This window comes from Streptomyces coacervatus (genome assembly GCF_029223485.1).
Lineage (GTDB): Bacteria > Actinomycetota > Actinomycetes > Streptomycetales > Streptomycetaceae > Streptomyces > Streptomyces coacervatus.
Genome location: NZ_JARHTP010000005.1, coordinates 57,672 through 507,941 on the forward strand (window position 1 = coordinate 57,672; position 450,270 = coordinate 507,941).

Consider the following 450,270-nt stretch of genomic DNA (forward strand, 5'->3'; position numbering starts at 1 on the left):
TCCCGCTGCCGGGCATCCCGGACGAGCTGTGGCAGCTGCTCGTGCAGTGCCTGGCCAAGGCACCGGCCTCCCGGCTGCGCGCCTCGGAGCTGGGCGCACGCCTGCGGGAGCTGCTGCCGCTGGTGGCGGGGATGCCGCCGCTGGACGTGGACGAACCGGACGTGGAGCCGGCGGAGGAGTCGGAGACGGTGGCCGGGGAGACCGCGGCACCCGCCCGTGACCGGGTACGGCGCGGCGCGGTCCCGCTGGTCCCGGGCGCGAAGCCGGCCGATTCCAACCGGGACACCCATACGTCGATGAGGGTCCCGGCCCCCGACGAGCTGGCCGGCGGCGCACGAGGAACGGCCCGGGTACCGCGCGCGACGGGCGCCCCGCGGCCGGGTTCCGCCCGGCACCGGGCGGTGACGAGACGGCGGCGGGTGGTGCTGGGGGCGGCCGCGGTGGCGCTGGTCGCGGCGGCCGGCGTGGGCACGTGGCTGGCGACGTCGGGTGACGACGCGGGGGCGACACCGCAGGACTCGAAGCACTCGGCACCGGCGTCACCGTGACTGGTCAGCTCCGGTCGCGGCATCTCAGCCCGTCCGGCGTTTGAGGACGAGGCCCCTTAAGGGCCGAAGCGGGGGTCTGGGGGCGGCAGCCCCCAGCGGACGGCCCCGACACCCCCGGCCACAGCCCAGCCCGGCGGCCAGACACTCCCCGCTTGGCGGAGCCGTTACGCTGGAGGCGTGGCAGTCGTCGATGTATCCGAAGAGCTCAAGTCCCTCTCCTCGACCATGGAGTCGATCGAGGCCGTTCTGGACCTCGACAGGCTGAGGGCAGACATCGCCGTGCTCGAGGAGCAGGCGGCCGCGCCGTCCCTGTGGGACAACCCGGACGAGGCGCAGAAGATCACCAGCAAGCTGAGCCACCTGCAGGCCGAGGTCAGGAAGGCCGAGGCACTGCGCGGGCGGATCGACGATCTCTCCGTGCTCTTCGAGATGGCCGAGGAGGAGGACGACCCGGACACCCGTGCCGAGGCCGAGTCCGAGCTCACCGCCGTCAAGAAGGCGCTGGACGAGATGGAGGTCCGGACGCTCCTGAGCGGTGAGTACGACTCCCGTGAGGCGCTCGTCAACATCCGCGCCGAGGCCGGTGGCGTCGACGCCGCCGACTTCGCGGAGAAGCTCCAGCGGATGTACCTGCGCTGGGCGGAGCAGAAGGGCTACAAGACCGAGCTCATCGAGACGTCGTACGCGGAAGAGGCCGGCATCAAGTCGACCACCTTCGCCGTGCAGGTGCCGTACGCCTACGGCACGCTCTCGGTCGAGCAGGGCACCCACCGGCTCGTGCGCATCTCGCCCTTCGACAACCAGGGGCGCCGCCAGACCTCCTTCGCGGGCGTCGAGGTGCTCCCGGTGGTCGAGCAGACCGACCACATCGAGATCGACGAGACCGAGCTGCGCGTGGACGTGTACCGGTCCTCGGGCCCCGGCGGCCAGGGCGTGAACACCACCGACTCCGCGGTGCGCCTCACCCACCTCCCCACCGGCATCGTCGTCTCCTGCCAGAACGAGCGGTCGCAGATCCAGAACAAGGCGACCGCGATGAACGTCCTCCAGGCCAAGCTGCTCGAGCGGCGCCGCCAGGAGGAGCAGGCCAAGATGGACGCCCTGAAGGGCGACGGCGGCAACTCCTGGGGCAACCAGATGCGTTCGTACGTCCTGCACCCGTACCAGATGGTCAAGGACCTGCGCACCGACTTCGAAGTCGGCAACCCCGAGGCCGTGTTCAACGGCGAGATCGACGGGTTCCTGGAGGCCGGAATTCGCTGGCGCAAGCAGCAGGAGAAGTAGCCGAGCGAAGTGACTTTATCGACTTGACAACTGCCGCCCTGTGGGCGGCAGTTGCTGTTTGTCTGGGTTTTACATCACACTCACAGGTTCCAACTCGATGTAAACAAGACGCAAGTGGACATTGCGCACGCAACGGCCTTGACGTTGCTTTGAAAAATGGGAAGGGTAAAGCGCGGCATGCGTATCTCTGGGGCGCATGTGAACCGGGGGAATTTTGCAGCGCAGCCACCTCCGTCGATCACGACCCCCGAGCGCCGCCCAACTGACGATGAGCTACTGGGGGTAGCAACCACATGACGAACAAGACGCGGATCCGTGTCGCGCGGATTGCCGCGGGTGCCGTGATCGCCGCCGGCGCCTCGCTGACCGCCGCGGGTGTCGCATCCGCCGACGACTGCGGGCTGCTGGGCATCTGCATCACGCCCGCGCCGACCGACCCGGCGCCGACCGACCTGCCGACGGACCCGGCCCCGACCGGTCTGCCGACGGACCTCCCGACGGAGCCCACCGGCGAGCCGACCGAGCCGACGCAGGAGCCGACCGAGCCCACCTCGCAGCCCACGGACAACCCGACCACCGCGCCGACCGACCCGGGCAACGGGAACGGCAACGGCAATGGGAATGGCAACGGGAACGGCAACGGGCACAACGGTGGTGGCAACTCCAACACCAACCCCGACGGCAACTCCGGCACCTCCGCCCAGGACGAGGGCTCCTCGGCCCTCCAGGACACGGGCTCGGAGACCTCGACCCAGACCAAGGGCAACGGCCAGCAGCTCGCCGAGACCGGTGCCGGTCAGACGGCCTTCCTGATCGTCGGCGCCGCCACCATGATCGCCGGTGGCGTCGGCTTCCGCATTCTGCCGCGCCTCGTGGGCGGCCGTGGCGGTGCGGCTGCCTGACGGTAGCCGTGCGCACACGCAAAGTGTGCGACAACGTACGACGAGGGGCCCGGAGCGTGCATCGCTCCGGGCCCCTCGGGCGTCTCAGTGCCCCTGTGCCGCGCCCTACGCGGTCTGGTGCGCCAGCAGCGCCACCGCCGCGATCAGCACCGCCAGCAGTGCGATCAGCGCCATGGGGTTGAGTCCCGCGAAGAAGTTCTCCTGCTGCAGCCGCTCGCGGTTCGCGCGGCACACGGGGCACCGGCCCTCGCTCACGGGCGCCGCGCAGTTCGCGCACACCAGCCGGTCGTACGTCATGCGCTCGCCCTCCTTGCCAGTACGTTCACTGGGAGAACGGCTCCGGGTGGGAGAACGTTCCCCTCTCTACTGTGCCAGGTTCCTCCGGAGGGTGCGCGGGGGTCGCTCTCAGGGGGTGCGTGGGGGTTGTCACGCGGCTGCGGGCCGGTGGGGGTTGATCGCGCCCCGCGGCGGAGCCGCTGATTGATACAGCCCCGCGCCCCTTAAAATCGCTGCCCACCCCGGCACAAAAGGCACAACCTGCTCCCAACCGCAACCGGCGCCTGCGCTCCTGCGCCCGACTCGCGTATGGTCACGCTCATCTACCCCCGGCGACCCGTGGTGCATCCGTGATCCGATTCGACAACGTCTCCAAGGTCTACCCCAAGCAGAACCGTCCTGCACTCAGGGATGTCTCCCTGGAAGTGGAGAAGGGCGAGTTTGTGTTTCTCGTGGGGTCCTCCGGCTCCGGAAAGTCCACCTTCCTGCGGCTGATCCTCCGCGAGGAGCGGACCAGTCATGGCCAGGTGCACGTCCTGGGCAAGGACCTCGCGCGCCTCTCCAACTGGAAGGTGCCGCACATGCGGCGCCAGTTGGGGACGGTGTTCCAGGACTTCCGGCTCCTGCCGAACAAGACGGTGGCGGAGAACGTCGCCTTCGCGCAGGAGGTCATCGGGAAGTCGCGCGGTGAGATCCGCAAGTCCGTGCCGCAGGTGCTCGACCTCGTCGGGCTCGGCGGCAAGGAGGACCGGATGCCCGGCGAGCTGTCCGGTGGTGAGCAGCAGCGAGTCGCGATTGCGCGCGCGTTCGTCAACCGGCCGAAGCTGCTCATCGCCGACGAGCCCACCGGCAACCTCGACCCGCAGACCTCCGTCGGCATCATGAAGCTGCTCGACCGGATCAACCGGACCGGCACCACCGTGGTGATGGCGACGCACGACCAGAACATCGTGGACCAGATGCGCAAGCGCGTCATCGAGCTGGAGAAGGGCCGCCTCGTCCGCGACCAGGCACGCGGCGTCTACGGCTACCAGCACTGACCGCGACCGTCCACGGAAAGGCCTGAAGAAGACGCCATGCGCGCCCAGTTCGTACTCTCCGAGATCGGTGTCGGTCTCCGCCGCAATCTGACCATGACCTTCGCGGTCATCGTCTCCGTCGCCCTGTCCCTTGCACTGTTCGGCGGGTCGCTCCTGATGAGCGACCAGGTCAGCACCATGAAGGGCTACTGGTACGACAAGGTCAACGTCTCGATCTTCCTCTGCAACAAGAGCGACGCCCAGTCCGACCCCAACTGCGCCAAGGGCGCGGTCACGGACGACCAGAAGAAGCAGATCCTCGCCGACCTGGACAAGATGACGACGGTCGTCCAGAAGATCACCTACGAGTCGCAGGACGCGGCGTACAAGCACTACAAGGAGCAGTTCGGCGACTCCCCGCTGGCCAGTTCCCTCACGCCGGACCAGATGCAGGAGTCGTACCGGATCAAGCTGAAGGACCCGGAGAAGTACCAGGTCATCGCGACCGCCTTCGACGGGCGCGACGGCGTGCAGTCCGTGCAGGACCAGAAGGGGATCCTGGACAACCTGTTCGGGCTGCTCAACGGCATGAACTGGGCCGCGCGGGCCGTGATGGCGCTGATGCTCGTCGTCGCGCTGATGCTGATCGTCAACACCGTGCGCGTGTCCGCGTTCAGCCGGCGCCGGGAGACCGGGATCATGCGGCTGGTCGGTGCCTCCGGGTTCTACATCCAGGCGCCGTTCATCATGGAGGCGGCGGTCGCCGGGCTCATCGGCGGGACGGTCGCCTGCGGGTTCCTGGTGGTCGCGCGGTACTTCATCATCGACCACGGCCTGGACCTGTCCCACAAGCTGAATCTGATCAACTTCATCGGCTGGGACGCCGTGTTGACGAAGCTGCCGCTCATCCTCGCCACGAGTCTGCTGATGCCCGCGCTTGCCGCGTTCTTCGCGCTGCGCAAGTACCTGAAGGTGTGACGCATGCCAAGAGGGCCGTACGGTCAACCGGCCATACGGCCCTTCGCGTTGTCCTAGACTCACCGGCATGTCAGGCCGTGACCTGTTCTGCCAGCCCCGCCGCATCCGCCGCGGGGCCGTCCTGACATTGGTCTTCGCGAGCGTGCTCGTGGCCGGTGCGGCGACCGGCTCCTTCTCCGAGGGCGACCGGAAATCCGCGTCCGGCGCGGCCCGTTCGGCCGTGCCCGCCGGTCATCACGAGGACGTGGCCAAGGCCGCCGAGGAGGCCATGGCCGACGGCAAGTCCCCGATGGAGGCCGCCGAGCGCGCGGTCAGCCGCAGCGGGGACCGCTGGGGGGCCGTCTACTCCGAGGGCGAGTACCAGGAGTTCGAGGAGGCCCTCGACGGCCAGTACACCGGCGTCGGCCTGTGGGCCAGGCGCGAGCGGGACGGCCGTATCGAGGTGACCAAGGTGGCCGCCGGCTCGCCCGCGGCCGCCGCCGGGATCCACAAGGGCGACCGGCTGCGCAGCATCGACGGCGAGAAGGTCGACGGGCAGCCCGTCACCGAGGTCGTGTCGTTACTGCGCGGCGACGCCACGGACGCAGCCGCCGGTACGGCGGTGCGGCTCGGTCTGCAGCGCGGCACGCGCGCGTGGATCGAGACCCTGCGCCGCGCCCTTCTGTCCACCGATTCGGTAGCCGTTCGAAAACTCGCCGGCGGGGTCACCGTCATCAGGATCGCCGCGTTCACCAAGGGGTCCGGTGACGTCGTCCGCACCGCTGTACGGCAGGCTCCCGTCGGCGCCGGGGTCATCCTCGACCTGCGCGGCAACTCCGGCGGCCTGGTCACCGAGGCCGTGACCTGCGCCTCCGCCTTTCTCGACGGCGGCCTCGTCGCCACGTACGACGTCCACGGCGAGCAGCAGGCCCTGCACGCCGACGCCGGCGGCGACACCACCAGACCCCTGGTCGCGCTCGTCGACGGCGGCACGATGAGCGCGGCCGAGCTCCTCACCGGGGCCCTGCAGGATCGCGGGCGTGCGGTGGTCGTGGGCTCCCGCACCTTTGGCAAGGGCTCGGTGCAGATGCCTAGCCGGCTGGCTGGGGGGTCGGTCGCCGAGTTGACGGTTGGGCACTATCGCACGCCGGGCGGTCGCAGCGTCGACGGGCGGGGTATCACCCCTGACCTGGATGTCGCGCAGGCCGACTCGACGGTCGCTGTGCAGCGGGCCGAGACCGTGCTCAGTGGTTTGGGCGACGCCGACTGAGTTGCCAGGAGCGGCCGTCGCGCGGCTGCGGCGCCGTCGTGGCTGGTCGCGCAGTTCCCCGCGCCCCTTTAGGGGCGCTGTCCAGCCGCCGGTTAAAGGCTGGCCCACACCCCCCTCCGTAGTGCGAAAATGGACGGCACTATGAGCAAGGGAATGTATGTACCGAAGGAGTCCCAGCCCAAGCAGGGTGGGGCGGCCGCCAAGGCCAGGGACGGTGAGAAGGGCGGCAAGCGCAAGATCGTCGCCCAGAACAAGAAGGCCCGGCACGACTACGCGATCGTCGACACCTACGAGGCCGGGCTCGTGCTGACCGGCACCGAGGTCAAGTCGCTGCGCGAAGGACGGACCTCGCTGACGGACGGCTTCGTCCAGATCGACCGGGGTGAGGCGTGGCTGCACAACGCCCACATCCCGGAGTATCACCAGGGCAGCTGGACCAACCACTCCGCGCGCCGCAAGCGCAAGCTGCTGCTGCACCGCGAGGAGATCGACAAGCTGGAGTCCAAGGCCCAGGAGACGGGTCACACGATCGTGCCCCTCGCGCTGTACTTCAAGGACGGCAGGGCGAAGGCCGAGATCGCCCTTGCGCGAGGCAAGAAGGAGTACGACAAGCGGCAGACCCTGCGGGAGCAGCAGGACCGGCGGGAGTCGGACCGGGCGATCGCGGCGGCGAAGCGCAGGCAGCGGGGCGCGTAGCCGGGAATTGACTGGCATCGTCGGGCGTTGGTCCCGTACGATGGCATCAACACCGGTTGAGCCCGGTGTGAGCATTGAAAACAAAACATGGGGATGATCGGTTTCGACAGCGGCTGTCGAAGCAGGGGAAGCGTGTCGAGGAAGCGGCAATGATCTCGTTAACCATATGTCGCAACCAATAATCGCCAATTCCAAGAGCGATTCCCGCGCCTTCGCCCTCGCTGCCTAATAAGCAGTGAGTGAAGGCCCTTAACGGGTGTCAGCCCGGGGATGTTCCCGACCCGGACCCTGGCATAATCTAGGGGACTAAACCATCGAGCCCGGTCACGGGGTTCGATGGGAAATCAAACAGTGACTGGGCCCGTCGGCGACTTGTTCGCGTGATCGCCGGGGCCGAGAAAATCGCAGCGAACTGCACACGGAGAAGCCCTGATTCTGCACCGTTGGACGCGGGTTCGATTCCCGCCATCTCCACTCATCCCATGTTGAAGAGCCTCTGACCTGCCCAGGTCAGGGGCTCTTTTTATGGTGCCCGACCACATATCCGGGGGTCGTTCACGCTTCTACGGTCCCTCCTCATGACACAGACCAGAGCCGCACGTCACGTCACAGTCCTCGCGACCCTCCTGATCGCCCTGATCGCCGCCCTGCTCACCCCCGGCAGGGCGGCTGCCGTCTCCCTCCAGGAAGTCACCGGGTTCGGATCCAACCCGGGAGCGCTGCGCATGTTCCGCTATGTCCCCGACGGGCTGCCGTCCGGGCGGCCCGTCGTCGTCGCGCTGCACGGGTGCACACAGGACGCCGCCGGGTACGGGGCCGGGAGCGGGTGGATTCAGCTCGCCGATCGATGGGGGTTCTCGGTGGTGCTGCCGCAGCAGAGCACCGCCAACAACTCCGCGTCCTGCTTCGACTGGTTCCAGAGCGGGGACATCGAGCGGGGGCAGGGCGAGGCCGCGAGCGTCGCGCAGATGGTGGACCGGCAGCTCGCCGATGTCGGCGGCGACGCCTCGCGCGTGTATGTCACCGGACTGTCCGCCGGTGGTGGCATGACGGCCGTGATGATGGCGGACTACCCGGAGAAGTTCGCCGCGGGCGGGGTCGTCGCCGGGCTGCCGTACGGGTGTGCGCAGGCCGCCGGGTCGCCGTATGTGTGCATGTATGTCGGGGCCACGCAGACGGCGAAGCAGTGGGGCGACCGGGTGCGGGCGGCCCGGCCCGGGTACGGCGGGCCGTGGCCGACACTCACCGTCTTCCAGGGCAGTGCCGACTACACCGTCAAGCCCGTCAACATGACCGACCTGATGAAGCAGTGGACCGATGTGCACGGGGCCGATCAGACGGCGGACGTGAGTGACACCGTCGCCGGGTATCCGCATCAGATCTACACGGACGGAAGCGGCAGAGCCGTCGTCGAGACGTACAGCATCACCGGCATGGGTCACGGGCAGCCCGTGGACCCCGGCAGCGGCACCACACAGTGCGGGACTGCCGGGGCCTACCTCCTCGATGTGAACCTCTGCGCCGCCTACCGGCTCGGGCTCACCTGGGGGCTCAGCGCAGGGTGAACGTCGACAGGCGTACGTCCTTGCTCAGGACCAGATAGACGTCCGTACGGCCCCTCGCCGCGCCCGACAGCTTCGTGGTCACCGTCGTGTAGTCGTACGGCGACGATGTGCCCGCGAAGTGCGCGGTGCCGGCGAGGGTGCCGGTCGGTGAGCCGAGCCGCACCTCGACCGTGCCGGACGACGTCCCGGCGACGCGTGCACTGAACTCGCCCGTACCCGCCCCCAGTTGGGTGCCTGCGAACTCCAGCCACGCGCCGTCGGAGGCCGCCGACACCGCCGTACCGCTCGCCTTGGACTCGTCGACGAGGTGGACGGCGGAGTAGTCGTCGAAGTTCTCTGCGCGGGTGGCCTTCGACAGGTTCCGCGGCGGGATGGTCTCTCCCTTCACCTGCCAGGTCGCGCGGGCGCGGATGTCCGTGGACGACGAGCCCGCCAGGATGTCGTAAGTGCCGCTCTCCACTGCCCACTTGGAGCGGGTGACATCCCAGTGGGCGAGGTCCGGCTGCCGTAGTTTCAGCTTCACCGTGCGGGTCTCGCCGGGGGCCAGTGAGACGCGCTGGAACGCCTTGAGCTGCTTGAGGGGCTGTTTGTCGCGGGAGGCGCGCTGGTGGGTGTAGAGCTGTACGACCTCGTCGCCGGTGCGGGTGCCCGTGTTCGTGACGGCCACCTCGTAGCCGCCGGCGACGCGCTTCAGGTCGCCGTAGCGGAAGGTCGTGTAGGAGAGGCCGTAGCCGAAGGGATAGAGCGCCTGACCCTTGAAGTACTGGTAGGTGCGGTCGGACTTGATGATGTCGTAGTCGAGGATCGGCGGGAGGTCGGCGTCGGAGCGGTACCAGGTCTGGGTGAGGCGGCCGGACGGGTCGGCGTCGCCGTAGAGGATGTCGGCGAGGGCGTTGCCCGTCTCCTGGCCGGCGTGGGTCGTCCAGAGGATGGCGGGGACCTCCTTCTGGAGGGCGCCGAGGGTGGTCGGGTAACTGTTCTCGACGATCACGACCGTGTGCGGGTTGGCCGCGTGCACCGCCTTGACCAGGGCTTCCTGTGACGGTGCCAGCGCCATGTCCGTGCGGTCGTGGGCCTCGCGGCCGTTGATGGACGGGTCCGAGCCGACCACCACGACGGCCTGGTCCTTGCCCCTGACGGCGGCGACGGCCTCGTCGACACCGCTGCGGACCACGTCCTTCGTGTAGTGGGCCGCCTGGTCCTTGGCGACCAGTCCGAGGGTGCCGTCCGTGCCGGTCGGGCCGAGGTAGACCGGGTTCGACCACCAGGACTCGGCGGTCTCGTAGCCGGCGTAGCGGAGCAGACAGGTGCCGTCGTCCTGACGCTCCAGCTTGAACTGCTGCTGGACGAACCAACCGTTCGGCTGGGTCTGGTCGTTGACGAAGTTCGACCAGTTGTAGCCGACGTACTTGCCGTTCGCCGCGGAGCGCAGGGTCACGATGCCGGAGCCCCAGTCGAATACGTCGAACTGGGCGCCCGTACCGGAATCCGCCGTCTCCTTCAGAGGGGCGCCCGCCGCGCCCGTCCCCGCCGTCACGTACTTGCCCGTCGCCGCGTCCTTCAGGGCGATCCGGTCCACGCCCTCGCTGCTCGTGACCGGGGTGCCGAGCTTCGACTCGATGCCGTCCTTCGGCGTGACCGTGTAGGGGAGCGTGCCGGAGTACCAGTCCGTGTAGAGGGTGTCGGCGAGCGGGCCGACGACGGCGGCACTGCCCGTCTTCTTCAGCGGCAGCGCACTGTCGTTCTTCAGCAGGACCGCAGCCTCGGTCGCCGCCTCGCGGGCCAGCGCGCGATGGGCGGGGCTGTCGATGACGGACGCGTCGATCGAGCCGTACTTCCCGCCGCCCGGGTCGAACTCGCCGAGCCGGACCCGGATGCTCAGCACATCGCCCGCCGCCCTGTCGACGTCCGACTCCTTCAACAGGCCCGTGGACAGTGCCGACTTGATCGCGCTCGTCGTCGGGCCGGAGTCCGTGTCGTTGTCCGTGAAGCTGTCGATGCCGGCCTTCAGTGCCGCCGCGTCCGCCTCCGCCTGGGTGCCGTAGTACTTCTGGCTGCCGACCAGGTTCCCCGGGGCGAAGGCGTCCGTCACATTGAGCAGCCGCTGGGAGGTCCAGTTGCGGACGGTGTCGTCGAGGGCCGGATTCACGGTGTTCGGGCGGCCGTTGACGAGGTTGTACGAGGACATCACGCCCGTCGCCGCATCCGCCTCGATCGCGGGCTCGAAGGCCTGCTCGTCGTACTCCTTCAGCACGCGTGGGCGCAGTTCGGAGGAGGTCGTGTCCCGGCCCGCCTCGTTGTTGTTGGCGAGGAAGTGCTTCAGCGTCGGGGCCGTCTTCAGATGGTCCGGGTCGCCGCCGGTCAGGCCCGTACCGTACGCCGTCGAGATGGAGCCGGTGAGGTACGGGTCCTCGGAGTAGCCCTCCTCGTTGCGGCCCCAGCGCGGGTCGCGCAGCAGGTTCACCACGGGCGCCCACAGATTGAGGCCCCAGCCGGCCGGGCGGGTCTGCTGGAAGCCGCGCGCCTCGTCGCCGACCGCCGAGCCGACCTGCCGGATCAGTGCCGGGTCCCAGGTCGAGGCCAGCCCGACGGCCTGCGGGAAGACGGTGGCCTTGCCGAGCCAGGCGACGCCGTGCAGGGCCTCGGTGCCGGTGCGGAAGGACTGGATGCCGAGGCGGGGGATCGCGGGCTCGTACTGGTGGAGCAGGGAGATCTTCTCGTCGAGGGTGAGGCGGGAGAGCAGGTCGGAGACCCGGGCGGCCGCCGGGAGGGCGGGATTGCGGAAGGGGTACGGCGGGTCGGCGTGTGCCGGGACGGCGGTGGTGCCCAGACCCGCGATCAGGAGCAGGGCCGTCAGCAGCGTGGTTCTCTGTCTTCTTCTCGTGCTTGATCTCGTGCTTCTTCTCTTGCCTTTCATGTCACGGCTCCTTCGGTGAGGACGCTACGGAGATTCAGGCATTGCGCGGTGCCGTGCTCGCCCGCTCCGTCAGCCGGGGCGGCAGCAGCGTCGCCTCCGGTACGGCACTCCCGCCCAGCTTCTTCATCAGAAGCTGCACCGCCCGCTCGCCCACCTCGGCGGACGGGAGGGCGACGGAGCTGACGGGGACGCGGACGGACTCGGCGAGTTCGTCGGGGCAGATGGCGGTGACGGAGAGGTCGCCGGGTACGCGCAGACCCAGCTGCTCGAAGGCGTCGATGAGGGGTTCGAGGACCGGCTCGTTGTGGACGACGACACCGGTCAACGCGGGCTGTTCGCGCAGGAGTTGCTCGGCGACCAGGCGTGCGGCGGCGGGCGAGGCCTCGCAGGGGTGCACCGAGGAGGACAGCCCGCTGCGGTCGGCGGCGGCCGTGAACCCCTGCACCACCCGCTGGGCGAACGCGGTCTGCCGTACGTACACCTCCGGCGGCGACCCGACCAGCGCCACCACCCGGTGGCCGAGCCGCGCCAGATGCTCCACACACGCCTCGCCGGCCGCCTTGAAGTCGAGGTCGATGCAGGTCAGCCCCTCGGAGTCGGCCGGAAAGCCGATCATCACCGACGGCCGCTCCAGCGAGCGCAGCAACGGCAGCCGGGGGTCGTGGAGCTGGACGTCCATCACGATCAGCGCATCGACGAGGGCCGTGTCCGCGACCCTGCGCAGACCGTCGTCGCCCTCCTCCTGGGTGAGGAGCAGGACGTCGTGGTCGTGTCTGCGGGCTGTCGTCACCACCGACACCGCGAACTGCATCACCACCGGGACATGGATGCCGGCCCGTAAGGGGATCACGAGTGCCAGGACGTTCGAGCGACTGCTGGCCAGGGCCCGGGCGCCCGCGTGCGGCCGGTAGCCCAGTTCGCGGATGGCCTCCTCCACCCGCTGCCGGGTCTCCTCGGAGATCGGGCGCTTGCCGCTGAGCGCGTAGGACACGGTGCTGGGGGAGACCCCGGCGTGCCGCGCCACATCGGTGATCTTCACCATCAGCCCAGCTCCAGGGAGAGAAAGCCGGTCCCCGCCGCGGCCCGCGCGGTCCGCTCCCCGGACGCCAGGCTCCAGGCCGCCACCGGATCACTGCACGAGGCCCGCAGCGTGTCCCCCTCGCGTACGACGGTGAAGGTCACGTCCCCGACCGGCACCGTCACCTGCGTGCCCCGCTCCAGGCCGTACGCCCGCAGGGTGACCCCGTCGGCATGGTCGTAGTCGGGCCGGTCCGCCACCGCGCCCACCGGGACGACCGCACCCGGCCGCACCAGCAGGGGCACGCTCAGGAAGCCGTGCCGCTCCCGCACCCAGCGGGGGCCGGTCACCGTGCGCCCGCTGAGGAAATGGGTCCAGGTGCCCTCGGGCACGTAGTAGGACACATCCCCCTCGTCGTCGAAGACCGGCGCCACCAGCAGATCCGGGCCCAGCATGTACTGCCGCTCCAGATGCGCGCACCCCGGATCGTCCGGGAACTCCAGCACCATCGCCCGCATCATCGGCACGCCCTCGGCGCGGGCGGTGCGTGCGGCCTCGTAGAGATACGGCATGAGCTGCAGCTTCAGCCGTGTGAACAACCGCAGCACGTCCACCGACTCCTCGTCGAAGAGCCATGGCACGCGATAGGAGGAGCTGCCGTGCAGACGGCTGTGCGAGGACAGCAGGCCGAAGGCCAGCCAGCGCTTGAACAGGGCGGGTGTCGGGGTGCCCTCGAAGCCGCCGATGTCATGGCTCCAGTAGCCGAAGCCGGACAGGCCGAGGGAGAGGCCGCCGCGCAGCGACTCGGCCATCGACTCGTACGTCGCCTCGCAGTCGCCGCCCCAGTGCACCGGGAACTTCTGGCTGCCCGCGGTCGCCGAGCGCGCGAAGAGGACGGCCTCGCCCTCGCCGCGGTGTTTGCGCAGCACGTCGAAGACGGTGCGGTTGTAGAGATACGTGTAGTAGTTGTGCATCCGCTCCGGGTCGGAGCCGTCGGACCACGCCACGTCGACCGGCACCCGCTCGCCGAAGTCGGTCTTGAAGCAGTCGACGCCCTGCGCGAGCAGCGCCTCCAGCTTGGCCGCGTACCAGTCACGGGCGGCCGGGCTGGTGAAGTCGACCAGCGCCATGCCCGGCTGCCACATGTCCCACTGCCAGACGCTTCCGTCCGGCCGCTTCAGCAGATGGCCGAGCGCCTTGCCCTCCGCGAACAGGGGCGAGCGCTGGGCGATGTACGGGTTGATCCACACGCACACATGCAGGCCGCGCTCCTTGAGCCGGGCCAGCATGCCCTCCGGGTCCGGGAAGACCCGCGGGTCCCACTGGAAGTCGCACCAGTTGAACTCGCGCATCCAGAAGCAGTCGAAGTGGAAGACGGAGAGCGGGAGTTCACGCTCCCGCATGCCGTCGATGAAGGACGTCACCGTCTCCTCGTCGTACGAGGTCGTGAAGGACGTCGACAGCCACAGGCCGAACGACCAGGCGGGCGGCAGCGCCGGGCGGCCGGTGAGGGCCGTGTACTTGCGGAGGATGTCCTTCGGGCTCGGGCCGTAGATGACGTAGTACGTCAACTCCTGTGTCTCTGCGCTGAATTGGACCCGTGAGACCGCCTCGGACCCCACCTCGAAGGACACCTTGCCGGGGTGGTCGACGAAGACGCCGTAGCCCGCGTCCGTGAGGTAGAAGGGGACGTTCTTGTAGGCCTGTTCGGTGGCCGTGCCGCCGTCGGCGTTCCAGATGTCGACGACCTGGCCGTTCTTGACGAGGGGGCCGAAGCGCTCACCGAGGCCGTAGACGGAGGCGCCGACCCCGAGACCCAGCTGTTCCCGCAGGTAGTGCGCCCCTTCCGCAGTCCGCATGATGCCCATGCCCTTGGGGCCGCTGGAGGTGAGGGTGCGGCCGTTCGCGAGGAAGTCGACGTGCCAGGAGCCGGTACGGGCCACTCGGACCGACAGGGCGCCGGAGGCCAGGGTCGCGTGCTCGTCGTCGTACGAGACGTGGGGAGCGAACTCCTGGCCGCTGATGTCGAATTCGGGGCCCCGCGGCTGCTCGCCCTCGAAGTGGGTGAAGGTCAGGCCGATGACGTCGGGCATCGGGGTGTGCGCGCTGATCGTCACGACCGGTCCCTTCAGCAGGTCGCCGCGGTGGCGGATGGGCTGGGTCGGCGCGTGGATCTCCAGCGTCCCGTCCGTGGCGGCGACGTCGAGCACCTCAACGGGGTGGGCCGCGGTGACGCCCTCGCGCAGCAGCCAGTAACCATCGGTGAACTTCACGTGGGGGGTCCTTACTTGACGGCACCCACGGCGATGCCGCGGGTGAGGGTCCGCTGGAAGACGAGGAAGAACACGATCGCCGGGAGGACGCCGAGCAGGGCCGCCGCATTGGTCATCGTGGCGTCCATCAGGCGCTGGCCCTGGAGGACGCCGAGGGCCACCGACACGGTCTGGTTGTCGTTGGAGATCAGCATGACCAGGGGGAGCAGGAACTCGTTCCAGGTCCAGATGAAGAAGAAGACGAGCAGCACACCGATGGTCGGGCGGCTCACCGGGACGACGATCCGCCACAGCACCTGCCACTTGTCGGCACCGTCGATGCGGGCCGCCTCGATGATCTCGCGAGGGAACTGGCCCAGCACGGAGGAGAGCAGATACGTGCCGAAGGCCGCCTGGATCACCGTGAAGACGATGATCACGCTCAGCCTGGTGTCGTACAGGCCGACCTGCTTGCTCAGGTAGTAGATCGGGTAGACCAGCGCCTCCTGCGGCAGCATGTTGGCTAGCACGAAGAAGGCCAGGACCCAGGTGCGGCCCTTGATGCGGCCGATCCCGATCGCGTACGCGTTGAGGACGGAAAGGATCGCCGCAAGCACAGCAACCGACCCGCTGATCAGCACCGAGTTGACCAGCTTCTGCCCGAAGTCGACGCGCTGCCAGAAGCTCTTGAGGCCGTCGAGGTAGAGGCCTTCGGGGAGGCTGAGGGGGCCGTTCTGGGAGTACTCCGTCGGCGACTTGACGGCGTTGACGGCGACGATCAGGAACGGGACGACCATGAAGAGGGCCGCGATGCACAGGGCGATCAGCACCGGGTAGCGGCGCAGGGCAGTCGTCATGCGCGGTCCCCTTCCTCGTCGCGGGCCTGGAGTTTCAGCAGGACCAGGGAGAGCGCCAGGATGATCACCGTGAGGACGGTGGAGATCGCGGCGCCGTAGCCGACCTGGGTCTTCTCGAAGAAGGTGGAGAAGGAGAAGTAGGAGGGGACGTCGGTCGCGCCTCCCGGGCCGCCTTTCGTGAGTACGTACACCGCGCCGAACACCTTGAGCGCGGCGATCGTGCACCAGGTCAGGACGACGTAGATCTCCGGGCGGATCTGCGGCAGCGTGATGTGCCAGAAGCGGCGCCACCAGCCGGCGCCGTCCAGTTCGGCCGCCTCGTACAGCTGCGGGTCGACGCGCTGCAGCCCCGCCATGAAGACGACCAGCGGAAAGCCGATCTGCACCCAGACCATGACCCCCATGACGCTGTACAGCGCGATGTCCGGGTCCCCGAGCCAGTCCTGCTGCCAACTGCCGAGCCCGACCGCCTTCAGCAGTTCGTTGAGGGAGCCGTTGTCGGGGGCGAGGATCCAGCTCCAGACGATGCCGGCGACCGCGATCGGCAGCACCTGCGGGAGATAGAAGCAGGCCCGGAGCACCGCGGCCCATCTGCTGCCGAAGTGCTTGCCGATGTAGTCGAACAGCGCGGCCGCCAGGACGAGACCGATCATCGTCGGTACGGCCGCCATGGCGACGACCATGAACAGGCTGTGCCGGAAGGACGCCCAGAACTCCGAATCGTCCATCAGGTCGCGGTAGTTGGCGAGGCCGGTCCACTTGGGGCTGCCGATGCCCTGCCACTCCGTGAAGCTCACGCCCGTGTTCATCAGGAACGGCACGACGATGACTGCCGTGAAGGCCAGGATGCCGGGGAGCAGGAACAGGGCGTACGAGTCGCGGGTACGGGGGTGGCGCGGGCCGGGGTGCCGGAGCTTGCCGACGGCCCGCGCACCCCGTTCGACGGTCGCCGTCATTTCGTCGGCGCGCCCTTGTCGTACGCCTGCTGCAGTGCGCTGAGGTAGGCGTCCGGTTTCTCGCTGCCCGTCATCAGCTTCTGCGTCTCGGAGACGAGGACGTCGTAGAAGCCGTTCACCGGCCAGTCCGGGTAGAAGGCCAGGCCGTCCCGGCCGCTGAGGGTGTTGAAGTTGTCGATGAGCTGCTTGGACTTCGGGTCGGTGATGGCGGACGTGTCGGCCGCCACCGGGATGCCGCCCTTGTTGCCGAGCAGGTTCTGGATCTTCTTCGACATGGTGATGTCGATGAAGTCGTAGGCGAGGTCCTTGTTCTTGGCGTTCTTGGGGACCACCCAGATGTTTCCGCCGGAGCCGAGGGTCAGGTTCGAGCCGGGCCACAGGGCGGAGTCCCAGTCGAACTTGGCCTCGGTCTGGAAGCGGCCGTACCACCAGCTGCCGGAGAACAGGATCGGCGCCTTGCCCTGGATCCAGGAGACGCCCGCGTCCTCGGCCTTGGTGCTGGTGGACTTCTTGCTGATGTAGCCCTTCTTCAGCCAGTCGGCGAAGGTGTCGGCGGCGTACGTCCAGGCCGCGTCATGGAAGTCGGTCTTGCCCTTGTACAGCTCGTACTTGTCGACCCAGGAGCGATCGGCTTTCGACAGGGCCAGCTGGTAGAGGTACTGCTGGGCCATGTACTCGGCGCCCGCGTTGGCGAGCGGGGTGACGCCCTTGGCGACGAACTTGTCCATGGCGGCGGTCAGTTCGTCGAACGTCTTCGGCTCGGCGATCCCGTACTTCTTGAAGAGGTCCTTGTTGTAGAAGACCATCGTGTACTCGGCGTAGTTCGGGACGCCGTACCACTTGCCGGAGCCCATGACCCCGTTCGTGTCGTACATGCTGGTCGTACGGACGCCCGCGCTGAGCTTCTTGTCCCAGCCGCGCTTGGTGGCCTCGGCGGTCAGATCGGTCAGCAGGCCCTGTTTGGCCAGGGCGCCCGCGGTCGCGTTGCCCTTGTTGTACTCCATGATGTCGGGCACGTCCGAGGAGTTGAGGATCATGGGCGCGGTCTTCTGGATCTGTTCGAAGCCCTTCTCCTCGAACTTCACCTTGACGCCCGGATGCTTCGCCTCGAACTCCTTGATCGCCTCGTTCCAGGCCACGCCCATCGCGCTGTCGGGGCCCTCGTAGTGCCAGAGCTTGAGCGTCTTGGCGTCGGAGGACCCGCCACCGCCCGAGCCGCCGCATGCGCTCACCAGCAGCGATCCACCGAGGATCGCCGCCGCGACCGTCGTCATACGCCTTCGTGCCGTCATACGCCTTCGTGCCGTCAACATCCCGTGCCTCCGCAGGAGTCGGATGGTCGGATGGGTATATCGGGGCGTCATGCGGCGGAGATCGATTCATCGAATCGATTCGATGCATGACGTCGAAGCGCTTCGACGGGCGAAGGTATGTGCGGGCTGTGGGCGCGTCAATGCATCGGACACGAATCGGTACCGGGAGTTCGTGCCGCGAGAGAGATCATCAGCGCGACGGCCGCCGCCGTCACCGGCACCCCGAACCCGGCCGTCGGCGACAGGTGGTCCACCATCCAGCCGCCGGTCGCCGAGCCGCCCGCGATCCCGCCGAGCAGGCCGGTCACCGCGAGGGTCATGCCCTCGTTGAGACGGCCCTCGGGGGTGCGCCGCTGCACCAGCGTCATGGTGGTGACCATGGTCGGGGCGGTCGCCATGCCGGCGATCAGCAGGGCGGCGGCGAGGAACGGGAGCGAGGCGGTGAGGGAGGCGGCGAGGAGGGGGAGGGTGAGCAGGGCCGCCATTGCGGCGATGCACCAGGGGAGGCGGGTGTCGGCGGGACCCGTCGGTCTGAGGGCTCCGTAGAGCAGACCCGCCACGCACGAACCGGCCGCCTGGAGCGCCAGCACGACCCCCGCCGCCGAGCGGTGCCCCTGCGCGTCCGCGAACGCGATCGTCACGACCTCCGTCGAACCGAACACCGCGCCCATGGCCAGACAGACGGCGAGGAGTGGGGGTATGCCGGGTGCGCGGACCGGGGACTTCGCCGCTCTGCGTGCATGTACGGGCGGCTCGGTCGAGCGTTGCGCGGCGAACAGCAGCACGCCGGTCAGCAGCAGCACCGCCCCGACCAGCGTGCCCGCCTCCGGGAAGAACGTCCCGCACAGGAAGGCCGCGAGCACCGGGCCCAGCATGAAGCACAGCTCGTCGGCGGCCTGCTCGAAGGAGTTCGCGGTGTGCAGCGCGCCGTGGTCGCCCTTCAGCAGATGGGCCCAGCGGGCGCGGGACATGCCGCCGGTGTTGGGGGTCGTCGCGGTGGCGGCGTAGGAGGCGAAGAGGGTCCAGGCGGGCGCGCCGAAGTGCACGCACAGCAGAAGGGCGAGGGAGCCGAGCGCCGCGATCGTCGTTGCCGGTACGGCGATCCGGGCCTGCCCGTACCGGTCCACGAGCCGCGCGGTCCACGGGGCCACGGCCGCCGTAGCCGCGAGGCCGGTCGCAGTGACGGCACCGGCGAGTGCGTATGAGCCGCGCGCCCCGGCGATCATCACGACCGCACTCACGCTGAACATGCCCATGGAGAGGCGGGCCAGGAGGTTGGGGAGGGTGAAGGCGAGGGCGCCGGGGGTGGTGAGGAGGCGGCGGTAGGGGCCGGGTGGGCGAGGTGTGCGAGGTGGGTGGTCGGTGGACAACGAGGCTTTCCCGGGAGTCGGTTGCGGCATGGGCACCACCGTCGCCCGTAACCGATCAAGGGGTCCAACACCTTCTCCGTACCGATTCACGCACGTCTGTTGTAAGTGCCTGTTGTAGGTTCGCGGGATGTCCGCGCCCAGCCATCTCGACCCCCGCCTACTCCGCGCCTTCCTCACCGTCGCCGAGGAACTGCATTTCACGCGCGCCGCCGCCCGGCTCTACGTCGCCCAGCAGGCCCTGAGCCGCGATGTACGGCGCCTGGAGCGGGAGTTGGGGGCCGAGCTGTTCGTACGGTCCACTCGCCAGGTGACCCTGACGGCCGACGGCGAGCGGCTGCTGCCGTACGCCCGCCGGGTACTGGAGGCCCAGGACGAGCTGCTCGGCGCCTTCGGCCAGACCCGCCCGCTGCTGGTCGACCTCAACTTCCGTGACGCGGTGACCGCGCGTCGCGTCCTGCACCGGGCGCGTGAACTCGCCCCCGAGCACGAGCTGATGGCGCGGTACGAGAGCGGCCTGACCGGCGCGGCGGAGGAGCTGCTGGCCGGGCGGCTGGACGCGTCGTTCGGGCGGTACGCGGGCTTGGACCCGGTGCTGCGGGGCCGACTGGAGCACCAGCTCGTACGGTACGAGCCGATGGCGGTGGTGCTGCCGGAGGACCATCGGCTGGCGGCGACGGAGGCTGTGCCGCTGGCCGAGCTGGCGGGGGAGACGGTGTACGCGGGGGCCGGGAATCCTCGTACGCCGGAGTGGACGGATCTGGCGCGGTTGCTCTTCGCGGGGCGGGGGATAGAGATCGCGCCGCCCGCTCCGCTGGCCGTGGGGGAGGAGGAGTTCGAGCGGATCATGTCGAAGATGCGGAACCCGATCCTGGCCGTGGTGGACTTTCCGGCCATGCCGGGGAGGGTGCTGCGGCCTTTGACCGAGCCCGTGCCTTTGTCGCCGGTGTCGTTGGTGTGGCGGAAGGGTCTGGCGCATCCGGCGTTTGATGCGCTTCGGCGGGCTGCGGGTGAAGTGGCGGCGGGGGAAGGGTGGTTGAGGTGGCCGGACGGGGGATGGATGCCGGCTGTGGATGTGGAGATGGGCTGATCAGGGGGTGTCCAGCTGAACCGTGTCGAGTTGGGAGACCGGCCCGACCGCGTAGGCGAAGGACTGACCGTTGCTGGGGAAGTGAGGCGAAGTGAAGTGAATGACCCGGATGGTGATGGGGTCCTGTTCGCCCACCTCCAAGAGGTGACCCAATTGCGGGCGCGCGACGTCCGGACCGCCGTACGGCATGCGTAGTGCCGCCTCGTGCAGCAGCGCGGTGCAGGGGAGCGGTGCCGAGCGGCGCAGGACCTCCTGCCGCTTGATGCGGTCAGCTGTAGGCGCGGGCGGGAGTGCGGACGCGGTCGGCGCTCACGGCGCATGATCCCCGCGTGCACGCGTCGCCCAGGGCAAGGTTGCGCACCACGACCGTCCCTGCAGCGTGGCCACCTACACCACCGACTCCCTCCCCTATATACGACGCCTCCGTCGCCGACCTCGACGGCGACGGAGGCGCGGACATCGCCGTCGCCGCCAGCGCGGCCGGGCAGGTCGTCACCTTCACAGGGACCTGTTCGTGCCGCTTCACGGAGACCCATTCGTAATGCGGAGCTCTTCGTAACGTACGGCCGCAGAACCTCTCATCCCCCCTCCCCGCGGGGTGAGAGCAAAGTTCCCTTCCGGTCACCCGGTGGCACAGGCCGGAAACGCTGCCTCCCTACCTTCGGGACTCATCACCGCTCATCTGCCCCCGAGCACGACCGAGCCCCGGAGCACCGTGGAGGCGTCATGACAGCCCCTAGCACAGCCCCCGCACCCAGCAGGGGAGGCCGCTGGATCCAGCAGTGGGATCCCGAGGACGAGACCTTCTGGAACGAGACCGGAGAGAAGATCGCCAAGCGGAACCTGCTCTTCTCCGTCCTCTCCGAGCACATCGGGTTCTCGATCTGGACCCTGTGGTCCGTGCTGGTGCTCTTCATGGGCCCGGAGTACGGGCTCACCCCGGCCGACAAGTTCCTGCTGACCTCGATGGTGACCCTGGTCGGCGCCGTCGTCCGCGTCCCCTACACCTTCGCCGTCGCCCTCTTCGGCGGGCGGAACTGGACGATCATCTCGGCCAGCCTGCTCCTCATCCCGACGGTCGCCGCGTTCGCGGTGATGAAGCCGGGGACCTCCTTCTCCACCTTCCTGGTGGTCGGCCTGCTGGCCGGCATCGGCGGCGGCAACTTCGCCTCCTCCATGACCAACATCAACGCCTTCTTCCCGCTCAAGAAGAAGGGCTGGGCGCTCGGGCTCAACGCGGGCGGCGGCAACATCGGTGTGCCGGTCATCCAGCTGGCCGCCCTCGCGATCATCGGGGCGAGCGGCGGACCGCGTGTCCTGCTCGGGATCTACATCCCGCTCATCCTCGTCGCCGCCGTCCTCGCAGCCCTCTACATGGACAACATCGCGTCCGTGAAGAACGACACCGGCGCCGCCAAGGACGCCGCGAAGGACGCACACACCTGGATCATGTCCTTCCTCTACGTCGGGACGTTCGGATCGTTCATCGGGTACGCCTTCGCCTTCGGTCAGGTGCTCCAGGTCCAGTTCGGGCGTACGCCGCTGCAGGCCGCGTACCTCACCTTCATCGGCCCGCTGCTCGGCTCCCTGATCAGGCCCGTGGGCGGCTGGCTCGCCGACAAGTACGGCGGCGCGAAGATCACCCTCTTCAACTACGTCGGCATGGCCGCCGCGACCGGGGTGCTGGTCTTCGCCAGCATGCAGAAGTCGCTGCCGCTGTTCGTCTCCGTCTTCGTGGTGCTGTTCGTCCTCAGCGGGCTCGGCAACGGGTCGACGTACAAGATGATCCCCGGAATCTTCCAGGCCAAGGCCCTCGCCAAGGGGCTGGAGGGTGAGGAGGCCGCTGCATACGGCCGCCGTCTCTCCGGTGCCTCCATGGGGCTCATCGGCGCGGTGGGTGCGCTCGGCGGTGTCGGTATCAACCTGGCCTTCCGCCAGTCCTTCCTCACCAACGGGTCCGGCACCGGAGCCTTCGTCGTCTTCCTCGCCTTCTACGCCCTCTGCTTCGTGGTGACGTGGGCCGTATACCTTCGCCGCCCGGCCGCAGCGGCGCAGTCCTCGGCCGCCGCGGAGGCAAAGCCGCAGCTCAGCTACGCCGAGGTGTGACGTAACACCAGCGACATGAAGTCGAACCGAGCCTGTCACGCACCGTTGACAGGCTCGTTCGGCATGTAGGTACCGCACTACTGCATGTACGACGACTCGAGTTCGGGACGAGAGCCATGTACGACGAACAGCAGCGACCAGACCCGGGCCGGCAAGGCCCCCTGGCCGGATTCACCGTGGGCGTGACCGCCGCCCGACGGGCCGACGAACTGGGCGCGCTGCTGCAGCGACGGGGAGCCGCCGTCCTGCATGCACCCGCCCTGCGCATCGTGCCGCTCGCCGACGACAGCGAACTGCTGGCGGCGACGAAGGATCTCATCGACCAGGCGCCGGATGTGGTGGTCGCCACGACCGCCATCGGCTTCCGGGGGTGGGTCGAGGCCGCCGACGGGTGGGGGCTCGGCGAGTCGCTCCTCGACCGGCTGCGCCAGGTGGAGCTGCTCGCGCGCGGGCCCAAGGTCAAGGGCGCGATACGGGCCGCCGGGCTGACCGAGGAGTGGTCGCCGTCCAGCGAGTCCATGGCGGAGGTGCTCGACCGGCTCCTGGAGGAGGGCGTGGAGGACCGCCGTATCGCCGTACAGCTGCACGGCGAGCCGCTGCCCGGGTTCGTGGAGGCGCTGCGGGCCGCGGGCGCGGAGGTCGTCGGGGTTCCGGTGTACCGGTGGATGCCGCCGGAGGACATCGGGCCGGTGGACCGGCTGCTGGACGCCGCCGTCTCCCGGGGCCTGGACGCGATCACCTTCACCAGTGCGCCCGCCGCCGCGTCCCTGCTGAACCGGGCCGAGGAACGCGGGCTGCTGCCCGAGCTGCTCGCCGCCCTCCACCACGATGTGCTGCCGGCCTGCGTCGGGCCGGTCACCGCGCTGCCGCTGCAGGCCCATGGTGTCGACACGGTCCAGCCCGAGCGTTTCCGGCTCGGTCCTCTGGTGCAGTTGTTGTGCCAGGAGCTTCCGAACCGGGCGCGGTCCCTGCCCATCGCCGGGCACCGGGTGGAGATCCGCGGCCATGCGGTCCTCGTCGACGGGGACCTCAAGCCGGTACCGCCCGCCGGGATGTCGCTGCTGCGGGCGCTGTCGCGGCGGCCGGGGTGGGTGGTGGCGCGGGCGGAGCTGTTGCGTGCGCTGCCCGGCGCCGGGCGCGATGAGCATGCGGTGGAGACGGCCATGGCTCGGCTGCGGACGGCTTTGGGCGCGCCCAAGTTGATCCAGACGGTGGTGAAGCGGGGGTATCGGCTGGCGTTGGACCCTGCGACTGACGCCAAGTACGCGGACGTGTGACCCCCGGTGGCCGATCTGGGGGCTCCGCCCCCAGGCCTCCGTTTCGGCCCTTAAGGGGCCTCGTCCTCAAACGCCGGACGGGCTGAGATGCCGCCCCCCGGTACGAGGGGTTCCGGCCGCGTCGGCGGGCAGGCACTGTAAGAGGGATCGGTTCCTCAGCCCTCAGGTTCCCGAGCCAGGCGGTGACAGGCACATGGCACTGGGTACGGCCACGTTCGCGTACGAGCTGCGGTTCGACGCCGGTCGGATCTGTCTCGACCTCCTCGCCACCACCCACCCGGAGGAGCGGTTCGACTCGGTTGAGGTGCTGTGCGCCTGGATCACCGGGGCAGGGCTGGTCCCGGCGACCACCCCGCTGGCGCACGTCGACCCGTCCTGGCTGGTCGGCTTCCGTGAACTGCGCGGACAGATAGGGCAGTTGGTGCGCGGGGGACTTGCGCCGGCAGTGCTCCGGCCGTCGTACGACATCGCGCTCGCCCGCGTGAACGAGCTCGCCCGTGTCTCGCCGCCCGCCCCCCGCGCCGTGCGGGGCGAGGACGGCTCGCTCGTGCGGGAGCTGGACGGTCCGCCCGAGCTCGCGGCGCTGCTCGGTGCGATCGCCCGGGATGCCGTGGAGCTGCTCACCGACCCCGTCGCGCGGGCCGGACTGCGGCAGTGCGAAGGGGACAACTGCCCGATCGTTTACGTGGATTCGTCCCGGGGACGCAGGAGGCGCTGGTGCTCCAGTGAGGTCTGTGGGAACCGGGAAAGGGTGGCCCGGCATCGCCGGCGGGCGGCTCTGGCGCGCGCCTGACGTCCGGTATGCGGCTTATGGGGGCCAGCTGTCGAAGTGATTTCGATTACACGCCGTTTATCCCACCCGTGAACCGGTAAGCGGTTGCGATCTCGCCAGTGTGGCGGAAATGTAAAGATCGCACGGGGGGAATGTGCTCCCATGTCCCCCTCGTCACGTCACCCCGAAGAAAACTGTCATCTCACTTTGAACATGACCCAGCCCACATCCGTACCCGTGGACGAGCGACCGACTGGGGGAACCCCCGGACATCGGAGGTGGGCGTGCGCAAGGATTCCGTCGTGGCCAATGAACGTGGATCGAGGGCCCGACATCGCATGTCCCAGCCCTCGGAACCGGATGAGGAGCTGATGCGTGCTCTGTATCGAGAGCACGCCGGACCCCTCCTTGCGTATGTGCTCCGGCTGGTCGCCGGAGATAGACAACGAGCCGAGGACGTGGTCCAGGAGACGCTTATCCGTGCCTGGAAGAACGCCGGTCAGCTCAATCGAGCGACCGGATCTGTACGCCCCTGGCTGGTGACGGTCGCGCGCCGCATCGTCATCGACGGCCACCGCAGCCGGCAGGCCCGGCCGCAGGAGGTCGATCCGTCGCCGCTGGAGGTCATTCCCGCGGAGGACGAGATCGACAAGGCGCTGTGGTTGATGACGCTGTCGGACGCGCTGGACGACCTGACCCCGGCCCACCGGGAGGTGCTCGTCGAGACGTATTTCAAGGGGCGTACGGTCAATGAGGCGGCCGAGACGCTCGGCATCCCCAGTGGCACGGTGCGCTCCCGGGTGTTCTATGCCCTGCGGTCGATGAAGCTGGCACTGGAGGAGCGGGGGGTGACGGCGTGATGAGTGTTTACGGGGGAAACCAGGGATTCGGTACAGGTGGTTCGGGTATGTCTGGCTCCATGATGGGATCTCCGGGCCCGAGCGAGCACGAAACGGTCGGTGCCTACGCCCTCGGCATCCTCGACGACGCCGAGGCATCCGCCTTTGAAGCACACCTCGCGACCTGCGAGTGGTGCGCCCAGCAGCTCGACGAGCTGGCCGGGATGGAGCCGATGCTCGCCGCCCTCGCGGATCTGCCGGGGACCGGTTCGCCCGCGATCGGGGAGTCCCTGTCCGCCAGGCCCAGCCCACGGCTCGCGGAGAAGCTGGTCGACGAGGTCTCCGAGCGCCGGGCACAGAAGCGCCGCAAGGGCTTCTACCTGGTGGCGGCCGCGGCCGCGCTGATCATCGGCGGCCCGCTCACGGTCATGGCCGTGAACGGCGGCGGTGACTCGGGCACGACCGCCACACCGCTGGCGGCCGGCGCCAAGGCGGCCTTCGGCACCATCTCCGACAAGGTCTCGGCCACGGACGCGTCCACCAAGGTCAAGGCGACCGTGGCGATGGAGCAGAAGGACTGGGGCACCTGGGGCGTCGTCGAGCTCAGCAATGTCAAGGGCCCGCTGAAGTGCTCGCTCATCGCCGTCGGCAAGAACGGCGAGCGCGAGACCATGTCCTCCTGGTCGGTCCCGAAGTGGGGCTACGGCATCCCGAACGCCAAGACCGAGGAGGCGAAGCAGCCCCTCTACGCCCAGGGCGGCGCGGCCTTCAAGCCCAATGAGATCGACCACTTCGAGGTCATGACCTTCCAGGGAAAGAAGCTCGTCGAGATCAACGCGTAGCGTACGTAGCTTTGCCGGGCCCCCTTCGCGTACGGTTGACGGCTGCCATGCACGTCAGAAGGGGGCCCGGTGGGCGCTCAGGCTCAACAGGAAACCGCCGTCGGCTCGGATCACGACTCTGTACGCGACCGAGAGATCAGCGTCGAACAGGAACACCTCGACCGGGTGTACCGGCGTCTTGAGGAGAAGATCCACGAGGCCGAGTTCCTTATGAACGACGCGGCCAAGCGCGGCCAGGTCGGCACGCCCGGCGCGCTCGCCGAACGGGACGCCCAGGTCTTCCGGGCGGGTGTCCATCTCAACCGGCTCAACAATGAATTCGAGGACTTCCTCTTCGGGCGGATCGACCTGCTGCTCGGCAAGGACGGCAAGAAGGGGCCCGACGGCGCCTACACCGCCGTAGAGCCTGCCGATGGTGCCGTGCGGGACGACGACACCGCCGACATCGCCGAGACCCTGCACATCGGGCGCATCGGTGTCCTGGACTCCGAGTACGCACCGCTCGTCATCGACTGGCGGGCGCCCGCCGCCGCCCCCTTCTACCGCTCCACCCCCGTCGACCCCGGCCGGGTAGTGCGCCGCCGCGTCATCCGCTCCAAGGGGCGCAAGGTCCTGGGCGTAGAGGACGACCTGATGCGCCCCGAGCTCAAGGCCACCCTCGACGGCCACGAGCTGCCCGTCATCGGCGACGGAGCCCTGATGGCAGCCCTCGGCCAGGCCCGCAGCCACACCATGCGGGACATCGTCGCCTCCATCCAGGCCGAACAGGACCTGGTCATCCGCGCCCCCGCCGCCTCCGTGACCTACGTCGAGGGCGGCCCCGGGACGGGCAAGACGGCCGTGGCACTCCACCGCGCCGCCTACCTGCTCTACCAGGACCGGCGCCGGTACGCGGGCGGCATCCTGATCGTCTCCCCGACCCCCCTGCTCGTGGCCTACACCGAGGGCGTCCTCCCCTCCCTCGGCGAGGAGGGCCAGGTCGCCATCCGCGCCATCGGCTCGCTCGTCGACGGCACGGAGGCCACGCTGTACGACGCCCCGTCCACCGCCCGCGCCAAGGGCTCGTACCGCATGCTCAAGGTCCTGCGGAAGGCGGCGCGGGGGGTGCTTGAGCTGGGGCCGGGCGCCGGCCCCGGCAGTCCGGCGGCGTCCGGCTCGGGCGCGACTGGCGCGAACGGCACCGGCTCCGGCGCGAATGGCCGGAACGGCACCGGCTCCGGCGCGAATGCCCGGCGCGGCACCGGCTCCGGAACCGCTTCGGCCTCGGACCCCGGCCGTTCCCGCTCCGCATCGGCTCCTGGCGCCGCCGGTTCCGGTCAGCTCGCCCTCGGTGACGAAGACGAAGCAGCCGTAGCCCCCGCCGGTCCTCCCAACCGTCTCCGCGTGGTCGCCTTCGGACGCCGCCTGGAGCTGGAGGCCGGCGCGCTGGAACGCGTCCGCCGTAACGCACTCGGCGGCACGGCCCCCGTGAACCTGCTGCGTCCCCGCGCCCGCAAGCTCCTCCTGGACGCCCTGTGGGAGCAGTCCGGCGCCGCCACCCGCCACAGCGACCCGGAACTCGCCGCCGAGCTGCGGTCCTCCTTCGACGAGGACATCACCTCCGAGGACAGCTTCATCGCGTTCCTCGACGCCTGGTGGCCCGAGCTGACGCCTAAGGCCGTCCTCGCCGCCATGTCCGACGAGCGGCGCCTGGGCCGCTGGGCCCGCCGGATCCTCAACCCCGGCGAGGTCCGCAGAGTGGCCCGCTCGCTCAGACGCGACGGCCACTCGGTGCACGACATCGCCATGCTCGACGAGCTCCAGTCGATCCTCGGCACCCCGGCCCGCCCGAAGAAGAAGCGCGAACTGGACCCGCTCGACCAGCTCACCGGCCTGGAGGAGCTGATGCCGGTCCGCGAGGAGTCGCAGCGCGAGCGCGCCGAGCGCCTCGCGCAGGAGCGCACCGAGTACGCCCATGTCATCGTCGACGAGGCCCAGGACCTCACACCGATGCAGTGGCGCATGGTCGGCCGCCGCGGCCGGCACGCCACCTGGACGGTCGTGGGCGACCCGGCCCAGTCCTCCTGGTCCGACCCCGACGAGGCGGCCGAGGCGAGGGACGAGGCCCTGGGCACCCGCCCCCGCCGCCGCTTCGAGCTCACCGTCAACTACCGCAACCCGGCCGAGATCGCCGAGCTCGCGTCCAAGGTGCTGGCCCTCGCCATGCCGGGCTCCAAGTCCCCGTCGGCCGTCCGCTCCACCGGCGTCGAACCGCGCTTCCGCGTCGTACGGGACTCCCTCGCGCAGACCGTCCGCGAGGAAGCCGCCCGCCTCCTCGACCGCGTCGACGGCACCGTCGGCGTGGTCGTCGCCATGCAGCGCCGCGAGGAGGCGGCCCGGTGGCTGGCAGGGCTCGGCGACCGGGTGGTGGCCCTCGGCAGCCTGGAGGCGAAGGGTCTGGAGTACGACGCGACGGTCGTCGTCTCGCCCGCCGAGATCGCGGACGAGTCCCCGGCGGGCCTGCGCGTGCTGTACGTCGCCCTCACCCGCGCGACCCAGCAGCTGACCATCGTCTCCGCAGACCGGGACGAGCCGGACACGAACGGAGTGCCCGACCTGCTCCGGGACTGATCGGACCGGCCGACCGGACCGGATCTGACGGCCGACCGGATTAGAACCGGATGAACTCTCGGTACGGGAATGGCCTTACGGGATCTGTTTGTTAGCCTGGGTGTGGCACCGGCCCGATCCAAGCCCCCGGGCCCAACCTTCGTCGCTACGAGCGACCACTTGCCGCGAGGCGAGCATGGCGGGTCGGTGCCACTGAATTCTCCGGAGGCCCGCGTCCAATGTGACGCGGGCCTCTTTTGTTGTGAACAAAACGATCGCAATCCAGCGCGGCTAACGCCTACTCGGCAGTAGGTGCGACCATCGGACGGCATACCCAGCGTCACGGTGAAAGCAGAGGAAGTCGGCCATGGCAACGGCGCCCAGCGTCTCCTACTCCATTACGGTCCGGTTGGAGGTGCCCGCGAGCGGAACCGCGGTCTCCCAGATCACCACGGCCGTAGAGTCCCACGGAGGCTCGGTGACCGGCCTCGACGTGACCGCCTCAGGCCACGAGAAGCTCCGGATCGACGTCACCATCGCGGCGAGCTCCACCGCCCACGCCGACGAGATCGTCCAGCAGCTGCGCGGCATCGAGGGCGTCACCCTCGGCAAGGTCTCCGACCGTACGTTCCTCATGCACCTCGGCGGCAAGATCGAGATGCAGTCCAAGCACCCCATCCGCAACCGTGACGACCTCTCGATGATCTACACGCCGGGTGTGGCCCGCGTCTGCATGGCGATCGCCGAGAACCCCGAGGACGCCCGCCGCCTCACCATCAAGCGCAACTCCGTTGCGGTCGTGACGGACGGATCGGCCGTGCTGGGCCTGGGCAACATCGGCCCGAAGGCCGCCCTCCCGGTCATGGAGGGCAAGGCGGCCCTCTTCAAGCGGTTCGCCGGCATCGACGCCTGGCCGCTCTGCCTCGACACCCAGGACACCGACGCGATCGTCGAGATCGTGAAGGCGATCGCCCCGGGCTTCGCCGGCATCAACCTGGAGGACATCTCCGCCCCCCGCTGCTTCGAGATCGAGGCCCGGCTGCGCGAGGCCCTCGACATCCCCGTCTTCCACGACGACCAGCACGGCACCGCGATCGTCGTCCTCGCCGCCCTCACGAACGCACTTCGCGTCACCGGCAAGGCAATTGAGAACATCCGGGTCGTCATGTCCGGCGCCGGCGCGGCCGGTACGGCCATCCTCAAGCTGCTGCTCGCCGCGGGCGTCAAGAACGCGGTCGTCGCCGACATCCACGGCGTCGTGCACGCCGGCCGCGACGACCTGCGCGAGGCCGCCGCGGACTCGCCGCTGCGCTGGATCGCCGACAACACCAACCCCGAGGGCCTGACCGGCACGCTGAAGGAAGCCGTTCGCGGAGCCGACGTCTTCATCGGCGTCTCGGCGCCCAACGTGCTGGACGGCGACGACGTGGCCGCCATGGCCGACGGCGCTATCGTGTTCGCGCTCGCGAACCCCGACCCCGAGGTCGACCCGGCAATCGCCCGCCAGACGGCGGCCGTTGTGGCCACCGGACGCTCCGACTTCCCGAACCAGATCAACAACGTGCTGGTCTTCCCGGGCGTCTTCCGCGGCCTGCTGGACGCCCAGTCCCGCACGGTCAACACCGAGATGATGCTGGCCGCCGCGACCGCCCTCGCGAGCGTGGTGACCGAGGACGAGCTCAACCCGAACTACATCATCCCCAGCGTCTTCAACGACAAGGTCGCGGGCGCGGTGGCCGGTGCGGTGCGGGAAGCGGCGAAGGCGGCGGCCGCGTCGTAAGGGCCTTTACGTAGGCTGTGAGGATCGCCACGGCAAGGCCTTGCACCGGCGCGTCGTGGAACCTGACCCTCCTGGTCGGCGTTTATCGTGTCGGCCAGGCTCAGGCCCCTCTTTTCGTGTGACTCCCAAGGGTGTTCTCACGACTCCTGCGGGTGCCGGATTGGCTTTCGCGCCGCAGGTAGGGGCAGGATGCGTCCCTGGGCGCGAGGGGTCTGACCACGGACCCGGGCCCGGGGCCTCTCCGAGGACCCTGGCAGCATCGGCTTCACCGTGCCCGATATGCGGCTCCGCCGCGTGGCACGCCTCAAACGGCAAGAAGAACACGGGAGTAACAACATGAACCGCAGTGAGCTGGTGGCCGCCCTGGCCGACCGCGCCGAGGTGACCCGCAAGGACGCCGACGCCGTGCTGGCCGCGTTCGCCGAGACCGTCGGCGAGATCGTCGCCAAGGGCGACGAGAAGGTCACCATCCCCGGCTTCCTGACCTTCGAGCGCACCCACCGTGCCGCTCGCACCGCGCGCAACCCGCAGACCGGCGACCCGATCCAGATCCCGGCCGGCTACAGCGTCAAGGTCTCCGCGGGCTCCAAGCTGAAGGAAGCCGCCAAGGGCAAGTAAGCCTGGCGGTGCGTCTCGGGACGACGTACGAGGCTCAGTAACGCCAATGGGGCGGCCACCCGGTCCGGGTGGCCGCCCCATCGTCGTACGTACGACGGTTGTTACCCGAGCGCCTTGCCCGGCAGTTCGACCTTCGCACCCAGCTCCACGAGCTTCTCCATGAAGTTCTCGTAGCCGCGGTTGATGAGGTCGATGCCGTGGACGCGGGACGTGCCCTGGGCCGCCAACGCGGCGATGAGGTACGAGAAGCCGCCGCGGAGGTCCGGGATGACCAGGTCGGCGCCCTGGAGCTTGGTGGGGCCCGAGACGACGGCCGAGTGCAGGAAGTTGCGCTGGCCGAAGCGGCAGTCCGAGCCGCCCAGGCACTCGCGGTACAGCTGGATGTGAGCACCCATCTGGTTCAGCGCGGAGGTGAAGCCGAGGCGGGACTCGTAGACCGTCTCGTGGATGATCGAGAGGCCCGTGGCCTGCGTGAGGGCGACGACGAGCGGCTGCTGCCAGTCCGTCTGGAAGCCCGGGTGCACGTCCGTTTCGAGCGCGATGGACTTCAACTGGCCGCCGGGGTGCCAGAACCGGATGCCCTCGTCGTCGATCTCGAAGGCACCGCCCACCTTCCGGTAGGTGTTCAGGAACGTCATCATCGAGCGCTGCTGCGCGCCGCGGACGTAGATGTTGCCCTCGGTCGCCAGCGCCGCGGACGCCCAGGAGGCGGCCTCCAGACGGTCCGGGAGGGCGGCGTGGTTGTAGCCGCTGAGCCGGTCCACACCGGTGACGCGGATCGTGCGGTCGGTGTCCATCGCGATGATGGCGCCCATTTTCTGCAGGACGCAGATCAGGTCCTCGATCTCCGGCTCCACAGCCGCGTTCGAGAGCTCCGTGACGCCCTCCGCGAGGACGGCGGTCAGCAGCACCTGCTCGGTCGCGCCCACGGACGGGTAGGGCAGCCGGATCTTCGTGCCGCGCAGCCGCTGCGGCGCCTCCAGGTACTGCCCGTCCTCCCGCTTCTCGATCCGCGCGCCGAACTGCCGCAGCACCTCGAAGTGGAAGTCGATCGGACGGCCGCCGATGTCGCAGCCGCCCAGCCCCGGGATGAACGCGTGGCCGAGGCGGTGCAGCAGCGGGCCGCAGAACAGGATCGGGATACGGCTGGAACCCGCGTGCGCGTCGATGTCCGCGACGTTCGCACTCTCCACGTGCGAGGGGTCCATCACCAGTTCGCCCGGCTCCTCACCCGGACGGACCGTCACCCCGTGCAGCTGCAGCAGTCCGCGTACGACACGAACGTCCCGGATGTCCGGAACGTTGCGCAGTCGACTCGGTTCACTGCCCAGCAGGGCGGCGACCATGGCCTTCGGTACGAGGTTCTTCGCACCGCGGACACGGATCTCGCCCTCCAGCGGGGTTCCGCCGTGGACAAGCAGTACGTCGTCAGTGCCGTTGACGGTCATGTATCTCGCGTTCCGATGAGTCGGGCAGGGGCCAGAAGGGAAAGGGTAATCGCCGCCCACCCCCCTTCTGTAAGTCCAAGTACGGCCCAGCTACGTCATAGCTGTGTCACAACACGAACCGTTCCCCAACGGGCACATGGGGTCACCGGCCCCGATGCGCGCCCAGGGTGCTTCATTCCGCCCTGAGCTGCATTCACCCACTAACCGCCATTGCCTCCCCAAGCGAAGGCAAGATGCGGGATCATGTCTGCCATGACCGAGGTGTCCTCGCTCACAGGGCGGTTGCTCGTGGCAACGCCCGCCCTGGCGGACCCGAACTTCGACCGTGCGGTGGTGCTCCTTCTCGACCACGACGAGGAGGGCTCCCTCGGTGTCGTCCTCAACCGGCCCACGCCCGTGGACGTCGGCGACATCCTGGAGGGCTGGGCGGACCTCGCGGGTGAACCCGGCGTCGTCTTCCAGGGCGGCCCGGTGTCACTGGACTCGGCCCTGGGGGTCGCCGTCATCCCGGGCGGCGCCACCGTCGACGGGGCGCCGCTGGGCTGGCGCAGAGTGCACGGCGCGATCGGTCTGGTCGACCTTGAGGCACCGCCCGAGCTGCTCGCCTCGGCCCTCGGCAGCTTGAGAATCTTCGCCGGATACGCGGGTTGGGGCCCCGGCCAGCTGGAGGACGAGCTGGTCGAGGGCGCCTGGTACGTCGTCGAGTCCGAGCCCGGCGACGTCTCCTCGCCGTCCCCGGAAAGACTCTGGCGCGAGGTCCTGCGCCGCCAGCGCAACGAACTGGCGATGGTGGCCACGTATCCGGACGACCCATCGCTCAACTGATGCGTGTGACCTTCAGTACCCTTGGTCGGTATGAGCACTCTTGAGCCCGAGCGCGGGACTGGTACGGGGACCCTCGTAGAGCCGACGCCACAGGTGTCCCACGGCGACGGCGACCACGAGCGCTTCGCCCACTACGTCCAGAAGGACAAGATCATGGCGAGCGCCCTCGACGGCACCCCCGTCGTGGCGCTCTGCGGCAAGGTGTGGGTACCCGGCCGCGACCCGAAGAAGTACCCCGTGTGTCCCATGTGCAAGGAGATCTACGAGTCCATGGGTGCCGGCGGCGACAAGGGCAAGGACGGCGACAAGTAGCCCGTACCGCCTGAGCTTCGCCAGGCCCCCGGGGCGCGCTGTGCCGCGCCCCGGGGGCCTTTGTGCGTCTGCGCGTCACGAAGTGGCTGGGACCTCTTGTGGGCATGTTCATGGATTCCCTAGCCTCCGTTGTGCAGGGCGAAACCACCATTGCGCATGCTGCAACGCGCGTTCGGTAAAGGACTGAGGACTGACGTGACTGAACTGATTCCGGGGCCCCGCAGCGTCGTCGTCGGTTCCGGCGAAGTGCGGCTGACGGCGCACTCGCAGCTCTACGCCGGCACGGCGACGGAGGGCGTCGGCCGCTGGCTGCGTACCGTCCTCTGGCAGGCCACCGGACTGCCGTTGCGTGAGGGGCGAGAGCTCGACGACACCGACGGCGACGGCATCGGGCTCCAGCTCGATGCCTCGCTCGGCCCCGAGGAGTACCGCCTCGTCAGTGACCGGAACGGCGTCCTCATCGAGGGCGGCAGCGCGGCCGGTGTCTTCTGGGGCGCCCAGACGCTGCGCCAGCTCCTCGGCCCCGACGCGTACCGCAGGGCCCCGCTCGGCCGCGAACGCACCTGGGCCGTGCCGCATCTCACGATCGAGGACGCTCCCCGCTTCCGCTGGCGCGGCCTCATGCTCGACGTGGCCCGGCACTTCATGCCGAAGGAAGGCGTCCTGCGTCACCTCGACCTGATGGCCGCGCACAAACTCAACGTCTTCCACTTCCACTTGACGGACGACCAGGGCTGGCGCATAGAGATCAAGAGGTACCCCCGGCTGACCGAGGTCGGCTCATGGCGGGCCCGCACGAAATTCGGCCACCGGGCCTCACCGCTGTGGGAGGAGAAGCCGCACGGTGGCTTCTACACCCAGGACGACATCCGCGAGATCGTCGCCTACGCCGCCGAGCGGCATATCACCGTCGTCCCCGAAATCGACGTACCCGGCCACTCGCAGGCCGCCATCGCCGCGTACCCGGAACTCGGAAACACCGACGTCATCGACACCACAACCCTCTCCGTCTGGGACAACTGGGGGATCTCTGCCAACGTACTCGCCCCCACTGACAACACCCTGCGCTTCTACGAGGGGGTGTTCGAGGAACTCCTCGACCTGTTCCCGGCGGAGTTCATTCACGTCGGCGGTGACGAATGCCTCAAGGACCAATGGCGCCGGTCGCCGGCCGCGCAGGCCCGTATCGGGGAACTCGGGCTCGCGGACGAGGACGAGTTGCAGGCGTGGTTCATCGGACACTTCGACAAGTGGCTGACCGCGCGCGGGCGCAGGCTCATCGGCTGGGACGAGATCCTGGAGGGCGGACTCGCCGAGGGTGCGGCCGTGTCCTCGTGGCGCGGGTACGCGGGCGGGGTGGCCGCCGCCCGGGCCGGTCACGACGTCGTCATGTGCCCCGAGCAGTACGTGTACTTGGACCACCGCCAGGCGGCGGGCGAGGATGAGCCGGTGCCGATCGCCCATGTGCGCACCCTGGAGGACGTCTACCGCTTCGAGCCCGTTCCGCCGGAGTTGACCTCCGACGAGGCCGGACATGTGCTCGGCACGCAGGCCAACGTGTGGACCGAGGTGATGGAGGACCCCGCGCGGGTGGACTACCAGACGTACCCGCGGCTTTCGGCCTTCGCCGAGGTGGCCTGGAGTGCGCTCCCCGCCCCGGCGGAACGGGACTTCGCCGACTTCGAGCGGCGGATGGCCGTCCACTACCGGCGACTTGACGCCCTGGGGGTGGGCTACCGGCCGCCGGCCGGGCCGTTGCCCTGGCAGAAGCGCCCCGGTGTGCTCGGGCGGCCGAAGGAGGGGACTCCCCCGAACAGGTAGCCGGGCTCCCGAACAGCTAAGGCAAAAATGTCGTAAGCATCACCGAAGAGTGGCAATTCGTGCGCACCGGTGATGCCGTACGAAAACGGACCATCTCCCTGGTGAGGTGGGCGAATGCCTCCTAGCGGACCCCCGTCCTCGGGTGTTGCGAAGATGTGCCAGAGTTGCCACGTCCGCCCTGTCAGCACGTACCGTACGGCAACACAGGTGGGACCAGGTGGGGCAGCGGGAAGGGGCAGCCGGTTTGACCACGCACGCACCGCAGGCGGCGCAGGCCGTCACGCTGCCCACGACACTGGACGAGGCCGTGGCGGCGCTCACCGCCGTGCCTGCCGCCGTGCCCGTGGCCGGCGGCACCGACCTCATGGCCGCCGTCAACTCCGGGCAGCTCAGGCCCGCCGCACTGGTCGGTCTCGGCAGGATCAGCGAGATCCGCGGCTGGCAGTACCAGGACGGACACGCCCTGCTCGGCGCCGGACTCACGCACGCGCGCATGGGCCGCCCCGACTTCGCGGCCCTGATCCCGGCGCTCGCCGCCGCCGCGCGCGCGGCGGGCCCGCCGCAGATCCGCAACGCGGGCACCCTGGGCGGCAACATCGCCTCGGCCGCTCCCACCGGGGACGCGCTGCCGGTGCTGGCCGCCCTGGAGGCGACACTGATCATCGCGGGCCCGGGCGGAGCCCGCCGGGAGATCCCGGTGTCGCACCTGCTGGCCGCGGTGGAGATGCTGCGCGCCGGCGAACTCATCGGGTACGTGCGCGTGCCGCTGCTGCACGCGCCGCAGGTCTTCCTGAAGGCGACCGGCCGGACCGGCCCCGGACGCGCGGTCGCGTCCGTCGCGCTCGTCCTCGACCCCGCCCGGCGCGGAGTGCGGTGCGCCGTCGGAGCCATAGCGCCGATGCCGCTCAGGCCCCTGGACGCCGAGCAGTGGGTCGCCCGGCTCATCGACTGGGACAACGGCCGGACGATCGTCCCGGAGGCGCTGACCGCCTTCGGGGAGTACGTCGCCGCGGCCTGCATCCCCGACCCCGTCCCCGAGTCGGACGGCACCGTTCCACAGCTTCCGCCCGCCGTACTGCACCTGCGGCGCACCGTCGCCGCACTGGCCCGACGAGCATTGGGGAGGGCGCTGTCGTGACCGACGACCAGCACGGAGAGAGCACGCCCCACGGCGGCGGCCGCTGGGACCCGCTGCCCCAGGGCGACTACGACGACGGCGCCACCGCCTTCGTGAAACTCCCCGAAGGGGGCATCGACGCCCTCCTGGCCTCCGCCGACAGTCCCCTTGCAGCGCCCGGCCACGGCTATGTGCCGCCGCCGATAGCGGTCGATCCCGGCTCGACCGCGGGGGCCGACCCGGCGGCGACCGGCACCTGGGCCGTGCCCGCCGACGGCGCCCAGTGGCCCGACCCCAACGCCGTGCCGCAGGACGCCACGGGCGACCGGTTCACGTACAACCCCGCCGCCACGCAGCAGTGGAACTTCGGGGAGGCGGCGACTCAGGAGTCCGCCCCCGCGCCGGGCCACGACGTGACCGGGCAGTGGTCGATCCCCGTGGCCGGGGGCGACCTTCCGGACGAATCGGGCGAGTTCACCACGTCGTCGCTGGTCCAGCAGTGGGGCGGCACACCGCCGGCCACGCTCCCGGGCGGCGCCCCCGCCCCCTGGGCGACGGAGTCGGCGGGACAGCCCTGGGGACAGCCGCAGACCGAGGAGCCGACGGCGCCCGAGGACGCGCGCGAACACACCGCCGACCCATCGGCGGGTGCGGGGCACGCGTACGAGCAGTCCCCGGCGCACACCCGCAGCCGGCCCGCCGGGCATGCGCCGGAGCACCCCGGGACTCCCGCCGCCCACGCGCCCGCGGAGCCGGACCGGGCCACGCACGAACCCGGGACCGCGCGGGCGCACACCGCCGAGCAGTCGGCCCCGCCCGCCGCCTACGCGGACGCGCCCGCCGAATCCGCCGCAGCGGCCTCGCAGTCCACCCACGGGCCCAGTGGGGCCGCCGGGGCGGCAGCGGGCGTCCAGGAGGCCGAGGGGGCGCCTGAGGGGGCCGTGGAGCCGCTCGCGGAGCCTGCGGCGGATGCCGGGCCGGACGGCGCCGGACCGCCCGCACGGACGGCGACCGCGCTCGCCGACCCCAACGCGCCCGAATCCCCGGACACTTCGGACACTTCGGTCGGCCTGGACTCCGCCGACGGCTCGGACGAGGCCGTGGACGCCGTCGACGAGGCCCCGCCGCCCTCCGGCGAGGAACACCCCCTCGCCTCCTACGTCCTGCGCGTCAACGGCGTGGAGCGCCCCGTCTCCGACGCGTGGATCGGCGAGTCGCTGCTCTACGTGCTGCGCGAGCGGCTCGGTCTCGCGGGCGCCAAGGACGGCTGCTCACAGGGCGAGTGCGGGGCCTGCAACGTGCAGGTCGACGGACGTCTTGTGGCCTCCTGCCTGGTGCCGGCCGTGACCGCCGCCGGCAGCGAGGTCCGTACGGTCGAGGGGCTCGCCGTCGACGGGCAGCCGTCGGACGTGCAGCGTGCGCTCGCCCGGTGCGGCGCCGTGCAGTGCGGCTTCTGCGTGCCCGGCATGGCGATGACCGTGCACGACCTGCTGGAGGGCAACCCGGCACCGACCGAACTGGAGACCCGCCAGGCCCTGTGCGGCAACCTGTGCCGCTGCTCCGGCTACCGCGGCGTCGTGGACGCCGTCCAGGAGGTCGTCGCCGAACGCGAGGCGCTCTCCGCGGGCGACGGTGCCGAACAGGACGGCGACGAGGCACGTATCCCTCACCAGGCGGGCCCGGGAGCCGGCGGAGTCAACCCGTCGGCGTTCGAGTCACCCGGGGCCATGAACCCGGGGCCCGCCAGGCCGCATGACCAGGCGTACGGACAGGACGGAGGCCAGGCGTGAGCAACGAAGCCGCCACCGCGACCACCGCCGCGGAGGCAGCACCAGCCCCCGAGCAGCTGCCGCACGGCCTCGGCGCGTCCCTGCCGGCCGCCGACACCCGCGCCAAGACCGAGGGCACGTTCCCGTACGCGGCGGACCTGTGGGCCGAGGGCCTGCTGTGGGCCGCCGTACTGCGCTCCCCGCACCCGCACGCGCGCATTGTGTCCATCGACACATCCCACGCGCGCGAGATGCCGGGCGTACGGGCCGTCGTCACCCACGAGGACGTGCCGGGCGCCACCCGCTACGGCCGGGGCGCCACCGACCGGCCCGTGTTCGCCTCAGAGGTCGTACGGCATCACGGCGAGCCCATCGCCGCCGTCGCCGCCGACCACCCGGACACCGCGCGAATGGCCGCCGCGGCCGTCATCGTCGAGTACGAAGTACTCGACCCGGTGACCGACCCCGAGCAGGCATTCGAGGCCGAGCCGCTGCACCCCGAAGGCAACCTGATCCGGCACATCCCGCTGCGTCACGGCGACCCGGACGCGGCCGGCGAGATCGTCGTCGAGGGCCAGTACCGCATCGGCCGCCAGGACCCGGCTCCCATCGGCGCCGAGGCCGGCCTCGCGGTGCCCCGCCCCGACGGAGGCGTCGAGCTGTACCTGGCCTCCACCGACCCGCACAACGACCGCGACACCGCCGCCGCCTGCTACGGGCTCGAACCCGAGCGCGTCAAGATCGTCGTCACCGGCGTGCCCGGCGCGACGGCCGACCGCGAGGACCAGGGCTTCCAACTCCCGCTGGGCCTGCTGGCGTTGAAGACCGGCTGCCCGGTGAAACTCACCGCGACGCGCGAAGAGTCCTTCCTGGGCCACACCCACCGGCACCCGACCCTCCTTCGCTACCGCCACCACGCCGACGCCGAGGGCAGGCTCGTCAAGGTCGAGGCGCAGATCCTGCTCGACGCGGGCGCATACGCCGACACGTCCTCCGAGGCCCTGGCCGCCGCCGTCGGCTTCGCCTGCGGCCCCTACGTCGTCCCGAACGCCTTCATCGAGGGCTGGGCCGTACGCACCAACAACCCGCCCTCCGGCCATGTGCGCGGCGAGGGCGCGATGCAGGTCTGCGCCGCCTACGAGGCGCAGATGGACAAGCTCGCGAAGAAACTGGGCCTCGACCCGGCGGAACTGCGCCTGCGCAACGCGATGGCCACCGGTGACGTACTCCCGACGGGCCAGACGGTGACCTGCCCGGCGCCGGTCGCCGAACTCCTGCAGGCGGTACGGGACTTCCCGCTGCCCGCGCTCCCCAAGGACACCCCCGAGGACGAGTGGCTGCTGCCCGGCGGCCCCGAGGGCGCGGGCGAACCGGGCGCGGTGCGCCGGGGCGTGGGCTACGGCCTGGGCATGGTGCACATGCTCGGCGCGGAGGGCGCCGACGAGGTGTCCACGGCGACGGTCAAGGTCCAGGACGGCGTGGCGACCGTGCTCTGCGCGGCCGTCGAGACCGGCCAGGGCTTCACCACGCTGGCCCGCCAGATCGTCCAGGAGACCCTCGGCATCGACGAGGTGCACGTGGCGCCCGTCGACACCGACCAGCCTCCGGCCGGCGCGGGCTGCCGCGGCCGCCACACCTGGGTGTCCGGCGGTGCCGTGGAGCGTGCGGCGAAGATGGTCCGTACGCAGCTCCTGCAGCCCCTGGCGCACAAGTTCGGTATGTCCACGGAGCTGTTGCAGATCACGGACGGCAAGATCACGTCGTACGACGGAGTCCTGTCGACCACCGTCACAGAGGCGATGGACGGCAAGGAGCTCTGGGCGACGGCCCAGTGCCGTCCGCACCCGACCGAACCCCTGGACGAGTCCGGCCAGGGCGACGCCTTCGTCGGGATGGCGTTCTGCGCGATCCGCGCGGTCGTGGACGTCGACATCGAGCTCGGTTCGGTACGGGTCGTGGAGCTGGCGCTCGCCCAGGACGTCGGCCGGGTCCTCAACCCGGCCCAGCTGGCCGCCCGTATCGAGGCGGGCGTGACGCAGGGTGTCGGCATCGCGTTGACGGAAAACCTGCGCACCGCGCGCGGGTTGATCCGCCACCCCGACCTGACGGGCTACGCCCTGCCGACCGCCCTGGACGCGCCGGACATCCGCATCGTCAAGCTGGTCGAGGAGCGCGACGTGGTTGCGCCCTTCGGCGCGAAGGCGGTCAGCGCGGTGCCGGTGGTCACCTCCCCGGCGGCCGTCGCCTCCGCCGTACGGGCCGCGACGGGGCGCCCGGTCAACCGGCTGCCGATAAGGCCACAGGCCGCGGTGGTGACGGACCGATGAGCGCACCGGAGCCCGGGCCCGAGGAGCCGCGGTACGAACCGCCGCCCCCTGTCGGCAAGTTGCTGGTGTGGGTGCTGGTGTTCGTGGTGGCGGCGTTGGCGGTCGTACTCGGCGGCGTGTACTTCACGTAGTGCGGGGCACCTGATGCGTGGCGTGGACGGTCGAGGACCTGGACGGGCGCTGCGGGCTTCGACGCCCCGGCTCGGGCTGTGGCTGGACAACTCGGAGCTCACGGTGGGGGAGACGGTGGAGGCGATCCTCGTGGGGCGGGAACGGGGGAGGGTGCGCTGAGCGTCTTCCTGTTCCGGGGGCGTTGTCAGTGGCGCGGCGTAGTGTTCTGGACGTGGGGAACGGCTGCCGGTCTGTTGCGGCGGACGGCACATGGCGCCCTGCGCGGGGACTGCGGGCAGGAACATCCGGGGGAACAATGGGCACGACCGACATCGCCACGGCGACGATCACACTCACCGAGGACCAACTCGATCCGTACGTCACGCATGCGCCGACGCGGCGCCGGCTGACGGGTCCCGGACTGCCGGGCGACGGCGCCCTGTTGACGTTCGCTGCGCTGCGCACGGGCGGGCTGCACACGGTGGGGCAGGACCCGGAGGGCGACGACTCGGGCCTGACGGAGGAGCTGCGGGACCGGCTGGTGATAGGGGAGCTGCTCGCCCCGGCGGGCATGGCGGCGGAGTCGCTCCTCCTGGACGGCGGCACCGGCGAGATCAGCACCGCATACCTCTTCGATCTGCTGGAAGACCGCCCCCTGGCGCCCTCCCTGGAGGCGCTCGTGCGGTTCGCCACGGTCACCGAGGAACTGGCGGACCTACGGGGGCAGTTCGCGTCCTACGCGGGCCGCTACGGCACCAAGGCGGCGGCCGAGGCCTCCCGTCAGCTGCTGGCGCTGTTCGAGGAGGGCACGGACGGCAAGGTCCCGCCGTACTGGAAGGCGGCGGCCCTGATCCGCCCGCTGGCCCTGGCCACGGGCCCCGGCACGACGTCCGGCCTCACCCTGGGCGTCCCCGCCCGCCTCCTGGACGAGGAGTTCGGCCACGCCCGCGTGGCCCGCTTCGAGGACGTCGACTTCCCGGCCACGCTCACGCACGAGCCGACGCGCCGCTTTCTGCGCGAGACGGGCCTGCCGGAGAACACGGTGCTCTTCCAGCTCGACACGGACGTCCCCCTGCAGACCCTGTCCGAGTACGCCGCGGACGACCGCCCCGGCACGACGTCCCCCTTCGAACTCCCCGCCAGAGCCGACCACTTGATACGCCTGGGCCATCTGGTGGAGGACAACAGCCTGGTGGTGGACGGCGCGACGGGCGAGGTCCTGAACTGGAGCGAGCCCGAGGCAAGGCTGTACCCCCTGAACACGGACGTCTCCACCCTGGCCTTCACCCTCTGGCTGCACCACCGGGAGCGCTCGATCGACAAGTACCTCTCCCACGAACTGACGACCCGGGCCTACGACCAGCTGGCAGCGACAATGCTCCAGGTCCTGTCGAGGGTCGACCCGACCGCCGCCACCACCTCCGCCGACTGGCACTACTGGACGCAGGCGTTCCAGGACGAGGCGGGCGGGGTGCTGTGAACGACACACCTGTGGCCGACCACCCACCAGGTGATCGGCCACACGGCACTTCCAGAGGCCGTGGCGGGAATCGAACCCACGTACCTCGCTTTGCAGGCGAGTCCCTAAGCCACTCGGGCACACGGCCGGGTCGGGGTGGAGTGCTGGGCTCCGTTCCGAACTCGGTGACACGACCGTATGGCGGGGCGGGGAAGGGGCTCAAGGGAACCGCGGGGGCTGCAACGGGACTGCCATACGCCGTTCATGAAAGGGGGCTGACCGGCATGGGCATCCCATCCGTGAGGACACCGAGGCTGGAATTGAACCCACGTACCTCCCCGCGAGCGGAGCTCGCTGATGGATGCAGTGCAGGCGAGTCCCTGAGCCACTCGGGCACACGGTCGGGTCGGGGTGGAGTGCTGGGCTCCGTTCCGAACTCGGTGACACGACCGTGCGGCAGGGCGCAGGAGGGGCGCAGGGGCCGCGACGACTGCACCGGGACTGCCCCGTTCGCCGTTCATGAATGGGGTGCCGGGAGCGCGGCCTACGACCAAGGTCCCGGGGCAGGGGCTACTTCGGACAGGGGTCAAAGTGGGGTGTGCGCCTTACGCTGGCGGTCATGACCGTCCTTGAGCCGCGTGACGCCGCCGTTGCAGACGAAGCCGCAGGCGGAGCCGGTGAGGGGGTGCTGGGGCGGTCGTATCGGGCGCTCAGTGTCGGGATCGTGTCCGTTGTGCTGCTGATCGCCTTCGAGGCGACTGCCGTCGGGACGGCCATGCCGGTTGCGGCGCGGGAGCTGGACGGGGTCGCGTTGTACGCGTTCGCCTTCTCCGGGTACTTCACCACCAGTCTGTTCGGGATGGTGTTCGCCGGGCAGTGGTCGGACCGGCGGGGGCCGCTCGGGGCGTTGACGACGGGGATCGGCTGCTTCGCCGGAGGGCTGGTGCTGGCGGGTACCGCGGTCTCGATGTGGCTGTTCCTTCTCGGGCGGGCCGTGCAGGGGCTCGGTGGTGGGCTGGTGATCGTCGCCCTGTACGTCGTCGTCGGGCGGGCCTACCCGGAGCGGCTGCGGGCGGCGATCATGGCCGCCTTCGCGGCGTGCTGGGTCGTGCCGTCCGTGGTCGGGCCTCCCCCACTGCCTTAAGGGCGTGGGAGGTACCCCCAGCTGCGGGTGCCGTGACCGAACACCTCGGGTGGCGGTGGGTGTTCGTCGGGATTCCCGTGCTTGTCGTCTTTCCGCTCGCGCTTGCGCTGCCGCAGATACGGCGGCGGGCTTCCGGCCCGGTGGACGGCGCGTCGGGGGCTGCCTTCGACCGGCGGCGGATCCGGCTCGCCCTCGGCGTCTCGCTGGGCGCCGGGCTGCTCCAGTACGCGGCCCAGGACCTGAGGTGGATCTCCCTGGTTCCCGGCGCCGCGGGAGCCGTACTGCTGGTGCCGGCCGTGCTCGGGCTGCTGCCCCGCGGCACGTACCGGGCGGCGCGGGGGCTGCCGTCGGTCGTGCTGCTGCGCGGCATCGCGGCGGGGTCGTTCATCGCGGCCGAGTCGTTCATCCCGCTGATGCTGGTGACCGAACGGGGGCTGTCGCCGACCCTCGCCGGTTTCTCGCTCGCGGCCGGCGGTGGGACGTGGGCGCTGGCGTCCTGGGTGCAGTCCCGGCCGCGGCTGGAGCCGTACCGGGAACGGCTGATGACGCTGGGCATGCTCCTGGTCGCGGCCGCCATCGCCGTGGTGCCCAGTGTGCTGATCGACTCCGTGCCCGCCTGGACCGTGGCCGTCGCCTGGGGCTTCGGCTGCTTCGGCATGGGCCTGGTGATCTCCTCCACCAGCGTGCTCCTGCTCCGCCTCTCCGCCCCGGAGGAGGCCGGTGCCAATTCCGCCGCCCTGCAGATCTCCGACGGCCTGTCCGATGTGGTTCTGCTGGCAGCGGGCGGTGCGGCCTTCGCGGCGGCGGCACGGTGACACATGCGGCGGCCGAGGGATCCGGTTCGCATCCGGCGGCGTTCGCGGCGGTGTTCCTGCCGGTGGCGGGGGTGGCGTTGGTGGGGGCTTGGGTGAGTACGCGGTTGCGGGCGACCGCCAACGGGGTCTGCTGATGGATGCTGCTCGATGACACCGAGTGGTACCACGTAGTACCGTCGAAGCATGGCTGGATTGAACCTGCGGTTTACGGATGAAGAGCTCGACGCCCTGCGCGAGCGTGCGGCGGCAGAGGGGCGCAGCATGCAGGCCTTTGCGCACGACGCGGTGATCGCAGCCATAAACGAGCACTCGAGGCTGTTCAACGAGGCCGCCGAGCACGTACTGAAGGCGAGCGCCGAGCTGAACCGGAGGCTCGCCTGATGCACTACCTCACCCTGCCCGAGTTGTTGAACCTCGCGCAGCGGCTGGGGGCGGACGAGGTGCGTGACTACGGGCTGCTGGACTCGGCCCTGGCGCGTCCCCAGTCGAGTGTCTTCGGGCAGGACGCCTACCCGGACGTCTGGCAAAAGGCCGCCGCGCTGATGGAGTCCCTCGCCCGCAACCGTGCCCTCGTCGACGGCAACAAGCGCATCGCCTGGTACGCGACCTGGGTGTTCCTCCATATGAACGGGCATCCGCTGGACGCCGACTTCGACGTGGACGAGGCGGAGCGGTTCGTGCTGGATGTCTGCCAAGGCGCCCTGGACGTACCCAAGATCGCTGCCCAGCTGCCCCACTTCGCACGTTGATGTGACCTCGGTCCCACCCGTCGGCGACCTGGCCCCGTCCGCGCGTTGACACATCCGGGCCGCCGGTAGGGTGGCCCGGTTGTCATACCCAGCCGAGCCGCCCAACCACCCACCGGAGACCGTGACTACCACCGCCGCTTCCTCCCATCACCTCTCTCCCGCCTTCCCCGGCCGCGCCCCCTGGGGCACCGCCGGCAAGCTGCGTGCCTGGCAGCAGGGGGCGATGGAGAAGTATGTCCAGGAGCAGCCGCGTGACTTCCTCGCGGTCGCGACCCCCGGCGCGGGCAAGACGACCTTCGCCCTCACCCTCGCCTCCTGGCTGCTGCACCACCATGTCGTGCAGCAGGTGACCGTGGTCGCGCCGACCGAGCATCTGAAGAAGCAGTGGGCGGAAGCGGCGGCGCGTATAGGCATCAAACTCGACCCCGAGTACAGCGCGGGACCGCTCGGCAAGGACTACCAGGGCGTCGCGGTCACATATGCCGGTGTCGGCGTGCGGCCCATGCTGCACCGGAATCGGGTGGAGCAGCGCAAGACCCTCGTCATTCTTGATGAGATCCACCACGCCGGTGACTCCAAGTCATGGGGCGAGGCCTGCCTCGAAGCCTTCGAGCCGGCCACCCGGCGGCTGGCGCTCACCGGTACGCCGTTCCGCTCGGACACGAACCCCATCCCCTTCGTCACGTACGAGGAGGGGAACGACGGGATCCGGCGGTCCGCGGCCGACTACACCTACGGCTACGGGAACGCGCTGGCCGACCACGTCGTCCGGCCCGTCATCTTCCTCTCCTACAGCGGCAACATGCGGTGGCGTACGAAGGCCGGCGACGAGATCGCCGCGCGGCTCGGCGAGCCCATGACCAAGGATGCCGTCAGCCAGGCCTGGCGCACCGCCCTCGACCCGCGCGGCGAGTGGATGCCCAGCGTGCTGCGCGCCGCCGACCAGCGGCTGACCGAGGTCCGTAAGGGCATCCCGGACGCGGGCGCCCTGGTCATCGCCTCCGATCAGGACTCGGCGCGGGCCTACGCCAAGCTGATCCGTGAGATCACGGGCAGCAAGGCGACCCTTGTCCTCTCCGACGACACCGGCGCCTCGAAGCGGATCGACGACTTCAGCGAGAGCAACGACCGGTGGATGGTCGCGGTGCGGATGGTGTCCGAGGGAGTCGACGTCCCGAGGCTCGCGGTCGGGGTGTACGCCACCACCATCTCCACGCCTCTCTTCTTCGCGCAGGCCGTCGGCCGTTTTGTGCGTTCCCGGCGGCGCGGCGAGACCGCCTCCGTCTTCCTGCCCACCGTCCCCGACCTCCTCACCTTCGCCAACGAGATGGAGGTCGAGCGCGACCACGCCCTCGACAAGCCGAAGAAGGAGGGCGAGGAGGACCCGTACGCCGAATCCGAGAAGGAGATGGAGGAGGCGAACAAGGAGCAGGACGAGGACACCGGCGAGCAGGAGCAGTTCTCCTTCGAGGCGCTGGAGTCCGAGGCCGTCTTCGACCGCGTCCTCTACGACGGCGCCGAGTTCGGTATGCAGGCGCATCCGGGGAGTGAGGAGGAGCAGGACTACCTCGGGATTCCGGGGCTCCTCGAACCCGATCAGGTGCAGCTCCTCCTCCAGAAGCGGCAGGCGCGGCAGATCGCGCACAGCCGTAAGAAGCCGGACTCCGAGGCAGACCTGCTGGAGCTGCCGGCCGAGCGGCGGCCCGTCGTCTCGCACAAGGAGATGATGGAGCTGCGCAAGCAGCTCAACACCATGGTCAGCGCGTACGTCCATCAGAGCGGCAAGCCGCACGGGGTCATCCACACCGAGCTGCGCCGCCTGTGCGGCGGGCCGCCGAGCGCCGAGGCCACGGCGGGGCAGCTGCGGCAGCGGATCGCCAAGGTGCAGGAGTGGGCCACGCGGATGCGGTGACCTCCCGGCGCGCCTGGTCAGGGGCACAGCATGCTGCTGATGTCGGTTGTTGCGGGCTGTACGAATCGCGACATACGGATGTACTCCGTCCGTTCGAGTGCCCGGATTCTGGACGGAGCCTTCCGCTCAGCGAACTCCCTTCGCTACTGTCCGGCTACGCACACGCCCCGTGGCAGCGCCGCCGCGGAGCGCAGCCGTGAAGCGACGCGGCCCGGTACAGGCCGGGTCGCCGGCCGATCGGCGGCCTCTGTTGCGCGTCGCTGACGGGACTCGGTGACGCACCGCCGCTCGGAGGTCGCCGACCTCACCACTTGGAGGAGTGGGCGTCGTGACCGCGGAGACCTCTCAGACGCTCGACCGAGGACTGCGAGTCCTCAAGCTGCTGGCCGATACGGACCACGGGCTGACCGTCACCGAGCTTTCCAACAAACTGGGCGTGAACCGGACCGTGGTGTACCGGTTGCTTGCCACGCTGGAACAACATGCGCTCGTACGGCGAGACTTGGGCGGTCGCGCCCGGGTCGGGCTGGGGGTGCTCAGGCTGGGCCGGCAGGTGCATCCGCTGGTGCGGGAGGCCGCGTTGCCGGCGCTTCGGTCGCTGGCCGAGGACATAGGGGCGACCGCGCATCTCACGTTGGTCGACGGGGCTGACGCGTTGGCCGTCGCCGTTGTCGAGCCTACGTGGACGGACTATCACGTGGCGTATCGGGCCGGGTTCAGGCATCCGTTGGACCGGGGGGCCGCGGGCAAGGCGATTCTTGCTGCGCGGGCTCGGCCGGTGGGGGAGCCCGGGTACACGCTGACCCATGGGGAGTTGGAGGCGGGGGCCAGTGGGGCTGCGGCGCCGCTGCTCGGGGTCACCGGGGTTGAGGGCAGCGTGGGGGTTGTGATGCTGGCTGATGCGGTGCCTGAGCGGGTGGGGCCGCGGGTGGTCGATGCTGCGCGGGAGGTTGCTGAAGCCCTTCGTTGAGCTGTGCCCGGTGCTGCAGTGGGCGCGGGGGTGGGTTCGCTTGCCGGCGCTTGCCGGGTGCCGCCTGCGCCCACCCGTGCCGCCCCAGCGGCACGACTGCCCGCAGGCTAGGTTGGCCAATCCGCTAAATCGGCCCCGCCATCTCTGGCCGATCCGCCCACCGTCCCCCGCCCGCCCCTCCGCATCATCAAGGGCCATAACAAGCCCGTAGGCGGAGGGAACGGCACGGTGGAGACAGTCGGTACGCGGCCCCAGGCCCCACAACACGCAAGCCCCATCAGCAGATTCACCCGGCGGCAGGGTGTCGGCGCTGCCGTCGACGCCGCCGCCGGGAGTCCGCTCAGGCGGACCATGGGGGTCGGCCAGCTCACCCTGCTCAGTGTGGGGGCCACGCTCGGTACCGGGATCTTCGTGGTGCTCGGGCAGGCCGTTCCGGAGGCCGGGCCCGCGATCGTCGTATCGTTCGTGCTGGCCGGCGTGACCGCGCTGTTCTCGGCGCTGTCGTACGCCGAGCTGGCCGGCATGATCCCCGGCTCGGGGTCGTCGTACAGCTATGCCTACGCCACCCTCGGCGAGCTGGTCGCCTGGGTGTGCGGCTGGTGTCTGATCCTGGAGTACGGGGTGTCCGTCGCCGCCGTGGCCGTGGGGTGGGGGCAGTACGTCAACGAGCTGCTCGACCTCACCCTGGGCGTGACGCTGCCCGAGTCGCTGAGCGCCCCGCCCGGAGTCGGCGGCACCCTCAACATCCCGGCCGCCCTCATCGTCGTACTCGCGATGGTCGTGCTGCTGCGCGGTGCCCGGGAGAGCGCCGTCGCCAACACCGTCATGGTCGCCGTGAAGATCGCCGCGCTGGTGATGTTCTGCGCGGTCGCCTTCACCGCCTTCCGTGCCGGGAACTTCCAGCCGCTCTTCCCGCTCGGCGCCGCCGGGATGAGCGCGGGCGCGGCCTCGCTGTTCTTCTCCTACATCGGGTTCGACGCCGCCTCGACCGCCGGGGAGGAGGCCAAGAACCCCCAGCGGGACCTGCCCCGCGCGATCATCCTCTCCCTCGTCCTGGTCACCGCCCTCTACGTCCTCGTCGCGGTCGCCGCGCTCGGCGCCATGCCGTGGAAGAAGTTCGCGGGGACCGAGGCCACGCTGAGCCAGGTGCTCGTGCAGAGCGTCGGCGGCGGGAGCCTGTGGCCGATCCTGCTGTCCGTCGGTGCCGTCGTCGCGACCACCAGCGTCGTGCTCACCGTGCAGTACGGGCAGATCCGCATTCTCTTCGCCATGGCCCGGGACGGGCTGGTGCCGCCGCTGTTCGCCAAGGTGCATCCGCGGACGGGCGTGCCACGCGCGAACACGGTCATCGTCTCGTCCTTCATCGCCGTTCTCGCCGCCCTCGTCCCGCTGGGCAGTCTCGCCGACGCCACCAGCATCGGCACCCTCTTCGCCTTCATGCTGGTCAACCTGGCGGTCGTGCTGCTGCGCCGGCGCAGTCCCGGGGCTCCTCGCTCCTTCCGCGTCCCCTTCTCTCCCGTGACGCCTGTCCTGGGCGTCCTGTTCTGCGGCTACATGCTGTTCAGCCTCGGCGCCGACACCTGGATCGCGTTCGGCGGGTGGATGGTTGTCGGGCTCGTCGTCTACGGGTGCTACGGCGTCCGGCACTCCAAACTGAACGGGCAGCCGGATCAGCGGCCCAACCAGCAGCAGGAGTCGGTCTCGTGACCCTCGCCCTCGATCTCGCCTCCGACGTCGTCGCCCTCACCCGCGCCCTCGTCGACGTCCCCTCCGAGAGCGGCGCCGAAGCCCCGCTCGCGGACGCCGTGGAAGCCGCCCTGCGCGCCCTTCCCCACCTCACCGTCCACCGCATCGGCAACTCCGTCGTCGCCCGCACCGAGCTCGGCCGCCCCCAACGGGCCGTCCTCGCCGGGCACTTGGACACCGTCCCGGCCGCCGGGAACCTGCCCTCCGCGCTCCGCGACGACCGTGTGCACGGCCTCGGCGCCTGCGACATGAAGGGCGGTGTCGCCGTCGCCCTGCGCCTCGCGGCCGGCGTCCCGGCGCCCACCCGCGATCTCACCTACGTCTTCTACGAGTGCGAGGAGGTCGAGGGCGACCGCAACGGGCTGCACCGGATCGCCGCCCACCGCCCCGATCTGCTCGAAGACGCCGACCTCGCGATCCTCATGGAACCCTCCGACGCGGGCATCGAGGCCGGCTGCCAGGGCGTCCTCACCGCCGACATCGTCGTACGCGGCGAGCGGGCCCACACCGCCCGCTCCTGGAAGGGCGTCAACGCCGCGCACGTCGCCGCCCCCGTCCTGCAGCGCCTCCACGACCACACACCCGAGCGGGTCGTGATCGACGGACTGGAGTACCGGGAGGGGCTCAGCGCGGTCGCGGTGCGGGCGGGGGTGGCCGGGAACGTCGTCCCCGACGAGTGCGTGATCACCGTCAACTCCCGCTTCGCGCCCAGCCGTTCGGCCGAGGAGGCGGAGGCGTACATACGGAATCTCTTTCCCGAGTACGAGGTCCAGGTCACCGAGGTCGTGCCGGGTGCCCTTCCGGGGCTGGCGCGGCTCGGCGGTCTCGTCGCCGCCCTCGGTGCCACGCCCCGCCCCAAGCTCGGCTGGACGGACGTCGCCCGCTTCGCCGCCCTGGGCACGCCCGCCCTCAACTACGGCCCCGGAGACCCGACGCTCGCGCACACGGCGGGGGAGTACGTCCCGGTGGATCACCTGCGCACCTGCGAGGAGCACCTCAGGCGGTGGCTGAGCCCCTGAGCCCGGCCAGCGTCCTCAACTGCAGCCACAGCACCAGCCGTTCGTCGGGATCGTCGAGGTCGATCCCGACGTGCTGCTGTGCCTGCTTCAGGCGGTAGCGGCAGGTGTTGGGGTGGACGGCGAGCTGTTTCGCCGCGCCCGCCATGTCGCAGCCCGCGTCGAACCAGCTGACCAGGGTGCGCGCGTAGTCGGTGCCGTGCGCCTCGTCGTACGCCAGCACGCGCCGCCACGCCCCCGCGCTCAACTCCCGCCGCTCGCCCAGCACTTCCGTCAGCCGGAGCAGCGTCACCCGCGGGCGCACCTCGTCCACGGTCGCCACCGGCAGCTCCGGCCCGAGCACGCGCAGCACCAGTTCGGCGTCCTCCCGCGACCCCACGACCTCCGCCGCCCCCGCCACCACCTCGCCCAGCGCGGCCCGCACCGGCACCCGCAGCGCCTGCCCGGCCCGCGCCACGATGTCCTCGGCCAGCCGCTTGTGGCTGTGTTCATCTGTCCGCCGCCGGGGCGCCGGGAGGACCGCGTACACCACCCCGTCGACCAGTACGCACGCGTGCCGCCCGTAACGCGCCTCGCACTGCAGTCGTACGACGTCCAGCAGACGCAGGGCGGTCTGCTCGGCGTCCGGGAGGCTCGCCGCGTCGAGCACGAAGGCGGCCACCCGCACCGCGCCCTCAAGTCCCAAGCGCTCAAAGGTGGTTGACGGGTCAGCCGTGCCGTCGAGCAGTCGGCGCAACAGGTCGCTGTTCTGGTGGCGGGCCAGTTCCTGCGCCGCCCGGGCCCGCAGCAGGAGCAGGGCCGCCGTGGACGCGCCCTGCGTCAGGGTCTGCTCGGCGTCGGGCGCCAGTTTGCCGTCGTCGACCAGCCAGACCGAGCCGAGCGTCTCGCCGCCGGCCCGTACGGCGACCGCGAGGCGCGGCAGGTCGCCCTCGTGCAGCGGGGGCAGCCGGACGGGACCGCTCGCCGCGAACAGCACCCGGTACTGCTCGGTGTTGGCCGCGCTGACCGGCACCTGGAGGCCGAGAATGCCCTGCCGCCGGTCCTCGTCGACCGGCTGGCCGGGGACGGTGGAGTAGGCCAGGATCCGCTGGCGCGGGTCCTCCACGGCCGTCGCCCCGCCGGTCGCCGCCGCGACGGCGTCCGCCAGCGCGAACAGGTCGCCGAGGCCGCCGGCCGACGGTGCCGGCCGGGCCCCGATCGCCGAGGACAGCAGCAGATGCACATGGTGCCAGGCCGCGTCCTCGTCGACCGACAGCAGCGCGACACCGTGCGCCTCGGCCTCCCCGACCGGCCCGTCCGCGCCGCGTACGACGAGCCCGGTCATCCCGGCCTCCGCGGCAGCCCGGACCAGGGGACCGGCGGCCGCCGCCCGCACGCCCACGGCCAGCAGCAGCGCGCCCGGCGTATGCGGCATCGGGGCGTGGGCGTCGTACAGCAGCGCCTCGGTGACCGGGGCGGCGAGCCCGGCGGGCGCCGTGTGCAGACGCAGGGAGGGGCCGCCGATGACGTCCAGGAGGTCACCGAGGGTGCAGGGGTCCATGGAGCCTCCTCGCTGATTGGCCGATCTCGAAATGAACGTACGGTTCCGTTGTGCGGGCGCACAACCCGGCGCGGCCCCGCGGCCCCGAAACTCGAACCATGACCCTCGACCGCGCACCCGGAGTGAGTATCCGCACCATCCACGACGTCACCGGCCTCGCCGCCGTCAGCGACTACTTCAGCGACGTCTGGCAGACCCCGCGCAGCGCCCCGCCCTACCCGGCGGAGGTGCTGCACAGCCTCGTCCACGCGGGCGGTGCCGTGCACGCCGCGTACGACGGGAGCCGGCTCGCGGGAGCGGCGGTCGCGGTGTTCGGGCCGCACGGGGACACGTACTCCCTGGTCGCCGCCGCCGACCAGGGCCTCGGGTACACCGTGAAGCAGGCCCAGCGTGCCTGGGCCCTCGGCCTCGGCGCCCGCATCATGCGCTGGACCTTCGACCCGCTGGTCGGCCGCAACGCCCGCTTCAACCTGGCCAAGCTGGGCGGCACGGGCACCGAGTACCTCGTCGACTTCTACGGCCCCATGGCGGACGGCGTGAACGACGGCGACGAGAGCGACCGGCTGACGGTGACCTGGGATCTCACGGGCACATGGGATCCGACGGCGCCGGGACCGTCGTACGAGACAGACGGCCGTGAGGCCGCGCCCACCACGCACCTCGCCCCGGACGGCGATCCGCTGGCCCGCCGAGACCCGGCCGGCCGGCACGTCTGGTGCCGTGTACCGGACGACATCGTCAGGCTCCGCGCCGCCGATCCGGAGCTCGCCCTGCGCTGGCGGTATGCCGTCCGTGAGGTGTTCACGGAGGCCTTCGCGCGGGGATTCACGGCCACGGGGATGTCCCGCGACGGCTGGTACATGCTCTCCCGCTCTCCGGAGGCAGCCGAATGAAGCTCGAACGCGTAGAGATCGTCCACGTGGCGATCCCGCTGGTCACCCCGTTCCGTACCTCCTTCGGCACGATGACCACGAAGGACACCTTCCTGCTCCACGTCGTCACGGACGCGGCCGAGGGCTGGTCGGAGTTCGCCGCCGACCCCGAGCCGCTGTACTGCTCGGAGTTCGTGGCCGGCGCGGAGATCGTGCTGCGGGACTTCCTGCTGCCGCGCGTCGCCGCGCTTCCGCGCCTCACCGCGGCCGCCCTCGCCCCCGCCATGGCGAAGATCAAGGGCCATGAGCTGGCGAAGGCGGCACTGGAGACGGCGGTCCTGGACGCGGAGCTGCGTGCGCATGCCATGCCGCTCGCCACCTACCTGGGCGCGGTGCGCGACCGCGTCCCCGCGGGGGTGTCGGTCGGCATCAAGGAGTCCGTCCCGGAGCTGTTGGACGACGTCGAGCGCTACCTCGCCGAGGGCTACGTCCGCATCAAGCTGAAGATCGAGCCGGGCTGGGACGTGGAGCCGGTCCGGGCGGTCCGCGAGCGCTTCGGGGACGCCCTGCCGCTCCAGGTCGACGCCAATACGGCGTACACGCTCGCCGACGCCGAGCACCTGCGGCGCCTGGACTCCTTCGGGCTGCTGCTGATCGAGGAGCCGCTGGAGGAGAACAACCTGCACGCCCATGCCCAGCTCCAGCGGCGCATCGCGACCCCCGTCTGCCTCGACGAGTCCCTCCACAACGCCCGCGACACCGCCTCTGCGATCGCGATGGAGGCGTGCCGGGTGGTCAATGTGAAGCCCGCGCGCGTGGGCGGCTATCTGGAGGCCCGCCGTGTTCATGACGTGGCGCATGCGCACGGGGTGCCGGTGTGGTGCGGCGGCATGCTGGAGACGGGAATCGGCCGCGCCCCGAACCTCGCCCTGGCCGCCCTCCCGGGCTTCACCCTCCCCGGCGACACCTCGGCGTCCTCGCGCTACTTCGCGGAGGACATCACCGAGCCGTTCGTCCTGAAGGACGGCCACCTGCCCGTCCCCACCACCCCCGGGATCGGTGTCGAACCGCTGCCGGACGCACTGAGGCGCTTCACGCGGGAGCGGCGAGACCTGTACGTGAGCCGACCGGCACCTGGCCGGAAGTCACCGCCACGTTAGATTGATCCCGTGCTCTCTCGCCTCACACGCCCCCAGGCCCTCGCCATCTGCGCCGTGCCCGTCGTCGCGCTGATCGCCACCGCGGTCTTCGCGCCGCTGCCGTTCTCGCTGGCGCAGCCCGGTATGACGGCGAATGTGCTCGGGGACAACAAGGGCACCCCGGTGATCACGATCTCCGGGGCGAAGACCCGGGCGGCGAGTGGGCAGCTGCGGATGACGACGATCGTGGCGACCAACCCGGACACGCATGTCTCGCTCGGCGACGTGCTCTCCGCCTGGTTCGCCACGGACAAGGCCGTCATGCCGCACGACTCGGTCTATCCGAGCGGGCAGTCCACGAAGGAGATCGAGGCGCACAACAGCGCGCAGATGAAGCAGTCCCAGGACGCGGCGACCCGGGCCGCCCTGGACTATCTGCACCTCAGCGACAGGAAGGTCAAGGTCACACTGAAGCTCGCCGACGTGGGCGGCCCCAGCGCCGGCCTGCTCTTCACCCTCGGCATCATCGACAAGCTGGACGGGAACGGCAGCGGCGGCGACCTCACGGGCGGCCGCAACATCGCCGGTACGGGGACCATCGGCGACGACGGGACGGTCGGCGCAGTCGGCGGCGTGGCCCTCAAGACGCAGGCCGCACGCCGGGACGGGGCGACCGTCTTCCTGGTGCCGAAGGCCGAGTGCTCCGACGCCAAGTCCGAGCTGCCGAAGGGGCTGCGGCTGATCCCGGTGACCACGCTGAAGGGCGCGGTCAACGCCCTGACCGCCCTGGAGACGGGCAAGGGGTCCGTTCCCTCCTGCTGAACTCAGGGAAGATCAGCCGGACTTGACGAAGCCCTCCCGCTTCATCCAGTCCAACGCCACCTGATGCGGGTCCTGCCCGTCCACGTCCACCTTCGCGTTCAGCGTCCGCGCCACCGTGTTGTTCAGCCTCTGCGTGACCGGGTTCAGGACCTCCGCGATCGCCGGCCACTTCTTCAGGGCCTTGGAGTTGATCTCCGGTGCCACGTTGTAGTTGGGGAAGAACTTCTTGTCGTCCTCCATCACCACCAGGTTCATGGACTTGATGCGGCCGTCGGTGGTGAAGACCTCCCCGTAGGTGCAACTCCCCTTCTTCGCCTGGGTGTAGATGATCCCGGTGTCCATCTGTGTGATGTTCTTCGAAGGCGCGCTCATCCCGTACGCCTTCTCCATGCCCGGCAGCCCGTCCGCCCGGTTGGCGAACTCGCTCTCCACGCACAGGGTCACCGCACCCGGGTCCTGCTTCGCCAGGGCGGCCACGTCCGACAGCGTCTTCGTGCCGTATTTCTTGAAGTTCGCCTGGTTCATCGCCAGTGCGTAGGTGTTGTTGAGGGACGACGGCGGCAGCCAGGTCAGGCCGTTGTCGAGGTCCGCGTCGTGCACCCCCTGCCACTGCTTCTGCGGGTCGGGGATCGGCTCGCTGTTGCCCTGGTACGTGATCCAGGCGGTGCCCGTGTACTCGTACATGCCGTCCGCGTCACCGGACTTGACGGCTTCCCGCGCGCCGATGGAGCCCTGGATGCCCGTGCGGTCGAGCACATCCGCGCCGGCCGCCTGGAAGGCGATGCCCATGATCGCGCCGAGAATCAGCTGTTCGGTGAACGCCTTCGCGGTGACGGTCAGATGGGCGCCCGCGAGGGGTTCGCTCCGCCCGATGGAGGCGGGCTGCACGTCGTCGGCCATGGGCGAACCGCTCTGCAGGCCGCAGCCGGACGCGGACACCAGGACCGCGGCCGACAGCAGACACGCAGGACACATACGCCGTCTCACGTCCCCGCCTCCAACCCCCGTGGCCGCAGCAGGAGTTCGGCCAATGAGGCCAGCCAGTCCACCAGGAGCGCCAGGACCACCGTGAGGATCGAGCCCAGCATCAGCACCGGCATCCGCTGGTTGGTGATGCCGGCCGTGATCAGCACGCCCAGGCCGCCGCCTCCGCCGAAGGTCGCCAGGGTCGCCGTGCCGACGTCCAGGACCAGCGCGGTACGGACGCCCGCGAGGATCAGCGGGACGGCGAGCGGCAGCTCCACGCGCGACAGCACGCCCTGGGGCGACATGCCGATGCCGCGGGCCGCCTCCAGCAGGGTCGGGTCGTTGGCCTTCAGGCCGGCGATGGTGTTCGACAGCACCGGCAGGACGCCGTAGATGACGATGCCGATCAGGGCGGCCTTCGTGCCGGTGCCGAGCCAGATGACCAGCAGGGCGAGGAGGCCGATCGCCGGGGTCGCCTGGCCCATGTTGGCGATCGTCATCGCCACCGGGGTCGCCTTCCGGAATGCCTTGCGGGTCAGCAGGATGCCCAGCGGGATCGCGATGATCAGCACGAAGAACGTGGAGATCACGGTGAGTTGGATGTGCTGCCAGAGGGCCCTGGAGACCTGGCCGTCGGAGAGCGCGTTCTCGGAGATCGCGTCGAGGTCGGCCTGACTGAACCACAGCCAGGTCGCGAGCAGGACGGCGACGATCACGGAGGGCAGGAAGGTCAGTTTCTGCCAGGTGATGCGTGACTTCAGGGGGCTCGGCGGTGGCGGCGGGGCCGCGGCCTCCTGCGGAGCCTCCCGCTCTGCCGGTGCGGGGTGTTCCAGCTCGGGATCTTCCAGCTCCGGAGTGGTCATGCCTTCGTCACCCCTCCGGGGCCCTCCTGCTCGGCGTGCGTCCGGTCGGCCCGCAGCTCCTCCAGCTCGTGCCGGCCCTCCGTCGCCTCCAGCCGGTCGGCCTCCAGCAGCTCGTGCACGGAGTTCATCAGCGTCTCCATGTCGACGACGCCCTCGTACTCGCCGCGCCGCCCGGTCACCGCGACCCGCCCCGCGTTGTCGGTCAGCACGGCCTCCAGCGCGTCCCGGAGGGTCGCGTCCCTGGTCACCGTGTCGCTCACCAGGGTCCCCGCCCGCGCGAGCGAGCCCCGGGCGCGCATCAGGTCGCCGCGCCTGAGCCACTTGTAGGGGCGGCGGCGCCTGTCGAGCAGCAGGATCTCGTTGGTCCCGCTGCTCCGGAGCCCGTTGAAGATCTCCTGGACCGGGTCGTCGAGGGTGACCGTCGGGTAGTCGGTGATCTCGACGTCCCGTACGCGGGTGAGGTTCAGGCGTTTCAGCGCGGCGCCCGCGCCCACGAACCCGGACACGAAGTCGTCCGCCGGGTTGGTGAGGATCGCCTCCGGGGTGTCGAACTGCGCGATGTGCGAGCGTTCGCGCAGGACGACGATGCGGTCGCCGAGCTTGATCGCCTCGTCGAAGTCGTGCGTGACGAACACGATCGTCTTGTGCAGCTCGTGCTGGAGCCGGATCAGCTCGTCCTGCAGGTGGTCGCGGGTGATGGGGTCGACCGCGCCGAACGGCTCGTCCATCAGCAGTACGGGCGGATCGGCGGCCAACGCCCGTGCCACGCCCACGCGTTGCTGCTGGCCGCCGGACAGCTGGCGCGGGTAGCGGCCGTGGAACTCGGCCGGGTCCAGGCCGACGAGGTCGAGCAGTTCCTCGACCCGGGAGCCGATCCGTGCCTTGGGCCAGCCGATCATCCTCGGTACGAGGGAGATGTTCTGGGCGACCGTCATGTGCGGGAAGAGCCCGGCCGACTGGATCGCATAGCCCACCTTGCGGCGCAGCTTGACCGGATCGATGTCGGTCACGTCCTCACCGTTGATCCTGATGCGGCCACCGGTCGGCTCGATCAACCTGTTGATCATCTTGAGCGTTGTCGACTTACCGCATCCGGACGGCCCGACAAAGATGACGATCTCGCCCGCCTTGATCTCCATGTTGACGTTGTCGACGGAGGGGCCGGGGTTGCCCGGATACCGCTTGGTGAGGTTCTCCAACTCGATCGTCGCCCCATGCGTGGTCTCAGGCACGGATCCCCCTGGGAATGGTCAGCCGTCCGATCAGGACGTACGCGGCGTCGAACAGCAGCGCAAGGACGATGATCCCGAGCGTGCCCGCGAGGACCTGGTTGAGCGCGTTCTTGCTGCCCAGCGAGCCGAGGCCGCGGAAGATCTCGTTGCCGAGGCCCGGCCCGGAGGCGTACGCGGCGATCGCGGCGATACCCATCAGCATCTGTGTCGAGACCCGGATCCCGATCAGGATCGGCGGCCAGGCCAGCGGCAGCTCGACCCGCATCAGCCGCATCAGCCGGGACATCCCGATCCCCTTTGCCGCGTCCACCAGCGACGGGTCGACCCCGCGCAGCCCGACGATCGAGTTCCGCACGATCGGCAACAGGCCGTACAGCGTCAGCGCGATCACCGTGGGCGGCACGCCCAGGCCCACCATCGGGATGAGCAGACCGATCATGGCGAGCGAGGGAATGGTCAGAATGGTCGAGGTGGTCGTGGTCGCGAGGCTCCCCGCCCATTCGCTGCGATAGGTGACGATCCCGATCAGTACGCCGATCACGGTCGCCACGACCATGCACTGGAACACGGCGCTCGCGTGTTGGTATGCGTCGGTGAGCAGCTGCTGGTGCCGGGTGCTCAGGTACTCCCAGAAGCTCATACGTGCTCACCCCCGCCCCGAGGGCTAGGTCGGCTCGGCGTCCTTTGCCGCCTGCTCCACCAGCGGGATGATCCGCAGCGGAACGGGGTTCTCCATCACGATCGCGGTGGCGGCCCGGACAATGCCATCAAAACCGACAACCAGGTCGATGACCCGCTGGAGATCGGCGTTGGAGCGGGCCACCAGCCGGCACAGCATGTCCCCGTTGCCGGTGGTGGTGTGCAGCTCCAGCACCTCGGGCACGGTCGCCAAGTGCGCCCGGACGTCGGCCCCTTGGCCCTGCCGGATCTGGAGCGTGGCGAAGGCGGTGACGGGGTAGCCGAGGGCGGCCGGATCCACCTGCGGCCCGAATCCGCGGATGACGCCATTCGACTGAAGCCGGTCCAGCCGCGCCTGCACCGTCCCGCGCGCCACCCCGAGCCGCCGGGACATCTCCAGCACTCCGATCCGCGGCTCCCGTGCCAGCAGCACGATGATCCGGCCGTCCAGCTGATCGATCGCCACAGCAGCCTCCCTGGTCGGTGGTCATCCTGTACAGAAAGCCCGCTCGCACGGGCCTCTCGCTGAGCAGATTGCCCAGTGAAAACACAAACTATTGCGCACCTTGCCGATGCAGGGACAGGCTGCCGTTATGACGCAGACCACACACCACACTCCCGACACCGCCCGGCAGGCCGACCCCTTCCCGGTCAAGGGAATGGACGCGGTCGTCTTCGCCGTGGGCAACGCCAAGCAGGCGGCGCACTACTACTCCACCGCCTTCGGCATGCGGCTCGTGGCCTACTCCGGACCGGAGAACGGCAGCCGCGAGACCGCGAGCTATGTGCTGGAGAACGGCTCGGCACGCTTCGTCTTCACCTCCGTCATCAAGGCGGCCACCGCCTGGGGCCACTTCCTCGCCCGGCATGTGGCCGAGCACGGCGACGGCGTGATCGACCTCGCCATCGAGGTCCCGGACGCCCGCGCCGCGTACGCCCACGCCCTGGAGCACGGCGCCCGCTCGGTCGCGGAGCCGTACGAGCTGAAGGACGAGCACGGCACGGTGGTCCTCGCCGCGATCGCCACCTACGGCGAGACCCGCCACACCCTGGTCGACCGCTCCGGCTACGACGGCCCGTACCTGCCCGGCTTCGTCACCGCCGCCCCCATGGTCGAACCGCCCGCCCACCGCACCTTCCAGGCCATCGACCACTGCGTGGGCAACGTCGAGCTCGGCCGTATGAACGAGTGGGTCGGCTTCTACAACCGGGTCATGGGCTTCACGAACATGAAGGAGTTCGTGGGCGACGACATCGCCACCGAGTACAGCGCCCTGATGTCGAAGGTCGTCGCCGACGGCACGCTCAAGGTCAAGTTCCCGATCAACGAGCCCGCCGTCGCCAAGAAGAAGTCCCAGATCGACGAGTACCTGGAGTTCTACGGCGGCGCGGGCGTCCAGCACATCGCGCTCAACACCAACGACATCGTGCAGACGGTACGGACGATGCGGGCGGCCGGAGTGCAGTTCCTCAACACTCCGGACTCGTACTACGACACCCTCGGCGAGTGGGTCGGCGACACCCGCGTCCCCGTCGAGACCCTGCGCGAGCTGAAGATCCTCGCCGACCGCGACGAGGACGGCTATCTGCTGCAGATCTTCACCAAGCCGGTCCAGGACCGCCCGACCGTCTTCTTCGAGATCATCGAGCGGCACGGCTCGATGGGCTTCGGCAAGGGCAACTTCAAGGCGCTGTTCGAGGCCATCGAGCGGGAGCAGGAGAAGCGCGGCAACCTCTGAGGCCTGTGCGACGCCTGTGAATTGGTAGAACGTGCAACCAAATAACAACGGTTGACGCTCTCATGTCCTGTGGGTGCCAAGGGGGCATCCACAGGACTCGGGGGAGAGCGTGACCACTCCGATAGACCTCGCCGTACCGTCCGACCGCTGGCTGTGGCAGAAGGCCACGCTGAAGGAGTCGACGGTGCTGCAGTCGTTCGCCTTCGACGAGGCGAACAAGCACCTGTACGTCCTTCAGGTCACCGCGACCGGCCACGCGGCCGGCGACCTGTGCCTCAACCAGCTGGACTACAACGGCAACCGGCTGGGCCACATGTATCTGAAGGGCTTCGGCCACGGCGTCAGCATGGGCATCCAGCGCGACGCCAAGGACGGCTCCACCTGGATCTGGACCGAGGCCGACGCCGTGAACGGTTTCGGGCAGGGCGTCACCCGCTTCCACTTCGCGAACGGCGCCACGCGCACCGCCGCGGACGTGAAGATCCGCAAACCGATAGCGGACTCCACCAACAACCAGCCGTCGGTCTGCATGGCGTCCAGGCGCATCGCCGTCCGCTACCGCGACAAGGCCAACAAGCCCCGCTATCGCATCTGGGACCTCGACGCCTTCACGGCCCGCGACTACGACAACCCGATCGCGGACATCGCCCAGGTGGGCGCCCACCCGGACCCCAAGATCCCCTTCCAGGGCTATGCCCTGCACCGAGACACCGTCTACCAGCTCGCGGGCACGGCCTACAACACCACGACCAACCCGTTCGCCAAGAAGGGCAACGCGTACGCCTCCAGCCTCTCCATCACCACCGGAAAGCTGCTCCAGCAGCAGCGCACCGAGGCCGGGTACACGCTCGCGTACCGCGAGCCGGAGGGCGTCGCCGTGCGCGGCACAGCGGATCCGAAGGTGTACCTCGGCTTCGCCTCGGGGGAGCACGCGGCACGCCGCTTCTCGATCTTCGTGAAGGACGGCGAGTAGCCGCAGGGGGAGTCGTAGGCTGGCCGCATGGCCAGGATCAACGACGTGGGCGGTACGGAGGGCTTCGGCGCCGTCGACATCACCGACGACGCCGAGCCCTTCCACGCGGACTGGGAGGCCCGGGTCCTCGGGCTCCTCAACGCCCTGCGCGCGCAAGGGATCTTCAACACGAACGAGTTCCGGGACGCGATCGAGTCGATGCCGCCCAGGGAGTACCTGTCGGCGTCGTACTACGAGCGCTGGTTCGAGGCGATCTGCGTCCTGCTGGAGCGCAAGGGCGTGATCGAGCCGGGTGAGCTCGATGGCTGACGCCGACCGCTTCCCGCCGGGCACGGCCGTCCGCACCTTCCACCACGACCCGCCGCACCACACCCGCCTGCCGCGGTACGCACGCGGGAAGCGGGGCATCGTGGTCGAGCCGGAGGGGCGGGCGGAACTGGCCGACGTCAGCGCGCAGGGCCGCGGGGACGCGCCGGTCGAGCAGGTGTACGCGGTCCGGTTCGCGGCCCGTGACCTGTGGGGCGAGGGCGACCACCACGTCGTACTGGACCTGTGGGAAAGCTACTTGGAAGAGGACCGTGCTGATGAGCGGTGACCACTCCGACGCGACGATCGCGCAGCGGGTACGACGCCTGGAGACCCTGCTGGAGGAGAAGGGCGTCCTCTCGGGCGCCCGGCTGGACGAGATCATCGACGCATCCCTGAGCGGGGCGTCGCCCGCGAACGGCGCGAGGGTCGTCGCACATGCCTGGACCGACGCCGGGTTCAGGGCGCGGCTGCTGGCGGACGGCACCGCGGCCGTCCGCGAACTCGGCTACATGGAGGGCTCCTACCAGCGCCTGCGGGTCGTCGAGAACACGGCGGCGACCCACAACGTCATCGTCTGCACCCTCTGCTCCTGCTACCCGCTCCGCCTCCTCGGCCCGTCCCCCAGCTGGTACAAGTCGGAGGCCTACCGCTCCCGCGTGGTCCGCGAACCGCGCGCCGTACTCGCCGAGTTCGGCCTCGAACTGCCGCCGGCCACGGAGATCACCGTGTGGGACTCCAGCGCCGAGACCCGCTACATGGTGCTGCCACGCAGGCCGGAGGGGACGGAGGGGCTGGCAGAGGAGCAACTGGCGGCGCTGGTCACCCGCAATGCGCTGATCGGTACCGCGTCGGTCTGACTCAACTCTCGTCCTCCGGCGGCTCTTTGCTCTCCTGGGGCGTGGGCACCGGCTCGTCCGGCGGTTCGCCCAACGCCGCCAACGCCTGCTTCGCCAGCGGCACCCTGAGCGGCGAGAAGTACGGATTGATCCGCAAGGCCTCCTGCAGATGCCGCCGCGCAGGCCCGGCCAGCTCCAGGTCCCGCTCGATCATGCCCCGGTGGTACGAGAACAGCGCACTGCGCACGGCACCCCCGTGCGCCCTGTCCGTCGCCACCATGGCGAACTTCAGCGCCCCCTTGTCGTCCCCGGCCATGTGCAGCGCCCACCCCAGCGCATCGGCCACCTCGGTCCCCGGCTGCCGCTGCCACTCGGCGCGCAGCCGGCGCACGGCCTCCCGCGGATCCCCGTGGTCCGCCTCGAAGGCGCCGAGCACCAGGTCGTCGTCCACGCCGCCCGCGGCCTCGTCCGCCACCCGGGTCCCCAGCACGTCGTACTCCGCCCGCGCGGCCTCCGCCATTCCCAGTGACTCGTACAACTCGCCCAGTTCCAGGGCGTATTGGGGGCACGGCTGCCGGTCGAGCGCCACCCGGTACGCGCTCAGCGCCTCCGTCGTCCGGCCCAGTGCCGCCAGCGTCCGGCCCTGCCCGGCCTGCGCGGCCCGCTGGTCCGGGTCGAGACGCACCGCCGCCTGGAAGCGACGGAGCGCCTCCTCCAGATCACCGCGCTCGAAGGCCAGCTGCCCGGCCCGCTCCAGCCACGCCGCCTGCTCGACCGGCGTGCCCGCTGCCGCCGCCGCGTCGTACAGGGCGGCCGCCGCGTCCTCGCGCCAGCCCCGGTCGCGGTAGACGGCCGCCGCTCGCGCCCGCACGACGGCCGCCCCGGAGTGCAGTTCGAGCAGCCGGTCCAGCGTCTTCTTGGCCGCCTTGTAGTCGCCGAGCCCGGTGTAGGCGTCGATCAGCAGCGGATACGTCGTCCACCGCTTCGGCCCGAGCTTCAGCGCCGCCCGGCCCCAGGTCCGCGCCGCCCGGAAGTCCCGGCGGGCGTCGGCCAGCGCCGCCATGCCGTCCAGCGCCGCCGTGTTCCCCTTCGCCTGCACCGTCAGCGAGGTCCGCAGCGCCTTCTCGGCCCGCGGATAGTTCGTCGCGTCCGCCGTGCGCCGCCCCTGCTCGACGTAGGCCGTGCCGAGCACCGCCCAGGACTGCGCGTCCTCGGGGTGCGCCCGCACCCGGGCCTCGCGCACGGTGATCAGCATCGCCAGGTCGGGCAGCGCGGCCGGCACCCCCGCTGTGACCGCGCTCAGCGCCTGCGCTCCCGGCGCCGGCGCGACCGGCCGGGGCGCCTCCGTCCGCTCCCAGGGCCACAGCGCCAGCGCCCCGCCGAGCACGGCACACCCCGCGACGGCGGCGATCAGCACCCGCCGGCCCAGACGCGGACGGCGGCCCTCCGCTTGCTTCTCCATGGCGATCACTGTGCGTCAATACGACGAGCACATCCCGGCTTACGTCCAGTGCCGTAGACGGGGTTCACACCGATGGCCCCGGGTGCGAGGCTGTGATCATGAGCCGTATCGAAGCCCCCCGCGACGAAGCGACCGGAAACCTCGTCGACCGGCTCCTGGCCGGTCTGCCCGCCGAGGCCGTCCTGACCGACCCGGACGTCACGGCCTCCTACGCCAACGACATGGCCAGCTTCTGCCCGGCCGGCGCCCCCGCGGTGGTCGTGCTGCCGCGCAAGGTCGAAGAAGTCCAGCACGTCATGCGCATCGCCACCGAACTGCGCGTCCCGGTCGTCCCGCAGGGCGCCCGCACGGGCCTGTCGGGCGGCGCCAACGCCTCCGACGGCTGCATCGTGCTGTCCCTGACGAAGATGGACCGCATCCTGGAGATCAACCCTGTCGACCGCATCGCCGTGGTCGAGCCGGGCGTCATCAATGCGACGCTCTCCCGCGCGGTCGGCGAACACGGCCTGTACTACCCGCCGGACCCGTCCAGCTGGGAGATGTGCACGATCGGCGGCAACATCGGGACGGCCTCGGGCGGTCTGTGCTGTGTGAAGTACGGAGTCACGGCCGAGTACGTGCTCGGCCTGGAAGTGGTGCTGGCGGACGGGCGGCTCATGTCCACCGGCCGCCGTACGGCGAAGGGCGTCGCCGGTTACGACCTCACCCGCCTCTTCGTCGGCTCCGAGGGCTCACTCGGCATCGTCGTAAGGGCGATCCTGGCCCTCAGGCCGCAGCCGCCGCAGCAGCTCGTGCTGGCCGCCGAGTTCGCGTCCGCGGCCGCCGCCTGCGACGCGGTGTGCCGGATCATGGAGGGCGGCCATGTGCCCTCGCTCCTCGAACTCATGGACCGTACGACGGTGAAGGCGGTCAACGACCTGGCGCACATGGGCCTCCCGGAGACCACGGAGGCCCTGCTCCTGGCCGCCTTCGACACCCCGGACCCGGCCTTGGACCTCGCGGCCGTCGGTGCGCTGTGCGAGGCGGCGGGCGCCACCCAGGTCGTCCCGGCCGACGACTTCGCCGAGTCCGAACTCCTGCTCCAGGCAAGGCGGTTGTCCCTCACCGCGCTCGAAGCGGTGCGGGGCGTCACGATGATCGACGATGTGTGCGTGCCCCGCTCCCGGCTCGCCGAGATGCTCGAAGGCACCGAGCGGATCGCCGAGAAGTACCAGCTCACCATCGGGGTCGTCGCGCACGCCGGCGACGGCAACACCCATCCGACGGTCTGCTTCGACGCCGCCGACCCGGACGAGTCCCGGCGCGCCCGCGAGTCCTTCGACGAGATCATGGCCCTCGGCCTGGAACTCGGCGGCACGATCACCGGCGAGCACGGTGTGGGTGTCCTGAAGAAGGAGTGGCTGGCGCGCGAGATCGGCCCGGTGGGGGTGGAGATGCAGCGTGGGGTGAAGCAGGTCTTCGATCCGCTGGGCATCCTGAATCCGGGCAAGCTGTTCTGATCCCCTGGCGGGGTACGGCTCACTGGGCGAGCAGCTGGTCGAGCGCGTCGTCGATCCCCAGCTGCCCGCCCTCAGTCCCCGGGGGCACCACCCGCAAGGTCCGCTCCAGCCAGGCCGAGACCTGGGCGGCCGGCGCCTCCAGCAGGGCGTCACCGTCGGGTGAACTCAGCGCCATCAGAACGACGCTGCGGCCCTCCGACTTGGTCGGCCACACCCGTACGTCCCCGTGCCCGCAGGCCCGGAACACGCCCTCCACCAGGAGGTCGCGGGAGAACGTCCAGTACACGGGGTTCTCGGAGTTGATGTGGAAGGTGACATGGACGGCATACGGGTCGTCGGTGCGGTAGCTCAGCCGGGCCGGGACCGGAATGCTGCGCTCCGGGGACAGGATGAGCTTGAGCTCCAGTTCGCGCTCCACCACGGTGTAGTGCATGTCGTGTGGTTCCTCTCTCGGGCAGGTGTACGGGGCCCTGCGGGTGGGCCCGTACACGTGGAGAGCGGAGGGGGACGCGACCATTACGCGGGTTCGGAGAATTTTTTTCCGAACGTGTGAGGACGGTGCACGGCGTTGCCCGGAAAGGGTGGGACTGGCGGGACTGTCGGTGGGGGTTGCGCCGGTCTGATAGATGTGGAGGCCCGCATATTCACCCCCGAGCAGATACGGGACGACGGACATGAGCGCCCCAACCCCGGCCCCCGGTGACAACAGGCCCCGCGAAGGCTATTACCCGGACCCGTCCATTCCCGGATATGTCCGGTACTGGAACGGTGCGTCCTGGGTGCCGGGCACCAGCCGTCCGGCACCGACGGACGGAGAGTCGCTCGATCCGCCGCCCGGCAGCGCCCCGGCTTCGGTCGAGGAGACGGGACCGCACTTCTTCGACGAGGACCCCGAGCCGCAGCCGGCCGAGGGCCGGCACGGCAGTCGGCCCGAACCCGCGGCCGCCTGGGGCGCCGACAGCTCCCGGCAGTCCGGCTTCGGCGGCGACCAGGACCGCCGTGTCTCCTGGGGCAACCCGCAGTCCGCGGACCCGCGCGTCGCCGCCGACACCCACTCCCAGCCGGACGGCCATGCGTCCCGCACGGACGGCACGGCGACCATCCCGCCGACGGACGCAGACGCGGACGACCCGGCCTCCGGCGGCACCTTCGTCTTCCGCCGGGCGACGGCGCAGCCCGGCGGGACGGAGCCCCCGGCCGGCGGCGCCTCCGGCATCCCCAGCCCCGCCGGCCCCGCTGCCGACGAGGGCACCATGACGTTCCGTGCGCTGTCCCAGCGCACGGGTCGGCAGGGCGGGGCGCAGGACGGCTCCACGGGGGCGCCCGGCTTCGGCGCGGGCAAGGCGGCCGCCGACCGCGCCGCCGCGGCGCAAGGGCAGCCCCCCGCCGCCACTCCCGCCCCGGCGGCCCCTTCGAGCCCCCAGCAGTCCAACCCGACGATCCCTCCGCAGGGCGGCGGCGCCCGGCCCCCGGCCGGCCAGTCACCCGCCCCCGCCCCCGTCGCCACCCCCATGACCAGTGGCCCCGGCGGCGGTCAGCACTCCTGGGCGCAGCAGGTGCACCGGCTCGCGGGCGCCGACGAGGACCAGCCCGTCGCCCCCTGGAAGCCGCCGGTCGAGGACATCTTCCAGGCGGCCGCCATGCGGCAGGCGGCGGCCCGCCCCGCAGGCCTCGGCAAGCGGCTGGCCGCCCGGCTGCTGGACACCGTCGTCCTCGCGGGCGTCACCGCCGTGGCCGCCGTACCGCTGGGCGCCAAGGCGGTCGACCACGTCAACGAGAAGATCGACGAGGCCAAGCTCTCCGGCCGGACCGTGACCGTCTGGCTGCTGGACGGCACGACCTCCGTCTACCTGGGCATCATCCTGGGCGTACTGCTCCTCTTCGGCGTCCTCTACGAGGTGCTGCCCACCGCCAAGTGGGGCCGCACCCTCGGCAAGAAGCTGCTGGGTCTCGAGGTGCGGGACATCGAAGGGCACGAGCCGCCGACCTTCGGCGGGGCGCTGCGCCGCTGGCTCGTGTACAGCGTGCCCGGGCTGCTCGGCATCGGTGTCCTGGGTGTCGTGTGGTGCGTGTTCGACCGCCCGTGGCACCAGTGCTGGCACGACAAGGCCGCGGGTACGTTCGTCACGGGCTGACCGCATACGACGTATGCACCAGCTGAATCCGTACTCCGGACGGCCGTTCGCCGGATGCGGAGCCGGAGGGTTCGCGGTCCACTCGGGCCATGAGCAGCGAACCGCCCCCCGGATCCGGCGGGCCGCCGGAAGACGACCCGTTCAGGAAGCAGCCCCCTCCTGGCCAGGGGTCGGGCTCACCGTACGACGCGCCGGAAGGCGGCGGGCAACCCCCGCCGTACGGCGGCGGTGACGCTTACGGCGGCGTCCCGTACCCCAGCGACCCCCTCGCCGGGATGCCCCCGCTCGCCGACAGCGGCAGGCGCACCCTGGCCAGGATCATCGACCTGATCCTCGTGGGCATCGTCGTCTGGCTGCTGACCTGGGCCTTCAATGTGCACGAGTACGACGTGAACGCCGACAAGGTCTCCTACGCCAAGTCCTTCGGGCAGTCGGTGATCGCCGCCGTGCTCTACATGGGCTACGACACGTATCTGATCAGCAAGTCGGGACAGACGCTCGGCAAGAAGTGGCTGAACATGCGGGTGGCCGACCTCGAAAACGGCTCCACGCCCTCCGTGCAGACCTCGCTGGCCCGCGCGGCGGTGCTGTGGATCCCGTTCGCGTTCTGCTGCGCGTGCATCTGGACCGCGATCGCGGGCGGCTGGAGCTACTTCGACCGGCCGTACAAGCAGGGCCTGCACGACAAGGCCGCCAAGACCGTTGTGGTCAGCACCAGTTGAGGCGGAGGTTCAGGATGCGGCGCGCTCGTGCACCGGCTCGGCGGCCACCGCGGCGACCGAGGCCGGTACAGGGGTCTCCTCCTGGGCCGCCGCGGCGGGCTGCTGAACCGCGACGATCCTCGGCTTCGGCACCGGGGCCGTCATGGCGACCAGGAGTCCGAGAGCGAGTGCCGCGAAGGCGATGACCGCGATCCCCACGCCCGAACTCGTCTGCGACAGCAGCAGCATGGCGAGCGTCGAGAAGATCACGGTGCACGAACCGTAGACGAGCTGGGCGGGCGTCGGACGAGGCATGGCAATCGTGTCCTCGGAAGTGGGGGTACACGGGGGTGTCGGCCTGGTTTTCTGCCGATTTCCGGGCAGTCCGCCAACCGACTCTAATCGCGTGCATGCCCGAGTGGAACGAACGGTAAGCGTGACCTAACCAACAGTGCCGGTGCACAGGGGGCGCACGGAGTCATGGCGTCCATCAAGTGGACGTTCGAACGCGCCGGTCAGGGTGTCCGTAAAGCGAACACCGGATCCGCATAGTGCAGTTGTCCTGTTCAAGTCAAGGTCTGTCTTTTCTTACTGCCTTCTAGTCAAATTGCGTCACTTGACTTGCCACCTTGACCAAGAGGAATTCAAGTGACCCCAAAACCCTGGACGTTCAGAGCAGCCGCGGTCGGTGTCGCGCTCGCAGCCGCCACCGCCACGTTCTCGACGTTCGCCGTGGCCCAGGCCGCCGGCCCCGCCAAGACCGCCTCAAGTGACCGCCATGACCCGGCGGCGGTCAAGAGCATGCAGAGCGACGACCTCGACGGTCCGCTCTCCAAGACCCGGGATGCCCAGCGCCAGGAGGCCCTGAACCAGGTCATATCCGGCAAGGCCCAGGTCAAGGACCGGGGCGGTTCGCAGGTCGTCCAGCTCGGGGGGAAGAAGAAGGGCGACCGCAAGTACGTGGAACTGGGACGGGAGAAGACCGACAAGATCTTCACCATCCTGGTCGAGTTCGGCGACAAGACCGACAGCACGTACGGCGGCACGGCGGGCCCGGCGCACAATCAGATAGCCCAGCCCGACCGCACGAAGGACAACTCGACCGCCTGGCAGGCGGACTACAACCAGCAGCACTTCCAGGACCTCTACTTCGGCACCGGCAGCAACGTCGAGTCGATGAAGAAGTTCTACGAGAAGCAGTCCTCGGGCCGCTACTCGGTGGACGGCGAGGTCGCCGACTGGGTCAAGGTCCCCTACAACGAGGCCCGTTACGGCAACAACGCCTGCGGCTCCACCAACTGCCCGAGCGTGTGGAACGTCGTCAGCGACGGCGTGAACGCGTGGGTCGCCCAGCAGAAGGCGGCCGGCAAGTCCGACGCCGACATCAAGGCGGAGCTGGCGAAGTTCGACCAGTGGGACCGCTACGACTACGACGGCGACGGCAACTTCAACGAGCCCGACGGCTACATAGACCACTTCCAGATCGTGCACGCCGGCGAGGACGAGTCCGCGGGCGGCGGCGCCCAGGGCAAGGACGCGATCTGGGCGCACCGCTGGTACGCGTTCGGCTCCGACAAGGGCAGCACCGGCCCCGCGAACAACAAGCTGGGCGGCGCGCAGATCGGCGACTCCGGCATCTGGGTCGGTGACTACACCATCCAGCCGGAGAACGGCGGACTCGGCGTCTTCGCCCACGAGTACGGTCACGACCTGGGCCTGCCGGACCACTACGACACCACCAACGCCGGTGAGAACTCGACCGGTTTCTGGACGCTGATGTCCAACGGGTCCTGGCTCGGCCGCGGCGAGGACACCATCGGCGATCTGCCGGGCAACTTCAACGCCTGGGACAAGCTGCAGCTGGGCTGGCTGAACTACGACACGGCGAAGGCCGCGACCAGGTCGAAGCGCAAGCTGGGCGTCGCCGAGTACAACACCAAGAACAAGCAGGCGCTGGTGGTCTCGCTGCCCGACAAGGCGGTCACCACCGACGTGGTCACCCCGGCGCAGGGCTCCACCCAGTGGTGGAGCGGCAGCGGCAACGACCTGAAGAACACGCTGACCCGGCCGGTCGACCTCACAGGCAAGTCCAAGGCCACCCTCACCCTGGACGGCTACTACGACACCGAGGCCAACTTCGACTACCTCTACACCGAGGTGTCGACCGACGGCGGCGCCAACTGGACCCCGATCGACGGCACGGTGGACGGCAAGGCCATCCCGCGCGACGGCAGCGGCAAACCGGCGCTGACGGGCACGGTCGACGGCTACAAGAAACTGTCGTACCCGCTGGACGCCTATGCGGGCAAGAAGATCGACCTGCGCTTCCGCTACGAGACCGACAGCGGTGTGGCGCAGAAGGGCTTCGCGGCCGACGAGATCACGGTCACCGCGGACGGCACGGCGCTCTTCTCCGACAACGCCGAGAGCGCGGACCCGGGTTGGACCGCCACCGGCTTCTCCCGCATCGGCGCGTCCTTCACCAAGGACTACAAGCAGTACTACATCGCCGAGAACCGCCAGTACGTGTCGTACGACAGGACGTTGAGGGTCGGCCCGTACAACTTCGGCTTCTCGACGACCCGTCCCAACTGGGTGGAGCACTACCCGTACCAGAACGGCCTGTTGATCTGGAAGTGGGACACCTCCCAGCAGGACAACAACACCAGCCAGCACCCCGGTGCCGGCCTGGTCCTGCCCATCGACTCGCACCCGACGCCGCTGAAGTGGTCCGACGGGACGCTGATGCGCAGCCGTATCCAGTCCTACGACTCGCCGTTCAGCCTGTACCGCACGGACGGCATCACGGTGCACAACGCGGACGTCGAGACCCTGATCCCGTCGTCGAAGGGGGTGCCGGTCTTCAACGACCACACCAGCACCTACTACGACGACTCGACGCCCTTCGCCGGTGTCAAGATCACTGACACCAACACCAAGATCAAGATCGTCAGGGAGGCCAAGGACGGCTCGACGATCAAGGTCGAGGTGGGCCCTGCGGTGAAGTAGTCGGTATTTGCGCAGGTCAGAAGCGTATCGGCGGTGACCCCTTGGCGGGTCGCCGCCGATCGTGTTTAGGTGCGTCCTGTGCTTCCCTTATTGACACCGACATCGACGCCGACTCGCACGGGGGTGTGACTGCATGGCCGCAGGAGGTTTCTGCAAGCTGCCGACAGGCAGCGTGGTGGTGGCACTGAACCTGCCCACGCCCACCGCCCACGGCACGGGCTGCGTACGCGTCCTCGTGCACGCCCAGAACCGGGCGCGCGCCCTGACCAGGCTGCGCAATCTGGGCATGCGGGCGGTCTACCTGCGCGGCAACGCCGCCCCGCCGACCCCCGACGAGATCACCGCGGTCCTGCACCACCCCGACGGCCTCATATGGCGCACGGCACCTGACAACGGTGTCGTGCCCGGCCCGGAGCTCCCCCAGGAGCTGTGGCACCCCATCAGGGCCCTGAAACGGCGCCCGGCGGCCCCGGCGTGAGCCAGGGCGGGCCGGGCAGGTTCTAGGGCCTTTGCGGCCCTAGGCGACCACGGGCTTCCCGGAGAGCTCCACGCCCGCCTCCCGCAGTTCCTCCAGCGCCCGCTCGGTGGTGCCCTCGGCCACCCCGGCGGTCAGGTCGAGCAGCACCTGGGTGCGGAAGCCCTCCCGGGCGGCGTCCAGGGCGGTGGCGCGTACGCAGTGGTCGGTGGCGATCCCGACGACGTCCACCTCGCCGACCTCCCTGGCGCGCAGCCAGTCGCCGAGCTTCATGCCGTTCTCGTCGGCCCCTTCGAACCCGCTGTACGCCGCCGCGTACGCCCCCTTGTCGAAGACGGCGTCGATCGCCCCGGAGGCGACGGCGGGCGCGAAGTTCGGGTGGAAGCCGACGCCCTCGGTGCCCGCGACGCAGTGCGCGGGCCAGGAGTGCCGGAAGTCGGGGTTGTCGGCGAAGTGGCCGCCGGGTGCGATGTGGTGGTCGCGGGTGGCCACCACATGCTGGTAGCCGGAGCCGCCCGCCTGCCCGATCAGCTCGGTGATGGCGGCGGCCACATCGGCACCACCGGCCACGGCGAGGCTGCCCCCCTCGCAGAAGTCGTTCTGCACGTCAACGACGATCAAGGCGCGGCGCATGGTGAGTGTCCTTCTCGACGACGGGGTCGGGGGAGGGGTGCGGGCCCGGCCATTGAACTTCCGAGCCTATTGATTTCCCGGGCGATGCGGGAGGGGTCGTCACGGGGCGTATCCGGCGGCACCTGCATTAGCTACCCGAGCGCCCGCGCACGTACTCAACTCACCTGTACGTACTCGGTCGGAATGACCGGTTCGCCCCGCGACAGCTGGGTCGCCGACAGCGGCAGATTGGCGCGCGCGGCCGTGTGCCGGTCGCGTACGACGTCCAGCGGCTCGCGGGCCACGACGTCGCCGCCCTTGACCAGCTCGACGAGCAGCTGCCGGTCGGCGAGCTCGGTCGGGACGGCTCCCGTGCCGACGACCTCGGCCTCCGCGACCCCGTCCGCGTCCAGGCGCCGCGCGGCCCACTTGCGGCCCCCGATGGACGTCTTGCCGCCGCTGGACTTCTTCGCGACCGGCACCAGCGGCGCGTTCGGATCGGCGGACTCGGCACGCGCGACCAGCTTGTACACCATCGAGCAGGTCGGATGCCCGGACCCGGTCACCAGCTGCGTACCGACGCCGTACGCGTCCACGGGCGCCGCGGCCAGCGAGGCGATGGCGTACTCGTCGAGGTCCGAGGTCACGATGATCTTCGTCCTGGTGGCGCCCAGCTCGTCCAGCTGCTGCCGCACCCGGTGCGCGACCAGCAGCAGGTCGCCGGAGTCGATGCGTACGGCGCCGAGCTCGGGCCCGGCCACCTCGACGGCCATCCGGACGGCCTCGGCGACGTCGTACGTGTCCACGAGCAGGGTGGTGCCCCGGCCCAGCGAGTTCACCTGGGCCTGGAAGGCGTCCCGCTCGCGGTCGTGGAGCAGGGTGAAGGCGTGGGCGGAGGTGCCGACGGTGGGGATGTTGTAGCGGAAGCCGGCCGCGAGGTCCGAGGTGGAGGCGAAGCCGCCGAGGTAGGCGGCGCGGGAGGCGGCGACGGCCGCGAGTTCATGGGTGCGCCGGGCGCCCATCTCGATCAGCGGGCGGTGCCCGGCGGCCGAGGACATGCGGGAGGCGGCCGCGGCGATCGCGGAGTCGTGGTTGAGGATGGAGAGGATCACCGTCTCCAGCAGCACGCACTCGGCGAAGGAGCCCTCCACCCGCATGATCGGCGAGCCGGGGAAGTACACCTCGCCCTCGGGGTAGCCCCACACGTCACCGGAGAACCGGTAGGAGGCGAGCCACTCCAGGGTGGCCTCGTCGACGATGCCGCGCTCACTCAGGAAGCCCAGGACGTCCGCGTCGAAACGGAAGTTCTCCACGGCGTCCAGGACCCGCCCGGTACCCGCCACCACGCCGTAGCGCCGCCCGTCGGGCAGCCGCCGGGTGAAGACCTCGAAGACGCTTCGCCGTTCGGCGGTACCGGCCCTGAGGGCGGCCTGCAGCATCGTGAGCTCGTACTGGTCCGTGAAGAGCGCCGTCGAGGGAACGTCCACCGGCAGCCCAAGGTCCGCTGTGTTCATGGCAACGATGCTAACACCCCTTCGCGTCAGTGTGACGATTTGTGGGGCCCGTGGCAGCATGGGCTGTGTGACGTCACCCGCTCCCCTTGAGATCGAACGCACCGAATCGGCGGAGGAGGTCTTCGCCGTACCCGAGCCGGACGTCCCCTGGGTCACGATCGTGCACAACGACCCCGTCAACCTCATGAGCTATGTGACGTACGTCTTCCAGACGTACTTCGGCTACACCAAGGACAAGGCCACCAAGCTCATGCTCGATGTCCACCACAAGGGCCGGGCGGTCGTCTCCAGCGGCTCTCGCGAGGAGATGGAACGCGACGTGCAGGCCATGCACGGCTACGGTCTGTGGGCCACCCTCCAGCAGGACCGGAAGTAGCGACTGACCCTGATGCCAGGACACTTCGAACCGCTCCCCGGCGGCGGCGCGGCCGTCGCCCTCGACGACGTCGAGATCTCCATCATCCGGTCGCTGGCCGTCCAGCTGCTGGAACTCATCGGCCCCGGACCGGGCGAGGACGCCCCCGACGACCCGCTGGCCGAGCTCTTCGCCGAAGGGCCGAGCGAGCCGCCCAAGGATCCTGTCCTGCGACGGCTCTTCCCCGACGCCTACGGCGACCCCGAGGGCACCCCCGGGCCCAAGGAGGCCGAGGAGCAGCAGGCGCACTCCTCCGAGTTCCGCCGCTACACCGAGAACGACCTGCGCGCCGGCAAGCGCGAGAACGCCCTTGCTGTGGTCCGCTCGCTGGACGCGCTCACGCCGGGCGGCGACGGCGGAGCGGTCCTCGAACTGACCGCCCAGGAGTCCCGCCAGTGGCTGGGCGCCCTCAACGACCTGCGCCTGGCGATCGGCTCCCGCCTGGAGATCACCGACGAGGACGACACCGACCTCCTCTACCGGCTCCCCGACGAGGACCCGCGCAAGCCGATGGTGATGGCGTATCTGTGGCTGGGCGGCCTCCAGGAGACGCTCGTCTCGACCCTGATGGTGTGACCGGATGTCCTGAGATGTGATGGTTTGGTGTTCGCTCAGAGGACGCTCAAATCCGGATAACGATCACGTCACCGCTACGGCCGACTGTGTCCGTTTTCTGTCTCGTCTGTCCCCTTCTCCCTGTGTGATGCGCCACATGTCGCGCAGTCGATCAACATTGCGGCCGTGATAAATCTTCACGACCGCCCGGCGAACACCACCCATGTTTCGGCCGGGTGCGCCACCGAGCCGACGGATCGCCGGCCAGGCACAACGCTCCATCAATCCGGGGGGATCGAGACCCGATCCGGGGCCGACGAGAGGCCCGGGATCGGAATGGAGAAAGGCGCACCACCACATGACCTCCGCTCAGGTCGGCACGGACAAGGCCCCCGAAGGGGCCGAAGAGGGGTACGAGCGAGGGCTCGGCAGCCGTCAGGTCCAGATGATCGCGATCGGCGGCGCCATCGGCGTCGGCCTTTTCCTGGGCGCCGGGGCGAACATCGCCAAGGCCGGCCCCAGCCTCATCTTCATGTACGCCCTTGCAGGCGTGATCATCTTCTTCATCATGCGGGCGCTCGGCGAGCTGCTCCTCTACCGCCCGGTCTCGGGCTCCTTCGCGGAGTACTCCCGCGAGTTCCTCGGCCCGTTCTTCGGCTACTTCACCGCCTGGACGTACTGGCTGATGTGGGTCGTGACCGGAATGGCCGAGCTGACGGCCGCCGCGATCTACGTCCACTACTGGTTCCCGCACGTCCCGCGATGGACGACGGCCCTGGTCTTCCTGGTGATCCTTTTCGGGGTCAACCTGATCTCCGTGAAGCTCTTCGGCGAGCTGGAGTTCTGGTTCTCGATGGTCAAGGTCACCGCCCTGATCGGCATGATCGTGATCGGCCTGGGCGTCCTCACCTTCGGCTTCAGCGCCGCCGGTGACACCGCCTCTGTCGCCAACCTCTGGCAGTTCGACGGCTTCTTCCCCAAGGGTGTCGGCTCGTCCCTGATGACCCTGCAGGGCGTCATGTTCGCCTACCTCGCCGTCGAGTTGGTCGGCGTCACGGCCGGCGAGTCCGAGAACCCGGAGAAGACCCTCCCCAAGGCGATCAACACCCTGCCCTGGCGCATCGCGCTGTTCTACGTCGGCGCACTCACCGTCATCCTCTGCGTCGTCAAGTGGACCGAATTCGCGGACGGCGTCAGCCCCTTCGTGAAGGCGTTCGCGCTGATCGGCATCCCGGCCGGCGCGGGCATCGTCAACTTCGTCGTCCTGACCGCGGCCCTGTCCTCCTGCAACTCGGGCATGTACTCCACGGGCCGCATGCTGCGCACGCTCGCCGACAACGGCGAGGCCCCGCGCGCCTTCTCCAGGCTGTCGGCCTCCAAGACCCCTGCCCTCGGCATCACGGTCTCTGTCGCCTTCATGGGCATCGGCGTGGTCCTCAACTACATCGTCCCGGAGAAGGCCTTCGGCTATGTCACCTCGGTGGCCACCGCGGCCGGCATCTGGACCTGGCTGATGATCCTGATCAGCCATGTTCTCTACCGCCGTGCGGTCGTCGCGGGCCGACTGCCCGCCTCGTCCTTCCCGGCACCGGGCGGCGCGGTGTGCTCGTACATCGCGATCGTGTTCCTGCTCTTCGTCACCGGCCTGATCGCCTACGACTCCGACTCCCGCGTCTGCCTCTATGTGATGGCCGGCTGGGCGGTCCTCCTCGGCATCGGCTGGGGGATCCTCAAGGCCCGCAACCCGGAGGTCACCCAGCGGCGCGAGCCGGAGCTGGAGAAGGTCGGCTGACCCCGCTCCACCCTGTTCGGCATCCGGGCCGTTCCGTACCACCCATCGGTACGGAACGGCCCATCTGCTTCTCCTGACGGCCCTCCTGCTTATCCTGACGAACATGCTGACCATCACCCAGGCCCTCGTCGACCAGATCGTCGCCCATGCACGCAAGGACCACCCCGACGAGGCGTGCGGCGTCGTCGCGGGCTCGGCCGCATCCGACCGCCCCGAGCGGTTCATCCCGATGCTGAACGCGGCCATGTCGCCCACGTTCTACGAGTTCGACTCGGGCGACCTGCTCAAGCTCTACCGCGAGATGGACGACCGCGACGAGGAGCCGGTGGTCATCTACCACTCCCACACCGCGACCGAGGCCTACCCCTCCCGCACCGACATCTCCTACGCCAACGAGCCCGGCGCGCACTACGTCCTGGTCTCCACCGCGGACACCGACGGCCTCGGCGACTTCCAGTTCCGCTCGTACCGGATCGTCGAGGGCGAGGTCACGGAGGAGGAGGTCAAGGTCGTGGAGTCGTACTGATCTCGAAGCCTGGATGAAATCCGTCCGGAATGTGAGATCACACTCCGGGACCGGGACCGGGAATCGATACGATGAGCGCATGGTTTTCCACGACGTGAGCGACAAGACGCCGGGCATGCTGCTCGTGGCGCGGCTGCACGTCGACCTGTGCAGGCTGCAGAGCGCCATCTGTACGCGCTGACCCCTGCCGCCGTACGGCCGTGAGCCGCGGCGCCTCAGGCACCACATGCTTTACCGCGCTGCCGCGCGCCCACCGACTGACCACTCCCGACAGGAGCCCTGAGCCATGGCCATCGAGGTCCGCATCCCCACCATCCTTCGCACCTACACCGACGGCCAGAAGGCGGTGGAGGGCAACGGGGACACCCTCGCCGAGCTCTTCACCGACCTCGAGACCCGGCATGCGGGCATCCACGCCCGGATCGTGGACAACGGCGAGCTGCGCCGCTTCGTCAACGTCTACCTGAACGACGAGGACGTCCGCTTCCTCGAAGGCATCAACACCAAGGTCGCCGACGGCGACAACGTCACGATCCTGCCGGCCGTGGCCGGCGGCATGGCCTGATCCGCATGCGCTACGACTCTCCGCTGGCCGCGGTGGGCAACACCCCCCTGGTGCGCCTGCCGCGGTTGTCGCCGTCCCAGGACGTCCGCATCTGGGCCAAGCTGGAGGACCGCAACCCGACCGGCTCGGTCAAGGACCGGCCGGCCCTGCACATGATCGAACAGGCGGAGAAGGACGGCCGCCTCACCCCGGGCTGCACGATCCTGGAGCCCACGTCCGGCAACACCGGCATCTCCCTCGCCATGGCCGCGAAGCTCAAGGGCTACCGCATCGTGTGCGTGATGCCCGAGAACACCTCCCAGGAGCGCCGCGACCTGCTCGGCATGTGGGGCGCGGAGATCATTTCCTCCCCGGCGGCGGGCGGCTCCAACACCGCGGTCCGGGTGGCCAAGGAACTCTCGGCCGAGCACCCGGACTGGGTGATGCTCTACCAGTACGGCAACCCGGACAACGCGGGCGCCCACTACGCGACGACCGGCCCCGAGATCCTCGCCGACCTCCCGTCGATCACCCACTTCGTGGCAGGCCTGGGCACGACGGGCACCCTGATGGGCGTCGGCCGCTTCCTGCGCGAGAACAAGCCGGACGTCAAGATCGTCGCCGCGGAACCGCGCTACGACGACCTGGTCTACGGCCTGAGGAACCTCGACGAGGGCTTCGTCCCCGAGCTCTACGACGCCTCCGTCCTCACGACCCGCTTCTCCGTCGGCTCGGCGGACGCGGTCACCCGCACCCGCGAACTCCTCCAGCAGGAGGGCATCTTCGCGGGCGTCTCCACCGGCGCGGCCCTGCACGCGGCAATCGGCGTCGGCAACAAGGCGGTCAAGGCGGGGGAGTCGGCCGACATCGTGTTCGTCGTGGCGGACGGCGGCTGGAAGTACCTCTCGACAGGCGTCTACACGGCGGCCACGACGGAGGAAGCCATCGAAACGTTGCAGGGCCAGCTTTGGGCATGAGCACCCCCTTGTTTTTGTCTTTTAGGGGCGCGGGGAACTGCGCGACCAGCCCCCACCGGCCCGCAGACGGCGAACCGGCCCTCCTGCGGAGCTAGGTGGCCAGGTGACGGACCTGATCCCAAAGGATCGGGTCCACCACACCCACCCGCCGCCGGAACTCCCAAACCGGCACCTCACGAAGCTCATCCGTCTCAAGAAAACTGGCGCGCCCCTGCGCGTCCCCCACCGCACCCGGGGGCAACGGAATCACCCCGGCCCGCTCGTCGTGGTACTTGCTGGTGATCTTCGCGACCACCGCCCGCTCCCCGTGCACCACCAGCACCAGACAGGGCCGGTCCTTGTTCCCGGGCCGGTCCTCGTACGGAACGTTCGCCCACCAGATCTCCGCAGGCTTGGGCCGCCCGCCCCCACCCCGTCCGCCCGGCCGGCCCGGCGGCCGTGTCCGGCGCCCGGCGGGCCGCCGCCCCCGCCCCCAGCCGTCGACGAGCGTGGCGACCAGCGCGAGCAGAATCACCGCGGCGAGCGCGAGCCACCATGACGTGTCCATACGAAGACGTTACCGGCGCACGATCGGCCACGCGCGCCCTCTTTCGAACCCGTGCCCGCCCTCTCACGCCTCACCCGCCCCGCATCCAGCCGAACCGGTGACACCACAGGTGAGTTCGCCCACAACAGCCCTTGCTGGAGGAGCGACCCGACGTTTTGCGCCTTACGCTCGACGGACCGCACGACCCCCGTCTCCTTCCCGGAAAAGTTCCCGCCAGCGGAGGTTTCTGCTTCATGAAGCTCACCGTCGTCGGTTGCTCGGGGTCGTTCCCGTCCGCGGAATCGGCCTGCTCGAGCTACCTCGTAGAGGCCGACGGCTTCCGGCTGCTCCTCGACATGGGCAACGGCGCCCTTGGCGAGCTGCAGCGCCACTGCGGTCTCTACGACCTCGACGCGATCTTCCTCAGCCATCTGCACGCCGACCACTGCATCGACATGTGCGCCTATTTCGTCGCACGCTACTACCGCCACGACGGCGGCCGCTGCGACCCCATCCCGGTCTACGGCCCCGAAGGCACCGAACACCGCCTCACCACGGCCTACGCCGACACCCCCACCGCCTCCTCCATGAGCGAGGTCTTCGACTTCCACACGGTCAAGCCGTCCACGTTCGAGATCGGCCCGTTCACGGTGCACACGGAGCGTGTGGCCCATCCCGTGGAGGCGTACGGCATCCGTGTCGAACACGGGGGGACGTCCCTGACGTACTCCGGCGACACCGGCATCAGCCCCGCACTGGACGAACTCGCCCGCGACACCGACCTGTTCCTGTGCGAGGCCGCGTTCACGCACGGCAAGGAGAACATCCCCGACCTGCACCTCAACGGCCGCGAGGCGGGCGAGACGGCGACCCGGGCGGGCGCCCGGCGCCTGGTCCTGACCCACATCCCGCCGTGGACCGACCCGCAGGTCAACCTGGCGGACGCTCGCGCGGTGTTCGACGGCCCGGTGGAACTTGCGGCACCGAGGCAGTCGTACGAGATCTGAGGCAGTCGTACGAGAGCCGGCTTGCCGATCATGCGGAAGGCTCCCGGAACCGAGGGGTTCCGGGAGCCTTCGTGCGTGTCGGGCAGGCCTACTTGGCCTCCGCCTTCTGCAGTTCCGCCAGTTCCTCGTCGGACTCGCGGCCCGGTGTCGGCAGGTTGAACCTGATGATCGCGAAGCGGAAGATCACGTAGTACAGGACGCCGAAGCACAGGCCCACCAGGATCAGACCCAGCGGGTTGGTCGCGATGCCCCAGTTCAGGCCGAAGTCCACCACGCCCGCCGAGAATCCGAAGCCGTCCTTCATGCCCAGCGCCCAGGTCAGCGCCAGCGAGACACCGGTGAGCACCGCGTGGATGGCGTACAGGACCGGCGCGATGAACATGAACGTGAACTCGATCGGCTCGGTCACACCCGTCACGAACGACGTCAGCGCGATCGAGAACATCATGCCGCCGACCACCTTGCGGCGCTCCGGACGGGCGCAGTGCACGATCGCCAGACAGGCCGCCGGGAGACCGAACATCATGATCGGGAAGAAGCCGGTCATGAACTGGCCCGCGCTCGGGTCGCCCGCCAGGAAGCGCGCGATGTCGCCGCTCTTGCCGTGGTAGTCGCCCGCCTGGAACCACGGGAAGGAGTTCAGCAGGTGGTGCATGCCGATCGGGATCAGCGCACGGTTGGCCACACCGAAGATGCCCGCGCCGACCGCACCCGACTTGACCAGCCACTCACCGAAGCTGTGCAGACCCGTGCCGAGGACCGGCCAGATGTAGCCGAAGACGATGCCGATGACCAGGCCGGCGAAGGCCGAGAGGATCGGGACGAGCCGGCGGCCGCCGAAGAAGCCCGCCCAGTCCGGCAGCTTGGTGCGGTAGAAGCGCTGGTAGAGCAGCGCGACCACAAGGCCCATCACCACACCGCCGAGCACCTTGGCGTCGACCGGTGCGTCCACCATGACGACCTTGCCGTCGACCGCCGTCGCCACCTTCGGCAGGTTCTTGTCGGTGAACGTGCCCAGCACGTTCTTGAAGACCAGGTAGCCGACGACCGCGGCCAGCGCCGTGGAGCCGTCCGACTTCTTGGCGAAGCCGATCGCGATGCCCACGGCGAACAGCAGCGCCATGTTGTCGAGGATCGCGTTGCCGCCCGCCGCCATGAACCCCGCGATCTTCGTGAGGAACGTGGGGAAGGACGGGCGTCCGAGCATGTCCGTATTGCCCAGGCGCACCAGGAGGGCGGCGGCGGGCAGGACGGCCACCGGCAGCATCAGGCTGCGGCCGATACGCTGCAGCACAGCCATCGCGCCGGGGCCCTTCTTCTTCTCGGCCGCGGGAGCGGCGCTGGCCGTGGTCACAACTTCCTCCAGGGGGCAAGACGCAGCCCGGGGACAGGGGAAGAGGAGGGCGGCGTCGCTGATCTGAACACTCAGTGGCCTGAACCACTCAGTGGTGTAGACCTGTGGTGTAGACCTGTTGTAGCACGGTGAAGGCCGGATAAGGAACCCACTGTTTTCTGGTGGGCCGTCAGGGCCGTCAGGCCTTGATGGCGTCCCCCAGGTCACCGCCATCGACACACCCGTCAGCAACGCGTGGATCGCGTACAGCGGCGCATCAGCCCGCCGCCGACAGCGCGAACATCATGATCGGAAGAGGTCTTGGTGAAGTCCGACGGTACCGCGCCCCGTAAGGGGCGCGGGGAACTGCGCGATCAGCCCCCACCGGCCCGCGGGTTCATTGCCGCACTTCCCGCGGAGCGTTTGGCAGCGCCCGGTTCGCGGCACCGAAGACGCCCGAGCCCCATGCGCCCAGACCGTTCAGCCAGTCGCTGAAGTTCTGCGGCCCCTCTGCTGCAGGCCCTGGAACAGGCTGTTCCAGCGCCCCCGGGCAGGGGAGATCTCGGTGCCGGCACTCATGGGTTGGCGACCGCCTGTCGGGTGGTGTAGACCAGTTACGGGCGATACGGCTGCTGTGACGTCATCCTTCGGTACGCACGACGCAATCGCTCGCGAAGATGAGCCAACCGTGCGTAAGGGAGACAGACATGGCCACCAAGGCTGAGAAGATCGTTGCCGGGCTCGGCGGCATCGACAACATCGAAGAGATCGAGGGCTGCATCACCCGGCTCCGCACCGAGGTCAGCGACCCCGCACTGGTCAACGAGACCGCCCTGAAGGCCGCGGGCGCACACGGCGTCGTCAAGATGGGCACCGCGATCCAGGTCGTCATCGGCACCGACGCCGACCCCATCGCGGCGGAGATCGAAGACATGATGTGAACCGATGCGAACCGATGTGAACCGACGCGTTCACTCCTGAGGGCCCCATCCCACCGCGGGAGGGGCCCTTTCCGCCTGTGCGGCTAGGCTCGTCGCCATGTCTCGAATCGACGGCCGCACCCCCGAACAACTCCGCCCGATCACCATCGAACGCGGCTGGAGCAAGCACGCCGAAGGCTCCGTCCTCGTCTCCTTCGGCGACACCAAGGTCTTCTGCACCGCCTCCGTCACCGAAGGCGTCCCTCGCTGGCGCAAGGGCAGTGGCGAGGGCTGGGTCACCGCCGAGTACTCCATGCTGCCCCGCGCCACCAACACCCGCGGCGACCGCGAATCCGTACGCGGCAAGATCGGCGGCCGCACCCACGAGATCAGCCGACTCATCGGCCGCTCGCTGCGCGCGGTCATCGACTACAAGGCACTCGGCGAGAACACCATCGTCCTCGACTGCGACGTGCTCCAGGCCGACGGCGGCACGCGTACGGCAGCGATCACGGGCGCGTATGTGGCGCTGGCCGACGCCGTCTCCTGGGCCCAGGGCAAGAAGCTGATCAAGGCCGGCCGCCAGCCGCTCACCGGCACCGTCTCCGCCGTCTCGGTCGGCATCGTCGGCGGCATCCCCCTCCTGGACCTCTGCTACGAGGAGGACGTGAAGGCCGACACCGACATGAACGTCGTCTGCACCGGTGACGGCCGCTTCGTCGAGGTCCAGGGCACCGCGGAAGCCGAACCCTTCGCCCGCGAAGAGCTCAACTCCCTTCTCGACCTGGCGATTTCGGGCTGCGCAGAACTCGCTGTCCATCAGCGCAAAGCTCTTGATACGGTCCTCGAAAAGTAAAGGACGCACCAAGCGAAACGGCGGCCGGAGGCAACCCCTCCGCCCGCCCGCGCGTCCCTACGAATGCGGGCGCACGGCACACCACCGTGCGCCCGACCAGTACGGGGGGCCTCGCCGCGGGGCCTGGACAAGGGAGGGACCACCGTCATGGCCGTGAGCCGAGGCCGCCGCAGGAGTCGCAGTCTTCGCAGTCGCCGTATCGCCATCGCGCTCACCGCGGTGGCGGCCGTCGGACTGACGGCCGGACTGACCACCGGCTGCGACGCCGTCAACAAGGCCATGGACTGCGTCCAGACCGCCGACACCATCGCCGACAGCGTCACCAACCTCCAGCAGGCCGTCGAAAACGCCTCGAACGACCCCACCCAGCTCGACCAGTCCCTCGCCTCCATCGACAAGAACCTCGACAAGATCGGCGACAAGACCGACAACGCCGACGTCAACAAGGCGGTCGACGACCTGAACAAGGCCGTGGCCAATGTCCGTACGGCGATCAAGAACGGCGACAACACGCCGGACGTCAGCCCGGTCACGGACGCGGCGGGCGAACTGACCAAGGTCTGCACCTCATAAAGTCCCCTGTGGGGCGCGCCGTACTGTTGCCCCATGACGACGCGCTTGATCCTCGCCACCCGCAACGCCGGAAAGATCACCGAGCTCAGGGCGATCCTCGCCGAAGCAGGACTTGCTCATGAGCTGGTCGGGGCGGAGGCCTACCCCGACGTCCCCGACGTCAGGGAAACAGGCGTGACGTTCGCCGAGAACGCCCTCCTCAAGGCCCACGCCTTGGCCCAGGCGACGGGCCTGCCAGCCGTCGCCGACGACTCGGGCCTCTGCGTCGACGTCCTGAACGGCGCGCCGGGCATCTTCTCCGCCCGCTGGGCGGGCAAGCACGGCGACGACCGGGCCAACCTGGAACTCCTGCTGGCCCAGCTCGGCGACATCGCGGACGACCACCGGGGAGCGCACTTCGCATGCGCGGCGGCACTGGCACTGCCGGACGGGAGGGAGCGGGTGGTCGAGGGCCAGCTGCGTGGCGTTCTGCGACACGCTCCGGTCGGCACGAACGGCTTCGGGTACGACCCGATCCTCCAGCCGGAGGGGGATTCGCGCACGTGCGCGGAACTGAGCCCCGAGGAGAAGAACGCGATCAGCCATCGGGGCAAGGCGTTCAGGGCGTTGGTGCCGGTGGTGCGGGAGCTGTTGGGCTGAATGCTGGTGCGGCCGGAGGGACTCGAACCCTCACGGGAGTTACCCCACTGGGACCTAAACCCAGCGTGACTGCCAATTCCACCACGGCCGCCTGATACTGCCCGGCCATGCTACTGGCCGGGCAGCCTCGTCAGATCCCCAGGTCCTTGATGATCTTGGCCACGTGGCCTGTCGCCCGCACGTTGTACAGCGCCCGCTCGACCTTGCCCTCCTCGTCCACGACGACCGTCGAGCGGATGACGCCCATGTACGTCTTGCCGTAGTTCTTCTTCTCGCCGTACGCGCCGTACGCCTCGATGACCGTCTTCTCGGGGTCGCCGGCCAGCGTGATCTTCAGGGATTCCTTTTCGCGGAACTTCGCCAGCTTCTCGGGGGCGTCCGGCGAGATGCCGATGACGTCGTAGCCGGCGCCGGTCAGGAGTTCGAGGTTGTCCGTGAAGTCGCAGGCCTGCTTGGTGCAGCCGGGCGTCAGGGCCGCCGGGTAGAAGTAGACGATGACCTTGCGGCCCTTGTGGGCAGCGAGGGATACGTCGTTGCCGTCGGCGTCGGGGAGGGTGAAGTCGGGGGCCACGTCCCCCGGCTGGAGTCGCTCGCTCATCGGACCAGCGTAACCGGGGGTCCTGACAGTGCGGGGGCGGGCGGAACTGACAGACTGTCCAGAACAAGCAGCAACAAGCAGCAACAGGCATCAGCTGACTTCGGAGGCCTTACGGTGGCGGACACGTCGGACACCAGAACCCCGGCGCAGATCGAGGCGGACATCAAGCGCCGCCGCGAAGTGCTGGCCGAGACGCTCGACGAGATCGGGGTGCGGGTGCATCCGAAGACGATCGTCGGGGATGCCAAGGCCAAGGTCGTGTCGAATATCGATCACACCCTGGGGCGGGCCTACGTCGGGGTCAACAAGGCCGTGAGCGATGTGAAGGCGCAGTTCGTGGACGAGGAGGGCGCGCCGCGCATGGAGCGGATCGTGCCCGTGGCTCTTGTCGCCGTGGGGTTTGTCGGGCTGCTGGCCCTGGGCCGGCGAAGGCGGAAGGGCTGACCCGGCGGCGTACGGACGCGGAAAAGGCAGGTAGGTTCGAGGGCGTGAGCGCCAACAGAAATGAGCACGGCAACCCGCAGCACGACAAGCTGCCCATCCGGATGCTGCACGACCGGGTTCTGGTCAAGCAGGACACCGGGGAGGGTGAGCGGCGGTCGGGCGGGGGCATCCTGATTCCCGCCACCGCGGCGGTCGGGCGTCGGCTGGCCTGGGCCGAGGTCGTCGCCGTCGGGCAGAACGTGCGGACCGTGGAGCCGGGCGACCGGGTGCTGTACGACCCCGAGGACCGCGCCGAGGTCGAGGTGCGCGGGGTCGCCTATGTGCTGATGCGTGAGCGCGATCTGCACGCCGTGGCCGCCGACCGGTTCGAGGGGTCCGAGGACACCACGGGTCTCTACCTGTAGATCGACCTGTAGATCGACGGCGAGAAGGGCCGGTGACCATCGTCACCGGCCCTCTTTGCTGCCCGTTTGCTACATTCGAAGGAGCCCGAGCCCGACGAGACGCGCCGTACCGGGACAGCAGGATCAGCAAAGACGACGCACCCCTTGCAACGCCTGTTTCGGAGGTGCCGTCATGGCCTGGGTTCTGCTGCTCGTCGCCGGTCTGCTGGAAGTCGGCTGGTCGATCGGGATGAAGTACACGGACGGGTTCACCCGGCTCGTGCCGAGCGTGTTCACCGGTGCGGGCATCGTCGCCAGCATGGTGTTGCTGTCTTACGCCGCCAAGTCCCTCCCCATCGGTACCGCCTATGGCGTCTGGGTCGGGATCGGGGCGGCCGGTGCGGCGGTGCTCGGGATGGTGGTGCTGGGGGAGCCGGTCACCGCCGCCCGGATCTTCTTCGTGTGTCTGCTGCTGGTCGCCGTGGTGGGGCTGAAGGCGACCTCCGGGCACTAGAGACTGCTGGACCGCTAGGTCACCGGGCCGCCTGTGCCCGCTGTGGCTCCTCCGGTGTCGGTGCCTGTTGTGGTGTCGCCGGTTGTGCCTCCGGTGTCGGTGCCGGCCGTCGTTCCGCCGTCCGTGGTGTCTCCGGTGGTGCCGCCCGTCGAGGTGGTTCCGCCGTCGGTCGTTCCGCCGGTCGTGGTGTTGCCCGTCGTTCCGCCGGTGGTCGGTGTGCCGCCCGTGGTCGTCCCGCCGTTCGTCGTGCCGCCGTTGTTCTGGCCCTGGGTCTGGCCCTGGTTGGCCTGGCCGTTCGTGGTGGGCGTGCCGCCGTTGGTCGTGCCGCCCGTGGTCGGCTGCTGCGGGGGCTCGGTGGTGGCGGGGGGTTCGGTCTCTTCGGCGCCCGGCTGCAGCTGGAGGTCGAAGTCCGTGGCCGGCTTCCCCTTCAGGGCGGCCTTGGTGTACTGCACCCAGACATCGGCGGGCGGGCCGCTGCCGTTGATGCGGGGCAGGCCCAGTGCGCCGTACAGCGGTTTGTGGGCGGCCGTGACCGGGTCCTGGCCCATGACCGAGACGACGGTCGCGAGGTCGGGTGTGTAGCCGGCGAACCACGCGGCCGTGTCCTTCTCCGCGGTGCCGGTCTTGGCGGCGGCGGGGCGGTCCGTGTCCTGGGCGACGGTCGCGGTGCCGTTCTCGACGACGCTCTGGAGGACGGAGGTGGTGGTGTCGGCGGCCTCGCGGCTGACGGCCTTCGAGGTCGTGTCCTTCGGCAGGTCCACGACGTCCTTGCCGTCCTTGGTGATCGAGTCGATCATCGTGTACACGCCGTGCTCGCCGTGGTTGGCGAGCGTCGCATAGGACTCCGCCATGTCGAGGACGCTGGCGGTGTTCACGCCGAGCGCGATCGAGGGCGTCGAGGTCAGGTCGGGGGTGTCGGACGGGACGCCGAGGGCGATCGCCGTCTGCTTCACCTTCTCGGGGCCCACGTCCACGGCCATCTGTGCGTACACCGAGTTGACGGACTTGTCGGTGGCGGTGCGCACGGAGATGTCGCCGTACGAGACCTGGTCCTCGTTCTCCGGCGCGTAGCTGCCGCCGGACCAGCCCTGCACGGGGCGCTGGTTGGTGCCGTCGTAGTAGGTGTTCGGGGTGATGGTCTGGCCGTCCTGCGTGGTGGAGTGGTTCTGGACGGCCGAGGCGAAGACGAAGGGCTTGAAGGTGGAGCCGACCTGGAAGTCGCCGCGGGTCGCGCCGTTCGTGTACTGCTTGACGTAGTCGATTCCGCCGTACATCGCGACGACCTTGCCGGTCTTCGGGTCGACGGAGGCGCCGCCCGCGCGGACGTAGTTGTCGACCTTGTTGTTCTTCTTGTCGAGCTTCTTCATCACCTGGTCGTTGACGGCCTTCACGAAGGCGTTCTGCCTGCTCTTCTGCAGGGTGGTGGTGATGCGGTAGCCGCCTGCTTCGAGGTCGTCCGTGGAGACGATCTTGTTCTTGGTGAGGTAGTCCCTGATCGCGGTGACGATGTAGCCGCGCTGCCCGGACATGCCGGTGGAGGTGGTCTGTTCCTTCGGCATGGGGAACTTGAGGCCGGTCCGCTCGGACTGGGTCAGCCAGCCCTTCTTGACCATGCCGTCGAGGACGTAGTTCCAGCGGGCCACGGCCGCCGCTTTGTTCTCGGGGTGGGCGACGACGTCGTATTCGCTGGGGGCGTTGACGAGGGCGGCGAGGTAGGCCGCGTGGGCCGGGTCGAGGGCGGTGGCGTCCTGGCCGTAGTAGGCCTGGGCGGCGGCCTGGATGCCGTAGGCGTTGCGGCCGAAGTAGCTGGTGTTGAGGTAGCCCTCGAGGATCTGGTCCTTGGACTCCGTGCGGTCCAGCTTGATCGAGATGAAGAACTCCTTCACCTTGCGGGTGACGGTCTGTTCCTGCGCGAGGTAGTAGTTCTTCACGTACTGCTGGGTGATCGTGGAGCCGGACTGCTTGCCCTTGCCGGTGGCGGTGTTCCAGGCGGCGCGCACCATCGCCTTGGGGTCGATCGCGGACTCGGTGTAGAAGTCGCGGTCCTCGGCGGCGAGTACGGCGTGCTGGGCGTTCTTGGAGACCTGGGCGAGGGAGACGTTCTCGCGGTTGATCTCTCCGTCGCGGGCGAGTTGGGAGCCGTCGGCATACAGGTAGACATTGGACTGCTTGGTGGCGAGGGCGTTCGCCGGGGGGATCTTGACCAGGGAGTAGCCGAGGAAGAACAGGCCGATCAGCAGGAGTATGCCGATCACGCAGGTGCCGAGCACCATGCGCCAGGTCGGGATCAGCCGGCGCCAGCCCGTGCGCTTCGGCCGCTTCGGCTTTGTGCCGTCCGGCGGCTGGGGAGCACCTTGTGATTCTCTCGGTGCCCAGCCAGGGGTCGGCTGCTTCGGCTGCGGCTCGTCGCTCATCTTGTGCACGGACTCCTGTTTCGCGTCGTACGTTCCCGTACGCCCTCGTACGCCATTTGCGCCCCCTCTTGAAGACTCTCGCACCATGCGTTCCGTTCCCGGATTGCGGCACGCGTCCGGTCGGGAAAATGCGTGGCGTGCGTCACTGGCAGCGGACTAGGCTCCTGCGCTTCGGTGTCGGGCGGTCCGGGAGGTTGACTCACGTGGGTTCGGGACGGTTGTACGCGGCCGTCGCGATGGGTGGTTTCAGACGGTACGCGACGTATCGGGCGGCTACTGCGGCCGGGGTGTTCACCAACACGGTCTTCGGGTTGATCCTCGTCTACACGTATCTGGCGCTGTGGGACCAGAAACCGCACCTCGGTGGATACGACCAGGCACAGGCTGTCACGTATGTGTGGCTGGGGCAGGCGCTGTTGTCGACGCTGGCGATCGGGGGCAGCGGTGTCGAGGTCGAGCTGATGGAGCGGATCAGGACCGGTGACATCGCGATCGATCTCTACCGGCCGGCGGATCTCCAACTGTGGTGGCTGGCGGCCGACTTGGGGCGGGCACTGTTTCAGCTTCTCGGGCGCGGCGTGATCCCGTTCGCGTTCGGCGCGCTGGTGTTTCCGGTGGCGCTGCCGCGCGACTGGGGGAGCTGGGCTGCGTTCACGGTGGCCGTGCTGCTCGGGATGGCGGTCAGTTTCGGTATCCGCTATCTGGTCGCGCTGCTCACGTTCTGGCTGATGGACGGTACGGGCATGACGCACATGACGATGCTGGCGGGGTTCTTCTGTTCGGGGATGGTGCTGCCGCTGAATGTGTTCCCGGGCGCGCTCGGCGATGTCGTACGGGATCTTCCGTGGTCGGCGCTGTTGCAGAAGCCGGCGGACGTGCTGCTGGGGGAGGCCGATCCGTGGAGCACGTTCGCCTTCCAGGGGGCGTGGGCGGTGGCATTGCTGGTGGCCGGGCGGATGGTGCAGTCGGTGGCGACGCGGAGGGTGGTCGTTCAGGGTGGCTGAGGTGGGCCGGGTGGTGGACGGGCTGCGCGCCTACCGTCTGATCGGTGCGATGTGGATCCGCTCCACGATGGCGTACCGCGCGTCCTTCGCGATGACGACGATCGCGAACTTCGCGGTGACCGGGCTGGACTTCGTCGCGATCCTGCTGATGTTCTCGCGGATCGATGTGCTCGGCGGGTGGCCGCTGCCCGAAGTGGCCTTTCTGTACGGCCTGTCGTGCGTGGCGTTCGGTCTCGCGGATCTGGCGATCGGCTCGATGGAGCGGCTGGGGCAGCGGGTGCGCGACGGCACGCTGGACACCCTGTTGGTGCGTCCGGCGCCCGTGCTGGCGCAGGTGGCGGCCGACCGGTTCGCGCTGCGCCGGCTCGGCCGGATCACTCAGGGGGCGCTGGTGCTCGGGTATGCGCTGGGCACCGTCGACATCGCCTGGACCCCGCTGAAGGTGCTGCTGATGCCGGTGATCGTGCTGAGCGGCGCGGGGATCTTCTGCGCGGTGTTCGTGGCCGGTGCGGCGTTCCAGTTCGTGGCGCAGGACGCGTCCGAGGTGCAGAACGCGTTCACATACGGCGGGACGACGATGTTGCAGTACCCGCCGACCGTGTTTGGCAAGGAGCTGGTGCGCGGGGTGACGTTCCTGCTGCCGTTGTCCTTCGTCAACTGGCTGCCCGCCGCCTATCTGCTGGGGCGGCCGGTCCCGCTCGGTCTGCCGCGGTGGGTGGCTTTCGTGTCGCCGCTGGTGGCGGTGGCCTGCTGTGCGCTGTCCGGGCTGGCATGGCGGGCGGGGCTCAGGTCGTATCGGAGTACAGGGAGCTAGCGGACAGTGGACAACGACCTCGTGGACAGCGACTGCACGGACACCGACTTCATCGAACTCGACCATGTCGAGAAGGTCTTCGACGTACGCAAGAAGACCGGCTTCCTCAGGCGTGAGCGTCGGCAGGTGCGGGCCGTCGACGGCATCTCCTTCACCGTGGCGCGCGGCGAGATGGTCGGCTACATCGGGCCGAACGGCGCCGGAAAGTCGACGACGATCAAGATGCTGACCGGGATCCTGACCCCGAGCGGCGGCCGGCTGCGGGTCGCGGGCATCGACCCCTCCCGTGAGCGCACCCGCCTGGCTCACCGCATCGGGGTGGTGTTCGGGCAGCGTACGACGTTGTGGTGGGACCTGCCGCTGATCGACTCGTACAAGCTGATGCACCGCATGTACCGGATCCCGGACGCCCGTTACCGCGAGAACCTCGACCGCTGCGTCGAACTCCTCGAACTGGGCGAGCTGTTGGACGTCCCCGTACGGCAGCTGTCGCTGGGCCAGCGGATGCGCGGGGACATCGCGGCGGCGCTGCTGCACGACCCCGAGGTGCTGTACCTCGACGAGCCGACGATCGGGCTGGACGTCATCTCCAAGGCCAAAGTGCGCGGATTCCTGCGGGAGTTGAACGCCGAGCGCGGCACGACCGTCCTGCTGACCACCCACGACCTGCAGGACATCGAGCAGCTGTGCTCGCGGGTGATGGTCATCGACCACGGGCGGCTCATGTACGACGGTGCGCTCGCCGGGCTGCACGAGGTGGGGGAGAGCGAACGCACCCTGGTGGTGGACCTGGAGCGGGAGACGGCGCCGATCGACGCGGCGCCCGCGCGGGTGGTGAAGGTGGAGGGGCCGCGGCAGTGGCTGGCGTTCCCGGCGGGCGAGTCGGCGGCGGCGCTGGTGGCGCGGATCGCGGCGGAGTATCCGCTGGTGGATCTCTCGGTACGGGAGCCGGACATCGAGGCGGTGATCGCCAAGATGTATGCGGGCACGGGCACGGGCTCGGGACAGGCCGAGAAAGCGGCCTCGTAGCCTCCGGACGGGTGAACTCGTAGGCTGCTTGTATGACCGACGACGCCGCAGTCCCGGAGCTTCGCGCATCCGACGCCGATCGTGAACGAGTCGCCGAGGTCCTGCGGGACGCCCTCGCGGAGGGGCGTCTCGACATGGAGGAGTTCGAGGAGCGGCTGGAGGCCACCTACAAGGCGCGGACATACGGCGAGCTGACGCCGATCACCCGTGATCTGCCGGCCGCCGGGGTCACGCCGCCTCCTGTGGTGTCGCTGGTCAAGGAGCCTGTGCAGAGCGGGAGTTGGGCGGGGCGGATCGTCGGCGGCGAGGGGTCGTCGACGTGGGCGGTCGCCGTGATGTCGGGGTTCCAGCGCAAGGGGCGCTGGACCGTGCCGAAGGTCTTCAACTGCTTCGCCTTCTGGGGCGGCGGGGAGATCGATCTGCGCGAGGCGAACTTCGCGGACCACGAGGTCGAGATCAACTGCGTCGCGATCATGGGCGGGATGAACATCATCGTGCCGCCGGGTGTCGAGGTCGTCGTGCGCGGCATCGGGATCATGGGCGGGTTCGACCACAGCGAGGAGGGCGTACCGGGGGAGCCCGGGGCGCCGCGGGTGATCGTGAACGGCTTCGCCTTCTGGGGCGGTGTCGGCATCGAGCGCAAGGTGACCAAGGAGGAGCGGCGCCGCCTGAAGGAGGAGCGCCGCCAGGGGAAGCTGGACCGCGGGGCCGGGCACCCGCTGGGCGAGGGGTTCGGGGACCACCGGCGGATGCTGGAGGAGCACCGCGAGTGGCGGCGCGATATGCACGAGCAGCGGCGCGAGCGGCACCGGGAGCGGCGGGACAGGCGCCGTTACGGCGACTAGTGAACCGGCGGTGGGGCTACGCCAGGAACGACTGCCCGCAGGCTGCGTCGGCCGCTCACAGTTCCGCCGGCGCCGAGCCCCTCAACTCATCCAGGTCGAAGGTCTGCGCCATCCTCGCGAACCCCTTGTCGGTCGGGTGGAGATGGTCGCCCGAGTCGTAGTCGGAGCGCAGCCTGCGCGGGTTGTACGGGTCCCTCAGCGCCTTGTCGAAGTCGACGACGGCGTCGTAGATCCGGCCCGAGCGGATCTCCGCGTTGATCTCTTCCCGCACCGCCTCACGGGCGGGGGCGTAACCCCGGTGGCCCTGGAAGGGCATCAGGGTCGCGCCGATGACCTTGATGCCGCGGGCGTGGGCCTGGCGGACCAGGGTGCGCAGGCCGTCGAGGATCTTGTCCGGGTCGGCGAGGCGGGGGTTGCGCAGGATGTCGTTGACGCCGAGGTCGATGACGACGACCTTGACGTTCGTACGGGAGAGGGCGTCACGGGAGAAGCGGGCGAGGCCGCTCTGGTTGTCGGCGGGGCGGCCCAGGCCGCTCGCGAGGACCTGGTTTCCGCTGATGCCCTCGTTGACGACGCTGTAGCGCGGCAGGTCCTGGCCGGACTGGACGGCGGTGCGCAGTCGCTCCGAAAGGACGTCCGTCCAGCGGTGGTTGGCGTTCTGCGTGGACGTTATGCCGTCGGTGAGGGAGTCGCCGAAGGCGACGACGGTGCCGTCCGACTCGTTGCTCAGCACATCCAGCGCGGTGAGGTAACGCCAGAACGGCGTCTGCTCGGTGTACCCGGTGCCGGTCACGTCCTCGGTGAGGTCGCCCTCGGCGACGTAGGAGATCTGACGGGCGTGCGGGTGGTAGGTGACCGGGCCGGACTGGCTGGGGGAGTAGGTGGTGACCAGGACGTCGCTGTTCTGCGGGATGACGATGCGGACGGCGTCGCTCAGGATCTGCTGTCCGGCCGGGATGACGACCGCCGTGCTGCCGCCGAAGGTCAGCCGCCGCATGGTGTCCGCGGACGCCGCCGCGGTGTCGGAGGCGACGGCCACGGCGATCGAGGCGTGGGTGATGGTCAGCGCCGTCTGGCCGTAGAGATTGGAGAGGGTGATGCGGGCGCTCGTACCGCCCACGCTCGTGTGCACGACGTTGCGGACCGACCGGCCCGCCATGCCGAACGTCTCCGTGCCGGGCTCGGCGCCGGCCGGGGAGGCGGACCAGGAGCCGACCCAGATGCCGGTGGAGGCGGGGGCGGCGGAGTTGTGCGGGGCGCGGCCCCCGGCGAGGGAGTTCTTGCCGTCGCCGCCGCCGTCGCCGGCTGCGACACCGACGTATATGGCGGCGGAAAGGCCCACGATCACGGCGATGATCGCGGATAGCAGGGCATAACCGTGACGCTTGGTCATGCGGTGCGTTCTCCTCGGGCGCATGGGAGCCCGAGGCTCCGAAGTGATCACCCCATGATGCGGCATGGGGTGAGGGTTCGTTGGACAGGACCCCCCTTTCCCCACGGACGCCGGGAACTCTTGTTCCGTTCCGGGAGTCGGTCAGGAAGGGACAATGTGTGCACGGGATCACGAACGGGTGGAGCGTATGGAACGCACGAGTCCGGATGGAACGGGTGCCGTCCGTGCAATGACGACGTTCAGCGCCGCCGACGAGGAGAAGCAGCGCGGGGTGCGCCGCATGAAGCTCACGGCGGCCGGGCTGCTGCTCTTTGTGGCGCTGGTGTACGTCCTCGCCAAGTGGGCCTCCCACGAGGGCGCCGGCGCCTGGGCGGGCTATGTCGCCGCGGCGGCCGAGGCCGGCATGGTCGGCGCGCTCGCCGACTGGTTCGCGGTCACCGCCCTCTTCCGGCACCCACTGGGCCTGCCGATCCCGCACACCGCGATCATCCCGACGAAGAAGGACCAGTTGGGCGTGTCGCTGGGCGAGTTCGTCGGCGAGAACTTCCTCTCCCAGGACGTCGTACGACAGCGACTGCGCGCCGTCGGCATCGGCAGCCGGCTCGGCGCGTGGCTCGGGGTGCCCGACCACGCGGACCGGGTGACGGCGGAGCTGTCGGCCGCCCTGCGGGGTGCGCTGACCGTGCTGCGCGACTCGGACGTCCAGGCGGTGGTCGGCGAGGCGATCACCCGGCGCGCGGACGCCCAGGAGATCGCGCCCGGCATCGGGAAGATGCTGGAGAAGATCGTCGCGGACGGCGGCCACAAGAGGGTCGTCGACCTGATCGTCACCCGCGCGCACGACTGGCTGGTCTGGCACGACACGGAGATCATGGACGCCGTCCAGGGCGGCGCCCCCGGCTGGACGCCCCGTTTCGTCGACAAGAGGGTCGGCGAGCGCGTCTACAAGGAACTGCTGCGCTTCGTCACCGAGATGCGCGACATGCCCTCCCACCCGGCCCGCGGCGCCCTCGACCGCTTCCTCTCCGACTTCGCCTCCGACCTGCAGTCCGACACGGAGACGCGGGCGCGGGTGGAGCGCCTGAAGGGCGAGGTGCTGGGGCGGGGCGAGGTGCAGGACCTGATCGCGTCCGCGTGGACCGCCGTACGGTCGATGATCGTGTCCGCGGCCGAGGACGAGCGCAGCGAGCTGCGGCTGCGCGTGCGGGCCTCGCTGCTGTCGCTGGGCGCGCGGATGGCCGTGGACCCCAAGCTGCAGGCGAAGGTCGACGGCTGGGTGGAGGGCGCGGCGGTGTACGTCGTCACGACGTACCGCAAGGAGATCACCTCCCTGATCACCGACACGGTGGCCGGCTGGGACGCCGAGCACACGACCCGCAAGATCGAGGCACACATCGGCCGCGACCTGCAGTTCATTCGAATCAACGGCACGGTGGTCGGCTCGCTGGCGGGGTTGTTGATCTATACGGTTTCGCGGCTGTTGGGGGCGTAGGGGGGCATGTAGCTCTGGCTCAGCCTGCGGGCATGCGTGCCGCCTGGGGCGGCACGGGTGGGCGCAGGCGGCACCCCGTACCGCCGGGCTGCGCACCCCACCCGTGCATGACACCTTGCGGCGCTACTCAGCCGAGCCGCGCCGAACCCGATCCCGCCGGCGCATCAGAAGCAGCCCCCCGGCAACGGTAGTGATCCCCGCGGCCGCAGCCCACCCGATGGCGTCATTGGACCCGGTGGCGGCAAGGTCACCCCCGGCTGGCGAGGCGGACGCGGATGCAGTGGCCGCACTCTGGGGCCGAGGGTCGGAGGCGGCGCCCGAGGCCGAGGCAGCGGGCTTCGGTGTGGCCTTGGTGTCCGCAGCCTTGTCCCGCGTGAACGCCAGCGTCCCGAACCCGAGCTGGTCGAACCCGCCGCTGTTGGGCCCGAAGTCACCGCCGCCGCCCTCGGGCGCGGACTTGGCGGCGATCTGCGTGAGGTAGGTCGCGGACAGCCCCCGCCGCTTGGTGTAGTGGTTGGCGATCATCGCCCAGATCGGCCGCTGGAAGTTCGGGTCCACACCGGCCGCGGCGGTGGCGGTCTCGCGGCCGGACCAGACGCCGGGCGCGCCCTTCTGACGGGTGTTGGCGGTGTACGACACCTTCCCGCCCATGCTCCACTTGGCCACGTACTGGGCGCCCTTGAGGAAACGGTTGTCGTCGTAGCCGTAGAGGTCGATCCCCTGGTTCCAGGCCATCTCGCAGAAGGTGCCCATCAGCCCGACGCCGAGCAGTGCGTGCCCCTGGTCGCGCCCGGCCTCCAGCCACTCCGCGAGCCCGTCGTCGTACACGACGGGGATGGCGTTCTTGATGGCCCCGAGCCCGGCCCCGTGCTTGAAGTAGTCGACGGCGCGGGCGACTTGGGCCTTGTCGTCGCAGAAGATGCCGGTGGCCAGGACGCAGGCCATGTTGGCGAGGTCCCAGTTGGGCCAGTAGTTGGAGTTGAAGGCGCCGTTGTGCTGGGCCAGGAAGTTGTCGCTGACCGCGCCGAAGACCTTGCTCTGCATCTCCTGGAAGCGGCCGAGGTCGAAGTCGCCGTGGTTGCGGACGAGTTCGGCGGCGTTGGCGGCCTGGTAGCCCTGGAGTCCGGCGCAGAGGAACCGGTCGGCGGACCCTTGGACCGCCGTCAGCTTGGCCGACCAGGCGTTGAGGATCGCGACGGCGGTGTCGGCGTGCGTGCTGTCGCCGCTGACGTGGTAGCGCAGGGCGTTCTGGTACGCGGCGTGGATGTCGTTGTAGAGGGTCGCGTAGTTCTGCGGCGAGCCCGCGCCGCGGTACACGACCGCCTGCGGATTGGCCGCCCACCCGCTCTGCGCATGCCGGTTGGCGGTCAGCTTGGCGAAGCCGGCGGTGTAGGGCGCGGCCCCCGCCTTCACCTTGGCGGCCATACGGGCGAGGTCGGTACGGGTGTGCAGAAGCCCGGGGTGCGCGAAGCCGCTGCCCGCCGCCACCGAGGGGGTGGTGGCGACGGAGGCGATCCCGACGGCTCCGGCTGCGGCGCCCGTGGCCTTGAGCATGGTGCGGCGGCTGATGTGTCGTGTCACATGCATGCACCGGAGACGTGCGGGCCGGCGCCCAATAACGAAAACTGGAATCCGTGCGGTTCGGTGGCGCCCTGAAGGGGCGCGGGGAACTGCGCGACCAGCCCCAACGGCGCCGCAGCCAAAACACAACCCACTGCGGCCCAACCGGCGGAGCCTACGCCTGCCGGTCGGCCACCGCCCAAGCGGCCAGAGCCACCGCCCCGGCCAGCACGGCCCCGCCCAGCTGCCGCTTCTTGGTCCAGCGGGCCACGCCGTACCCACCGACAAGCCCGCTCGCGGCGACCACCGCACCGGGAACCCTGGCCATGCCTGCCTCCAACCGCTTTGACTGATGTGCCCCGAGGCTAACTCCCGCCCTGAACGGAACCGGAACCGTACGGCCGTCGTCGTAGTCGTCACGGCAGGTCGGGAGCCCCTGACCGGGCGGCGTTCCTGCCCCTTCGGTCGAATGGGTTATCGTGCCTCGTCGATCTCTTTCATTCGCAAACGGGAAGCGCGGAACGGGATCAGAAGGAGACCAGAAGGAGACCCGGTGTCCGATCTTGGGCGGCTCGTCGCCGGCCGGTACCTGCTGGTCGAGCGGGTCGGCAGTGGCGGCATGGGCACCGTGTGGCGTGCCCAGGACAAGCTGCTCGGCCGCCACGTAGCGGTGAAGAAGCTGCACATCCCTCCGCACCTGCACGACGACGAGGTCCGCACCCTCCATGAGCGCACCCGGCGCGAGGCCCGCAGTGCCGCCCGGATCACTCATCCCAATGTGATCGTGGTGCATGACGTCGTCGACGACGAGGGCCTGCCGTGCATCGTCATGGAGTACATCCCTTCGGTCACACTGAGCGACGTCCTCAAGCGCCGGGGCACGCTGCCACCCGACGAGGCCGCCCGGATCGGCCGTGCCATGGCCGCCGCGCTGCGCGCCGCCCACAACGCCGGGGTCCTGCACCGGGACGTGAAACCCGCCAACGTTCTGCTGGCCGACGACGGGCGGATCGTCCTCACCGACTTCGGGATCGCCATGGAGTCGGGAACGTCCTCACTCACCAAGTCCGGCGAGCTGATCGGCTCCATCCGCTACCTGGCGCCCGAACGCCTCAGGAGCGCGGGCCCGGGGCCCGGTCCCGCCAGTGACCTGTGGTCCCTGGGAGCGACGCTGTACACGGCGGTCGAGGGCCGGCACCCGTTCCAGCGCGCCACCCCGATCGAGACCGCGTACGCCATCGCAACCGATTCGTACGAGCCCCTGCGCAGCGCCGGCGACCTGACCCCGGTGATCGAGGGCCTGCTCGTCAAGGAGCCGGAAGCGCGCATGGACGTACACGAGGTCGAACGCCACCTCGGCGAAGTGACGGGCCCAGGCCCAGGCCCAGGCCCAGGTACGGGTACGGGTACAGGCACCCGAACGGCTTCCATCGACCCGCCCACGCGTCCGGACCCCCTCGGCGACATTGAGCCTCCCGGGCGTCCCGAGCGAGAGGGAGGCGGCAACCGCCGTCGCCGGACGGTGCTGCGGGCGGCCTTGGCGATGGCGCTGGCCGCCTGTGTGGCGGGCGGCGCACTGTGGTGGCTCAAGGGCAGCGCCTATATGCCGGGCGGCCGTGCGTCCCGGACCGTTGCCTCGACGCCGTCTGCGAGCACCAGCCCCACCCCGTCCACCGTTCCCGCCGTGCCGGCCGGATACCACCTGGTGAAGGCGGACACCGGCATCTCGGTGCCCGTACGGGACGGCTGGACCCGCAAGACGCTGCCCGGTGGCGAGGTCGGCTACATAGACCCGTCCGGCCTGGTGGGCCTGAGGGTCAACGTCGTCCAGTTCGCGGGGACCGATCCTGTGCAGCACTGGCGCGATACGGAAGAGGACCAGACCCGTCGCGACAACCGCGGCTATGAACGAGTGCGGATGGCCACGACGACCTTCCGCGGACGGCCCGCCGGGTACTGGGAGTTCACCTTCGACGGCAGAGCACGGAAGTACCGCGCGGCGGAGCTGGCCTTCGCCAGTGCCGACGGCACGCAGTACGTGATCTACCTGTCCGCGCCGGACGCTCAATGGCACGACTACCGGCCGGTGTTCGACACCGCGGCCAACGGGGCCCGCCTCAGTAACGGCGCCTGAGGTGATGGGTACGGGCCCGAGGGACGTAGATCCCCGGGCCCGTAGGGTTTACTTCAGTTCAGGAAGAGAGCCACTCGGTGGCGTTGAGGGCGAGGGCGGCGTTGGTGGCGCCGGTGTCGTTCCAGCCGTCGTAGAGGGTGTTGCCGGACTGGCCAGTGCCGTCGTCGATGGGTGAACTGTCGCCCCAGAACGCGATCTTGCCGCTGCCGTAGGTGCTGGTCAGGAAGAACGCGCCGGTGTTGCCGGAGTAGCCGCTGCGGTAGAGCAGGCCCTTGACGGCGGAGTTGTCCGAGGGCTTGAGAGTGGCGGTCGTACCGTTGGCGATCAGGCTCTTGGTGACCGTACCGAACGAACCGTGCAGCACCGGGTCGCTGCTGTCGCTGATTGCCGCCGGGTAACCGGAGCTTATGTTCAGCGAGTCGATGGAGAACCCGAACGGGTCGTCGCTGTCCACGCTGTTGTTGGTCATCAGGTCGTTGAGGATCTCGACCGCGTCGTAGCCGTCGTTGTTGCGGTCGGCTCCGGTGTGGTCGGAGATCATGAACAGTCCGCCGCCGTTCTTGACGAAGTTCATGATGGCGGTCTTCTCGGCCGTCGTGAACTTCGTGTTCGGCTCGGGCAGGACGAGGGTGTCGAAGTTCGACAGGTCGGTCGAGGACGAGCCGCCGTAAGTGAGGGCGCTGGTGGCGGTCTTGAGGCTGTAGTCGCCGGTCTGCTGCAGGGCGACACCCCAGGAGGACAGTGCGCCGGTCCAGTCGGTCTCGTCGGAGGGCGAGGAGTTCTCGCTCAGCGGGTCGGGCTTGCTGGTGGAGATGATCCAGTCGGCGTTGCCGGCCTCCTCGGCGTGGCCGTCGTCGAACAGGATGCGGTGGGTGGTGGCCGCAGCGGCGGGGGTCGTCGTGGCCACCTGGACGGTGGCGCCGGCGGCCAGCAGGCCGAGAGCGGTGAGGGCCGTGGTGAGCCTGCGACGGGACATGACAAGGCCAGGGCCGAACATCCGGTGGACCTCCATGGTGGGGGGACCCCATGAGTGGAGCTGGGGATGGGGATGGGGGATTGCTGTGGGGGGGGGGGCGGATGGCGGTGCGGGTGCCGAATCTTCGCGCGTAGAACGGGCAGTTGAAGGTACAACCGCCGCTCGACGCAAGGGTGGACGGTACACAGGAGGCAGGTGCGGCGGGCAGAGGGTGTACGGATTCTTGGGTGCCACTTGATCGTCTCTTTGACGTGAGCACGTCGCACTGGTGCACACCGGTACGGCCACCGGCCGGCGGTGGCTCAGGCCAGAGGGATGTCCTGTACCCCGGAACTCCCCGGCCGGTAATCGCTGTACCGCCCCCAGTCCGGCCGGACCCGCACGTAGACGATGTCCGGCCACGCAGCCCGCTCCCGCCCGCTCGGAAACTGCTCGTAGTACGCGGCCACGGCCGGGTCGTCCTGCGTGATCTCGGCTGCCACGCCCTCGAGTTGGACGGTCTGCTCGTCCCCCCAGTCGAACCCGATGACGAGGGCCACGCGCGGCTGCCGACAGAGATTGGCGAACTTACGGGACCCCCGCGTCGTATCGAAGACGAGGTCGCCCGCATCGGTCGCCGCGATCCCGACCACCGCGGCCTGCGGCTGCCCGTCGGCCGCGGTGGTGGCAAGGACTGCCAGCCGGCGGGCGCGGACGAATTGGACGAGGGCATTTCGGTCCATTCGCCCAAAGTAGCGCCACCGGGCGAAGCAAATACATGGTGACTCAGCCGAACAGGGCCACCCTCGGAGCCACCGTGCCCTTGGCCTGCGGGTTGACGACGGTGAGCCGGTAGACCTGGGTGAGGGTCTCGCCCGCGTGCAGCGTGCGCTGCGAGGCCGTGAGGTCGGTGAACAGCGTGCCGGTCTGGGTGCCGACCTGCACGGTCTCCCAGCAGCCGTCCGCCTTCAGGCGCTCCAGCTTGATGTCCGACGGAGCCAGGAACGGCCCCGCGTCCGGGGACTCCACCAACAACTGGGGAGCGACGGTCCGGTCCGCCGACGAGTCATTGCGGTAGGTGACCGCGAACACGTGCCGCGCGCCGGCGGCCGGAAGGGTGCTCGTGGGCAGGTCCACGAAGGAGGTGGGTATGGCGGGCGCCTGCTCCTGCTGTGCACCCGTGGGCGCTACCGCGACGGTCTGCTGCGTGGCCGCCATGGCCGGGCCCGCCATGGCCAGGCCGGAGACCGCCACGACGAGCGCCACAGAGGCAAGCCTGAGACGACTGTTCTTCAACGACACGTTTGCTGGTCCTTCGGGTTCGCTCGGGTGAACTGGTCTACCCGGTGGGGGGTTTCGCTCACGTACGTCCTCAAGATTACGCAGTGCAGCGTAGGCATCCGACGGCGCCCGGCGGATCGGCCGAAAGGACGAGGCGGGCGAGTGGACTTCTGCCCGAAGGGCGGAAGAGGGCCAATCCGACCTCCGACTGAATGAGCGAGGCGGGGAGCGCGTGACGCCCCGCGATCCGGCTGGATGCAGATGTGAAGACCGCGCACGGAGCACATCGCAACGGCCCCGCACAGCATGCCGACATGACGTGGATCACACCCACTGGACCTCAACTTAGCTTGAGGAAGCAGGCTGTTGCACAGGGCGGAGCGGTCGGCGCAGAACCGGCCTCCAGCCTTCCCTCATCACAAGTCGGTCATCACAAGTCGGTCCACGTACGAGGAGAACTTCCCCATGGCCACGCTGCTGCACATCGACACCTCCCTCAACGGCGAGAACTCGCACTCCCGCGCCGTATCCGCCGCCTTCCGCAAGACATGGGAGAGCGAGCACCCGCAGAACAAGGTGATCTACCGCGACCTCGACGCCGACCCCATCCCCCACCTGACGGCCGCCGCCTACTACGCCGGTTACACCCCCACCGCCGACCGGTCCCCCGAGGAACGGACCGCCTACGCCCTGCGCGCCAAGCTGATCGAAGAGGCTGAGCAGGCGGACGCGATCCTGCTCAGCGCCCCGATGTACAACTACTCGATCCCTTCGACGCTGAAGGCCTGGATCGACCACGTCTTCGCCGTGGGCCGCACCGCGATCACCGAGAACCCCTCGCTCGCGGGCAAGCCCGCCATCGTCGTGACCAGCCGCGGCGGCTCATACCAGGAGGGCACCCCGCAACATGGCAACGACTACGTCCAGACCTACCTGCAGCAGGCCCTCGGCACCGGCCTGGGCCTGGACGTCACCTTCATCGTCCCCGAACTGACCCTGGCCCCGACGGTTCCCGGGATGGCCGACCTGGTCCCCCTCTTCGAGGCGTCCCGAACCGAGTCCTTCGCGGCGGCGGAGTCGCATGCCAGGGAACTGGTGATGCGTCTGGCTGCGTAGCCGGGAGGGAGGCTCGTTGGCCTGCAGGGCGCCAATGCGGTGGCGGCCTGCTAGGGGCGGGCGTACGGCCGGGTCGTGATCTCCATGTTGTGGCCGTCCGGGTCGTCGAAGTTGTGGTTCTGGGTTGCGCCCCTGCTGTGCGCAGCTCTGGCCTGCTCCGCCGTCTGCTCCGCCCTGCTTCTCATGAGCCGCTACAGGTACAGAAAGGCTCCTCGTGAGAGCGAGATTGACGCGTAGACGGGCTCTCGGTCCCGGCATGGAAGCAGGGGCAGCAATCGCCCTGACGGCTGCCCGACCTGCGCAGGCCGCTCCTGCTCCACAGTTGGCCGCGGAACCTCCGCGGAAAATGGCGTATCACAATCGAGGGTGTAGTTGCGCTCGGAAGCCGCCGGTTTCCAGCAGGGATCTGGCGATGTAGTTGGCCAGGTTGCGGAACCCGAGGGCGGAGCCGGGTAGGTGCGCGAGCCGTCCATTGATGGCCTCGGTCGGTCCGTTGCTGGTGCCGGCCGGCTCGTGCGCCAACGGTCGGGTCACCGTGTCCCGCGGCGAGCCTTGGCACCCGCAGCGGTGGCACCAGTCGTCGGGTTCGACGACCCGGCATGCCGGCACTGCACGATCGGGCTCCAGGCGTTGGCCGGCGATCTGCAGGCCGAGCTCGTCAAGCCGAGCGAACGTGGTCAGGTCAGGGCACGCGAAAGCAGGGTCGGACACGTCGAGGTCTTCCAGATGAGGCGTGTAGGAACCTTCATCTTCGGAAGACCTCGGCCCCTACCGGGCCAGGGCTAGTGGTCGGGTGGCAGGGTGCGGGGCAGGCCGAAGCGGGGTAGGTGGCTGTTTTCGAAGCGGGTCACTGCGGCGATGCGGTCTGCCGCGAGGGTGAGGACCAGCAAGCCGGTGGCGCGCCAAGTGACCGTGTGGCGGTCCAGGAGGTAGACGCCGAAGGCGGGTTGGCTGTTGGCTCGGGTCGCGACCAGGCGGTAACCGGTGATCCGGTGGAAGACGGCGGTCAGGAGACGGGTGACTGCTTCGCGGCCGAGGTATTCGACCGGCAGCGGCGGCATCGTGAGGCGGACGTCGTCGGCGAGTAGCGCGACCACGCCGTCGACATCGCCGGATTCGAAGGCCCGGGCGAGGCCGTCAACGAGCTGCCGCTCACACGGCGAGTCGGGCGGAGGTGGTGGTTGCGTGGCGCCGAATCGGGACGCCTGTGCTCGGATGCCGGCGCGGGCGCGTTTGAGCGCGCTGGTGACGGATTCTTCAGTGGTGTCAAGGAATTCGGCGACGTCGGCGGCACGGTAGCCGAGTACGTCCCGCAGGATGAGCACGGCGCGCTGGCGCGGCGGCAGCAGCTGGACGGCAGTGACGAACGCCAGCGATATCGCCTGTTTCGATTCGTAGCGCGCCTCGGGTCCGGGCGCGGTGTCGGGAACCCCGTCGAGCAGCACGTCGGGGTAGGGCTCGAGCCAGACCACCTCGCCGTGGGCAGACGGCTCGGGTAGCTCCAACCCGGCCGCGGTCGTACCGGGGATCGCCATTCGCGGCCTCCTGCCGGCGGCCCGCAACACCTTGAGGCAGCGGTTCGTCGCGACGCGGTAAAGCCAGGTTCGCACGGCCGACCGCGCCTCGAACGCGCCGAGCCCCCGCCAGGCGTCGAACAACGTCTCCTGCAGGGCGTCCTCGGCGTCGTGCATCGAACCGAGGAACCGGTAGCAATGCACCAGCAGCTCCCGGCGGAACGGTTCGACAAGCTCGCGAAACGCGTCGGCGTCGCCGGCCCGGCACCGGGCGATCAGCTCTGCGGTCACCGCATCGTCCTCTCCTCGGGCCGGTCGAGCGCCGAGGGTTTCGGCTGCGGATCCGGCTGGACAAGCCGTCAACCAGACCGACCCCGCTCCCCGGGAAAACTGGGCGGTGCGCACCGCCCAGTTTTCGCCGCGACCCGGATCTACCTCGGTGACCTCGAACAATAGGAGCACCCAATGGGACAGATCGTCGTCTTCGAAAACATCACCCTCGACGGTGTCATGCAGGACCCGATCGGCGAGGAGAGCGTCACCGCCTTCGACTGGCGCGACCACCTGTCGGCGGCCGCCAACGAAGAATGGATCCAACGCATCGTGCACGACACGCGTGGCGTGCAGGCATTGCTGTTCGGCCGCCGCACCTACGAATTCTTTGCAACCCGCTACGCCGACGGCACCACCCCCGTCGCGGAACTCACCAGGAGCATCCCGAAGTATGTCCTGTCCAGGACATTGACCGACCCGTCCTGGACCAACACCACCGTGCTCAACGGTGACGCCGCCACGGAAGCAGCCAAGCTCAAGGCCAACGTCGACGGAACGATCATGATCTGGGCCAGCTCCCTGCTGGTGCGTGAACTGGTCGAGCACGACCTGATCGACGAGCTTCGCCTGGTCGTCTTTCCGCTGGTAATCGGCCGCGGCACCCGCCTCTTCGGCGACACCACCGACGCCAAACACTGGCACCTCGCCGCAACCGACACCGTCGAAGACCTCGCGTATCTCACCTATCGCCGTTAACCCGAATCTTCGTCGCGGGTGCGGCGGCGTGCAGGCCGGCCGAAGGCCGTCCGCCCGATCTCGGCGTTGACGCCGCCGAGGCCGGGCGGACGGTCTGGCCCGCGTCCTCGACGAGGTCGCCGCCACCCGCCAGGGGGTGGTCTTCACCCACGACGACCGGCTCGCCGACGCCGTCGGACGATTCGAGCCGCCCGAAGCGATCACCTCACCGTCGCGAGACCCTCAACTGCGAAGAGCCCGGAAAATGAGTTGGGCGAGATACCGCCCCCTTGGTAGCGTGCGGAACACCGTGACAGGCCGTTAGGAGGTGAGACCCGTGAACGCAGTTCTCAAGTGGGTGCTCCCCCTTTCCCGCACGGTGCGCGAGTGACATAGGTGTCCTCGGGAGTGCCTCCACCGAAAAGGCACTCCTGAAAGGCCACCACCATGAACACATCGCATTTCTCTTCAGACACCGGGCAGCGCCCGGTGACGATCACACGGGTCGCGGAGACGCAGTGGCTCGCCGTCGAAGACGACCGGGAGGTCGGGCGCGGCGACGCTGTACGCAGGCCCGACGGCCGGATGTTCGTCAGCATCGATGCGTGGCAGGACGCGGTCTTTGACCGCCTCGCCGCCGCGATGACGGCCGACCTGCCGGCGCCGCTGTACGTAGTCGTCGGCGAGACCGACCGCGAGGTCAGGACCGGTTGGGAGAGGGCCGGTTTCACCACAGGCCGCCGCGAGCGGGAGTACGCCGTGCCCACCGACCCGCGGGTCACCGGTCTCGACCTCGACGCGGTGCGACCGCCGTCGTCCGTCACGATCGTGCCCGCCGGCGAGGCGCAGGAGGACCTGCTGCGCGTACTGGACCGGGCGATTCGCGACGAGGTCGAGGCCACGGTCGGCTGGCAGACGATGCCGGCCGAGGTGTTGCCCCGCCCCGCCGGGGACACGATCGTGGACCCGTCGAAGTACGCGGTCGCAGAACTGTCCGGCCGGTACGTGGGGTTGATCCGGGTGGCGCCGGTCCCCCGAAGGCCACGGATCGGGCTGATCGCGGTCCTGGCCGATGAGCAACGCCGGGGCATCGCACGGGCGTTGCTGGCCCAGGCGCTGGGCTCACTGCACCGCTCCGGAGCCGAATCGGCATGGGCCGAGGTGGACGAATCCAATGCCGCGGCCGTAGCCCTCTTCGAGGGCGTCGGCGCCCGGCGCACGAGCGGAATTCTGGAGTTGGTACGCCTTTGAGGCGCCGCCACACTCCCAGCCCGTCCCCGCGCCTTTCACAGTAATCGACTCCAGGAATGAGTGATTTGCCAAAAACATCGGGCGGCCTCGAATTCGAGGGAACCGTCGTCGAATGCCTGCGCAACGCCACCTTCACGGTGGAACTGCAGAACGGGCACAAGGTGCTCGCGCACATCAGCGGAAAGATCCGAAAGAACTACATCAAGATCCTCCCGTACGACCGGGTGCTCGTGGAGCTGAGCCCCTACGACCTCACCCGGGGCCGGATCCTCTACCGATACCGGACCTGACCTGACCGCGATCACCCGCCTCGGCGGAGCAGCTACTTGTCGCTCCAGAACGCCAGGGCCTTGCCGATCAGATCCTTGGCGGCGTCGCCGTAACTCGCGGCGCTGCTGAGGGCGGCGAAGGCCTTGTAGTGGAGGGTGAGTTCGTCGGGGTCGGTGATGTCGACGCCGGAGGAGACGAGTTCGTAGTGGACGCTGTCGTCGCCGCGGGTGTTGAAGCCGGGCATGGGGACGACGCCCACTTCGGCGGTGGTGGCGAGGACACCAAGGGTGAGCGAGGGCAGATCGATGTCCCGGAGGAGGCGTTCCATCTGCCCGCGCATCACCTCCGGCCCTCCGACATTCGTGTAGAGGGCCTGCTCACCGAGGATCACGTCGTAGTGGTGCTCACCGTCGTACAGAACCTGTTGCCGCTCCATCCGCTTGGCCACCCCCGCCGGTACGTCGTCCGGAACACCGAGGAAGTCGACGACCCGGCGGAGGATCACGGTCGCGTAGGCCTCGGTCTGGAGGGTGCCCCAGATCATGTTGGGGACGTATCCCTTGCCGTGCGGGGTCTCTTGGTACCAGCGGATCACCTCGTCCTGGATGTCCTCGGTGCCGGTGGACAGGCGCTGCTGCCAGGGGGTCATGCTCGTCATTGCGTTCCTCCTCTTGTCGTACGGTCGTCGGCAGAGTGATCCGACCGGTCATCAGGATGTGTCGTGGTTCGGGGCCTGCGAAGAGCGCATCGGGGGCGCAGCGTCGGCGGATGTACGCCGTTCAAGTCGCGCGCGGCGGATCGGTGCAAGTGGTGAACTCCGGGTCCGCTCCTGCGAGTCATGCTTGATAGGCAGAGCCGGTCTCGGGCACGTGCAGCCTCCTTGAGGATGTTGTCTGGAATCGGGGTCACGTCGTGCTCAAAGGCGTGGCAGCTCGACCCGGCCGGTCATGAGGAAGTCGTGGTTCGCGAAGAGCGCGTCGAGTTCGAAGCGTCGGCGGATGTACGCCGTCCATTTCGCGCGCGGCAGGTCGATGTACGCGGCGATCACCCGGGCGCGGCTCGCTTGAGTGAGGATCCAACGGGCTTGTTCCCCACCGGAGTTACGGCCGCCTAGGTCCCGTGCCAGACGCCACAACTCCTCGCCGTCGCTGTGTTCGTCGACGATGGTGACGAGTCCGATGTCGCCCAGACCACGCTCGTCGGTGGACTGAGTGGTGTAGGCGACGGTGAGGCTTTCGAGGGGGAACACAGTCACGCGGCTGGTGGCGGTCAGCTCGGTCAGGGGCACAGGGGTAGGTCCCTTCTGGCGCAGGGGAGGAGAGCGGGCCGACCCGGAGGAGGGCCGACCCGCAGTGGTGGTGGAGCGGGCGCTGTTCAGCAGCAGGGGCCGTCGCCGCAGCAGGCGGGCGGGTTGCAGTCGGCCGCCGTACCCCACAGCCGCTCGTCGACCTCGAAGCCGGCCGCGCGGATCTTCCCGACTACGTCTGTCATCAGGCCGCGTGTGCGGGTCTTGCTGTTCGGCTGGTGGTGCAGGAAGTAACCGAACTGCTCCTGGCACCAGTTGGCGTACCAGTCGGTGTGGAGGATGAGCGTGTGCCATCCGGGGTCGACCTGCTGGGAGGGAGCCATGCTGGCGCCCTCGCCGGTCGAGCCCATGACGTGGACGAGTGCGAGCGCCTGGTCCATGACGCGGTCGGCGACGCTGCGTTCGAGGCTGTACTCGTCTGCGCAGAAGGCGGCGAGCATGTCGAACTCGGCGGCGGCGATGAGGGAGCGGCCGGTGCGCGAATCGGTGGCTACGGCGGTGGTCATCGCGTCGCTCCCTTCGTGGTCGTTCCCGGTCCTGACGGGGTTGTGTAGAGCACTCATTCACCTCACAGTTGGAGGACCTTCGGGTAGCCCTCTCCCTGAGTGCCGACTGCCGGTCATGTGCTCGGGAGAGGGATTTTGCAGCCGCCACAAGACGTGGCGGACGTCGTGGCGAGCGGGAACAGTTCAATTCGACGCATGCCGTGTTGCCTTGCAGCGCACACTCATCGGCAGCGGGGGCTCACCAGGACAGGCGCCACGGTGGCTGTACGTCACACAGGGCGGTCCTGATGCCCGGTCGTGAACGTGTTGGTCGTACGGCTCAGCGGGGCGGATGGTCAGCTGGCAGCGACAGCAGATCAGGACCACCGAACTCCCACCCAGGCTTGACGCAACTGTCGCCCTCGGCGACACGGAGCGGTGCCATGCGAGCATCCCTCTCGGCAAGGCTTCCCGGCATGTGCACATCCAGCACAAGCGTCGTAGTGGGCGACGAGGGCTCTGTACGCGACATCTGGCGACTGGTGATCTACGACTGCAACTGCACGTGCCAGCGCATCGTGCAGTTTCTCAGGATCTGTCAGGAAGCTGCTACGCGTCGGAGGGGTCCGCCAGCGAGGGCCTGCCGTGCACTGGAGTCCAGGGACGACGAGGTGTGCCGTGTCACTGAGCACGATGATCCGCGATCCCTCGGGCATTTCCCATCCAGAGGCCATCCCAGTGGGCACGAGCCAGTAGATGGTTCCGGACCATGGATCTTCGAGGACAGCCCCCGTCTCGTCATGAAGCCGGACGAGTGCCTCCAAGGCGCTCGCACGTGGCGCTTTGACGGCATCCCACCACTTGCCCGCGGGGAGTAACGACACCGAGCGGCCTGTGGGCATCCAATCCAGAGGAGGCGTGTTCATGTAGCCACCATCGGGTGACGGACGGTGTCGACTCGATACCCGACCGGTAATCTCACCGTGGGATGGATTCCCATCTCGTCTGCGAATGCCTGGAGTTGAGCAGTGACCACACAGCCTGCGTCGATCGAGCTGCCGGACTGGGCATGGGAGCGCGCAGAAGTCAGAGAGGCTCTGCGCGCGCGGAAGATGGGCGCCGTCTTCCGGTACGCACAGCAATACGCTGGCGTCAGCCAGTCCCGCATTGCCGCTGCTGCAGGGATGACGCAGGCTCGTGTCAACGAGATCATCAACGGTCGACGTGAAGTGTCTCGGCTCGATGTCTACGAGCGCATCGCAGACGGCCTGTGCATGCCCGATGACGCTCGCCACCTACTAGGCCTGGCGGCGAGCAGGGAGAAGCGCTCTGGCGGTGCCGCTTTCGACCTCGCCGCCTTCCCTGAGGTTGTTCGGGTGTACGCCGCCCAGAACTCTGCTGCGGAAGAGATTCAGCAGCAGACACGCGAGGCACAAGAGCTGGACGTGCTTGCCGTACGCGGGCTCGGTCTGCTCGGGCTCAACGACAGCCTGCTGCGGGCCTGCCTGCCGCGCGAACAGGGCGGAAAGGGGCTCCGTGTGAGGGTCGCGCTCCTTGACCCGGACAGCGACGCTCTCGCCCAGCGCGCAGCCGAAATCGGAGAGTCATCCGAATCTCTCGCTGGAGGCGTGCGTCTCGCCGAGGCCCGGTTACGGGAGCTGTCCGACACATGCGACATCAGCGTGTGGCGGTATCGCATGTTGCCCACTTGGCGGGTCATCCGCGCGGACTCCACCATGTTCGTCGGTGCCTTCGACGCTGGATGGGAAGGTCACGAGTCGGCGACGTACAAGGTCATGGAGACACCGCACGGGCCCTTGTTCCGGGGCTTCCGCAGGATGTTCGAGGCGGTCATCGCAGGCGCTCAGCGCATGGTGTGAGAGAGAGGAATGATTCGTGATCGAGGCGGAGTTGAAGGCCCGGGTCCACTCGCCTGAGTCGGTCATGCGGCTGCTCGACGAGCGCGCGACGGCTCGTGTCGAGGTATATCGGGACACGTATTACGACCGCCCCGACGGCGCGTTGGAAAAGGCTGACCAGGAGCTGCGTGTCCGGACGGTGCATGGCGCGGACAGCACACGGACGGTCCTCACTTTCAAGGAAGCTGCAGTGGACGAGGATTCCGGGTCAAAGCCCGAGCACGAGAGCCGAGTCGAGGACGCCGAAGCCGTTCACGCCATCATGCGCGGCCTCGGCCACATCAAGGTCATCGCGTTCGAGAAGCGTTGCCGGAACTACGAGTTCGAGAGCCGAGGGCGACAAATGCTCGCCACCTTTGTCCGAGTACCTGAGATCGATGGGACCTTCCTCGAAGTGGAGACGCTCGTCGAGGAAGACGAGGTGAGTGCGGCTCTAGACGACGTTCGCTCTGTCCTGTTGGAGCTCGGCATCGGCCCCGAGGACCTGACTCGTGAGACCTATACGGGTGCGGTGGCGGCACAACGTGGCCGGATCGGTTCCGTCACCTCTCAGTGATCGAAACGAGCTGCATGAGGCTATCGATCCGCCAGTCCACGGCCGCTGCAATCTCCGGGCTGTCGGCCCAGAAGTGCCCCCACGGTCCACGCCGGACGTGCGCCACACGCAGTCCGGCCGCCTTCGCGGGAAACACATCGTTGACCGGATGATCACCCACGTAAACCGTCTCTCTCGGCGCGGATTGCGCAACCTCCAACACGCGGGCGAAGAACTCCGGCTGCGGCTTCGCCACGCTCCAGTCGCCCGAGGTCGCGATGAGATCGGCGGGCAAGTCCAGGCCGCGCAGCAGCTCGCCCATTCGGGAGGTCTGATTCCCGGCAATGATGACGCGGACCCCGAGCTCGCGGAGCGCGGACAGCGCCGGCCGGACATCGTCGTACAGATCCGTTTCATCGAGGAACTCGCCCCGGCCCGCGGCTTCACGAGCTCGGTATTCGGCGGCAATGTCGATGCCGGGGCGGGCGAGGCGAACGGCTTCGGCGTTGTCACGGCCCTTGGCTACGACGGCGCCGACGAGGGCGGAGAGCGTATGGCGGGGGACACCGAGCCAGTCCGCCCACGAATGCCAGTAGCGGTCGTCGCGAGTGATGGTCTCGCCGATGTCAAAGACGATGGTCTCGATCACCATGGGAAGACTACGACGTCTCAACTCGGTGGATACACATATGCATTGGAGGCCACGAGCCTCCTGAAGTTGCGATGACAGACGGGAGCACAGAGTGGACGGGCTACAGCTGGAACGGAGGGACGCGGCCGGGCTGGGTGACATCCGGCAGCAGCTTCTCGACGTCTACGCCGAGGTCTACAGGGGCCGGTTGAGCGAGGATTTCCACAGCGTCGAAAGGTTCGATGAGCGACTCGGATGGAACGCCGAGGTTCCTGGGTTCGCTGCGGTTGTGGGCTATGTCGACGAGACACCGATCGGCTACGCGTACGGCTGCACACTCCAGGAGACGACACGCTGGTGGAGCGGCCTCCGTACTCCAGTGCAGGACGGCGCCACCGCGGAGACCGGAGCACGCACCTTCGCGCTCTCAGAGCTCATGGTGGTCGAGAGGGTCCGCGGCATGGGTTGCGCACGACAGGTCCACGACGCGCTGCTGCTCGACCGGCCAGAGGAACGCGTCACGCTTCTGGTCGAGCGGGACCATCTCAAGGTCCGTTCGCTGTACGAGTCGTGGGGTTACGAGTGGTTCGGCGAGGTGCTGCCATTCCCCGACGCGCCTTTGTACGACGCGTTGATCCTGCGGCGCAGAACCGTATGAGCCTGGCAACCGTTAGGAAGTCGAGTTGTTGAACTCGTCGATACAGAAGGCCAGTTCAAGCAAGCTGTTGACACGAAAGGTCGGCAGCTCGCTTGCTTCACGGCTGTTCCACTGGATGGTGGCCCACGGCCCGCGACGCACAAGCGCGGTCAGCATGTCGGCCTCTCGGGCCGGGCGGATGTCGTTGTCGCACCGATCTCCGACGTAGAGGATCTCGCCAACCTCGAAGGGCACGGCATCGGCGACCCGCTTGAAGAACTCGGGGTCGGGCTTGCTGGCACCCCAGTCGTCCGAGGTGCCGATCAGATCGACGTCGCCGGAGAAAAGCGCCCGCAGGATGTGCCCCGCTCGCACGGTCTGATTGCCCGCGATACCGAGCCAGAGGCCGTCAGCTCGGAGCTGAGCGAGAGCTGGCCGGACATCCTCGTACAGATCCGCCTCTCCGAATGTCTCAGCCTGCCCTGCGGCAGCACGCCTCTCGCGCTCCTCGTACAGATCGAACCCGGGCCGGAATTCCTGGAAGATCTCGCGGTAGTCCCGCCCTTGAGCGATGACCGCACCGAACATCGCGTGAAATGTGTGCCGCGGGACACCAAGCCAGTCGGCCCAAGACCCGTACTCACGTGTCTCGTTCACGAGGCTTCGCCGACGTCGAAGACCACTGCGCGAATCATGGAGGCAGGGTAGCTACTGACTTCGGCGCTTCGAGGTGCTTGGCTGGCTTGTACGGCCGACTGATGGTCATTTGCGCAGGACGTCGTTGGTGTGCGCTATGCGGATGAGATGGAACCGCCCTCGTCTGCCGGGCGCCCTCGGAGTTGGAGCAGCGGATGTCCGATCGAGCCGAGAGCAGAGCCTCGTGCGGCTGCTGCACGAGCCTCTGGCGCGATGGCCGCCGTACGAGGTGCTGCGGCATGGTGAGAAGGTCCGCAGACCCGACGTCAGACCTTCCGGATCCGGTCGGCGATCTCCGGCCTCGCCGCGAATCCGGCCGCCTTGTAAGTGGCGACGCCGCCGACGTTGGAGCTCGGTGTGCACACTCGCACGCTTGACGAGCCCATCTCCCGTAGTGCGGCCGCCCCGGCGACGGTGATCGCCCGGCCATAGCCGCGGCCGCGGTGGTCCGTGTGGACGCCCATCGGCTCGACCAGTCCTGGTTTCCCCGGGCCGGCCGACCAGACCGTCACCACCGCCGCAGGGTTGCCCTGGTCGTCGTAAGCACCCAGGCAGCGGGCGTCGGCGTAGAACGGTGCCGCGGACATCTTGTGCCGGTACTCGCGCGTGGGCTTCGTGGTGTTGAACGCGGACCGCAGGACGTCGGCGAAGTCCTGCGCCTGCTCCAGGCCGATCTCCTTGATCCGCACGCCGGGGTCCTCCACCGCTTCGGCGAGGTCGCGGAAGAGCGGCGTCCACGGCTCGTCGACGCCCCAGCCCTCCTTGGTCAACAGGTCGTGGAGCAGCAGGCCTTGCGGCGCCTCGACGGACACTGCTCCTTCGGGCAGCACGCCGCGCTCGGGCAGCGAGAAGTCCTCGACGAGCCGCCGTGCCAAGTCCTCGTCATGGAAAGCGTCGGAAGCGACCGTCATCCGCACGAGCGTCGGCGAATCCAGCATCCCGACGGCGAGGATCCGTCCGTTCCGGCTCCAGGTCCGTACCGCCGCGGCCGTCTCGGCCGTTCCGAACCGGTAGTTCCAGCCGATGTCCCCGGGATGCAGCTGCATCGGCGTTTCGTCGTGCTGCCACTCCCGCAGCGCCGCAGTGGCCTCGCGCACTCCGTCGGCCGTCGGCGTCCTCAGCACAATCGTCATAGCCGGGATCAGACACCCCGTCTCGGTGGCCTGCAACCGATTAACTGACCAGGCGCTTCGGTGTCAGCGCCTTCGGCCCTCGTCGCTCTTGGAGACGCGGGCCGGGCAACACCCACTCGGAGATCGTCTGATGATTGCCAGGTTGCAAGAGGCTCCCTGAGCACCACGCCTCGACTGGCTCGTCATCATCGAGCATCCAGAGCTTGTGGTGGCGCGCCTGTTTCGCACCACCGCACGCCCCATCACCCGCATGGCTAATTCCCGCCCCCGGCAGGACACTCCAATTCATGCGGCTCTCAGGAGCAGCGCATTCTCCGAGCGCCGCCGTCCGAGAGGGAGTAGCTCATGTCAGGAACCAGACGTCGCCTCGGCAGTGGGACTGCCGCATTGATATTGGCTGTCGGCGGTGCCACGGCGCTCGCCGCCCCGGCCCACGCGGCCGCCCCATCGATCACCAACATCTCAGTCAATGTCCACACGTGGATTGGGCTCAAGCTTAGTTGGGGCCTGAGCGGCGCGGCAGCAGGTGCAAGTTGGACGGACACGTCGGCTGTGGATTACGGCAACCCCACCGTCCCTCCATTCAGCACAGGCAGTTCTCCCTGGGCCGGTACGGCTAACGGGAGCGGAACGGTCGGCAACGACCCGGATCCGGAAAGCGCCTCCATCTCGTCGCTTACATCGCACATGGTCAGCAACGGCGGCACGATCGTCGTCAGCTTCATCGAGACGGACTCTGCCGGAGATGAAGCTACCTTCATCAAGACGCTCACTTGCAGTGTGGACGGGTCTGGCAACGGATCCTGCTCCTGACGGACACCCACTCGTGCCAGGGTCGCCGGGGTACTCCCGGTCGCCACCGGCAGCTGGGGCATCTCCGCAGGTGAGGATGCCTTTTGGTGACTCGCCCAGCCAGCGGGATGCCCCCGTTCGTCACGCCACCGTCAGCACCTCACGACGACTCACGCGCAGACCGCACATGCGAAAGAGCCTTACTTAACGGAGACCTATTAGGCTGGCACGGGGCAATCCACGCAGCGGAAACCCCGAAGAGTGCTGGAAGACGTGGTGGTGTTCCCCGCGAACTCTGAGAAATCGCCGCTGTCGTTTCGATACACGATGCCAATCCCGTGTTCAGCGAGCAGGTCACGGAGATCTTCTTGGGGAAGCGCCGGAGTGAGCACCATCAGTTGGAGAGGCTGATCGTGGGTGAGGCTTCTCAAGTGGTGCCGTGCGCGTAGGAGTTGAGCAAGAGCCTGAGTGATCGACTCGCTTGCTGCGCTGCCCGTCGGCTCGTACAGCGTGTTGTTCGTCTGGTTGTAGAGGTCGAAGGCAAGTTGAGATGTCGAGTTCCGCATCGACAATTCCATTTGAACGATGTTTCCCCCAGCTGCAGCCTCACGCTCCTCGAAGGCATCTGCCAGGTCATCGCGGGCCGCGCCTAGCAGGTCGGCGTCAGTTGGCTGCTGTTGCTGGCGTCTCTGGCGTCGGTACGAACGAGCGAGACGGCCTGCGCTCCGATGGAACCGCAACCTGGAATTGGGTGCTGCTGGAAGAGTATCGGAGACGTCCCGTATGTACGGGTCAATGGGGCGTAGTCGGAAGACGATGACGTTACGGTCCTGCTCTAATTCGTCTTTGGCTTCCCGTATCTCGAATGCCTTGCGCTCGTCAAGCTTGAATTTACCTATGTATTTATGTCTGCGTGTGTCGCTCCCCGGGACTTTTCCTACGGCGATGAATAGATGCAAGGTGCGACCCTTGCTGGCGTGTTCCAGGATCGCGGAATTTCCGCCACTGGGGGTCTGGTCGCCTCGCTTCCCGGCTCCTGTGTAGGTGAAAATGGGGCCCAAGGCGTCATCCTCGGCGAGCCATCCGTCGCGATATCCGTAACGCTCGCCAACCTTGCTATCGGAGAACAGGAGTACGTTCCGTTTCTCCTTTGCCGGGCAGATTCCGGCGTAGCCGCTTCCACCTAAGACGGGGTGGATTTCTGCGCGGGTGAGGATGTCGCCGGGCTGAAACCCGGTCGTGGGCGTCGTCATGAGTCGAGGTTAATGGTTTCAGTGCTCACGGAGTGCGGGAAGTGACCAGAGTCGCGCAGAGTGATCGTTGTGGCAGCGCTGGATCCAGTCGAGGATGGTGCGATGAGTGACGCAACGGGGACGGTCATCACGGGTGTTATCGCTTTCGCAGCCGCGGTCGTCGGGGCTGTGATCGCTGGCATGTACGCCAAACATGGTGCGGAAGCTGGTGGGCGTAAGGCAGTTGAGGCGGCGCTAGCTCAGGTGCATGGTGCGGCAGCGGCGGAGCACTGGCAGTGGGTGCGTACTCAGCGGCATCAGTCCTTCGCTGCCCTCATTGCGGCCTATGCCGCTCTCGATGAAGTGCTTGTCCGTATCGCGCCGGAGGTGCGAAACGCAGCCAGCCTTGATGGAGCGGCAGGGCGTGAGGTGCGAGAGCGCATGCTTGAACTGCAAGCAAAGACCAGCCAATTGGCGCTATGGGGGCCAAATGAGGCAAATTCGTTGGCCTATGCGCTAACGGGGAAGTCGGTAGCCGCGGTGCGCACCTTGCTGCATCTGGCGAGGGCGAGTTCCTCAGGTGCAAGCGCAGATTGGCCCCGATTTGACCAGGCTAGAGATGAGATGGTGCTGGCGCACGCCGCCTTCCTTCAGCGAGCTGGTGAGATCGTTCGTGATCCGCGGCAGCCGGTCAGCTAGTGAGTTCCTGGTGGTCTGGGAGCAGGGCCCGTATGAAGCCCTGCCATGCAGCAGTGCTCAGGATGAGTTGCGGCCCCGAGGTGACCTTGGAGTCGCGGATCGCGACTACCTCGGTGAGCTCGGCTATTTCCAAGCACTCGCCCCCCATGCCGTTGCTGTAGCTGCTCTTGCGCCACTGGATGCTGGACGACGGCATCATCGGGAGTGCTCCTCCAAGAGTCTCGTGATCAGCAAGGTCGAGCGCTGAGGGCTCAATGCCAAGGCCCTGAGGTGGTCGAACGCTTTCGTGTAGAGGGCTACGTCCTTGGGCTCTTCGAGGTAGACCGAATCGGTAAGCCCCTCTCGGTAGACCAAGTCTCGGTCCTCCTGCTCCGGGAAGCCGAGGATCGTGTATGACCCCGTGGTGGGGTAGGCGCCCGCATCGAACGGCAGAACCTGGACGGTCACGTTCTTCAACTTGCTGATTTCCAGCATACGTTCGAGTTGGCGGGCCATGACCTGGCGGCTGCCGACCACGTGCTGCAGTGCACTTTGGTGGAGCACGGCCCAAAGGTCGGGTGCGCTCTCGCTGGTGAGTAGTTCTTGGCGGCGCATACGGACGCCGACCATGCGCTGAATGTCCTCGGGGGTGTGGTCGACCCACGCGCGGCACTGCTCGGTGGCGTACTCATCGGTTTGCAGCAGGCCGGGGATGAACTCGGCCTGGTAGCTACGCAAGTTGGAAGCCGCCTGCTCCAGGCCGACGTACACAGAGAACCAGGCGGGGATCGCATCGCCGTGGGCGTGCCACCACCCCTTTGTCTTGGATTCCTTAGCCAGCGACTTCAGCAGATCGCGTAGCTCTTCGGGGGTCCCGTAGAAGCGGCATAGGGCTTCGACGTCTGAGGGTTGAACGCGTCCCTGTCCCGTCTCCATGCGGCTGACCTTGGAACTGCTCCAGTCCAGCTCCTTGCCTACCTGGCTACAGGTAAGGCTGCTCTCTTCACGTAGCCGCCTGAGCTCGATCGCAAGTCGGCGACGGCGAGCCGTGGGGGATCCGGCCATGTCAACTCCTAGTGGGCTAGCGGAAGCTCCATCCCATCGGAAGGGGTGCGAAAGGCCAATCACCCTAAAGGGGGAATCCCTTCGTGCATGTTGCACGAAGGGCTACTCGCTGCGACTCTGTCACTGGGAGTCATCAAAGGATGCACAGTGCGCAACGAAGCGCGTGAAAGGTGGTCGAAGATGATCTACGTAGGCGACTGTGTCGGACGAGAGCCCTGGCTGCACGCATTCATTGCCCATCCGAATGAAGTCGCCCAGCTGAGGCGGATGTTGAGGCTTCGGCTCATCCTGTGGGGGCTGTCCGATCACGTGGACGCAGCGCAGATCTGCGTAACAGAGCTGGTGACCAACGTCATTCGGCATATCGGCGAGGGAACACCCGTAACGCTGCGAGTGGCGTTCAGCGAGCCGTATCTACGCCTAGAAGTTGAGGATCCTGATACGCGGGCGTTGCCCACCTTGCTCGAAGCCAGCAGCGTCTCGGAGTCGGGGCGGGGCATGGCGCTCGTCGACGCCATGACGGGCAACCGGTGGGGTGTGATCCTTCGCGGCGACTCCAAAGTGGTGTGGTGTGAGCTTGCTGTTGATGCCTCCGCCGCCTGCAGCCAGACGAACGGTCCCCGCGTCACGCGCGCCGAAGCCATCCTTGATCTGTACGGATCCTGGCCACTTCCGCACGGTAGGGCCATGGCTGGGGGTGGCAGTCTGCTGAGCACGGCAGCGGCAGAAGAGGCCGCCATCGGGGTCATGGCCGACGTACTGCACTGGCTGCATGCACACGGGCATGATCCCGATGACGTACTCGACCGAGCCCAGACTCACTTTGAGGCTGAGATCAGCGAGGTTGCCTGATGGTCGGCGACTCCGCTAACCCCCGGCGATGGCCGAGTACGACCACACATCCGCAGGCAGCTCATGATGCAGCTGCCAGGTGATGGCCATGGGCTTGCTGCCCTCGTGCCGGACATAGGCTGCAGGGCCGAGCAGCATCCAGGGTTGGGCTTTGCCGATGTCGGTGTCCTTGTAACGCCGCATGAACAGCAGCACGTGGCTGCCGCGTTGGGCGTGCTGTTGATAGCGGAGACCGGTGGGCGAGGTGTCTGCGGTCGTGCTCTGTGACTCCCAGTGGAAGAGAGAAGGGCTCAACGCGTAGTCCTTGTATCGGACGGTGGGGGAGAAGTCCTTCTCGTTCTTCTCAAGAGTGATCAGCAGCGCGTCTGTCTTGTTCGGCTCGTCCCAGAGGACTCCCTGCGCAAAGGAGCCAGGCATCTGCCCGCCGAGGCGGGCGACGCCAAGTGCGGCCAGGATCTCCGAGCGGTTGTACGCGCTATGGATCTTCAGTGGGATGTGCGCGTGCGGGCCCTCCAAGGGAATGGGGAAGTGGTCGGCCTGGCCCATCACGTGGTCGAGCACCTGCCGCAGTTCGCTACGGAAGGCTCGCTGCTCACGGAGTGATTCAAGGCCTTGCGCGTAAGAGCTAAAACCACCGGCCTTGTCCCAGAGGTTGAAGAAGAGCATGCGTGCGTACGTCTTGTCTTTCGGGCTCAGAGCCTCATACGTCGGCGCGTCATCGCTCAGCAGGCGGATGTACGCGTCTCGACGTTCGAGGTCGTCGACGTGCAGGAACGCCTGCACGCGCTTCAACAGCCCTTCCTCATCTGCCTGTTCAGGCTGGTCCGCCAAGCCGGCGCGGCGTAGGACGGACGTCCACGAGTTGCTCGACTTGTACAGCTCCTTGATCTCGCGGCGGCTCTCCCGGAGGTAGTCGGCGAGGAACGGCGTATTGAAGACCCTGACTTCCTTGGCGAGGGTTTGGACAGTTGCCTTGATCTGGCTGCGGATGTTCTCCAGCACCAGGTCCTTGGACTTGCCCTCAAGGATGATCTGGCAGCCAGATGGGAGTAGAGGGAAGTCGTGCTCAGCGTGTTCAAGAAGCCGGTTGCGCGACAGGTTCGTCATGGCGCGGAACTGCTCTTCGAACCGGAACTCGGCGCGATGCTGGCCGATGAAGTCGAGCACGGTGAGCACGGGCTTGTCCTGTGTACGGCGCAGGCCTCGGCCGAGTTGTTGAAGGAAGAGGGTGGCGCTGTTCGTAGGACGGAGGAGGAGCAACGTATCGACGTCGGGGATGTCCAAGCCCTCGTTGAACAGGTCTACGGAGAAGATGACCTGGATCTGTCCTGCCTTGAGTTCGGACAGGATTCGGTCACGGGTTTCGGGATTCGACTCGCTGTCCAAGGCCTCAGCCTTGATTCCTGCGTTCTGGAAGCACTGTGCCATGAAGTGGGCGTGCTTCCTGGTGACGCAAAAGCCGAGCGCCCGCATGCTCATGGGGTCGGATACCTTGTCTCGCACCTGCTTGATGACGATGCGAGCTCGGGCATGGTCGGCGGAGAACAAGTCGCCGAGTTGGCTCTGGTCGTACGTCCCCGAACGCCAGTTGAGGCGGGTGAGGTCCGTCCCGTCGGGCAGGCCGAAGTAGTGGAACGGGCATAGGAGGTCGTTGTCGAGCGCCTCCCACAGTCGCATCTCGGCGGCGATCCTGCCGTCAAAGAACTCGTCTTGCACGTTGAGTCCGTCGGCACGCTCGGGAGTAGCGGTCAGGCCGAGGAGTTGTTTCGGCTTGAAATGGTTGAGTACGCGGCGATACGTCGTAGCCGTAGCGTGATGGAACTCGTCGACGACGATGATGTCGAAGTGCTCCGGGTCGAACTGGTCGAGTCGCTGGTCGGTCAGCGATTGGACACTGGCAAAGACGTGCTGCCAGTCACGCGGTAGCTCGCCACTGAAGAGCGGTTCACCGAACGATGCGTCATCGAGCACCTCACGGTACTTGCGCAAGGACTGCTTCAAGATCTCTTTGCGGTGTGCCACGAAGAGTAGCCGCGGGTACTGCTTGCCGCCCCACCGCTTATGCAGATTGCGGTAGTCAAGGGCCGCCATGACGGTCTTGCCGGTTCCGGTCGCAGCGACCAGCAGGTTGTGATGATGTCCGCGGACTTCGCGCTCAACGCGCAGCCGCTCCAGCATGTCGGCCTGGTGTGGATACGGCCGAACCTCAAGGCCCGAGAGACTGATTTTGGAGTCTTGGCCGGATGTCGGGCCGCCCGCCACGCCCAGAGCTTCGTCCAGCTTGAGTGCGTCGCGATCCGGGTCGTAGAGCTCGAATGCCGTGTCGTTCCAGTACGCGTCGAAGGTGGCCTCGAACTTGTTGAGTACTGCGGGGGTGGCAACGGACGACAGGCGTACGTTCCACTCCAAGCCGTCCAGGAGAGCGGCCTTCGACAGGTTCGAGCTGCCGACGTACGCGGTATCGAAGCCGGTCTCGCGTCGAAAGAGCCAGGCCTTTGCATGCAGGCGCGTGGATCGGGTCTCGTAGTTGACCTTAACGGTGGCACCGAAATCGCGAACGAGGCGATCGAGTGCATGCCGGTCGGTGGCGCCCATGTAGGTCGTCGTGATGACGCGGATCGGTACGCCCCGTTCCCTCGCGGCGCGCAGCGAGTCTTCCAGGACGCGGATGCCGTACCACTTCACGAACGCGCAGAGCAGATCGATGCGGTCTGCGGTCGCGAGCTCGGCCCTCAACTCCGCACCGAGGTTGGGATCTTCGGGGGAGTTGGTGATGAGGGATGTTTCGGAGAGAGGGGTGAGGGGGCGGAGGGCATAAGCGCCCGGAGCTTCTTGCTTGGCGAGGGCGAGGAGTTGCCGCGGGCCGTCGACGATGGTGCCTATGGCCTCGGCTTCGTCCGAATCCGGTACGCCCGAAGCCAAGGACTCCAGGATTTGGTTGGCGACGGTCACTCGATCCTCAGGCGGGAGCTGGCTCAGTCGACGCCCGACCGCGTCACTGATGTATCGAGCCAGTACGTGAGGGGTGGACTCGGTGCTGACCTCGGCATCGATGGGTTCCCAACCCGCAGCCTTGAACTGCCGTAGCTCGTCGTGCACGCTGCGGGTGATCAGCTTTTCGTAGACACCCGCAATCGGCCTCGACTGGCCCCCCGGTTCCGTCACGACCGCTCCTCTGATCCCTCGTGGTCCTCGTGCACGATTGCTCGCGCCGATATGGATCAGTTCTAACAGTCGCCACTGTCAATCGAAGGTTCCATGTCGAAAGGTGATCAGTTTCGGACAGCTGCCTGGCCGGTAGAGACAAGCTGGCCAGCACTCTGGATCAGTCCCGGGCATCGCCTGGATAAGTCCAGAGTGGTGGCAACCGACGCTGTGGGGCCGCTACGGCTACGCCCCGTGGCACCCCTCGTAGACCCGCCCCGACCCACACCAACAACCAGCCCCCCGCTGCGGCGGCCACTCCACAGCCCGCCCCCGAGCCGCCAACGTCGTCGCATACTGCGGCAACAACTCCGCCTCACCCGGCGAAGCCCCCTCCGAAGCCGCGAACGCCTCGTACGACGGCACCGTCCCCGTCACAATCCCCAGATTCGGCGTCCCACTCGCCGCCAGTTCCCGCAGTGACCCCTCTATCGTCGCCAGGTGCTCCTCATGCGAGGGGTACTCGGCGCCCAGCGAGGGATACGCCTCCACCAGCTCCGCCAGTTCCCCCGCCGGCCAGTGCAGCACCGCCACCGGGAAGGGACGGGACAACGCCTCCCGGTAAGCCCCCAGCTCTGCCCGCAGCCGCGAGATTTCCGCCGCCAGTTCCGCGGGGTTGTCGGACCCCAGCGACCACACCCGCTTCGGGTCGTGCAGCTCGTCCAAGGAGACCGGGGACGAGTGCAGCAGGTCCGCCACCGTGTCCCACTCGTCGTGCGCCACGCCCAGCATCCGCCGCACCCTGTGGCGGCCGAACAGCAGCGGGTGCGTCGAGTACGGGGGTTCCTCCACGCCTGTCAGGAGCACAGTCGCCCCCTCCGTGAACGTCTCCTGGGCCGCCTCCAGCTCATCGTGGGACTCCAGTGCCTCCGCCACGATCACCCAGGGGGCCGGGTCGCGCGGGGAGCCTGCCCTGACGCCGTCGATGATTGCTCGGGCCTCGGCCTCGTGGCCGTACTCCCAGAGGTTCGAGGCCTTCAGGGACCGTACGAGATACGGGTTCTCCAGGCCCGCCTGGGACGACAGCAGGCGGTCGTAGAGCGTGGTCGCGGCGGGGCGGTCGCCGGAGAGTTCGAGGTGGGCCGCGGCCTGGAGGAGCAGGGCCTCGGCGTCCTCGGGGTACAGGCCGGCGGTTCGCTCCAGGCGGGCCGCTTCGGCGGTGTGGTCGACGTTCTCGGCAGGCGTGTCGGGGCGCATGAGGGAAACCGTACTGCCCATCAGTGACGAAGAAGAGGTCTGTGCTGGTCAAAGGGCGGGATCGGGAGACAGCTCACTATTACCCCTCCTGCCCGGCCGTCCCGTGTGCCGCGAACAGCATCGTCCCCAGGCCTGCCAGGACGATCGCTGCCCCGACGTACAGCGGAGCCGTGTAACCGAAGCCCGCGCTGATGGCCATCCCGCCCAGCCACGCCCCCAGCGCATTCCCGACATTCGACGCCGATACGTTCGCGCCGGCCGCCAGTGGGACTCCCTGGGCGGCGTCCGTCACGCGCGTGATCATGCCGGGGACGGGGGCGAAGCCGAACACGCCCGTGAGGAAGACCAGGACGATGGATGCGGTCGGGCTGCTTGCCAGGAGACCGAACAGAGCCAGCGTGGCCGTCAGAGCGGCCAGGGACGCGATCAGGGTCAGGTCGCGGTTGCGGTCCGCACCCCGGCCGCCAGCCAGGTTGCCGACGACCAGGCCGCTGCCGTAGACGACCAGCAGCCACGCCACGTCCGTGTCCGAGAAGCCCGTGACCTCGGTGAACGTGTACGCGAGGTAGCTGAACGCGCCGAACATTCCGCCGTAGCTGAGCGCGGTCGCGGCGAGGGTCAGCCATACCTGGCGGGAGCGCATGGCCCGTAGCTGGGCGGACAGTGCCCTCGCCGCGCCGCTCTCCACCTCAGGCTTCCCCGCCCACCCCGGCACCAGCACCGCAATCGCCACCGCCGCGACCACCCCGATCCCCGTGATCGCCCAGAACGTCGCCCGCCAACCCCAGCGTTCGCCGACCAGGGCGCCGAAGGGGACCCCGAGCACGTTCGCGACCGTCAGGCCCGCGAACATCACCGCCACCGCTCTCGATGCCCGTTCCGGAGGGACCAGGCTGCGGGCCACGAGGGAGCCGATGCCGAAGAACGAGCCGTGGCACAGGGCTGCGATCACCCGTCCCAGCATCATCACCCCGTAGCTCGGTGCGACGGCGGAGATGAGGTTGCCGAGGACGAACAGCACCACCAGCCCGAACAGGACGGGTTTGCGGGGCAGGCCGGCCGTCGCAGCCGTCAGCGCGATCGCGCCCACCGCGACGGTCAGGGCGTATCCGGAGATCAGCCAGCCCGCCGCGGCCTCGGACACCGCGAGGCTCCGGCCCACCTGCGGCAGGAGCCCCGCGATCACGAACTCGGTCAGGCCTATTCCGAAACCGCCGAGCGCCAGTGCCACCAGCCCGGCCGGCAGCCGCCCGGGGGGAGCGGACGGTGTCAGATCGTCACCCCGTCGATCTGCAACGTCTGCACCGCCTTCCCCGCGAACGACGCCGACACGCTCTTCCCGCTCAGGAACGTGTCCGAGTACGACTTGTACAGGTCGCCGCCCGTCGTCACCGTGTTCCAGCGCGGGACCAGGCCGCCCGAACCGCCCGTCACGGTGGTGAAGTTGGAGAGGTTGAAGGTCAGGGTCTGGGCGGACGAGGACGTGTTCAGGGCCACTATCACCAGGCGCTTCGCGCTTGCGTCGTAGGCCGCCACCGCGTTGCTCACGCCCGTGTCGAGGATCTTCATGCCCGGGCGGATGTGACGGCTGAACTGCGCCATCGTGTAGTACTTCGTCTGCACCGCGCCCGCCTGCAGCGTGCTCGCGTCGTACGCGATCATCGCCCAACTCGTGGACGGGTCCATGACCTGCCAGTAGACCCAGGCGGTGGGGTGCAGCCAGCGGAAGTCGTAGAGGAGGTTGAAGGCGAGGGTGTAACCGGTGCCGTCGTTGTCGCCGGTCTCGGAGTTCCAGAGGGCCTTGCCGGCCGTCGTCACGACATCGGTGTACAACAAGTCCCTACGACCGCCCGAGCCCTGGTAGCCGTGGACGTTGACCCGGTTCACATACCCCTTCGTCGTCGACGAGAAGGAGTTCCAGGTGGTGCGGGCCAGGTCGTAGCTCGTCTCGTCCGAGGCCGAGATCTTCGTCGACGTCAGGCCTCGTTTGTCCAACTCGCTTCGGACGTAGGGCAGTACGGCGGACTGGACGGTCGAGTCCATGTGGCAGCCCTCTTGCGTGCCCGTTGCCGTCCACCAGCTGGAGCTGGGCTCGTTGAAGGCTTCCACCGTCGCGAAGTTCACGCCCCAGTTGTTCTTCGCGTAGAGGGCCACCGCGGCCAGGTGGGAGGCGTGCTGGCGGTAGTTCCAGGACTGGAGGTTGTTGCCGCCGTCGGAGGCGCCGGACGGATTGTGGTTCAGGCACATCCACCACATGGGGGAGTTCGCGAACAGCTCGGTGGTGGCGCCGCGTGCGGTCGCCTTCACCAGCATCGCGCGCTGGGTGGCGTCAGCCGTCCACTTCCATGCCGAGGACGTCGGGTCCTCGTTGTTCCAGTCCTGCCAGTAGCCCTCGATCTGCTTGAAGGCGGGGATGTTGGCGGAGGCGACCATGCTCTCGCCGCTCACCGTGTTCGAGCTGCACGCGCCCAGGTTGTAGCGGGCGATGTTCAGGCCCAGGCCGGGGAGGGAGGTGCCGTTGTACGTCGTCGACTTGGTGGTGAAGAAGATGTCGGCGAAGTCGTCCCGGGCGCCGAAGACGTTGGCCCACCAGGCCAGCGAGGTGCCCCAGCCCTCCCAAGTGCCGTACGACGTCCCCGGGTTGACGGCGATCGTGGCGTCCGCGCGTGCGGTGCCGGTTGCGAGTGCGCTGCCGAGGAGGGTGCCGCCCGCCGCCGTCAGCAGGGTTCTGCGTCGGATCATGGTGTCGTCTCCGTAAGTGGACTGTCCCGTTCATGCCACGACGAAGCATCGGGTGTGATGTGTGGGGTTGTCGAGAGTTGTGACAGCCCTTTCTCAGCCCTTTCGAAAACCTCTGTACGAAGTGCCGAACACTGCTTACGGCTGGTTACTTGCAGGGGTGCCCCCTATGGTGCAGGCGGCCCGGCGAAGGAGGCGTACGGATGCGGGTGCCCGTCGTGCAGCACACCACCCGGCGGCAGCGCGCCCGACGCCGGCGTGCGCTGTGGACCGGCGGCGAACTCCTCGTCACCGTGGGCCTCGTACTGCTGCTCCTCGTCGTGCACCAGCTGTGGTGGACCAACCGGGAGGCCCGGCGCGGCGCCGAGCGGAAGGTGGAGGCGCTGGAGCGGGAGTGGGGCGACGGGGCGACCGGCGATGGAGCCACCGGCAAAGGCAGCGGCGACGACGGTGACTCCGGTACGTCCGTCTCTGCCGCGACGCCCGGGCCGGACCCCGGAAGCGGTACCAGCACCCGCCAACAGGCAGCAAGTACGCGGCAGTCCAGCCCCTCCTGGTCCCAGGCCTACGCCATCCTCACCATCCCGCGCCTCGGCCTCCGCGTCCCCGTCGCCGAGGGCGTCAGCAAGCAGGACGTCCTCAACAAGGGGTACGTCGGCCACTACCGCGGTACCGGGCAGCCGGGCCAGGCAGGGAACTTCGCGCTCGCGGGGCATCGGAACACCCACGGCGAACCCTTCCGGTACGTCAACCGGCTGCGGGCGAAGGACCTCGTCGAGGTCGAGACCAGGAGCGCCACGTACACGTACGCCGTCGACAAGACGCTGCCGCAGACCTCGGCTCGCGACTCGGGTGTCGTACGGCCGATTCCGCGCTCGATCGTCAAGCCCGGTTACGGGTACTCCGAGCCGGGCTACTACATCACGCTGACGACCTGCACTCCGGAGTACACGTCGAGGTATCGGCTGGTGGTCTGGGGCAAGCTCGTTTCCATGCGCCCGCGTTGAGTCACGCCTGGATCGTCCGCTCGCCCCGCTCGCGCAACACCAGTACGGCGACGGCCGCCAGCAGTGCCAGGCCCGCCGACACCAGCAGCGCGATGTTCGCACCGTGTCCCAGGCCGCCCTTCGTGGACGTGACGATCGCGATCGTCAGGGCGACGCCGGCGCAGGAGCCGATGTAGCGGAAGGTCTGCTGGGCGCCCGAGCCCATGGCCGCCCGGGCCGCCGGTACCGACTCCACCGACAGCAGCGGCAGGGCGGCGTTCAGCAGGCCGCTGCCGATGCCGCCCAGGATCAGGCCTGGGAGGAGGCGCTGCCAGGAGCCGGAGTCGACCGCGCCGAGCATGGCCAGGGCGCCCGCCGCGTGCAGGGTGAAGCCGAGGGCCAGTTGGTGGCGGGGCGGGACGCGGCCCGCGAGGCGCTTGGCCTGCAGCGCCACGATGAAGGACAGGCCGGACCAGAGGAGGAAGAGCCAGGCCGTATCCATCGGGGTCAGGCCGAGCGCCTGCTGGAACAGGACCGGGAGGAAGCTGAAGAGGCCGATCACCGCGAAGCCGGTGAACAGGCCGCCCGTGGACGAGGCCAGGAAGCCGGGTCGGCGCAGCAGGCTCAGATCGATCATCGGGGTCGCGGTGCGGTGTTCCACCAGCGCGAACACGGCCAGCAGCACTATGGCAGCCAGGAACAGCAGGCCCACCTCCGTGCGCAGCCAGCCGTCCCGGCCGAGGGTGAGGGCGGCGACCAGGGACACGAGTGCCAGGCCGAAGGTCAGTGCGCCCAGGATGTCCGGGCGGCCGCCCCTCGGTGAACGGGATTCCGTCAGCGTCCGCGTCCCCAGGGCCGCCACGATCACCGCCGCCGCGCCCAGCACGCCGTACGCCACCCGCCAGTTGGGCAGCGCGCCCGCCAGCAGCGGCCCCGCCGCGATACCGCCGCTCACGAAGGCTCCCCACACGCCCGTCGCCTGCAGTCGGCCTCGTGGCGTCGGGAAGGCGTGGACCAGCAGGCCCAGGCTGCTCGCCAGGATCGCCGCGCTCGCCGCGCCCTGTGCGATACGGGCCAGTGTGAACTGCAGCGTGGAGGAGGCCAGGGCGCCGAGGGCCGTGGTGATGCCGAGGGTGAGGGTGCCGATGAGGAAGATCCGGCGGCGGCCGTAGTCGTCGGCCAGGCTGCCGGCGACCAGGAGCAGTGCGGCGAGGCCCAGCGGGGTGCCGTTGATGAGCCAGGCCTGTGCGGAGAGCGGGGTGTGCAGGTCGAGGGCGGTGTCCCGGAGCGTGATCACCGGGGCGGTGTACGTCATCAGGGTCACGGCCGTCGCCGCGCTGGTCAGGGCGAGGGTGGCGCGGGGGTGCGGGGGCGCCTCCTCAGGAGGCGTTGTCTTTGTGGGCGGCGTGCTCGGTGCGCCGGCTTCAGAGAGGGTTCGTTCATTGAACCTATTCATGTCCTGAACCGTACCCCATTAGGTTCGGTCACTGAACCAAGAGCTCCAAAAATGGTTACAGTGGATGCCATGGCACTGGGCAAGGACTACGCGACACAGGAGTGCTCCATCGCCCGCGCGCTGGAGATCGTCGGTGAGCGCTGGACGCTGCTCGTCATCCGCGACGCGCTCTACGGCGTGCGGCGCTACAACGACTTCCTCGTCCACCTCGGCATCCCGCGCGCGGTCCTCGCCGCCCGCCTGCAGTCGCTGACGGCTGAAGGGATCCTGGAGAAGCGGCGGTACCAGGAGTCGCCGCCGCGGGACGAGTACGTCATCACCGAGCGCGGCATCGCCCTGTGGCCGACCCTCCGCTCCCTCGGCCTCTGGGGCCGCGAGCACTACATGGAGACCCAGCTGCGCTACTTCCGGCACGCCGACTGCGGCACCGAACTCGGGCCGTACGGCGAATGCCCCGCGTGCGGGGCCGTCGTACCCGTGGAGGACGTCCTCATGGACCCGGGGCCCGGACTCGATCAGGACCCGGCGGATCCGGTCAGCCGAGCGCTGCTCAAACCGAGGAGGCTGTTGCAGCCCCTGGAGACCGGTCAGGTATAAACGAGGGCAGGCGAATAGCCGTACGAGACCGTATGGCGAGTGGTTGTACGAGAGTGGTTGTACGAGGGGGGAGTGAAGCATGATCCGCAGCTGGGCCAATGCGCGCCCTGTCGCCGTGCTCCTCCTTCTGCTCCTCCAGATCGCCCTGCTCGACACCGGCAACCTCACCGCCACCGTCGCGCTCGCCGCGACTGCCGCCGCCGGGTCCGCGCTCGCCGCCTGTGCGCTGCTCGCCGCGCGCTCCGCGCCCGCGGTGCCGCCCACGCGCGTGCGTACGGCCATCCGTGACCGGGCCCGCCGTACGGCCTTCCTGCCGCAACGCGACCCCGACGCCAAGGGGCGCACCCGGCCCCGAGCCCCTGGACTCGCCCTCCCGGCGACCGTCGCGTAGGGCTCACCTGCACACATAAGTGACCCCGCGCGGGTCGTCATGCCGCCATGTCCCAGTACCGGCACGACGAGACCCCGGAGGGCTCATCCATGTCCGTCTTCATGTCCGTTTTCTCTGTGTTCGCCGACCTGGTCGGACACTTCGCCGACCTGCTCCAGCCGCTGTTCGGCGCCTCGGCGGCGGCCGCCGCCATCGTCCTGTTCACCGCTCTCGTACGACTGCTCGTGCATCCCCTGTCCCGGGCCGCCGCCCGCGGCCAGAAGGTTCGTACCGCGTTGCAGCCGAAGATCGCCGAGCTGCAGAAGAAGTACAAGAAGGATCCCGAGAAGCTCCGGAAGGCGGTGCTGGAGCTGCATGTCGAGGAGAAGGTGTCGCCGGTCTCCGGATGCCTGCCGTCTCTGCTGCAGCTGCCGGCGTTCTTCCTGCTCTACCACCTGTTCTCCAGCACGAGCATCGGCGGACAGGCGAACGGGCTGCTCTCGCATCAGCTGCTCGACGCGCCGCTGGGCGGGCGGTGGGCGGATGCGCTCGGCGGTGGCGGGGTGTTCGGGGGCGCGGGGCTCGTGTACCTCGGGCTGTTCGCCCTGGTCGCGGTCGTCGCTGTCTTCAACTACCGCCGTACGAAGCGGACGATGGCCGCCGGGGGTCCGGTCCCGGTCGGTGACAGGGAACAGGTGCCGGGGCTCGGGGCGGTCGGCAAGGTCATGCCGTTCATGTCCTTCTTCACGCTCTTCACTGTGGCGGTGGTGCCGCTGGCGGCCGCGCTGTATGTGGTGACGAGTACCGCCTGGAGTGCGGTCGAGCGAGCGGTGCTCTACTCCTGAGCGGTCCAGTCCGTGAACCGGGTATTGCGGACTGGACGCCGACCTTGGAGGATCGACCAGTCCTCCGATGGCTGCACCCATCGGTCGGGCACCCCGCGATCGAGGGAGATTGTGATCATGAAGCTGCTGCGAGTGGGTACTGCGGGAGCGGAGACGCCTGCGCTGGTCGACGCCGAGGGGGTGCTGCGGGATCTGTCCGGTGTCGTGGCCGACATCGACGGGACGCTGCTCGCCGACGATGTCGCGCTCGGCCGGATCCGCGCCGCCGCCGAGGCCGGCGAGCTGCCCGCACTCGACGCCACCGGGCTGCGCGTCGGGCCGCCCCTCGCACGGATCGGCAAGATCGTGTGCATCGGGCTGAACTACCACGACCATGCGCGCGAGACCGGGGCCGAGCCGCCCGCCGAGCCGGTGATCTTCTTCAAGGCCGCGGACACGGTGGTCGGGCCCTACGACACGGTGCTGGTTCCTCGCCGGTCGGTGAAGACGGACTGGGAGGTCGAGCTCGCCGTTGTCATCGGGCGCACGGCCCGGTATCTGTCGGACGACGAGGATCCGCTGGCGTACGTCGCCGGATATGCGGTGGCGCACGACGTGTCCGAGCGGGAGTTCCAGATCGAGCGGGGCGGGACCTGGGACAAGGGGAAGAACTGCGAGACGTTCAATCCGTTGGGGCCGTGGCTGGTGACGGCGGATGAGGTTGATGATCCGCAGGATCTGTCGCTGAAGCTTTGGGTCAACGGGGAGTTGAAGCAGGACGGGACTACGGCTGAGCAGATCTTTCCTGTGCGGGAGGTTGTGCGGTACGTCAGTCAGTTCATGACGCTGTATCCCGGGGATGTGATCAATACGGGGACGCCGGCGGGGGTTGCGATGGGGGCGCCTGAGCCGAAGCCGTTCTTGCGGGGCGGGGATGTTGTCGAGCTCGAGATCGAAGGGCTTGGACGTCAGCGGCAGGAGTTCAAGGACGCCTGAGGGGTGGGGGACTGCGCTTGTACGGCGAGTGCGGGTAGTTCGTGGTTGCTCGCGCAGTTCCCCGCGCCCCTGAAAACGTGCAGTTACCCGCGCCCCTGAAAGCGTCAGCCCTTGTGCAGGAACTCCTCCAGGGCTTCCACCACGAAGCGGTGGTCCGCCAGTTGCGGAAGTCCCGACACCGTGACCGTGCCGATCACGCCCACGCCCATCACGTTGATCGGGAAGGAGCCGCCATGGGCCGCGTAGGTGTCCGGGTCCAGGCGGGAGGCGTCCTCGAAGGTGGTGCCCTTGGCGCGGAAGCGGGCGCCGACCAGGTAGGAGGCGGAGCCGTAGCGTTCGACCACGCGGCGTTTGCGGGCGATCCAGGCGTCGTTGTCGGGGGTGGAGCCGGGGAGGGCCGCGTGGAAGAGCTGTTGGCCCGCGCGGTGGATGTCGATCGCGACCGGGGCCTGGCGCTCCCTGGCCAGCTCCACGAGCAGGGAACCCAGCGCCCAGGCGTCCTCGTAGGTGAACTGGCTGAAGACCAGGCGCCGTTCCTGCGCCTCCAGTTCCTCCAGGGGCGGGGTGAGTTCCGGGTGGAACTTCGGGGTGATCTCCTGGTTGTGCGTCACAGCGCCACCGCCACTCCGTCGCGGGCCGAACGGCGGGCCGCCTCGAGTACGTCGAGGGCGGCGGCCGCCTCCAGAGCGGTCACCGGGTTGGGACCGTCGTCGTTGAGGGCCCTGGTCACGGCCGCATAGTACGCGGGGTAGTCGCCGGGGAGGGTGGGTACGGGAGTGCTGCCGCCGCCGGTCAGCGGGGATTCTCCGGCGCCGAGGCGGCCCCACAGCGATTCCGGTTCCTGGCCCCACTCCGCCGGCCCGGGGCGGTCGCCCTCCCGCAGGGCCGCCTCCTGGGGATCGAGGCCGTACTTGACGTAACCCGCCTGCGAGCCCAGCACCCGGAAACGCGGGCCGAGTTGGGCGGTCGTCGCGGAGACGTACAGGTGGGAGCGGACGCCGCTGGTGTGCGTGACGGCGATGAACGTGTCGTCGTCCGTCTCGGCGCCCGGGCGGCGGATGTCCGACTCGGCGTAGACCTGTGCCGCCGGGCCGAAGAGGACCAGTGCCTGGTCGACGACATGGCTGCCGAGGTCGTAGAGGAGACCTCCGATCTCTGCCGGGTCGCCGGACTCGCGCCAGCCGCCCTTCGGCTGCGGACGCCAGCGCTCGAAGCGGGACTCGAAGCGCCATACGTCGCCCAACTCGCCCTCGGCCAGCAGTCGCTGGAGGGTCAGGAAGTCGTTGTCCCAGCGGCGGTTCTGGAAGACGGAGAGGAGCAGGCCGCGGTCCTCGGCGAGGGCGGCCAGCTCGCGTGCCTCGGCCGCCGTGCCGGCGACCGGCTTGTCGACGACCACCGGGAGGCCGGCCTTCAGGGCGGCGGTCGCCAGCGGGACATGCGTCCTGTTCGGGGACGCGATGACGATCAGGTCCAGCTCGGCGGCGCGGTCGAACAGCTCGTCGGGGGTCGCCGCGACGCGTACGTCCGGGAAGCCGGCGCGGGCCTGCTCCTGCCGCTCCGGGTTCGAGGTGACCACCGTGTCGAGGACGAGGCCCTCGGTGGCGGCGATCAGCGGGGCGTGGAAGACGGAGCCCGCGAGGCCGTAGCCGACGAGGCCGACGCGGAGGGGGGTGCGAGTCGTGCGTCCAGTCATGCCTTCCACTTTCGCAACGCTGTTGCCAAAGCGCAAGCGGAAGGGAGAATGCAAGGTGGGGAGGATGGCAGGGCGAGGAGGATGGAAGGGTGAAGAGGATGACGGCCGACGGTGCGAACCTGCTGGCGCTGCGCAGTCACAACATGGCGCTCGTGCTCGACCTGCTGCGCACGGCAGGTGCCAAGGGCATCAGCCGGCTCGAACTCGCCGAGCGGACCGGGCTGACCCCGCAGGCCGTCAGCAAGATCACCGCCCGGCTGCGGGACGAGGGGCTCGTGACGGAGGCGGGCCGTCGCGCCTCGACGGGAGGCAAGCCCCGTACGGTGCTGCGGCTGGTGCCCGAGGCGGGCCACGCGGTCGGCCTGCACCTGGAGCGGGACGGACTGCGGGCGGTACTGGTCGATCTCACGGGGGCCGTCCTGGGGGAGCGGCGCACCTCGCTGGACCTCGGGGCGGGCGCGGAGGCAGTGCTGTCCGCGGCGGTGGGGGAGACGGGATCGCTGGTGGAGGCCTTCCTCACGGGTTCCCTCCTCGGCGTCGGTGTCGCTCTCCCCGGCCCCCTCGATCACACCCGCGGTGTCCTGCACCGCGTGACCGGGTTCCCGGAGTGGGACGGTTTCCCCCTGCGGGACGCGCTCGCGCGGCGGCTCGGCGGGCCGGTCGTCGTCGACAAGGACACGAACGCGGCCGCGCTGGGGCTCGCCGTCGGCGGCGAGGGCGGGTCCTTCGCCTATCTGCATCTCGGTACGGGGCTCGGCGCCGGGCTGGTCATCGGCGGCGCCGTGCACCGGGGCGCCCGTACCGGGGCCGGGGAGTTCGGGCACCAGGTCGTCCAGCTGGACGGACCGCCGTGCGGCTGTGGCAACCGCGGCTGTGTCGAGGCGCTGTGTCTGGCCGCGGTGGCGCGCGGCGAGGTGGACGAGGCGGCGCGTGTGCTCGGTATCGGCGCCGGCAACCTGGTCTCGCTGCTCGACATCGACCTTGTGCTCCTCGGCGGCCGTACCGTCGAAGCCGCCCCGGACGCCTTCCTGCGAGGGGTGCGTGCCGTCCTCGACGAGTGCGCCCGGCGCCTCGGCGAGGACGCGGTTCCGGTGCGGGTCGCCTCCGGCGGGGTCGCGGAGGGGGCGGCGCAGCTGGTGCTGGCGCCACTGTTCGGACGGACTGACGGCTGATGGCCGACGGGTGACGCAGCTGCGCCTACGCTGATCGGGCGGACTTGCGGAGCCGCTCGGAGCGTCGGCCCCCGCCCACCACCCGCACCCGGCATGGTCATGTGTTCATGCGACTGTTGTGCACGCCCCTGTCCCTCTGCCTTGCCGCAGCCGCCGCCCTCCTGCCCGCAGCGGTCCCGGCGCACGCGGCTCCCGGCCCGGTCCGGAAGGCAGACCCCACCTGCGCCGCCCAGGACGACCGCCACTTCCCTCTCACCACCCGCATCCACGGCGGCCCCGACACCTACGAGGCGGGCGGCGGATACGGCACCTGGTATCTGGACCTCACCAACACCACCGCCCGGACCTGTGCAAACATCCACCCGGTCGTCGTGCTCGTCGACGCCGGGCATGTGCTCAAGCCCTCGCAGCCCCACCTGGAGTTCTACGACGGCACCCGCCCGCACCCCGTCCGCTTCGAGACCACCGACGAGGACGAGCTGGTCGGCGCCTTCGACGACGGCTTCCCCGGCTTCACCGTCGGCCCCGGAAAGACCGTCACCGTGAAGGTCCGCCTCACGCTCACCTCGGACGCCGTGACCAACGTGGTCACCGCCGACGCAGCTGTGGTCCAGCGGCGGGGCGACGACGGCGACTGGGTCGGGCAGTCCAACGACTACGCCTTCCGCATCCACAACGACCTGACCCCCACCCCCACCGGAACCACCCCCACGGGAGCGACCCCCACGGGAACCGGCACCACCCCGCCCAGCCGCACCCCCCGCCTTCCCTTCGCCGACGAGCTCGCCCGCACCGGGCTCGTCACCCCCGGCGGGGCCCTCGCCGCCACGGCCGTCCTCCTCGTCACCGGCGGCGCCGTACTGCTGGCCCGCAGGCGCCGCTGAGCCGGCACCCGGCGTCTGCGACGATCGCTCACGTGGACTACCCGAACGACCAGGCCCCCGGCGCCCCCGTCCGCTCCGGCATCCCGGAGCACGGCCGCATCCCGAAGTACTACGCGGTGAAGGCGCGGATCGACCACCTCGTGGGCGAGCTGGGGGAGGGGGATCTCATCCCCACCGAGCGCGACCTTTCGGAGGAGTACGGGGTCGCGCGGGAGACCGTACGGCAGGCGCTGCGCGAGCTGGTGCTGGAGGGCAAGCTGCGCCGGCAGGGGCGTGGCACCGTCGTGGCGGGGCCCAAGCTGGAACAGCCGCTCTCCCTCGCCAGCTACACCGAGGGCGTACGACGCCAGGGCCGCACCCCCGGCCGCAGTCTCGTCACCCTCGACCGCTTCCCCTGCCCGGACGCCCTCGCCGCCGAGACCGGCCTCGAACGCGGCGAACCCGTCTGGCACCTGGAGCGCGTACTGCTCGCGGACGAGGAACGGGTCGGCCTGGAGAGCACGTACGTAGCCGTCGCCCGCCTCCCCCGCCTCGACACCGACTTCGAGCCCGACTCCTCCTTCTACGGCTATCTCCACGACCGCGGCATCACCTTCGGCGACGCGGACGAGCGGATCGAAACGGTGCTGGCCACCCCGCGCGAGGCCCTGCTCATCGGGACCCCGCCGGCGCTTCCGATGCTGCTCATTCATCGGGTGTCCAGGGATACGGCCGGACAGCCGCTGGAGCGGGTACGGACGCTCTACCGAGGGGACCGCTTCTCCTTCACCGCGCACCTCCAGGGCTGAGCCCACCCCATCGGCCACTTCCCTCAAGCACCCCCTTCAGATCACGAAAAGATAACGGGTCTAGCCCAAACGTGATGGCTCGTTCAGGCTCTCGTTGTCGGCCGGATTCCTCCGGTTCCCCCTGCGCGAGGAGCGTGACCGCCGTGAAAGTGACAGTCGTCGGAGCAGGCGTCGTGGGCACCATGCACGCCTGGCAGGCAGTGGAACGCGGCCACGAGGTCGTGCAGATCGAGCGCGAGGCCGAAGCCCGCGGCGCCTCGCTGCGCAACTTCGGGCAGATCTGGGTGAGCGGGCGAGCGGGCGGGGAGGAACTCGAAACCGCCCTGCGGGCAAGGGAGTTGTGGGAGGAGATCGGCGGCCGGGTGTCGGGGCTCGGCTTCCGCGCCAACGGCTCCCTGACCCCCGTCCGGGGCGACCTCGAACTCGCCGTCGCCGAGGCCGCCGTGGCGCGGGAGGACTCGGCCGCCCGCGGGTACAAGCTCCTCACGCTCGCCGAGGCCCGCGCGCTGAACCCCGCCCTGCGCGGCGAGTTCACCGCCGCTCTGTACTGCGAACGTGACGCTGCCGTCGAACCCCGTACCGCCCAACTCGCCCTGCGCGCCGAGCTGTTGAAGTCGCCGAACTACACCTTCCTGCCGGGACGGGAAGTGCGCGAGGTGATCGGTGCGGGGACGGTCAGGGACGATCACGGCGAGGTGCACCACGCCGACGCCGTCGTCCTGTGCACCGGCGCCTGGCTCGGCGGTCTCGTCCGTGAGCTCGCCGGACCCGGGCTGCCCGTCCGCCGCGTACGCCTGCAGATGATGCAGACCGACCCGCTGGGCGAGCCGCTCACCACGTCGGTCGCCGACGCGGACAGCTTCCGCTACTACCCCGCCTACGCCTCGACGGCCCTCGACGAGCTCAACGCCCGGCAGCCACAGACCCCCACGGCACGGGACCACCGTATGCAGCTCCTCATGGTCCAGCGCGCCGACGGCGGTCTGACCATCGGCGACACCCACGAGTACGAGCACCCGTTCGCCTTCGACACCCTCGAAGACCCCTACGAGCACCTCAACGAGGTCGTCGAGTCCCTCCTCGGCCGCCCGCTGCCCAGGATCCGGCGCCGCTGGGCGGGTGTGTACGCGCAGTGCACCGACCCGGCGCGGGTCGTGCACCGGCAGCAGGTGGGCGACGGGGTGTGGCTGGTCACGGGGCCCGGCGGCCGAGGCATGACCTGCTCGCCCGCGATAGCCGAACAGACCGCACAGCAGTTGGGTTGGTGACCTGGTGACAGACATGACCGATGACATGACCGACAACATCAAGCTTGTCGTGCTCGACATGGCCGGCACCACCGTCGCCGACGGCGGCCTCGTCGAGCAGGCCTTCGCGGCGGCGGCACGGAGGCTGGACGCCGATCCGGACTCGATGCTGGACTACGTCCGCGCCACCATGGGCGAGTCGAAGATCTCCGTCTTCCGGCACCTGTTCGGGGAGGAGACGAGGGCCCAGCAGGCCAACAAGGCCTTCGAGGAGGCCTACGCCGAACTCGTCGACGGCGGGCGGGTCGAGGCCCTCCCCGGCGCCCGCGAGGCCATCGAGGAACTCACCTCGCAAGGCCGTACGGTCGCGCTGACCACCGGTTTCGCGCGCACCACCCAGGACGCGATCCTGGCCGCGCTCGGCTGGCAGGACCTGGTGGAGCTGACGCTGTGTCCCGCCGACGCCGGAGGCCGCGGACGCCCGTACCCCGACATGGTCCTCACCGCGTTCCTGCGCACGGCGGCCGCGGACGGGGTGCAGCAGATCGCCGTCGTGGGCGACACCTCGTACGACATGCTCAGCGGCGTCCGTGCGGGCGCGGGTGTGGTCGCCGGTGTGCTGACCGGGGCGCACGGCGCGGAGGCGCTGCGGGCGGCCGGGGCGACCCATGTGCTCGACTCCGTGGCCGAGTTGCCGGGTGTGCTCGCATGAACAGCGGCATCCGCTTCGACTCCGTCACCGTCGCCTACGACGGGAACGTCGTCCTCGACGCCCTCGATCTCACCGTCGAACCCGGCGAGGTGATGGCGCTGCTCGGGCCGTCCGGATCCGGCAAGACCACCGCGCTGCGGGCGGTCGCCGGGTTTGTGCGGCCCGTCTCCGGGCGGGTGTTCCTCGGCGGGCGCGATGTGACGGACCTGCCGCCGTACCGGCGGGGCGTCGGGATGGTGGTGCAGCAGTACGCGCTCTTCCCGCACATGAGGGTCGAGGAGAACGTGGCGTTCGGGCTGAAGGCCCAGAAGGTCGCGAAGGGCGAGATCCGCGGGCGGGTGGCGCAGGCGCTGGACATGACCGGGATGGCCGCCTACGCCCGCCGCCACCCCCGGGAGCTCTCCGGCGGCCAGCAGCAACGCGTCGCCATCGCCCGCGCGCTGGCCATACGGCCCGGCGTACTCCTCCTCGACGAGCCCCTCTCCGCCCTCGACGCCCGCCTCCGCTCCGGCATGCTCGCCGAACTCGCCCGACTGCACCGGGAGTTGCCCGACGTCTCGATCCTCTACGTCACCCACGACCAGGTGGAGGCCCTCACCCTGGCCGACCGGATCGCCGTCATGGACAGCGCGCGGTTGCGTGCCTACGGGACGCCGAGGGAGCTGTACCGGTCGCCTTCCGACGAGTTCACGGCCTCCTTCGTGGGCAACGCGAATCTGCTGCCGGTGACCGTGGGAGAGGAAGGGGTCTTCTTCGGCGGGCGGCGGATCAAGGTGTCGGGACAGGCTCCGGGAGCCGCGGACACCTTGTGCGTACGGCCGCATCTCGTCGGCCTCGGGGATGGGCCCAATCAACTTGAGGGGAGGGTGAGCGAGGTTCAGTGGCGGGGGGCCACTCATCGGCTGTACGTCGATGTCGACGGGCATCGGGTCATGGCGGATGTGCGGGAACTCAAGGACCCGCCCTCGCACGGGGATGCCGTAACACTGCACTTCGCACCCGACGATGCGGTGCTGCTGGCCGCAGGGGGGAGCCATGACTGAGGTTGTTCGTCGGGTGCGGGTGCGTTGTGGCTTGTCGCGCAGTTCCCCGCGCCCCTGGGGGGTTGCCCTTCCGCCAGTTGCCTTTGTCGCCCTCTTCATCCTTTACCCCCTCGCCCTTGTCCTCCAGCAGTCCTGCGGCTACGCCGACGTCTTCACCTCGGAGGGCTTCCGGCACGCGCTCTGGACCACCGTCTGGCTGGCCCTCGCCTCCACCGTCGGTTGTCTGGCTCTCGGGTTCGCGCTCGCGCTGGTCATCGCCTTCGTGCCGTTTCCCGGGGCGAAGGCCGTCGCCAGGTTCATCGATGTGTACCTCTCCTTCCCGTCCTTCCTCATCACCCTCGCCCTGCTGTTCATCTACGGCACGACCGGCATCGTCGGGTCCTTCCAGTTCCTCACCACCCCCTGGGGTGTGCTCCTCGCCGAGGTCACGTACTTCACGCCGTTCGTGATGCGGCCGCTGCTCGCCGCGTTCTCGCAACTGGACACCGCCCAGTTGGAGGCGGCTTCGAGCCTCGGTGCCCGGGCGCCCCGCATCGTGCGGCGGATCGTGCTGCCCGAGGCGCTGCCCGCCCTCGCCGCCGGCGGGAGCCTCGTGCTGGTGCTCAGCCTCAACGAGTTCGGGATCGTGCTGTTCACCGGCGCGAAAGGCGTCACGACGCTGCCGATGCTCGTGTACAGCAAGGCGATCCTGGAGTCCGACTACCCGGGCGCCTGTGTGGTCGCCGTCGTCAACGTCCTTGTCTCCGTGGGCCTTTACGGCCTCTACCGGGTGGTGAGCCGTCGTGCTGGTGCATAGCCGCGGGGCGAAGTGGGCCGTATGGGCCGTGTTCTTCGTGCTCTTCCTGCCCCTGTTCGCGCTGCCTCTTCTCGTCGTCCTCGGCGCATCCTTCGCCACGAACTGGTCGAGCGTCCTCCCGTCCGGCCTCACCGCCGCCCATTACGACGCGGCCACCCGCGGCGAGGCCCTCCAGGCCCTCACCACCAGCCTGGTCACCGCCCTCGCGGCGAGCCTGCTCGCGCTCGCCGTCGGCACCTGGGCCGCGCTCGCCGCGCACGCCCTGCCCAAGCCGCTGCGGCGGGTGCTGGACGCGCTGTTCGTGCTGCCGGTCGCCGTGCCCTCCGTCGTGGTCGGCCTGGCGGTCCTGGTCGCCTTCTCCCGGCCGCCGCTGCTGCTCAACGGCACCCGGTGGATCGTGATCCTCGCCCACACCGTCCTGGTCACCGCCTTCGCGTATCAGTCGGTCTCGGCGGCGGTCACCCGGCTCGACCCCGCGTACGAACAGGCCGCCGCCTCGCTGGGCGGACGGCCGGCGTACGTCCTGTGGCGGATCAGGCTCCCCCTGCTCCTGCCGTCCCTCACCGCCGCCGCGGGCCTCTGCTTCGCCCTGTCCATGGGCGAGTTGAGCGCCACCGTCATGCTCTACCCGCCCGACTGGACCCCGCTGCCCGTCCTGGTCTACGCCGCCACCGACCGCGGTGCCCTCTTCGCGGGCTCCGCCCTCGCGATGGTGCTGATGGCGGCGACCCTGACCGTCCTGCTCGTCGTCTCCCGCATCCGCACCAGAGCCTCGTACCGCTGACCGCCCGCTTCCAACTGCCCTTCCAGCGCAAGGAGTTCATCCCGCCATGCCCAGAAACGGTCACAAGCTCGCCCTTGCCCTCTCCCTCGCCCTCCTCGCAAGCCCGCTGCTCACCGCCTGTTCCGGCACCTCTGCCGCCTCCGACGCGAACGTGGTCACCGTTTACAGCGCCGACGGCCTCAAGGGCGAGAACGGCGACGGCTGGTACGACAAGGTCTTCGCCGACTTCCAGAAGCAGACCGGCATCAAGGTGAAGTACGTCGAGGGCGGCTCCGGCGAGATGGTGCAGCGCGCCGTCCGCGAGAAGAGCAACCCGCAGGCCGACGTGCTCGTCACGCTCCCGCCCTTCATCCAACAGGCCGACGGCAAGGGCCTGTTGCAGAAATACGCGCCGAAGGGATCGGACCAGGTCGGCGGCGCCGGCAAGGAGGCCGACGGGACGTGGACCTCCGTCGTGAACAACTACTTCGGCTTCGTCTACAACAAGAAGGAGCTGAAGCAGGCCCCGAAGACGTGGCAGGAGCTGCTGAAGCCGGCGTACAAGAACAAGATCCAGTACTCCACGCCCGGGGTCGCCGGCGACGGAACAGCGGTGCTGATCAAGGCCATGCACGACTTCGGCGGCGAGAAGCCCGCCCTGGACTACCTCGGCAGGCTCCAGGCCAACAACGTCGGGCCCTCCGCCTCCACCGGCAAGCTCGCGCCCAAGGTCGACAAGGGCGAGCTGCTCGTCGCGAACGGCGACGTCCAGATGAACTACGCCCAGTCCAAGACCATGCCCGGCCTCGGCATCTGGTTCCCGGCCGGGAAGGACGGCCGCCCCTCCACCTTCGCGCTGCCCTACGCCGCCGGGCTGGTCACCAAGGCCCCGCACAGCGAGAACGGCCGAAAGCTCCTCGACTTCCTGCTGAGCCGCCCGGCCCAGCAGGAAGTCAGCGCGATCGGCGGCGGCTTCAGCGCCCGCCAGGACATCAAGGCCACCGACGCCAACGCCGTCGCCCTGACCAGGCTGATGCAGGGCGTGTCAGTCTTTGAACCGGACTGGAACGAGATCGACAAGAACCTTCAGAATTACGTTGAGAACTGGAAGTCTGCGACCGACAGCTGATCGTTAGGCTGGGGCTCACGCAGCACCGCGGCACCGCAGCACATGCGTACGGCTTACGGCAGGAGATCCGCACATGGCAGACCGCAGGCCCATCGAGTCGTGGCTCACCGACATGGACGGTGTGCTCATCCACGAGGGCGTACCGATCCCCGGCGCCGACGCCTTCCTGAAGAAGCTGCGCGAGTCCGGCAAGCCCTTCCTGGTCCTCACCAACAACTCCATCTACACCCCGCGCGACCTGCACGCCCGGCTGCGGCGCATGGGACTGGAGGTGCCGGTCGAGTCCATCTGGACCTCGGCCCTGGCCACCGCCCAGTTCCTGGACGACCAGCGGCCGGGCGGCAGTGCCTATGTCATCGGCGAGGCCGGGCTCACCACGGCCCTGCACGACATCGGGTACATCCTCACCGACCACGAGCCCGACTATGTGGTCCTCGGCGAGACCCGGACGTACTCCTTCGAGGCCATGACCAAGGCCGTACGGCTGATCAACGGCGGTGCCCGCTTCATCTGCACCAACCCCGACGAGACCGGCCCCTCCACCGAGGGCCCGCTGCCCGCCACCGGCGCGGTCGCCGCGCTGATCACCAAGGCGACCGGCAGGAAGCCGTACTTCGCGGGCAAGCCCAACCCGCTGATGATGCGGACCGGTCTCAACGCCATCGGTGCGCACTCCGAGACCAGCGCGATGATCGGCGACCGTATGGACACCGACGTACTGGCCGGCATCGAGGCCGGAATGCAGACGTTCCTGGTGCTCACGGGGCTGACCGGGCCCGAGCAGGTCGAGAACTTCCCGTACCGGCCGTCCAAGGTCGTCGACTCGATCGCGGATCTGGTCGACCGGATCTGATCCGATCAGCCGCATATCACTCGTATATCGCCCATACGGAGTAATAGGGCCCCGGGTGAGGATGCATGGCCCGGGTCCGAGGGGGAGTCTCCAGATATCTGGAGGTTTCACGATGGGTTCACTGCGTCTCACTCTCTGTACAGGGCTTCTGGCCGTCTGCGCCCTCACTCCGCCGGTGTACGCGGCGGACGGGGGCGGAGCGGGCATGTCGGTGACCCCGTCGTCCCCCGCCCCCGGCACCGACGTCGCACTCGGGCTGACCGGGTGCTCCGCGCAGGCGGCGACCGCCGCGTCCACGGCGTTCGTCGCGGACGTGCACCTCGCGGGCGTCGACGGCACGCTCGCCGGGGACACCCTGGTCCGCACCTCGGCGAAGCCCGGCTCCTACGACGTGAAGGTCACCTGCGCAGGCTCAGTGACCACGGGCAAGATCACCGTCGTATCGCAGGCGCAGGCGCAGGCGCAGCGGCAGCCCCGGTCGGTCACCTCGGCGTCCCCCGTCGCCCCCGTCCGCGCGGGCGGCGGAGGCACCGCGCATGTCGCCTCCGAGGATGTCCGCGAGGCCGGACCCGGTGCGGGGCAGGCGATCACCGGGCTGGTGCTCGTGGGTGTCGCCGTGGCCGCCGTGGCGGTCCTGACCGGGCGCCGGAGGCGCGGAACGGACTGAGGTCATGTACGACGACGCGCGCTCCTCCGGCATCGGACGCCTCCTGATGGTCCTGACCTGGGTGTTTCTGCTGCTGGCGCTGTGGCTGTGGGGGCGGCAGGTGACCGACGTACGGCAGGGCCTGTCCGCGCCCGCCACCGGTGACATGGCCGCGGTCGGCCGGCCGGACGCGGAACTCCCGCCCGCGGCCCGCCCGTTGGGGGACGCGCTGCCGCAGCGCATCGACATTCCCGACCTGGGCGTCCAGGCACCCGTGGTGGCCCGCGGCCTGGACCGGCAGGGGGCGGTCGATCCGCCGCCCTTCGACCAGGCGGGCGCCGTGGGGTGGTACGCGGCCGGGGCCCGACCGGGAGCCGCCGGGACCGCGCTGATGGTGGGGCATCTCGACACCCGGACCCGCCCGGCCGTCTTCTACAAGCTGAGCACCGTACGGCCCGGCGAGACCGTCCGCGTCATCCGCGACGACGGCAAGGTCGCCGAGTTCACCGTCGACGACGTCCAGGTCCAGGACCGTGACCACTTCGACGCCCGGCAGGCCTACGGACAGCACCGGCCGGGGCGCGCCGAGCTGCGGCTGATCACCTGCGGGGGCACCTTCGACCGGTCCGACGGCAGCTACACGGCAAACGTGATCGTCTCGGCATACCTCACCGGTACCGGTCCCTGAACCGCTCTTCACCGGGCCTGTCTGCACCTGGCCTGACTGCACCTGGCCCGGTCGACGGCCTGCTCCCCCCGGAAGCCGCCGACCGGGCTGGTCCTCAACCGCGGGCGCACGAGCTGCGGGAGTAACCCGGCGACCGGCGCGGGAGGTTCAGGGGCCACAGTGGTAATTACTGGCCGGGGGCCGGGGCCGTCTGAGAAGACTCTAGTTCGGATGAGCGCCAGAGCCTAGAGGCGGAATGACGCCAGGTTCCGTTAACGTGGCTCTCCGTCATCCCTGCTGGTGATTGAGGGTTCTACGACGATCGCGCCCAGCCCGACCGCGCCGCTGTAACAGCTCGCCGACAAGGTTCGGGCGATCTCGTGGGCGAGGCGGGCCGTATGTCAGGATTGAGACTTGGACCGGTGCACCCAAGGGGGAGTTGGATGTACGGCATGAGGGGGGCTGGAATGAAGGCCTCCGCGGCGGCGCTGGGGGCAGCACTGCTCGTCGCGGGGTGTTCCTCCGGAGGCGGCGGCGACAAGGCCAAGGACGCCGGCGCGCAGATCACCCAACAGCCCAAGGACAGCGACCCGTTCTGGGTCAACCCGGACGGCAACGCGGCACGCCAGGTGGCCTCCTACGCCAAGTCCGGCAAGGACTCCGACGCCGAGCAGATCCGCAAGATCGCCGAGCAGCCGACCGGCGAGTGGATCGGCCCGGAGAACCCCGAGCAGGAGGCCCAGGGCTTCACCGAGGCCGCCGACAAGGCCGGCCGCACGGCACTCCTGGTCCTCTACGACATCCCGCACCGCGACTGCGGTCAGTACTCGCAGGGCGGCGCGGCCGACGGCAACGCCTACCGCGCCTGGATCGACGGCGTGGCGGCAGGCATCGGCAACCGCGCGGCCATGGTGATCCTCGAACCGGACGCCGTACTGCACCTGGTGGACGGCTGCACCCAGGCCCAGTTCCAGGAGGAGCGCTACAGCCTCCTCAACTACGCCATCACCAAGCTCAAGTCACTGGGCAGCACCAAGGTCTACCTGGACGCGGGCAACGCCGGCTGGGGCCACCCCGACCAGATCTTCCAGCCCCTCCAGCGCGCGGGCGTGGCCCAGGCCGACGGCTTCTCGGTCAACGTCTCCAACTTCTACTCGACGAAGGACTCCATCGCCTACGGCAAGCAGCTCTCGGCCAAGGTGGGCAACAAACACTTCGTCATCGACACCAGCCGCAACGGCAACGGCCCGTACACGGCAGGAAAGGCCGACGAGAACTGGTGCAACCCGCCGGGCCGCAAACTGGGCGAGTCCCCGACGACAAAGACGGCCGACCCTCTGGTCGATGCCTATCTGTGGGTCAAACGCCCGGGCGAGTCGGACGGCACCTGCAAAGGCGGCCCACAGGCAGGCAATTGGTGGCCGACCTACGCCTTGAAGCTGGCCGAGGGGTCGCCTTCTTAGGGGCGCGGGGAACTGCGCGACAAGCCACAGCGCTCCCGCACCCAAAAGACAACCTGCGGGAGCGCTACGGAACCTTCACCCACTGCGCCTTCGACGGCGTCCCCTGATCGTCATCAACGAACAGCATGTACCACCCCGAAGTCACCAGATTCCGATTCTTCGGCACGGTCACCGTGATCTTGTTCCCAGCCGTCTTGAAGTCCAACGCGACAGACCGTTGATCCACGTCCGTGACGTGAGTGGACGCACTGGGTCGAATCAACCGCACCTTCTTGATCGCCGAAGCCTGCGGAGACGTAAACGTCCCCGTCCCGCCCCGAGCGATGGTCTGCGGCCCCCCGGACAGCGACGGCCGCGAATCCCGGTAGAGATACGGCGGCGTATAAATCTCGATCCGCTGCTCGAACTTCCCAGGCTTGGTGTTCGCCTTGTCGCCGTACAGCGAGTCCGACCCGAAGAACATCACGCGCCCGTCCGGCAGCAGAATCGACCCCGAGTGGTAGTTCCGCCCCACCTCCGGATCGGCGACCTGCTCGAACGTGTTGGTGTCCGGGTGATAGATCCGGGCCTGCAGGATGTTGGAGTCACCGCGCCCGCGATAGTCCTCCGACCCGCCGGACACCAGCACCGTGTCGTCGGGCAGCACCGAGGACTGCGGATACCGCGTCCCCTTCTCCAGCGTCGGCCCGTCCGTGAACTTCGGGTTCTTGTCCTTCAGGTCGATCAGCCGCGTCTTGTTGCTGGACAGCTTGGACTCGCCGACCCCGCCACCGCCGATCACCATGAACTTCTCGTTCTGCGCAGGAGGCAGCAGCACCGTGCCGGACGTCTCCATCTCGTTGGAGTCGCTCAGTCCCGGAAGCTTCGTGAACTTATTAGTGGGGACATCCCAAATACCCGGAATGCGGCCGACGTTGTCCGGCCCGTACCCCGCATTCGAACCCGAGTAGAAGATCTTGCCGTTCTGCATCAGGAACAGCGCCGGGTATGTCGGGAACTGACGGATCGTCGACGTGTACGTCCACTTCTTGGTCTTCGGGTCGAAGACCTCGTTCTTGCCCGGCACCAGCTGACCGATGTCGTCGAGCCCGGAGACGCTGAGGATCTTGCCGTCCGACAGAGTCGTGAGCGTCGGATACCAGCGGGCCTCGTTCATCGGGTCGACCTTGATGTACTTCTCGGCGACCGGGTCGAACTCGAAGGCGTCCCGGATCCCCTGGAAGTCCTTCTTGTCGAGGGCGAGCTTCTGCGCGATGCCGTATGTGTTGCGCGCGTCGGTGCCGGTCAGGCCCTGGATCCGGTAGTTGTCCTGCGTACCGGTCTCGTACTTCGTCCCGCTCTGCTTCGCCTCGACGTAAATACGCCCCAGACCCGGGTCGTTGCGCAGGAACTTACCCGTCTTCGGGTCGAAGACCTTCTTCGCGCGAGGCACGAGAACAGGGTCCTTCGACACAAAGGTCTTGCCGTTCTCCTTGCCCGTGAACTTCGTCCCCGCGGGCAGGGTTATCGGCTTGTCCGGGTTCTCGTTGTGCACCACCATCAGGCCGCCGGCCTTGGTGACGTCACCCTTCAGCTTCTCGTACCGCTTGGTGCCGCCCGCGATCAGCAGATTGCCGTTCGCCAACTGCGTATGCCCGGTGCAGAACAGGTCCTTCGGCGTCGGGATCTTCTTGATCGTGCCCTTGATCGGATCCCAGATGCGGGTGTCGAACTTCTTCGCGTTGAAGTTGTCCTGGTTGTTGCCCGAGCCAGCGATCAGCAGCACCTTGCCGGTGCGCAGCAGCGCCGCGTGGATGGTGTCCTGGCGGTATTCCGGCGGGAACTCGACGATGTCCCAGTGCCCGTTGTCCGCTTTGTACTCGGGTCTGTTGATCTTGTACTGGTGGTATTTCTCGGTGCCGACGCGGTAGAGCCACGGCCCGTTCATCCCGGCCAGCGCGAGCACCACCGCCGTGCCGATCGCGAGTCGACGGGCGCGGCGGCGGCCTGCACGGTCGTTCATTCCTTACGTCCCCCAAATCCACCGAGAGCGATCTGCATCGTCTGGTCACTGCCTTCGCCCGGGTGCCCACCGGAGGCGGCCCAGCTGGGCTTCTGCCCCGAGCCGTGCGGCGAGTGCGGCGCCTGCTGCCCCGGCAGCGGCTTCGGCTGGTACGCCGTCGCGGGCGCCGGGTCCTGCACCTCCTCGTACACCGGCGCCGGCGGCTCCTTCTTCGCCTTCCGCAGCGAGTACCGCCAGGCGAAGATCGGCGACGCGGTGATCAGCAGGGCGAACGTGGCCCAGGTGATCATCGCCGGGTGCGAGTGCCCGAGTGTGAGACCGGCGGCGATCGAGCCGCCGAAGACCAGGATGAAGAACAGGTGGATCCGGAAGGTCCCGAACAGCGTGTCGGGGCTGGCCGAGTCGCCCTTGGGCGTCACCACGAACTTGCTCTTGCGGCGCAGCACCGTGTCCATGAGGGAGCGCGCGTAAATGGGCGCCGACAGAGCGGACATCACCATGCCCGCCACACCGCCCGAACCCTCCGGCTCGTGCGGGGAGACGTTGTGCCGGCGGTTCCAGATGTACAGGCCGATCTGCAGCGCGGAAGCGTTGCCGTACAGCATCAGCCAGACCGTCGGGTCGATGTTCACACCCGAGGCGCCCAGGCCCAGGAACAGCGCACAACTCAGCGCCGCCAGAATCCAGTTGAGGGCCGACATCGGGTAGAAGATGATCATCATCGTGTAGTTGAAGAGCTTGCCCGGAGGCAGCGAGAACCAGCCCTTCCAGTACTGCTTCAGGATCGTCTCGTACGTGCCCCGCGACCACCGCAGCTGCTGCGTGAAGAAGTCCGTCCAGGCGCCCGGCCCCTCACCGACGGCGAGCACGTCCGGCGTGTACACCGAGCGCCACTTTCGGCCCGTCGCCGGGTTCCGGTGCCGGTGGATCTCGAAACCGGTGGCCATGTCCTCGGTGATCGAGTCGTACAGGCCGCCGATCTGCTTGAGTGCCTTGATCCGTACGGCATTTGACGTACCGACGAACATCGGGGCGCCGTAGCGGTTTCCGGCCCGCTGGATGAGGGCGTGGAAGAGGAACTGCTGGGACTCCGCCGCCTTGGTGATGGGGTTGTCGTAGTTGCCGTAGACCTGCGGGCCGATGACGAAGCCGACGTCCGGGTCGCGGAAGAAGCCGAGCATCCGCTCCAGGTAGTTGGGCAGCGGCACATGGTCGGTGTCGACGGAGGCGAAGAAGTCGTAGTCGTCGCCGTGCGCCTCCAGCCAGGCGTTGTAGTTGCCGTGCTTGGTCTTGGCGCGGTGCGGGCCCTTCTTCTGGTTCCACTTCTCGACTCCCTTGCGGGAGAAGTGGTGTACGCCGAGCCGCTCGCAGACCGCCTTCACCTCGGCGTCGTCGCCCTCGTCGAGGAGCCAGATGTGCAGAAGGCCCCGGTGGCGCAGCCTGACGGCCGCCTCCAGGGTCTTCGTCACCATCTCCAGGGGTTCCTTGCCGGGCACGTACGTCGTGATGAACGCGACTCTCGTGCCGGTCTCGGGCACCACCGGGATCGGGTCGCGGGCGACCAGCGTGGCGTGCGCGTTGGACAGCACGTTCATGCAGCGGAAGAACTCGATCAGACCGATCGAGACGAGCATCACGACGTCGAGGGTCGGCAGGAAGCTGAATGCGGGGTAGTCGCGTTCGGTCCAGTGCTGCGGCTGCAGCAGCCAGCCGAGCAGGATCAGCGAGAGCAGCGGCGCCGCGCCCAGCATCAGGGCGGCGCGCAGCCGGTGCGGCTCCTGCGAGAGCAGCGAGCGGTACTGCACCTTGTACGGCTTGTTCGGGTCGGGCTGGGTGAGGGGACCGGCCAGCCGGCTGTAGTGCTCGTAGTCGTATCTCGGCAGGGTCTTCTTGATTCGCCGGAACTGGCCTGTCGTGCTGTTCCGGTTCGAAGGCACCCTGAGTTGGGTGGTTTCTGACGGGTCGAAGTTCTGCCGGGCGCCCGTCGGCGTCGACGTCATGAGTCATCCCCCCACACGCAGGTCACCGCGTGTTGTGTCGGATCCTTCCGCCCGCGGCGAGTCCCCCTCGACTCTTCACAGACGTATCAGTGACCGGCCGCAGTCACCACACTTTCCACACCCATAGACATGGAACCGCGGCCTTCCGGTTGCATGATGCCCCCCTCGGCATCCGTTCGTGAACGGGGCCCCCTATCCCCGCGAACCCGGCAACCGCTTACTTGCCCCCCAAGTGCCGCGTATCCGCAGCATCTTGAAAAACAGGGTTCTACGGCGTTCATCATGATCGCAAGATGCGAAACGCGGTGTTTACCGGTCATACGCGTTCATTGTGGCGCCTGTGGGGGTCTTGTGGACCAGTTGTGGACAGCCGGGCGCGGATGTTGCCGAAGTGCTCTCTTATGGCCTCCTCCGCCCGTACCGAGTCGCCCGACCGCACCGCGTCGAGGATGTCCCGGTGCTGCCTGCAGGTCACCTTCGGGTCCTGCGGCACGCCTCCCAGATCCGTCTGCACACGGTGGAAGGCGTCCCAGAACGCCTCCAGGACCTCGCCGAGCAGGACGTTGTCCAGCCCCCGGTACAGGGTCGCGTGGAAGGCGCGGTCGGTGTCCGCGAGGCCGGCGCCTCCTTGCGCGGCCTGTTGTTCCATACGGTTCACGAGGGCGTCGAGTTCAACGAGGTCCGTATCCGGGAGCCGCCCCGCGAGCCGCGAGACGAGCCCCGTCTCCACCGCCTCGCGCAGCTCCATCAGCTGCAGCAGGGAGTCCTCGCCCCGGTAGTGCCCGGCGACCGTACGGAAGGCCAGGCCCTCGATCATCGGGGCCAGCGACATCGGGCCGACATACGTCCCGAAGCCGTGCCGGATCTCCACGATGCCCATCGCCTGCAGGGCCTTCAGCGCCTCGCGCACCGAGTTCCGGCTCGCGCCGAGGAACTCCATCAGTTCGGGCTCGGTCGGCAGCGGGGCCCCGGAGGGCAGCCTGCGGTCGACGATCAGCTTCTTGATCCGCTCCTGGAGGTCTCGCGCTGCCATGGCCAGAGAGTAGCGCTCACCTGGGTGTGCGGGACTGGGCCGTCGGGCGTCTGCGGGTCCGTTGTGGCTGGTCGCGCAGTTCCCCGCGCCCCTTCAGGGGCGCGGCCGTTTGCGCAGCCTGCTCAGCGTTCCGGCCATGCAAAAAGCCCCCCACTGTCGCGGAGGGCCTTGCTGTCTGTGCGCCGCCAGGGACTCGAACCCCGGACCCGCTGATGCTGCATTCCCCGGGGGCTGCGTCTATGTGCGGCTACCGCCGCGCGGCCCCCGGACCCCCAGCCGCTCCTGCGGCACCGGAGAGGATCCGGGCACCGGAGAGGGCCCGCCCCAAAGGCGAAGGCCCCCCACTGTCGTGGAGGGCCTTGCTGTCTGTGCGCCGCCAGGGACTCGAACCCCGGACCCGCTGATTAAGAGTCAGCTGCTCTAACCAACTGAGCTAGCGGCGCCTGCTGACGTCGTAACTCTACCCGACGGTCCGGGGTGCTCCGGACCACCCGCCGCCGGGCGCCGTCCCGGCCGCGGGCGGGGCTTGTACATCATTCGGACCGTCAACATGCGCGTCGGGAAGACGGTTGGGAAACTGATCATCGTGGACAGTCGCGGTCATTTTCATCGGGAGCTTGAGGGGAATCGCATGGTGACTCCGGTATTCGAGGAATTCGATCCGGCGAATGACTGCGACTGCCCTGGATGCGCGCGCCGGCTGCGCGTCCTGCCGTTTTCGCGGGCGGTACGGCACCCGGCCGCCCGCCGGGTCGTGATCGTGGCGGCCGCCGCGTTCGCGGCCCTCGGCACGGGGCATGTGGCACCGGCGCTCGCAACCCCGCACGTACCGCCAGGACCGGGTGTTTCCGCAGGCCAAGAGGTGTCCACCCCGCAGGGTCACCGGGCCCCGCTGTACGGGCGGAGCGGGCGGCCGCCCAAGTCGACGGGTGCGGAAGCGATGCCCGAGACCACCCGCGCGGAGATCATCAACCGGGCCAAGAAATGGATCGACGCAAAGGTGCCGTACAGCATGGCGGCCTACTGGTCCGACGGTTACCGGCAGGACTGCTCGGGCTATGTCTCGATGGCCTGGGGGCTGCCCGGAAACGAATGGACAGGCAGCCTCGACCGGTTCGGGGAGCGCATCACCAAGGAGGAACTGCAGCCCGGCGACATTCTGCTGTTCCACAATCCGTCCAACCCGGAGAGAGGCTCGCACGTCGTCATTTTCGGCGGCTGGAAGGACTACACGCACACCAAGTACCTCGCCTACGAGCAGACGCCCCCGCGCACCCGCGGCAAAGCCACTCCGTACGCCTACTGGAGCCGGTCGGACCGCTACATCCCCTACCGCTACAAGGGGATCAAGTCGGACACCGAGGGGCCGAAGCCGGGCAGGCCGTCCGCTCCGGGTGCCCCGACGGCGTATCCGGGAGCGGCGTATTTCGGCCCCGGCGCGCACAACAAGTACGTGATCCAGCTCAGGCAGATGCTCGTCGCGCGCGGTGCCGGCCGCTACTACACGCCGGACCCCGGCCCGGGCTGGTCGGATGTGGACCGGCAGGCCACCCGGGCCTTCCAGCTGGCGCAGGGCTGGAAGGGCAAGGGCGCGGACGGGCTGCCTGGGCCGCGGACCTGGCAGCTGCTGGTGTCCGGGAAGGGCAAGAACATCGGTCCGGCCGAGGCATCGGATCCGGACGAGGACGGGGTGTGGGATCTGACACCGGACGGGCTACTGCCTCCGACGGCGGCCGTGTTCTCGCAACCGGCGTCGGCCGGGGTGTCGGATTCGAGGGGGCCTTCGTCCCATGGGGTGCAGGGCTATCCGGGACGGGCGATGTTCCGCCCCGGCGCCTCCAGTGCCTACGTCACCCAGCTCGGAGAGCAGCTGGTGACGAAGGGGTTCGGCAAGTACTACACGGCCGAGCCGGGGCCGGACTGGGACGAGGAGGACCGGCGCAATGTCGAGGACTTCCAGCGCGCCCAGGGCTGGCGGGGCGGCGCGGCGAACGGCATGCCGGGACCGGAGACCTGGCGGCGGCTGTTCTCCTGAGCGATCTGTTTCCACCGACCTGTTGTTGTGACGCATCTGGCGCGGAGGCTGGAGGCACGCATGAGTACGACGACCACTTCACAGACGCCCGAGTCCGAGGGGCCGGGCAGACCCGGTCGCCTCATCCAGAACGAGTCGACCACCGAGATCCCCGTCCACCTGCTGTTCCGTGACGACCCGGCCCCGGTGTCCGCGCCGCTCAGGCCGACGATCGTCGGCCGCCGGCAGGGGACGGGAGAGCAGCCGCGGCTCGGTCGCCCGATGTCCGCGAAGCCGCGGTCTTCCCCCCGGGCCGACTCCCAGCTGGACGAGCGGCCCGCCAGAGTGCTGCCCGCGGCGGTCGGTGTGCTCGCCGGGGCCTGCGGGGCGGCCGGGTGCGTGGCCACCTCGTGGTGGGCCGGCGTCCTGCCGCCGCTCGCCGCGGCGGCGCTGCGGCTGCCGGTGTACGCGGGGGCCGGGCTCGGCCCCGAGCAGTGGGCGGCCTACGCGGGCGCGGGGGCGCTGGGGCTCTTCGGGTTCGGCGGACTCACCCGCGGCCGGACCGGGCGGGCCTGGGTGCTGGGGATGTTCGGCCGCTACCGGGGGACCGTCCGGCGCACCGGCCTGATGTGGGTCAACCCGCTGCTGCTGCGCCGCCGGGTCGACGTACGGCTGCGGCACTGGCGCAGCGAGGAGGTGCCCGCGGCCGACGGCAACGGGGTCGCGCTGCGCGTGGTGGTGCTGGTGGTGTGGCAGGTGCGGGACACCGCGCGGGCGGTGCTGGGCATCGAGGACCACGAGACCTATCTGCGCGAGTGCGTGGAGGCGGCCCTCGCCCGGGTGGCGGTGGAGGCGCCGGGTGCGTCGAGGGGTTCGGTGGACGCGGCGGCGGAGGCGCTGACCCGGCTGACGGCGGCGGACGCGGCGCCGATCGGGGTCGAGGTGTTCTCGGTGCAGCCGGTCCGGGTCGAGTACGCCCCCGAGGTCGCCGCCGTGATGCACCGCCGCCGTATCGCCGCGCTGGACGCACAGCACCGGGCGACTGTGCTCACGTCGGTCCTCGACTCGGTGGAGGACACCGTGACGCGGCTGACCCTGCGGGGTCTGGTGGAGCTGGACGACTGCGAACGCAAGGCGCTGGTCAAGGACTTGACGGTGGCGTTCTGTGCGGGGCGGGGAGAACCGGGGGCGTGATTGGTATGGACACCTCTTTTGATATGGACACAGCCAACAAACGGCAATAATCTGAGACTTGGTCTAGACCTGCACGCCTCATGGAACTTCCCCCACGTTCTTCAGGAGCGGCAGCATGCGCAAAAAGACCAAGTGGTACGCCGCCGCGCTCGGAATCACCACGGCAGGAGCCTTCGTGCTCTCCGCCGGAGGTGCGAGCGGCCACGGCTACACCGACCTCCCCATCAGCAGGCAGAAGCTCTGCCAGAACGGCACCGTGACCAACTGCGGCGAGATCCAGTACGAGCCGCAGAGCGTCGAGGGCCCCAAGGGCTTCCCTGCCGCGGGACCGGCCGACGGCGCCATCTGCTCCGGCGGCAACTCCCGCTTCTCCCAGCTCGACAGCCCGAAGACCCCGTCGGGCGGCGCCTGGCCCACCACCAAGGTCACGGGCGGCCAGAGCTACACGTTCCGCTGGCAGTTCACCGCCATGCACGCCACCACCGACTTCAAGTACTACGTCACCAAGCAGGGCTGGAACCAGAACCACAACCTGGCTCGCTCGGACCTCAACACCACACCGTTCCTGACCGTTCCCTACAACGGCCAGCGTCCCCCGGCCACCCTCTCCCACAGCGGCACACTGCCGTCCGGGCTGAGCGGCCACCACGTCATCGTCGCCGTATGGACGATCGCAGACACGGGCAACGCGTTCTACGCCTGCTCCGACGTCACGTTCTGAACCGCCGCAGATCTCTGAGCATTACTGCGGATCTCTGAGCATTACTTGAGTCAGGCCCGCTTCCCCTGGGGGTAGGTTCCCCACACCAGCAGTACCTGACCTCGGGGGAAGCATCATGGACCTCTTCTTCTACCTCATCCCCGGCCTCATCCTGGCCCTCGTCCTCTTCGGTGCGTACCGGGTGCTGCGCCGCTCGCTGCAGATACGCAGCGCCTGGAACAGCGGGCTGACGGCCGAGGGGCGCTGTCTGCGCATGTTCACGACGACCCACGGCGGCAGCGGCGACTCGTCCGTGAGCACCACGCTGCACCACGTCTACGAGTTCACCGCGCGCGACGGCCGCGTCGTCCGCTTCGAGGAGGAGAACGGCTCCGGGACGATCCTCGAGGGCGACTTCGTCACCGTCTACTACGCCGAGGGCGCCGACGTCGTCGCCACGGCCAAGGCTCCCCGCCGGGGCGCGCTGGCCGCGGGCACCATCGCCATCCTGGCGTTCCTCGGGGTGATCGCGGTGTTCTGCATCGGCTTCATGGTCACGTTCCATGAGATGTCCGACGCCTTCGGCGGCTTCGGTTTCGGCAGCGGCACCGACGACACCACCAACACCGTCGTCGTCGACGGCGTCACGATGACCCCGTGACCCTCCACATCTGACGGACCATCAACTACCGTGCGCCGTCATGGAGTCCAGGGAGTCCACCAGGCGTACGGTCGCGGAACTCGTAGCCGAGCGGTGGGGTGATCACCGCCCAGGCCTGTGGTGCGAGGACCTGGTCCTCACCCACCACGAGACGGCCGCCGGCGCCGCGGCCCGCGCGGCCCTGCTGGCCGACCTGCTGCCACCTGGAGCCGAGCCGCACGTGGGCGTGCTGCTCGACAACACCCCCGAATATCCACTGTGGTTGGGCGCCGCGGCACTGGCGGGAGCGGCGGTCGCCGGGATCAACCCCACCCGCCGGGGCCCGGAACTGGCCCGCGACATCCTGCACACCGAGTGCCGACTCGTCATCACCGGGCACACCCACCTCCCGCTCCTCTCAGGCCTCCAACTCCCGGGCGTACGGCTCCTGTTGACCGACAGCCAGGAGTACGAGGACCTCCTCGCCCCGTATACGACCGCTGAACCGGACGCCTCCCGGGCCACCCCCGACGACCGCCTCCTCCTCTACTTCACCTCGGGCTCCACGGGCGCACCCAAGGCCGCGATCTGCAGCCAGGGCCGGCTGGCCGCCGCGGGCGCGTCCCTCGTCGGTCAGTTCGGGGTGCGTCGCGAGGACGTGCACTACATCTGCATGCCGATGTTCCACGGCAATGCGGTGATCGCCGACTGGGCGCCCGCGCTCGCGGCCGGGGCGGGCGTGGCGCTGCGGCGGCGCTTCTCGGCGTCGGGGTTCCTGGCGGACGTACGGAAGTACGGGGCGACGTACTTCACGTATGTAGGGCGGGCCGTGCAGTACATCCTGGCCACCGAGGAGCGCGCGGACGACCGGGACAACCCGCTCCGGCTCGGCTTCGGCACGGAGGCGGGGGCGGTGGACGCGGCGGCCTTCGAGCGACGGTTCGGGGTGCGGCTGGTCGAGGGGTACGGGTCGTCGGAGGGCGGGGCGGCCGTGCAGTGGTCGCCGGGGACGCCGCCGGGGGCGGTGGGGCGGGCGGCGCCCGGCCTCGTCGTACTCGATCCGCACACGCGCAAGGAGTGCCCGCCCGCCGCCTTCGACCCGGCCGGGCTGCTGCTCAACGGGGACGAGGCCATAGGGGAGCTGGTGAACCAGGGGCCCAACCCCTTCGAGGGCTACTGGCGCAACCCCGCGGCGGAGGCCGAGCGGCGGCACGACGGCTGGTACTGGACCGGCGACCTCTTCTACCGGGACGCCGACGGCTACCTCTACTTCGCCGGCCGCTCCGACGACCGCCTCCGCGTCGACAGCGAGAACCTGGCCGCCGCGATGATCGAGAACATCCTCGCCCGGTACGAGGGTGCCGACGCGGTCGCCGTGTACGCGGTGCCGGATCCGGTGACCGGGGACCAGGTGATGGCGGCGATCGCGGGGAGCTTCGACCCGGCGGACTTCGCCGGCTTCCTGGCCGCCCAGCCCGACCTCGGGACGAAGATGGCGCCCCGGTTCGTACGGGTCGTGGAACGAATGCCGGTCACGGCCACGAACAAGATCCACCGGGCGAAGCTCAGGAGGGAGGGGTTCCGGTGCGCCGATCCGGTGTGGTGGCGCCCGCCCGGCCAGCGGACGTACCGCCCGCTCGCCCCGGAGGACGCCGAAGGGCCCCTCGCTCGCACGAGAGGCCCTTCCGATGTGCGCCGCCAGGGACTCGAACCCCGGACCCGCTGATTAAGAGTCAGCTGCTCTAACCAACTGAGCTAGCGGCGCATGACTCTCGCCGACCACTTGGTGCATCCCTCGTGGGCGGCGACGAAGAAAATAGTACCTGGTCCGGAGGGGTGCTTCTGACCACCGGCCGGTGTACTGCGGATGGCGTGCTCTAGATCGCCAGGGACAGCAGTACCGGCGCCGCGTTCCGGTTCAGGGTGTCCGCGGCCTGGCGGAGGCGGTGGGCGTCCTCGACCGGGAGGGAGAGGGCCAGGCAGCCGACCGCGGAGCCTGCGCTGATCGGGACGGCCGCGCAGACCGTGCCGACCGCGTACTCCTGGAGGTCGAGGTGGGGCACGGTGGGCGGCTGGGACTCCAGGCGGGAGAGCAGGAGCCGGTCGCTGGTGATGGTGCGCGAGGTGAGACGGGCCAGCTTGTGGCGGGAGAGGTGGTCGCGCCGGCTGTTGTGGTCGAGCTGGCCCAGGAGGCTCTTGCCGATGGCGGTGGCGTGGGCGGAGTACCGGAAGTCGACCCACTCGTTGACCACCGGGGTGGTCGGGCCGTCGGCGTACTGGGCGATCTTGACCTCGCCGTCGACGTACCGGCTCAGGTACACGGCCGCGCCGACCGAGTCGCGCAGCCGGTCCAGGGTGCGCTGGAGCTTGTCGCGCAGTGCCTGTTCACGGCCCTGTGCGGAGCCGAGGCGGGTGAGGGCGTCGCCCGTGACGTACGCCCCTTCGGCGACCTGCTCGACGTAGCCCTCGCGGCGCAGCATCCTCAGAAGCGTGGTCAGCCGCTCCGGGGTGAGGCCGGTGAGCCGGGCGAGCTCGGTGTCGGTGACTCCGGTGGTGTGCCGCGCCACGGTCTCCAGGACGCGCAGGGCGTCCTGGGCCGAGTGGTTCGGCACGGTCGGCTCGTGCTTCAGCGCCACGGTGGTCCCCCTGCGCTCGCTCTACAACTGGGCCGTAGTCCGGACAGCGAATCTCTTCCACGATAACGGTCAAGCGGCTTGTTGTGAGCGGTTGTTGACGAGATTGCGACCCCGGTGCACGGCTCTCAGCAGGGGCGGAGACACTCTGGCATATGCGCCCGTCATGCCCCGGGGCCCGGACCTCGGAGATTGAACCGTGTTCAACCCCTGAAGCGGCGACATCGCGCCGAGAATTTTTCCGGGCCCGGGGCGGGACGGTCACCTGCTGTGGGAGCTTCTTCCCGGGCAGATCAGTTACAGAACCGCGCTCAGGAATTGCCGAGTGCGCTCGTGGTCCGGCTCGGTGAATATCTTCTGCGGCGAACCGGACTCGATCACCCGGCCCGCGTCGAACATGAGGACCTCGTCGGAAATGTCCCGGGCGAAGTTCATCTCGTGGGTGACGCAGAGCATCGTGATGTCCGTCGTGTGCGCGATGTCGCGCAGCACGTCCAGCACCCCGGCCACCAGCTCGGGGTCGAGCGCGGAGGTGACCTCGTCTAGCAGGAGCACCTGGGGGCGCATGGCGAGGGCGCGGGCGATGGCGACGCGCTGCTGCTGGCCGCCGGAGAGCTGGGTCGGGTACTTGTCCGCGTGTTCGGTCAGATCGACCAGGTCGAGCAGCTCGCGCGCCCGCTCCTCGGCCTCGTCCTTGGACAGGCCGAGGACATGCACCGGGGCTTCGGTGATGTTCCGCATGACCTTCATGTTGGGGAACAGGTTGAACTGCTGGAACACCATGCCGATGTTCTTGCGCACCTCACGGACGTGCTTCTCGCCGGCCGGGACGAGCCCGCCGTTGCGCTCCTCGTGCGTGAGGTAATCGCCGCCGACCCTGATGGAGCCCTCGTCGGGCGTCGTCAGGGTCATCAGCAGCCGCAGGATCGTGGTCTTGCCCGATCCGGACGGGCCGATCAGCGTGACGTGCTTGCCGGACGAGACGGTGAAGTCCAGGGAATCGAGGACGGTGTTGGCCCCGAAGCGCTTGGTGACCTTGTCGAAGCGGATCAGCTCGCTGCCGTCCACCGCGGGATTGGCCGTTTCCTTCGAGTCGTTGGCGGGACTTTCTTTCGAGAGGCTGTTGTCAGCGGACAAGACGACGCTCCAGGACTCGCAGGAGAAGGGACGCAGGGTAGGCGATGACGATGAAGGCGATGCCGACGATCGTGATGGGCTCGACCGTGTGGAACGTCTGGGCGGAGTACTGCCGCGCCTCGCCCAGCATCTCCAGCACGCCGATCACGAAGATCATCGGCGTGTCCTTGAGCATCGCGACGACGTAGTTGCCCAGTGCCGGTACGACGCGCCTGATCGCCTGCGGCAGGATCACCGCGAACCACGTGCGTGTGCGGGGCAGGTTGAGCGCCGTGGCCGCCTCCCACTGGCCCGCGGGTACGCCGTCGATGCCGGCGCGGTACACCTCCGCGGTGTACGTCGAGTAGTGCAGGCCCAGGCCGATCACGCCGGTGGTGAGCGCCGAGAGCGTGAGCCCCCACTCGGGCAGCACATAGAAGAGGAAGAACAGCTGCACCAGCAGCGGGGTGTTCCGTACGAACTCGGTGACCGCCATCACCGGCCAGCGCACCGCGGCGTGCTCCGAGCGCTGCATCATGGCCCACACCAGGCCGAGGGCGAAGGCGAGCACGGCGCCGAGCGCCAGTGCCTCAAGGGTGATCAGCAGGCCGTGCCAGAACATCGGCATGAAGTCGCCGACCGCGTTCCAGTCCCACTTCACTGGGCAGCACCTCCGCCGGGAGTCGCGCCCGAGCGCGCGAAGTCGTTCAGCCTGCTGCCGGTCATCCGGGCCCGCAGGCCCTCGCGCTGCTGCGGGGCCTGGCCGATGCCGGCCTTGGCGTGCCGCTCCACGACGCGCATGCCGCGGGTGAGGATGAACGCCAGCACGAAGTACATGACGAGGATGATCGTGTAGACGGGCGCGCTCTGACCGGTGGCGTTGCGCACCAGTGAGGCGCCGAAGGTGATGTCGCCGACGCCCATGATCGAGACCAGGGCGCTGCCCTTGAGCATCTCGATGAGCAGGTTGTTGAACGGCGGGACCATCCCCGGCCAGGCCTGCGGCAGGATGATCTTGCGCAGTTGCTGGGCGGGGCTGAAGCCGAGCGCGACGCCTGCCTCGCGCTGGGCCGGCGCCACCGCTTTGACGGCGCCGCGTACGACCTCCGAGCCGTATGCGCCGTAACTCAGGCCCAGGGCCAGCACGGCGGCCCACATCGGGACCAGCTGCCAGCCGAAGCCGATCGGCAGCACGAAGAAGATCCAGAACATCAGGATCAGCGCGGAGGTGCCGCGGAAGATCTCGAAGTACGCGCCGGAGAGGAAGCGCACGATCCACAGTCGGTGGGTGCGCGCCAGGCCGATGACAAAGGCCACCACGGCGGCGAGCGCGGCGCTGTAGACGGTGAGCTGGACGGTGATCCATATACCGTTGAGGAGGAGTTTCCACAAACCCCAGCTGATTTCGCTCATGGCTTGCACTTCTCCTTGGCGGTGATGGTCGTCATCTGGTCCTTCGTGAATCCGAAGGGCCGCATGATCTCCAGGAGTTCGCCGCTCCGCTTCATCTTGTGCAGCTCGCGGTTGTAGGCATCACGGAGATGGGTCTCCGGGCTGCGGAAGGCGAAGGCGCCAACGTCGATGACCGGCTTTCCCTTCATGTACGGCGTGACTTCCGGTGTGCCCTCCGCCTTCGTGGAGTTGGTCTCCTGTACGACATTGCGGACGGTGACCGCCGTGCCGACGAAGACATCGACACGGCCCTGCTCGACCGCGAGGAGGCCGGCCAGCTGGTCGGGCAGGGTCGTGATGTGCTCGACCCCGGCCTCCTTGGCGTAGTCGATCTCCGCGTAGCCGAGGCCGGTGGCCATCCTGGCGCCGGTCCTGGCGATGTCCTTGTACGTGCGGAGGTTCTTCGGATTTCCCTTCGGCACGATGAAGGAATCGAGCATCTGGTATTCGGGGTCGGCGAAAATTACCTGACCGCAGCGCTCCGGAGTGATGTACATGCCGGCCGCAACGCAGTCGAACTGAAGGGAATTCAGGCCGGTGATGAGCGAGCCGAATTCGGTCGCGAACGGCTCTACGTGGTCGACCCCGAGTCGCTTGAAAATGCGCTCGGCGACGGCCGGCGCCTCGCCCGTCATCTTCCCGTCCTTGCCGATGTAACCGAAGGGCTGTTCGCCCGCCAGGCCCAGCCGGACCACGCCTTTCGCCCGCAGTTGATCCAGTAGCTGCCCGCCGTCGCCGGTGTCGGCCGTCGCCACCCTGCTGCATGCGCTCGTGGCGCCCATCGTGCCCACCGCGCCGAGCGCCGCTACCCCCGCGAGCAGCGAGCGGCGCCGTATGCCTTTTGCGTCGCTTCTTGTGTCGTTTCTTGTGTCGCTTCCTGAGTTCTTGCCCTGTGGTGGAGCCATGGGCGCGCGTCTACCCAGACCGATTGCACGTATGCCGTGTCAGTGTCAGCCTGCCCTTCGGCATGTTCTTGCAGGTCCCAGCCGTACTTGTGCGGCTTTGTCACCAGAGGTCACGCGTGGCGTCCTCCTGTGCGGGCACCAAGAGTCTTGTGGGTGGGGGCGCGGCATACATGGCTGAAAGCAGTTCCACAGGAGGGCACATGGCTGACCGTCACATCGAAGTCTCGCTGGTCAAGCGGGGCGTCCACTGCACGGCGAAGCTCCTCGACGAGCGCGCGCCGCACACCTGCGCTGCGGTGTGGGACGCCCTTCCGCTGAGTGGCGACGTCTACCACGCCAAATACGCACGCAATGAGATCTACGCGCTCTTCCCGCCGTTCGCCGACCGGGAGCCGCCCCTGGAGAACCCGACGGTCACGCCCATCCCCGGCGACCTCTGCTACTTCTCCTTCGCCGGCACGGAGCTGGGCACCAAGGCCTACGGCTACGACACCGACGTACGGCCCGGCACCACGGTCGTCGACCTCGCCCTCTTCTACGAGCGCAACAACCTGCTGCTCAACGGGGACGTGGGCTGGGTCCCGGGCATCGTCTGGGGCCAGGTGGTCGAGGGCCTCGACGCGATGGCCGAGGCCTGCAACGACTTGTGGCGGTCGGGGGCGGCGGGGGAGACGCTTCGGTTTCGGCGGGCGTGAAGGGCTGAATCGTCGGTGAAGAGTCACCGCCGAAGGCTGTAGCTGAAAGTCGGCGCCGCTGCCGCTGTCGAAGTACCCCGGGACGTGACCTACTTGGTCACCTTCGGCGCTGTACCGGCAACCCCGGCCTCGTACAGCGCATGCCCCGCCCGCAGCACCAGATCGTCCCGATGCCGCGCCCCCACCACCTGCATCCCGATCGGCAGACCATTCCCATCGACCCCGACCGGAACGGTCGCTGCCGGCTGCTGCGTCATGTTGAACGGGTACGTGAACGGAGTCCACCCAGTCCACCGCCGGTGCCCCGACCCCTTCGGCACCTCCGCTCCCGCCTCGAACGCCGTGATCGGCAGCGTCGGTGTGACGAGGAGGTCGTAGGACTCGTGGAAGCGGCCCATGCGGCGGCCGAGTTCCATGCGGACGTCCACCGCGGCGAGGTAGTCGAGGGCGGAGAGGCGGGCGCCGGTTGCGCAGATCTCCCGTAGCCCTGGATCGAGCAACTCCCGCTGGTGCGGCCCGAGTTGCCGGGTGACCCGGGCCGCCCCCGAGAACCACAGGGTGTGGAAGGCGTCCACCGGGTCGGTGAAGTCGGGGTCGGTCTCGGTGACGTACGCGCCGAGTTCCGCCAGCCGCTCCACCGCCCGCCGCACCGCCGCGGCGACCGGGGGCTGCACCGCCACCTGGCCGCCGAGAGACGGCGAGTAGGCGACCCGCAGGCCCTTCACGCCGCCCGGCAGTGCGGCGGCGAAGGGGCAGGGCGCGGTGGGCAGCGCCGACCAGTCGCGGTGGTCCGGTGCCCCGATCACGTCCAGGAGCAGCGCCGCGTCCGCCGCGTCCCGGGTCATCGGGCCCACATGGGACAGGGTGCCGAAGGCGCTCGCCGGGTAGAGGGGGACACGGCCGTACGTCGGTTTCAGGGCGAAGATGCCGCAGAAGGACGCCGGGATACGGACGCTGCCGCCGCCGTCCGTGCCCAGGGCCAGGGGGCCCGCGCCGAGCGCCACGGCCGCTGCCGCGCCGCCGCTCGAACCGCCGGCGGTGCGGGTGGGGTCGTACGGATTGCGCGTGACCCCCGACTGCGGTGAGTCCGTCACACCCTTCCAGCCGAACTCCGGTGTCGTGGTCTTGCCGATGAACACCGCGCCGTGCTCGCGCAGGCGGGCCACGGAGGGGGCGTCCTCGTTCCAACTGCCCTGCGCCGAGATGGTTTTGGAGCCCTTCAGGGTGGGGGTGCCGCGCAGCAGCAGGATGTCCTTCACCGTCGTCGGGACCCCGTCCACCAGGCCTTTCGGCTCACCGCGCCGCCAGCGCTCCGTCGACTCCCGGGCCTGTGCCAGGGCCTCGTCGGCGAGCAGGCGTACGAACGCGTTCACCTCCGGCTGGATCTGCTCGGCCCGTTCCAGCACGGCCCGCGTGACCTCCTCCGGACTGAACTCGCCCTTGCGGTAACCCTCGACGAGTCGTACGGCGGTCAACTCGGTGAGGCCGGGGCCGGGGTCGAAGTCCGTCATCTGCCCTCCATCGCTCGGCGGTGAGCGTGCTGCGGTCGTTCAGCGTCCTGGTACGTACCCGCGTTTCTTGTCCACCACGTTCAACAGGGGTCTGCCCGCCTCCCAGCGCTCGTACAACTCCACGAACTGGCTACCGAGTTGATCGCGCCAACCGACCGTGTCGCCACTCATGTGCGGGGACACGATCAGGCCCGGGGCCTGCCACAACGGGCTGTCGGGGGTGAGGGGTTCGTGCTCGAAGACGTCCAGCGCGGCGCCCGCGATCCAGCGCTTGGCGAGTGCCGCCGCAAGCGCGTCCTCCACGACCAGACCGCCCCGCCCGATGTTGATGAAGCGGGCGGAGGGCTGCATCACGCCGAAACGGCGCGCGTCGAACATGCCGTGCGTCTGCTCGGTGAGCGGGGCGGCCGCGATCACCCAGTCGGCGCGGGCGATCAGCCGGTCGAGCTCGTCGGGGCCGTAGATGCCGGTGTGCGGGGTGCGGCCGACCAGGGCCGTGGTGATGTCCAGCGCCTTGAGCGTGCGGGCGATCGTACGGCCGATGGGCCCGGATCCCACGATGCACGCGCGCGTGCCCGCGACCCGCTGCGTCTCGCGGTGCCGCCAGGTCCGCTCCCGCTGCAGCTCCCAGGTCCTCGGCAGGTCCTTGGCCATGGTGAGGACGAGCGCGGCGACATACTCGGCGATGGGCTGGTCGAAGACGCCGCGCGCGTTGGTGACCACCGTGTCGGAAGCGGCGAGTTCCGGACACATCAAATGGTCCACGCCCGCGCTCGCCGTGTGCACCCAACGCGGCCGCGGACCCTCGCCCGGCCAGGCGGCACGCACCGCCCGGGACGTGAAGTCCCAGACCAGGAGCACATCGGCATACGGCAGCCGCTCGGCGAGGGTCGACTCGTCGGCGTGCTCGATACGGGCGCGACCGGTGAGTCTGCCGAGGCGGGGGAGGGGTTCGGCGTCCAGGACGAGCAGGGTGCGGGTGGTCATGCGAAAGCCGTTTCTGGGGGCGGTTGCGGCCGTCTGACATGGGAGGTTTGACCACGCTCGCACCCGAACCTACCTTCGTCAACACGGGCGCTGTGGGGGGTCCGTTGCTCCGCTGTTTCTTACGGTGAGGCGGTGGTTGCCATGGGCACCATGGACGTTTCCTTTCTCGGTGGACCTCGCCCTCAGCGCGGCGTGGGTGTGGTCGCCCCTTTCGACTTCGCCCTGGACCGTGAGCTGTGGCGCTGGGTCCCGGACGATGTCTCGCTGCATCTGACGCGGACGCCGTACGTACCGGTCGAGGTGAGCCTCGACCTGGCCCGCCTGGTCAGCGAGCACGAGACGCTGGACGACGCGGTCCGCACCCTGACCGCGATCACCCCCGAGGTCGTCGCCTACGCCTGCACCTCGGGCAGCTTCGTCGGCGGAATCGCCGGGGAGCGCGCGATGTGCGCGGCGATGACCCGGGCCGGCGAGGTCCCCTCGATCACCACCTCGGGCGCCCTGCTGGAGGCACTGGCGGCGCTCGGCGCGCGCCGGGTGGCCCTCGTGACGCCGTACACCGTGTCGGTGACGCGCGCGCTGCAGGAGTACGTCGCCGAGGCGGGCGTCGAGGTCACCGGCTGCGCGTACATGGGCCTGACCCGGCACATCTGGAAGGTCCCGTACCGCGATGTGGTCGCCATGGCCCACAAGGCGGTACGACGCTCCCCCGACGTCCTGTTCATCAGCTGCACCAACCTCCCCACCTACGACGTCATCCCGCAGCTGGAGGCCGAGCTGCGCATCCCGGTGATCTCGGCCAACCAGGTGACGATGTGGGCTGCGCTGTCCCGACTGGGTACCCGGGCGGTGGGGCCGTATCAGGCGCTGATCGATCCGGCGGCGCGCTCCGGCCCCGTACTGCCACAGCTCCCGGACGGTGAACAGCAGCAGGAAGGCAGGTCATGACGGCACTCGGATTCCTCTACCCCGGCCACTCCGCCGAGGACGAATACCCACGCATCGAGCAACTTCTCGGCAGCGACATCCGCCTCGACGTCGTCCACACCGACATCGGCGAGGACGCGCACCGGGTGGACGCGCTGCGGGAGATGGGCTCGGCCGAGCGGCTCGCGGCAGGGGTCGAGGGCCTGCGCATGGGGGGAGCCGAGTCGGTGGTGTGGGCGTGCACCAGCGGCAGTTTCGTCTACGGCTGGGAGGGCGCCCAGGAGCAGGTGCGCGCCCTTGCCCGCGCGGCGGGGATGCCGGCTTCGTCGACGTCCTTCGCCTTCGTGCATGCGCTGCAGGAGGTGGGGGCGCGGCGGGTGGCGGTCGGTGCGACGTATCCCGAGGATGTGGCCGGGCTCTTCGCGGAGTTTCTGCGGGCGGGTGGTGCGGAGGTGACGTCCGTCCGCGGGGCCGGGATCATCACGGCGGCGGAGGTCGGGACGTGGGGGGAGGCGGAGGTGTTTCTGCTGGCGCGGGATGCGGATCGGGAAGACGTGGACGCACTGCTCCTGCCGGACACGGCGCTGCACACCGCTGCCCACATCCCAGCCTTGGAGAAGGAGCTGGGCAAGCCGGTGCTCACGGCCAACCAGGTCACGGTGTGGGAGGCGCTGCGGCTGGCGGACCGGCGGGTGAACGCTCCCATGTTGGGTTCGCTGTTCACCCGGGAGCCGATCGTGCAGGTCTGATCTTTGTCGCCGGCCGGGGCTTGGTTTTTCAGCCCGTCCGGCGTTTGAGGACGAGGCCCCTCAAGGGCCGACGGGGGTCTGGGGGCGGAGCCCCGGGGAATAAAGCGGAGAGTGCCTCCTGTTAGCGCCGGATGGACCACGCACACGGCGAAACCGACGGAGGCAACACGTGACGGCAGACGAGATCCGGGGCACCGCACAGGGCACCGCCCCCGTACCCCTCTCCGTACTGGACCTGGTCACCGTCGGAGCCGGCCGCACCGCCACCGACGCCCTGCGCACCAGCGTCGAACTGTCCCGCCTCGCAGAGAACCGCGGGTTCCACCGGTACTGGGTCGCCGAGCACCACTCCATGCCGGGTGTCGCCTCCTCGTCCCCCGCCGTGATCCTCGCCCACCTCGCCGCCCACACCGACCGCATCCGGCTCGGCTCCGGTGGCGTCATGCTCCCCAACCACGCGCCGCTCGTCATCGCCGAGCAGTTCGGCACGCTGGAGGCGATGGCGCCGGGACGGGTCGACCTCGGCCTCGGGCGCGCGCCGGGCACGGACGGCGCGACGGCAGCAGCCCTGCGCCGCACCGACCGTCTCAACGAGGGCGCCGACGACTTCCCCGAGCAACTCGCCGAGCTCACCCGCTTCCTGGACGACGACTTCCCGGACGGCCACCCCTACCGCCGTATCCACGCCGTCCCCGGCCCGGTCCAGGCGACCTCGCCCGGCGGCGTCCAGTCCCCGCACCGCCCGCCCGTCTGGCTGCTCGGCTCCTCCGGCTTCAGCGCCCGCCTGGCCGGCGTCCTCGGCCTGCCCTTCGCCTTCGCGCACCACTTCTCCGCGCAGAACACGATCCCGGCGCTGGACCTGTACCGCGAGTCCTTCCGGCCGAGTGAGGTCCTCGACGCCCCGTACGCCCTCATCGGCGTCTCCGCCCTCGCCACGGATGACGAGCGGGAAGCGCGCCGCCAGGTCCTCGCCGCCGCCCTCAACATGGTCCGCCTGCGCACCGGCCGCCCCGGCCTCGTCCCCACCCCCGAGGAGGCCGAGGCCTACGAATTCAGCCCGATGGAGCGGGAGTTCGTCGACTCCTGGAACTCCAACGTCATCCACGGCACCGCGGACCAGGTCCGCACCGGCCTCGACGACCTCCAGAAGCGCACCGGCGCCGACGAGTTGATGATCACGGGCAACGCCCACAGCGGGGACGTACGCCTGCGCTCGTACGAACTCATCGCGGACGCCTACGGGTTGACGACCGCCTGATCGCCGACGGGTGCGGCGGGCGCGCCCCTAAGGGGCGCGGGCTGTATCGATGGCGGCTCCGCCGCGTGGGCGCGACCAGCCCCCACCGGCCCGCAGTTATCGCCGCGCTTCCAGCGGAGCACTCAGCAGCTCGGCGATACGAGTCGGCGACACCGGCCGTGAGTACAGCCACCCCTGGCCGGTGTCGCAGCCGATCCGCCGCAGCCGGGTCGCCTGCGCCGACGTCTCCACGCACTCCGCGGTGACCGTCAGGCCGAGGCGGTGGGCGAGCTGGATCATCGCCTCGACGACGACCTCGTCCGCCGGGTTCGGCGCGACGGCCCCTTCCTTGTCGCCCTCGTACTGGAAGCCCCGTACGAAGGAGCCGTCCAGCTTCAGGACCGACACCGGCAGCCGGCTGAGGTACGCCAGGTTCGAGTAGCCCGTGCCGAAGTCGTCGATCGCGATGCCGACGCCCATGCCGCTGAGGGCCTGGAGGGCCTGCAGCGGGCGGCCCGCCGAGCCCATCACCGCCGACTCCGTGAGTTCCAGCTGGAGCAGATGGGGCGCGAGGCCCGTCTCGGCGAGGGTCTCGGCCACATCGGCGACCAGATCCGAGTCCCAGACCTGGCGCACCGCCACATTGACGCTCACGAACAGCGGCGGCTCGTCCGGGTGGTCCAACTGCCACTGCCGCGCCTGGCGGCAGGCCGTGCGCAGGACCCAGCGGCCCAGCTGCACGATCGAGCCGTCCTCCTCCGCCAATCCGATGAACCGATTCGGCGTCAGCACACCGAACTGGGGGTGGTTCCAGCGGACCAGGGCCTCCACACCGCGCAGCCGGCCGTCCTCCATGCCCACCAACGGCTGGTATTCGAGGACGAATTCACCGCGTTCGATGGCGGGGCGGAGGGTGGAGGCCAGGGCCTGGCGGGTCATGCGGTGGGCGTTGCGCTCCGGGTCGAAGAGCGTCCAGCGGGCCTTTCCGTCGGCCTTCGCCCAGTAGAGGGTGGTGTCGGCCGCCTGCATCAGGGCGGTGGGGGTGGTGTCCGTCGCACGCCGCTCCACCACGCCGATGGACGCCGACACCGACACCCGCTGACCGGCGAGGTCGAACGGCGCCTGGACCGCCGTCAGCACCGACTCCGCCAGATCGGCGACCTGCTCCGTGCCCGTCGAGTCCTCCACCAGCAGGGCGAACTCGTCGCCGCCCAGTCTCGCCACCAGCGGGGCGCTCGCTCTCGCGTAACCCGCCTCGTCGGCGCAGCGCGTGAGGCGTTCGGCGACGGCGGCCAGCAACCGGTCGCCGACGCGATGGCCCAGCGTGTCGTTGACGGCCTTGAAGCCGTCCAGGTCGAGGTAGCACAGCCCGATCCGTCCGGTCCCGCTCTCCGCGTACGACTCCGCCTCCAGCGCGGCCGTCAACCGCTCGAAGAACAGGGTGCGGTTGGGCAGCCGGGTCACCGGGTCGTGCATCTCCAAGTGCCGCAGCCGCCCCTGGAGTTCACGGTGGGCGCTGATGTCGCTGAGGGACATCAGCAGGCAGCCGTCCTGACCGAGGGGTGTGACGGTGACCTGCACCCACACCGACTGTCCGTCGGGATGCTTCAGCCTGCGCGTGCAGCGCAGCAGGGCCTCACGGCCGCGCAGCATCTCGCAGTAGGCGTGCCAGTTCCGCGCGTCGGACGCCAGGTCCACCAGGTCGGCTGCGATACGGCCGGTCAACTCGCCGGTGGGGCTGCCGAACAGGGCGCCGAACCCGTCGTTGGCGCCGACCACCAGACCCTCGCGGTCGACGACCGCCATGGCGAGCGGGGCAGCCGTGAAGACCGAGTGGTACGCAGGCGGCTCCGTTCGAGTCGTCAGCGGCTCGGTACCAGGAGACGCATAGTTGTTACTCTCTGTTACGGCGCCCCGGTCGAGGTCTGCCGCGGGCGCCGGCCCTTCGGACGTTCCGCTCACCGCTCGCTCCCGCAGTGCACTCGATCTCTGTCCGTGCAGGAAAGTGTGCCGATCATAGAGGCAGACCCAAGGGCCTTCCACCCCACGTCCAGTGTCCCGGATCGAGCGGCACTTCTGACAGATCGTTTCTGCCCGCAGCTGGACGGGTTCTTGGGGCCCCCGACCACTTGTGACGTTCCGTGAGCGTTTCGGGGGTGTCGGCTCTGACAGCTCTCGTATCGGCTCTGAACAGGTCTCCCGGCCGTCTCACTCATCTGGGGCAGGCGAACAGGACGTAGTACGACAAACTGACACAGGCTGGGTGCGGTGTCCCGAGTACCGCTCCCGGAGGTCCCTGTGCTGCGTCAGTCTCCCCTCAAGGAATTCAGGGGTTCCCGACTGCGCAGTACCGCCGCCGTGTTCACTACTCTGTCGGCGCTCGCCGCGACCTCGCTGGTGACCGGTCCGTCGATCGCCGAACCGTTCTCGGCGGTGCCGTGTGCGCTGCAGCGCACCGACGTCCATCACTCGGAAGGCCTCGACACCTGGAACACCGCATATCCGCGGCCGACCCGCACGCTGAACGCCGTGATGGTCTTCCTGTCCTTCCCGGACGCCGTCCCGCGGACCACGCCCGCCCAGCTGACCGCCGACCACTTCCCGGCCACCAGCCGCTTCTTCGAACGCGCCTCCTACGGCCGGTTCACCCTCCATCCGCATCCACTGCGGCACTGGATCCGGATGCCGAAGCCGTCCACGACGTACGCCATAAAGCGGGACTGGAGCGCCGAGCACCGGGCCGCCTACCTGCATGACGCGCTCGCCGCCGCCGACCCACAGGTCGATTTCTCCCGGTATGACGTCGTCTACTTCGTCGCCGACCCGGACGCGCCCGGTGTGGACTCGGACGCGACGAAGGTCGTCAACCTGGACACCCCGCTGCGGGCGGACGGCACCGACATCCGCCGCGTCGTCACGGTGTTCGAGAAGCATCCGCCGGACCGGCTGGTGCTGGCCCATGAGACCGGACACGTCTTCGATCTGCCGGATCTGTACCACCGGCCCGACGACGGCAAGGGCGACTGGGACACCTACGTCGGGGACTGGGACCTGATGGGCAGCCAGTTCGGTCTCGCCCCCGATCTGTTCGGCTGGCACAAGTGGAAGCTGGGGTGGCTGGCGCCGCGGCAGGTGGTGTGCGTGCGCGAGGCGGGCGTCACGCGGCTGACGCTGGAGCCGCTGGGTGCAGGGCCGGGGGGTGCGGTCACTGGTGCGGCGGGCCCGCCGGCCTTCGGGCTCGGGCGCGGCGCGAAGCTCGCGGTGGTGCGGACCGGTCCGGACAGTGTGCTCGCCTTCGAGGCGCGCGGACCGGTCGGCAACGACGCGGGAGCCTGCCGGTCGGGGATCCTCGTGTACCGGGTGCGCGGCGGCGCCCAGTCCGGCGGCGGCCCGATCGAGGTCATCGACGCCCACCCCCACACGGAGGCCTGCTGGGAGAACTCCGTCTACCCACCCCTCGCGGACGCCCCGATCGCCCTCGGCGAGACCTTCACGGTGCCGGGTGAGGGGATCCGGGTGCAGGTGGAGGGGCGGACGGTCTCGGGGGCGTGGACGGTGAAGATCACGGCCGCCGGGTGACTTCTTCGCCGTGCGGCAACAGCGGCGCCGGTCGCTTCTCGGGTCGGCGGGGACGGTGGCCGCCGGTCACCTCTTGGGCCTGCGGCCACAGCACCCGCCGGTCATGGGGGTGTGGGTGGCGAAGCCCCCACAACGCGCGGCGAAGCCGCGCAAAAACAACGATGGCGAGGTCGGTTCGCGCTTTCCGCGAACCTGCCTCGCCATCGACAACGTGCGCCGCCAGGGACTCGAACCCCGGACCCGCTGATTAAGAGTCAGCTGCTCTAACCAACTGAGCTAGCGGCGCCTGCTGACGTCGTAGACCTTAGCATCCTGATCGGCGGGAGGAAAAATCGATATGCGCACCGCCGCACGGGCCGCCCGCACGGCCGCCCACAGCAGGATTTCCGGGCCCGGCAGCCAGGGGTGACGGGTGTCCGGGGCGACCAGCCAGCGGGAGTCGCAGGAGGTCGGAGGGGCGGTCGCGAGCAGGGCGGGGACGGTCACCGCGTCGCCGTTGCCGTGACACAGCAGTGGCGGGATCGCGCCCGTACGGCCGAATTCCTCCCAGCGCAGCAGTGAGGGCAGCCGCTGAGCCGTGCCGGGTGCGGCGAACAGCAGTATCCGGCCCCGGAAGGCGGCCACCGGGCCCGAACCCGGCCCCTCGTCCCACAGCCGGTCGACCATCCGGCGCGCGAAGACCGCGGGCGCGCTGACGACGTCGAAGGCGGAGCCGCACGGGAGCACCACCGGGGCGTCGGCGCGCTCCCGCCAGAGGGCGAGGGTGCTTCGCGGATACGTTCCTGCCGAGGCGAGCCAGGCGGCTCCGTCCGCGGTGACCCCGCTGACGTCGAAGCGGTCGGGGAACGGATCGGTGCGTTCGCTGCTCATGACATCCAGATCTACCGGCTGTGAACGCACCGTTCCTGAGAGTTGCCGGAAACCGGGACAGGTGGGAGCGGGAAGGAGTATCTTGCCCGCCTGGCATATGCCAAAGCGAAGTGATCCGTGTTCACACCGGGTCCGCGGAGCCCCGCCCTTCGGCCCCGCTCATCAGGTCCCGCCCGAACTCGATCATCTTCTTGGCATAGTCCTCGGTCCACTCGGCGCGTTCCGCGACGTCCGCCGGTGTCAGCCGGTCGAACCGCCGGGGGTCCGCCAGCTGTGCGGCCGCCATCGCCTGGAACTCCACCGCCCGGTCCGCGGCGGCGCGGAACGCCTGCGCCAGCTCCGTCGCGCGGGCCAGCAGCGCCCGCGGGTCGTCGATCGACTCCAGGTCGAAGAAGTGCTCAGGGTCGGAGGCCGCCTCCGCGGGCTCGAAGAGCAGGGGCGCGGGGCGTAGCCGCGGTTCGTTCCGACGCGGCGTGGGCTCCGCCATGTCTTCTCCTCCTCGTACGTCGCGGTCGACCCGTATGCGACCGGGCCACCGTCCATTGTCCCGCGGCCACGCAAGTGGGTCTGGGACGCCAGGTTTCTCAAGGTCGGAACGGCACGCGATGTTCCCCGAGCCGCGCCAGCACCGCATGGTTCGCCTCCCACCCGTCCGGGAACTTCACCAGCGTCCCCAGCTGCACCGGCTCCGTCGACGGGTAGTCGTCCAGGAGGTCGCTCACCCCTGCCCGGCAGACCACGACGCATGCGTGGCGGTGGCGGGAGGTGAGGACGCACAGGCGGCCCGTTTCCAGGTGGAAGGCGGTGGCGTCGGGGCGGCCCGAGAGGGGGTGGAGGACCACCGTGACGTCGTATTCGCGGCCCTGCAGGCGGTTCGCCGTATCGACGGTGACGTCCGTGACGCCCAGCTCCGCGAGGGCCGCGCGGACGGCCGCCGCCTGGTCGCGGTGGGCCGTGCCGACGGCGATCCGGTCCGGGGTCAGCGGCAGTGGCTCCTCGGGTGCGCGCTCCGACGTCGCGGCGCCGCCCCGGTCCAGCAGCCGTCGTACGACCGTCGCCACCGCGCGCACCGCCTCCGGGTCGGTGCGTGGGGTGTGCCGGGCGGGCAGCTCCAGCAGGCCCCAGCCCGACTCGGCCGCCTCGTCGATCACCCGGTCGGGGCCGGAACCGTCCGCCGGGACGGCGAAGGAGAGGCTGCGGTCGCCGTGGTCCGTGCCGCTGCGGAAGGGCGTGAACGGGTAGAAGGCGTCCGAGACCAGCGGGGCCGCGGAGGCCGGGAGGCGCCAGGACACGGGCAGGCGGTGCTGCGGCAGTTCGGGGTTGTGGGCCAGGAGGGTGGTCACGGCGGAGGCCGAGGGGTCGTACGACAGGCCTGCCCACTGCTCGCTGCCGACGATGGAGAAGGGGTCCAGTTGGCCCGGGTCGCCCACGAACAGTGCGCGCTCGAACAGGCCCGCCACGGCCAGCAGCGCGTCCGAGCGCATCTGGTACGCCTCGTCCACGATCGCGTGCCGCCATGGCTCGTCGACCTTCACATGCGCCCACTTCGCGGCCGTGGAGATGACGACGGAGAGGCCGGTCAGGTCTCCCGCCTTCGCCGACTTGCGTACGTTCGGCAGGTCGTCGAGCGCCTTGTCGTAGGGGTCGGTGTCGCTGCTGTGCAGGCGGCCGACGGGGAGCTCCGGGTTCTTCTCCGCGAGGCGCAGGACGAGGTCGTCGACCTGGGCGTTCGTCTGGGCGACGATCATCAACGGGCGCCCCGCGTCGGCCAGTTCGAGGGCCGCCCGGACGACGAGTGTGGACTTTCCGGCGCCGGGCGGGGAGTCGACGACCACGCCGCGATGGCTGCCGTGCAGGGTGTCGCGGAGGATGGCATCGGTGGCCTCGGCGGCCAGGGCACCGGGGTCGAACACGGCGGTCACAGGACGTCCTCGGCGGTCGTGGGATCGGCGGCCTCCGCAGCGGCTTCGCCCGGCGGCCCGCCGTGGGTCCACGGCGTCTGCTCCGGGTCGGGCAGTTTCGGGCCGCCCCGCTGCTCGTGCTCGAAGAGCGTGAAGCAGATCCGGTCGCCCTTCTCGGGCACGGAACCGGCCTCGGGCTCCTTGCCGCGGCCCATCTTGTCCACGACGCGCAGCACGAGCAGATCCTCCCCGTCACGCCCCACGAACTCCGCCGCCTGCGGCTTGCCGCCCAGCGAGCGGTACACCTTGGCCCGCTCGCCCAGATGCGGGCGGTCCTCCGTGCGCACGGTCACCAGCGGACGCGGGCTGGGCCGCTTGCCCTCGCTGTACGCCATCACCACGTCAGTGACCTCTCCGGCGAACGCCTCCCCGGACAGCCGCCGCCCTGCCATCACCAGCGGGTCGTCGAGCGCCTCCTGAGCCTCCAGCCGGGCCTGTTCGCGCTCGCGCGCGGCGAGCTTGTTGGCCGCGGTGACCGCGTCGTCACGGCGCGGCTGCGGGGGCTCGCCCGCGACGATCCGGTCGCGGTGGCCGGTGAACGACCAGCGGTCGCGCGTCCACCGCTCCTCGACATGCGCCCCGTCGGGCAGCGCCCGCAGCAGATCGAGGCCCTGCCAGACCTTCTCCCAGGTGGGCAGGGTGCGGCTGAGCACCAGCTCGCGGATCTCCCGCTCGGCGGCAGTGAGTTCACCGAGCCGGTCGTCCGCCTCCAGACCGTCCTCGGCGGCGGCGAGGGCGGTACGCGCACGGTCGTAGCGCTCGATGGCGGGGGCGAGCAGCTTGTTGTCGAACGCCGGGTCGGTGGCCGGTCCGGCGGGCGGGCAGAGCAGTTGGCCTCCGGGGTCCCGCGTGAGTTCGGCGTGCAGCGCGGCCTCGGCGCCCGTCGAGCCCTCCGGAGGGTCGATCCACGCGAGGAGGGCGCCCAGGTGCTGGTCCTCCAGGGTGGACTGGCCGGTGGCCCAGTGCCGGGACAGAACGTCCGTCATGGCGAGCAGGAGGGAGGAGCCGGGGACGCGGGCGCGCTCTCCGAAGTGCGTCAGCCAGCGGCCGAGCAGCGGCACGCGCGGGGGCGCGGGATACGGGGTCTCCGGGTCCTGTTCCGCCGTACGCCTGAAGCGCATGGAGCGGCCGAGCAGCCGTACGAAGTCGACGCCCGCGCGGCTCGGCACGATCAGCTGCGGGGCGTCCGCGCACAGTTCGACCTCGACCTTGACCCGCTTGCCGGTTTCCGGATCGGTCTCGTTGCGCTCGGCGGCCTCCACGTCGTCCGCGTACGCGTCGAGATACGGCAGGACGGCGTCGGCCAGCTCGGCCAGGAATGCGAACCTGAGGTCGCGGTCGCGCGGTTGCGGTACGGCCAGCAGGCGCGGCGCAGCCCGGTCGGTGCCCACCAGCGCGCCGAGCGGGGCGCCGGCCTCGCCCGCGGTGGTGAGCGGCACGAAGACGAGCGGTCGCTCGGACAGGTGCCGGTGCCGGACGGTGGCGGCGGGCTGGGCGCAGCCGGTGCGACAGGCTTCCAGCCGGGCCAGCGTCGTGATCAGTGACACGGGGGCTCCTCGGGGCAGGGGGCCGGGGCCAGGGAGCGAGGGCGCCGGGCGCGGCTTGACGGCGCCGGAACGGGCGGGGGCGGGAACGCCGTCATCACCATGCGGGACTCCCCGTCGTGGCATCCGCCGGGGCCTGCGGCCCGCGGTTCTCCAGCGCCTCCGCGCGCAGCCGCGCCGCCCTGCGCAGCGCCGCCACCGCCGGATCCTCCGGGTCCCCGGCTTCTCCCCGGGCCGCCGACAGGACGTCCTCGACGGTCGTCAGGCCACCCAGTTCGGCGCGGACCGAGCGGCCCAGGGAGGTCACCGCACCGGCCGCGCGGGAGCGGTCACGGCAGTGGAAGGCCAGCTCGCAGGCGGACAGACACTCGGGCGCGTATGTCGCCGGGACCGACTCGACGGCGGATGTCAGCTCGGCGGCGGGCAGCTCCGGGGAGAAGCAGGTGCCCTCGGGGAGCGTGTCGGCGATGTCCTCGATACGGGTCAGGCGGGCCAGCTGGCGGCCGGTGACCGCGCGCTGCTTGCGCACGTCGACGGCCGAGGCGGTGGGGAGGTTGGAGAAGTCCTTGGGGCAGACCAGCAGCACCTTGTGCCGCACCTCGGGAGCCGGGCCGTGACATCGGGCGCTCGCCCCCTCCACACCGGCGCGCCCCTCCGGCTCCGCGCCGAGACGGGCGGCGACCTGCTCCAGGGCCAGCACGTACACCGCCGCCTGGCGCGCCGCCGCGCCCACCTTCGCCGGGTCCGCGCTGCCGTCCAGCATCGGGAAGGACTTGATCTCCACGACCGTCCAGCTGCCGTCCGGGTGCACGACCACGGCGTCCGGCTCCAGGAACGCGGGCGAGCCCGCCACATCGAGCGCGAGCATCGGGTGGTCGAGGAGTGTCCAGGTGCCGGGTGCGGCGGTGGCCTCGCGCAGCGCCAGGGCCGTACGGGCCGTACGCCCCTCGGGGCCGGATGCAGTGAGGTCGGGCACGCGCGCGTCGGCGGGCGGCTCCGCGCGCCGGTCCAGCTTCTCGTGCACCAGCCGCAGCAGCTCCGCGCCGCCGTCCGCCTTGACCTTCGCCTCGAACGCATTGCCCCGCGTGAACGCGAACTGCGACTGCCCGAAGGCCGACGGGGAACCCAGCGCGCTCGCCAGCGCCGCCTTGTTCACCCCGGCGCCGTCGAGGATCGCGCGCCGCTTGCAGCCCGGGTTGGCGGCGAGGGCGGCCAGGGCGCGCGCGTCCAGCGCCTTGGCCGGTACGTCGGGACCGCGCAGCTCAGCGAGCCGCTGCCGGAGCGCCTTCCCCCGCGTCCGTGGGAGAGGCACCCGGCTCGGCTCCGGATCCGATCCGGGACTCGCGCTGCCGTGGAATTCGCTCACCCGCGGAAGTCTGGCATCCGCCACTGACAATTGAGGAGCCTGCGACCTGCGAGCGCCCTGCGCCGGAGGAGAACTGCTCCCTGATCCGGTCCGCGCCCCGCATGACGTACGGCGTCAGGAACAGCCCGACGCCCATCACGGCCGCACCCGCGACCGCGTCCAGGAAGTAGTGGTTCGCGGTGCCCATGACCACGATCGTGGTCAGCAGCGGGTAGGCCACGGCGGCGACCTTCGTCGTACGCGTCCTGCCGTAGCGCCACAGCATGACCCCGCACCACAGCGCCCAGCCCACATGAAGGCTCGGCATGGCCGCGTACTGGTTCGTCATCCCCCCGAGGCCGCGCGGGGCACTGGCCTCGCCGCCCCACCAGCCGTACGAGCTGTACTCGGCCATCGTGTCCACGAAGCCGTGGCCCGCGGAGAGCAGGCGCGGCGGACAGGTCGGGAGCAGCGTGAAGCCGATCAGGCCGAAGAAGGTGGACGTCATCAGCCAGGTGCGGGCAGCGCGGTAGTGCACGGCGCGCGATCGGAACAGCCAGACCAGGATCGCGGGCGTGACCAGGTAGTGCAGCGACGCGTACCAGAAGTCGGCCGGGACGCCGAGCCACGCCTCGCGCGTGAAGAGCCGGTTGAGCGGGTGCTCGGCGTTGATGTGCAGGAACTTCTCGATGTTCAGGATCGTCACGCCGTGGTCGACGGCGCTGGAGGTGTCACCACGTGCGAGGAGGCGGCCGGCCGAGTAGCAGGCGTACACCAGCAAGATCAGCGGCAGCTCGGTCCACCAGCGCAGGCGGGTCCGCGGGGTTGCTGCCTCGACGCCCGGTGTCGTCTCGGTCTTCGGCATCCGACTGCCTCCCCCTTCTTCTCGCGCGGCGCCCGGCGGTCCGGTCGTGCCACTTTACGGCGTACGTGCGCACCCGATTCGGGCGCCCCGGCCCTCAAAGACGCAGAGATCGCCCGCCGGGTTGCCCGCACCAAGGGTGCGCGATGATGGAGCGGTTCCGCCTGCGATTTCTCCCGGAAGGCCGCTCAGCTCATGGCACCTCGCATTCTGCTGGCCCGGCACGGACAGACCGAGTGGTCACTGTCCGGCAAGCACACCGGCAGGACCGACGTCCCTCTCCTGGAGGAGGGCCGACGAGGCGCCAAGCTGCTCGGCGAGCGGCTGCACCGGGCGCCGTTCGAAGGGCTCCCCGGGGTCGCCGTCCGCACCAGCCCGCTGGCACGCGCGCGTGAGACGTGCGAGCTCGCCGGGTTCGGGGAGCGGGCGGCCGTCTGGGACACGCTGATGGAGTGGGACTACGGCGCGTACGAGGGCATGACGCCGGAGGACATTCAGGCCGTCCGGCCGGGGTGGCTGATCTGGCGGGATGGCGTCCCGGAAGGCGAGTCGCTCGCCGAGGTGACGTCGCGGGCCGACGAGGTGGTGGCGTGGGCGCGCGACGCTGACCGCGATGTGCTGGTCTTCGCGCACGGGCACATTTTGCGGTCGATCGGGGCTCGGTGGTTGGGGCTGCCGCTGGAGTTCGCGGCACGGATTCGGCTCAATCCGACGTCGTTGTCGGTGCTGGGGTGGGCTTACGGCGAGCCGGCGATCGAGAGCTGGAACGACCTGGGGCACCTGGCGGCGTAGGTCGGACCGCGAGCCGGGGGGGCGGGTTCGCTTGCCCGCGCCGACGGGGTGCCGCTCTCTTTGGGACGGGTGCCGCCCCAGCGGCACGACTGCCCGCAGGCTGAGCTGGTCAAGCTGTACGCGGTTGTGACGCGTGTCGCTCCAAGAACCCCGACACCCCCGATGCCCGCCGGTGCGGCAGCAGTACCCGTGCTGTCCCGGCCAGCATCGTCTGGACCCGTGACGACTGGACCTGGTCCAGCAGGTCCAGGACCCGCATGCCGGCCGCTGCCGCCTCGTCCGGGCGGCCGCCTCTCGCCAGGTCGTCCGCCAGTTCTGCCGTGTACAGCGCGATGTTGCGGGTGAAGTGCGGGTTCTGGAGCTGGGCCGCGCGGCGTGCGTGGCGGGCCGCGCGCGGCCAGTCGCCGAGCGTCGACCAGCACTGCGCCTCCAGGCCCTCCAGCTCGGCCTCCCCGTAGAAGCTCATCCACTCGGGATCGGCGTCCGAGGGGCCTCGCTCGAAGAGGGTCTGTGCGCGGACGAGTGCCTGTTCGCAGGCGGTGCGGTCGGCGAGGCCCGCCCAGCCGCCCGCCTCGCGCAGCGCGAGCAGCGACATCAGGCGGGGGGAGCCGAGGGGGCGCGCGACGCGTTGTGCGGCCTGCGCGGCCCGGACCGCCTCGCGCGGGCGCCCGGCGTCGCGCGCGAGGAACGCCGTGTTGCAGAAGCCGTGTGCCTCCAGGGCGTCGTCGCCGGTCATCCGGGCGGTCGCGAGCGCCTCCGCGTAGTGCGAGCGTGCGTCGTCGAAGCGGCCGGAGTCGTGCGCCAACCAGCCCACCGAGATGGCCAGTTCACCGGCGCCCGAGTGGAGCCGGTCGGCGGTCGTCTGCCGGGTCGCCCCGGCGTCCAGGAGCGCGTAGGCGGCGCGCAACGGTTCCGATGCGCGCCGGTAGAGCCCGTCCGCGCCGTGCCGGTCGTCGAGCAGCCGGATTCTGCGTACGGCCTCTTCGAGCGCGTACGCGTCGTTCGTGCCGGGGCGGCGGACGGGACGTCCCGCTGCCCCGGCGTCGAAGGCGAGCCCGATCGGGCCCAGCGAGGCGGCAGCCACCGTGGCGCCACCGCCGGTCATGAATGCGCGACGCAGCACGTCGCTCTCCTCGTAGCTCTCGTGAAGCGCATGGCTCTCGTGATGCGCATGCGGGTCGTACGGGTCGTGGCACTCCTGCGTGTCATACGGCTCGTACGCGCCCTGCGTCTCACCAAGGGTGTGCGCCCGGCGTCCGCGTACGGACGCGCGTGGGGCAAAGCCCAGGTCGGTGAGCGTGCGGCCGGGGAACATGTGCAGGAACACCCGTTCGTATGCATAGTTGGGGCAGCGGATCTCGCCCGCCTCGACCCGGCCGATGTAGCGCGCGTCGCAGCTGACCCGCTCCCCGATCTCGCGCGCGGCCCGCCGCACCGCCGCGGCGAACTCGGCCGGCGAGCGCTGTCCGCGCAGTTGCCGGAAGACGAGGTTCGGCCGCGGTGGCCTGGGGGGCGTGGGCTGGGACGAGGTCACCTTTGACGACGCCATGGCCGGGTCCTCTCGTGCGAACCGTCGAACCATGCCGGATTCAGGGTGAGTTGTCCGTGTAGCGCCCTGCTTCCGGCGGGCAAGAACGTACCGGCTGTGCCGGACCCCGCACGCCGGGTTTGGCTACAAACCGGATATCTCATACGGGATCTGCCATGAACTGCCATCCTTTGTGGCTGACTTCCGCCGTAGCCGTTGACGCAACGCCGCGTTGAACTCTGCGGACCGGGAGGCACCCGACTCCCGACCCGCTTCGTTCAAGGAGGGGTTCCGTGGTGGAGGCCGGGATGGAGACCAGCCAGAGCGTCGTTCCTCGTACGCCCTCGACGACCATGGCGCACGCCCCGACCCCGGAGCTCGGCGAGCCGCCCCTCCCCGACGGTGCCTGCGATCTCGTCACCGTGCCTACCCGGCAGGGACTGGAGGCGGTCGACATCCTGCGGCGCGGTGCGGGCGACGCGGTCGGTCCCGTCCTGCACGACGACGGCTGCAAGACCCTGGGCTTTGTGGTGCCGCCCGGCACGGCCGCCGCCTGGGACGTCCCGGGCAGCACCTGTACGGAGACCAACGGCCGCGGCCTGAGCCTGAACCCCGAGCCGCCCGTGGAGGGCTCGGACTGGTTGCTCCCGCCCGGCGAGGCCGACCTCGCGACAGACCCGGCGGTGCTGCGCGCCGCACTGGGCGAGGCGGCAAGGATCATCGAGGCCGCGGACAACTGCCGCTGACCGCTCACCGGCTCTGAGAGCCCGGGTCCCCCCTGCGCAGGCGTGCCCGCCGCGGGCTGCCGATAATGGCGCAATGGGAAAGTCCAGGAGCTCCCGGCGCGCGGGCGGCGGTGCCGAAGCCGTCGTCGAGGCCGTCGACGGCGGGCTCGCCGAGCTGATGCCCGACCGGGACCGGGCGCGGGCCTGGACGCTGCTGATCGACGGGGCGCCGCAGTCGCATGTCGATCTCGACGACCCCTCCTACCTCTCCTTCGAGTACCAGCGCCGGCTCGGGCACGTCATCGACCTGGTCGCACCGGCCGGGAAGCCCGTCCACGCCGTGCACCTCGGCGGCGGAGCCCTCACCCTCGCCCGCTATGTCGCGGCCACCCGCCCCCGCTCCACCCAGCAGGCCGTCGAGCGGGACGCTGCCCTTGTCCAACTGGTCCGCCGGGAGCTGCCGTTGGACCCGAACGCCCGGATCAGAGTGCGTTCCGTCGACGCCCGCGAAGGGCTCGCCAAGGTGCTCGACGGCTGGGCCGACCTCGTCATCGCCGATGTGTTCAGCGGGGCCCGCACCCCAGCCCACCTCACCTCGACCCAGTTCCTCGACGATGTCCGCCGGGTCCTGAAGCCGAGCGGTTTCTACGCCGCCAACGTCGCCGACGGGCCGCCGCTCACCCACCTCCGCGGCCAGATCGCCACCGCGGCCGCCCGCTTCCCCGAACTCGCGCTGGTCGCCGACCCGACCGTGCTGCGCGGTAAGCGCTTCGGCAACGCGGTCCTCGTCGCCTCCGACGCCCCGCTGCCGATCGCGGAACTGACCCGCCGCGCCGCCTCCGACCCGCACCCCGGCCGGGTCGAACACGGCCGCGCACTCCTCGACTTCACCGGCGGGGCGACCCCGGTCACGGACGAGGCGGCGGTCGCCTCCCCGGCGCCGCCGCCCTCGGTGTTCCGCTAGTCCCGGTGGTTCCCGACTAGTAGTTCCCGATCTCCACGTGCGGCGGCCCGTCGTGCCACGTACAGATCACCGACACCTTGTTCGTGCCCGAGGTGAACTCCACCCGGATCCAGGTCTCCGTCTTCCACACCTGCATCGACCAGCCGGAACCGGGCGTCGCGGACACGAGTGTCGCGTCCGCCTTGCCGAGGTCGAAGACCGCGCGCCCGCCGTCGGTGTCGTAGGCCTTGATCTGGCCGGACGCGGTGGGGGCCGGGGTGGGGCTCGGTGTCGTCGGCGCCGACGGCGTGGGTGTCGGGGAGGGGCTGCGCGACGCGCTCTTCGACGGTGACGGGGCGGGCCGCTTCGTCGACGACGCCAGCGGCTTCGACTCCTGTGTGGTCGCGTCCGCGGCCGTGATCGGCAGGGCACGCGGCGGGTCGTACGCCGTGCCCGCCATCACCGTGTGGACGCCCCACCACGACAGCGTGACCGCCGCGCCCGTGGCGAGCGACCAAGCCAGTACGTGTACGAGTCCTCTGCGCATCGCGGGCCATACTGCCTCACGAGTCCCACGAGCCGCACACGGTCGGAGTTATCCACAGGCCCCGATGCGGCCCGCCCGCATGGCGTACGGTCTCGCGCATGGCAAGTGTGCTCGTGGTCGAGGACGACCAGTTCGTACGCTCGGCGCTGATCCGGCACCTGACCGATGCCGCGCACACCGTGCGCAGTGTCGGGACGGCGCTGGAGGCGCTGCGCGAGGTCGCCCATTTCCGTTTCGACGTGGTCATCCTGGACCTCGGACTGCCCGATCTGGACGGGTCCGAGGCCCTGAAGATGCTGCGCGGCATCACCGACGTGCCGGTGATCATCGCCACGGCGCGGGACGACGAGACGGAGATCGTCCGGCTGCTCAACGCGGGCGCCGACGACTACCTGACCAAGCCGTTCTCCGTCGAGCACCTGTCCGCGCGGATGTCCGCGGTCCTACGACGGTCCCGGTCCGCCCCCTCGGACACCCCGCCGTCCACCGTCCTGCGCGTCGGCGGCCTCACCGTCGACCCCCTGCGGCGCCAGGCGGAACTGGACGGCGTCCGCCTCGACCTCACCCGCCGCGAGTTCGACCTGCTCGCCTTCCTGGCGGGCCGGCCGGGCGTCGTCGTCCCGCGCAAGGAACTCCTTGCGGAGGTGTGGCAGCAGTCGTACGGCGATGACCAGACCATCGACGTCCATCTGTCGTGGCTGCGGCGGAAGCTGGGCGAGACGGCGGCGCAGCCGCGCTATCTGCACACCCTGCGGGGCGTCGGCGTGAAGCTGGAGCCGCCCACCTCCGAGGGATCGGAGCCGCCGCGATGAGATGGGCACTGGTCAAGGTCTGTCTGGCGGTCACCGCCATGGTCGTGGTCGCCTTCGCGGTGCCGCTCGGGCTCGTCATCAAGGAGATGGCCCGGGACCGCGCGTTCTCCAACGCCGAGCGACAGGCGGCCGCGGTCGCCCCGGCGCTGTCCATCACCACCGAGCGCGACCAGCTGGAGCGGGTCGTCGCCTCCGCGGGCTCGGACACCGGGATGGCCGTGCACATACCCGCGGCCGCCGGACAGCCCGCCGTAGACATCGGACGGCAGCGCGCCGCCGGCAAGGACATCGCGACCGTGCGCAGGCTGGGCCGCGCCTCCACCACCGAGGTCTCCGGCGGCTCCACACTGCTCCAGCCGGTCGCGCTGAGCTCCGGCGCGATCGCGGTCGTCGAGGTGTACGTCCCCGAGTCCGAGGTCAGCAACGGCGTCGGCACGGCGTGGGCGGTGCTCGCGGGGGTCGGTATCGCGCTGATCGTCGGGTCCGTCGCGGTCGCCGACCGGCTGGGCGTACGGATGGTGCAGCCCGCACAGAAGCTGGTCGAGGGTGCGCACGAGCTGGGGGAGGGGAAGCTGGGGTCGAGGGTGCCGGAGGAAGGGCCGACCGAACTGCGACTGGCGGCGGTCGCGTTCAACTCCATGGCCGACCAGGTCGTACAACTCCTGGCGAATGAAAGGGAGTTGGCGGCGGACCTGTCCCACCGACTGCGCACCCCGCTGACCGTGCTCCGCCTCAACGCTGCCTCGCTCGGCGACGGGCCGGCCGCCGAGCAGACCCGGGCCGCCGTCGCCCAGCTGGAGCGCGAGGTCGACACCATCATCCGCACGGCCCGGGACGCCAAACCGCAGACCGCGGCCGCCGGTCCCGGCGCCGGATGCGATGCGGCCGAGGTGGTCCGGGAGCGGATGGGGTTCTGGTCGGCGCTCGCGGAGGACGAGGGCCGCAAGTGGCGGGTGGCCGGTGCCGACCGCCCGGTGCGCATACCCGTGGCCCGGGCGGACCTCGCTGCCGCACTGGACGCCCTGCTCGGCAATGTCTTCCGGCACACCGCCGAGGGCACGGCCTTCGCGGTCGACCTGCACAACGGCGAGGACGCGGTGATCGTGCTGGTGTCCGACGCGGGTCCCGGGATCCTGGATCCCGAGGCCGCGATGGCGCGCGGGCGGGGCTCCGGCAGCGACGGATCCACCGGACTCGGCCTGGACATCGTGCGGCGGCTCGCGGAGTCGACCGGCGGTGATGTGCGGATCGGGGCGTCGGTGCTGGGCGGGACCGAGGTGCGGATCTGGATCCAGCTGGACGGGCGGGAGCGGACGCCCGGCGGGCGGGGGCACCGGTTGGTCCGGCGCCGCAGACAGAGCAAATTGGTCTCTACCTTTAACCGTCCCCGATCCCTTCCTTAAGCGCACCCTAAGATCCTCAATCCCCGTCCGGATCAGGCACTTTGCCCGATTCCGGCTCGCTAGCGTGCTGCCGCACCCCACCCCCGAACCATGAAGGCAGGCACGCGATGAGCACGCACCGGCGCAAGGTGAGCGGCAGGAACAAGGCGATCGGCGGAGCTGTCGCCGCGGCCGTGATCGGTGGCGGCGCGCTCCTGCTCACCGGTACCGCGCAGGCGGCCGGCGTGGCCGCCGCGTACACCAAGACCAGTGACTGGTCGACGGGGTACACCGCGCAGTACGTCGTCACGAACAACAGCGGCCAGACGGAGAAGACCTGGAAGCTGGAGTTCGACCTGCCGTCCGGCTCCAAGCTGAGCTCGCTCTGGAACGCCGAGTCCAGTGTGAGCGGACAGCACGTCACCGTGACGCCGGCCAAGTGGGACACCGACGGCCTCGCGCCCGGCAAGTCCGTCACGGTCGGCTTCGTCGTCAACGGCACGGGCAATCCGGGCAGTTGTCTCGTCGACGGCGCCAAGTGCTCCGCGGACGACGGTCCGACGCCCGAGCCGAGCGGCCGCCCGACCCAGTCCGCGACGCCGACCCCGACGGCCACCCCCACGCCCACCCCCACCAAGACCGCGACCCCCACGCCCACCCCCTCCCAGAGCTCCGGCACGGGCACCACGGCGAGCGCAGGCTTCGCCCCCTACGTCGACACCTCCCTCTACCCGGCCTTCGACCTGCTCGCGAGCGCCGACGCGACCGGCGTGAAGAACTACAACCTCGCCTTCATCACCGACGGCGGCGGCTGCACACCCAAGTGGGGCGGTGTCAGCGACCTCGGCAGCGACGGGGTCGCCTCCCAGATCGGCTCCCTCCGCGCCAAGGGCGGCGACGTCCGCGTCTCCTTCGGCGGCGCCTCCGGTTCCGAACTGGCGACGACATGCTCCTCGGCGGACGCGCTGGCGACGGCGTACGGCAAGGTCGTGGACGCGTACAAGCTGACCAAGGTCGACTTCGACGTCGAGGGCGGCGCGCTGCCCAACACCACCGCGAACACGAACCGCGCGAAGGCGATAGCCAAGCTCCAGGCGGCCCACCCCGACCTGGACGTCTCCTTCACCCTCCCGGTCATGCCCGAGGGCCTCACCCAGGACGGCGTGAACCTGCTCTCCAACGCCAAGTCCAACGGCGCGAAGATCAACACCGTCAACATCATGGCGATGGACTACGGCGCCTCGTACAGCGGTGACATGGGCAGCTACGCAGAGCAGGCGGCCACCGCCACGCAGGCGCAGGTCAAGAGCGTGCTCGGCCTGTCCGACTCCGCCGCCTGGAAGGCGGTCGCCGTCACCCCGATGATCGGCGTCAACGACGTCTCGTCCGAGATCTTCAAGGTCGACGACGCCACGCAGCTGACGGCCTTCGCCAAGTCCAAGGGCCTCGGCGGTCTCTCGATGTGGTCGGCGACCCGCGACAAGCAGTGCGACGGCGGCACCAAGCCCACCGCCGACGCGACCTGCAGCTCGATCGCCCAGGACAAGTTCGCCTTCTCGAAGGCGTTCGGCGCCTTCAACTGACCGCTGCCGAACGGGGGTTGAAGCGCCCCGGCCGGACCTCCCCCCACCCGGCCGGGGCGCACACCCGCGTCAGAAGGGCCGGGCCCGTCAGAACGGACCGGGCCCTCCGAAGCCCCCGAAGCCGAACCCGCCCGGGCCGCCGGGGCCGGGCCCGTGGTGATGGAACCCGTCGAAGAGCGCGTCGGCCAGCAGCATCCCGCCGACCCCCGCCGCACCGGCCACCAGCGCGGTCTTCCACCACGGCGCGCTGTACCAGCCGCCGGGCACCGTACGTCCGCCGACCACACCGCCGGGGTGGTAGTACGGGTTCGCCGCACCCGGCTGCGCGGCGGCGGTGTACGTCTGCCCGCCGACCGTGACCTGACCGCCGCCGAGCCCCGTGGTCGGCAGAGCAGGCCCCGCATCCAGCCCAAGGGCGGTACGGGCCGTACGCACATGGTGCAGTCCCTCCACCGCGGTCTGCGTGACCAGCGCGTACTGGGCGGGGGAGTAGGCGGTGGCGAGCTGCCCCTGGGCCGCCCGGTGCCGCTCGCCCGCATCCGCCAGGGCCTGCCGGGCGGCCAGGTTCCCGCCCGCGTCCAGCGTCGACAGGCTCCCGCCGAGCAGCTCCACCCAGCGGTGCGCCTCGGCACCGGCGTCCGCGGCCGCGTCGTACGACTGCTGCGCCTGCCCGGGTACCGGGTCGCCCGCCCGCCGCCGGGTGGCGAACGCCACGGCCGCACCGATGAGCAGCAGCGGCAGCAGGAGCGCGATGAATCCCATGACGTCCTCCGTCGTCCTGCAGGGCCAACTCGCCCTGCAGGACTGATCGAACGCCCTCGCGCTGAGAGGCCGCTGCGTACCGCCTGAGCGCCCCCTGTGAAGTCCCGGGCGCCGACCCCGCGCCCCAAAGGGGCGCGGGGCTGTATCGATATGCGGCTCCGCCGCGTGGGCGCGACCAGCCACGACGCACCCGCGGACAACTGTCCGGCGAAACGCTCACTCGGCCTCCACCGGAGGCAACACCCCCGTCCGCGCAGCCTCCCCATACCAAAGGGCACTCGACTTAGGCGTACGAGCAAGGGTGACGTAGTCGACATACACCGCACCGAAGCGCTTCTCGTAGCCGTACGCCCACTCGAAGTTGTCCATCAGGGACCACAGGTAGTAGCCGCGGACGTCCGCGCCGTCGGTGATCGCGCGGCGCACCGCCGCGAGGTGTTTCTGCAGGTAGGCGATGCGCTCGGGGTCGTGGACGCGGCCGTCGGGGTCGGGCTTGTCGTCGTAGGCGGCACCGTTCTCCGTGATGTACAACGGCAGCCCGGGCGCCTCGCGGGTGTACCGCATGATCAGCTCGTGCAGGCCCGTCGGGTCGATCGTCCAGCCCATCTCGGTGCGCTCGCCCGGGGTCTGGTGGAAGGCGACGTCGTCCGCGCCCGGCCAGGGGGAGTGGTCGCTGGCGCCGTGACCGTCGGCGCGCCGGCCGTTCGGGTCGGCCTCGGCCGTCGAGACCAGCGCGGGCGTGTAGTAGTTGAGGCCCAGCGCGTCCAGCGGCTGGTTGATCGCGCGCAGGTCGCCGTCGAGGACGTACGACCAGTCGGTGATCAGCTCGGTCGCCGCGAACAGCGAGTCCGGGTACGCCCCGTGCAGGATGGGACCGTGGAAGACGCCGTTGGCCAGGTCGTCGATCTTCCGCACCGCCGCCAGATCCGTCGGGTCCTGCGGTGAAAGCGGCCTGACCACCGACGAGTTGAGGCTGAGCGCGACCGAGTTGCGGGCCGGCATCACGGACCGCAGGGCCGAAGTCCCGAGCCCGTGCGCCAGGTTCAGGTGGTGAGCGGCCCTCAGCGAAGCCTCCGGGTCTGTGCGGCCCGGCGCGTGCACTCCGGAGCCGTATCCCAGAAACGCGCTGCACCACGGCTCGTTGAGCGTGATCCACTGCTCCACCCGGTCACCGAGCGCCTCACCCACGATCTGCGCGTACTCGGCGAACCGCAGCGCCGTGTCCCGCGCCGGCCAGCCGCCCGCGTCCTCCAGCTCCTGCGGCAGATCCCAGTGGTAGAGGGTGACGGCCGGCTTGATGCCGTGTGCCAGCAGCTCGTCCACGAGCCGCCGGTAGAAGTCCAGGCCGACCTGCACCGCCGGCCCACGGCCCGTGGGCTGCACCCGCGACCAGGAGATCGAGAAGCGGTACGCGGACAGGCCCAATTCGGCCATGAGCGCCACGTCTTCGCGGAACCGGTGGTAGTGGTCGACAGCGATGTCACCGTGCTCGCCGCCGGCGGTTTTGCCCGGCGTATGGCTGAAGGTGTCCCAGATCGAGGGCGTACGGCCGCCCTCCCGCACCGCACCCTCGATCTGGTACGCGGAGGTCGCCGCGCCCCAGAGGAAGGCGGGGGGAAAGGTCACCGGGGTCGCCGGCTGTGCGGACTCAGACATGGAAGCGCTCCCATAAGTGGTCGTTCAGACCGAAGAGTTGGAGGGGAGAGAACGGGCGGGGAGGAGAGGGGGCCGGGGCGGCGGTGACCCGGCCCACCAGGTCGTCGAAACGGCGTCAGCCCTTGATGGCGCCCTGCATGATGCCGCCCACGATCTGCTTGCCGAACAGGATGAACGCGATCAGCAGCGGCAGCGTGCCCAGCAGCGCTCCCGCCATGATCACGGCCTGGTCGGGGACGTAACCGGTGCCGAGCGAGTTGAGGGCGACCTGCACGGTCGGGTTCTGCTGGTTGAGGGCGATGATCGGCCACAGGAAGTCGTTCCAGGCGAACACGAAGGTCAGCAGGCCCAGGACGGCCATCGCGGGCCGCGCCGCGGGGAAGACCACATGCCACACGACTCTCAGACTGCTCGCCCCGTCCACCCGCGCCGCCTCGATCAGCTCGGTCGGCAGCGCCTGCACCAGGTACTGCCGCATGAAGAAGGTGCCGAAGGCGGTGACCAGCGTCGGGAGGATGACCGTCTGCAGCTGGTTCGACCAGCCCAGGTCGCTCATCCACAGATACAGCGGTACGACGGCCAGCTGCGGCGGGATCATCATCGTGCCGATGGTCAGCAGCAGAAGGACGCTGGAGAACCGGAACCGCAGCTTGGCGAAGGCGAACCCGGCGAGCGTCGAGAACAGCACCGTGGCGACGGTGATGGTGCCCGCGACGACCGTGCTGTTGAACATCGCGGTGCCCATGCCGGCCTGGTCCCAGGCGGCCTGCAGATTCTTGAACAGGTTCCCGCCGAACCACAGCGGCGGCGGAGTCTCGGCCAGCCGGTGGTCGGTGCGGGAGGCCGCGATCGCCGTCCACACCAGGGGCGCCAGGGAGAGCAGCGCGAAGACGGTCAGCACGAGATACGTCACCGGGCCCGCGTGCAGCTGCTTGCCCGCGCCCATCACCCGGCGGTTGCGGCCCCTCTTCGCCTTCTGATTCTTCTGCTTCCGAAGCTGAGGCAACGTCAGTTCACTGGTGGTCATTGGGACTTCCTCAGGCGTCGGGTGAACAGCAGATTGATCACGGCGACGATCAGCAGGATCAGGAACATCGACCAGGCGATCGCGGACGCCTTGCCGAGGTTGCCGATGATCCAGCCCTGGTCGTACATGTACAGGCCGAGCGTCTGGTACTGGTGCTCCGAGCCGCCCTTGGAGCCGCTGACCCCGCCGAACAGCAGGGGCTCACCGAAGAGCTGGGTGGCGCCGATGGTGGAGACGACGACGGTGAACAGGATCGTCGGCCGCAGCTGCGGGACGGTGACATGCCGGAACTGCTGCCAGCGGTTGGCACCGTCGATCGCCGCCGACTCGTACAGGTCGGCCGGGATCGCCTGCATCGCCGCCAGATAGATCAGCGCGTTGTAGCCGGTCCAGCGCCAGATCACGATCGACGACACCGCGAACTGCGAACCCCAGTCGGACTCACGCCAGTTGACCGGGCCGATCCCCACGAAATGCAGAAACCAGTTGATCATGCCGCCGTCCCAGGAGTACAGCAGCGTGAAGACGAGGGTCGCCGCCGCCACTGAGGTGGCGTACGGGGTGAGCATCACGACCCGCCAGACGGTGGAGCCGCGCAACCGGTAGTTCAGCAGGTGGGCGAGCCCGAGCGCCGCCATCAGCTGCGGCACGGTCGAGATCACACCGATGGTGAAGGTGTTCGACAGCGCGTTCCAGAAGAAGTCCGAGCTGAGCAGGTGCTTGTAGTTGTCGAGGCCCGCCCAGGTCTGGGTGTCCAGCGACGACAACTGCACGTTGTGCAGCGAGTACCAAGCCGTGTACAGCAGCGGGACCAGCGAGAACGCACCGAAGATGATGAAGAAGGGGGCGATGAACGCGTACGGCGACGCTTTCATGTCCCAGCGGTACAGCCGGCTGCGCCACGAGTCGGGCCCCGCCGGCGGCGTACCGCGACCGTGAGCGCCCCGGGCCGCGCCCGGCTGTTCGCCGGACGCGGCCTCGGCGCTCGACGCGGGATGCGCGAGAGCCTGCTTGGAGCTGCTCACTGGCCGAGCACGTCCTTGATCTCGTTCTTGGCCGCGTTCCAGCCCTGGTCCGGGGTCTTGCCCTTCTGCTCGACCTGGAGGATGCCCACGTCGGTGAGCGCGGTGTTGATCGGCTGGTCCTTGATGCCGAAGTACTGCGTCGGGATGGTCTTGGCCGAGTCGGCGAAGATCTGGGTGATCGGCGCGTTCGAGAAGTACGCCGTGGTGTCCGCGGCCGGCTTCAGGGTCGAGTACGCCGACGGGGTCGACGGGAAGCTGGCCTGCTTGGCGAAGACCTTCGCCTGCTGCTCGGGCGCGGTCAGCCACTTGGCCAGGGCGATGGCCTCCTTCTGGTGCTTGCCGGCGGTCGGCACACCGAGGAAGGAGCCGCCCCAGTTGGATGCGGTCGGGGCCGCCGCCACATCCCAGTTGCCCTTGCCCGAGTCACCGGACTTCTGCTCGATGTAGCCGATCATCCACGCCGGGCAGGCCACCGTGGCGAAGGTGCCGTTGGCGTAGCCCTGGTCCCACGGCTTGTCGAACTGCTTCAGCTTCGCCGACATATTGCTGGTCGCCACCGTCATCGCGACGTCCCAGGCCTTCTTCACACCGTCGGACTTGTCCCAGACGACGTTGCCGCTGTTGTCGTAGTACCGCTCGCTCCCGCCGCCGAGAGCCGCGTTGTAGACGGAGGAGGCGGAGTCCACGTACTTGGTGCCGCTCGGCGCCTTCTTCATGTACTGCTTGCCCAGGTCGACGTACTTTGCCCAGTCGCCCTTCCACTGCGCGGCGAGCTTGGTGCGGTCCGTCTCCAGGCCGGCCTTCTTGAAGAGGTCCTTGCGGTAACAGATCGCCATCGGGCCGATGTCGGTGCCGAGCCCGATCAGCTTGCCGTCCTTGGTGGTGGCCTGGGCGTTCTTCCAGTCCAGCCACTGCGATTTGTCGACGTCCTTGCCGAGGTCGACGAACTTGCTGCCCTGCGTCTGCACGGCCTCGGTGATGTTGCCGACCTCGATCGCCTGGATGTCGTCGGTGCCGGAGCCCGCCTGCAGCCGGGTGAGGACCTTCGGCCAGTACACGTCGGTACGGGTGGTGACGTTCTCCTTGATGCTGATGTCCGGGTGCAGCTTCATGTACTCGTCGTAGAGGCCGGCCTGCTTGTAGCCGAACACACCGAAGGTGCCGATGGTCAGTGTGGTCTTGCCCTTGCCGTTGCCGCCGCTGTCGTTCGACGAGCCGCCGTCCGAGTCCTTGGAGCAGCCGGCCAGCAGTCCCGTGGTCAGCGCGGCGACGGCCGCCAGGGCCATCAGCCGGTGGGACCGGCGGGTACTCGTGCGCATTGCGTCCTCCTGTTGCCTGACGTGCCGACCCCCCGGCCAACTGCATTGGTGGCGCCCGTTCGTACTCGCTGCGGCTCGGGCGGGGAACGTGCGGGATGTGTATGTGTCAGGTACTGTGGGAGCGCTCCCACAAGTGATGTGTTGAAGAGTCGTCGGTTCGAGCGGGGGTGTCAAGGGAGTCGGCGCGGCGAGATGTGTTCAGTTATCGGGCTGTTAACTGGACGAAAGAACTCCGCTGCCGGTCGGGCATTTCAGCCCGTCGTGGGGGTCCCCCCGCTCGAGCGAAGCCGAGAGTGGGGGAGTTTGAGGACGAGGCCGTTCAGGCCGACAGCGGGGGTCTGGGGGCGGCAGCCCCCAGGGGCGTTCACGGATCCCACGGGACTGTTACATTCCAGGCCAGCTGCAATAACGGCGGAAAGGGCGGAGCCAATGGCGCGGAACCGGAGCGGTGGTCGACCCACCCTCGAAGAGGTTGCCGCCCGCGCCGGCGTGGGCCGCGGCACGGTCTCCCGGGTGATCAACGGCTCGCCGCGCGTCAGCGATGCGACCCGCGCCGCGGTCGAGGCGGCGGTCGCGGAGCTCGGCTACGTCCCCAACACGGCCGCCCGCGCCCTCGCGGCGAACCGCACGGACGCGATCGCCCTGGTCGTCCCCGAGCCGGAGACCCGCTTCTTCGCGGAGCCGTACTTCTCGGACATGCTCAAGGGCGTCGGCGCCGAACTGTCCGACACGGAGATGCAGTTGCTGCTGATCTTCGCGGGCAGCGACCGCGAGCGCCGCCGCCTGGCCCAGTACCTGGCCGCGCACCGGGTGGACGGCGTCCTGCTGGTCTCGGTCCACGCGGACGACCCGCTCCCCGACCTCCTGGCCCAGCTGGAGATCCCGGCGGTGATCAGCGGCCCCCGCTCGGCCGCCGAGACCCTCACCTCGGTGGACTCGGACAACTACGGCGGCGGCCGCTCGGCGGTGGAGCACCTGCTGTCCCGGGGCCGCCGAAAGATAGCCCACATCACCGGCCGCCTCGACGTCTACGGCGCGCAACGCCGCGTCGACGGCTACCGCGACGCCCTGCGCGACACGGGCGCGGAGGTCGATGAACTCCTCATCGAGCCGGGCGACTTCACCGAGGAGGGCGGCCGCCGGGCGATGACAAAACTGCTCGCCCGCTGCCCCGACCTGGACGCGGTCTTCGCCGGCTCCGACGTGATGGCGGCCGGTGCCCGCCAGGTCCTGCGCGAGGAGGGCCGCCGCATCCCCGACGACGTGGCCCTGGTCGGCTACGACGACTCGGCCATCGCCCGCCACATGGACCCGCCCCTCACCAGCGTCCGCCAGCCCATCGAGGAGATGGGCCGCCGCATGATCGACCTCCTCCTCGGCGAGATCGCCGACCGCCGCCCGGCCGTCTCCCGCGACCTGGAACGCCGTCAGGTCGTCCTGGCCACGGAGCTGGTGACGCGTACGTCTTCCTGATCACCGCCAGGGTCTGCTGCACCGCAGGCCCCGCTGGTCGCGCCCGCGCGGTACGGCGCAGCGGGAACCGGTCTCCCGGGAAACGAATCAGCCGGTGACCCTGTTCTTCAGGGTCACCGGCTGATTACTCAGGGTGAGTGACGGGACTCGAACCCGCGACATCCTGGACCACAACCAGGTGCTCTACCAGCTGAGCTACACCCACCACGACCGGCGGACTACTTCGTGGTTTTCCGACCGGCCGAGAAAAAGTGTACAGGGTCCGAAGGGGTGCTCGCGCACGGCTTTTGCGGCGCCCCCTCCGCGTCGCTACTCCGCGGGCAGGACGTGCTTCGCGGCGATCGACCTGGCGGTGTCGGAGTCGGGGCCGGGCTGGGGCACGAAGATCGCCTCGCGGTAGTAGCGGAGTTCCGCGATGGACTCGCGGATGTCGGCGAGGGCGCGGTGGTTGCCGTTCTTCTCGGGGCTGTTGAAGTAGGCCCGCGGGTACCACCGCCGGGCGAGCTCCTTGACGCTCGACACGTCGACGATCCGGTAGTGGAGGTAGTCCTCCAGCGTCGGCATGTCGCGGAGCAGGAAGCCGCGGTCGGTGCCGACGGAGTTGCCGCACAGCGGGGCCTTGCCGGGTTCCTTGACGTGTTCGCGGACGTAGGAGAGGACCTGCTCCTCGGCGTCCGTCAGTGTTGTGCCGCCGGCGAGTTCCTCCAGCAGCCCGGACGCGGTGTGCATCTGACGCACCACCTCCGGCATCGTCTCCAGCGCCCGGTCCGGCGGACGGATGACGATGTCCACACCGTCGCCGAGGATGTTCAGCTCGGAGTCGGTGACGAGGGCGGCAACCTCGATGAGCGCGTCGTCGGACAGCGAGAGGCCGGTCATCTCGCAGTCGATCCACACCATGCGATCGTTCATGCGACCACCCTAAGGCTGGCGCCCGCAAAAACAGCCCCTCTGGTGTTCGAGGAGAGGGGTAGGGGGAGGGGTGGGTGGCCCGGGTGGCCTCGGTCGCCCGGGCCACCCACCCACTCCTCCCCGCCGTTACGTACCGCTGCGCTGCCCCGGCAGGCTCGCCCGGCTCGTCACATAGGCCTCGCGGCCGTTCTCCGCCGCGGCCGCGGCGGAGAGTGCCGCCCCCGACCCGACGGCGCTCGCGGCGGCCCGCCGGCTCTGCATCGGAACCGGCCCCTCCGGATGCAGCAGGGGCGCAGGCCCCGGCACCCCGGCCGCACCCTCCAGGTCGGCCGGCTTGTCGCCCTGCGGACGGCGAGCGCGGTACGCGGCACGGTAGGCGGCGGGCGAGGACCCCAGCTGACGGCGGAAGTGGCCGCGCAGGGCCACCGGCGAGCGGAAGCCGCAGCGGCCCGCGACCTCGTCCACCGAGTAGTCCGACGTCTCCAGCAGGCGCTGCGCCTGCAGCACCCGCTGGGTGATCAGCCACTGCAGGGGAGCGCTCCCGGTGAGCGAGCGGAACCGGCGGTCGAAGGTGCGCCGGCTCATGTACGCACGCGCGGCAAGCGTCTCCACGTCGAACTGCTCGTGGAGGTGCTCCAGCGCCCAGGCGACGACCTCGGCGAGCGGGTCGGCGCCGATCTCCTCTGGTAAAGATCGATCGAGGTAGCGCTCCTGGCCGCCCGATCGGCGCGGGGGGACGACGAGCCGCCGGGCCAGTGCGCCCGCCGCCTCGTTGCCGTGATCCGTCCGCACGATGTGGAGACAGAGATCGATTCCGGCCGCCGTACCGGCGGACGTCAGAACGTCTCCGTCGTCCACGAACAGTTCTCTCGGATCCACATGCACCGACGGATAGCGCTTGGCCAGCGTCGGTGCGTACATTCCAGTGTGTGGTCGCGGGGCGGCCGTCCAGCAGGCCCGCCGCCGCCAGTACGAAGGCGCCGGTGCACAGCCCGACTATGCGGGCGCCTTCCTCGTGCGCCCGGCGCAGTGCGTCGAGCGCCTCCTCCGGCGGCGGAGACGTGATCGAGCGCCAGGCCGGTACGACGACCGTGCCGGCGCGCGATATCGCCTCCAGGCCATGCGGCGCGGTGAGTTCCAGGCCTCCTGTGGTCCGCAGCGGGCCTTCCTCGCCGCCGCACACCAGCAGCCGGTAGCGCGGCACGCCGGCGTCCTGACGGTCGATCCCGAACACCGACAGCGGTATGGAACTCTCGAAGATGGGGCCGCCGCTGAACAGCAGCACCGCGACGATCTCCTTGCGGCGTCGCCCGGAAAGCTTCCGGGCCGCGGCTTCCGGCGCGGCAGTGGAGTCGTGGCTCATACTGCTAAGCCCCCCTCGGTGGTCGCGGCTCCTCGGTTGTGTCGCTCCTGCACGTTTCCCCTCGGTCCTGCACGAGTCCCCCGCCGTAAGACGTCAAGATCGAATCTACTGTGTCGCGTGGTGCCGGTGTGACCAGTTCGGCAATCGGCACATTGTCGACATGGCAACTTGGCGTGAAGCATTCGATCACGAAGCGTTGCACTCGTGGGCCGTGCAGGGAAGTGCGCCTCGTCGCAGTGGCCAATCCACGTAGGGTACGCGGCCCCCCCGAGCCCCTGTCTCTGCAGGTGGAACGGGGGTTGGGGGGTGGTCGGGGCAGGGGATGCACGGTCCCCGGAAGTTGGCTGAAAAGCGTCGGGCGTGTGCGCGGAAACCGGTCAGCCGACCGGTGTACTTCCCCCAGTGTGACGCCTGCCTCTGTGAGCACCCGTGCCGCTCCTGTGATGGCGGCCACGACGGGACGTCTGTTCCTCCGTGGGCGGGCGGGCCGCCACTCGTTCGGACTGGCGCAGCAGCAGCCGGCACACGGCGGTGACGGCGGCGAGGCCGAAGGCCGTGCCCGCGGCGCCGGCGAGCGAGGTGCCGTACCAGAGGAGAACAACAGGGACGAGGACGCAGCTGAATGCCGCCCAGCGGACGACATCGGTCACGGCGTCCTGCGGCGAGGCGGTCGCGCGATGGGGGTCCCCCCAGGCATTCGGCGCCGGGGGAGCCTCGGGGGTGGGGTGCGGTCCGGACATGCGTGCTCCCTGGGGCCTGGGTCTCGGTGTTCAACGCGTGTTCGACCGGGCGGTCACTGTACGCCGCCCGTCTCCGGCCCCCGGGATAAGTGAACCCTGTGCAAACCGCCTGTACAGCGCAGCAACCATTGCGTTACCGGCGCACCCTCGTGCATGCTCCCTGGAACCCCCACGCACCGTGGGCGGGATCTGGGCTAAGGAGGCGTGCCGCCGTACCCTTGGGGGTATGGGGTTGGGAAGATGATTCCCGGACACAGCTCCGCCAACGGATGTCCCTCCCACAAAGGATCAATTCGCCGAGACAGCCATGGCCGGTCACGAATACTTCGAACCCGCGGACCGCAAGCGGCCCGTCGCTGATCCCACGGCGGCCGAGCCCCAGTCGGCCGAAGAGCCACGCCACTCCTGCGATCCAGCCTTCAAGCACGGCGTGGTCGTCGGCTTCGACGGCTCCACGTCCAGCGAGCGCGCCCTCGCCTATGCGATCGGCATGGCCCACCGTTCCGGATCGGGCCTGATCATCGTCCATGTCGCCAACAGGCTGCCCACCACGGTGTGGGCCGGCTGCGAGCCACCGGTCTTCGTCGATGTGCCGGACCACCGCACCGAGGTGCTGGGGCTCGAGCTCGCCTGTGCGGACTATCTGGCCGAGGTGCCATGGATCCTGGTCGAGCGCGGTGGCGACATCTGCCACGAACTCGAAGAGGTGGGGCGGGAGTACGAGGCGGACGCGATCGTCGTCGGCTCCACGCACGGCATCGTGGGCCGGATTTTCGGCTCCGTGGCGGGGCGGCTCGCCAAGCGGGCGAAGCGGCCCGTCGTTGTCATTCCGTAACTTCCCGTTCTCCCAGGTGAGATGTGCCGTGGGGAGAGTCAACTTCCTTTGTGCAGCGCGCAAATCTACTCGCGCGTAGAGGTGTTTGTGCCTTTGTGAAGGGCATATATCGGTCACCGCACAACTGCACATGCATGAAGGGAGCCCGCCGTGGACAAAGACGTCTCCGGGGGAAGCGGAACCACTACCGTGGTCGGCCGACTCGCCCTGGGTATCACCCTGTTGGCGTTCGGACTCGGATACACCGACGTGATCAATGGTGTGTCGGCCGCTGACGCCGTTTCACTGGCCCACTACGTAGGCGGCGTTGCGCTGTTCGTCGCCGGACTCTTCGCCTTCCGTGACGGTGACTCCGTCAACGGCACGGCGTACTCGGCGCTCGGCGCCCTCTGGTTCACCTGGGCCGTCACGGCCGGGGCGGCCATGTCTGCCAACGCGGCCGGGCTGTTCCTGCTGCTGTTCGCCCTCGTGGCGTTGTCGCTCACCCTTGCGGGCGGGGACCAACTCACGCAGGGCACATACGGGTTGTTCTTCGTCTCTCTCGTGCTTCTTGCCATCGGGCAGTTCGCTACGAGCGGTTCTCTCGCGAAGGCCGGCGGGTGGTTCGCCGTGGCGGCGGGGGCAGTTGCCTGGTACGCGGCTACGGCTGCGCTGGCTCATTGGCCGACGGTGCTTCCTCGGCGTGCTGCCGGCCGGGGGGTGACGGCCACCGGCTAGCTGCGCAGGCCGGGGGTTTGGGCGGCCCCCGGCGAATGGAGCGGACCCCCCGTGTTTGGTGGCATCACGTGGGGGTCCGTTCTGTTGTGTGGCCTCTGCGGGTGGGTGGGGGCTTGTCGCGCAGTTCCCCGCGCCCCTAAAGGATGCGCAGTTCCCCGCGCCCCTGAAAGATGCGCAGTTCCCCCCGCCCCTAGAAGACGCGCAAGTCCCCGCGCCCCCAAAAGCCCAAGCTGCTACTCGACCGTTACCGACTTCGCGAGGTTCCTCGGCTTGTCGATGTCTCGGCCGAGGGTCAAAGCCGTGTGGTAGGCGAGGAGTTGGAGGGGGATGCCCATCAGGATGGGGTCCAGTTCGTCCTCGTTCTTGGGGATGACGATTGTCTGGTCGGCCTTTTCCTGGTTCTGGTGGGCTACGGCCAGGATGCGGCCGCTGCGGGCCTTGATCTCCTCCATGGCGGCGCGGTTCTTCTCCAGGAGGTCGTCGTCGGGGACGATCGCGACCGTGGGGAGGGCCGGCTCGATCAGGGCCAGGGGGCCGTGCTTGAGCTCGGAGGCCGGGTAGGCCTCGGCGTGGATGTACGAGACCTCCTTCAGCTTGAGGGAGGCCTCGCGGGCCACCGGGTAGCCGCGGACCCGGCCGATGAAGAGCATCGAGCGGGCCCCGGCGTACTGCTCGGCCAGCTTCTTGATCTCCTCTTCCCGGTCCAGGATCTCGGTGATCTGGGCCGGCAGCTTGCGCAGGCCCTCGATGATCCGCTTGCCGTCGCGGACCGAGAGGTCGCGGGTGCGGCCCAGGTGCAGGGCCAGCAGGGCGAAGGCGACCGTGGTGTTCGTGAAGCACTTGGTCGAGACGACGCAGACCTCCGGGCCCGCGTGGACGTAGATCCCGGCGTCCGCCTCGCGGGCGATCGCCGAGCCGACCACGTTCACGATGCCGAAGACCCGCGCGCCCTTGCGCTTCAGCTCCTGGACGGCCGCGAGGACGTCGTAGGTCTCGCCGGACTGGGAGACGGCCACGTAGAGGGTGTCGGGGTCCACGACCGCGTTGCGGTAGCGGAATTCGGAGGCGGGCTCGGCGTCCGCGGGGATGCGGGCCAGCTCCTCGATCATCTGGGCGCCGATCATGCCCGCGTGGTACGAGGTGCCGCAGCCGAGGATCTTCACGCGGCGGATCTGGCGCGCCTCGCGGGCGTCCAGGTTGAGGCCGCCGAGGTGCACGGTGGAGAAGCGGTCGTCGATGCGGCCGCGCAGCACGCGGTCCACGGCGTCGGCCTGCTCGTGGATCTCCTTGTGCATGTATGTGTCGTGGCCGCCCATGTCGTACGACGCTGCCTCCCACTCCACGGTGGTCGGCTCGGACGTCGTACGGGTGCCCTCGGTGGTGTACGTGCGGAAGTCGTCGGCCTTGAGGGTGGCCATCTCGCCGTCGTCGAGAGTCACTATCTGCCGCGTGTGGGCGACCAGCGCGGCGATGTCCGAGGCGACGAACATCTCCTTCTCGCCGACGCCGAGGACGACCGGGGAGCCGTTTCGCGCCACCACGATGCGGTCGGAGAAGTCGGCGTGCATCACGGCGATGCCGTACGTGCCCTCGATGACCCGCAGGGTTTCGCGGACCTTCTCCTCCAGGGTCTCGGCCTGGGAGCGGGCGATCAGGTGGACGAGCACCTCGGTGTCGGTCTCGGAGAGGAACTCGACGCCGTCCGCCTCCAGCTTGCGGCGCAGGTCGGAGGCGTTGTCGATGATGCCGTTGTGGACGACGGCGACCCTGCCCTCGGCGTCCAGGTGCGGGTGCGCGTTCACGTCGGACGGGGCGCCGTGGGTGGCCCAGCGGGTGTGGGCGATGCCGGTCGTGCCCTTGAAGCGCGCCGGGACCTTGGCCTCCAGGTCGCGGACCCGGCCCTTGGCCTTGACCATCTTCAGGCCCGCCGCCTTGGGGGACGTCACGACGATGCCCGCCGAGTCGTAACCGCGGTATTCGAGCCGCTGCAGGCCCTCCAGCAGGAGGGGAGCCACGTCACGCTTGCCGATGTATCCGACGATTCCGCACATGTATAAGCATTCCTAGCCGTAGACGATGCGGCGCAACTGCCTGAGCGTAAGCTCCGGCGGCGCGACCGCCCGGTATTTCAGGTCCGCCTCGATCCGTCCGAAGATCTCCGCGTTCACCAGGCCCTGGGCCTGCAGCTCGCGGTGGCGGCGACGGACGTACTCCACGGTCGTCTCGTCGAAGTAGGCGAGCACGTCCTGGATCACCCGCAGCGCCTCGCCCCTGCTGAGGGGCGTGGAGCGCGTCAGGTGATCAACAAGTTCGTCGTGCACCCGGTAGATCCTGAGGTAATGGAGGCCGTTTCGCAAGAATCCTGCCCGATATCGGGCAAGCGGCTGCCTTGGTGACTGTTGAGGTTCTTGTGAACCTCTGTTCGTAAGCTGTCCATCCTGAGTCTTGCGCCCCGTTGCTCATGTCGGCGAGTTTCAGACGCCATGGACATACCTCGTATGGGAGTACCGGAGCAGCTCGCCGAGCGCATGAGCATGGCCGAGCAGCACGAGTACCTGCGCGCGAGATTCTCGCGGCGCAACCTGATGAGAGGCGGCGCCGTGACGATCGGCGCCGTCACCGGTGGCGCGTTCGTGCCGGGTGCCGTGGCCCAGGCGGCGGTTCCCACGCAGCGCACCGCCCCCGCCACCGAGACGGTCGACGGCTCGCTCGTCGCCCCGTTCGGCCGCCACCTCGCCTTCGGCAACGACGCGAGCACCGAGATGACCGTCTCCTGGCAGGTGCCGGTCGCGGTGAAGAAGCCCTTCATCCGCATCGGTGCCCACCCCTGGGACCTCTCGCGCAAGATCGAGGCCGAGGTCCGCAGCCTCTACACCCCGGCCGGTGTCGGTGCGAGCGCCGACCACACGCAGTACTACATCCACGCCAAGCTCACCCACCTGCGCCCGGGCAGGACGTACTACTACGGCGTCGGCCACCAGGGCTTCGACCCGGCCGAGCCGCACCTCCTCGGCACCCTGGGCACCTTCACCACCGCGCCCTCGTGCAAGGAGCCGTTCACCTTCACGGCCTTCGGCGACCAGGGCGTCAGCTACCACGGTCTGGCCAACGACAGCCTGATCCTCGGCCAGAACCCGTCCTTCCACCTGCACGCGGGCGACATCGCGTACGCCGACCCGGCCGGCGCGGGCAAGACGGCCGACACCGGTTTCGACTCGCGGGTGTGGGACCAGTTCCTGTACCAGACCGAGTCGGTCGCCAAGTCCGTGCCGTGGATGGTGAGTTACGGCAACCACGACATGGAGGCCTGGTACTCGCCCAACGGCTACGGCGGCGAGGAGGCCCGCTTCTCGCTCCCCGACAACGGGCCGGACAAGGCGAACCTGCCGGGCGTCTACTCCTTCGTCCACGGCAACACGGCGATCATCTCGCTCGACCCGAACGACGTGTCGTACGAGATCCCCGCCAACCTCGGCATCTCCGGCGGCACCCAGACCACGTGGTTCGAGGGCCAGCTGAAGAAGTACCGGGCGTCGAAGGACATCGACTTCATCGTCGTGTTCTTCCACCACTGCGCGTACTGCACCTCCACCGCGCACGCCTCGGAGGGGGGCGTGCGCCAGGAGTGGGTGCCGCTGTTCGAGAAGTACACGGTGGACCTGGTCATCAACGGCCACAACCACCAGTACGAGCGCACCGACGTCATCAAGGGCAACACGGTCACCAAGAAGCTGCCGATCGGCGAGACCGCGTACCCCGAGACCGAGGGTGTCGTGTACGTGACGGCGGGCGCGGCGGGCCGCAGCCTGTACGCGTTCACCGCGCCGGACTCCTACGAGGGGCACGAGCACGAGGTCGACTCCGTCGCCTCGTTCATCAACACCAAGGACGGCAAGGTCAACGAGACCGTCGCCTGGTCCCGGGTGCGCTACCTCAACTACTCCTTCCTGCGCGTGGACGTCGAGCCCGCGTCGAAGGGGCACTACGCCAAGCTGAAGGTGTCGGGCATCGCCGAGACCGGTGACCGCATCGACCACTTCACGGTGGCGCGCAGGGCCAAGTAGGCATCCATCAGCGGCCTCCGGCCGCGGACGTACGCCCCGAAGGCAGGGTGTACGAGTCGCAGGCGGTCCTCACATGCGCTACATGCGCTTGAGGACCGCCTGTTTGGCCATGGTGAACTCCTCGTCGGTCAGCACGCCCGTGCGGTGCAGCTCGCCGAGTTCGCGCAGCCTTCGTAGCAACGCGTCGTGGTCGTCCTCGTGTCGGCCCGCGGGCGCGAGCTCCTTGCGGGGCCGATGCTCCAGAGGCGGTACGTCCGTCACGGCCGCCCCCGAGGGGTGCGGCAGCCGCGCCTGCACGGCCGCCGCGACCAGTGCCATCAGCGGGTCCTTCTTGAAGCCCCAGAGTTCCACGGAGTTGGGGTCGTACTTGGGCGGTGCCTTGGTGGGCGCGCTCCGTACGGTGAAGCGCAGATGCCCGTTCTCCAGGCCGGCCGCGGGCTGCCACTCCACGGCGGCGAGGTCGGTGACGGCCAGTGTGCGGGGGCCGGCGGCTGCCTTGGCGTCCTCCGTCTTCCAGTTCCACTCCAGGCGGATGTGCTCGCCGTCGAAGCTCGCGGTGCCGTCCCCGGCGGAGACGGAGAGCGGGACGGACGGGCCCGGCAGCAGATACCCGGTCACCGGGTCGGACGGAACCTCGTCCAGCAGCAGGGCGCCTCGGACCTCGTCCGTGAAGTACTCGGCCACGCCGTACCGGTCGGACTCGACCAGCAGCTGGTAGGGGTCGTTGGGCTCGGTGAGGCGGCCGCCGGAGGCGTGCAGCAGCGGGTCGGCGCCGTCGCGCAGCCGCAGCCTCAGCCGCCCCGACTTCTTGCCGTGCTCGAACGAGATCCCCGCCAACGCGCCCAGCGGGACGACGAGTTCACCCAGCGTCCGGCGGAGCAGGCTGACGTTTCTGTCCCGGCCGGGCGTCAGCCGAAGGGCGTCGCCGTCGAAGGCCCAGGTGCCGTCCCGCTGGATGATTTCCGCCATGGGGGAATTGTTTCACCGCTTGTGCGAAGGAGTGGTCTGCACCAATCTTGGGTCTCTGGTGATTTCCTGTCGAAGGGAGCACTTGTGAGACGGCATCACAGCAGGAGGACGCTGCGTATGGCGCGGGTTCTGGGATCCATGTTGCTGCTGGCGGCCGCGGGGGCCTTCACCACCGGTGCGGCATCCGTGCCGGACGTGAAGGCGAGCCCGCTCGGCCGGGTGGTTCCGGCGCCGGCGTCGGTCACCCCGGGCGGCTCCCCGTACCGCATCACCAGCTCCACTGTCATCCGCGTCGACGACTCCCTCAAGGTGCGCCGGATCGGCGAGTACCTTGCGGACATTCTGCGCCCGTCGACCGGCTACCGGCTGCCCCTGGTCGGATGGGGCCGGACCGGCATCCAACTGCGCCTGGAGAAGGGCCGGTTCGGGCCGGAGGGCTACCGCCTAGACAGCGGACGCGACGGCATCGTCATCACCGCCGGCGAGCACGCGGGCCTCTTCCACGGCGTCCAGACCCTGCGCCAGCTGCTCCCGGCGGCGGTCGAGAAGGACTCCGTACAGCCCGGCCCGTGGCTGGTCGCGGGCGGCACGATCACGGACAGTCCGCGCTACGCCTACCGCGGCGCGATGCTCGACGTCTCCCGCCACTTCTTCACCGTGGCCCAGGTCAAGCGCTACATCGACGAGTTGGCCCTCTACAAGGTCAACAAGCTGCATCTGCACCTCAGCGACGACCAGGGCTGGCGCATCGCGATCGACTCCTGGCCCAGGCTTGCGACCTACGGCGGCTCGACGCAGGTCGGCGGCGGCCAGGGCGGCTACTACACCAAGGCCGACTACAAGGAGATCGTCCGGTACGCCGCCTCCCGCTACCTGGAGGTCGTCCCCGAGATCGACATGCCCGGCCACACCAACGCGGCCCTCGCCTCGTACGCCGACCTGAACTGCAACGGCGTGGCACCCCCGCTCTACACCGGCACCGATGTCGGCTTCAGCTCGCTGTGCGTCGGCAAGGACATCACGTACAGCTTCGTGGACGACGTGATCCGTGAGCTGGCGGCGATCACGCCCGGCCGCTACCTCCACATCGGCGGCGACGAGGCGCACTCCACCAGCCACGAGGACTACGTCAAGTTCATGGACCGGGTGCAGCCGATCGTCGCCAAGTACGGCAAGACGGTGATCGGCTGGCACCAGCTGACCGGTGCGCATCCGGTGAAGGGGGCGCTCGCGCAGTACTGGGGGCTGGATGACACGGATGCTGCGGAGAAGGCGCAGGTCGCCAAGGCCGCGCAGAACGGGACCGGGCTGATTCTGTCGCCGGCGGACCGGCTGTACCTCGACATGAAGTACACCGAGGACACGCCGCTCGGGCAGGACTGGGCGGGGCTGGTGGAGGTGAAGCGGTCGTACGACTGGGATCCGGGCAACTACCTTGCCGGGGCGCCGAGTTCGGCCGTCCAGGGTGTCGAGGCGCCGCTGTGGAGCGAGACGATCGTGACGGACGCCGACATCGACTACATGGTGTTTCCGCGGCTGGCGGGGGCGGCTGAGCTCGGCTGGTCGCCGGCGTCCACTCATGACTGGGACGGTTACAAGGTGCGGCTTGCTGCGCAGGCTCCGCGGTGGGACGCGCTGGGGATCGGGTACTACCGGTCGCCGCAGGTTCCTTGGTGATTCGTCTGACCGTTGGTGGGGGCTGGTCGCGCAGTTCCCCGCGCCCCTAAAGGGCGCGACGGGCACCCCCCGGAGGACCGTACTCCCGGGGGTGCCCGCCGCCTTGATCAGAACCCCGCGACGGGATTTTTCAGGGTTCCGATCAGTTGGAGGGCGCCCGCCGGGTCGGCCAGGTCGACCATCTGGCGGTTGTTGCGCAGTTGGAGGCGGTTGAGGCAGGACAGGGCGAACTCCGGGGCGAACATGTCGTACTGCTTGAACTTGTCGGCGAGTTCGGGCACCGACTGCTGGTACTCGCGGGTGACCTCCGCGACCGTCCGCCAGAAGTCGTCCTCATCCAGGACCCCCTCGCTCGCGAGGTTCGCGGCGAGGAAGCGGAAGAAGCAGTCGAAGACGTCCGTGAAGAGGGAGAGGAGTTTCTTCTCCTCGGGGACGTCCACGCGCAGCCGCTCGACCGTCGGCGGCAGCACCGCGTCCGGGTCCATGACGGCGATCTCCTCGGCGATGTCCTTGTAGATCGCGCGCTGCACGACCCCGTCCTTGAGGACGAGGATCACGTTCTCGCCGTGCGGCATGTAGACCAGGTCGTAGGCGTAGAAGCTGTGCAGGAGCGGGGTGAAGTACGCCCGCAGGTAGTGCCGCAGCCACCGGGTCGGCGTGAGGCCCGACTGTTCGATCAGCGCGCCCGCGAAGGACGCGCCCTCGTGGTCGACATGGACGAGGGAGGCCATGGTGGCCAGGGACTCGCCGTCCTGGAGGGAGGAGACCGGGCTCTCGCGCCACAGGGCCGCGAGCATTTTGCGGTACGGCGAGTAGCGGTCCGTCGCCTTCTCGTACTCCAGGTGCCGGTAACCGACGGCGGCCCGCTCACGGATGATCGTGAGGCCCGTCGACTTGAGGATCGGGTCGCCCTCGATCAGCTGGGCGAGCCAGTCGTTGATGGCCGGGGTGGCCTCCATGTAGGCGGCCGAAAGTCCGCGCATGAAGCCCATGTTGAGGACCGACAAGGCCGTCTTCACATAATGCTTCTCGGGGTGCGAGCCGTTGAAGAAGGTCCGGATGGACTGCTGGGCCAGGTACTCGTCGTCGCCCTCGCCCAGGCAGACGAGATGGCCGCGGGCGATCTCGGCGGCGAAGGTGACGGTGAGCTTGTTCCACCACTGCCAGGGGTGGACGGGGATGAGGAGGTAGTCGTCCGGGTCGAGGCCCTGCGCGGAAAGTGTGTCGCGGAAACGGTTCAGCGTCACACTTCCCAGCTCCTCCCGTAGGAAGGACTCGTACTCGATCCCGACGCCGGCGGTGAACGCGGCGCGTGACTTGTGTGCAGCGAGCCACACCAGCCGGACCGGGCTCGCCGTCTCGGGGGCGTACGACAGGTATTCGTGGATGCCGAAGCCGAGCCGCCCGTTGTTGGCGACGAAGCAGGGGTGGCCCTCGGTCATCCCGGTCTCGATCGACTGGAAGTCGCGTCCGACCAGCTCGGCGACCGGGATCTGCGGCTTGGTGAGCTTGTAGCAGGTGCCGGAGAGGGTGGAGGAGATCTCCTCCAGGTAGACCGGGAGGATCTCGTCGCTCAGGCCCAGTGTCTGCTTCAGCTCGATGAAGAAGTCCAGGGCGGCGAGGGGAAGTTCGGCGCCGTCTCGGTGGCGGGTGACGGAGTCGGCGTCGACCTGCCAGTGGTCGAGGGCGCGGCGGGCGGCGGTGAAGCGGTAGCGGGTCAGGCCGTCGTCGCTGCGGACGACGTATCCCTCACCACTCTTCTCCGGCGTGACCAGCCGCTCGTGCGCGAACTCGGCGAGGGCCTTGCGGATCAGTAGGCGGTTGGCCTTCTCCCAGCGTTCGGGGGAGAGGTGGGCCACGGCGTCGGCGAGGGTCATGCCGGCACCGCCGTCTTCTCGAACTGCTCCCGTGTGCAGAAGCTCAGCAACGCTTTCTTCTCCGGCTTCTGGATCTCGCGCTCGGGCAAGAATCCGACGGCTTCGTTCAGGGTGTGGACGGCCTTGTTGGCGATGTCCGGTTCGACGACGACACGGTCGACGGTCGGGTCCTCGAAGAGGTGCGCCAGCACGGCGGTGATGACGGCCCGCGTAAATCCGTGCACGGGTGTGTCGGTCGCGGGCGTGAGGAAGTGCATGCCGATGTCGCCCGGCTGCGGCTCGTACAGGCCGACCAGCTCGCGGTGCGCGGGGTCGTAGTACTCCATCAGGAAGGCCGGTTCGCCGTCGCGCAGCCCGAGCAGGGCGTGCTGGTGCTCGTCGGCCGCGATCTCCATGTACGCGCGCTCGACGTCCACCAGCTTCGCGTCCTGCATCATCCAGAACGCCGCCTTGGGGTGGGTGACCCAGGAGTGCAGCAGCTCGGCATCCTGGAGGGGGTCGACGGGGCGGAACGTGAAGGTCATACGGCGAACTCCTGGAACGCGACGGTCTTCTCGACCGGGTAGTACTCCGTGCCGAGCAGCTCTCGGATGATGCAGCTGTTGCGGTACGGGCCCATGCCGAGGTCGGGGCTGGTGATGCTGTGGGTGTGGACGCCGGCGTTCTGCAGGAAGACGCCCCGGCCGGTCACGTCGATCGCGTAGTTGCGGGCGACGTCGAAGTTGCCGTGCGAGTCGTAGCGCAGACGGCTCTTGACCGGGCTCAGGAACTCCGGCTCGGCGTATGTGTAGCCGGTGGCCAGGACCAGGCCCTGCGACTCGATCTCGTAGTCCTTCTCCTGCTCCTCCTGGCGGAAGGAGAGCGTGTACGTGCCGTGCTCGTGACGCGCGCTGTTCAGCGAGGAGTTGGTGAGCAGACGGGTCGGGACCGGGCCGCCCAGGTTCTTCTGGTAGAGCAGGTCGAAGATCTCGTTGATCAGGTCGCCGTCGATGCCCTTGAACAGGCCCTTCTGCTGGGCCGTGAGGCGGTAGCGGGTGGCCTCCGGGAGCTCGCGGTAGTAGTCGATGTACTCCGGGGAGGTCATCTCCAGCGTGAGCTTGGTGTATTCGAGGGGGAAGAAGCGCGGGGAGCGCGTCACCCAGTTCAGCCGGTAGCCGTGGACGTCGATCTCGCCGAGGAGGTCGTAGTAGATCTCGGCGGCGGACTGGCCGGAGCCGACGATCGTGATCGAGTCCTTCTTCTGCAGTTCCGCCTTGTTCTGCACATAGCGGGAGTTGTGGAAGAAGTCGCCGTCCAGGCCGTGCACGGCCGCCGGGTAGTGGGGCGAGGTGCCGGTGCCGAGGACGAGGTGGCGGGCGCGGTACACGTCACCGGCCTCGGTGCGTACGAGGTAGTGCCCGTCCTCGTACGTGACCTCGGCGACCGTCGTGCCGAAGCGGACGCCGGTCAGCTTGTTCGCGGCCCAGCGGCAGTAGTCGTCGTACTCGACGCGCAGGGGGTAGAAGTTCTCGCGGATGTAGAACGAGTACAGCCGGCCCTGGTCCTTCAGATAGTTGAGGAAGGAGTACGGGGATGTCGGGTCGGCGAGTGTGACCAGGTCCGACATGAACGGGGTCTGGAGGTGGGCGCCGTCCAGGAACATGCCCGCGTGCCACTCGAAGTCCGGCTTCGACTCCAGGAAGACGCCGTCGAGTTCGTCGATCGGCTCGGTGAGGCAGGCCAGGCCGAGATTGAAGGGGCCGAGCCCGATCCCCACGAAGTCATGGGTTCCGGTCGGGGTTTCAGGACGCGCGGTCAAGGGACTCTCCCAGGTACTGCTCGGCGTGGCCGGCTATCAGGTCCAGGACGGCGGCGATGTCCTCGGTCGTCGTCTCGGGGTTGAGCAGGGTGAACTTCAGGTAGTGGCGGCCGCCCACCTTGGTGCCCGCGACCGCCGCGTCGCCGGAGGCGAACAGGGCCTTGCGGGCGTACAGGTTGGCGCGGTCGATCTCGGCCGGGTCGGTGACGGCGGCCGGGATGTGGCGGAAGACGAGGGTGGAGAGCGTCGGCTCGACCACGACGTCGAAGCGGGGGTCGGCGGCGAGCAGCTTCCAGCCTTCGACGGCCAGATCGCAGACCTCGTCGAAGAGCTGCCCGATACCGTCGGCGCCCATCGTGCGCAGCGTCATCCACAGCTTGAGGGCGTCGAAGCGGCGGGTGGTCTGCAGGGACTTGTCGACCTGGTTGGGGATGCGCTCGGTGACCATACGGCGCGGGTTCAGGTACTCCGCGTGGTAGGTGGCGTGGCGCAGGGTCGAGGCGTCCCGCACCAGCACGGCGGACGAACTCACCGGCTGGAAGAAGGACTTGTGGTAGTCGACGGTGACCGAGTCGGCGCGCTCGATGCCGTCGATACGGCCACGGTACTTGAGGGAGGCGAGCAGCCCGCAGCCGTACGCGGCGTCGACATGCATCCAGGTGCCGTACTGCGCGCACAGCTCGGCGATCTCCGGCAGCGGATCGATGGAGCCGAAGTCGGTGGTGCCCGCGGTGGCGACGACGGCCATCGGGACCAGGCCGTCCTTCCTGCAGCGCTCCAGCTCGCGGGCGAGGGCGACGGTCTGCATCCGCTTGTCGTGGTCGACGGGGACGGAGACGACGGAGTCCTGGCCGAGGCCCAGCAGTTTCGCCGACTTCTTGACGCTGAAGTGGCTGACCTCGGAGGCGAAGATGCGCAGTCTGGCGAGGGAGGCCCCTTCTTCCCACCCTGCCCACCCTGGCTTGGCTTCTTCCCTCGCCAGCAGCAGCGCCTGGAGGTTGGACTGCGTCCCGCCGGAGGTGAACACGCCGTCCGCGGCCGGGCCGAGGCCGATCCGCGCGGTCGTCCAGTCGATGAGCTTGCGCTCGATCAGGGTGCCGCCGGCCGACTGGTCCCAGGTGTCGAGGGAGGAGTTGACGGCGGACAGGACGGCCTCGCCGAGTACCGCCGGGATGACGACCGGGCAGTTGAGATGGGCGAGGTAGCGGGGGTGGTGGAAGTAGACCGCGTCGCGGAGGTACACGTCCTCCAGCTCGTCGAGCACGGCCGCGGTGTCGTGCAGCGGACGGTCCAGGTCGATCTGCTCGATGCGGGGAGCGAGGGCGTCGACCGTGACGCCGGTGAACGGGCGCTTGGTGGCGGCGAGTTTGGCCGCCACCCGCTCGACGCCTTCGGTCACGGAGCGGCGGTACTGCTCCGCGGTCGTGTCATTGAGCAGGTGCGAGCGCATGGGGCGGGTCCTCCGATGGGGGCTGCGACTTGAGGGCGGCAACTTAGGTAAGGCTAACCTAACTTGTGCTGGACCAGGGCAGCATCAGCCGTGACCGTGATCACTCCGGTCCCAGTGGTGGCTGTTCGGCGTGGTGGGTGTGGTGGGTGTGGTGACTACTCGGCGGCGCGCAGTTGTTCCTCGGTCATCCCCCGGCGCCAGTAGCCGACGAAGGTGACCCGCCGCCGGTCGATCCCGCGCTCCCCGACGAGGTGCCGGCGCAGCTGCTTCACGCTGCCGCTCTCGCCCGCGATCCAGGCGTACGGGTGCTCGGCGGGCGGGAGTTGGGCGGTGCGGAGGGCGTCGAGGGCCATGGGGGACCCCTCGACGCCGTTCGCGTCCCGGACCAGCCAGGTGATCTCGGCGTCGGCCTCGGTCACCAGATCCTGGATGTCCCCGGCGTCGTGCACCTCCAGCCAGACCCGGGCGCGGGTGCCGGCCGGCAGCGACTCAAGGATCGCCGAGACGGCCGGAACAGCGGTCTCGTCCCCCCAGATCAGCGTCAGGTCGGTGTCCGCGGGCGGCCGGAACCGGATCGCCCGGTTGTCCGCGACCGCGGGCCCGAGCACCAGCACCCGGCTTCCCGCGCTCGCCCGGGCGGCCCACCGCGAGGCGGGACCGGCCGGGGTATGCAGCACGAAGTCGATATCGATCTCGTCCGGATCGCGCCGCAGGGCTCGGAGCGTGTACGACCGCATCACCGCCCGTACACCGTCCGGAAGTTCACGCCAGGCCTGCCACCAGCCGTCACCGAGGTCGTACGGAACGGCGGGTTCGCTCTGCCCGGGCTGCGGCAGGAACAGCGACAGCGACTGGTCGCGTCCGTCGGAGAAGAAGTACTGCAGCTCCTCCCCGGCGAAGGTCACCCGGACCAGAGACGGCCCAAGCCGCCTCGTCCGCACGACCTGAAGGGAGAAGAAACGGAACGGGGCCGCAACGGCGGTGGTCATATGGGCTCCTGAGTCATCGTCAGGTTGTAAGCGGGGGGAGGTGCACCAGGCCTAAGGGGCGCGGGGAACTGCGCGACCAGCCACATCGGACCCGCAGCTACCCACGGCCCCAAACGCTCAGCTGACCTTCTGCGCCTTCTCAAGCGCCTCGGCCAAACTCACCAGCAGCGGCACGCACTTGTCGTAGGACAGGATCGGTTCGGGCGAGCGCGAGATGACCTGCCCGGCCTTGACCGCGGGCAGCTTCTTCCAGGTGGCCTTGGTGATGTCGGCCGGCTGGATCGTCGAGGACCGGTCGTCCATCATGATGATGTCCGCCGCGTACTTGTCGACGTTCTCCCAGCTGAGCGACTCGAACCAGCCGCCGCCCTTGGCCTTCGCCTTCTCCGGGGGCTCGACGAAGTTCACGCCGAGCGCCTTGAAGTACTCCAGGTCGATCGAGAGGTTCGTGCCGGAGACATAGAAGAGCGCGTCGCTCGCGGAACCGGCCATCACCTTGATGTCGGGCTTGGCCTTCGCGGCCTTGCGCAGCCGGGCGGCGGCCGCCTCGAACTTCTTCTTCGACTCGGTGACCTTGGCCGCCGTCATGTCCGCGCCGAGCGACTGGGCGAGCGCCCACATGCGCTGCAGCGGCTCGGTCAGCTGGCGGTCGTAGACGGAGATGCCGACGCTGGGAGCCAGCTTGGCGATCTTGTCCTTGGAGGCCTCGGGGACGTACCAGAGCGTGCCGGCGTCGTCGAACATGGTGGTGATGAGCACGTCGGGCGCGAGGGCCGCGTACTTCTCGACGTTGAACTGGTCCCAGACGTTGCCGAGGACGGTGACCTTGCTGATGTCCATGTCGCCGGCCTGGACGTCGGGCTTGCCGTCGGTGGTCCTGGTCGGGCCGAACACGCCCTTGACGCTGATGCCGTAGTCGTGGAGCGCGGCGGCGACGCCGGTGAACGCGACGATGTTCGCGGGTACCGCGTCGAGCTTCACCGTTGTGCCGCGGTCGTCCTTGAAGGACCAGGGGCCGGACTTGGCGGCGGTCGTGCCGTCGCCGGAGCCCCCGCTTTTCGCGTCGTCGTCCCCGCAGGCCGCGAGCACGGCCCCGAGGCCGAGGGCGCCGCCCGCGGCGAGGATGCCGCGTCGGGTGAGGTGGGTGGCTCTGGCGTTGGACATGCGTGGCTGCTTTCGAACGGGGCGAAACGCCCGCCGGACAGGTTCGAAGGTAGGTTAGCCTAACCTCACTCGAAGTCCAGAGGGGCGGGCGTTCCGGGCCCGAACCTGTGAGCAGCCTGTCAGCCGACCAACCCCAACTCCCTTGCAATCAGCATCCGTTGGACCTCGCTGGTGCCCTCGCCGATCTCCAGGATCTTGGAGTCGCGCCACATACGGGCCACCGGGTACTCGTTCATGAATCCGTAGCCGCCGTGGATCTGTGTGGCGTCGCGCGCATTGTCGACGGCGATGGTGGAGGAGTGCAGCTTGGCGAGCGCGGCCTCCTTCTTGAAGGGGGCGCCGCTCACCAGGCGGGCGGCCGCGTCCCGCCAGGCCAGGCGGGCCGTGTGGGCCTTCATCTCCATGTCGGCGATCTTGAACTGGATGGCCTGGTTGGCGCCGATCGGGCGGCCGAAGGCGTGCCGCTCCTTGGCGTACTTCACCGACTCGTCCACGCAGCCCTGAGCAAGTCCCGTCGCGAGCGCCGCGATGGCGATCCGGCCCTCGTCGAGGATGCGCAGGAACTGGGCGTAGCCGCGGCCCTTTTCGCCCAGCAGGTTGGCGGCCGGGACCCGGACGTCCGAGAAGGACAGCTCACGGGTGTCCGAGGCATTCCAGCCGACCTTCGAGTACGGGGCCGCCACCGTGAAGCCCGGAGTCCCGGACGGGACGATGATCGACGAGATCAGCGGCTTGCCGTCCGGCTTGCGGCCGGTGACCGCCGTCACCGTCACCAACCCCGTGATGTCCGTGCCCGAGTTGGTGATGAAGCACTTGGTGCCGTTGATCACCCATTCGTCCGTCGCCTCGTCGAGACGGGCCGTCGTACGGGTGGCCCCGGCGTCGCTGCCGCCGTCCGGCTCGGTCAGACCGAAGGCGCCGAGGATCTCGCCGGAGCACAGGCGGGGCAGCCACTCCTGCTTCTGGGCGTCGGTGCCGAAAAGGTGGATCGGCATGGCGCCCAGGGAGACGCCGGCTTCGAGGGTGATGGCCACGGACGAGTCCACACGGGCCAGTTCCTCCAGGGCCACGCCCAGCGCCAGATAGTCGCCGCCCATGCCGCCGTACTCCTCGGGGAACGGCAGCCCGAACAGGCCCATACGGCCCATCTCGCGGACGATCTCGTACGGGAACTCGTGGTGCTCGTAGAACTCGCCGATCTTGGGCGCCACGACGTCGTGTGCGAACTCCTCGACGGTGCGGCGGAGTTCCTCCAGCTCGGGTGAGAGTCGGTAGTCCATGCTGTGATCACTGCTCCTGGTGGGAGAGGGCCCGGACGGTGCGGGACGGGCTGGGTCGGCCCAGTTGTTCGGCCATCCACGCGCTGGTGGCGACGAGACGGCCGAGGTCGACTCCGGTGTCGATGCCGAGACCCTGAAGCATCCACACGAGGTCTTCGGTGGCGAGATTGCCGGTGGCGGACTTGGCGTACGGGCAGCCGCCGAGGCCGCCGGCGGAGGCGTCGACGGTCGTGACGCCGTGCTGGAGGGCGGCCAGGGTGTTGGCTAGGGCCTGGCCGTACGTGTCGTGGAAGTGCACGCCCACCTTCTCCACGGGGACGTCCAGTTCGGTCAGCAGGGCTGTCACATGACCCGGCGTCGCCACCCCGATCGTGTCGCCGAGGCTCAGCTCGTCGCACCCCATGTCCAGCAGCGCCCGGCACACCCGCACCACCTGCGGGACCGGGACCGCGCCCTCCCACGGGTCGCCGAAGCACATCGAGAGATAGCCGCGGACATGGACCCTCCGGGCCTTGGCGCGCGCCACCACCGGCTCGAACATCGCCAGCGCCTCGTCCATCGTGCGGTTGAGGTTGGCCTTGGCGAAGGACTCGGTGGCACTGGCGAAGACGGCGACACGGGAGGCGCCCAGAGCGAGGGCACGGTCCAATCCGCGTTCGTTCGGCACGAGCACCGGCAGATCCACCGGCAACTCGGCGACCTGCGGGAACAGCCGCTCCGCATCGGCGAGTTGGGGCACCCACTTCGGGTGTACGAAGCTCGTCGCCTCGATCGTCGTCAGACCAGCGTCGGCCAGCCGGCGCACGAACTCCGCCTTGATCTCGGTCGGTACGGTCGTCTTCTCGTTCTGGAGTCCGTCCCGTGCGCCGACCTCGTGGATGCGGACGCGGGCGGGCAGACCGGCAGCCGGTACGACCATGGGCAGCGTCATTTCTCCTCCACGGAGTTGTCCACCGGGGTGATGACCGCGAGCACCTGGTCCATGGCGACCGTCGCGCCCGGCGTGACGTCCAGCTCGGCGACCGTGCCCGCGTGCGGGGCGGAGATGACGTGCTCCATCTTCATCGCCTCGACGACCAGCAGACTCTGACCGGCACTCACCTCGTCGCCGACGGCGACCTTCACGACCGTGACCGTCCCGGGCATGGGCGCCGTGAGCGAGTCGGCGCCCCCATGCCGCGCACCCGTCAGGGACGCGGCGACCGGGTCGTGGTCGCGCACGTGCCAGGCGTCGCCGTCACGGCCGATCCAGTCGGCGGCGCGGTGGAAGGTGTGGCGGACGCCGTCGAGAGTGACCGCCACGGTGTCGTCGGTGACGGTGTGGGTGCCGCGCGGCACGTACTCCACGGGGTCCTGCACCCGCAGCTGGAACCCGACCGTCTTGGGGACACCTCCCAGCCGCCAGCCACTCGGCACCGAGAACGGATCGGTCCACCCCGCACCCGTCGGCCGCAGCGCCTCCAGCCGTACGGCCGCCGCCGCCTCGTACACCTCCTCGGGGACGTCGGCCGACACCAGCGAGTCGACCTCGCGCTCCACCAGCCCGGTGTCCAACTCGCCCGCCACCACCGCCGGATGGGCCAGCAGCCTGCGCAGGAACCCGGCGTTGGTCGGCACGCCCAGCGTCACCGTCGCCGCGAGGGCGGCCCGCAGCTTCCTGATCGCCGTCGCCCGGTCCGGCCCGTACGCGATCAGCTTGGACAGCATCGGGTCGTACAGCGAGCCGACCTCCGTGCCCTCGCTGAGCCCGGAGTCCGTACGGATGCCCTCGCCCTGGGGTTCGTGGAGCCGGAGCACCGTGCCGCCGGACGGGAGGAACCCGCGCGCGGGATCTTCGGCGCAGACACGGGCCTCGACCGCATGCCCGGTGAGTGTGATGTCGTCCTGCTCGAACGGCAGTTGCTCGCCCGCAGCCACCCGCAGCTGCCACTCCACCAGGTCCAGCCCGGTGATCAGCTCGGTGACCGGGTGCTCCACCTGCAGCCGGGTGTTCATCTCCATGAAGTAGTACGACGACGGGTCCCCGCCCGGCACGATGAACTCCACGGTGCCCGCGCCCTGATACCCGCACGAGCGGGCTGCCTGCACCGCCGCCTCGCCCATCGCGGCCCGGGTCTTCTCGTCGAGGAGCACGCTGGGCGCCTCCTCGATGATCTTCTGGTGCCGGCGTTGCAGCGAGCATTCGCGCTCGCCCAGGTGCACCACGTTCCCGTGGCCGTCCGCCAGGACCTGGATCTCGATGTGCCGGGGCCGGTCCACCCACCGTTCGACGAGGAGCGTGTCATCGCCGAAGGAGGCGCGGGCCTCACGGCGGGCGGCGGCGATCTCCTCGTCCAGCACGGCCAGGTCCCGTACGAGTCGCATGCCCTTGCCGCCGCCGCCCGCCGACGGCTTGAGCAGTACCGGTGCCCCCAACTCGCGGGCGGCCTCGGCCAGTTCGGGGTCGCGCCCACCGGGCACGACCGGCACCCCGGCCGCCTTCACCGTCTCCTTGGCGCGGATCTTGTCGCCCATGAGCGAGATGGCATCCGCGGGAGGCCCGATGAAGACCAGCCCGGCGTCGGCGCAGGCGCGCGCGAAGGACGCGTTCTCCGCGAGGAATCCGTATCCGGGGTGCACGGCCTGCGCACCCGTGCGCGCCGCCGCCTCCAGCAGCCGCTCCACCGACAGATAGCTCTCGGCCGCCGACGCCGGACCGATCCGTACCGCCGTGTCGGCCTCCCGGACGTGCCGCGCATCGGCGTCGGCGTCGGAGAAGACGGCCACCGAGCGCACGCCCAGCGAGCGGAGCGTACGGATCACGCGGACGGCGATCTCGCCCCGGTTGGCCACGAGCACTGTGTCGAACATGGGTTCCCTCCTCACATCCGGAAGACGCCGAACTGGGGCTCACCCAGGGGCGCGTTGGCACAGGCGGTCAGGGCGAGCCCGAGCACCTGCCTGGTCTCCAGCGGGTCGATCACGCCGTCGTCCCAGAGGCGGGCGGTGGCGTAGTAGGCGTTGCCCTGGCGCTCGTACTGCTGCCGGATCGGGGCCTTGAAGGCGTCCTCCTCGTCGGCCGGCCAGGACTCGCCGCGCGCCTCCAGCTGGTCGCGCTTGACGGTCGCGAGAACGGAGGCGGCCTGCTCGCCGCCCATGACGGAGATCTTGGCGCCGGGCCACATCCACAGGAAGCGGGGCGAGTACGCCCGGCCGCACATCGAGTAGTTGCCCGCGCCGTAGGACCCGCCGACCACGACCGTCAGCTTCGGCACACGTGTGCAGGCCACGGCCGTCACCATCTTGGCGCCGTGCTTGGCGATGCCGCCCGCCTCGTAGTCCTTGCCGACCATGAAGCCGGAGATGTTCTGCAGGAACAGCAGCGGGATCCCGCGCTGGTCGCACAGCTCGATGAAGTGGGCGCCCTTCTGGGCCGACTCGGAGAACAGGATGCCGTTGTTGGCGACGATGCCGACCGGGTGGCCGTGGATCCGCGCGAAGCCGGTGACCAGGGTCTGCCCGAACTCGGCCTTGAACTCCGCGAAGCCCGAGCCGTCGACCACGCGCGCGATGATCTCGCGTACGTCGTAGGGGGTGCGGGGGTCGACGGGCACGGCGCCGTACAGGCCGTGGGGATCGACCTTGGGCTCGACCGCGGGCCGCACCTCCCAGGGCAGCGCCCCGCGCGCGGGGAGCGTGGCGGCGATGTTCCGCACGATCCGCAGCGCGTGCGCGTCGTCCTCCGCGAGGTGGTCCGTCACGCCCGAGACCCGGGAGTGCACCTCGCCGCCGCCCAGCTCCTCGGCCGTCACGACCTCACCGGTGGCGGCCTTCACCAGGGGAGGCCCGCCCAGGAAGATCGTCCCCTGGTTACGGACGATGACCGCCTCGTCGCTCATCGCCGGGACGTAGGCCCCACCGGCCGTGCACGACCCGAGGACCGCCGCGATCTGTGGGATGCCCGCCCCGGACATCCGCGCCTGGTTGTAGAAGATCCGCCCGAAGTGCTCCCGGTCCGGGAAGACCTCGTCCTGCATGGGCAGGAAGGCGCCTCCGGAGTCGACGAGATAGATGCACGGGAGGCGGTTCTCCAGAGCCACCTCCTGGGCGCGCAGGTGCTTCTTCACCGTCATCGGGTAGTACGTGCCGCCCTTGACGGTGGCGTCGTTGGCGACGACCACGCACTCGCGTCCGCTCACCCGGCCGATCCCGGCGATGACTCCGGCGGCCGGGGCCGCCCCGTCGTACATCCCGTCGGCGGCGAGAGGCGCCAGCTCCAGGAAGGGCGACCCGGGGTCGAGAAGGGCATCCACCCGGTCCCTCGGCAGCAGCTTCCCGCGCGCGGTGTGCCTGGCCCGCGCCTTCTCGCCGCCGCCGAGCCGGGCCGCGGCCAGCTTGCCGCGCAGCTCCTCGACGAGCGCCCGGTGCGCCGCCTCATTGGCCCGCCAGGCCTCCGACGCGGGATCTGCCGCGCTCGTCAGCTCCGGTGCCTCGTGCATCCTGCGGTCCCCTCACCCAGTGGTCGACTGTTAATGAGCGTTAACCATTTCCTTCAGGTTAACGACCGCTAACCTCCCTGTCTAGAATTGCTTCCATGGCCACCAGAACCGACGCCCCCAGCCGCCGCGAGCAGATCCTCAAGGAGGCCGCACGGCTGTTCGCCGAGCGCGGTTTCCACGGGGTCGGAGTCGACGAGATAGGTGCCGCGGTCGGCATCAGCGGCCCGGGTCTCTACCGCCACTTCGCGGGCAAGGACGCGATGCTCGCGGAGCTTCTGGTGGGCATCAGCGGTCAGCTGCTGACCGGCGCCAAGCGGCGTCTGGCGGAGGCGGACGGGGGTGCGGCGGAGGCGGTCCTCGACTCGCTCATCGAGGGGCACATCGACTTCGCGCTCGACGACCGCCCTCTGATCACCCTGCACGACCGTGAGCTGGACCGCCTCCGGGACAGCGACCGCAAGCTCGTACGGCAGCTGCAGCGGCAGTATGTCGAGCTGTGGGTGGAGAGCCTGCGCGAGGTCTACCCGGGCCTGGCGGAACCCGCCGCCCGGTCCGCCGTGCACTCCGTCTTCGGGCTCCTGAACTCGACCCCGCACCTGGGCCGCCCCGGCTCGCTGCCGGGGCGCGGGGCGACGGCGGAGCTGCTGCACCGGATGGCGCGGGGGGCGTTCGCGGCGGCCGGGGCGGAGTGACGAGCGTTACGGGTTCAACTATGGACGCCTCTCCCTACCCGCCGGTACCTTTGATGTTCTGAGCAAGCGCTTAGACATGCAGTCAGGTAGCCAAGCGAAGGAGGCGGCGGTGCGCCGTACGGTGTTCAACGAGGACCACGAGGCGTTCCGGGAGACCCTCCGGGCCTTCATCGAGGCCGAGGTCGTCCCCGTCTACGACGAGTGGTTCGCTGCCGGCCAGGCGCCGCGCGACTTCTACTACAAGCTCGCCGAGCTCGGCATCTTCGGCATCCGCGTCGACGAGGAGTTCGGCGGCGCCGGCATCGACTCGTACAAGTTCGAGGCCGTGATGTACGAGGAGACGGCCCGCGCGGGCGTCCAGTTCGGCGGCTCCGGCGTGCACGTGCTGCTCGGCCTGCCGTACATCAAGATGCTCGCCACCGACGAGCAGAAGAAGCGCTTCCTGCCGAAGTTCGTCTCCGCCGAGGAGATGTGGGCCCTGGCGATGACCGAGCCGGGCACCGGCTCCGACCTCGCGGGCATGAAGACCACCGCCAAGCTCTCCGAGGACGGCACGCACTACGTCCTCAACGGCTCCAAGACCTTCATCACCGGTGGCGTCCACGCCGACCGCGTGATCGTCTGCGCCCGCACCTCCGCACCCACGGCCGAGGACCGCCGCCACGGCATCTCCCTCTTCGCCGTGGACACCAAGTCCGAGGGCTACTCCATCGGCCGCAAGCTCGACAAGCTCGGCCTGAAGACCTCCGACACCGCGGAGCTCGCCTTCGTCGACGTCAAGGTGCCCGTCGAGGACCTGCTCGGCGAGGAGAACAAGGGCTTCTACTACCTGGGCCACAACCTCGCCTCCGAGCGCTGGGGCATCGCCTTCGGCGCCTACGCGCAGGCCAAGGCCGCCGTCCGGTTCGCCAAGGAGTACGTGCAGGAGCGCACCGTCTTCGGCAAGCCCGTCGCGTCCTTCCAGAACACCAAGTTCGAGCTGGCCGCCTGCCAGGCCGAGGTGGACGCGGCGGAAGCGGTCGCCGACCGTGCGCTCGAAGCCCTCGACGCCGGCGAGCTGACGCCCGCCGAGGCCGCCTCCGCCAAGCTGTTCTGCACCGAGGTCGCGCACCGCGTCATCGACCGCTGCCTCCAGCTGCACGGCGGCTACGGCTTCATGAACGAGTACCCGATCGCCCGCCTGTACGCGGACAACCGCGTCAACCGCATCTACGGCGGCACCAGCGAGATCATGAAGACGATCATCGCCAAGGACATGGGCCTGTAAGACTCGCGAAACCCAAGAAAAAGACTGGCGGGTACAACTGTCTGCCATGAGCCAGGCACTTCAGGATCTCCTCGATCTGCTCGACCTTGAGCAGATCGAGGAGGACATCTTCCGCGGCCAGTCCCGGTCCGCCGTCGTCCCGCGCGTCTTCGGCGGACAGGTCGCGGCCCAGGCGCTGGTCGCCGCCGGGCGTACGGTCCCAGCGGACCGGCACGCCCACTCCCTGCACGCGTACTTCCTGCGCCCCGGCGACCCGGGCGCGCCCATCGTGTACACGGTCGAGCGCATCCGTGACGGCCGCTCCTTCACCACCCGCCGCGCGGTCGCGGTCCAGCACGGCAGGCCGATCTTCGCCCTGTCGGCCTCCTTCCAGACGTACGAGGACGGCCTCGACCACCAGACCCCGATGCCGCCCGCACCCGATCCGGCCACACTGCCCACCTCCCAGGAGCGGCTGCGCGGCTACGACCACATCGCGCCCGAGGTCGTGGAGAAGTTCCTTCAGGCGCGCGAGGCCGTCGATCTGCGGTACGTCGAGGAGCCGCCGTACGGCAAGTTCGGCGAGCCGCGCGAGCCGCACTCCCAGGTGTGGTTCCGCACCAACGGCAAGCTGGCCGACGACCCCCTCCTCCATGTCGTCCTCGCCACCTATGTCTCCGACATGACCCTCCTCGACTCGATCCTGCTCGCGCACGGCCGGGGCGGCTGGGCGGTCGGGGACGTGGTCGGGGCCTCGCTCGACCACGCCATGTGGTTCCACCGGCCGTTCCGCGCCGACGAATGGCTGCTGTACGACCAGGAGTCGCCGACGTCCCACGGCGGCCGCGGCCTCGGCCAGGCCCGCATCTACACGCAGGACGGGCAGCTCGCCGTCTCGGTGATCCAGGAAGGCCTGGTGCGCATCCCGCGCAATCTCGACTGAGCGCAAACTCGGTTGAGCGCAAACTCGGTTGAGATGGCCCCGCCGCCGCGCTGGGATGACCCCATGACCGAATCATGGAACTGGCGGGGCGGGCGGATCCGGGACGCATTCCTCCAGGCGGCGGACACCGTCGCCGAACTGCTCGCCGAGCCCGCCGTGGCGGCGGCCTGGACCGAACCCGGCGTCCTCAAGGACTTCAGCGTGCACGGGCTCGCCGGGCACATGTTCTGGCAGGAGCTGGCCCTGCCCGGCATGCTCGCCGCGCCCCTCCCGCAGGAGCCGGTCGTATCCCTGCGTGCGTACTACCTGGAGAAGGTCATCTGGCTGGACGCCGGTGCCGACGCGCCCGTGAGCGCCCGTATCCGCCAGGGCGGCGAGGCCACGGCCGCGGACGGGCACACGGCACTGCACGCACGCGTGCGTGAGGCGTTGGAGCGGCTGCGGGCGGAGATACCGAGCGCCCCCACCGCACGCCCGGTCCGCGTCCCCTCCTGGGGCGACTGGTCCCTCGAACTCGACGACTTCCTCCTCACCCGCCTCCTGGAACTCGTCGTCCACGCCGACGACTTGGCGTGCAGCGTGGGCCTGCCGACCCCGGAGTTCCCGGAGCGGGTGACCGCACCGGTCGTCGAACTGCTGGCACGGCTGGCGGTCCGCCGGCATGGGGCTGTGGATGTCGTTCGGGGGCTCGCTCGGGTGGAGCGGGCCCCGGCGTCCATCGCCGGGATCTAGCCGCGGTTCATGCGAGCCCCGCCGCCTCCAGCAGATACGCCGTCATCGGGTCGTAGTGACGTGGGCTCGGCACATGGTCGTCCAGCGGGACCGTCACCTGTACGGTTCCCTCCGCCTCGGCGAGGAACAGGGCCGGGTCGTTGCAGTCCGCGTAGCCCACGGAGTCGATGCCGTGCTGGCCGGCGTAGCCCGCCCAGCCGTGGTCGGCCACGACCAGGTCGGGCAGGGGGCGGCCCTCGTTCTCAAGTGCCGTGAGGATGGCCTTCATCGGCTCGCCGGAGTGGGTGTGCCACAGGGTGGCGCCGTGCTCCAGGACCGCCACGTCCGCGAGTTGCCAGACGTACCCCTCGTCCGTCTGCAGCCCCTCCGGGATCACGACGATCTCGCAACCCGCGGCGCGCAGCGCGGCGGCCGTCGCGCGGTGCACGTCGAGCAGGCCGCCCGGGTGGCCCGTCGCGAACAGCACCCGCTGCTGCCCCTCGGCCGCTTTGCGCAGGCGCGCCGCCATCCGCTCCAGACCGTCGACCGTCAGCTCGGGGTCGATGGTGTCCTGGCCGTACCGGTACTCGGGATCGTCGTTGACACCCACCCGCTCCGCCATCACCGCGAGTACGTCCTGCTCGTCGGTCCACCGGTCGCCGAGTTCCAGGCCGAGCCAGAAGTTGCGGACGCCGTTCGCGAGCTGGCGGTAGTGGGAGAGGTTGTTCTCGCGGGGCGTCGCGACATCGCCCGCAATGCGGGTCCGTACAAGGTGTTCGACGAGCTCGGCGCGGCTGGGTGTCCCGGGTATCGGCATGGAACCCATTGTGAGGCAGGTGACCGTGCGATTCCCTGGCGTCCGGCGCGCTGGGACGTGGGTCACGTACTCATCCGGACAGGCGCCCGTACCTATTGCCGCCGCAGCGCGAACCACAGCTCCATGCGTACGTCCGGGTCGTCCAGGTCCGTGTCGAGGAGCGCGGCGCAGCGGGCGATGCGCTGGCGGACCGTGTTGCGGTGGACGGACAGGGCGACGGCCGTACGGTCCCAACTGCCGTGCAGGGACAGCCAGGTGCGTAGCGTCTCGGTCAGCGCGGGGGTGCCCGCGATCGGGGCGAGGAGTGTGCGGGCGTGCGCCGCGGCCTCGTCCGGCGGCACCAGGTCCGTGAGTCCGGCACGGTCGCCGTGCCGGACCAGCGCTGCGCGGGTGGCACGGGCGCGGGCCAGTGCGCGGGCGGCCTGGGTGTCGGCGGACGGCCACGCGGACGGGGCGACCGCGGCGCTGACGCCCAGCGTCCAGCCCGGTTGCGCGGCAGGTTCGCGGTCGGCGGGCACCAGGACCCGTACGACGTCGTCCGCCAGGTCGACCAGCGGCGACCCGAGGGCCGCCCCCAGCGCGGAGGCGGCCATCGGGAGGTGGGGGTCCCCCCGCTCGAGCGAAGTCGAGAGTGGGGGAGCCTGCGCATCCGGCCGGGCATGCACCACGAGCCACGGCCCGGATCCGAGGAGGGCGGCCACATCGGCGGGCGGCGTCCCCAGCAGCAGCCGTACCAGCGCGGACGACCGCGCCGCCCCCGTGCCGCTCTGGTGCTCGCCGGTGAGGAGGGAGAGCAGGACGGCGGCGACCGAGGCGATGGTGTGGTCGCCGGGATCCCGCTGCGGCGCGGCGACCCCGAGTGCGAAGCCCCGACCGGCGCCGAGGGCATAGGCGGCGAGGTGAGTGCCGGCGGTGGTGTCGGTGGCGGAGGTGGGTGTACCCGGACCTGAGGGACGTACGACCTCCGCGAGCCCGGCCAGCGCTCCCCGTACCTCGTCGGCCTGTCCTCGCCCCGCCGACGCGATCTCCGCCCCCTCCGGCCCGTAGAGCACCGCCCATCCCCTCACCCGCTGGGCCAGCTGCCGCAGCACCGACGGCACCGGGTCCGGGCGGGACGCCGCCGCCGCGAGGCTCTGCTGGGCCTCCGTCACGCGGCGCAATTCGGCGAGGCGGGCCTGGGCCATCAGCTGCCAGACGGCGCGGGCGACGCCGGAGAACGTGGTCTGCGGAGGAACCTCGACAAGCGGCAGCTCATACGCGTCGCACGCCGCCACCAGGGCGCGCGGCACCGTGTCGTGCACGGGAGCCAGCCCGAAGCCGAGGGCCGCGCCGCCCGCCGCGACGATCCTCGACACATAGTCGTCGAAGTAGGTGCCCGAGCTTGCCGCCTCCGGGACATGGACGCCCGCCGTCAGCAGCAGCTCCCCGCCCAGCAGATACGGGTACGGGTCGGCCATCTCCGAGGTGTGCGCCCAGTGGATCACGATGCCGGGATCGGCCGGCCCAGCGATCTGCCGCAGGGCCAGATCCTCACGGGCCAGGAGTGACGCGAGGGGCACGGGTGGAGTAGGGGGAACCGCGGGATCCGGCATGGTGTGCGTTCCCTCCATTCAGCATGGGTCCAGTAGATGAAACGTACACTTCGCAGTCGCTTTCCAGCCACCTAGTGTCAGTGCTCATCACCCGCCGGCGAGACCGAGCGAAGGAGGGCCCTGTGGCCGTCGACTACACAGTCATCGTCATCTACCTGGCCGGCATGCTGGCCATGGGCTGGTGGGGCATGCGCCGCGCCAGGTCGAAGAGCGAGTTCCTGGTGGCCGGGCGCCGCCTCGGGCCCGCGATGTACTCCGGCACCATGGCCGCGATCGTCCTGGGCGGCGCGTCCACCATCGGCGGTGTCGGGCTGGGCTACCGGTACGGCCTCTCCGGTGCCTGGATGGTCTTCACCATCGGCCTCGGGCTGCTCGCCCTGTCCGTCTTCTTCTCCGCCCGCATCGCCCGCCTCAAGGTCTACACGGTCTCCGAGATGCTGGATCTCAGATACGGCGGCTGGGCGGGCGTGATCTCGGGCGTGGTCATGTGGGCGTACACGCTGATGCTCGCCGTCACCTCGACCATCGCCTACGCCACCATCTTCGACGTCCTCTTCGACATGAACCGCACCGTCGCGATCATCCTCGGCGGCTCGATCGTCGTCGCGTACTCGACCCTCGGCGGCATGTGGTCGATCACCCTGACGGACATGGTGCAGTTCGTCGTCAAGACGATCGGTGTGCTCCTGCTCCTCCTCCCCATCGCGGTCGTCAAGGCCGGCGGCTTCTCCGAGATGAAGGCCAAGCTGCCGACGTCGTACTTGGACCCGCTGGGCATCGGCGGCGAGACGATCTTCACCTATGTCCTGATCTATACGTTCGGCATGCTCATCGGACAGGACATCTGGCAGCGCGTCTTCACCGCCCGCAGCGACAGGACGGCCAAGTGGGGCGGCACGGTCGCGGGTACCTACTGTCTCGCGTACGCCCTCGCCGGCGCCGTCATCGGTACGGCGGCCAAGGTGCTGTACCCGAAGCTCGGCAGCCCGGACGACGCCTTCGCGACCATCGTCAAGGACGAACTCCCCATCGGTGTACGAGGGTTGGTGCTCGCCGCCGCCCTGGCCGCGGTGATGTCGACGTCCTCCGGCGCGCTGATCGCCTGCGCGACCGTCGCCAACAACGACATCTGGTCCCGGCTGCGGGGAGCGGTGCGTCCCTCGGGTGAGGAGCGCGACGAGGTCAAGGACAACCGGCTCTTCATCCTCGTGATGGGCCTCGCCGTGATCGGTACGGCCATCGCGCTCAACAACGTCGTCGAGGCGCTGACGGTCGCGTACAACCTGCTCGTCGGCGGTCTCCTCGTGCCGATCCTCGGCGGCCTGCTGTGGAAGCGCGGCACCGTACAGGGCGCGCTGGCCTCGGTGATCGTCGGCGGCCTCGCGGTGATCGGTCTGATGGCGGGCTACGGCATCCTCGCCAACGAGCCCGTCTACTACGGCCTTCTCCTGTCCCTCGTCGCATACGTCGCCGTGTCCCTGGCGACCCCGGCGACCGACGCGGCCGTACTCGCCGCCTGGCGGGACCGGCTCGCCGGGCGGGGCGCCCCTGAAGCCGAGGTCACCCCCGTCCCCGCTGCCCAGTAAAGTCGTACAAGAAGTAGCACATACGCGATGAAGCGTAGGAAAGAAGGCATTACCCCATGAGCAGCAACGAGACGCCCCGCGGCCCCGTCGACTCCTCCCGGATCCCGCGGTACGCCGGACCCGCGACCTTCGCCCGGCTCCCCCGCCTCGACGAGGTCGGCCGTGCCGATGTCGCCGTGGTGGGTGTGCCGTTCGACTCGGGCGTCTCCTACCGGCCGGGCGCCCGCTTCGGCGGCAACGCGATCCGCGAGGCGTCCCGGCTGCTGCGGCCGTACAACCCGGCGCAGGACGCGTCCCCGTTCGCGCTGGCGCAGGTGGCGGACGGCGGTGACATCGCCGTCAACCCCTTCAACATCAACGAGGCCGTCGAGACGGTCGAGGCGGCGGCGGACGACCTGCTGGGCACGGGCGCGCGGCTGATGACCCTGGGCGGCGACCACACGATCGCGCTGCCGCTGCTGCGCTCGGTCGCGAAGAAGCACGGCCCGGTGGCCCTGCTCCACTTCGACGCGCACCTCGACACCTGGGACACGTACTTCGGCGCGGAGTACACGCACGGGACGCCGTTCCGGCGGGCGGTGGAGGAGGGCATCCTCGACACGGAGGCGCTGTCGCACGTGGGCACGCGCGGTCCGCTCTACGGCAAGCAGGATCTGACGGACGACGAGAAGATGGGCTTCGGGATCGTCACGTCTGCGGACATCTACCGCCGCGGCGCGGACGAGGTGGCCGACCAGCTGCGCCAGCGCATCGGCGACCGCCCCCTCTACATCTCGATCGACATCGACTGCCTGGACCCGGCGCACGCACCCGGCACGGGAACGCCGGAGGCGGGCGGCATGACCTCCCGCGAACTCCTGGAGATCCTGCGGGGCCTGGCGTCCTGCAACCTGGTCTCCGCGGATGTCGTCGAGGTGGCGCCCGCGTACGATCACGCGGAGATCACGTCGGTGGCCGCGTCCCACGCGGCGTACGAACTGACCACGATCATGTCCCGCCAGATTGCCGAGGCTCGCGCGAAGTGACCCACGACCACGACCTGGAACTCCGCCCGACTCAGGCGCAGATCTCCGCTGCTCTGAATCCTCCTCCGGGCCGCAACGGCGGAGACCTGGTCGTGGAAACGCTGTCCGGGCTGGGCGCGACGACGGTCTTCGGCCTGCCGGGCCAGCACGCGCTGGGCATGTTCGACGCGTTGCGCCGGTCCGACCTGCGGTACATCGGCCTGCGGGTGGAGAACAACGCGGGGTTCGCGGCGGACGCGTACGGCAGGATCACGGGCGAGGCCGCCCCGCTTCTCCTCTCGACCGGCCCGGGCGCGCTGACGTCACTCGCCGCACTGCAGGAGGCACGCGCGGCCTCCGCCCCCGTACTGGCGATCAGCAGCCAGATCCCGACGACGGGGCTGGGCGGCGGCCGCCACGGCTATCTGCATGAACTCCCGGACCAGGCAGCCTCGTTCAGGGGCGTGGTGAAGTCGGTCCACACGGTGCGCACGCAGTCCCAGATCCCGTCGGCGATCGCGGAGGCGTGGAAGTCGGCACTGACGGCTCCGCATGGTCCGGTGTGGGTGGAGATCCCGCAGGACGTGCTGCTGGCGCAGACTTCGATCCCGGTGGTGACGGGCGGCGATGCCTTCCCCGAGGACCTGCCTCCGCGCCCCGAACTCACCGCGGTGGCGGCCGACTTGCTGTCGCGCGCGGCACGTCCGGCGATCATCGCGGGCGGGGGAGTGGTACGGGCGGACGCGTCGGGGAAGCTGAGGCAGCTGGCGGAGCGGCTGCAGGCGCCGGTCGTCGCGACTCCCGGCGGCAAGGGCGCGTTCCCCTGGAAGCACCCGCTGTCGTTGCAGTCCTGGATCGAGGACCGCCACACCACGGACTTCCTGGAGGACGCGGACGTACTGTTGGTGGTGGGCTCGGGACTCGGTGAACTGTCTTCGAACTACCACACGTTCAAGCCGCGGGGCCGGGTCATCCAGATCGAGGCGGACCTCGGCAAGCTGGAGTCCAACCACCCCGCTCTGGGCATCCACGCGGACGCGCGCCTCGCGCTGCAGGCGCTGCTGGAGACGGTGGAGGAGCGCACGGACCCCGCTGCCCCGGAGCGGGTACGGGAGGTGCTGGCGAAGGTCGCCGAGCGCATCGCCGCCCAGGAACTCACCCTGGAACAGGACGTGTTGGCGACCGTCCGCCGGGCCCTCCCCGCAGACTCCCCGTCCTTCTGGGACATGACCATCCTGGCCTACTGGGCCTGGTCGGCCTTCGATGCCAAGGGCCCCAACCTCCTGCACTCCGCCCAGGGCGCCGGCGGCCTCGGCTACGGCTTCCCGGCGGCACTGGGAGCGGCGGCCGCGGACCCGACCCGGCCGGTGCTGGCGGTCTCGGGCGACGGCGGGGCGCTCTACTCGATCGCGGAGCTGGCGACGGCGAAGCAGTACGACCTGAACGTCACCTGGCTGATCGTCGACGACGGCGGTTACGGCATCCTGCGCGAGTACATGACGGACGCGTTCGGGGAGGCGACGGCGACGGAGCTGACGCGGCCGGACTATGTGGCGCTCGCCGCGTCCTTCGGTGTCCCGGGGGTCCTGACGACCCCCGAGACCCTGGAGACCGACCTGTCGAAGGCGCTGTCGCAGCCGGGACCTTCAGTGGTCGTGCTGCCCGCTGTGCTGCGGATGTTCGCGCCCACGCATCTGGAGGGCTGACCCCTACCAGATCGCGTCCACCCACTCCGGGTGGTCGATGAACGGGTTGCGGTTGTGCTGGTACGTGTCGTAGATGACCTGGTTGCGGTTCTCCTCGAAGGTGCTCGGCGGGTCCTCGTCGTTCCACTGCTTGAGGACCGAGAGCTTGCCGATGTACGGGGCGCTGCCGTTGTCGACCTTCTCGTCGGGTTCCAGGTCGGCGAAGCCGTCGCCGCCGTCGTAGCGCACCGCCATGTAGAGGATCATGCGGGCCACGTCGCCCTTGTCGGCGTCGCGCGGTTCGAAGGAGTCGGAGTCGGTGAGGCTGCCGCCGCCGTTGCTGACGGTGCTGCCGCCGTTGTCGAAGTCCTTGTCGCCGCGGATGCTGTTGACCGTGACGTCCGCCGGGCGCAGGTGGTGGAGGTCGGTGCCGGGGCCGGTCGCGGTGCCGAAGTCGCCGTGGGACTTGGCCCATACGTGCTCGCGGTTCCAGTCGCCCGTGTCACCGCCGTTGAGGGACTTGGCGCGGGAGACGCCGCTGTACAGCAGGATCACGTTGTTGCTGTTGTTCGGGTCCTGGTCGGTGACCTTCAGTGCGTCCCAGACCGCGGAGTACGAGATCTTGCTCTGGCTGCTGATGATGGTGTGGAGGGACGACTTGAGGCTCGCGCCCGTCTTGCCGATCGCGTTCTTGTAGTACGTCGAGTCGTAGTCGGTCGTCGTGGCGGCGGCCGAAGTCGCGGTCAGGGCCGGGGCGGTGAGGCCGACCAGGACGGCTGCGGTGGCCAGGGCCACCGACTTCCAGCGGCGGGTGCGTGTCGCCAGCATGTGGGGGTTCCCATCTACGCGGGTTGAATGGAGGCGGCAAGAAGGAGGGTGACATGGACATGAGGTCCGGCAGGTAAACGGGACGTAAAAAGAGGCCTCCGACCGTGGGGTCGGAGGCCTCTTCGGTGCCGGTGTCCGTCAGCTGACGTCCGACGGGTCCAGACGGTAGATCGTCGAGGTGTTCGACGTGTTCGACTGGTTCGAGGAGTTCGATGAACTCGACGACTTCGACGACTTCGACGAGCTCGACGACTCGGACGTCGCGTTCTTGCTGTACGCGCTCTCCTTCACCGCCGTGCCGTGCTTCTTCACCCAGGCCGTGAGCTCCGAGTTGGCGTTGTTGCCGCCGCCGGGGCCGCCGCCCATGCCGCCGCCGAGCTGGATGTAGTGCAGCTCGCCCTTCTTCACCAGTTCCTTGAGCTTGGCGAGGGTCATCGCCTTGTCGGAGCCGGTGAAACCGAACATGGAGATGACGGGCTTGCCGGTGCTGAGGATCATCTGGCCCGCGCTCTGCGAGTTGGAGACCGCGATCAGCCACTTGGCGCCGTCCTGGTGCTTCTCCAGGTACGAGATGAGCTGGCTGTCGGCGCCGCCCATTCCGCCGCCGCCCATTCCGCCATCGCCGCCGAAGCCGCCGCGAGTGTCGGAGCTGCTGTTGCCGCCGGGAGCAGTGCCGTTGGCGCCGCCGCCCTGAGCGCCGCCGCCGGGGAACTCCCCGTTCATGCCGCCCTGTTGGCCGCTCTGTCCGCTCTGGCCGTTGGGTGCGCCGCTGGGAGCACCGCCGCCCTGCGGGAGTTCGCCGTTGCCGCCGCCCGGTGTCATCTGACCCTGACCGCCGCCCGGCATCTCGCCGTTCGCCTGGCCACCCTGCTGGGTCCCGCCCTGCTGGGTGCCGCCCGGCATCTCGCCGCCGCCCGGACCGCCGTTGCCGCCGCCCATGCCGCCCCGGCCGCCGCCGGGACCGCCCATGCCGCCGCCGGTGGACGGGCCCGCGGTCGGGTTGGTGCCGCCCATCATGCCGCCGCCGGAGGAACCGAAGGCGGGCGAGGCCGCGTACGCCGTCGGACCCGCGAGGGCCGCCACGATCGCCGCGACGACGGACGCGCCGAGCAGCCGGATCCGCGTACCGGAGCTAGCGGACCGGAGGACGAACAGGCCCACGATCGCCAGGACCATCAGCACACCGACGACCGGCCACAGCCAGGTGTTCCAGCCGGTCGCCCGGCGCAGCAGCACGATCGCCCAGATGCCGGTGACGGCCAGACCGGCCGGAAGGACCCAGGTCCAGCGGGCGTCACCGCTGCGGAAGGCGCGCCACAGCATGACGCCGCCGGCACCCGTCAGCGCCGCGATGCCGGGGGCGAGTGCGGTCGTGTAGTACGGGTGCATCGTGCCCTCGGCCATGGCGAAGGTCAGGTAGTGCAGCACCAGCCAGCCGCCCCACATGATGAGTGCGGCGCGCGTGGCGTCGGTGCGCGGGGCGCGGCCGCACAGCACCAGGCCGGCCACGAGCGCGAGGAACGCGAAGGGGATCAGCCAGGAGATCTGGCCGCCGAGGATGTCGTTGAACATACGGCCGATGCCCGCCGTGCCGGCGAAGGTACCGCCTCCGCCACCGCCGCCTCCGCCGTTGCCCTCGCCGCCGAGGACCCGGCCCAGGCCGTTGTAGCCCATGATCAGGTTCCAGGCCGAGCCGTCGGTCGAACCGCCGATGTACGGCCGGTCGTCGGCGGGGACGAGGGAGACCGCCGTCGCCCACCAGAAGCTGGAGACCGCCAGTGCCACAGCCGCCAGGACCAGGTTGACGACCTTCTTCTTCCAGCCGAGCTTCGACGCGTAGACGTACACGGCGAAGACGGCCGGCAGGGCGATATAGCCCTGCAGCATCTTGGTGTTGAAGGCGAGTCCGAAGCACACGGCCGAGCCGATGAGCGGCAGCAGCTTCTCGTTGCGGACGGACCGGAGCGCGAGGGCCGCGCCGCCGACCATCAGCAGCACCAGGATGGTGTCGGGGTTGTTGTCGCGGTTGATGGCGACGGTGATCGGCGTCAGCGCGAGGACCAGCGCCGCGATGGCGGCGGCCACATGGCCGAAGTACCGCTTCACGGAGGTGTGCAGGATCCAGATCGTGCCCAGCGCGGCCCCGATCTCGGGCAGCATCATCTGCCAGGTGCCGAAGCCGAAGACCCGGCAGGACAGGCCCATGATCATGAGCGCGAACGGCGGCTTGTCGACGGTGATGAAGTTCCCGGCGTCCAACGAGCCGAAGAACCACGCCTTCCAGCTCTTCGTGCCGCTGTAGATGGCCGCGCTGTAGAAGCTGTTGAGGCTGTTGCCGGACAGGTTCCAGGCGTAGAGCGTCGCCGCCAGGACGAGGATCGCGATCAGCGCGGGCAGCGACCAGCGGGGCGCCTTCTCGTCGGGCGCCGCGGCGGGCGGGGCCGGCGGCGGCCAGTCGGCGGACGCGGGCTCGGTGTGGGGGTGGGGATCGGTGGCAGATGTCACCACTGCACCATGGCGGGGGCTGATGGGCGCGGGCTGTGTTCTGCCTGGGGGCAGGCTGTGGATGGATGAGAAGCGGGTAAGAGCACGGCGGTCGCTACTATCAGCCGAATATCCACGGACATGGGATCGGCTGGGAAATGGAATTGAGCGGGACGCCGGACCTCGGTCGCGCTGGGGAGCCCGGCACCATACGTTTCGTGCTCGGTGCGCTCGGTACGCAGCTGACCGTGTTCACGATCGCCTTCGGGGCGATCAGCTTCCTGGAGACGAGTGCGTACTACGCGATGCCCAGGGCGCTCACTCTGGCCGGGGAAAGAGGGCTCCTCTTCGGCGTGGCGATGTCCTTGGGGACTATCGCCGCTCATCTCGTGCGCGTGAAAAGGACGTTGGGCCTTTCCGCCGACTCCCTCCGTTCCGTCCACCGCGCGGATGTCGTCCTCCCCGGTCCGGTCGACGGTGCGGCGCTCCGGGAGTCGATGCGGCCGGTGCCCTGGGTACGGGGGGTCACGGCCGTCGGTGCCGGGCAGTTCCGGGTGGACGCGGGATTTCGGTGGTCCGTCCAACGGACGATCGGCGTAACCGTGGACGGCAGCCGGGTGACAGTGGAGGTCAGAGCCAGACACCCACTGCTCTTCCCTGCCTCCGGCCCAGGACGCCGTATCTTCGACCAACTCCGGGACGCCCTTAGCGCTAGAAACCCCCGGCCTTGAGGGCCGAGACGAACGTTGACCAGTTGGCGGACCCGAAGAGCAGCGCGGGGCCCTGCGGGATCTTGGAGTCGCGGACGGGGACGCCGGCGGGGTGGTTGTCGAGGACTTCGAGGCAGCTGCCGGCTTCGTTGCCGCTGTACGACGACTTGCGCCAGCCGCTGAGCGTGGCGGCGTTGGAGATGGCGTACTCAGGCATCGGTCCCGTAGTCCTTCGCTTTGGCGTTCAGTAGGGCGAGCGACTCGCGCAGCGGCAGTGCATCGCTCAATGCCAGATGGTAGGCGCCCTGCAACTGTTCGACGATGGCCGGGGCGTCGTGAACCTTGGCGACCCGAATGCCTTCCGAATAGGCCACGGGGGGCTGGTCCTCGAACCACATCAGGCTCAACATGCCCTGCATGACCGGATAAGCCCCCGTCCCGCGCGGCATCACATGCACCCGGACCCGGCCGCTCTCGACGAGGTGAACGAGGTGCCGGAGCTGATCCGCCATGACGTCCCGGCCGCCCACCAGTCGGTGCAGCACGCCCTCGTCGAGGAGCGCCCAGAAGGCGGGTGTCACCGGATCGTCGAGGAGCTTCGTGCGCTTGAGCCGTGTGACGAGGCGCTTGTCACGCTCCTTTTCGCTGAGCGGAGGGAACGTCGTGCTCAGAACGGCCTGCGCATAGCTCTTCGTCTGGAGGAGTCCGGGTACGAACGTCACCGCGGACTCTCGGATCATCACCGCCTGTTTCTCCAGTTGCAGTGCCGCCTCGAAGTAGTCGGCGACCGCCTCGTCTTCCTGCGGCAGAAAGCTGGTCAGTACATCCCCTGTGCCCAAGGCCATGTCCAGCCGTCGAGCGTCCTCCCTCGACGGCATCCGGCGCCCCGCCTCGATGTGCGCGATGTGCGAGCGCGTCATGAACGCCATGTCAGCCAGCTCTTGCTGCGTCAGTCCCGCTGCCTCGCGCCGCTGCCTGAGCCACTCACCGTACGTGTTGCTCATGTCCAACTCCCTTGCGACAAAGGCCTGGTCACACAGAACCCTCTGGCGAGCCTAGCCCGCTCCGTCTCACTCTGTGTGTGGATCGCTACAGAACGCGATACCTCGCGAACTCAAGGAAGTTGACAACATGAAGCACCTTCTTCGACGCCTCTTTCGCCGACGCCGGTCGGCGGCCCCCGTGGCCCGCGAGGTGGCCGCTCCGGCCGTGCCGCTCGGCGTCGGCGTCGGGTCGATCGGCATGCCCGCAGTAGTCGTGAAGGCCGGCCGGTGACGGGCGGCGCACGCCTGCTGCCCTGGGCCGGTGCGGCAGGTCAGCCCTGTTACCTGGTCGGTGACGGGACCGGGTACGTCTCCCGGGTCGCCGACAGTGTGGAGATCCTGCAGCTCCGTATGGCGGGCGAACTCCTCGACCACGCCGCCGACATGCTGGCCGACCGCAAGGCCACGTCCGCGCAACTCCACTTCCTGGCATCCCGTATGGCTGAGGCGCTCCGTGACGTTCACCGCATCGCGGAGAGCCGGGGTGGGCGCCTTCCTCCACCTGCGCACGACGCGCTTGACGAGATCGACGTTCCTGGCGGCGCCGAGAGCCCCGTACCGGGTGACTGACCCCCTTGGGGAACGCGCGTACAACTTTCGGCCATCTCCACGAGTCATGAGGGGCGAGTGCGCCATGAGCGCACTCGTGTCGGTTCAAGGGGATGGGAAGCCTCCATGACTCACCGGATATCCCGGGGCGCTCGCGTGCTCGCAGCAAGCCTCGGTGCAGGCGTGATCGTGCCGCTGGCGGCAGCAGCGCCCGCCGCCGCGGCCACGACACCAGCAGTCAGCTGTACGTCCTCGACGGCCGGGCTCGCCACCAAGCTCCAGAAGGACATCACCGCCGCCCTCGCGAACCGCACGGGCACCATCGCGGTCGGGCTCTACGACCGCTCCACGAACACCTCCTGCTCGCTGCGGGCCTCGTCCTCGTACGACTCGGCGAGCGTCGTGAAGGTGACCGTCCTCGCCACGCTCCTCTGGGACGCGAAGCGGCACAACCGCTACCTGACCGACACCGAGGTCTCGCTCGCCAAGGCCATGATCACCCAGTCGGACAACGCCGCGACCAGCAAGCTCTGGAAGCAGCTGGGCCTGACGAAGATCAAGGGCTTCCTCGCCGCGGCCGGGATGACGAAGACCGTCCCCGGCGCGAACGGCTACTGGGGCCTGACCCAGATCAACGTCACCGACGAGCAGAAGCTGCTCAAGCTGATCACCGCGCAGAACACGGTCCTGAGCGACAACTCCCGTGCGTACATCCTGAAGTTGATGAGCCAGGTCATCTCCTCGCAGCGCTGGGGCACGCCGTACGGAGCGCCCTCCGGCGTCTCGGTCCACGTCAAGAACGGCTGGCTGCAGCGCTCCACGCACGGCTGGCGGGTGCACAGCGTCGGCACCTTCAACGGCGGCGGCCACGACTACATGATCACTGTGCTCACCTGGGGCAACAGCACCATGAACTACGGCATCACGACCATCCAGGGCGTAGCGAAAGTCATTCACAGGGATCTTGCCGCGAGTTGACCCCTGCCGGTCTCCCGCCCGTCACCCACCCGTCCTACGGTGACGCCCATGCGCCTGAGAACCGTACTCGCGACCACCACCGCGGCCCTGGCGGCGGCCACCTGCCTGACCGCCGCCGGGCCCGCCAATGCCCTTGAGAACCACGCCTGTTCGCCCTCCGTCTCCATCGACCGTTTCTCCGACGCGCTCGACAAGACGACGTACGACGGCACTTTCGCCGGCAACTTCTCCGCGCTCGCCGTGGACCGGGACGGGTCCCTGGCCGCCCTGGAGGACCGCTCCTCCCTCTTCAGCCTGGACGCGAAGACCCTCCAGCCGAAGTCCGTCGTCCGGCTCGCCGACGAGAAGGGCGCCGCGCTCGACAGCGAGGGCCTCGTCATAGACGGGGACGGCACCCGTCTCATCACCTCGGAGACCGAGCCGTCCGTACGGCGCTACAGCCCCGACGGCAAGATCCTCGACCGTCTGCCGGTCCCGTCCTCACTCCTCGTCGCCCCCGCCGGGCGCGCCACGTCCAACCAGACCTTCGAAGGCCTGACCCTCCTCCCCGGCGGCCACACCCTGCTGGCGTCCATGGAGAACGCGATCTCCGGCGACTCCCCGACCATCGTCCGCTTCCAGACCTGGACCCGGACCAAGGGCAACCACTTCCGCCTCGCCGCCCAGTACGCGTACCCGCTCGACCCCGGCCTCGGCGTCCCCGAGGTCCAGGCCACCCCCGACGGCCGCCTGCTCGTCCTGGAGCGCGGCTTCACCTCCGGCGTCGGCAACACGGTCCGCCTCTACCTGGCCGACCCGCGCCACGCGACGGACACCAGCGGCATCGAGAACCTCACGGGCCAGGCCGGCGTACGCCTGATCAGGAAGACCCTCCTCGCGGACATCGTGAACTGCCCGTCACTGGGAGCGACCGCCAAGCAGCCCCAGCCGAACCCCCTCCTCGACAACATCGAGGGCATGACGATCACGGGGCGCGACGCCCGGGGCCGCCTGAAGGTGCTCCTGGTCAGCGACGACAACCAGAACGCGGCGCAGACGACGCGGTTCTATTACCTGCGGGTACGTATTTGATCCCTGCCTCCCGATTTGTTGCGGCGGGATGAAATCCGCGCCCGTCCGCGTTGGTGCTTCCGGTAGATCAGGACGTCAATCAGGACGTCAAGACGTCAACTGGAGGCACCGGCGTGGAACCGCAACGGGGATGGGCACGACGGCTGGCGGCATACGCCTGGCGCTACCGCGAGGACGTCCTCCTCGCCCTCGGCTCCTCCCTTGCCGGTATGGCCGTGATGGCGCTGGTCCCGCTGGTCACCAAGGTGATCATCGACGACGTGATCGGCAACCACAGCCGCGGCATGGCCCCCTGGGCCGGCCTGCTGCTCGGCGCCGCCGTCGTCGTCTACGTCCTCACCTACATACGCCGCTACTACGGCGGCCGTCTCGCCCTCGACGTCCAGCACGATCTGCGGACCGAGATGTTCGAGACGATCACCCGGCTCGACGGCCGCCGCCAGGACGAGCTCTCCACCGGCCAGGTGGTCGGCCGCGCGACCAGCGACCTGCAGCTCATCCAGGGCCTGCTCTTCATGCTCCCGATGACCATCGGGAACGTCCTGCTCTTCGTGATCTCGCTCGTGATCATGGCCTGGCTGTCGCTCCCGCTGACGCTGGTCGCCCTCGCCGTGGCCCCCGCGCTCGCCTATATCGCCAAGCGCAGCCGCTCCAAGCTCCACCCCGCCACCTGGTACGCCCAGGCCCAGGCCGCCGCCGTCGCGGGCGTGGTCGACGGAGCCGTCAGCGGCGTACGCGTGGTGAAGGGCTTCGGGCAGGAGGACCAGGAGACGGGCAAGCTGCGCGAGGTGGGCCGCCGCCTGTTCGCGGGCCGGCTCCGCACGATCCGGCTGAACAGCACCTACACGCCCGCCCTCCAGGCCGTCCCCGCCCTGGGCCAGGTCGCCATGCTCGCGCTCGGTGGCTGGCTGGCGGTCCGCGGGCACATCACCCTCGGCACGTTCGTCGCCTTCTCCACGTATCTCGCCCAGCTGGTCGGCCCGGTCCGGATGCTCGCCATGGTCCTCACGGTGGGGCAGCAGGCGCGGGCCGGTACCGAGCGCGTCCTGGAGCTCATCGACACCGAGCCGTCCATGACGGACGGGACGAAGGAACTTCCCGCCGACGCGCCCGCCACCGTCGAGTTCGACGACGTCTCCTTCGGCTATGACCACGAGCGCCCGGTCCTGGACGGCCTCAGCTTCGAGATCCGCCCCGGCGAGACCCTGGCCGTCGTCGGCTCCTCCGGCTCCGGCAAGTCGACCGTCTCCCTCCTCCTCCCGCGCTTCTACGACGTCACCCACGGCGCCGTCCTCATCGGCGGCCACGACGTCCGCGAGCTCACCCTCGACTCGCTGCGCGCCGCGATCGGGCTGGTCCCCGAGGACTCCTTCCTCTTCTCGGACACGGTCCGCAGCAACATCGCCTACGGCCGTCCCGACGCGACCGAGGAGGAGATCCGCAAGGCCGCCCGCGCCGCCCAGGCGGACCGTTTCATCACAGAGCTCCCCGACGGCTACGACACCAAGGTCGGCGAGCACGGCCTCACCCTCTCCGGCGGTCAGCGCCAGCGCGTCGCCCTCGCCCGCGCGATCCTCACCGACCCGCGTCTCCTCGTCCTCGACGACGCCACCTCCGCCGTGGACGCGCGCGTGGAGCACGAGATCCACGAGGCGCTGAAGCAGGTCATGCAGGGCCGCACCACGCTCCTCATCGCCCACCGCCGCTCCACCCTCAACCTCGCCGACCGCATAGCCGTCCTCGACGCCGGCCGTCTCGCCGACATCGGCACCCACGAGGAGCTGCAGGAACGATCCGCCCTCTACCGCCGTCTCCTCACCGACCCCGACGAGCTCGGCGGCGTCTCCCCCGGCCACACCCGGCCCGCCGTACCGGCCGAGGACACCTCCGCACGAGACTCCGTACAGGACTCCATACGGGACGAGCTGGACGCCGACTTCGACGCCGGGCGCGGGCTGACGCCCCGCCTGTGGACCGGCGACCGCGAGCCCAAGGACACCGCGCTGGCGGGGACGCCGGCCACCCCCGAACTCCTCGCCGAGGTCGACGCGCTGCCCCCGGCGACCGACACCCCGGACATCGACGAGGCGCGGGCGGTGCGGCCGGAGGAGTCGTACGGCCTGAAGCGGCTGCTGCGTGGCTTCGGGCTCCCGCTGCTGGTCAGCCTGGCCCTCGTCGCCGTGGACGCGGGCATGAGCCTGCTGCTGCCGATCATGATCCGGCACGGCATCGACCAGGGCGTCACCAAGCTCGCCGTCGGTGCGGTCTGGTCGGCCTCGCTGCTGGCGCTGTTCGCCGTGCTGGTGCAGTGGGCGGCGCAGCGGGGCGAGACACGGGTGACCGGGCGCACGGGGGAAAGGGTCCTGTACTCGCTCCGGCTGAAGATCTTCGCCCAGCTCCAGCGGCTCGGACTCGACTACTACGAGCGGGAGTTGACCGGCCGGATCATGACGAGGATGACGACCGACGTCGACGCCCTCTCCACCTTCCTGCAGACGGGTCTCGTCACCGCCTTCGTCTCCGTCGTCACCTTCTTCGGCATCATGGTCGCCCTGCTGGTGATCGACATCCAGCTGGCGCTCGTCGTCTTCGCGACCCTGCCGCCGCTGATCGTCGCCACGTTCTTCTTCCGGCGGGCCAGCGTGAAGGCGTACGAACTGGCGCGTGAGCGTGTGTCGTCGGTGAACGCCGATCTCCAGGAGTCCGTCTCCGGGCTGCGGATCGTGCAGGCCTTCCGGCGCGAGGGCGACGGGGGCCGGCGGTTCGCCGAGCGCAGCGACAGCTACCGGCAGGCCCGTATCCGGGGGCAGTGGCTGATCTCCATCTACTTCCCCTTCGTGCAGCTCCTGTCGTCCGTCGCCGCCGCTGCCGTACTGATCGCGGGCGCGGGACGCGTCGACGACGCCACGCTCACGACCGGCGCACTGGTCGCCTACCTCCTCTACATCGACCTGTTCTTCGCCCCGGTCCAGCAGCTCTCCCAGGTCTTCGACGGCTACCAGCAGGCCACCGTCTCCCTGGGCCGCATCCAGGAACTCCTCCAGGAGCCGACCTCCACCAAGTCCGCCGACGAACCCCTCGAAGTCCTCTCCCTGCGCGGCGAGGTCGCCTTCGAGGACGTGCACTTCGCGTACGGCGAGGGCGAAGAGGCGCTCGGCGGCATCGAGTTGAGCATCCCGGCCGGACAGACGGTCGCGTTCGTCGGCGAGACCGGCGCCGGCAAGTCGACCCTCGTCAAGCTCGTGGCGCGCTTCTACGACCCCACGGGCGGCCGGGTCACGGTCGACGGCCAGGACCTGCGCACCCTCGACATCACCTCCTACCGGCACCGTCTCGGCGTCGTCCCGCAGGAGGCGTACCTCTTCCAGGGCACCGTCCGCGACGCCATCGCCTACGGCCGCCCGGACGCCACCGACGCCGAGGTCGAGGCGGCGGCCCGTGCCGTCGGCGCGCACGAGATGATCGCCACGCTCGACGGCGGCTATCTGCACGAGGTCGCCGAACGCGGCCGCAACCTCTCGGCCGGCCAGCGCCAGCTGATCGCCCTGGCCCGCGCGGAACTCGTCGACCCCGACGTCCTCCTCCTCGACGAGGCCACGGCCGCCCTGGACCTGGCCACCGAGGCCCAGGTCAACCAGGCGACCGACCGCCTGGCGGGCCGCCGTACGACCCTGGTGGTCGCCCACCGCCTGACCACCGCCGCCCGCGCGGACCGGGTCGTGGTGATGGATCACGGGCGGGTGGTGGAGGACGGCACGCACGAGGAGCTGCTGCAATTGGGCGGCACATACGCCGGGTTGTGGCGGACGTTCGTGGGGGCCGACGCGCCTGTGGTGGCCTGACCGGCGGTCGCACCGCTCGGCCTTGGCGGGCCTCCCGGGCAAGGAGCCGGTGGGTGGGTCCTGCTGACGGTCGCTGACGACCGTGCAACCATCCGACATACGTCGTGCGTCCGTACACCCGTACGCTCTTCGCCGGGGTACGGGAGGGATGACAGTGGACAGTGGTGCGATACGGCGGCGGCTCGGGGTGCTCCTGACTGTGCTGACCGCTTCCGGGCTGCTCGCGGTCGCGGCCGCGGGGGAGGCGCAGGCCGCCGACCCCTCGTCCTGCACGGGCCGCAAGATCAGGACGTTCTCCTTCTCCACCGGTTCCGTGAAGCTCTACAAGAGCGGCAGCTACCTCTGCGCCGTCACCGTCCCCAGGGGCGGTAGCGGCAAGCGCCCGATGATGGTCAGCCTGCAGGCGCGCGGCTTCGAGCCCGTCGTCGACAAGGGTCAGTTCACGCAGCACGCCGGACCGGTGCGCTCGTACGTCGGACACCGCACGGTGTGGATCAAGGGCTCGGTGGGCGAGGGGTCCTACGACTCCGGTGGCTGGAAGCGGTACTGAAGTTCCCCATATCCCCTGGTGTGAACGGGAGTTGCTCCGATAGCTTCCGCTCGCACATCTGACTCACAGGGGAGGGTGCATGCGCAAGGCGCTCAGATGGCTGCTGGCGCTCACGGTGCTCATAGGCACATTGAGCACGGCCGGGGCGGCCACCGCCGCCGAGCCGGAGGCCAATGGCACGGAGAAGGCTGCTACCGACATCAAGGATCAGCTGCTCTCCATACCGGGGATGAGCCTGATCGAGGAGAAGCCGTACACCGGCTACCGCTTCTTCGTCCTCAACTACACCCAGCCGGTCGATCACAGGGATCCGTCCAAGGGCACGTTCCAGCAGCGAATAACCGTGCTGCACAAGGACGTTTCGCGCCCGACGGTCTTCTACACCGGCGGCTACAACGTCTCCACCACGCCCAGCCGCCGCGAGCCGACCCAGATCGTGGACGGCAACCAGGTCTCCATGGAGTACCGCTTCTTCACGCCCTCCCGGCCCGCTCCGGCCGACTGGAGCAAACTGGACATCTGGCAGGCGGCCAGTGACCAGCACCGTATCTTCAAGGCGCTGAAGAAGATCTACACCGAGAACTGGATCTCCACCGGCGGTTCGAAGGGCGGCATGACCGCCACCTACTACAAGCGCTTCTACCCGCGCGACATGGACGGCGTCGTCGCGTACGTCGCCCCGAACGACGTCGTCAACGACGAGGACTCCGCCTACGACCGCTTCTTCACGCAGGTCGGCACCAAGGAGTGCCGCGACCGGCTGGACGCCGTACAGCGCGAGGCGCTGGTGCGCCGGGAGCCGCTGGAGAAGAAGTACGCGGCCTACGCGGCGGACAACGGCTACACCTTCCACACCCTCGGCAGCCTGGACCGGGCGTACGAGGCCGTCGTCCTCGACTACGTCTGGGGCTTCTGGCAGTACAGCCTGGTGCGGGACTGCGACACCATCCCGGCGGACGCGAAGACCGCGACCGACCAGGCGATCTGGGACTCCGTGGACACCATCTCCGGCTTCTCCTTCTACACGGACCAGGGCCTGGAGCCGTACACGCCGTACTACTACCAGGCGGGCACGCAGCTGGGCGCGCCGGACATCAACTTCCCGTACATCGAGAAGAAGTACATCCGGTACGGCTACGAGACGCCGCGGAACCTGGTCCCGCGCGACATCCCGATGAAGTTCCAGCCGTACGCGATGCGGGACGTCGACTCCTGGGTGCGGCACCACGCCCACCACATGCTCTTCGTCTACGGCCAGAACGACCCGTGGGGCGCGGAGCGCTTCCGCGTCGGCAAGGGTGCGAAGGACTCCTACGTCTTCACGGCACCGGGGCTGAACCACGGCGCCAACGTCGCCGGTCTGGTCGCGGACCAGAAGGCGCTGGCCACCGCCCGCATCCTGGACTGGGCCGGTGTCCCCGCCCCTTCCACGGCGCAGGCGAAGCCGCTGGCCCCCTTCGACCGGAAGCTGGACGTGCCGGACGTGGAGCGCGAGCCGGCGCTGCGACCATAAGACCGTAGGGCCCCAACTCTCCTGCTGCGCCCGGCAGTCGTTCACACCCGCCGGGCGCAGCCCACCGGCTGCGCGCCGTTCAGCTGCACATACAGCGCGGTCGTCGCAGGGCACTGGGCGCGCTTGGCGACCGCCTTCACCACCTCGTACTGCGGTTTCTCCTTGCCGCTGCCGTCGCATGCCGTCTCGCGGACCTGCCCGCTGCCGGAGCCGTAGACGCAGTCGCCGACGATGGTGCGGGGGCCGCCCCCGCCGCCCGGGTCGCCGGGGTGCGGCGGCTCCAGATTGCGCATACAGGCGTAGCCCTGCGGGACCGAGCCGTCGCCGTCCTCGTCGGAGGACGGGCTCTGCCGGCTGATGTGCAGGACGAAGTCCGTGGTCGCCGGGCACAGCGGACCGTCGCCCACCTTGCCGTCGTAACGCGCCACGACCCGGGCCGCCGCCCGCTCGCTGGTGCACGGCACCTCGGTGAAGCTCGTCGAGCCGAACGAACTGCACTCGTCGACGGCGAGGAACACCGCCCCGTAGCCCGAGGGCTGGGTCGTGGTCGCTTTCGGCGTCGCGCCGGGCCGGTCGCCCTTGTCCGCCCCTGACTTCAGTACCTGGCAACCGGTCAGCAGGGCAGCGACCAGTACCAGCAGTGCGCAGACCACCCCCACGGAACTTCTCTCACGCATCGCGATCCCCCCGGGCACCTCCCCAGGTGACCCGCACCCAGCGTGACCCGCCGCAGCGGGCGCACGCCAGACGCGCGGGAGGCTTTGGGCCAGTTTGGGGTCGCACGCCGGGTGCGTGACGTATGCGCCCTACGCCCGGTGAAGCGGGTGCTGCACACACCGGGTTCTAGTACGACGGTTCGTACAGGAGTCAGTACGACAGCCCGTACCCGATGGGATACAGCACCGTCGCCGGATCGTCCGCCCGCTGCACCGGCACCGGCAGCCTCCCGCGCGGTGCCGCCCTGCCCGCGATCACCCGCGCGGCCGCCCGCAGCTCCACGTCGGTCCATGAGTACGACGCCAAGTGGGCGGAGGTGGAGGGGAGTTGGGCCACATCGTAGGGATTGCGGATCGCGATCGCCACGACCGGCCGCCCGGTCGCCGCCAGCTGCTCGACCAGCGTCCGCTGCGAGCTGCTAGCGCTGACGTTGTAGGTGCCCACGACCACCGCGTCCGCGTCCTGCGCCGCCGCGACGGCCGTGGCGATGGTGGCCGCGGAGGGTGCCGTGCCCGTGGAGAGGGCGGTGGCGGTGAAGCCCAGTTCGGTGAGGGCGGTCGCGAGGACGCCGGTGGGCGGTCCCGTCGTACCGGACGGGGAGGCCGGGTCGGCGCCGACGACCAGGACCTTCCGGTAGGCGCGCCGGGACAGTGGCAGCAGGCCCGCCTTGTTGACCAGCAGCGTCGTCGTGCGCTCGGCGATGCGGTCGGCGGTCGCGAGGTGTGCGTCCGTGCCCACCGTGCGGTCGACGCCGCTGTGGCTGACATAGGGGTCGTCGAAGAGCCGCAGCCTGGCCTTGAGCCTGAGGATGCGCAGGATCGACTCGTCGAGGCGGGATTCGGTGAGCTCCCCGTCCTCCACGGCCTTGAGGACGGCGTTCCACGCTGTGGCGAGGTCGGGCGGGTTGAGGAGCTGGTCGACGCCGGCCTTGAGCGCGAGCACGGGGACGCGGTCGTCGCCGTACTTGGTCCGCACACCCTGCATGCCGAGCGAGTCCGTCACCACCACCCCGTCGTAGCCGAGCTCCTCGCGCAGGATGCCGGTGAGGATCGGGTGGGAGAGGGTGGCCGGGTCGCCGGAGTCGTCGAGGGCCGGGAACTGGATGTGCGCGGTCATGATCGAGTCGATGCCGGCCCTGATCGCCGCCCGGAAGGGGACGGCGTCCAGCTTCTCCCACAGCTCCCTGCTGTGGGTGATGACCGGGAAGCCGTAGTGACTGTCGACGGCGGTGTCGCCGTGTCCCGGGAAGTGCTTGGCGGTCGCGGCGACCGAGGACCCCTGATACCCGGCGACCTCGGCGGCGACCAGGCCGGCCACCGCGTCCGGGTCGGCGCCGAAGGAACGGACGCCGATGACCGGGTTGGCCGGGTTGATGTTCACGTCGGCGTCGGGGGAGTAGTCCTGGTTGATGCCGATCGCACGCAGTTCGGCGCCGGAGACACGGCCGAGGGTGCGGGCGTCTCGGCGGGAGCCGCCGGCGCCCATGGCCATGGCGCCCGGGAAGAGGGTGGCGGGCCTGCCGACGCGGCAGACGATGCCGTGCTCCTGGTCGGTGGTGATGAGCACGGGCAGGCCGCGGGCCTGGGTGAGGGAGGCGCGCTGGATGCCGTTCGACAGATCGGCGATCTGATGTGGATCCCGGGTGTTGTGCGCCCAGGTGAAGTAGATGATCCCGCCCACGCGGTACTCGGCGATCAGCTCGGCGGCCGTGCGGACGCCGATCTCCTTGAGGTTGGCGTCGATGTCGGCCTGGTCGGGGTCGGTGGCGGAGTAGCCGTAGACCCGCATGACGAAGAGCTGGCCGACCTTTTCCGGCAGGGTCATACGGGAGATCAGGGAGCGGAGCTTCTTGTCGTCGGGGGTGCCGGCGTGGGCGGTGGTGGTGCCGAGTGCCAGGGCCGCGGTGGCGCCCGCGGTGGCGGCGAGGACGGTACGTCTGGAGGGCACGTGCGCTCCTTCCGGAGGTGATCCGCTGAAGGAAACTTCCGTGAGGGAAGCAATATCCGGGAAGTTTCTGCCAGTCAAGGGAGCGCGCACGGCGGGGGCTTGGGCGGGCTTGGGGCAGGCCCTGGGCGAGAGGGGCCGCCATCGGCGCTGTTGGAGGGGGGCGCGCCGATGGCGGCGTGCTGCCGGCCGCAGTACGGCGGAGAGGGTAAGTCAGCGATCGCAGCCAGCAGCGAGGGCCGACACCGCACAGCGGAGACTCATCCGGCAGCTTGCGGGTTGGACGAACCGTATTCGGGGCGGGTTCCCGCGTTCCCCGCGATTCCCGGAAGTCGGTGCCCGAGGGTTGAAAGGGGCGGGTGTGCCGCGATGGCCGGTCACTGCTCCTGCAGAGTGCGTACGGTCTCTGCGATCTCCGGACGACGGGCGGCTCCTTTGCGCCACGGGGTGACGGGAAGTGGTCCATCCCGTGGACGTCCCGGCGCCGGAGGCGGCTGTCGTCCGATCATGACGGCATGACCGCAGTCGCGATCCCCGGTTCCAAGTCCATCACCGCCCGCGCCCTCTTCCTGGCCGCGGCGGCCGACGGTGTCACCACCCTCGTACGCCCGCTCCGCTCGGACGACACCGAGGGCTTCGCGGAGGGGCTGGTACGGCTCGGCTACCGAGTCGGCCGGACGCCGGACGCGTGGCAGGTGGACGGCCGCCCGCAGGGACCTTCGGCGACCGAGGCGGACGTGTACTGCCGGGACGGCGCGACGACGGCCCGTTTTCTGCCGACGCTGGTGGCGGCCGGGCACGGTACGTACCGCTTCGACGCATCGCCGCAGATGAGGCGCCGCCCGCTGCTCCCGCTGACGCGCGCCCTGCGCGACCTGGGCGTGGACCTGCGGCACGAGGAGGCGGAGGGCCACCACCCGCTGACGGTGCGGGCGGCGGGCGTCGAGGGCGGGGAGGTGGTCCTGGACGCGGGCCAGTCCTCGCAGTACCTGACGGCGTTGCTGCTGCTGGGCCCGCTGACGCGGACCGGGCTGCGGATCCGGGTCACCGACCTCGTCTCCGTCCCGTACGTGGAGATCACGATCGCGATGATGCGGGCGTTCGGGGTGGAGGTGGAGCGGGACGGCGATGTGTTCGTGGTGCCGCCGGGTGGCTACCGGGCCACGACCTACGCGATCGAGCCGGACGCTTCCACGTCGAGCTACTTCTTCGCGGCGGCGGCGGTGACGCCGGGCGGCGAGGTGACGGTGCCGGGGCTGGGCGCGGGGGCGCTGCAGGGCGACCTCGGCTTTGTCGACGTACTGCGGAGGATGGGGGCGGAGGTGTCGGTGGGGCCGGATGCCACGACCGTCCGGGGCACGGGCGAACTCCGTGGCCTGACGGTCAACATGCGGGACATCTCGGACACCATGCCGACGCTGGCGGCGATCGCGCCGTTCGCGTCCGGGCCGGTGCGGATCGAGGACGTGGCGAACACCCGGGTGAAGGAGTGCGACCGCCTGGAGGCCTGCGCGGAGAACCTGCGGCGGCTGGGGGTGGAGGTGTCGACGGGCCCGGACTGGATCGAGATCCGCCCGGGCGTGGCTTCTGGGAACGGGAACGGGAACGGGAACGCTGCGGAGATCAAGTCGTACGGCGACCACCGCATCGTGATGTCGTTCGCGGTCACCGGGCTGCGGGTGCTGGGCATTTCGTTCGACGACCCGGGGTGCGTACGGAAGACTTTCCCGGGTTTCCACGAGGCGTTCGCGGGGCTGCGGGGGCGGCTGCTGTAGGGGGTGCCGAGGGCTGATGAGGTCGGCGCGTACATCGACGCACAGCTCGCCCGCGCGGCAACGGGACGGCCGACGCCGTACGCCCAGGTGCCGGCCGCGACCGGACGGGCGGTTGCGGGACTCGGTGATCTTCTCGATCACGGCGGGGGAGTGGCCGGAGTGCCGGGGGCGGCTGGAGCAGCGCGTGGCGAGGTTCGCGGTCCCGAGGGCCACTTCCGAACGTCGGAGTGCGGAGCCCGAAATTGCCCCGCACCCCGGTGTTCGGCAAGCATCGGGCGCATGACCTCGCGCTTCCTCATCCTCCACGGCTGGCAGAACCACCGTCCCGAGGCCCACTGGCAGCACTGGCTCGCCGACCGCCTCACCGAGCTCGGCCACCACGTCACCTACCCCCAGCTCCCCGACCCCGACGACCCGAGCCTCGAGGTCTGGCTGTCGGAACTGACCCGGCACCTGGACGGTCTGCGGGGCGAAGGCGAGCGTGTCGTCCTCGCCCACAGCGCCTCCGCCGTCCTCTGGCTGCACGCCGTGTCGCGCGGGCTGGTGAAGGACGGCGCCGTCGACCGGGTGCTGCTGGTCGCCCCGCCGTCCGCCTCCGTGCTCGTACGGCATCCGGAGGTCGCCGAATTCGCCCCGCCCGCCCTCGACTTCACCCTCCCCGCAGCCACCCGTCTCGTCGCCGGAGACGACGACCAGTACTGCCCGGAAGGCGCGCGGGAGGTCTTCGGCGCCCCCCTCGGCATCCCCACCGACCTCCTCCCCGGCGCCGCCCACCTCGACCTGGACGCCGGCTACGGCTCCTGGCCCGCCGTACTGGAGTGGTGTCTGGACGAGGCGGCGACGATCACGGCTCGTCCGGCGTAGCGCCCGCGCCGTTCCGCAGTTCCGGGGTGCTCGCGCTCACGGACAGCACCGCGAGCAGACACAGCAGACCCCCGGTGACCAGGGCCGTCGCCCCCGATGTCCAGCCGGCGACCAGACCGCCGCGCAGATTGCCGATGTTGGGCCCGGCCTGGCCGACGATCTGCTCGGCCGACGTCACCCGGCCCAGCAGCGAGTCGGGGGTGCGGGTCTGCACGATGGTGCTGCGCGCGACCACGGAGGCGTTGTCCGCGGCACCGGCCACGACCAGACAGGCCAGTCCGGCCCAGGGATCGGTCATCAGGCCGAACGCGGCCAGCGCGACACCCCACGTCCCGGCGCCCCACAGCATCACCAGTCCGGGGCGGCCGAGTCGGGTGACCGCCCCGGAGAACACCGAGGACACGATGCCGCCGACGGAGATCGCGGAGAGGAACAGCCCCAGCGTGCGTGGGGTGCCGCCGAAGCGTTCCGCGTTGACCAGCGGGAACAGGCTGACCGGCATCGACAGGACGGTGGCGGCCAGGTCGGTGATCAGCGCACCGCGCACCACCCGGTGCCCCGACAGGAAGCGCAGCCCGTCCAGGATGCCGTGCAGCCCGGCCCGCGACGGCTCGCCCTCGGGCGGCAGCGCGGGCAGCCCGAAGGCGCCGTAGAAGGCGATCACGAAGGTGAGTGCGTCCGCCAGGTAGCAGAAGCCGACGCCCGCCCAGCCGATCAGCAGACCGCCCAGGGCCGGCCCGACGAGCATCATCGTCGTGAACGACATCATGTTGAGCGCCAGGCCGGCCGCCACCTGGTCCTTCGGCAGCAGCCGCGGTACGAACACGCCCGCCGCCGGACCGCCCACCGCGCCGAAGCCCGACTGCGCGGCGACCAGCACCAGCACGACGGCCACCGGCACCCGGCCGGTGAAGCCCTGGAGCGCCAGCAGCAGTGAACAGGCCGCCTGGGCCACGGTGTTGAAGAGGAAGATACGGCGCCGGTCGCCCCGGTCCACCCACGCACCCGCGAGCAGCCCCACGACGACCGTCGGCAGCGCACCCGCCAGACCCACCGCGCCGGTCCACACGGTGCTGTGCGTGACGTCCCAGACCTGGTACATGACGGTCACCATCGTCATGAACGTGCCGAGCACGGACACGGTCCGCCCGATCAGCAGCCGCCGGAAGAGGGCCGACGTCCGCAGCGGCCGCACGTCGACGAACGTACGGCTGAGGGTCATGAGGGCATGACGGGACACGGTGCGGGCTGCGGTGGCATGGCGGGACGCTATACGGCGGTCGGCGCTCCCGGCGACCGAATTACCGACTGTCCGTCGATTGTGATGCCGCCCCGGAGGGGCGCATCACCAGGGGCGCGGGGAACTGCGCGACCAGCCACAACGGCCCCGCAGACGCCAACGCCCCATCGCGCCCCGCGGCGCAGCCGCAGACCGGCACCCCCAAGCCGAGCGCTACGCGCACTCGTTGAGCAGCCGCCCCAAGTGCTCCCGCCCCGCCGCCAGCAGCTCCGGCAGCGGCGCAGCCTCCTCGTACCAGCGCTTCTCGTACTCCCAGCACAGCCAGCCGTCCCAGCCGTGCCGCGAGAGGACCTCCACGCACTCGGTGAGCGGCAGGACTCCGGCGCCGAGCGGCAGCGGGGTCGTGTCGTCGGCGGAGGCGATGTCCTTGACCTGGACGTAGCCGAGGTACGGGGAGAGCGCCGCGTACGACTCCGCGGGCTGTTCGCCGCCCAGCCAGGTGTGCATGACGTCCCAGAGGGCGCCGACATGGCGGTGGCCGACGCGGCCGAGGATGCGGATCGCGTCGGCGGCCCTGCGGTGCGAGTCGTGGGTCTCCAGCAGGATGCGTACGCCGAGGTCGGCGGCGTACTCCGCGGCCGTGCCCAGCCGTCGCGCGGCCGTCGCGTCGGCGCGCTCGGTGCTCTGCTCGTGGCCGCCGCCGGGGAAGACCCGGATGTACGGGGCGCCGAGGTCGCGGGCGAGGCCCAGCAGGCTCCGGATCTCCTCGATGACGGGGCCGTCGTCCCCCGGTGCCGCCACCCGGGCGTACCCCGCGAGGCCCAGGATCTCGATGCCGCCCGCCTTGAACTCGGCGGCCACGTCTGCCCGCCCGGCGAGGTCGATGCCGGGGTGGACCGGCTCCTCCGGGTGTGCGCGCAGCTCGACACCGTGGTAGCCGTGGGTGGCCGCGAGCCGGATCACGTCCGGGATGGGCAGGCCGGGGACGCCGAGGGTGGAGAACGCCAGTCTCATGTCCCTACTGTCACTCGGGGGTGCCGTGCAGGTCCAGGCGCCAGTCCTGGCCGTTCAGGTCCTTTCCGAAAGACCGGTGCGGTTTCTCACCGACGAGCACGAAGCCGTGGCGCCGGTAGATGCGGCGGGCGGCGGTCAGCACGTCATTGGTCCACAGGACGAGGTCGCGGTAGCCGACACCGCGCGCGAAGTCGATGACGGCCGTGGTGAGCCGGTCGCCGATACCGAGCCCGCGCGCCTCCGGCTCGACCAGCAGCAGCCGCAGCCGGGCCGTGGCGGGCGCCTCGTCCCGTACGCACATCACGCACCCCATGGGACGCCCGTCCAGCTCGGCGATCCACACCCGCTCCAGATGCGGATCGTGGTCCTCGGCGAAGTCGGCGACGATACGGGCCACCAGCCCCTCGTAGTCCGCGTTCCAGCCGAACTCGGACGCGTACAGGGCGGCGTTGCGTTGCACGATCCAGCCCAGGTCGCCCGGGCCGGGCTCGCGAAGGACGACGTCCTCGCGGCGGGGCGCGCGGCCGTCGGAGAGGATCTCGCGGACGGTGAGCATCGCCTCCGCGAGGCGCGGCCGGTCGGCGGAGGGCACGGTGGACAGCAGCGCGCCCACCGATTCGTTCGCACGCTCGGCGAGCAGGTCGGCGGTCTCGCGGCCGCGGGGCGTGAGCGAGACGCGGCGGCGGCGGGGATCGCGGGCGGACGGCGTGCGCTCGATCAGGCCGTCCTCCTCGAACTTGTTCAGGATCCGGCTCAAGTACCCGGCGTCCAGGGAGAGTTCGGCCCGCAGGTCCGCCGCGTCCGTACGCGGGGAGTGCGCGAGTTCGTACAGGACGCGGGACTCGGTGAGGGTGTACGGGGCGTACAGCCGGCGGCTGTAGTCGAGGGCGCCGATGACGTTCGTGTAGAAGCGGTTGAAGGTGCGGATGTCCTGGACGGTCATGAGTGTCGCCCCCCGGGTGGTCGACTCCGATACGTGACTCAGATATCTGACTCAGTCAGAGATACCGTCGGGTTCGAGATTAGGACACCCGCACTCCCCGGGCTACCCCCCGGCTACCGAGGCACCCCCGACGACCCCCGAACCATCAGCTCCCCCCGAACCGTCGCCATCCCACCCGGCGGCGGCTCCTCCCGCCCCATGGCGATCCGCCCCGCCCGGGCCCCCGCCTCCGCGAGCGGCAACCGCACCGTCGTCAGCGCAGGCACCGCATCGACGCTGAACGGCAGATCGTCGAACCCGGCGACCGACACGTCCTCGGGAATCCGCAGCCCGGACTCCCGCAGCGCCGCACACGCGCCCAGCGCGACGGAGTCGTTCGCCGCGACCACCGCCGTAAGAGAGGGATCCCGGCGGAGCAGCTCCAGCGTCGCCTCGTACCCGGACGTGCGGTCGTACCGCCCCCACACCGTCCACCGGGGATCCTCCTCGATCCCCGCCGCGGCCAGCGCCGCCCGGTGTCCCTCAAGACGGTGCCGCGTCGTCGTCCGCTCCTCCGGCCCCGCGATATAGCCCAGCCGCCGGTGTCCAAGGCCGATCAGGTGCTCGGTCAGCCGCTGCCCGCCCCCGCGGTTGTCGAAGGCCAGGGCGATTGCCCCGGTGTCCGGCGACGGCGGCCGCCCGCACAGCACCACCCGCGTCCCCGCGTCCGTCAGCTTCCGCAGCTTCGAGGCAACCGCCGCCGCATGCGGCGCGTCCTCCATGGCGCCGCCGGTCAGTACGACCGCCGCCGCCCGCTGCCGCTGCAGGAGGGTCAGATACGTCAGCTCACGCTCCGGCGAACCCCCCGTGTTGCAGACGACCGCCAGCCGCTCACCGCCCGCCCGGCCACCGGGCCCTCCGATCTCCGCCTGGATCGCGCTCGCCATGATCCCGAAGAAGGGGTCGGCGATGTCGTTGACGAGGATCCCGACCAGATCGGAAGTCGCCGCCGCCAGCGCGCTCGCCGGCCCGTTCAGCACATAGTCCAGCTCGTCGACCGCCTTCAGCACCCGCTCACGGGTGGAGGCGGCCACGGGGTAGTTCCCGTTCAGCACGCGCGACACCGTCGCGGGCGAGACCTGCGCGCGGGCCGCCACGTCCGCCAGGGTCACCGTCATTTCGTCGTCCTCCGGTCGCGCATATCGGCGCGCATCTCGTCGCGCATCTTTCGTACCTCGTTGTACGTCCGCACTTCGGCGTACGTCCTCGTAGACAGCCGCCCCGGGCCTCTGGTTCCGAGCACGTCGAGCAGACCTTACGGCCAGAACCCCCCACTGTTCGTCCCCTCGAACAACTCGAAGCGGTCACGGTCTTGTCCGGACCACTGGTCAGAGGCTAGCTTCTCCTTGTATAGAAAGCGCTTGCTGTGACGCTCATCAGTAGGGCCGACGCGGCGCACACCACCCGCGTACAACGCTGAGTACGACGCCTGCGAAGGGAATGACGTGACACGCAAGACGGTGCGTATCGCCATGAACGGCGTGACCGGGCGCATGGGCTACCGCCAGCACCTGGTCCGCTCCATCCTGGCCATCCGCGAACAGGGCGGCCTCGACCTCGGCGACGGCACGGTGCTGTGGCCGGAGCCGGTCCTGGTCGGCCGCCGCGAGCATGCGCTGCGCGCGCTCGCCGAGCAGCACGGCCTGGACCCGGAGAACATCTCGACCGACGTCGACGCGGTCCTCGCCGACCCGGCCGTCGACATCTACTTCGACGCCCAGGTGACCTCGGCCCGCGAGGAGGCGATCAAGAAGGCGATCGCGGCGGGCAAGCACATCTACACCGAGAAGCCGACGGCCACCGGTCTGGAAGGCGCACTGGAGCTGGCCCGCCTCGCGGGCGACGCGGGCATCAAGCACGGCGTCGTCCAGGACAAGCTCTTCCTCCCCGGCCTGCTCAAGCTCAAGCGCCTCATCGACGGCGGCTTCTTCGGCCGGATCCTGTCCATCCGCGGCGAGTTCGGCTACTGGGTCTTCGAGGGCGACTGGCAGACCGCCCAGCGCCCCTCCTGGAACTACCGTGCCGAGGACGGCGGCGGCATCGTCGTCGACATGTTCCCGCACTGGGAGTACGTCCTGCACGAGCTGTTCGGGCGGGTCAAGTCCGTGCAGGCTCTCACCGCCACCCACATCCCGCAGCGCTGGGACGAGAACGACAAGCCGTACGACGCCACCGCCGACGACGCCGCCTACGGCATCTTCGAGCTCGACGGCGGCGCGATCGCCCAGATCAACTCCAGCTGGGCCGTCCGCGTCAACCGCGACGAGCTGGTGGAGTTCCAGGTCGACGGGACGGATGGCTCGGCCGTCGCCGGCCTGCGCAACTGCCGTGTCCAGCACCGCAGCATGACCCCCAAGCCGGTCTGGAATCCCGACATCCCGGCCACCTACTCCTTCCGCGACCAGTGGCAGGAGATCCCGGACAACGAGGACTTCGACAACGGCTTCAAGGCCCAGTGGGAGCTGTTCCTCAAGCACGTCTACGCCGACGCCCCCTACCACTGGGACCTCCTCGCCGGCGCCCGCGGCGTCCAGCTCGCCGAGCTGGGCCTGAAGTCCTCGGCCGAGGGCCTCCGTATCGACGTACCGGAGATCTCGCTGTGACCATCCGACTCCCCGACTTCAAGGGCGGGTTCAGGGCGTACGAGCCCCGGACCGAGCCCCTGGCGGTGACCCCCGGCACCCCCTTCACCTCTCGTACGGTCTTCTCGGCGGCCCATGTCGTCGCCGACCCGTACGCGGACGTGTCGCCCGACTCGCCCGCCGCCGTCGACTGGGACGCCACCCTCGCCTTCCGCCGCCACCTGTGGTCCCACGGGCTCGGCGTCGCGGAGGCGATGGACACGGCCCAGCGCGGCATGGGCCTGGACTGGGCGGGCGCGGCCGAGCTGATCCGCCGCAGCGCGGCCGAGGCGAAGTCGGTCGGCGGCCGTATCGCCTGCGGTGTCGGCACCGACCAGATCGCCTCCGGGTCTCTCGTGGAGGTCCGGGCGGCCTACGAGGAGCAGCTCGCCCTGGTGGAGGAATCGGGCGCGCAGGCCATCCTGATGGCGTCCCGGGCGCTGGCCGCGGCGGCCTCCGGGCCGGAGGACTACCTGGAGGTCTACGGCCACCTCCTGCGCCAGTCCGCCGACCCGGTGATCCTGCACTGGCTCGGCCCGATGTTCGACCCGGCGCTGGAGGGCTACTGGGGGTCGAGCGACCTCGACGCGGCCACGGATGTCTTTTTGGACGTCATCGCCGCCCACCCCGACAAGGTGGACGGCATCAAGGTGTCGCTGCTGGACGCGCAGCGGGAGATCGACCTCCGTCGCCGACTCCCCGACGGGGTCCGCTGCTACACGGGCGACGACTTCAACTACCCCGAGCTGATCGCCGGCGACGAGCAGGGCTTCAGCCACGCCCTGCTCGGCATCTTCGACCCGCTGGGCCCGCTGGCGGCCGAGGCGGTACGGGTCCTGGACACGGGTGATGCGGCGGGCTTCCGGGAGCTGCTGGACCCGACCGTCGAACTCTCCCGGCACCTCTTCCAGACCCCGACCCGCTTCTACAAGACGGGCGTGGTGTTCCTGGCCTGGCTGGCCGGCCACCAGTCGCACTTCACGATGGTCGGCGGCCTCCAGTCGGCCCGCTCCCTTCCGCACTTCGCCCGCGCCTACGAACTCGCCGACGGCCTGGGCCTGTTCCCGGACCCGAAGCTGGCGGAGGAACGGATGAAGAACCTGCTCGCCCTGTACGGAGTGAACCAGTGAGCGCTCTCGGAGACCTTGGGGACCTGTCCCGCTTCTCCATCAACCAGATGACGGTGAAGCAGCTGTCGATGCCCGAACTGGTCGACGGCTGCCTGGAGTTGGGCATCCCGGGCGTGGGCCTGTGGCGTGCACCGGTCCAGTCGTACGGTCTCGACGCGACCGCCAAGCTGGTCCGTGACGCGGGCCTGACGGTCACGACCCTGTGCCGTGGCGGCTTCTTCACGGCGATCGACCCGGCCGAGCGCGCCGCCGCCCTGGACGACAACCGGCGCGCGATCGTCGAGGCGGCCACCCTGGGCACCGACACCCTGGTGCTGGTCTCGGGTGGTCTGCCGGCCGGCTCGAAGGACCTGCACGGCGCACGGGAACGGATCGCGGACGCACTCGGCGAGCTGGGCCCGTACGCCGAGCAGCACGGCGTCCGCCTGGCCATCGAGCCGCTCCACCCCATGTACGCCGCCGACCGCTGCGTGGTCTCGACACTCACCCAGGCGCTCGACCTCGCGGAACGCTTCCCGGCCCACCAGGTCGGCGTCACCGTCGACACGTACCACATCTGGTGGGACGACAACGCGCCCGCGCAGATCGCCCGCGCGGGCGCGGGCGGCCGTATCCACACCTTCCAGCTCGCCGACTGGACCACGCCGCTGCCCGAGGGCGTGCTCAACGGCCGGGGGCAGATCGGGGACGGCTCGATCGACATGCGGGAGTGGAAGGGATACGTCGAGGCCGCCGGCTACACCGGGCCCATCGAGGTCGAGCTGTTCAACGACGGCCTGTGGGCGCGGGACGGCCGCGAGGTGCTGGCCGAGACGGCCCGTCGCTTCGTGCAGCACGCGGGCGGACCGCAATTGAGGAATTCTCTGTGAACGCATGTATTGCTGCCGTCGCGGTCATTGCACACGCACCGCCCGGTGCAGCGCCTCGGCCGCCAACTGCATGGCTGCGTCCTGGGCGGCCCGGCCGAGCAGATCCGTGCGGATGGGGCCGCCGCCGGCCAGATGGCGGTCGTAGGGCAGGACGACGACGGGTACGCCCGTCTCCTTGAGGTGTGCGGTGGCCGCCTTCACGTCCAGGATCATGTCGGGCGAGCTCGCGGTGAGGGCCACCACGGTCGTCGAGAGCGCGGAATGCGGCAACTGCCCCAGCCAGTCGAGGACTTGCCGCGTCGCGCCGACGCCCTCCGCGGTCGTCGGCGCGACGACCACCCGGGCATGGGCGGTGTCCATCGCCGTACGGGCGACCTCGCCGGGCAGGGTCTCGCAGTCGACGACCGTCACGGAGAAGTAGCGCCGCAGCGCGAGGGTCACGGTGCGGTACGTCCGTACGTCCAAGGGGGCGCCGACCTGCCCCTGGCTCGCCGGCAGCAGCCAGCCGCCGTCTGCCACGGGCACCAAGTACCCGGTCACATGGGTCAGTTGCATGGCCGGCGTCAGAATCCGGGCGAGGTCGGCGCACGACCAGCGCACCGACTCCGCGCCCATCCGCACCGGAAGCGTGCCCAGCGCTGCGTCCGCTTCGAGCGTGAGCACCGGGTCGTGCCGGTAGTGGTTGAAGGTGCGGCCGAGCAGCGCGGCGACGGTCGACTTGCCGACGCCCCCGCGGATGGAGGTCACGGCGATGACCCGCCCGGTGGTCACCGGCTGCTGCAACTCCCGGGCGATCCGCGTCTGTTCGACCACGTCCTGCGAGACGGAGGTGGCGAGGCGGCGGAGGGTACGGCCGGTGCGGTGGGCGAGCGAGTCGCCGTGGTGGGGGCGGCCCAGGGCGAGGGCGAGACGGGGGTCGAGCGTGGGGAGCGTTTCGGGGGTGAGGGAGGGAGCGGCAGGGGGTGTGGGTCTGGCGACGGCTGGTACGGGCGGCGGGGTGGGGCCGGCCGAGGGACCCGTCTGCCCCGTACCGGGGGCCGCCTGTCCGAGCCGGCGCAGCACATCGGGCTGCCAGTCGCCGCCGTGGCCCTGCCGCTCCTGTCCCTGCTCCTGTTCCCCGTGAGCCATGCCGTCCCGTCTCCTAAGCGAAGGTGCCGAGCAGCCGCCCGTACACGCCGAAGACCCCGATGAGCAGCGGAAGCAGGGCGATGACACCGGCGGACTCGAGCAGGTCGCCCGCCCGCCGCAGCCGCACCCGTACCTGCTCGGGGGGCTGTACGACGAGCGCGGCGAGCGGCACTACGGCCAGCGCCACGAGCACGATCAGGGCCGGCCCCGGGCCACCGGACCGCTCCACCCACACCGCCAACAGCCGTACGGCCAGCAGGGCGGCGCCCACCAGCAGCACCACAACCTCGGCGACCAGCGGAAAAGCCCGCGCCCGCAGGGCCACGACCACCGCAGTGACGAAGGCGAGCAGCACGGTCCACACGGTGGGCGCACGCAGCGCCCACACCCCCGCCGAAGTCGCGGACACGGCAATGGCGACCGTGGCGAGGACCAGCCCGCGATGGGCGGCCGCCAGCGCCGCGGACACCTGGTAGCGGCTCACCGAAACCCCGCCGGCCCGCCGGTCGTCGAGCCCGGACAGCCCTGAAGCCGTGAGCGCGAGCCGCGGCAGCACACCGAGGGCGACGACGGAGACGACGGCCAGCACCGCGCCCACCCGGGCCTGCTGCCCTGCCGTCCCGGCTCCCGACTGCACGGCGACAACGCCCTCCCAGCCCAGCACGGTGACGGCGACCGTCCCCGCGCCGACCAGCCCGGCGCGTCCCAACCGGGTGAAGAGCCCCAGCAGTACGAGCGTGCCGGCACCCACCGCGGACAGCGCAGCCGCGTGCAGCGCGCCGGACCACCGGTGGTCATCGGCGAAGGTGGAAGCCCCGAGTGCACCGAGCACCCCGGCTGTGCAGAGCAGCGTGCCGACGATCGCGCCCTGCCGCCCGCCACGCCCCAACAGGGCCCCGGCAAGGGCAGCGACGACGGCCACGACGAGCAGCACACCTGCGACGACGGAGGCGTCGTAGGCACCCTGCGCGAACACCCCGGCCGTACCGGCCCAGCCCACCGTCGCCAGCCCGGCGACGACGCGCCGCGCTCCGGGCCCCCACCGCCACGTCCCATTGGCCGCCGCACGACTCAAGGCCCCCGCAGACATCACATGTTCGAACTTATCACCGGGCGGGGGAGGGGACGGATGGCGCGGAACCTCCGGCGGAAGGCTGCACGGAACCTCCCTGAAAAATTCTGAAGACGCCGTACAACCCTCTCGGCACCCCGCGGGTCGTACTTGGCATCAGGACTTCTCGGAGGGGGATCTGGGGGGATCGCGGGGGTTCTGATGTCGGAGGGGAAAAGCCGAGGGGGCCCGGTCGACGGACTGGGCCCCCTCGAATTTTGTGTGTCACATCTTCCGGAAGTGTCACGTCTCTAGAAGAACACCCCACAGTGCAGCAGCACGTTCGCGTACGGCCGTGCCTCTCCCGTCCGTACGACCAGCCGCACTCCCGCCGACAGCTCCTTCAGCCGCTCGTGCGACACCAGCTCCAGCTTGGGAAAGCGGCCGTCCAGCAGCGACGATGCCGCCGGATTGGCTTCGCGTACCTCCGTCGCCGCCGTGGCCCCCTCCACCACCAGCTCGGCCAGCAGACCGTCCACCACCTCGGCGAAGGACGGCACGCCGGCCCGGAACGCCAGGTCCACGACCCGCGGCCCCTCCGGTATCGGCATGCCCGCATCGCACACCAGCACCCCGTCCCCGTGGCCCAGTTCGGCGAGCGCGCCCGAGAGATGGCGGTTCAGGATTCCCGCCTTCTTCACAGGGCTTCGACCTCCTCTGCCGTCGGGAACGACACCTGCGCACCCTCCTTGGTGACGGCGGCCGCGCCGACCCGGGCCGCATACGCCGCGGCCTCCGCAAGGGACGCCCCCGCACCCAGCCGGAACGCCAGCGCCGCCGTGAACGCGTCGCCCGCACCCGTCGTGTCCACCGCGTCCACCTTCACCGAAGGCACCCGCGTCACACCGGCCGAGGAAGCCACCAGCGCCCCCTCCGCGCCCAGGGTGACCACCACCGAACGCGGGCCCTTGGCGAGCAGCAGCCGCGCCCAGTCCTCCGGGCGGTCGGAGACATAGGCGTCGCCGAGGACCACCTTCGCCTCGTGCTCGTTGACGATCAGCGGGTCGCAGGCCGCCAGCACCTCGGGCGGCAACGGCCGCGGCGGGGAGGGGTTGAGCACGAAGCGGCTGTCGGGGGACAGGCTCCGTACCACCTCCACCACCGTCTCCAGCGGGATCTCCAGCTGTACGGAGACCACCCGCGAGCAGTGGAAGAGGCTCGCGGCGGCCCGGACATCCCCCGGCGCCAGCCGGCCGTTCGCACCCGGTGACACCACGATGCTGTTGTCCCCGGAGGGATCGACGGTGATCAGCGCCACCCCCGTCGGCGCCCCGCCCACCAGCACACCGACCGTGTCGACGCCGGCCGCCCGCTGCGAGTCGAGCAGCAGCCGGCCGTACGCATCGTCGCCGACCCGGGCCAGCAGGACCGTACGGGCCCCGAGGCGGGCGGCGGCGACCGCCTGGTTCGCGCCCTTGCCGCCCGGGTGGACGGCCAGGTCGGAGCCGAGCACCGTCTCGCCGGCACCCGGCCGCCGCTCGACACCGATCACCAGATCGGCGTTGGCGGATCCCACGACCAGCAGGTCGTAGTCGTACATCAAATGACTCCCCTGAGAGATGACACCCGTTCCCGTCGTCGGCCGCCCGGTCAGCCGCTGAAGCCGGCCACGTTCTCCTTCGTGACCACCTTCACCGGCACCATCACCGACTTCGTGACCTTCTTGCCCTCGGCGACCTTCAGCGCGTTCTGTACCGCGATTCTGCCGAGTTCCGTCGGCTGCTGGGCCACGGACGCGTACAGAGTGCCCGCCTTGACGGCGCTGAGACCGTCCGCAGTGCCGTCGAAGCCGATGACCGCGACCGACTTGCCGGCCTTGCTGCCCAGGGCCTTGATGGCACCGAGCGCCATCTCGTCGTTCTCCGCGAAGACGCCGTCGATGTCGGGGTGGGCCTGCAAGAGGTTCGTCATCACGTCGAGGCCCTTGGTGCGGTCCCAGTCGGCGGGCTGCTCGGCGACGACCTTGATGCCCGGGTAGGCCTTGAGGCCCGCGGTGAAGCCCGCGCCGCGCTCGCGGCTGGCGGAGGCGCCCGCCTGGCCCTGCAGGACCACGATGGTGCCCCTGCCGCCGAGCCTGTCCGCGAGGGACTTGGCGGCGAGCCTGCCGCCGGTGACGTTGTCGGAGGCGACGAGCGCGGCGGTGTCCGCGTTGTTGACGGCGCGGTCGACGGCGACGAGGGGGATGCCCGACTTGTTCACGGCCTTCGCCGCCGGTGTCACCGCGTCGGAGTCCACCGCGTTGACGATGATCGTGCCGAGGCCCTCGCTGGTGAAGTTCTGCAGCTGGTTGGCCTGCTGGGAGGCGTCGTTCTGGGCGTCGGTGACCGTCAGGTCGACGCCCAGCTTCTTCGCCTCCTCCTGCGCTCCGGCGCGGATCTGCACGAAGAAGGGGTTGTTGAGGGTCGACAGGGCCAGACCGATCTTCTGGTCCTTCGCCGCCGACGAACCGCTGTGCAGGAAGGACATGGCGCCGACGACGGCTGCCGCGACCACGGCCGCGAGTACGTACGTCGCGGCCTGCCTGCCCCTGCCGTCGCCGGACGCACCGGCCGTCACCGGAGTTGCGCCGGCCTTGCGCCGCACCGTGTCGAGCAGCACCGCCAGCGCGATCACGACGCCGATGACGACCTGCTGCCAGAAAGCGGACACGGACAGCAGGTTGAGGCCGTTGCGCAGCACCGCCAGGATCAGCGCGCCGATCAGCGTGCCGGACGCCTTGCCCGTGCCACCGGCCAGCGAGGCGCCGCCGATGACGACCGCGGCGATGGCGTCCAGTTCGTAGCCCTGCGCGGCCTGCGGCTGCGCGGAGGACAGCCGGGCGGCGAGCACGATGCCCGCGGCCGCCGCGAACAGCCCGGAGAAGGCGTAGATCGCCAGCTTCTGCCTCTTCACCCGCAGGCCGGAGAGACGGGCCGCCTCCTCGTTGCCGCCGATCGCGTACATCGAGCGGCCGATGTACGTCCGGCCCAGCACGAACGCCGTGACGAGGCCCATCAGCACCATCACCAGGACCGGCACCGGCAGCCACCCGCCGAGCGTGTCACCGAGGTGCGAGACCGAGCCGGGGAAGGCGATGGGGGAGCCCTGCGAGATCACCAGCGACAGACCGCGGCCCACGGACAGCATGGCGAGCGTCGCGATGAACGGCGGCAGCTTGCCGTAGGAGATCAGGAAGCCGTTGACCAGGCCGCACGCGATGCCCGTCGCGATCGCCAGGACCACCGCCAGCGCGACCGGGACGCCTTGCGAAGTGGCGCTCCAGGCAAGGACGGTGGCGGACAGGGCGGCCACCGAGCCCACCGACAGGTCGATGCCCGCCGAGACGATCACGAAGGTCACGCCGAAGGCGAGGATGGCGGTGACGGCCGCCTGGACGCCGACGTTCAGGAGGTTGTCGGCCGTCATGAAGTCGCCGGACAACGCCGACATCGCGATGACGAGGACGATCAGCGCGGTCAGCGCGCCGTTGTCGAGCAGGAGGCGGCGCAGGCCGCCCGTGGCGCCACTCGCGCCCGTCGTGCTCTTGAGCGTGTCAGTGGCCACGGGTGGCCTCCGTTTCGGTCTTCTGGTGCGTGGGGTTGCTTACGGCGAGCGCCATCACGGCGTCCTGGGTGGCCTCGTCGGCCGCGAGCTCGCCCGCGATCCGGCCCTGGGCCATCACCAGCACCCGGTCGCTCATGCCGAGCACTTCCGGGAGATCGCTGGAGATCATCAGTACGGCCGCCCCGGCGGCCGTGAGTTCATTGATCAGCTGGTAGATCTCGACCTTGGCGCCGACGTCGATGCCGCGCGTCGGCTCGTCGAGGATCAGCACCTTGGTGTCCGCGAGGAGCCACTTGCCGATGACGACCTTCTGCTGGTTGCCGCCGGACAGCGTGCGCACGTGCTGCCAGAGCCCCGCCATCCGGACCCCGAGCTGGTCGGCGATCCGTGCGGCGGCCTCCCGCTGTCCCTTGAGATCGACGAGCCCCGCGCGCGTGGCCGACCGCAGCGTCACCAGGCCGAGGTTCTCCTCGACCGACGCGTCCAGCACCAGGCCCTGGCCCTTGCGGTCCTCGGGGATCAGCCCGATGCCGGCGGCCATGGCGGCGTTGACATCGCCCCGCCGCACCTCGGCCCCGGCGACCTTCACGGCGCCCTTGTCGTACGGATCGGCGCCGAACACGGCCCGCACGACCTCCGTACGGCCGGCTCCGACGAGCCCCGCGATGCCGACGACCTCACCGGCGTGCACCTGGAAACTGACGTCGTGGAAGACGCCGTCGCGCGTGAGTCCCTCGACCGTGAGCAACGCGGCGCCGGCGTCGGCCCGTTCGCGCGGGTACTGCTGATCGATGGAGCGGCCCACCATGAGGCGTACGAGCTCGTCCTCGGGGGTGACGGCGGGGACCTGCCCGACGGACTTCCCGTCGCGGATGACGGTGACACGGTCGCCGAGGGCGGCGATCTCCTCCAGGTGATGCGTGATGAAGACGATCCCGACGCCGTCCTCGCGCAGCTTGCGCACGATCGCGAAGAGCTTCTCGACCTCCTCGGAGGTGAGCACGGCGGTCGGCTCGTCCATGATCAGCACGCGCGCGTCCAGACTCAGCGCCTTGGCGATCTCGACCATCTGCAGGCGCGCGATGCCGAGTTCGCGTACACGCGCGCGTGGCGACACGTTCACGCCCACGCGCGCGAGGAGGACTTCGGCCTCCGCCTCCATCGTCTTCCGGTCGATCATCCCGAAGCGGCGCGGCTGCCGTCCCAGGAAGATGTTCTCGGCGATCGTCAGATCGGGTACGAGGTTGAACTCCTGGTAGATGGTGGCGATCCCGAGGCGCTCGGAGTCCTGCGCACCATGGATGCGCACCTCCTCGCCGCCGACCAGGATCCGCCCGGCGTCGGGGGTGTGGGCCCCGGAGAGCATCTTGATCAGCGTGCTCTTGCCTGCGCCGTTCTCACCGAGCAGCACATGCACCTCGCCCCGGCGCAGGTCGAAGTCGACGCCGTCCAGCGCGACCACGCCCGGGAAGGTCTTCCGTATTCCCTCGATGCGCAGCAACTCGTCCGCGTTGCTCACGTCTGGCTCCTGTTCATTGCGGGGACGGCTCCGATGGCTCTCACGGGCTCTCACGAAGCCGCTGATTCGCCGCACGAGCGGCGTACAACGAGACGGGCGGCGAGGGTGACGGACCGCGGGGGCCGTCCCTCGATGCGGTCGACCAGGGCCCGTACGGCGGCCCGGCCCAGCTCGCCCGTGGGCTGGGCGATCGCGGTGATCGGCGGATCGGTGTGCACGAACCAGGGGATGTCGTCGAAGGCGGCCAGCGCGAGGTCCCGCGGAACACGCATCCCACGCGCGCGTACGGCGTCCAGCGCGCCGAGCGCCATCAGGTTGTCGGCGGCGAACACGGCCTCGGGCGGCTCGGGCAGGTCGAGGAAGCCCTCCATGGCCCGCCGCCCGCTCTCGGCCTGGAAGTCGCCCTGCCCGATGCAGGCCTCGGGGAGGGGGAGCCCGTACTCGGCCATGGCCTCCCGGAAGGCCTCGATGCGCTCGCTGCCGGTCGTGGTGGCGGCGGGCCCCGCGATGATCGCGAGCCGCCGGTGCCCCAACCGGTGCAGATGCGCGACGAGATCGCGGATCGCGGCCCGCCCGTCCGCACGCACCACCGGCACGTCGACGCCCGGGATCCACCGGTCCACGAACACCATCGGCGTCCCCCCGCGCGCGGCGTCCAGCATGAGGGGGGAGCCGCCGTCGGTGGGGGAGACCAGCAGCCCGTCGATACGGCGGTCCAGCAGGTTGCGTACGTGGTGGTCCTGCAGGTCGGGCCGCTCGTCGGCGTTGCCGATGATGACGCTGTAGCCGAGCGCGCGGGCCTCCTCCTCCACGGAGCGGGCCAGTTCGGTGAAGTAGGGGTTCATCACGTCGCTGATGACCAGGCCGAGGGTGTGGGTCTGGTCGGTGCGCAGGGAACGGGCGACGGCGTTCGGGCGGTAGCCCAGCGCCTCGACGGCGGCCAGCACGCGCGTGCGTGCGTCCGCGCTGACCGACGGATGGTCGTTCAGGACGCGCGACACCGTGGCGACGGACACACCCGCCTCGGCAGCGACGTCCTTGATGCTCGCCATCGCCGCTCCCACCTCCTCGTGGAATCGATTACACGACTTCGTGTACCGAGGATTGGAATCGATTACACATGGGTTGATCAAGCCCTCAACCACATCCCGAAACCGGATCGTGATGTCAGACCCCCGCTGTAGCGTCGGATCATGTCCAATCAGGCGGTGGTCGAAGGCGTACTGGAGCGGATCACGTACGCCAACGAGGAGAACGGGTACACGGTCGCCCGGGTCGACACCGGCAGAGGAGCCGGCGACCTTCTCACGGTCGTCGGCGCGCTGCTCGGTGCCCAGGTCGGTGAGTCCCTGCGCATGGAGGGCCGTTGGGGCTCTCACCCCCAGTACGGCAAGCAGTTCACCGTGGAGAACTACACGACGGTGCTCCCGGCCACCGTCCAGGGCATCCGCCGCTACCTCGGCTCGGGGCTGGTCAAAGGCATCGGGCCGGTCTTCGCCGACCGCATCACCCAGCACTTCGGCCTGGACACCCTGCAGATCATCGAGGAGGAGCCGAAGCGCCTCATCGAGGTCCCCGGTCTCGGCCCCAAGCGCACCAAGAAGATCGCCGACGCCTGGGAGGAGCAGAAGGCGATCAAGGAGGTCATGCTCTTCCTCCAGACCGTCGAGGTGTCCACCTCCATCGCCGTGCGCATCTACAAGAAGTACGGCGACGCCTCGATCTCCGTGGTCAAGAACCAGCCTTACCGCCTCGCGGCCGACGTCTGGGGCATCGGCTTCCTCACCGCCGACAAGATCGCCCAGTCCGTGGGCATCCCGCACGACAGCCCGGAGCGAGTGAAGGCAGGCCTGCAGTACGCGCTGTCGCAGGCCACCGACCAGGGCAACTGCTATCTCCCCGAGGAGCAGTTGATCGCCGACGCGGTGAAGCTGCTGCAGGTCGACACGGGCCTGGTCATCGAGTGCCTCGCCGAGCTCGCCCAGCCGCCCGAGGACGGCGAGGACCCCGGTGTCGTACGGGAGAAGGTGCCCGGCCCGGACGGCGGGGACCCGGTGACGGCCGTGTACCTGGTCCCCTTCCACCGTGCGGAACTCTCCCTGTCCGCCCAGCTGTTGCGCCTCCTGCGCACCGACGAGGACCGGATGCCCGGCTTCCACGAGGTGGCCTGGGACAAGGCGCTGTCCTGGCTGAAGGACCGTACGGGCGCGGACCTTGCGCCCGAGCAGGAGGCCGCCGTCAAGCTGGCGCTGACCAAGAAGGTCGCCGTGCTGACCGGCGGCCCCGGCTGCGGCAAGTCCTTCACGGTCCGCTCGATCGTGGAGCTGGCCCGCGCCAAGAAGGCGAGGGTGGTCCTGGCCGCCCCCACCGGGCGCGCCGCCAAGCGCCTGGCCGAGCTCACCGGCGCCGACGCCTCCACCGTCCACCGCTTGCTGGAGCTGAAGCCCGGCGGCGATGCGGCGTACGACAAGGACCGCCCGCTGGATGCCGACCTGGTGGTGGTCGACGAGGCCTCCATGCTGGACCTGCTGCTCGCCAACAAGCTGGTGAAGGCGGTCCCGCCGGGCGCCCATCTCCTCTTCGTCGGGGACGTCGACCAACTGCCCAGCGTCGGCGCCGGAGAAGTGCTCCGCGATCTGCTCGCCGACGGCAGCCCGATCCCCGCCGTGCGCCTCACGCGCGTGTTCCGCCAGGCCCAGCAGTCGGGCGTCGTGACGAACGCGCACCGGATCAACTCCGGTCAGCACCCGGTCACCGACGGCATGAAGGACTTCTTCCTCTTCGTCGAGGACGACACGGAGGAGGCCGGGCGGCTCACGGTGGATGTGGCGGCGCGTCGAATTCCGGCCAAGTTCGGGCTCGACCCGCGCCGGGACGTCCAGGTCCTCGCGCCCATGCACCGAGGACCCGCGGGCGCCGGAAACCTCAACGGCCTGCTCCAGCAGGCCATCACACCGGGCCGCCCCGACCTGCCCGAGAAGCGGTTCGGCGGCCGGGTCTTCCGCGTCGGCGACAAGGTCACCCAGATTCGCAACAATTACGAGAAGGGCAAGAACGGTGTCTTCAACGGCACTGTCGGCGTGGTCACCTCGCTCGACCCGGTCGACCAGCGCCTGACGGTGCTGACCGACGAGGACGAGGAGGTTCCGTACGAATTCGACGAACTGGACGAGCTGGCCCACGCATACGCGGTCACCATCCACCGTTCCCAGGGCAGTGAATATCCCGCTGTGGTGATCCCGGTCACCACCGGAGCCTGGATGATGCTTCAGCGGAACCTGCTGTACACGGCGGTGACCCGCGCCAAGAAGCTGGTCGTGCTCGTCGGTTCACGCAAGGCGATCGGCCAGGCGGTGCGCACGGTGTCGGCGGGACGACGCTGTACGGCACTCGACTTCCGGCTCTCCCCGAGACCCCTGTGAGAGTTCCTGTCACCCTTGCGGGAGTCCCCGTCACCCCTGTGCGGCCTCTTTGAGACAGGCATCACGAAAAATGATCGATCAAATGAGTCGCGAAGGTCACAGAGCACTTCCGGATGGGGAATCAAGGGGGCAGGATGAGCAAGTTGGCGGCACTCAGTGCCGCCAATAGGCCCGATGGTCGACCCCGAGTGCACTCTCCTGAGCCAATTGGGGGAAGGTAGAGACAGTCAGGGCAACCTCGAAGATGAGGCACTACGTCGGTGAGGGAAGACGTGAGCGACAACTCTGTAGTACTGCGGTACGGCGACGGCGAGTACACCTACCCGGTGATCGACAGCACCGTCGGCGACAAGGGCTTCGACATCGGGAAGCTCCGCGCCCAGACCGGACTGGTGACGCTGGACAGCGGTTACGGGAACACCGCCGCCTATAAATCCGCGATCACCTACCTCGACGGCGAGGAAGGCATCCTCCGGTACCGCGGCTACCCGATCGAGCAGCTGGCGGAGCGCTCCACCTTCCTGGAGGTCGCCTACCTGCTGATCAACGGCGAGCTGCCGACCGTCGACGAGCTCTCGGTGTTCAAGAACGACATCACGCAGCACACCCTGCTGCACGAGGACGTCAAGAACTTCTACAAGGGCTTCCCGCGCGACGCCCACCCGATGGCCATGCTGTCGTCGGTCGTCTCCGCGCTGTCCACCTTCTACCAGGACAGCCACAACCCCTTCGACGAGAAGCAGCGCAACCTCTCGACGATCCGTCTGCTCGCCAAGCTCCCGACGATCGCGGCGTACGCGTACAAGAAGTCGATCGGCCACCCGTTCGTCTACCCGCGCAACGACCTCGGCTACGTCGAGAACTTCCTGCGTATGACGTTCTCGGTCCCCGCCCAGGAGTACGACCTCGACCCGGTCGTCGTCTCCGCCCTCGACAAGCTGCTGATCCTGCATGCGGACCACGAGCAGAACTGTTCGACGTCCACCGTCCGCCTGGTCGGCTCCTCGCAGGCGAACATGTTCGCGTCGATCTCGGCCGGCATCAACGCGCTGTGGGGCCCGCTGCACGGCGGTGCCAACCAGTCCGTGCTGGAGATGCTCGAAGGCATCCAGGCGGGCGGCGGCGACGTCGACTCCTTCATCCGCAAGGTGAAGAACAAGGAGGAGGGCGTCCGCCTGATGGGCTTCGGCCACCGGGTGTACAAGTCCTTCGACCCGCGCGCGAAGATCATCAAGGCCGCGGCGCACGACGTCCTCTCGGCCCTCGGCAAGTCCGACGAGCTGCTGGACATCGCGCTCAAGCTGGAGGAGCACGCGCTCTCGGACGACTACTTCGTCCAGCGCAACCTCTACCCGAACGTGGACTTCTACACCGGCCTGATCTACCGCGCCATGGGCTTCCCGACCGAGATGTTCACGGTCCTGTTCGCCCTCGGCCGCCTGCCGGGCTGGATCGCCCAGTGGCACGAGATGATCAAGGAGCCCGGCTCCCGCATCGGCCGCCCGCGCCAGATCTACACGGGCGTCGTCGAGCGCGACTTCGTCCCCGTCGAGGAACGCTGACGCCCGAAGCAAAGAAGCTGAAGCGGAGAAGCTGAGGCAAAAAAGAAGGCGCCCTGCCGCCGGTCCCCCCACGGGCCGACGTACAGGGCGCCTTCCCATGTCCCGGTGCGGATTCCCCCCACGGGATCCGGCCGGGCGTCTGTGAAGCCAGCGCCTGAATCGCTGTCGAACTGTCGAACTGTTGAAGCGGTCGAGCTGTCGAGTGCGACGAGAGTTGAGCAGAATGAGCAAAACTCGTCGTACTCATGGTTCTGCGGTCTGCCGGGACAACGCACGCTCGGGAGGGCCGCTCAAAGCTCCCCGGTGTACGTGGCCCCGGCAACGCAACTCTGAGGAAGTCCCCCAAGACATCCTCAGATGCCAGTTAACGCCCCCCAAGACGCTGCCTGACATCGTCAACTTAGACCTTCGAACCCCTTCGATGGTTACGTTCACATCACTGTGATCTGCGTCTCTTGCATATGTCCGTTAGATACGCAAGAGCCCCGATACAGCGATCGGGGCCCAAGCGTAAGGAAGATGCGCGAGCCTTGTGAAGAGCTTATGTGAGGCTGGCGCCGGACTCCAGAGGTGCTCTCACCTCGACTTCGACTAACCGCCGGTAACCCTGCCGCAGTTCAGCGGAACGTCCGCAGTCGAAGGCTGTTCGTCACCACGAACACCGACGAAAAGGCCATTGCGGCGCCGGCGATCATCGGGTTCAGCAGCCCGGCGGCGGCCAGCGGCAGCGCGGCCACGTTGTACCCGAAGGCCCACACCAGGTTGCCCTTGATCGTGGCCAGCGTCCTGCGGGACAGCCGGATCGCGTCCGCGGCCACCCGCAGATCCCCGCGCACCAGCGTCAGATCGCCCGCCTCGATCGCCGCGTCCGTCCCGGTCCCCATCGCCAGACCCAGATCGGCGGTGGCCAGCGCGGCCGCGTCGTTGACGCCGTCGCCGACCATGGCGACCGTCCGCCCCTCGGCCTGCAGCCGTCGTACCGCTTCCACCTTGTCCTCGGGCAGGACCTCCGCGATCACCTGCTCGATCCCGACCTCCCGCGCCACCGCCTGAGCGACCGCCCGGTTGTCCCCGGTCAGCAGCACCGGCGTGAGCCCCAGCGCGCGCAGCTCGCGCACCGCCTGGGCACTGGTCTCCTTGACCGCGTCGGCGACGGCGATGACACCGCGTGCCACTCCGTCCCAGCCGACCACGACGGCCGTACGTCCGCCGCTCTCGGCCTCGGCCTTGGCGCGGGCCAACTCCTCCGGGAGCCCGTCGAAGAGCCGCCCCACGGCCACCTCGCGGCCCTCCACATGCCCGCGCACGCCCCGCCCGGGCACGCTCTCGAACCCCTCGACCTCCGGAAGCTTTCCGGCCCGCTCCGCCGCGCCCACGGCGACCGCCCGGGCGACGGGATGCTCGGAGGCGTGCTCGACGGCGCCCGCGAGCCGCAGCACCTCCTGCTCGTCGGCGCCGGCGGCGACGTACACCTCATGGAGGGTCATCCGGCCGGTGGTGACCGTTCCGGTCTTGTCGAGTACGACGGTGTCGACGCGGCGCGTGGACTCCAGGACCTCCGGGCCCTTGATGAGGATGCCGAGCTGGGCGCCACGCCCCGTGCCGACCAGCAGCGCGGTCGGTGTGGCCAGGCCCAGCGCGCACGGGCAGGCGATGATCAGGACCGCGACGGCGGCGGTGAACGCGGCCACGGTGTCGCCCGTGACGCCGAGCCACACCCCGAACGTACCGAGCGCGATCAGCATGACGACGGGCACGAAGACCGCTGAGATCCGGTCGGCGAGCCGCTGCACCTCCGCCTTGCCGTTCTGCGCGTCCTCCACCAGCTTCGCCATCCGCGCGAGCTGTGTGTCGGCGCCCACGCGCGTGGCCTCGACGACGAGCCGCCCGCCGGCGTTGACCGTGGCCCCGGTGACGGCGTCGCCCACGCCCACGTCCACCGGCACCGACTCGCCCGTCAGCATCGAGGCGTCCACGGCGGACGCGCCCTCGACGACGGTGCCGTCGGTCGCGATCTTCTCCCCGGGCCGCACGACGAAACGGTCCCCGACGGCCAGCTGGGACACGGGGACACGGGTCTCACGGCCGTCGCGGAGCACGGCCACGTCCTTGGCGCCCAGCTCCAGCAGCGCCCTGAGCGCCGCTCCCGCCCGCCGCTTGGAGCGGGCCTCCAGATAGCGGCCGAGCAGGATGAAGGCGACGACGCCGGCGGCGACCTCCAGATAGATCGTGGAGGCGCCGTCGGCGCGCGAGACGGTGAGACTGAACTCGTCGTGCATGCCCGGCATGCCCGCGTCGCCGAAGAACAGCGCCCACAGCGACCAGCCGAACGCGGCCAGCGTGCCGACCGAGACCAGCGTGTCCATGGTGGCCGCGCCGTGCCTGGCGTTCGTCCAGGCCGCCTTGTGGAAGGGCAGCCCGCCCCAGACGACCACGGGCGCGGCGAGCGTGAGCGCCAGCCACTGCCAGTCGTCGAACTGCAGGGCCGGGATCATCGACAGCAGTACGACCGGCACGGCGAGCAGGGCGGAGACGGTGAAGCGCTGCCGGTAGGAGGCCAGTTCGGGGTCTTCCGCGGCCTCCTCCCCGGCGGGCTCCGGCTGCGGCGGGGGCGGCTCCTCGGCCGTGTACCCCGTCTTCACCACGGTGGCGATCAGGTCGCCGACCTGGATGCCCGCGGGGTAGGTGACCTTCGCCTTCTCCGTCGCGAAGTTCACCGTGGCGGTGACGCCGTCCATGCGGTTGAGCTTCTTCTCGACGCGGGCCGCGCAGGAGGCGCAGGTCATCCCGCCGATGAGCAGCTCGACCTCGGAGGCGTCCGCTGCCGCGGGTATCGGTGCCGGTGTCTGAGTGGTGGTGCTGCTCATCTCGGGTTCCCCGGCTCTCGTCAGACCTGGCCGACGAGTTCGAAGCCCGCCTCGTCCACGGCCGCGCGTACGTCGGCCTCGTCGAGCGGGGCGGCGGAGACGACGGTGACCTCACCGGACGCTGCGACGGCCGTCACCGAGCTGACGCCGGAGAGTTCGAGGATCTCGCCGGAGACGGAACCCTCGCAGTGCCCGCAGCTCATCCCGCTCACCTTGTAGACGGTGGTGACGGTACCCGGGGTGTCGGTCTGGGCGGTCATGTCGTTCTCCTCGTCGAGGCGTGTGGGGCTGCGGGGGCCCACGAGAGGCCCTCCATTTCTCACACTATACCCCTAGGGGGTACCCAACCAAGGGGAGGCTCGGCGGTCAGGCGGTTCGCGTCGTGGCGGTGTCCGTGCCCTCCGGGGCGCCGAGCCGGTCGCCGACCAGGGGTTCGAGATAGCGGATCAGTACGTGCTTGATCTCCTGGATGTACGCGTCGCGCCCGGCACCCTCGTGGGCGAGGACCAGCTCCAGGCCCGCCTTGTACACGCCGAGGCAGACGTGTGCGGTACGGGTGACGTCGGCCGGGGGTGCGTCCGGCAGCAGTGAGAACAGCAGCCCCTCGATCCGGGAGGCCAGCGTCGCGTGCAGGGCGTCGTGTTCCTCGGCGATCCGGCCGGGGATGTCGGGGCCGTGCATCAGCGCGAAGAACACCGGGTGATCGCAGTTGAAGGCGATGAACCGGTCCACGGCGGCGCCGACCGCCTCCTCCAGCGGGGTCGCCGGGTCGACCGGGGCGAGCGCCTCGCCGTACGCCTCCCGCATCTCGTGCATCAGCCGGTCGCCGAGCTCGATCGCGATCGCTTCCTTGTTCGGGAAGAACTGGTAGAGCGTGCCCGGTGAGACGCCGGCCTCGCGGGCGATGGCGTTGGTGCTGGCGGCCGTGTAACCGGTGGTGCAGAAGACGGATGCGGCGGCTTCGAGGAGCTGGGCGATGCGGCGCTCGCCGCGGGCCTGGCGGCGGCGCGGCTGTTCCTTCTGCGGGTTGTCGGGCACGCGTTATCCCCAGGTCCGAGAACGTGATTGACAAACACGAGTGATCGCTCGCATTCTGGATCCAGGTGAAACGCGAGCACTCTCTCGTGTTTGCCAGTTTATGGTTTCCACGGTGAAGGGGACACCGCACGATGACCGAAGTCAACAAGCCACCGCGGCTCGGCGGCTGGACCCGCTTCGTGACCGCCCGGCCGCGGTTGTCGCTGCTGGTGGCCCTGCTGATCACCGCCCTCGCGGTGCTGGCCGGCAGCGGGGTCGCCGACCGCCTGGGCAGCGGCGGCTGGGAGGACCCGGACGCCCAGTCGACCTATGCCACCAAGGCGCTGGAGCGCGAGTTCCCGGCCTCCCAGCCCAACCTCCTGTTGCTCGTCGACTCGGGCCGCTCCTCGGTGGACGCCCCGGCCGTCGCCGCCGAGGCCCAGCGCCTCACCGCGCGCCTGGCCGGTGAGAAGGGCGTCATAGGCGTCGGCTCCTACTGGCAGTCCAAGTCACCCAACCTGCGGGCGAAGGACGGCCACGAGGCGCTGATCGCCGCGCACATCACGGGCGACGAGAAGGCGATGGGCGACACCCTGGACCGCCTCGCGCCCCACTACCGCGGCACACACGGCCCGGTGAAGGTGAAGGTCGGCGGCATCGTCGCCGTGCGGCACGAGATGCAGACGACCATCAAGGAGGACCTGACCCGCGCCGAGATGATCGCCCTGCCGGTGACACTCGTGCTGCTGGTCATGGTCTTCGGGTCGGCGATCGCCGCCCTGCTGCCACTGGGCATCGGCATCGTCGCGATCCTCGGTACGAACGCGGTGCTGCGCGGGCTCACGGAGTTCACGGATGTGTCCGTCTTCGCGATGAACCTCACCACGGCCCTGGGGCTGGGCCTCGCCATCGACTATGCACTGTTCATCGTCCGCCGCTACCGCGAGGAACTGTCCAGCGGCGCTGAACCGTTGACGGCGGTGGGCACCACCCTGCGCACAGCGGGCCGCACAGTCCTCTTCTCGGCGCTCACGGTCGCGGTCTCCCTGGCGGCGATGCTGCTCTTCCCGCAGTACTTCCTGCGGTCCTTCGCCTACGCCGGCATCGCCGTGGTGCTGCTGGCCGCCGCGGCCGCGCTGATCCTGCTCCCGGCGGCGCTGGTACTGCTCGGACACCGGGTCAACTCACTTGATCTGCGGCGCCTGTTCAGGCGCGGGCGAGCGGCCAGGACGTCGGGTGAGGAGGGCACAGCCTGGGCGCGCATGGCGACGCTCGTGATGCGCCGGGCCCCGTTCTTCGCCCTGGGGACCACGGCGGTGCTCGTCCTGCTCGGACTGCCCTTCCTGGGCGTGAAGTTCGGCACCGCGGACGACCGTCAGCTGCCTTCGACCGCGGAGTCCCACGTGGTCCAGCAGCACCTCCGCGACGGCTTCCCGGGCAGCCCCGGCGGCGGCCTGGAGGTGCTGGCCGAAGGAAAGGCGACCCCCGCGCAGTACACGGCCTACAAGGACCGGATCGCCGCCCTGCCCGGCGTGCTGAGGGTCGACGGCCCGCTGGTGAAGGGGCAGTCGGCATACTTCACCGTGCTGCCCAAGGGGGAGGCCGTGGACGACGCGGCCCAGCACCTGGTGGGTGAACTGCGCGCCACGGACGCCCCCTTCGACACCAAGGTGACCGGCACGGCGGCAGTCCTGGTCGACTCCAAGCACGCGATAGCCGAGCGCCTGCCCTGGGCGGCCGCCTTCATCGCGATCGTCACCCTGCTCCTGGTCTTCCTCCTGACCGGCAGCGTGCTGATACCGATCCAGGCGGTGGTGCTCAACGCGCTCAGCCTGACCGCCATGTTCGGCGCGGTGGTCTGGGTCTTCCAGGACGGTCACCTGTCCGGCCTGCTCGGCTTCACCAGCCCCGGCTCCATAGAGACGACCCTGCCGGTCCTGATGTTCTGCGTGGCCTTCGGCCTCTCCATGGACTACGGCGTCTTCCTGCTCTCCCGCATCAAGGAGGAGTACGACAGGACGGGCGACCACAACGAGGCGGTCCGGCACGGCCTGCAGCGCACGGGCGGCCTGATCACGGCGGCAGCGGTGATCCTCGCGGTGGTGATGGTCGCGATAGGCACCTCCCGGGTCACCAACACCAAGATGCTCGGCCTGGGCATAGCCCTGGCGGTGCTGATGGACGCGATGATCGTACGGAGCCTGCTGGTACCGGCGGTGATGAGGCTGACGGGGCGGGCGACGTGGTGGGCGCCGGGACCGTTGCGGAGGTTCCACGATCGGTTCGGGATGAGCGAAGGGGGCGAGGAGCGCCCCGTTGGGGGCGCGGGGAACGGCGCGACCAGCCACGATGTACCCGCAGACACAGACGGCGATGGGAGCCCACATGCGGGCAGTGGTGTTCGAGCAATACGGTGAGCCGGCCGACGTACGGGACGTACCCGACCCCCGCCCCGCCGACCACGGAGTGGTCGTACGGGTGGAAGCCACCGGCCTCTGCCGAAGCGACTGGCACGGCTGGCAGGGCCACGACCCGGACATCACCCTGCCCCACGTGCCGGGCCACGAACTGGCCGGTGTCGTCGAGGCGGTGGGCGACCGGGTGACCGCCTGGCACCCCGGCGACCGCGTAACCGTCCCCTTCGTCTGCGCCTGCGGCAGCTGCGCGGCATGCGCGGCCGGAGACCAGCAGGTCTGCGAGCGCCAGACCCAGCCCGGCTTCACCCACTGGGGCTCGTTCGCGCAGTACGTGGCGCTGGACCACGCCGACGTGAACCTCGTCGCCGTACCTCAGGAGCTGTCGTTCGCCACAGCGGCAGCGCTGGGTTGCCGGTTCGCCACGGCGTTCCGCGCGGTGGTGCAGCAGGGCCGGGTGGCGGCGGGGGAGTGGGTCGCGGTGCACGGCTGCGGGGGCGTGGGCCTGTCCGCGGTGATGATCGCGGCGGCGTCGGGGGCGCGGGTGATCGCGGTGGACGTATCGCCTCAGGCCCTGGACCTGGCGCGGAAGTTCGGCGCGGCGGAGTGCGTGGACGCGGCGCGGACACCGGACACGGCCGCGGCGATCCGCGAGCTGACCGACGGCGGCGCCCAGCTCTCCCTCGACGCCCTCGGCTCGCCCGTCACCTGCGCCGCCTCCGTGAACGGCCTGCGCCGCCGGGGCCGCCACATCCAGGTGGGCCTGCTCCCGTCACCCACCGGCACGACCCCCGTCCCGATGGCCCGAGCGATCGCCCTGGAACTCGAACTCCTCGGCAGCCACGGCATGGCGGCGCACACCTACCCGCCGATGCTGGAGCTGGTCGGGGCGGGGATGCTCCGCCCCGACCTGCTGGTCACGTCCACGATCACGCTGGACGCGACGCCCGACGCGCTGGCGGCGATGGGGACGGCGCCGGGAGCGGGTGTGACGGTCATCGAACCGTGGAGTTGAGGGCCGCCCACTCCCTGTCGAGGATGCCCATGACCACCTCGTCCACCCACTCGCCTTCGCGCATCTCCACCTCCCGCCGGACGCCCTCGGTCACGAACCCGGCCTTCTCGTAGACACGCAGGGCCCGGTGATTGTGGGCGTACGCCTCCAACTGGATCCGGTGCAGACCGAGTTGCGCGAAGCCGTACCCGATGATCAGCCGGGTGGCTTCGGTGCCGACGCCCCGGCCGCGACCCCGGGGGCCGATCAGCGTGCGGAACGTGCAGCTCCGCGCCCCCGGATCCCACTCGTACAGCACTACCTCGCCGAGGAGTTCGCCGGTGGCGGGGTCGGTGACGGCGAGGTCGAGCCGGTCGGGTGCCGTGGTCCGCTTGCCGTACCAGAACCGCAGCAGGTCCAACGTCAGCTCGGTGGATGGTTCGCCCGTGAAGCGGATGACCTCGGGGTCCTGGATGATCTCCCAGATCACGTCGGCGTCGGCCGAGGTGAAGGGCCGCAGCACGGTCTTCTCGCCGGTCAGGACGGGTTTCAAGGAGAAGTCACTCATGGGACGACTGTGCCCCACGGGGCAGGTGGGGCACAGGTCCTTTTTCAGGCGGGCAAGAGATCACGGGGCCGGGTGGTCACGGGCCTCGTCGTCTCTGCGGCCGCGGTTTCCCGGCCTGGAGGCGACCCACGCCCGGACCGTGTCCGCGTACCAGAAGGGCTTGCCGCCCTCGACATGGTCGGGCGGCGGCAGCAGCCCGTGCTTGCGGTAGGACCGCACGGTGTCCGGCTGCACCTTGATGTGCGCCGCAATCTCCTTGTACGACCAGAGCCTTCGGTCGGTCATGGGTGGCACCTCCCTGCGCGCACCGCGGGGGCGGCCTGGGGGCGGCCGTCGGGGGAGCCGGGCGCTGCGCTGGCGATCACAGGGCCGGTGCGTCACCAAGCCGGGACACACAGAGCCTGTGCCAGGTGAACGACGGTGAGTGCAGGGAGGGGAGGGCCTGTGCGTCGGGTGTGACGCAAGGGCCGCGTACATGCGACACGTGTGACAGGAAGAGGGTGAATGTGACACAAGTGCTGCAAAGGTGCGGGTGGGTTCGGAGGCGTGGCGCGTTGACATCGGCGAGGTGGGCCGGACCCGCTGCGCCGGGCCCGGCCCACCGGCTCCCCCGCTTCCCCGTGGCGGTGCCGTCGGAGACCTCCCCCCGGGGGTCACCGGCCGGACGATCAGCCTGCATTCAGCGGACCCTGCCGGTCTTGGAAAAAACCGCACTTCGCGTGGGCCTGAGCAAGAGACTCGTCGCCTCGCCGGTCATCCGGTCGGCCGCGGGCGCCCCCGGCTGCGACACCGGCGGAACCACCCGGGCCATGGTGAACTCCCGCGGAGTGCACCCCGTCATCGCCCTGAACTCCCCGCTCAGATGGGCCTGGTCGTAGAACCCGCAGATCGCCGCCGTCTCCGCCTGCCCGCGCCCCTGGACCAGCAGCCGTCGCGCCCGCTGCAGCCGCAGCACGCGTGCCGCGACCTTCGGGCCGAGCCCGATCTGCTCACGGAACCGGTTCTCCAGCTGCCGCACGCTCCACCCCACCTCATCGGCGAGCGACCGCACCGGCACCGCACCCCATGTGCGCACCAGTTCAGACCAGGCCCGCACAACCCGTGACGAACTCGGCGTCCCGGCCTCCGACCAGCGCACCAGCACATCGTCGAGCAGCCCGAACCGCTGCTCCCACGTGGGCAACGCGGCCAGCGCGGCGGAGAGTTCGCGGATGGTGTTCCCCAGGACGTGCGGCAGGTCGTCGGGGTCGATGGTGCGGTCGATGAGTTCGTACAGCGGCGTCCCGAAGAGAGTGAACGACGCCCACGGCGCCATCAGCACCTCGATGCCGGACAGCCGTCCGCTGTGCTCACCGACGGCGGATGTGGTCGTGGGCCCCGCATACACAGCCGCGAGGGTCACGGGCGCCCGGCCTGCCCGAGTGACCCGCACCGGCTGCTCAAACCCGAGGAACAAGGTGGCCGCCCCGATCGGCGCCTCCAACCGCCGTCGAGGCCGGTCAAGCGCAAGCCGAATCCCGCGGTAACTGATGACACCGGGCTGCAACTGAGGATGGGGGCTCGCAAGCACGGTCTCCCACGACCCCCAGGGCCCCTGCCCCGACCGAACCCGCACGGCACTTGTCATCCACCCATGCTGCAACGCCTCAAGGGGCGCGGGGAACTGCGCGACAAGCCCCAAACAACCCGCACTCGCACACACGCACAGAACCCGGCACCCCAATAGGCGCTCCTACGCCCCGCAAGACCTCAAAAACGCCCGAGTCCGCTGAGCAATCGGCAGAGGCTTGTCCGGCTCACAGGGGTACATGTCCTGCTCGACGATCGCGAACAGATCCACGTCCAGCTTCTGCGCAGCTTCCAGCACGGGCCCCAACGCCGGTACCCCGGCAGGGGGTTCGCACATCACACCGCGCGCGACCGCCGGCCCGAACGGCACGGCATTCGCCCGCACGTCGGCAAGGATCTCCGGATCCACCTGCTTCAGATGCAGATACCCGATCCGCTCCCCATACGTCTCGATCAGCTTGACGCTGTCCCCTCCGCAGTACGCGTAGTGCCCCGTGTCCAGACACAGCGACACCTGATCGGAGTCGGTTCCGTCGAGGAACCGTACGACGTTCTCCTCGCTGTCGATGTGCGTGTCGGCATGCGGATGCACGACGATCTGCAACCCGTACCGCTCCCGCACCTCACGCCCGAGCCGCTCGGTGAGCGAAGTGAGATTCCGCCACTGCTCGGCCGTCAGCGTGTCCGGCTCCAGCACCTCACCGGTCTTGTCGTCCCGCCAGAAGGACGGAATGACCACCAAATGAGACGCACCCATGGCCTGCGCGAGCACCGCGTTGTCCGCGACATGCGCCCAGGTCTTCTCCCAGACCGCCTCGCCGTGGTGCAGGCCGGTGAACACGGTCCCCGCCGACACCTTCAGACCGCGCCGGGAGGTCTCCTCGGAGAGCACCGCCGGATCAGTCGGCAGATACCCGTACGGGCCCAGCTCGATCCACTCGTAGCCGGACTGCGCGACCTCGTCGAGGAAACGCTGCCAGGGGACCTGCTGCGGGTCGTCGGGGAACCACACACCCCAGGAGTCGGGAGCCGAGCCGATCCGGATGCGGGACAGTGAGGACTGAGGTGACAACGACGTCATGCCGGTCAGCTTCCGGGCGCGGGTAAGCGCTGTCAAGGTGTCGTCCGAATGTCTGGACAAAACATTGACAGGGTTCCTCGTGCGGGGCTAAAAACGCGGGGAGAGGCGTAACGAAGGGAAGTCGATGGCGTACGACCTGATCACCATGGGGCGGATCGGAGTGGATCTGTATCCGCTGCAGACCGGTGTCCCGCTGCCGCAGGTGACGAGCTTCGGCAAGTTCCTCGGCGGCTCGGCGACGAACGTCGCGGTTGCCGCGGCCCGCCTCGGACGCCGTACGGCGGTGATCACGCGCACCGGTGACGACCCCTTCGGCGCCTACCTCCACGAGGCTCTGCAGGGCTTCGGCGTGGACGACCGCTGGGTCACCCCGGTCGCGGGTCTGCCCACCCCGGTCACGTTCTGCGAGATCTTCCCGCCGGACGACTTCCCGCTGTACTTCTACCGGCAGCCCAAGGCCCCCGACCTGGAGATGGACGCCCACGAGCTCGACCTCGACGCGATCCGCGACACCCGTATCTTCTGGGTCACGGGCACCGGCCTGAGCGAGGAGCCCAGCCGTACGGCGACGCTGGCGGCCCTCGCCCACCGGGCCAAAGCCGGCACCACGGTCTTCGACCTCGACTGGCGCCCCATGTTCTGGAAAGACACAGCCTGGAAAGACACAGCCCGGCAGGACCCGGCCGACTCCGCCCGCCCGTTCTACAAAGAGGCCCTGCGCCACACCACCGTCGCCGTCGGCAACCTCGACGAGGTGGAGGTCGCCACCGGAGTGCGCGAACCGCAGGCCGCCGCGCAGGCGTTGCTGGACGCCGGTGTCGAGCTCGCGGTCGTCAAGCAGGGTCCGAAGGGCGTCCTCGCCGTCAACAGCAAGGGCGAGTCGGCCGAGGTCCCGCCGCTCCCGGTGAGCGTCCTCAACGGTCTCGGCGCCGGCGACGCCTTCGGCGGCTCCCTCTGCCACGGTCTGCTGGAGGGCTGGGACCTGGAGACGATCATGCGGCACGCCAACGCGGCCGGCGCGATCGTCGCCTCCCGCCTGGAGTGCTCCTCCGCCATGCCGACCGCCGACGAGATCGAAGCCGCCCTCAAGGCCGGAGCGGTGCTGTGAGGGCGGGCCGGGTCCACGGGGCCGCGGACGACGAGACGGGCGGCACGGGCTGCCTGGGCATGACCGTGACCCCGAGGGCGGCCACACCCGCGCACGTCGACGTCGGCGAACTGGTCCGCCTGCGCGCCCAGCACCCCGAGGCGGTCGCCGAGGCCGCCGCCCGCCGCACCCGCAGGCCGCTGCTGGGCGCCTCGGGCCGTCTGATGATCGTCGCCGCCGACCACCCGGCCCGCGGCGCGCTCGGGGTCGGTGACCGCAGGTTCGCCATGGCCAACCGCGCCGACCTGCTCGAACGCCTCTGCCTGGCGCTCTCCCGCCCCGGCGTCGACGGCGTCCTCGCGACCGCCGACATCCTCGACGACCTGCTGCTGCTCGGCGCCCTCGACGGCAAGGTCGTCATGGGCTCGATGAACCGCGGCGGCCTCCAGGGCGCCAGCTTCGAGCTCGACGACCGCTTCACCGGCCACCGCGCCGAGGACATCGAGCGGCTCGGCTTCGACGCCGGCAAGCTGCTCCTGCGGATCGACTACGACGACCCGGGCTCCCTCACCACGCTGGAGTCCACCGCCCGCGCCATCGACGACATGGCCGCGCGCAGACTTCCCGTCTTCGTCGAGCCGTTCATCAGCCGCCGTACGGACGAGGGGAAGCTCAAGAACGACCTGTCCGCCGAGGCCGTCACCAAGTCCATCGCCATCGCGAGCGGGCTGGGCGGCACCTCCGCCTACACCTGGCTCAAGCTGCCGGTCACCGAGAACCCCGACGACATGGCCGAGGTCATGGAGACGTCCACCCTCCCCGCCGTCCTCCTCGGCGGCGAGGTCGGCGACGATCAGGACGGCGCGTACGAGAAGTGGCGCGGCGCCCTGCAGCTCCCCACGGTGCGGGGCCTGGTGGTCGGCCGTTCGCTGCTGTACCCGGCGGACGGCGATGTGGCCGCCGCCGTGGACACGGCCGTAGGACTGCTGTGAGGGGCGGATGTACCGTGCGAACAGGCACCGAAGTCACCACAGCCGAGTTCCAACTCCCGGGTGGGGAAGGAGTGTTCGCGGCGGCCGCCGGCTTCGCGTACGCACCCCGTGACGCCCGGGTCCAGATCGCCTCCGGCGCGGGAAGCCGCTTCGCCCTGGCAGGAGCGAAGTGCGAGCGACGACTCCCCGCCCGCTACGGCCCCGCGCCGGAGGTCTCCACGCGTGAACGCCGGTGTCAGCCGGCGCGTACCCGTGTCCATCGATGAAGGAGGGATGTCGATGACCTCGACGACGAGGCTCACGGTCGCGCAGGCACTCGTACGCTTCCTCGCCGCCCAGTACACCGAGCGCGACGGCGTCCGGCAGCGGCTGATCGGCGCCACCTGGGGCATCTTCGGCCACGGCAACGTCGCCGGAATCGGCCAGGCGCTCATCGAGTACGCGGATGTCATGCCGTACCACCAGGGCCGCAACGAACAGGCCATGGTGCACGCGGCAGTGGGTTATGCCCGCCAGTCCAATCGCCTCTCCACGCATGCGGTGACGACCTCCATCGGCCCGGGGGCGACCAACCTCGTCACGGGCGCCGCCCTCGCCACCGTCAACCACCTCCCGGTTCTGCTCCTCCCCGGCGACGTCTTCGCCGCGCGCCCCGCCGATCCGGTCCTCCAGCAGCTCGAAGTCCCGTACGCCGGCGATGTGTCGGTCAACGACAGCCTGCGCCCGGTGTCGAAGTACTTCGACCGCATCACCCGCCCGGAAGCCCTCATCCCTTCGGCCCTGAACGCCATGCGCGTGCTGACCGACCCCGTCGAGACCGGCGCCGTGACCCTGGCCCTTCCGCAGGACGTCCAGGCGGAGGCCTACGACTGGCCGGACGACTTCTTCGCCGAACGCACCTGGGTCGTACGGCGTCCGGGCGCCGACCCGACCGAACTCGCCGAAGCCGTAAGGGTGATCAGGGACGCGCGCAGGCCGCTGGTCGTCGCGGGCGGCGGGGTCCACCACAGCCGCGCCGAGGAGGCCCTCGCGGAGTTCGCGGAGACCACCGGCATACCGGTCGCCTCCACCCAGGCCGGCAAGGGGTCCTTGCGGTACGACCACGCCCAGGACGTCGGCGGCATCGGGCACACCGGCACGGCGACGGCCGACGAACTCGCCCGCACCGCCGACCTGGTGATCGGCGTCGGCACGCGGTACACCGACTTCACCACGGCCTCCGGCACCCTCTTCGCCGGCGAGGGCGTGCGCTTCCTCAACCTCAACATCGCGCCCTTCGACGGCCACAAGCTCGCCGGTCTGCCGCTGATCGCGGACGCCCGCAGCGGCCTCCAGGAGCTGACCGAGGCCCTCGACATGCACGCGTACCGGGTCACGGCCTCGTACGTCACCGAGTACACCGAGGACAAGGAGCGCTGGGAGCAGCGCGTCGACGCCTGCTACGAGGCCGACGAGCCGGACGTACGGCCGACACAACCGCAGGTCCTCGGCGCCCTCGACGCGATCGTGGACGAGTCGGACGTGATCATCAACGCGGCCGGATCCCTCCCCGGCGACCTGCACAAACTGTGGCGGGCGCGCTCGCGGGACCAGTACCACCTGGAGTACGGCTACTCCTGCATGGGCTACGAGATCCCGGCCGCGATCGGCGTGAAGCTGGCCGCCCCCGAGCGGCCGGTCTGGGCGCTGGTCGGCGACGGCACGTACCTGATGATGCCGACCGAGATCGTGACCGCCGTGCAGGAGGGCATCGCGATCAAGGTGCTGCTGGTGCAGAACCACGGGTATGCGTCCATCGGCGGCCTGTCCGAGTCGGTGGGCGGCGAGCGGTTCGGCACGGCCTATCGCTACCAGTCGGACGACGGTACGTACACGGGCGCGCCGCTGCCCGTGGATCTCGCCGCCAACGCCGCCAGCCTGGGCATGCGCGTGCTGCGCGCGAAGACCGTGGCGGACCTGCGGGCGGCACTCGCCGAGGCCCGCGCCGCCGACACACCCACATGTGTCTACGTCGAGACCGAAACGGCCGACACTGTGTCGGGCCCGCCGCCCGCGCAGGCCTGGTGGGATGTACCTGTGGCCGAGACCGCGACCCGACCGTCCGCGGTGAAGGCACGTGAGCTGTACGAACGGCACGTCTCGACCCGACGCCGCCATCTGTGAAGGAGCAACTGGGCATGACGAAGATCGTCAACCACTGGATCGGCGGCAAGACCGTCGAAGGCGCGTCGGGCACGTACGGGCCGGTCACCGACCCTGCGACCGGCGCGGTCACCACCAAGGTCGCGTTCGCGTCGGTCGACGAGGTGGACGCCGCGGTCGCCGCCGCGAAGGACGCCTTCGCGACCTGGGGCACCTCCTCGCTCGCGAAGCGGACGACCATCCTGTTCAGGTTCCGGGCGCTGCTGGAGGCGAACCGGGACGCGATCGCCGAGCTGATCACCGCCGAGCACGGCAAGGTGCACAGCGACGCGCTGGGCGAGGTCGCGCGCGGCCTGGAGATCGTGGACCTGGCGTGCGGGATCACCGTGCAGCTGAAGGGTGAGCTGTCGACCGAGGTGGCCAGCCGCGTGGACGTCTCGTCCATCCGTCAGCCGCTCGGTGTCGTCGCCGGCATCACCCCGTTCAACTTCCCGGCGATGGTCCCGATGTGGATGTTCCCGATCGCCATCGCGACCGGCAACACCTTCGTGCTGAAGCCGTCGGAGAAGGACCCGTCGGCGTCCATCAAGATCGCCGAGCTGCTCGCCGAGGCGGGTCTGCCGGACGGCGTCTTCAACGTCGTACACGGCGACAAGGTGGCCGTCGACCGTCTGCTGGAGCACCCCGACGTCAAGGCGGTGTCGTTCGTCGGCTCGACCCCGATCGCCCGCTACATCCACACCACCGCCGCCGCCAACCACAAGCGCGTGCAGGCGCTGGGCGGCGCCAAGAACCACATGCTGGTCCTGCCGGACGCGGACCTGGACGCGGCGGCGGATGCCGCGGTGTCCGCGGCCTACGGCTCGGCGGGCGAGCGCTGCATGGCCATCTCTGCGGTCGTCGCGGTCGGCGCGATCGGCGACGAACTGGTGGAGAAGATCCGCGAGCGCGCCGAGAAGATCAAGATCGGCCCCGGCAACGACCCGACGAGCGAGATGGGTCCGCTGATCACCAAGGTCCACCGCGACAAGGTGGCGTCGTATGTCGAGGGCGCGGCGGCCGAGGGCGCCGAGGTCGTGCTCGACGGCACCGGCTACACCGTCGAGGGCTTCGAGGACGGTCACTGGATCGGCATCTCGCTCCTCGACAAGGTCCCGACCGGCGCGAAGGCGTACCAGGACGAGATCTTCGGCCCCGTCCTCTGTGTCCTCCGTGTGGACACGTACGAAGAGGGCGTGGCCCTCATCAACAGCTCGCCGTTCGGCAACGGCACCGCGATCTTCACCCGCGACGGCGGCGCCGCCCGCCGCTTCCAGCTGGAGATCGAGGCCGGCATGGTCGGCGTGAACGTGCCGATCCCGGTCCCCGTCGGCTACCACAGCTTCGGCGGCTGGAAGGACTCGCTCTTCGGCGACCACCACATCTACGGCAACGACGGCACGCACTTCTACACCCGCGGCAAGGTCGTCACCACCCGCTGGCCCGACCCGGCGGACGCCCCCTCCGGCGTCGACCTGGGCTTCCCGCGCAACCACTGACGCAGGAGTCAGGGGCCGTCCGCATCGCGGACGGCCCCATTTTTTTGCGCCTCGGGACTACGGTTCCCGTACGAGCGAAAGGCGGCGAATTCCCGCACGGTGTGCCGTATCCGTGACCGAAGACCCTTTTGATCTACGGATTCCGTAGGTAAACAGCTATTGACGCGCCGGTTTTCGTTGGGATTCCATCAGCGCAATCTGCTGCCCCTGGCGATCGGAACCGCGCATGACCGACACGCTCCGCCCTGTCGACACCGTCGTCGACACCCCCGACAGCCCGCAGAAGCTCAAGCGCTCGATCGGCGTGGTGGGCGGAACACTGCTGACCCTCTCGTGCGTGACCCCGGCCTCCACGCTCTTCGTGGTCGTCCCGGACCTGTTCGGCTCGCTCGGCACGGCCACCGCCCTGACGATCGCCATCGGCTCCCTCCTCTGTATCGCCGTGGCGTTCTGCTACTCGGAACTGGGCACCCTCATCCCCAGTGCGGGCGGCGAGTACGCGATGGTCTCGACGCTGGCCGGACGGCTCGCGGGCTGGCTGGTCTTCGTCCTCTCGCTCCTGGTCGTCATGATCGTCCCGCCGGTGATTGCGATGGGCACGGCGGACTACCTGGCACCGGTCGTGCACCTCGACCCGTCGATCGCGGGCGCCGGAGTGATGCTGCTCGCCACCCTCGCCGGCCTGCTGGACCTGCGCGCCAACGCCTGGATCACCGGCATCTTCCTGGTCCTGGAGGTCATCGCGGCGGCCGTAGTGGCGGTCCTGGGCTTCGCACACAGCGAGCGGGGCGTCGGGAGCCTGGTCTCCATGCAGGTGGCGGGCTCCGGCGGCCACACGGACACGGTGACGGCCATGCTGGTGGTGTCGGGACTGGCGATCGCCCTGTTCGTCACCCAGGGCTTCTCGACCGCCGTCTACCTCTCCGAGGAACTGGAGCACCCGCGCCGCAATGTCGCCCGCACGGTCCTGGCCACCCTCGCCATCTCCACGTTCATCATCCTGATCCCGGTCGTCGCGATCACCATGGGCGCCTCGGACCTCTCCACTCTCACCGGCGGCGACATCAGCTCCATGGTCACCGCCTGGTCCAACTCCGCCGTCGGCACCTTCGTCAGCCTCTGCGTGGCCCTCGCGATCATCAATGCGGGCATTGTCATGGTCATCCAGAACTCCCGGGTCCTGTTCGCCTCGGCCCGCGACAAGGCCTGGCCGGAGCCCGTCAACAACGTCTTCGCCAAGCTCGGCCGCTTCGGCTCCCCGTGGGTCGCCACCCTCGCCGTCGGCGTCCCCGGCGCCCTGCTCTGCTTCGTCAACCTCGACACCCTGTACGGCGTAACCGGCGTCTCGGTAACGGGCATGTACCTCCTGGTCGCAGTGGCCGCCCTCCTCTCCCGCCGAGGCACCCACAAGCACACCCCCGCCTGGCGGATGCCCCTGTGGCCCGCAATGCCGATCCTGCTGATCGCGGTCCTGGCATACATCCTCAGCCAGCAGGAGATCAGCTACCTGCTGTGGACGGGCGGCATCACCGCCGCAGCCACCCTCTACTGGGCCTTCTACCTCCGCCCCCGCAGGGACACACGGTGGCTCGTGTCGATCCCAGAGGACGCGCAGGCCTGATCGCCCCGCAGGGGCGTCTTAGGGGCGCGGGGAACTGCGCGACAAGCCACGACGAACCCGCACCCGGCAGACCACAGAAGCGACCGAGCTCGTAGCCGTACAGCAACCGCGGTACATGCCGATCGCCCGATACTCCCGCGGGAGGGCACCCCCCTCACCCCCGAGACTGCTCCAACTGTCAGAGACGCCCCGTACCGTTGAGGCATGGATCTTCGACTGCCCCGCCTGGGAGGGCTGCTCCGGCGGTCCCGGCGCCTGCTGGCCGCCGGGGCCGCCGTCGTGGTGCTCGCCGGTGCCGGGACATGGACGGCCGTCGCATCCGACGACGCGCCCGCGGTGCACCGAGCCGACCGGATCATGTCGATGAACGGCGTCCGCATCGACACCTCGTACTTCACGTCCGGCTCAAGCGGCGCACGCCACCCCGCCGTCCTGCTGGCGCACGGCTTCGGCGGCAGCAAGCAGGACGTACGGCAGCAGGCGGAGGACCTGGCCAGAGACGGCTACGCGGTACTGACCTGGTCGGCCCGCGGCTTCGGCAAGTCCACCGGCAAGATCGGCCTGAACGACCCCAAGGGCGAGGTCGAAGACGTCTCCAAGCTGATCGACTGGCTGGCGCAGCAACCCCAGGTCCAGCTCGACAAGCCAGGCGACCCTCGCGTGGGCGTCGCGGGCGCCTCGTACGGCGGCGCGATCTCGCTGCTGGCGGCGGGTTACGACCACCGGGTGGACGCCATCGCCCCGGCGATCACGTACTGGAACCTGGCGGACGCGCTGTTCCCGAACGGCGTGTTCAAGAAGCTGTGGGCCGGCATCTTCATCAACTCCGGCGGCGGCTGCGACAAGTTCCGGCCCGAGCTGTGCCGGATGTACGAGCGGGTCGCGGAGTCGGGCAAGCCGGACGCGCAGGCGCGTGAGCTGCTGGCCGCCCGCTCCCCGTCAGCCGTCGCCGACCGCATCAAGGTGCCGACGCTCCTGGTGCAGGGCCAGACGGACTCCCTCTTCCCCCTCGGCCAGGCCGACGCGGCGGCGAAGGCCATCCGCGCCGGCGGCGCCCCGGTCGACGTCGACTGGATCGCCGGCGGGCACGACGGCGGCGACATGGAAAGCAGCCGCGTCCAGACACGCGTGCGTGCGTGGTTCGACCGCTACCTCAAGACCGAGAAGAGTACGGACACTGGCCCGGCCTTCCGCATCACCCGCACCGGAGGCGTCGACTCCACGGACGGCGCGGCCGTGCTGCGGGGAGCGACCGCCGACACATACCCGGGCCTGGAGAGCGGACAGCGCTCCCTGCCGCTCAGGGGCACGGAACAGAGCTTCGCCAACCCGGCCGGCGCCAGCCCGCCCGCCGTCTCCGCCCTGCCCGGCCTCGGCGGCTCCGGCGGCCTCGCCCAGCTGTCCTCGTTCGGCGTCGGGGTGTCCCTGGACTTCCCCGGCCAGTACGCGCAGTTCGAGTCGGCACCCGTGAGCAGCGGCCTGCGGATCACCGGATCGCCGACGGTCACCGTCCATGTGAAGTCGACGAGCGACGACGCCGTGCTGTTCGGGAAGGTGTACGACGTCGGTCCCGGCAGCGGCTCGCCCGTGCTGCCCTCCCAGCTCGTGGCCCCCGTCCGCGTCGAGGGCGCGAAGTCCGGCAAGGACGTGACGATCACGCTCCCGGCCGTCGACCACGAGGTCGAGCAGGGCCACCGGCTGCGCCTGGTCCTCGCCTCCACCGACCTCGGCTACGCATCCCCGGCGGCCCCGGCAACGTACACCGTCTCCCTGAAGGGCGACCTGAAGGTGCCGACGGCACCCGGGGTGACGACCGCGGCCGCCCCGCTGCCGTCCTGGGTGTGGTGGCTCCCGCTGGCCGGTGCGGTGCTCGCCCTGGCCCTGCTGCTGACCGGCCGCCGCCGCACCACCGCGCCCGCCCCGGCCCCCGAGCTGGCTCAAGTCCCGCTCCAGATCACGGACTTGAGCAAGCGGTACGCCAGGTCGGCGGACCGTTATGCGGTACGGGACCTGTCCTTCCGGGTGGAGAAGGGCCAGGTCCTGGGCCTCCTCGGCCCCAACGGCGCGGGCAAGACGACGACCCTCCGCATGCTGATGGGCCTGATCAGGCCGGACGGCGGCGAGATCCGGGTCTTCGGCCAGGCGATCCGTCCCGGCGCACCGGTGCTGTCCCGGGTCGGCGCGTTCGTGGAGGGCGCGGGCTTCCTCCCGCACCTCTCCGGCCGCGAAAACCTGGACCTGTACTGGCAGGCGACGGGCCGCCCGCCCGAGGACGCCCACCTGGACGAGGCCCTGGAGATCGCCGGCCTCGGCGACGCGCTGGCCCGAGCGGTCCGCACCTACTCCCAGGGCATGCGCCAGCGCCTGGCCATCGCCCAGGCCATGCTCGGCCTCCCGGACCTCCTCATCCTCGACGAACCCACCAACGGCCTCGACCCGCCGCAGATCCGCGAGATGCGCGAGGTGCTGATCCGGTACGCGGCGGCCGGCCGCACCGTGATCGTCTCCAGCCACCTCCTGGCAGAGGTCGAACAGTCCTGCACCCACCTGGTCGTCATGGACCGCGGCCGCCTGGTCCAGGCGGGCCCGGTCGGCGAAATCATCGGCTCCGGCGACACCCTCCTGGTCGGCCTGGCGACCGACATCGCCGATCCGCTGATCGAGAAGGTGGCAGCACTGCCGGGCGTCGAATCGGCAGTACGGACGGACGGCGGCCTGCTGGTGCGTCTCGCTCCCGGCGAGGTGTCCGGATCGAACGGGGTCGCCGAAGTCACCTCCGGCGCGGCAGCCCCCCTAAGGGGCGCGGGGAACTGCGCGACCAGCCACGACGGCGCCGCAGACGAACAACGGCATACCGCGGCGCTCACCGCCGAACCGCCCGCAGCCACCGGCACAGGCTCCGCCGCCAGACTCCTCGTAGAGCTCGTGCGCCTAGAAGTCCCCGTCGCCTCCCTAGGCCCCCACCGCCGCCTGGAAGACGCCTTCCTCACCCTGATCGGAGGTTCCGCATGAGCACCCTGGCCGAGCACACCGACCCCCTTCACGCCGCCTCCGGCTACCGGGCCGGCCGCACGCTGCCCGTACGGGTGGAGCTGATCCGGCAGCTGAAGCGGCGCCGGACGCTGATCATGGCGGGGATCCTCGCCGCGCTGCCGTTCGTGCTGCTGATCGCGTTCGCGATCGGCGGCAACCCGAGCGGCCGCAACAACCAGGTGACGCTGATGGACACGGCCACCTCGTCGGGAGCCAACTTCGCCGCCGTCAATCTCTTCGTCTCGGCGGGCTTCCTGCTCGTCATCCCGGTGGCCCTGTTCTGCGGGGACACGGTGGCGTCCGAGGCGAGCTGGTCCTCCCTGCGCTATCTGCTGGCTGCCCCCGTCCCCCGCGCCCGCCTCCTGTGGTCCAAGCTCGCCGTCGGACTCGGCCTCAGCCTGGCCGCGATGATCCTGCTCCCGGTGGTGGCACTGGCCGTGGGCACGGCCGCGTACGGCTGGGGCCCGCTGCAGATCCCCACCGGCGGCTCGCTGGACTCGGGCACGGCGGCCCAGCGCCTGCTGGTGGTCGTGGCGTACATCTTCGTGTCCCAACTGGTCACCGCCGGCCTGGCGTTCTGGCTGTCAACGAAGACGGACGCGCCTCTCGGGGCGGTCGGCGGCGCGGTCGGCCTGACCATCGTCGGCAATGTCCTGGATGCCGTGACGGCCCTCGGCCACTGGCGCGACTTCCTGCCCGCGCACTGGCAGTTCGCGTGGGCGGACGCCGTCCAGCCGCACCCCGAGTGGTCCGGCATGATCCAGGGCACGGCGATTTCCATAACGTACGCAGTCGTGCTGTTCGCCCTGGCCTTCCGCGGTTTCGCCCGCAAGGACGTGGTGTCCTAGGTCAACGGAGGATCTCCCACCGGTCTCGACCGGCCATGATCGTGGCCGTCTTGAGATCCATCCGCAACACCCCGTGCCGCACATTCCGGCCCGCTGCGCCGTCACAGTCACAGACGTCGGCGTCAACGCACCGAGGGGGCACGGAAGATGGAGCGGTACCGAACACCACGACCGGGCACACCACACCATCGCACCCGACGGCTGCGCGCAGCCCTCCTCGCCCTCACGGCGACGAGCGGCCTACTGCTCACGGCCTGCAGTGCCGGCGGGTCCGAAAGCAGCAACAAGGCCTCGGACGGCAAGGCCAGGACCGGCTTCCCGGCCCCCGCACCGGCCCCGCAGAACAGCCAGGCCACCGGCGAACGGCAGGACGGCGAGAACTCCTACGCAAGCCCGTCCCCGTCCCCCGACTACCTCTCCACCTTCGCCCTCGACGTCGACACCGCCTCCTACGGCTACGCCCGCCGCACCCTCGCCGCAGGCGGACGCCCCGACCCCGCCACCATCCGCCCCGAGGAGTTCGTCAACAGCTTCCGCCAGGACTACGAACGCCCCGACGGCAACGGCTTCACGGTCACCGTCGACGGCGCCCGTACCGACGAGAAGAACTGGTCCCTGGTCCGCGTGGGCCTTGCCACCCGCCCGGCCGCCGAGACCGGCGAACGCCCCCCTGCAGCCCTCACCTTCGTCATCGACATCTCCGGCTCCATGTCCGAGCCCGGCCGTCTCGACCTCGCCCAGAAGTCCCTCGACACGATGACGGACCGCCTGCGCGACGACGACTCGGTCGCCATCGTCACCTTCAGCGACAAGGCCGAGCAGGTCCTGCCGATGACCCGCCTCGGCGGCCACCGGGGCGAGATCCACGACGCCATCGACAGCCTGGAGCCCACCTACTCCACCAACCTCGGCGCGGGCGTCGAGACCGGCTACGCCACCGCCGTCGAGGGCCGCCGCGAGGGCGCCACCAACCGCGTCGTCCTCGTCTCCGACGGCCTCGCCAACAATGGCGACACCGACCCGGACTCCATCCTCGACCGCATCTCCATGGCCCGCCGCGAGTACGGCATCACCCTCTTCGGCGTCGGAGTCGGCAGCGACTACGGCGACGCCCTCATGGAACGCCTCGCCGACAAGGGCGACGGCCACACCGTGTATGTGTCGGGGGAGGACGAGGCCCGCAAGGTCTTCTGCACCCAACTCCCGCAGAACATCGACCTGACCGCCCGCGACGCCAAGGCCCAGGTCGCCTTCGACCCCGGCACGGTCGCCGAGTTCCGCCTCGTCGGTTACGACGACCGCCGGGTCGCCGACGACGACTTCCGCAACGACCGCGTCGACGGCGGCGAGGTCGGCCCCGGCCACACGGTCACCGCCCTCTACGCCGTCCGCACCAGGCCCGGCGCCGACGGCCACCTCGCCACGGCCACCGTCCGCTGGCTCGACCCCGACACCCGCGACCCCCACGAGAAGTCCGGCGAACTGGAGACCGACGCCCTCCACTACTCCCTCCGGGACGCGAGCCCCCGCTTCCAGGTCACCGCCGTCGCCGCCTACTTCGCCGACGCCCTCCGCCAGGGCGACGACCGCTGGAACTTCCTCCCCGGCGACCCGGGCCTCGGCGAACTCCAGGACCGCGCCGAGCAGTTGGCGAAAAAGACCGAGGACAAGGACGTCCAGCAGCTGGCCGACGCGATAGAACAGGCCCACCGCGATCAGGACTAGAACACAGGACTAGAACACGGGACTAGAACATCAGTCCCGACATCGCCGACCCATTGACCTTTCCTTACTTGTGAGTAAGTTGACCTCCCAGTCCGAGCCGACCGGGAGCCGTCATGGGCGTACGCAAGGACCTCAAAAGGGCAAAACAGCGCACCGACCTTGCCTCCCGCACCAGGGTCGAGGTCACCAAGGACGAGGACGGCGTCGTACGCGAGGCCCGCACGCCGTCCCTCGCCCCGCGCGCCGCGACCGGCAGCACCGCCGACCTCCCCTACACCAACGCGGCCGAGGCCCCCGACGCCGTGGTGCTGCGCCGCAAGCACGACAACGGCAGCTGGCAGCCCGTGACCGCGGCGGCCTTCGCCCGCGAAGTCACCGCCGTGGCCAAGGGGTTGATCGCGGCAGGTCTCGAACCGGGCGGCCGGGTCGCCGTGATGTCCCGCACCCGCTACGAGTGGACGGTCCTCGACTTCGCGATCTGGGCGGCCGGCGGCCAGACCGTCCCGATCTACGCCACGTCCTCCACCGACCAGGTCGAGTGGATCGTCCGCGACTCCGACGCCCGCTTCGTCGTCACCGAAACCGTCGAGAACGCCGCCACGGTGACGACGGGCACGGCCCGCCACGAACGGCAGCCGCGGGTATGGCAGTTGGACGATGGGGCGCTCACGGACCTCACCACCCTCGGCCGCGACATCCCGGACGAGGAGGTCACCAAGCGCCGCACCGCCCTCACCCCCGGCACGATCGCGACCATCTGCTACACCTCCGGCACCACCGGAAAACCGAAGGGCTGCGTCCTCACCCACGCCAACCTGCACGCCGAGGCCGCCAACACGGTCGAGCTGCTCCACCCCATCTTCAAGGAGGTCACCCGCCAGACCGCCTCCACCCTGCTCTTCCTCCCCCTCGCCCATATCCTCGGCCGCACCCTCCAGATCGCCTGTCTGATGGCCCGCATCGAGATCGGCCACTGCCCCGGCATCAAGCCCGACGAACTCCGGCCCGCCCTCAAGGAGTTCCGCCCGACCTTCCTCGTCGGAGTCCCGTACCTCTTCGAGAAGATCCACGACACCGGCCGCGCGACCGCCGAGAAGATCGGCCGCGGGGCTTCGTTCGACCGCGCGGACCGCATCGGGGTGCGCTTCGGGGAGGCGTACCTCGACAAGTTCCTCGACCGGGGCAAGGGCCCGACCCCCGCTCTCTACGCCGCCTGGGCCCTGTACGACCTGCTGGTCTACCGCCGTATCCGCAAGGAACTCGGCGGCCGGATGCGCTACGCCATCAGCGGCGGCTCCCCGCTGGACCGCAACCTCAACCTGTTCTTCTACGCGGCCGGAATCATCGTCTACGAGGGCTACGGCCTGACGGAGACGAGCGCGGCCGCCACCATCGTCCCGCCCCTCGGGCCCCGCCCCGGCACCGTCGGCCCACCGGTCCCCGGCGCCACCGTCCGTATCGCCGACGACGGCGAGGTCCTCATCAAGGGCGGGATCGTCTTCGGCGCGTACTGGAACAACCCGGCCGCCACCGACGCCGTACTGAAGGACGAGTGGTTCGCCACCGGCGACCTCGGCTCCCTCGACGAGGACGGCTATCTCACCATCACCGGCCGCAAGAAGGACATCCTCGTCACCTCCGGCGGCAAGAACGTCTCCCCGGCCGTCCTGGAGGACCGCCTCCGCAGCCGCCCGCCGATCGGCCAGTGCATCGTCGTGGGCGACAACCGCCCCTTCGTCGCCGCCCTGATCACCCTCGACCCCGAGTCCGTCGCCCACTGGCTGGCGGTCCGCAGGCTGCCGGCCGACACGCCGATGTCCGAGGTCGTGCGGGATCCGCGGATGCGCGCCGACGTTCAGAGGGCCGTGGACTACGCCAACGAGGCCGTCTCCCGGGCGGAGTCGATCCGTTCCTTCGCCCTGGCCGAGGGCGAGTTCACGGAGGACAACGGTTTGCTCACCCCGTCGTTGAAGATCAGGCGGCACGCCGTGACGGCGGCGTACGCGGAGCAGATCGAGGCGCTGTACGGCGGCTGACGGCCTGCCAGGTCACTCTTGCGGGTGATCCATGGCCGGTCGTCTGACTCAAGTGGTGCAATTAAGTTACATATGACTATGTGTCACTAATGTGCGGAATTGCGGCAAAAGGAGGATGAATGACCCCTCGTCGCCGCCGGTCCGTCCACAGGCGGCTGGCGTTCATCACCGTCGGAGCGCTCGTGTCGGCCGCGCTCGCCTGGGGCCCGGCCTCGCCGGCCGACGCCGCCCGGCACTCCGACCTGCAGCGCGCCATCCCCGTGGTGCCTGCCGCACCGGGCCCGCCCGGCTCGCCCACGGACGTCACGCGTTCCTACTCGGTGGCCGATGTGCGGCGGGCCGCGTTCGGCGCGTTCCTCGACTCCGAGCCCGAAGGGCTGGTGCGTCTGAAGGAGTTCAGCGGCTGGCTGGGCGGCACCGAACTGCGCGTCGGGCACACCTATCTGCCGGGGGACGTGTGGGAGAACATCGAGGGCGGCTTCGGCTTCCTCGACAGCTGGGCCAATTGGCGGCTGGCCAAGCCCGACCGGCTGCTCGTGCTCAACGTTCCGCTGATGGAGCACAACGAGGCGCAGTTCTCCGACATCGCCGTCGCACGCCTGCTGCGGCGCGCCGCAGCAGGCGAGTTCGACGACCACTTCCAGCGGCTGGCGCAGCGCCTGGTGACCCTGGGCGCGACGGACACGGTCCTGGTGCTCGGCTGGGAGATGAACGGCAGCACCTACACCCACCGCTGCGGCCCCGACCCGGAGAGCTGGATCCGGTACTGGAGGCGCATCGTCACCGTCATGCGCTCGGTTCCCGGGCAGAAGTTCAGGTTCGACTTCGCCCCGAACCGGGGCGCCGACGCGGTGCCGTGGCCGAAGTGCTATCCCGGCGACGACTTCGTCGACATCGTCGGCATGGACTCGTACGACCAACCGCACGGAATGTCCTTCGACGAGGAGGTGTCCGAGCCCTACGGCCTGCAGTTCCAGGTGGACTTCGCGCGGCGTCACCACAAGCCGATCTCGTATCCGGAGTGGGGTCTGTACCGCAACGGCGACAACGTCACGTACATGCTGCGCATGCTCGCCTGGATGGACGAGCACAAGCCGCTGTACAACACGATCACCGACTACTGCCCGCACGGCGTGTGGGGGTGTACCGGCAATCCCCGGTCGGCTGCCACGTACCGCGCGGTGCTGGCCAGTTCCCTCCTGCCGGAGCCGACGCCGGGGCCCGTCGTCCCCGTCCCGCCCGCGCCCGTGACCCCCGAACCGCCGGAGCCGACACCGGTACCGTTGCCGACGCCGGTGCCCACGCCGCCGCCCCCGTCTTCACCGTGAGGGCTACCAGTGGTCCTTGGAGTCGGGGACCATCCGCCGGACCGACTTCGCCCCGCACTTGGCGGCCGCCGCGCAGACGGTGGCCGCCAGCAGCGGCGTCGTGCGCCGGGCGGCCAGCAGGAGACGCTGGTTGTGGACCGTCTCGGGGCACCAGCGGTACTTGTGCGGTTCGTCGCCGCGCATCAGGCTCAGCACCCGGCCCTCACCGGCGGAGGCGACATGGTCGGTGGAGGCGCGCAGCAGCATCGTCGCCACATCGACCTTGCGCTCCCGCAGACCCGGGTGGAAGCCGTACATGTAGTCGCCCAGCAGACTTGCCGACAGCAGATGCAGGTTGACCGCCACCACCACGCCCTCCAGCAGGAACTCCGTGACCGCGGCCTGCCCGGACCGGGCCATCGGGACCACCGACCGGACCAGGTGCTCCAGAAACTGCGGCCGGGTGTGCTCCGGTGTCATCTTCTTGCCCTGCCACTGCAGACGGTGCAGCTCCAGCAGGCGGCGCAGCGCGGTCTCCGTCTCGTCGTGGCCGACGACACGCCACTCGACACCGAGCCGGCCCAGCTTGTTCACCTTGTTGCGCACCCGCTGGGCGCGCGTCGGCGGCAGCCGCTTGACCAGCTCGGTCATGGGTACGGCGGGCAGTTCCAGGCAGGTCGAGTCGCGCAGCCGGCGGCGCGGACCGCGCCAGCGGCCGTAGACCTGCTCCACCGCGCTGCCCGGCCGGACCTCCCGGAAGTCGATCAGAGCGGTGCGGGCCGCGACGGCCAGGGCGTCCGCCAGCGCCCGGCTGCCGCTCTCGGCCTCCTTCTCGTCGAGCAGGACGTCGCAGAAGTCGGAGATGGCGCCGCCGATCGGCACCAGCTTCGGCAGTGGCCGCCGCACACGCATCAGCGGTGCGGCGGCCACCAGTTCACCGTCCCGGCGGACCAGGAAGAGCCGCAGCCCGTCGGGTGTGCCGTACGACAGCCACCAGGAGTGCAGCCAGGCGTGGCTCTGGAACGGCGTCGCCGACGGGCAGGCCTCGTGCAGCCGGCCCCACTGCTCGGCCAGCCCGGCGAACGTGCGCTCGTCGGTGCACAGTTCCACCGAGAGCGCTTGGCCGGACGCGGTCATCCGAGGGTCCCGCGGGCATCCGCGGCATGGGTCGGGGCGGGCACCGTCGCCTGCCCGGGGCCGTCCTCCGCCTCCTCGGCCCGCCGCGGCCGGGCCAGCAGCAACAGGCCGCCCAGCAGCCCTCCGGCGCTCCCGCCCACGAGCGAGGTCAGCTTCCAGGAGGCGGACGACGGCTCGGCGGGCCGCATGGCACGGGCGAGCCGTTCGAGCCGGATGCCGGTGGCGGCCTTGGTGTGGCCCGCCTGTGTGACCAGCGCGCCGGACACGGCGTTGGCGATGTCCGTGGCCTGCCCGGGGTTCGACGAGGTCGCCGAGACCGAGATCATCGGCGCGTCGGGCGAGGTCGCGACCTGCACGCTCCTGCGCAGCGTCGAGGCCGGTACGCCCGCCTCCAGCTGTGCGTCCCCGAGCACCGCGAGCTGCGGGGCCACCCGGCCGTACGCCTGCGCGAAGCCGAGCGCGTCGGCGCAGTCGACGTCGGACCGGCCGCCGGCCGCCACGGCGACGACGGAGCTCGTCGCCGTGTACTGCGGCGGCTTCACCAGTCCGTACGCGCCGCCTGCCACGGCACCGAGCAGCGCGCCGGCCGGCAGCAGCCACCACGCGGGCAGCCGCTTCACCCGGGCGCGCTCATGGCGGGGCAGGTGGGCACGCTGAGCGGGGTTGTCGGTCATGGAGAACTCACTTCCAGGGTCGAGCCGGCCAGAGCGGCCGTGTAGACATCCATCAACTGGCGGGCGCTGCACGCGATGTCGTAGCGGTGCACGGCGTCCGGGGCGGTGCGCTCGTCCGGCCCCGCCGCCCGCAGCCGCAGCAGCTCCCGTACGTACGCCCCCGTGGAGCCGGTGACGCGCCGGGCACCGGGTGCCGCGTCCGGCGGCAGGTCCTCGACGGCGGGGCAGCTCGCGTACAGCACGGGGAGCCCGGCCGCCAGCGCCTCCACCACGGCCAGCCCGAAGGCCTCCTCGGTCGACGGCGAGGCGAGCACATCCATCGCGGACAGCAGGTCGACCAGGCCGGGCGCGTCGTCGCGGGGATGGGGCAGATACGGCCGCTCGCCCGTCAGCACCACCCGGTCCGCGACGCCCAGGTTCCGGGCGGTGCGCCGGAGCGCCGCCTCCTCGGGCCCGCCGCCCACCAGCAGCAGTCGTACGTCGCCGGGCAGCCGGGACAGCGCCCGCAGCAGCAGGTCGAAGCGTTTGCCGGGGGCGAGCCGTCCCACCCCGCCGACGACGTACGCGTCCTCCGGCAGTCCGTAGTGCATCCGGGCCTCCTTGCGGCCCACCTCGTCGAAGCGGAAGCGGGGCGCGTCGATGCCGTTCGGGATGACGCGGATGCGCGGCTCCGGCACGCCCCAGTGGCGCAGCCGCTCGGCCACCGTCGGCGAGACGGCGACCGTGGTGCAGCCGAGGCGCTCGCCGGCCAGATACAGCGCGCGGACGCCCGCGGTCAGCGGCCGGCCCTCCAGCCGGGTGTCGCCGATCGAGTGCTCGGTGGCCACCACGGCCCGGACTCCCGCCAGCCGCGCGGCGATCCGGCCGTAGAGACAGGCCCGGTAAAGGTGGGTGTGGACGAGGTCGTAGCCGCCGGCCCGGATCAGCCGGGTGAGGCGGGGCAGCGCGCCGAGGTCGCGGTTGCCGCCCATCCCGAGGTGGGTGACGCGGACCCCGTCGGCGGCCAGGCCCGCGGCGACCGGGCCGGGGTTGGTCAGGGTCACCACGTCGCACTGCGCGGGAAGGTGCCGCAGCAACAGGCGCAGCTGCTGTTCCGCCCCGCCGACGCCGAGGCCGGTGATGATGTGCAGGGCCCTCACACGGCCTCCACGGAGCGGCCGAAGAGCCGGGCCAGGCGTCGCTTCAGCTCCAGCCGTGCCGCGTTGTCGACCTGCCCGACGTGGATGCGGGGCAGCGCGAAGTCGCCGCAGCCGTCCGGGCCGGGGGTGATCCCGCAGGCGTAGCGGTAACCGGCCCGGCGCACCGCGGCGGCGACGCGCTCGTCGAGATAGCCGTACGGGTAGCAGAAGCCCTCGATGTCGCTGCCGGTGATCCCGGCGAGCAGATGGCGGCTGTCGTTGACCTCGGTGTGCAGCATGGCGTCCGTGGTCTTGGTCAGATCGAGGTGGGTCAGACCGTGCGAGGCGATCTCCATGCCCGCGGCCACGGCGCGGCGGATGCCGGCCACGTCGAGCAGCGGCTTGCGCGGCCCGAGCGGCTCCCAGGCGTTCTCGCCGCCGATCCGCCCGGGCAGCACGAACACGGTCGCCGTGAAACCCCAGCGGCACAGCACGGGCAGCGCGTCGCCCGCGAAGTCGGCATATCCGTCGTCGAAGGTGAGCCCCACCAGGCCGCGCTCGGTGCCACGGGCGCGCGCCGCGAGCAGTTCCCGCATGCTCACCCCGCGCAGGCCGCGGCTCGACATCCAGGCGAGCTGGCGGTCGAGGCGGGCGGGCGTGACAGTGACGTTGTACGGGTCCTCCGGGCAGTCCGAGACGGAGTGGTACATGGCCACCCAGACGGCGGGACCCCGCTTGGCCCGTCTTCTCGCGGACGATCTGGGATCGGGTTCGGCCTTGGGCGGTGCAGCGGAGACGTCAGCGACCATGACCCAGCTTTCGTGTGACGGAGTGACGGAGTGACTGTGCGACGGGAAGCAGAAGAGACCGGGTGTCCGCCGCGTCGAGGACCCAGGCCAGCAGCAGGAAGACGACGGTCACGCAGGTGCAGCAGGCGGCGACGGACGCGGCGGGTGAGGTGAACAGCCCCGCCACCAGCAGCCCGGCTCCGGTGGCGCACACGGCGGCGCACACCGGCCGGACCAGTTCGGCGACGACCCGGCGCACGCGCACCGGAACATTGCGCGGCCCCAGGCCGTGCAGCATGAGCAGTGCGGTGAGGGTGATGCCGGTGGCGTTGGCAGCGGCGATGCCGCACGCACCCCAGGGCCCTACGGCCCAGGCGCCGATGACGACGGTGGCCAGCGCCCCCACGCCCATCGCGCCCAGCGGGAACCAGGTGGTACGGCCGGCCGCGAAGTACGACCGTACGAGCGCCCCCACCAGCGTCTGCCCGAGCAGCCCGGCCGCGTACACCCGCATGACCGCGGCGGTCGCGGCGGTGTCCTGCGCCGTGAACGCCCCGCGCTGGAAGAGCAGTTGGACGATCTGCGGCGCACAGGCCATGACCACCGCGGCGCCCAGCAGCACGAGACAGGCCATCAGCAGCAGATCCCGCTCGACCCGGTCCCGGGCCCGCCGTGTGTCGCCCTCGGCGATGGCCTGCGCCACCACCGGGAAGGTGACGATGCACACCATCATCGACAGCGACATCGGCAACTGGGCGATCTTCTGGGCGTAGTTGAGGTGCGAGATGGCACCGGCGGGCAGCGCGGAGGCGAAGTAGCGCTCGATGAGGACCTGCGACTGCCGGCACAGCGCGAACAGCAGCACCGCGCAGACGAGGCCGGGCGCGAGCGGCCGCCCGCCGTCCTCCTCGTACGCACGGTCGTTCCGGCCGGGCCGCCCTGCGATCCGGCGCGCCAGCGACGGAGTCTGTACGGCGACCATGAGGCACCCGCCGAGGGCGACCCCCAGAGCGGCGGACCGCACGCCCCACTGCGCACCGAGGACGAACATCGTGGAGATGATCGCGACGTTGTACGCGATGTAGATCGCGCCGGGGGCGAGATACGAACGGTGCGCCCGCAGCGCCGCACTGCAGTACCCGGCCAGCCCGAAGCTCAGCACACAGGTCGCGGTCAGCCGGGTGCAGGAGACGGCGAGGGCCGGGTCGGGCAGACCGGGCGCGAGGGCGGAGACCAGCAGCGGTGCCCCGGCCACCAGCGCGGCGGCCGTGGCGGCGAAGGCGAGGCACAGCCGCGGCAGCGAGGCGGAGACCAGGGCGTGCACCGGGTCGGGAGCACTGTTGCCGAGCGCCCGCCGCGCCAGCGCCACGCTGAACGCGGGCACCAGCACAAACGCCATGCCCTCCTCGATCAGCAGGGTCGCCGCCAGTTCGGGCACGGTCCAGGCCACCAGGAACGCATCGGTCTCCGCACCGGCACCGAAGAGATGCGCAAGCGCCTGGTCCCGCGCCAGACCGAGAACCGCCCCGGCCATGGACAGCGCGGCGGACAGCAGCGTCGCCCGGGCGATGAAGCGGGCCGAGGGGGTGTCCGCCCGCAGGCCGGCAGCTGCGCCGGGGCGGCTGTCCGCAGGGAGCGCGCTGTCGACGCCGTCCACGTCTGTCGCGTCGGAGGCGCCCGCGGTCTTCGCGGGTCCGGGGTTCACCGCGGGCCCGATTCCGCGGCGGGGCCCGCAGGGTCCGGCGAAGTCCGCGACGGCACGGCAGCCCCCTTAAGGGGCGCGGGGAACTGCGCGACCAGCCACGACGGCGCGGCAGACGACCGACGACACATCACGGCCCCGCGGCGTAGCCGCAATTCCGCACCGCCGGTGGAGCGCCCCGCCAGCGACCACCAGGCGGCAACGCCGAAGCACAGGCCCGTCAGCGTGGTGGAGGGGCCGCCGATGTCGGAGTACAGAAAGTTCACCAGCTGCCACATCAACAGCCCGCACGCCGCGACCCCGCAGTCCCGGGCATGCGGCGCCCGCCGCAGCCGCCGCAGCGCGCACACCAGCAGGGCGAGCCAGCTGCCCGCGACGGTGAGCAGTCCCAGCAGGCCCTGCTCGCTCAGGAGCAGCATGTACATGTTGTGCGGGGACAGCAGGGGCTGGCGCCGGAAGGCCTGGCCATCGCCCTCCGTGTCGCTGCCCGCCGACAGTGCGAGCGAGGCGTGCGAGTCCCGGTAGGCGGGAAAGGCCTTCAGGCCCACGCCCCGCAGCGGGTGCTCGTGCCACATGTCGACGGACGCCGCCCACATGGTGTAGCGGTCGATGACCGACTGGTCCGGAGTGCCGGCGACCTGGGTGATGCTGGTCAGCCGCTCCTGCAGCGCCGAGCCGCCCACGCCGAACCCGCCCACCAGCACCACCGAGGCCGCGGCCGCCGCCGCGAACACCTTCACCGCCCGCCGCACCCCGGCCAGCAGCAGTTGAACCCCGCAGGTCACGGCCGTGGCGATCCAGGACCCCCGGCTGAAGGACAGCGCGAGCGGCACGAGCAGCGCCAGCGCACAGACGGCCGCCGCCACCCGCTGCCGCCGCCCACCGGTCCCGAGCGCGAGACCGGTCAGGGCCACCACCCCGGACGCGACGACGGCCGCCATCCCCATCACGTCGTGCGGCCCGAACGTGCCCACCGCCCGGATGTAGGCCCCCTTGTACGAGGCCCCGGTCCCGGTCAGGTACTGGTGCACCCCGACCGCCCCCTGCCACAGCGCGAGACCGGCCAGCCCCCAGAGCACCAGCCGGGCGTCGCGCCGGTCGCGCAGCAGCAGCACCATCGCGAGCGGGACGAGCACGAACACCTGGAGGTAGCGGGCCAGTCCGGTGATCGCGTCGCCGGGCGTCACCGCCCCGGCCGCGGACACCGCGATACCCACCACGGGCAGCCCGAGCACGACCGCCGCCGTCCGCGTCAGCGGCCGCCGCGCCTGTCGCACGGTGCATACGGCGGCCCACAGCAGGACCAGCCCGCAGGCCAGGTCGGCGGGTGTGGCACCGCTGTCCGTCTCGGCCGGCAGCCCCATGAGGGCGATCACCGCCAGGACGGGCAGCACGGGAGCGGCCCGGTGCAGCGCCGACAGCGGCCACGCGAGCGGTACGGAGGCCGCCGAGAGTCTGTCCGCAAACCCCCGTCGTCCGCCCGAAGGGCGGGCGCCGCGGCGCCCGGTGCGTGCGATCGCAAGGCGCCGGAGCGCCCTCGTGGCGGAGCCACGCGGGCGTTTCGGCAACGCCGCGAGCGTGCGTGCCGGACGTCGCGGCGCAGGCGGGGGTTTGCGGACAGGCTCTGAGGGAGTGCTCACCCGCGCTCAGCTCCCCGTCGGCCGGACGAACAGCACCGCCGTACGCGCCAGGATGCAGATGTCCTGCCACAGCGACCAGTTGTCGATGTAGGCGTTGTCGAAGCGGCACCGGTCCTCGATGGAGGTGTCGCCGCGCAGCCCGTGGATCTGGGCCAGCCCGGTGATCCCGGTCGGCATCCGGTGACGCTCCCGGTAACCCGGATAGGCCTGGCTGAACTTGGCGACGAAATAAGGCCGTTCGGGCCTGGGCCCGACCAGGCTCATGTCTCCGCGGCAGACGTTCCACAGCTGCGGCAGCTCGTCCAGCGAGGTGCGCCGCAGGAACTGGCAGAAGCGGCTCATCTCGTGCTCGTTCGCCACACTCCAGCGGGTCGCCGCCTCGTGCGCGCTGGCGGGCCGGTGGGTGCGGAACTTCAGCAGGGTGAACGGCCGCCCGTCCTTGCCGATCCGCTCCTGCCTGAACAGCACGCCGGGCCCGTCCATGACCCGCAGCACCGTCGCGCACACCAGCAGCACCGGGCAGGCCAGCAGCAGCAGCGAGCCCGACAGAGCCATGTCGAGCACCCGCTTGCCCACGCCGACCCGCCGCCGACCGCGTCCCGGACACAGCAGCCTGCGCGGGAAACCCGCCAGATGCCCGGCTCCTTCGCGCCGCCCGCCGAGGCCGTACGACGGCGCGTCCGCGTCCAGTTCCCACACGACGCATCCGTACGCGGCGAGATCCCGCAGCAGAGCGGTCTTCTCCACCCGGGTGGCAGCGCCCACGACGAGCACGGTCTCCACACCGTTCTGGATGGCCGCCCGACGCGCGTCCTGATCCGTGGTCAGCACCGGCAGCTCGGGGCCGCCTTCGCCGGACAGGGCCAGAACGCCCAGGGCGTGGGCGTCGCCGACCACGCCCACCGGCCGTACCCCGCAGCCCGGTTGGCGCAGCAACGCGGCCGCGACATGCCGGGCCGCCGCCACCGGACCGACCACCAGGGCGGGATCGGGCCGGCGCCGTCGCGTCCGCCGCCCGTGCACCACGGCGCGGCCCGCGCAGGCCGCGGCGCAGTGCACGGCGAACCCGGCGGCCAGCACCACCGGCGGCAGCGGCCGCAGCGGGGAGAGCACCCCCACCCCGGCCCAGCCGGCGCCGATCCGCCCGCAGACGGCGGGAAGTTCGTCGAGCACACCGCGCGCAAAGGAGCTGTCGTACAGGCGGGCGCGCCGGTTCAGCCCGATCACACCGAACGCCAGCAGGGCGATGACCAGCGGATACCTCGGGGCGCCGGGCACGAGAAGGACCCCCAGCAGGGCGGCACCGCCGTCGACGAGCGGCAGGGTCACCCGGAAGGCCTGCCGCGGCCGGCGGCCTCTGCGTCCGGCGGGCAGTCGGCGTCCGGCTGCGGGGCCGCGCGGGGCGAGAACGGAGACAGCGCGCTCTGCCGCCCGCGGCTGCTGCCCCGTAGGAGGGGGAACGGTACTTTCCGCAGTCATCTGGTGATGCACTTCCTGCTCTAGTTGGGTACGACGACCGGCGCGACAACGACGCCGAGCAATTCGCGGTACACGTCGGTCACGGCGTCCGCCGCCTGCCGGAGGTCGTGAGCGGCGAGCACATGCCGGCGGCCCTGCGCGCCCAGCGCCGCGCGCAGCTGCTCGTCCCTGAGCAGCGCCGTCAGCGCCCGGGCCAGCGCGCCGGGGTCCTCCGGCGGCACCAGGCAGTACGGCAGCTGCTCGGCCGGCAGGCTCTCGCGCGCCCCGTCCACGTCCGTGACGACGACCGGCCGGGCGCACGCCATCGCCTCCAGCGGGGCGAGCGCCATGCCCTCCCAGCGGGACGGCAGGACCACGACGTCGGCGGCCCGATACCAGAGGGCGGCGTCGGGCGCGGCACCGGCGAACAGCACCGAAGCGGGCGCACCGGAGCGCAGCCGGTCCGCGTCCGGACCGTCGCCGACCAGCACCAACCGGGCGCCGGCCAGCTGCCGTTCCACCTCGGGCCACGCCTGCAGAAGCACGTCCTGCCCCTTCTGGCGGCACAGCCGGCCCACGCACACGACGAGCGGCCCCGGGCCGGACCGGGCGTCGTCCCCCTCCGGCCGGAACCGATGCGTGTCGACACCGTTGGGGACCACGCGCCACGGAGCGCTGATTCCACACCGCTCCCCGGTACGCCGCTCCGCCTCGCTGACGCACAGAACGCGCGTCGCCCACCGTGCCCCTGACCGCTCCCAGCCCAGCGCCAGCCGCGCGACGATTCCGTTCGCGGCCTCGAACGACCAGGCGTGCGGCTGGAAGACGGTCGGGATACGTCCGCGTACGGCGAGCCGGGCCGCGAGTCCCGCCTTCGCGCTGTGGGCGTGCACCAGATGTGGCCGCGCCTCGCGCAGGATCCGCGCCAACCGCCGTACCTCGCCGGGCAGTCGGTGCCCCGGCGAACGGGTCGCGCCCCAGTGGAGCACCGTGCAGCCCGGGGTGCGCAGGGTGTCCGCCAGCGTGCCGCCTGCCGGACAGGCCACGGTCACCCGCAGCCCGGCGGCGAGCTGAGCCTCCACCAGGTCCGTCACGACCCGCGCGACACCGCCCTCGACGGGCTGGGTGACATGCAGGATGTGCGGCACGCGTGGGGAAATACGCATGAGCGAGGATGCCCTTCCGAACAAAAGAGAGGTTCGTTGTTCAACCGGCATCGCTGAAATCACGAGGTGAGCCACACTAGCCGCTCACCCGTATTTATCTGCGAACCGGTCATCTGTGTCGGAATGGTGGCGTTTCCATGGGCTATTTGTCGCCCTGGATCACCCATTTGGAGTTACGGCGACGGCAACAGGGTTTCCCGGAAGCCCCGCTCTCGTTAGGCCGGGCGAAGACGACTTACGAAAGAAAGGCACACGATGAAGACTCTGAAGGCTGCCGCCGTCGTAGCCGGCTCCCTCGCCATTGCCGGTGTCGCCGGCTCCGCGGTCGCGGCGGACATGCCGGCCGGGGGCCTCGTGGACAGCGGAAAGACGGTCGCGAGCGGTGTCCCCACGGCAGCCAAGGTGTCGACGGGCTTCGTGGGCGACAACGTCGGTCAGGTGGCGCAGAGCGTGAAGGACAGCGTGAAGGGCAGCATGAAGGAGGCGGGAATGAAGGGCCCCGTCGTCGGTGGCACCCTGCCGAACCCCGCGCTGCCGGCGACCCCTGCCGGCGGCAAGCTGCTGGGCGGGCTTCCGGCGGTCGGCAAGTAGCCGGTCCGAAAGGCACGGCGACAACTTCTCTGCCCATGGGGCGGACGATTCGGGTCGGCTCCGCATTCCCCGGGGTCGGCCCTTCGGCATATGCGGGGGGAGCGTACTGCGATCACGCTTCGTGCGCTGGGCCAAACGAACGACACGGGGTGACCGCAAGCGACAGGGCGCCGTTATCCCCATTGGAATGACCCGGTGGAGCGCCTTTCCCTCCTTGTTGGCGCGCTCTTCGGCGGCCACCTCCTGACCGCGGGGCCTGTCTGCGACTGACGCAGACGGGCCCCGCGGGCTTATGCGCGGAGCCTTTTTGTAAATCGATTTGCAAAACTCGATTTACAAAACGATGGTGAAAGGCACCGAAAAGCCCGATGGCGGTCCACCGGAAATCCGGTGGACCGCCATCGCGTGAAGTGCGACTCAGAAGAGCAGGCCGCCCGCGTACGGGGCGTTCTGCGACTGGTCGACGGCCGCCGTGTTGCAAGCGGCGTAGTGCGAGTTCGGAGCCACGATGCCGCCCATGACGGCGCCGTTGGACCAGGGAGCGATGCAGCGACCGTCGATCAGCGAGCCGTTGACGACGGCGATGCCCTGCTGCGGCTGGTTCACGACGATCGGGGACTGCGAGAAGCCGTTGCCGCCGGTGACGGTGGTGTTGGAGTCGTCGGCCGCGGCGGCGCCACCGGCCGCGAGCACGAGGCCCGCGGCGAGGGCGGAAATGACCGTAACCTTGTTACGCATAGGATGCGCCTTTCGGTGGGGCGATGGGGAGTTCCGTGCTCCGAATTGCTCGGAGCAGGTCAGAAGAGCAGGCCACCCGCGTACGGGGCGTTCTGCGACTGGTCGATCTTCGCCGTGTTGCAGGCCGCGTAGTGCGAGTTCGGGGCCGCGACGCCGCCCATGACGGAACCGTTGGACCACGGCGCGACGCAACGGAGGTCGGCGACCGAGCCGTTGACGACGGCAACCCCCTGCTGGGGAGCGTTGACGACGACCGGGGACGACGAGAATCCGCCGCCACCCGAGGCGTCGGTGCAGTCTTCGGCCGCGGCGGTGCCGGCCGCCGCGAGCACGAGGCCCGCGGCGAGGGCGGAAATGGCCGAAACCTTGTTACGCATGAGTTGCGCCTTTCCGAGCTGTTTTGGGTGATGCACCTGCTCCGAGTTACTCGGAGCAGGTCAGAAGAGCAGGCCGCCCGCGTACGGGGCGTTCTGCGACTGGTCGACGGCCGCCGTGTTGCAGGCCGCGTAGTGCGAGTTCGGGGCTACGACGCCGCCGAGCACGGACCCGTTGGACCACGGGGCGATGCAACGACCGTCGATGAGCGTCCCGTTGACAACCAGAACACCCTGCTGAGGGGCGTTCACGACGACCGGCGACTCCGCAAAGCCGCTGCCGCCCTTCACGGTGGTGGTGTTGTCGTTGGCCGAGGCAAAACCGACGCTGCTGACCATAGCGCCGAGGGTGAGGGCAGTGATGACCGCGAACTTCCTGGGCAACTCAGTTTCCTTCCTCAATTCACCGTTGCGCACGCTTGCATACCAGGAAACCTTGATATGCGCGTATAAGTCACGGGACTGGCGCCTAAACAAGGTTTATTCCGTCGGATGGCGCAATGCCGCACGTTCCGGGGGGCTGGGCCGGAATGGATGCAGAATCCGTGTGGCGTAAATGAATGACAATCCGAAGACGGAACGGGCGCCGACATGTGTCCGGCCCACCGGAAGGGAGAGGGCCGGTGGGCCGGACAGCTGGTTCGGGGGGTGCGGGGCTGAAGCAGCGGGAGCTTTCGCCGGTACGGCCGGCTCCTACGGTTTCCGTCTCGTCACTTGCTGAGCAGGCTGCCCAGCCCGGCCGAGGTCGGAGCCTGCAGCGGGTGGACCTGGACGACGCCGTTGCCGGCCGGGTTCTTCACCGGAATCGTGGGCTTCTTGGCGGCGTTCGGGTCCATGCCGTCCAGGTATACGCCCGAGACGCCCGGCGTCTTCTGCTTGTCGAAGGCGCTGCCGTTGGCGAGCTTGCCGTTGCGGGCCAGCCGCGACACGACGTCGGCCGCGGGCACGACCGCCGGAGTCACCTTGGTCGGGGACATGAGACCGAGCAGGCCGCCCGACGAGGCCGGTACGGCCGGTGGGGTGGCGGCCGACGCCGCGACGGCTGACCCACCCACGAGGCCCGCGCCGATGGCCAAAGCCGCAGTGGTGAAAATTGCCTTCTTCATGATTCACCTCGGTTGAAAGTTACCTCTGAGCCGACGGCTGGAGAACATAGCAGTCCAAGGCCGCCGTAAAAGCGATGCGTTACTCCATACGCATGAAAGTCAGAGGGGTGAACAATGCTTTGCGTACGGTGTCGTCAAAGGGATTCACATGGTCGGTGAATAAATTGATCGTATGGTGGGTGCGGCTTCGACCGGATGGGTAGTGTGAAAGAGGAATTCCAGCAGTGCGGCAGGTACTTCGGCCGGGGCGGCCGCTTTGCGGCCCTACCCTCACCGCCATGACCGCCGACAGCGCCAAGTCCACGCCGACCGCGTCCCCTGCCATCGCCACCGGCAGGTCGCTCCTGTGGTCGGAGGAGTTCGACACCCCCATCGCCTGGGGGGCCAAATGGGTCGGCGACCGGACCAGCGCCTACCGCTACGGCAACCACAATCCGGACGACAACAAACTCGACTGGCTCAGCCCCGGCCGTGTGACCGTCTCCGAAGGCGTGGCCGTCTTCACCGCCGCCCCGGCCGGCCACACGCTTGAGAACGGTGAGCAGGCCTGGCACACCGGCCTGCTCACCACCGAGTACTCCGCCGAGGGCTTCGAGGTGAGGACCGGTGACTACGCGGAGACCCGCGTCAAACTGCCCTCAGGTACCGGCGCTTGGCCCGCGCTGTGGACCTGGAAGGACGGCGAGAACGAGATCGACACCTTCGAGTACCACCCGGACAACCCCCATCTGCTGGAGCTGTCCAACCACGTCAACCACGCCTGCGCGTACCACACCGATGCCGACGCGATCGCCCCGGACGAGTGGGTGACCATCGGCAGTTGCTACGGCGAGCACTCGGTCGACTGGTACGTCAACGGCGAACGGGTCTTCCGCGACGGCACCGGCGTGGGAGCCGACTGGTCGGCGTATCTGATCCTGAATCTGTCGCTGAGCGCCGGGCGGCACCACCCGGCCCCCTCCGGTCCGGGCCCGGTCACCTTCGCTGCCGACTACCTCCGCGTCTATCGCTGAGTGTTCCCCCAACGGGTCGTATGTCGAAAGGAACTCCCATGCGTGAACTGCCCGTACGGCGCCTCGCGTCCACCGCTCTGTGCGCCTTCCTGCTGGTCGGCATCGCCGGTCCGGCCGCCGTCGCCGCCGACTCCGTACGAGAACGGACCCCCGCGTCGTCCAGCGGGCCCGTGCCCGGCGCGGACGGGCTGCTCGCCCAGGTCAAGAACCTCGGCGAGCTCGGCGATGTGCTCCCTCCGGTGACCAAGCTGCTCAACGCGGTGCTCAAGGCCGACAGCGGCCATCTGTCCGTCGCCGAGGCGCAGAAGCTCGTCGACGCGGTGAAGGACGCCATCGCCAAGATCACCCCGGCGACGGCCAAGGACCTCAAGGGCGACACGCTCACCGCCCTGAAGAAGGCGGTCGACACCCTGCTCGCGGCCATCACCTCGGGCGACGACGACAAGGTCGCCCCGGCCGTCACCGGCGTGGTGACCGCTCTGGCCAGGGTCCTCGCCGCGACCGCGGTCGGGTGACCCGAGAGGCTGCCGGCCCTCGGTCCGGCCGCGCGTTCGCCCTGCTGCTGGTGGTCACGGGCGCGGCGGGGCTGCTGGCCTCCTGGGTCATCACCGTCGACGAGTTCAAGCTGCTTCGGAACCCCGGCTTCGTCCCGGGGTGCAGTCTGAACCCGGTGGTGTCCTGCGGCAGCGTGATGAAGAGCGACCAGGCCTCGGTCTTCGGATTCCCCAACCCGATGCTGGGCCTGGTGGCCTACTCCGTCGTGATCTGCGTCGGCGTCAGTCTGCTGGCCGGGGCCGCGTTCCCCGGCTGGTACTGGCTGGCCTTCGAGGCGGGCTGTCTGTTCGGGATCGGGTTCGTGTCGTGGCTGCAGTTCGAGTCGCTGTACCGGATCGGTGCGCTGTGCCTGTGGTGCTGTCTGGCCTGGGCCGCGACGATCCTGCTGTTCTGGTACGTGACGTCCTTCAACGTAAGGAGCGGCTTCCTGCCCGCGCCGGGCCTGCTGAAGGCCCTCTTCGCGGACTTCACCTGGGTGGTTCCGGTCCTGCACATCGGAGTCGTCGGAATGCTGATCCTGACCCGTTGGTGGGATTTTTGGACGAAATGACCTATTGGTTCCGTCGGCGCCCCGGGTGCGCGCAGCATCGTATGGCCGTACCGGTGTTGGGCGTACGAGGGAGCGAGCCATGGTCGTCAGTGCCGACGGAGTACCGATGGGCGGGGAGCAGCGGGCGAGGCAGGCGATAAGGCGCCGGGTGCTCGCCTCCATCGCCGCTCTCGCGCTCGCACCCGTCCTCGCCGCCTCGCGCGTCCCGCGGCGCGTCGCCGGCTCCGGGGGCGCGGCGGAATCGGCCTTCGACGAGATCTACCGCGGCCGTCGCATCCGGGGCGCCCCGCTCGCCGCCGCCGGAACCCGCGCCGGCGGCCATGCGTGGCAGGTCACCGTGGACGGCCACCCGCTGCATCTGATGCGCCGCTCCGACGGCACCTGGCTGAGCATGGTCAACCACTACAGCTCGTACCGGACCTCGCTGGCGGCGACCCGGGCGGCCGTCGACGAACTCGGCCCCGGGCAGGGGCTGCGCGACCTGGCGCCGGGCCCGCTCGGCGGGGCCCCCATGCACATGGGGGAAGACCATGACGTACGTGCGTAAGGACGTGAGCAGGCTCACGCGCGACGAGCGGCGCCGGTTCGTCAACGCGCTGCTCCAGATCAAATGGCGGGGAGAGTACGACGAGTTCGTGCGGATGCACATCGCGTACTACACCTCCGACGGCGAGCGGGGCCTGCGGTCGGCCCATATGGGGCCGTCCTTCCTGCCCTGGCACCGCCGCTTCCTGCTGGACCTGGAGCGGGCGCTGCAACGGGTCGATCCGTCGGTGACGGTGCCGTACTGGGACTGGACGCGGGACCGTTCGGCGATGTCCGTGCCCTGGACCGACGACCTCCTCGGCGGCAACGGGCGCAGCTTCGACCGCCAGGTCGTCACCGGGCCGTTCGCCTATGTGCAGGGCTACTGGCCCATCAGGGAGGGCATCATCGACGCCGTGTTCCTCACCCGGGACCTCGGCCGCGCCCGCGACCCCATCGAGCTGCCGACGGAGGAGGACCTCGAGACGGCGCTCGACGACCCGGTCTACGACACCCCGCCCTGGGACTCCACCTGCGTGGAGGGGTTCCGCAACAAGCTGGAGGGGTGGGGGACCGGGGAGGACACCGCCGCCCTGCACAACCACAACCTCGTCCATCGCTGGGTCGGCGGTGCCATGGTCGGCGGCGCCTCCGTCAACGACCCCGTGTTCTGGCTGCACCACGCCTTCGTCGACCTGCAGTGGACCCGCTGGCAGCAACGGCACGGGCCGGGGAGCACGGGCTATCTGCCGACCTACCCGCCGGGTCCCGACAGCGAGCAGCGCGGGCGGATCGTCGCCCGGCACGAGCGGATGCCGCCGTGGGGCGTGACGCCGGACGAGATGGAGGACGTGAGCTGGATCTATCAGTACGACTGACCAGTCCTTCCAGCCCTTCCAGCCCTTTCCTTTCCTTGTTTCAGCTCAGCCGGCGTACGGGTGCCCCGTCCAGGAATGCCCGGATGTCCTCCACCGCCTCCCGGTAGTACGTCTCGTAGTTCGCCCGCGACACATAGCCGAGGTGGGGTGTGGCGAGCAGGCGGGGAGCGGTGCGCATCGGATGGTCGGCGGGGAGGGGCTCGATGTCGAAGACGTCGATGCCCGCGCCCGCGATGCGGCCCTCGTGCAGGGCGGTGAGCAGGGCGTCCTGGTCGACGATCGGGGCGCGGGAGGTGTTGATCAGGTAGGCGGTGGGCTTGAGGAGGGCGAGTTCGGTGGCGCCGAGCAGGCCGCGGGTGCGGTCGCCGAGGGCCAGGTGGACGGAGACGTAGTCGCTGCTCGACAGCAACTCCTCCTTGGAGGCGGCGAGTTCGACGCCCACCTCGTCGGCGTACTCCTTGGTGAGGTTCTGGCTCCAGGCGCTGACGTGCATGCCGAAGGCGGTGCCGACCCGGGCGACCCGGCTGCCGATCTTGCCGAGGCCGAGCAGTCCGAGGCGGCGGCCGTGCAGGTCGGCGCCCACCGTCTGCTGCCAGGGGCCGCCGGAACGCAGGGAGCTGCTCTCCTCGACGATGCCGCGGGCGAGGCCGAGGAGCAGCGCCCAGGTCAGTTCGACGGGCGGTGTCGAGGTGCTCGCGGTGCCGCACACTGTGACGCCGTGCGCCTCGGCGGCGGCGTAGTCGATGACGCTGTTGCGCATGCCGGAGGCGATGAGCAGCTTCAGCCGGGGCAGGCGGGCGAGCAGCGAGGCCGGGAAGGGAACGCGCTCGCGCAGGGTGACGACGATGTCGAAGCCGGAGAGGGCCGAGGCGAGCTCGGCCTCGGTGGCGAAGTGTTCGCGGAAGCTGACGGTCTCCACCCGGTCGGCCACGGGTGACCAGTCGGCGAGTTCCGTCGCCACCTGCTGGAAGTCGTCGAGCACAGCGCAGCGCAGCCGCACGGCGGGTCCCTTTCGTCGGCGTGGTCGGGTGGCAGGGCGTGATCGGCAATGGTTGCAGATCACCTGAGCCTTTAAAGATTGCGCAATCCGAGAACCATTACACTCGCCACTCCATGCCGCAGGCGTTCGTCCATCGGGGGAGATACATCATGCGGTTCGTGTGCGTGCGGGCGATGCTCGTGACCGGTGTGCCGGCCGTTGCCGCGGCGGTGTTCCTGTTCCTCGGCTTCGGTCTGGGCGTTTTCGCCGGGCGGCCGTACGTCGGTGAGGGACTGATCACGGCGGGGCTGATCTTCGGGGCCGTGGCTGCCGGGACGGCGGTCGGCGACCTCGCCTGGTTCCTCATGGCGGCCCGCGGCCGGACCGACCCGGACGACGGGGCGGCGGCGGACGGCGATACGGAGGTCCGGGCACAGCCGGACACCTAGACTGGACCGAGCGTGACGACCAGGGCGGGACGGGAGAGGACTGTGGCGGCAGACATCGGGGGCTTCGAGGATCCGTCCGCCGAGGTACTGGCTCAGGCGGCCGCCGCCTTCGGACTGCTGGCCTCCGCGGCCCGGCTGCACCTCGTATGGGCGCTGGCGCAGGGCGAGAGCGATGTCACCCACCTCGCGGACCGGGTCGGCGGGGCGCTGCCCGCGGTCAGCCAGCACCTGGCGAAGCTGAAGCTCGCCGGGCTCGTGCGGTCGCGCCGCGAGGGGCGGCGGCAGATCTACTTCGTCGACGATCCCGATGTCGTGACCGTGGTCCGGGTGATGGTGGGGCAGCTGGCCGCGCGTGCCGACGGGGCGTCCGTGCACGCGCTGCGCGGGGCCGGTGGCTGACACCACCGCGGCCTCGGAACCGGACCCCGGGGCACTGGTTTCCGAGGGCGGGCCGGGACCGGTCGCCGATGCCGGCCCGGGGCCGGTGACCCTGCTGCAGACGCTGCGGCGCCTGGACAGCGGGCCGCGCGGGCTGACGGAGGCGCAGGCCGAGGAGCGGCAGGTCCGCTTCGGAGCCAACACTCTGCCGACGCACCGGGAAGCCTCCTGGGCGGGAGTGCTGCTGCGCAGTCTGCGCGAGCCGTTCACCGCCGTACTGCTGTGCCTCGGGCTGGTGTCGGCGGTCGTCGCCTCCTGGGGCACCGCCTGTGTGATCCTCCTGCTGGTCGCCGTGAGCTGTGTGCTGCGGGCGTCCGGGGAGCACCGGGCGGGCCGGTCCATGGCCGAGCTGCGCGGCCTGGTCGCCGCCACGGCCACCGTCCTGCGCCGCACCGGGGAGGATCTGCCGCCGGACGCCCGGGAGATTCCGGTGGAGGAGCTGGTGCCGGGTGATGTGATCCGGCTCGGCCCCGGCGACCTGGTCCCCGCCGACGTACGACTGCTGCGCGCGCAGGGTCTGACCGTGCACCAGGCCGTGCTCACGGGCGAGTCGGCGCCCGTGGCCAAGGACGCCGTCGACACGGCAGACGGCAGCGGCTTCGGCCGGCCGCAGCTCTGCTTCCAGGGCAGCAGCGTCGCGTCCGGCAGTGCCACCGCGGTCGTCGTGGCGACCGGCGCGCGGACGCGGTTCGCCGCGGCGCACGGTCGTACCGATGCCCGGCCGGAGGCCAGTGCCTTCGACCGGTCCGTGCACGGCATCTCCTGGATCCTCATCCGGTTCATGCTGCTGACCCCGCCGCTGGTCCTGATGGCCAACGCGGCCCTGCGCGACCGCGGTCTGGAGACGCTGCCGTTCGCCGTCGCGGTGGCGGTCGGGCTGACGCCGGAGATGCTGCCGGTCATCGTCACCATGTGCCTGGCGCGCGGCGCCTCGCTGCTGGCCCGGGCCCACGGCGTGATCGTCAAGCGGCTGCCCGCGCTGCACGACCTCGGCGCCGTCGATGTGCTGTGCCTCGACAAGACCGGCACGCTCACCCAGGACCGGCCGGTCCTCGACCGCGCCCTCGGCCCGGACGGCCGGGACGACCCCGAGGTGCTGCGCTGGGCCGCGGTGAACGCCTGGTGGACCCTGCAGCTGGCCGATCTGCCCGCCCCGGACGCCCTCGACGACGCGGTCCTGGACACGGCCGACGAGGACGACGTCATGGCGTACGACGGGGTGGCGGCCCTTCCGTTCGATCCGCTGCGGCGCCTGGCGACCGCGGTCGTGCGCACGCCGGGGCGGCTGGGCACGCACTCCCTGGTCGTCAAGGGAGCCGCCGAGGCCGTCCTGGAGCGCTGCGCACTGGAGGACAAGGAGCGCGGTGAGCTGCTCGCGCTCGCGGCACGGCAGGCGGACGACGGGCTGCGGGTGCTGGCCGTCGCCACCGCCGAACGCCCCGCACGGACCCGTGAGTACACGGCCGCCGACGAACGGGGCCTGGACTTCCGGGGCTTCGTCACCTTCAAGGACGCCCTCGCCCCCACCGCCGCCGAAGCGCTGAAGGTCCTCGCCGACCGGGGTGTCACCATCAAGATCCTCACCGGCGACCATCCGGGCACCGCGGCCCGCGCCTGCCGCGACCTGGGCATCGACGTACCGGCCCAGGGCGTCCTCACCGCCGACGGCATCGACCGGCTCACCGACGCCGAACTCGCCGCGGCCGCCGCCCGCACCGTCGTCCTCGCCCGCTGCACCCCCGAGCACAAGGCCCGCTTCGCCGCCGCCCTGCGCGCCGGCGGGCACACCGTCGGCTACCTCGGCGACGGGGTCAACGACCTGCCCGCCCTGCGCGCCGCCGACGTCGGCATCGCACCGCGCGACGCCGTGGCCGTCGCCCGCGAGAGCGCCGATGTGGTCCTGGCCGCCAAGGACCTCACCGCGATCGACCACAGCATCGCGGCCGGACGGTACTCCGGCGGCAACATCGCCACGTATCTGCGCATCACCCTCTCCTCCAACCTCGGCAACGTCATCGCGATGCTCGCCGCCGGCCTCCTCCTGCCCTTCCTGCCGATGCTCCCGGCCCAGGTGCTGGCGCAGAACCTGTGCTTCGACGCCGCCCAGCTCGCCTTCGCGTACGACCGTCCGCATCCGTCGGTGCTGCGGCGCCCGACCGTGCTGCGCCCGCGTGAACTGCTGCGCTTCATCACCGGCTTCGGCGTCCTCAACGCGGTCGCCGACCTGGCCACCTTCGGTGTGCTGGAGCTCGCCCTGCACGGGCCCGACGGGCTCGACGACCGGGCGGTGTTCCACTCCGGCTGGTTCACCGAGAACCTGCTCACCCAGGCCCTGGTGATGCTGCTCCTGCGCGCGGGGCGCCGTACGACGGGGCGCAGGCCCGGGCCGATCGGCTGGGCGGCGGGCGCGCTGGCCGCCGTAGGGCTGCTGCTGCCGGTCTCCCCGCTGGGCTCGCTGCTCGGCCTGACGCCGCTGCCGGTTCTCTACTACCTTCTGCTGGCCGCGGTTCTTGCGCTGTACACCACCGGACTGGTGGCGGTCAGGACACGTGAGGAACGACGCCTGGACGGTCTGCGCTGAGGGGTGGCCATGGAGCCTTTCCTTGGTTGTACAGTTGCGCAAGGTAGCAACCATGCGCGAAGTGAGAAGGGGTGGGCGGGATGCTCCGCAACGGACTGGAACCCTGGCACCTGCTGGTCCTGGCGATCGTCATCATCTTGCTGTTCGGCTCGAAGAAGCTCCCGGAGGCCGCCCGCGGACTGGGCAAGTCCATGCGCATCCTCAAGAGCGAGGCGAAGGCCATGAAGGACGACGGTGCCGTGTCGGCCCGTCCGGTGTCCGAGGACAGCACCGTCCGCGAGGTGTGACGCAGCCCACCTGCGAACTCGTAAACGCTTGCTATATTGCGCAATCAACCAACCCGAGGGGTGCGCCGTGGCGCCGGCGGTTGGCGTCGGCCACAGCGTAGGGAGTGGGAGTTGAGCGACCCCTGGGGCGGAACCCGTGGCCATTCGGCCACACGCGATCGCTCGGCAAGTGTTCCCCGCCAGCGAGGGGCCGAGGACGGACCGCCCGGCTCGCCGTACGGAGGCCGGGCCGCCGCCCGGCAGGCGGCGCGCTCCCGGGGGCGCGGCTCGGGCCGCCGGGGCAAGCCCGTCGCCCGGCGCAAACGGATAGCCCGTATAGCCCTGTTCACGGTGTCGGCGCTGATCCTGGTCACCGCCGGAGCAGGCGCCTGGCTGTATGAGCACCTGAACGGCAACATCAAGAGCGTCGCGATCGACGACGGCGCCGGCGGCAAGGAAAAGGCCGACGCCTTCGGGCGGACCCCGATCAACATCCTGGTGATCGGCTCGGACGGCCGGAACAACAAGGCCGACTGCAAGCTGGGCGGCGGCTGCGGCTCGGCGAGTGCGACCGTCGGGCACAACGCGGACGTGGAGATGGTGGTGCATGTCGCCGCCGACCGCTCCAACGCCACCGTGATGAGCGTCCCGCGCGACACCATGACCAAGGTCCCGGCCTGCAAGGACCCGGACAGCAGCCAGGCGACGTCCGGCTACTACGGGCAGATCAACAGCGCACTGCAGTACGGCGCGGCCTGCCAGGTCAAGACCATTCACCAGCTCACCGGCATCACCATCGACCACTTCGTGATGCTCGACTTCTCCGGCGTCGTGAAGATGTCCGACGCGGTGGGCGGCGTTTCGGTGTGTGTCAGCGACAACGTCTACGACACCTACTCCCATCTGAAGCTTTCCAAGGGCACGCACACCCTCCAGGGCCAGGCGGCGCTGGAGTTCGTCCGCTCCCGGCACGGCTTCGGCGACGGCAGCGACCTGGGCCGCACGGTCTCCCAGCACCTCTTCCTCGGCGCCATGATCCGCAAGTTCAAGAGCGCGGGCACGCTGGCGAACCCGGCCAAGGTCTACTCACTGGCGGACGCCGCCACCAAGGCGCTCACCGTGGACACCGGCCTGGGCAGCGTCAGCAAGCTCGTGGACCTGGCGACCGATCTGAACAAGGTCCCGTCCAAGCGGATGACGTTCACCACGATGCAGACCGCGGCCGACCCGACCGACGCCAACCGTGTCGTGCCCGCGGCCGCCGCGGAGTCGCTGTTCCAGACCATCGCGAACGACCAGTCCCTGACGTCGAGCAGCGGCAAGAAGAAGACGTCCTCGGCGTCGCCGTCCGCGTCGGCGGCGGCCACCGTGCCGGCCTCCGAGGTCGCCGTACAGGTCGAGAACGGCACCACCACCGGCGGACGCGCCTCGGTGGTCGCCCAGGCGCTGATCGCCAAGGGTTTCAGTCCGAACACCACCCCGGGCAACGCCCCCGAGCAGTCGTCGAAGACGACGATCACCTACGGCCCCGGTCAGAAGGCCCAGGCCCAGACAGTGGCCACCGCCCTCGGACTGCCCTCCTCGCACCTCACCCAGGGCAGCAGCAGTGGAGTGGTCCTCGTCATCGGCAGCGACTGGCCGAGCGGCACGGCATACGGCTCCTCGGGCAGCTCGTCGGCCGCCCCCGCCGACACCCACGCCGCGGTCGCCGACGCCCACGCCCAGACCGCCGACAAGGCCAAGACCTGTGCGAAGGTCAGCCCCTACAAGACGGTGCAGATCAACGGGGTGCCGATGACGCCGGCCCAGGCATATGCGGCGGCGAGCGGGCGGAAGGACTCGGACGCGTAAGGCTTTCGCTGCGCCTTCAGACCTGACCGCCGTACGTTCCCTGAAGCGCGAAGCTTGCCGTGTAGCCGGGACGGCACAGGGTCCGGGTGCTGAACTGCCAAGGGTGTGCCCGGAGTTCGTGAGGCACCAGGGGTGGTCGCAGCCGGGGGCGGGCGGTGGAGAGATCGAAGCCGAAGCCGGTGAAGGGCAGACGCATGCCCCGGCCGACGGCCTTGGTGCAGGCTTCCTTGAGCGTCCACAGGCGTACGGCACAGGCGTTGCGGCGGTGCGGGGGGAGACCGCGCAGGAAGGCGAGTTCGTCCGGGGTGCAGAACTCGTCCGGCAGCCCGAGTGCGACGAGCGGGCGGTCGGACCGCTCCACGTCCACTCCGACGGGGCCGGCGGCGCTGAATCCTGCCAGCACCAGGCCGTCCGTATGGCTGAGGCTGATCCGCAGCCAGGGGCTCTGCGGGAGGAAGGGGGCGCCCGTGCGGGTGTTGTCGAGGGCGATGGCATGGGGCGGCACTCCCAGCAGTGCGCCGGCCGTGTGTTTCACCAGGATCCTGGAGGCCACGAACTGCCGCCGCACGGCGGTGTCGGGCAGCCGTCGCCAGCGCGCCGCCTCATGACCCAGCAGGAGCGGCAGCCGGCGCTCGTCCTCGGCGACCGCCGACCACTCCTCGGGCCGGGCGTACACGAACACCGTCCGCAGGCGTGCGAAGTCGTCCCGGACGAGCTGCCACGGGGGCCCGGCTCCGGGTACGTGCCGGGGCGGGGGCACGGCAGGCGGGGGAGTGGCCATCAGCCGGGCAGCGACCATACGCCGGGGCGGATCTCCCAGGACGCGTCGTCGCCCCACGGTTCGTTCTCGCGGATCCGCTCGGCGACGCGGTCCGCGTAACTCGCCCAGCGCCGGTCGCCGTTGCCGAGTGCCGTGTCCCCGCACGCGGTGAAGCCGTCGAGCGCCGCCCGGGTGTCGCCGTCCCGGAGTTCGACCAGAGCCAGGCCCCGCAGGGCGTCGCACAGGCTGTGCGGATAGCCGTCGGCGCGGGACAGCACGATGGCCTTGGTGTACATCCGGCGGGCCGCCCGGTGATGCCCCCGGCTGTACTCCGTGTCGGCGAGGCCGATCAGTGCGCGCGCCTCGGAATGGCGGTGGGAGGCCTGGCGGGCCAGCCGGTGCGCCAGGCCGAAGCGGGAGGCGGCGACGTCGAGCCGGCGACGCTGCCAGGCCAGGCTGCCCTGTGCGCACAGCGCGACGGCCTCCGCCCGCGGGTCGCCGGCCCGGCGGGCGGCGTCCAGCGCCAGCTCGCCGACGGTGTCCCAGGGTTCCCAGGCGGCACCGGTCTCGTAGTAGCCGACCAGGCTTTCGGCCAGCGAGCCGACGTCGCTCCACAGCCCGGCCGTATGGGCGGCATGCAGCACGTCGAGCAGACTCGCGTGCTCCTCGGCGAACCAGCGCAGTGCGGCGGCGGGCGTGCCCGGCGGCTGCGGCACCGGGGTGCCGTAATCCGGCGGAGCCGGCGCGCCGTCCGGGCGGCTCCCGGACACCAAGGGCTCCGCCGGCTGTGCCGAGTTGCGGCTCCGGCGCGGGGCCGCGATCGGCTGACGATCGCCTGCGGGCCTGTCGTGGCTGGCCGTTCCCCCGCTCTCGGCTTCTCCCTCGTTCTCGGCTTCGCTCGAGCGGGGGGACCCCCATGAGCGGGGGGACCCCCATCGCGGCGGAGCCGCTGATGTATTCAGCCCCGCGCCCCTTTGGGGCGCTGCCGAGGCGCCGCCGACTTCACCGAGGCCGCTCAGTTGTCGTACGGCCTCCCGGGCCTGACCGGCGTAGAGGGCGCTGAGCCGGGCGACGGCGGCGTGGGTCTCCTCGGTGCCGGAGCCCTCGCGGGCCAGCAGTTCGGCGGCGAGCGGATGCGTCAGCCGGGTCAGCCGGAAGCGGATCGGCCGGCCTGAGGCGGGTGTCGGAAGTCCTGCCGCCCGCCCGAAGTGCGGGCCCGGCGGCGGCTCGGGGGTCCCTTCGCCCGAGCGCAGCCGAGAGTGGGGGAGCGTGCTGTCGGCATGCAGGGCGGCGAGTTGCGGCACGCCCCCTGCCCTTGAGGCAGCGGGGGAGCTCGCCGGATGTCGCGGGGCGGGCGGGACCTCCGGCACCCGCCCCGGCGGCGTGACCGGGAGCAGGAGGCCGAGCTGGAACAGTGTCTCGACGATGTCCGCCGCCTGCGCCGCCGGGACATCGAGCAGTGCGGCGACGGACCAGGGCGCGAAGTCGGCCTCCGGGGTGAGCGACATCAGCCGGAAGGCCTGCAGCGCCGTCGGCTTGAGGGACTGGCACACGCTCAACAGCCGGGCGCGTACGTCGTGTTCGCCGACGGCCAGGGTGTCCAGGCGGGTCCGGGGATCCTCCAGCCGGGTGGCCAGTATGCGGGCCGGCCAGGAGGGGTGGGCCGCCAGCCAGGCCGCGGCGCCGCGCAGGGCCAGCGGCAGGTGTTCGCACCACCGGGCGATGTCGGCGCCGGCCCCTGGATCCTGCTCGACGGCGGCGCCGGCGGCATGGGTGAGCAGGGCGGTGGAGTCCTCGGCATCGAGGGGGCCCAGGACGGTGTAGCGGACGGCGTCCAGGGTGAGGGCGGGCCTTCGGCTGGTGACGAGCAGCGTGCTGTCGGTCGCAGTGAGGGGCCGTATCTGCGCCTCGCTGTCCACGTCGTCCAGGACCAGCAGGGTGCGGCGTCCCCGGAGCGCGTCCGCGAGGACCACCGTCAGGTCGTCGAGGTCGTACGCGGACTGCCTTGCGGTGTGCGTCGTCTCGGCCGGGCAGACCCGGCGCAGCACCCGGAGCAGGGTGTCGCGGGGCGAGAGGGGACGGTGGTCGTCGCCCCGCAGCGTGACCAGGACGCGGCCGTCGGGGAAGAAATCGCCTGCGCGGCGGGCGAGTTCGGTGGCGAAGGCGGTCTTGCCCACCCCGGGCGCACCGGTGATCGCGAGCAGGCCGGTGTCGCCGGAGCCGAGGATCTCGCTCAACAGCCCCTCGGCCTCGGCCAGTTGCGCATGGCGCAGGGCGGGTCCGGGGAGGGCACGCGGCAGGTGTGTCACCGTGGCGCGCTCCGCCCGCTGCGGCCGGGGACCCGACACGGCCGGCTGCTGGGCCGGCAGGCACTGTTCGAAGTGCGTCACATCGGTGGAGTTCAGCATGCGCAGATGGAGATCGCGCAGCCCGGGCCCGGGGTCGACGCCCAGCTCGTCGGCGAGGCGGCGGCGGATCCTGTCGTACACGGTGAGCGCCTCGGACGTCTGATGGGACTGGTAGAGGGCCACCATCAGATGGGCGTGCAACGACTCGCGCAGGGGTTGGGCCGTGGTCAGCTCGGCCAGTTCGGGGATCACCTGCCGGTGGCGGCCGAGCCAGAGGTCGGCGGAGATCCGCTGCTCCAGGGTGTCCAGGCGTAACAGCTCCAGCCGGTCGGCGGCGGCGCGCAGCCGGGGGCCCTGCGGTACGTCCGCGAGCGCGGGCCCCGTCCACACGGCCAGGGCGCCGCGCAGTCGGTGCGCGGCACCCTCGAAGTCCTGTGCCGCGTACGCCCGGTCGCCGGCGGCGCGCAGTTCGTGAAAACGGTGCAGGTCGAGATCGCCGGGCGCGGGAGCCGCCAGATATCCGGAGGGCCGGGTCTGCACGACGGAGGGACCGCCGTCGGAGAGGGCCTTGCGCAGCTGGGAGACATAGACCTGCACGGTGCTGCGCGCCGAACGCGGCGGGTCGGTGCCCCAGAGCTCCTCGATGAGGCTGTCGACGGACACCACCTGCCCGGAGTCGACGAGCAGACAGGCGAGCAGGGCGCGGTGTTTGGCGGCCGACGGGGAGCCTGGATGGGCAGTCAGGGGACCGAGTACGTGAAAGCGCATGGGCCTCAGCAGTCCAGGACGAGGGTGGTGCCGATCGTGCCGGTCGGCGTCCGGCCGCGCAGCAGGGTCAGCTCGAACGCGACCGCCGGGCGCCCCAGGCTGTCGCGGGAGACCGGCCCGGGCACCGTCCGGCAGCTCAGCGGGGTGCCATGGTCGAGGTCCGAGGGGAACTGCCCGCTCCACTGGACCGTCACGCAGTAGGCGGGGGTGAACCCGCGCAGCTCACAGGCGGCCAGCACGGCGGCCTGCCGGGTGGCCTCCGCCAGCAGCAGCGCGCAGGCCCGCTCGTTCGCCGCGGGGTCGAACACCGGGTTGCCGGGCTCGGGAAGGATGTCGGCGGTCAGCTGCGCACCCGGGCCGAACCGCGGGTTCGCCAGCACCACATTGCCCGGGTCGAGCCGGCCCACCTGCTCCGGAAGGGGCCGCGCCACGGCGGGCACCGGTGACCGCGGCCCGTCGGGTACGGCGACGGGAGCGGCGCTGCCGGGCGCTGCCGCCAGCTCCAGCGAGAGCGAACCGGTGGCATACCGGGTGCCCTGCATGAAGACGGTGGCCTCGCAGTCCAGTCCGGTGCCGCCGTCCGCGGCGACGGTGTGGCGCAGGCGTAGATCGGTGGTGGCGTGGCCGGACTGTGCGAGGCGGTGCCAGGCCACGGTGTCGTCGAGGAGCACGTCGGCCCGGGCCACCCGCAGCGGGCGGCGGGCGGGAATGCGCAGGTAGCGCGTGGCGGCCAGCCGGGCGACGCTGTGCATGGCCGCGGTGACGTAGTGGAGGTCGTGCGGCCGGCGTCCGCCGTCCTCGAACGGGAGCTCCGCTCTGGGGAGTTCGTCGGACAGGGTGAACCGGCAGTCTCCTGGAATCACCGTGCCCAGGAGGAGCTCCTCCGGAGTCGAAGGGCGGTGCGTGACATGCCTCGTGCCGGCGGTCGCGATCGGGGGGCCTGGCTGCGGACGGGCGTGCGTGGTGACGGTCACCGTGCTGTCCTCTCGGTCCGGAGATGGCGAGGGTGGCCGGGCGGGTGCGGTTACGCTTGCGCTTGAAAGCATAACGAACCGCACGGTCGGTTTTCTACCCTCTCCGCCCTCGCCGGTGTCCGGTGCGGTTCGGCAGCGCCCTGAAGGGGCGCGGGGAACTGCGCGACCAGCCACGACGGACTCGCAGATATTCGACAGCCCCCTCGCCGCATCAGCGGAGCGCGCAGTCAGCTCTTCTTGGGGCCCGCCGGGTCCAGCTGCGGCAGATGTTCCTCCTTCACCAGGCCGGGCAGGGTGGCCCGCCAGTACTCGGTGAGTGCGCGATGCAGTTCCGAGCGGCCGGAGAGCACATGGGCGACCAGCTGGATGCCGGTGAAGGAGCCGACCAGTACCTCGGCGAGGGTGTCGATGTCGTGCCCGGGTCTGAGGCTCCCGGCGTCGCGGGCCTCGCTCAGCAGATGGCGCACATTGGCGATCCATGTCCGGTAGGGCGTGGGGTCGGGCTCGGCGAACGAACCCTGCTCTATGGCGAGTCGGATCGCTCCGCGGGTGACGGGGTCCTCCTGGAGCTGCCGACCCAGCTGATGACTCATGTCGATCATCGCCTGCATGGGCCCGGCCGGGGGGTAGGCCGCGGGGCAGTCTTCGACGCCGCCGGATACCGGTCGCCAGATGACCTCGTCCAGCTGGAACTGCTCCTCCACCACCGCCTTCGCCAGGGCTTCCTTGCTGGGGAAGTGGAAGTAGAGGGCGCCCTTGGTCATCTCCGCCGCCTCCAGGATCTCCGCCATGCCGGCGCTGGCGTACCCCCGCTCGGCGAAGACGGATGCTGCTGCCTCCAGGATGCGGCGCCTGGTTCGTAGGGCTCTTTCCTGCCTGCTCATGGATCTGGATCCCTCGGTGATGCGCTGATAAACCGCTTGGTTGGTTTCCTTGCCACCTTAAGTTCCGCGCCCGGCCGCTCGCCAGGGGGGTGCAGGGTGCAACTGCGAATCCGGAGCGGTGCTTTCCGGATCCGGACCCCGTGAATGCGCAGAAAGATGTTGCATCATCGATGACGCGTGATGCATGATGAGGCATCGATGATGCAGCATCGATGGCAAGACATCGATGACGGGTTGTCGATAAGCAGCAGGCACTCCACAGCAAGACGAAGCCATCACGACGCCTACGCACCAAGACGCTCACGCACCAAGACGGTCACCCACCAAGACGCTCACCAGGCAGAGCGCCCCGGTCATCGCCCTCGTCGGCGGGCCCGGACCCCGGTGGTATCCGGGTCCTCCCGATTCCAGGAGCCAACAATCATGAAGAAACTCATCCAACTGTCCATCGAGCGGCCCAAGGCCGTCATCGCAGGTTGGCTGTTGCTGCTCGCCCTGGCGGTTCCCTTCGCGCTCCAGCTTGAGGGAGCCCTCAAGGCGGGCGGCTTCTCCGACCCGCGCGGCGCGTCGGTGCATGCCCAGCAGACCCTGGAGCGCGCCTTCAAGGAGGCGCCCAACTCGCTGCTCGTGGTCCTGCACGACAAGTCGGGCCATGTGGCCGACGACATCGGCAAGGCCCGTGCGGCCGCACAGCGCTCCGGAGTCTCCGGGATCGCGGACAGTGGCACCCACCCCGAGTGGCTGTCCAAGGACGGTCGCACCACCTTCCTCCAGGTCGGCTTCACCAGCGACAACACCACGGTGCAGAACCTGGTGCCGGACGTACGCAAGGACGTGGAGGACAAGGTCGGCAAGGGCGTCGAGGTCGACGTCACCGGTGCGCCGGCGCTGGACTACGCCCTGAACGTGCACTCCAAGGAAGACGTCACCCGGGCCGAGATGATCGCCTTCCCGGTGCTCTTCCTGGTGCTGCTCCTGGTCTTCCGGTCGGTGGCCGCCATGGTGGTCCCGCTGGTGCTGGCCGGTGTCACGCTGGCCGTCACCCAGGCCATCGGCTACGGGCTGACCCAGGTGACCGACGTCAACAGCCTGTTCACCAACATCGTGTCCATGGTCGGCCTGGCGGTCGCCGTCGACTACTCGCTCTTCATCATCAAGCGGTTCCGTGAGGAACTCGCCGAGGGCCGGGACGTGGCGCACGCCCTGGACCGCACCATGCGCACCGTCGGCCACTCGGTCCTCTTCAGCGGTATGGCTGTCGTGGTTGCGCTCTCGGCGCTCTTCATCCCCCGTGCCATGTCCTTCACCAGCATCGCCCTCGGCGGTGTGACCGTCTCGATCGTCGCGGTGGCGATGGCGACCACGCTGCTGCCCGCCGTACTGAAGCTGCTCGGACACCGCATCAACTGGGGCACCCTGCGCCGCCGCAAGGGCGCAGCCGCGGCCGCCACCGGCGAACGGAGCGTCAAGTCCGGTCGCTTCACCGGCCGCCCCGGCCTGGTGCTCGCCGCCCTCGCCGTCGCCTTCGCCGCGCTGGCCCTGCCGGCCGCGCAGCTCACACTGCGGGTCCCGGTCGCGAGCGCCGACATCCTGCCGTCCTCCGACAGCGCCCGCCAGGGCATGGAGCGCATCAAGAGCGACATCGGGATCCGCGACATGTTCCCGGTGCAGGTCGTCCTGACCGCGCAGGCCGGTGACTCCGCCGCCCTGGTCAAGAGCGCCACCACGATCGCCGACTACGCGAAGACCGCGCCCGATGTCTACAAGGTCCAGGGCGTCAGCACGCTGGGTCTGCCCGCCGGCTCGCTGAACACCGCGCTCGCCGACAGCGGCACGCTGAACGGCGCCGCCCGGGCGGCGGTCCAGCAGCTGTGGTCCCGCACCGGGAACACCCTGACCACCCGGGTCCTGGTGACCCCCGGCGTCGACCCCGACAGCTCGGCCGCCCACCACCTGGTGGACAAGCTCCGCTCACAGCTGGACAAGCAGAGCGACTCCAAGGTCACCGCGCGACTCGCCGGTGCCACCGCCACCGGCTCCGACTTCGACTCCCTGGTGCTGGGTTCGGTCGGGCTGGTCGTCGGATCGGTCGCCGTACTCAGCTTCCTGATCCTGGCGTTCGCCTTCCGCTCGGTGCTGCTGCCGCTGCTGGCCCTCGCGTTCAACGCCGCCGTGGTGGCCGCGAGCCTCGGCTTCCTGGCGCTGATCAGCGGCAACCACGACCACTCCATCAACAGCGTCACCCCGCTCATGCTCTTCGCCGTGATGTTCGGACTGAGCATGGACTACATGGTGATCATGATCTCCCGGATGCGGGAGATGTACCTCGGCGGTGTCTCGCACCGTGAGTCCGTCCTGGGCGGCCTGGCCCGCACCGCCGGACTGGTGAACGGCGCCGCCGCCATCATGGTCGCCGTCTTCGCCTCCTTCACCAGCGCCCAGATCAGCATCGTGCGGGAACTGGGCATCAGCCTGGCCGTCGCGGTCGTCCTCGACGCGGTGGTGGTACGACGGCTGGTCATGCCGGCGGCGCTGCTGCTGATCGGCGACCGGATCTGGGGCCGCAGCCGCCGCACCGGTCAGGACGCCCCGGCCGAGACGGCCGCCGCCCCCGCGGTGGAGCCCCCGGTCTCCGCCCCGGCCCGCACAGAATCGCCGGCCCACTCCGCACTGGGGAGCTGACCCCGGCTCAGGGTCTTCCCCCGCCCGGGAGTCGACCCTGGCCAAGGATCTTCGGATCCGCCCCGGTGCCCCCTTGCTCCGCCGCCCGCCCCACTCCCCTGGGGGCGGGCGGCGGCTCGGTCTTCGCCCCTGAGTTCCTGACTGTCAAGTTCCTGTCCGTATCGCCGGACCGCCGGAACCGGAAAGAGAGTGCAACACCATGAACACCATGACCGTCGCCCTTCAGCAGCCCTTCGCCGGTCCGATCGGCTCGCGGCTGCCCTCCCCACAACTGGCCCGTGTCCTGCGCCGCAGCGCCCTGCTGATCGCCGAACGAGGCTGGTGCCAGAGGGTGCAGTTCGTCGGCTCCGCGAGCCATCCGCAGGCCGCCACCCTGTCCGGGGCCCTGGTCTGGGCGGCCACGGGCCAGGCCGATGTCTGCGATGTCCGCGCCCGCGAGGCGCTGGCGCTGATGCGGGACTGGCTGGATCCGCACGGCAGTGCGCCGTTCGACGACTGGGAACTGCTGGCCGCCTGGAACGACGCCCCCTCCCGCCGGCGGGCGGAGGTGGTTGCCGTACTGGTCGAGGCCGGGCACCGGCCCGCCCGTAGGGGGCCCGCAAACCCCGTACTCCTGAAGTGAATTGACTATCCGTCAATTCCTTGATTTCACACGCGATTTGAGCACAGGACACGCTCCGGCACCCCGCACGGCGGGCAATCGACACAGGGCATCGGCGGTTGTCAGAGGCATGCTTGAAAACCGCATGGTAGGTATTCTACGCTTGTCAAATCGAACGCCAAGTGGCCCAAACTGGGGGGTAAGGTCAAGTGCTCAGCGTTCCAATCTCCGACATACCCGGCGTATCGCACCTCACTGCCGACGCCTTTGATGGCCTTTTCGAACGCACCGTCCCGCGTGCCTATGTCCATCGCGCGGGCATCTCCGAGGTGCTGCTCACCGGAAGCCGCGCCTTCGGGGGCGACCACTTCTCGCTGGCGGCCCAGTGGCCGCGCAACCACAGCTTCTACCGCTCGTCCCTCGGCCGGCAGGACCCGCTCCTGCTGGCCGAGACCATCCGTCAGGTCGGTCTGTTCGTCGGCCATCAGGGCTACCAAGTACCCCTGGGGCACGCCTTCTTGATGAAGACCATGCACTACGAGGTCGACGCCGCCGGGCTGCTGCTCGGCCACAAGCCCAGCGATCTGCTGATCCACGTCGACTGCCGGGACACGCGCAGACGGGGCAGCGACCTGACCGGCCTGGGCTTCGAGGCCCGGATCGAACGCGACGGCGTGACCATCGGCTCCGGCGGCGGCACCTACCGGTGTGTCTCGCCGAGCGCCTACGCCAAGCTGCGCTCGGTCTCCCGTGTGCTGCCCCCGCCGGGCGACGGTCCGGCCGGCTCCGCCGAGGTGTCCGAGCCGGTGGCTCCCGAGCTGGTCGGCCGTTCCTCGCCCGATGACGTGGTCATCTCGGCCGTCGGCCGGGAGCGGATGTGGAAGTTACAGATGGACTGCCGCAACCCCGCGCTGTTCGACCATCCCGTCGACCATGTGCCCGGCATGGTCGTCCTGGAGGCGGCCCGGCAGGCGCTGCTGCACATGACGGGCTGCGACTCCCTCGTCCCCGTCGGCATGCGGGCCTCCTTCCGCAACTACCTGGAACTGGACGGCCCCAGCTTCATCAAGGCCGAGCCCGGCCCGCCCGATCTCTCCGGACGCACATCGGTGCGTTTCCTCGTCGAGCAGTACGGCGTCGTCCAGGCCGAGGTCGACTTCCTCGCCGAACCGGCGGGCGCATGAGCCCCCGCCACCTGGCGTCCGCCGCGGGCGCCCGGCTGCTGGTGACCGGAGCGAGCGGCTTCATCGGCGGCCATGTCGTCCGGGCCCTGCTGGGCCCTGCTTCGTCAAGTGCGCCCGGCCCGGCGGAGATCCGGCTGCTGGCGCACCGGCGTGCGGTGCCCCTGCCCGACACCGGCCGCGCCGTGGTGCGGGAGGTCCCGGGCGGGCTGGCCGACCATGTGGCACTGCGCGAACTGTGCGACGGGGTCGACACGGTCGTCCACCTGGCCAACCGCATCGAGGGCAGTCTGGAGGAGTGCGCCGCCGTCAACGTCGACGGCACCAGGGCACTGCTGCGGGCCGCCGCGGCGGCGGGCGTCCGCAGAGTCCTGTACCTGAGCACCACCTCCGTGTACGAGGACGGCTGCCATCGCGGGGAGCCCGAGGACGGCCCGTCGCGGCAACCGCAGTCGCCCGCCGGCCTCACCCGGCTGCGGGCCGAGGAGATGGTGCGGGAAGCGGGCGGCATCGTGGTGCGCCCGCATCTGGTCTACGGGGAGGGCGACCGCTGGGTGGTTCCGGCGGCGGCGCGACTGCTGCAGGCACTGCCGGGCTGGGTCGACGCCGGTACCAGCCGGATGACGCTGATCGCTGTCGACGACCTGGCCCGCGCCGTCGCGGCCCTCGCGCTGGCGCCCTGGGACGGCGACACCCCCACGGTGCTGCACGCCGGGCACCCCGAACCGGTCAGGTCCCGGGAACTGCTCACCGCCATCGCCGACGCACTGACGCTTCCGCTGCCCGAGGCGGACATCTCCTTGGGACGCGCCCGCCTGGTCCTCGGCGCGGCCCAGAACCCGCGGCAGGCCCGCCTGCTGTCGCTGCTCGCCACGGATCACTGGTACGAGTGCTCCCGGATCTGGCAGCTCACCGGCTGCGACCCGGGCCCCGGCTTCTCCCGCGGCTTCCCCCGCCACGCCCCCTGGTACGGGCAACAGCGCCGCGCCCTGGCCGCCGCCGCTTCATAGCCGGCGCGCCACACCGGTCCACCGGGAGCCGCACCACACATCGCGCACCTGCCCAACGGCGGGTGCGCGATGCCCGTTCACGGCGAACGCCGCACCGCCAAGGCCACCGCATCGCCGCAAACGCCGTACCCCATAGGCCGGATCCGGGTTGTCGTCACTTTTCCCCCATGGCGCGGCTCGGCGCGCCCCAAAGGGGCGCGGGGAACTGCGCGACCAGCCACAACGAGGCCGCAGCCGAAACCCCCGCGGCGGAACCGCAAATCGCCGCCCCCCCGCGGAGCGCTCAGCGCGGAAAACGCTGCGCCATCGTCGCCGCGCTCGGACTACCCGCAATGATCTTGTGCAGAGCCCCGATCATGACCTCCTTCTCCTGCGCACTCAGCTGCTCCGCAGCAATGGCGTCCACGGCGGCATCGATCTGCTGCAACTCGGGAAGCAGTTCCTCCCCCTGCGGCGACAGCTGCAGATAGATCACGCGGCGGTCGATCTGCCCCGGCTCCCGGTACAGCAGCCCACGCTTGACGAGCGTGTCGACGATCCGGCTCGGGCTGTGGTTCTCGCAGACGATGAGGCGTCCCACCTCGGCGAGAGTGAGCGGTGCGCGCTGGGAGAGCACCAGGAGGATCTCCGCCTGCGCGGGCGTCAGGTTGAGGCGCCGCAACTGGGCGGACATCGCGCGGGCACCCTCCCGCTGGGCCGCCAGCAGCAGATAGCGCAGTTCCGTGTCGGAACGGTCGTGCGCCGGGGGAGCGGCGTTCGCCGGTGGCGGGTCGGTGACGGAATGCGCTTGCGGCATGGGGGGCCTCGCAGGGGTGAGTAGGGGCATCGGGTTGACCGCAATGGTCTACGACTTTTGTCGATGACGCAACATCCATGTCGCGTCATTCAATGATACGGCATGGGTAAAAGGGGCTAACCGAAACCCTCTCCCTCACTTCTTCGATGTCACCTCATTGGTGTTGCGACATCGATGCTCCGTCATGCATGATGAATCATCGGTTGCGGGAACATTGATGTTGCGACATCGAAGTTCGGCTTCCGTGACAGCGCAACACCCATGCCGAGCGAAGGAAATGGACATGACCGCGCAGATCCTCGAAGCGACCCTGGACTCCACGGCCGGCACCGTGCTCGACGAGGCGGCGGAGGCCGTCGCAGCAATCGCCCGTGGCGAGCTGATCGTCGTCGTCGACGACGAAGACAGGGAGAACGAGGGCGACCTGATCGTCGCGGCCGAGTACGCGGACGCGGCGGCCATCAACTACATGATCACTCACGGCCGCGGCCTGGTGTGCGTCTCGGTCACCGAGGAGCGGGCCCGCGAGCTCCAGCTCCCGCCCATGGTCGACCGCAACGAGGACCCCAACGGCACCGCGTTCACCGTCAGCGTCGACGGCTCGCCCGAGCACGGGGTCACCACCGGAATCTCCGCGCCGGACCGCGCCAAGACCATCGAACTCATACTCAAGGGCACCAGCAAGGACCTGTGCCGGCCCGGGCACATCTTCCCGCTCGTCGCCCGCAAGGGCGGGGTCCTGGAGCGTCCCGGTCACACCGAGGCCGCCGTGGACCTGGCCCGCTTCGCGGGTCTGGTGCCGGCCGGCGTCATCGTGGAGATCATCCTCGAGGACGGGACGATGGCCCGTCTCCCGCAGCTGGTGGAGTTCGCCCGCCGCGAGGGGCTGGTGCTCACCAGCATCGAGAAGCTGCGCGAGTACGCCGCGGCCCAGACCGCGCCCGCGAAGTGAGCCGGCTGCCCCGGCTGATGGCCGGTGCATCGAATGCCGTCACCCGACCGGCAGTCGTGCACCGGTACCTCGCCGGCGTCGAAGGGGTCCGGCACGTACCCCGCACGGGGCCGTTCGTCCTGGTGCCCAACCACAGCAGCTTCGCCGACCACCTGGTGCTCGACGCACTGCTGACCGTGCTGCGCGACACGCCGTCGTTCTACCTGACCAAGGCGGAGAGCTTCACCCACCCGCTGCGGAGCAGGTGGACCGAGGGCATGGGCGGCATACCGGTGGACCGGGACCGGCCCGGGCGGGAACTGCTGGCCTCCGTCGACCGGGTCTTCGGCTCCGGCAGTGCCCTGGTGGTCTATCCAGAGGGCACCCGCGGGCCGGGGTGGCCACTGCTGCCCTTCAAGGACGGCGCCTTCCGCTTCGCCGACCGCGCCGGGGTACCGGTCATCCCGGTGGGCATGTGGGGGACCGCCGACATCCTGCCGAAGGGGGCCGTCGTACCCCGCCCGGCCAGGGCACGCGTCGTGTTCGGGGCCCCGCTGGCCGCGGACCCGGCGCTGCCCCGGCCCCGGCGGATCGCCGCCGTCACCGAACAGGCCCGGGACGCCGTCACCGAGCTGACCGAAGCCGCCCGTCGACCCACCCGAGACCGCGACCGAGAAGCGGCGCAGCAACTGGCCGACCGGGCCGAGGACGTCCTGGAGACCATGCTCAGCCGCACCGACCGACTGCCCGCAGCACAGCGCAGAAAGCAGGCCCGGATTCTGCTGGGCCTGGCCCGGCTGAGCGATCCGGGCAACCTGGACTCCCTGGTCACCCGCGCCCGGCTCGCCGGGCTGCGGGCCCTTGAAGCCCCGGCTCCGGTGCGTCCGGCGCTGCTCGGCAGTGTGCGGCGCCCGGCGGAACAGGCCCTGGCCGAGGACCCGAACCATGTGATGGCCCGTTATGTCCTGGGCCGCTGGCATCTGATGACGCCCCGTCTGCTCGGCGGGCGACACGAGGAGGGAGTCCATCACCTCCGGGAGGCGGCCCGCCTGGGCGCGGCCGACACCCGCTTCCCGATGGCCTATGCCGAGGCGCTGATGGCCGGCGGGCACGACGACGAGGCCGCCTGCGTGCTCCGCGGAGTCCTCGACTCCCCGGCGCCCGACATACGGACCGCGGACCGCCGACGCCGCGCGGCCGCCCACTACGCCACCTTGGCCGTCCTCGACGGTCCGAACTCACCCACGGGGGGCTGATCAGCACGATGAGCGACTCACCGACACTCTGGTGCGGAAGCACCCTGGTGGTCTTCGACGGACCGCGGCGGCTGATCTGGCGCGCCGCAGCCGCGGACCAGTGGTCCCTGGCCGGCCTGTGGCCGAGCGCCCGCCAGGCGGCCCAGGTCACCGACCACCTGGACAGCGGCGGCGCGGTCCTGGTCCTGGTCGAGCAGGAGCAGACCACCGTCCCGATGTACGCGGAGGAGGCGGCACGGGTCCCCGAGGCCCTCGCGGCCGAGGTCGTCGTGGACGGCGAACTCGCCGAGATCCGCGTCCCGGCCCTGGACTGGCTTCCGGAACCGCTGCGCGAGCGCGGCCGGCAGTTCCTGCGCGACACCGCCTGCTTCATCAGCAAGCAGCCCGACCTGCTGCTGCCGCACCTGCTCGTGGAGGAACCGGGCCGAGCGCCCTGCAATCTGCGCTTCGCCCGGCTCCGTACCCCCCGTCCCTTCAACAACGACCGGCTGAGGTCCGCCACCGAGCATCTCTTCGCCTCGGCGGAGGAAGCCCTGGCCGTACTGGAGGCCGCATCATGACCGTTTCTGCAAGCAGCCCCATGGGGACGCGTGAGCCCCTGGCGGGGCGGGTCGTGATCCTGACCGGCGCGGGGCGCGGACTCGGTCTGGAGACCACCGGCGCCCTGCTCGCCCAGGGGGCGCGCGTCATCGCCAACCACCGCTCGCCCTCCGCCGACCTGGAGGCGCTCGCCGACAAGCACCCCGACCGGCTGTACCTGGTCCCCGGGGACGTCTCCACCGAGGACACCGCCGTGGAGCTGGTCTCCGCGGCAAGGCGGCTGGGCAGTGTGGACGTCCTGATCCACAACGCGGGCATCGCCCGGGACCAGCCCCTGGTCCGTACCCCGGTCGAGGACTGGGACGCGGTGCACGGGGTCAATCTCCGCGGGGCGTTCCTCACCACCAAGCACGCGCTGAAGACGATGATGCGGGCCCGCTACGGCCGGATCATCTACGTCTCCTCGCTGGTCGCGCTGACCGGCAACGCCGGCCAGGCCAGTTACACCTCGTCCAAGGCCGGCCTGCACGGACTGGCCCTCACCGTCTCCCAGGAATACGCCTCCTACAACATCCGCACCGCGGTCGTGGCCCCCGGAATCCTGGACACGGGTCTGGGCGCCGCCGTCGCCCCGGCCCAGCAGCGGCGCATGACCGACCGCTCCCTGCTGGGCCTGGGCAGGGCGGAGGACACCGCCGCCACCATCGCCTTCCTGGCCGGCCCCTCGGCCGACTACATCAACGCCACGGTCATCCGCACCGACGGAGGAATGAGGTACTGATGAACACGCGCAGCTCACACATCCTGATCCAGGCCCCGCCCGCCGTGATCCGGCAGATCCTGCTGGAGCCGACCCAACTGGCCGACTGGAACCCGGCGTTCCTCGGCATCAAGGGCCCGGTGCAGGCGATCGTCGGCGAGCACTACCCGATCGTCACCCGCGGCGGACTGTCCGGGCACTGGGAGTACCGGCGCATCACCGACGAGGTGATGGAGGGCCGCTGGGCCGTCCCCGGCCTCACCGAGGACAACGTCTGGCAGCTGGAGCCGTACGGCTCGGGCACCCATGTGACGCACTCCTTCCAGCAGCGCGGTCCGCTGGCGGCGGTGCTCCGCTCCGCCACGGCCAACGTCGCCGACCTGCGCCTCGACCGGCTCTCGCAGCGTGCCACGGCACGGGTCCTGGCCGGAGTCTCCTGAGATGGGGTTTCCCGACCGGCTCGGTCGACTCCAGCAGCTGCCGATGACTCCGTTCGGCCTGCCGGCACGGCCTCCTGACACCGGCGCACCCGTCTCCGACGTCTTTCTCGGCCCTTTCGTCTCTCTCGTCCTTCCCGTCCTTCCCGACGACTGGTCGCGGCCCGCGCCGATCCACTGGGGCCACTTCGTGGACGTGGACGACTCGTCGGAACCACACATCCTGCGTGGTCTCGATTAGGCCGGTCCCGCGGCCACGCACAGACCGCGGTGGGCCCGCCCGTGTTCTTCCCCCGCCACGGATACGGGCCCACCGCATTTCCCGACCGAACAGAACAGGTCCGACCGAACAGAAACAGGAGAGAACGCCGTGTCCTCCACCCCCGTTCTGCGTCCGCCGGCCGGCGCACCGCACGCCCAGATCCTCGGGGTGGGCGGATACCGGCCGGCCAGGATCGTCCGCAACGAGGAGATCGCGCCCCGGATCGACTCCAGTGACCAGTGGATCCGCGAGCGCTCCGGTATCGCCGAGCGCCGCTGGGCCGACCCGCACGAGACCGTGGCCGCCATGGGCGCGGCCGCCGCCGAGAAGGCACTGGCGCAGTCCGGCGTCACCGCGCGGCAGCTCGGCTGCGTCGTCGTCGCCACCTCCACCCACTTCCGGCAACTGCCCGCCGTGGCCACCGACTTGGCCCACAGGGTGGGCGCCGTAAACGCAGCCGCCTTCGACCTGTCCGCCGCCTGCGCCGGCTTCTCCCACGGGCTGGCGCTGGCCGCCGACATGGTCCGCGGCGGCAGCGCCGAACACGTCCTGCTCGTCGGCTCGGAACGTATGTCGGACCTGATCGATCACGACGACCGCGGCACCTCCTTCCTCTTCGCCGACGGCGCCGGAGCCGTCGTCGTCGGTCCCTCCCGGACCCCCGGCATCGGCCCCGTCGTATGGGGCGCCGACGGTTCGCAGAGCGACGTCATCACGCAGAGCGCCTCCTGGCAGGACCTGCGCACCGACCGCTCCCTGCGGTTCCCCGCGCTGACGATGCAGGGCCAGACGGTGTTCCGTTGGGCGGTCTACGAGATGGCCAAGGCGGCCCGGCAGGCGCTGGACGCGGCCGGGATCACCGCCGCCGACCTGGCTGCATTCGTGCCCCACCAGGCGAATCTGCGCATCGTCGAGGCACTGGCCAAGGCCCTGCAGCTGCCCGGCCGGGTGGCGGTGGCACGCGATGTGCAGCACGCCGCCAACACCTCCGCCGCCTCCATCCCGCTGGCCATGGAGCGCATGCTCGCCTCGGGCGAGGCTCCCCGCGGCGGCCTGGCGCTGACCATCGGATTCGGCGCGGGGCTCTCGTACGCGGCGCAGGTCGTCGTACTGCCCTGACCCGTGTCCTGACCTGTTCCTTGACCCCATTCCTGATTCCTGCTCAGGCCGAAGGAGTTCCGACATGAGCGTCACCCCGCAGGCGATCATCGAGGCCGGCCTCGTCCAGATCGTGCGCGAGATCGCCGACCGGCCCACGGTGGCCGTCCGGTCCGACACCTCGTTCGCCGACGACCTGGACATCGACTCGCTGACGCTGATCGAGCTGGTAGTGGCCGTCGAGGAACGCTTCGCCGTCACCATCCCCGACGACCGGGTCAGGGATCTGCGGACGATCGGTGATGTTGTCGACCATGTCCTGGGCGCCGTCTGAGCCGGGTGCTCCGCCTCGGGGCCGCGATGGGGGCGTCGGTCGTCTGCTGCGCCGTCGTGGCTGGTCGCGCAGTTCCCCGCGCCCCTTTAGGGCGCTGCCCGTACCGCAGCGGACTTTGCCGGCCCAGCTGTATTGGCCCCCAGACAGGAGGAATCGATGAGTACCGCACCACGCACCGTCGTCGTCACCGGGCTCGGTATGACGACGCCGCTCGGCGGTGATGTCCCCAGTACGTGGGCGGCGTTGCTGGCGGGGCGTTCGGGAGCTCGGACGCTGGCCGAGAGCTGGGCCGAGGAGGCGGCCGTGCGGTTCGCGTGTCCGGCCGCGGTCGAACCCGGGCCGCAGGTCGGCCGGGCGCTGGCTCGCAGGACCGACCGGTCCACCCAGTTCGCCCTGGTGGCGGCCCGGGAGGCATGGCGGGACGCCGGGGCCCCGGGGACCGACCCCGACCGGCTGGGCGTGGTGCTCGCCTCCGGTCTCGGAGGCGTCACCTCGCTCCTGGACTCCTACGACACCCTCCGCGAGCGCGGACCGCGCAGGGTCTCCCCGCACACCGTGCCCATGTTCATGCCCAACGGCCCGGCCGCCCAGGTCGGTCTGGAGCTGGGGGCGCGGGCCGGAGTCCATACGACCGCCTCGGCGTGCGCCTCCGGCGCGGAGGCGGTGGCGTACGCGATACGGATGATCCGCTCCGGCGCCGCCGACGTGGTCGTGGCCGGAGGCGCCGAGGCCCCGATCCATCCGCTGCCCATGGCCGCGTTCACCAACATGATGGCCCTGTCCAGGCGCAACGACGCGCCGGAGCGGGCCTCCCGCCCCTACGACAAGGGCCGGGACGGCTTTGTCATGGGCGAGGGCGCGGGCGTCCTGGTGCTGGAGTCCGCCGAACACGCCGCCGCCCGGGGAGCCCGGGTCCACGCCCTGGCCGCCGGCGTCGGACTGACCTCCGACGCCCACCACATCGCCCAGCCCGAACCGCACGGACGGGACGTGGCCAGGGCCGTCGCCGCGGCCCTGGCCGACGCGGACGCCGCCCCCGAGGAGGTGGTCCACGTCAACGCGCACGCCACCTCGACGCCCCTGGGCGATCTGGCCGAACTCGCCGCGCTGCGCCAGGTGTTGGGCCACGCAGCCGACCGGGTGGCGATCTCCGCCACCAAGTCGATGACCGGGCATCTGCTCGGCGCGACCGGCGCGGTCGAGTCGGTGGCCGCCGTCCTGTCCCTCGTCCACCGGCTCGCGCCGCCCACCATCAACCTCGACGACCCCGACGAGCGGGCCGATCTGGACATCGTGCGGGACAAGCCCCGAGAGCTCACCGCCGGTCCCGCGGTGGTCCTCAACAACTCCTTCGGCTTCGGCGGGCACAACGTCGCCCTCGCCTTCCGGGCCGAGTGAGGCCGAGCCACCGGCCGTCACACGGCGTCCGCCCCGCCGCGGACCTTCTCCAGCGCCAGCCCTCCCTTGATCCACTTGCTGGACTCGACGGCGGCACACAGAGCCCGCTCGCCCTCGCGCATCAGGGGCATCAGCCGGTCCAGCTGGAGCAGCGGCAGGGCGTTGCCGTTGTTGCCGGTGACGGCGACGCAGCTCACCTCGTGGGCCGGTACGGCCAGCTCCTCGACGATGCGCCGGGTCATCCGGCCGGACAGCTGAGGGGGCAGCAGATAGTCGAGTTCGTCGAGTTTCCAGCCGGTGTCGTCGGCCAGTTCACGGACGATCTCCTCCGCCAGCCGGGGCACATACTCCTCGATGGCCTTGTAGTCCTCGGTGGCGGCGGGCCGTCCGGCGTCCCGTTCGGCGGCGCCGAACCACTCGATGACCTGCCCCGGAGGACGCCCGAGACCGACGAAACGCTGGAACACCCGCCGGACGGCCACGGCATGTCCGCGCGGCCTCCTGGACAGTACGGCGGCTGCCGCGCCGTCGCCGAACAGCATGTAGTTCACCAGCTGGTTCGGGTGCAGCCGCGAGAAGTCCTGGTTGAGCGCGAAGTGCTTGTTGCAGATGTCGCCGCCGATGACCAGGCCGGTCAGGTCGTCGTCGGTGGCGTCCGGGTCGCGCAGCAGCCGACAGGCCGTGTCGAGGGCCTGGACGGCGCCCGCGCAGCCCGACTGGAGCTGGTAGGTGGGAACCTGGCCGATGCCGAGCCGGTCGGCGACCAGGTTGACCGTGGCGGGCATCAGATGGTCGGGGGTGGCCGTGCCGAGCACGACGAAGCCGATCTCGCCCGGGTCGACCCGGGCGTCCGCCAGCGCGGCGTCGGCGGCCTGTTCGCACAGATCGGTGAGGGTGAGCGAGCAGGCCCCGGTGTCCAGGTCGGTGGCGAAGTGACGGGCGCGGTTGCCGGTGAAGTCCTCGATCCAGCGGGCGCCGGCGCCGAGCAGCCGGGCCAGCGACTCGTTGGTCACCGGGTCACCGGGCAGCGCGGTGCCGGTCCCGGCGATGTACGGGACTCCGGTACGGGGGCCGTTCATGACGCCCGGCGGTGGGCCAGGGCCCACTCGGCGCGGGCCTGCCGGGCCACCGGGTCGCCGGCCGAACCGGAGCGCAGCACCCGGGCGTCGTCCACGTCGATGTCGGCGGCGGCCCCGCGCACCGTACGGGCGGCCTTGAAGCGCACCAGCATCGGCAGATACAGGGCGGCGACCAGTCGGCGGGGATAGACCAGCCGGCGCCGGCCCTGTTCGATGGCGCGGACGGCGGCCACTGCGAGCTTCTCCGTGTCGCCGATCGGCAGGTTCTTCAGGATGTGCCGGGCGCCCGGCGAATGGGCGGCTTCCGAGAGGAACTGGGTGTCGACCGGGCCGGGCAGCAGCTCCATCACCCCGATCCGGCTGCCCATGAGTTCGAGCCGCAGGGTCTCGGTCATCGCGGCCAGGGCGGACTTGGAGGAGGCGTAGTAGCCGAGGCCGGGCCAGGTGCGCAGCTGCATCAGCGAGGAGACATTGACGACCAGACCGGTGCCGCGGGCCCGCATCTGCGGCACCAGCTCCCGGATCAGTGCCAGCGGGCTCCAGAAGTTGGTCTCGTACACCTCCCGGCCCTCTTCGCGGTCGCCGACGTTCCACTGGAAGCCGAAGCAGCCGACTCCGGCGTTGTTGACCAGGATGTCCACGCCGCCGAGTTCCGTCACGGCGCGATGCGCCAGCGCCTCGGCGTTTCCCGGCACCGAGAGGTCGGTGACCAGTACCACGGGGGTGATCCCGCCCGCGGCGGTGATCTCCGCGGCCAGTGTGAGCAGGGCGCTCTCGGTACGGGCGGCCACGGCCAGCCGGGCACCCTTGGCGGCCAGGGCGAGGGCCAGCGCGCGTCCGATGCCGCTGGAGGCACCGGTGATCAGGACACGCCGGCCGGCGATGGTGCGTTGCATGGCATTGCCTTCCTAAGGGGGACGTCCGGGACGGGGAGGTCAGAGGTCAGGCGAGGCGGAGCGGGTAGTAGATCCGCCGCCAGAGCCAGTGCTTGAGCCAGGGCTGCGAGTCCACCAGCCGGTACGCCTGCTGCCGGACGCGCACGGCCGGGGCACTGGCGAGGCCGAACGCCCGCTCCTGGGCCGACTGGGTCCGGCGGGTGCGTTCCACCGCGGGTTCCCGCAGCTTCTGGAAGCGGGTCACGGCGGCCGTCAGCTGCCGGTGCCGGTCGGGCGCCGCGAGGGCCCGGGAGACGAGCGGGGCCAGGGCGAGGGCGTCCATCAGCGCGTGGTTGACCCCCTGCCCCAGAATCGGCGACAGCGTGTGCGCGGCGTCCCCGATGAGCACCAGACCGGGGCGCGACCAGCGCGGCACCGACGTCGTGAAGATGTCCAGGAGCGACAGATCGCTCCAGCGGGTGAGGTGCGTACGGACCGCCGGGCCCAGTTCGGGCGCGAACGCGGTGATCTGGCCGTGCAGCGCCGCAAGTCCCTGTGCGCGGACCTGTTTCAGGCCGCCCTTGGGGATGTTGAGGCCGACGCGCAGCGACCGGGGGTGCGTAGGCAGCATCAGGGCGTGCCGGTCCCGGTCGATGCGGACCCGCACGGTGTCGTCGTCCCACGCGTCGGGCAGCGGCACCTTGAACCACAGCACATCGCGGCCGAGCGGCCGCTTGCTGAACGGCAGACCGCTCAGCTCCAGGACACTGCTGAACCGTCCGTCGGCGCCGACGGTGAGGTCGGCGTGGATGTCCAGCGGGCCGTCGGCGCCGGTGCAGCGGGCCCCGGTGATCCGGCCGTCGGCCGAGCTCAGCAGGTCGATGACGCTGCTGCGGCGCAGCAGGGTGAATCCCGGGTGGCGGGCGGCCTCCTCGGCCAGCACCTCCAGGAGTACCTGCTGGGGGATCTCGGTCGGCAGGCTGCCGTCCGGGCTGATGTCCCGGAAGTCCACCCGGAGCGCGGGGGCGCCGCCGTCGCTGATCTCGAAGCGGGTGGTGCGTGCGAAGTCCCCGCGGGCGGCGATCGTGTCCATCAGCCCGAGCCGGTGCAGCAGCCGTACCGAGTCGGGGGAGACCGACTCGCCGCGGAAGTGCCGCTTGTAACGTGCGCTCTGTTCCACCACGACCACCCGGTGCCCCCGGCGGGCCAGTTGGAGCCCGAGCATCAGTCCTCCGGGGCCGCCGCCGATGACGCAGACGTCGGCGCGCAGTCGGGCGTTCTGCTCGCTCATGCCGCGGTCCCTTCGAGCACGCCTCGTACCAGGGACACCACGTCGCTGACGCGGTAGGAGGCGGCGGGCCGTTCGGGCAGCTGGGAGAGGTCCACGCCGGGGAAGCGCCCGTCGAGTTCCCGGGCGATGAGCAGCAGGGTCATAGAGTCGTAGCCCAGATCGTCGTAGAGCAGGGTGTCGGGCCCGATGTCCGCACTGCCGTAGCCGCCCGCGCCGGCCACGGCGGCCAGGACCGCCGCCTCGACCGAGTCGGGGCGGGCGGGTTCCACGAGGAGCCGCGGCGCCGGCCGGGCGGCGGTGCGCGGGGCCGGGTCCTCGGTCCGGGCCGGTGCGGTCCCGGTGACGGAGGTGGCGAAGCGGTGCTCGGTGGAGAACACATACGGTGCCGGGCGGTGCCGAGGCCGGTCGGCGGGCCCGTGCAGCCGCTCCCAGTCGATGTCGAGGCCACCGCGGTACAGGTCCGCGACCACCTCCAGAAAGGTGCGGGCATCTGCCTTCTCGCCGGAGCAGACCGCCAACCGCCGTGGGTTTCCGGGCAGTTCGAGCGAGCCCAGCAGTGCGGTCAGCACCGCGCGCGGACCGACCTCCACCACATGGGTGGGCTCCGTGGCCAGGGCAGAGCGGGCCGCGTCGGCGAACAGAACCGGGCGGGTGATCTGCCGGACCCAGTAGTCGGCGTCCGGCGCGGTCGCGTCCAGGGGCCCGCCCAGGACCGTTGAGAACATCGCCACCTCCGGCCGCTCGAACCGCACCGTGCGGGCGGCCTCGGCGAACTCGGCGGTCATGGGCTCCATGAGGGGACTGTGGAAGGCGTGCGAGACCTCCAGGGCCGTACTGCGGACGCCGTCGCGGCGCAGGGCGTCCCGCAGCCGGTCCAGTGCCGCCAGGTCCCCGGAGACGACGGTGCTGTGCGGTCCGTTCACGGCGGCCACCCGCAGCGAGGGCTCGGCGGTCAGGGCCCGCTCGGTCTCGGGCAGCCCGGCCGGCACCGCCAACATGCCGCCACCGGGCGGCAGTTGCTCCATCAGTGCCCCGCGCAGGCACACCAGCCGGGCGGCGTCCGGCAGCGACACCGCACCGGCCAGACAGGCCGCCGCGAACTCGCCGACGCTGTGGCCCAGGACGAACGCCGGGGTGACCCCCAGCTCCGTCAGCGTGCGGCCGAGCGCGTACTCCACCGCGAACAGGGCCGGCTGGGCGAGGCCGGTGCGGTGGATGCGCGGGTCGTCCCCGAGGATCAAATCCCGGACCGACTGGCCGAGATGGGGGGCGCAGGCCGCGTCCGCCTCGGCGAGGAACCGCCGGTACAGCGGCAGCCGGCGGTGCAGTGCGGCGGTCATCCCCGGGTACTGAGCCCCCTGCCCGGTGAACACCAGGCCCACGCGGGCGCCGCCCGCCGGACGGTGGCCGAACCGGTCCGGCAGCGTGTCGTCGTCCCGCGCCGCCCGCTCCAGCAGCCCGGCCAGCTCAGGCCGGCTGTCGACCACGACGGCGAAGCGGTGCGGCAGCCCGGTCCTGACCCGGTTCGAGGCCCGGCACACCTCCGCCAGCGCACTGCCCCGCTGCCCGGCCACATGCGCGGCCTGGGCCTCGGCGTTGCGCCGCAGCGACGCCCGGTCGGGCCCGGACAGGGTGAACACACAGGGCGTGTCCGCCGCGCGGCGGCCGGCCTGGGCGGTCGCGCCGGTCTGGCCTGCCGTACTGGTCTGGCCTGCCGCACCGGCCCGGCCTGCCGCACCGGCCCGGCCTGCCGTACCGGCCCGGCCCGCCGCGCCGGCCCCGGTGGCCGCCGGTAAGGCGGACAGCACCAGATGGGCGTTGGTGCCGCCGAGGCCGAAGCTGCTGACCGAACCCACCGCGTCGGCCGGCAGCCGCAGCGGGGCCGCCGCCAGCCGCAGCCCGCGTTCGGCGAGCCGTAGACCGGTGTTCTCCGGGTGGCTGTGCACGGTGGCCGGGAGCAGCCGGTGGTGCAGGGCGAGGGCGGCCTTGACGAGACCGGCGACACCGGCGGCGCCCTCGGTGTGCCCGATGTTGCCCTTGACCGAGCCGATGGTGCAGGGCCGCTCGCGCGGAACGCCGTGCACATCGCCCAGCGCGGAGGCCTCGATCATGTCCCCCAGCACCGTGCCGGTGCCGTGCACCTCGACGAAGTCGACCTCCTGCGGCCGCACCCCGGCCTGCCGCTGTGCCTCGGCCATCACATCGCGCTGGCCGAAGCGGCTCGGCGCGGTGAACCCGTTGCCGCGCCCACCGTGGCTGACGGCCGAGCCGCGCACCACCGCGTACACCGGATCGCGGGCGTCCAGGGCGTCCTGGAGCCGGCGCAGCACCACCACGGCGGCGCCCTCGCCCCGGCCGATCCCGTCGGCGTCCCGGCTGAACGGCTTGCACTGTCCGTCCGGTGCCGACAGCCCGGCCTGGGTGTAGAAGATGCCCAGCGCCGGGGTCAGGATGACGTTCACCCCCGCCACCAGGGCGGTGTCGCACTCCCCGGCGGCCAGTGATGCGCAGGCCAGGTGCACCGCGACCAGCGAGGACGAACAGGCGGTGTCCACCGCCAGGCTGGGGCCGCGCAGATTGAGCTGGTACGAGAGCCGGTTGGCGATCATGGCGTGGCCGGTACCGGGACCGGTGTGGGCGCCGACGCCGTCGAAGTCGCCCATCCGCAGGGCCCATTCGTCGCCCATCACGCCGACGAACACTCCGGTACGGCTGCCGTCGAGTTCGCCGGGGTGCAGCCCGGCGTCCTCCACGGCCCGCCAGGCGCACTCCAGCAGGATCCGCTGCTGGGGGTCCATGGCGGCCGCCTCGCGGGGCGTGATGCCGAAGAACGCATGGTCGAAGGCGGCGATGTCGTCGAGGTAGCCGCCGCGTGCCGTGTTCATCGTGCCCGGCGCGGCGGTGGGGGAGCCGGAGAGATACCGGGAGGCCTGCCAACGCCCGGCAGGCACCTCCCGCGTGGCGCTCGCCCCATGGGTGAGCAGGGCCCACAGGGCGTCCTTGCCCCGCGCACCGGGAAAGACGCAGTCGATCCCGGTGACGGCGACGGGTGACACGCTCATCGAGTCGCTGGTCGCGTCGCTCATCGAGTGGAGATGACGCCGTGGAGGTGGTCCACGATCGCGTCGATGGTGGGGTGGTCCCAGGCCAGCGTCGGCTCGACGGGCACCTCCAGGGTCTCCTCGATCTCGCTGCAGACGCTGAGGGCGTAGACCGAGTCGAGGCCCGCCTCCGCGAGAGGCCGTGCCGGGTCCAGGGTCTCCGGGGGGTTGCCGAGGTAGTCGGAGACGACCTGGGTGAGCCAGATGTGCAGTTCCTGCTTGGTCGGCAGCACGGGCAGATCCGAGGTCTCGCTCATGGGAGGACTCCTTGGTCGTGTCTTCGGTGGTGGGGTGTGGTGGCGCGGTGTGGCGGTGGGTCAGGCGAGGGGCAGACGGTCGAGGTCGAACCCGGCATGCCGGTCGTGGCGGTTGAACAGCTCCGCCAGCAGTTCGTCCTCGACGGCTGTGGGCAGCTGTCCGGGGGCGGAACCGAGCCGCTCGGCCAGCCGGTGCAGTGCGGCCGTGAGCCATGCGGTGCCGCCGAGGAAGGGGTCGGAGTGCCGTCGGCGGTCCAGCCAGGTCCCGGCGCAGGCAGCGGCGGCGAGCAGGGCCGCGTACTGCGCGGCGGCGCCGAATCCCTGCGGGCCGGCCGTCACGGTGCGCTCGGGGCGCGGCAACTCGGCGCACTCGTGGGCGAGTTCACGGAAGCGGGCGGTCAGGAGGCGTACCAGCGTGCCGAGATGGCCGCCGGACTCGCCGCTCTCGCGCAGCACGGCCCGGCCGAGGGCGGGCCAGGCGGCACCCAGCGGATCGCGGCCGCGGGCGCTGAGCGCCAGCCGGTCGTAGCGCAGCGGCGGCAGCGGGCCGCCCGCTGCGAAGAGGGCGTCGGGCGGCGGCGGTCCGTCGTTGGCCCACGACTGACGGGCCAGGGCGGGGAGTTGGGGGACCACCGACGCCAGACAGGCGAGCGGGCCGGCGTGTCCGAGGCTGAGCACCGGGAGGTCCCGCAGATGCTTCTGGAAGATCGCGTACGGGCCTTCGCGCAGATAGTGCCGCGCGCCCAGCACCACCGACAGCCCGTCCGAGGCATCCAGCAGGATCCGCGGGCCCAGGTACTTCGCCGCCGCCGCATACGGCCCCGCCTCGCCTGGCAGCAGATGCAGCGCCCGGCAGGCCGCCGTGGTCAGACAGTCGGCGGTCAGCAGGCCGGTGAAGGCGGTCGCCAACAGGGAGCGCGCATGCGGCAGTTCGGCGACCGTGGCCCCGTAGAGGCGGCGTTCCCGGGCGAAGCGGACGGTGACCCGCAGCTGGGTGTCCAGGGTGCCCAGTGCCATGCTCGGCAGGGCCGCCCGGGTGATCTGGAACGCCCGCAGCGCGGTCTCCATGCCGCTGCCGGGCGGGCCGATCAGGCTGCTTTCGGGGATCCGGCAGTCGGTGAACTCCACGCCGCCCAGCTCGCATCCGCGCACCCCGACCGTGCCGAACCGCGGCATCGGGCGCATCGAGGCGGGTGCCACGGCGGCCGGGTCGACCAGGAGCAGGGAGTGGCTGCGGCTGCCCGCGCCGGGATCCGTGCGGGCGAACAGCACCAGGGCGCGGGCCCGTCCGACGTTGTTGATCACCTCCTTGCGCCCGTTGAGCACCAGCGACCCGTTCTCGGGGCGGGCGGCGAACTCCTGCTGCCCGAAGTCGTTGCCGTGCGCGAGCTCGTGGAAGCAGACGGCGGCCCTGCCGCCCGCCAGTACGGTGTCCGCCAGCCGGCGCTGCTGCTCCGGGTCGCCGGAGGTCCAGACGTTGACGGCGGCCATGATCGTGGTGACGCCGTAGCCGAGCCCCAGTGCGCCGTCGCGGCCGAACAGCGGCCGCAGCCCGCGGGCCATGGCGTCGACGTCGGTCAGCCGTCCGCCCAGGGCTGCCGGGACGAACTCCGCGCCGAGCCCGTAGGAGTCGAGCAACTCCTCGCCGCCCGGCGGGAGTTGCCCCGCCTCGTCGGCCGCGACCACGGCCTCGTGCCCCAGCGGGTTGTCCGGGTCCCACGGGTCGCCGAGCAGCTGCTGCAGTGCCATGGTCATGCGGTGTCACCTCGCAGGGTCGGGTCGTCGGCCGGATGGGCGCGGGGCAGCAGCGAGAGCACCGGGCCGGGCTCGGCCGGGTCGCGGGGAGCCAGCGCCAGGCCGGCCAGCCGGGCATGGATGCGGTGGGTGTCGTACGAGGGGACCGGGCGGCCCAGGATCCGGGGCAGCAGCCGCAACAGGGCCGCCTCGACCCAGAGCCCGTCCGCCCAGAGGGCAAGCGCCGGACCGGACGCGGTGGCGGCGATCCAGCGGTGGTTGTGCGTCCACAGGTGGAGGGCGGCGGCCGCCGCGTACAGGGCGCAGTAGCGTTCGGCGAGCGCGAAGGCGGCGCTGGGCACCCGGACGGCGGACGGCCGGTGCGCGGCCAGCTCCTCGTGCAGGGCCGAGGAGGCGGCGTGCACCCGCGCCGCCAGCAGGGCCACGCGGGGCGGCAGGCCGACCGGTTCGACAGGCTCGACAAGCAGCGACTGTACGAGGCTGGAGCCGCCGCGGGCCGTCAACGACAGCCGGGCGGTGTCCAGTTCGGGCAGCGTGGTGCGCAGGTCCGCCGCCGCGGCGACCCCTTCGCCGTCGGCCGTGCCGCGGCGGTGGCCGCGGGCGAGCGCGGGGAAGTTGTTGACGAGGGCGTGCAGATTGACCACGGTGCTGCCGTCGAAGAGGCCGACGATGCGATGGTCGCGGGCCACCTTCTGGAACATGCCGTGGGCGTGCACCCCGGACAGGAAGGCCCGCGCCCCCAGCAACTGCCCCAGCCGGTCGATCGCGGCCGCGGCCAGCGTGGGCACCAGATACTTGGCGGCCGCGGAGGCGACCGCCCCTTCCCCGGTGAGCGTGTGCAGACAGCGGCTGGTCACCACGCCCACGGCCTCGGCGCACAGCAGATCGGCGACGGCCTCGCCGAGGCTGTGCCGGGCCTGCGGCAGTTCGGCCAGCGGTCTGCCGTAGAGCCGCCGCTGCGCCATGAAGCCGGTCGTGAGCGCCAGGGCGTGATCGCCGGCCCCCAGGGAGAGCGAGGCGCACATCGTCCGGGTCAGCTGGAGGCTTTTGAGGACGATCTCCACGCCGGCGCCCTCCGCCCCGATCAGCGCGTCGGAGGGCACGGTCGCCCCGTCGAAGCCGATTCCGCTGATGTCCGCCCCACGGATGCCGTGGGTACGGACCTTGGGCAGGGTGCGGTAGCCGCCGGGCCCGTGCGGCAGTCGCCGTTTGTCGGCGAGCAGCAGGCTGAAGCCGCGCGGCCCGCCCGCCGGGTCGGTGCGGGCCAGCACACAGACCAGCTGTCCCCGGCCGGCATTGTTGATCAGCCACTTCTCACCGTGCAGCCGGTAGCCGTCCGGGCCCGGCACCGCGGTGACATCACCCGCCAGCAGATCGCTGCCGTGGTCCGGTTCGGTCAGCCCCCAGGCCACGACCGTGCCGGCCAGCACGTCCTCGGCGAGCGCGCGGGCCTGCCCCGGGTCGGCGCCCACCCAGGCGGACACGGCACCCAGATAGGTCTTCGCATGGGCCACGGCGACGGTCAGATCGCGCCGGGCGACGGCACGGATCACCGCCAGCGCCTCGTCATAGGCGCCCAGCACGCCACCGAGGCGCACCGGCACATAGGCGGCGGGCAGCCCGGCGGCATCCAGGGCGGCACAGGCCTCGGCGGGGAACGCGTCACGTTCGTCGAGCCGGGCGAGCCGGGCGTACGAGAACACCCCGTCGGGCTCGAAGGGGTCACCCATCAGCCGCTCCCACCGCCGGGCGAGCAACTCGGGCCGGTAGTGCGCAGGAAGCGTTCTGGGCCCGGCTGTCCGTCCCGGGGCCGCGGCGGTCATGGCCGGGGCCCGTCGACGAGTGCCCCGGCAGGCACGAAGGGGGCGCCTGCTGCGCGTCGCGGCGAGGCGGACGTTGTCTGTCGGGGCACCGGCGCGGGCTGGAGCGTGCGCAGCTCTCCCGCCGCGTGCAGGTCCCGCATCGCCGAGCGGCGGATCTTGCCGCTGGTGGTGCGCAGGACGGTGCCGGGCCGGGCCAGCAGGATCCGTGCGCCGCCGATGCCGAACTCCCGGGCCAGGCCCAGGGCCGCCCGGTCGGCGATGTCGGCCAGTTCCCCGGGGCCCAGGCCGTGCGGGCGGATCTCCTGTACGACCACCACGCGCTCGTCCTCGTCGCAGAACGCCGCCGCCGCACCGCGCGTCAGCGCGGGATGGACGGCTCCCGTCACGTCCTCGATCTCCTGCGGGTTCAGATTGCGGCCCTTGACGACCAGTACGTCCTTCAGCCGCCCGGTGACGAACAGCTCGCCCTCGTGGACGACTCCGATGTCGCCGGTGCGCAGATAGCCCGAGCGGCCGTCGGCCGTGGTGGCCCCGAAGGTGCCCGCGGTGGCCTCGGGGCGCGCCCAGTAGCCGCCGGCGACATTGCGGGCGCGCACCCAGATCTCCCCGGTGCGGCCGTCCGGCAGCGCGGTCCCGGCGGCGGGATCCACCACCAGCAGGTCACGCCCGCCGACCGGGCCGCTGCCGACCAACTCCCGTACACCGCACCGCTCTTCGTCGTGCGGCGCCGGCACCAGCTCCCCGCGCTGCAGGGCGTCCGTCAGCACGGGCACCGTCACCGGCACCCGGTCGGGCCGGTCACCGGTGACGATCAGGGTGGCCTCGGCCATGCCGTAGCAGGGCAGCATGGTCTCGGGCCGCAGCCCGGCAGGGGCCAGCCGCCGGGTGAAGTCGGCGATGGTCCGGGCCCGCACCGGCTCGGCGCCGTTGACCGCCACCCGCCAGCGGGACAGGTCGAGCCCGCTGATCTGGGCGTCGGTCAGCCGCGACACGCACAGGGCGTACCCGAAGTCGGGGGAGCCGGAGAAGTGGATGTCGTGACGGTCGATCATCTCCAGCCACGACAGGGGCCGCTTGACGAAGCTCACCGGAGCCATGAACACGCTGCTGCCGCCGTGGAAGAGCGGCTGGAGCAGCATGCCCATCAGGCCGAGGTCGTGATAGTGCGGCAGCCAGCCGCCGAAGCGGGTGCCCGCGTCGCTGCCCAACGTGGCGGCGATGTCACGGGCGTTGTGGACCAGATGGTCGTGGGAGACCATCACCCCCTTGGGATCGCTGGTCGACCCCGAGGTGTACTGGAGCAGGGCCAGGTCGTCGGCCGCGACCGGGCGCGGCGACCAGTCCGGATCGCCGGCCGGTACGGAGTCGGTGACCTCGCACCCGAGCGAAAGCCCCTCCGCGGCGATCCACTGCCGTACCTCCGCCTGCCCGGACGCGTCGGTGACCACCAGCGACGTTCCGCAGTCGTGGACGATCCCGGCCAGCCGCTGCTGGTCGCGGCGCTGCCGGCCCGGCATCGGCGCGGGCACCGCCACCGCCCCGGCGTACAGACAGCCCAGCAGGCTCTTGGCGAACTCCAGCCCGGGCCCGTGCAGCAGCAGCACGGGCCGGCCCGCCGCACCCAGCGCGCACAGCCGCTCACCGATCCGCCGCGCGGCCCGGTCCAGTTCGGCGTACGTCAGGTCGGCGCGGGCCTCCTCGTCCCGGGGGTCCGGCAGGAACGTCAGCGCGATCCGGGAGCCCGCGGTGCGCGCGTGCGAGGCGACCAGGACCGGCAGGGTGCCGGAGATCGCGTCCGGCGTGGTCGGGGCGCTCACCGGAGCGTCACCGGCACCGACGAGAAGCGGCGCAGGGCGAGACCGGGCACCCGCGTCGGGGCGCCGGACAGGCGTACGCCGGGGTAGTGGGCGTAGAGCCGGCCCAGCACCACCTCCAGCTCGATACGGGCCAGGGCCGCGCCCAGGCAGTAGTGCGCGCCGAGCCCGAAGCTGAGCGGCCGCTCGTCGGCTCGGTCCAGGATCAGCCGGTGCGGGTCGGGGAAGTGCTCCGGGTCGCGGTTGGCGGCGCCGAGCAGGGCCACCACGGCCGTCCCCTTGGGCAGCGGAACTCCCCCGACGACGGTGTCCTCCAGGGCCACCCGGCGGGACATCTGGATGGATCCGTCGAAGCGGGTGAGTTCGTCGATGGCCGGACCCAGCAGGGCGGGGTCCTCGCGGAGCCGGGCGAGCTGGTCGGGGTGCCGGTCCAGGGCCACCAGCGCGTTGCCGATCATGCCGGCCGTCGTCTCGAATCCGGCGGCGAACAACAGCACCAGGGTGTCGACCAGTTCGTCCTCGGTCAGCCGGTCCCCGTCGGTGTCGCGGACCGCCACCAGGGCCGACGTCATGTCGTCCTGCGGGTCCTGGCGGCGCTCGGCGATCAGCTTCGCGAAGTAGGCGCGGATGGCGAGGAAGGCGGCGTCCCCCTCGGCCAGTTCCTCCTCGCTCACCACGACCTCGAACATCACCCCGCACTTGCGGACCCAGTCGCGGAACGGCGGCAGATCCTCCTCGGGCACGCCCAGCAGCTGGGCCATGACCGCGATCGGGATCGGCAGCGCGAGCGCCGACTGGAGGTCCACCGTCCCGCCCTCGGCGGCCTCGGCGGCCAGCGACTCCAGGATGCCGTCGGCGAGTTCGGTGATGTAGGAGCGCAGGCTCTCGATGCGCCGGGCGGTGAAGGCGTAAGAGACCAGACGGCGCAGCCGGGAGTGGTCGGGAGGGTTGTTTCCGATCATGGTGGAGTACACGTGCCGCAGCAACGGGTGCTCCCGCCAGCCCGGCTGGTTGGCGTCGAACCAGAAGGAGTCCGCCATGCCGAACGCGTCGCCCAGCAGCACCTGCCTGCACTCCGGATAGGCCGATACGAAGCACGCCCCCAGCTCGCTGAGGAAGACCGGAGCGGTATCGCGGAGCAGGTCGTACGAGGGGAAGGGGTTCTCCTTGCCCTCGGGAGTGATCATGGACAGCAGGGCGGCCTCGGCGGCCGGAGCTGCGGCAAGGGTCATCAGTGCCTCCAAGTCGGGACGGGACGGACCAGGGCCTCGGGCCGCCCGGATCAGGCGGGGAACGCCTCGCGGGGGATCCAGCCGGGGCTGGGCTGTTCGTGGTTCGCGCCCTTCTCCACGAAGGCGACGTTGTGGTGGAAGTGCACGCCGGTCACGTGGTGCGCGGCAGGGGGCAGTTCGGCCGGGGAGCCGGACCGGTACTCGCGGTGGTGCAGCAGATCCACCAGCGAGGCCATCAGGCCCAGGGAGGTCGCGGCGTCCTGGGTGCCGAGCGGGCTGCCGCCGTAGCCGGGCCAGTACGAGGTCTGGATGTCCTCGACGACATAGAGGCCGCCCTCGCGCACATGCGGGAAGAGCGCCTCGAACGAGGTGCGGACATGGCCGTTGACATGGCTGCCGTCGTCGATGACCACGTCGAACGGGCCCAGTTCCGCGGCCAGGGCGGCCAGGAACTCCGGGTCGCTCTGATCGCCCCGGACGGTGCGCACGCGCGGCCCGAGCGTCTGAGGCTTGCGGTACAGATCGAGGCCGTAGACCAGTCCGCGCCGGAAGTACCGCTGCCACATCAGCAGCGAGCCCCCGCCGAAGGACTCGTCGGCATAGCCGCCGACGCCGATCTCCAGCACCCGCACCGGCTCGTCGCGCAGCGCCCGGAAGTACCGGTCGTAGTGGCGGGTGTACCAGTGCACACCGCCCCACTTGTCGGAACCGGCGGCGACCGCCCACCGGCCCAGGTCGCACTCGGTGGCCGAGCAGGCCGCCAGCAGGGCCTCCACGCCCTGCACCGAGGGGCCCATCTCCTTGGCCAGCGCGGAGATGTCACTCGTCTCCGGCCAGTCGATCTCCACCTGCGGCGGGGCGGGCCGCAGCCCGTCGCGCGGTCCGAAGAGCGACCGCAGCAGCTCGCCCAGGTCGTAGGTGACCGTGACGGCCGTCCGCGACGGGCGGCCGGGGATCACCTCGGTCCGTTCGCCACGGGCCGTCACCTCGTAGTCCGCCAACTGCCCGTCGTACCGGATCCGCAGATGCACCGCGGCCGGGACCGCCTGCTGCGGCGGGTCCCAGCGCACCGGGATCTCCCGCACCGCGACGGCCGACGCCCGCGCGAAGCCGACCTCGCCCACCGCGGCGGCCAGCCCGCGCGGGCCGGCCCCCACTGCGGTCACCAGGGCCTCGACCGCGTCCCAGTCCTCCCAGTCGTCCCGTCCAGAGGTGCTCCTCATGGCCGACCCTCCTCAGGTCCGTCGGGGCAGTTCACGGCGACAACCGCCGACCAGACCTTGCGGCAGAGGGCTTAAGAACCGCCTATTCCGGCCATCGAGCCGTACGCAGGCGGGGCGTAAGGACGCCTTCCTACGGTTTCCCCGCAGCTCCGCCTCCGCCCGCCGGGCGGCCCCCGGCCCGCGGGCGGAGGCGGGATTCCCGATCCGAGGATCCGAGGAAGGAAGCCGTGAATCACGCCGTACCGCCGCTGGCCGAACTGCGTGCCCTCAGACGCGAGGGGCTGGCCCACGACCCGGGCCGCACCCGCGCACTGCTGGGCGCGCTGGAGGATCCCCTGGACCTGGAGGCCGCCGGAGCCCTGCTCGCCGGGCCGGCGGCACGCGAGCAGCTGGAGCGGGCGCCCGGACTGACCGGCCGCCGGGTCGCGCTGCTGGGCAGTTCCACCCTGGACCAGTTGCCGCATCTGCTGACCGCGGCCATGGTCCGCGACGGGATGGTCCCCGCCGTGCGGTCGGCCGGCTTCGACCAGTGGCAGTGGGAAATCCTGTCCGGCGCACCGGAGTTGAGGGAGCACCGGCCGGACCTGACGGCGCTGCTCCTCGACGACCACGCCCTCTACGGCCGTGTCGCCGACCCCCTGGACATCGACGCCGTCGAGGCGGCCTGCGCCGAACTCCCCGGCACCCTGCGCGAGTGGACCGCCGCAGCCCACGAACTGCTGGGCGGGCTCACCGTCCTGTGCACGATCCCGCTCGGTCCGCTCGGCCGCGACCGGATCGTGGACTACCGCACCAAGGCCCGGCTGGACGCCGCCTGGCACCGGATGAACGCGGCGATCCTGGAGCTCGGCGGCGCGCTGCCCGCCACCGTGGTCCTGTCCCACGACGGCATCGCCGCGCACGCCGGGGGCACGGTCTTCGGCAGCCACCGGATGCGGCACATCGCGGGCCAGATCTTCGCGCCCCGATTCCTTACGGCGTACGCCGACGAGCTGTCCCGCGTGGCGCGCGCCCAGCTGGGCGCTGCCAGGAAGTGCCTCGTACTGGATCTGGACAACACCCTCTGGGGCGGAATCCTCGGCGACGACGGCATCGCCGGACTGCGCATCGGCGGCTCCTATCCGGGCTCGGCCCACCGCGAACTCCAGGAAACAGCAAGGGACTTGGCCGCCCAGGGGGTGGTTCTCGCGATCGCCTCCAAGAACGACGACGAACCGGTGCGCGAGGCTCTCGCCACCCATCCGGACATGGTCCTGTCGCCGTCCTCCTTCGCGGCGATACGCGCCGGCTGGGACCCCAAGCCCGGCAATGTGCGCGAGATCGCCGCCGAGCTGAACCTCGGCCTCGATGCACTGGTCTTCGTCGACGACTCACCCGTCGAGCGCGGCCTGATGCGCAGCGCCCTGCCCGAGGTGACGACCGTCGAACTGCCCCCCGACCCGGCCGGCCACGCCGCCCACCTGGCCGCCCGCGGCGACTTCGCGGTCCTCGCCCTCACCGGCGAGGACCGCGACCGCGCCCGCCTCTACCAGGCTCGCGCCCGTCGTGCCGAGGCGCGCGCGGACGCCACCGACCTCCAGGAATACCTCCAGGACCTCGGCTCCCGGCTGACCCTGGAGGCGGCGGGCCCGCTGAACACCGAGCGCATCAGCCATCTCTTCGGCAAGACCAACCAGTTCAACCTGACCGGCCGCCGCTACGCGCCCGACGACATCGCCGGTCCCGCCGCGGGCACCGGCTTCTACGCCGCCCGGCTCACCGACCGCTTCGGCGACAACGGCCTGGTCGCGGCCCTCGCGCTCAGCGGGCAACCGGACAGCGGCTGGCGGATCGACAACCTGGTGCTGAGCTGCCGGGTCTTCTCACGCGGCGTCGAGGACTGCCTCATCGCCCTGCTGCTGAACGCCGCCCGGCGCCGCGGCGCCCCGGCCGTGCTGGCCGGGTTCCGCCCCACACCCAAGAACCGGCGGTTCGCCGACTTCTACCTCCGGCACGGCTTCACCGAGGCCGTACCCGGCCGGGAGTTCCGCCATGACCTCGACGACATCGCCGGGCCGCCGCACTGGATCGAGATCGCCGAGCCCGAAGGAGCCTTCCATGCCCACTGATACGGAGCCTGCCATGCCCACGGATTCCGGCGTGCCCACCGATGCCGAGCCCGTCGATTCCCGCTCCATGGCCGTCGACTGCGGCTCCATGGCCGTCGACGTCGCCCGGATCGTCGCCGACCTCCTGGACGTGGACCAGGCCGGGCTGACACCGGCCACCCTGCTCGCCGACATCGAGGGCTGGGACTCGGTCAACCAGCTGCGGCTGCTGCTCCATCTGGAACGCGATCTGTCCGCCCCCCTCGACTACGACCGGTTCCTGAGTGCGGCCTCCCTCGCCGACCTGGTCCTGCTCGCCCGGCACACCGCGGCCGGCACCGCGTGACCGCCGTCGCCTCCGCACTGCCCCGGGCCCGCCGCGGCACCTGGGCCTTCCTGGACGTGGCCCGCCGCACCTGCCACGTCCACCTCCTGACGGACGTCGACGCCACCGCCCTGGTCCGGGCCCGGGCCGCGGCGCCCCATCTCTCGTACGTCAGCTTCGTCGCGAAGGCCGCCGCCGACACGGTCGCCGCCCATCCGCAGGCCGGCGCGCTGCTGCACGGCGGGCGGCTGCACCCCCGGCTGACCGTGCTGGACGACATCCACGTCAAGATCCTCTTCGACCGGACGGACAAGGGGCAGCGCTGCGTCCTGTCCGGCACCGTCGCGGCGGCCCAGCTCCTGACGGTGGACGACATCCAGCGCCGGGTCGACTCCTACAAGAACGCCCCCCTCAGCGACGACGGCCCGTTCCGCGCCGCCCTGCGCCTCGGACGCCTGCCGCTGCCCGCCGCCCGCCTGCTCTACGGGGCGGCCCTGCGTAATCCCGAGCGCCGGGCCCAGGTCCAGGGGACGCTCTCGGTGACCTCCGTCGGCCAGGAGCCGGTACGCGCCGTGCTGCCCATGATCTCCGGCCCCCTCGGCTTCGGCTTCGGCCGTATCACCGAGTCCGCGGTCGTGCGCGACGGCGCCCTCACCGTGGCCCCGGTCCTCACCCTCTCGCTCGCGTTCGACCACCGCGTCCTCGACGGAGCCCTGGCCGCCCAGGTGCTCGCCCACGTCAAACGCCGTCTCGAAACATGGGAAACTCCGTGACCGACTCCGCCGCCGCGCTCCGACTCGCCGAGGCCAAGAGCTTCGTGGGCCTGCATGCCCGGCACATGGGACTGCGCACGCGCCGCGTCCAGGACACCCTGCGCCGCATCACCGCACTCGACGGCGAGCAGCCCGGGAGCTGGCTCGCCGAATGGACCCGGCCGGCCGAGGAGCAGCTGCGCCGCGGCCACCACCAGGCCGCCGCCGATCACTACAACCTCGCCCGCTTCCCCTGCGCCGACACCGCGGCCAAACGGCGCGCCGAACAGCTGGCCGCGCAGAGCATGCTCGGACTGCTGCGCACCCGCCGGCACGGCCGCCGCCAGACCCTCGTCCACGAAGGACGGGAGGTCACCTTCCTGTTCGGCCCCGGCCGCCGCCGATCGGCACCCCTCGTCGTGATGATGGGCGGCATCGTCTCCCTCAAGGAACAGTGGGGGAGCCTGCTCGCCGCCGTACCGAGAGCCGGATGCGCCGTCGCCGTCGCGGACTTTCCCGGCGTGGGCGAGAACGGTGTGCCCTACTCCCGCACCGCCGGCCGGGTGTTCAGCGCCCTGATCGACGCCGTCGCGGGCGACTGCGACGCCGGCCGCACGCTCGTCGTGGCCCCGTCCTTCGCCGGCCATCTCGCGCTGAAGCAGGCGCCCGACGACCCCCGCATCAAGGGCGTGGTCACGGTCGGAGCTCCCCTGCAGGAGTTCTTCGTCGACCCCCACATCCGCGCCGCGATGCCCCGGATCACCCGCGCCGCACTGGAGCACACCTGCGGCCTGCCGCCCGAGCGCCTCGACGCGCAGCTGGCCGAACTGGCCCTGTCCCACGACGAGTTGGCCGACCTGGATCTTCCCGTGCACTACCTCGCCAGTCTCCGCGACGAGATCATCCCCACCACCGAGTGGCGCCGGGCGGCGGCGCTCAACCCCCGGTGGCGCGTGCACGCGTTCGACGACGTGCACGGCTCCCCACGGCATGTCACCCGGATCCGGGCCATGATCCTCGGCGACATCCTGGCCCACGCCGGCCGTCGCCACACGGCCAGGACCCTGGGGACCCTGCAGGCGATCCGGCCCCTGCACGCGGTCGGACCCCTCATCCGCCCCCGCCCGGCCCGCACCGGACACGCCTCATGAACGCCTTCATCCGCCCTCGCCCGGTGAACGCCCCTGCCCTGCGGCTGATCGGCTTCCACCACGCGGGCGGCTCCGCGGGCTCGTACCACCGCATGGGCCGCCATCTGCCGGACGACTGGGACCTGTTGCTGTACGACCTCCCGGGCCGGGGCAGGCGGCATGCCGAGCCGCCGGCGGGCGACTGGGCAACCGTGCTCCGGCGCGTCCTGGCCGACCTGGCCGACCTGGACCCCTCGGACGAGGTGCCGACCGCGTTCTTCGGGCACAGCTTCGGTGCCGTCGTAGCCCTGGAAACGGCCCGGGCGCTCGCCGAGGCCGGACGGCCGCCGGTGTGGGTGGGCGTCTCCGGCCACCTCCCGCCGAGCGTGCGCCCGCCGTACCGCCTCACCGAACTCGACGATCCCGAGCTCCTGAACACCCTGGTCACGATGGGCGGCGTCCCCCGCCCCCTGGCCGAGATGCCGGAGGTGGCGCTACGACTGCTCCGCCTCACCCGGGCCGACCTGCACGCCGCCGAGTCCTACGCGCCGGCCCCGGACCGCCACGCCCTGCCGTGCCCCCTGACCGTGTTCGGCGGCAGCAGCGACCCCTGGGCCCCCCGCCCGCAGATGGGCGGCTGGGCCCGCGAAACCCGGGCCGCCTGCCGCTGGCGGTACTTCCCCGGCGGACACTTCTACCTCCTGGGCCCCGCCCTCCCGAAGATCACCGTCGAAGTGGTGTCCGAGATCCGCCGAGCCGCTCCCCGCGCCGTCTGGGGTGACCCGGCATGCGCCTGACCGAAGTCACCGTCCTGTCCTCCACGAAACCACACGCCCTCTGGTGCCTCCTGACCACGCACCCGGAGCCGGCAGCGCCGTCCGGTGCCGGGGCCGGGTCGGCTCCGCGGGACACGTGGCCGGTGGGGGCCGCGCTGCCGGCCGGCACCTCCGCGGGGCCGGCTCCCCGGGACACACGGCCGGTGGGGATCGCGTCGCCGTCCGGCGCCCCCGCGAGTCCGGGCCCCCGGGACACCGGGAGCCCCGCGGCCCCGTTGTTCTCCACCGGTGACGTGCTCGCCCCCGCCCCGACCACACCCCCGACGGCGTCCACGACCCCGCCCCCCGCCGAGGGCCCGGCACGGCGACTGGCGCTTCAGCTGCTGGAACGAGCCCAGGAGGACGACGCCCCGACCCCTCGCTGGTACCTGCTGGCCGAGCCCGAGGAACCCCCCTGCTCGGCCGCCGCCCTGACCGAGCTGGGAGAGGCCCTGCGGCAAGCTCTCACCGCGCACAGCTGCCATCACGAGGTCGTCCGTTCGCTGGCCGCCGACGACACGCTGACCGTGGTCTGCTCCAGCCGGCACAGGCTCCCGCCGAGCGGGTCCGCCCCCCAACGGCTCCCCACCTACTACCCCCAACTCCTCGAACGCATCGGCCAACTCGCGGACCAGGGGCTGCGGGCCGCCGCCATCACCCGTCGTCTCCGGGACGAGGGGTTCGCCCAGGCCCCCGGCCGCGACGACCGGATCAGCCTCCGTACCGTCCAGCGTCTGCTCCACGAGGACCTGAGCCTCCCGCTCCAGACGCGCTACCGGCGAGGGCCCGCGCCGGGAGAGGAGCCCGGTCCCGACGAATGGTGGCTCCGGGACCTCGCGATCGAACTCTCCATGCCCACCATCACCCTCTACACCTGGGTCCGCCGGGGCTGGGTACGCGACGCCCGCAAAGAGACCCGCCCCCCGTACCGCTGGATAGTCCGCGCCGACGACAACGACATCGCCGCCCTGCGCGAACGCCGCTTCCGCAACTCGGCCCAGGTGCAATGACCCGGAGAGAGACAGACATGCGCACGATCACCACCGCGACCCGCGTACAGGCCCCGCCCTCCGCGGTCTGGACGATCCTCACCGATCTCCCCGGCTACTCCCGCTGGAACCCCTTCATCCAGCACGCCGCGGGCCGTCTGCACCCCGGCGAGCGACTCACCCTCCGCCTGCACCCCACCGGCAGACGCCCCGTCACCTTCCGCCCCCGCGTCCTGGTCGCCCGCCCCCACTCCGAACTCCGCTGGATCGGCCGCCTCCTGGTCCCCGGCCTCTTCGACGGAGAACACTCCTTCACGCTCCGCCCCGCACCCGGCAACACCACCGACCTCGTCCACGCCGAACGCTTCTCGGGTCTCCTCGTGCCCCTCTTCGGCTCCTCCCTCACCGCTGTCGAACGCGAGTTCGAGTCAATGAACCGCGCCTTGCGCAAGACGGCCGAGCCGTCTGCCTGACACTCCCTGAACAGCAAAAACGCCCTCCCGAGGGGGAGGGCGGAGACTGGGCGCCCCCGGCAGGACTCGAACCTGCGGCCAAGCGCTTAGAAGGCGCCTGCTCTATCCACTGAGCTACGGGGGCCGGGTGTGTGGCCGCTGTCGTGGGTGCCCGGGTGTGGGCTGATCCGTGACGTTGCCGGGGACAAGGATAGGGCTCCTGCGTCCTTGTCCCTGTTGCTTCGCCTCCGTGGCTCGATGTGGAGGTTCGGTGAAGCGGTCCTGATAATCGCAGGCAGGTACGAATCGTGCATCGCTTTTGGCCTCTCGCGCACCGGGTGTTGTGCACTCGTTATGCCTGGACTGTGCCCGCGCCCCAGTCATCCCTTCCGTCCCTTGTGTCCTGTCGGCGCGCAGACATGCTCATATGCTTCAGAATTCCCCTAAAATCGGGCATTCTCCGCATGTGGTGACCTTGGACGTACGGCCTCAGCTGCTCGATGCACTCTCCGCCCTGCGCGACAGTGTCGCCGCCGCACGCTTTCCGCTGCCCCTGGCGGGGGCTCCACGCGCGCGTGCCAACCGCGACGAACTGCTCGCACAGCTCGACGACTACTTGGTGCCCCGCTTGCGGGAGCCCGAAGCGCCCTTGCTGGCCGTCGTGGGGGGATCGACGGGAGCCGGCAAGTCGACTCTCGTCAACTCCCTTGTGGGGCGGCGGGTCAGCGAGTCGGGCGTGCTGCGCCCGACCACGCGGACTCCGGTGCTGGTGTGCCATCCCGAGGACCATCACTGGTTCAGCGGGATGCGGGTGCTGCCCGACCTCACGCGCGTGTGGGTGCCCCATCAGGAGACCGGGGACGACCTGTTGGCCCCGGGTGAGGACCCGGCGCGCGTACTGCGCGTCGAGACCGCCGACACGATGCCGCGCGGCCTCGCCCTGCTCGACGCCCCCGACATCGACTCCCTGGTCGCCGACAACCGCGTTCTGGCCGCCGAACTTGTCTGCGCGGCCGACATCTGGGTCATGGTCACCACGGCCGCCCGCTACGCCGACGCCGTCCCCTGGCATCTGCTGCGCACCGCCAAGGAGTACGACGTCACCCTCGTGACCGTGCTCGACCGGGTGCCGCACCAGGTCGTCTCCGAGGTGTCCCGGCAGTACGGCGCGCTCCTCACCAAGGCCGGGCTCGGCGACGTACCGCGCTTCACCGTGCCCGAACTGCCCGAGTCCGCCTGGGGAAGCGGGCTGCTGCCGGCCACCGCCGTGGCGTCGCTGCGGACCTGGCTCGTGCACCTGGCGCAGGACCCGGCCGCCCGGGAGCATGCCATGGCCCGTACCGCGCACGGGATGCTCGATTCCCTCAAGGCCCGGCTGCCCGAACTGGCCGGTGCCGCCGCCGCCCAGCACGCGGCCGCCCTGCGGCTCACCAACGCCGTCGACGGGGCGTACGACACCGAGCACGCGCGCGTGCGAGGGCGGCTGCAGGCCGGCGCCGTACTCGCCGGGGACGCCCTGAAGCGGTGGCGGGCGTTTCCGCTGGACTGCTCCGCCGGTGAACTCCTGGACGCGCTCGTGGAGAGCCTGGCGACGCTCCTGCTGTGCTCCGTCACCGCCGCCGACGAGCGCATCCGGGAGGCCTGGCAGCGCGAACCCGCGGCGCGCGCCCCGGAGCTGACGGAGCGCGAACCGTCCCTGGAGAGCGCCGAGGACCGCATCGGGATGGCCGTACGGCGGTGGCGGCGGGAGCTCGAGGAGTACGCCGAGGAAGAGGTCCGCGACCTCGACCGCAGCGTCGCGCCGGACCCCGAGGTGGTCGCCGTGCTGGTCGCCACCGCGCTGTTGGGCGGCCGCCGGGCGCGCTCGGCCGGTGAGGGGCTCGGCGAGCGGATCGGCGCGCACGGGGCGCTGCGGCTGCGCGACCGGGGCGGGCGGCTGCTCACCGAGCATCTCGACCGGGTGATGAACGCCGAACGCGAGCGCCGTCTTGCACCGCTGGACGCCCTCGAAGTCCACCCCGAACCCCAGGCCGAACTCATCGCCGCGCTGTCCGTACTGCAGAAGGAGAGGTGACCGGTGACTGCCGTCACTGACGAGGACCACACGGATCGCGCCCAGCACGCGGGCACCTCCGAAAAGGATCTCCCCGGAGGGGATCGGACCGCGGAGGGAGAGCGTGCCATGAGTCAGCCCTCGTACGAGGCCGGCGTACGCGAGAACAACCGCCACGCACGGGTGGAGGACGGTGCGCCCTCCGGTCGTACGGACTCCGCGAGCGCCTGGGACGACGGGCTGATCGCGCGACGGGCGACCGAGGAGAACGCCGGCTCCGAGCATGTCGCCGTCGTGGAGACACGGGCGCTCACCCCCCAGACGGCGGTCCCGCTCACCTACGACCGCCCCCTGCGGGCGCGGCTCGACGCGTTGCGGGAACTCGTGGGGCTCTCACGCACCCGGCTCGACGGCCGCACACTCGCCGAGGCCGGCCGGGTGCTGGACGAGTCGGCGGCGCGGCGCAGGCTCTCCGGGCAGCACACCGTCGTCGCCATCGCGGGCGCGACGGGCAGCGGCAAGTCGCAGCTGTTCAATGCGCTGGCCGGGGTGCCCATTTCGGAGACCGGCGTACGGCGCCCCACCACGGCGACGCCCATCGCGTGCAGTTGGAGCGACGGCGCGGCGAGTCTCATCGAGCGGCTCGGCATCCCGCCCCGGCTGCGGCGGCGCCCGTTGCAGAACCCCGAGACGGAGGCGCAGCTGCGCGGGCTCGTCCTGGTCGACCTGCCCGACCACGACTCGGCGGCCGTACAGCACCGCGAGCAGGTGGACCGGGTGCTGGCCCTCGTCGATGCCGTCATCTGGGTCGTCGACCCCGAGAAGTACGCGGACGCCGTCCTGCACGAGCGCTATCTGCGGCCCATGGCGGGACACGCGGAGGTCATGTTCATCGTCCTCAACCAGACCGACCGGCTGCCCGGCGAGGCCACCCACCAGGTCCTCGACGACCTGCGACGGCTGCTCGACGAGGACGGGATCGCACTGGGCGAGTACGGCGATCCCGGTGCCACCGTGCTCGCGCTGTCCGCGCTCACCGGAGACGGCGTCGGCGAACTGCGCGAGGCACTTGGGCAGTTCGTGGCGGAACGCGGCGCTCCGGCACGGCGAATTTCGGCCGATCTGGACGCGGCCGCGGCGGAACTGCGGCCGCTCTACGCCGCGCGCCGGCGGACCGGCCTGAGCGAGGAGGCGCGGGACGAGTTCTCCGCCCGGCTCGCGGACGCGGTGGGTGCCTCCGCCGCGGGCGAGGCGGCCGAGCGCGCCTGGCTGCGCAACGCCAACCGTGCCTGCGGGACGCCCTGGCTGCGGCTGTGGCGGTGGTACCGGGACCGGTCCGAACCGACCACGGGGCGGCTGCCGTTGCGCGCCCAGGCGGACGAGGAGGCCACGGCCCGCCAGCGCGTCGAGCAGGCGGTACGGACGCTCGCCGACCGGGCCTCTACCGGACTGCCCGCGCCGTGGGCGCAGGCGGTGCGCGAGGCGGCCGTACGCGGCTCCCACGGGCTGTCCGAGGCGCTCGACGAACTGGCGGTACGGGCGGGTCTGCCGCCGGGCCGGCCGCCGCGGCCGGGCTGGTGGCCCGTGGCCGTGCTGGCCCAGGTCTCCATGACGATCCTTCAAGTCATGGGCGGAGTATGGCTCCTGGGGCAGATCATCGGGTTCATGGCGCCGAACCTGGGGGTGCCGGTGCTGCTGATGGCGGCCGGCATCATCGGCGGCCCGATCGTCGAATGGAGCTGCCGGATGGCGGCCCGCGGACCGGCCCGGCGCTACGGCACCGATGCGGAGCGGCGCCTGCGGGAGTCGGCGGCCGGGTGCGGGCGGGCCCGGGTGCTGGATCCGGTGGCGGCGGAGCTGCTGCGCTACCGGGAGGTGCGGGAGCAGTACGGGCGGGTGACGGGGGTGGGGAACGGGCCCCGGTGACACCCGGACGGGGCGCTGGGTTCCCGGAGGGTGACGGTGAGCCTTTCTGCAGATGATCACTCGTCGGGGTCGTCCTTGGTTCACCCGTCAGGGTGACGGAGTTTTCCACAGGCGGGGGGCGGTCCACAGGGCTCAGCGGGCTCGGCCCGACGGAGGCAGTCTGGCCGTGCGGCGATCGCGAGGGACGTGGTCGCCGCGGCAGACGCAGCCGTACGGGACGGGCCCGTAGGCATGTCCGCCCGGCCTTCGCGGTCGGGCGCGGGAGGGGTTCGCGATGAACGAGACGATCATCTGTGCCGTGGGGAACGTGGCGACGAAGCCGATGTTCCGGGACCTGGCGTCGGGGCCGTCGGCGCGGTTCCGGATCGCGGTGACCACGCGCTATCTGGACCGCGAGAAGAACGAGTGGACCGACGGCCACACCAACTTCTTCACGGTGTGGGCCAGGCGGCAGCTGGCCACGAACGTGGTGGCCTCGCTCGATGTGGGCGATCCCGTGATCGTGCAGGGCAGGCTCAAGGTGCGTTCGGAAGTACGCGAAGGCCAGAACTGGATTTCGGCGGACCTCGAAGCGGTGGCGATCGGCCACGATCTCACGCGCGGCACCTCGGCCTTCCGGCGGCCGGGCAGGCCGGAGACGGGGACGACCGCCTCGGCGCCGCAGCAGCAGCCCGAGCCCAACTGGGAGATCCCGCCCGCGGATTCCGGGACAGCCTCGCCCCAACGGGAGTTGGAACCCGCTGCGGTGACGTGATGTCAGGCGGTGCCCCGAGCTGACCGTACTGCGGCTTATCGGCGAATGCGTTCCGAACGGTCCGGTGGATTTGTCGATAAGCCCTGCTCACGGGCCGTCTTGGCGATAACGATTCCGAGTCGGATCGCTTGTCCGACGGTATGACCGGCAAGCGGGGTCCGCCGCGTCCTTAGGATGCCGGGCATAGCTCCCGAGGCACTTGGGGCTTCTGATTCTGCTGGTGGGACCACACCCCCCCACGTCAATGGGTCCTGCTCGAAGGGGAATTTGGTGCTTTCTTCTTTCTCTGCGCTGTCCGCGCGCAGGCGAGGGGTCACCCGTCTCGCCGCCGCGACGTTGGTGTCCGGCCTGTTGGCCGTCGGTGTGCTCGCCGGCGCCGGCCCGGCCGGGGCGGAGGAGACGACACAGGGCCAGGGCGGGGCGACCGCCACCATAGGCGGCCTCAAGACGTACGGCGCCGCCGTGATCCATGAGCACACCGGGGACCAGCAGGTCTCGGCGGGCCTGTTCGAGATGTCCGTCGACGGCGGCGGCACCCTGCAGACGTACTGCGTCGACATCCACAACCCCACACAGCGGGACGCCAAGTACCACGAGACCGCCTGGAGCGGCACCTCACTGGGCGCCAACAAGGAAGCCGGCAAGATCCGTTGGATCCTGCAGAACTCCTACCCGCAGGTCAACGACCTCGCGACGCTCGCAGCGAAGGCGGGTGTGCAGGGCGGCCTGACCGAGCAGGACGCGGCGGCCGGCACCCAGGTCGCCATCTGGCGCTACTCGGACGGCGCCGACGTCGACGCCGTCGACCCGCAGGCCGAGAAGCTCGCGGACTACCTCCAGAAGAGCGCCGTCGACATGGCGGAGCCCCAGGCATCGCTGACGCTCGCCCCGCCCGCGGTCTCCGGTCACCCCGGCGAGCTGCTCGGCCCGGTGACCGTGCACACCAACGCGGCTGCCGTGACCGTGACGCCGCCGGCCGACGCGGCGACCAGCGGAGTGCGGATCGTCGGCAAGGACGGCAAGCCCCTCACCTCCGCGGTCGACGGCAGCCAGGTCTTCTTCGACGTGCCCGAGGCCGCCGCGGCCGGCTCGGCCGAGATCACCGTGCAGGCCTCGACCACCGTGCCGGTGGGCCGCGCCTTCTCCTCCGAGACCCGCAGCCAGACGCAGATCCTGGCCGGCTCCAGCGAGTCGACGGTCTCGGCGGCGGCAAGCGCGACCTGGGCGAAGAAGGGGGCGATACCGGCACTGTCCGCGGCGAAGAACTGCGCCAGGAGCGGTGTCGACATCACCGCTGCCAACCAGGGCGACGAGGCGTTCACCTTCGAGCTGATGGGCGCCGAGCACAGCATCCCGGCGGGGGAGTCCCGTACGGTGACGATCCCGCTGCAGGAAGACCAGCCCTACGACTTCACGATCACAGGACCCGGCGGCCTCGCGAACCGCTTCACCGGCATCCTCGACTGCAGAACACAGGCCGCCCAGAGCGGCAACGCGACCCAGATCCTCAGCGAACCGAGCCCCGCCACGGTCGGCGGCACGGCGGACGACACCAACCTCGCCGCGACCGGCGGCTCCAGCACCACACCGCTGATCGCGGGCATCGCCATCGCCCTCGTGGTGATCGGCGGCGCGGCCCTGGTGCTCGTAGGGAAGAAGGACGCACCGACGCAGGACTGAAATCCCTCTGACAGGGGGCCGCATCACGCTGCGCCGATCCGGCGTACAAAGGCAGGATGCCCTCATGACGAAGCCATCGAAGCTGTCGAAGCCATCCGTATCGCCGGCGCAGCGCACCTCCTCGGGCTCGGTGCTGTCCCTGTGGTCGCAGGACTCGGTGCTGTCGATCGGCTCGGTGGGGTCGGTGCTGTCCATCGGGTCCGTCGGCTCGGCCCTGTCCGTCGCGTCGATCGGGAGCGCGCTCTCCGCCGGATCGATCGGCTCGGCGCTGTCGCTGATCTCGGCCGGATCATGGTTGAGCACAGGGTCGCTGTTGTCCGCACAGTCCCGGTGGTCGGTGCTGTCCTGGCGTTCCTCTCGCGCCTTCCGGTCGGCCGGGGCGGTGGGGGTGACGGCCGCAGCTGCTCTGCTGCTGGCCCAGCGGCTCCCGAGGGCGGACACCGGCCACCGCCAGTGACGATCGGGCCACCGCCGAGGTGACGGTGAAACCGCAGGTCACAGGAGCCCGGCCATATGGGTTACCACCCAAGGCTGGACCTCAGGCAAGATGGGTTGTATCTGCCCACTGCCAGAATTCAAGCTGCCGGACGGTTTCTCTTGGCTGAGTACATCTACACCATGCGCAAGACGCGTAAGGCGCACGGCGACAAGGTGATCCTTGACGACGTGACGCTGAGCTTCCTGCCCGGCGCGAAGATCGGTGTGGTCGGTCCGAACGGTGCCGGTAAGTCCACCGTTCTCAAGATCATGGCCGGGTTGGAGCATGCGTCCAACGGTGACGCCTTCCTGTCGCCCGGCTACTCCGTCGGCATGCTCCTGCAGGAGCCGCCGCTCGACGAGTCCAAGACGGTCCTGGAGAACGTGCAGGACGGCGCCGCCGAGATCATGGGCAAGCTCAAGCGCTTCAACGAGGTCGCCGAGCTCATGGCGACCGACTACTCGGACGCGCTGATGGAGGAGATGGGCAAGCTCCAGGACGACCTGGACCACGCCAACGCGTGGGACCTGGACACCCAGCTGGAGCAGGCCATGGACGCCCTGGGCTGCCCGCCCGGCGACTGGCCCGTCACCAACCTCTCCGGTGGTGAGCGGCGTCGCGTCGCGCTCTGCAAGCTGCTCCTCGAGGCTCCCGACCTGCTGCTGCTCGACGAGCCCACCAACCACCTGGACGCCGAGTCCGTGCAGTGGCTGGAGCAGCACCTCGCCAAGTACGCGGGCACCGTCGTCGCCGTCACCCACGACCGGTACTTCCTCGACAACGTCGCCCAGTGGATCCTCGAGCTCGACCGCGGCCGGGCCATCCCCTACGAGGGCAACTACTCCACGTACCTCGACAACAAGGCCTCGCGCCTCAAGGTCGAGGGCCAGAAGGACGCCAAGCGGGCGAAGCGGCTCAAGGAAGAACTCGAGTGGGTTCGCTCCAACGCCAAGGGGCGGCAGGCCAAGTCCAAGGCCCGTCTCGCCCGGTACGAGGAGATGGCCGCCGAGGCCGACAAGATGCGGAAGCTGGACTTCGAGGAGATCCAGATCCCGCCGGGCCCGCGGCTGGGCAGCGTCGTGGTCGAGGTCAACAACCTCTCCAAGGCGTTCGGCGAGAAGGTCCTCATCGACGATCTCTCCTTCACGCTGCCGCGTAACGGCATCGTCGGGGTCATCGGTCCGAACGGCGCCGGCAAGACCACCCTCTTCAAGATGATCCAGGGTCTGGAGACGCCCGACTCCGGTTCGATCAAGGTCGGCGACACCGTCAAGATCTCCTACGTCGACCAGAGCCGCGAGAACATCGACCCGAAGAAGACCCTGTGGGCCGTCGTCAGCGATGAGCTCGACTACATCAATGTCGGCCAGGTCGAGATGCCGAGCCGGGCGTATGTCTCGGCCTTCGGCTTCAAGGGCCCCGACCAGCAGAAGCCTGCCGGCGTCCTCTCCGGTGGTGAGCGCAACCGTCTCAACCTGGCGCTCACCCTCAAGCAGGGCGGCAACCTGCTGCTCCTCGACGAGCCGACGAACGACCTCGACGTCGAGACCCTCAGCAGCCTCGAGAACGCGCTGCTGGAGTTCCCCGGTGCGGCCGTGGTCGTCTCCCACGACCGGTGGTTCCTCGACCGGGTCGCCACGCACATCCTCGCCTACGAGGGTGACTCCAAGTGGTTCTGGTTCGAGGGCAACTTCGAGTCGTACGAGAAGAACAAGATCGAGCGGCTCGGGCCGGATGCCGCCCGTCCGCACCGTGCCACGTACAAGAAGCTGACCCGGGGCTGATCGATCTTGCGTCACAACTACCGCTGCCCGCTGCGCTGGTCGGACATGGACGCGTACGGCCATGTCAACAACGCGATCTTCCTGCGCTATCTGGAGGAGGCGCGTATCGACTTCCTGGCCCTCCGGGCCAAGGAGTCCGAGGAGGGGTCCGTGGTGGCGCGCCATGAGATCGACTACAAGCGGCAGCTCGTGCACCGGCCCGACCCGGTGGACATCGAGCTGTGGGTCACCGAGATCAGGGCCGCGTCCTTCACCATCGCCTACCAGGTGAAGGACGAGGAACTGGTCTATGTACGGGCCTCGACCGTCGTCGTGCCGTTCGACTTCGAGACGCAGCGGCCGCGCCGGATCACCTCGGAGGAGCGGGAGTTCCTGGAGCGGTACCGGGACGGCGCCGAGGAGGAGGCCGTCGCCGCATGACGGTGCTCCACCTCGCCGACGAGGGGGAGGCGGCGGACCTCGCGGCCTTCCTCTCGCGGCTGCTCCACTACGACCGTGGGGCCGCGGTACGCCTCCAGGCCGCCGGGACAGCGCTCGCCGTCTTCGGGCGGCCGCCGTCCTTCGAGGTGCTGGCGATCCGCGCGGTGCGGCTCGCCAAGCCGTACGAGAACGGCCTCGACGTCACGCTCGACGTGACCGTGTCCGCCGGTGAACTCCTGGAGACGGTGGACGAGTCGGCGGCCACGGCCGAGGTTCCGGAGGCGGTGACCGGGCCGCCGTGGGCGGGGGTCCTTCCGCCACGGGGCGGCTGGCGTTCCGAGCCAGGGCTGCCGACGCCGGACGCGCTGCAGGCGATGATCAGGGCGGCCGTCGCCGAATTCCGGTCCCGTACACAGGAGTTGACGCCCGAGCTGCGCACGCGGGCCGAACTCGACCGCATCGGACGGGAGATCTGGTCCCGGACGGTCGGGGACACCCACCTTCCGGTACGGGCCGCGCACGCGGCACAGTCGCTCGGGTTCCTCAGGGCCACGCAGGGCGCGGGGAGCCTGGCGTTGGTCTCGTCGGGCGCCTGGCTGCGGCTGCGCACGCCGTACGGGTCGATTGCCGTACGGCGTGCGGGACTTGGGGCGTTGGACGTCAGCGTCCGCTGACCGCCCTTTGGACCAGAGGCCAGACGGTCTTGACCGGATGGTGACCCGCGTCAGTCCGGAGCGTTCACCATCGAGGCCGCGGCGTATGTCAGGTACTTCCACAGCTGCTGCTCGTGCTCCTCGGACAGGCCGAGGTCGTCGACGGCGTCCCGCATGTGCCGCAGCCAGGCGTCGTGCGCCTCGCGGTTCACGGTGAAGGGGGCGTGGCGCATACGCAGCCGGGGGTGGCCGCGGTTGTCGCTGTACGTCGTCGGGCCGCCCCAGTACTGGATCAGGAACAGCGTGAGGCGCTCCTCGGCCGGGCCGAGGTCCTCCTCGGGGTACATGGGCCGCAGCACCGGGTCCTCGGCCACACCCTCGTAGAAACGGTGGACGAGGCGGCGGAAGGTCTCCTCCCCGCCGACCTGCTCGTAGAAGGTCTGCGTCTCAAGCGTGCCGCGCCGAATCTCATTCACACTCCCCATGCTCTCAGACCGCGCGGAGGAGGACTTGAGGCTTAGGTCCCGCCCCTCACCCAGGAATCGGACATTCCGGATTCGGCGGCTCCGGTACTCGCCTCGGGCCCCGTCCCGCAGCACAGTGGACGTATGGGCGCAGCTGCTCTCGACAAGGATCTGGACGACCTCGCCGCCACCGCACGGGCCGCGCTCGTGCGGGAGATCGACGCGAGCGGGGCCTGGGACGACGACCCGGTGTGGCAGGAGGCGTTCGAGGCGGTCCCGCGCCATCTCTTCGTGCCGTACTACTACGTCGGGGCCGTCGGCGGCTATGAGCGGCGGTGGGGCGAGAGCCCTGATCCGCGGGCGCGCGAGCGCTGGCTGCGCGGTGCCTACGAGGACGCCCCGCTGGCCACCCGGCTGCGCGACGGCGAGCTCGTCTCCTCCAGCAGCCAGCCGTCGCTGATGGCGAAGATGCTGGCCGAGCTGAGGGTCGAGGACGGCAACCGGGTCCTGGAGATCGGGGCGGGCACCGGCTACAACGCGGCCCTGCTGGCCCACCGGCTCGGCGACGACGACCTGGTCACCACCGTCGATCTGGAGCCGGAGATCACCGAGTCGGCCCGGCAGCACCTGGCCGCCGCCGGATACCACCCGGCCGTCGTCACCGGCGACGGCGCGCGCGGAGTCCCCGAACGCGCCCCCTACGACCGGATCATCGCGACCTGCACTCTGACCTCGATCCCGCAGGCCTGGCTCGCCCAGTGCAGCCCCGGCGCCCGCATCCTGGCCCCGCTGGCCACCGGCCTGATCGCCCTGACGGTCCAGGACGCCACACACGCCGAGGGCCGCTTTCTGCACACCCCCGCCTACTTCGTGCCACTACGCGGCGAGACCCGCCCCGAACCGGGAACGGCCGACCTGGGGGCCATCCCACGCCGCTTCCGGGACCACGAACTCTTCCGCTTCCTGCTGGCCCTGACCCGCGGCACCCTCGACCCACAGGAGGCCTTCACCCTGTGGGAGCGCGAGGACCAGCCACAGCGGGAGCGCTATGGCATCACGGTCAACGGGGAGCAGGAGCAGCAGTGGGCATGGCTCGACGACCCGGAGGGACCGTACATCTGGCCCCTCCGGTGACAGTGGCGGCTTTTAAGGGGCGCGGGGAACTGCGCGACCAGCCACGACGCAGCCGCAGACGAAAAGCCGTCTAACCCCGACGGATCGTGATCGTCGTCCACGCACCCACGTGCACCCGATCCCCGTCCTGCAACGGCACCGGCACAAAGGGTTGAATCGGCTCATCAGAGCCGTTGACCGTCGTACCGTTCGTCGAGTTCTGGTCGACGACCGCCCAGCTGCCGTCCGGCTGCTGCACCAGCACCGCGTGCTGGTGCGAGACGCCCGGGTCCTCCGGCGGCACCGCCAGGTCGATGTCGGGGGTGTCGCCGGTGGAGTGCCGGCGGCGGCCGATGGTGATCTGGTTGCCGCTGAGGGTGCGCTGCTGCTCGGGCGAGTACGCGGGCAGGTTGAGGCCCGCGGCCTCGGGGCCGGAGCGCTGCATCATCGCCATGAAGTACTCGCGGTCCGGACCGATGGTCGCCATCCAGGTCACAGGCCCTGCGTGCGTCTGCGGGTAGCCCTGGCCGGGTGGGGGCGGGGGCGGGGCCTGGGTCGCGCCGGGCTGCGGATAGCCGTAGCCACCGCCCTGACCGGGACCACCGGGGCCGGGGCCGCCGGACGGCGGGGAGATCACCCAGTCGTCGTCACCGCCGCCGAAGGACGGACCGCCGGGCTGCGGCGGCCGGCTCGTCTCCTGCGGGAAGGGGGGCGGGGCCGGCGGGCCGGGCTGCTGGTACGCCTGCGGCGCGCCACCGAAGCCTCCGGGGCCACCTGGACCACCGGGACCCGTGTGCGGTGTGGGCCCGGGCGGCGGCGGGACCGGACGCGACGGGTCGGGGCCGAAGCCGGACCGGTCGGTGAAGGGGCTCGGCGGGCCGGACGGCTCGGTGCCGAACGGGTTCGGCGGGCCCGAGGGCTCGGAGCCGAAGGGCGGGCCCGGCGGGATCGGCTCGGCCGGGCGGTTCATCTGGGACGGGCGCGAGCCCTGGTACTCGTACGAGTCGCCGCCGCCGTACGACGGTCCGGGCGGCTGCTGCTGGAACGGCGCGCCGGGGCCGGGCGCCGGCGGGCGCGGGGCGGCCGGGGTGTACGAGGTCGCGGTGTTCGTCAGGAAGTTCCACCGGCACTCCTCGCAGAACGGCGCGCCGCCCTCACGGGGCGTACGGCACTGCGGGCAGAGCTCCGGCTCGTGGTCGGGCACCGCGGACAGGGGCGGACGGCCGCCGGGCTGGGGGCCCTGGCCGGGCGGCGGGAAGCCGTAGCCGCCGCCGTGCGGGGGCGGCGGGGGAGGGGGCGGAGGCACGGCACCGGCCATGCGGTGACCGCAGACCTCGCACCAGTCGTCGGAACCCGACTGGTGTCCGTTCGGGCAGGTCGGCATGTCGGCGCTTCCCCCTCTCTTTCAGGAACTCTGTTCAGGAAAGTTCTTGTCAGGGAACTTTCGCGTCACTTCTTTGGACTTCTACGTCACTTCTTTACACGAACAGTCTTTGTCGACCGTGTCTCGAGAGTCATCTCGTCGGCCTCCTCGACCTTCGCCTTCAGTCGCACAGTACCTGTCGCGGCATCGACCACGTCCACCACCTTCGCAAGCAGTTTCGCAGTATCCGCGTTCCCGGAGGCGCTGGCGAGCTGAACGGCCCGGCCCAGTTTGGCGGTTGCTCCATCCATATCGCCCGCTTTGCGAAGATCGAGCCCTTGTTGGATGGCTTGTGCCAGTTCGGCCTGGCCGGTGTAGTGGGCGACCTGCGGGTTGATCGACGTGGAAGCCGTCATGTCGTCGGTCCACACGGCCCTGACCAGGCCCTGGGCGCCCAGGTTCTGTGCACTCCCGTCGGGCTGCGGGATCACCAGGGACACCCGGGCGGCGAGCATCTCCTGGCCGAGGTTCGCGGCCGGGACCTCGACGCATACGTGGTAGTCGCGGGACTCGTCCCCCCAGGAGCCGGTGGGGTAGTCCCCGGCGCGCGGGCCGGCCTCGGTGCGGCGGTCGGTCAACTCCTCGACGGTGGGCGCGACTTGCTTGACGAACTTGATGGTTGTGCCGACCGGCGTCCACAGCCTGAGAGCGACGTCGGCGACCTCCTTGCCCATGGCCGTCTCCATCATCTGCGTGAAGTCGGCGGCGAGGCCGGCCGGGTCGGCGACGATGTCGGCGGTGCCGAGCAGGGCGGAGGCGATCCCTGTGACTTCTTTCACTTCCCAGTCGGTGCCCACGCCACGTGCGTCACAGGTGAAACGTCCGGCACATGCGTCGAGCGCGGCTTTGAGGTCCTCGGGCGACTCGTGCTCATTGCGGCCGTCGGTGAGCAGGATGCCGTGGCGGATGGCGACCTCGTCCGAGGAGAGCAGACGGTCGGCGAGACGCAGCCAGGTGCCGATGGCCGTGCCGCCGCCGGCGCTGAGCTTGCGCAGGGCGTCCTTGGCCTGGTTGCGGGTGGCGGCGTCGGCGACCGCCAGGCGCCCGCCGCCCGGGTAGACCTCCTTGGCGACGTGCGTGCCGCCGATCACCGCGAAGTGCACCCCGTCGCGCAGGGTGTCGATCGCGGCGGCCGTCGCGTCGCGGGCGTTGCGCATCTTGGTCGGCGGGTAGTCCATCGAGCCGGAACAGTCGACCATGATCGCCACCCCGGCGGACGGGCCCTGCCCCGGCGCATAGAGGTGGGGCGCGGCGACCGCGCTGCCGACCGTGCCGCCGCCGGTGGCGGTCACCGTGACGATCGCGTTGACCTCGCGGCCGCCCTCCGGCAGATACTCGTTCTGGTACACGTCCATCGAGAACTGCGGCACGTTGGACTTCGAGAAATTGGCCATGCGTACTCAAATCCCCCTCGAAAACCCCGTGGTTGTGGGGTGACGACTGTGTGCGGACCGGTCCCCTCCGGTCCGCTGAGGCTTCCCCGTGTGCGCGGCCTCAGGCCGATCCTGCCCCCTGAGGCACGGCCGGGAACGGCACGACGGCCACTGTTACGTTGTCGTGGCCCCCGCCGTCCAGGGCGTGACCGACCAGCACGCGGGCGCTGTGCAGCGGACGTACGGCGGCATCGAGCGGTACGACCTCGGCCATCTCCTCGGCCGCCTCCGCGTAGTTCCACAGTCCGTCCGTGCACACCACCACTACACCCGGCCGGTCCGGCTTGAAGGAAGCGGTGTGCGGCTCGAGTTCGTAGGCGTCCGCGCCGAGCCAGCCGGTGATCGCGTGGGCCCGCTCGTCGGCGTAGGCCTCCGCCTCGCTCATCAGGCCCGCGGAGACCATCTGCGCGGCCCAGGAGTCGTCCTCGGTGAGCCGAGCCGGGGGTGAACTGCGGTCCACCGGCACCCAGTAGGCGCGGCTGTCGCCGACCCAGCCGACGACCAGCAGCCCGGGCGTCACGACCGCGCCGACGATCGTGCAGGCAGGCGCGTTCTGGTGCGGGGTGTGCTCGCGGGCCGTGGCGGGTTCGTCGGCGAGGGCGTTGACGGCGTGCGAGGCGGCGACGATCGCGTCGTGCATGGCCTGCTGCGGGTGGGTGCCGCGCGGCAGGGCGGCGAGCAGCGACTCGTTCGCGGTCCGGGTGGCGGCGAGCGAGGCGTCGTCGGGGCGGGTCGCCGAGGAGACGCCGTCGCAGACGACCGCCACGGACACGGGGGAGCCGTCGGGCAGCGTGACGGTGCCGATGCCGAACGCGTCCTCGTTGCGGTGGTGGCGCAGACCGCGGTCGCTGACGGCGGCCAGCGGGCCGGACTCCTGCTCCATGTGGTCGCGCTCCCGGGGCTGGGCGTGCCCGCAGTTCTCGCAGTAGCCGTCGTTGTCGACGCGGCCCGCGCGGCAGGCCACGCACAGCTTGGCCTCCTCGGCGGGCGCGGGGAGGCCGGCCACGCGGGGGTCCGGGGCCTGCAGCGGGTACTCGTCGGGCACCGGCGGACGGTCGAAGCGCACACCGGAGGCCGGGGAGACCGGCGATCCCGTGGGCGGCGACTGCTGAGGCGGCACCGGGGAACCGCCCGAGTCCGTGCCGTGCAGGTCCGTCGGCAGATGCGTCGCCGCCGGGGTGGCGGAGCCGCCCGGCCCGGCGACGGGCCAGGCCGCCCCGCCCGCACCGGTGCCGTCGGCCTCGCCCGACTGCAGGTCCGAGCCGTTCAGGGCGATGGTCGGATGGTCGTCCGGTCGTGCGGGCACTACGGACAGGTCGTATCCGCACGCACCGCAGAAACGGTCACCCGACTCAAGCGGCCACTCGCAGCTCGGGCAGTTCGACAGGGCGGCCTGCTGGGGCATCTGCGACATCAACTACACCCACGTCCGGGGGCGGTAACGGTTGGCACGTTCCACCAGGTCGATCCTCTCCTCGCCGCCCCGCGCCAGCCGGGCCAGCGTGCGGTACGAACGCTCCAGGCCGAAGCGGAGTCCCCGCTCGTCCAGGTCGCTGCCGAGCAGTGCGCGCTGTGCGGCGGGCGCTACTACCTGGCCCCCGGAGAGTATCCAGTCCAGGGCGCAGCCGAGGACTTCGGCCGACAACTGCTCCCGGCGCGCCGGATCCAGACCGTACGCGTCCAGCGCCTCGACCTGCCCGGCGGCGGCCCTCAGGTCCTCCAGGAACGGGGCGTCGGAGGCGGCCGCCGTACGCCCGCGCAGCCGCGCCCGTACGGCGGCCACGCGCGCGGCCGTGTAGTGGATCGACGACTCCGGCACCGACTCCAGCGTCCGTACGGCGCTACGGCGGTCCCCGGCCGCGAGCTGGACGCGGGCCAGGCCGAAGGCGGCGCTCACATAGCTGGGGTCGGTCGACCAGACCAGGCGGTAGTACTCGGCCGCATTGTCCAGCTGGCCCAGCACCTCCGCGCACAGGCCGAGCGCCAGCTTGGGCGCGGGCTCGCCGGGGAACGCGTCGTAGATCGCGTCGAAGGCGAGCGCGGCGCCCTCGTGGTCGCCGGTCACCAGCGCGGCCACGCCCCGGTACCAGACCACCCGCCAGTCGTCGGGCCGCTCGGTCTCCAGGGACTGCAGGGCGCCCAGCGCGGCGGCCGAGTCGCCGTTCTCCAGCCAGGCGCGGATCTGCCTCAGCCTGGTCTCGACCGACGCCGCCGGAGCCGCGGCGAGCGCCCCGAGCAGCTCGGCCGGCGCGGTGGTCATCAGGCCCGCGAGGAAGCCGGCGTTCGGGTCGGAGGGGTCGACGTGGGGGACGGGCAGGGCGAGGGCCGCGGTGGGGGAGTTGACGTGCTTGACGAGGGGCGCGGTGCCGTTGACGGAAGCGGGGAGCTGCGGCTGCTGCCCCTTGCGCGGCTGCACCGCCCGCGCCCCCAGCCGCGTCACGTCCCCCTGAAACTTCGGGAACAACTCCGTGTCCGTGACCTTCAGTTCGGGCCCCAGCAGCGTCGACAGCGCGGGCCGCGCACGCCCCGTCTGCAGCGACACGACCTCGCGCAGCACGCCTGTCAGCTGCTCCGCCATCTCCTGCGCGGAGGCGAACCGGCGGGCCGGGTCGGGGTCGGTGGCGCGCACCAGGAGGCGGTAGAAGGACTCGTACTGGCGGAAGACCTCGATGTTGTCGGGGTCGGGCAGGGAGTCCACGAAGACGTTCGTATAGCCCTGGAAGTCGAAGGACATGACGGCGAGTGTTCGCGCGACCGTGTAGAGGTCGGAGGCCACGGACGGGCCGACCTCCGCGACCTCCGGGGCCTGGTAGCCCACCGTGCCGTAGATGGCCGACTCCTCGTCGTCCATCCTGCGCACCGCGCCCATGTCGATCAGCTTGAGCTGGTCCTCGGTCTGGATCGCGTTGTCGACCTTGAAGTCGCAGTACAGCAGGTTGCGGCTGTGCAGATGGCCGAGCGCCTCCAGCGCCTCGATGCCGTACGCGCAGGCCTGCTCCACCGGCAGCGGATCCCGCTTGCCGCCCGGGGTGCGGCGGTCGTTGGCGATCTCCTTCAGCGACTTGCCGCCGACGTACTCCATGACGATGTAGCCGTCGAGCGAGCCGGTGCGCTGGTCGAGGTGCTCCACGAAGTTGTAGATCCGCACGATGTTGGAGTGCTCGATCTCGGCCAGGAAGCGCCGCTCGGAGATCGCCGCCGCCATCGCATCCTGGTCACCGGTGTCCAGCAGGCCCTTGAGGACCACCCACCGGTCGGAGACCGCCTTGTCCACGGCGAGGTAGACCCAGCCGAGCCCGCCGTGCGCCAGACAGCCCACGACCTCGTACTGTCCGTGGACGACGTCGCCGGCCTTCAGCTTCGGTACGAAGGAGTACGGGTTGCCGCACTTGGTGCAGAAGCCCTCGGTGCGGCCCACGCGCTCCCCGCGCGAGCGGCCGACCGGCGCCCCGCAGTCGGAGCGCGAGCAGAACCGCTTGCGCTCGGGCACCTCCGGGTTCTCCAGCACCATCGCGCGCGGGTCGGGCCGCGGCACGTCCGGCACCTGCACCAGGCCGACGCCCAGCCGGCCGCGGGAGCCGGTGCTGGTGCCGGAACCGGAGCTGCGCACCGACACCGAACGGCCCGTGGAGCTGCCCGACAGGGAGCGCGAGAGCCGCCCCGACACTGAGCGCCGGGACTTCGACGACTGCGAGGACGTACGTGAGCTGCCCCGGCTGCCGGAGCGCGAACTGCCGCTGTCCTGCGAATCCTTGGCGCCGCCCGTGATGCCGGTGGCCGGCGAGCTCACGATGCCCTTCGCCGACACGACCGGCGCGAGACCGCAAGTGTCGCAGTACAGCTCGCCGCCGCCCACGTCCTCGTACGTGCCCTCGCAGTCCGGCCGCTGGCACTGCTGCTCCGCCTGACTCATGACGTCACTCCCCCCTGCGGTCCTGAGGCCCGCCCTGCCCGGGCACGCGCGGGGCGCCCAGCACTTCGGCGGCCGCCTGCTGGTAGCGCAGCACGGCCTGTTCGGCGACGCGCAGATCGCACGGTGCGCTCCACAGCATGCGGCGCGCCGCGTCGTACCGCTCGATCAGGAACCGGTCCTCGGCGTACCCGAGCCGGGCGACCTTCGCCTTGTACGCGTCCAGGCGGCCGCGCAGCTCGGCGCGGACCGCCAGCGGCTGGGTGACCGCGGTCAACGACTCGCGGGCGCGCAGCAGTTCGTCCTCCGCCTTCTGCTCCAGGGACTCCAGGAGCGGGGACAGACGGTGCCACTGGGCGTGTCTGCGGTACTCGGCGGCCGTCGCCAGCTGCTCCTGCAGCACGGTCGGCGGGCCGCTGACGACCGGCACCTCCGTGGCGGCGATCTTCGCGAGGACCTCACCGCGCGCGTTGCGCGCCTCCGCGAGGGTGCGGTCCGCCCGGCTGAGCACGTCACGCAGCTTCACCAGCCGCTGCTCCGCGTCCTGCCGGACGGTGAGCACGGCGTCGATCTCCCGGCGCACCTCCTCCAGGGCCCGCGCCTCCCGGTCGTACACCGTGGTGTCCGGCCGGCCGCCGCCCGGCGCCGAACTCCCCTGCGCGGGCAGCCAGTACGCGAGCGGGTCGGAGACCACCTGCTCGCGCAGCGAGGTCAGGGTGCGGGTGATGCGCTCCAGGTCGTCGCCGGACGGGTGCTCGCCGGGGCGCACGCCGACCGAGTGGGCGAGCGTACGGGTGCGCTGGAGCTCCGCGGCCAGTAAATCGATCCGGGCGGGCAGCGCCGACCAGACCGCGTCGGCCGTGACGACCATGTCCAGGCTCGTCGCATACAGCTCGTTCATCAGGTCGACCAGGGCGGCCAGGGAGAACTGCCGGCTGAGCTTGCCGGGGGCGGACAGCAGCGTCGGTGCGTTCGCCGTGGCCGTCGTCGAGCCCGCGACCGTGACGGACTCGCCGCGCAGCAGCTCCGTCAGCTCCACCAGGTCCTCACGGCTGGACCAGCGGCGGCGGGAGCGGATCTCCCGGGCGGAGCGCAACGCGTCCGTGTACGCGTCGAAGTACGCCCACAGCAGCGTGATCGACGATTCCGCGGCAGCCCATCGCTCCTTGGTGATCCCGGTCAGCTCGGCGCCTTCGAGGAGTCTGCGGCCCGCGTGGTCCTGCAGGGCGAGGAGCGAGGTCTCGATCGCCTCGTGCTCCGCGCCGAGCCGCGCCAGCGCACGGTCCACCTCGTCCCGGTCCATCACCGGCCCGGCGGGGTCCGTGACGCCCATCGATCACCTCTCGCTGCTGTCGTGTTCCGTCGTGTGGTGTCGTACGTCCTGCCGTACGTCCGTCAGTTCATGGTCGGTCACTTGTAGTGGGCTTCGGGAGGGGTCGCGGACGCCGACTTCTTGTCGCCCTGGTCCATGGTCGGGTGCAGCCACTTCTCGTACGAGGCCGCCCAGTCACCGTCCTTGATGTAGTTCTGCAGGGTCCGGTTGACCTGGCGTATCAGATCGTCGGAGCCGAGCTTCATCGCCACGCCGTAGTACTCGTCGGTGAACAGCGGGCCCTTCAGCTGCACCGTCGGGTCCTGTGCCGCCTGGCTCGCGGCGAGCGCGCCGTCCGTGACGACCGCGTCGACCTCGCCGAGCTGCAACTTCACCAGGCAGTCGAGCTGGTTGGGGACCACCGTGGTGATGTCCGCGCCGGTGGGGAGGGTGCCCTTCTGCCGGTCCGACTGCAGTCGCTCCAGCGCCGTCGAACTGTCCGCCGAGCAGATCTTCCGGTGCGCGAGCGTCTTGTTGTACCCGGTGATCGCCGAGGTCCGCGGGGCGAGTACCTGCTGGCCGGTCCTGAAGTAGGGCGCGGAGAACGCGACTTGCTTGATCCGGTCGCAGTTGATCGTCATGGTGCGGACCACCATGTCGACCTCGTCGTCCTGGATCGCCTTGATACGGCGGCTGGTGGGGATGGCCTTGAAGGAGACCGCGTTCGGATCGCCCAGGAGGTCCTTGGCGATCTGGTGGACGAGGTCGATGTCGAAGCCCTCCGGCGCACCGGACGCGTTGTTGGGGTTGAGATAGCCCCAGCGGTAGCTGTTGGTGTCGATGCCGACGATCAGACGGCGGTCCTTGCGGGCCTTGATCCTGTCGGTGATCGTCGTGCCGCCGTCGCCGCCCGACGGCGACAGGCTGCGGTCCTGCGGGTTGTCGCACTTTGCCGCCGCCCTGGCCTGGAGGCCCTGGGCGACGCCCGCGCTGCCGCCGTCCGCGGCGTCGTCCGTACCGCTCGACTGGGTCAGGGGCAGCAGCAGCGCGAACGCCAGGGCCAGGGCGCAGAGGACCGCCATGGCGCCGACCCCGCCCCAGCCCCTCAGACGGGCCCGCAGACGCTGTGCCGGACGGTGTGCATCCATCGTCACGCCCCCTCTCACCGGTACTCCGACAGCCTGCGCCCGATGCCGACCACCGCGCCGGCCGCACCCAGCACCGCGAGGACCCCGGCTCCGTACGGCAGGCCGGTCAGCGCGCCCCGGCCGTCGCCCGCGGCCTGCTGGAACTCGGTCTGCTCATGGTCGAGCGCCGTCTCCAGAGCGATGTCCACGTTGTCGAAGCACACACTCGTCGGGTCCTTGCCGACGCCGATGACCTTGTCGCGGGCCTGCTGGTACTCGCCCTTGTCGTTCAGGCCCTGGGCCACCCCGTGCCGGTCCTTCCACGCCTTCATATAGCCGTTCGCGTCCTGTACGGGCTTCTGGCCCGCCGAGTCGTCCGCGAGACCGTCGGCCTTGGTCAGCGACTTCGCCAACGTGCCGATCTGGTCGTCGTACCCCACGGCGTAGGCGTCCACCGGACTGCCGCTCACGACCTTGGTGTCCGCGCCGCGGCGGATCAGGCTGAGGTTCTCGTCACTGCGGGCCGTCAGGGACGCGATGCGGGCGTCGTGCAGCACGTTCAGTGAGCGGACGCCGTGGTTGTACGAGTCGTTCAGGCCCGCGCGGGCCACGGTGTGGCCGACGACCAGCCAGAGCAGGACCACCGCGGACGCGGCCGACGCCGTGACCAGGCCGTGGTTCAACACCCGGTTGGTGCGCAGGTAGTTGCGGCGCTGCGCCCAGGCCAGCCCGCCGAGCGCGAGCAGGCCGAGACCGATCGCGGCCCACGGGAACGACTTCGCGTCCGCGTAGTCGGAGCTGAGCCGCTGGTTCTCCTTCTGGTACAGGGACTCGGCCTTGGGCAGCATCTGCTGCTGCATCTGCTCGTTCGCCGCCCGCAGATACGCGCTGCCCACCGGGTAGCCCTGCCGGTTGTTGGCCCGCGCCGTCTCGACCAGGCCCTTGTATTGGGGCAGTTGCTTGTTGAGATCGGCGATGGTCTTCGCCGACTCGGACCCCGGGTCCGAGTTGGAGGCGGCCGTGACCAGCTTGGCCGCTGCCCGGTCGATGTCGTCCTCGTACCGCTGCCGCATCTCGGGCTTCTCCTGCGGGCCCGCGAGATAACCGCTGGCCGCCGCCGTGTTGGCGTCGGCCAGCGAGCGGTAGATGTCGGCGGCGTCGGCGCTGAGCGGCTGGCTGCTGGTGAGCACGTCGTCGGCGGCCGTCGCCCGGGCCGTCATCTGCCAGGCGGCGACCGCGCCGAACGCGACGACGAGGAGGGCGAGGAACGCGCCGATGATGCGCAGCCGCCCCGGCTCGGTGGTGGCGGCCTCGCGCAGCCGGTCGACGCCCTCCGCGAAGGCCGTACGACGTGCGGAGACGGCGTCGGGAACGGCTGCGGGGCCCGTCGGCGTGGGGGGAACGGGTTGTCCTGGCTGAGGCGGTACGGCCGGCATCGTGGGCACGGCGGTGCCCGGTGGCGCCGCGCTGCTCTTCGGCGGGTGTGTCACTTTTGACCTCCCCCATGGTCATCCGTCACAGCAAGTATCGCCGCCGGGACTGACATCCGCATCGGCCTTCACTGGATCTTGATCCGGTCGTAGCGGGATGCCTGCCGGCGGCTTGTAGGATCCCGCACCACCCCCCTGCCCATGAACACGTCGTGGAAATCAGTTCGGTTCCGTCCGGGCCGGTAGCTCGAAGTGGGCCCGGACTCGCTCGTGCACCTCCGGTTCTGCGCCCACCTTGTCCAGGCCCAGCAGCGCCGCCCCCAGTACCGGGCTCGCCGTCACCACCCGGGGCACCGCCTTCGGGGCGCGTGCTGTCAGCAAGTCGCGGATGCCGTCGTTGAGTTGGGGGTGCTGGGCGGCCAGGACGCCGCCGCCCAGCAGCACCGGTGTCTCCTCCTCCAGCAGGTCGAGGCGGGTCAGGGCCACCGTCGCCATGGTCACCACCTCGTCGGCCAGGCGGTCGACGATGGCGCGGGCGACGGGGTCGCCGGCCGCCGCGGTCGCGAAGAGGACCGGGGTCAGTTCGTGGCGGCGGGCATGCTCCACCTGGTTCAGGTGCAGGGCCTCGACGAGGGCGAGCATGGTGGCGTGGCCGAAGTGGGCGGGGAGAGTGCGGGCAAGTTCCGTATGTCCGCCGCGGCCGTCCTCCGCGCGTGCCGCGTGCCACAGGGCCTCCTCCGCCAGGCCCCAGCCGCCGCCCCAGTCGCCGGAGATGCGGCCGAGGGCGGGGAAGCGGGCGGTGCGGCCGTCGGGGCGCATGCCGACGCAGTTGATGCCCGCGCCGCAGACGACGGCGACCCCGCGGGGTTCGGTGATGCCCGCGCGCAGGATGGCGAAGGTGTCGTTGCGGACCTCGACACCCGCGCCCCACGCGCGCGCGTGCAGCGCGGCCGCCAACTGCTCCTCCTCGACGGGGAAGTCGGCGTTGGCCAGGCAGGCGGAGACCTGGTCCACCGAGCTCACTCCGGCCGCGGCGAAGGCCCGTCCCACCGCCTCGGCGACCTTGTCGACGGCCGCCTCCACGCCCACCACGGGCGGCCGGAACCCGCCGCCGCGGGCCGTGGCGAGGACGGTCCCGTCGGCCGCCACGACCGCGACATCGGTCTTGCTGTTGCCGGCGTCGACGGCGAGGACACGTGCGGTCATGCCCACGCGAGATGCTCCCGGTTGTGTGCGATCAGCTGGTCGGTCAGGGCGTCCGCGTACTCGTACTGGCCGATGAGGGGGTGGGAGAGGAGGGCCTTGAAGACCCGGTCGCGGCCGCCTCGCAGCGCCGCCTCCAGGGCCAGGTCCTCGTACGCCGTCACGTTCGCCATCAGGCCCGCGTACAGCGGGTCCACGGGCGGCACCGCGAGCGGGAGCGGCCCCTTCGGACCCACCGCCGCCTGCACCTCGATCACCGCGTCGTCCGGCAGGAACGGCAGCGTGCCCCGGTTGTACGTGTTCACCACCTGGTAAGGGCTGCCGGCCCCGCCCAGCAGCGCGGCCGCCAGGTCCACCGCGGCCTCCGAGTAGTAGGCGCCGCCCCGCTTGGCGAGCAGCTCCGGCTTTTCGTCGAGGGCCGGGTCGGCGTACATCTTGAGCAAGTGGCGCTCCATCTCGGCGACTTCGGCGGCACGGGATGGCTTGGTGCGCAGCTCCCGTACGACCTCGTCGTGCGCGTAGAAGTAGCGCAGGTAGTACGACGGGACCACGCCCAGGCGGTCGAGGACGGCCCGGGGCAGCCGCAGGTCGGCGGCGATCGCGTCGCCGTGCTCGGCCAGCAGCTTGGGCAGGACGTTCTCGCCCTCCGGGCCGTCCAGGCGGACGGCGGTCTCCCAGGTGAGGTGGTTGAGGCCCACGTGGTCGAGGTGGATGTCGGCCGGTGAGACGCCGAGCCGGTCGGCGAACTTCCGCTGGAAGCCGATGGCCACGTTGCACAGGCCGACCGCCTTGTGGCCCGCCTGCAGCAACGCGCGCGTGACGATGCCGACCGGGTTGGTGAAGTCGATGATCCAGGCATCCGGGTTGGTACGGCGGACCCGTTCCGCGATGTCCAGGACCACCGGGACCGTGCGCAGCGCCTTGGCCAGGCCGCCCGCGCCGGTCGTCTCCTGGCCGACGCAGCCGCACTCCAGCGGCCAGGTCTCGTCCTGCTCACGGGCCGCCTGTCCGCCGACGCGCAGCTGCAGCAGCACGGCGTCGGCGCCGTCCACACCGGCGTCCAGGTCGTCCGTCGTCACGATCCGGCCGTCGTGCCCCTGTTTGGCGAAGATACGGCGGGCAAGGCCGCCCACCAGCTCCAGGCGTTCGGGAGCCGGGTCGACGAGGACCAGTTCCTCGACGGGCAGGGTGTCGCGCAACCGGGCGAAGCCGTCGATGAGTTCGGGGGTGTAGGTCGAGCCTCCGCCGACCACGGTGAGTTTCATATGTGGCTTAACCCTTCACTCCGGTGAGCGTGACGCCCTCGACGAACGCCTTCTGGGCGAAGAAGAAGACGAGGATCACGGGGGCCATGACCAGCACGGTCGCGGCCATGGTGAGGTTCCAGTCGGTGTGGTGCGCGCCCTTGAACGACTCCAGGCCGTAGGAGAGCGTCCAGGCGCCCGGGTTCTCCGACGCGTAGATCTGCGGGCCGAAGTAGTCGTTCCAGGCGTAGAAGAACTGGAACAGGCCCACGGCCGCGATACCCGGCCTGGCCATCGGCAGAACGACCTTCAGCAGGGTCCTGAAGTCGCCGCAGCCGTCCACCTTCGCCGCGTCCAGGTACTCGTTCGGGATGGTCATCAGGAACTGGCGCAGCAGGAAGATGGAGAACGCGTCCCCGAATGCCATCGGGATGATCAGCGGCCACAGCGTGCCCGACAGGTCCAGCTGCTTCGCCCAGAACAGGTACATCGGGATGATGATCACCTGCGGTGGCAGCATCATCATCGAGATGACCAGCATGAGCGACAGATTGCGGCCGCGGAAGCGGAACTTGGCGAGCGCGTACGCCACCGGGATCGACGAGACGACTGTAAGGACTGTTCCCAGTCCCGCGTAGATCAGCGTGTTCTTCCACCAGGTCAGAAAGCCCGGGGTGTCGAAGACCTTCTTGTAGTTGGACCACTCCCAGGTGTGCGGGATCAGGTCGCGGCTGAGCGCCTGGGTGTCGCTCATCAGCGAGGTCAGGAACACGAACACGAAGGGCAGGACGAAGAAGAGCGCGGTCGCGACGCCCAGGGAGTGGATCGCCACCCACTCCAGTACGGCCCTGCGGCGGGCCGTGCGCTCGGCGGGGGAGACCGGTGCCTTCAACTGCACGGGTTTGTCCAGGACTTGGGCCATGGTCAGTCACCTGCCAGGTTGAGACCGCCCCGGCGCCGCATCAGGAACGCGGTGAACACCATGGACAGGGCGAACAGGACCAGGGCGACGACACATGCGGAGCCGTAGTCGAAGCGCTGGAAGCCGAGGTTGTAGACGAGCTGGGGGAGGGTGAGCGTCGACTTCTCCGGGTAGCCGGGCTCGAACTGGGTGCCCGCGCCCTGGATCACGCCCGAGGCGACCTTCCCGGCGATCAGCGGCTGCGTGTAGTACTGCATCGTCTGGATCACGCCGGTGACGACGGCGAACATCACGATCGGCGAAATGTTGGGAAGGGTGACGAACCGGAACCGCTGCCACGCCGACGCGCCGTCCAGCTCCGCGGCCTCGTACTGCTCCTGCGGTACGTCGAGCAGCGCGGCCATGAAGATGACCATCAGGTCGCCGATGCCCCACAGGGCGAGCAGGGTGAGGGCGGGCTTGGACCAGGTGGGGTCGTTGAACCAGCCCGGGGCCGGAATGCCCACCTTTTCGAGGATTGAATTCACCGGGCCCGTACCGGGGTTGAGGAGAAACGCGAATGCCATCGTCGCGGCCACCGGCGGGGCGAGATAGGGCAGGTAGAAGAGGGTGCGGAAGACCCCCGTACCCGTCTTGATCTTGGTGATCAGAATGCCGACCCCGAGGCCGAAGACGACCCTCAGGCTCACCATGACCAGCACCAGCCAGAGGGTGTTGCGCAGGGCCGGCCAGAAATAGGGGTAGTGCTCGAAGACGTACGTCCAGTTCTTCGTCCCGCTCCACGTCGGCGGTTTGAAGCCGTCGTAGTGCATGAAGGAGAAATAGACCGTCGAGATCAGCGGATACGCGAAGAAGACGGCGAAGCCGATCAACCAGGGCGACATGAAGGCGAGAGTTCGAAGCGCCGACCTGCGGCGCTTCGACGCCAGAGTGATGGTGCTCATCGTCGGAACTACTTCGCCTGCGCGATGTCCGTGTCGATCTGCGCGGCCGTCTTCTTCAGGCCCGCCTTGAGGTCGGTCACCTTTCCGCTCTCGTAGTCGTAACCGAAGTTCTGGATCGTCGCGAGATACACACCGCCGTTGATGGAGGCGGGAGAGGTGGTCGAGTCCGGGTTCGCGGCGATGTCCAGGAACGTCTTGAAGCGCGGGTCGTACTTCAGCTTCGGGGACTTCAGGGCGGCCAGCGTCGAGGGCACGTTGTGGATGGCGTTGGAGAAGTTCACCACCGCGTCCGTGTTCGTGGTCATGTACTTCACCAGTTCCCAGGCCGCGTTCTGCTTGTGGCTGGCCGCGGAGATACCGGTGATGGTGCCGGTGATGTAACCCTTGCCGTACTGGCTCGCCTGGTCGTCCGGGACGGGCAGCGGAGCGACACCGATCTCGAACTTCGGCTTGGCGTCCAGGGCCATTCCCAGGCGCCATTCGCCGTCCAGCTGCATGGCCACCTGACCGGTGTGGAAGGGGTGCTTGACGCCCCATTCGTCACCGAGCTTGGAGCGGTACGTCTCCAGCTTCTTGAAGCCGCCGAGTTCGTCGACGAGCTTCTTCTGGAGCGTGAATCCGGCCTCGAAGGCGGGGTCGGTGGCGACGTCCGACTTGCCGGCCTTGTTGAAGTACGTCGGGGAGAACTGCCCGAAGTAGTGCTCGGTCGTCGTCTCCCAGCCGTGGTAGTTCGGCATGAAGCCGAGCTGCTTGTAGCTGTCACCCTGGGTGATCGTCAACTTCTTGGCGTCGGCCTCGAATTCGGACCAGGTCTTGGGCGGGTTCTTGATGCCCGCCTTCGCGAACGCCGTCTTGTTGTAGTAGAGCCCGTACGCATCACCCAGCAGCGGCGCCGAGCAGCGGTTGCCGTCGAACCGGGTGTACTCGTTCATCGCCTTCGGGAACGTCGTCTCCGGGTCGATGCCCGCCTTCTTGAAGAAGGGGTTGAGGTCGACCAGCGCACCCGACGAGCAGAACTTGCCGACGTTGTTCGTGGTGAAGGAGGAGATGACGTCCGGGGCCTTGTCGCCGCCCGTGCGCAACGCCTGGTTGATCTTGTCGTCGGTCATATTGGCGACGACGTTCACATGGATGTTGGGGTGCGCCTTCTCGAAGCCGGCGATCAGGGAGTTGACCGCCTTCACTTCACTGGGCGCGCTCCAGGCGTGCCAGAAGTTGATGGTCGTGTCCTTCGAGGCGTCGTCGTCGGCGCTTGAGGAGGACTGGCCGGTACAGGCGGTGGCGAGGAGCGCGAGCGAGGCGGAGGCGGCGAGAGCGAGGGCCGCTTTCCGGGATATTCCGGGCATGGCAGGGTCTCCCAGGGACAGGGCAGGGCAGGGGATGGCGAGGCAAGGCCGGGGGTGAGTGCGGAGGCCCGTACGCGGTGCGTACGGAGTGTCAGCGCGAGGTGTCGAAGACCTCGTCGCGGGTGGTCGCGAGCGCGCTCTCCAACGCGCCGCGCAGCACGGGGTGTTCACGGACGTCGCCGACCACGAGCCGGGGACGGGAGGCGGCCAGCTCTTCCAGCTCGGCCTGGACGAGGGCGCGCAGCATTTCGCCGCCCGAGGTCAGCGAGGCGCCGCTGAGGACGACGAGTTCGGGGTCGAGGACGGAGACGAGGGAGGCGAGACCGGTGGCCAGCCGCGTCGCGTACGTCTGAAGGAGCAGTCGGTTGAGGACGGTGTCCTCGGCGGCGGCCCGCTCGACGAGGGCGGCGGCGACCTCGGCGTACGGCCCCGAGGGGATCCCGTCGATGCCGAGTTCACGGGCGAGGTGCGGGATGGCCTGGGAGCCGGCCAGCTCCTGGTAGCCACCACTGTTGGCTTTGGTCACCTGCCGCACCAGGGGTGCGCCGGGAACAGGAAGGAAACCTACCTCTCCCGCACCGCCGGTCCAGCCGCGGTGCAGCCGCCCGCCGAGGACGAGGGCGGCGCCGAGGCCCCCCTCGTTCCACAGCAGCACGAAGTCCTCGTGTCCGCGGGCCGCACCGAGCCGCTGTTCGGCGACGGCGGCGAGGTTGACGTCGTTCTCGTACTCGACCGGCATCGGCAGGGCGGCGGCGAGTTCGTCGAGGAGGGCCGGGGTGTGCCAGCCCGGGAGGTGGGAGGCGTAGCGCAGCCGGCCGGTGTTGGGGTCGAAGGCGCCGGGGGTGCCGATGACGAGCCGGTGGACGTCGTCGCGGGCGAGCCCCGCGGCCTTCACGGCGCCGTCGAGGGCATCGGTGACCTGCCGGACGACGGGCTGGGTGGGCCGCCTGCCGGGGGTCTGGAGCTCGAACGACCCCACCGTGCGGCCGGTGATGTCGGCGACGGCGGCGAGGATGCGCTCGGGGGTGACATCGAGTCCGGCGGCGTACGCGGCGCCCGGATTGACCTCGTACAGCTGGGCGTTGGGGCCGGGGCGTCCCTCGGTGGTGCCGGTGGCGAGGACGAGCCCGGCCGCTTCGAGGCGGGCGAGCAGCTGGGAGGCGGTCGGCTTGGAGAGGCCGGTGAGCTTGCCGATCCGCGTGCGGGACAGCGGCCCGTGCTCCAGGAGGAGGTCCAGGGCGGTGCGGTCGTTCATGGCGCGCAGGACGCGCGGGGTGCCCGGCGTGCCGGCTGTTCCTGCCATGTGGGTCGACACCTGCCTTTCGACTGCCCAGCTTCTCACTGATCACTGCGTTGGTGGGTCGCTGATCACTGTTAGGAAAGTTTCCTATTGGCTGGAAAGGAACGTAAGCCCGAGGCGAAGGGGGCGTCAATAGAAACCGCCCCCGAGGCAACAGACTCGTTACCTCGGGGGCGGGTGGGACTTCGGTGGGGGACTGGCCCCTTACTTCACCGCCGGCCGCTGCTGGGCGATCGGAGATGCCGCTTCCGTCTGCGGGGAGTCGGGGTTGGAGAGGACCGACGGGGCCGCGACCGCCGACGTCGGGTCGGCGGCCTCCTCCTCGCCCGCCGGGGCCGTCGCGCCGCCGACGATGCGGATGTTCGCGGCGTCGAAGGCGCGCTTGATGCGCCAGCGCAGTTCGCGTTCGACGCCGAGGGACTTGCCGGGCATGGTCTTCGCCGAGACGCGCACGACCATGGAGTCCAGCAGCACGCTGTCCAGGCCGAGGACCTCGATCGGGCTCCACAGGAGCTCGTTCCAGGGCTCGTCCGCGCTCATCTTCTCCGCGACCTCGTCGAGGGTCGCCTTCACCCGGTCCAGGTCCTCGTTCGCCTTCACGGTCACGTCCACGCCGGCCGTTGCCCAGCCCTGGGAGAGGTTGCCGATGCGCTTGACCTCGCCGTTGCGGACGTACCAGATCTCGCCGTTCGCACCGCGGAGTTTCGTGACCCGCAGGCCGACCTCGATCACCTCGCCGGAGGCCACGCCCGCGTCGATCGAGTCGCCGACGCCGTACTGGTCCTCCAGGATCATGAAGACGCCGGAGAGGAAGTCCGTGACCAGGTTGCGGGCACCGAAACCGATCGCCACGCCGGCGACACCGGCGGAGGCCAGCAGCGGGGCCAGATTGATCTGGAACGCGGACAGGATCATCAGTGCCGCGGTGCCGAGGATCGTGAAGGACGCCACCGAGCGCAGCACCGAGCCGATCGCCTGGGAGCGCTGGCGGCGCCGCTCGGTGTTGACCAGCAGGCCGCCCAGCGAAGTGCCGTCGACGGCCTCGGCGGTGCGGGTCATCCGGTCTATCAGCTTGGTGATCGCCCGCTGCACGACCGCTCTCAGCACCCCCGCTATCACCAGGATCAGCAGGACCCTCAGGCCGATCGCGAGCCACGTCGACCAGTTCTGCTCGACCCAGCTGGCGGCGTTGGTCGCGCTCTCCTGGGCGTCCTGGAGCGTGGGGACCGCCGGGGTCGTCGACTCCGAGGGAGACGGCGACGGCGACGAACCGGCGGCCAGTAGGACGGCGGGCAAGGACACGGCAGGTACCTCCAGGTGCAACGGTCTGCCGTCCGGCACGTCGACCAGGTCAAGGTCACGAAAAGGTCACCGGGCGGGCAGGTCCACCACACTATCGGGGCATCGTGTGCGAATCCTTGCCGTCTTCTGAGGGGGGATTGTGCTCACCCCGGGATGAGCAGGTGGGATAAAGCGCTGCCCCTCCGGGGGATGAATCAGATGTGGTCGAAAACACTCCCAGCCCGTTACCGGGACATGGTGGCGCTTCCACCAGGCAAGAGGAGAGACTGACTACAGATCGTCCCGGCGCGAGCCACGCGCCGCCGACGCCCAAGGAGGCATCCGTGCCGCATGTCCTGGTCCTCAACGCGTCGTACGAGCCACTCGGCGTCGTACCGCTCCGCCGCGCGCTCGTCCTCGTCCTGGAGAACAAGGCAGTCTCCCTGGAGGAATCCGGCGCCTTCATGCACAGCGCAACCGTCACAGTCCCCGCACCCAGCGTGGTCCGGCTCAAGCGATTCGTCCGGGTTCCCTATCGGGGGCCCGTTCCTCTTACCCGGCGGGCGCTCTTCGCGCGCGACGGGGGCCGGTGCATGTACTGCGGTGGCGTCGCAACCAGCGTCGACCATGTCATTCCGCGCAGCCGCGGGGGCAAACACGTCTGGGACAATGTGGTGGCGTCCTGCCGCCGCTGCAACCACGTGAAGGCCGACCGACACCTGTTCGAAATTGGCTGGCGGCTGCGCCATAAACCAGCCCCGCCCACCGGTCTGGCCTGGCGCATCATCGGGACCGGCCATAGGGACCCGCGCTGGCTGCCCTACTTGCAGCCGTACGGCGCGGAGGACGCCATGGCCCGGATCGACGGCATTTCCGCCTGACGATCCGGGCTTTCGCATACCCCTGGTCACAGGGCATGCGGTGCGACGAAAGGGCGTCCGGCCCGGGAGCCCCCCGTACTCCCGGGCCGGACGGTCATGTGGTCATGCGTAGCGCAGCTCGGCCGGGCGGACGGAGCGGCGCAGCAGCGGGATCGAGGTGGCCGCCGCCAGCAGACAGCACGCGTACACGGCGAACGGCACCAGGAGCGCGGCGTACGGCACCGGTGCCACGATGTAGTCCGTGGCGACCGAGGCGTACCAGGCGCTGATCCCCAGGCCGCCGATGCCCGCCACCGCGACCGCGGGGGCCAGCGGCAGCGCGGTCTCCAGGAGCAGCGCCCGGGCCAGCACCCCGTGCGGCACACCGGCGGCGGCCTGCGCGGCCAGGCCCCGGCGCCGGGTGGCGAGGGACTCGGCGGCGCCCACGGCGAGGCTCGTGAGGATGAGCGCGAGGGCGACGAGGATCGCGGTGGCCGTCAGGTCGATGCCCGTCGTGTAGTAGGCCAGGTCCGCGGCCAGGTGTCCTTCGCGGCGCATGGTGTGCAGCTCGGCGAGCAGCACCTGCCGTACCCCGACGAAGCCCGAGCCCACGACCGTCACCAGCAGCACCGCCGCGTGCGTACGGGCCGCCGCCCACGGGTCCTCGCGCAGCCGTTCCGCCGCGATCAGCACCTCCGGGCGCCGGGCGCGGGCGGCCAGGCCCTCGCCCAGCTGCCGGGACGAGGAGCCGGACAGCCACACCGCGGTGAAGCTGATCAACAGGGTCAGGACGATCAGTGTCAGCGGGCCGTGGGTGAAGGCGAAGGAGTCGCTGAAGACCGGGGCCACGACGATGAACAGCAGCGTCGCCGCCAGCAGCCAGGTCACCGACTTGAACAGCCGCCCCGGGCCTCGCGTGGCCCGCACCCGCCGTACCCACCCGAGCGGCGAGGCCACCACCCGGTGCAGCGACAGGGCACTCACGGCCGCGCCCAGCACGGGTACGGCGGCGGCCACCAGGGCGAAACCCGCCCAGGCCGGTGCTGTCGGATGCGACCACAGCGGTACGAAGACGGCCGTGGCCGCCACCGAACCGGCCAGACAAGCCGGCCCCGACTCCAGTGCCGCGATCCGCCGCACCTGCCCGGGCGCGGCCCCCGCGAGCCGCAGCGCGGCCAGCCGCCGGTCCCGGTGCACCGCTCCGATGCGCGCGCACTGCCCGAGGAACCCGAGCACCGGGATGAGCAGCAGCCCCAGCGCGAAGATCACGCCACGCCGGTCGCTGTCGGAGTCGAGCAGCCCGGACCCGACGGACACGGAGTAGTACCCGTCCAGCGAGGCGAGCGAGACGGCCGCGAGCCCGATGCCTGTCGCCATCGCCGCCCCGAGCGCCGTGAGCCCGATCCGCCACCACTCCCGCCGGTCCGAGCCCCGGGTGAGCAGCCAGGCCAGCCGAAGATCGGCCCTCATGCCGTCACCCCCGCCGGCGCCACGGCCCCGTCGGTCAGCCGTACCTCGCGGTCCGCGTACGCCGCCACCTGGGCGTCGTGCGTGATCAGCAGGACGGCGGTGCCCGCGTCGCGGGCCGTGTGCACCAGAGCCGTCATCACCTGCTCGCTCGCCAGGGAGTCCAGTGCCCCGGTCGGTTCGTCCGCGAAGACGACCTTCGGGCCGGTGACCAGGGCCCGCGCCAGCGCCGTCCGCTGGGCCTGGCCGCCGCTCAGCTCGCCGGGGCGCAGCGCCTCCTGCCCCCGTACGCCGAACCGCTCCAGCCATTCGCCGGCCCGGGTCTGCGCGTCCTTGCGGGAGCTGCCCGCGAGCATCAGCGGCAGCGCGACATTGTCCAGCGCCGTCAGCTCGGGAATCAGCTGCCCGAACTGGAACACCACTCCGAAGTCGGTCCGGCGCAGCTCGCTCAGCCGCTTCTCCGGCAGTTGGTCGAGCCGCTGCCCGGCATACGTCACCGAGCCCGCGTCCGGCCGGACGATGCCGGCCAGGCAGTGCAGCAGCGTCGACTTCCCGCTGCCGCTGGCGCCGGTCACGGCGAGGATCTCGCCGGTCCGCAGCTCCACCGAGGCGCCCCGCAGGGCCTCGGTCCTGCCGTGCGCCTTGGTGAGGTCACGGGCCGCCAGGAGCGGCGCCGTGCTGTCTGGGCTGTCCCCGTTGCTCATGCTGCGTCGACCTCCGAGGTCAGGGTGGTGAGCCGGGCCGCCGTCGTGGTCATCCAACGGAGGTCGGCGTCGAGGTGGTTGAGGGCGTAGTCGGCCGAGAGCACGGTCGCGAGATCGGCGCCGGGCGCCGTCTTGAGCGCCGTGAGCTCCCGCATCCGCTGCATGTGCGCGGCGCGCTGGGCCCGCAGATAGGCATCCGCGTCGCCGCCGGACAGGATCGAGACGACGACCTTGGCGAAGATCTCGTTCGTCACGAACGGCGCCGGCGGGGCGATCTCCCCGGCCCAGCGCGCCAGTTCGAGCGAGCCGTCCTCGGTCGATCGGTACTGCGTCCGTTCCGGGCCGCCGTCCGAGGCGGTGCCCTCGATCTCCGCGAGGCCGTCCCGGACCAGGCGTTGCAGGGTTGTGTAGACCTGCCCGTAGGCCAGTGGACGGGCCTGCGGGAAACGTTCGTCGTGCCGCCGCTTCAGGTCGTAGCCATGGCTGGGCCCCGAGGCGAGCAGCCCCAGCAGGATGTGGCGGGTGCTCATGCGGATCATTATGCACTCGCTACATGTACTGAGTGAATAGTGGTCCGCGAAGCTGCCCGGGGGTGGAGCAGAATGTGACGAGTGGCACCTTGTTCTTACCTGTACGTCTGCCGTCGCGCCCGCTGGGTAGGCCTGCGATAACCCGCACCCTCGCCGTACTCGAAAAGGAGGCCCCTCGTGGCCGCACCGGCATACCCCCTGTCCAAACCCGTGGCGCAGCTGCCGTCCGCCGAACCCGAGCCGCACTTCTGCGTCTTCAGTGCGGAGGCCGCCTGCGCCGAGACCCCGCTGACCAGCGAACCGCCCCTCCCCGAGGCCGAGCCCCTCACCAGCGAGCCACCGCTCGCCGACGCCGCCCCCCTGACCAGCGAGGCGGCAACCCCCGAGCCGGACTGCACGAGGCCCTAGGGCCTGCCTTTCGGATCAGCCCGGCGTCGCGGGCCCTGGCACGCACAGCTGCGGCGTTGTCGTCACTCGCCGACGCTCCGCGTCGACTCCCTCCTCCGCCTTGCAGCTGCACGCTCCCCCACTCTCGGCTTCGCTCGAGCGGGGGGACCCCCATCGCCCCCGCTCAGGGAGGCTGTAAGGGCACCGTTCGTCACAGCCGACCTGATCCGAAAGGCAGGCCCTAGATGACAGCGCAGGGGTCGCCCGAACCGCCCTCCGAGGACCTGTCCCGGCTCGCCGCACTGCACGGTGTCGCCACCTCCTACAGCCCCTCCCCGGACCGTACGGTCGCGGCCTCGGCCACCGCCGTCGCCCTTGCCCTGGCCGCCCTCGGCATCGACACGGGCACCCCCGAGGCCACCCGTGCCGCGCTCGCCGCCCGCGAGCGGGAGCTGGGTGAGCGGCTGCTGCCGCCGACGGTGGTGCTCTGGAGCGGCGCCACGTCCTCCGTCCTCGCGGCCCTCCCGGCCGGCACCGGACTGCGCATCGAGACCGAGCAGGGTGAGGCGCGCGCGTCCGCCGAGCAACTGCCGCCCGGCGTCCACCGGTTGACCGCCGCCGCACCCGACGGCCGTAGCGCCGAGGCCCATCTCGTCGTCGCCCCCGCCCGGCTCCCCACGCCCACCGCACGCTCGTACGGCCTGCTCGTCCAGCTCTACTCACTGCTCTCCCGGCGCTCCTGGGGCATGGGCGACCTCGGTGACCTCGCCGAACTCACCGCCTGGGCCGGCCGTGCGCTCGGCGCGGGATTCGTCCAGGTCAACCCGCTGCACGCGGCCGTGCCCGGCGCCCCCACCGACCCCTCCCCCTACCGCCCCTCCTCCCGCCGCTTCCCCGATCCCGTGCACCTGCGCGTCGAGGACATCCCCGAGTACGCCTACGTCGAGGACCGCGAGCGCCTGCAGACGCTGCTGGGGCGCGCCGCCGAACTGCGCGAATCGGTGCTGGAGAAGGGCGCGTTGATCGACCGGGACGCCGTGTGGGAGCTCAAGCGGGAGGCGCTGGAGCTGATCCGCGAGGTCGAGCTGGGGCCCGGACGGCGCGCCGCGTACGTCGACTTCCTCGCCGAGCAGGGCGAGGCCCTGGAGGACCACGCCACCTGGTACGCGCTGGCCGAGGTGCACGGCTCCGACTGGAGCCGCTGGCCCGCCGCCCTGCGCGACCCCCGCTCGGCCGAAACGGCGCGCGCCCGCGGGGAGTTGATGGACCGCGTGGACTTCCACTCCCGTCTCGCCTGGCTCACCGACACCCAGCTCACCGACGCCCAGCGCGCCGCGCGCGAGGCCGGGATGCCGGTCGGGATCGTGCACGACCTGGCGGTCGGGGTGCACCCCGAGGGCGCCGACGCCTGGGCGCAGCAGGAGTACTTCGCCGCCGGGATGTCGGTCGGCGCACCGCCGGACGCCTTCAACGCACGCGGCCAGGACTGGGGCCTGCCGCCCTGGAGACCGGACCGCCTCGCCGAGTCCGGCTACGCGCCGTACCGCCGCCTGCTGAAGGCCCTGTTCCGCTATGCCGGCGCCCTGCGCATCGACCACGTGATGGGCCTGTTCCGCCTCTGGTGGGTCCCGCAGGGGCACCCGCCCACGGAGGGCACGTACGTCCGCTACGACGCCGAGGCCATGCTCGCGATCCTCGTCCTGGAGGCCTCGCGCGCCGGTGCCGTCGTCATCGGCGAGGACCTGGGCACGGTGGAGCCGGGTGTGCGGGAGACGCTGCGCGAGCGCGGGGTGCTCGGCACGTCCGTGCTCTGGTTCGAACGGGACTGGGACGGCGACGGCCGACCCCTCCCGCCCGAGCGCTGGCGAGCCGACTGCCTCGCCACCGCCACCACCCACGATCTGCCGCCCACGGCCGCCCGCCTGACCGGCGAGCACGTCGAACTCCGCGACCGCCTCGGCCTGTTGACCCGCCCGCTGGAGGAGGAGCGCGCGGAGGCGGCGAACGACACGGGGGAGTGGCTCGGCCTGCTCACCCGCCTCGGCCTGCTGCACGGCACCGGCGGCGGGCACGGCGTCTCGGAGGAGGAGGCCGAGATCCAGGCAGTACACCGCTTCCTGCTCCGCACCCCGTCCCGCATGCTCGGCATCTGGCTGCCCGACACGGTCGGCGACCGCCGTCCCCAGAACCTCCCCGGCACCTGGGACCAGTACCCGAACTGGCGGCTGCCGATCGCGGACGCGGAGAGCCGCCCGGTGACCCTGGAGGAACTGGCAGGGTCGCCGCGGCTGCATGCGCTGATCGACGTGCTTCGGCCCGTGCGGCCGGAGTGAGGAGGGGGCGGGTCTCCTACAGCACCCCCCCGAACGAGCGGCCCCGATCGTCGTTCGATACTTTTGACAGCGTGGACAAGAAGAACGCCCTGCGCGCCGGCGCCCTGGCCGCCGGTACGACGCTGATGATGCTGCTCATGTCGTCCCCCGCCTCCGCGCTGATCCGCGACGACGGCGACGACCCCGGCAAGGGCCTGAGCGTCGGCGAGACGCTGGGCCTCTACGTCCTGGCCCCCGTCGCCCTGTTCGCGGTCATCGCGGGCCTGGTGATGGTCCTGGACAAGTCCAAGGACCGTCAGCCGAAGGCCAAGGCAAAGGCCTGACCTCACGTTTCCCGAGGGCGTCGGCCTCACCGTACGTAGGGTGAGGCCGACGCCCTCGCTGTGTTCTCACGGGCTCGGCGCTGTCAGATACCGCTGCAGGGTGGGTGCGAGCCAGGCCACGATCTCCTCGGGGGGCAGCGCCACGACGGGCGGGATCCGCAGGACGTAACGGGTCAGCGCCAGCCCCAGCAGCTGCGTCGCCACGAGCGCGGCCCGCGCCGGTACCTGCTCGGGGTCCGGGCACACCTGGCGGGCGACCGGCAGCAGCTGGTCCCGGAAGATGCCCTGCATGCGCTCGGCGCCGGCCTGGTTGGTCGCACCGACCCGCAGCAGCGCGGTGAGCACCTCGTTCTCCTCCCATGTGTCGAGGAAGTGCCGCACGAGGGTCCGGCCGACGTCCTGCCGGGGCGGCCCGGCCAGGTCGGGCAGCCGCAGATCGACGGAGACGGCCGATGCGAACAGGCCCTCCTTGTTGCCGTAGTAGCGCATCACCATGGACGGGTCGATGTTCGCGTCCTTGGCGATGGCGCGGATGGTGGCGCGCTCGTACCCGTCGGAGGCGAAGCGCTCGCGGGCCGCGGTGAGGATCGCCTCACGGGTGGCGTCGGAACGGCGCCGGGCGCCGCTGTCGGAACCTGTGCTTCTGCTGTTGCCGCCGTTCATGCCCACGAGCGTAGGCCAACGAATGTTTGCCAACAAGTGTTGACTCCCTGCGAGAGCTCTCGCTACCGTTGTCAACAAGCGTTGGCAAACGCTCGTTGGCAAACAATCGTTGGTAACTGGAGGTCACCATGAACGGCACCACCGACCGCTCCGTGATCGTCGTCGGCTCCGGCCCCGCAGGACTTCTGCTGGCCGGCGACCTCGCCACCGCCGGTGTCCCCGTCACCCTCCTCGAAAAGCGCCCGCACAAGATCAGCAACCTCTCCCGCGCCTTCGTCCTGCACGCCCGCACCCTTGAACAGCTCGACGCCCGCGGTCTCGCCGACGGCCTGGAGTCCATCGGCCGCCGCCTCGACAGCCTCCGCCTCTTCGGCCGCCTCACCGTCGAACTCGGCACGCTGCACTCCCGCTTCAACCACCTCCTCGTCATCCCGCAGTACGAGGTGGAGAAGGTCCTGCAGCGCCGCGCCGTCGAGGCGGGCGTGGAGTTCCGGTACGAGACCGAGGTGACCGGGCTCGCCCAGGACGCGGACGGAGTGACGGTCGAGGTCCGCGGCCCCGGCGGGGCGGTGGGCAGCCTGCGGGCCCCGTACGTCGTCGGCACCGACGGCATGCGCAGCGCCGTGCGCGACGCGATCGGGCAGCCCTTCCCCGGCCGCTCCGCCATCCGTTCCGTCGTCCTCGCGGACGTACGGCTGGCCGAGGAGCCCGAGAACCTGCTGACCGTCAACGCGGTCGGTGACGCCTTCGCCTTCCTCGCGCCGTTCGGCGACGGCTACTACCGCGTCATCGCCTGGAACCGCGCCCGCAATGTCCCCGACAGCGAGCCCCTCGACCTCGACGAGGTCAAGGAGGTCACCCGGCTCGCCCTCGGCCGCGACTTCGGTATGCACGAGGCCCGCTGGATGTCCCGCTTCCACAGCGACGAACGCCAGGCGCCCGCCTACCGCGTGGGCCGCGTCTTCCTCGCCGGGGATGCCGCGCACGTCCACACCCCGGCCGGCGGCCAGGGCATGAACACCGGTCTGCAGGACGCGGCCAACCTGAGCTGGAAGCTGGCCGCCGTCGTCCAGGGCCACGCGGACGCGGCCCTCCTCGACACCTACCAGGCCGAGCGCCACCCCGTCGGCAGGTCCGTGCTGCGCAGCAGCGGCGGCATCGTCCGCCTCGCGATGGCCAAGCGCCCCTGGGAACTTGCGCTGCGGGCCGCGCTCACCACCTTCCTCGACACCGTCGCCCCGGCCCGCCGCAGGATGGCCGAGCAGATCACCGGCATCGGCTACAAGTACGCGGCCCCTCGCGGCACCCACCGCCTCACCGGCACCCGAGTCCCGGACGTGGCCCTGGAGGGCGGCCGCCTCTACGAGGCCCTGCGCGGCGGCCGGTTCGTACTGATCACCCCGCAGGCCTACGAGGACCAGGGCACCCGCAAGGACCGGCTGACCGTGGAGCGCTGGGCGGGCGACCGGCGTACGACCGTCCTGGTCCGCCCCGACGGATACGTGGCCTGGGCGGCGGACGGCGCGGACCCGCAGGCGATCGAGACGGCGCTCGCCGCTCACATGGGGTGAGCAGATCATTCAGTTCTACTGAAAGGAATGCTCGAAAACATTCGATGGACGTGACATGTTCCGCGCTGCGACGGTGGATCCACCGAGATCACCGACCAGCGAAAGGACCTTTGTGGCTCTCGCCCTCCGCCGCACAACCTTCCGTACCACCTCCCGTGCCACCTCCCGCACCACCGCCCCTCTCCTCGGGCTCGTCCTCGCCGCGCTCGCCACCGTCGTCTGGTCCGGCAGCTTCGTCACCTCCAGGGCCCTGCACGACAGCGTGCCGCCGGTGCAGCAGGCGTTCTGGCGGTGGGTGGTGGCGTTGGTGGCGGTGGCACCGTTCGGGGCCCGACAGGCCTGGCGGCAACGGGATCTGATCCGGCGTCACTTCGGCTTCGTACTGCTCGCCTCGCTCCTCGGGGTCGCGGTCTACAACACCCTCGTGAACCAAGCAGGGTTGACCACCCGGGCCGCCGACATGGGCATGATCATGGCCGCTTCGCCGGTGCTGATGGCGGTGTTCGAGCGGATGGGAGGCGTACGGCTGGGTGCGCGGCGGGTCGCCGGGCTGCTGACGGCGTGCGCGGGGGTGGTGCTCCTGGTCGGCGGCGGGGCGGCTCACGGCGGAGGCGCAGATCGAGGCAGCGTCTCCGGTGACCTCTGGATGATCGCCGCGGCCTGCTGCTTCGGGTCCTACAGCGCCCTGTTGCGACGGCGACCGGCCGAACTCGGCGGTACGGCCTTCCTGTTCACGACCTTCCTCCTGGGGACGGCGATGCTGCTGCCCGCCCAGGCCGTGAGCCTCACCGTCCAGGGCGGCTTCGCGCCGACCTCCGGGACCGTGCTCCCGCTCCTCTATGTCGGCGTGGCCTCCTCCGCCGTTGCGTTCTTCGCCTGGAACAAGGCGGTCTCCCTGATCGGCGCGGCCCGCGCGGGCGTCGTCTACTACCTGCAGCCGGTGTGTGTGGCCCTGCTGTCCTGGGCGGTGCTCGGCGAGCGGGTGGGGCCGGCCCAGCTGCTGTGCATGGCGTTGATCCTCGGCGGGGTGATGCTGGGGGCCGCCGTATAGGTTGCCGCCATGGCCGACTGGGACATCCGGAAACTGCAGATCCTGCGGACGCTGCGGGAGCAGGGCACCGTGACGGCGACCGCCGAGGCGCTGCGGATGACCCCGTCGGCCGTGTCCCAGCAGCTGACGAACCTCGCCAAGCAGCTGGGGGTGCCGCTGCTGGAGGCACAGGGGCGGCGGGTGCGGCTGACGGATGCGGCGCGGCTCGTGCTGCGGCACGCGGAGGCCGTGTTCGAGCAACTGGAGCGGGCGGACGCCGAGTTGGCGGCCTATGCCCACGGCGAGGTGGGGGAGGTGCGGGTCGGGGCGTTCTCCACCGCCGTGCCCGCCCTCGTCGTACCCGCCGTACGGGCGCTGCGGGCCACGCACCCCGGGGTGCGAGTGCGGGTGCGGGAGGCGGAGGCCGGGGAGGCGTACGAACTGCTGGCCGCCGGGGACGTCGATCTCGCGCTGTCCCTCGCCGCGCAGGCCCCGACGGCGGCCGACCCCCGTTTCACCCGCGTCCCGCTGCTCGCCGACCCCCTCGACGTCGCCCTGCCCCGCGAGCACCCGCTCGCCTCCGCCGACGGGCTGCGGCTGGCCGACCTCGCGGAGGAGGACTGGATCTTCGGCGGGAGCGGGCCCTGGTCCGACATCACGCGCGGGGCCTGCGAGGCGGCCGGGTTCAGTCCCGTCCAGGGGCATTCGGCGGCCGGGTGGACGGCGATCCTGGCGATGGTCGAGGCCGGGATGGGCGTCGCGCTCGTCCCGCGCATGGCGGCCGTCGGGAGGGAGGGCGTGGCGATGCGGGAGCCGGCCGCGGACCGTCCGCACCGGCACGTGGTGGCGGCCGTACGGAAGGGGGCCGGGGAGGGGGCGGCGGTGGGGCGGGTGCTGGAGGCGTTGCGGGAAGCGGCTGAGCTTCAGCTCTCGAAGTAGTGGCCCTCCTCCAGGTCCTCGATCAGTCCCGGCCCTGTCGGCTCCCAGCCCAGCCACTTGCGGGTCAGGGCGTTCGACGCCGGTACGTCGAGGGCGGCGACGGTGGCCAGCCAGCCGAAGTGGGCCTCGGCCTCCTCGGGGGCGATGGACCGGACCGGCACGTCCAGGTGGCGGCCGATGACCGCGGCTAGATCGCGGAACGGGACGCCCTCGTCGCCGACGGCGTGCAGACGCGAGCCCGCGGTTGCCGACTCCAGGCCGAGCCGGACCAGACGGGCGGCGTCCGAGCGGTGCACGGCGGCCCAGCGGTTGGCGCCGTCGCCGACGTAGGCCGCGAAGCCCTTCTCGCGGGCGGTGGCGATCAGCATCGGGACGAAGCCGTGGTCGCCCCGGTCGTGCACGGACGGGGAGAACCGGGCGGACATCGAGCGGACCCCGCGGTCGGCCAGCGCGAGGGCCATGGCCTCGCTGCGTCCCCGCAGCGCCCCGAACGACCCCGGCACGGGGGTGTCCTCCTCCGTACCGACCGTGCCCGGCTGGAGCAGCGCCGTGCCCGAGGCGACGATGAAGGGCTTCCCCGAGCCGTCGAGGACGGCCCCGATCGTCTCGATCGCCCGCCGGTCGGCGGCGTACCCGGCTTCGATGTCCGAGAAGTCGTGGATGAAGGCGAGGTGGGCGACGCCGTCGGCGGCGGCCGCCCCCTCGGCCAGGCTGTCCGGGTCCTCCAGCGAGCCCCGGTGCACCTCGGCTCCGGCGGCGGTCAGCGCTGCCGCGGAGGCGTCGGAGCGGGCGAGGCCGATGACCCCGTGGCCGGCGTCGAGGAGTTCACGGACGACGGCCGAGCCGATGAAACCGGAGGCACCGGTGACGAATACGCGCATGATGCGGCCTTCCAGGAAGGGGGAGTGGATGTGCTCCCATCGTCCGGAGGGGGCGGGGTCCGCGTCCAAAGCCTCTTTCGCATCGGGCAATACGCTTCGGGCATCACCACAGGTAGATTGGGTCCGTGGCCGACCTAGACCTGCGCCTGGTCCGGTACTTCACCGCCGTTGCGGAACACCGCCACTTCGGCAGGGCCGCCGAGGCGCTGCACATCACCCAGCCGTCCCTGAGCCGGCAGATCGCCCGTCTGGAACACCAGGTGGGCGCCCGGCTCCTCGACCGCACCTCGCGGGGCACCCGGCTGACGGAGGCCGGGGAGGTGTTCCGGTCGCGCGCCGAGGCGCTGCTGCGTGCCGCCGCGCAGTCCGTCGCCGAGACCCGGGCGGCGGCCGAGCCCAGCCGCTTCACCGTCGGCTACACGGCCGGGATCATCGTCACCCCGGCGGTGCGCGAGCTGCGCCACCGGCACCCGGACGCCGACGTACGGTCCGTGCACATGGACTGGGGCGAGGAGCGTGCGGCCCTGCTGGCTCATCGGGTGGACGCCGTGGTGGCCCGACTGCCCTTCCCCACCGACGGGTTGGAGGTGACCGTGCTCTACGACGAGCCCAGGGTCCTGGTCGTCCCCCTCGACCACCGCCTGGCCGGCAAGGAGTCCGTCACCGTCGACGACATCGCCGGCGAACCCCTGCCCCGGCTGGCCGGTGCCGACCCCGCCTGGAGCGACTACTGGCGCCTGGAGCCCCGGCCGGACGGCAGCCGGGCGCCCGACGGGCCCGTCATCCATGACCTGGAGGACAAGTTCGAGGTCGTCGCCGACGGACAGGCCGTGGTCGTCGCGGTCGACGGGCGGGAAAGGCAACTGCGCCCCGACCTCACCACCGTCCCGCTGCACGGCGTCGAGCCCAGCCATGTCGCCCTGGCCACCCGGGCCGGCGACCGCGGCCGACTCGTGGCGGACTTCCGCAAGTGCGCGCGCAGCCACCTCACGGGCACCGACCCGCGATAGCGTCACCCCGTCCCCGCGTGACGCAACACCCGGACCCCCGGAGGTGCCCCGTGGTCGCCGACATCTGCGCGGTCTGTGGAAAGCCGCTTCCCGCCCGGAACGGCCGCACGGGCCGCAGCTCCGTGTACTGCTCCGCCGCCTGCCGCCAGAAGGCCTACCGGGGTCGGCAGCACACCGGAGCGAGCGTGCAGGGCCTGATCGAGGACATCGGGCGCCGGGTGAAGGAGCTGGTGCCGCAGCCGGCCTCCGTCCTGTACTCGGGGGCGACCGAGCTGTCGGCCGCGGTCGCGCAGCTGCGGCGCATCGCCCGGGTCGCCCGGGACAGCGCGAACGATTCCGTCACACGGGCTCCCGTGACGGAACGCCCCGGCACGCCGTCCGCCCTGACCGAGGCCGACTTCGCCGCCCTCACCGAGTCCCACCGCCGCGAGATCCACGTCCACTGCTACCGCATGACCGGCTCCTACGACGACGCCGAGGATCTCGTACAGGAGACGTTCCTGCGGGCCTGGCGGGCCCGGGACGCCTTCGAGGGACGGGCCGGTGCCCGCACCTGGCTGTACCGCATCGCCACCAACGCCTGCCTCGACTTCCAGCGCCGCACGGCCCGCCGCCCGCAGCGCTACGAGCCGGTCCCCGGCATGAACCACGGCACCGGCGAGGCACCCGCCCGTATCACCTGGCTGCAGCCCTACCCCGACGACGAGCTGCCCACGGCCGACGCACAGCCCGAGGCCGCCGCCGTCTCCCGCGAGACCCTGGAGCTGGTCTTCCTCGCCGCCCTCCAGCATCTGCCGCCCCGCCAGCGCGCCGTGCTGATCCTGCGGGACGTGCTCGGCCTGACCGCCGCCGAGACCGCCGAGGCCCTCGACCTGACGGTGGCCTCCGCCAACAGCGCCCTGCAGCGCGCCCGCCCCACCCTCCGCGACCACCTGCCCCGACGGCGCGCCGACTGGACCGCCACCGAGCCCACCGAGGCCCAACGCGCCGCCCTGCAGCGGTACATGACCGCCGTCGAACACCTCGACTTCGCCGCGATGACCGACCTGCTGAGCAAGGACGTCACGCTCACCATGCCGCCCAACCCGTTCTGGTTCACCGGCCGCGACGCCCTCGTCGACTTCGTCCGCCCCAGCCTCGACCCGGCGTCCCCGATGTTCTTCGGCCACTGGCGCTCCCTGCCCGCCCGCGCCAACGGGCAGCTCGCGGCGGGCGGTTACGTCCGCAGGCCCGGCACGAACGTCCACCGCGCCCAGGTCCTCGACGTCCTCCGCTTCGACGCCGAGGACCGGATCGTGGAGATCACGTCCTTCGAGCCGCACCTGTTCCCGGCCTTCGGACTGCCGCTGCGGCTGTGACCGATGAGCGGCCGGGGTGCCATGCGTCTGTATGGCCGACTCGTACGACACGACCCCACAATGGAGTTGATCACCATGCTGCTCACCGACAGGACCGCGATCGTCTACGGCGCCGGAGGCTCGATCGGCGGTGCGGTCGCCCGCGCGTTCGCCGCCGAGGGCGCCCACGTCCACCTCGTCGGGCGCACCCGCGCGACGCTGGAGGCGGTGGCCGCCGACCTCAAGGACGCCGAGGTCGCCGTCGTGGACGCCCTGGACGAGGCGGCCGTGGAGGAGCATCTCGCGGGCGTCGGCGACGTCGACATCTCGTTCAACCTCGTCACCCGCGGCGATGTGCAGGGCGCCCCGCTCACCGACATGCCCGTGGACGACTTCCTGCGGCCCGTGATCAACGGCGTCCGCGCGGGCTTCCTCACCGCCCGCGGTGCCGCCCGCCGCATGGCCGAGCGCGGCTCCGGCGTGATCCTCACCCTCAACAGCGGCTCCGCGCACGGCAGTCCGATGATGGGCGGCACGGGACCGGCCGATGCCGCCATCGACACGCTCGTACGGAATCTGGCGGTGGAGTGCGGTCCGCGCGGGGTGCGGGCCGTGGGGCTGTGGGCGGCCGGGGTGCCGGAGACCTTCACCGTGGAGAAGCTCTCCGCGGTCAACCCGGCCATCGACGAGGCCGCCGTCCAGGGCATCGTCGACAACCTCGCCGGGATGCGCCTGACCCACCGCAACCCCACCCTCGCCGAGGTCGCGGCCACGGCCGTGTTCCTCGCCTCGGACCAGGCGGCCGGGATCACGGGCACGTTCGTCAACGTGACCGGCGGGATGGTCCTGCGCTGAGGACAAGCGAGGGGCGCCCGGCACATCGCCGGACGCCCTCACCGCCCTAAAGGGGCGCGGGGAACTGCGCGACCAGCCACTACGCAGCCGCAGACAACTGACGACCCATCACGCCCCCTTAGCGGAGCGCATCTGCCGCCTGCGCCCGAAGCGCACGCTCCACACCCGACCGGGACTCGGAGACCAGACGCCGCAGGGCCGCGTTGGGCTCGGCCGAGGACAGCCAGGCGTCCGTCTTGTCCAGGGTCTCCTGCGAGACCTGGACGGACGGGTACAGGCCGACCGCGATCTGCTGGGCGATCTCGTGCGAGCGGGACTCCCAGAGGCCCTTGACCACCTCGAAGTACTTGTCCGCGTACGGAGCGAGCAGCTCGCGCTGGTCGGTCTGGACGAAGCCGCCGATGACGGCCTCCTGGACGGCGTTCGGCAGCTTGTCGGACTCGACGACCGTCGCCCAGACCTCCGCCTTCGCCTCCTCGGTCGGCCGGGCGGCGCGGGCGCTTGCCGCGTGGCGCTCGCCCGCGGCTGTCCTGTCCCGCTCGTACTCGCCGGCGATCTCCGTCTCGTCGTAGCGGCCGACCGCGGCGAGGCGATGCACGAACGCCCAGCGCAGCTCGGTGTCGACGACCAGGCCCTCGACCGTCTGCGAACCGTCCAGCAGGGCCTCCAGCAGGTCCAGCTGCTCCGGCGTCCGGGCCGTCGCCGCGAACGCCCGCGCCCAGGCCAGCTGGTGGTCGCTGCCCGGCGCGGCCGCACGCAGATGGGCCAGCGTGGCGTCGGTCCAACGGGTGAGCAGGGCTTCGCGGGAGGCCGGGTCGCCGTACAGGTCGATCGCCAGCTTCACCTGGCGGTGCAGCGACTGCACGACGCCGATGTCGGACTCCTTGCCGATGCCCGACAGGACGAGGGAGAGGTAGTCGCGGGTGGCGAGTTCGGCATCGCGGGTCATGTCCCAGGCCGACGCCCAGCACAGGGCGCGGGGGAGGGAGGACTCGAAGTCGCCGAGGTGCTCGGTGACGAACGCGAGGGACTGCTCGTCGAGGCGGACCTTGGCGTACGACAGGTCGTCGTCGTTGAGCAGGACGACGGCCGGACGGCGCTTGCCGGTCAGCTGCGGTACGGCGGTCAGCTCGCCGTCGACGTCCAGCTCGATGCGGTCGTCGCGGACCAACTTGCCGGTCTCGTCGTCGAGTTCGTACAGGCCGACGGCGATGCGGTGCGGCCGGAGGGTCGGCTCGCCCTTCGCGCCGGCGGGCAGGGCGGGGGCCTCCTGGCGGATGGCGAAGGAGGTGATGACACCGCTCGCGTCCGTCTCGACCTCGGGGCGGAGAACGTTGATCCCGGCGGTCTGGAGCCATTTCTCCGACCAGTTCTTGAGATCACGCCCGGAGGTCTCCTCCAGCGCGCCGAGCAGGTCGGACAGGCGCGTGTTGCCGTACGCGTGACGCTTGAAGTACGCCTGCACACCGCCGAAGAACTCGTCCATGCCCACGTACGCGACGAGCTGCTTCAGGACGCTGGCGCCCTTGGCGTAGGTGATGCCGTCGAAGTTGACGAGGACGTCGTCCAGGTCGTTGATCTCGGCCATGATCGGGTGGGTGGAGGGCAGCTGGTCCTGCCGGTACGCCCACGTCTTCATGGAGTTGGCGAAGGTGGTCCAGGAGTGCGGCCAGCGCGAGGCGGGGTGGTACGCCTGGCAGGCGATGGAGGTGTAGGTGGCGAACGACTCGTTCAGCCACAGGTCGTTCCACCACTCCATGGTGACCAGGTCGCCGAACCACATGTGCGCCAGCTCGTGCAGGATCGTCTCGGCGCGCAGCTCGTACGACGCGTCGGTGACCTTGGAGCGGAAGACGTACTGGTCGCGGATGGTCACCGCGCCCGCGTTCTCCATCGCGCCCGCGTTGAACTCCGGCACGAACAGCTGGTCGTACTTCTTGAACGGGTACGCGTAGTCGAACTTCTCCTGGAACCACTCGAAGCCCTGCCGGGTCACCTCGAAGATGGCGTCGGAGTCGAGGAACTCGGCGAGCGAGGGCCGGCAGTAGATGCCGAGCGGCACGCTCTGCCCGTCCTTCTCGTACACGCTGTGCACGCTGTGGTACGGGCCGACGATCAGCGCCGTGATGTACGTCGAGATCCGCGGCGTCGGCTCGAAGACCCAGGTGTCGTCCTTGGGCTCGGGCGTCGGCGAGTTGGAGATGACGGTCCAGCCGGTGGGGGCCTTCACGGTGAACTGGAAGGTCGCCTTCAGGTCCGGCTGCTCGAAGGACGCGAAGACGCGGCGGGCGTCCGGGACCTCGAACTGGGTGTAGAGATACGCCTGTTGGTCGACGGGATCGACGAACCGGTGCAGGCCCTCACCGGTGTTGGTGTAGGCGCAGTCGGCGACGACCCGAAGGACGTTACGGCCTTCGAGCAGCCCCGGAAGGGCGATCCGCGAGTCCTTGAAGACCTCGGCGGGGTCGAGGGGGTCGCCGTTGAGGGTCACCTCGTGGACGGTCGGCGCCACCAGGTCGATGAAGGACTCGACGCGGTTTTCGGCCACGTCGAAGCGCACCGTGGTCACGGACCGGTAGGTACCGCCCTCCTGCGCGCCGGAGAGGTCGAGATCGATCTCGTACGAGTCAACGGTGAGCAGCTTTGCCCGCTGCTGCGCCTCTTCGCGAGTCAGGTTTGTGCCAGGCACGCGGTCATCTCCTCGTTATGTGTGGGTTGCGCCATCCTTCCATGTGACCGTGGGGAGGGCGACGAGGGTTTTCCCGATGGGTCGCCCGGCGGGCGCTGCCGGACCGCCACGTCCGTTTCCCGCCAGTCATCCGGCCCCGCCCGCGCCAGCCTGGACCCATGACGACGTACACCGCACGACCCATCGCCCCGTCCGTCCTCAAGCAACTCCGCATCGACGACGACGCGGGCCGCCCGATGACCCCCGTCACCGACGACGAGGGCGGAGCGCCCCTCCGCTGCTGCCTGCGCCGCAGCGAGCCCGGTGAGGTGATCGCGCTCGTCTCCTACGCGCCGCTCCGTCGCTGGGCGGCCGAGACAGGCGCCCAGCCGGGGGCCTATGACGAGCAGGGGCCGGTCTTCATCCACGCCGACGAGTGCCCGGGGCCGGACGGTGACGGCTATCCGTTCGACAACGACCACCGGACCGTCCGCCGCTACTCGGCCGACGGGCACATTCTGGGCGGCGAACTGGTCCCCGCCCCCGACGACGCGGCCTTCCGGAAAGCGTTCGACGACCCGTCCGTGGTGCTCGTCCACGTCCGGGCCGTCGAGTACGGCTGTTTCCTCTACGAGGTGCGTCGGCCCTGAGCGGCCTTGCCGAATTCCGGTGCGCTACCGCGTCCCGTAAGGGGCGCGGGGCTGTGTCGATATGCGGCTCCGCCGCGTGGGCGCGACCAGCCCCCACCTGCCCGCACCCGGGGCGGAGCCGCATATCGATACAGCATCACCGCACTTCCGGCGGAGCGCTCAGCCGCGCAGCTCCTGCGCCACCAGCTCCGCGATCTGCACCGCGTTCAGCGCAGCGCCCTTGCGGAGGTTGTCGTTGGAGATGAACAGGGCCAGGCCGTTGTCCACCGTCTCGTCGCGGCGGATGCGGCCGACGTAGGACGGGTCCTGGCCCGCGGCCTGGAGGGGGGTCGGGATGTCGGAGAGCTCGACGCCCGGGGCGGTGGAGAGGAGCTCCGTCGCGCGCTCGGGCGAGATCGGGCGGGCGAAGCGGGCGTTGATCTGGAGGGAGTGGCCGGAGAAGACCGGGACGCGGACGCAGGTGCCGGAGACCTTGAGCCCGGGGATCTCCAGGATCTTGCGGGACTCGTTGCGGAGCTTCTGCTCCTCGTCCGTCTCGTTCAGACCGTCGTCGACGATCGAGCCCGCGAGGGGGAGCACGTTGAAGGCGATGGGGCGCTTGTAGACGCCGGGCTCCGGGAAGTCGACCGCGCTGCCGTCGTGCGTCAGCTTGTCGGCGTCGGCGATCACCTTCTGCGCCTGGCCGTGCAGCTCCGCCACGCCCGCGAGGCCCGAGCCCGACACCGCCTGGTAGGTGGCGACGATCAGCGCCTCCAGGCCCGCCTCCGCGTGCAGGACCTTCAGCACCGGCATCGCGGCCATCGTCGTGCAGTTCGGGTTGGCGATGATGCCCTTGGGGCGGTTCGCGATCGCGTGCGCGTTCACCTCGGAGACGACCAGCGGGACCTCCGGGTCCTTGCGCCAGGCCGAGGAGTTGTCGATCACGACGGGGCCCTGTGCGGCGACCTTCTCGGCCAGCGCCTTCGAGGTCGCACCGCCCGCGGAGAACAGCACGATGTCCAGGCCGGTGTAGTCGGCGGTCGCCGCGTCCTCCACCGTCACACCGTCAAGGACCGTCCCCGCCGAGCGCGCCGAGGCGAACAGGCGCAGCTCGGTCGTCGGGAAATTGCGCTCCTTGAGGATCCTGCGCATGACCGTGCCGACCTGACCGGTGGCTCCGACGATTCCGACCCTCACGGTGACTCCCTTGCGTGTTCGTGTATGTCTGCGGCGTTTCCATCATGCGGCCGACCCGGGTCCGCCTGTCCAATTCTTTGCGCTCCATGCCCGAAGCCTGGGACGCCCCACCGTGATCAACGGTTGCGGAACTCCGCCCACACCTGCGCTGAGCTGGAGAAATTCGCCTTACGACGGCCCAGTGCCGCAAGCTGTGCTGCCCCCGCGCGTCGGTGTGACGTACGCCTCGACGAAACTCCTGGAAACCCGGCCGAACGTTTCCGGGCCCTGCGGCGTCGTAGAGGAAACGCGGTGAGGGGGGTGGCTCGTGCTGCGCAGAAAGGCCCGCCGTGGCCTGGAGGACGATCATGGCGATCCTCTGGACGCGGCTCAGGAACGCCGGGTGCGGGCAGTGCTCGCGCTGGGCGGGGTGCCGCAGACGGACCTGCCGGACGGGGTGCAGCAGGTCCGTCTGCGGTTGCTGGAGCGGGCGGCGAAGGGGTACGAGGCCCCGCGCGACGTGTCCGCATGGGCGGCCGTCGTCGCCTCCAACCTGGCCATGGACTGGCACCGCGCCAAGAAGCGGCAGGAGCGGCTGGGGGAGCGGCTGTCCTCGCTGCGCCAGCACGAGCAGCCCTCCGGCGAGGACACCAGCGTGCTCTCCCTCGCCGTCGCCCAGGGCCTCGACGAGCTGCCCGACTCCCAGCGCCAGGTCCTCGTCCTGCGTTTCTACGCCGACCTGCCGGTCCGCTCGATCGCCCAGGAGCTGGGCGTCCCCGAGGGCACGGTCAAGAGCCGCCTGCACACGGCGGTACGGGCCCTGCGCGCCCGTCTGCACGAGGACGAGGTGGTGTGACATGACCGCGGAATACGACGGCGCCGATGCGCTCATGGCCGCGATCACCGGCGAGGAGCCGTCCGACGAGGCCCGTGCCGACGCCGCCTTCATGGCCGAGCACCGCAAGGCCGTGGCGGACGTGGCGCTGCTGCGGGAGCAGCTCGGGATCATCGGGGACGCGCTGGGCGCGCAGGAACGGCCGCAGCGGCTATCCGCTCCGGTACGGGCGCCGAGGGACTGGCGCCGGGCCCGCAGGTTCGCCTTCGGCTCCCTCGCCGCGGCCGCCGTCGCGACCGTGCTGGCGGGGATGGGCTGGCTGGCGACGCAGGCCGGGAGCGGCGCGAGCGAGGACTCCGGCAGCGCCTCGGGCGCCAAGGCGGACGCCTCTGCCCGCTCGCCCATGTCCAGCCCCGGCTACCTCGCCTGCGCCGGTCTGGTCGCCGAGGGCGACGTCACCGAGGTCGAGCGGGTGCCCGGAGCCGCGGGGCAGGAGCGGATCACCTTGGACGTGACCCGTTCGTACAAGCCGGAGAAGGCCGGGAAGAAGGTCACCTTCGTGGTCGAGGAGGAGGCCGTCCAGAAGGCCCGCGACAAGGCCCTCCACAAGGGTGATCACATCCTGGTGGCCATTCCGCAGCATGGGGCCCCCTCGGACTACGTGCTCGTCGGCGAGCAGTCGATCGCCCGTGAACGCGCCGGACTGGAGCAGGCGTTGAAGGAGTCGGCCGGCGTCACCTGTGGATGAGAGAGGGCGGGCGCCCGTAATGGACGCCCGCCCTCATCGCCGTAGCTGATCCGCCGTATCCGATCCGGCTACGGCGTGACCTTCTCGATCTTCACGCTGCCGATGCCCGCGACGGTGCCGCTGCCGTTCACCAGCTGGACCTGGCCGAAGAACTCACGGCCCTCCGGGGCGGCCGCCGCGGCGGTGACGTTGCCGGAGACGGTCGCCGACTCGCCCGTGCCGAGCTTGACCGGCGTCGACTCGTCGACGCCGACCGTGCCCAGGGACGCGGAGAAGAAGACGTCCCGGTAGTCGTACGCGGTGGAGCCGGACGGGACCGAGTAGCCCGCGACCTCGATGGTGTACGTACCGGCGGCGGGCGAGGCGATGGAGACCGCCTCCTCCGAGTCGCCGTCGGCGGACGTCCCGACGACCGTGCCGGCGGCGTTCTTCACCGTCAGGTCGAGGTCGGCGGACGCGTCCGAGACGTTGCCGATGGCGACGTCCAGCGACTTGGCGCCCGCGGGCACCTCGACCGTGGTGGTCTGCGTCTCGCCTTCCTTGATGGTCGGGCGGGCCGTCTTCGACGAGCCGAGCGGGCCGCCGACCAGCTTGCCGTCGAGTGCGGCGAGCTTGTTCGTCACCTTCCACGAGACGGCGGCCGGGGTGCCGACCTTGGCCTCGGGCACGGTCACGGTCTGCGGGTCGAAGGCCGCGCCGAGGACGGCGACGTCCAGCTTGTACGGGTTGTCGAGCAGCGGCGAGGTGCGGCGCGACTCGACCTCGATCTCCCAGACGCCGGGCTGCGGGTCCGCGTACGCGCGCACGTCGGGCTTGCAGCCGTTGCCGTCGAGGTAGTTGTTGTAGCAGTACGGGGTGCCGGTGTTGTCGACCGGAGTGCCGTACGGGTGGATCGCGATGAATCGGGTCTGGCTCTTGTCCGTCAGCCCGCCGATGGCGACTTCGAGGGACTTGGCGCCCTGCGGCACGGTCACGAAGTACGACTGCGAGCTGTTGCGCTGCACGGTGTCGGACGCGGAGAACGTGTACTTCACCGGCGTCGAGACCACGACGGTGGTGAGGATCTGCTTGTCGATCCCCTCCGTCTTCGGGTCGTCGACCGTCAGGATCGCGCTCTTGATGCCCGCCGACCTCGGCTTCGCCTGCACCTTGACCGTCACCGGCTGGTTCAGCGGCAGCTTCACCTCGTCCTTGCCGACGATCCTGAAGGTGCCGGCGGCGTTGTTCTCCAGGGACAGCTCGTGGCGAACCGCCTTGTCAGGACCGGAGGTTCGGGTGATGGTGACGTCGTACGTCTTCGTGTCACCGGCCTTGAGGCCGCCCTCGCGGTCGTACAGACCGGTGCCGAAGCCCGGCGTCTTCAGGGCCTGGTCGAGCGCGGTGTCGACCGGCGCCTTGACGGTGTAGTCGTGGGCCGTCGCGCCGTCCCTGATGGAGTCCCAGGCGTCGACGATGTCGATGCGGCCCGCGCCCTCCTCGTATGCCTGAACACCCTTGATGTGATGGGCGGTCGAGGTGAGGGCCGTGCGCAGGGTGGCGGGCTTGAGCTCGATGCCCTTCTGCTTGGCGGCGCTCAGCAGCAGCGCGCTCGCGCCCGCGGCCTGCGGGGACGCCATGGACGTGCCCTGCAGCATGGAGTAGCCGGCCGGCAGCGAGTAGCCCGCCTCGGCGACCGGGGAGCCCGGCAGCCAGGTCTGGGTGGTGTTGATCGCGGCGCCGGGCGCGACGAGGGTCGGCGTGAACCCGCCGTCCTCGCGCGGACCACGGGAGGAGAAGGGAAGCAGCGCGTACTTCTTCTCCACCTGCGAGCCGTAGTTGGAGGCCCAGGTCGCCTTCGAGATGCCCGCGCCGACGGAGATCACCTTGTCCGCGAGGCCCGGGTCACCGATGGTGTTGGCGCCGGGACCGGAGTTGCCGGCCGAGATGACCAGCTGCACGCCGTAGGTGTCGATGAGCCGCGTGTACAGCTCCGCACGGGCGTTGTTGCCGTCGTTCAGCGCCGGGAGACCGCCGATGGACATGTTGACGATGTCGACACCGCGGTTCACGACGAGGTCGATCATGCCCTCGGTGAGCGCGACGTTGGTGCAGCCGCCGGTCCAGGTGCAGGCACGGGAGGAGACGATCTTCGCGCCGGGGGCGGCGCCGTTCATCTTGCCGCCGAAGAGCCCGTTGGCCGCGGTGATGCCCGCGACATGCGTACCGTGCTCGGACTCGATGACGCCGATGTTGACGAAGTCGGCCTTCTTGCCGACCCAGTCGCCGCCGTACGGGTCCATCGGCACGTCCTTGCGGATCTGCACGACGAACGGCTGGCGCTCCACGACATCGGTGGACGGGTTGTCGGTACCGAAGTAGCCGATCTGGTAGCCGTCCTTGTACGGCTTCATCGGCTCGTCGTCGCTGAAGTCGTTGTTGTTGTTCAGGTCGACGCGGACGGTACCGGCGGCGGCGTCGTAGAGCACGCCCCACTTGTCCGTCGTGTCCCCGTCCCGGTTGGCGTCGCCCTTCGCGTCGCCGCCCGCGGTGGCGGCCTCGCTGAACGTGCTGACCTGGTACGACCCGGCGGGCGCCGTCCAGGTCTTGCCGCCGTAGGTGAAGGTGGGGCCGGAGACCGAGGTCACCATCGGCCGCCAGGTGGCGTCGCTGTCGACGATCGGGTCGGTCGCCGTCACCCAGTCGACGATCTTCCGCTCGCCGGTGCTGGTCTTCTGCAGCGCGGGGTGGCCCAGGTCCACACCGGAGTCGAGGATGCCGATGGTGACACCGCGGCCGTCCGCCTTCGGGTGGTCCTTCACGAAGTCGACGGCACCCGTCTCGAAGGACGGGTTGTACGGGTTCTCGGCGGGGGTGTTCTTGTCGGGGGCCGGGTAACTGACCGTGCCCGACGCCGACTTGGAGCCGCTCGTCGCGCTCGGGTCGTCCAGCGGTATCTCTTCCCGCAGGTCGATGCCGTGCACGGAGGAGAGCTTCGCGGCGGCGGCGATGGCCGAGTCGGCCCTGCCGGTCGGGACGGTGGCGCGGACGTAACCGAGCTTGTCGTACGTCCTTCCGACCGAGCCGCCCTTGACCGCGTCCAGCTCCTTGGCGACCTGCTCGGTCTGCCCCGGCGCGGTGGCGATCATCATGGTGACGTTCTTGTCGCCGTCGGCCTTGGCCTCGGCGAGCAGGTCCGCGTCGTCGGAACCGAGCTTGGCGGCGGCGGACTTGGCGGTACCGTCCGTGGGCGATGCGGCGGACGGCGCGTCGGCGGAGAAGGCCATGGGTATCGGCCCCGCCGCGGAGAGCGCGGCGACGAGACCGGCGGCCACGGCTATTCGGGCCACGGGTCTGAGGGGGGTGAGGGTCATCGGCATCCCTTGCAGGTGAAGAATCCAGTGCCGGACGAGCGCACAGCTTTACCCAAGGGACAGTTGTTTGGGAAGTGTTGACCGAAACGATATGGACGTATGGGGAAAACCCCCGATTCCCTTTACGGGGATGAGTCCCCAATAGTGGCAAATGATCCGGCGGTTCAGGACTAACGTCCCTACGTGCGCAGGAAATTGAGGGTGGCGGCCTACGCCATATGCGTCCGTGACGGCCGGCTTCTGCTGGCCCGCTGGATCGACGACGACGGACGGCCCGAGTGGACCCTGCCCGGCGGCGGCATGGAACACGGGGAGGACCCCTACGACACCGTCCACCGGGAGGTGGAGGAGGAGACCGGCTACCTGGTGGAGATCACCGGCCTGCTCGGCGTGGACTCGTTCCGCCGCACCTTCCCCCGCCGTTTCGGCAGGCAGGTCGACCACCAGGGCCTGCGGCTGGTCTACGAGGCCCGGATCACCGGCGGCGAACTCCGCCCCGAGATCGGCGGCTCGACCGACATGGCGGCCTGGCATCCACTGGAGGAGGTACCCCGCCTGAACCGGGTCGGGCTGGTCGACGCGGGGCTGGCGCTGTGGCGGGAGCGGCCGGTTACGGGGCATGTGGCGGTGCCCGCCGAAGAGTGACAAAGGGCCGCATGGGTTCTATGCCATCTCTCTCCCAATCTCTCCCGGATCAATCGCCCGTCTGGGATGCTGGGTCGTCGAGAACGGCGCCATCGCCGAGGGGGACGGCCATGGAGTGGAACGCGTCCATCACATACGGCGCACTGGGCGGCCTGGTCGTGGAGATCGTCGTCTTCTACGGGCGGATCGCGGCATGGCAGACGGCCCGGCACCGCGCGCTGGCGAAGGACCGGCGGCGCGACCGTCTCCCGCGCCTCGACAAGTACATCGACCCGCCGTCCGACGCCCTGGCCGCACTGACCCGCCTGTCGCTGGGCGCGGGCGCCGGGTGGATCTTCCATCCGCAGCTGACGGGGGCGTTGGCGACGGTCGCGGTGGGGGCGTCGGCGCCGGCGCTGCTGCGGCAGTTGGGGAGCGCGCGGACGTTGCAGGCGGTGCTCGGCGGCTCGGGCTCGCCCGCACCCGTGGACGCCGGGGGAGCGGACGCCGCGGCGGTGCCGGGCGGCTCGGAGGTGCTGGAGTCGTGACGAAGCCGGCGTCCCGCTACTGGGCCTCCCTGACCGACTCCCGTCCCGAGGTGTGGGACAGGCTGGTAGAGCAGGGACGGCGGAGGGATCTGCCGCTGTGGCGGCGGTATCTGGCGTCGCTGCTGGACGTGGAGGCAGTGGGGCGGGGCGGGGGCGCGGCACAGGCGCCGGAGCAGGAGTTACTGGAGCGGGATCCGCCGGCGTCCACGGTGTACTACACGCTCGACAGGACCGTCGCCGTGGGGACGACTCCGCCTGTCCGCAGGCGTGCGTGGCGCATCACCGGCTTCGCGCTGGCGGCTCTGCTCGTCATCGCCACGGCCTTCGGCGTCTCGCGGCTGCTGCCCGGCCCGACGCTGGTCACCCCGATGACCCCGATCGTCCCGCCCGCCCTGCCCCCGGTGGGCTACCACATGGTGAAGGACCCGGTCGGCTACAGGCTCGACGTCCCTCTGGGCTGGACCCGCGCCCAGAAGGAGGCTTCTCTGACACCGGTGGTCTTCTACGACTCCCCGGACCGCGACCGTGAACTACAGATCTTCCAGATATCGGAAAGCTCCCCGGCCAAGTCCCTGGACCTCGCCGAGAAGGACCCCTCCTACGGCTTTGCACGCCAACCGGGGTATGCGGCCATCCAACGTACCTCGGGAGACAACTGGTCCGAACTCGCCTACTACTACACCCCCGTGGACGAGGGCGTGACCCTGGTGATCGACCACCGCTTCGAGGCGGCCGACGGCACCCTCTACGCGATTCGCTCCGCCGGACTTCAGGGCGTGGGCCTCGACCCGGTCCGGGAGCCGCTCGACGTGGCCGTGGCGTCGTTCTGCCCCGTCGACGCGCACTGCCCCGCCGTCTGAGCGCACCCTCTGCCGGACACCTCCCCTACCCCGAAAGATGAACACGGAGTAACCATCCCCGGGCCGTCCGAAGAGCACCCGCAAACGCGCAGGGTGGACAAAGATCCACGTACGGTGATCGGCGCTGCCCGTTGCCGTCTCGTTCACGCGCAGGTCATCCCCGATGTCAACGATCCAGAGTGAGCGGGATGTTCGCGACTGCGACCGCCCGCGACCACTGCCGACGCGTTCGCACTCGGGGAGATCGCGCCATGTCGCGCATACGCTCTGTCGCCGCCAACATCCCGGCGATCAACCGCCGTACCGTCCTCGCCGCCACCGCCGCGGGCGCCGTCTCCGCAGGCGTCGGCTACGCCCTGCGGCCCACCGACAGCCAGGCCGCCACCACCGAGACCACAAAGGTCGTGGCGCAGTCCCGCAAGGCTCCGGCCGCCCCTCTCGCGCCGTACACCAAGGGCACCACCCTCGCCTCGGTCGCCGCCCCGCGCACCAGCACGCCGTACCGCCGTCTCGGCGACGGCCCCGGCTGGTCCCGCGTCGTGCGCGGTGAGCTCGCCGCGCCCAAGAGCGGCCGCGCCGGCCGCCGTACCGCGCTCGCCGCGTTCGTGCAGCTCACCGACCTGCACCTGATCGACGCCCAGCACCCGCTCAGGCTGGAGTACCTCCGCTCGGCCGACCCGCACTCCTGGCGCCCGCACGAGGCGCTGACCGTGCAGGGCGCGATCTCGCTGGTCGAGCGGATCAACGCGCTGCGGGGTGCCCCCGTCACCGGCACCCCGCTGCACTTCGCGATGACCACCGGCGACAACACGGACAACAACTCCCGCACCGAGCTGGAGTGGTACCTCACCATCATGAGCGGGGGGAAGATCACCCCCAACTCCGGTGATCTGCGGCACTACGAGGGCGTCCAGAACAGCGGTCTGAAGCTGTACTGGCAGCCCGACTCCACCGTCCGCGACGGCGACAAGCAGCTCGGCTTCCCGCACCTCGACGGCTTCCTCGCCGCCGCCGTCCGCGAGGTCCGCAGCCCCGGCCTCAACCTGCCCTGGTACTCCACCGTCGGCAACCACGACGCCCTGCCGCTCGGCTGCTACGGCCACGGCGACTCCTGGCTCGCCGAGTTCGCGGTCGGCGGCAAGAAGCTGATGCACCTGTCCGCGTCCGAGGCGAAGAAGCTCCAGGACCACATCAAGACCGGCAACGACCCGCAGGGCCACGCCTTCCGCGACCTGCTCAAGTCGCATGTGCGGGACATGCGTTCGGTGACGGCGGACGAGAAGCGGGCGCCGTTCACCCCGGCCGACTATCTCAAGGCCCACCTCGACCCGGCCCACCGCGGTAACGGCCCGATCGGCCACGGCTACTCCACCGCCAACCTCGAAGCGGGCACCCAGTACTACACCTTCCGCATCGCCGACGACGTCATCGGCATCAGCATCGACACCACCGACCCGGGCGGCCACTACGAAGGCTCCATCGGTACGGCTCAGTTGAAGTGGCTCGACAAGCAGCTGCGGGACAACAAGGACTCGTACGCCATCGTCTTCAGCCACCACACCAGCAAGACCATGGACAACACCAACCACGTCGACCCGGCCCGCCCGAACGAGCGCCGGCACGGCGGCGACGAGGTCGTCGCCCTGCTCGCCAGCCACTCCAACGTCCTTGCCTGGGTGAACGGCCACATCCACCGCAACGACATCACGGCGCACTCGGCCCCCGACGGCCGTTCCTTCTGGGAGATCTCCACCGCGTCCCACGTGGACTACCCGCAGCTGGCCCGCGTCATCGAGATCGCCGACAACAAGGACGGCACCCTCTCCCTCTTCACCACCCTCGTGGAGTCCGCGGCCCCGCACCGCACGGACTTCAACGACCTCACCCAGACGGGCCTGGCCGCCCTGTACCGCGAGCTGTCGTACAACGCCCCGGGCCACAGCGCGACGCTCGGCGGCGACCCGAACGACCGCAATACGGAACTGGTCCTGAAGAAGGGCTGAAGCTCCGGAGAAAGGCCGAAATCGGCTCAACCGGCCCGCAGTGCATCAACCTTCGCACTGCGGGCCCGGTCTGCTCCCCCGACTGAGCACCGCACACAGCGAGTTGGGGGAAGCGAAGACATGAGCGCACGCATCCGTACGACCCTGATCGCGGCCACGGCCGTGGCACTGACCGCAGCCCTGGCCGCCCCCGCGATCGCGGCCGCGCCCGCCAGAGGGGCCGCCGGCCACGACGCGACCCGCCGCGCCGTCGAGGCCGCAATCGCGGACGGCGTCCCCGGAGCGACGCTGACCGCGAAGGACAGGCACGGCACCTGGTCGACGACCGCGGGTGTGGGCAACCTCAAGACGGGCGCGCCCCGTTCCGCCCAGGACCGCTACCGCGCCGGCAGCATCACCAAGACCTTCGTGGCCACCGTGCTGCTCCAGCTGGAGGCGGAGGGCAGGCTGTCGCTGGACGACAAGGTGGAGAAATGGCTGCCGGGGGCCGTCCGGGGTCATGGACACGACGGCCGCGCCATCACCCTCCGCCAGCTCCTCAACCACACCAGCGGTGTCTACAACTACACGAACGACGACACCTTCATCCGCGACCACTTCACGAAGGACGGTTTCTCCGAGCACCGCTACGACCGTTGGACCCCCGAGGCCCTGCTGGCCGTCGCGATGTCCCACAAACCGGCCTTCGCACCCGGGACTTCCTGGGGCTACTCCAACACGAACTACCTGCTGGCCACGATGGTGATCAAGAAGGTCACCGGCCACGCGTACGGCGCGGAGATCCGCGCCCGCATCATCGAGCCGCTCCATCTGACCGGCACCTCCGTCCCCGGCAACCGCGTCACCGTCCCGCAGCCCAGCAGCCGCGCCTACTCCAAACTCGCGGCATCGACGACCGGTCCGACGTACGACGTCACGACTCTGAACCCGTCCATGGCCTACGGCTCGGGCGAGCTCATCTCGGACTCCGCCGACCTGAACCGCTTCTACTCGGCGCTGCTCCGCGGCCGTCTGCTCCCGCCGCAGCAGCTGAAGGAGATGAAGACCACGGTGAAGGTCCCCATCGCGGCCCACGCCCGCTACGGCCTGGGCCTGGCCGACCTCACCCTGCCCTGCGGCGTCCACGTCTGGGGACACGACGGCGGCATCCACGGCTCCTCGTCCCAGGCAGTCACCACGGCGGACGGACGGCATTCCCTGGCGTTCAACTTCAACGGGGACTGGGCGGCGGACAGCGACGCCGTGATGGCGGCGGAGTTCTGCGGCACCCGCTGAGAGCGTCGGGACCTCAACTCTCCGCGACTGCCGCGCGCAGCTGCCGCACCGCCTCGTCCACCGCGCCGTCGGCGAGGTTGCCGTAGCCGAGGACCAGGCCGTGGTCGGCATGGTCCTCGGTGGCGTGATAGGCGGCGAGGTCCGCCACGCGCAGCGAACGGCGGGCCGCCGCCCCGACCACGGCCGCGGTGTCCACGTCCGCGGGCAGGCGGAGGATGAGATGCAGACCGGCCGCGATGCCGGAGACCGGGGCGCCGGGCAGCTGGTCGGCGAGGGCCCGGACGAGGGCGTCGCGCCGGTCGCGGTAGCGCTTGCGGCAGGATCGCAGATGCCGGTCGTAGGCGCCTGACTCCAGTAGTTCGGCGAAGGCGAGCTGGTCGAGGGGCGGGGGCTGGGTCGCCGTCTGGTCGGCCCGGCGCAGGTGATCGGTCCAGGTCGCGGGCGCCACGATCCATCCGATGCCGAGCGCGGGGGACAGGATCTTGCTGAGCGACTTGAACAGCACGACCCGGGACGGGGCCATGCCCTGCAGGGCCGCGACCGGACGCCGGTCGTAGCGGAACTCGGCGTCGTAGTCGTCTTCGAGTACGACGCCGTCGACGTCGTCGGCCCAGCGCAGCAGGGCGGCCCGGCGCTCGGGGGCCAGCACGGTGCCCAGCGGGAACTGGTGCGCCGGGGAGGTCAGTACGGCCCGGAGGCCCTGATGCCCGGCGAGGTCGTCCACGCGCAGACCTTCCGCATCCACGCGCACCGGCACCGGCTCCAGGCCCGCCGCGCGGATCACCTCGCGCAGCCGCGTCCACCCCGGCTCCTCGCAGCCGACCGCGGTGATGCCACGGGTACGCAGGACCCGGCACAGGCGCCGTACGCCGTCGGTGACGCTCGTGCACACCGTCACATCCTCGGGGGAGGCGGACACCCCGCGGGAGCGGCCCAGGTAGGCGGCGAGCAGCCGCCGGAGGCGGGGGTGGCCGCCGGGCGGCGGGTAGCCGAGCTCCGTGAACGCCACCGTCGTCACCTGCGTACGCACGGCCTCGGCCCACCGGCGGCGCGGAAACGCACGCAGGTCCGGCAGCCCCGGCGCCAGGTCGAAGCGGACCGCGGGATCCGGGCGCGGAGTCCGGTGTACGGAGCCGTCGTCCGGGCGGTTGGACCAGCGCACCCGGGTCGCGGAGCCGGTCTGCGCCTCCAGATACCCCTCGGCGACGAGCTGCCCGTACGCCTCGGTCACCGCCCAGCGCGAGACACCGAGGTCGGCGGCGAGCTGCCGGCTGGGCGGCAGGGCGGTGCCGACCTCGATGCGCCCCGCCCTGATCGCCGTACGCAGCGCCCGCTTGACCCGCTCGTGGAGGGGGCCGTCGCCGTCCCGCCCCAGCTGGAGCAGCAGATCGCCCGCCAGATTGGTTTGTGATTCCCGCATGCCATTGGACGGTAGCAGCGAGCCATTTCTCCCTACCTTCGAACCATGGCATCCCTCAGGAGCTCCCGGCCGACCCAGCCCCATCAACTGTTCTCCGGCGTCTTCGCGGACTGGTCCGCCAGGGCCGGCGCCTTCTCGGCGCTGCCGGACGCACCGGTGGTGCCCGACGACTCCCGGCAGCGGCGACGGCCTGTCCTGCGCCGCCAAAAAATCACGGGTTATTCTTACCCGGCCGCCAAATGATCGGCGCTTCACACGTCCGTGTAAACAAATGCCGGGTGTAATCGAGAGGACTTCGACACGAAGCGCCGAGTTAATCCGTACGCAATATTCATGCCGCCTCATATCGGCTAACCCGCTGTTCACGGGGATGGCTCGATTTATTGCAAGGCGGGTGGTCATATGCGTGCGAGGCGCGGACTGCACGTGCTCTCGGTCTACGAGGGTTTCTTCTCCGGCGGAGCCCGGATCGTCCACAGTGACGTCGTCCTCGGACTTCAGGAGGGTGACCAGCACCATCGTGTGCTGAGCATCCACGGCGAGGTGCACCGCGAGGCCACCCGGCAGCGCATGGAGGACGATGCCTGCTACCGGTCGCTGACCGCGGCGGGCGTTGGCGTCACGTCGCTGGGACGCAGCTTCGGCCCGGCGGGCGCGAGCGGGGATCCGGCCGTTTTCACGGGCCCGGAACTGGCCGATACGGCGCGGGCGACGGCGGACGCGGATGTGATCCTTTCGCTCAAGGAGCAGCCGCTCAGGTTGCTGAACCAGGCGGGTCTGCCCCGTCGCCCGGTCGTGGTCTGCCTCCACCGCTCCGATCCCGAGAACCAGGGCGCCGCCCTGGACGAGCTGAAGGCGGCCATCGCCGACGGCACCGTGGTCGCCTGCGTGTGCTGCGCGGAGTCGACGCGGGCCGCGTACGAGGCGGCGGGTGTGCCGGGTGAACTGCTGCATGTCATCCCGAACGGCGTGGACCTGGAGAGATTCCGCCCCGACCCGGCCCGCCGCCTGGCCCTGCGCACGTCCCTCACCATCCCGGCCGACGCCCCGGTGGTCGTCTTCGCCGCCCGCTACGACGCGATGAAGAACGTCCCGCTGTTTCTGCGTGCGGCGCGGGAGTGGCTGGCGCGGGAGCCGCAGGGCCACGCGCTGATGTGCGGCGCGGGCATGACGCCGGTCAACCCCGGGCTGGACGCGGACATCGAGACCGCGTTCGGGGACGAGCGGGGGTTGGTGGACCGGCTCCACCGGCTGGGCGTACGGCACGACATGGAGCAGGTGTACGCCGCCGCGGATGTGGTGGCGCTGACGTCGTCGTGGGGCGAGGCGGCCCCGCTGTGCCTGGTCGAGGGCATGATGTGCGGCGCCGTACCGGTGGCTACGGACGTCGGCGACAGTGCGGCGATCGTGGCGGGGCACGGGTTCGTCACCCCGCCGGACCCGGGCGCGATCGCGTCCGCGTGGAGCGAGGCGATCGCCGCCCGCGCCGACCTCGCGCCGGCGCTGGCAGCCAGCCGGGAGCGGTTCAGCCGTACCCGGATGATCGCCGCGTACGCTGCGCTGCTCGACGGGGTGCACACGCGGGCGACGGTGCAGCCGGGGCTGCCTGAGCCGTTGTAAGGGCTGGGGGGTGCCGATGAACGCCGTCCAGGCTTCCCCCGCCCGGCAGGCTGCGCCTCGTCGCCCAACTCGCCGCCGAACTGGACTGGTTCCTGTGCCAGGAGGTCGGCAGGACGGTGCGTGTGAGGCCGGCGTACGACGGGAGTTGTAGGGGAGCAAGCGATACCGCGGGAGATGGACGTACAAGTCAATCCCCCAGTTGACGCCCCGACGCGAGCCGCCTCGCTACCTTCGCCGCATCCACCAGGAAGCAGGAAACGGGGGTGTCACCATGCGTCAGAAGAGCAGCAGTAAGCGCGGCATCGCGGGACGCGTACTCGCCGCGGCCACGCTCGTCGCCGGCACCGCCGGGCTGGCGGCTGTCACGGCCGCGCCCGCGCACGCCGCCGTCAACAAGTGCGCCCAGAAGGACACGTTCAAGAACGCCGCGAGCGGCTGGTACCTCGATGCCAAGGGTGCCGGAGGCCAGGGCACGGAGGTCGACACCTGGTACTGGAACGGGCATGCCAACGAGTACTGGTGCCTGGAGAAGGCCGCCGAGGGCGGCTGGTACCTCCACCCGTCGTACAACCTCAAGCTGTGCATGGACTCGCCGTCCGTCAACAACGACAACCCGATCGTCTGGAGGTGCAAGGGGAACTCGAACCAGCGGTTCTCGGTGTTCCACACCAGCCAGTACGGCGGCGGAACCGAGATCCAGCTGCGCAGCAACGGGTACGTCGTCACCGGGGACAACGTCGTCGGAGGCCCGACGTTCATGGACTGGCGGCTCAGCGACTTCGGCCGCTCGTCCCTGTGGAAGTAGTGGACGTAGCGGTCCTCAGCGCCACGCCTCGACCAACTCCTCCGGCCCCCACCAAGCCGCCAACGGCACGTCGTCCGTCACGCCGGCGCGGGACACCGCCACCAGGGGTGTCTTCGGGTCGGCGCCGGGTACGGCGAGCACGTCCCGGACCAGGGCCTCGTACTCGCGCCTCCCGAACGGCTGCGCCTGAAGCCACTTGACCGACCCCACGAAATGCACTGCCCCCGCCACCGGTTCGCGGTCGGTGCCGATCAGGTCGATCTCGGGGTTGTTCTGCCGGTTCCACCAGCCGCCCACCGCCTCGGTGTCTGGCCAGTCGGCGTTCGGGAGGAGCCGTAGGAGCGAGTCCCGGACGATCGGTTCCACGGCGCGGCCGCGCCAGGTCGTCCAGGAGCGTTCGATCCGCTCCAGGGCCAGGTCGCCGCGGCCGCGCTCGATGAGCGGGAGGCCGCGCCGGAGGAAGGCGAGCCAGAAGCGCAGATAGGGGTCGGCGATGCGGTACCGCTTGTTCTTGGTGTCCGACTTGGCCGACAGCGGGAGGTCCGCCGCGACGACTCGCTTGTCCTGCAGGGTGTTCAGCAGCGGACTCAGTGTTCCGGCGGGCAGCGCGCCCGTGCCGCCGGCCTGCGCGGCGATGGTGGAGAAGGTCCGCTCTCCGCTGCCGATGGCTTCCAGCACCGCCCGGGAGTGGGAGGCTTCGGGGAACTCGCCGAGCAGTGTCAGTTCCCCGGCCACGAGCAAGGGGGAGAGAGGGTTGCTCACCGCCTCCCGCAGGAAATCCTTGCGGCTGCTTCCCTCCGTCCATGACTGGACGATCTCGGGAAAGCCCCCGGTGATCAGCAGTGCGTCCACGGCGTCCGCCGCGCCGAGCCCGGTCATGGTCTGCACGTCCGCCAGGTGCAGCGGCCGTACCGTCATCTTGGCCGCTCGGCCGAAGAAGGGGCGGCCGTGCGACTGCAGCGCCTCCATCACCGACATGTCGCTGCCGACGAGGATCAGCAGCACCGGCTTGGCCGACAGATACCGGTCCCACACCGTCTGCAGGGCCCCCTCGAACTCCTTGTCCTGCTCCACCAGCCACGGCACCTCGTCGATCACCGCGATGCTCGGGGTGTCGTCCGGCACGGCCACGGCGAGGGAACGCAGCGCCTGGTTCCAGTCGGCGGCCTGAAGCCCGGCGACCAGGTCCGCGCCGGGGAGAGTGGAGAGCGCTGTCGTGAAGTCGAGGCGTTCGGTGGCGGGGTTGCGGCCGCGAGTCGCCTGGAAGACGGCGTACGGAAGACCGGAGCGGTCGCAGAACTCCTGGACCAGCCGGGATTTCCCGACGCGCCGTCGGCCCGTCATGATCACCGCTCGTCCGCGGGTGGTGTGTGTGCCGTCGACCACCATCCCCAGCTGCCGGGAGAGCAGATCGAGGTCCGTGTTCCGTCCCTTGAAATCCATGGCATCGCTCCGGCTGACGTCGGCAGGGGTAAACTAAGATTGAATCTTAGTTAGGATGAATCTTAGTTTAGCTTCGTCGGCCCAGGCGTGCACGAGGAGGGGCCGCCCAGCACCCCGGCGGCCCCTCCTCTCCCCTCCTGATACCGCCCCGGTCCGTCACTACCGGGGCAGCACCACGACATACGCGGCGGGTTCCCGGTCGCCTGAGGCCATGAGTGCCGTGCGGACGACCGCTGCCTGCTGTTCCATCGAGTCGCGGAGCTTCTTGGGGGTGATGTGGACGACCGTGATGCCCAGGCGCTCAAGGTGTTCGCGCTTGCGGGCGTACTCCGACCACAGGGCGTCCTCGTCCTGGCGCGGGGCCCGGGTGTCCAGTTCCACGGCCACCGCCTGCTCCGGCCAGTACGCGTCCAGGCCGCCCAGGTGCGGGCCGCCGGGGAGCCGCAGGTCGACGTTCCAGACGGGGTCCGGGAGGCCGTACTCGTGGACCATCCGGTACAGCCGGTCCTCCGCGATCGCGCGGCCCTCGGCCAGCAGGGAGTCCACCGCGTCCACCACGTGCGGGCGGCTGAGCAGCTTCGCCTGGCTCAACGCCCGTACCACCGACGCCGGTTCGCAGTGGCCGGCGCGCACCGCCTCCGTCAGGAGCCGGCGTACCGCGCCCGCGTCCGCCAGTTCCGAGACCGCGTCGGCCAGGGCGCGCGGCACCGGCGCGATCGGAACTCCCGTCACCTGCTGGGGAGTCGGCAGCGCATGCGTGCGGACGATCCGTGCGCAGCCCGCCGAGCGCAGCCGGCGCAGCCGGGGGACCAGGACGTCGATCTTCTCCAGCGACAGCAGCGGGGGTGCGGAGGTGAAGCCGTGCAGGGTCAGGGCCGCCAGGCCCGTGATCATCGCCTCCTCGTAGACCGGTCGGTGCGGGTCGTCCGCGCCCGGCTGCGCCGGCACTCCGGGGGCCGACTCGCGCGCCGCGTACATCAGCACCGCGTGCAGCCGCTCCTCGCTGGTCGGCGGGCCCGGGTGGAGGAGGAAGACGCCCGGGAGGATCTGCTGCCAGGGGCCGCCGGCGCGGCACTGCTGCCCCATCTCCGTGGACGAGACGCCGTGCGAGCGGAGCTGAGCCGTCGTCAGGACGCGGCGGTGCACCTCGGCGAGGTGGCGGAGGGGGCGGGGGGAGGCCGGGGGGAGCGGCGTGTTGTGGTTCATGGCCATGGGGTTCCCGCGCTCGGACCGCCCTCTAACCGCTGTTACACGCTCGTCGACAAAAGCGGACAAGAGGGCATTAAAGGACGAGTGTTCGGGTGCCGATAGGGCACTGAAAACCCCTGGTCCAATCGGGTCGGACCAGGGGTTACGGGTGTTATTGACCGGATTCCGTAACGGTCACACGCGGATCAATCGTTGGCCAAAGCCTGGGCCCGCAGCGCCCGCGCCAGGTCGTCGCGCGACTCCAGCACCAGCCTCCGCAGCGCCGGTGCCGCGTCCTCGTGGGCCGAGAGCCAGGCGTCGGCCGCGTCCAGCGTCGCCTGCGCGCCCTGCTCCGTCGGATAGGACGGGAACAGGCCCCGGACCACGTCCATGGCGATCTGGATCGACCGCTCCCGCCACACCCGCTCGATCGCCGCGAAGTACTTCGAGGCGTACGGCGCGATCAGCTCCCGCTGCGACGGCTGGGCGAAGCCCGCGATGGTCGCCTCCACCAGGGCGTTGGACAGCGCGTCCGACTCCACCACCTGCGCCCAGGCCTGCGCCTTCACCGCCTCCGAGGGGCGCGCGGCCAGACAGCGGACCTGGTGGCGCTTGCCGGACGCCGTGTCGTCGCGGGCCAGCTCGGCGGCCAGCACCGACTCGTCCGCGGCTCCGTGCGCCGCCAGCGGCTCCAGGAACGCCCAGCGCAGCTCCTGGTCGACCTCCAGCCCTTCGACCTTCTCCGTACCGTCCAACAGGCCGCGCAGCAGCGCCAGATGGGCCGGCGCCGACACCACTGACGCGTAGAAGCGCGCCCAGGCCAGCTGGTGCTCGCTGCCCGGCTCGGCCGCCCGCAGATCCCGCAGGGCGACCTTGGCCAGGATCTGCTCGCCCGTCCGACGCCAGGCCGGCGCCGCATAGTTGACCAGCGCCGAGTTCGCCCACGCGTGCAGCATCTGCAGGACGCCGATGTCGGACTCGCGGACCGCGAAACGCGCCACCAGGTCCACGAAGTCGGCCGCGGGCAGCAGCGCGTCCCGGGTCAGGTTCCACAGCGCCGACCAGCACAGGGCGCGGGCCAGCGGGTCGGTCATCGCACCGAGGTGCTCGCGCAGCGTGGCCAGCGAGGTGTCGTCGAAACGGATCTTGCAGTACGTCAGGTCGTCGTCGTTGACCAGGACCAGCTCCGGCGCCTCGGCGCCCGCCAGCTCCGCCACGACCGTACGCGGCCCGTCGACGTCCGCCTCGACCCGCGCGTACCGCTCCAGGTCCCCTTCGGGCGTGCGCCGGTACAGGCCCACCGCGACCCGGTGCGGCCGCAGTTCGGGGTGCGACTCGGCGGCCTCCTGCACCACCGCCAGCTCGCCGACCCGGCCCTCCGCGTCCAACAGCACATGCGGAGTCAGCGAGTTGACCCCCGCCGTCTGCAGCCACGACCGCGCCCAGCTCGCCATGTCCCGGCCGCTGGTCTCCTCCAGCACCGACAGCAGATCGCCGAGGCGTGTGTTGCCGTACGCGTTCCGCTTGAAGTAGCGCCGCGCACCCTCCAGGAACGCGTCCTGGCCGACGTACGCCACCAGCTGCTTCAGTACGGAAGCGCCCTTGGCGTAGGTGATGCCGTCGAAGTTGAGCTTCGCGTCCTGCAGGTCGCGGATGTCCGCGGTGATCGGGTGGGTGGAGGGCAGCTGGTCGGCGCGGTACGCCCAGGCCTTGCGGCGGTTGGCGAAGGTGATCCAGGCGTCCGTGAAGCGGGTCGCGCCGACGTTCGCGAACGTGCCCATGAAGTCCGCGAAGGACTCCTTCAGCCACAGGTCGTCCCACCAGACCATGGTGACCAGGTCGCCGAACCACATGTGCGCCATCTCGTGCAGGATGACGTTGGCCCGGCCCTCGTACGAGGCCCGGGTGACCTTGCCGCGGAAGATGAACTCCTCGCGGAAGGTGACCAGCCCCGGGTTCTCCATCGCGCCGAGGTTGTACTCGGGGACGAACGCCTGGTCGTACTTCCCGAAGGGGTACGGGTAGTCGAAGTGGTCGTGGAAGAAGTCGAGCCCCTGTTTGGTGACGAGGAAGACGTCGTCGGAGTCGAAGTAGGGGGCCAGACCCTTGCGGCACAGGGCTCCGAGGGGGATCTCCAGCGTCGTACCGTCCTCGAAGGTGCGGGAGTACGAGTCGGTGACGTAGTGGTAGGGACCGGCCGTCACGCACGTGATGTACGTCGAGATCGGCTTCGTCTCCGCGAACTTCCACACCCCGTCGGTCAGTTCGCCGACCCCGTTGCTCCAGACCGTCCACCCCTCCGGCGCCCGCACCTCGAAGCGGAACGGGGCCTTGAGGTCCGGCTGCTCGAAGCCCGCGAAGACCCGGCGGGAGTCGGCCGGCTCGTACTGGGTGTACAGGTACACCTCGCCGTCCTCGGGGTCGACGAAGCGGTGCATGCCCTCGCCGGTGCGGGAGTAGGCGCACTGGGCGTCGACGATCAGCTCGTTCTCGGCGGCGAGGTCCTCCAGGAGGATCCGGGAGCCGTCGAAGACCTGGCCGGGATCGAGGTCTCTCCCGTTGAGTGAGACGGAGGTCACACTCGGCGCGATCAGGTCGGCGAAGGTGGCGGCGCCGGGCTCGTTGCTGCGGAAGCGGATCGTGGTGACGGACCGGAAGGTGCGCGGACCCTCCCCGGCCTGGTCCCCCACCGCCGTACGCAGGTCGAGGGATACGTCGTACCCGTCGACGGACAGCAGGGCGGCCCGCTCCCGGGCTTCGTCGCGGGTCAGATTCTCACCGGGCACGGGCGGTACTCCCTCTGGACATATCGGACATCGGTGGGTGCGGCGGAACAGGACCGATCCTGCCATGTGCCCCTGACCCTGGGCACCCGGGAATGGGTCCGGTGATGGCCGGTGTTGCCTGGGGAAACGACCGCATTCCTGGGAGAGCCATGTCCGAGACCGCGACCACTTCCGCCAAAACCCCCGTCGACTTCTGGTTCGACCCGCTGTGCCCCTGGGCCTGGATGACGTCCCGATGGGTGCTGGAAGTGGAGAAGGTCCGGGACATAGAGGTCCGCTGGCACATCATGAGCCTGGCGGTGCTCAACGAGAACCGGATCGACGAGCTGCCCGAGCAGTACCGGGAGATGCTCGCCACCAAGGCGTGGAAGCCGGTCCGCGTGGTGACCGCGGCCTGGCAGAAGCACGGCGAGGACGTCGTCGGCCCGCTCTACACCGCGCTCGGCACCCGCATCCACAACCAGGGCGAGGGCCCGACCGTCGAGGCGATCCAGGGCGCCCTGGCCGACGTCGGCCTGCCCGCCGACCTCATCGACTACGCCGACCAGGAGGACTTCGAGTTCGACGCCGAGCTGCGCGCCTCCCACAAGGAGGGCATCGAGAAGGTCGGCCAGGAGGTCGGCACCCCGGTCATCGCCGTCCCCGGCGCGGACGGCGAGCAGATCGCCTTCTTCGGCCCGGTCGTCACCCCGGCCCCCAAGGGCGAGGACGCCGCCAAGCTCTGGGACGGCACCCTCGCGGTCGCCTCGGTGCCCGGCTTCTACGAGATCAAGCGGACGCGGACGGCGGGGCCGGACTTCAGCAACCTGTAGGGGTCACTCGGGGGCGGCTCCCGGATTCTTGAGGTCCTCCGGGAGTTGGCCTCCGTCGCTCTGCTTGCTCCAGCGCTGGTACCACCGGCAGTCCACGGCGGTGCAGCGCCACAAGTCGGTCAACTGGCGATGCTCCGGCTTGACCGCCTTCCGTTCCTCGGTGTTGAGCGGCCTGAACACCTGCGTGCCGCTGCCGGGACAGGTCGGGCAGTGCTTGTCCTTGAAGAACATCAACCCCTCCTCGCGATCACAGCCGGCCCCGCGCCTGAGCCAGCCGGGCCAGATGGTCCTCGTACCCCTTCGCGTAATACGCCGCCCGGCCCGCGTCCGGCTCAACGACCGCCGTCGGCTCGGTCCACGCCGCCGCGTCCAGCGCCACGCCGTACCGCTCGGCCGCCGCCAACACCGCACCCCGCGCGCCGACTTCACCCTCGACGACCCGCAACGGGCGGCCGAGCACATCCGCGAGCAGCCGCATCCAGGCGGGGCTCCGCGTCCCGCCCCCGCACACCGCCAGCGAGCCCTTCAGCCCCGCCGCCTCCAGGCAGTGACGGGCCGCGAAGCCGATGCCCTCGCAGGTCGCGCGGATCAGGTCGCCCTTCGTCGACTCCAGGGAGACCCCGGTCAGTTCGGCGCGCAGATGGGGTTCGACGAAGGGGGCGCGCTCGCCGGACGGGGCGAAGTACGGCAGGACGCGGACGCCGTTCGCACCCGGCGGGGTCCCGGCGAGCAGACCGTCGACGTCCTCGTGGTGGACACCGGTCGTCGACAGCACCCAGTCCAGGGCCGCCGTCCCGACCATCGCGGGCATGGCGCGCAACCAGTGCCCGGGCCGGTCGGTGGAGATGTACAGGCCGGCCGGTTCGCCGGTCAGATCGAGATCGGTCGTGGCGACGAGACTGGCCAGGCAGGTACCGACGATGAGAAGCCCGTCGCCCGCGCTCGTCACGCCCGCGCCGAGCGCACACGACGGCAGGTCGTACGGCCCGTTCGCCAGCCGAGTGCCCGCCGGAAGCCCCTCGCCGCGCGCCTCGGCCGTAGCGATCGGGTCGCCGATGGGGGCGAGCAGACCGCGGCGGTGCGTGAGGCCGAGCAGCTCCACCACCCCGTTGTCGTACGTCCTCGTCCGCGGATCGAGAAACGGCATCGACGCGTCCGACACGTCTGTCGTCGCCGGGGCGCCCGTCAGTCGCCGGAAGACCATGTCCTTGCAGTACAGGGCTGTTGCGGCCGCGTCGAGGGACTTGGGCTCGTACCGGTCGAGCCAGGCCAGCAGCGGCCCCGGGCAGCCGGGGAACATGGCGCTTCCGGTGCGGCGGAATACGGTCTCGAAGGTGCCGTCCGCGAGCCACTGGTCGAGGAGTTCATAGGCACGTCCGTCCATCCACGAGGCGGCGGACCGGACGGGGCTGCCATCTTCGTCGACCAGCCACACCCCGTCGCCCTGCCCGGTCAGCCCGGCCAGCTCCACGGGTTCGGGCACACGCGCGACCAGCCTCTCCAGCACCCCGACGACAGCCGCGTACACCTCCTCCATGTCCTGCTCGACGCGCCCGCCGTGCAGCGCGAGACCCACCGGCCGAGCCTCGACGGCCAGTTCACGCCCCTCACCGTCGAACGCGGCGGCCTTAACCATGGACGTTCCTACGTCAATCCCAACGTACATAGCGGCTCTCCCTTGCGGTCCGGTCTTTTAAAGGGGCGCGGGGAACTGCGCGACCAGCCACGACGCCGCGGCAGACAAACAACGACCCACCGCGGCACTCACGTCAGAGCGTGAGCCGGCGGCTCACCGCGAACCCACCGCCCCACTTCCGCGGCAGCGATCCGCGCAGCCTTCTCCGCCACGGAGCGCGAGGCACCCCCCAGATGCGGAGTGAGCACAACCCGCTCGGCAAGCGCATGCAGCCGCGACGACGCCGGCAGCGGCTCCCGCACATACGTGTCGAGAGCCGCCGCCGACAGCCCCCCACGCTCCAGCGCATCGCACAACGCATCCTCATCAAGCAGCGGACCGCGCGCCACGTTCACGACCACCGCGCCCCGCGGCAGCAGCGCCAGTTCGCGGGCGCCGATCAGGCCACGGGTCTCCGGGGTGAGCCGGGCATGCAGGGTGATCACCCGGGAACGCCGCAGGAGTTCGTCCAGCGAGGACACCCGCAGCCCATGGATCTCGCCGCGCACATACGGGTCGTAGACCATCACCTGCGCACCGAACGCACACAGCGCGCGGGCGACCCGGCTGCCGACCGCCCCGTATCCGACGAGCCCGACCGGCAGGTCCTCCAGCTCCAGTCCACTGTGTTCATACGTGTAGTACGTCGCCCCCTCCCAACTTCCTTCCCCTGCAAGGAGATTGTGAGCCTGGGGAATGCGCCGCAGAGCCGCCAGCATCAGGCCGACGGTGAACTCGGCCGTGGCGGCGGCGTTGCGGCCGGGGGCGAAGCAGACGCGGACGTCGTGCCGCTTGGCCGCGTCCAGGTTGACGTTGACCGGGCCGCCCCGGCACACGACCACCAGCCGCAGGTCCGGGCAGGCGTCCAGGACGCGCTCCGTCACCGGCCCCATCTGGGTGACCAGCACCTGCGCCCCCGCGAGCGCCTCGATCAGCTCGTCCTCGGCGTCGCTGGCCTCCGTCACCTCGGCCACCGGACCGAAGGGTTCCAGCGGCCAGCCCAGTGTCAACTCTCGTACATCACAAGCAAGTTCATGGCGGAGCGCCGCTGTGATGAGCGACGGCAGGATGAAGTGGTCGCCGGCGGCGACGACACGCACGGGTTCACCCGTTGCAAAGCCCGTTGCAAAGCCCGTCGCAAAGCTCATCGCAGAGAGTCTCCTGTCTCGGCGTCGAAGACATGGGTGTGGTCGGGATCGGCGGTGACACGGACCCGCTCGTCGTGGGCGAGGCGCACCTCGGGGTCGGTGAGGACAACGAGGGGGCGCTCCACACCGTCGAGGGCGAGGGTGGCGATGCCCGCCTCCAGCAGCGGCTCATGGGCGACGACCCTGGCGGGCAGGCCCCCGTCGCCGGTGAGGTGCAGGTCCTCCGGGCGGATGCCGACCACGACCTCGCGGCCATCGGCCACAGCCACCGGCACCGGCAGCGCGATCCGTACCGAGCGCGAGAGGCGGGCGTGACCGTCCGGGTCCGCGATGCCGGGGAGGAGGTTGATGGCGGGTTCGCCGACGAAGTCCGCGACGAACAGGTTGGCGGGGCTGTCGTAGATCTCGTAGGGGGTGCCGAGCTGCTGGATGACGCCGTCCTTCATCACGGCGATCCGGTCGGCGAGGGAGAGGGCCTCCTCCTGGTCGTGCGTGACCAGGATGGTCGTATGGCCCAAGTCCCGTTGGATGCGCTTGAGTTCGCGGCGGGTGGTGTCGCGCTGGGCCGCGTCCAAGTGGGATAGGGGCTCGTCCAGCAGCAGCACGTCCGGTTCTCGGACGAGCGCGCGGGCCAGCGACACGCGCTGCTTCTGGCCGCTGGACAGGCCCGCCGGGCGGGCGTCGAGGATGCCGGTGAGGTCGACGCGGTCGGCGATCTCGGCGACCCTGCGATCGACGTCCTTGCGGTCCCGTCCCCTGCGTGCCTTCAGGCCGAACGCCAGGTTCTCCGCCACCGTCAGCGGCGGATACAGCGCGTAGTTCTCGAAGGCGACGCCGATGTTCCGCCGCTGCGCCGGGCGGTCGACCACGGAGGCGCCGCCCACCAGGATGTCCCCGCCGGTCACCGTCTCCAGCCCGGCGATCATCCGCAGCGTGGTGGACTTGCCGCAGCCCGACGGGCCGAGCAGCCCGAGCAGTTCCCCCGAGTGCAGCGCGAGATCGATGCCGCGCACCGCATCCACGGCCGGCCGCCCCCGCGACCGGTAGGTCTTGCGCAGATCACGTAGCTCCAGCTCGGTCATCGCTGCCCTTCGTCGCCGTCGGTGCCTTCGCGCAGACTTGGTAGTCGACCTTGTGCTCGTCCAGGTCCCGCAGCGCCTGAGGCGACGCCCCGTCGTCCACGAGGAGCAGGTCGAAACGGGACAGCGGGACGACCCGGTGCAGTGCGGTCCGGGCGAGCTTGGTGTGGTCGATGAGCAGGACATTGCGGGCGGCCGAGTCGAGCATCGCCCGCTTCACCGACACGATGTGCTGCTCCTGGTGGTAGGCGTAACCCCCGTGCACGGCCGACGTCGACGCGAAGCACACATCCACGCGGAGCGACTGCACCGCCTCCACGCAGGACACCCCGAGGAAGGACGAGTGCAGCGGGTCGTAGTCGCCGCCGAGGGCCATCAGATGGATGCCCCGCTGGTCGGCGAGGAGATTGATCGCCTCCAGGAAATTGGTGACGACCGTCAGCGGGCCCATCTCGCCGAGACGCAGCCTGCGGGCTATCTCCAGGGTGGAGGTGGAGTCGTCGAGCATGATCGCCATGCCCGGCTCTATCAAGCGCATCGCCTGCTCGGCGACGGCGGCCTTCTCCGCCCGCATCGTCTTCAGCCGGTACTGGACATTGGACTCGAAGACGCCCGACGGCTGGGCGGTCACCCCGCCCCTGAACTTCCTTACGATGCCCTGCCGTTCGAGCTCGTCGAGGTCCCGGTGGATGGTCATCAGGCTCACTCCGAACCGCTCGGCGAGCTCGGCGGCGGTCGCCGAACCGTCGGCAAGAACCTGTTCGGCCATGGCGGCCTGACGGGCCGCCGGGCCCTGCTGCGTGTTGTTCATCGCCCGATCCTTCGTCCTGGACGCTCCGGCCGGTCGGCCTCGAACAGCAGCAGGTTCTCAGGCCGGACCGTCAGCCGTACCGGATCGTCGGGCCGTAGACCGGCCGTGTCGGCGCGCGGGGCGACCAGCGACACATGCTGCTCGCCGAGCCGGACGGTGACCTCGACCGACCGGCCGAGCACCTCGGTGACGTAGACCGTGCCGGTGAGCTCGTGCCCAGGGCCCTCGCCGAGCGCGAGGTCACGAGGCCGGACGCCGATCAGTACCTCCGTACCGGGAGAGGCCGCGGCGCTGATCGGCAGCTCGACCTTCCCGTCCGCCGACCGGAAACCGCCGTCGGCCGCGACGGCCCCCGGCAGCAGATTGATCCGCGGCCGCCCGAAGGCCCGGGCGACCTCCGTGTCGCAGGGCTGGTACCAGATCTCTTCCCGCGTCCCCGTCTGCACGATCCGCCCGTCCCGGATCACCCCGATCCGGTCGCCGAGCGCCAGGGCCTCGACGGAGTCGTGGGTGACGTAGAGGGTGGTGGTGTTCTGGACCGCCCCGATCGCCTTCAGCTCGGCGCGCATCTGCTGGCGCAGCTTGGCGTCGAGGTGGGAGAGGGGCTCGTCGAGGAGGAAGGCGCGGGCGGGGCGGACCAGGACCCGGCCGAGGGCGACGCGCTGCCGCTGCCCGTTGGACAGTTGACCCACCGGGCGATCCAACAGGCCGCCGATACCGAGGAGTTCGGCGATGGCGGCGATACGGTCGCGGGCGTCGGCGGCGGGCAGCCGGTGGCGGGGCGAGCGGAGCGGGGAGGCGAGGTTGTCGTAGGCGGAGCGGTGCGGGTAGAGGGCGTAGCTCTCGAAGCACATCGCCACGCCCCGGTCGTAGGGCTCCACGCCCCGCATGTCCTTGCCGTCGAGCTCGACCGTGCCGGAGTCGGGCTGTTCGAGTCCGGCGACGGTCTTGAGGGTGGTCGTCTTACCGGCGCCGGACGGCCCCAGCAGACAGAAGAACTCACCCTCCTTTACGTCGAGTTCGAGGCCGTCGAGGGCCGTGGTCTTCCCGTATGTCTTCCGGATCCCCCGCAGCCCGATCGCCGTACGGGAAGAGCTCATGACTTCACCGCCCCGAACGACAGCCCCCGCACCAGATACCGCTGGATGGTGAGGGCCAGCAGCAACGGCGGTACGACGGAGACGAGCGCCGCCGCGGCCGTGAGGTTGTACTTGGGCCGGTCGCCGCCGAGGAAGGACAGTGCGCCGACGGTCACGGTCTGGGCCTCGTTGGAGGTGAGGATCAGCGGGAACACGAAGTTGTTCCAGGCGAAGATGAAGGCGAGCAGCGACACTGCCGCGATGCCCGGCTTGACCAGCGGAAGCGCCACCTTGAAGAACGCCTGCTTGCGCGTGTAGCCGTCGAGCAGGGCCGCCTGTTCCAGCTCCGGTGTCAGATCGGCGAAGTAGGACCGCATGATCCACACGATCAGCGGGAGCGTGACGAGTTGCAGCACCCAGATCATGCCGACGTATGTGTCGAACAGCCCGAGCTTCTGGTACAGCACGAACAGCGGGATGATCACGGTCAGTTCGGGCGCGAACCGGAACGACAGCAGCGTGAACATCAGGTTCTCGGAGCCCTTGAACCGCCACCGCGCCGACGCGTACGCCGCCGGAAGCCCGACCACCAGCGACAGCACGACCGCCCCCACCGACACCACCAGGCTGTTCACGAAGAACCGCACGAACGGGATGCCCTCGCTGTCGCCGAGCACGGTCCGGTAGGAGCCGAGGGTCGGTGTGAAGGAGAAGTACGTGCTGAAGAGCTGGTTCGCGGGCTTCAGGGAGAGGATCACCATCCAGGCGATGGGGAAAAGGGCGAAGACGAAGTAGAGGATGAGGGCGAGATCCGCCAGCCATCCCAACAGACGCTTCCTGACGGTCAAGCCGGTCATGCCGGTCATTTGGCCTCGGCCGCCTTTCGCTGGATACGGCCGAGGTGGCGCACGAGCACCATCGCCGCGAGGTAGACGACGGCCCAGAGGACGATCGTGTAGCTGATCCCGAAGCTGTAGCGCTGGAAGCGGATCGCCTCCAGGTACGCCCGGATCTGCAGGACGACGGTCGAATCGCCGGGCCCGCCCTCCGTCAGGGCGTAGATGATGTCGAAGACCTTCAGCGAGTCCATGAACCGGAAGATCACCGCGACCAGCACGTACGGCCACAGCATCGGCAGCGTCAGCCGCCGGAAGGTGTACCACCAGCCCGCGCCGTCCACGGCCGCCGCCTCGAACGGGGAGGCGGGCAGCGACCGCAGACCGGCCAGGGCGAGGATCGCCACGAACGGGGTGTACACCCAGACATCGACGGCGATCGACGACAGGAGAGCCCCGGTGGGGGTGTCCGTCCACTGAACTCCCCCCAGCCCGAAGGGTTTCAGCAGGTGGTTGATGACTCCCACCGACGGCTGGAGCATCAGCTTCCACATGATCGCCGCGATCACCGGGGCGATCATCAGCGGCAGGATGAGGATCTTCTCCAGCACCCGCCCGACGATCGACGAGCGGTGCAGCAGCAGGGCGACGGCGACCCCGAGCACGGTCTCCACGGCGGCGGCCCCGACGGCGTACAACACCGTCACCCACGCGGAGTTCCAGAAGGCGTCCTGCGTGAAGACGGTCTCGTAGTTGTGCAGCCGCACCATGTCCGGCTGCGGTTTGCTCGCCGAGAAGTCGAACAGCGTGTAGTAGAGCCCGAGGCCGAAGGGATAGAGGATCCCGCAGGTCAGCAGCAGCGCGGGGACGATCAGGACGTACGGTCGCAGGGTGAGCCGCCAGCCCATCGCCGCTCAGCCCATCTTGGAGGCGAGGTCGCTCGCCAGCCCGTTGAGCACCGACTTGGCGTTCTGGCCGCCGTAGATCTCCTGGAGGGACGCGGCCCAACTGGTGGTTGCGTCGAAGAACTGCGCCTGCGGGGTGAACTGGATCTTCGTCTGGTCGACGACCGTCTCGAAGGTCTCGATGAAGCCGGGCAGGTGCTTCATCTTGTCCTTGTAGGCGCCGTCCTGGCTGATCGACTTCCGTACGGGGTCGATGTGGTTGTTGGTGATGGCGGCCTTGCGCAGGTGTTCCTTGCCGGTGGCCCACTGCACGAACAGCCAACTGGCGCTCTTCTTCCTGCTCTTGGCGTTCATGCCGAGCGACCAGATCCACATGTTGGTCGCGAGGGAGCCGCCCGGCCCCTTCGGCCCGGGATGGAAGGCGATCTTCCCGGAGGCGGGGGAGGCCCCCGCCACGGCCTGGAAGTACGCCGCCGTGTCCGCGTCGAAGAGCATGCCCGCCTTCTTCGCGCCGAGGTCGCTGGAGCACTGGTACCAGGTGTACGACGTCCACGACGGCGGCCCGCCCTGCTTGACCATGCCCGCCCAGTCCTGCGTGAACGCGATGGCCTCTGGGGTGTTCATGGCGGGCTTGAGCTTGCCGCCCTGCACGGTGAAGTCGTGCAGGCCGTTGCGGGCGTACATGGTCATGAAGCCGGGATGGATGGTGGCCCAGCTGCGCGACCCGCGCACCGCGATCCCGTACATGCCGTCGTAACCGGCGCCGGGAGCTTTTCTCTTGATGACGCCGGCGATCTCGCGCAGCTCGTCGAACGTCTCGGCCGGTTTGAGGCCCAGCTTCTTGAACACGTCCGTGTTGTACGCGACGACGTTCGTCTCCCAGCCCCACGGCAGTGCGTACTGGCCGCCCTGCCCGAGCGGGGTGCCGTCCTTCAGCGACCACTGGTCGGCCTGGAGGAGGTTCGGGAAGAAGTCGGCCTGGTCCCAATCGGCCTCGGTGGCCGAGGAGTTGCGCATCCAGGGCCCGAGGTCTTCGAGCCAGCCGGGCGGCCCGTACTGCCACACCATGTACGCGCCGAGCATGAAGACGTCGTACGAGGCCCGCCCGCTCGACAGATCCACGGTGAGCTTGTCGAAGTAGTTGTCCTCGGGGAAGACGTCGTACTCGACCTTGATGCCGGTCCTGGCGGTGAAGGATTTGAGGTCGGCGATGAGGGCGTCCGTGTACGGATGCTTGTTGAGGAGCGCCTTGACCGTTGTGCCCTTCTCCCGTCTCCAGTCGAAGGAGCCGGTGACGTCGTCCGCGGCCGAGCCGTCGCTCTTCTTGTTGCCGCCCCCGAAGCCGGCACCGCAGGCCGCGAGCAACGGGGTGGCGGCGGCCCCGGCGGTGAGGGCGAGGAAGCGTCGGCGGTCGTGCACGTGCGTGTCCATCCGTGACCTCCGCGTGGGGTCGGGCCCGGTGCGCTGTCTGGGTTAACACGTTGAGTCGACTCGCTAACAGAGGGTGTAACGGCGGAAGTTGCGCGTCAATCCCTCGCGCAAGGGAAAAACTCGGGTCAATATCGGTGGAGGGTGTGAAGTTCACAGAATCGGTTGCGAGGCCCGGAGGTACGGATGCTGGACGAGCGTGAGGCTTGGCTGGGGATCGACCTGGGCACGCAGAGCGTCCGGGTGCTGGCGGTCACCGGGGACGGCACGGTCCTCGGCAGCGGCTCGGCACCGCTCGGCGGCAGCCGAGTGGGGGAGCGGCACGAGCAGGATCCGGGGGAGTGGTGGAAGGGGGTGTGCACGGCGTCGCAGGCGGCGATCGGTTCCCTTTCGGGTGTACGGATCGCCGGGCTCGCGGTGTGCGGGACCTCGGGGACCGTGCTGCTCACGGACGCCGAGGGGCAGCCGCTGAGCCCCGGGCTCATGTACGACGACGGGCGCGCGGCGGCCGAGGCGGCGAGCGCGCGGGCGGCCGGGCTGGCGGTGCAGGACACCTGGGCCTTGCCGAAGGCGCGCTGGCTGGTCGAGACGTACGGACGGGGCCGGATCACCCACCAGCCGGACGTGATCACCGCACGGCTCGTAGGCAAGCCGGTGCCGACCGACTCCTCTCACGCCCTCAAGACGGCCTACGACGTGGAGCGGGAGGCCTGGCCCGACGTGATGGGCCTGCCCAGGGAGGCCCTGCCCGACGTCGTCCGCCCCGGCACCCGGCTCGGCGAGGTCTGCCCGGCCGCCGCGGAGGCCACCGGCATCCCCGCCGGCACCCCGGTGATCGCCGGGATGACCGACGGCTGCGCGGCCCAGATCGCCTCCGGTGCCCTGCGCCCCGGCTCCTGGAACTCGGTGCTCGGCACGACCCTCGTCCTGAAGGGAGCTTCCCCGACGCCCGTCCACGACCCCACCGGCGTGGTCTACAACCACCTTGCGCCGGACGGGAGTTGGCTGCCGGGCGGGGCGTCGAGCGTGGGGGCGGGCGTGCTGACGGCGGCGTTCGCGGGCGTAGACCCGGTGGCCATGGACGAGCGGGCGGCCGCCTACGAACCCTCGGGCGCGGTGGCGTACCCCCTCGTGTCGCCCGGCGAACGGTTCCCGTTCCTGGCACCGCACGCCTCCGCCCTGATGCTGGGCGAGCCCGACGGGGAGGCCGACCTGTGGGCCGCGCTGCTCCAGGGCGTCGCCTTCACCGAACGCCTCTGCCTGGACTACCTCCACCACCTGGGCGCCCCGCTCGACGGCCCGCTCACCTTCACCGGTGGCGGCGCCCGCAGCCCGTACTGGAACCAGCTGCGCGCCGACATCCTGGGCCGCCCGGCCCGCGTACCGGCCCAGACGGAACCGGCGCTGGGCATGGCGGCACTGGCGGCGCACGGGACGGGTGCGGGCTCCCTGGTGGACATCACCGACCGCATGGTCCGCATCCGTACGGTCCTCGAACCGGACCCCGACCGCACGGCCCTGTTCGCCGAGCCGTACGCCCGCCTCGTCGACGAACTGGCGGCGCGGGGCTGGCTGTCGGCGCCGGTCGCGGCACACGCACACGCGCGCCTGGACCTGGACGCGGCCGACTACCGGAATACTCCGGACTCATGAGCACGACCCTCCTGCTGGCCCGCCACGGGCAGACCGTCTGGCACGCCGAGAACCGTTACGCGGGCGTGAGCGACGTCGCCCTCACCGACACGGGCCACGCCCAGGCCGAAGCCCTCGGCCGCTGGGCCGCAGCCCACCCCGTCGACGCGATCTGGACCTCCCCGGTGTCCCGGGCCGTCATCACCGCAGCCCCCGCCTGCCGCGCCCTGGCCCTCACCCCACACCGCGAACCCGACCTGCGCGAATGCGACTTCGGGGTGGTGGAGGGCCGGACGCTCGCCGAGTTCGGGGCTGAGCACCCGAAGGCGGCGGAGGCGTTCCGGGCCGACCCGGTGACCCACCCGTTCCCGGGCGCCGAGGACCCGACGGCCGCGGCGGAACGGGGCGCGGCCGCGCTGCACCGCATCGCCGCCGCGCACGACGAGGAGCGGGTCCTGGTGGTCGCGCACAACACGCTGCTGCGGCTGGTGCTTTGCGAGTTGCTGGGCATCCCGTTGGGCGAATACCGCCGGGTCTTTCCGCGACTGCGGAACGCGGCGCTCACCGAACTCCGTATGAACACCGGGTCGGTCGGGCTGATCTCGCTGAATGTTCCGTGCGAGCCGGACCCGGCGTAGCGCGCGCACCCACCGGAGAGCCCCCGCGAGTCACGTCCTCGCGGGGGCTCTCCGTCATTCCGCCTGCCTGCATGAACGGTGAGAAGACGATCACGAGGCAGGACGACCCGATACGCCCTTACGGCGCCAGCAGAAGAACATCCGCACGGGACTTCGCGGCCTCGTAACGTCGTGCCACGTCCTGCCAGTTGACGACCTGCCACATCGCCTCGATGAAGTCCACCTTCTGGTTCTTGTACTGCAAGTAGAAGGCGTGCTCCCACGCGTCGAAGACCAGAATCGGCACCGAGCCCTGGCCGACGTTGCCCTGGTGGTCGTAGACCTGCTCGACGACGAGGCGGCCGCTCAGCGGTTCGTACGCGAGGACGCCCCAGCCCGAACCCTGCGTCGTCGCGGCGGCCTTCGACAGTTGCGCCCTGAAGCCCGCGAACGACCCGAAGGACTCGGCGATGGCGTCCGCCAGCTCGCCCACGCCGTCCGCCGCCAGCGGCTCACCGCCGCCGTCACCGGTCATGTTCTGCCAGTAGATGCTGTGCAGGATGTGCCCGGACAGATGGAACGCCAGGTTCTTCTCCAGGCCGTTGACCGAGCCCCACGACTCCTTGTCCCGCGCCTCCGCGAGCTGCTCCAGCGTGTCGTTGGCGCCCTTCACGTACGCCGCGTGGTGCTTGTCGTGGTGCAGCTCGATGATCTCGGGGCTGATCACCGGGGAGAGTGCGGAGTAGTCGTACGGCAGGTCGGGCAGCGTGTAGACGGGCATGGCGGGGTCCCCTCCGAAACTCTTATTGCAATCTACTTGCAAGTACACGCTAGCAACAAGAAGCCCCCGTGGGGTGCACGGGGGGCCTCTCGGTGGTGCGGCGCGGTTGTGTCAGCGCCGTCAGTGCCGTCAGTGCCTGGCCTTCTGTCGGGCATACCCCGCCGCCGCCAGCACCGCCGTCATCCCGCCCGTGTAGTAGAGCTGGACCCGGGTGTCGGGCTCCCGGGCCATCAGGACGAAGATCGCCGCCATGCCCGCCAGGGCCACCCACGTCAGCCACGGGAACGCCCACATCCGTACGGCGAGCTTCTCCGGCGCCTCCCGGTTCAGGCGTGCCCGCAACCGCAGCTGGCTGACCGCGATGAAGATCCAGACGACCAGGATCACCGCGCCGATCATGTTCAGCAGCCAGGGGAAGACGTCGTCCGGCCGCCAGTAGCTCAGCACCACGCACACGAAACCGAAGACCGAGGAGGCGAGGACCGCGATGCGCGGGACGCCGCCGGACACCCGGCCGAGCGCCCTCGGGCCGTGGCCCCGCTCCACCAGTGAGTAGGCGATGCGCGAGGAGCCGTAGATGTTGGCGTTCATGGCGGAGAGGAGGGCGACCAGGACGACGACGTTCATGACCTGCCCGGCGCCCGGGATGTTGAGGTGGTCGAGGGCGGCGACGTACGGGCCCTTCTCGACGACCGCGGCAGAGTCCCACGGGACGAGCGTCACGATGACCGCCATCGAGCCGATGTAGAACAGCGCGATGCGCCACATCGCGGTGCGGACCGCGCTCGCCACGCCGCGCACCGGGTCCTGCGACTCGGCCGCCGCGATGGTGACGGTCTCCAGGCCGCCGTACGCGAAGATCGAGGCGAGTACGCCGACGATCAGGCCCTCGCTGCCGTTCGGGAGGAAGTCGCTCAAATTGCTGGTCCCCGGGGCGTTTGTGCCAGGCAGGACACCTGCGACGGCGAGCACGCCCAGGACCAGGAACAGGCTGATCGCCCCGACCTTCAGGGCCGCGAACCAGAACTCGAACTCGCCGAAGTTCTTCACCGCGGCGAGGTTCGTGACGCAGAAGACGACCATGAAGAGGGCCACCCACGCCCACTCGGGCGTCCCCGGCAGCCAGCCCGTCACGATCTTCGCCGCGCCGATGCCCTCCAGTCCGACGGCCGTGCAGAGCAGCACCCAGAAGGACCAGCCCGCGGTGAAGCCTGCCCACGGACCGATCGCGCGCTCGGCATGAGCGGAGAAGGAGCCCGATGACGGGTACGCGGCCGACATCTCGCCCAGCATCCGCATCACCAGCATCACGAGGAGGCCGGAGAGCGTGTAGGCGACGACGATGGAGGGGCCGGCCGCGGCGATACCCGCGCCGGAGCCCACGAACAGGCCCGCACCGATGACACCCCCGAGAGCGATCATCGACAGGTGGCGCTGCTTCAGGCCGTGGGACAGAGTGGGGTCGGCGTCCGCCTGTGGCGGCGTCTCGACCTCGGTGGTGCTGCTGGGCATGGGCGCGGCTCGTCCATTACGTGAGATGGGCAAAAACGCCCACAGTCTGGGCAGCCTCTCCGGTCAGGAGGAGAGGCTGCCCACTATCCGGACGCGCCCGGTACGTGCTGTGACTAGGCGGCTACGGATGTGTAGTGCGAGGCGTCGCCCTCGATCGAGTAGCTCTCCTTGCCCTCGATGCCGACCGGGATGTCACCGGCGACGGTCACCCGGTGCAGGCGGCGCGGCAGGCCGTCGTAGTTGTCGATGGCGTAGTGCTGGGTGATGCGGTTGTCGAAGAGGACCAGCTGGTTCTCGGACCAGCGGTGGCGCAGGATGTTCTCCGGGCGGGTGACGTACGCCTGGAGCAGGTCGAGGATCTTGCGGGACTCGGACGGTGACAGGCCCACGATGCGCTGCGCGAAGCCGCCGATGAACAGGCCGCGTTCACCGGTCAGCGGGTGGACGCGGACCACCGGGTGGACCGTGCGGTACTTGATGGATGTGAACTGGGCGCGCTGGGCCGCCTCTTGCTCGTCGAGCTCCTCCTCGGAGACGGCGTAGTCGTAGTCGTTGGTGTGCTCCGCCCACAGGGTGTCCGCCAACTGGCGCAGGGACTCGGGGAGTTGGCGGTAGGCGGCTGCCGAGCTGGCGATCAGGGTCTCGCCGCCGTACGGCGGGATCGTGATCGAGCGCAGGGTGCTGGCCTGCGGCGGGTTGAGGACGAACGTCACGTCCGTGTGCCAGTGGTTGGCGGCGCGGCCGCGCTCGCTGTCGACGGGCAGGACGTTCGGGACGCCGTCCACGGAGGAGACCGTCGGATGGGCGGTGGTGACGTCACCGAAGTGACGGACGAAGGCCTGCTGGCCCTCGTCGTCGAGGTTCACGTCGTCGAAGACGAGGGCTTTGTGGACGTTGAGGGCCTCGCGGACCGCGACGGCCGTCTCCTCGTCGAGCGGCTTGGAGATGTCGAGGCCAAAGACGCGGGCGCCGATGTTCGCGGTGACCTTCTGGATTTCGATGGCGGACATGTTCACGGGTCCTTTCAGACGGAGGCGAGTGCGGGAGTGGTGGTGACGTGCTGGTTGGCGGGGCGGGGGAGGCCGTAGCGCTCCCGGAGGGTCCGGCGCGATCCGTACTCGGTGCGGAGCAGGCCGCGGGCGCGGAGGATCGGGACGACCTGGTCGACGAACGTCTCCAGGCCGGAGGGCAGCACGGCGGGCATGATGTTGAAACCGTCGGCGGCGCCCTGCGTGAACCACGTCTCGATCGCGTCGGCGACCTGCTCGGGCGTGCCCGCGAAGGTGAGGTGGCCGCGTCCGCCGCCGAGCCGGCCGATCAGCTGCCGGACGGTGAGGCGTTCGCGCCGGGCGAGTTCGACGATGAGCGTGTAGCGGCTCTTGGCGCCCTCGATGGCGTCCTCGGGCGGGAGGTCGGAGGGCAGTTGTCCGTCCAACTCCAGGGTTCTGCCCGGGAGTTGGAGCAACCGCTCCAGGTTGGCCACCCCGTGCCGGTGCACGATGTGGTCCTCCAGCACCTGCTCGTTCGCCCGTGCCTCCGCCTCCGTCGAGCCGATGACCGGCACGATCCCGGGCAGCACCTTGATGTGCTCGGGATCCCGGCCGGTGGCCTTCGTACGGGACTTGAGGTCGGCGTAGAAGGCCTGCGCGTCGGCCAGGGTCTGCTGCGCGGTGAACACCGCCTCCGCGTACCGCGCCGCGAACGCCTTGCCGTCCTCGCTCGACCCCGCCTGCACCAGCAACGGGTAACCCTGTGGAGAGCGGGGGACGTTGAGAGCCCCCTCGACGCTGAAGTACGTCCCCTTGTGCCGTGGCGGGTGGATCTTGCTGTCGTCGCCCCAGACGCCGGCCGCCTTGTCGGCGACGATCGCGTCGTCCTCCCAGCTGTCCCAGAGCTTCAGGGCGACATCGAGGAACTCGGCGGCGCGGGCATACCGCTCCGCGTGGGCGGGCTCCGCGTCCAGCCCGAAGTTGCGCGCGGCCTCCGCACCCGCAGTGGTGACGATGTTCCAGCCCGCCCGCCCACCGCTGATGATGTCGGGCGAGGCGAACTTGCGGGCCAGGTTGTAGGGGGAGTTGTAGGAGGTGGAGGCGGTGGCGATCAGACCGATGTGCTGGGTGGCCGTCGCCAGCGCGGTGAGCAGGGTGAGGGGTTCGAGGGCTCCGGCGGGCCGCTGGGCGATGTTGCCCCACAGCTGCGGTCCGTCGGCGAGGAAGAGCGAGTCGAAGGTGCCGCGTTCGGCGATCCGGGCGAGGCGTATGTAGTGGTCCAGCTCGACGTGGGCGTACGGGTCGCTCTCCGGGAGGCGCCAGGAGGCTTCGTGGTGGCCGGTGTTCATGAGGAAGGCGTTGAGGTGGAGTTGCCGGGGCATGGGCGTCCTTTGCTTCGGACAGGAATAGGGGGGACTCGGGGGGCAAGAGGGGGAGGAATCCGGGGGACAACAGGGGGGTGGCTTACGAGCGCCGGTCAGTGCACTTCAGCCCGTCCGGCTTCTTTCGGCCGCCGGTCACGGCACTTCAGCCCGTCCGGCGTTTGAGGACGAGGCCCCTTGAGGGCCGAAGCGGGGGCCTGGGGGCGGCAGCCCGCAGCAGACGCCCACCACGGCCGACGCTCACCGGCTGTCCTCCGTCACACCAAGCGCCCCCAGCAACCGTGACCGATACTCACCGCGCGGGCGCGACCGGTCGACGGTCAGGTCGACCCCGATGCGCCCTCGGTCGAGCACCAGCACCCGATCGGCAAGCACGATGGCCTCATCCACGTCGTGGGTGACCAGAAGCACCGAAGGGCGGTGGCGCTCCCACAGCTCCCGCAGCAGCGCGCGCATCTTGATGCGGGTCAGGGCGTCCAGCGCCCCGAACGGCTCGTCGGCCAGCAGCAGTTCGGGCTCGCGGACCAGCGACCGGGCCAGGGCGGCGCGCTGCGCCTCGCCACCCGACAGCTCGTTGGGCCAGGCCAGCTCACGCCCCTTCAGGCCCACCTCGGCAAGGGCCGCACGACCCTTCTCCTCGCCGTCGGTGCCCAGCAGTACGTTGTCCAGCACCCGCCGCCAGGGCAGCAGCCGCGCGTCCTGGAAGACCACGGACAGCCGCTCCGGGGCGGTGAGCCGACCGCTCCCGGTGACCTTCTGGTCGAGCCCGGCGATCGCCCGCAGCAGCGTGCTCTTGCCGGAGCCGCTGTGCCCGAGCAGAGCGGTGAACTGCCCTGCCGGAAGGTCGAGATCGATGCCGTCGAGCACCGTCCGCCCGTCGAACGACCTGGTGAGTTCCCTGAGCTGTACGGCGGGCCGGGTCAGCTGCCCAGTACTCAACTGCCCAGTGATCAACTGCCCAGAACTCGGCTGCCCAGTACTCAGCTGCTCAGTGTGCGGCGCCATGACAGCACCCTCCGTTCGATGAGACGGACTGCGCTGTCGGACACCAGACCGAAGACGCCGTAGACGAGCAGGCCGACGAGGATGACGTCGGACTGGCCGTAGTTCTGGGCCTGGAACATCAGATAGCCCAGTCCGCTGGTGGCGTTGATCTGCTCCAGGACCACCAGGCCCAGCCAGGAGCCGGTCACCCCGAGCCGGAGTCCCACGAAGAATCCGGGCAGGGCGCCGGGGACGACGATCTGCCGGACGAAGGCCCACCTCGACAGGCCCTGGACCTCGGCGAGTTCGACGTACCGGCTGTCGATGCCGGACAGCGCGGCATGTGTGTTGAGGTAGATCGGGATGTAGACGACGATGGCGATGATCGCGATCTTGAAGGCCTCGCCGATGCCGAGCCAGAGGATGAACAGCGGGATCAGACCGAGGGTCGGTATCGCCCGGTTCAGCTGCACGGTCCCGTCGATCAGCGCCTCGCCGACCCGGCTGAGCCCGGACACCAGCGCGAGGCCGACGCCGGCGGTGAGGCCGATCGCGAAGCCGTACGCGGCCCGCTCCAGCGAGGTCAGGATGTCGGTGGGCAGGGTCCCGGCGGTCCACAGGCGACCGGCGGTCCGCAGCACCGTCCAGGGCGCCGGGATCGCGCCCGGGTCGAGCTGTCCGGCGGCGGAGGCGGCGGCCCACAGGGCCAGGACGGCGGCCGGGCCGATGAGACGGGAGGCGGGCAGGCGTCTGCCGGGGGAGAGGCCCCGGCGGCGTACCCGCCGTGTGTCCCGGGCCTCCGCGAGCACGGGGGCTGTCGTGGTCGTGCTGGTCACGGCGCTCACCTCCGGTACTCCGCCGGTACGGCCTTGGCGGCGATGGACTCGAAGCGGTGGTCGAAGAGCGAGGAGACGTCGAACTTCTTCACGAAGCCGCCCTCCGCCAGCAGATCGGCGGTCTCCTGTTCCCACTTGATCGCCTCGTCCCAACTCGGCGGGAACAGCGGCTTGTTGGCGAGATCGGAGATCGACTTGGCCTGGGCGGCGGTCAGGTTCTGCGTCTTGACGTAGAACTCCTCGTTCCAGGCATCGGGGTTCTCGTACGTCCAGACCTGGCCCTTGGCCCAGTACGGGATGTACGCGGCGACCGCGGCGGCCTTCGCGGAGTCGTTCAGTACGGAGGCCGGCGCCCACAGGAGGTTGAGGAGGTCGACGACGTCGGTGGTGATGGCGTGTGCGCCCTTGGACTCGTACTGCGACAGATAGGCGGGCGCCTGCTGGTTGGCAAGCGGCGCGATGTCCACCTGGCCCGACTGCAGGGCGGTGAGGAACTGGTTGCTGGTCAGCGGGACGAGTTCGACGTCGTCGTACTTCAGTCCCGCCTTCTTCAACGCCCGCAGAAGTACGACACCTTGGGCCTGTCCCTGCGAGAACGCGAGCTTCTTGCCCTTGAAGTCGGCGACCGACCGGATGTCGCTGCCCGGCTTGGTGGCGAAGAGGTAATTGGGCTTGCGGGTGATGTCGATCGCGACGATCTTCGCGTCGAAACCCTGGTAGTGCGCCTGGATCGGCGGAATTCCCGCGTTGTTGGCCAGGTCCAGGGACTTGGCGCGGAAGGCGTTGATGACATCGGGGCCGGCTCCGATGTTCACCCAGCTCGACACCTTGAACGGCAGCTCCAACTTGGCCAGCTTGAATTGGAGTTGCTGGGTGCCCAGATACGAGGCGATCTTCAGGCTGGTACCGGCCGGAACCTTGTCGGCCAGCGGGGCGGCCGAGGCGCCCTTGGCATCGGCGGCGGCGCTGCTGCCCGCGCAGCCGCTCAGCCCGGCGACGCCGGCCGCGGCACCGAGCAGGGAGGTGAGAAAGAGCCGTCGGTCGACACCCGACACGGGAGAAGAAGGCATGGCAGGACTCCGTGAGTTTCAGAAGGGAAGAGCGCAGAAGGAAAGAGCGCAGGCGGAATTCCGGGCAGGGGAAAGCCAGGGAAGGGAATTCACGCAGGAGGAAATGAGCGCTTCACACGCGGCAACGTGTCAGCAACAAAGGGTGCGACAGCTCACGATCGGGCTCATGAACAGGATTTTCCTGGTCACGCATGACCCCTGTCAACATTCCGCGTTTCTGAATTAAATACCCTCAGGTGAGGACGCCAGTGGGTCGCGGTAGAGCACGTCCAGCGCCACCGAACCGCCCGCCACCGCGAGGATCGATTCCGGGAAACTCGTCGGGATGACGGACGCCGCGCGTTCGTCCCCGACTGCTTGGCGCAGTGCGGCGAGGCAGTCCTCCCGGTGGATGATGCCGAGCTCGCTCACCACCACCGTCTCCGGATTCAGTACGTCGAGCAGCAACCGGGAGGCCCGCCCGACGGCATGGGCCCGCTCCACCAGCAGCCGTACGGCCTCCGGGTCGCCGTCGTCCGCCGCCGCGACCACATGCATCGGGTTCACCCCCGCCACCACGCCCGCCTCCCGCGCCCGCCGGCACAGCGTCCGCTCGCTCAACTCGGCCTGGAGGCAGCCGATACGGCCGCAGTCGCACGGCTCCGTGCCGCCCGGCACCGGCAGATGGGCGATGGCGCCCGCCTGGGAGCGGGGCCCGTGGTGCACCTCGTCGTGGGTGGCGAACGCCGCGTCGACCACATTGCCGACGAAGAGGTGCAGCACGCTTTTACTGCCCCGCGCCCGCCCGAACAGCCGCTCCGCGTTGACCAACGCCCGCGCGTGGCCGTCCACATGGACCGGCAGCCCGGTGCGCTCGCCGAGCACCTCCCGCACCGCCACGTCCCGCCAGCCCAGCAGGGTGTGCTCCACCACGGTCCCGGACTCCCGGTCCACCCAGCCGCCGACGGCCACGCCGACCCCGAGCGGTCCCCAGCCCGGAGCGGCGGCCAGCAGTGCCCCCAGCCCGTCGGCGGCCCGCGCCAGCACCGCACCGGGATCGGTGCTCTCGTGCTCGAGTTCCCGCCGGGCCACCACCCGGCCGCGCAGATCGAGCAGCGCCACCGTCGTGTACGGCACGGCCACATGCACCCCGCCGACCACGAACCGCGAGTCGTCCAGGTCGACGGGGACGTGCGGACGGCCCACCCCGTTCGAGCGCCGGGGCACGGCCGACTCGCGGATCAGGCCGAGTTCGGTGAACCGGGCGCAGTAGTCGGTGACGGACGCGGGCGACAGCCCGGTCAGCCGGGCGATGGTGGAGCGCGCCACCGGCCCGTGCTCCAGCACGGACCGCAGCACGACGCTGGCGCTCGTCCGGCGCCGGTCGTCACGGGGAGGAGGGGAGGGAAGAGTGGTTGCCGCGGTACGGGGCATGGCGATCATCCTCAGGAACGGGTCCGACACTGCGCCGTCTTGTACAGCGAGACGCGCCGGATCCGCTCCGCCCGCCCCGCTAAGGCAGATGACAGGCGGACGCGCCGACTCGTCGCAGGTCGACATGGCGACGCGACGAGAAGTTCCGGGACTGGGCGACCATGAGCCCGAAGCTAGCAAAACGGGCCACCGCTGCCCAGACGGCGACCGACGGGCGAGACGGCGACGGCCAGGTCACTCCCTCTCCGTGACCGGTGTCACGCCGTACCCGGTGTAACCCACATCCTTTGTGTGGAGCCCACGAAACCGCAGCTCCACCCTTTGTCGGGCGCTGACGGTGATCACCTCCACTGCCCTGGGTTAGCGTCACCGAGTCCCCTTGTGTCCCCGACCCGCGGAGTCCCCATGAGCACCGCTGCCGCCCCCGCCCGCCCCCGTGAGGTCCTCGCCGACCTCCTCCCCGCCTCCCGCGTCCGGGACGTGGCACTCGTGCTCGGCGGCGCCGCGCTCACCGGCCTCGCGGCCCAGATCTCCGTGCCCGTCCCGGGCTCCCCGGTGCCGGTGACCGGCCAGACCTTCGCCGCGCTGCTGGTCGGCACGACGCTCGGCGCGAGCCGCGGCCTGGCCTCGCTCGTCCTGTACGCGCTGGCCGGGCTCGCCGGTGTGCCGTGGTTCGCGGGCGGCACCTCCGGTGTCTCCGTCTCCTTCGGCTACATCCTCGGCATGCTCCTCGCGTCCACCGTGGTGGGCGCCCTGGCCCGCCGCGGCGCCGACCGTTCCGTGCTGCGCATGGCGGGCACGATGCTGCTGGGCGAGGCGATCATCTACGCCGTCGGCGTCCCGTACCTGGCCTACGCGGCGGACATCTCGGCCTCCGCCGCGATCGCGGCCGGCCTCACCCCGTTCCTGCTCGGCGACGCCCTGAAGGCGGCGCTGGCGATGGGCGTGACGCCCACCGCCTGGAAGCTCGTCAACAAGGGCTGAGACTGTAGTTCCTGCGGAAGAGGTTCGCCGGGTCGTACCGCGACTTCAGCTCGGCGAGCCTCTTCAGCGTTTCGGCGTCGTAGAGTCCGCCGGTCCGATCCCCGGCGCCGAAGGCGAAGTTGAGGGCGCGGCCGAGCCTGACCGGCGCGAGCAGCGCGAACGCCGGATCCAGTACGGCCCGCGCCGCCTCCCGGTCGCCCACCGTCAACAGCCGCACCAGGAACCGCCCTTCGCGATACGGCACCGAGTTCGGCGCCGGCTGCGCGAGCGCCCCGCCCAGGTGGTTGATCTGCACGACGCACATGGGCCCGCCCGCGTCCGGACCGACCCGCCCGAGCAGCTCACCGGCGGCCGCCACGTCCAGCTCGCCCAGCACCGCACTGTCCCCGTAGTACGCGTGCGGGAAGTCCGGGTCGCTGTGGATGGTGTGGCTCTCGGCATACGGCATCTCCCGCAGGGAGTCGGCGAGCGCGGGACCCAACTCCCGCAGCGGAGCGACGAGTTGCCCGCCGTCGGTGCCCGTGTACGCGATGCGCACGGAGACCACGTACCGGCCGCGCAGATGCGGCGGCAACGCCGGCAGGTCCGGATACGGTACGGCCGAGAAGGACGAGGTCAGCCCGTCCGGCACGGTCCGCGTCCATTCCTCGTACGCCCGCAGCACGGCAGCCGGGTCGACCTCGCGTCCGTCGAACGCGAGCGAGCCGCCGTAGAGGGTCTGCACGGGTACGAGGCCGATCTCCAGCTCGGTGACGATGCCGAAGTTGTGGCCGCCGCCGAGGAGCGCCCAGTACAGGTCGGGGTCGGACTCCCGAGTCACGTGCCGCAGCCGGCCGTCGGGGGTGACGATGTCCAGGGAGCGCACATGGTCGGCCGCATACCCGAACTCCCTTGCCAGAATGCCCAGTCCGCCGCTCAGCGTGTAGGACACGGCGCCGACGCTCGGCGCGGAGCCGTTGAGCGGAGCCAGGCCGTACGGCTCGGCGGCCGCCACGACCTGCCCCCAGCGCACGCCCGCCTGGACACGGACGGTGCGGGTCCCGGGATCTACGGTGACGCGGTCCATGCGCTTCGTCGTCACGAGCACCCCGCCCTCGGACCCACCGGGCAGCCCGTGCCCGGTGGCCTGCACGCCGATCGGCAGCCCGCGTTCGCCCGCGTACCGCACGGCGGCGATCACGTCGTCGGCCGAGGAGGCGGCGAAGACGACGGCGGGCCGCTGGGCGAACCCGGTCTGGAAACCGGCGAGTTCGTCGTCGTAGCCGGGGTCGCCGGGACGGAGGACGAGCAGGTCAGAGGTATTGTCGACGAAGGTCATGCCAGGCATCGTGCCCGTATAACCTGACAGGGAGCGTCAGGTTATACGGGCAATGTTGTACGGGCGGTGTGCTCAGCCGCGCAGTTGCTGCCCGCTCGGCCGCCGGGACGACCACCACAGCCCCGCCGCACCGGCCGCGATCAGCGACGCGCCCGCCGCACCCAACGGCAGGACGTCCCGCCCGACACCGGTCTTCGGCAGCTCGCTGCCGCCCGGCGCCACCGGCTTGTTGTCGGTGCCGAGGAGCAGCGGGGTGGCCGGGGCGTTCGGCGACGGATTCGTCGTACCGAACGGAACCGGTCCCTGCTGCCAGTACGTCTTCTTCCCGTCACCGGACTGAACGGGCAGGCAGATCTTGCCGGTCTTGCTCAGATCGTAGGTGGCATCGACGGCGTACGACTTCGACTTGCCGGCCGCCAGATTGTCGATCGCGCAGGAGAAAGCGCTGTTCGAACCCTTCGGAAGACTCTTTTCGGGAATCTGGGAGCAGCCTTGAACGCTCTTGACCGTGAGGCCGTCGAAACCGGCGACCACAAGCTGGATCTTTCCGCTGTCCTTGGTCCCTTCGTTCTTGACCGTGGCGGTGATCGCCGTCTTTTTGGTGCCGTTGTCGACCGAGATCTTCGAAGGCAGGAGCGTGGTCAGCTTTACACCTGCCGGTGCCTCGTCGACGGCCTTTCCCCCCTTGCTGCTGCCGGGCCCCTGGTCGTCCGCGCTGGCAGTGAAGGAAAGAATCATCACCGCCGAAAAAGATGCTGCGACCAGCGATCCCGCGATGGTCGTCGTGCGACGAGAACTCATGTTCACATCCCCCTTGGCTGCGCCTGAATTCGCAGTACTTGAAGAGCTACCACAAGATTTCTCCGCACTATGCTGGTACGGCATGAAGTGTGACCATTGTGTTTCAGTCGGGGCGCGGTTGAGGTAACTGGGGCGATCGAGGTTATCGGGGCGATCGAGTCAATCAGGGTGATCGATTTGATCAGGGTGATCGAGGGGGTGCAGCGGATTGCCGGGGAATTCGGGGAATACGAGGAACGGCGGAGTCCCAGGGTTACTGGTGACGGAGCGCTATCGGTTGGTCGAAAGTATCGGCCAGGGGGGCATGGGGCGGGTGTGGCGAGCCACCGATGAAATGCTCGACCGCCCGGTCGCCGTCAAGGAGATACGCATAGACGGCCTCGACGCGGAGGACACCCGCACCCGCCGCGAACGCACATTGCGCGAGGCCAGGGCCACCGCCCGGATCGACCATCCCAATGTGGTGCGGGTCTACGACGTCGTCGACGAGGGCGAACGCCTGTGGATCGTCATGGAGTTGGTCGTCGGCCGCTCCCTCGAACAGATCATGGTGGAGGAGGGACCACTGGGGCCGGGAGAGACGGCACGGATCGGGCTCGGCCTGGTGGCGGCACTGCGCCAGGTGCACGCACGCGGCGTCCTGCACCGGGACATCAAACCGGGGAACGTCCTGGTGGAAGGCAGCGGCCGGCGCATCGTCCTCACGGACTTCGGCATCGCCGCGATCCAGGACGCCAAGGCGCTCACCATGGTCGGCATGCTCGTCGGCTCCCCCGACTACATGGCTCCTGAGCGCATCTCCGGCCGCCCCCAGGGCCCGCCGTCCGACGTGTGGTCACTGGGCGCGACACTCTGCGCGGCCCTGGGCGGCCGCTCCCCCTTCTCCCGCGACACGACCCTGGCCACGCTGCATGCGGTCCTGTACGAGGAGCCCGCACTCCCTGCCGCGGCCGGCCCCCTGCGGGACGTCCTGGCCGCACTGCTGGAGAAGGAACCGTCGGTCCGCCCCCCTCTGCAGGACCTGGAGGAGGCCCTGCGCCCGATAGCGTTCCCGGCGCCCACGCCGACGCTTCCCGTCGGCGGGGGAGAGGGCAATGGGGCGGAGGTGGGGTCCGATCGGCCGACAGGTGAGGAAGAGCCATCCGAGTCCCAGGACTCACCCGGGACCGAGCCGGCCGATGATGCCGCGCCGGAGCCCGCGGACGAGCCCGAGCAACCCGGCGGGCCCCCGAACGAGTCGCCCACCCCGGTCTACCTGGACACCCGTCTCGTACGCGCCGCACGCGACCCGAGGCAACCGGCACCCGAACCCGCCCCCGTTGAGGACGCGGTACCGGACACCTATGACTTCCGTCGCGGGCAACGCCCTAAAGGGGCGCGGGGAACGGCGCGACAAGCCCCCACCAGCCCGCACCCGACAACGCACCCGAATCCGCCGGCACCCCCCACCCCCCAACCCCCCAGCGCCTCCACCGAAGTCCCCTCCGAACTGCGCTCGGAGGAGGCCCGCTCCGAAACCCCGTCCGAAAACTCCGCACCCCGACAATCCGGCGTCTCACTCATCCGCCCTCACCCGGTCACCGAGCAGCCCCCCGCCCAGCGGAACGGCTCCGCCCCCGCGCCAGTCGCGCACCCGGGCCCGCAGCAGAGC

Annotated in this window: 400 protein-coding genes, 7 tRNA genes, 1 other RNA gene and 8 pseudogenes (1 of these 416 cut by a window edge); 218 read left to right on the plus strand and 198 right to left on the minus strand. The window is 70.2% G+C overall.

Features of this window, described 5'->3' with window-relative positions; all coding sequences use genetic code 11:
• The 3 genes from P2Q00_RS13915 to P2Q00_RS13925 all read left to right on the plus strand — a co-directional run.
• Nucleotides 1-548, plus strand: the 3' end of a protein-coding gene (locus P2Q00_RS13915; RefSeq protein ID WP_275772758.1) for a serine/threonine-protein kinase. The gene continues 694 nt to the left of window position 1, outside the view; 548 of the gene's 1,242 nt are visible here — the last part of the coding sequence; the start codon falls outside the window, past its left edge; it ends in the stop codon at nt 546-548.
• Nucleotides 549-725: 177 nt separating this feature from the next.
• Nucleotides 726-1,832 (plus strand): peptide chain release factor 2, encoded by a 1,107-nt coding sequence (prfB, locus tag P2Q00_RS13920; RefSeq protein WP_275772759.1) that lies wholly within the window; start codon nt 726-728, stop codon nt 1,830-1,832.
• A gap of 293 nt (nt 1,833-2,125) precedes the next feature.
• Nucleotides 2,126-2,734 carry a hypothetical protein gene (locus P2Q00_RS13925; RefSeq protein ID WP_275772760.1) on the plus strand — a complete coding sequence of 203 codons (609 nt, stop codon included), beginning with the start codon at nt 2,126-2,128 and terminating at the stop codon, nt 2,732-2,734.
• Nucleotides 2,735-2,839: 105 nt separating this feature from the next.
• Here the strand turns inward: P2Q00_RS13925 and P2Q00_RS13930 are convergent, their stop codons facing one another.
• Nucleotides 2,840-3,031, minus strand: coding sequence for a hypothetical protein (locus tag P2Q00_RS13930; RefSeq protein ID WP_016438128.1), 192 nt, complete (start codon nt 3,029-3,031; stop codon nt 2,840-2,842).
• Nucleotides 3,032-3,360: 329 nt separating this feature from the next.
• Between P2Q00_RS13930 and ftsE the strand changes: the two genes are divergently transcribed.
• From ftsE to P2Q00_RS13960, 6 genes are all read left to right on the plus strand, one after another.
• On the plus strand, nt 3,361-4,050 hold the full coding sequence (gene ftsE, locus P2Q00_RS13935; protein WP_275772761.1) for a cell division ATP-binding protein FtsE: 690 nt from the start codon (nt 3,361-3,363) through the stop codon (nt 4,048-4,050).
• A gap of 36 nt (nt 4,051-4,086) precedes the next feature.
• On the plus strand, nt 4,087-5,007 hold the full coding sequence (ftsX, locus tag P2Q00_RS13940; protein WP_275772762.1) for a permease-like cell division protein FtsX: 921 nt from the start codon (nt 4,087-4,089) through the stop codon (nt 5,005-5,007).
• Between the two features lie 67 nt (nt 5,008-5,074).
• Complete coding sequence (locus tag P2Q00_RS13945; protein ID WP_275772763.1) at nt 5,075-6,256, plus strand: S41 family peptidase; 1,182 nt, start codon at nt 5,075-5,077, stop codon at nt 6,254-6,256.
• A 153-nt stretch (nt 6,257-6,409) separates the two neighbouring features.
• Nucleotides 6,410-6,952: an SsrA-binding protein SmpB gene (gene smpB, locus P2Q00_RS13950; protein WP_275773164.1), complete on the plus strand. Its 543-nt coding sequence runs from the start codon at nt 6,410-6,412 to the stop codon at nt 6,950-6,952.
• A gap of 89 nt (nt 6,953-7,041) precedes the next feature.
• Nucleotides 7,042-7,429, plus strand: a transfer-messenger RNA (tmRNA) gene (gene ssrA / locus P2Q00_RS13955).
• A 101-nt stretch (nt 7,430-7,530) separates the two neighbouring features.
• Nucleotides 7,531-8,517 (plus strand): extracellular catalytic domain type 1 short-chain-length polyhydroxyalkanoate depolymerase, encoded by a 987-nt coding sequence (locus P2Q00_RS13960; protein WP_275772764.1) that lies wholly within the window; start codon nt 7,531-7,533, stop codon nt 8,515-8,517.
• On the opposite strand, the gene P2Q00_RS13965 is transcribed toward P2Q00_RS13960, so the two are convergent.
• The 7 genes from P2Q00_RS13965 to P2Q00_RS13995 all read right to left on the minus strand — a co-directional run bounded on the left by P2Q00_RS13965 (nt 8,504) and on the right by P2Q00_RS13995 (nt 19,230).
• Entirely contained in the window at nt 8,504-11,434 is a 2,931-nt protein-coding gene (locus tag P2Q00_RS13965) for a glycoside hydrolase family 3 protein (protein ID WP_275772765.1), read from the minus strand. The two genes, P2Q00_RS13960 and P2Q00_RS13965, sit on opposite strands and share 14 nt — an antisense overlap.
• A gap of 34 nt (nt 11,435-11,468) precedes the next feature.
• Entirely contained in the window at nt 11,469-12,476 is a 1,008-nt protein-coding gene (locus tag P2Q00_RS13970) for a LacI family DNA-binding transcriptional regulator (protein ID WP_275772766.1), read from the minus strand.
• Nucleotides 12,476-14,725: an alpha-xylosidase gene (yicI, locus tag P2Q00_RS13975; protein ID WP_275772767.1), complete on the minus strand. Its 2,250-nt coding sequence runs from the start codon at nt 14,723-14,725 to the stop codon at nt 12,476-12,478. Before yicI ends, P2Q00_RS13970 begins: the two co-directional genes overlap by 1 nt.
• Nucleotides 14,726-14,736: 11 nt before the next feature.
• On the minus strand, nt 14,737-15,561 hold the full coding sequence (locus tag P2Q00_RS13980) for a carbohydrate ABC transporter permease (protein ID WP_275772768.1): 825 nt from the start codon (nt 15,559-15,561) through the stop codon (nt 14,737-14,739).
• Nucleotides 15,558-16,517, minus strand: coding sequence for a carbohydrate ABC transporter permease (locus tag P2Q00_RS13985; protein ID WP_275772769.1), 960 nt, complete (start codon nt 16,515-16,517; stop codon nt 15,558-15,560). The genes P2Q00_RS13980 and P2Q00_RS13985 overlap by 4 nt, the downstream gene beginning before the upstream one ends.
• Nucleotides 16,514-17,791, minus strand: coding sequence for an ABC transporter substrate-binding protein (locus P2Q00_RS13990; RefSeq protein WP_275772770.1), 1,278 nt, complete (start codon nt 17,789-17,791; stop codon nt 16,514-16,516). The genes P2Q00_RS13985 and P2Q00_RS13990 overlap by 4 nt, the downstream gene beginning before the upstream one ends.
• Nucleotides 17,792-17,967: 176 nt before the next feature.
• Complete coding sequence (locus P2Q00_RS13995) at nt 17,968-19,230, minus strand: MFS transporter (protein WP_275772771.1); 1,263 nt, start codon at nt 19,228-19,230, stop codon at nt 17,968-17,970.
• Between the two features lie 97 nt (nt 19,231-19,327).
• Between P2Q00_RS13995 and P2Q00_RS14000 the strand changes: the two genes are divergently transcribed.
• A complete protein-coding gene (locus P2Q00_RS14000; protein WP_275772772.1) occupies nt 19,328-20,287 on the plus strand; it encodes a LysR family transcriptional regulator in 960 nt (319 codons plus the stop codon).
• Here the strand turns inward: P2Q00_RS14000 and P2Q00_RS14005 are convergent, their stop codons facing one another.
• The gene (locus P2Q00_RS14005; protein WP_275773165.1) at nt 20,288-20,551 is read right to left on the minus strand and encodes a Scr1 family TA system antitoxin-like transcriptional regulator; all 264 of its coding nucleotides are present in this window, start codon (nt 20,549-20,551) and stop codon (nt 20,288-20,290) included.
• Nucleotides 20,552-21,013: 462 nt separating this feature from the next.
• Between P2Q00_RS14005 and P2Q00_RS14010 the strand changes: the two genes are divergently transcribed.
• From P2Q00_RS14010 to P2Q00_RS14045, 8 genes are all read left to right on the plus strand, one after another.
• Entirely contained in the window at nt 21,014-22,393 is a 1,380-nt protein-coding gene (locus tag P2Q00_RS14010; protein WP_275772775.1) for a nitrate/nitrite transporter, read from the plus strand.
• A 116-nt stretch (nt 22,394-22,509) separates the two neighbouring features.
• Nucleotides 22,510-23,670, plus strand: coding sequence for a uroporphyrinogen-III synthase (locus P2Q00_RS14015; protein WP_275772777.1), 1,161 nt, complete (start codon nt 22,510-22,512; stop codon nt 23,668-23,670).
• 193 nt (nt 23,671-23,863) lie between these two features.
• On the plus strand, nt 23,864-24,463 hold the full coding sequence (locus P2Q00_RS14020) for a CGNR zinc finger domain-containing protein (RefSeq protein ID WP_275772779.1): 600 nt from the start codon (nt 23,864-23,866) through the stop codon (nt 24,461-24,463).
• A gap of 317 nt (nt 24,464-24,780) precedes the next feature.
• Entirely contained in the window at nt 24,781-25,302 is a 522-nt protein-coding gene (locus P2Q00_RS14025) for a sigma-70 family RNA polymerase sigma factor (protein WP_010039908.1), read from the plus strand.
• Complete coding sequence (locus P2Q00_RS14030; RefSeq protein ID WP_425579625.1) at nt 25,302-26,123, plus strand: anti-sigma factor family protein; 822 nt, start codon at nt 25,302-25,304, stop codon at nt 26,121-26,123. Before P2Q00_RS14025 ends, P2Q00_RS14030 begins: the two co-directional genes overlap by 1 nt.
• A gap of 69 nt (nt 26,124-26,192) precedes the next feature.
• Complete coding sequence (locus tag P2Q00_RS14035) at nt 26,193-28,733, plus strand: UvrD-helicase domain-containing protein (protein WP_275772782.1); 2,541 nt, start codon at nt 26,193-26,195, stop codon at nt 28,731-28,733.
• 346 nt (nt 28,734-29,079) lie between these two features.
• Nucleotides 29,080-30,492: an NAD-dependent malic enzyme gene (locus P2Q00_RS14040; protein ID WP_275772783.1), complete on the plus strand. Its 1,413-nt coding sequence runs from the start codon at nt 29,080-29,082 to the stop codon at nt 30,490-30,492.
• A gap of 336 nt (nt 30,493-30,828) precedes the next feature.
• Nucleotides 30,829-31,110, plus strand: a complete 282-nt coding sequence (locus tag P2Q00_RS14045) for an HU family DNA-binding protein (protein ID WP_007382399.1) — start codon at nt 30,829-30,831, stop codon at nt 31,108-31,110.
• Nucleotides 31,111-31,211: 101 nt separating this feature from the next.
• On the opposite strand, the gene murA is transcribed toward P2Q00_RS14045, so the two are convergent.
• On the minus strand, nt 31,212-32,558 hold the full coding sequence (murA, locus tag P2Q00_RS14050; protein ID WP_275772800.1) for a UDP-N-acetylglucosamine 1-carboxyvinyltransferase: 1,347 nt from the start codon (nt 32,556-32,558) through the stop codon (nt 31,212-31,214).
• A 252-nt stretch (nt 32,559-32,810) separates the two neighbouring features.
• Between murA and P2Q00_RS14055 the strand changes: the two genes are divergently transcribed.
• The 8 genes from P2Q00_RS14055 (at nt 32,811) to P2Q00_RS14095 (ending at nt 42,320) form a co-directional block, all read left to right on the plus strand.
• Nucleotides 32,811-33,383, plus strand: coding sequence for a YqgE/AlgH family protein (locus tag P2Q00_RS14055; protein ID WP_266955832.1), 573 nt, complete (start codon nt 32,811-32,813; stop codon nt 33,381-33,383).
• A gap of 30 nt (nt 33,384-33,413) precedes the next feature.
• Nucleotides 33,414-33,695: a DUF3039 domain-containing protein gene (locus P2Q00_RS14060; protein ID WP_078912757.1), complete on the plus strand. Its 282-nt coding sequence runs from the start codon at nt 33,414-33,416 to the stop codon at nt 33,693-33,695.
• 195 nt (nt 33,696-33,890) lie between these two features.
• Entirely contained in the window at nt 33,891-35,516 is a 1,626-nt protein-coding gene (locus tag P2Q00_RS14065; RefSeq protein WP_275772803.1) for a beta-N-acetylhexosaminidase, read from the plus strand.
• A 244-nt stretch (nt 35,517-35,760) separates the two neighbouring features.
• Nucleotides 35,761-36,654: an FAD binding domain-containing protein gene (locus P2Q00_RS14070; protein WP_275772805.1), complete on the plus strand. Its 894-nt coding sequence runs from the start codon at nt 35,761-35,763 to the stop codon at nt 36,652-36,654.
• Entirely contained in the window at nt 36,651-38,423 is a 1,773-nt protein-coding gene (locus P2Q00_RS14075; RefSeq protein WP_275772807.1) for a 2Fe-2S iron-sulfur cluster-binding protein, read from the plus strand. Before P2Q00_RS14070 ends, P2Q00_RS14075 begins: the two co-directional genes overlap by 4 nt.
• On the plus strand, nt 38,420-40,729 hold the full coding sequence (locus P2Q00_RS14080; RefSeq protein WP_275772809.1) for a xanthine dehydrogenase family protein molybdopterin-binding subunit: 2,310 nt from the start codon (nt 38,420-38,422) through the stop codon (nt 40,727-40,729). The genes P2Q00_RS14075 and P2Q00_RS14080 overlap by 4 nt, the downstream gene beginning before the upstream one ends.
• Nucleotides 40,726-40,860: a hypothetical protein gene (locus P2Q00_RS14085; RefSeq protein WP_275772811.1), complete on the plus strand. Its 135-nt coding sequence runs from the start codon at nt 40,726-40,728 to the stop codon at nt 40,858-40,860. The genes P2Q00_RS14080 and P2Q00_RS14085 overlap by 4 nt, the downstream gene beginning before the upstream one ends.
• A 296-nt stretch (nt 40,861-41,156) precedes the next feature.
• A complete protein-coding gene (locus P2Q00_RS14095; RefSeq protein WP_275772813.1) occupies nt 41,157-42,320 on the plus strand; it encodes an SUKH-4 family immunity protein in 1,164 nt (387 codons plus the stop codon).
• A 55-nt stretch (nt 42,321-42,375) separates the two neighbouring features.
• Here P2Q00_RS14095 and P2Q00_RS14100 read toward each other — a convergent pair.
• Nucleotides 42,376-42,447, minus strand: a tRNA-Cys gene (locus tag P2Q00_RS14100).
• Between the two features lie 471 nt (nt 42,448-42,918).
• On the opposite strand from P2Q00_RS14100, the pseudogene P2Q00_RS14105 reads away from it, so the two are divergent.
• From P2Q00_RS14105 to dapE, 7 genes and pseudogenes are all read left to right on the plus strand, one after another.
• Nucleotides 42,919-44,392, plus strand: a pseudogene (locus tag P2Q00_RS14105) (MFS transporter).
• Between the two features lie 49 nt (nt 44,393-44,441).
• Entirely contained in the window at nt 44,442-44,639 is a 198-nt protein-coding gene (locus P2Q00_RS14110) for a hypothetical protein (protein ID WP_124441851.1), read from the plus strand.
• On the plus strand, nt 44,639-45,007 hold the full coding sequence (locus P2Q00_RS14115) for a type II toxin-antitoxin system death-on-curing family toxin (RefSeq protein WP_275772815.1): 369 nt from the start codon (nt 44,639-44,641) through the stop codon (nt 45,005-45,007). Before P2Q00_RS14110 ends, P2Q00_RS14115 begins: the two co-directional genes overlap by 1 nt.
• Before the next feature lie 121 nt (nt 45,008-45,128).
• Nucleotides 45,129-46,919, plus strand: coding sequence for a DEAD/DEAH box helicase (locus P2Q00_RS14120; protein WP_275772818.1), 1,791 nt, complete (start codon nt 45,129-45,131; stop codon nt 46,917-46,919).
• Between the two features lie 328 nt (nt 46,920-47,247).
• Entirely contained in the window at nt 47,248-47,889 is a 642-nt protein-coding gene (locus P2Q00_RS14125; protein WP_275772819.1) for an IclR family transcriptional regulator, read from the plus strand.
• Nucleotides 47,890-48,165: 276 nt separating this feature from the next.
• Nucleotides 48,166-49,596, plus strand: coding sequence for an amino acid permease (locus tag P2Q00_RS14130; RefSeq protein ID WP_275773166.1), 1,431 nt, complete (start codon nt 48,166-48,168; stop codon nt 49,594-49,596).
• Complete coding sequence (gene dapE, locus P2Q00_RS14135; protein WP_275772821.1) at nt 49,593-50,654, plus strand: succinyl-diaminopimelate desuccinylase; 1,062 nt, start codon at nt 49,593-49,595, stop codon at nt 50,652-50,654. The genes P2Q00_RS14130 and dapE overlap by 4 nt, the downstream gene beginning before the upstream one ends.
• Here the strand turns inward: dapE and P2Q00_RS14140 are convergent.
• Entirely contained in the window at nt 50,632-52,191 is a 1,560-nt protein-coding gene (locus P2Q00_RS14140; RefSeq protein ID WP_275772824.1) for a PucR family transcriptional regulator, read from the minus strand. The genes dapE and P2Q00_RS14140 overlap by 23 nt on opposite strands.
• 98 nt (nt 52,192-52,289) lie before the next feature.
• On the opposite strand from P2Q00_RS14140, the gene P2Q00_RS14145 reads away from it, so the two are divergent.
• The 3 genes from P2Q00_RS14145 to P2Q00_RS14155 are packed head-to-tail and all read left to right on the plus strand — an operon-like array spanning nt 52,290 to nt 55,024.
• Nucleotides 52,290-53,084 (plus strand): chorismate synthase, encoded by a 795-nt coding sequence (locus P2Q00_RS14145; protein ID WP_275772826.1) that lies wholly within the window; start codon nt 52,290-52,292, stop codon nt 53,082-53,084.
• Nucleotides 53,081-54,223 (plus strand): o-succinylbenzoate synthase, encoded by a 1,143-nt coding sequence (menC, locus tag P2Q00_RS14150; protein WP_275772827.1) that lies wholly within the window; start codon nt 53,081-53,083, stop codon nt 54,221-54,223. The genes P2Q00_RS14145 and menC overlap by 4 nt, the downstream gene beginning before the upstream one ends.
• A gap of 9 nt (nt 54,224-54,232) precedes the next feature.
• Entirely contained in the window at nt 54,233-55,024 is a 792-nt protein-coding gene (locus tag P2Q00_RS14155; RefSeq protein WP_275772828.1) for a YlbL family protein, read from the plus strand.
• Nucleotides 55,025-55,036: 12 nt separating this feature from the next.
• Here P2Q00_RS14155 and P2Q00_RS14160 read toward each other — a convergent pair whose 3' ends face one another.
• The 5 genes from P2Q00_RS14160 to P2Q00_RS14180 are packed head-to-tail and all read right to left on the minus strand — an operon-like array spanning nt 55,037 to nt 59,229.
• Entirely contained in the window at nt 55,037-55,999 is a 963-nt protein-coding gene (locus P2Q00_RS14160; RefSeq protein WP_275773167.1) for a glycine betaine ABC transporter substrate-binding protein, read from the minus strand.
• Between the two features lie 8 nt (nt 56,000-56,007).
• Nucleotides 56,008-56,853, minus strand: coding sequence for an ABC transporter permease (locus tag P2Q00_RS14165; protein ID WP_275772829.1), 846 nt, complete (start codon nt 56,851-56,853; stop codon nt 56,008-56,010).
• Nucleotides 56,850-58,085 carry a betaine/proline/choline family ABC transporter ATP-binding protein gene (locus tag P2Q00_RS14170; RefSeq protein ID WP_275772831.1) on the minus strand — a complete coding sequence of 412 codons (1,236 nt, stop codon included), beginning with the start codon at nt 58,083-58,085 and terminating at the stop codon, nt 56,850-56,852. Before P2Q00_RS14170 ends, P2Q00_RS14165 begins: the two co-directional genes overlap by 4 nt.
• Nucleotides 58,078-58,725 carry an ABC transporter permease gene (locus tag P2Q00_RS14175; RefSeq protein WP_275772832.1) on the minus strand — a complete coding sequence of 216 codons (648 nt, stop codon included), beginning with the start codon at nt 58,723-58,725 and terminating at the stop codon, nt 58,078-58,080. The genes P2Q00_RS14170 and P2Q00_RS14175 overlap by 8 nt, the downstream gene beginning before the upstream one ends.
• 24 nt (nt 58,726-58,749) lie before the next feature.
• Entirely contained in the window at nt 58,750-59,229 is a 480-nt protein-coding gene (locus P2Q00_RS14180) for an Lrp/AsnC family transcriptional regulator (protein ID WP_275772834.1), read from the minus strand.
• A 127-nt stretch (nt 59,230-59,356) separates the two neighbouring features.
• Between P2Q00_RS14180 and hppD the strand changes: the two genes are divergently transcribed.
• The 5 genes from hppD to nthA all read left to right on the plus strand — a co-directional run bounded on the left by hppD (nt 59,357) and on the right by nthA (nt 62,641).
• Nucleotides 59,357-60,502 carry a 4-hydroxyphenylpyruvate dioxygenase gene (hppD, locus tag P2Q00_RS14185; RefSeq protein WP_275772836.1) on the plus strand — a complete coding sequence of 382 codons (1,146 nt, stop codon included), beginning with the start codon at nt 59,357-59,359 and terminating at the stop codon, nt 60,500-60,502.
• 109 nt (nt 60,503-60,611) lie between these two features.
• Nucleotides 60,612-61,475 (plus strand): phage baseplate protein, encoded by an 864-nt coding sequence (locus tag P2Q00_RS14190; RefSeq protein ID WP_275772837.1) that lies wholly within the window; start codon nt 60,612-60,614, stop codon nt 61,473-61,475.
• A gap of 27 nt (nt 61,476-61,502) precedes the next feature.
• Nucleotides 61,503-61,784, plus strand: a complete 282-nt coding sequence (locus P2Q00_RS14195; protein ID WP_275772838.1) for an SH3-like domain-containing protein — start codon at nt 61,503-61,505, stop codon at nt 61,782-61,784.
• Nucleotides 61,777-62,070, plus strand: coding sequence for an SH3-like domain-containing protein (locus P2Q00_RS14200; protein ID WP_275772839.1), 294 nt, complete (start codon nt 61,777-61,779; stop codon nt 62,068-62,070). The genes P2Q00_RS14195 and P2Q00_RS14200 overlap by 8 nt, the downstream gene beginning before the upstream one ends.
• On the plus strand, nt 62,060-62,641 hold the full coding sequence (gene nthA, locus P2Q00_RS14205) for a nitrile hydratase subunit alpha (protein ID WP_275772841.1): 582 nt from the start codon (nt 62,060-62,062) through the stop codon (nt 62,639-62,641). The genes P2Q00_RS14200 and nthA overlap by 11 nt, the downstream gene beginning before the upstream one ends.
• 1 nt (nt 62,642) lies before the next feature.
• Here the strand turns inward: nthA and P2Q00_RS14210 are convergent, their stop codons facing one another.
• Nucleotides 62,643-64,082, minus strand: coding sequence for a tetratricopeptide repeat protein (locus P2Q00_RS14210; protein WP_275772842.1), 1,440 nt, complete (start codon nt 64,080-64,082; stop codon nt 62,643-62,645).
• Nucleotides 64,083-64,174: 92 nt separating this feature from the next.
• Between P2Q00_RS14210 and P2Q00_RS14215 the strand changes: the two genes are divergently transcribed.
• Nucleotides 64,175-65,581: an FAD-binding oxidoreductase gene (locus tag P2Q00_RS14215; RefSeq protein WP_275772843.1), complete on the plus strand. Its 1,407-nt coding sequence runs from the start codon at nt 64,175-64,177 to the stop codon at nt 65,579-65,581.
• A 19-nt stretch (nt 65,582-65,600) separates the two neighbouring features.
• Here P2Q00_RS14215 and P2Q00_RS14220 read toward each other — a convergent pair whose 3' ends face one another.
• Nucleotides 65,601-66,014 carry an SsgA family sporulation/cell division regulator gene (locus tag P2Q00_RS14220; RefSeq protein WP_275772844.1) on the minus strand — a complete coding sequence of 138 codons (414 nt, stop codon included), beginning with the start codon at nt 66,012-66,014 and terminating at the stop codon, nt 65,601-65,603.
• A 241-nt stretch (nt 66,015-66,255) separates the two neighbouring features.
• Between P2Q00_RS14220 and P2Q00_RS14225 the strand changes: the two genes are divergently transcribed.
• Together P2Q00_RS14225 and P2Q00_RS14230 are read left to right on the plus strand one after the other, a co-directional pair.
• Nucleotides 66,256-67,716 (plus strand): RDD family protein, encoded by a 1,461-nt coding sequence (locus P2Q00_RS14225; protein WP_275772845.1) that lies wholly within the window; start codon nt 66,256-66,258, stop codon nt 67,714-67,716.
• Between the two features lie 89 nt (nt 67,717-67,805).
• A complete protein-coding gene (locus tag P2Q00_RS14230) occupies nt 67,806-68,438 on the plus strand; it encodes an RDD family protein (protein WP_275772846.1) in 633 nt (210 codons plus the stop codon).
• A 9-nt stretch (nt 68,439-68,447) separates the two neighbouring features.
• Here P2Q00_RS14230 and P2Q00_RS14235 read toward each other — a convergent pair whose 3' ends face one another.
• On the minus strand, nt 68,448-68,732 hold the full coding sequence (locus tag P2Q00_RS14235; protein WP_275772847.1) for a hypothetical protein: 285 nt from the start codon (nt 68,730-68,732) through the stop codon (nt 68,448-68,450).
• A gap of 333 nt (nt 68,733-69,065) precedes the next feature.
• On the opposite strand from P2Q00_RS14235, the gene P2Q00_RS14240 reads away from it, so the two are divergent.
• Both P2Q00_RS14240 and P2Q00_RS14245 read left to right on the plus strand, forming a co-directional pair.
• Nucleotides 69,066-71,426: an immune inhibitor A domain-containing protein gene (locus tag P2Q00_RS14240; RefSeq protein ID WP_275772848.1), complete on the plus strand. Its 2,361-nt coding sequence runs from the start codon at nt 69,066-69,068 to the stop codon at nt 71,424-71,426.
• 133 nt (nt 71,427-71,559) lie between these two features.
• A complete protein-coding gene (locus P2Q00_RS14245; RefSeq protein ID WP_275772849.1) occupies nt 71,560-71,904 on the plus strand; it encodes a hypothetical protein in 345 nt (114 codons plus the stop codon).
• Between the two features lie 39 nt (nt 71,905-71,943).
• Here P2Q00_RS14245 and P2Q00_RS14250 read toward each other — a convergent pair whose 3' ends face one another.
• Together P2Q00_RS14250 and P2Q00_RS14255 are read right to left on the minus strand one after the other, a co-directional pair.
• Nucleotides 71,944-72,534 (minus strand): isochorismatase family protein, encoded by a 591-nt coding sequence (locus tag P2Q00_RS14250; protein ID WP_275772850.1) that lies wholly within the window; start codon nt 72,532-72,534, stop codon nt 71,944-71,946.
• Nucleotides 72,535-72,689: 155 nt separating this feature from the next.
• A complete protein-coding gene (locus P2Q00_RS14255) occupies nt 72,690-74,027 on the minus strand; it encodes a nicotinate phosphoribosyltransferase (protein WP_275772851.1) in 1,338 nt (445 codons plus the stop codon).
• Nucleotides 74,028-74,085: 58 nt separating this feature from the next.
• Here P2Q00_RS14255 and clpS point away from each other — a divergent pair, with 58 nt between their 5' ends.
• The 7 genes from clpS to P2Q00_RS14285 all read left to right on the plus strand — a co-directional run bounded on the left by clpS (nt 74,086) and on the right by P2Q00_RS14285 (nt 78,836).
• Entirely contained in the window at nt 74,086-74,403 is a 318-nt protein-coding gene (gene clpS, locus P2Q00_RS14260) for an ATP-dependent Clp protease adapter ClpS (protein WP_275772852.1), read from the plus strand.
• Between the two features lie 12 nt (nt 74,404-74,415).
• On the plus strand, nt 74,416-75,018 hold the full coding sequence (locus tag P2Q00_RS14265; protein WP_275772853.1) for a DUF2017 domain-containing protein: 603 nt from the start codon (nt 74,416-74,418) through the stop codon (nt 75,016-75,018).
• A 337-nt stretch (nt 75,019-75,355) separates the two neighbouring features.
• Nucleotides 75,356-76,789, plus strand: coding sequence for an amino acid permease (locus tag P2Q00_RS14270; protein ID WP_275772854.1), 1,434 nt, complete (start codon nt 75,356-75,358; stop codon nt 76,787-76,789).
• Between the two features lie 103 nt (nt 76,790-76,892).
• Nucleotides 76,893-77,315: a M67 family metallopeptidase gene (locus P2Q00_RS14275; protein ID WP_275772855.1), complete on the plus strand. Its 423-nt coding sequence runs from the start codon at nt 76,893-76,895 to the stop codon at nt 77,313-77,315.
• Between the two features lie 79 nt (nt 77,316-77,394).
• On the plus strand, nt 77,395-77,496 hold the full coding sequence (locus P2Q00_RS50765; protein ID WP_311736770.1) for a putative leader peptide: 102 nt from the start codon (nt 77,395-77,397) through the stop codon (nt 77,494-77,496).
• A 105-nt stretch (nt 77,497-77,601) separates the two neighbouring features.
• On the plus strand, nt 77,602-77,880 hold the full coding sequence (locus tag P2Q00_RS14280; protein ID WP_275772856.1) for a MoaD/ThiS family protein: 279 nt from the start codon (nt 77,602-77,604) through the stop codon (nt 77,878-77,880).
• A 5-nt stretch (nt 77,881-77,885) separates the two neighbouring features.
• The gene (locus P2Q00_RS14285) at nt 77,886-78,836 is read left to right on the plus strand and encodes a PLP-dependent cysteine synthase family protein (protein WP_275772857.1); all 951 of its coding nucleotides are present in this window, start codon (nt 77,886-77,888) and stop codon (nt 78,834-78,836) included.
• 91 nt (nt 78,837-78,927) lie between these two features.
• Here P2Q00_RS14285 and P2Q00_RS14290 read toward each other — a convergent pair whose 3' ends face one another.
• A complete protein-coding gene (locus P2Q00_RS14290) occupies nt 78,928-79,383 on the minus strand; it encodes a type II toxin-antitoxin system PemK/MazF family toxin (RefSeq protein ID WP_275772858.1) in 456 nt (151 codons plus the stop codon).
• Nucleotides 79,384-79,616: 233 nt separating this feature from the next.
• Between P2Q00_RS14290 and P2Q00_RS14295 the strand changes: the two genes are divergently transcribed.
• Nucleotides 79,617-80,369: an MBL fold metallo-hydrolase gene (locus P2Q00_RS14295; protein ID WP_275772859.1), complete on the plus strand. Its 753-nt coding sequence runs from the start codon at nt 79,617-79,619 to the stop codon at nt 80,367-80,369.
• Between the two features lie 88 nt (nt 80,370-80,457).
• On the opposite strand, the gene P2Q00_RS14300 is transcribed toward P2Q00_RS14295, so the two are convergent.
• Entirely contained in the window at nt 80,458-81,723 is a 1,266-nt protein-coding gene (locus P2Q00_RS14300; RefSeq protein ID WP_275772860.1) for a PTS transporter subunit EIIC, read from the minus strand.
• A gap of 686 nt (nt 81,724-82,409) precedes the next feature.
• Here P2Q00_RS14300 and P2Q00_RS14305 point away from each other — a divergent pair.
• The 4 genes from P2Q00_RS14305 to rdgB all read left to right on the plus strand — a co-directional run bounded on the left by P2Q00_RS14305 (nt 82,410) and on the right by rdgB (nt 84,690).
• Nucleotides 82,410-82,643, plus strand: a complete 234-nt coding sequence (locus P2Q00_RS14305; RefSeq protein WP_048583244.1) for a PTS sugar transporter subunit IIB — start codon at nt 82,410-82,412, stop codon at nt 82,641-82,643.
• Nucleotides 82,644-82,740: 97 nt separating this feature from the next.
• Complete coding sequence (gene rph / locus P2Q00_RS14310; protein WP_275772861.1) at nt 82,741-83,478, plus strand: ribonuclease PH; 738 nt, start codon at nt 82,741-82,743, stop codon at nt 83,476-83,478.
• Nucleotides 83,479-83,625: 147 nt separating this feature from the next.
• The gene (locus tag P2Q00_RS14315) at nt 83,626-84,051 is read left to right on the plus strand and encodes a hypothetical protein (RefSeq protein ID WP_275772862.1); all 426 of its coding nucleotides are present in this window, start codon (nt 83,626-83,628) and stop codon (nt 84,049-84,051) included.
• 33 nt (nt 84,052-84,084) lie between these two features.
• A complete protein-coding gene (gene rdgB / locus P2Q00_RS14320; protein ID WP_275772863.1) occupies nt 84,085-84,690 on the plus strand; it encodes an RdgB/HAM1 family non-canonical purine NTP pyrophosphatase in 606 nt (201 codons plus the stop codon).
• A gap of 4 nt (nt 84,691-84,694) precedes the next feature.
• Here rdgB and P2Q00_RS14325 read toward each other — a convergent pair.
• Nucleotides 84,695-84,781: transfer RNA gene (locus P2Q00_RS14325), tRNA-Leu, on the minus strand.
• Between the two features lie 39 nt (nt 84,782-84,820).
• Complete coding sequence (gene bcp / locus P2Q00_RS14330; protein WP_275772864.1) at nt 84,821-85,288, minus strand: thioredoxin-dependent thiol peroxidase; 468 nt, start codon at nt 85,286-85,288, stop codon at nt 84,821-84,823.
• Nucleotides 85,289-85,402: 114 nt separating this feature from the next.
• Here bcp and P2Q00_RS14335 point away from each other — a divergent pair, with 114 nt between their 5' ends.
• The 3 genes from P2Q00_RS14335 to P2Q00_RS14345 all read left to right on the plus strand — a co-directional run bounded on the left by P2Q00_RS14335 (nt 85,403) and on the right by P2Q00_RS14345 (nt 86,629).
• A complete protein-coding gene (locus P2Q00_RS14335) occupies nt 85,403-85,732 on the plus strand; it encodes a DUF3618 domain-containing protein (protein ID WP_275772865.1) in 330 nt (109 codons plus the stop codon).
• 101 nt (nt 85,733-85,833) lie between these two features.
• Nucleotides 85,834-86,136, plus strand: coding sequence for a GroES family chaperonin (locus P2Q00_RS14340; RefSeq protein WP_425579629.1), 303 nt, complete (start codon nt 85,834-85,836; stop codon nt 86,134-86,136).
• 172 nt (nt 86,137-86,308) lie between these two features.
• Entirely contained in the window at nt 86,309-86,629 is a 321-nt protein-coding gene (locus P2Q00_RS14345; RefSeq protein WP_275772867.1) for a DMT family transporter, read from the plus strand.
• 14 nt (nt 86,630-86,643) lie between these two features.
• Here P2Q00_RS14345 and P2Q00_RS14350 read toward each other — a convergent pair whose 3' ends face one another.
• Nucleotides 86,644-89,043, minus strand: a complete 2,400-nt coding sequence (locus P2Q00_RS14350) for a transglycosylase domain-containing protein (RefSeq protein WP_275772868.1) — start codon at nt 89,041-89,043, stop codon at nt 86,644-86,646.
• Between the two features lie 203 nt (nt 89,044-89,246).
• Between P2Q00_RS14350 and P2Q00_RS14355 the strand changes: the two genes are divergently transcribed.
• The 4 genes from P2Q00_RS14355 to P2Q00_RS14370 are packed head-to-tail and all read left to right on the plus strand — an operon-like array spanning nt 89,247 to nt 92,735.
• Nucleotides 89,247-90,047 carry an ABC transporter permease gene (locus P2Q00_RS14355; RefSeq protein ID WP_275772869.1) on the plus strand — a complete coding sequence of 267 codons (801 nt, stop codon included), beginning with the start codon at nt 89,247-89,249 and terminating at the stop codon, nt 90,045-90,047.
• A 49-nt stretch (nt 90,048-90,096) separates the two neighbouring features.
• Nucleotides 90,097-90,861: an ABC transporter permease gene (locus tag P2Q00_RS14360; RefSeq protein ID WP_275773168.1), complete on the plus strand. Its 765-nt coding sequence runs from the start codon at nt 90,097-90,099 to the stop codon at nt 90,859-90,861.
• Between the two features lie 6 nt (nt 90,862-90,867).
• Entirely contained in the window at nt 90,868-91,890 is a 1,023-nt protein-coding gene (locus P2Q00_RS14365; RefSeq protein ID WP_275772870.1) for an ABC transporter ATP-binding protein, read from the plus strand.
• A gap of 32 nt (nt 91,891-91,922) precedes the next feature.
• Nucleotides 91,923-92,735, plus strand: a complete 813-nt coding sequence (locus P2Q00_RS14370; protein ID WP_275772871.1) for a DUF1707 SHOCT-like domain-containing protein — start codon at nt 91,923-91,925, stop codon at nt 92,733-92,735.
• Nucleotides 92,736-92,790: 55 nt separating this feature from the next.
• Here the strand turns inward: P2Q00_RS14370 and P2Q00_RS14375 are convergent, their stop codons facing one another.
• Nucleotides 92,791-94,128, minus strand: coding sequence for an SGNH/GDSL hydrolase family protein (locus P2Q00_RS14375; RefSeq protein ID WP_275772872.1), 1,338 nt, complete (start codon nt 94,126-94,128; stop codon nt 92,791-92,793).
• A 229-nt stretch (nt 94,129-94,357) separates the two neighbouring features.
• Between P2Q00_RS14375 and P2Q00_RS14380 the strand changes: the two genes are divergently transcribed.
• Complete coding sequence (locus tag P2Q00_RS14380) at nt 94,358-95,620, plus strand: DUF445 domain-containing protein (RefSeq protein WP_425579624.1); 1,263 nt, start codon at nt 94,358-94,360, stop codon at nt 95,618-95,620.
• Nucleotides 95,621-95,743: 123 nt separating this feature from the next.
• On the opposite strand, the gene P2Q00_RS14385 is transcribed toward P2Q00_RS14380, so the two are convergent.
• Both P2Q00_RS14385 and P2Q00_RS14390 read right to left on the minus strand, forming a co-directional pair.
• Complete coding sequence (locus tag P2Q00_RS14385; RefSeq protein ID WP_275773169.1) at nt 95,744-97,174, minus strand: alginate lyase family protein; 1,431 nt, start codon at nt 97,172-97,174, stop codon at nt 95,744-95,746.
• Nucleotides 97,175-97,355: 181 nt separating this feature from the next.
• Entirely contained in the window at nt 97,356-97,508 is a 153-nt protein-coding gene (locus tag P2Q00_RS14390) for a hypothetical protein (RefSeq protein WP_275772874.1), read from the minus strand.
• Between the two features lie 225 nt (nt 97,509-97,733).
• On the opposite strand from P2Q00_RS14390, the gene P2Q00_RS14395 reads away from it, so the two are divergent.
• On the plus strand, nt 97,734-99,314 hold the full coding sequence (locus P2Q00_RS14395; protein ID WP_275772875.1) for a serine/threonine-protein kinase: 1,581 nt from the start codon (nt 97,734-97,736) through the stop codon (nt 99,312-99,314).
• Nucleotides 99,315-99,378: 64 nt separating this feature from the next.
• Here the strand turns inward: P2Q00_RS14395 and P2Q00_RS14400 are convergent.
• The 3 genes and pseudogenes from P2Q00_RS14400 to P2Q00_RS14410 form a co-directional block, all read right to left on the minus strand.
• Nucleotides 99,379-100,326 (minus strand): annotated as a pseudogene (locus P2Q00_RS14400) (hydrolase); the annotation flags it as partial.
• Nucleotides 100,327-100,592: 266 nt separating this feature from the next.
• Nucleotides 100,593-101,012 carry a pyridoxamine 5'-phosphate oxidase family protein gene (locus P2Q00_RS14405; RefSeq protein WP_275772876.1) on the minus strand — a complete coding sequence of 140 codons (420 nt, stop codon included), beginning with the start codon at nt 101,010-101,012 and terminating at the stop codon, nt 100,593-100,595.
• A 43-nt stretch (nt 101,013-101,055) separates the two neighbouring features.
• Nucleotides 101,056-101,535: a signal peptide protein gene (locus P2Q00_RS14410; protein ID WP_338059312.1), complete on the minus strand. Its 480-nt coding sequence runs from the start codon at nt 101,533-101,535 to the stop codon at nt 101,056-101,058.
• 480 nt (nt 101,536-102,015) lie between these two features.
• On the opposite strand from P2Q00_RS14410, the gene P2Q00_RS14415 reads away from it, so the two are divergent.
• Entirely contained in the window at nt 102,016-102,666 is a 651-nt protein-coding gene (locus P2Q00_RS14415; protein ID WP_275772878.1) for an FMN-dependent NADH-azoreductase, read from the plus strand.
• A gap of 50 nt (nt 102,667-102,716) precedes the next feature.
• On the opposite strand, the gene P2Q00_RS14420 is transcribed toward P2Q00_RS14415, so the two are convergent.
• The 4 genes and pseudogenes from P2Q00_RS14420 to P2Q00_RS14435 form a co-directional block, all read right to left on the minus strand.
• Nucleotides 102,717-102,851, minus strand: a complete 135-nt coding sequence (locus tag P2Q00_RS14420; protein WP_275772879.1) for a VOC family protein — start codon at nt 102,849-102,851, stop codon at nt 102,717-102,719.
• Between the two features lie 169 nt (nt 102,852-103,020).
• Nucleotides 103,021-103,170: pseudogene (locus tag P2Q00_RS14425) on the minus strand (transposase); the annotation flags it as partial.
• Nucleotides 103,168-103,377, minus strand: a pseudogene (locus P2Q00_RS14430) (ISL3 family transposase); the annotation flags it as partial. The pseudogenes P2Q00_RS14425 and P2Q00_RS14430, both read right to left, overlap by 3 nt.
• 71 nt (nt 103,378-103,448) lie before the next feature.
• A complete protein-coding gene (locus P2Q00_RS14435) occupies nt 103,449-104,471 on the minus strand; it encodes a sigma-70 family RNA polymerase sigma factor (RefSeq protein ID WP_275772880.1) in 1,023 nt (340 codons plus the stop codon).
• Nucleotides 104,472-104,645: 174 nt separating this feature from the next.
• Here P2Q00_RS14435 and P2Q00_RS14440 point away from each other — a divergent pair, with 174 nt between their 5' ends.
• From P2Q00_RS14440 to infA, 3 genes are all read left to right on the plus strand, one after another.
• Nucleotides 104,646-105,209, plus strand: a complete 564-nt coding sequence (locus P2Q00_RS14440) for a dihydrofolate reductase family protein (RefSeq protein WP_275772881.1) — start codon at nt 104,646-104,648, stop codon at nt 105,207-105,209.
• A gap of 426 nt (nt 105,210-105,635) precedes the next feature.
• Nucleotides 105,636-106,439, plus strand: coding sequence for a GNAT family N-acetyltransferase (locus P2Q00_RS14445; protein ID WP_275772882.1), 804 nt, complete (start codon nt 105,636-105,638; stop codon nt 106,437-106,439).
• 56 nt (nt 106,440-106,495) lie between these two features.
• Entirely contained in the window at nt 106,496-106,729 is a 234-nt protein-coding gene (gene infA, locus P2Q00_RS14450; protein WP_425579623.1) for a translation initiation factor IF-1, read from the plus strand.
• A gap of 32 nt (nt 106,730-106,761) precedes the next feature.
• On the opposite strand, the gene P2Q00_RS14455 is transcribed toward infA, so the two are convergent.
• From P2Q00_RS14455 to P2Q00_RS14465, 3 genes are all read right to left on the minus strand, one after another.
• Entirely contained in the window at nt 106,762-107,367 is a 606-nt protein-coding gene (locus P2Q00_RS14455) for a DUF5753 domain-containing protein (RefSeq protein WP_275772883.1), read from the minus strand.
• Between the two features lie 258 nt (nt 107,368-107,625).
• Nucleotides 107,626-107,997, minus strand: coding sequence for a hypothetical protein (locus tag P2Q00_RS14460; protein WP_275772884.1), 372 nt, complete (start codon nt 107,995-107,997; stop codon nt 107,626-107,628).
• Between the two features lie 86 nt (nt 107,998-108,083).
• A complete protein-coding gene (locus tag P2Q00_RS14465; protein ID WP_275772885.1) occupies nt 108,084-108,521 on the minus strand; it encodes a UCP032817 domain-containing protein in 438 nt (145 codons plus the stop codon).
• Between the two features lie 1,007 nt (nt 108,522-109,528).
• Here P2Q00_RS14465 and P2Q00_RS14470 point away from each other — a divergent pair.
• Together P2Q00_RS14470 and cyaB are read left to right on the plus strand one after the other, a co-directional pair.
• Complete coding sequence (locus P2Q00_RS14470; RefSeq protein ID WP_275772886.1) at nt 109,529-110,380, plus strand: helix-turn-helix domain-containing protein; 852 nt, start codon at nt 109,529-109,531, stop codon at nt 110,378-110,380.
• Nucleotides 110,381-110,396: 16 nt separating this feature from the next.
• Nucleotides 110,397-110,975, plus strand: coding sequence for a class IV adenylate cyclase (cyaB, locus tag P2Q00_RS14475; protein ID WP_275772887.1), 579 nt, complete (start codon nt 110,397-110,399; stop codon nt 110,973-110,975).
• On the opposite strand, the gene P2Q00_RS14480 is transcribed toward cyaB, so the two are convergent.
• Nucleotides 110,962-111,603, minus strand: a complete 642-nt coding sequence (locus P2Q00_RS14480; protein ID WP_275773171.1) for an HAD family hydrolase — start codon at nt 111,601-111,603, stop codon at nt 110,962-110,964. The two genes, cyaB and P2Q00_RS14480, sit on opposite strands and share 14 nt — an antisense overlap.
• A gap of 94 nt (nt 111,604-111,697) precedes the next feature.
• On the opposite strand from P2Q00_RS14480, the gene P2Q00_RS14485 reads away from it, so the two are divergent.
• Nucleotides 111,698-112,243 carry a GNAT family N-acetyltransferase gene (locus P2Q00_RS14485; protein WP_275772888.1) on the plus strand — a complete coding sequence of 182 codons (546 nt, stop codon included), beginning with the start codon at nt 111,698-111,700 and terminating at the stop codon, nt 112,241-112,243.
• A gap of 12 nt (nt 112,244-112,255) precedes the next feature.
• Here the strand turns inward: P2Q00_RS14485 and P2Q00_RS14490 are convergent.
• Together P2Q00_RS14490 and P2Q00_RS14495 are read right to left on the minus strand one after the other, a co-directional pair.
• Nucleotides 112,256-112,917: pseudogene (locus P2Q00_RS14490) on the minus strand (HAD family hydrolase).
• Nucleotides 112,918-113,184: 267 nt separating this feature from the next.
• Complete coding sequence (locus P2Q00_RS14495; protein ID WP_275772889.1) at nt 113,185-114,051, minus strand: GNAT family N-acetyltransferase; 867 nt, start codon at nt 114,049-114,051, stop codon at nt 113,185-113,187.
• Between the two features lie 345 nt (nt 114,052-114,396).
• Here P2Q00_RS14495 and P2Q00_RS14500 point away from each other — a divergent pair, with 345 nt between their 5' ends.
• Complete coding sequence (locus P2Q00_RS14500; RefSeq protein ID WP_275772890.1) at nt 114,397-114,864, plus strand: hypothetical protein; 468 nt, start codon at nt 114,397-114,399, stop codon at nt 114,862-114,864.
• 197 nt (nt 114,865-115,061) lie between these two features.
• Here P2Q00_RS14500 and P2Q00_RS14505 read toward each other — a convergent pair whose 3' ends face one another.
• On the minus strand, nt 115,062-116,096 hold the full coding sequence (locus tag P2Q00_RS14505) for an SRA domain-containing endonuclease (RefSeq protein ID WP_275772891.1): 1,035 nt from the start codon (nt 116,094-116,096) through the stop codon (nt 115,062-115,064).
• A gap of 60 nt (nt 116,097-116,156) precedes the next feature.
• Here P2Q00_RS14505 and P2Q00_RS14510 point away from each other — a divergent pair, with 60 nt between their 5' ends.
• A complete protein-coding gene (locus P2Q00_RS14510; RefSeq protein WP_275772892.1) occupies nt 116,157-116,774 on the plus strand; it encodes a hypothetical protein in 618 nt (205 codons plus the stop codon).
• On the opposite strand, the gene P2Q00_RS14515 is transcribed toward P2Q00_RS14510, so the two are convergent.
• Nucleotides 116,767-116,973: a DUF397 domain-containing protein gene (locus P2Q00_RS14515; protein WP_275772893.1), complete on the minus strand. Its 207-nt coding sequence runs from the start codon at nt 116,971-116,973 to the stop codon at nt 116,767-116,769. The genes P2Q00_RS14510 and P2Q00_RS14515 overlap by 8 nt on opposite strands.
• Nucleotides 116,970-117,818, minus strand: a complete 849-nt coding sequence (locus tag P2Q00_RS14520) for a helix-turn-helix domain-containing protein (RefSeq protein ID WP_275772894.1) — start codon at nt 117,816-117,818, stop codon at nt 116,970-116,972. Before P2Q00_RS14520 ends, P2Q00_RS14515 begins: the two co-directional genes overlap by 4 nt.
• Nucleotides 117,819-117,965: 147 nt before the next feature.
• Here P2Q00_RS14520 and P2Q00_RS14525 point away from each other — a divergent pair, with 147 nt between their 5' ends.
• Nucleotides 117,966-118,670, plus strand: a complete 705-nt coding sequence (locus P2Q00_RS14525; protein ID WP_338059313.1) for an ATP-binding protein — start codon at nt 117,966-117,968, stop codon at nt 118,668-118,670.
• A 15-nt stretch (nt 118,671-118,685) separates the two neighbouring features.
• Here P2Q00_RS14525 and P2Q00_RS14530 read toward each other — a convergent pair whose 3' ends face one another.
• From P2Q00_RS14530 to P2Q00_RS14545, 4 genes are all read right to left on the minus strand, one after another.
• Nucleotides 118,686-121,835 (minus strand): DEAD/DEAH box helicase, encoded by a 3,150-nt coding sequence (locus tag P2Q00_RS14530; RefSeq protein ID WP_275772895.1) that lies wholly within the window; start codon nt 121,833-121,835, stop codon nt 118,686-118,688.
• A 225-nt stretch (nt 121,836-122,060) separates the two neighbouring features.
• On the minus strand, nt 122,061-123,071 hold the full coding sequence (locus tag P2Q00_RS14535) for an SEC-C domain-containing protein (protein WP_275772896.1): 1,011 nt from the start codon (nt 123,069-123,071) through the stop codon (nt 122,061-122,063).
• Nucleotides 123,072-123,150: 79 nt separating this feature from the next.
• A complete protein-coding gene (locus P2Q00_RS14540; RefSeq protein ID WP_275773173.1) occupies nt 123,151-124,317 on the minus strand; it encodes an MFS transporter in 1,167 nt (388 codons plus the stop codon).
• A 23-nt stretch (nt 124,318-124,340) separates the two neighbouring features.
• A complete protein-coding gene (locus P2Q00_RS14545; protein WP_275772897.1) occupies nt 124,341-125,813 on the minus strand; it encodes a glycoside hydrolase in 1,473 nt (490 codons plus the stop codon).
• A gap of 200 nt (nt 125,814-126,013) precedes the next feature.
• On the opposite strand from P2Q00_RS14545, the gene P2Q00_RS14550 reads away from it, so the two are divergent.
• On the plus strand, nt 126,014-126,817 hold the full coding sequence (locus tag P2Q00_RS14550; RefSeq protein WP_275772898.1) for a class E sortase: 804 nt from the start codon (nt 126,014-126,016) through the stop codon (nt 126,815-126,817).
• Between the two features lies 1 nt (nt 126,818).
• On the opposite strand, the gene P2Q00_RS14555 is transcribed toward P2Q00_RS14550, so the two are convergent.
• The gene (locus P2Q00_RS14555; protein WP_275772899.1) at nt 126,819-128,252 is read right to left on the minus strand and encodes an MFS transporter; all 1,434 of its coding nucleotides are present in this window, start codon (nt 128,250-128,252) and stop codon (nt 126,819-126,821) included.
• A gap of 69 nt (nt 128,253-128,321) precedes the next feature.
• Here P2Q00_RS14555 and P2Q00_RS14560 point away from each other — a divergent pair, with 69 nt between their 5' ends.
• The 4 genes from P2Q00_RS14560 (at nt 128,322) to P2Q00_RS14575 (ending at nt 131,039) form a co-directional block, all read left to right on the plus strand.
• Entirely contained in the window at nt 128,322-128,849 is a 528-nt protein-coding gene (locus P2Q00_RS14560) for a winged helix-turn-helix transcriptional regulator (protein WP_275772900.1), read from the plus strand.
• A gap of 79 nt (nt 128,850-128,928) precedes the next feature.
• Nucleotides 128,929-129,240 carry a DUF6412 domain-containing protein gene (locus P2Q00_RS14565; RefSeq protein WP_275772901.1) on the plus strand — a complete coding sequence of 104 codons (312 nt, stop codon included), beginning with the start codon at nt 128,929-128,931 and terminating at the stop codon, nt 129,238-129,240.
• Nucleotides 129,241-129,341: 101 nt separating this feature from the next.
• The gene (locus tag P2Q00_RS14570; RefSeq protein ID WP_275772902.1) at nt 129,342-130,064 is read left to right on the plus strand and encodes a YidC/Oxa1 family membrane protein insertase; all 723 of its coding nucleotides are present in this window, start codon (nt 129,342-129,344) and stop codon (nt 130,062-130,064) included.
• A gap of 117 nt (nt 130,065-130,181) precedes the next feature.
• Nucleotides 130,182-131,039, plus strand: coding sequence for a fumarylacetoacetate hydrolase family protein (locus P2Q00_RS14575; protein WP_275772903.1), 858 nt, complete (start codon nt 130,182-130,184; stop codon nt 131,037-131,039).
• A 104-nt stretch (nt 131,040-131,143) separates the two neighbouring features.
• On the opposite strand, the gene P2Q00_RS14580 is transcribed toward P2Q00_RS14575, so the two are convergent.
• Nucleotides 131,144-131,650: a heme-degrading domain-containing protein gene (locus P2Q00_RS14580; RefSeq protein WP_275772904.1), complete on the minus strand. Its 507-nt coding sequence runs from the start codon at nt 131,648-131,650 to the stop codon at nt 131,144-131,146.
• Nucleotides 131,647-132,732, minus strand: a complete 1,086-nt coding sequence (locus P2Q00_RS14585) for a Gfo/Idh/MocA family protein (protein WP_275772905.1) — start codon at nt 132,730-132,732, stop codon at nt 131,647-131,649. The genes P2Q00_RS14580 and P2Q00_RS14585 overlap by 4 nt, the downstream gene beginning before the upstream one ends.
• A 98-nt stretch (nt 132,733-132,830) precedes the next feature.
• Between P2Q00_RS14585 and P2Q00_RS14590 the strand changes: the two genes are divergently transcribed.
• The 13 genes from P2Q00_RS14590 (at nt 132,831) to P2Q00_RS14650 (ending at nt 144,895) form a co-directional block, all read left to right on the plus strand.
• Complete coding sequence (locus tag P2Q00_RS14590) at nt 132,831-133,904, plus strand: ROK family transcriptional regulator (protein ID WP_275773174.1); 1,074 nt, start codon at nt 132,831-132,833, stop codon at nt 133,902-133,904.
• A gap of 107 nt (nt 133,905-134,011) precedes the next feature.
• On the plus strand, nt 134,012-134,788 hold the full coding sequence (locus P2Q00_RS14595) for a hypothetical protein (protein ID WP_275772906.1): 777 nt from the start codon (nt 134,012-134,014) through the stop codon (nt 134,786-134,788).
• Nucleotides 134,789-134,820: 32 nt separating this feature from the next.
• Complete coding sequence (locus tag P2Q00_RS14600; RefSeq protein WP_275772907.1) at nt 134,821-135,576, plus strand: GntR family transcriptional regulator; 756 nt, start codon at nt 134,821-134,823, stop codon at nt 135,574-135,576.
• Nucleotides 135,577-135,719: 143 nt separating this feature from the next.
• On the plus strand, nt 135,720-136,844 hold the full coding sequence (locus P2Q00_RS14605; protein WP_275772908.1) for a TIGR03364 family FAD-dependent oxidoreductase: 1,125 nt from the start codon (nt 135,720-135,722) through the stop codon (nt 136,842-136,844).
• A gap of 13 nt (nt 136,845-136,857) precedes the next feature.
• A complete protein-coding gene (locus P2Q00_RS14610) occupies nt 136,858-137,535 on the plus strand; it encodes a phosphonatase-like hydrolase (protein ID WP_275772909.1) in 678 nt (225 codons plus the stop codon).
• A complete protein-coding gene (locus tag P2Q00_RS14615; protein WP_275772910.1) occupies nt 137,532-138,578 on the plus strand; it encodes an ABC transporter ATP-binding protein in 1,047 nt (348 codons plus the stop codon). The genes P2Q00_RS14610 and P2Q00_RS14615 overlap by 4 nt, the downstream gene beginning before the upstream one ends.
• Nucleotides 138,571-139,374, plus strand: coding sequence for a 2-aminoethylphosphonate ABC transporter permease subunit (locus tag P2Q00_RS14620; protein ID WP_425579622.1), 804 nt, complete (start codon nt 138,571-138,573; stop codon nt 139,372-139,374). The genes P2Q00_RS14615 and P2Q00_RS14620 overlap by 8 nt, the downstream gene beginning before the upstream one ends.
• Entirely contained in the window at nt 139,361-140,158 is a 798-nt protein-coding gene (locus P2Q00_RS14625; RefSeq protein WP_275772912.1) for an ABC transporter permease, read from the plus strand. Before P2Q00_RS14620 ends, P2Q00_RS14625 begins: the two co-directional genes overlap by 14 nt.
• A gap of 46 nt (nt 140,159-140,204) precedes the next feature.
• Nucleotides 140,205-141,266 (plus strand): 2-aminoethylphosphonate ABC transporter substrate-binding protein, encoded by a 1,062-nt coding sequence (locus tag P2Q00_RS14630; RefSeq protein WP_275772913.1) that lies wholly within the window; start codon nt 140,205-140,207, stop codon nt 141,264-141,266.
• Between the two features lie 73 nt (nt 141,267-141,339).
• Nucleotides 141,340-142,119: an HAD-IIA family hydrolase gene (locus tag P2Q00_RS14635; RefSeq protein ID WP_275772914.1), complete on the plus strand. Its 780-nt coding sequence runs from the start codon at nt 141,340-141,342 to the stop codon at nt 142,117-142,119.
• A 112-nt stretch (nt 142,120-142,231) separates the two neighbouring features.
• Nucleotides 142,232-142,786 carry a hypothetical protein gene (locus P2Q00_RS14640; protein WP_275772915.1) on the plus strand — a complete coding sequence of 185 codons (555 nt, stop codon included), beginning with the start codon at nt 142,232-142,234 and terminating at the stop codon, nt 142,784-142,786.
• Between the two features lie 4 nt (nt 142,787-142,790).
• Complete coding sequence (locus P2Q00_RS14645) at nt 142,791-143,453, plus strand: class F sortase (protein WP_275772916.1); 663 nt, start codon at nt 142,791-142,793, stop codon at nt 143,451-143,453.
• Between the two features lie 422 nt (nt 143,454-143,875).
• Nucleotides 143,876-144,895 carry a glycoside hydrolase family 6 protein gene (locus P2Q00_RS14650; protein ID WP_275772917.1) on the plus strand — a complete coding sequence of 340 codons (1,020 nt, stop codon included), beginning with the start codon at nt 143,876-143,878 and terminating at the stop codon, nt 144,893-144,895.
• Nucleotides 144,896-144,959: 64 nt separating this feature from the next.
• Here P2Q00_RS14650 and glxA read toward each other — a convergent pair whose 3' ends face one another.
• The 4 genes from glxA to P2Q00_RS14670 all read right to left on the minus strand — a co-directional run bounded on the left by glxA (nt 144,960) and on the right by P2Q00_RS14670 (nt 150,373).
• Nucleotides 144,960-146,897: a radical copper oxidase GlxA gene (gene glxA, locus P2Q00_RS14655; protein ID WP_275772918.1), complete on the minus strand. Its 1,938-nt coding sequence runs from the start codon at nt 146,895-146,897 to the stop codon at nt 144,960-144,962.
• A complete protein-coding gene (locus tag P2Q00_RS14660; protein WP_275772919.1) occupies nt 146,894-148,897 on the minus strand; it encodes a glycosyltransferase family 2 protein in 2,004 nt (667 codons plus the stop codon). The genes glxA and P2Q00_RS14660 overlap by 4 nt, the downstream gene beginning before the upstream one ends.
• A 316-nt stretch (nt 148,898-149,213) precedes the next feature.
• Nucleotides 149,214-149,930: a FadR/GntR family transcriptional regulator gene (locus tag P2Q00_RS14665; RefSeq protein WP_275772920.1), complete on the minus strand. Its 717-nt coding sequence runs from the start codon at nt 149,928-149,930 to the stop codon at nt 149,214-149,216.
• Between the two features lie 369 nt (nt 149,931-150,299).
• A tRNA-Lys gene (locus P2Q00_RS14670) sits at nt 150,300-150,373 on the minus strand.
• Nucleotides 150,374-150,561: 188 nt separating this feature from the next.
• Here P2Q00_RS14670 and P2Q00_RS14675 point away from each other — a divergent pair.
• The 5 genes from P2Q00_RS14675 (at nt 150,562) to P2Q00_RS14695 (ending at nt 156,204) form a co-directional block, all read left to right on the plus strand.
• A complete protein-coding gene (locus tag P2Q00_RS14675; protein WP_275772921.1) occupies nt 150,562-151,965 on the plus strand; it encodes a peptidoglycan-binding protein in 1,404 nt (467 codons plus the stop codon).
• A gap of 60 nt (nt 151,966-152,025) precedes the next feature.
• Nucleotides 152,026-153,138, plus strand: coding sequence for an SPFH domain-containing protein (locus tag P2Q00_RS14680; RefSeq protein ID WP_275772922.1), 1,113 nt, complete (start codon nt 152,026-152,028; stop codon nt 153,136-153,138).
• Between the two features lie 115 nt (nt 153,139-153,253).
• On the plus strand, nt 153,254-153,859 hold the full coding sequence (locus tag P2Q00_RS14685; protein WP_275772923.1) for a lytic polysaccharide monooxygenase auxiliary activity family 9 protein: 606 nt from the start codon (nt 153,254-153,256) through the stop codon (nt 153,857-153,859).
• A gap of 115 nt (nt 153,860-153,974) precedes the next feature.
• The gene (locus tag P2Q00_RS14690; protein ID WP_275772924.1) at nt 153,975-154,499 is read left to right on the plus strand and encodes a DUF3592 domain-containing protein; all 525 of its coding nucleotides are present in this window, start codon (nt 153,975-153,977) and stop codon (nt 154,497-154,499) included.
• A 40-nt stretch (nt 154,500-154,539) separates the two neighbouring features.
• Nucleotides 154,540-156,204, plus strand: a complete 1,665-nt coding sequence (locus P2Q00_RS14695; RefSeq protein WP_275772925.1) for a long-chain-fatty-acid--CoA ligase — start codon at nt 154,540-154,542, stop codon at nt 156,202-156,204.
• On the opposite strand, the gene P2Q00_RS14700 is transcribed toward P2Q00_RS14695, so the two are convergent.
• The 6 genes from P2Q00_RS14700 to ehuB all read right to left on the minus strand — a co-directional run bounded on the left by P2Q00_RS14700 (nt 156,170) and on the right by ehuB (nt 160,461).
• Nucleotides 156,170-156,243 (minus strand) — tRNA-Lys (locus P2Q00_RS14700). The two genes, P2Q00_RS14695 and P2Q00_RS14700, sit on opposite strands and share 35 nt — an antisense overlap.
• A 112-nt stretch (nt 156,244-156,355) precedes the next feature.
• Nucleotides 156,356-157,114, minus strand: a complete 759-nt coding sequence (locus P2Q00_RS14705) for an IclR family transcriptional regulator (RefSeq protein ID WP_275772926.1) — start codon at nt 157,112-157,114, stop codon at nt 156,356-156,358.
• A gap of 294 nt (nt 157,115-157,408) precedes the next feature.
• Nucleotides 157,409-158,179: an ectoine/hydroxyectoine ABC transporter ATP-binding protein EhuA gene (ehuA, locus tag P2Q00_RS14710; protein WP_275773175.1), complete on the minus strand. Its 771-nt coding sequence runs from the start codon at nt 158,177-158,179 to the stop codon at nt 157,409-157,411.
• Nucleotides 158,180-158,237: 58 nt separating this feature from the next.
• On the minus strand, nt 158,238-158,888 hold the full coding sequence (gene ehuD, locus P2Q00_RS14715) for an ectoine/hydroxyectoine ABC transporter permease subunit EhuD (protein WP_275772927.1): 651 nt from the start codon (nt 158,886-158,888) through the stop codon (nt 158,238-158,240).
• Complete coding sequence (gene ehuC, locus P2Q00_RS14720) at nt 158,885-159,640, minus strand: ectoine/hydroxyectoine ABC transporter permease subunit EhuC (protein ID WP_275772928.1); 756 nt, start codon at nt 159,638-159,640, stop codon at nt 158,885-158,887. The genes ehuD and ehuC overlap by 4 nt, the downstream gene beginning before the upstream one ends.
• Nucleotides 159,637-160,461, minus strand: coding sequence for an ectoine/hydroxyectoine ABC transporter substrate-binding protein EhuB (gene ehuB, locus P2Q00_RS14725; RefSeq protein WP_275772929.1), 825 nt, complete (start codon nt 160,459-160,461; stop codon nt 159,637-159,639). The genes ehuC and ehuB overlap by 4 nt, the downstream gene beginning before the upstream one ends.
• Nucleotides 160,462-160,784: 323 nt before the next feature.
• Here ehuB and P2Q00_RS14730 point away from each other — a divergent pair, with 323 nt between their 5' ends.
• Complete coding sequence (locus tag P2Q00_RS14730) at nt 160,785-161,279, plus strand: DUF3830 family protein (RefSeq protein WP_275772930.1); 495 nt, start codon at nt 160,785-160,787, stop codon at nt 161,277-161,279.
• Nucleotides 161,280-161,368: 89 nt separating this feature from the next.
• On the opposite strand, the gene P2Q00_RS14735 is transcribed toward P2Q00_RS14730, so the two are convergent.
• Together P2Q00_RS14735 and P2Q00_RS14740 are read right to left on the minus strand one after the other, a co-directional pair.
• Nucleotides 161,369-162,790 carry an amidase gene (locus P2Q00_RS14735; RefSeq protein ID WP_275772931.1) on the minus strand — a complete coding sequence of 474 codons (1,422 nt, stop codon included), beginning with the start codon at nt 162,788-162,790 and terminating at the stop codon, nt 161,369-161,371.
• A gap of 39 nt (nt 162,791-162,829) precedes the next feature.
• Nucleotides 162,830-163,777: a D-2-hydroxyacid dehydrogenase gene (locus tag P2Q00_RS14740; RefSeq protein WP_275772932.1), complete on the minus strand. Its 948-nt coding sequence runs from the start codon at nt 163,775-163,777 to the stop codon at nt 162,830-162,832.
• 150 nt (nt 163,778-163,927) lie between these two features.
• Here P2Q00_RS14740 and P2Q00_RS14745 point away from each other — a divergent pair, with 150 nt between their 5' ends.
• The 3 genes from P2Q00_RS14745 to P2Q00_RS14755 all read left to right on the plus strand — a co-directional run bounded on the left by P2Q00_RS14745 (nt 163,928) and on the right by P2Q00_RS14755 (nt 166,711).
• A complete protein-coding gene (locus P2Q00_RS14745; RefSeq protein ID WP_275772933.1) occupies nt 163,928-164,725 on the plus strand; it encodes a maleate cis-trans isomerase family protein in 798 nt (265 codons plus the stop codon).
• The gene (locus P2Q00_RS14750) at nt 164,722-165,453 is read left to right on the plus strand and encodes a maleate cis-trans isomerase family protein (protein WP_275772934.1); all 732 of its coding nucleotides are present in this window, start codon (nt 164,722-164,724) and stop codon (nt 165,451-165,453) included. The genes P2Q00_RS14745 and P2Q00_RS14750 overlap by 4 nt, the downstream gene beginning before the upstream one ends.
• Nucleotides 165,454-165,622: 169 nt before the next feature.
• On the plus strand, nt 165,623-166,711 hold the full coding sequence (locus P2Q00_RS14755) for an LLM class flavin-dependent oxidoreductase (protein ID WP_275772935.1): 1,089 nt from the start codon (nt 165,623-165,625) through the stop codon (nt 166,709-166,711).
• A gap of 96 nt (nt 166,712-166,807) precedes the next feature.
• Here P2Q00_RS14755 and P2Q00_RS14760 read toward each other — a convergent pair whose 3' ends face one another.
• Nucleotides 166,808-168,652, minus strand: a complete 1,845-nt coding sequence (locus tag P2Q00_RS14760) for a putative bifunctional diguanylate cyclase/phosphodiesterase (RefSeq protein ID WP_275772936.1) — start codon at nt 168,650-168,652, stop codon at nt 166,808-166,810.
• Between the two features lie 336 nt (nt 168,653-168,988).
• Between P2Q00_RS14760 and P2Q00_RS14765 the strand changes: the two genes are divergently transcribed.
• A complete protein-coding gene (locus tag P2Q00_RS14765) occupies nt 168,989-170,269 on the plus strand; it encodes a M6 family metalloprotease domain-containing protein (RefSeq protein ID WP_425579621.1) in 1,281 nt (426 codons plus the stop codon).
• Nucleotides 170,270-170,481: 212 nt separating this feature from the next.
• On the opposite strand, the gene P2Q00_RS14770 is transcribed toward P2Q00_RS14765, so the two are convergent.
• From P2Q00_RS14770 to P2Q00_RS14800, 7 genes are all read right to left on the minus strand, one after another.
• Nucleotides 170,482-170,555, minus strand: a tRNA-Lys gene (locus tag P2Q00_RS14770).
• Nucleotides 170,546-171,139 carry a bifunctional DNA primase/polymerase gene (locus tag P2Q00_RS14775; RefSeq protein WP_275772938.1) on the minus strand — a complete coding sequence of 198 codons (594 nt, stop codon included), beginning with the start codon at nt 171,137-171,139 and terminating at the stop codon, nt 170,546-170,548. The genes P2Q00_RS14770 and P2Q00_RS14775 overlap by 10 nt, the downstream gene beginning before the upstream one ends.
• 121 nt (nt 171,140-171,260) lie before the next feature.
• Entirely contained in the window at nt 171,261-171,626 is a 366-nt protein-coding gene (locus P2Q00_RS14780) for a DUF8844 domain-containing protein (RefSeq protein WP_275772939.1), read from the minus strand.
• A 97-nt stretch (nt 171,627-171,723) separates the two neighbouring features.
• Complete coding sequence (locus tag P2Q00_RS14785; protein ID WP_275772940.1) at nt 171,724-173,061, minus strand: AAA domain-containing protein; 1,338 nt, start codon at nt 173,059-173,061, stop codon at nt 171,724-171,726.
• Nucleotides 173,058-174,647, minus strand: coding sequence for an amino acid adenylation domain-containing protein (locus tag P2Q00_RS14790; protein ID WP_275772941.1), 1,590 nt, complete (start codon nt 174,645-174,647; stop codon nt 173,058-173,060). Before P2Q00_RS14790 ends, P2Q00_RS14785 begins: the two co-directional genes overlap by 4 nt.
• 94 nt (nt 174,648-174,741) lie before the next feature.
• Nucleotides 174,742-175,956: a hypothetical protein gene (locus P2Q00_RS14795; RefSeq protein WP_275772942.1), complete on the minus strand. Its 1,215-nt coding sequence runs from the start codon at nt 175,954-175,956 to the stop codon at nt 174,742-174,744.
• Nucleotides 175,907-176,854 (minus strand): phosphatase PAP2 family protein, encoded by a 948-nt coding sequence (locus P2Q00_RS14800; protein WP_275772943.1) that lies wholly within the window; start codon nt 176,852-176,854, stop codon nt 175,907-175,909. Before P2Q00_RS14800 ends, P2Q00_RS14795 begins: the two co-directional genes overlap by 50 nt.
• A gap of 192 nt (nt 176,855-177,046) precedes the next feature.
• Between P2Q00_RS14800 and P2Q00_RS14805 the strand changes: the two genes are divergently transcribed.
• Complete coding sequence (locus tag P2Q00_RS14805) at nt 177,047-177,643, plus strand: histidine phosphatase family protein (RefSeq protein ID WP_275772944.1); 597 nt, start codon at nt 177,047-177,049, stop codon at nt 177,641-177,643.
• Nucleotides 177,644-177,752: 109 nt separating this feature from the next.
• Here the strand turns inward: P2Q00_RS14805 and P2Q00_RS14810 are convergent, their stop codons facing one another.
• A complete protein-coding gene (locus tag P2Q00_RS14810; RefSeq protein ID WP_275772945.1) occupies nt 177,753-179,192 on the minus strand; it encodes an NsdA family TPR-like regulatory protein in 1,440 nt (479 codons plus the stop codon).
• Nucleotides 179,193-179,464: 272 nt separating this feature from the next.
• Between P2Q00_RS14810 and P2Q00_RS14815 the strand changes: the two genes are divergently transcribed.
• Nucleotides 179,465-179,917, plus strand: a complete 453-nt coding sequence (locus tag P2Q00_RS14815) for a hypothetical protein (protein WP_425579620.1) — start codon at nt 179,465-179,467, stop codon at nt 179,915-179,917.
• A 73-nt stretch (nt 179,918-179,990) separates the two neighbouring features.
• Nucleotides 179,991-180,860 carry a spermidine synthase gene (locus P2Q00_RS14820; RefSeq protein ID WP_275772946.1) on the plus strand — a complete coding sequence of 290 codons (870 nt, stop codon included), beginning with the start codon at nt 179,991-179,993 and terminating at the stop codon, nt 180,858-180,860.
• Between the two features lie 16 nt (nt 180,861-180,876).
• On the opposite strand, the gene P2Q00_RS14825 is transcribed toward P2Q00_RS14820, so the two are convergent.
• Nucleotides 180,877-181,386, minus strand: a complete 510-nt coding sequence (locus tag P2Q00_RS14825; protein WP_275772947.1) for a hypothetical protein — start codon at nt 181,384-181,386, stop codon at nt 180,877-180,879.
• A gap of 98 nt (nt 181,387-181,484) precedes the next feature.
• Between P2Q00_RS14825 and P2Q00_RS14830 the strand changes: the two genes are divergently transcribed.
• From P2Q00_RS14830 to P2Q00_RS14840, 3 genes are all read left to right on the plus strand, one after another.
• The gene (locus P2Q00_RS14830; protein ID WP_275772948.1) at nt 181,485-182,198 is read left to right on the plus strand and encodes a response regulator transcription factor; all 714 of its coding nucleotides are present in this window, start codon (nt 181,485-181,487) and stop codon (nt 182,196-182,198) included.
• A complete protein-coding gene (locus tag P2Q00_RS14835) occupies nt 182,195-183,601 on the plus strand; it encodes a sensor histidine kinase (protein ID WP_275772949.1) in 1,407 nt (468 codons plus the stop codon). The genes P2Q00_RS14830 and P2Q00_RS14835 overlap by 4 nt, the downstream gene beginning before the upstream one ends.
• Before the next feature lie 107 nt (nt 183,602-183,708).
• Nucleotides 183,709-185,163 carry a glycoside hydrolase family 18 protein gene (locus tag P2Q00_RS14840; protein ID WP_275772950.1) on the plus strand — a complete coding sequence of 485 codons (1,455 nt, stop codon included), beginning with the start codon at nt 183,709-183,711 and terminating at the stop codon, nt 185,161-185,163.
• A gap of 87 nt (nt 185,164-185,250) precedes the next feature.
• On the opposite strand, the gene P2Q00_RS14845 is transcribed toward P2Q00_RS14840, so the two are convergent.
• The 5 genes from P2Q00_RS14845 to P2Q00_RS14865 all read right to left on the minus strand — a co-directional run bounded on the left by P2Q00_RS14845 (nt 185,251) and on the right by P2Q00_RS14865 (nt 190,952).
• Nucleotides 185,251-185,925 carry a hypothetical protein gene (locus P2Q00_RS14845; RefSeq protein ID WP_275772951.1) on the minus strand — a complete coding sequence of 225 codons (675 nt, stop codon included), beginning with the start codon at nt 185,923-185,925 and terminating at the stop codon, nt 185,251-185,253.
• Between the two features lie 216 nt (nt 185,926-186,141).
• Nucleotides 186,142-187,581: a GH1 family beta-glucosidase gene (locus P2Q00_RS14850; RefSeq protein WP_275772952.1), complete on the minus strand. Its 1,440-nt coding sequence runs from the start codon at nt 187,579-187,581 to the stop codon at nt 186,142-186,144.
• 115 nt (nt 187,582-187,696) lie between these two features.
• A complete protein-coding gene (locus tag P2Q00_RS14855; protein ID WP_425579619.1) occupies nt 187,697-188,608 on the minus strand; it encodes a carbohydrate ABC transporter permease in 912 nt (303 codons plus the stop codon).
• Nucleotides 188,605-189,633, minus strand: coding sequence for a carbohydrate ABC transporter permease (locus tag P2Q00_RS14860; RefSeq protein ID WP_275772953.1), 1,029 nt, complete (start codon nt 189,631-189,633; stop codon nt 188,605-188,607). The genes P2Q00_RS14855 and P2Q00_RS14860 overlap by 4 nt, the downstream gene beginning before the upstream one ends.
• Nucleotides 189,630-190,952: an ABC transporter substrate-binding protein gene (locus tag P2Q00_RS14865; RefSeq protein ID WP_275772954.1), complete on the minus strand. Its 1,323-nt coding sequence runs from the start codon at nt 190,950-190,952 to the stop codon at nt 189,630-189,632. The genes P2Q00_RS14860 and P2Q00_RS14865 overlap by 4 nt, the downstream gene beginning before the upstream one ends.
• A gap of 429 nt (nt 190,953-191,381) precedes the next feature.
• Here P2Q00_RS14865 and P2Q00_RS14870 point away from each other — a divergent pair, with 429 nt between their 5' ends.
• The gene (locus P2Q00_RS14870) at nt 191,382-192,425 is read left to right on the plus strand and encodes a LacI family DNA-binding transcriptional regulator (RefSeq protein ID WP_275772955.1); all 1,044 of its coding nucleotides are present in this window, start codon (nt 191,382-191,384) and stop codon (nt 192,423-192,425) included.
• A 132-nt stretch (nt 192,426-192,557) separates the two neighbouring features.
• Here P2Q00_RS14870 and P2Q00_RS14875 read toward each other — a convergent pair.
• From P2Q00_RS14875 to P2Q00_RS14890, 4 genes and pseudogenes are all read right to left on the minus strand, one after another.
• Nucleotides 192,558-192,630: transfer RNA gene (locus P2Q00_RS14875), tRNA-His, on the minus strand.
• Nucleotides 192,631-192,734: 104 nt separating this feature from the next.
• Nucleotides 192,735-193,337, minus strand: a complete 603-nt coding sequence (gene orn, locus P2Q00_RS14880; RefSeq protein ID WP_275772956.1) for an oligoribonuclease — start codon at nt 193,335-193,337, stop codon at nt 192,735-192,737.
• Between the two features lie 126 nt (nt 193,338-193,463).
• Nucleotides 193,464-194,700: pseudogene (locus P2Q00_RS14885) on the minus strand (helix-turn-helix domain-containing protein).
• A gap of 377 nt (nt 194,701-195,077) precedes the next feature.
• Nucleotides 195,078-195,440 carry a hypothetical protein gene (locus P2Q00_RS14890; RefSeq protein WP_275772957.1) on the minus strand — a complete coding sequence of 121 codons (363 nt, stop codon included), beginning with the start codon at nt 195,438-195,440 and terminating at the stop codon, nt 195,078-195,080.
• Between the two features lie 307 nt (nt 195,441-195,747).
• On the opposite strand from P2Q00_RS14890, the gene P2Q00_RS14895 reads away from it, so the two are divergent.
• A complete protein-coding gene (locus P2Q00_RS14895) occupies nt 195,748-196,275 on the plus strand; it encodes a universal stress protein (protein WP_275772958.1) in 528 nt (175 codons plus the stop codon).
• Between the two features lie 150 nt (nt 196,276-196,425).
• Nucleotides 196,426-196,992: a GPR1/FUN34/YaaH family transporter gene (locus P2Q00_RS14900; protein ID WP_275772959.1), complete on the plus strand. Its 567-nt coding sequence runs from the start codon at nt 196,426-196,428 to the stop codon at nt 196,990-196,992.
• A gap of 233 nt (nt 196,993-197,225) precedes the next feature.
• On the opposite strand, the gene glmS is transcribed toward P2Q00_RS14900, so the two are convergent.
• Together glmS and P2Q00_RS14910 are read right to left on the minus strand one after the other, a co-directional pair.
• Nucleotides 197,226-199,043, minus strand: a complete 1,818-nt coding sequence (gene glmS / locus P2Q00_RS14905) for a glutamine--fructose-6-phosphate transaminase (isomerizing) (RefSeq protein WP_275772960.1) — start codon at nt 199,041-199,043, stop codon at nt 197,226-197,228.
• 12 nt (nt 199,044-199,055) lie between these two features.
• Nucleotides 199,056-199,313: a hypothetical protein gene (locus P2Q00_RS14910; protein ID WP_275772961.1), complete on the minus strand. Its 258-nt coding sequence runs from the start codon at nt 199,311-199,313 to the stop codon at nt 199,056-199,058.
• A 177-nt stretch (nt 199,314-199,490) separates the two neighbouring features.
• Here P2Q00_RS14910 and P2Q00_RS14915 point away from each other — a divergent pair, with 177 nt between their 5' ends.
• Complete coding sequence (locus P2Q00_RS14915; RefSeq protein WP_275772962.1) at nt 199,491-201,056, plus strand: purple acid phosphatase family protein; 1,566 nt, start codon at nt 199,491-199,493, stop codon at nt 201,054-201,056.
• 78 nt (nt 201,057-201,134) lie between these two features.
• On the opposite strand, the gene P2Q00_RS14920 is transcribed toward P2Q00_RS14915, so the two are convergent.
• The gene (locus tag P2Q00_RS14920) at nt 201,135-202,025 is read right to left on the minus strand and encodes a DUF4429 domain-containing protein (protein ID WP_275772963.1); all 891 of its coding nucleotides are present in this window, start codon (nt 202,023-202,025) and stop codon (nt 201,135-201,137) included.
• A gap of 117 nt (nt 202,026-202,142) precedes the next feature.
• Here P2Q00_RS14920 and P2Q00_RS14925 point away from each other — a divergent pair, with 117 nt between their 5' ends.
• Entirely contained in the window at nt 202,143-203,702 is a 1,560-nt protein-coding gene (locus P2Q00_RS14925) for a beta-N-acetylhexosaminidase (RefSeq protein WP_275772964.1), read from the plus strand.
• Nucleotides 203,703-203,809: 107 nt separating this feature from the next.
• Here the strand turns inward: P2Q00_RS14925 and P2Q00_RS14930 are convergent, their stop codons facing one another.
• From P2Q00_RS14930 to P2Q00_RS14975, 10 genes are all read right to left on the minus strand, one after another.
• Nucleotides 203,810-205,579 carry an IucA/IucC family protein gene (locus P2Q00_RS14930; RefSeq protein ID WP_275772965.1) on the minus strand — a complete coding sequence of 590 codons (1,770 nt, stop codon included), beginning with the start codon at nt 205,577-205,579 and terminating at the stop codon, nt 203,810-203,812.
• Nucleotides 205,576-206,103, minus strand: coding sequence for a GNAT family N-acetyltransferase (locus P2Q00_RS14935; RefSeq protein WP_275772966.1), 528 nt, complete (start codon nt 206,101-206,103; stop codon nt 205,576-205,578). Before P2Q00_RS14935 ends, P2Q00_RS14930 begins: the two co-directional genes overlap by 4 nt.
• On the minus strand, nt 206,100-207,377 hold the full coding sequence (locus P2Q00_RS14940) for a lysine N(6)-hydroxylase/L-ornithine N(5)-oxygenase family protein (RefSeq protein WP_275772967.1): 1,278 nt from the start codon (nt 207,375-207,377) through the stop codon (nt 206,100-206,102). The genes P2Q00_RS14935 and P2Q00_RS14940 overlap by 4 nt, the downstream gene beginning before the upstream one ends.
• A complete protein-coding gene (desA, locus tag P2Q00_RS14945) occupies nt 207,361-208,827 on the minus strand; it encodes a lysine decarboxylase DesA (protein WP_275772968.1) in 1,467 nt (488 codons plus the stop codon). Before desA ends, P2Q00_RS14940 begins: the two co-directional genes overlap by 17 nt.
• A 155-nt stretch (nt 208,828-208,982) precedes the next feature.
• A complete protein-coding gene (locus tag P2Q00_RS14950) occupies nt 208,983-209,816 on the minus strand; it encodes a siderophore-interacting protein (RefSeq protein WP_275772969.1) in 834 nt (277 codons plus the stop codon).
• Nucleotides 209,817-209,933: 117 nt separating this feature from the next.
• Complete coding sequence (locus P2Q00_RS14955) at nt 209,934-210,980, minus strand: ABC transporter substrate-binding protein (RefSeq protein ID WP_275772970.1); 1,047 nt, start codon at nt 210,978-210,980, stop codon at nt 209,934-209,936.
• Between the two features lie 119 nt (nt 210,981-211,099).
• Nucleotides 211,100-212,260 (minus strand): acyl-CoA dehydrogenase family protein, encoded by a 1,161-nt coding sequence (locus P2Q00_RS14960; protein ID WP_275772971.1) that lies wholly within the window; start codon nt 212,258-212,260, stop codon nt 211,100-211,102.
• A gap of 7 nt (nt 212,261-212,267) precedes the next feature.
• Nucleotides 212,268-213,191, minus strand: coding sequence for a hydroxymethylglutaryl-CoA lyase (locus tag P2Q00_RS14965; protein ID WP_275772972.1), 924 nt, complete (start codon nt 213,189-213,191; stop codon nt 212,268-212,270).
• Nucleotides 213,188-215,110, minus strand: coding sequence for an acetyl/propionyl/methylcrotonyl-CoA carboxylase subunit alpha (locus tag P2Q00_RS14970; RefSeq protein WP_275772973.1), 1,923 nt, complete (start codon nt 215,108-215,110; stop codon nt 213,188-213,190). Before P2Q00_RS14970 ends, P2Q00_RS14965 begins: the two co-directional genes overlap by 4 nt.
• Nucleotides 215,111-215,121: 11 nt before the next feature.
• The gene (locus P2Q00_RS14975) at nt 215,122-216,738 is read right to left on the minus strand and encodes a carboxyl transferase domain-containing protein (protein ID WP_275772974.1); all 1,617 of its coding nucleotides are present in this window, start codon (nt 216,736-216,738) and stop codon (nt 215,122-215,124) included.
• Nucleotides 216,739-216,833: 95 nt separating this feature from the next.
• Between P2Q00_RS14975 and P2Q00_RS14980 the strand changes: the two genes are divergently transcribed.
• From P2Q00_RS14980 to P2Q00_RS14995, 4 genes are all read left to right on the plus strand, one after another.
• Nucleotides 216,834-217,430: an SACE_7040 family transcriptional regulator gene (locus tag P2Q00_RS14980; protein WP_275772975.1), complete on the plus strand. Its 597-nt coding sequence runs from the start codon at nt 216,834-216,836 to the stop codon at nt 217,428-217,430.
• A 109-nt stretch (nt 217,431-217,539) separates the two neighbouring features.
• Nucleotides 217,540-218,697, plus strand: a complete 1,158-nt coding sequence (locus P2Q00_RS14985; RefSeq protein WP_275772976.1) for an acyl-CoA dehydrogenase family protein — start codon at nt 217,540-217,542, stop codon at nt 218,695-218,697.
• Between the two features lie 46 nt (nt 218,698-218,743).
• Entirely contained in the window at nt 218,744-219,619 is an 876-nt protein-coding gene (locus P2Q00_RS14990; RefSeq protein ID WP_275772977.1) for an acyl-CoA thioesterase, read from the plus strand.
• 63 nt (nt 219,620-219,682) lie between these two features.
• Nucleotides 219,683-220,351, plus strand: coding sequence for a maleylpyruvate isomerase N-terminal domain-containing protein (locus tag P2Q00_RS14995; protein WP_275772978.1), 669 nt, complete (start codon nt 219,683-219,685; stop codon nt 220,349-220,351).
• Nucleotides 220,352-220,358: 7 nt separating this feature from the next.
• On the opposite strand, the gene P2Q00_RS15000 is transcribed toward P2Q00_RS14995, so the two are convergent.
• Together P2Q00_RS15000 and P2Q00_RS15005 are read right to left on the minus strand one after the other, a co-directional pair.
• Complete coding sequence (locus P2Q00_RS15000; protein WP_275772979.1) at nt 220,359-221,147, minus strand: phosphatase; 789 nt, start codon at nt 221,145-221,147, stop codon at nt 220,359-220,361.
• A 92-nt stretch (nt 221,148-221,239) separates the two neighbouring features.
• Nucleotides 221,240-222,739, minus strand: a complete 1,500-nt coding sequence (locus P2Q00_RS15005) for a PucR family transcriptional regulator (protein WP_275772980.1) — start codon at nt 222,737-222,739, stop codon at nt 221,240-221,242.
• A gap of 122 nt (nt 222,740-222,861) precedes the next feature.
• Between P2Q00_RS15005 and P2Q00_RS15010 the strand changes: the two genes are divergently transcribed.
• Genes P2Q00_RS15010 through P2Q00_RS15020 form a run of 3 tightly spaced genes read left to right on the plus strand, consistent with a single transcriptional unit; the run spans nt 222,862 to nt 227,035 of the window.
• Nucleotides 222,862-224,325: a sodium:solute symporter family protein gene (locus P2Q00_RS15010; protein WP_275772981.1), complete on the plus strand. Its 1,464-nt coding sequence runs from the start codon at nt 222,862-222,864 to the stop codon at nt 224,323-224,325.
• Between the two features lie 56 nt (nt 224,326-224,381).
• Complete coding sequence (gene speB / locus P2Q00_RS15015) at nt 224,382-225,350, plus strand: agmatinase (protein WP_275772982.1); 969 nt, start codon at nt 224,382-224,384, stop codon at nt 225,348-225,350.
• On the plus strand, nt 225,347-227,035 hold the full coding sequence (locus tag P2Q00_RS15020) for a thiamine pyrophosphate-binding protein (RefSeq protein WP_275772983.1): 1,689 nt from the start codon (nt 225,347-225,349) through the stop codon (nt 227,033-227,035). Before speB ends, P2Q00_RS15020 begins: the two co-directional genes overlap by 4 nt.
• A gap of 3 nt (nt 227,036-227,038) precedes the next feature.
• Here the strand turns inward: P2Q00_RS15020 and P2Q00_RS15025 are convergent, their stop codons facing one another.
• Nucleotides 227,039-227,842 carry an endonuclease I family protein gene (locus P2Q00_RS15025; RefSeq protein WP_275772984.1) on the minus strand — a complete coding sequence of 268 codons (804 nt, stop codon included), beginning with the start codon at nt 227,840-227,842 and terminating at the stop codon, nt 227,039-227,041.
• Between the two features lie 138 nt (nt 227,843-227,980).
• Complete coding sequence (locus P2Q00_RS15030; RefSeq protein WP_275772985.1) at nt 227,981-230,347, minus strand: mannosyltransferase YkcB-related protein; 2,367 nt, start codon at nt 230,345-230,347, stop codon at nt 227,981-227,983.
• 197 nt (nt 230,348-230,544) lie between these two features.
• Between P2Q00_RS15030 and P2Q00_RS15035 the strand changes: the two genes are divergently transcribed.
• A complete protein-coding gene (locus tag P2Q00_RS15035; protein ID WP_275772986.1) occupies nt 230,545-231,057 on the plus strand; it encodes a hypothetical protein in 513 nt (170 codons plus the stop codon).
• Here P2Q00_RS15035 and P2Q00_RS15040 read toward each other — a convergent pair.
• Together P2Q00_RS15040 and P2Q00_RS15045 are read right to left on the minus strand one after the other, a co-directional pair.
• Nucleotides 231,038-231,253: a DUF397 domain-containing protein gene (locus tag P2Q00_RS15040; protein ID WP_275772987.1), complete on the minus strand. Its 216-nt coding sequence runs from the start codon at nt 231,251-231,253 to the stop codon at nt 231,038-231,040. The genes P2Q00_RS15035 and P2Q00_RS15040 overlap by 20 nt on opposite strands.
• Entirely contained in the window at nt 231,246-232,040 is a 795-nt protein-coding gene (locus P2Q00_RS15045; protein WP_275772988.1) for a helix-turn-helix domain-containing protein, read from the minus strand. Before P2Q00_RS15045 ends, P2Q00_RS15040 begins: the two co-directional genes overlap by 8 nt.
• Before the next feature lie 127 nt (nt 232,041-232,167).
• Between P2Q00_RS15045 and P2Q00_RS15050 the strand changes: the two genes are divergently transcribed.
• The 7 genes from P2Q00_RS15050 to P2Q00_RS15080 all read left to right on the plus strand — a co-directional run bounded on the left by P2Q00_RS15050 (nt 232,168) and on the right by P2Q00_RS15080 (nt 240,582).
• Nucleotides 232,168-232,311: a hypothetical protein gene (locus P2Q00_RS15050; RefSeq protein ID WP_275772989.1), complete on the plus strand. Its 144-nt coding sequence runs from the start codon at nt 232,168-232,170 to the stop codon at nt 232,309-232,311.
• A complete protein-coding gene (locus P2Q00_RS15055) occupies nt 232,308-232,649 on the plus strand; it encodes a hypothetical protein (protein ID WP_275772990.1) in 342 nt (113 codons plus the stop codon). Before P2Q00_RS15050 ends, P2Q00_RS15055 begins: the two co-directional genes overlap by 4 nt.
• Nucleotides 232,650-232,754: 105 nt before the next feature.
• Entirely contained in the window at nt 232,755-233,606 is an 852-nt protein-coding gene (locus P2Q00_RS15060; RefSeq protein WP_275772991.1) for a serine hydrolase, read from the plus strand.
• A gap of 48 nt (nt 233,607-233,654) precedes the next feature.
• Nucleotides 233,655-234,677: an esterase-like activity of phytase family protein gene (locus P2Q00_RS15065; protein ID WP_275772992.1), complete on the plus strand. Its 1,023-nt coding sequence runs from the start codon at nt 233,655-233,657 to the stop codon at nt 234,675-234,677.
• Between the two features lie 113 nt (nt 234,678-234,790).
• On the plus strand, nt 234,791-238,519 hold the full coding sequence (locus P2Q00_RS15070) for an ABC transporter ATP-binding protein (protein ID WP_275772993.1): 3,729 nt from the start codon (nt 234,791-234,793) through the stop codon (nt 238,517-238,519).
• A gap of 154 nt (nt 238,520-238,673) precedes the next feature.
• Nucleotides 238,674-239,069 (plus strand): hypothetical protein, encoded by a 396-nt coding sequence (locus P2Q00_RS15075; protein ID WP_275773178.1) that lies wholly within the window; start codon nt 238,674-238,676, stop codon nt 239,067-239,069.
• A gap of 79 nt (nt 239,070-239,148) precedes the next feature.
• Nucleotides 239,149-240,582, plus strand: coding sequence for a S28 family serine protease (locus tag P2Q00_RS15080; protein WP_275772994.1), 1,434 nt, complete (start codon nt 239,149-239,151; stop codon nt 240,580-240,582).
• A 41-nt stretch (nt 240,583-240,623) separates the two neighbouring features.
• Here the strand turns inward: P2Q00_RS15080 and P2Q00_RS15085 are convergent, their stop codons facing one another.
• Complete coding sequence (locus P2Q00_RS15085) at nt 240,624-241,259, minus strand: hypothetical protein (protein WP_275772995.1); 636 nt, start codon at nt 241,257-241,259, stop codon at nt 240,624-240,626.
• A 190-nt stretch (nt 241,260-241,449) separates the two neighbouring features.
• Complete coding sequence (locus P2Q00_RS15090) at nt 241,450-243,246, minus strand: glycoside hydrolase family 3 protein (RefSeq protein WP_275772996.1); 1,797 nt, start codon at nt 243,244-243,246, stop codon at nt 241,450-241,452.
• Nucleotides 243,247-243,758: 512 nt separating this feature from the next.
• Between P2Q00_RS15090 and aroA the strand changes: the two genes are divergently transcribed.
• The 3 genes and pseudogenes from aroA (at nt 243,759) to P2Q00_RS15105 (ending at nt 245,882) form a co-directional block, all read left to right on the plus strand.
• Entirely contained in the window at nt 243,759-245,018 is a 1,260-nt protein-coding gene (aroA, locus tag P2Q00_RS15095) for a 3-phosphoshikimate 1-carboxyvinyltransferase (RefSeq protein ID WP_275772997.1), read from the plus strand.
• Between the two features lie 3 nt (nt 245,019-245,021).
• Nucleotides 245,022-245,132: pseudogene (locus P2Q00_RS51110) on the plus strand (GNAT family N-acetyltransferase); the annotation flags it as partial.
• A 165-nt stretch (nt 245,133-245,297) separates the two neighbouring features.
• Complete coding sequence (locus P2Q00_RS15105; RefSeq protein ID WP_275772998.1) at nt 245,298-245,882, plus strand: RBBP9/YdeN family alpha/beta hydrolase; 585 nt, start codon at nt 245,298-245,300, stop codon at nt 245,880-245,882.
• Here P2Q00_RS15105 and P2Q00_RS15110 read toward each other — a convergent pair.
• The 4 genes from P2Q00_RS15110 to P2Q00_RS15125 all read right to left on the minus strand — a co-directional run bounded on the left by P2Q00_RS15110 (nt 245,863) and on the right by P2Q00_RS15125 (nt 250,236).
• Nucleotides 245,863-247,104, minus strand: a complete 1,242-nt coding sequence (locus P2Q00_RS15110; protein ID WP_275772999.1) for an MFS transporter — start codon at nt 247,102-247,104, stop codon at nt 245,863-245,865. The two genes, P2Q00_RS15105 and P2Q00_RS15110, sit on opposite strands and share 20 nt — an antisense overlap.
• A 231-nt stretch (nt 247,105-247,335) precedes the next feature.
• Complete coding sequence (locus tag P2Q00_RS15115) at nt 247,336-248,136, minus strand: sugar phosphate isomerase/epimerase family protein (protein ID WP_275773000.1); 801 nt, start codon at nt 248,134-248,136, stop codon at nt 247,336-247,338.
• Between the two features lie 10 nt (nt 248,137-248,146).
• Entirely contained in the window at nt 248,147-249,079 is a 933-nt protein-coding gene (locus P2Q00_RS15120) for a bifunctional helix-turn-helix transcriptional regulator/GNAT family N-acetyltransferase (RefSeq protein WP_275773001.1), read from the minus strand.
• 113 nt (nt 249,080-249,192) lie between these two features.
• Nucleotides 249,193-250,236 (minus strand): LacI family DNA-binding transcriptional regulator, encoded by a 1,044-nt coding sequence (locus tag P2Q00_RS15125; RefSeq protein WP_275773002.1) that lies wholly within the window; start codon nt 250,234-250,236, stop codon nt 249,193-249,195.
• Between the two features lie 327 nt (nt 250,237-250,563).
• Here P2Q00_RS15125 and P2Q00_RS15130 point away from each other — a divergent pair, with 327 nt between their 5' ends.
• From P2Q00_RS15130 to P2Q00_RS15140, 3 genes are read left to right on the plus strand one after another with little or no spacing between them, the layout of a single operon-like run.
• Complete coding sequence (locus P2Q00_RS15130; RefSeq protein WP_275773003.1) at nt 250,564-251,721, plus strand: Gfo/Idh/MocA family protein; 1,158 nt, start codon at nt 250,564-250,566, stop codon at nt 251,719-251,721.
• On the plus strand, nt 251,718-252,869 hold the full coding sequence (locus P2Q00_RS15135) for a dihydrodipicolinate synthase family protein (RefSeq protein ID WP_275773004.1): 1,152 nt from the start codon (nt 251,718-251,720) through the stop codon (nt 252,867-252,869). The genes P2Q00_RS15130 and P2Q00_RS15135 overlap by 4 nt, the downstream gene beginning before the upstream one ends.
• Nucleotides 252,870-252,916: 47 nt before the next feature.
• On the plus strand, nt 252,917-253,738 hold the full coding sequence (locus tag P2Q00_RS15140) for a sugar phosphate isomerase/epimerase family protein (RefSeq protein ID WP_275773179.1): 822 nt from the start codon (nt 252,917-252,919) through the stop codon (nt 253,736-253,738).
• Between the two features lie 24 nt (nt 253,739-253,762).
• Here the strand turns inward: P2Q00_RS15140 and P2Q00_RS15145 are convergent, their stop codons facing one another.
• From P2Q00_RS15145 to P2Q00_RS15175, 7 genes are all read right to left on the minus strand, one after another.
• A complete protein-coding gene (locus P2Q00_RS15145; RefSeq protein ID WP_275773005.1) occupies nt 253,763-254,866 on the minus strand; it encodes a CpaE/TadZ family protein in 1,104 nt (367 codons plus the stop codon).
• Nucleotides 254,867-254,879: 13 nt separating this feature from the next.
• Nucleotides 254,880-255,956, minus strand: coding sequence for a type VII secretion integral membrane protein EccD (locus P2Q00_RS15150; protein WP_275773006.1), 1,077 nt, complete (start codon nt 255,954-255,956; stop codon nt 254,880-254,882).
• A 272-nt stretch (nt 255,957-256,228) separates the two neighbouring features.
• Nucleotides 256,229-256,618 carry a D-ribose pyranase gene (rbsD, locus tag P2Q00_RS15155; protein WP_275773007.1) on the minus strand — a complete coding sequence of 130 codons (390 nt, stop codon included), beginning with the start codon at nt 256,616-256,618 and terminating at the stop codon, nt 256,229-256,231.
• Entirely contained in the window at nt 256,615-257,517 is a 903-nt protein-coding gene (locus P2Q00_RS15160) for a ribokinase (protein WP_275773008.1), read from the minus strand. Before P2Q00_RS15160 ends, rbsD begins: the two co-directional genes overlap by 4 nt.
• 50 nt (nt 257,518-257,567) lie before the next feature.
• Nucleotides 257,568-259,520: an ABC transporter permease/substrate-binding protein gene (locus P2Q00_RS15165; protein WP_275773009.1), complete on the minus strand. Its 1,953-nt coding sequence runs from the start codon at nt 259,518-259,520 to the stop codon at nt 257,568-257,570.
• The gene (locus P2Q00_RS15170) at nt 259,510-261,039 is read right to left on the minus strand and encodes a sugar ABC transporter ATP-binding protein (protein ID WP_275773010.1); all 1,530 of its coding nucleotides are present in this window, start codon (nt 261,037-261,039) and stop codon (nt 259,510-259,512) included. Before P2Q00_RS15170 ends, P2Q00_RS15165 begins: the two co-directional genes overlap by 11 nt.
• A 50-nt stretch (nt 261,040-261,089) precedes the next feature.
• Nucleotides 261,090-262,091: a LacI family DNA-binding transcriptional regulator gene (locus P2Q00_RS15175; protein ID WP_275773011.1), complete on the minus strand. Its 1,002-nt coding sequence runs from the start codon at nt 262,089-262,091 to the stop codon at nt 261,090-261,092.
• A 141-nt stretch (nt 262,092-262,232) separates the two neighbouring features.
• Here P2Q00_RS15175 and recD2 point away from each other — a divergent pair, with 141 nt between their 5' ends.
• Together recD2 and P2Q00_RS15185 are read left to right on the plus strand one after the other, a co-directional pair.
• Complete coding sequence (recD2, locus tag P2Q00_RS15180; protein ID WP_275773012.1) at nt 262,233-264,461, plus strand: SF1B family DNA helicase RecD2; 2,229 nt, start codon at nt 262,233-262,235, stop codon at nt 264,459-264,461.
• A gap of 272 nt (nt 264,462-264,733) precedes the next feature.
• Nucleotides 264,734-266,023 carry a citrate synthase gene (locus P2Q00_RS15185; RefSeq protein ID WP_275773013.1) on the plus strand — a complete coding sequence of 430 codons (1,290 nt, stop codon included), beginning with the start codon at nt 264,734-264,736 and terminating at the stop codon, nt 266,021-266,023.
• 617 nt (nt 266,024-266,640) lie between these two features.
• Here P2Q00_RS15185 and P2Q00_RS15190 read toward each other — a convergent pair.
• The 3 genes from P2Q00_RS15190 to P2Q00_RS15200 all read right to left on the minus strand — a co-directional run bounded on the left by P2Q00_RS15190 (nt 266,641) and on the right by P2Q00_RS15200 (nt 269,928).
• The gene (locus tag P2Q00_RS15190; protein ID WP_275773014.1) at nt 266,641-268,890 is read right to left on the minus strand and encodes a heavy metal translocating P-type ATPase; all 2,250 of its coding nucleotides are present in this window, start codon (nt 268,888-268,890) and stop codon (nt 266,641-266,643) included.
• 20 nt (nt 268,891-268,910) lie between these two features.
• Nucleotides 268,911-269,150, minus strand: a complete 240-nt coding sequence (locus P2Q00_RS15195) for a heavy-metal-associated domain-containing protein (protein ID WP_275773015.1) — start codon at nt 269,148-269,150, stop codon at nt 268,911-268,913.
• A 106-nt stretch (nt 269,151-269,256) separates the two neighbouring features.
• A complete protein-coding gene (locus P2Q00_RS15200; RefSeq protein WP_275773016.1) occupies nt 269,257-269,928 on the minus strand; it encodes a TetR/AcrR family transcriptional regulator in 672 nt (223 codons plus the stop codon).
• Nucleotides 269,929-270,059: 131 nt separating this feature from the next.
• On the opposite strand from P2Q00_RS15200, the gene P2Q00_RS15205 reads away from it, so the two are divergent.
• Both P2Q00_RS15205 and P2Q00_RS15210 read left to right on the plus strand, forming a co-directional pair.
• Nucleotides 270,060-272,324 carry an MMPL family transporter gene (locus P2Q00_RS15205; RefSeq protein WP_275773017.1) on the plus strand — a complete coding sequence of 755 codons (2,265 nt, stop codon included), beginning with the start codon at nt 270,060-270,062 and terminating at the stop codon, nt 272,322-272,324.
• Nucleotides 272,293-273,336, plus strand: coding sequence for a zinc-dependent alcohol dehydrogenase family protein (locus P2Q00_RS15210; protein WP_275773018.1), 1,044 nt, complete (start codon nt 272,293-272,295; stop codon nt 273,334-273,336). The genes P2Q00_RS15205 and P2Q00_RS15210 overlap by 32 nt, the downstream gene beginning before the upstream one ends.
• Here P2Q00_RS15210 and P2Q00_RS15215 read toward each other — a convergent pair.
• The 4 genes from P2Q00_RS15215 to P2Q00_RS15230 all read right to left on the minus strand — a co-directional run bounded on the left by P2Q00_RS15215 (nt 273,317) and on the right by P2Q00_RS15230 (nt 276,533).
• A complete protein-coding gene (locus P2Q00_RS15215; RefSeq protein ID WP_275773019.1) occupies nt 273,317-273,883 on the minus strand; it encodes a GNAT family N-acetyltransferase in 567 nt (188 codons plus the stop codon). The genes P2Q00_RS15210 and P2Q00_RS15215 overlap by 20 nt on opposite strands.
• A 60-nt stretch (nt 273,884-273,943) precedes the next feature.
• A complete protein-coding gene (locus P2Q00_RS15220) occupies nt 273,944-274,168 on the minus strand; it encodes a helix-turn-helix transcriptional regulator (RefSeq protein ID WP_275773020.1) in 225 nt (74 codons plus the stop codon).
• Between the two features lie 394 nt (nt 274,169-274,562).
• Nucleotides 274,563-275,510 (minus strand): helix-turn-helix domain-containing protein, encoded by a 948-nt coding sequence (locus P2Q00_RS15225; RefSeq protein ID WP_275773021.1) that lies wholly within the window; start codon nt 275,508-275,510, stop codon nt 274,563-274,565.
• A 105-nt stretch (nt 275,511-275,615) separates the two neighbouring features.
• Nucleotides 275,616-276,533, minus strand: coding sequence for a sugar phosphate isomerase/epimerase family protein (locus tag P2Q00_RS15230; RefSeq protein WP_275773022.1), 918 nt, complete (start codon nt 276,531-276,533; stop codon nt 275,616-275,618).
• 124 nt (nt 276,534-276,657) lie between these two features.
• Between P2Q00_RS15230 and iolC the strand changes: the two genes are divergently transcribed.
• The 11 genes and pseudogenes from iolC (at nt 276,658) to P2Q00_RS15285 (ending at nt 292,883) form a co-directional block, all read left to right on the plus strand.
• On the plus strand, nt 276,658-277,641 hold the full coding sequence (iolC, locus tag P2Q00_RS15235) for a 5-dehydro-2-deoxygluconokinase (protein WP_275773023.1): 984 nt from the start codon (nt 276,658-276,660) through the stop codon (nt 277,639-277,641).
• Nucleotides 277,642-277,700: 59 nt separating this feature from the next.
• Nucleotides 277,701-278,612 (plus strand): Cgl0159 family (beta/alpha)8-fold protein, encoded by a 912-nt coding sequence (locus tag P2Q00_RS15240; protein WP_275773180.1) that lies wholly within the window; start codon nt 277,701-277,703, stop codon nt 278,610-278,612.
• A gap of 2 nt (nt 278,613-278,614) precedes the next feature.
• A pseudogene (locus P2Q00_RS15245) lies at nt 278,615-278,842 on the plus strand (5-deoxy-glucuronate isomerase); the annotation flags it as partial.
• Nucleotides 278,843-278,891: 49 nt separating this feature from the next.
• Nucleotides 278,892-280,775: a 3D-(3,5/4)-trihydroxycyclohexane-1,2-dione acylhydrolase (decyclizing) gene (gene iolD, locus P2Q00_RS15250; RefSeq protein ID WP_275773024.1), complete on the plus strand. Its 1,884-nt coding sequence runs from the start codon at nt 278,892-278,894 to the stop codon at nt 280,773-280,775.
• Nucleotides 280,776-280,789: 14 nt separating this feature from the next.
• Nucleotides 280,790-282,292 carry a CoA-acylating methylmalonate-semialdehyde dehydrogenase gene (gene mmsA / locus P2Q00_RS15255; RefSeq protein ID WP_275773025.1) on the plus strand — a complete coding sequence of 501 codons (1,503 nt, stop codon included), beginning with the start codon at nt 280,790-280,792 and terminating at the stop codon, nt 282,290-282,292.
• Nucleotides 282,293-282,518: 226 nt separating this feature from the next.
• Nucleotides 282,519-283,913: an APC family permease gene (locus tag P2Q00_RS15260; RefSeq protein WP_275773026.1), complete on the plus strand. Its 1,395-nt coding sequence runs from the start codon at nt 282,519-282,521 to the stop codon at nt 283,911-283,913.
• A 204-nt stretch (nt 283,914-284,117) separates the two neighbouring features.
• Nucleotides 284,118-286,925, plus strand: coding sequence for an alpha/beta fold hydrolase (locus P2Q00_RS15265; RefSeq protein WP_275773027.1), 2,808 nt, complete (start codon nt 284,118-284,120; stop codon nt 286,923-286,925).
• Nucleotides 286,922-287,794, plus strand: a complete 873-nt coding sequence (locus tag P2Q00_RS15270) for an ABC transporter permease (protein ID WP_275773028.1) — start codon at nt 286,922-286,924, stop codon at nt 287,792-287,794. The genes P2Q00_RS15265 and P2Q00_RS15270 overlap by 4 nt, the downstream gene beginning before the upstream one ends.
• 147 nt (nt 287,795-287,941) lie before the next feature.
• Complete coding sequence (locus tag P2Q00_RS15275; RefSeq protein WP_275773029.1) at nt 287,942-289,519, plus strand: vWA domain-containing protein; 1,578 nt, start codon at nt 287,942-287,944, stop codon at nt 289,517-289,519.
• Nucleotides 289,520-289,632: 113 nt separating this feature from the next.
• The gene (locus P2Q00_RS15280) at nt 289,633-291,555 is read left to right on the plus strand and encodes an AMP-dependent synthetase/ligase (RefSeq protein ID WP_275773030.1); all 1,923 of its coding nucleotides are present in this window, start codon (nt 289,633-289,635) and stop codon (nt 291,553-291,555) included.
• 119 nt (nt 291,556-291,674) lie between these two features.
• Nucleotides 291,675-292,883, plus strand: a complete 1,209-nt coding sequence (locus P2Q00_RS15285; protein WP_275773031.1) for a glycoside hydrolase family 26 protein — start codon at nt 291,675-291,677, stop codon at nt 292,881-292,883.
• A gap of 3 nt (nt 292,884-292,886) precedes the next feature.
• Here P2Q00_RS15285 and P2Q00_RS15290 read toward each other — a convergent pair whose 3' ends face one another.
• The 8 genes from P2Q00_RS15290 to P2Q00_RS15325 all read right to left on the minus strand — a co-directional run bounded on the left by P2Q00_RS15290 (nt 292,887) and on the right by P2Q00_RS15325 (nt 302,545).
• Entirely contained in the window at nt 292,887-293,999 is a 1,113-nt protein-coding gene (locus P2Q00_RS15290; protein ID WP_275773032.1) for a GNAT family N-acetyltransferase, read from the minus strand.
• Nucleotides 293,996-294,673 (minus strand): YveK family protein, encoded by a 678-nt coding sequence (locus P2Q00_RS15295; protein ID WP_275773033.1) that lies wholly within the window; start codon nt 294,671-294,673, stop codon nt 293,996-293,998. Before P2Q00_RS15295 ends, P2Q00_RS15290 begins: the two co-directional genes overlap by 4 nt.
• A complete protein-coding gene (locus P2Q00_RS15300; RefSeq protein WP_275773034.1) occupies nt 294,670-295,812 on the minus strand; it encodes a glycosyltransferase in 1,143 nt (380 codons plus the stop codon). Before P2Q00_RS15300 ends, P2Q00_RS15295 begins: the two co-directional genes overlap by 4 nt.
• The gene (locus P2Q00_RS15305) at nt 295,809-296,600 is read right to left on the minus strand and encodes a polysaccharide deacetylase family protein (protein ID WP_275773035.1); all 792 of its coding nucleotides are present in this window, start codon (nt 296,598-296,600) and stop codon (nt 295,809-295,811) included. The genes P2Q00_RS15300 and P2Q00_RS15305 overlap by 4 nt, the downstream gene beginning before the upstream one ends.
• Complete coding sequence (gene murJ, locus P2Q00_RS15310; protein ID WP_275773036.1) at nt 296,590-298,284, minus strand: murein biosynthesis integral membrane protein MurJ; 1,695 nt, start codon at nt 298,282-298,284, stop codon at nt 296,590-296,592. The genes P2Q00_RS15305 and murJ overlap by 11 nt, the downstream gene beginning before the upstream one ends.
• Nucleotides 298,281-299,702, minus strand: coding sequence for an O-antigen ligase family protein (locus P2Q00_RS15315; RefSeq protein ID WP_275773181.1), 1,422 nt, complete (start codon nt 299,700-299,702; stop codon nt 298,281-298,283). The genes murJ and P2Q00_RS15315 overlap by 4 nt, the downstream gene beginning before the upstream one ends.
• A gap of 225 nt (nt 299,703-299,927) precedes the next feature.
• The gene (locus P2Q00_RS15320) at nt 299,928-301,400 is read right to left on the minus strand and encodes an exopolysaccharide biosynthesis polyprenyl glycosylphosphotransferase (protein ID WP_275773037.1); all 1,473 of its coding nucleotides are present in this window, start codon (nt 301,398-301,400) and stop codon (nt 299,928-299,930) included.
• 20 nt (nt 301,401-301,420) lie between these two features.
• The gene (locus P2Q00_RS15325) at nt 301,421-302,545 is read right to left on the minus strand and encodes a glycosyltransferase family 4 protein (RefSeq protein ID WP_275773038.1); all 1,125 of its coding nucleotides are present in this window, start codon (nt 302,543-302,545) and stop codon (nt 301,421-301,423) included.
• Between the two features lie 255 nt (nt 302,546-302,800).
• Between P2Q00_RS15325 and P2Q00_RS15330 the strand changes: the two genes are divergently transcribed.
• Nucleotides 302,801-303,136, plus strand: a complete 336-nt coding sequence (locus tag P2Q00_RS15330) for a hypothetical protein (RefSeq protein WP_275773039.1) — start codon at nt 302,801-302,803, stop codon at nt 303,134-303,136.
• A 417-nt stretch (nt 303,137-303,553) separates the two neighbouring features.
• Here the strand turns inward: P2Q00_RS15330 and P2Q00_RS15335 are convergent, their stop codons facing one another.
• The 4 genes from P2Q00_RS15335 to P2Q00_RS15350 form a co-directional block, all read right to left on the minus strand.
• On the minus strand, nt 303,554-303,874 hold the full coding sequence (locus tag P2Q00_RS15335; RefSeq protein ID WP_275773040.1) for a hypothetical protein: 321 nt from the start codon (nt 303,872-303,874) through the stop codon (nt 303,554-303,556).
• 59 nt (nt 303,875-303,933) lie between these two features.
• Nucleotides 303,934-304,251, minus strand: coding sequence for a hypothetical protein (locus P2Q00_RS15340; RefSeq protein WP_275773041.1), 318 nt, complete (start codon nt 304,249-304,251; stop codon nt 303,934-303,936).
• Nucleotides 304,252-304,311: 60 nt separating this feature from the next.
• On the minus strand, nt 304,312-304,632 hold the full coding sequence (locus tag P2Q00_RS15345) for a hypothetical protein (protein ID WP_275773042.1): 321 nt from the start codon (nt 304,630-304,632) through the stop codon (nt 304,312-304,314).
• 326 nt (nt 304,633-304,958) lie between these two features.
• The gene (locus P2Q00_RS15350) at nt 304,959-305,354 is read right to left on the minus strand and encodes a hypothetical protein (protein ID WP_275773043.1); all 396 of its coding nucleotides are present in this window, start codon (nt 305,352-305,354) and stop codon (nt 304,959-304,961) included.
• Nucleotides 305,355-305,632: 278 nt separating this feature from the next.
• Here P2Q00_RS15350 and P2Q00_RS15355 point away from each other — a divergent pair, with 278 nt between their 5' ends.
• From P2Q00_RS15355 to P2Q00_RS15375, 5 genes are all read left to right on the plus strand, one after another.
• Nucleotides 305,633-306,367: a glycoside hydrolase family 16 protein gene (locus tag P2Q00_RS15355; protein ID WP_275773044.1), complete on the plus strand. Its 735-nt coding sequence runs from the start codon at nt 305,633-305,635 to the stop codon at nt 306,365-306,367.
• Nucleotides 306,368-306,405: 38 nt separating this feature from the next.
• Nucleotides 306,406-306,882 carry a hypothetical protein gene (locus P2Q00_RS15360; RefSeq protein WP_275773045.1) on the plus strand — a complete coding sequence of 159 codons (477 nt, stop codon included), beginning with the start codon at nt 306,406-306,408 and terminating at the stop codon, nt 306,880-306,882.
• Nucleotides 306,879-307,472 carry a vitamin K epoxide reductase family protein gene (locus tag P2Q00_RS15365; RefSeq protein ID WP_275773046.1) on the plus strand — a complete coding sequence of 198 codons (594 nt, stop codon included), beginning with the start codon at nt 306,879-306,881 and terminating at the stop codon, nt 307,470-307,472. The genes P2Q00_RS15360 and P2Q00_RS15365 overlap by 4 nt, the downstream gene beginning before the upstream one ends.
• Before the next feature lie 79 nt (nt 307,473-307,551).
• On the plus strand, nt 307,552-308,019 hold the full coding sequence (locus tag P2Q00_RS15370; RefSeq protein ID WP_275773047.1) for a tyrosinase family oxidase copper chaperone: 468 nt from the start codon (nt 307,552-307,554) through the stop codon (nt 308,017-308,019).
• Nucleotides 308,003-308,875, plus strand: coding sequence for a tyrosinase family protein (locus P2Q00_RS15375; RefSeq protein ID WP_275773048.1), 873 nt, complete (start codon nt 308,003-308,005; stop codon nt 308,873-308,875). Before P2Q00_RS15370 ends, P2Q00_RS15375 begins: the two co-directional genes overlap by 17 nt.
• A 40-nt stretch (nt 308,876-308,915) precedes the next feature.
• Here the strand turns inward: P2Q00_RS15375 and P2Q00_RS15380 are convergent, their stop codons facing one another.
• Nucleotides 308,916-309,875 carry a D-2-hydroxyacid dehydrogenase family protein gene (locus P2Q00_RS15380; protein ID WP_275773049.1) on the minus strand — a complete coding sequence of 320 codons (960 nt, stop codon included), beginning with the start codon at nt 309,873-309,875 and terminating at the stop codon, nt 308,916-308,918.
• Between the two features lie 149 nt (nt 309,876-310,024).
• On the opposite strand from P2Q00_RS15380, the gene P2Q00_RS15385 reads away from it, so the two are divergent.
• The 5 genes from P2Q00_RS15385 to P2Q00_RS15405 all read left to right on the plus strand — a co-directional run bounded on the left by P2Q00_RS15385 (nt 310,025) and on the right by P2Q00_RS15405 (nt 315,439).
• Entirely contained in the window at nt 310,025-310,303 is a 279-nt protein-coding gene (locus P2Q00_RS15385; RefSeq protein WP_275773050.1) for a hypothetical protein, read from the plus strand.
• Nucleotides 310,304-310,345: 42 nt separating this feature from the next.
• Nucleotides 310,346-310,702: an ArsR/SmtB family transcription factor gene (locus P2Q00_RS15390; RefSeq protein ID WP_275773051.1), complete on the plus strand. Its 357-nt coding sequence runs from the start codon at nt 310,346-310,348 to the stop codon at nt 310,700-310,702.
• Entirely contained in the window at nt 310,695-313,322 is a 2,628-nt protein-coding gene (gene mgtA / locus P2Q00_RS15395; protein ID WP_425579618.1) for a magnesium-translocating P-type ATPase, read from the plus strand. The genes P2Q00_RS15390 and mgtA overlap by 8 nt, the downstream gene beginning before the upstream one ends.
• A gap of 80 nt (nt 313,323-313,402) precedes the next feature.
• Nucleotides 313,403-313,609, plus strand: a complete 207-nt coding sequence (gene tatA, locus P2Q00_RS15400; protein WP_275773052.1) for a Sec-independent protein translocase subunit TatA — start codon at nt 313,403-313,405, stop codon at nt 313,607-313,609.
• A 111-nt stretch (nt 313,610-313,720) separates the two neighbouring features.
• Nucleotides 313,721-315,439, plus strand: a complete 1,719-nt coding sequence (locus tag P2Q00_RS15405; protein ID WP_425579617.1) for an LCP family protein — start codon at nt 313,721-313,723, stop codon at nt 315,437-315,439.
• Nucleotides 315,440-315,455: 16 nt separating this feature from the next.
• Here the strand turns inward: P2Q00_RS15405 and P2Q00_RS15410 are convergent, their stop codons facing one another.
• From P2Q00_RS15410 to P2Q00_RS15425, 4 genes are all read right to left on the minus strand, one after another.
• Nucleotides 315,456-316,220, minus strand: a complete 765-nt coding sequence (locus P2Q00_RS15410; protein WP_275773053.1) for a 4'-phosphopantetheinyl transferase family protein — start codon at nt 316,218-316,220, stop codon at nt 315,456-315,458.
• The gene (locus P2Q00_RS15415) at nt 316,220-319,315 is read right to left on the minus strand and encodes an AfsR/SARP family transcriptional regulator (RefSeq protein ID WP_275773054.1); all 3,096 of its coding nucleotides are present in this window, start codon (nt 319,313-319,315) and stop codon (nt 316,220-316,222) included. The genes P2Q00_RS15410 and P2Q00_RS15415 overlap by 1 nt, the downstream gene beginning before the upstream one ends.
• A 5-nt stretch (nt 319,316-319,320) precedes the next feature.
• Nucleotides 319,321-320,289: an AfsA-related hotdog domain-containing protein gene (locus P2Q00_RS15420; RefSeq protein WP_275773055.1), complete on the minus strand. Its 969-nt coding sequence runs from the start codon at nt 320,287-320,289 to the stop codon at nt 319,321-319,323.
• A gap of 227 nt (nt 320,290-320,516) precedes the next feature.
• Nucleotides 320,517-321,173 carry a ScbR family autoregulator-binding transcription factor gene (locus P2Q00_RS15425; RefSeq protein ID WP_275773056.1) on the minus strand — a complete coding sequence of 219 codons (657 nt, stop codon included), beginning with the start codon at nt 321,171-321,173 and terminating at the stop codon, nt 320,517-320,519.
• A 423-nt stretch (nt 321,174-321,596) separates the two neighbouring features.
• Between P2Q00_RS15425 and P2Q00_RS15430 the strand changes: the two genes are divergently transcribed.
• The 4 genes from P2Q00_RS15430 to P2Q00_RS15445 all read left to right on the plus strand — a co-directional run bounded on the left by P2Q00_RS15430 (nt 321,597) and on the right by P2Q00_RS15445 (nt 326,647).
• Complete coding sequence (locus P2Q00_RS15430) at nt 321,597-323,855, plus strand: MMPL family transporter (protein ID WP_275773057.1); 2,259 nt, start codon at nt 321,597-321,599, stop codon at nt 323,853-323,855.
• A 208-nt stretch (nt 323,856-324,063) separates the two neighbouring features.
• Nucleotides 324,064-324,477, plus strand: coding sequence for a DUF6197 family protein (locus P2Q00_RS15435; RefSeq protein WP_275773058.1), 414 nt, complete (start codon nt 324,064-324,066; stop codon nt 324,475-324,477).
• Nucleotides 324,478-324,665: 188 nt separating this feature from the next.
• Nucleotides 324,666-325,640, plus strand: coding sequence for a ScbA/BarX family gamma-butyrolactone biosynthesis protein (locus tag P2Q00_RS15440; RefSeq protein WP_275773059.1), 975 nt, complete (start codon nt 324,666-324,668; stop codon nt 325,638-325,640).
• A complete protein-coding gene (locus tag P2Q00_RS15445) occupies nt 325,637-326,647 on the plus strand; it encodes an NAD-dependent epimerase/dehydratase family protein (RefSeq protein WP_275773060.1) in 1,011 nt (336 codons plus the stop codon). The genes P2Q00_RS15440 and P2Q00_RS15445 overlap by 4 nt, the downstream gene beginning before the upstream one ends.
• A 283-nt stretch (nt 326,648-326,930) precedes the next feature.
• Here the strand turns inward: P2Q00_RS15445 and P2Q00_RS15450 are convergent, their stop codons facing one another.
• Nucleotides 326,931-327,443: a MarR family winged helix-turn-helix transcriptional regulator gene (locus P2Q00_RS15450; RefSeq protein ID WP_275773061.1), complete on the minus strand. Its 513-nt coding sequence runs from the start codon at nt 327,441-327,443 to the stop codon at nt 326,931-326,933.
• A 283-nt stretch (nt 327,444-327,726) separates the two neighbouring features.
• Here P2Q00_RS15450 and ribB point away from each other — a divergent pair, with 283 nt between their 5' ends.
• The 9 genes from ribB (at nt 327,727) to fabF (ending at nt 334,459) form a co-directional block, all read left to right on the plus strand.
• Entirely contained in the window at nt 327,727-328,395 is a 669-nt protein-coding gene (gene ribB, locus P2Q00_RS15455; protein WP_425579616.1) for a 3,4-dihydroxy-2-butanone-4-phosphate synthase, read from the plus strand.
• 56 nt (nt 328,396-328,451) lie between these two features.
• A complete protein-coding gene (locus tag P2Q00_RS15460) occupies nt 328,452-329,630 on the plus strand; it encodes a lysophospholipid acyltransferase family protein (RefSeq protein ID WP_275773062.1) in 1,179 nt (392 codons plus the stop codon).
• Nucleotides 329,631-329,638: 8 nt separating this feature from the next.
• Complete coding sequence (locus P2Q00_RS15465) at nt 329,639-330,190, plus strand: hypothetical protein (RefSeq protein ID WP_275773063.1); 552 nt, start codon at nt 329,639-329,641, stop codon at nt 330,188-330,190.
• Nucleotides 330,187-330,951: an SDR family NAD(P)-dependent oxidoreductase gene (locus P2Q00_RS15470; RefSeq protein WP_275773064.1), complete on the plus strand. Its 765-nt coding sequence runs from the start codon at nt 330,187-330,189 to the stop codon at nt 330,949-330,951. Before P2Q00_RS15465 ends, P2Q00_RS15470 begins: the two co-directional genes overlap by 4 nt.
• Nucleotides 330,951-331,370 carry an SRPBCC family protein gene (locus P2Q00_RS15475; protein WP_275773065.1) on the plus strand — a complete coding sequence of 140 codons (420 nt, stop codon included), beginning with the start codon at nt 330,951-330,953 and terminating at the stop codon, nt 331,368-331,370. Before P2Q00_RS15470 ends, P2Q00_RS15475 begins: the two co-directional genes overlap by 1 nt.
• 1 nt (nt 331,371) lies before the next feature.
• Entirely contained in the window at nt 331,372-331,608 is a 237-nt protein-coding gene (locus P2Q00_RS15480; protein ID WP_275773066.1) for a hypothetical protein, read from the plus strand.
• A 129-nt stretch (nt 331,609-331,737) separates the two neighbouring features.
• Nucleotides 331,738-332,748 (plus strand): beta-ketoacyl-ACP synthase III, encoded by a 1,011-nt coding sequence (locus P2Q00_RS15485; protein WP_275773067.1) that lies wholly within the window; start codon nt 331,738-331,740, stop codon nt 332,746-332,748.
• Between the two features lie 64 nt (nt 332,749-332,812).
• Nucleotides 332,813-333,061 (plus strand): acyl carrier protein, encoded by a 249-nt coding sequence (locus P2Q00_RS15490; RefSeq protein ID WP_275773068.1) that lies wholly within the window; start codon nt 332,813-332,815, stop codon nt 333,059-333,061.
• A 156-nt stretch (nt 333,062-333,217) separates the two neighbouring features.
• Nucleotides 333,218-334,459 (plus strand): beta-ketoacyl-ACP synthase II, encoded by a 1,242-nt coding sequence (fabF, locus tag P2Q00_RS15495; RefSeq protein ID WP_275773069.1) that lies wholly within the window; start codon nt 333,218-333,220, stop codon nt 334,457-334,459.
• 17 nt (nt 334,460-334,476) lie between these two features.
• Here fabF and P2Q00_RS15500 read toward each other — a convergent pair whose 3' ends face one another.
• From P2Q00_RS15500 to P2Q00_RS15545, 10 genes are all read right to left on the minus strand, one after another.
• Entirely contained in the window at nt 334,477-335,538 is a 1,062-nt protein-coding gene (locus tag P2Q00_RS15500; protein ID WP_275773070.1) for a 3-oxoacyl-ACP synthase III family protein, read from the minus strand.
• Nucleotides 335,535-336,434 (minus strand): SDR family NAD(P)-dependent oxidoreductase, encoded by a 900-nt coding sequence (locus P2Q00_RS15505; protein WP_275773071.1) that lies wholly within the window; start codon nt 336,432-336,434, stop codon nt 335,535-335,537. Before P2Q00_RS15505 ends, P2Q00_RS15500 begins: the two co-directional genes overlap by 4 nt.
• 46 nt (nt 336,435-336,480) lie before the next feature.
• The gene (locus P2Q00_RS15510; RefSeq protein ID WP_275773072.1) at nt 336,481-337,704 is read right to left on the minus strand and encodes an FAD-dependent monooxygenase; all 1,224 of its coding nucleotides are present in this window, start codon (nt 337,702-337,704) and stop codon (nt 336,481-336,483) included.
• On the minus strand, nt 337,701-340,790 hold the full coding sequence (locus P2Q00_RS15515; RefSeq protein WP_275773073.1) for a type I polyketide synthase: 3,090 nt from the start codon (nt 340,788-340,790) through the stop codon (nt 337,701-337,703). Before P2Q00_RS15515 ends, P2Q00_RS15510 begins: the two co-directional genes overlap by 4 nt.
• Entirely contained in the window at nt 340,787-341,062 is a 276-nt protein-coding gene (locus tag P2Q00_RS15520) for an acyl carrier protein (RefSeq protein ID WP_275773074.1), read from the minus strand. Before P2Q00_RS15520 ends, P2Q00_RS15515 begins: the two co-directional genes overlap by 4 nt.
• A gap of 60 nt (nt 341,063-341,122) precedes the next feature.
• Nucleotides 341,123-342,817 carry an acyl-CoA dehydrogenase family protein gene (locus P2Q00_RS15525; RefSeq protein ID WP_275773075.1) on the minus strand — a complete coding sequence of 565 codons (1,695 nt, stop codon included), beginning with the start codon at nt 342,815-342,817 and terminating at the stop codon, nt 341,123-341,125.
• Nucleotides 342,814-344,547: an acyl-CoA dehydrogenase family protein gene (locus P2Q00_RS15530; RefSeq protein ID WP_275773076.1), complete on the minus strand. Its 1,734-nt coding sequence runs from the start codon at nt 344,545-344,547 to the stop codon at nt 342,814-342,816. The genes P2Q00_RS15525 and P2Q00_RS15530 overlap by 4 nt, the downstream gene beginning before the upstream one ends.
• Nucleotides 344,548-344,636: 89 nt before the next feature.
• Nucleotides 344,637-346,457 carry a fatty acyl-AMP ligase gene (locus P2Q00_RS15535; protein WP_275773077.1) on the minus strand — a complete coding sequence of 607 codons (1,821 nt, stop codon included), beginning with the start codon at nt 346,455-346,457 and terminating at the stop codon, nt 344,637-344,639.
• Complete coding sequence (locus tag P2Q00_RS15540) at nt 346,454-347,686, minus strand: cytochrome P450 (protein ID WP_275773078.1); 1,233 nt, start codon at nt 347,684-347,686, stop codon at nt 346,454-346,456. Before P2Q00_RS15540 ends, P2Q00_RS15535 begins: the two co-directional genes overlap by 4 nt.
• A gap of 50 nt (nt 347,687-347,736) precedes the next feature.
• Nucleotides 347,737-348,909: a class I SAM-dependent methyltransferase gene (locus P2Q00_RS15545; protein ID WP_275773079.1), complete on the minus strand. Its 1,173-nt coding sequence runs from the start codon at nt 348,907-348,909 to the stop codon at nt 347,737-347,739.
• Between the two features lie 227 nt (nt 348,910-349,136).
• On the opposite strand from P2Q00_RS15545, the gene P2Q00_RS15550 reads away from it, so the two are divergent.
• Genes P2Q00_RS15550 through P2Q00_RS15580 form a run of 7 tightly spaced genes read left to right on the plus strand, consistent with a single transcriptional unit; the run spans nt 349,137 to nt 355,480 of the window.
• Complete coding sequence (locus tag P2Q00_RS15550; RefSeq protein WP_275773080.1) at nt 349,137-351,017, plus strand: HAD-IIIC family phosphatase; 1,881 nt, start codon at nt 349,137-349,139, stop codon at nt 351,015-351,017.
• On the plus strand, nt 351,007-351,342 hold the full coding sequence (locus tag P2Q00_RS15555; protein ID WP_275773081.1) for an acyl carrier protein: 336 nt from the start codon (nt 351,007-351,009) through the stop codon (nt 351,340-351,342). The genes P2Q00_RS15550 and P2Q00_RS15555 overlap by 11 nt, the downstream gene beginning before the upstream one ends.
• Nucleotides 351,339-352,094 carry a 2-oxo acid dehydrogenase subunit E2 gene (locus tag P2Q00_RS15560; protein WP_275773082.1) on the plus strand — a complete coding sequence of 252 codons (756 nt, stop codon included), beginning with the start codon at nt 351,339-351,341 and terminating at the stop codon, nt 352,092-352,094. The genes P2Q00_RS15555 and P2Q00_RS15560 overlap by 4 nt, the downstream gene beginning before the upstream one ends.
• Complete coding sequence (locus tag P2Q00_RS15565) at nt 352,091-353,224, plus strand: alpha/beta hydrolase family protein (protein ID WP_275773083.1); 1,134 nt, start codon at nt 352,091-352,093, stop codon at nt 353,222-353,224. The genes P2Q00_RS15560 and P2Q00_RS15565 overlap by 4 nt, the downstream gene beginning before the upstream one ends.
• A complete protein-coding gene (locus tag P2Q00_RS15570) occupies nt 353,221-354,000 on the plus strand; it encodes a thioesterase II family protein (protein WP_275773084.1) in 780 nt (259 codons plus the stop codon). The genes P2Q00_RS15565 and P2Q00_RS15570 overlap by 4 nt, the downstream gene beginning before the upstream one ends.
• Nucleotides 353,991-355,028 carry a hypothetical protein gene (locus tag P2Q00_RS15575; protein ID WP_275773085.1) on the plus strand — a complete coding sequence of 346 codons (1,038 nt, stop codon included), beginning with the start codon at nt 353,991-353,993 and terminating at the stop codon, nt 355,026-355,028. The genes P2Q00_RS15570 and P2Q00_RS15575 overlap by 10 nt, the downstream gene beginning before the upstream one ends.
• 17 nt (nt 355,029-355,045) lie before the next feature.
• Nucleotides 355,046-355,480, plus strand: coding sequence for an SRPBCC domain-containing protein (locus tag P2Q00_RS15580; protein ID WP_275773086.1), 435 nt, complete (start codon nt 355,046-355,048; stop codon nt 355,478-355,480).
• 51 nt (nt 355,481-355,531) lie between these two features.
• On the opposite strand, the gene P2Q00_RS15585 is transcribed toward P2Q00_RS15580, so the two are convergent.
• Nucleotides 355,532-355,604, minus strand: a tRNA-Arg gene (locus P2Q00_RS15585).
• Between the two features lie 321 nt (nt 355,605-355,925).
• On the opposite strand from P2Q00_RS15585, the gene P2Q00_RS15590 reads away from it, so the two are divergent.
• The 8 genes from P2Q00_RS15590 to P2Q00_RS15625 all read left to right on the plus strand — a co-directional run bounded on the left by P2Q00_RS15590 (nt 355,926) and on the right by P2Q00_RS15625 (nt 365,228).
• Entirely contained in the window at nt 355,926-357,533 is a 1,608-nt protein-coding gene (locus P2Q00_RS15590) for a dynamin family protein (protein ID WP_275773087.1), read from the plus strand.
• Nucleotides 357,534-357,536: 3 nt separating this feature from the next.
• Nucleotides 357,537-359,438, plus strand: coding sequence for a YfjP family GTPase (locus P2Q00_RS15595; RefSeq protein WP_275773088.1), 1,902 nt, complete (start codon nt 357,537-357,539; stop codon nt 359,436-359,438).
• 274 nt (nt 359,439-359,712) lie between these two features.
• The gene (locus P2Q00_RS15600; protein ID WP_275773089.1) at nt 359,713-360,192 is read left to right on the plus strand and encodes a single-stranded DNA-binding protein; all 480 of its coding nucleotides are present in this window, start codon (nt 359,713-359,715) and stop codon (nt 360,190-360,192) included.
• Nucleotides 360,193-360,462: 270 nt separating this feature from the next.
• On the plus strand, nt 360,463-361,872 hold the full coding sequence (locus P2Q00_RS15605; protein ID WP_275773090.1) for a Cys-Gln thioester bond-forming surface protein: 1,410 nt from the start codon (nt 360,463-360,465) through the stop codon (nt 361,870-361,872).
• Nucleotides 361,873-361,936: 64 nt separating this feature from the next.
• Nucleotides 361,937-362,329, plus strand: a complete 393-nt coding sequence (locus P2Q00_RS15610; protein WP_275773091.1) for a hypothetical protein — start codon at nt 361,937-361,939, stop codon at nt 362,327-362,329.
• A 140-nt stretch (nt 362,330-362,469) separates the two neighbouring features.
• Nucleotides 362,470-364,134: an energy-dependent translational throttle protein EttA gene (gene ettA / locus P2Q00_RS15615; RefSeq protein WP_275773092.1), complete on the plus strand. Its 1,665-nt coding sequence runs from the start codon at nt 362,470-362,472 to the stop codon at nt 364,132-364,134.
• Between the two features lie 6 nt (nt 364,135-364,140).
• Nucleotides 364,141-364,554 (plus strand): acyl-CoA thioesterase, encoded by a 414-nt coding sequence (locus P2Q00_RS15620; RefSeq protein WP_275773093.1) that lies wholly within the window; start codon nt 364,141-364,143, stop codon nt 364,552-364,554.
• Entirely contained in the window at nt 364,551-365,228 is a 678-nt protein-coding gene (locus tag P2Q00_RS15625) for a DUF8185 domain-containing protein (RefSeq protein ID WP_275773094.1), read from the plus strand. Before P2Q00_RS15620 ends, P2Q00_RS15625 begins: the two co-directional genes overlap by 4 nt.
• Before the next feature lie 50 nt (nt 365,229-365,278).
• On the opposite strand, the gene P2Q00_RS15630 is transcribed toward P2Q00_RS15625, so the two are convergent.
• Nucleotides 365,279-365,692: a globin gene (locus P2Q00_RS15630; protein ID WP_275773095.1), complete on the minus strand. Its 414-nt coding sequence runs from the start codon at nt 365,690-365,692 to the stop codon at nt 365,279-365,281.
• A 123-nt stretch (nt 365,693-365,815) separates the two neighbouring features.
• Between P2Q00_RS15630 and P2Q00_RS15635 the strand changes: the two genes are divergently transcribed.
• A complete protein-coding gene (locus tag P2Q00_RS15635; RefSeq protein WP_275773096.1) occupies nt 365,816-366,805 on the plus strand; it encodes a methyltransferase domain-containing protein in 990 nt (329 codons plus the stop codon).
• Between the two features lie 70 nt (nt 366,806-366,875).
• On the opposite strand, the gene P2Q00_RS15640 is transcribed toward P2Q00_RS15635, so the two are convergent.
• The 14 genes from P2Q00_RS15640 to P2Q00_RS15705 form a co-directional block, all read right to left on the minus strand.
• Nucleotides 366,876-368,168, minus strand: a complete 1,293-nt coding sequence (locus P2Q00_RS15640; protein ID WP_275773097.1) for an FHA domain-containing protein — start codon at nt 368,166-368,168, stop codon at nt 366,876-366,878.
• An 86-nt stretch (nt 368,169-368,254) separates the two neighbouring features.
• Nucleotides 368,255-369,601, minus strand: a complete 1,347-nt coding sequence (locus P2Q00_RS15645; RefSeq protein WP_275773098.1) for a vWA domain-containing protein — start codon at nt 369,599-369,601, stop codon at nt 368,255-368,257.
• A gap of 100 nt (nt 369,602-369,701) precedes the next feature.
• The gene (locus P2Q00_RS15650; RefSeq protein WP_275773099.1) at nt 369,702-371,057 is read right to left on the minus strand and encodes a PP2C family protein-serine/threonine phosphatase; all 1,356 of its coding nucleotides are present in this window, start codon (nt 371,055-371,057) and stop codon (nt 369,702-369,704) included.
• Entirely contained in the window at nt 371,058-373,553 is a 2,496-nt protein-coding gene (locus P2Q00_RS15655; protein WP_275773100.1) for a serine/threonine-protein kinase, read from the minus strand.
• A gap of 4 nt (nt 373,554-373,557) precedes the next feature.
• Nucleotides 373,558-374,883, minus strand: a complete 1,326-nt coding sequence (locus P2Q00_RS15660) for a hypothetical protein (protein WP_275773101.1) — start codon at nt 374,881-374,883, stop codon at nt 373,558-373,560.
• Nucleotides 374,884-374,960: 77 nt separating this feature from the next.
• Nucleotides 374,961-376,010 (minus strand): glutamate ABC transporter substrate-binding protein, encoded by a 1,050-nt coding sequence (locus tag P2Q00_RS15665; protein WP_275773102.1) that lies wholly within the window; start codon nt 376,008-376,010, stop codon nt 374,961-374,963.
• A gap of 14 nt (nt 376,011-376,024) precedes the next feature.
• Nucleotides 376,025-377,479 (minus strand): GlnX family signal transduction membrane protein, encoded by a 1,455-nt coding sequence (locus P2Q00_RS15670; RefSeq protein WP_275773103.1) that lies wholly within the window; start codon nt 377,477-377,479, stop codon nt 376,025-376,027.
• 159 nt (nt 377,480-377,638) lie between these two features.
• Nucleotides 377,639-378,631: an N-acetylglucosamine kinase gene (locus tag P2Q00_RS15675; protein ID WP_275773104.1), complete on the minus strand. Its 993-nt coding sequence runs from the start codon at nt 378,629-378,631 to the stop codon at nt 377,639-377,641.
• Nucleotides 378,622-379,887 carry a 6-phospho-beta-glucosidase gene (locus P2Q00_RS15680; RefSeq protein ID WP_275773105.1) on the minus strand — a complete coding sequence of 422 codons (1,266 nt, stop codon included), beginning with the start codon at nt 379,885-379,887 and terminating at the stop codon, nt 378,622-378,624. The genes P2Q00_RS15675 and P2Q00_RS15680 overlap by 10 nt, the downstream gene beginning before the upstream one ends.
• A gap of 7 nt (nt 379,888-379,894) precedes the next feature.
• Nucleotides 379,895-380,788 (minus strand): carbohydrate ABC transporter permease, encoded by an 894-nt coding sequence (locus tag P2Q00_RS15685; RefSeq protein WP_275773106.1) that lies wholly within the window; start codon nt 380,786-380,788, stop codon nt 379,895-379,897.
• Between the two features lie 2 nt (nt 380,789-380,790).
• Nucleotides 380,791-381,732 carry a carbohydrate ABC transporter permease gene (locus P2Q00_RS15690; RefSeq protein ID WP_275773107.1) on the minus strand — a complete coding sequence of 314 codons (942 nt, stop codon included), beginning with the start codon at nt 381,730-381,732 and terminating at the stop codon, nt 380,791-380,793.
• 8 nt (nt 381,733-381,740) lie between these two features.
• Nucleotides 381,741-383,078: an ABC transporter substrate-binding protein gene (locus tag P2Q00_RS15695; RefSeq protein WP_275773108.1), complete on the minus strand. Its 1,338-nt coding sequence runs from the start codon at nt 383,076-383,078 to the stop codon at nt 381,741-381,743.
• A gap of 91 nt (nt 383,079-383,169) precedes the next feature.
• A complete protein-coding gene (locus P2Q00_RS15700) occupies nt 383,170-384,381 on the minus strand; it encodes an ROK family transcriptional regulator (protein ID WP_275773109.1) in 1,212 nt (403 codons plus the stop codon).
• 201 nt (nt 384,382-384,582) lie between these two features.
• Nucleotides 384,583-385,680, minus strand: coding sequence for a mechanosensitive ion channel family protein (locus P2Q00_RS15705; RefSeq protein ID WP_275773110.1), 1,098 nt, complete (start codon nt 385,678-385,680; stop codon nt 384,583-384,585).
• 323 nt (nt 385,681-386,003) lie between these two features.
• On the opposite strand from P2Q00_RS15705, the gene P2Q00_RS15710 reads away from it, so the two are divergent.
• A complete protein-coding gene (locus P2Q00_RS15710; protein ID WP_020116449.1) occupies nt 386,004-386,540 on the plus strand; it encodes an HNH endonuclease in 537 nt (178 codons plus the stop codon).
• Between the two features lie 102 nt (nt 386,541-386,642).
• Here the strand turns inward: P2Q00_RS15710 and P2Q00_RS15715 are convergent, their stop codons facing one another.
• From P2Q00_RS15715 to P2Q00_RS15725, 3 genes are read right to left on the minus strand one after another with little or no spacing between them, the layout of a single operon-like run.
• The gene (locus P2Q00_RS15715; RefSeq protein WP_275773111.1) at nt 386,643-387,989 is read right to left on the minus strand and encodes an ABC transporter permease; all 1,347 of its coding nucleotides are present in this window, start codon (nt 387,987-387,989) and stop codon (nt 386,643-386,645) included.
• A complete protein-coding gene (locus tag P2Q00_RS15720; RefSeq protein ID WP_275773112.1) occupies nt 387,986-388,690 on the minus strand; it encodes an ABC transporter ATP-binding protein in 705 nt (234 codons plus the stop codon). The genes P2Q00_RS15715 and P2Q00_RS15720 overlap by 4 nt, the downstream gene beginning before the upstream one ends.
• Complete coding sequence (locus P2Q00_RS15725; RefSeq protein WP_275773113.1) at nt 388,687-389,220, minus strand: PadR family transcriptional regulator; 534 nt, start codon at nt 389,218-389,220, stop codon at nt 388,687-388,689. Before P2Q00_RS15725 ends, P2Q00_RS15720 begins: the two co-directional genes overlap by 4 nt.
• A 177-nt stretch (nt 389,221-389,397) precedes the next feature.
• On the opposite strand from P2Q00_RS15725, the gene P2Q00_RS15730 reads away from it, so the two are divergent.
• The 3 genes from P2Q00_RS15730 (at nt 389,398) to P2Q00_RS15740 (ending at nt 392,263) form a co-directional block, all read left to right on the plus strand.
• On the plus strand, nt 389,398-389,628 hold the full coding sequence (locus P2Q00_RS15730) for a hypothetical protein (protein ID WP_425579615.1): 231 nt from the start codon (nt 389,398-389,400) through the stop codon (nt 389,626-389,628).
• Between the two features lie 224 nt (nt 389,629-389,852).
• A complete protein-coding gene (gene malQ, locus P2Q00_RS15735) occupies nt 389,853-391,940 on the plus strand; it encodes a 4-alpha-glucanotransferase (RefSeq protein WP_275773114.1) in 2,088 nt (695 codons plus the stop codon).
• 71 nt (nt 391,941-392,011) lie between these two features.
• Complete coding sequence (locus P2Q00_RS15740; RefSeq protein WP_275773115.1) at nt 392,012-392,263, plus strand: hypothetical protein; 252 nt, start codon at nt 392,012-392,014, stop codon at nt 392,261-392,263.
• A 66-nt stretch (nt 392,264-392,329) separates the two neighbouring features.
• On the opposite strand, the gene P2Q00_RS15745 is transcribed toward P2Q00_RS15740, so the two are convergent.
• Nucleotides 392,330-392,926: a TetR/AcrR family transcriptional regulator gene (locus P2Q00_RS15745; protein WP_275773116.1), complete on the minus strand. Its 597-nt coding sequence runs from the start codon at nt 392,924-392,926 to the stop codon at nt 392,330-392,332.
• Between the two features lie 128 nt (nt 392,927-393,054).
• Between P2Q00_RS15745 and P2Q00_RS15750 the strand changes: the two genes are divergently transcribed.
• From P2Q00_RS15750 to P2Q00_RS15760, 3 genes are all read left to right on the plus strand, one after another.
• On the plus strand, nt 393,055-394,497 hold the full coding sequence (locus P2Q00_RS15750) for an FAD-dependent monooxygenase (RefSeq protein ID WP_275773117.1): 1,443 nt from the start codon (nt 393,055-393,057) through the stop codon (nt 394,495-394,497).
• A gap of 112 nt (nt 394,498-394,609) precedes the next feature.
• Complete coding sequence (locus tag P2Q00_RS15755) at nt 394,610-395,548, plus strand: DMT family transporter (RefSeq protein ID WP_275773118.1); 939 nt, start codon at nt 394,610-394,612, stop codon at nt 395,546-395,548.
• Between the two features lie 9 nt (nt 395,549-395,557).
• On the plus strand, nt 395,558-396,466 hold the full coding sequence (locus P2Q00_RS15760; protein ID WP_275773119.1) for a LysR family transcriptional regulator: 909 nt from the start codon (nt 395,558-395,560) through the stop codon (nt 396,464-396,466).
• Here P2Q00_RS15760 and P2Q00_RS15765 read toward each other — a convergent pair.
• Complete coding sequence (locus tag P2Q00_RS15765) at nt 396,451-397,347, minus strand: SDR family oxidoreductase (RefSeq protein ID WP_275773120.1); 897 nt, start codon at nt 397,345-397,347, stop codon at nt 396,451-396,453. The genes P2Q00_RS15760 and P2Q00_RS15765 overlap by 16 nt on opposite strands.
• A 125-nt stretch (nt 397,348-397,472) precedes the next feature.
• Here P2Q00_RS15765 and P2Q00_RS15770 point away from each other — a divergent pair, with 125 nt between their 5' ends.
• From P2Q00_RS15770 to P2Q00_RS15780, 3 genes are all read left to right on the plus strand, one after another.
• Nucleotides 397,473-398,357, plus strand: a complete 885-nt coding sequence (locus P2Q00_RS15770) for a LysR family transcriptional regulator (protein WP_275773121.1) — start codon at nt 397,473-397,475, stop codon at nt 398,355-398,357.
• A 50-nt stretch (nt 398,358-398,407) separates the two neighbouring features.
• Nucleotides 398,408-399,715, plus strand: a complete 1,308-nt coding sequence (locus P2Q00_RS15775; RefSeq protein WP_275773122.1) for a sigma-70 family RNA polymerase sigma factor — start codon at nt 398,408-398,410, stop codon at nt 399,713-399,715.
• Between the two features lie 75 nt (nt 399,716-399,790).
• Nucleotides 399,791-400,549: an SDR family NAD(P)-dependent oxidoreductase gene (locus P2Q00_RS15780; RefSeq protein WP_275773185.1), complete on the plus strand. Its 759-nt coding sequence runs from the start codon at nt 399,791-399,793 to the stop codon at nt 400,547-400,549.
• Between the two features lie 118 nt (nt 400,550-400,667).
• Here P2Q00_RS15780 and pepN (P2Q00_RS15785) read toward each other — a convergent pair whose 3' ends face one another.
• On the minus strand, nt 400,668-403,238 hold the full coding sequence (gene pepN, locus P2Q00_RS15785; RefSeq protein ID WP_275773123.1) for an aminopeptidase N: 2,571 nt from the start codon (nt 403,236-403,238) through the stop codon (nt 400,668-400,670).
• Nucleotides 403,239-403,396: 158 nt separating this feature from the next.
• Here pepN (P2Q00_RS15785) and P2Q00_RS15790 point away from each other — a divergent pair, with 158 nt between their 5' ends.
• Nucleotides 403,397-403,867: a DUF1203 domain-containing protein gene (locus P2Q00_RS15790; RefSeq protein WP_275773124.1), complete on the plus strand. Its 471-nt coding sequence runs from the start codon at nt 403,397-403,399 to the stop codon at nt 403,865-403,867.
• A gap of 159 nt (nt 403,868-404,026) precedes the next feature.
• Here P2Q00_RS15790 and P2Q00_RS15795 read toward each other — a convergent pair whose 3' ends face one another.
• Nucleotides 404,027-405,043 (minus strand): aspartate-semialdehyde dehydrogenase, encoded by a 1,017-nt coding sequence (locus P2Q00_RS15795; RefSeq protein WP_275773125.1) that lies wholly within the window; start codon nt 405,041-405,043, stop codon nt 404,027-404,029.
• 307 nt (nt 405,044-405,350) lie between these two features.
• On the opposite strand from P2Q00_RS15795, the gene P2Q00_RS15800 reads away from it, so the two are divergent.
• Complete coding sequence (locus tag P2Q00_RS15800) at nt 405,351-405,878, plus strand: RNA polymerase sigma factor (RefSeq protein ID WP_275773126.1); 528 nt, start codon at nt 405,351-405,353, stop codon at nt 405,876-405,878.
• Nucleotide 405,879: 1 nt separating this feature from the next.
• Nucleotides 405,880-406,605 (plus strand): hypothetical protein, encoded by a 726-nt coding sequence (locus P2Q00_RS15805; RefSeq protein WP_275773127.1) that lies wholly within the window; start codon nt 405,880-405,882, stop codon nt 406,603-406,605.
• Nucleotides 406,606-406,673: 68 nt separating this feature from the next.
• Here P2Q00_RS15805 and P2Q00_RS15810 read toward each other — a convergent pair whose 3' ends face one another.
• Nucleotides 406,674-409,955: a S8 family serine peptidase gene (locus P2Q00_RS15810; protein WP_275773128.1), complete on the minus strand. Its 3,282-nt coding sequence runs from the start codon at nt 409,953-409,955 to the stop codon at nt 406,674-406,676.
• 183 nt (nt 409,956-410,138) lie between these two features.
• On the opposite strand from P2Q00_RS15810, the gene P2Q00_RS15815 reads away from it, so the two are divergent.
• The 5 genes from P2Q00_RS15815 (at nt 410,139) to P2Q00_RS15835 (ending at nt 415,265) form a co-directional block, all read left to right on the plus strand.
• On the plus strand, nt 410,139-410,600 hold the full coding sequence (locus P2Q00_RS15815) for an NUDIX hydrolase (protein ID WP_275773129.1): 462 nt from the start codon (nt 410,139-410,141) through the stop codon (nt 410,598-410,600).
• A 110-nt stretch (nt 410,601-410,710) separates the two neighbouring features.
• A complete protein-coding gene (locus P2Q00_RS15820) occupies nt 410,711-411,127 on the plus strand; it encodes a hypothetical protein (protein WP_275773130.1) in 417 nt (138 codons plus the stop codon).
• A complete protein-coding gene (locus P2Q00_RS15825; protein ID WP_275773131.1) occupies nt 411,124-411,987 on the plus strand; it encodes a serine/threonine kinase C-terminal domain-containing protein in 864 nt (287 codons plus the stop codon). Before P2Q00_RS15820 ends, P2Q00_RS15825 begins: the two co-directional genes overlap by 4 nt.
• Nucleotides 411,988-412,238: 251 nt before the next feature.
• On the plus strand, nt 412,239-413,990 hold the full coding sequence (locus P2Q00_RS15830) for a TIGR03767 family metallophosphoesterase (RefSeq protein WP_275773132.1): 1,752 nt from the start codon (nt 412,239-412,241) through the stop codon (nt 413,988-413,990).
• A 120-nt stretch (nt 413,991-414,110) separates the two neighbouring features.
• Nucleotides 414,111-415,265 (plus strand): serine hydrolase domain-containing protein, encoded by a 1,155-nt coding sequence (locus P2Q00_RS15835; RefSeq protein WP_275773133.1) that lies wholly within the window; start codon nt 414,111-414,113, stop codon nt 415,263-415,265.
• Nucleotides 415,266-415,278: 13 nt separating this feature from the next.
• Here P2Q00_RS15835 and pdxR read toward each other — a convergent pair whose 3' ends face one another.
• Nucleotides 415,279-416,685, minus strand: coding sequence for a MocR-like pyridoxine biosynthesis transcription factor PdxR (pdxR, locus tag P2Q00_RS15840; RefSeq protein ID WP_275773134.1), 1,407 nt, complete (start codon nt 416,683-416,685; stop codon nt 415,279-415,281).
• Nucleotides 416,686-416,730: 45 nt separating this feature from the next.
• Here pdxR and P2Q00_RS15845 point away from each other — a divergent pair, with 45 nt between their 5' ends.
• The 3 genes from P2Q00_RS15845 (at nt 416,731) to P2Q00_RS15855 (ending at nt 419,110) form a co-directional block, all read left to right on the plus strand.
• Nucleotides 416,731-416,928: a hypothetical protein gene (locus tag P2Q00_RS15845; RefSeq protein ID WP_275773135.1), complete on the plus strand. Its 198-nt coding sequence runs from the start codon at nt 416,731-416,733 to the stop codon at nt 416,926-416,928.
• A 183-nt stretch (nt 416,929-417,111) separates the two neighbouring features.
• A complete protein-coding gene (locus P2Q00_RS15850) occupies nt 417,112-418,305 on the plus strand; it encodes a glycosyltransferase (RefSeq protein ID WP_275773186.1) in 1,194 nt (397 codons plus the stop codon).
• Between the two features lie 271 nt (nt 418,306-418,576).
• Nucleotides 418,577-419,110, plus strand: a complete 534-nt coding sequence (locus tag P2Q00_RS15855) for an RICIN domain-containing protein (protein WP_275773136.1) — start codon at nt 418,577-418,579, stop codon at nt 419,108-419,110.
• A gap of 15 nt (nt 419,111-419,125) precedes the next feature.
• On the opposite strand, the gene P2Q00_RS15860 is transcribed toward P2Q00_RS15855, so the two are convergent.
• The 3 genes from P2Q00_RS15860 to pepN (P2Q00_RS15870) form a co-directional block, all read right to left on the minus strand.
• Nucleotides 419,126-420,553, minus strand: a complete 1,428-nt coding sequence (locus tag P2Q00_RS15860) for an ATP-binding protein (protein ID WP_275773137.1) — start codon at nt 420,551-420,553, stop codon at nt 419,126-419,128.
• Nucleotides 420,554-420,712: 159 nt separating this feature from the next.
• On the minus strand, nt 420,713-421,759 hold the full coding sequence (locus tag P2Q00_RS15865; RefSeq protein WP_275773138.1) for a hypothetical protein: 1,047 nt from the start codon (nt 421,757-421,759) through the stop codon (nt 420,713-420,715).
• A 188-nt stretch (nt 421,760-421,947) separates the two neighbouring features.
• Entirely contained in the window at nt 421,948-424,527 is a 2,580-nt protein-coding gene (pepN, locus tag P2Q00_RS15870; RefSeq protein WP_275773139.1) for an aminopeptidase N, read from the minus strand.
• A gap of 149 nt (nt 424,528-424,676) precedes the next feature.
• Between pepN (P2Q00_RS15870) and P2Q00_RS15875 the strand changes: the two genes are divergently transcribed.
• Complete coding sequence (locus P2Q00_RS15875) at nt 424,677-425,339, plus strand: mycothiol-dependent nitroreductase Rv2466c family protein (RefSeq protein ID WP_275773140.1); 663 nt, start codon at nt 424,677-424,679, stop codon at nt 425,337-425,339.
• 3 nt (nt 425,340-425,342) lie between these two features.
• Here the strand turns inward: P2Q00_RS15875 and P2Q00_RS15880 are convergent, their stop codons facing one another.
• From P2Q00_RS15880 to P2Q00_RS15920, 9 genes are all read right to left on the minus strand, one after another.
• Entirely contained in the window at nt 425,343-425,570 is a 228-nt protein-coding gene (locus P2Q00_RS15880) for a hypothetical protein (protein WP_275773141.1), read from the minus strand.
• Nucleotides 425,571-425,586: 16 nt separating this feature from the next.
• Entirely contained in the window at nt 425,587-427,005 is a 1,419-nt protein-coding gene (locus tag P2Q00_RS15885) for an FGGY-family carbohydrate kinase (protein ID WP_275773142.1), read from the minus strand.
• Between the two features lie 98 nt (nt 427,006-427,103).
• Nucleotides 427,104-428,162 carry a 2-hydroxyacid dehydrogenase gene (locus P2Q00_RS15890; RefSeq protein ID WP_275773143.1) on the minus strand — a complete coding sequence of 353 codons (1,059 nt, stop codon included), beginning with the start codon at nt 428,160-428,162 and terminating at the stop codon, nt 427,104-427,106.
• The gene (locus P2Q00_RS15895; protein WP_275773144.1) at nt 428,159-429,244 is read right to left on the minus strand and encodes an ABC transporter ATP-binding protein; all 1,086 of its coding nucleotides are present in this window, start codon (nt 429,242-429,244) and stop codon (nt 428,159-428,161) included. The genes P2Q00_RS15890 and P2Q00_RS15895 overlap by 4 nt, the downstream gene beginning before the upstream one ends.
• On the minus strand, nt 429,222-430,052 hold the full coding sequence (locus tag P2Q00_RS15900; RefSeq protein WP_275773145.1) for a DeoR/GlpR family DNA-binding transcription regulator: 831 nt from the start codon (nt 430,050-430,052) through the stop codon (nt 429,222-429,224). The genes P2Q00_RS15895 and P2Q00_RS15900 overlap by 23 nt, the downstream gene beginning before the upstream one ends.
• The gene (locus P2Q00_RS15905; RefSeq protein WP_275773146.1) at nt 430,049-431,152 is read right to left on the minus strand and encodes an ABC transporter ATP-binding protein; all 1,104 of its coding nucleotides are present in this window, start codon (nt 431,150-431,152) and stop codon (nt 430,049-430,051) included. Before P2Q00_RS15905 ends, P2Q00_RS15900 begins: the two co-directional genes overlap by 4 nt.
• On the minus strand, nt 431,149-431,988 hold the full coding sequence (locus P2Q00_RS15910; RefSeq protein ID WP_275773147.1) for a carbohydrate ABC transporter permease: 840 nt from the start codon (nt 431,986-431,988) through the stop codon (nt 431,149-431,151). Before P2Q00_RS15910 ends, P2Q00_RS15905 begins: the two co-directional genes overlap by 4 nt.
• A gap of 5 nt (nt 431,989-431,993) precedes the next feature.
• On the minus strand, nt 431,994-432,875 hold the full coding sequence (locus P2Q00_RS15915; protein ID WP_275773148.1) for a carbohydrate ABC transporter permease: 882 nt from the start codon (nt 432,873-432,875) through the stop codon (nt 431,994-431,996).
• 6 nt (nt 432,876-432,881) lie between these two features.
• Nucleotides 432,882-434,303 carry an ABC transporter substrate-binding protein gene (locus P2Q00_RS15920; protein WP_275773149.1) on the minus strand — a complete coding sequence of 474 codons (1,422 nt, stop codon included), beginning with the start codon at nt 434,301-434,303 and terminating at the stop codon, nt 432,882-432,884.
• 183 nt (nt 434,304-434,486) lie between these two features.
• Between P2Q00_RS15920 and P2Q00_RS15925 the strand changes: the two genes are divergently transcribed.
• Both P2Q00_RS15925 and P2Q00_RS15930 read left to right on the plus strand, forming a co-directional pair.
• Entirely contained in the window at nt 434,487-435,953 is a 1,467-nt protein-coding gene (locus P2Q00_RS15925; RefSeq protein ID WP_275773150.1) for an FGGY-family carbohydrate kinase, read from the plus strand.
• A complete protein-coding gene (locus P2Q00_RS15930; RefSeq protein ID WP_275773151.1) occupies nt 435,950-436,570 on the plus strand; it encodes a histidine phosphatase family protein in 621 nt (206 codons plus the stop codon). The genes P2Q00_RS15925 and P2Q00_RS15930 overlap by 4 nt, the downstream gene beginning before the upstream one ends.
• A gap of 118 nt (nt 436,571-436,688) precedes the next feature.
• Here P2Q00_RS15930 and P2Q00_RS15935 read toward each other — a convergent pair whose 3' ends face one another.
• From P2Q00_RS15935 to P2Q00_RS15970, 8 genes are all read right to left on the minus strand, one after another.
• On the minus strand, nt 436,689-437,330 hold the full coding sequence (locus P2Q00_RS15935) for a superoxide dismutase (protein ID WP_275773152.1): 642 nt from the start codon (nt 437,328-437,330) through the stop codon (nt 436,689-436,691).
• Between the two features lie 129 nt (nt 437,331-437,459).
• On the minus strand, nt 437,460-438,842 hold the full coding sequence (locus P2Q00_RS15940) for an amino acid permease (protein WP_275773153.1): 1,383 nt from the start codon (nt 438,840-438,842) through the stop codon (nt 437,460-437,462).
• 113 nt (nt 438,843-438,955) lie between these two features.
• Complete coding sequence (locus P2Q00_RS15945) at nt 438,956-439,852, minus strand: TauD/TfdA dioxygenase family protein (RefSeq protein ID WP_275773154.1); 897 nt, start codon at nt 439,850-439,852, stop codon at nt 438,956-438,958.
• 14 nt (nt 439,853-439,866) lie between these two features.
• Nucleotides 439,867-441,213, minus strand: coding sequence for an LLM class flavin-dependent oxidoreductase (locus P2Q00_RS15950; RefSeq protein ID WP_275773155.1), 1,347 nt, complete (start codon nt 441,211-441,213; stop codon nt 439,867-439,869).
• 240 nt (nt 441,214-441,453) lie between these two features.
• The gene (locus P2Q00_RS15955; protein ID WP_275773156.1) at nt 441,454-442,218 is read right to left on the minus strand and encodes an ABC transporter ATP-binding protein; all 765 of its coding nucleotides are present in this window, start codon (nt 442,216-442,218) and stop codon (nt 441,454-441,456) included.
• On the minus strand, nt 442,194-443,033 hold the full coding sequence (locus P2Q00_RS15960; protein WP_425579614.1) for an ABC transporter permease: 840 nt from the start codon (nt 443,031-443,033) through the stop codon (nt 442,194-442,196). The genes P2Q00_RS15955 and P2Q00_RS15960 overlap by 25 nt, the downstream gene beginning before the upstream one ends.
• Before the next feature lie 5 nt (nt 443,034-443,038).
• Nucleotides 443,039-444,103: an ABC transporter substrate-binding protein gene (locus tag P2Q00_RS15965; protein WP_275773157.1), complete on the minus strand. Its 1,065-nt coding sequence runs from the start codon at nt 444,101-444,103 to the stop codon at nt 443,039-443,041.
• Nucleotides 444,104-444,325: 222 nt separating this feature from the next.
• Entirely contained in the window at nt 444,326-445,516 is a 1,191-nt protein-coding gene (locus tag P2Q00_RS15970) for an ROK family protein (protein WP_275773158.1), read from the minus strand.
• Between the two features lie 405 nt (nt 445,517-445,921).
• Here P2Q00_RS15970 and P2Q00_RS15975 point away from each other — a divergent pair, with 405 nt between their 5' ends.
• Nucleotides 445,922-446,500, plus strand: coding sequence for a biotin transporter BioY (locus P2Q00_RS15975; RefSeq protein WP_275773159.1), 579 nt, complete (start codon nt 445,922-445,924; stop codon nt 446,498-446,500).
• On the opposite strand, the gene P2Q00_RS15980 is transcribed toward P2Q00_RS15975, so the two are convergent.
• Entirely contained in the window at nt 446,487-447,818 is a 1,332-nt protein-coding gene (locus P2Q00_RS15980) for an FAD-binding oxidoreductase (protein ID WP_275773160.1), read from the minus strand. The genes P2Q00_RS15975 and P2Q00_RS15980 overlap by 14 nt on opposite strands.
• Before the next feature lie 72 nt (nt 447,819-447,890).
• Entirely contained in the window at nt 447,891-448,619 is a 729-nt protein-coding gene (locus P2Q00_RS15985) for an LPXTG cell wall anchor domain-containing protein (RefSeq protein ID WP_275773188.1), read from the minus strand.
• Between the two features lie 277 nt (nt 448,620-448,896).
• Here P2Q00_RS15985 and P2Q00_RS15990 point away from each other — a divergent pair.
• Nucleotides 448,897-450,270: serine/threonine-protein kinase (locus tag P2Q00_RS15990; protein WP_500692016.1), on the plus strand; the 1,374-nt coding region annotated here is incomplete at its 3' end.

Coding starts and splice junctions, on each gene's coding strand:
- P2Q00_RS15680 (WP_275773105.1), bottom strand. CDS start 379,887: ATGAAACTCACCGTGGTCGGCGGAGGCTCGACCTACACCCCCGAACTC.
- P2Q00_RS14850 (WP_275772952.1), bottom strand. CDS start 187,581: ATGTCTGAGTCCGCACAGCCGGCGACCCCGGTGACCTTTCCCCCCGCC.
- P2Q00_RS15450 (WP_275773061.1), bottom strand. CDS start 327,443: ATGCCGCAAGCGCATTCCGTCACCGACCCGCCACCGGCGAACGCCGCT.
- P2Q00_RS14570 (WP_275772902.1), top strand. CDS start 129,342: ATGTCCGTTTTCTCTGTGTTCGCCGACCTGGTCGGACACTTCGCCGAC.
- P2Q00_RS15280 (WP_275773030.1), top strand. CDS start 289,633: ATGGGCGTACGCAAGGACCTCAAAAGGGCAAAACAGCGCACCGACCTT.
- P2Q00_RS15470 (WP_275773064.1), top strand. CDS start 330,187: ATGACCGTTTCTGCAAGCAGCCCCATGGGGACGCGTGAGCCCCTGGCG.
- P2Q00_RS15210 (WP_275773018.1), top strand. CDS start 272,293: ATGCGGGCAGTGGTGTTCGAGCAATACGGTGAGCCGGCCGACGTACGG.
- P2Q00_RS15940 (WP_275773153.1), bottom strand. CDS start 438,842: ATGCCCAGCAGCACCACCGAGGTCGAGACGCCGCCACAGGCGGACGCC.
- P2Q00_RS14200 (WP_275772839.1), top strand. CDS start 61,777: ATGGCTGACGCCGACCGCTTCCCGCCGGGCACGGCCGTCCGCACCTTC.
- P2Q00_RS14010 (WP_275772775.1), top strand. CDS start 21,014: ATGACAGCCCCTAGCACAGCCCCCGCACCCAGCAGGGGAGGCCGCTGG.
- P2Q00_RS13995 (WP_275772771.1), bottom strand. CDS start 19,230: ATGCCGCAACCGACTCCCGGGAAAGCCTCGTTGTCCACCGACCACCCA.
- P2Q00_RS15645 (WP_275773098.1), bottom strand. CDS start 369,601: ATGGCCAATTTCTCGAAGTCCAACGTGCCGCAGTTCTCGATGGACGTG.
- P2Q00_RS14055 (WP_266955832.1), top strand. CDS start 32,811: ATGACCGAGGTGTCCTCGCTCACAGGGCGGTTGCTCGTGGCAACGCCC.
- P2Q00_RS14920 (WP_275772963.1), bottom strand. CDS start 202,025: ATGGCGGAAATCATCCAGCGGGACGGCACCTGGGCCTTCGACGGCGAC.
- P2Q00_RS14275 (WP_275772855.1), top strand. CDS start 76,893: ATGCTGACCATCACCCAGGCCCTCGTCGACCAGATCGTCGCCCATGCA.
- P2Q00_RS14015 (WP_275772777.1), top strand. CDS start 22,510: ATGTACGACGAACAGCAGCGACCAGACCCGGGCCGGCAAGGCCCCCTG.
- speB (WP_275772982.1), top strand. CDS start 224,382: ATGAGCAGCAACGAGACGCCCCGCGGCCCCGTCGACTCCTCCCGGATC.
- recD2 (WP_275773012.1), top strand. CDS start 262,233: ATGTCCAATCAGGCGGTGGTCGAAGGCGTACTGGAGCGGATCACGTAC.
- P2Q00_RS14615 (WP_275772910.1), top strand. CDS start 137,532: ATGAACAGCGGCATCCGCTTCGACTCCGTCACCGTCGCCTACGACGGG.
- P2Q00_RS14890 (WP_275772957.1), bottom strand. CDS start 195,440: ATGTCCGGACCGCACCCCACCCCCGAGGCTCCCCCGGCGCCGAATGCC.
- P2Q00_RS14000 (WP_275772772.1), top strand. CDS start 19,328: ATGTCCGCGCCCAGCCATCTCGACCCCCGCCTACTCCGCGCCTTCCTC.
- P2Q00_RS15085 (WP_275772995.1), bottom strand. CDS start 241,259: ATGCGTGAGAGAAGTTCCGTGGGGGTGGTCTGCGCACTGCTGGTACTG.
- P2Q00_RS15325 (WP_275773038.1), bottom strand. CDS start 302,545: ATGCGTATTTCCCCACGCGTGCCGCACATCCTGCATGTCACCCAGCCC.
- P2Q00_RS15215 (WP_275773019.1), bottom strand. CDS start 273,883: ATGAGTGACTTCTCCTTGAAACCCGTCCTGACCGGCGAGAAGACCGTG.
- P2Q00_RS15265 (WP_275773027.1), top strand. CDS start 284,118: ATGGATCTTCGACTGCCCCGCCTGGGAGGGCTGCTCCGGCGGTCCCGG.
- P2Q00_RS15965 (WP_275773157.1), bottom strand. CDS start 444,103: ATGCCTTCTTCTCCCGTGTCGGGTGTCGACCGACGGCTCTTTCTCACC.
- P2Q00_RS14235 (WP_275772847.1), bottom strand. CDS start 68,732: ATGCCTCGTCCGACGCCCGCCCAGCTCGTCTACGGTTCGTGCACCGTG.
- P2Q00_RS15270 (WP_275773028.1), top strand. CDS start 286,922: ATGAGCACCCTGGCCGAGCACACCGACCCCCTTCACGCCGCCTCCGGC.
- P2Q00_RS14225 (WP_275772845.1), top strand. CDS start 66,256: ATGAGCGCCCCAACCCCGGCCCCCGGTGACAACAGGCCCCGCGAAGGC.
- ribB (WP_425579616.1), top strand. CDS start 327,727: ATGACCGCGCAGATCCTCGAAGCGACCCTGGACTCCACGGCCGGCACC.
- malQ (WP_275773114.1), top strand. CDS start 389,853: ATGACAGCGCAGGGGTCGCCCGAACCGCCCTCCGAGGACCTGTCCCGG.
- P2Q00_RS14695 (WP_275772925.1), top strand. CDS start 154,540: ATGGAGTCCAGGGAGTCCACCAGGCGTACGGTCGCGGAACTCGTAGCC.
- P2Q00_RS15480 (WP_275773066.1), top strand. CDS start 331,372: ATGGGGTTTCCCGACCGGCTCGGTCGACTCCAGCAGCTGCCGATGACT.
- P2Q00_RS14040 (WP_275772783.1), top strand. CDS start 29,080: ATGGCAACGGCGCCCAGCGTCTCCTACTCCATTACGGTCCGGTTGGAG.
- P2Q00_RS14995 (WP_275772978.1), top strand. CDS start 219,683: ATGACCGAATCATGGAACTGGCGGGGCGGGCGGATCCGGGACGCATTC.
- P2Q00_RS15830 (WP_275773132.1), top strand. CDS start 412,239: ATGTCGCGCATACGCTCTGTCGCCGCCAACATCCCGGCGATCAACCGC.
- P2Q00_RS14145 (WP_275772826.1), top strand. CDS start 52,290: ATGACCCTCGACCGCGCACCCGGAGTGAGTATCCGCACCATCCACGAC.
- P2Q00_RS14280 (WP_275772856.1), top strand. CDS start 77,602: ATGGCCATCGAGGTCCGCATCCCCACCATCCTTCGCACCTACACCGAC.
- P2Q00_RS15720 (WP_275773112.1), bottom strand. CDS start 388,690: ATGAGCAACGGGGACAGCCCAGACAGCACGGCGCCGCTCCTGGCGGCC.
- glmS (WP_275772960.1), bottom strand. CDS start 199,043: ATGTGCGGAATCGTCGGATACATCGGCAAGCGTGACGTGGCTCCCCTC.
- P2Q00_RS14345 (WP_275772867.1), top strand. CDS start 86,309: ATGGCCTGGGTTCTGCTGCTCGTCGCCGGTCTGCTGGAAGTCGGCTGG.
- P2Q00_RS14290 (WP_275772858.1), bottom strand. CDS start 79,383: ATGGACACGTCATGGTGGCTCGCGCTCGCCGCGGTGATTCTGCTCGCG.
- P2Q00_RS15105 (WP_275772998.1), top strand. CDS start 245,298: ATGACCTCGCGCTTCCTCATCCTCCACGGCTGGCAGAACCACCGTCCC.
- P2Q00_RS15580 (WP_275773086.1), top strand. CDS start 355,046: ATGCGCACGATCACCACCGCGACCCGCGTACAGGCCCCGCCCTCCGCG.
- P2Q00_RS15370 (WP_275773047.1), top strand. CDS start 307,552: ATGGTCGTCAGTGCCGACGGAGTACCGATGGGCGGGGAGCAGCGGGCG.
- P2Q00_RS15555 (WP_275773081.1), top strand. CDS start 351,007: ATGCCCACTGATACGGAGCCTGCCATGCCCACGGATTCCGGCGTGCCC.
- P2Q00_RS14350 (WP_275772868.1), bottom strand. CDS start 89,043: ATGAGCGACGAGCCGCAGCCGAAGCAGCCGACCCCTGGCTGGGCACCG.
- P2Q00_RS14970 (WP_275772973.1), bottom strand. CDS start 215,110: ATGTTCGACACAGTGCTCGTGGCCAACCGGGGCGAGATCGCCGTCCGC.
- P2Q00_RS14370 (WP_275772871.1), top strand. CDS start 91,923: ATGACCGACGACGCCGCAGTCCCGGAGCTTCGCGCATCCGACGCCGAT.
- menC (WP_275772827.1), top strand. CDS start 53,081: ATGAAGCTCGAACGCGTAGAGATCGTCCACGTGGCGATCCCGCTGGTC.
- P2Q00_RS14095 (WP_275772813.1), top strand. CDS start 41,157: ATGGGCACGACCGACATCGCCACGGCGACGATCACACTCACCGAGGAC.
- P2Q00_RS14560 (WP_275772900.1), top strand. CDS start 128,322: ATGGCACTGGGCAAGGACTACGCGACACAGGAGTGCTCCATCGCCCGC.
- P2Q00_RS14220 (WP_275772844.1), bottom strand. CDS start 66,014: ATGCACTACACCGTGGTGGAGCGCGAACTGGAGCTCAAGCTCATCCTG.
- P2Q00_RS15635 (WP_275773096.1), top strand. CDS start 365,816: ATGGGCGCAGCTGCTCTCGACAAGGATCTGGACGACCTCGCCGCCACC.
- P2Q00_RS14915 (WP_275772962.1), top strand. CDS start 199,491: ATGGGAGTACCGGAGCAGCTCGCCGAGCGCATGAGCATGGCCGAGCAG.
- P2Q00_RS14295 (WP_275772859.1), top strand. CDS start 79,617: ATGAAGCTCACCGTCGTCGGTTGCTCGGGGTCGTTCCCGTCCGCGGAA.
- murA (WP_275772800.1), bottom strand. CDS start 32,558: ATGACCGTCAACGGCACTGACGACGTACTGCTTGTCCACGGCGGAACC.
- P2Q00_RS15660 (WP_275773101.1), bottom strand. CDS start 374,883: ATGGGCGTCACGGACCCCGCCGGGCCGGTGATGGACCGGGACGAGGTG.
- P2Q00_RS15335 (WP_275773040.1), bottom strand. CDS start 303,874: ATGCGTAACAAGGTTACGGTCATTTCCGCCCTCGCCGCGGGCCTCGTG.
- P2Q00_RS13985 (WP_275772769.1), bottom strand. CDS start 16,517: ATGACGGCGACCGTCGAACGGGGTGCGCGGGCCGTCGGCAAGCTCCGG.
- P2Q00_RS15525 (WP_275773075.1), bottom strand. CDS start 342,817: ATGACCATGGCACTGCAGCAGCTGCTCGGCGACCCGTGGGACCCGGAC.
- P2Q00_RS14660 (WP_275772919.1), bottom strand. CDS start 148,897: ATGACGTCGACGCCGACGGGCGCCCGGCAGAACTTCGACCCGTCAGAA.
- P2Q00_RS14595 (WP_275772906.1), top strand. CDS start 134,012: ATGCGACTGTTGTGCACGCCCCTGTCCCTCTGCCTTGCCGCAGCCGCC.
- P2Q00_RS15415 (WP_275773054.1), bottom strand. CDS start 319,315: ATGCGCTTTCACGTACTCGGTCCCCTGACTGCCCATCCAGGCTCCCCG.
- P2Q00_RS14650 (WP_275772917.1), top strand. CDS start 143,876: ATGTACGGCATGAGGGGGGCTGGAATGAAGGCCTCCGCGGCGGCGCTG.
- P2Q00_RS15805 (WP_275773127.1), top strand. CDS start 405,880: ATGACCGCGGAATACGACGGCGCCGATGCGCTCATGGCCGCGATCACC.
- P2Q00_RS14165 (WP_275772829.1), bottom strand. CDS start 56,853: ATGACCACTCCGGAGCTGGAAGATCCCGAGCTGGAACACCCCGCACCG.
- P2Q00_RS14045 (WP_007382399.1), top strand. CDS start 30,829: ATGAACCGCAGTGAGCTGGTGGCCGCCCTGGCCGACCGCGCCGAGGTG.
- P2Q00_RS14750 (WP_275772934.1), top strand. CDS start 164,722: ATGACGGCACTCGGATTCCTCTACCCCGGCCACTCCGCCGAGGACGAA.
- smpB (WP_275773164.1), top strand. CDS start 6,410: ATGTATGTACCGAAGGAGTCCCAGCCCAAGCAGGGTGGGGCGGCCGCC.
- P2Q00_RS14935 (WP_275772966.1), bottom strand. CDS start 206,103: ATGACCTTCACGTTCCGCCCCGTCGACCCCCTCCAGGATGCCGAGCTG.
- P2Q00_RS15320 (WP_275773037.1), bottom strand. CDS start 301,400: ATGACTGCGGAAAGTACCGTTCCCCCTCCTACGGGGCAGCAGCCGCGG.
- ftsX (WP_275772762.1), top strand. CDS start 4,087: ATGCGCGCCCAGTTCGTACTCTCCGAGATCGGTGTCGGTCTCCGCCGC.
- P2Q00_RS15820 (WP_275773130.1), top strand. CDS start 410,711: ATGGAGTGGAACGCGTCCATCACATACGGCGCACTGGGCGGCCTGGTC.
- P2Q00_RS15900 (WP_275773145.1), bottom strand. CDS start 430,052: ATGAACAACACGCAGCAGGGCCCGGCGGCCCGTCAGGCCGCCATGGCC.
- P2Q00_RS15945 (WP_275773154.1), bottom strand. CDS start 439,852: ATGTCCGCCATCGAAATCCAGAAGGTCACCGCGAACATCGGCGCCCGC.
- P2Q00_RS15340 (WP_275773041.1), bottom strand. CDS start 304,251: ATGCGTAACAAGGTTTCGGCCATTTCCGCCCTCGCCGCGGGCCTCGTG.
- P2Q00_RS14465 (WP_275772885.1), bottom strand. CDS start 108,521: ATGACCACCGCCGTAGCCACCGATTCGCGCACCGGCCGCTCCCTCATC.
- P2Q00_RS15465 (WP_275773063.1), top strand. CDS start 329,639: ATGAGCGACTCACCGACACTCTGGTGCGGAAGCACCCTGGTGGTCTTC.
- P2Q00_RS15025 (WP_275772984.1), bottom strand. CDS start 227,842: ATGCTGGCGACACGCACCCGCCGCTGGAAGTCGGTGGCCCTGGCCACC.
- P2Q00_RS13945 (WP_275772763.1), top strand. CDS start 5,075: ATGTCAGGCCGTGACCTGTTCTGCCAGCCCCGCCGCATCCGCCGCGGG.
- P2Q00_RS15910 (WP_275773147.1), bottom strand. CDS start 431,988: ATGACCGGCTTGACCGTCAGGAAGCGTCTGTTGGGATGGCTGGCGGAT.
- P2Q00_RS15005 (WP_275772980.1), bottom strand. CDS start 222,739: ATGCCGGATCCCGCGGTTCCCCCTACTCCACCCGTGCCCCTCGCGTCA.
- orn (WP_275772956.1), bottom strand. CDS start 193,337: ATGAACGATCGCATGGTGTGGATCGACTGCGAGATGACCGGCCTCTCG.
- tatA (WP_275773052.1), top strand. CDS start 313,403: ATGCTCCGCAACGGACTGGAACCCTGGCACCTGCTGGTCCTGGCGATC.
- P2Q00_RS14610 (WP_275772909.1), top strand. CDS start 136,858: ATGACCGATGACATGACCGACAACATCAAGCTTGTCGTGCTCGACATG.
- P2Q00_RS14385 (WP_275773169.1), bottom strand. CDS start 97,174: ATGCTCAAGGCCACGGGCGCCGCAGCCGGAGCCGTCGGGATCGCCTCC.
- P2Q00_RS14210 (WP_275772842.1), bottom strand. CDS start 64,082: ATGGAGAAGCAAGCGGAGGGCCGCCGTCCGCGTCTGGGCCGGCGGGTG.
- P2Q00_RS15000 (WP_275772979.1), bottom strand. CDS start 221,147: ATGCCGATACCCGGGACACCCAGCCGCGCCGAGCTCGTCGAACACCTT.
- P2Q00_RS15140 (WP_275773179.1), top strand. CDS start 252,917: ATGACGGTGAAGCAGCTGTCGATGCCCGAACTGGTCGACGGCTGCCTG.
- P2Q00_RS14455 (WP_275772883.1), bottom strand. CDS start 107,367: ATGACGAGCATGACCCCCTGGCAGCAGCGCCTGTCCACCGGCACCGAG.
- P2Q00_RS14575 (WP_275772903.1), top strand. CDS start 130,182: ATGAAGCTGCTGCGAGTGGGTACTGCGGGAGCGGAGACGCCTGCGCTG.
- P2Q00_RS15715 (WP_275773111.1), bottom strand. CDS start 387,989: ATGAGGGCCGATCTTCGGCTGGCCTGGCTGCTCACCCGGGGCTCGGAC.
- P2Q00_RS15750 (WP_275773117.1), top strand. CDS start 393,055: ATGAACGGCACCACCGACCGCTCCGTGATCGTCGTCGGCTCCGGCCCC.
- mmsA (WP_275773025.1), top strand. CDS start 280,790: ATGACGAAGATCGTCAACCACTGGATCGGCGGCAAGACCGTCGAAGGC.
- P2Q00_RS14380 (WP_425579624.1), top strand. CDS start 94,358: ATGACGACGTTCAGCGCCGCCGACGAGGAGAAGCAGCGCGGGGTGCGC.
- P2Q00_RS14780 (WP_275772939.1), bottom strand. CDS start 171,626: ATGGCGGAGCCCACGCCGCGTCGGAACGAACCGCGGCTACGCCCCGCG.
- P2Q00_RS15260 (WP_275773026.1), top strand. CDS start 282,519: ATGACCGACACGCTCCGCCCTGTCGACACCGTCGTCGACACCCCCGAC.
- P2Q00_RS15880 (WP_275773141.1), bottom strand. CDS start 425,570: ATGTTCTTCAAGGACAAGCACTGCCCGACCTGTCCCGGCAGCGGCACG.
- P2Q00_RS14960 (WP_275772971.1), bottom strand. CDS start 212,260: ATGGACTACCGACTCTCACCCGAGCTGGAGGAACTCCGCCGCACCGTC.
- P2Q00_RS14440 (WP_275772881.1), top strand. CDS start 104,646: ATGGGACAGATCGTCGTCTTCGAAAACATCACCCTCGACGGTGTCATG.
- P2Q00_RS14980 (WP_275772975.1), top strand. CDS start 216,834: ATGGCCACCAGAACCGACGCCCCCAGCCGCCGCGAGCAGATCCTCAAG.
- P2Q00_RS13965 (WP_275772765.1), bottom strand. CDS start 11,434: ATGAAAGGCAAGAGAAGAAGCACGAGATCAAGCACGAGAAGAAGACAG.
- P2Q00_RS14270 (WP_275772854.1), top strand. CDS start 75,356: ATGACCTCCGCTCAGGTCGGCACGGACAAGGCCCCCGAAGGGGCCGAA.
- P2Q00_RS14845 (WP_275772951.1), bottom strand. CDS start 185,925: ATGGGATTCATCGCGCTCCTGCTGCCGCTGCTGCTCATCGGTGCGGCC.
- P2Q00_RS14965 (WP_275772972.1), bottom strand. CDS start 213,191: ATGACGCTGCCCATGGTCGTACCGGCTGCCGGTCTGCCCGCCCGCGTC.
- P2Q00_RS15285 (WP_275773031.1), top strand. CDS start 291,675: ATGACCCCTCGTCGCCGCCGGTCCGTCCACAGGCGGCTGGCGTTCATC.
- P2Q00_RS14735 (WP_275772931.1), bottom strand. CDS start 162,790: ATGACGGACTTCGACCCCGGCCCCGGCCTCACCGAGTTGACCGCCGTA.
- P2Q00_RS15225 (WP_275773021.1), bottom strand. CDS start 275,510: ATGACAAGTGCCGTGCGGGTTCGGTCGGGGCAGGGGCCCTGGGGGTCG.
- P2Q00_RS15860 (WP_275773137.1), bottom strand. CDS start 420,553: ATGGATTTCAAGGGACGGAACACGGACCTCGATCTGCTCTCCCGGCAG.
- P2Q00_RS15360 (WP_275773045.1), top strand. CDS start 306,406: ATGCGTGAACTGCCCGTACGGCGCCTCGCGTCCACCGCTCTGTGCGCC.
- P2Q00_RS14515 (WP_275772893.1), bottom strand. CDS start 116,973: ATGATGCCGTCGTCCAGCATCCAGTGGCGCAAGAGCAGCTACAGCAAC.
- P2Q00_RS13990 (WP_275772770.1), bottom strand. CDS start 17,791: ATGACGACGGTCGCGGCGGCGATCCTCGGTGGATCGCTGCTGGTGAGC.
- P2Q00_RS15610 (WP_275773091.1), top strand. CDS start 361,937: ATGACGAAGCCATCGAAGCTGTCGAAGCCATCCGTATCGCCGGCGCAG.
- P2Q00_RS15080 (WP_275772994.1), top strand. CDS start 239,149: ATGCGCAAGGCGCTCAGATGGCTGCTGGCGCTCACGGTGCTCATAGGC.
- P2Q00_RS15065 (WP_275772992.1), top strand. CDS start 233,655: ATGCGCCTGAGAACCGTACTCGCGACCACCACCGCGGCCCTGGCGGCG.
- P2Q00_RS15145 (WP_275773005.1), bottom strand. CDS start 254,866: ATGGCTCACGGGGAACAGGAGCAGGGACAGGAGCGGCAGGGCCACGGC.
- P2Q00_RS15885 (WP_275773142.1), bottom strand. CDS start 427,005: ATGTACGTTGGGATTGACGTAGGAACGTCCATGGTTAAGGCCGCCGCG.
- P2Q00_RS14520 (WP_275772894.1), bottom strand. CDS start 117,818: ATGGCCGGATCCCCCACGGCTCGCCGTCGCCGACTTGCGATCGAGCTC.
- P2Q00_RS15745 (WP_275773116.1), bottom strand. CDS start 392,926: ATGAACGGCGGCAACAGCAGAAGCACAGGTTCCGACAGCGGCGCCCGG.
- P2Q00_RS15385 (WP_275773050.1), top strand. CDS start 310,025: ATGCGGTTCGTGTGCGTGCGGGCGATGCTCGTGACCGGTGTGCCGGCC.
- P2Q00_RS13960 (WP_275772764.1), top strand. CDS start 7,531: ATGACACAGACCAGAGCCGCACGTCACGTCACAGTCCTCGCGACCCTC.
- P2Q00_RS15240 (WP_275773180.1), top strand. CDS start 277,701: ATGACCGTGACCCCGAGGGCGGCCACACCCGCGCACGTCGACGTCGGC.
- fabF (WP_275773069.1), top strand. CDS start 333,218: ATGAGTACCGCACCACGCACCGTCGTCGTCACCGGGCTCGGTATGACG.
- P2Q00_RS15330 (WP_275773039.1), top strand. CDS start 302,801: ATGAAGACTCTGAAGGCTGCCGCCGTCGTAGCCGGCTCCCTCGCCATT.
- P2Q00_RS15920 (WP_275773149.1), bottom strand. CDS start 434,303: ATGGACACGCACGTGCACGACCGCCGACGCTTCCTCGCCCTCACCGCC.
- P2Q00_RS14740 (WP_275772932.1), bottom strand. CDS start 163,777: ATGACCACCCGCACCCTGCTCGTCCTGGACGCCGAACCCCTCCCCCGC.
- P2Q00_RS14265 (WP_275772853.1), top strand. CDS start 74,416: ATGCCAGGACACTTCGAACCGCTCCCCGGCGGCGGCGCGGCCGTCGCC.
- P2Q00_RS15640 (WP_275773097.1), bottom strand. CDS start 368,168: ATGCCGACCTGCCCGAACGGACACCAGTCGGGTTCCGACGACTGGTGC.
- P2Q00_RS15150 (WP_275773006.1), bottom strand. CDS start 255,956: ATGTCTGCGGGGGCCTTGAGTCGTGCGGCGGCCAATGGGACGTGGCGG.
- P2Q00_RS14555 (WP_275772899.1), bottom strand. CDS start 128,252: ATGAATAGGTTCAATGAACGAACCCTCTCTGAAGCCGGCGCACCGAGC.
- P2Q00_RS15690 (WP_275773107.1), bottom strand. CDS start 381,732: ATGAGCACCATCACTCTGGCGTCGAAGCGCCGCAGGTCGGCGCTTCGA.
- P2Q00_RS14285 (WP_275772857.1), top strand. CDS start 77,886: ATGCGCTACGACTCTCCGCTGGCCGCGGTGGGCAACACCCCCCTGGTG.
- P2Q00_RS14550 (WP_275772898.1), top strand. CDS start 126,014: ATGCGGGTGCCCGTCGTGCAGCACACCACCCGGCGGCAGCGCGCCCGA.
- P2Q00_RS14175 (WP_275772832.1), bottom strand. CDS start 58,725: ATGAGCTTCTGGGAGTACCTGAGCACCCGGCACCAGCAGCTGCTCACC.
- P2Q00_RS14805 (WP_275772944.1), top strand. CDS start 177,047: ATGGCACCTCGCATTCTGCTGGCCCGGCACGGACAGACCGAGTGGTCA.
- P2Q00_RS15195 (WP_275773015.1), bottom strand. CDS start 269,150: ATGACCGCCCAGACCGACACCCCGGGTACCGTCACCACCGTCTACAAG.
- P2Q00_RS15515 (WP_275773073.1), bottom strand. CDS start 340,790: ATGAGCGACGCGACCAGCGACTCGATGAGCGTGTCACCCGTCGCCGTC.
- P2Q00_RS13980 (WP_275772768.1), bottom strand. CDS start 15,561: ATGACGACTGCCCTGCGCCGCTACCCGGTGCTGATCGCCCTGTGCATC.
- rdgB (WP_275772863.1), top strand. CDS start 84,085: ATGACGACGCGCTTGATCCTCGCCACCCGCAACGCCGGAAAGATCACC.
- P2Q00_RS14775 (WP_275772938.1), bottom strand. CDS start 171,139: ATGAGCAGCGAACGCACCGATCCGTTCCCCGACCGCTTCGACGTCAGC.
- P2Q00_RS15435 (WP_275773058.1), top strand. CDS start 324,064: ATGACCGTCGCCCTTCAGCAGCCCTTCGCCGGTCCGATCGGCTCGCGG.
- P2Q00_RS14620 (WP_425579622.1), top strand. CDS start 138,571: ATGACTGAGGTTGTTCGTCGGGTGCGGGTGCGTTGTGGCTTGTCGCGC.
- P2Q00_RS15905 (WP_275773146.1), bottom strand. CDS start 431,152: ATGAGCTCTTCCCGTACGGCGATCGGGCTGCGGGGGATCCGGAAGACA.
- P2Q00_RS15125 (WP_275773002.1), bottom strand. CDS start 250,236: ATGACGGTGACCCTGGCGGACGTGGCGGCCCGCGCGCAGGTCTCGCCC.
- P2Q00_RS14405 (WP_275772876.1), bottom strand. CDS start 101,012: ATGGACCGAAATGCCCTCGTCCAATTCGTCCGCGCCCGCCGGCTGGCA.
- P2Q00_RS14840 (WP_275772950.1), top strand. CDS start 183,709: ATGAGCACGCACCGGCGCAAGGTGAGCGGCAGGAACAAGGCGATCGGC.
- P2Q00_RS15175 (WP_275773011.1), bottom strand. CDS start 262,091: ATGGCGAGCATCAAGGACGTCGCTGCCGAGGCGGGTGTGTCCGTCGCC.
- P2Q00_RS15520 (WP_275773074.1), bottom strand. CDS start 341,062: ATGAGCGAGACCTCGGATCTGCCCGTGCTGCCGACCAAGCAGGAACTG.
- P2Q00_RS15855 (WP_275773136.1), top strand. CDS start 418,577: ATGCGTCAGAAGAGCAGCAGTAAGCGCGGCATCGCGGGACGCGTACTC.
- P2Q00_RS14730 (WP_275772930.1), top strand. CDS start 160,785: ATGGCTGACCGTCACATCGAAGTCTCGCTGGTCAAGCGGGGCGTCCAC.
- P2Q00_RS15970 (WP_275773158.1), bottom strand. CDS start 445,516: ATGCCCCGTACCGCGGCAACCACTCTTCCCTCCCCTCCTCCCCGTGAC.
- P2Q00_RS15600 (WP_275773089.1), top strand. CDS start 359,713: ATGAACGAGACGATCATCTGTGCCGTGGGGAACGTGGCGACGAAGCCG.
- P2Q00_RS15925 (WP_275773150.1), top strand. CDS start 434,487: ATGCTGGACGAGCGTGAGGCTTGGCTGGGGATCGACCTGGGCACGCAG.
- P2Q00_RS14690 (WP_275772924.1), top strand. CDS start 153,975: ATGGACCTCTTCTTCTACCTCATCCCCGGCCTCATCCTGGCCCTCGTC.
- P2Q00_RS14895 (WP_275772958.1), top strand. CDS start 195,748: ATGGCCGGTCACGAATACTTCGAACCCGCGGACCGCAAGCGGCCCGTC.
- P2Q00_RS15790 (WP_275773124.1), top strand. CDS start 403,397: ATGACGACGTACACCGCACGACCCATCGCCCCGTCCGTCCTCAAGCAA.
- P2Q00_RS15985 (WP_275773188.1), bottom strand. CDS start 448,619: ATGAGTTCTCGTCGCACGACGACCATCGCGGGATCGCTGGTCGCAGCA.
- P2Q00_RS15230 (WP_275773022.1), bottom strand. CDS start 276,533: ATGACGTCGTTGTCACCTCAGTCCTCACTGTCCCGCATCCGGATCGGC.
- P2Q00_RS15930 (WP_275773151.1), top strand. CDS start 435,950: ATGAGCACGACCCTCCTGCTGGCCCGCCACGGGCAGACCGTCTGGCAC.
- P2Q00_RS15625 (WP_275773094.1), top strand. CDS start 364,551: ATGACGGTGCTCCACCTCGCCGACGAGGGGGAGGCGGCGGACCTCGCG.
- P2Q00_RS14665 (WP_275772920.1), bottom strand. CDS start 149,930: ATGGCAGCGCGAGACCTCCAGGAGCGGATCAAGAAGCTGATCGTCGAC.
- P2Q00_RS15875 (WP_275773140.1), top strand. CDS start 424,677: ATGTCCGAGACCGCGACCACTTCCGCCAAAACCCCCGTCGACTTCTGG.
- P2Q00_RS15410 (WP_275773053.1), bottom strand. CDS start 316,220: ATGGCCACTCCCCCGCCTGCCGTGCCCCCGCCCCGGCACGTACCCGGA.
- P2Q00_RS15570 (WP_275773084.1), top strand. CDS start 353,221: ATGAACGCCTTCATCCGCCCTCGCCCGGTGAACGCCCCTGCCCTGCGG.
- P2Q00_RS15975 (WP_275773159.1), top strand. CDS start 445,922: ATGAGCACCGCTGCCGCCCCCGCCCGCCCCCGTGAGGTCCTCGCCGAC.
- P2Q00_RS15890 (WP_275773143.1), bottom strand. CDS start 428,162: ATGAGCTTTGCGACGGGCTTTGCAACGGGCTTTGCAACGGGTGAACCC.
- P2Q00_RS14640 (WP_275772915.1), top strand. CDS start 142,232: ATGGGTTCACTGCGTCTCACTCTCTGTACAGGGCTTCTGGCCGTCTGC.
- P2Q00_RS14635 (WP_275772914.1), top strand. CDS start 141,340: ATGGCAGACCGCAGGCCCATCGAGTCGTGGCTCACCGACATGGACGGT.
- P2Q00_RS15955 (WP_275773156.1), bottom strand. CDS start 442,218: ATGGCGCCGCACACTGAGCAGCTGAGTACTGGGCAGCCGAGTTCTGGG.
- P2Q00_RS14110 (WP_124441851.1), top strand. CDS start 44,442: ATGGCTGGATTGAACCTGCGGTTTACGGATGAAGAGCTCGACGCCCTG.
- P2Q00_RS15205 (WP_275773017.1), top strand. CDS start 270,060: ATGACCGAAGTCAACAAGCCACCGCGGCTCGGCGGCTGGACCCGCTTC.
- P2Q00_RS14585 (WP_275772905.1), bottom strand. CDS start 132,732: ATGACTGGACGCACGACTCGCACCCCCCTCCGCGTCGGCCTCGTCGGC.
- P2Q00_RS14360 (WP_275773168.1), top strand. CDS start 90,097: ATGTGGATCCGCTCCACGATGGCGTACCGCGCGTCCTTCGCGATGACG.
- P2Q00_RS15425 (WP_275773056.1), bottom strand. CDS start 321,173: ATGAGCAGGCAGGAAAGAGCCCTACGAACCAGGCGCCGCATCCTGGAG.
- P2Q00_RS15510 (WP_275773072.1), bottom strand. CDS start 337,704: ATGAGCGAGCAGAACGCCCGACTGCGCGCCGACGTCTGCGTCATCGGC.
- P2Q00_RS15220 (WP_275773020.1), bottom strand. CDS start 274,168: ATGACCGACCGAAGGCTCTGGTCGTACAAGGAGATTGCGGCGCACATC.
- P2Q00_RS13970 (WP_275772766.1), bottom strand. CDS start 12,476: ATGGTGAAGATCACCGATGTGGCGCGGCACGCCGGGGTCTCCCCCAGC.
- aroA (WP_275772997.1), top strand. CDS start 243,759: ATGACCGCAGTCGCGATCCCCGGTTCCAAGTCCATCACCGCCCGCGCC.
- P2Q00_RS15895 (WP_275773144.1), bottom strand. CDS start 429,244: ATGACCGAGCTGGAGCTACGTGATCTGCGCAAGACCTACCGGTCGCGG.
- P2Q00_RS15490 (WP_275773068.1), top strand. CDS start 332,813: ATGAGCGTCACCCCGCAGGCGATCATCGAGGCCGGCCTCGTCCAGATC.
- P2Q00_RS14140 (WP_275772824.1), bottom strand. CDS start 52,191: ATGGACCCCTGCACCCTCGGTGACCTCCTGGACGTCATCGGCGGCCCC.
- P2Q00_RS15915 (WP_275773148.1), bottom strand. CDS start 432,875: ATGGGCTGGCGGCTCACCCTGCGACCGTACGTCCTGATCGTCCCCGCG.
- P2Q00_RS14930 (WP_275772965.1), bottom strand. CDS start 205,579: ATGACCCTCGCCGACGCCGTGGCCCACCTCTCCCCCGAACGCTGGGAG.
- P2Q00_RS15475 (WP_275773065.1), top strand. CDS start 330,951: ATGAACACGCGCAGCTCACACATCCTGATCCAGGCCCCGCCCGCCGTG.
- P2Q00_RS14950 (WP_275772969.1), bottom strand. CDS start 209,816: ATGACCACCGCCGTTGCGGCCCCGTTCCGTTTCTTCTCCCTTCAGGTC.
- iolD (WP_275773024.1), top strand. CDS start 278,892: ATGACCTCGACGACGAGGCTCACGGTCGCGCAGGCACTCGTACGCTTC.
- P2Q00_RS15120 (WP_275773001.1), bottom strand. CDS start 249,079: ATGACCGTCCAGGACATCCGCACCTTCAACCGCTTCTACACGAACGTC.
- P2Q00_RS14990 (WP_275772977.1), top strand. CDS start 218,744: ATGAGCCAGGCACTTCAGGATCTCCTCGATCTGCTCGACCTTGAGCAG.
- P2Q00_RS14250 (WP_275772850.1), bottom strand. CDS start 72,534: ATGCGCCGCGCCTTGATCGTCGTTGACGTGCAGAACGACTTCTGCGAG.
- P2Q00_RS15350 (WP_275773043.1), bottom strand. CDS start 305,354: ATGAAGAAGGCAATTTTCACCACTGCGGCTTTGGCCATCGGCGCGGGC.
- P2Q00_RS14245 (WP_275772849.1), top strand. CDS start 71,560: ATGGCCGCAGGAGGTTTCTGCAAGCTGCCGACAGGCAGCGTGGTGGTG.
- P2Q00_RS15845 (WP_275773135.1), top strand. CDS start 416,731: ATGGCATCCCTCAGGAGCTCCCGGCCGACCCAGCCCCATCAACTGTTC.
- P2Q00_RS14955 (WP_275772970.1), bottom strand. CDS start 210,980: ATGTCCAACGCCAGAGCCACCCACCTCACCCGACGCGGCATCCTCGCC.
- P2Q00_RS15445 (WP_275773060.1), top strand. CDS start 325,637: ATGAGCCCCCGCCACCTGGCGTCCGCCGCGGGCGCCCGGCTGCTGGTG.
- P2Q00_RS14800 (WP_275772943.1), bottom strand. CDS start 176,854: ATGCCGAAGACCGAGACGACACCGGGCGTCGAGGCAGCAACCCCGCGG.
- P2Q00_RS15700 (WP_275773109.1), bottom strand. CDS start 384,381: ATGGCAGGAACAGCCGGCACGCCGGGCACCCCGCGCGTCCTGCGCGCC.
- P2Q00_RS14195 (WP_275772838.1), top strand. CDS start 61,503: ATGGCCAGGATCAACGACGTGGGCGGTACGGAGGGCTTCGGCGCCGTC.
- iolC (WP_275773023.1), top strand. CDS start 276,658: ATGGCGTACGACCTGATCACCATGGGGCGGATCGGAGTGGATCTGTAT.
- P2Q00_RS15110 (WP_275772999.1), bottom strand. CDS start 247,104: ATGACCCTCAGCCGTACGTTCGTCGACGTGCGGCCGCTGCGGACGTCG.
- P2Q00_RS14305 (WP_048583244.1), top strand. CDS start 82,410: ATGGCCACCAAGGCTGAGAAGATCGTTGCCGGGCTCGGCGGCATCGAC.
- P2Q00_RS15865 (WP_275773138.1), bottom strand. CDS start 421,759: ATGAACCACAACACGCCGCTCCCCCCGGCCTCCCCCCGCCCCCTCCGC.
- P2Q00_RS14060 (WP_078912757.1), top strand. CDS start 33,414: ATGAGCACTCTTGAGCCCGAGCGCGGGACTGGTACGGGGACCCTCGTA.
- desA (WP_275772968.1), bottom strand. CDS start 208,827: ATGCGCTCGCACCTGCTCAATGACACGACCGCGGAGCAGTACCGCCGC.
- P2Q00_RS15540 (WP_275773078.1), bottom strand. CDS start 347,686: ATGACCCTTGCCGCAGCTCCGGCCGCCGAGGCCGCCCTGCTGTCCATG.
- P2Q00_RS15050 (WP_275772989.1), top strand. CDS start 232,168: ATGAAGCACCTTCTTCGACGCCTCTTTCGCCGACGCCGGTCGGCGGCC.
- P2Q00_RS14820 (WP_275772946.1), top strand. CDS start 179,991: ATGGGAAAGTCCAGGAGCTCCCGGCGCGCGGGCGGCGGTGCCGAAGCC.
- P2Q00_RS15160 (WP_275773008.1), bottom strand. CDS start 257,517: ATGTACGACTACGACCTGCTGGTCGTGGGATCCGCCAACGCCGATCTG.
- P2Q00_RS14810 (WP_275772945.1), bottom strand. CDS start 179,192: ATGGCGTCGTCAAAGGTGACCTCGTCCCAGCCCACGCCCCCCAGGCCA.
- P2Q00_RS15780 (WP_275773185.1), top strand. CDS start 399,791: ATGCTGCTCACCGACAGGACCGCGATCGTCTACGGCGCCGGAGGCTCG.
- P2Q00_RS14565 (WP_275772901.1), top strand. CDS start 128,929: ATGATCCGCAGCTGGGCCAATGCGCGCCCTGTCGCCGTGCTCCTCCTT.
- P2Q00_RS15810 (WP_275773128.1), bottom strand. CDS start 409,955: ATGACCCTCACCCCCCTCAGACCCGTGGCCCGAATAGCCGTGGCCGCC.
- P2Q00_RS14495 (WP_275772889.1), bottom strand. CDS start 114,051: ATGACGATTGTGCTGAGGACGCCGACGGCCGACGGAGTGCGCGAGGCC.
- P2Q00_RS14680 (WP_275772922.1), top strand. CDS start 152,026: ATGAGTACGACGACCACTTCACAGACGCCCGAGTCCGAGGGGCCGGGC.
- glxA (WP_275772918.1), bottom strand. CDS start 146,897: ATGAACGACCGTGCAGGCCGCCGCCGCGCCCGTCGACTCGCGATCGGC.
- P2Q00_RS14255 (WP_275772851.1), bottom strand. CDS start 74,027: ATGAACACAGCGGACCTTGGGCTGCCGGTGGACGTTCCCTCGACGGCG.
- P2Q00_RS14870 (WP_275772955.1), top strand. CDS start 191,382: ATGGCGCGGAACCGGAGCGGTGGTCGACCCACCCTCGAAGAGGTTGCC.
- P2Q00_RS14835 (WP_275772949.1), top strand. CDS start 182,195: ATGAGATGGGCACTGGTCAAGGTCTGTCTGGCGGTCACCGCCATGGTC.
- P2Q00_RS14340 (WP_425579629.1), top strand. CDS start 85,834: ATGCTGCACGACCGGGTTCTGGTCAAGCAGGACACCGGGGAGGGTGAG.
- P2Q00_RS14085 (WP_275772811.1), top strand. CDS start 40,726: ATGAGCGCACCGGAGCCCGGGCCCGAGGAGCCGCGGTACGAACCGCCG.
- P2Q00_RS13925 (WP_275772760.1), top strand. CDS start 2,126: ATGACGAACAAGACGCGGATCCGTGTCGCGCGGATTGCCGCGGGTGCC.
- P2Q00_RS14645 (WP_275772916.1), top strand. CDS start 142,791: ATGTACGACGACGCGCGCTCCTCCGGCATCGGACGCCTCCTGATGGTC.
- hppD (WP_275772836.1), top strand. CDS start 59,357: ATGACGCAGACCACACACCACACTCCCGACACCGCCCGGCAGGCCGAC.
- nthA (WP_275772841.1), top strand. CDS start 62,060: ATGAGCGGTGACCACTCCGACGCGACGATCGCGCAGCGGGTACGACGC.
- P2Q00_RS15060 (WP_275772991.1), top strand. CDS start 232,755: ATGACTCACCGGATATCCCGGGGCGCTCGCGTGCTCGCAGCAAGCCTC.
- P2Q00_RS14375 (WP_275772872.1), bottom strand. CDS start 94,128: ATGACCAAGCGTCACGGTTATGCCCTGCTATCCGCGATCATCGCCGTG.
- P2Q00_RS14315 (WP_275772862.1), top strand. CDS start 83,626: ATGGCCGTGAGCCGAGGCCGCCGCAGGAGTCGCAGTCTTCGCAGTCGC.
- P2Q00_RS14545 (WP_275772897.1), bottom strand. CDS start 125,813: ATGATCCGACGCAGAACCCTGCTGACGGCGGCGGGCGGCACCCTCCTC.
- P2Q00_RS15765 (WP_275773120.1), bottom strand. CDS start 397,347: ATGCGCGTATTCGTCACCGGTGCCTCCGGTTTCATCGGCTCGGCCGTC.
- P2Q00_RS15040 (WP_275772987.1), bottom strand. CDS start 231,253: ATGCCTGAGTACGCCATCTCCAACGCCGCCACGCTCAGCGGCTGGCGC.
- P2Q00_RS15530 (WP_275773076.1), bottom strand. CDS start 344,547: ATGGGTGACCCCTTCGAGCCCGACGGGGTGTTCTCGTACGCCCGGCTC.
- P2Q00_RS14590 (WP_275773174.1), top strand. CDS start 132,831: ATGACGGCCGACGGTGCGAACCTGCTGGCGCTGCGCAGTCACAACATG.
- P2Q00_RS15190 (WP_275773014.1), bottom strand. CDS start 268,890: ATGAGCAGCACCACCACTCAGACACCGGCACCGATACCCGCGGCAGCG.
- P2Q00_RS14825 (WP_275772947.1), bottom strand. CDS start 181,386: ATGCGCAGAGGACTCGTACACGTACTGGCTTGGTCGCTCGCCACGGGC.
- P2Q00_RS14975 (WP_275772974.1), bottom strand. CDS start 216,738: ATGCACGAGGCACCGGAGCTGACGAGCGCGGCAGATCCCGCGTCGGAG.
- P2Q00_RS14505 (WP_275772891.1), bottom strand. CDS start 116,096: ATGACGACGCCCACGACCGGGTTTCAGCCCGGCGACATCCTCACCCGC.
- P2Q00_RS15655 (WP_275773100.1), bottom strand. CDS start 373,553: ATGAGTCAGGCGGAGCAGCAGTGCCAGCGGCCGGACTGCGAGGGCACG.
- P2Q00_RS14025 (WP_010039908.1), top strand. CDS start 24,781: ATGTCCCAGCCCTCGGAACCGGATGAGGAGCTGATGCGTGCTCTGTAT.
- P2Q00_RS15835 (WP_275773133.1), top strand. CDS start 414,111: ATGAGCGCACGCATCCGTACGACCCTGATCGCGGCCACGGCCGTGGCA.
- pdxR (WP_275773134.1), bottom strand. CDS start 416,685: ATGCGGGAATCACAAACCAATCTGGCGGGCGATCTGCTGCTCCAGCTG.
- P2Q00_RS15430 (WP_275773057.1), top strand. CDS start 321,597: ATGAAGAAACTCATCCAACTGTCCATCGAGCGGCCCAAGGCCGTCATC.
- P2Q00_RS15725 (WP_275773113.1), bottom strand. CDS start 389,220: ATGAGCACCCGCCACATCCTGCTGGGGCTGCTCGCCTCGGGGCCCAGC.
- P2Q00_RS14855 (WP_425579619.1), bottom strand. CDS start 188,608: ATGACCACCAGTGAACTGACGTTGCCTCAGCTTCGGAAGCAGAAGAAT.
- P2Q00_RS15305 (WP_275773035.1), bottom strand. CDS start 296,600: ATGGTCGCTGACGTCTCCGCTGCACCGCCCAAGGCCGAACCCGATCCC.
- P2Q00_RS15045 (WP_275772988.1), bottom strand. CDS start 232,040: ATGAGCAACACGTACGGTGAGTGGCTCAGGCAGCGGCGCGAGGCAGCG.
- P2Q00_RS14420 (WP_275772879.1), bottom strand. CDS start 102,851: ATGAGAAGCAGGGCGGAGCAGACGGCGGAGCAGGCCAGAGCTGCGCAC.
- P2Q00_RS14675 (WP_275772921.1), top strand. CDS start 150,562: ATGGTGACTCCGGTATTCGAGGAATTCGATCCGGCGAATGACTGCGAC.
- P2Q00_RS15695 (WP_275773108.1), bottom strand. CDS start 383,078: ATGCCCGGAATATCCCGGAAAGCGGCCCTCGCTCTCGCCGCCTCCGCC.
- P2Q00_RS14685 (WP_275772923.1), top strand. CDS start 153,254: ATGCGCAAAAAGACCAAGTGGTACGCCGCCGCGCTCGGAATCACCACG.
- P2Q00_RS14500 (WP_275772890.1), top strand. CDS start 114,397: ATGTCAGGAACCAGACGTCGCCTCGGCAGTGGGACTGCCGCATTGATA.
- P2Q00_RS14865 (WP_275772954.1), bottom strand. CDS start 190,952: ATGCGCACGAGTACCCGCCGGTCCCACCGGCTGATGGCCCTGGCGGCC.
- P2Q00_RS15935 (WP_275773152.1), bottom strand. CDS start 437,330: ATGCCCGTCTACACGCTGCCCGACCTGCCGTACGACTACTCCGCACTC.
- P2Q00_RS14830 (WP_275772948.1), top strand. CDS start 181,485: ATGGCAAGTGTGCTCGTGGTCGAGGACGACCAGTTCGTACGCTCGGCG.
- clpS (WP_275772852.1), top strand. CDS start 74,086: ATGGGCTGTGTGACGTCACCCGCTCCCCTTGAGATCGAACGCACCGAA.
- P2Q00_RS14445 (WP_275772882.1), top strand. CDS start 105,636: ATGAACACATCGCATTTCTCTTCAGACACCGGGCAGCGCCCGGTGACG.
- P2Q00_RS15575 (WP_275773085.1), top strand. CDS start 353,991: ATGCGCCTGACCGAAGTCACCGTCCTGTCCTCCACGAAACCACACGCC.
- P2Q00_RS14535 (WP_275772896.1), bottom strand. CDS start 123,071: ATGCGCCCCGACACGCCTGCCGAGAACGTCGACCACACCGCCGAAGCG.
- P2Q00_RS15665 (WP_275773102.1), bottom strand. CDS start 376,010: ATGGATGCACACCGTCCGGCACAGCGTCTGCGGGCCCGTCTGAGGGGC.
- ehuB (WP_275772929.1), bottom strand. CDS start 160,461: ATGGGCGCCACGAGCGCATGCAGCAGGGTGGCGACGGCCGACACCGGC.
- P2Q00_RS15950 (WP_275773155.1), bottom strand. CDS start 441,213: ATGCCCCGGCAACTCCACCTCAACGCCTTCCTCATGAACACCGGCCAC.
- P2Q00_RS50765 (WP_311736770.1), top strand. CDS start 77,395: ATGGTTTTCCACGACGTGAGCGACAAGACGCCGGGCATGCTGCTCGTG.
- bcp (WP_275772864.1), bottom strand. CDS start 85,288: ATGAGCGAGCGACTCCAGCCGGGGGACGTGGCCCCCGACTTCACCCTC.
- P2Q00_RS15980 (WP_275773160.1), bottom strand. CDS start 447,818: ATGACCTTCGTCGACAATACCTCTGACCTGCTCGTCCTCCGTCCCGGC.
- P2Q00_RS14630 (WP_275772913.1), top strand. CDS start 140,205: ATGCCCAGAAACGGTCACAAGCTCGCCCTTGCCCTCTCCCTCGCCCTC.
- infA (WP_425579623.1), top strand. CDS start 106,496: ATGAGTGATTTGCCAAAAACATCGGGCGGCCTCGAATTCGAGGGAACC.
- P2Q00_RS14030 (WP_425579625.1), top strand. CDS start 25,302: ATGAGTGTTTACGGGGGAAACCAGGGATTCGGTACAGGTGGTTCGGGT.
- P2Q00_RS15295 (WP_275773033.1), bottom strand. CDS start 294,673: ATGACCGACAACCCCGCTCAGCGTGCCCACCTGCCCCGCCATGAGCGC.
- P2Q00_RS15630 (WP_275773095.1), bottom strand. CDS start 365,692: ATGGGGAGTGTGAATGAGATTCGGCGCGGCACGCTTGAGACGCAGACC.
- P2Q00_RS15375 (WP_275773048.1), top strand. CDS start 308,003: ATGACGTACGTGCGTAAGGACGTGAGCAGGCTCACGCGCGACGAGCGG.
- P2Q00_RS15685 (WP_275773106.1), bottom strand. CDS start 380,788: ATGGCCCAAGTCCTGGACAAACCCGTGCAGTTGAAGGCACCGGTCTCC.
- P2Q00_RS15355 (WP_275773044.1), top strand. CDS start 305,633: ATGACCGCCGACAGCGCCAAGTCCACGCCGACCGCGTCCCCTGCCATC.
- P2Q00_RS15505 (WP_275773071.1), bottom strand. CDS start 336,434: ATGCAACGCACCATCGCCGGCCGGCGTGTCCTGATCACCGGTGCCTCC.
- P2Q00_RS13930 (WP_016438128.1), bottom strand. CDS start 3,031: ATGACGTACGACCGGCTGGTGTGCGCGAACTGCGCGGCGCCCGTGAGC.
- P2Q00_RS15760 (WP_275773119.1), top strand. CDS start 395,558: ATGGCCGACTGGGACATCCGGAAACTGCAGATCCTGCGGACGCTGCGG.
- P2Q00_RS14925 (WP_275772964.1), top strand. CDS start 202,143: ATGGCGCGGGTTCTGGGATCCATGTTGCTGCTGGCGGCCGCGGGGGCC.
- P2Q00_RS14390 (WP_275772874.1), bottom strand. CDS start 97,508: ATGGCCAGGGTTCCCGGTGCGGTGGTCGCCGCGAGCGGGCTTGTCGGT.
- P2Q00_RS14020 (WP_275772779.1), top strand. CDS start 23,864: ATGGCACTGGGTACGGCCACGTTCGCGTACGAGCTGCGGTTCGACGCC.
- P2Q00_RS14160 (WP_275773167.1), bottom strand. CDS start 55,999: ATGTGTCCTGCGTGTCTGCTGTCGGCCGCGGTCCTGGTGTCCGCGTCC.
- rph (WP_275772861.1), top strand. CDS start 82,741: ATGTCTCGAATCGACGGCCGCACCCCCGAACAACTCCGCCCGATCACC.
- P2Q00_RS15115 (WP_275773000.1), bottom strand. CDS start 248,136: ATGAGACTGGCGTTCTCCACCCTCGGCGTCCCCGGCCTGCCCATCCCG.
- P2Q00_RS15545 (WP_275773079.1), bottom strand. CDS start 348,909: ATGAGGAGCACCTCTGGACGGGACGACTGGGAGGACTGGGACGCGGTC.
- P2Q00_RS14230 (WP_275772846.1), top strand. CDS start 67,806: ATGAGCAGCGAACCGCCCCCCGGATCCGGCGGGCCGCCGGAAGACGAC.
- P2Q00_RS15290 (WP_275773032.1), bottom strand. CDS start 293,999: ATGACCGCGTCCGGCCAAGCGCTCTCGGTGGAACTGTGCACCGACGAG.
- P2Q00_RS15275 (WP_275773029.1), top strand. CDS start 287,942: ATGGAGCGGTACCGAACACCACGACCGGGCACACCACACCATCGCACC.
- P2Q00_RS15500 (WP_275773070.1), bottom strand. CDS start 335,538: ATGAACGGCCCCCGTACCGGAGTCCCGTACATCGCCGGGACCGGCACC.
- P2Q00_RS14115 (WP_275772815.1), top strand. CDS start 44,639: ATGCACTACCTCACCCTGCCCGAGTTGTTGAACCTCGCGCAGCGGCTG.
- P2Q00_RS14415 (WP_275772878.1), top strand. CDS start 102,016: ATGGCCACGCTGCTGCACATCGACACCTCCCTCAACGGCGAGAACTCG.
- ehuC (WP_275772928.1), bottom strand. CDS start 159,640: ATGAGCGAAATCAGCTGGGGTTTGTGGAAACTCCTCCTCAACGGTATA.
- P2Q00_RS14745 (WP_275772933.1), top strand. CDS start 163,928: ATGGACGTTTCCTTTCTCGGTGGACCTCGCCCTCAGCGCGGCGTGGGT.